At 57.8% G+C, this 461,373-nt stretch carries 424 protein-coding genes, 13 tRNA genes, 5 pseudogenes, 1 riboswitch and 1 other annotated feature (2 of these 444 running past the window's edge); of the genes and pseudogenes, 207 read left to right on the top strand and 235 right to left on the bottom strand.

The genetic code is table 11. From position 1 onward, the window contains the following. From G7090_RS07610 to G7090_RS07600, 3 genes and pseudogenes are all read right to left on the bottom strand, one after another. Positions 1–248, bottom strand: the beginning of a protein-coding gene (locus G7090_RS07610; RefSeq protein WP_166182010.1) for a carbohydrate porin. Its footprint begins 1,315 nt before the window's first position; the window shows 248 of its 1,563 coding nt (coding positions 1–248); the start codon lies at positions 246–248; its stop codon lies off the left edge, out of view. 29 nt (positions 249–277) lie between these two features. Then, positions 278–1,657 (bottom strand): glycoside-pentoside-hexuronide (GPH):cation symporter, encoded by a 1,380-nt coding sequence (locus G7090_RS07605; protein WP_166182009.1) that lies wholly within the window; start codon positions 1,655–1,657, stop codon positions 278–280. Positions 1,658–1,681: 24 nt separating this feature from the next. Then, positions 1,682–3,247, bottom strand: a pseudogene (locus G7090_RS07600) (sugar hydrolase). A 198-nt stretch (positions 3,248–3,445) separates the two neighbouring features. Here G7090_RS07600 and G7090_RS07595 point away from each other — a divergent pair. Continuing rightward, positions 3,446–4,267 carry a helix-turn-helix domain-containing protein gene (locus G7090_RS07595; protein WP_166182008.1) on the top strand — a complete coding sequence of 274 codons (822 nt, stop codon included), beginning with the start codon at positions 3,446–3,448 and terminating at the stop codon, positions 4,265–4,267. A 32-nt stretch (positions 4,268–4,299) separates the two neighbouring features. Here G7090_RS07595 and G7090_RS07590 read toward each other — a convergent pair whose 3' ends face one another. From G7090_RS07590 to clpS, 3 genes are all read right to left on the bottom strand, one after another. Beyond that, entirely contained in the window at positions 4,300–4,719 is a 420-nt protein-coding gene (locus tag G7090_RS07590; protein ID WP_166182007.1) for a hypothetical protein, read from the bottom strand. Between the two features lie 492 nt (positions 4,720–5,211). Further along, on the bottom strand, positions 5,212–7,488 hold the full coding sequence (clpA, locus tag G7090_RS07585; RefSeq protein WP_106992563.1) for an ATP-dependent Clp protease ATP-binding subunit ClpA: 2,277 nt from the start codon (positions 7,486–7,488) through the stop codon (positions 5,212–5,214). A gap of 30 nt (positions 7,489–7,518) precedes the next feature. Continuing rightward, positions 7,519–7,839: an ATP-dependent Clp protease adapter ClpS gene (gene clpS / locus G7090_RS07580; protein WP_032617325.1), complete on the bottom strand. Its 321-nt coding sequence runs from the start codon at positions 7,837–7,839 to the stop codon at positions 7,519–7,521. Positions 7,840–8,160: 321 nt separating this feature from the next. Between clpS and cspD the strand changes: the two genes are divergently transcribed. Then, positions 8,161–8,382 (top strand): cold shock-like protein CspD, encoded by a 222-nt coding sequence (cspD, locus tag G7090_RS07575; protein ID WP_106992562.1) that lies wholly within the window; start codon positions 8,161–8,163, stop codon positions 8,380–8,382. 79 nt (positions 8,383–8,461) lie between these two features. Here the strand turns inward: cspD and macB are convergent, their stop codons facing one another. Further along, positions 8,462–10,402, bottom strand: coding sequence for a macrolide ABC transporter ATP-binding protein/permease MacB (gene macB, locus G7090_RS07570; RefSeq protein WP_166182006.1), 1,941 nt, complete (start codon positions 10,400–10,402; stop codon positions 8,462–8,464). Further along, positions 10,399–11,514 carry a macrolide transporter subunit MacA gene (gene macA, locus G7090_RS07565; protein ID WP_106992560.1) on the bottom strand — a complete coding sequence of 372 codons (1,116 nt, stop codon included), beginning with the start codon at positions 11,512–11,514 and terminating at the stop codon, positions 10,399–10,401. Before macA ends, macB begins: the two co-directional genes overlap by 4 nt. Before the next feature lie 159 nt (positions 11,515–11,673). On the opposite strand from macA, the gene G7090_RS07560 reads away from it, so the two are divergent. Next, on the top strand, positions 11,674–12,630 hold the full coding sequence (locus G7090_RS07560) for a VirK/YbjX family protein (protein ID WP_166182005.1): 957 nt from the start codon (positions 11,674–11,676) through the stop codon (positions 12,628–12,630). On the opposite strand, the gene G7090_RS07555 is transcribed toward G7090_RS07560, so the two are convergent. Further along, on the bottom strand, positions 12,627–14,285 hold the full coding sequence (locus tag G7090_RS07555) for an ATP-dependent endonuclease (protein WP_166182004.1): 1,659 nt from the start codon (positions 14,283–14,285) through the stop codon (positions 12,627–12,629). The two genes, G7090_RS07560 and G7090_RS07555, sit on opposite strands and share 4 nt — an antisense overlap. Before the next feature lie 369 nt (positions 14,286–14,654). Here G7090_RS07555 and aqpZ point away from each other — a divergent pair, with 369 nt between their 5' ends. The 4 genes from aqpZ to hcr all read left to right on the top strand — a co-directional run bounded on the left by aqpZ (position 14,655) and on the right by hcr (position 19,187). Continuing rightward, positions 14,655–15,350, top strand: coding sequence for an aquaporin Z (aqpZ, locus tag G7090_RS07550; protein WP_166182003.1), 696 nt, complete (start codon positions 14,655–14,657; stop codon positions 15,348–15,350). A gap of 162 nt (positions 15,351–15,512) precedes the next feature. Further along, a complete protein-coding gene (locus tag G7090_RS07545; RefSeq protein WP_166182002.1) occupies positions 15,513–16,412 on the top strand; it encodes a lysine exporter LysO family protein in 900 nt (299 codons plus the stop codon). A 143-nt stretch (positions 16,413–16,555) separates the two neighbouring features. Further along, positions 16,556–18,208 (top strand): hydroxylamine reductase, encoded by a 1,653-nt coding sequence (hcp, locus tag G7090_RS07540; RefSeq protein WP_166182001.1) that lies wholly within the window; start codon positions 16,556–16,558, stop codon positions 18,206–18,208. A 10-nt stretch (positions 18,209–18,218) separates the two neighbouring features. Then, positions 18,219–19,187: an NADH oxidoreductase gene (gene hcr, locus G7090_RS07535; RefSeq protein WP_166182000.1), complete on the top strand. Its 969-nt coding sequence runs from the start codon at positions 18,219–18,221 to the stop codon at positions 19,185–19,187. Positions 19,188–19,261: 74 nt separating this feature from the next. Here the strand turns inward: hcr and G7090_RS07530 are convergent, their stop codons facing one another. Beyond that, complete coding sequence (locus tag G7090_RS07530) at positions 19,262–19,696, bottom strand: DoxX family protein (protein WP_166181999.1); 435 nt, start codon at positions 19,694–19,696, stop codon at positions 19,262–19,264. A 152-nt stretch (positions 19,697–19,848) separates the two neighbouring features. On the opposite strand from G7090_RS07530, the gene poxB reads away from it, so the two are divergent. The 4 genes from poxB (at position 19,849) to G7090_RS07510 (ending at position 25,159) form a co-directional block, all read left to right on the top strand. Continuing rightward, positions 19,849–21,567, top strand: a complete 1,719-nt coding sequence (gene poxB, locus G7090_RS07525) for a ubiquinone-dependent pyruvate dehydrogenase (protein WP_166181998.1) — start codon at positions 19,849–19,851, stop codon at positions 21,565–21,567. A gap of 38 nt (positions 21,568–21,605) precedes the next feature. After that, on the top strand, positions 21,606–22,607 hold the full coding sequence (gene ltaE, locus G7090_RS07520; protein WP_166181997.1) for a low-specificity L-threonine aldolase: 1,002 nt from the start codon (positions 21,606–21,608) through the stop codon (positions 22,605–22,607). Positions 22,608–22,616: 9 nt separating this feature from the next. After that, positions 22,617–24,053: an SDR family oxidoreductase gene (locus tag G7090_RS07515; RefSeq protein WP_166181996.1), complete on the top strand. Its 1,437-nt coding sequence runs from the start codon at positions 22,617–22,619 to the stop codon at positions 24,051–24,053. Positions 24,054–24,145: 92 nt separating this feature from the next. Then, on the top strand, positions 24,146–25,159 hold the full coding sequence (locus tag G7090_RS07510) for an NAD(P)-dependent oxidoreductase (RefSeq protein ID WP_106992818.1): 1,014 nt from the start codon (positions 24,146–24,148) through the stop codon (positions 25,157–25,159). Here the strand turns inward: G7090_RS07510 and iagB are convergent, their stop codons facing one another. From iagB to gspC, 14 genes are all read right to left on the bottom strand, one after another. Next, complete coding sequence (iagB, locus tag G7090_RS07505; protein ID WP_166181994.1) at positions 25,160–25,600, bottom strand: type III secretion system invasion protein IagB; 441 nt, start codon at positions 25,598–25,600, stop codon at positions 25,160–25,162. 62 nt (positions 25,601–25,662) lie between these two features. After that, entirely contained in the window at positions 25,663–28,344 is a 2,682-nt protein-coding gene (locus G7090_RS07500) for a glycosyl hydrolase family 18 protein (protein WP_166181993.1), read from the bottom strand. A 158-nt stretch (positions 28,345–28,502) separates the two neighbouring features. After that, positions 28,503–29,273, bottom strand: coding sequence for an A24 family peptidase (locus tag G7090_RS07495; RefSeq protein ID WP_166181992.1), 771 nt, complete (start codon positions 29,271–29,273; stop codon positions 28,503–28,505). Further along, the gene (gene gspM, locus G7090_RS07490) at positions 29,270–29,755 is read right to left on the bottom strand and encodes a type II secretion system protein GspM (RefSeq protein WP_106992548.1); all 486 of its coding nucleotides are present in this window, start codon (positions 29,753–29,755) and stop codon (positions 29,270–29,272) included. The genes G7090_RS07495 and gspM overlap by 4 nt, the downstream gene beginning before the upstream one ends. After that, positions 29,752–30,894, bottom strand: coding sequence for a type II secretion system protein GspL (gene gspL, locus G7090_RS07485; RefSeq protein WP_166181991.1), 1,143 nt, complete (start codon positions 30,892–30,894; stop codon positions 29,752–29,754). The genes gspM and gspL overlap by 4 nt, the downstream gene beginning before the upstream one ends. 15 nt (positions 30,895–30,909) lie before the next feature. Further along, on the bottom strand, positions 30,910–31,926 hold the full coding sequence (gspK, locus tag G7090_RS07480; RefSeq protein ID WP_166181990.1) for a type II secretion system minor pseudopilin GspK: 1,017 nt from the start codon (positions 31,924–31,926) through the stop codon (positions 30,910–30,912). Continuing rightward, positions 31,923–32,600 carry a type II secretion system minor pseudopilin GspJ gene (gene gspJ, locus G7090_RS07475; protein ID WP_166181989.1) on the bottom strand — a complete coding sequence of 226 codons (678 nt, stop codon included), beginning with the start codon at positions 32,598–32,600 and terminating at the stop codon, positions 31,923–31,925. The genes gspK and gspJ overlap by 4 nt, the downstream gene beginning before the upstream one ends. Further along, positions 32,597–32,971 carry a type II secretion system minor pseudopilin GspI gene (gene gspI / locus G7090_RS07470; RefSeq protein WP_166181988.1) on the bottom strand — a complete coding sequence of 125 codons (375 nt, stop codon included), beginning with the start codon at positions 32,969–32,971 and terminating at the stop codon, positions 32,597–32,599. The genes gspJ and gspI overlap by 4 nt, the downstream gene beginning before the upstream one ends. Continuing rightward, positions 32,964–33,449, bottom strand: coding sequence for a type II secretion system minor pseudopilin GspH (gene gspH, locus G7090_RS07465; RefSeq protein WP_106992543.1), 486 nt, complete (start codon positions 33,447–33,449; stop codon positions 32,964–32,966). The genes gspI and gspH overlap by 8 nt, the downstream gene beginning before the upstream one ends. After that, positions 33,449–33,892 carry a type II secretion system major pseudopilin GspG gene (gene gspG / locus G7090_RS07460; protein ID WP_304608145.1) on the bottom strand — a complete coding sequence of 148 codons (444 nt, stop codon included), beginning with the start codon at positions 33,890–33,892 and terminating at the stop codon, positions 33,449–33,451. Before gspG ends, gspH begins: the two co-directional genes overlap by 1 nt. Before the next feature lie 2 nt (positions 33,893–33,894). Then, positions 33,895–35,103 carry a type II secretion system inner membrane protein GspF gene (gspF, locus tag G7090_RS07455; protein WP_166181987.1) on the bottom strand — a complete coding sequence of 403 codons (1,209 nt, stop codon included), beginning with the start codon at positions 35,101–35,103 and terminating at the stop codon, positions 33,895–33,897. Beyond that, the gene (gene gspE, locus G7090_RS07450; RefSeq protein ID WP_166181986.1) at positions 35,103–36,581 is read right to left on the bottom strand and encodes a type II secretion system ATPase GspE; all 1,479 of its coding nucleotides are present in this window, start codon (positions 36,579–36,581) and stop codon (positions 35,103–35,105) included. Before gspE ends, gspF begins: the two co-directional genes overlap by 1 nt. Positions 36,582–36,595: 14 nt before the next feature. Continuing rightward, the gene (gene gspD / locus G7090_RS07445) at positions 36,596–38,503 is read right to left on the bottom strand and encodes a type II secretion system secretin GspD (RefSeq protein ID WP_166181985.1); all 1,908 of its coding nucleotides are present in this window, start codon (positions 38,501–38,503) and stop codon (positions 36,596–36,598) included. Positions 38,504–38,516: 13 nt separating this feature from the next. Further along, on the bottom strand, positions 38,517–39,245 hold the full coding sequence (gene gspC / locus G7090_RS07440) for a type II secretion system protein GspC (RefSeq protein ID WP_166185142.1): 729 nt from the start codon (positions 39,243–39,245) through the stop codon (positions 38,517–38,519). A gap of 298 nt (positions 39,246–39,543) precedes the next feature. Between gspC and G7090_RS07435 the strand changes: the two genes are divergently transcribed. Then, positions 39,544–41,115: a peptidoglycan-binding protein gene (locus G7090_RS07435; RefSeq protein ID WP_166181984.1), complete on the top strand. Its 1,572-nt coding sequence runs from the start codon at positions 39,544–39,546 to the stop codon at positions 41,113–41,115. Next, the gene (locus G7090_RS07430; protein WP_166181983.1) at positions 41,115–41,714 is read left to right on the top strand and encodes a hypothetical protein; all 600 of its coding nucleotides are present in this window, start codon (positions 41,115–41,117) and stop codon (positions 41,712–41,714) included. The genes G7090_RS07435 and G7090_RS07430 overlap by 1 nt, the downstream gene beginning before the upstream one ends. Here G7090_RS07430 and G7090_RS23915 read toward each other — a convergent pair. The 3 genes and pseudogenes from G7090_RS23915 to G7090_RS07415 form a co-directional block, all read right to left on the bottom strand. Next, positions 41,689–42,311: pseudogene (locus tag G7090_RS23915) on the bottom strand (helix-turn-helix domain-containing protein). The gene G7090_RS07430 and the pseudogene G7090_RS23915 overlap by 26 nt on opposite strands. Positions 42,312–42,574: 263 nt before the next feature. Further along, on the bottom strand, positions 42,575–43,405 hold the full coding sequence (locus G7090_RS07420; protein ID WP_166181982.1) for an N-acetylmuramoyl-L-alanine amidase: 831 nt from the start codon (positions 43,403–43,405) through the stop codon (positions 42,575–42,577). Next, the gene (locus tag G7090_RS07415) at positions 43,402–43,725 is read right to left on the bottom strand and encodes a heavy metal-binding domain-containing protein (protein WP_106992536.1); all 324 of its coding nucleotides are present in this window, start codon (positions 43,723–43,725) and stop codon (positions 43,402–43,404) included. The genes G7090_RS07420 and G7090_RS07415 overlap by 4 nt, the downstream gene beginning before the upstream one ends. A gap of 116 nt (positions 43,726–43,841) precedes the next feature. On the opposite strand from G7090_RS07415, the gene G7090_RS07410 reads away from it, so the two are divergent. From G7090_RS07410 to artJ, 6 genes are all read left to right on the top strand, one after another. Then, entirely contained in the window at positions 43,842–44,360 is a 519-nt protein-coding gene (locus G7090_RS07410; protein WP_166181981.1) for a lipoprotein, read from the top strand. A 213-nt stretch (positions 44,361–44,573) separates the two neighbouring features. Further along, positions 44,574–45,302 (top strand): arginine ABC transporter ATP-binding protein ArtP, encoded by a 729-nt coding sequence (artP, locus tag G7090_RS07405; RefSeq protein ID WP_166181980.1) that lies wholly within the window; start codon positions 44,574–44,576, stop codon positions 45,300–45,302. 19 nt (positions 45,303–45,321) lie between these two features. After that, complete coding sequence (artI, locus tag G7090_RS07400; protein WP_106992533.1) at positions 45,322–46,053, top strand: arginine ABC transporter substrate-binding protein ArtI; 732 nt, start codon at positions 45,322–45,324, stop codon at positions 46,051–46,053. A 6-nt stretch (positions 46,054–46,059) separates the two neighbouring features. Then, positions 46,060–46,776 carry an arginine ABC transporter permease ArtQ gene (artQ, locus tag G7090_RS07395; protein WP_166181979.1) on the top strand — a complete coding sequence of 239 codons (717 nt, stop codon included), beginning with the start codon at positions 46,060–46,062 and terminating at the stop codon, positions 46,774–46,776. Then, entirely contained in the window at positions 46,776–47,444 is a 669-nt protein-coding gene (artM, locus tag G7090_RS07390) for an arginine ABC transporter permease ArtM (protein WP_106992531.1), read from the top strand. Before artQ ends, artM begins: the two co-directional genes overlap by 1 nt. Positions 47,445–47,618: 174 nt before the next feature. Beyond that, the gene (gene artJ / locus G7090_RS07385) at positions 47,619–48,350 is read left to right on the top strand and encodes an arginine ABC transporter substrate-binding protein ArtJ (protein WP_106992530.1); all 732 of its coding nucleotides are present in this window, start codon (positions 47,619–47,621) and stop codon (positions 48,348–48,350) included. A gap of 99 nt (positions 48,351–48,449) precedes the next feature. Here artJ and G7090_RS07380 read toward each other — a convergent pair whose 3' ends face one another. The 11 genes from G7090_RS07380 to nfsA form a co-directional block, all read right to left on the bottom strand. Continuing rightward, on the bottom strand, positions 48,450–49,904 hold the full coding sequence (locus tag G7090_RS07380) for a sensor histidine kinase KdpD (protein WP_166181978.1): 1,455 nt from the start codon (positions 49,902–49,904) through the stop codon (positions 48,450–48,452). After that, positions 49,901–50,593: a response regulator transcription factor gene (locus G7090_RS07375; RefSeq protein ID WP_166181977.1), complete on the bottom strand. Its 693-nt coding sequence runs from the start codon at positions 50,591–50,593 to the stop codon at positions 49,901–49,903. The genes G7090_RS07380 and G7090_RS07375 overlap by 4 nt, the downstream gene beginning before the upstream one ends. A gap of 168 nt (positions 50,594–50,761) precedes the next feature. Next, positions 50,762–51,889, bottom strand: coding sequence for a 23S rRNA (uracil(747)-C(5))-methyltransferase RlmC (rlmC, locus tag G7090_RS07370; RefSeq protein WP_166181976.1), 1,128 nt, complete (start codon positions 51,887–51,889; stop codon positions 50,762–50,764). A 40-nt stretch (positions 51,890–51,929) separates the two neighbouring features. Further along, positions 51,930–52,418 (bottom strand): YbjO family protein, encoded by a 489-nt coding sequence (locus tag G7090_RS07365; protein WP_166181975.1) that lies wholly within the window; start codon positions 52,416–52,418, stop codon positions 51,930–51,932. Positions 52,419–52,477: 59 nt separating this feature from the next. Then, positions 52,478–53,323, bottom strand: a complete 846-nt coding sequence (gene potI, locus G7090_RS07360) for a putrescine ABC transporter permease PotI (protein ID WP_106992525.1) — start codon at positions 53,321–53,323, stop codon at positions 52,478–52,480. Beyond that, a complete protein-coding gene (potH, locus tag G7090_RS07355; protein ID WP_166181974.1) occupies positions 53,320–54,270 on the bottom strand; it encodes a putrescine ABC transporter permease PotH in 951 nt (316 codons plus the stop codon). The genes potI and potH overlap by 4 nt, the downstream gene beginning before the upstream one ends. A 9-nt stretch (positions 54,271–54,279) precedes the next feature. Beyond that, a complete protein-coding gene (gene potG / locus G7090_RS07350) occupies positions 54,280–55,413 on the bottom strand; it encodes a putrescine ABC transporter ATP-binding subunit PotG (RefSeq protein ID WP_166181973.1) in 1,134 nt (377 codons plus the stop codon). Positions 55,414–55,509: 96 nt separating this feature from the next. Next, on the bottom strand, positions 55,510–56,622 hold the full coding sequence (gene potF / locus G7090_RS07345) for a spermidine/putrescine ABC transporter substrate-binding protein PotF (RefSeq protein WP_166181972.1): 1,113 nt from the start codon (positions 56,620–56,622) through the stop codon (positions 55,510–55,512). Between the two features lie 349 nt (positions 56,623–56,971). Continuing rightward, positions 56,972–57,448: a YbjN domain-containing protein gene (locus tag G7090_RS07340; protein WP_166181971.1), complete on the bottom strand. Its 477-nt coding sequence runs from the start codon at positions 57,446–57,448 to the stop codon at positions 56,972–56,974. Between the two features lie 44 nt (positions 57,449–57,492). Beyond that, the gene (rimK, locus tag G7090_RS07335) at positions 57,493–58,395 is read right to left on the bottom strand and encodes a 30S ribosomal protein S6--L-glutamate ligase (protein WP_106992520.1); all 903 of its coding nucleotides are present in this window, start codon (positions 58,393–58,395) and stop codon (positions 57,493–57,495) included. Between the two features lie 71 nt (positions 58,396–58,466). After that, the gene (gene nfsA, locus G7090_RS07330) at positions 58,467–59,189 is read right to left on the bottom strand and encodes an oxygen-insensitive NADPH nitroreductase (protein ID WP_166181970.1); all 723 of its coding nucleotides are present in this window, start codon (positions 59,187–59,189) and stop codon (positions 58,467–58,469) included. A 180-nt stretch (positions 59,190–59,369) separates the two neighbouring features. Here nfsA and G7090_RS07325 point away from each other — a divergent pair, with 180 nt between their 5' ends. Next, complete coding sequence (locus G7090_RS07325; RefSeq protein WP_032617267.1) at positions 59,370–59,639, top strand: GrxA family glutaredoxin; 270 nt, start codon at positions 59,370–59,372, stop codon at positions 59,637–59,639. A gap of 13 nt (positions 59,640–59,652) precedes the next feature. Here the strand turns inward: G7090_RS07325 and G7090_RS07320 are convergent, their stop codons facing one another. Next, positions 59,653–60,042, bottom strand: a complete 390-nt coding sequence (locus G7090_RS07320) for an inner membrane protein YbjM (protein ID WP_106992518.1) — start codon at positions 60,040–60,042, stop codon at positions 59,653–59,655. A gap of 274 nt (positions 60,043–60,316) precedes the next feature. Between G7090_RS07320 and G7090_RS07315 the strand changes: the two genes are divergently transcribed. After that, on the top strand, positions 60,317–62,002 hold the full coding sequence (locus tag G7090_RS07315; RefSeq protein WP_039029554.1) for an aspartate:alanine antiporter: 1,686 nt from the start codon (positions 60,317–60,319) through the stop codon (positions 62,000–62,002). Positions 62,003–62,267: 265 nt separating this feature from the next. Further along, entirely contained in the window at positions 62,268–62,804 is a 537-nt protein-coding gene (locus tag G7090_RS07310; protein WP_166181969.1) for a sterol desaturase family protein, read from the top strand. On the opposite strand, the gene crtB is transcribed toward G7090_RS07310, so the two are convergent. The 6 genes from crtB to G7090_RS07280 form a co-directional block, all read right to left on the bottom strand. Then, on the bottom strand, positions 62,743–63,669 hold the full coding sequence (gene crtB, locus G7090_RS07305; RefSeq protein ID WP_166181968.1) for a 15-cis-phytoene synthase CrtB: 927 nt from the start codon (positions 63,667–63,669) through the stop codon (positions 62,743–62,745). The two genes, G7090_RS07310 and crtB, sit on opposite strands and share 62 nt — an antisense overlap. Beyond that, on the bottom strand, positions 63,666–65,144 hold the full coding sequence (locus tag G7090_RS07300) for a phytoene desaturase (RefSeq protein WP_166181967.1): 1,479 nt from the start codon (positions 65,142–65,144) through the stop codon (positions 63,666–63,668). Before G7090_RS07300 ends, crtB begins: the two co-directional genes overlap by 4 nt. Further along, on the bottom strand, positions 65,137–66,312 hold the full coding sequence (gene crtY / locus G7090_RS07295; RefSeq protein WP_166181966.1) for a lycopene beta-cyclase CrtY: 1,176 nt from the start codon (positions 66,310–66,312) through the stop codon (positions 65,137–65,139). Before crtY ends, G7090_RS07300 begins: the two co-directional genes overlap by 8 nt. Then, positions 66,312–67,340, bottom strand: a complete 1,029-nt coding sequence (gene fni, locus G7090_RS07290) for a type 2 isopentenyl-diphosphate Delta-isomerase (RefSeq protein WP_207630102.1) — start codon at positions 67,338–67,340, stop codon at positions 66,312–66,314. Before fni ends, crtY begins: the two co-directional genes overlap by 1 nt. Continuing rightward, a complete protein-coding gene (locus tag G7090_RS07285) occupies positions 67,337–68,257 on the bottom strand; it encodes a polyprenyl synthetase family protein (protein WP_166181964.1) in 921 nt (306 codons plus the stop codon). Before G7090_RS07285 ends, fni begins: the two co-directional genes overlap by 4 nt. Before the next feature lie 228 nt (positions 68,258–68,485). Then, positions 68,486–69,058, bottom strand: a complete 573-nt coding sequence (locus G7090_RS07280; RefSeq protein WP_166181963.1) for a DUF2239 family protein — start codon at positions 69,056–69,058, stop codon at positions 68,486–68,488. Positions 69,059–69,367: 309 nt separating this feature from the next. Between G7090_RS07280 and G7090_RS07275 the strand changes: the two genes are divergently transcribed. Both G7090_RS07275 and G7090_RS07270 read left to right on the top strand, forming a co-directional pair. Further along, a complete protein-coding gene (locus tag G7090_RS07275) occupies positions 69,368–70,108 on the top strand; it encodes a hypothetical protein (RefSeq protein WP_166181962.1) in 741 nt (246 codons plus the stop codon). Further along, positions 70,105–71,781 (top strand): hypothetical protein, encoded by a 1,677-nt coding sequence (locus G7090_RS07270; RefSeq protein ID WP_166181961.1) that lies wholly within the window; start codon positions 70,105–70,107, stop codon positions 71,779–71,781. The genes G7090_RS07275 and G7090_RS07270 overlap by 4 nt, the downstream gene beginning before the upstream one ends. A 24-nt stretch (positions 71,782–71,805) precedes the next feature. On the opposite strand, the gene G7090_RS07265 is transcribed toward G7090_RS07270, so the two are convergent. After that, positions 71,806–72,348 (bottom strand): TetR/AcrR family transcriptional regulator, encoded by a 543-nt coding sequence (locus G7090_RS07265; protein WP_166181960.1) that lies wholly within the window; start codon positions 72,346–72,348, stop codon positions 71,806–71,808. An 81-nt stretch (positions 72,349–72,429) separates the two neighbouring features. Here G7090_RS07265 and G7090_RS07260 point away from each other — a divergent pair, with 81 nt between their 5' ends. Together G7090_RS07260 and G7090_RS07255 are read left to right on the top strand one after the other, a co-directional pair. Then, positions 72,430–73,647: an MFS transporter gene (locus G7090_RS07260; protein ID WP_106992506.1), complete on the top strand. Its 1,218-nt coding sequence runs from the start codon at positions 72,430–72,432 to the stop codon at positions 73,645–73,647. Then, positions 73,637–74,449: a Cof-type HAD-IIB family hydrolase gene (locus G7090_RS07255; protein WP_166181959.1), complete on the top strand. Its 813-nt coding sequence runs from the start codon at positions 73,637–73,639 to the stop codon at positions 74,447–74,449. The genes G7090_RS07260 and G7090_RS07255 overlap by 11 nt, the downstream gene beginning before the upstream one ends. Before the next feature lie 100 nt (positions 74,450–74,549). On the opposite strand, the gene G7090_RS07250 is transcribed toward G7090_RS07255, so the two are convergent. Beyond that, positions 74,550–75,785, bottom strand: a complete 1,236-nt coding sequence (locus tag G7090_RS07250) for an MFS transporter (RefSeq protein ID WP_166181958.1) — start codon at positions 75,783–75,785, stop codon at positions 74,550–74,552. A gap of 167 nt (positions 75,786–75,952) precedes the next feature. On the opposite strand from G7090_RS07250, the gene G7090_RS07245 reads away from it, so the two are divergent. The 3 genes from G7090_RS07245 (at position 75,953) to deoR (ending at position 78,124) form a co-directional block, all read left to right on the top strand. After that, the gene (locus G7090_RS07245) at positions 75,953–76,681 is read left to right on the top strand and encodes a phosphatase PAP2 family protein (RefSeq protein ID WP_166181957.1); all 729 of its coding nucleotides are present in this window, start codon (positions 75,953–75,955) and stop codon (positions 76,679–76,681) included. A gap of 7 nt (positions 76,682–76,688) precedes the next feature. Beyond that, positions 76,689–77,297, top strand: a complete 609-nt coding sequence (ybjG, locus tag G7090_RS07240; RefSeq protein WP_106992502.1) for an undecaprenyl-diphosphate phosphatase — start codon at positions 76,689–76,691, stop codon at positions 77,295–77,297. Positions 77,298–77,365: 68 nt separating this feature from the next. Next, entirely contained in the window at positions 77,366–78,124 is a 759-nt protein-coding gene (gene deoR / locus G7090_RS07235; protein ID WP_166181956.1) for a DNA-binding transcriptional repressor DeoR, read from the top strand. A 96-nt stretch (positions 78,125–78,220) separates the two neighbouring features. Here the strand turns inward: deoR and dacC are convergent, their stop codons facing one another. Then, positions 78,221–79,426 (bottom strand): serine-type D-Ala-D-Ala carboxypeptidase, encoded by a 1,206-nt coding sequence (gene dacC / locus G7090_RS07230; protein ID WP_106992500.1) that lies wholly within the window; start codon positions 79,424–79,426, stop codon positions 78,221–78,223. Positions 79,427–79,682: 256 nt separating this feature from the next. On the opposite strand from dacC, the gene G7090_RS07225 reads away from it, so the two are divergent. Further along, a complete protein-coding gene (locus tag G7090_RS07225; protein ID WP_166181955.1) occupies positions 79,683–80,309 on the top strand; it encodes a glutathione S-transferase family protein in 627 nt (208 codons plus the stop codon). A 1-nt stretch (position 80,310) separates the two neighbouring features. Here G7090_RS07225 and G7090_RS07220 read toward each other — a convergent pair whose 3' ends face one another. Together G7090_RS07220 and bssR are read right to left on the bottom strand one after the other, a co-directional pair. Next, positions 80,311–81,429, bottom strand: coding sequence for a PQQ-dependent sugar dehydrogenase (locus tag G7090_RS07220; protein WP_166181954.1), 1,119 nt, complete (start codon positions 81,427–81,429; stop codon positions 80,311–80,313). Between the two features lie 104 nt (positions 81,430–81,533). Then, complete coding sequence (gene bssR / locus G7090_RS07215; protein ID WP_106992497.1) at positions 81,534–81,917, bottom strand: biofilm formation regulator BssR; 384 nt, start codon at positions 81,915–81,917, stop codon at positions 81,534–81,536. Between the two features lie 242 nt (positions 81,918–82,159). On the opposite strand from bssR, the gene G7090_RS07210 reads away from it, so the two are divergent. Further along, positions 82,160–83,071, top strand: a complete 912-nt coding sequence (locus G7090_RS07210; RefSeq protein ID WP_166181953.1) for a LysR family transcriptional regulator — start codon at positions 82,160–82,162, stop codon at positions 83,069–83,071. 25 nt (positions 83,072–83,096) lie between these two features. Here the strand turns inward: G7090_RS07210 and G7090_RS07205 are convergent, their stop codons facing one another. Beyond that, positions 83,097–83,267, bottom strand: a complete 171-nt coding sequence (locus G7090_RS07205; protein WP_242685358.1) for a glycine cleavage system protein T — start codon at positions 83,265–83,267, stop codon at positions 83,097–83,099. 192 nt (positions 83,268–83,459) lie between these two features. Here G7090_RS07205 and rimO point away from each other — a divergent pair, with 192 nt between their 5' ends. After that, positions 83,460–84,785, top strand: a complete 1,326-nt coding sequence (gene rimO / locus G7090_RS07200; RefSeq protein WP_166181951.1) for a 30S ribosomal protein S12 methylthiotransferase RimO — start codon at positions 83,460–83,462, stop codon at positions 84,783–84,785. A gap of 96 nt (positions 84,786–84,881) precedes the next feature. On the opposite strand, the gene G7090_RS07195 is transcribed toward rimO, so the two are convergent. The 9 genes and pseudogenes from G7090_RS07195 to G7090_RS07155 form a co-directional block, all read right to left on the bottom strand. After that, positions 84,882–85,376, bottom strand: coding sequence for a YrhA family protein (locus tag G7090_RS07195; RefSeq protein ID WP_166181950.1), 495 nt, complete (start codon positions 85,374–85,376; stop codon positions 84,882–84,884). A 20-nt stretch (positions 85,377–85,396) separates the two neighbouring features. Then, a pseudogene (locus G7090_RS23720) lies at positions 85,397–86,038 on the bottom strand (HNH endonuclease signature motif containing protein); the annotation flags it as partial. A 676-nt stretch (positions 86,039–86,714) separates the two neighbouring features. Then, positions 86,715–87,725: an SIS domain-containing protein gene (locus tag G7090_RS07185; protein WP_166181949.1), complete on the bottom strand. Its 1,011-nt coding sequence runs from the start codon at positions 87,723–87,725 to the stop codon at positions 86,715–86,717. Positions 87,726–87,737: 12 nt separating this feature from the next. After that, positions 87,738–88,799, bottom strand: a complete 1,062-nt coding sequence (locus G7090_RS07180) for an SIS domain-containing protein (protein WP_166181948.1) — start codon at positions 88,797–88,799, stop codon at positions 87,738–87,740. Between the two features lie 12 nt (positions 88,800–88,811). Continuing rightward, positions 88,812–89,657, bottom strand: coding sequence for a PTS system mannose/fructose/sorbose family transporter subunit IID (locus G7090_RS07175; protein WP_166181947.1), 846 nt, complete (start codon positions 89,655–89,657; stop codon positions 88,812–88,814). Further along, on the bottom strand, positions 89,638–90,414 hold the full coding sequence (locus G7090_RS07170; protein ID WP_106992490.1) for a PTS mannose/fructose/sorbose/N-acetylgalactosamine transporter subunit IIC: 777 nt from the start codon (positions 90,412–90,414) through the stop codon (positions 89,638–89,640). Before G7090_RS07170 ends, G7090_RS07175 begins: the two co-directional genes overlap by 20 nt. A 16-nt stretch (positions 90,415–90,430) precedes the next feature. Beyond that, positions 90,431–90,901, bottom strand: coding sequence for a PTS sugar transporter subunit IIB (locus tag G7090_RS07165; protein ID WP_166181946.1), 471 nt, complete (start codon positions 90,899–90,901; stop codon positions 90,431–90,433). 15 nt (positions 90,902–90,916) lie between these two features. Beyond that, positions 90,917–91,339 carry a PTS sugar transporter subunit IIA gene (locus G7090_RS07160; protein ID WP_166181945.1) on the bottom strand — a complete coding sequence of 141 codons (423 nt, stop codon included), beginning with the start codon at positions 91,337–91,339 and terminating at the stop codon, positions 90,917–90,919. 94 nt (positions 91,340–91,433) lie between these two features. Then, positions 91,434–94,196, bottom strand: a complete 2,763-nt coding sequence (locus G7090_RS07155; RefSeq protein WP_166181944.1) for a sigma 54-interacting transcriptional regulator — start codon at positions 94,194–94,196, stop codon at positions 91,434–91,436. A gap of 646 nt (positions 94,197–94,842) precedes the next feature. Here G7090_RS07155 and G7090_RS07145 point away from each other — a divergent pair. Then, complete coding sequence (locus tag G7090_RS07145; protein ID WP_166181943.1) at positions 94,843–95,304, top strand: hypothetical protein; 462 nt, start codon at positions 94,843–94,845, stop codon at positions 95,302–95,304. A 184-nt stretch (positions 95,305–95,488) separates the two neighbouring features. On the opposite strand, the gene G7090_RS07140 is transcribed toward G7090_RS07145, so the two are convergent. Continuing rightward, complete coding sequence (locus tag G7090_RS07140; protein ID WP_166181942.1) at positions 95,489–95,926, bottom strand: GNAT family N-acetyltransferase; 438 nt, start codon at positions 95,924–95,926, stop codon at positions 95,489–95,491. Positions 95,927–96,005: 79 nt separating this feature from the next. Here G7090_RS07140 and G7090_RS07135 point away from each other — a divergent pair, with 79 nt between their 5' ends. Both G7090_RS07135 and G7090_RS07130 read left to right on the top strand, forming a co-directional pair. Next, positions 96,006–96,683 (top strand): type 1 glutamine amidotransferase domain-containing protein, encoded by a 678-nt coding sequence (locus tag G7090_RS07135; protein WP_106992482.1) that lies wholly within the window; start codon positions 96,006–96,008, stop codon positions 96,681–96,683. Between the two features lie 111 nt (positions 96,684–96,794). Further along, entirely contained in the window at positions 96,795–97,535 is a 741-nt protein-coding gene (locus G7090_RS07130; protein WP_166181941.1) for a nitroreductase family protein, read from the top strand. Positions 97,536–97,634: 99 nt separating this feature from the next. On the opposite strand, the gene G7090_RS07125 is transcribed toward G7090_RS07130, so the two are convergent. The 6 genes from G7090_RS07125 to iaaA all read right to left on the bottom strand — a co-directional run bounded on the left by G7090_RS07125 (position 97,635) and on the right by iaaA (position 104,446). Then, positions 97,635–98,024, bottom strand: coding sequence for a hypothetical protein (locus G7090_RS07125; RefSeq protein WP_166181940.1), 390 nt, complete (start codon positions 98,022–98,024; stop codon positions 97,635–97,637). 146 nt (positions 98,025–98,170) lie between these two features. Then, the gene (gene gsiD, locus G7090_RS07120; protein WP_106992480.1) at positions 98,171–99,082 is read right to left on the bottom strand and encodes a glutathione ABC transporter permease GsiD; all 912 of its coding nucleotides are present in this window, start codon (positions 99,080–99,082) and stop codon (positions 98,171–98,173) included. Between the two features lies 1 nt (position 99,083). Next, complete coding sequence (gsiC, locus tag G7090_RS07115) at positions 99,084–100,004, bottom strand: glutathione ABC transporter permease GsiC (RefSeq protein WP_166181939.1); 921 nt, start codon at positions 100,002–100,004, stop codon at positions 99,084–99,086. 47 nt (positions 100,005–100,051) lie between these two features. Beyond that, on the bottom strand, positions 100,052–101,590 hold the full coding sequence (gene gsiB / locus G7090_RS07110; protein ID WP_166181938.1) for a glutathione ABC transporter substrate-binding protein GsiB: 1,539 nt from the start codon (positions 101,588–101,590) through the stop codon (positions 100,052–100,054). A 35-nt stretch (positions 101,591–101,625) separates the two neighbouring features. Beyond that, positions 101,626–103,497, bottom strand: a complete 1,872-nt coding sequence (gsiA, locus tag G7090_RS07105; protein WP_166181937.1) for a glutathione ABC transporter ATP-binding protein GsiA — start codon at positions 103,495–103,497, stop codon at positions 101,626–101,628. Positions 103,498–103,507: 10 nt separating this feature from the next. After that, the gene (gene iaaA, locus G7090_RS07100; RefSeq protein ID WP_166181936.1) at positions 103,508–104,446 is read right to left on the bottom strand and encodes a beta-aspartyl-peptidase; all 939 of its coding nucleotides are present in this window, start codon (positions 104,444–104,446) and stop codon (positions 103,508–103,510) included. A 189-nt stretch (positions 104,447–104,635) separates the two neighbouring features. On the opposite strand from iaaA, the gene moeA reads away from it, so the two are divergent. Then, positions 104,636–105,868 carry a molybdopterin molybdotransferase MoeA gene (moeA, locus tag G7090_RS07095; protein WP_166181935.1) on the top strand — a complete coding sequence of 411 codons (1,233 nt, stop codon included), beginning with the start codon at positions 104,636–104,638 and terminating at the stop codon, positions 105,866–105,868. Beyond that, a complete protein-coding gene (moeB, locus tag G7090_RS07090) occupies positions 105,865–106,617 on the top strand; it encodes a molybdopterin-synthase adenylyltransferase MoeB (RefSeq protein ID WP_166185137.1) in 753 nt (250 codons plus the stop codon). Before moeA ends, moeB begins: the two co-directional genes overlap by 4 nt. Before the next feature lie 96 nt (positions 106,618–106,713). Here moeB and fsa read toward each other — a convergent pair whose 3' ends face one another. Then, the gene (fsa, locus tag G7090_RS07085; RefSeq protein ID WP_166181934.1) at positions 106,714–107,376 is read right to left on the bottom strand and encodes a fructose-6-phosphate aldolase; all 663 of its coding nucleotides are present in this window, start codon (positions 107,374–107,376) and stop codon (positions 106,714–106,716) included. Positions 107,377–107,502: 126 nt separating this feature from the next. Here fsa and G7090_RS07080 point away from each other — a divergent pair, with 126 nt between their 5' ends. The 4 genes from G7090_RS07080 to G7090_RS07065 all read left to right on the top strand — a co-directional run bounded on the left by G7090_RS07080 (position 107,503) and on the right by G7090_RS07065 (position 113,229). After that, on the top strand, positions 107,503–108,402 hold the full coding sequence (locus tag G7090_RS07080; protein ID WP_166181933.1) for a glycyl-radical enzyme activating protein: 900 nt from the start codon (positions 107,503–107,505) through the stop codon (positions 108,400–108,402). 4 nt (positions 108,403–108,406) lie between these two features. Continuing rightward, positions 108,407–110,839: a formate C-acetyltransferase/glycerol dehydratase family glycyl radical enzyme gene (locus tag G7090_RS07075; RefSeq protein WP_166181932.1), complete on the top strand. Its 2,433-nt coding sequence runs from the start codon at positions 108,407–108,409 to the stop codon at positions 110,837–110,839. A 161-nt stretch (positions 110,840–111,000) separates the two neighbouring features. After that, a complete protein-coding gene (locus tag G7090_RS07070; protein WP_106992470.1) occupies positions 111,001–111,816 on the top strand; it encodes a Cof-type HAD-IIB family hydrolase in 816 nt (271 codons plus the stop codon). A 150-nt stretch (positions 111,817–111,966) separates the two neighbouring features. After that, entirely contained in the window at positions 111,967–113,229 is a 1,263-nt protein-coding gene (locus G7090_RS07065) for a DUF1479 domain-containing protein (RefSeq protein ID WP_166181931.1), read from the top strand. Here G7090_RS07065 and G7090_RS07060 read toward each other — a convergent pair. Next, entirely contained in the window at positions 113,226–114,299 is a 1,074-nt protein-coding gene (locus G7090_RS07060; protein WP_166181930.1) for a LacI family DNA-binding transcriptional regulator, read from the bottom strand. The genes G7090_RS07065 and G7090_RS07060 overlap by 4 nt on opposite strands. 266 nt (positions 114,300–114,565) lie before the next feature. Between G7090_RS07060 and G7090_RS07055 the strand changes: the two genes are divergently transcribed. Both G7090_RS07055 and G7090_RS07050 read left to right on the top strand, forming a co-directional pair. Further along, entirely contained in the window at positions 114,566–115,867 is a 1,302-nt protein-coding gene (locus tag G7090_RS07055) for an MFS transporter (RefSeq protein WP_166181929.1), read from the top strand. A gap of 17 nt (positions 115,868–115,884) precedes the next feature. Continuing rightward, complete coding sequence (locus G7090_RS07050; protein WP_166181928.1) at positions 115,885–118,248, top strand: TIM-barrel domain-containing protein; 2,364 nt, start codon at positions 115,885–115,887, stop codon at positions 118,246–118,248. A gap of 102 nt (positions 118,249–118,350) precedes the next feature. Here G7090_RS07050 and G7090_RS07045 read toward each other — a convergent pair whose 3' ends face one another. Then, on the bottom strand, positions 118,351–119,946 hold the full coding sequence (locus tag G7090_RS07045; RefSeq protein ID WP_106992465.1) for an ABC-F family ATPase: 1,596 nt from the start codon (positions 119,944–119,946) through the stop codon (positions 118,351–118,353). 219 nt (positions 119,947–120,165) lie between these two features. Here G7090_RS07045 and ldtB point away from each other — a divergent pair, with 219 nt between their 5' ends. Beyond that, entirely contained in the window at positions 120,166–121,086 is a 921-nt protein-coding gene (gene ldtB, locus G7090_RS07040) for a L,D-transpeptidase (protein WP_106992464.1), read from the top strand. Positions 121,087–121,734: 648 nt separating this feature from the next. On the opposite strand, the gene G7090_RS07035 is transcribed toward ldtB, so the two are convergent. From G7090_RS07035 to mntR, 6 genes are all read right to left on the bottom strand, one after another. Continuing rightward, complete coding sequence (locus G7090_RS07035) at positions 121,735–122,775, bottom strand: aldo/keto reductase (protein WP_166181927.1); 1,041 nt, start codon at positions 122,773–122,775, stop codon at positions 121,735–121,737. A gap of 98 nt (positions 122,776–122,873) precedes the next feature. Further along, positions 122,874–124,397: an efflux transporter outer membrane subunit gene (locus tag G7090_RS07030; RefSeq protein ID WP_166181926.1), complete on the bottom strand. Its 1,524-nt coding sequence runs from the start codon at positions 124,395–124,397 to the stop codon at positions 122,874–122,876. After that, the gene (locus G7090_RS07025) at positions 124,397–125,968 is read right to left on the bottom strand and encodes a DHA2 family efflux MFS transporter permease subunit (protein ID WP_166181925.1); all 1,572 of its coding nucleotides are present in this window, start codon (positions 125,966–125,968) and stop codon (positions 124,397–124,399) included. Before G7090_RS07025 ends, G7090_RS07030 begins: the two co-directional genes overlap by 1 nt. Continuing rightward, positions 125,965–127,056, bottom strand: a complete 1,092-nt coding sequence (locus tag G7090_RS07020) for an HlyD family secretion protein (protein WP_166181924.1) — start codon at positions 127,054–127,056, stop codon at positions 125,965–125,967. Before G7090_RS07020 ends, G7090_RS07025 begins: the two co-directional genes overlap by 4 nt. A gap of 103 nt (positions 127,057–127,159) precedes the next feature. Then, complete coding sequence (locus G7090_RS07015; protein WP_166181923.1) at positions 127,160–128,269, bottom strand: anion transporter; 1,110 nt, start codon at positions 128,267–128,269, stop codon at positions 127,160–127,162. Beyond that, entirely contained in the window at positions 128,266–128,739 is a 474-nt protein-coding gene (gene mntR, locus G7090_RS07010) for a manganese-binding transcriptional regulator MntR (protein ID WP_106992458.1), read from the bottom strand. The genes G7090_RS07015 and mntR overlap by 4 nt, the downstream gene beginning before the upstream one ends. A 184-nt stretch (positions 128,740–128,923) precedes the next feature. Between mntR and mntS the strand changes: the two genes are divergently transcribed. Both mntS and G7090_RS07000 read left to right on the top strand, forming a co-directional pair. Further along, positions 128,924–129,049, top strand: coding sequence for a manganase accumulation protein MntS (gene mntS / locus G7090_RS07005; RefSeq protein WP_106992457.1), 126 nt, complete (start codon positions 128,924–128,926; stop codon positions 129,047–129,049). Positions 129,050–129,328: 279 nt separating this feature from the next. Further along, on the top strand, positions 129,329–130,912 hold the full coding sequence (locus tag G7090_RS07000) for a phosphoethanolamine transferase (protein ID WP_166181922.1): 1,584 nt from the start codon (positions 129,329–129,331) through the stop codon (positions 130,910–130,912). A gap of 149 nt (positions 130,913–131,061) precedes the next feature. On the opposite strand, the gene ompX is transcribed toward G7090_RS07000, so the two are convergent. Continuing rightward, complete coding sequence (ompX, locus tag G7090_RS06995) at positions 131,062–131,580, bottom strand: outer membrane protein OmpX (RefSeq protein ID WP_106992455.1); 519 nt, start codon at positions 131,578–131,580, stop codon at positions 131,062–131,064. Between the two features lie 355 nt (positions 131,581–131,935). Here ompX and rhtA point away from each other — a divergent pair, with 355 nt between their 5' ends. From rhtA to ybiO, 6 genes are all read left to right on the top strand, one after another. After that, positions 131,936–132,823: a threonine/homoserine exporter RhtA gene (rhtA, locus tag G7090_RS06990; protein WP_166181921.1), complete on the top strand. Its 888-nt coding sequence runs from the start codon at positions 131,936–131,938 to the stop codon at positions 132,821–132,823. 281 nt (positions 132,824–133,104) lie between these two features. Continuing rightward, positions 133,105–133,608, top strand: a complete 504-nt coding sequence (gene dps / locus G7090_RS06985) for a DNA starvation/stationary phase protection protein Dps (protein WP_106992453.1) — start codon at positions 133,105–133,107, stop codon at positions 133,606–133,608. 361 nt (positions 133,609–133,969) lie between these two features. After that, entirely contained in the window at positions 133,970–134,716 is a 747-nt protein-coding gene (glnH, locus tag G7090_RS06980) for a glutamine ABC transporter substrate-binding protein GlnH (RefSeq protein ID WP_106992452.1), read from the top strand. Between the two features lie 80 nt (positions 134,717–134,796). Next, on the top strand, positions 134,797–135,456 hold the full coding sequence (gene glnP / locus G7090_RS06975) for a glutamine ABC transporter permease GlnP (protein WP_106992451.1): 660 nt from the start codon (positions 134,797–134,799) through the stop codon (positions 135,454–135,456). After that, the gene (glnQ, locus tag G7090_RS06970; RefSeq protein WP_166181920.1) at positions 135,453–136,175 is read left to right on the top strand and encodes a glutamine ABC transporter ATP-binding protein GlnQ; all 723 of its coding nucleotides are present in this window, start codon (positions 135,453–135,455) and stop codon (positions 136,173–136,175) included. The genes glnP and glnQ overlap by 4 nt, the downstream gene beginning before the upstream one ends. 125 nt (positions 136,176–136,300) lie before the next feature. Beyond that, positions 136,301–138,514: a mechanosensitive channel protein gene (gene ybiO, locus G7090_RS06965; RefSeq protein WP_106992449.1), complete on the top strand. Its 2,214-nt coding sequence runs from the start codon at positions 136,301–136,303 to the stop codon at positions 138,512–138,514. Positions 138,515–138,522: 8 nt separating this feature from the next. Here ybiO and rlmF read toward each other — a convergent pair whose 3' ends face one another. Continuing rightward, positions 138,523–139,437 (bottom strand): 23S rRNA (adenine(1618)-N(6))-methyltransferase RlmF, encoded by a 915-nt coding sequence (gene rlmF / locus G7090_RS06960; RefSeq protein WP_166181919.1) that lies wholly within the window; start codon positions 139,435–139,437, stop codon positions 138,523–138,525. A 242-nt stretch (positions 139,438–139,679) separates the two neighbouring features. Here rlmF and mcbA point away from each other — a divergent pair, with 242 nt between their 5' ends. The 5 genes from mcbA (at position 139,680) to ybiJ (ending at position 144,103) form a co-directional block, all read left to right on the top strand. After that, on the top strand, positions 139,680–139,940 hold the full coding sequence (gene mcbA / locus G7090_RS06955; RefSeq protein WP_106992447.1) for a DUF1471 family periplasmic protein McbA: 261 nt from the start codon (positions 139,680–139,682) through the stop codon (positions 139,938–139,940). A gap of 273 nt (positions 139,941–140,213) precedes the next feature. Then, positions 140,214–142,499, top strand: a complete 2,286-nt coding sequence (locus G7090_RS06950) for a catecholate siderophore receptor Fiu (protein ID WP_106992446.1) — start codon at positions 140,214–140,216, stop codon at positions 142,497–142,499. Positions 142,500–142,540: 41 nt separating this feature from the next. Beyond that, a complete protein-coding gene (ybiX, locus tag G7090_RS06945) occupies positions 142,541–143,218 on the top strand; it encodes a PKHD-type hydroxylase YbiX (RefSeq protein WP_106992445.1) in 678 nt (225 codons plus the stop codon). A gap of 72 nt (positions 143,219–143,290) precedes the next feature. Continuing rightward, positions 143,291–143,557: a DksA/TraR family C4-type zinc finger protein gene (locus tag G7090_RS06940; RefSeq protein ID WP_106992444.1), complete on the top strand. Its 267-nt coding sequence runs from the start codon at positions 143,291–143,293 to the stop codon at positions 143,555–143,557. Between the two features lie 285 nt (positions 143,558–143,842). Then, the gene (gene ybiJ, locus G7090_RS06935; RefSeq protein ID WP_106992443.1) at positions 143,843–144,103 is read left to right on the top strand and encodes a DUF1471 family protein YbiJ; all 261 of its coding nucleotides are present in this window, start codon (positions 143,843–143,845) and stop codon (positions 144,101–144,103) included. A 112-nt stretch (positions 144,104–144,215) separates the two neighbouring features. Here ybiJ and ybiB read toward each other — a convergent pair whose 3' ends face one another. Beyond that, a complete protein-coding gene (gene ybiB / locus G7090_RS06930) occupies positions 144,216–145,181 on the bottom strand; it encodes a DNA-binding protein YbiB (protein ID WP_106992442.1) in 966 nt (321 codons plus the stop codon). 278 nt (positions 145,182–145,459) lie between these two features. On the opposite strand from ybiB, the gene G7090_RS06925 reads away from it, so the two are divergent. The 5 genes from G7090_RS06925 to G7090_RS06905 are packed head-to-tail and all read left to right on the top strand — an operon-like array spanning position 145,460 to position 150,787. Further along, entirely contained in the window at positions 145,460–145,996 is a 537-nt protein-coding gene (locus tag G7090_RS06925; RefSeq protein ID WP_166181918.1) for a fimbrial protein, read from the top strand. Positions 145,997–146,052: 56 nt separating this feature from the next. Continuing rightward, the gene (locus G7090_RS06920; RefSeq protein WP_166181917.1) at positions 146,053–146,727 is read left to right on the top strand and encodes a molecular chaperone; all 675 of its coding nucleotides are present in this window, start codon (positions 146,053–146,055) and stop codon (positions 146,725–146,727) included. A gap of 7 nt (positions 146,728–146,734) precedes the next feature. Beyond that, entirely contained in the window at positions 146,735–149,272 is a 2,538-nt protein-coding gene (locus tag G7090_RS06915; RefSeq protein ID WP_166181916.1) for a fimbria/pilus outer membrane usher protein, read from the top strand. Between the two features lie 16 nt (positions 149,273–149,288). After that, entirely contained in the window at positions 149,289–150,278 is a 990-nt protein-coding gene (locus G7090_RS06910; RefSeq protein WP_166181915.1) for a fimbrial protein, read from the top strand. Between the two features lie 8 nt (positions 150,279–150,286). Next, complete coding sequence (locus tag G7090_RS06905) at positions 150,287–150,787, top strand: fimbrial protein (RefSeq protein WP_166181914.1); 501 nt, start codon at positions 150,287–150,289, stop codon at positions 150,785–150,787. Here G7090_RS06905 and dinG read toward each other — a convergent pair. Beyond that, entirely contained in the window at positions 150,774–152,951 is a 2,178-nt protein-coding gene (gene dinG, locus G7090_RS06900; protein ID WP_166181913.1) for an ATP-dependent DNA helicase DinG, read from the bottom strand. The genes G7090_RS06905 and dinG overlap by 14 nt on opposite strands. A 95-nt stretch (positions 152,952–153,046) precedes the next feature. Then, a complete protein-coding gene (gene rhlE / locus G7090_RS06895; protein ID WP_106992435.1) occupies positions 153,047–154,411 on the bottom strand; it encodes an ATP-dependent RNA helicase RhlE in 1,365 nt (454 codons plus the stop codon). Positions 154,412–154,682: 271 nt separating this feature from the next. On the opposite strand from rhlE, the gene cecR reads away from it, so the two are divergent. The 5 genes from cecR (at position 154,683) to G7090_RS06870 (ending at position 160,399) form a co-directional block, all read left to right on the top strand. Continuing rightward, the gene (gene cecR / locus G7090_RS06890) at positions 154,683–155,360 is read left to right on the top strand and encodes a transcriptional regulator CecR (RefSeq protein ID WP_166181912.1); all 678 of its coding nucleotides are present in this window, start codon (positions 154,683–154,685) and stop codon (positions 155,358–155,360) included. Beyond that, a complete protein-coding gene (hlyD, locus tag G7090_RS06885) occupies positions 155,357–156,349 on the top strand; it encodes a secretion protein HlyD (RefSeq protein WP_166181911.1) in 993 nt (330 codons plus the stop codon). Before cecR ends, hlyD begins: the two co-directional genes overlap by 4 nt. Further along, entirely contained in the window at positions 156,342–158,078 is a 1,737-nt protein-coding gene (locus G7090_RS06880) for an ATP-binding cassette domain-containing protein (RefSeq protein ID WP_166185132.1), read from the top strand. The genes hlyD and G7090_RS06880 overlap by 8 nt, the downstream gene beginning before the upstream one ends. After that, complete coding sequence (locus tag G7090_RS06875; RefSeq protein ID WP_106992432.1) at positions 158,071–159,204, top strand: ABC transporter permease; 1,134 nt, start codon at positions 158,071–158,073, stop codon at positions 159,202–159,204. The genes G7090_RS06880 and G7090_RS06875 overlap by 8 nt, the downstream gene beginning before the upstream one ends. An 88-nt stretch (positions 159,205–159,292) precedes the next feature. Further along, the gene (locus tag G7090_RS06870) at positions 159,293–160,399 is read left to right on the top strand and encodes an ABC transporter permease (RefSeq protein WP_166181910.1); all 1,107 of its coding nucleotides are present in this window, start codon (positions 159,293–159,295) and stop codon (positions 160,397–160,399) included. On the opposite strand, the gene G7090_RS06865 is transcribed toward G7090_RS06870, so the two are convergent. After that, on the bottom strand, positions 160,361–160,771 hold the full coding sequence (locus G7090_RS06865) for a YbhQ family protein (protein WP_106992430.1): 411 nt from the start codon (positions 160,769–160,771) through the stop codon (positions 160,361–160,363). The two genes, G7090_RS06870 and G7090_RS06865, sit on opposite strands and share 39 nt — an antisense overlap. Before the next feature lie 132 nt (positions 160,772–160,903). Here G7090_RS06865 and G7090_RS06860 point away from each other — a divergent pair, with 132 nt between their 5' ends. From G7090_RS06860 to G7090_RS06850, 3 genes are read left to right on the top strand one after another with little or no spacing between them, the layout of a single operon-like run. Then, positions 160,904–161,665, top strand: a complete 762-nt coding sequence (locus tag G7090_RS06860; RefSeq protein ID WP_166181909.1) for an endonuclease/exonuclease/phosphatase family protein — start codon at positions 160,904–160,906, stop codon at positions 161,663–161,665. Then, positions 161,662–162,903: a cardiolipin synthase ClsB gene (gene clsB, locus G7090_RS06855; RefSeq protein WP_166181908.1), complete on the top strand. Its 1,242-nt coding sequence runs from the start codon at positions 161,662–161,664 to the stop codon at positions 162,901–162,903. The genes G7090_RS06860 and clsB overlap by 4 nt, the downstream gene beginning before the upstream one ends. After that, complete coding sequence (locus G7090_RS06850) at positions 162,903–163,865, top strand: YbhN family protein (protein ID WP_106992427.1); 963 nt, start codon at positions 162,903–162,905, stop codon at positions 163,863–163,865. Before clsB ends, G7090_RS06850 begins: the two co-directional genes overlap by 1 nt. Positions 163,866–163,909: 44 nt before the next feature. On the opposite strand, the gene G7090_RS06845 is transcribed toward G7090_RS06850, so the two are convergent. The 6 genes from G7090_RS06845 to moaA all read right to left on the bottom strand — a co-directional run bounded on the left by G7090_RS06845 (position 163,910) and on the right by moaA (position 167,375). Further along, positions 163,910–164,614, bottom strand: a complete 705-nt coding sequence (locus tag G7090_RS06845) for a Bax inhibitor-1/YccA family protein (protein WP_106992421.1) — start codon at positions 164,612–164,614, stop codon at positions 163,910–163,912. A 58-nt stretch (positions 164,615–164,672) separates the two neighbouring features. Continuing rightward, entirely contained in the window at positions 164,673–165,125 is a 453-nt protein-coding gene (moaE, locus tag G7090_RS06840; RefSeq protein WP_106992420.1) for a molybdopterin synthase catalytic subunit MoaE, read from the bottom strand. A gap of 1 nt (position 165,126) precedes the next feature. Next, positions 165,127–165,372, bottom strand: coding sequence for a molybdopterin synthase sulfur carrier subunit (gene moaD / locus G7090_RS06835; RefSeq protein ID WP_106992419.1), 246 nt, complete (start codon positions 165,370–165,372; stop codon positions 165,127–165,129). Then, on the bottom strand, positions 165,365–165,850 hold the full coding sequence (moaC, locus tag G7090_RS06830) for a cyclic pyranopterin monophosphate synthase MoaC (RefSeq protein ID WP_166181907.1): 486 nt from the start codon (positions 165,848–165,850) through the stop codon (positions 165,365–165,367). The genes moaD and moaC overlap by 8 nt, the downstream gene beginning before the upstream one ends. 3 nt (positions 165,851–165,853) lie before the next feature. Continuing rightward, a complete protein-coding gene (gene moaB, locus G7090_RS06825; protein ID WP_106992418.1) occupies positions 165,854–166,366 on the bottom strand; it encodes a molybdenum cofactor biosynthesis protein B in 513 nt (170 codons plus the stop codon). A gap of 19 nt (positions 166,367–166,385) precedes the next feature. Beyond that, positions 166,386–167,375 carry a GTP 3',8-cyclase MoaA gene (gene moaA, locus G7090_RS06820; protein ID WP_166181906.1) on the bottom strand — a complete coding sequence of 330 codons (990 nt, stop codon included), beginning with the start codon at positions 167,373–167,375 and terminating at the stop codon, positions 166,386–166,388. Next, a riboswitch (molybdenum cofactor riboswitch) is annotated at positions 167,363–167,497 on the bottom strand. Its footprint overlaps the gene before it by 13 nt. A 225-nt stretch (positions 167,498–167,722) precedes the next feature. On the opposite strand from moaA, the gene yvcK reads away from it, so the two are divergent. Continuing rightward, positions 167,723–168,631, top strand: a complete 909-nt coding sequence (yvcK, locus tag G7090_RS06815) for a uridine diphosphate-N-acetylglucosamine-binding protein YvcK (protein WP_106992416.1) — start codon at positions 167,723–167,725, stop codon at positions 168,629–168,631. Positions 168,632–168,727: 96 nt separating this feature from the next. Here the strand turns inward: yvcK and uvrB are convergent, their stop codons facing one another. Continuing rightward, entirely contained in the window at positions 168,728–170,743 is a 2,016-nt protein-coding gene (uvrB, locus tag G7090_RS06810) for an excinuclease ABC subunit UvrB (RefSeq protein ID WP_106992415.1), read from the bottom strand. Positions 170,744–171,488: 745 nt separating this feature from the next. Here uvrB and G7090_RS06805 point away from each other — a divergent pair. After that, positions 171,489–172,187 carry an ABC transporter ATP-binding protein gene (locus tag G7090_RS06805; protein ID WP_166181905.1) on the top strand — a complete coding sequence of 233 codons (699 nt, stop codon included), beginning with the start codon at positions 171,489–171,491 and terminating at the stop codon, positions 172,185–172,187. Here the strand turns inward: G7090_RS06805 and bioD are convergent. From bioD to bioB, 4 genes are read right to left on the bottom strand one after another with little or no spacing between them, the layout of a single operon-like run. Next, entirely contained in the window at positions 172,126–172,851 is a 726-nt protein-coding gene (gene bioD, locus G7090_RS06800; protein WP_207630101.1) for a dethiobiotin synthase, read from the bottom strand. The two genes, G7090_RS06805 and bioD, sit on opposite strands and share 62 nt — an antisense overlap. After that, a complete protein-coding gene (gene bioC, locus G7090_RS06795) occupies positions 172,844–173,599 on the bottom strand; it encodes a malonyl-ACP O-methyltransferase BioC (protein WP_166181903.1) in 756 nt (251 codons plus the stop codon). The genes bioD and bioC overlap by 8 nt, the downstream gene beginning before the upstream one ends. After that, entirely contained in the window at positions 173,583–174,740 is a 1,158-nt protein-coding gene (gene bioF / locus G7090_RS06790) for an 8-amino-7-oxononanoate synthase (RefSeq protein ID WP_166181902.1), read from the bottom strand. The genes bioC and bioF overlap by 17 nt, the downstream gene beginning before the upstream one ends. Continuing rightward, a complete protein-coding gene (bioB, locus tag G7090_RS06785; protein ID WP_166181901.1) occupies positions 174,737–175,777 on the bottom strand; it encodes a biotin synthase BioB in 1,041 nt (346 codons plus the stop codon). Before bioB ends, bioF begins: the two co-directional genes overlap by 4 nt. A 69-nt stretch (positions 175,778–175,846) precedes the next feature. On the opposite strand from bioB, the gene bioA reads away from it, so the two are divergent. Next, positions 175,847–177,154, top strand: coding sequence for an adenosylmethionine--8-amino-7-oxononanoate transaminase (bioA, locus tag G7090_RS06780; RefSeq protein WP_166181900.1), 1,308 nt, complete (start codon positions 175,847–175,849; stop codon positions 177,152–177,154). A 44-nt stretch (positions 177,155–177,198) separates the two neighbouring features. Further along, a complete protein-coding gene (locus tag G7090_RS06775) occupies positions 177,199–177,675 on the top strand; it encodes a kinase inhibitor (RefSeq protein WP_166181899.1) in 477 nt (158 codons plus the stop codon). A gap of 97 nt (positions 177,676–177,772) precedes the next feature. Here G7090_RS06775 and hutH read toward each other — a convergent pair whose 3' ends face one another. The 5 genes from hutH to hutI all read right to left on the bottom strand — a co-directional run bounded on the left by hutH (position 177,773) and on the right by hutI (position 184,041). Continuing rightward, positions 177,773–179,293, bottom strand: a complete 1,521-nt coding sequence (gene hutH / locus G7090_RS06770) for a histidine ammonia-lyase (RefSeq protein WP_166181898.1) — start codon at positions 179,291–179,293, stop codon at positions 177,773–177,775. Then, positions 179,293–180,978, bottom strand: a complete 1,686-nt coding sequence (gene hutU, locus G7090_RS06765) for a urocanate hydratase (protein WP_166181897.1) — start codon at positions 180,976–180,978, stop codon at positions 179,293–179,295. Before hutU ends, hutH begins: the two co-directional genes overlap by 1 nt. A gap of 125 nt (positions 180,979–181,103) precedes the next feature. After that, positions 181,104–181,838 carry a histidine utilization repressor gene (locus tag G7090_RS06760; RefSeq protein WP_106992405.1) on the bottom strand — a complete coding sequence of 245 codons (735 nt, stop codon included), beginning with the start codon at positions 181,836–181,838 and terminating at the stop codon, positions 181,104–181,106. A 44-nt stretch (positions 181,839–181,882) separates the two neighbouring features. Next, a complete protein-coding gene (hutG, locus tag G7090_RS06755; RefSeq protein ID WP_166181896.1) occupies positions 181,883–182,821 on the bottom strand; it encodes a formimidoylglutamase in 939 nt (312 codons plus the stop codon). Continuing rightward, positions 182,818–184,041 carry an imidazolonepropionase gene (hutI, locus tag G7090_RS06750; RefSeq protein ID WP_166185129.1) on the bottom strand — a complete coding sequence of 408 codons (1,224 nt, stop codon included), beginning with the start codon at positions 184,039–184,041 and terminating at the stop codon, positions 182,818–182,820. Before hutI ends, hutG begins: the two co-directional genes overlap by 4 nt. A 224-nt stretch (positions 184,042–184,265) precedes the next feature. On the opposite strand from hutI, the gene G7090_RS06745 reads away from it, so the two are divergent. Then, positions 184,266–185,549: a putative acyl-CoA thioester hydrolase gene (locus tag G7090_RS06745; protein WP_166181895.1), complete on the top strand. Its 1,284-nt coding sequence runs from the start codon at positions 184,266–184,268 to the stop codon at positions 185,547–185,549. Between the two features lie 52 nt (positions 185,550–185,601). Here G7090_RS06745 and tisB read toward each other — a convergent pair whose 3' ends face one another. Continuing rightward, the gene (gene tisB, locus G7090_RS06740; RefSeq protein WP_142488739.1) at positions 185,602–185,691 is read right to left on the bottom strand and encodes a type I toxin-antitoxin system toxin TisB; all 90 of its coding nucleotides are present in this window, start codon (positions 185,689–185,691) and stop codon (positions 185,602–185,604) included. Positions 185,692–186,123: 432 nt separating this feature from the next. Continuing rightward, a complete protein-coding gene (gene pgl / locus G7090_RS06735; RefSeq protein ID WP_106992401.1) occupies positions 186,124–187,119 on the bottom strand; it encodes a 6-phosphogluconolactonase in 996 nt (331 codons plus the stop codon). 153 nt (positions 187,120–187,272) lie between these two features. Here pgl and G7090_RS06730 point away from each other — a divergent pair, with 153 nt between their 5' ends. Then, positions 187,273–188,091 (top strand): pyridoxal phosphatase, encoded by an 819-nt coding sequence (locus tag G7090_RS06730; RefSeq protein ID WP_166181894.1) that lies wholly within the window; start codon positions 187,273–187,275, stop codon positions 188,089–188,091. Here the strand turns inward: G7090_RS06730 and modC are convergent, their stop codons facing one another. From modC to G7090_RS06710, 4 genes are all read right to left on the bottom strand, one after another. After that, the gene (gene modC / locus G7090_RS06725; protein WP_106992399.1) at positions 188,092–189,150 is read right to left on the bottom strand and encodes a molybdenum ABC transporter ATP-binding protein ModC; all 1,059 of its coding nucleotides are present in this window, start codon (positions 189,148–189,150) and stop codon (positions 188,092–188,094) included. 2 nt (positions 189,151–189,152) lie between these two features. After that, positions 189,153–189,842 carry a molybdate ABC transporter permease subunit gene (modB, locus tag G7090_RS06720; RefSeq protein ID WP_106992398.1) on the bottom strand — a complete coding sequence of 230 codons (690 nt, stop codon included), beginning with the start codon at positions 189,840–189,842 and terminating at the stop codon, positions 189,153–189,155. Next, entirely contained in the window at positions 189,839–190,615 is a 777-nt protein-coding gene (gene modA / locus G7090_RS06715; RefSeq protein ID WP_166181893.1) for a molybdate ABC transporter substrate-binding protein, read from the bottom strand. Before modA ends, modB begins: the two co-directional genes overlap by 4 nt. 179 nt (positions 190,616–190,794) lie before the next feature. Then, positions 190,795–190,944, bottom strand: coding sequence for an AcrZ family multidrug efflux pump-associated protein (locus tag G7090_RS06710; protein WP_032617112.1), 150 nt, complete (start codon positions 190,942–190,944; stop codon positions 190,795–190,797). Between the two features lie 127 nt (positions 190,945–191,071). Between G7090_RS06710 and modE the strand changes: the two genes are divergently transcribed. From modE to gpmA, 7 genes are all read left to right on the top strand, one after another. Further along, positions 191,072–191,860 (top strand): molybdenum-dependent transcriptional regulator, encoded by a 789-nt coding sequence (gene modE, locus G7090_RS06705; RefSeq protein ID WP_166181892.1) that lies wholly within the window; start codon positions 191,072–191,074, stop codon positions 191,858–191,860. A 67-nt stretch (positions 191,861–191,927) separates the two neighbouring features. Beyond that, the gene (gene modF, locus G7090_RS06700) at positions 191,928–193,397 is read left to right on the top strand and encodes a molybdate ABC transporter ATP-binding protein ModF (protein WP_166181891.1); all 1,470 of its coding nucleotides are present in this window, start codon (positions 191,928–191,930) and stop codon (positions 193,395–193,397) included. A gap of 205 nt (positions 193,398–193,602) precedes the next feature. Continuing rightward, entirely contained in the window at positions 193,603–194,619 is a 1,017-nt protein-coding gene (gene galE / locus G7090_RS06695; protein WP_106992394.1) for a UDP-glucose 4-epimerase GalE, read from the top strand. A gap of 9 nt (positions 194,620–194,628) precedes the next feature. After that, complete coding sequence (gene galT / locus G7090_RS06690; protein ID WP_166181890.1) at positions 194,629–195,675, top strand: galactose-1-phosphate uridylyltransferase; 1,047 nt, start codon at positions 194,629–194,631, stop codon at positions 195,673–195,675. Between the two features lie 2 nt (positions 195,676–195,677). Further along, a complete protein-coding gene (gene galK / locus G7090_RS06685; RefSeq protein WP_166181889.1) occupies positions 195,678–196,826 on the top strand; it encodes a galactokinase in 1,149 nt (382 codons plus the stop codon). Beyond that, positions 196,820–197,860 (top strand): galactose-1-epimerase, encoded by a 1,041-nt coding sequence (galM, locus tag G7090_RS06680; protein WP_166181888.1) that lies wholly within the window; start codon positions 196,820–196,822, stop codon positions 197,858–197,860. The genes galK and galM overlap by 7 nt, the downstream gene beginning before the upstream one ends. Before the next feature lie 212 nt (positions 197,861–198,072). Continuing rightward, positions 198,073–198,825, top strand: coding sequence for a 2,3-diphosphoglycerate-dependent phosphoglycerate mutase (gpmA, locus tag G7090_RS06675; protein ID WP_032617105.1), 753 nt, complete (start codon positions 198,073–198,075; stop codon positions 198,823–198,825). A gap of 66 nt (positions 198,826–198,891) precedes the next feature. Here the strand turns inward: gpmA and aroG are convergent, their stop codons facing one another. After that, complete coding sequence (gene aroG / locus G7090_RS06670; protein ID WP_166181887.1) at positions 198,892–199,944, bottom strand: 3-deoxy-7-phosphoheptulonate synthase AroG; 1,053 nt, start codon at positions 199,942–199,944, stop codon at positions 198,892–198,894. A 321-nt stretch (positions 199,945–200,265) separates the two neighbouring features. On the opposite strand from aroG, the gene G7090_RS06665 reads away from it, so the two are divergent. Further along, positions 200,266–200,757 carry a protein YbgS gene (locus tag G7090_RS06665; protein ID WP_166185126.1) on the top strand — a complete coding sequence of 164 codons (492 nt, stop codon included), beginning with the start codon at positions 200,266–200,268 and terminating at the stop codon, positions 200,755–200,757. Between the two features lie 108 nt (positions 200,758–200,865). Beyond that, on the top strand, positions 200,866–201,801 hold the full coding sequence (gene zitB / locus G7090_RS06660; RefSeq protein WP_166181886.1) for a CDF family zinc transporter ZitB: 936 nt from the start codon (positions 200,866–200,868) through the stop codon (positions 201,799–201,801). Here zitB and pnuC read toward each other — a convergent pair. The 26 genes from pnuC to sdhC form a co-directional block, all read right to left on the bottom strand. Then, positions 201,798–202,517, bottom strand: a complete 720-nt coding sequence (gene pnuC / locus G7090_RS06655) for a nicotinamide riboside transporter PnuC (protein ID WP_166181885.1) — start codon at positions 202,515–202,517, stop codon at positions 201,798–201,800. The genes zitB and pnuC overlap by 4 nt on opposite strands. Before the next feature lie 29 nt (positions 202,518–202,546). Then, the gene (gene nadA / locus G7090_RS06650) at positions 202,547–203,590 is read right to left on the bottom strand and encodes a quinolinate synthase NadA (RefSeq protein ID WP_166181884.1); all 1,044 of its coding nucleotides are present in this window, start codon (positions 203,588–203,590) and stop codon (positions 202,547–202,549) included. Between the two features lie 163 nt (positions 203,591–203,753). Beyond that, a tRNA-Lys gene (locus G7090_RS06645) sits at positions 203,754–203,829 on the bottom strand. Positions 203,830–203,862: 33 nt separating this feature from the next. Beyond that, positions 203,863–203,938, bottom strand: a tRNA-Lys gene (locus G7090_RS06640). Positions 203,939–203,984: 46 nt separating this feature from the next. Further along, a tRNA-Lys gene (locus G7090_RS06635) sits at positions 203,985–204,060 on the bottom strand. Between the two features lie 3 nt (positions 204,061–204,063). Next, a tRNA-Val gene (locus G7090_RS06630) sits at positions 204,064–204,139 on the bottom strand. A 27-nt stretch (positions 204,140–204,166) separates the two neighbouring features. Further along, positions 204,167–204,242, bottom strand: a tRNA-Lys gene (locus G7090_RS06625). A 162-nt stretch (positions 204,243–204,404) separates the two neighbouring features. Then, positions 204,405–205,199, bottom strand: a complete 795-nt coding sequence (cpoB, locus tag G7090_RS06620; RefSeq protein ID WP_106992385.1) for a cell division protein CpoB — start codon at positions 205,197–205,199, stop codon at positions 204,405–204,407. A 9-nt stretch (positions 205,200–205,208) separates the two neighbouring features. Continuing rightward, positions 205,209–205,730, bottom strand: coding sequence for a peptidoglycan-associated lipoprotein Pal (pal, locus tag G7090_RS06615; RefSeq protein WP_106992384.1), 522 nt, complete (start codon positions 205,728–205,730; stop codon positions 205,209–205,211). A 34-nt stretch (positions 205,731–205,764) separates the two neighbouring features. Beyond that, entirely contained in the window at positions 205,765–207,057 is a 1,293-nt protein-coding gene (tolB, locus tag G7090_RS06610; protein WP_106992811.1) for a Tol-Pal system beta propeller repeat protein TolB, read from the bottom strand. A 128-nt stretch (positions 207,058–207,185) separates the two neighbouring features. After that, a complete protein-coding gene (tolA, locus tag G7090_RS06605) occupies positions 207,186–208,517 on the bottom strand; it encodes a cell envelope integrity protein TolA (RefSeq protein ID WP_106992383.1) in 1,332 nt (443 codons plus the stop codon). A gap of 37 nt (positions 208,518–208,554) precedes the next feature. Further along, positions 208,555–208,983 carry a colicin uptake protein TolR gene (gene tolR / locus G7090_RS06600; protein ID WP_106992382.1) on the bottom strand — a complete coding sequence of 143 codons (429 nt, stop codon included), beginning with the start codon at positions 208,981–208,983 and terminating at the stop codon, positions 208,555–208,557. Between the two features lie 3 nt (positions 208,984–208,986). After that, positions 208,987–209,679 (bottom strand): Tol-Pal system protein TolQ, encoded by a 693-nt coding sequence (gene tolQ, locus G7090_RS06595; RefSeq protein WP_106992381.1) that lies wholly within the window; start codon positions 209,677–209,679, stop codon positions 208,987–208,989. Next, entirely contained in the window at positions 209,676–210,080 is a 405-nt protein-coding gene (gene ybgC / locus G7090_RS06590) for a tol-pal system-associated acyl-CoA thioesterase (protein ID WP_106992380.1), read from the bottom strand. Before ybgC ends, tolQ begins: the two co-directional genes overlap by 4 nt. 148 nt (positions 210,081–210,228) lie before the next feature. Then, positions 210,229–210,513 (bottom strand): cyd operon protein YbgE, encoded by a 285-nt coding sequence (gene ybgE / locus G7090_RS06585; RefSeq protein ID WP_106992379.1) that lies wholly within the window; start codon positions 210,511–210,513, stop codon positions 210,229–210,231. Continuing rightward, entirely contained in the window at positions 210,513–210,626 is a 114-nt protein-coding gene (cydX, locus tag G7090_RS06580; RefSeq protein WP_006177208.1) for a cytochrome bd-I oxidase subunit CydX, read from the bottom strand. The genes ybgE and cydX overlap by 1 nt, the downstream gene beginning before the upstream one ends. Before the next feature lie 14 nt (positions 210,627–210,640). After that, a complete protein-coding gene (gene cydB, locus G7090_RS06575; protein WP_106992378.1) occupies positions 210,641–211,780 on the bottom strand; it encodes a cytochrome d ubiquinol oxidase subunit II in 1,140 nt (379 codons plus the stop codon). 15 nt (positions 211,781–211,795) lie between these two features. Next, positions 211,796–213,364, bottom strand: coding sequence for a cytochrome ubiquinol oxidase subunit I (cydA, locus tag G7090_RS06570; RefSeq protein WP_106992377.1), 1,569 nt, complete (start codon positions 213,362–213,364; stop codon positions 211,796–211,798). A gap of 733 nt (positions 213,365–214,097) precedes the next feature. Further along, positions 214,098–214,967, bottom strand: a complete 870-nt coding sequence (gene sucD, locus G7090_RS06565; RefSeq protein WP_032617085.1) for a succinate--CoA ligase subunit alpha — start codon at positions 214,965–214,967, stop codon at positions 214,098–214,100. Next, positions 214,967–216,133 (bottom strand): ADP-forming succinate--CoA ligase subunit beta, encoded by a 1,167-nt coding sequence (sucC, locus tag G7090_RS06560; RefSeq protein WP_106992376.1) that lies wholly within the window; start codon positions 216,131–216,133, stop codon positions 214,967–214,969. Before sucC ends, sucD begins: the two co-directional genes overlap by 1 nt. A gap of 87 nt (positions 216,134–216,220) precedes the next feature. Continuing rightward, positions 216,221–217,447: a 2-oxoglutarate dehydrogenase complex dihydrolipoyllysine-residue succinyltransferase gene (gene odhB, locus G7090_RS06555; RefSeq protein WP_166181883.1), complete on the bottom strand. Its 1,227-nt coding sequence runs from the start codon at positions 217,445–217,447 to the stop codon at positions 216,221–216,223. Positions 217,448–217,461: 14 nt separating this feature from the next. Then, positions 217,462–220,269, bottom strand: a complete 2,808-nt coding sequence (gene sucA / locus G7090_RS06550; protein WP_166181882.1) for a 2-oxoglutarate dehydrogenase E1 component — start codon at positions 220,267–220,269, stop codon at positions 217,462–217,464. Positions 220,270–220,492: 223 nt separating this feature from the next. Then, positions 220,493–221,209 (bottom strand): succinate dehydrogenase iron-sulfur subunit SdhB, encoded by a 717-nt coding sequence (gene sdhB / locus G7090_RS06545; RefSeq protein ID WP_039029333.1) that lies wholly within the window; start codon positions 221,207–221,209, stop codon positions 220,493–220,495. A gap of 15 nt (positions 221,210–221,224) precedes the next feature. Further along, positions 221,225–222,991 carry a succinate dehydrogenase flavoprotein subunit gene (gene sdhA, locus G7090_RS06540; protein WP_144839768.1) on the bottom strand — a complete coding sequence of 589 codons (1,767 nt, stop codon included), beginning with the start codon at positions 222,989–222,991 and terminating at the stop codon, positions 221,225–221,227. Beyond that, complete coding sequence (gene sdhD / locus G7090_RS06535; RefSeq protein WP_106992372.1) at positions 222,991–223,338, bottom strand: succinate dehydrogenase membrane anchor subunit; 348 nt, start codon at positions 223,336–223,338, stop codon at positions 222,991–222,993. Before sdhD ends, sdhA begins: the two co-directional genes overlap by 1 nt. Continuing rightward, the gene (sdhC, locus tag G7090_RS06530) at positions 223,332–223,736 is read right to left on the bottom strand and encodes a succinate dehydrogenase cytochrome b556 subunit (protein WP_166185123.1); all 405 of its coding nucleotides are present in this window, start codon (positions 223,734–223,736) and stop codon (positions 223,332–223,334) included. Before sdhC ends, sdhD begins: the two co-directional genes overlap by 7 nt. A 640-nt stretch (positions 223,737–224,376) precedes the next feature. Between sdhC and G7090_RS06525 the strand changes: the two genes are divergently transcribed. Next, entirely contained in the window at positions 224,377–225,663 is a 1,287-nt protein-coding gene (locus tag G7090_RS06525; protein WP_166181881.1) for a citrate synthase, read from the top strand. 81 nt (positions 225,664–225,744) lie between these two features. Here the strand turns inward: G7090_RS06525 and nei are convergent, their stop codons facing one another. The 10 genes from nei to G7090_RS06475 form a co-directional block, all read right to left on the bottom strand. Next, positions 225,745–226,536, bottom strand: a complete 792-nt coding sequence (gene nei / locus G7090_RS06520) for an endonuclease VIII (protein ID WP_166185120.1) — start codon at positions 226,534–226,536, stop codon at positions 225,745–225,747. 13 nt (positions 226,537–226,549) lie between these two features. Next, positions 226,550–227,194 carry a pyroglutamyl-peptidase I gene (pcp, locus tag G7090_RS06515; protein WP_166181880.1) on the bottom strand — a complete coding sequence of 215 codons (645 nt, stop codon included), beginning with the start codon at positions 227,192–227,194 and terminating at the stop codon, positions 226,550–226,552. 9 nt (positions 227,195–227,203) lie between these two features. Continuing rightward, positions 227,204–228,199: a DUF979 domain-containing protein gene (locus tag G7090_RS06510; RefSeq protein WP_106992368.1), complete on the bottom strand. Its 996-nt coding sequence runs from the start codon at positions 228,197–228,199 to the stop codon at positions 227,204–227,206. After that, positions 228,196–228,906: a DUF969 domain-containing protein gene (locus G7090_RS06505; RefSeq protein WP_106992367.1), complete on the bottom strand. Its 711-nt coding sequence runs from the start codon at positions 228,904–228,906 to the stop codon at positions 228,196–228,198. Before G7090_RS06505 ends, G7090_RS06510 begins: the two co-directional genes overlap by 4 nt. A 35-nt stretch (positions 228,907–228,941) precedes the next feature. Beyond that, the gene (pxpA, locus tag G7090_RS06500; RefSeq protein ID WP_166185117.1) at positions 228,942–229,676 is read right to left on the bottom strand and encodes a 5-oxoprolinase subunit PxpA; all 735 of its coding nucleotides are present in this window, start codon (positions 229,674–229,676) and stop codon (positions 228,942–228,944) included. After that, entirely contained in the window at positions 229,666–230,598 is a 933-nt protein-coding gene (pxpC, locus tag G7090_RS06495) for a 5-oxoprolinase subunit PxpC (RefSeq protein WP_166181879.1), read from the bottom strand. The genes pxpA and pxpC overlap by 11 nt, the downstream gene beginning before the upstream one ends. Next, positions 230,592–231,248 (bottom strand): 5-oxoprolinase subunit PxpB, encoded by a 657-nt coding sequence (pxpB, locus tag G7090_RS06490; RefSeq protein ID WP_166181878.1) that lies wholly within the window; start codon positions 231,246–231,248, stop codon positions 230,592–230,594. Before pxpB ends, pxpC begins: the two co-directional genes overlap by 7 nt. Before the next feature lie 14 nt (positions 231,249–231,262). Continuing rightward, positions 231,263–232,006: a type 2 GTP cyclohydrolase I gene (locus tag G7090_RS06485; RefSeq protein ID WP_166181877.1), complete on the bottom strand. Its 744-nt coding sequence runs from the start codon at positions 232,004–232,006 to the stop codon at positions 231,263–231,265. A 10-nt stretch (positions 232,007–232,016) separates the two neighbouring features. Beyond that, positions 232,017–233,429 (bottom strand): deoxyribodipyrimidine photo-lyase, encoded by a 1,413-nt coding sequence (phrB, locus tag G7090_RS06480; RefSeq protein ID WP_166181876.1) that lies wholly within the window; start codon positions 233,427–233,429, stop codon positions 232,017–232,019. 588 nt (positions 233,430–234,017) lie between these two features. Further along, positions 234,018–234,224 (bottom strand): YbfA family protein, encoded by a 207-nt coding sequence (locus G7090_RS06475; protein WP_106992808.1) that lies wholly within the window; start codon positions 234,222–234,224, stop codon positions 234,018–234,020. A gap of 309 nt (positions 234,225–234,533) precedes the next feature. On the opposite strand from G7090_RS06475, the gene kdpF reads away from it, so the two are divergent. The 6 genes from kdpF to kdpE are packed head-to-tail and all read left to right on the top strand — an operon-like array spanning position 234,534 to position 242,307. Further along, complete coding sequence (gene kdpF / locus G7090_RS06470) at positions 234,534–234,623, top strand: K(+)-transporting ATPase subunit F (RefSeq protein WP_071886481.1); 90 nt, start codon at positions 234,534–234,536, stop codon at positions 234,621–234,623. Continuing rightward, positions 234,623–236,302, top strand: coding sequence for a potassium-transporting ATPase subunit KdpA (gene kdpA, locus G7090_RS06465; protein ID WP_166181875.1), 1,680 nt, complete (start codon positions 234,623–234,625; stop codon positions 236,300–236,302). Before kdpF ends, kdpA begins: the two co-directional genes overlap by 1 nt. A gap of 18 nt (positions 236,303–236,320) precedes the next feature. Next, the gene (gene kdpB, locus G7090_RS06460; protein WP_166181874.1) at positions 236,321–238,369 is read left to right on the top strand and encodes a potassium-transporting ATPase subunit KdpB; all 2,049 of its coding nucleotides are present in this window, start codon (positions 236,321–236,323) and stop codon (positions 238,367–238,369) included. A gap of 12 nt (positions 238,370–238,381) precedes the next feature. Beyond that, the gene (gene kdpC, locus G7090_RS06455) at positions 238,382–238,957 is read left to right on the top strand and encodes a potassium-transporting ATPase subunit KdpC (RefSeq protein WP_166181873.1); all 576 of its coding nucleotides are present in this window, start codon (positions 238,382–238,384) and stop codon (positions 238,955–238,957) included. After that, entirely contained in the window at positions 238,958–241,633 is a 2,676-nt protein-coding gene (gene kdpD / locus G7090_RS06450; protein ID WP_166181872.1) for a two-component system sensor histidine kinase KdpD, read from the top strand. Beyond that, on the top strand, positions 241,630–242,307 hold the full coding sequence (gene kdpE, locus G7090_RS06445; RefSeq protein ID WP_166181871.1) for a two-component system response regulator KdpE: 678 nt from the start codon (positions 241,630–241,632) through the stop codon (positions 242,305–242,307). The genes kdpD and kdpE overlap by 4 nt, the downstream gene beginning before the upstream one ends. An 83-nt stretch (positions 242,308–242,390) precedes the next feature. Here the strand turns inward: kdpE and pgm are convergent, their stop codons facing one another. Next, positions 242,391–244,031: a phosphoglucomutase (alpha-D-glucose-1,6-bisphosphate-dependent) gene (gene pgm / locus G7090_RS06440; protein WP_106992357.1), complete on the bottom strand. Its 1,641-nt coding sequence runs from the start codon at positions 244,029–244,031 to the stop codon at positions 242,391–242,393. Between the two features lie 24 nt (positions 244,032–244,055). Continuing rightward, positions 244,056–244,598: a replication initiation negative regulator SeqA gene (gene seqA, locus G7090_RS06435; RefSeq protein WP_142488699.1), complete on the bottom strand. Its 543-nt coding sequence runs from the start codon at positions 244,596–244,598 to the stop codon at positions 244,056–244,058. A gap of 183 nt (positions 244,599–244,781) precedes the next feature. Between seqA and ybfF the strand changes: the two genes are divergently transcribed. The 4 genes from ybfF to fur all read left to right on the top strand — a co-directional run bounded on the left by ybfF (position 244,782) and on the right by fur (position 247,395). After that, positions 244,782–245,555 carry an esterase gene (gene ybfF, locus G7090_RS06430; RefSeq protein ID WP_166181870.1) on the top strand — a complete coding sequence of 258 codons (774 nt, stop codon included), beginning with the start codon at positions 244,782–244,784 and terminating at the stop codon, positions 245,553–245,555. Positions 245,556–245,683: 128 nt separating this feature from the next. Beyond that, positions 245,684–245,971, top strand: a complete 288-nt coding sequence (gene ybfE, locus G7090_RS06425) for a LexA regulated protein (protein ID WP_106992354.1) — start codon at positions 245,684–245,686, stop codon at positions 245,969–245,971. Between the two features lie 155 nt (positions 245,972–246,126). Next, positions 246,127–246,657 carry a flavodoxin FldA gene (fldA, locus tag G7090_RS06420; RefSeq protein ID WP_181247199.1) on the top strand — a complete coding sequence of 177 codons (531 nt, stop codon included), beginning with the start codon at positions 246,127–246,129 and terminating at the stop codon, positions 246,655–246,657. A gap of 291 nt (positions 246,658–246,948) precedes the next feature. After that, positions 246,949–247,395, top strand: coding sequence for a ferric iron uptake transcriptional regulator (fur, locus tag G7090_RS06410; RefSeq protein WP_106992353.1), 447 nt, complete (start codon positions 246,949–246,951; stop codon positions 247,393–247,395). 145 nt (positions 247,396–247,540) lie between these two features. Here the strand turns inward: fur and chiQ are convergent, their stop codons facing one another. The 4 genes from chiQ to nagE form a co-directional block, all read right to left on the bottom strand. Beyond that, positions 247,541–247,873, bottom strand: a complete 333-nt coding sequence (chiQ, locus tag G7090_RS06405) for a ChiQ/YbfN family lipoprotein (RefSeq protein ID WP_207630100.1) — start codon at positions 247,871–247,873, stop codon at positions 247,541–247,543. Between the two features lie 43 nt (positions 247,874–247,916). After that, positions 247,917–249,323, bottom strand: coding sequence for a chitoporin (gene chiP / locus G7090_RS06400; protein WP_106992352.1), 1,407 nt, complete (start codon positions 249,321–249,323; stop codon positions 247,917–247,919). 435 nt (positions 249,324–249,758) lie between these two features. Continuing rightward, complete coding sequence (glnS, locus tag G7090_RS06395; protein WP_166181869.1) at positions 249,759–251,426, bottom strand: glutamine--tRNA ligase; 1,668 nt, start codon at positions 251,424–251,426, stop codon at positions 249,759–249,761. A gap of 178 nt (positions 251,427–251,604) precedes the next feature. Further along, on the bottom strand, positions 251,605–253,626 hold the full coding sequence (gene nagE, locus G7090_RS06390; protein WP_166181868.1) for an N-acetylglucosamine-specific PTS transporter subunit IIBC: 2,022 nt from the start codon (positions 253,624–253,626) through the stop codon (positions 251,605–251,607). Between the two features lie 324 nt (positions 253,627–253,950). Between nagE and nagB the strand changes: the two genes are divergently transcribed. The 12 genes from nagB to G7090_RS06330 all read left to right on the top strand — a co-directional run bounded on the left by nagB (position 253,951) and on the right by G7090_RS06330 (position 260,825). Next, the gene (nagB, locus tag G7090_RS06385; protein WP_106992348.1) at positions 253,951–254,751 is read left to right on the top strand and encodes a glucosamine-6-phosphate deaminase; all 801 of its coding nucleotides are present in this window, start codon (positions 253,951–253,953) and stop codon (positions 254,749–254,751) included. Between the two features lie 56 nt (positions 254,752–254,807). Further along, on the top strand, positions 254,808–255,956 hold the full coding sequence (gene nagA, locus G7090_RS06380) for an N-acetylglucosamine-6-phosphate deacetylase (protein WP_166181867.1): 1,149 nt from the start codon (positions 254,808–254,810) through the stop codon (positions 255,954–255,956). An 8-nt stretch (positions 255,957–255,964) separates the two neighbouring features. Further along, positions 255,965–257,185 carry an N-acetylglucosamine repressor gene (locus G7090_RS06375; protein WP_106992346.1) on the top strand — a complete coding sequence of 407 codons (1,221 nt, stop codon included), beginning with the start codon at positions 255,965–255,967 and terminating at the stop codon, positions 257,183–257,185. Between the two features lie 45 nt (positions 257,186–257,230). After that, positions 257,231–257,983: an HAD-IIA family hydrolase gene (locus tag G7090_RS06370; protein WP_166181866.1), complete on the top strand. Its 753-nt coding sequence runs from the start codon at positions 257,231–257,233 to the stop codon at positions 257,981–257,983. Positions 257,984–258,233: 250 nt separating this feature from the next. Beyond that, entirely contained in the window at positions 258,234–259,898 is a 1,665-nt protein-coding gene (gene asnB, locus G7090_RS06365) for an asparagine synthase B (protein WP_166181865.1), read from the top strand. A 226-nt stretch (positions 259,899–260,124) separates the two neighbouring features. Then, positions 260,125–260,201, top strand: a tRNA-Met gene (locus G7090_RS06360). An 8-nt stretch (positions 260,202–260,209) separates the two neighbouring features. Next, positions 260,210–260,294, top strand: a tRNA-Leu gene (locus G7090_RS06355). A gap of 23 nt (positions 260,295–260,317) precedes the next feature. After that, positions 260,318–260,392 (top strand) — tRNA-Gln (locus G7090_RS06350). A gap of 33 nt (positions 260,393–260,425) precedes the next feature. After that, positions 260,426–260,500 (top strand) — tRNA-Gln (locus G7090_RS06345). A 17-nt stretch (positions 260,501–260,517) separates the two neighbouring features. After that, a tRNA-Met gene (locus G7090_RS06340) sits at positions 260,518–260,594 on the top strand. 44 nt (positions 260,595–260,638) lie between these two features. Beyond that, positions 260,639–260,713 (top strand) — tRNA-Gln (locus tag G7090_RS06335). A gap of 37 nt (positions 260,714–260,750) precedes the next feature. Further along, positions 260,751–260,825 (top strand) — tRNA-Gln (locus G7090_RS06330). 97 nt (positions 260,826–260,922) lie between these two features. On the opposite strand, the gene ubiF is transcribed toward G7090_RS06330, so the two are convergent. Next, positions 260,923–262,098 carry a 3-demethoxyubiquinol 3-hydroxylase gene (ubiF, locus tag G7090_RS06325; RefSeq protein WP_166181864.1) on the bottom strand — a complete coding sequence of 392 codons (1,176 nt, stop codon included), beginning with the start codon at positions 262,096–262,098 and terminating at the stop codon, positions 260,923–260,925. 135 nt (positions 262,099–262,233) lie between these two features. On the opposite strand from ubiF, the gene miaB reads away from it, so the two are divergent. The 12 genes and pseudogenes from miaB (at position 262,234) to G7090_RS06265 (ending at position 276,396) form a co-directional block, all read left to right on the top strand. Further along, a complete protein-coding gene (gene miaB / locus G7090_RS06320) occupies positions 262,234–263,664 on the top strand; it encodes a tRNA (N6-isopentenyl adenosine(37)-C2)-methylthiotransferase MiaB (protein ID WP_166181863.1) in 1,431 nt (476 codons plus the stop codon). Positions 263,665–263,815: 151 nt separating this feature from the next. Beyond that, on the top strand, positions 263,816–264,862 hold the full coding sequence (locus G7090_RS06315; RefSeq protein WP_103178684.1) for a PhoH family protein: 1,047 nt from the start codon (positions 263,816–263,818) through the stop codon (positions 264,860–264,862). After that, entirely contained in the window at positions 264,859–265,326 is a 468-nt protein-coding gene (gene ybeY, locus G7090_RS06310) for an rRNA maturation RNase YbeY (protein ID WP_106992341.1), read from the top strand. Before G7090_RS06315 ends, ybeY begins: the two co-directional genes overlap by 4 nt. 103 nt (positions 265,327–265,429) lie before the next feature. Continuing rightward, complete coding sequence (gene corC / locus G7090_RS06305) at positions 265,430–266,308, top strand: CNNM family magnesium/cobalt transport protein CorC (RefSeq protein ID WP_106992340.1); 879 nt, start codon at positions 265,430–265,432, stop codon at positions 266,306–266,308. Between the two features lie 5 nt (positions 266,309–266,313). Beyond that, the gene (gene lnt / locus G7090_RS06300) at positions 266,314–267,852 is read left to right on the top strand and encodes an apolipoprotein N-acyltransferase (RefSeq protein WP_166181862.1); all 1,539 of its coding nucleotides are present in this window, start codon (positions 266,314–266,316) and stop codon (positions 267,850–267,852) included. Between the two features lie 411 nt (positions 267,853–268,263). Next, positions 268,264–269,172, top strand: a complete 909-nt coding sequence (locus G7090_RS06295) for an amino acid ABC transporter substrate-binding protein (RefSeq protein WP_166181861.1) — start codon at positions 268,264–268,266, stop codon at positions 269,170–269,172. Between the two features lie 158 nt (positions 269,173–269,330). Then, positions 269,331–270,071: an amino acid ABC transporter permease gene (locus G7090_RS06290; protein WP_166181860.1), complete on the top strand. Its 741-nt coding sequence runs from the start codon at positions 269,331–269,333 to the stop codon at positions 270,069–270,071. Continuing rightward, on the top strand, positions 270,071–270,745 hold the full coding sequence (gltK, locus tag G7090_RS06285; RefSeq protein WP_106992336.1) for a glutamate/aspartate ABC transporter permease GltK: 675 nt from the start codon (positions 270,071–270,073) through the stop codon (positions 270,743–270,745). Before G7090_RS06290 ends, gltK begins: the two co-directional genes overlap by 1 nt. After that, positions 270,745–271,470 carry an amino acid ABC transporter ATP-binding protein gene (locus tag G7090_RS06280; protein WP_106992335.1) on the top strand — a complete coding sequence of 242 codons (726 nt, stop codon included), beginning with the start codon at positions 270,745–270,747 and terminating at the stop codon, positions 271,468–271,470. Before gltK ends, G7090_RS06280 begins: the two co-directional genes overlap by 1 nt. Positions 271,471–271,592: 122 nt before the next feature. Then, positions 271,593–272,528 (top strand): pyrimidine-specific ribonucleoside hydrolase RihA, encoded by a 936-nt coding sequence (rihA, locus tag G7090_RS06275; protein ID WP_166181859.1) that lies wholly within the window; start codon positions 271,593–271,595, stop codon positions 272,526–272,528. A 331-nt stretch (positions 272,529–272,859) separates the two neighbouring features. Next, positions 272,860–274,537 (top strand): annotated as a pseudogene (locus G7090_RS06270) (ShlB/FhaC/HecB family hemolysin secretion/activation protein). A 68-nt stretch (positions 274,538–274,605) separates the two neighbouring features. Continuing rightward, positions 274,606–276,396, top strand: a complete 1,791-nt coding sequence (locus tag G7090_RS06265) for a filamentous hemagglutinin N-terminal domain-containing protein (RefSeq protein ID WP_166181858.1) — start codon at positions 274,606–274,608, stop codon at positions 276,394–276,396. 75 nt (positions 276,397–276,471) lie between these two features. On the opposite strand, the gene G7090_RS06260 is transcribed toward G7090_RS06265, so the two are convergent. Continuing rightward, the gene (locus G7090_RS06260) at positions 276,472–276,954 is read right to left on the bottom strand and encodes a zinc ribbon-containing protein (protein WP_106992804.1); all 483 of its coding nucleotides are present in this window, start codon (positions 276,952–276,954) and stop codon (positions 276,472–276,474) included. A 213-nt stretch (positions 276,955–277,167) separates the two neighbouring features. Between G7090_RS06260 and leuS the strand changes: the two genes are divergently transcribed. The 14 genes from leuS (at position 277,168) to lipA (ending at position 292,153) form a co-directional block, all read left to right on the top strand. Beyond that, positions 277,168–279,750 (top strand): leucine--tRNA ligase, encoded by a 2,583-nt coding sequence (leuS, locus tag G7090_RS06255; RefSeq protein WP_166181857.1) that lies wholly within the window; start codon positions 277,168–277,170, stop codon positions 279,748–279,750. Positions 279,751–279,764: 14 nt separating this feature from the next. Then, positions 279,765–280,343, top strand: a complete 579-nt coding sequence (gene lptE / locus G7090_RS06250) for an LPS assembly lipoprotein LptE (protein ID WP_106992332.1) — start codon at positions 279,765–279,767, stop codon at positions 280,341–280,343. Then, positions 280,343–281,374, top strand: coding sequence for a DNA polymerase III subunit delta (gene holA, locus G7090_RS06245; protein ID WP_166181856.1), 1,032 nt, complete (start codon positions 280,343–280,345; stop codon positions 281,372–281,374). The genes lptE and holA overlap by 1 nt, the downstream gene beginning before the upstream one ends. 3 nt (positions 281,375–281,377) lie before the next feature. Continuing rightward, positions 281,378–282,031, top strand: a complete 654-nt coding sequence (gene nadD, locus G7090_RS06240) for a nicotinate-nucleotide adenylyltransferase (RefSeq protein WP_166181855.1) — start codon at positions 281,378–281,380, stop codon at positions 282,029–282,031. 270 nt (positions 282,032–282,301) lie between these two features. Continuing rightward, positions 282,302–282,619: a ribosome silencing factor gene (gene rsfS, locus G7090_RS06235; RefSeq protein ID WP_032617029.1), complete on the top strand. Its 318-nt coding sequence runs from the start codon at positions 282,302–282,304 to the stop codon at positions 282,617–282,619. A gap of 3 nt (positions 282,620–282,622) precedes the next feature. Further along, positions 282,623–283,090: a 23S rRNA (pseudouridine(1915)-N(3))-methyltransferase RlmH gene (gene rlmH, locus G7090_RS06230; RefSeq protein ID WP_003858701.1), complete on the top strand. Its 468-nt coding sequence runs from the start codon at positions 282,623–282,625 to the stop codon at positions 283,088–283,090. 30 nt (positions 283,091–283,120) lie between these two features. After that, the gene (gene mrdA, locus G7090_RS06225; protein ID WP_106992329.1) at positions 283,121–285,022 is read left to right on the top strand and encodes a peptidoglycan DD-transpeptidase MrdA; all 1,902 of its coding nucleotides are present in this window, start codon (positions 283,121–283,123) and stop codon (positions 285,020–285,022) included. A gap of 2 nt (positions 285,023–285,024) precedes the next feature. Beyond that, positions 285,025–286,137: a peptidoglycan glycosyltransferase MrdB gene (mrdB, locus tag G7090_RS06220; protein WP_106992328.1), complete on the top strand. Its 1,113-nt coding sequence runs from the start codon at positions 285,025–285,027 to the stop codon at positions 286,135–286,137. A 10-nt stretch (positions 286,138–286,147) separates the two neighbouring features. Further along, entirely contained in the window at positions 286,148–287,269 is a 1,122-nt protein-coding gene (rlpA, locus tag G7090_RS06215; protein WP_166181854.1) for an endolytic peptidoglycan transglycosylase RlpA, read from the top strand. Positions 287,270–287,407: 138 nt separating this feature from the next. Then, complete coding sequence (dacA, locus tag G7090_RS06210) at positions 287,408–288,619, top strand: D-alanyl-D-alanine carboxypeptidase DacA (protein WP_106992326.1); 1,212 nt, start codon at positions 287,408–287,410, stop codon at positions 288,617–288,619. 107 nt (positions 288,620–288,726) lie between these two features. Next, positions 288,727–288,990: a DUF493 family protein YbeD gene (gene ybeD, locus G7090_RS06205; RefSeq protein ID WP_003022706.1), complete on the top strand. Its 264-nt coding sequence runs from the start codon at positions 288,727–288,729 to the stop codon at positions 288,988–288,990. Between the two features lie 92 nt (positions 288,991–289,082). Next, entirely contained in the window at positions 289,083–289,724 is a 642-nt protein-coding gene (lipB, locus tag G7090_RS06200) for a lipoyl(octanoyl) transferase LipB (protein ID WP_106992325.1), read from the top strand. Positions 289,725–290,026: 302 nt separating this feature from the next. After that, on the top strand, positions 290,027–290,980 hold the full coding sequence (locus G7090_RS06195) for a YbeF family transcriptional regulator (RefSeq protein WP_166181853.1): 954 nt from the start codon (positions 290,027–290,029) through the stop codon (positions 290,978–290,980). A gap of 207 nt (positions 290,981–291,187) precedes the next feature. After that, positions 291,188–292,153, top strand: a complete 966-nt coding sequence (gene lipA, locus G7090_RS06190) for a lipoyl synthase (RefSeq protein ID WP_106992323.1) — start codon at positions 291,188–291,190, stop codon at positions 292,151–292,153. Positions 292,154–292,238: 85 nt separating this feature from the next. On the opposite strand, the gene tatE is transcribed toward lipA, so the two are convergent. Both tatE and G7090_RS06180 read right to left on the bottom strand, forming a co-directional pair. Then, the gene (gene tatE, locus G7090_RS06185) at positions 292,239–292,442 is read right to left on the bottom strand and encodes a twin-arginine translocase subunit TatE (protein WP_106992803.1); all 204 of its coding nucleotides are present in this window, start codon (positions 292,440–292,442) and stop codon (positions 292,239–292,241) included. 126 nt (positions 292,443–292,568) lie between these two features. Continuing rightward, a complete protein-coding gene (locus tag G7090_RS06180; RefSeq protein ID WP_166181852.1) occupies positions 292,569–293,357 on the bottom strand; it encodes a deaminated glutathione amidase in 789 nt (262 codons plus the stop codon). 66 nt (positions 293,358–293,423) lie between these two features. Here G7090_RS06180 and crcB point away from each other — a divergent pair, with 66 nt between their 5' ends. Further along, entirely contained in the window at positions 293,424–293,807 is a 384-nt protein-coding gene (crcB, locus tag G7090_RS06175; RefSeq protein ID WP_106992321.1) for a fluoride efflux transporter CrcB, read from the top strand. A gap of 219 nt (positions 293,808–294,026) precedes the next feature. Here the strand turns inward: crcB and cspE are convergent, their stop codons facing one another. The 7 genes from cspE to G7090_RS06140 form a co-directional block, all read right to left on the bottom strand. After that, the gene (gene cspE, locus G7090_RS06170) at positions 294,027–294,236 is read right to left on the bottom strand and encodes a transcription antiterminator/RNA stability regulator CspE (protein ID WP_002439184.1); all 210 of its coding nucleotides are present in this window, start codon (positions 294,234–294,236) and stop codon (positions 294,027–294,029) included. Positions 294,237–294,426: 190 nt separating this feature from the next. Continuing rightward, positions 294,427–295,002, bottom strand: a complete 576-nt coding sequence (gene pagP / locus G7090_RS06165; RefSeq protein WP_242685357.1) for a lipid IV(A) palmitoyltransferase PagP — start codon at positions 295,000–295,002, stop codon at positions 294,427–294,429. A gap of 163 nt (positions 295,003–295,165) precedes the next feature. Continuing rightward, on the bottom strand, positions 295,166–298,282 hold the full coding sequence (locus tag G7090_RS06160) for an efflux RND transporter permease subunit (RefSeq protein ID WP_166181851.1): 3,117 nt from the start codon (positions 298,280–298,282) through the stop codon (positions 295,166–295,168). Continuing rightward, positions 298,279–299,478 carry an efflux RND transporter periplasmic adaptor subunit gene (locus tag G7090_RS06155; RefSeq protein ID WP_166181850.1) on the bottom strand — a complete coding sequence of 400 codons (1,200 nt, stop codon included), beginning with the start codon at positions 299,476–299,478 and terminating at the stop codon, positions 298,279–298,281. Before G7090_RS06155 ends, G7090_RS06160 begins: the two co-directional genes overlap by 4 nt. Continuing rightward, on the bottom strand, positions 299,475–300,731 hold the full coding sequence (locus G7090_RS06150; protein WP_166181849.1) for a TolC family protein: 1,257 nt from the start codon (positions 300,729–300,731) through the stop codon (positions 299,475–299,477). Before G7090_RS06150 ends, G7090_RS06155 begins: the two co-directional genes overlap by 4 nt. Before the next feature lie 11 nt (positions 300,732–300,742). After that, complete coding sequence (locus tag G7090_RS06145; RefSeq protein WP_106992317.1) at positions 300,743–301,057, bottom strand: copper-binding protein; 315 nt, start codon at positions 301,055–301,057, stop codon at positions 300,743–300,745. A gap of 55 nt (positions 301,058–301,112) precedes the next feature. After that, positions 301,113–301,514 (bottom strand): hypothetical protein, encoded by a 402-nt coding sequence (locus G7090_RS06140; RefSeq protein WP_166181848.1) that lies wholly within the window; start codon positions 301,512–301,514, stop codon positions 301,113–301,115. A 297-nt stretch (positions 301,515–301,811) separates the two neighbouring features. On the opposite strand from G7090_RS06140, the gene dcuC reads away from it, so the two are divergent. Continuing rightward, entirely contained in the window at positions 301,812–303,185 is a 1,374-nt protein-coding gene (gene dcuC / locus G7090_RS06135; protein WP_166181847.1) for an anaerobic C4-dicarboxylate transporter DcuC, read from the top strand. An 88-nt stretch (positions 303,186–303,273) separates the two neighbouring features. Then, complete coding sequence (rna, locus tag G7090_RS06130; RefSeq protein WP_166181846.1) at positions 303,274–304,083, top strand: ribonuclease I; 810 nt, start codon at positions 303,274–303,276, stop codon at positions 304,081–304,083. Here the strand turns inward: rna and G7090_RS06125 are convergent. After that, entirely contained in the window at positions 304,077–304,706 is a 630-nt protein-coding gene (locus G7090_RS06125) for a flavin reductase family protein (protein ID WP_166181845.1), read from the bottom strand. The two genes, rna and G7090_RS06125, sit on opposite strands and share 7 nt — an antisense overlap. Positions 304,707–305,116: 410 nt before the next feature. Here G7090_RS06125 and rnk point away from each other — a divergent pair, with 410 nt between their 5' ends. Next, positions 305,117–305,527, top strand: a complete 411-nt coding sequence (gene rnk / locus G7090_RS06120) for a nucleoside diphosphate kinase regulator (RefSeq protein WP_106992312.1) — start codon at positions 305,117–305,119, stop codon at positions 305,525–305,527. Between the two features lie 72 nt (positions 305,528–305,599). Here the strand turns inward: rnk and G7090_RS06115 are convergent, their stop codons facing one another. After that, the gene (locus G7090_RS06115) at positions 305,600–306,838 is read right to left on the bottom strand and encodes a zinc-dependent alcohol dehydrogenase (RefSeq protein WP_106992311.1); all 1,239 of its coding nucleotides are present in this window, start codon (positions 306,836–306,838) and stop codon (positions 305,600–305,602) included. A gap of 225 nt (positions 306,839–307,063) precedes the next feature. On the opposite strand from G7090_RS06115, the gene uspG reads away from it, so the two are divergent. Further along, a complete protein-coding gene (uspG, locus tag G7090_RS06110) occupies positions 307,064–307,492 on the top strand; it encodes a universal stress protein UspG (RefSeq protein ID WP_166181844.1) in 429 nt (142 codons plus the stop codon). Between the two features lie 56 nt (positions 307,493–307,548). Here uspG and ahpF read toward each other — a convergent pair whose 3' ends face one another. After that, positions 307,549–309,111, bottom strand: coding sequence for an alkyl hydroperoxide reductase subunit F (ahpF, locus tag G7090_RS06105; protein WP_166181843.1), 1,563 nt, complete (start codon positions 309,109–309,111; stop codon positions 307,549–307,551). A 149-nt stretch (positions 309,112–309,260) separates the two neighbouring features. Further along, on the bottom strand, positions 309,261–309,824 hold the full coding sequence (gene ahpC / locus G7090_RS06100; RefSeq protein ID WP_106992308.1) for an alkyl hydroperoxide reductase subunit C: 564 nt from the start codon (positions 309,822–309,824) through the stop codon (positions 309,261–309,263). A gap of 639 nt (positions 309,825–310,463) precedes the next feature. Here ahpC and G7090_RS06095 point away from each other — a divergent pair. Continuing rightward, positions 310,464–311,378, top strand: a complete 915-nt coding sequence (locus G7090_RS06095) for a LysR family transcriptional regulator (protein ID WP_166181842.1) — start codon at positions 310,464–310,466, stop codon at positions 311,376–311,378. Positions 311,379–311,473: 95 nt separating this feature from the next. On the opposite strand, the gene G7090_RS06090 is transcribed toward G7090_RS06095, so the two are convergent. Continuing rightward, on the bottom strand, positions 311,474–312,634 hold the full coding sequence (locus G7090_RS06090) for a pyridoxal phosphate-dependent aminotransferase (RefSeq protein WP_166181841.1): 1,161 nt from the start codon (positions 312,632–312,634) through the stop codon (positions 311,474–311,476). A 120-nt stretch (positions 312,635–312,754) separates the two neighbouring features. Here G7090_RS06090 and G7090_RS06085 point away from each other — a divergent pair, with 120 nt between their 5' ends. The 3 genes from G7090_RS06085 to G7090_RS06075 are packed head-to-tail and all read left to right on the top strand — an operon-like array spanning position 312,755 to position 314,594. Further along, complete coding sequence (locus G7090_RS06085; protein WP_166181840.1) at positions 312,755–313,369, top strand: methylthioribulose 1-phosphate dehydratase; 615 nt, start codon at positions 312,755–312,757, stop codon at positions 313,367–313,369. Continuing rightward, positions 313,366–314,055: an acireductone synthase gene (mtnC, locus tag G7090_RS06080; RefSeq protein WP_166181839.1), complete on the top strand. Its 690-nt coding sequence runs from the start codon at positions 313,366–313,368 to the stop codon at positions 314,053–314,055. The genes G7090_RS06085 and mtnC overlap by 4 nt, the downstream gene beginning before the upstream one ends. Further along, positions 314,052–314,594, top strand: coding sequence for an acireductone dioxygenase (locus G7090_RS06075; RefSeq protein WP_166181838.1), 543 nt, complete (start codon positions 314,052–314,054; stop codon positions 314,592–314,594). The genes mtnC and G7090_RS06075 overlap by 4 nt, the downstream gene beginning before the upstream one ends. Before the next feature lie 103 nt (positions 314,595–314,697). Here G7090_RS06075 and mtnA read toward each other — a convergent pair whose 3' ends face one another. Next, a complete protein-coding gene (mtnA, locus tag G7090_RS06070; protein ID WP_166181837.1) occupies positions 314,698–315,726 on the bottom strand; it encodes an S-methyl-5-thioribose-1-phosphate isomerase in 1,029 nt (342 codons plus the stop codon). 105 nt (positions 315,727–315,831) lie between these two features. On the opposite strand from mtnA, the gene mtnK reads away from it, so the two are divergent. Continuing rightward, positions 315,832–317,031 (top strand): S-methyl-5-thioribose kinase, encoded by a 1,200-nt coding sequence (gene mtnK / locus G7090_RS06065; protein WP_106992301.1) that lies wholly within the window; start codon positions 315,832–315,834, stop codon positions 317,029–317,031. 58 nt (positions 317,032–317,089) lie between these two features. Here mtnK and G7090_RS06060 read toward each other — a convergent pair whose 3' ends face one another. The 4 genes from G7090_RS06060 to G7090_RS06045 all read right to left on the bottom strand — a co-directional run bounded on the left by G7090_RS06060 (position 317,090) and on the right by G7090_RS06045 (position 321,994). Further along, positions 317,090–318,334 (bottom strand): LVIVD repeat-containing protein, encoded by a 1,245-nt coding sequence (locus tag G7090_RS06060; protein WP_166181836.1) that lies wholly within the window; start codon positions 318,332–318,334, stop codon positions 317,090–317,092. A gap of 81 nt (positions 318,335–318,415) precedes the next feature. Next, positions 318,416–319,480 (bottom strand): sugar ABC transporter substrate-binding protein, encoded by a 1,065-nt coding sequence (locus G7090_RS06055; RefSeq protein ID WP_166181835.1) that lies wholly within the window; start codon positions 319,478–319,480, stop codon positions 318,416–318,418. Between the two features lie 19 nt (positions 319,481–319,499). After that, a complete protein-coding gene (locus tag G7090_RS06050) occupies positions 319,500–320,495 on the bottom strand; it encodes an ABC transporter permease (protein WP_032616998.1) in 996 nt (331 codons plus the stop codon). Continuing rightward, on the bottom strand, positions 320,492–321,994 hold the full coding sequence (locus G7090_RS06045) for a sugar ABC transporter ATP-binding protein (protein WP_166181834.1): 1,503 nt from the start codon (positions 321,992–321,994) through the stop codon (positions 320,492–320,494). Before G7090_RS06045 ends, G7090_RS06050 begins: the two co-directional genes overlap by 4 nt. Before the next feature lie 161 nt (positions 321,995–322,155). On the opposite strand from G7090_RS06045, the gene G7090_RS06040 reads away from it, so the two are divergent. The 4 genes from G7090_RS06040 (at position 322,156) to G7090_RS06025 (ending at position 324,930) form a co-directional block, all read left to right on the top strand. Beyond that, positions 322,156–323,253 (top strand): oxidoreductase, encoded by a 1,098-nt coding sequence (locus G7090_RS06040; protein ID WP_166181833.1) that lies wholly within the window; start codon positions 322,156–322,158, stop codon positions 323,251–323,253. A gap of 61 nt (positions 323,254–323,314) precedes the next feature. Next, positions 323,315–324,058 (top strand): SDR family NAD(P)-dependent oxidoreductase, encoded by a 744-nt coding sequence (locus G7090_RS06035; protein ID WP_166181832.1) that lies wholly within the window; start codon positions 323,315–323,317, stop codon positions 324,056–324,058. Positions 324,059–324,248: 190 nt separating this feature from the next. Further along, entirely contained in the window at positions 324,249–324,551 is a 303-nt protein-coding gene (locus G7090_RS06030; protein WP_166181831.1) for a type II toxin-antitoxin system RelE/ParE family toxin, read from the top strand. Then, complete coding sequence (locus tag G7090_RS06025; protein ID WP_106992294.1) at positions 324,526–324,930, top strand: helix-turn-helix domain-containing protein; 405 nt, start codon at positions 324,526–324,528, stop codon at positions 324,928–324,930. Before G7090_RS06030 ends, G7090_RS06025 begins: the two co-directional genes overlap by 26 nt. Here the strand turns inward: G7090_RS06025 and G7090_RS06020 are convergent. Continuing rightward, complete coding sequence (locus tag G7090_RS06020) at positions 324,927–325,124, bottom strand: YbdD/YjiX family protein (RefSeq protein ID WP_106992801.1); 198 nt, start codon at positions 325,122–325,124, stop codon at positions 324,927–324,929. The genes G7090_RS06025 and G7090_RS06020 overlap by 4 nt on opposite strands. A gap of 59 nt (positions 325,125–325,183) precedes the next feature. Further along, a complete protein-coding gene (cstA, locus tag G7090_RS06015; protein WP_106992293.1) occupies positions 325,184–327,289 on the bottom strand; it encodes a pyruvate/proton symporter CstA in 2,106 nt (701 codons plus the stop codon). A gap of 280 nt (positions 327,290–327,569) precedes the next feature. Here cstA and G7090_RS06010 point away from each other — a divergent pair, with 280 nt between their 5' ends. The 3 genes from G7090_RS06010 to G7090_RS06000 are packed head-to-tail and all read left to right on the top strand — an operon-like array spanning position 327,570 to position 329,876. Beyond that, positions 327,570–328,286, top strand: coding sequence for a nucleoside recognition domain-containing protein (locus tag G7090_RS06010; RefSeq protein ID WP_166181830.1), 717 nt, complete (start codon positions 327,570–327,572; stop codon positions 328,284–328,286). Further along, positions 328,286–328,750 carry a YjiG family protein gene (locus tag G7090_RS06005; protein ID WP_106992291.1) on the top strand — a complete coding sequence of 155 codons (465 nt, stop codon included), beginning with the start codon at positions 328,286–328,288 and terminating at the stop codon, positions 328,748–328,750. The genes G7090_RS06010 and G7090_RS06005 overlap by 1 nt, the downstream gene beginning before the upstream one ends. Before the next feature lie 13 nt (positions 328,751–328,763). After that, positions 328,764–329,876, top strand: a complete 1,113-nt coding sequence (locus G7090_RS06000; RefSeq protein WP_166181829.1) for a M20 family metallopeptidase — start codon at positions 328,764–328,766, stop codon at positions 329,874–329,876. Between the two features lie 115 nt (positions 329,877–329,991). Here G7090_RS06000 and entH read toward each other — a convergent pair whose 3' ends face one another. The 5 genes from entH to entC are packed head-to-tail and all read right to left on the bottom strand — an operon-like array spanning position 329,992 to position 334,809. Then, the gene (entH, locus tag G7090_RS05995) at positions 329,992–330,405 is read right to left on the bottom strand and encodes a proofreading thioesterase EntH (protein WP_166181828.1); all 414 of its coding nucleotides are present in this window, start codon (positions 330,403–330,405) and stop codon (positions 329,992–329,994) included. Beyond that, positions 330,406–331,161 carry a 2,3-dihydro-2,3-dihydroxybenzoate dehydrogenase EntA gene (gene entA / locus G7090_RS05990; RefSeq protein ID WP_166181827.1) on the bottom strand — a complete coding sequence of 252 codons (756 nt, stop codon included), beginning with the start codon at positions 331,159–331,161 and terminating at the stop codon, positions 330,406–330,408. Next, complete coding sequence (locus G7090_RS05985; RefSeq protein ID WP_166181826.1) at positions 331,161–332,015, bottom strand: isochorismatase; 855 nt, start codon at positions 332,013–332,015, stop codon at positions 331,161–331,163. The genes entA and G7090_RS05985 overlap by 1 nt, the downstream gene beginning before the upstream one ends. Before the next feature lie 10 nt (positions 332,016–332,025). After that, positions 332,026–333,624 carry a (2,3-dihydroxybenzoyl)adenylate synthase EntE gene (entE, locus tag G7090_RS05980; RefSeq protein ID WP_166181825.1) on the bottom strand — a complete coding sequence of 533 codons (1,599 nt, stop codon included), beginning with the start codon at positions 333,622–333,624 and terminating at the stop codon, positions 332,026–332,028. Positions 333,625–333,633: 9 nt separating this feature from the next. Further along, on the bottom strand, positions 333,634–334,809 hold the full coding sequence (gene entC, locus G7090_RS05975; protein WP_166181824.1) for an isochorismate synthase EntC: 1,176 nt from the start codon (positions 334,807–334,809) through the stop codon (positions 333,634–333,636). A gap of 187 nt (positions 334,810–334,996) precedes the next feature. Here entC and fepB point away from each other — a divergent pair, with 187 nt between their 5' ends. Beyond that, the gene (gene fepB, locus G7090_RS05970) at positions 334,997–335,956 is read left to right on the top strand and encodes a Fe2+-enterobactin ABC transporter substrate-binding protein (protein WP_166181823.1); all 960 of its coding nucleotides are present in this window, start codon (positions 334,997–334,999) and stop codon (positions 335,954–335,956) included. Positions 335,957–336,050: 94 nt separating this feature from the next. On the opposite strand, the gene entS is transcribed toward fepB, so the two are convergent. Further along, a complete protein-coding gene (entS, locus tag G7090_RS05965) occupies positions 336,051–337,295 on the bottom strand; it encodes an enterobactin transporter EntS (protein WP_166181822.1) in 1,245 nt (414 codons plus the stop codon). A gap of 111 nt (positions 337,296–337,406) precedes the next feature. Here entS and fepD point away from each other — a divergent pair, with 111 nt between their 5' ends. Genes fepD through fepC form a run of 3 tightly spaced genes read left to right on the top strand, consistent with a single transcriptional unit; the run spans position 337,407 to position 340,197 of the window. Next, on the top strand, positions 337,407–338,411 hold the full coding sequence (gene fepD, locus G7090_RS05960; protein ID WP_166181821.1) for a Fe(3+)-siderophore ABC transporter permease: 1,005 nt from the start codon (positions 337,407–337,409) through the stop codon (positions 338,409–338,411). Further along, complete coding sequence (fepG, locus tag G7090_RS05955) at positions 338,411–339,400, top strand: iron-enterobactin ABC transporter permease (RefSeq protein WP_166181820.1); 990 nt, start codon at positions 338,411–338,413, stop codon at positions 339,398–339,400. The genes fepD and fepG overlap by 1 nt, the downstream gene beginning before the upstream one ends. Beyond that, positions 339,397–340,197 (top strand): iron-enterobactin ABC transporter ATP-binding protein, encoded by an 801-nt coding sequence (fepC, locus tag G7090_RS05950; protein ID WP_166181819.1) that lies wholly within the window; start codon positions 339,397–339,399, stop codon positions 340,195–340,197. Before fepG ends, fepC begins: the two co-directional genes overlap by 4 nt. Before the next feature lie 99 nt (positions 340,198–340,296). Here fepC and entF read toward each other — a convergent pair whose 3' ends face one another. Genes entF through fes form a run of 3 tightly spaced genes read right to left on the bottom strand, consistent with a single transcriptional unit; the run spans position 340,297 to position 345,589 of the window. Beyond that, entirely contained in the window at positions 340,297–344,163 is a 3,867-nt protein-coding gene (gene entF / locus G7090_RS05945) for an enterobactin non-ribosomal peptide synthetase EntF (protein WP_166181818.1), read from the bottom strand. Beyond that, on the bottom strand, positions 344,160–344,372 hold the full coding sequence (locus G7090_RS05940; RefSeq protein WP_166181817.1) for an MbtH family NRPS accessory protein: 213 nt from the start codon (positions 344,370–344,372) through the stop codon (positions 344,160–344,162). Before G7090_RS05940 ends, entF begins: the two co-directional genes overlap by 4 nt. 14 nt (positions 344,373–344,386) lie before the next feature. Then, positions 344,387–345,589 (bottom strand): enterochelin esterase, encoded by a 1,203-nt coding sequence (gene fes, locus G7090_RS05935; protein ID WP_166181816.1) that lies wholly within the window; start codon positions 345,587–345,589, stop codon positions 344,387–344,389. Between the two features lie 254 nt (positions 345,590–345,843). Between fes and G7090_RS05930 the strand changes: the two genes are divergently transcribed. Further along, positions 345,844–348,084, top strand: coding sequence for a TonB-dependent siderophore receptor (locus G7090_RS05930; RefSeq protein WP_166181815.1), 2,241 nt, complete (start codon positions 345,844–345,846; stop codon positions 348,082–348,084). Between the two features lie 319 nt (positions 348,085–348,403). Here the strand turns inward: G7090_RS05930 and G7090_RS05925 are convergent, their stop codons facing one another. The 6 genes from G7090_RS05925 to G7090_RS23640 form a co-directional block, all read right to left on the bottom strand. Then, entirely contained in the window at positions 348,404–348,598 is a 195-nt protein-coding gene (locus G7090_RS05925; protein WP_166185108.1) for a CPCC family cysteine-rich protein, read from the bottom strand. A 5-nt stretch (positions 348,599–348,603) separates the two neighbouring features. Next, the gene (locus G7090_RS05920; protein WP_166181814.1) at positions 348,604–348,858 is read right to left on the bottom strand and encodes a pyocin S6 family toxin immunity protein; all 255 of its coding nucleotides are present in this window, start codon (positions 348,856–348,858) and stop codon (positions 348,604–348,606) included. Continuing rightward, entirely contained in the window at positions 348,855–349,400 is a 546-nt protein-coding gene (locus tag G7090_RS05915) for a colicin E3/pyocin S6 family cytotoxin (RefSeq protein ID WP_166181813.1), read from the bottom strand. Before G7090_RS05915 ends, G7090_RS05920 begins: the two co-directional genes overlap by 4 nt. Positions 349,401–349,559: 159 nt before the next feature. Next, a complete protein-coding gene (locus G7090_RS05910; protein ID WP_242685377.1) occupies positions 349,560–349,799 on the bottom strand; it encodes a bacteriocin immunity protein in 240 nt (79 codons plus the stop codon). 10 nt (positions 349,800–349,809) lie between these two features. Continuing rightward, on the bottom strand, positions 349,810–351,486 hold the full coding sequence (locus G7090_RS05905; protein ID WP_166181811.1) for an S-type pyocin domain-containing protein: 1,677 nt from the start codon (positions 351,484–351,486) through the stop codon (positions 349,810–349,812). Beyond that, positions 351,486–351,980 carry a hypothetical protein gene (locus tag G7090_RS23640; protein ID WP_207630099.1) on the bottom strand — a complete coding sequence of 165 codons (495 nt, stop codon included), beginning with the start codon at positions 351,978–351,980 and terminating at the stop codon, positions 351,486–351,488. Before G7090_RS23640 ends, G7090_RS05905 begins: the two co-directional genes overlap by 1 nt. 210 nt (positions 351,981–352,190) lie before the next feature. On the opposite strand from G7090_RS23640, the gene entD reads away from it, so the two are divergent. From entD to G7090_RS05875, 5 genes are all read left to right on the top strand, one after another. Then, complete coding sequence (gene entD, locus G7090_RS05895; protein ID WP_166185105.1) at positions 352,191–352,835, top strand: enterobactin synthase subunit EntD; 645 nt, start codon at positions 352,191–352,193, stop codon at positions 352,833–352,835. A gap of 135 nt (positions 352,836–352,970) precedes the next feature. Then, entirely contained in the window at positions 352,971–353,912 is a 942-nt protein-coding gene (locus tag G7090_RS05890) for a D-ribose ABC transporter substrate-binding protein (RefSeq protein ID WP_166181810.1), read from the top strand. 11 nt (positions 353,913–353,923) lie between these two features. Further along, positions 353,924–354,532: a DUF2291 family protein gene (locus tag G7090_RS05885; RefSeq protein ID WP_166181809.1), complete on the top strand. Its 609-nt coding sequence runs from the start codon at positions 353,924–353,926 to the stop codon at positions 354,530–354,532. After that, positions 354,532–356,058 (top strand): sugar ABC transporter ATP-binding protein, encoded by a 1,527-nt coding sequence (locus tag G7090_RS05880; protein WP_207630098.1) that lies wholly within the window; start codon positions 354,532–354,534, stop codon positions 356,056–356,058. The genes G7090_RS05885 and G7090_RS05880 overlap by 1 nt, the downstream gene beginning before the upstream one ends. 1 nt (position 356,059) lies before the next feature. Beyond that, entirely contained in the window at positions 356,060–357,148 is a 1,089-nt protein-coding gene (locus G7090_RS05875; protein ID WP_166181808.1) for an ABC transporter permease, read from the top strand. Between the two features lie 108 nt (positions 357,149–357,256). On the opposite strand, the gene G7090_RS05870 is transcribed toward G7090_RS05875, so the two are convergent. Next, entirely contained in the window at positions 357,257–358,207 is a 951-nt protein-coding gene (locus G7090_RS05870; protein WP_106992271.1) for a sugar-binding transcriptional regulator, read from the bottom strand. A gap of 295 nt (positions 358,208–358,502) precedes the next feature. On the opposite strand from G7090_RS05870, the gene G7090_RS05865 reads away from it, so the two are divergent. The 4 genes from G7090_RS05865 to G7090_RS05850 are packed head-to-tail and all read left to right on the top strand — an operon-like array spanning position 358,503 to position 363,241. Then, positions 358,503–359,333 (top strand): transketolase, encoded by an 831-nt coding sequence (locus G7090_RS05865; protein WP_166181807.1) that lies wholly within the window; start codon positions 358,503–358,505, stop codon positions 359,331–359,333. Further along, positions 359,326–360,276 (top strand): transketolase family protein, encoded by a 951-nt coding sequence (locus G7090_RS05860; protein ID WP_166181806.1) that lies wholly within the window; start codon positions 359,326–359,328, stop codon positions 360,274–360,276. The genes G7090_RS05865 and G7090_RS05860 overlap by 8 nt, the downstream gene beginning before the upstream one ends. A gap of 32 nt (positions 360,277–360,308) precedes the next feature. After that, complete coding sequence (locus G7090_RS05855) at positions 360,309–361,727, top strand: L-fucose/L-arabinose isomerase family protein (protein ID WP_166181805.1); 1,419 nt, start codon at positions 360,309–360,311, stop codon at positions 361,725–361,727. Between the two features lie 14 nt (positions 361,728–361,741). Further along, positions 361,742–363,241, top strand: coding sequence for an FGGY family carbohydrate kinase (locus G7090_RS05850; protein WP_166181804.1), 1,500 nt, complete (start codon positions 361,742–361,744; stop codon positions 363,239–363,241). A 96-nt stretch (positions 363,242–363,337) separates the two neighbouring features. Here the strand turns inward: G7090_RS05850 and G7090_RS05845 are convergent, their stop codons facing one another. The 6 genes from G7090_RS05845 to G7090_RS05820 form a co-directional block, all read right to left on the bottom strand. Further along, entirely contained in the window at positions 363,338–363,490 is a 153-nt protein-coding gene (locus tag G7090_RS05845; RefSeq protein ID WP_166181803.1) for a Hok/Gef family protein, read from the bottom strand. A 343-nt stretch (positions 363,491–363,833) separates the two neighbouring features. Beyond that, a complete protein-coding gene (locus G7090_RS05840) occupies positions 363,834–363,986 on the bottom strand; it encodes a Hok/Gef family protein (protein WP_166181803.1) in 153 nt (50 codons plus the stop codon). A 240-nt stretch (positions 363,987–364,226) separates the two neighbouring features. Next, positions 364,227–364,940 carry a GNAT family N-acetyltransferase gene (locus tag G7090_RS05835; RefSeq protein ID WP_106992264.1) on the bottom strand — a complete coding sequence of 238 codons (714 nt, stop codon included), beginning with the start codon at positions 364,938–364,940 and terminating at the stop codon, positions 364,227–364,229. A 234-nt stretch (positions 364,941–365,174) separates the two neighbouring features. Beyond that, a complete protein-coding gene (locus G7090_RS05830; RefSeq protein WP_106992263.1) occupies positions 365,175–365,657 on the bottom strand; it encodes a cold-shock protein in 483 nt (160 codons plus the stop codon). A 97-nt stretch (positions 365,658–365,754) separates the two neighbouring features. Continuing rightward, entirely contained in the window at positions 365,755–366,000 is a 246-nt protein-coding gene (locus tag G7090_RS05825; protein WP_106992262.1) for a YmjA family protein, read from the bottom strand. A gap of 44 nt (positions 366,001–366,044) precedes the next feature. Further along, entirely contained in the window at positions 366,045–366,539 is a 495-nt protein-coding gene (locus G7090_RS05820; protein WP_166181802.1) for a GNAT family N-acetyltransferase, read from the bottom strand. Between the two features lie 147 nt (positions 366,540–366,686). On the opposite strand from G7090_RS05820, the gene G7090_RS05815 reads away from it, so the two are divergent. After that, the gene (locus tag G7090_RS05815; protein ID WP_166181801.1) at positions 366,687–367,808 is read left to right on the top strand and encodes a YbdK family carboxylate-amine ligase; all 1,122 of its coding nucleotides are present in this window, start codon (positions 366,687–366,689) and stop codon (positions 367,806–367,808) included. Here the strand turns inward: G7090_RS05815 and G7090_RS05810 are convergent. The 3 genes from G7090_RS05810 to G7090_RS05800 form a co-directional block, all read right to left on the bottom strand. Further along, positions 367,795–370,893 carry an efflux RND transporter permease subunit gene (locus tag G7090_RS05810; RefSeq protein WP_166181800.1) on the bottom strand — a complete coding sequence of 1,033 codons (3,099 nt, stop codon included), beginning with the start codon at positions 370,891–370,893 and terminating at the stop codon, positions 367,795–367,797. The genes G7090_RS05815 and G7090_RS05810 overlap by 14 nt on opposite strands. Positions 370,894–370,902: 9 nt before the next feature. After that, positions 370,903–371,979: an efflux RND transporter periplasmic adaptor subunit gene (locus G7090_RS05805; RefSeq protein WP_166181799.1), complete on the bottom strand. Its 1,077-nt coding sequence runs from the start codon at positions 371,977–371,979 to the stop codon at positions 370,903–370,905. Between the two features lie 120 nt (positions 371,980–372,099). Next, complete coding sequence (locus G7090_RS05800; protein WP_371811833.1) at positions 372,100–374,811, bottom strand: cation-transporting P-type ATPase; 2,712 nt, start codon at positions 374,809–374,811, stop codon at positions 372,100–372,102. Between the two features lie 497 nt (positions 374,812–375,308). Between G7090_RS05800 and G7090_RS05795 the strand changes: the two genes are divergently transcribed. Beyond that, positions 375,309–375,557, top strand: coding sequence for a DUF1158 domain-containing protein (locus G7090_RS05795; protein WP_106992256.1), 249 nt, complete (start codon positions 375,309–375,311; stop codon positions 375,555–375,557). Here the strand turns inward: G7090_RS05795 and G7090_RS05790 are convergent. The 3 genes from G7090_RS05790 to G7090_RS05780 form a co-directional block, all read right to left on the bottom strand. Further along, positions 375,486–377,111: an alpha/beta hydrolase-fold protein gene (locus G7090_RS05790; protein WP_166181797.1), complete on the bottom strand. Its 1,626-nt coding sequence runs from the start codon at positions 377,109–377,111 to the stop codon at positions 375,486–375,488. The genes G7090_RS05795 and G7090_RS05790 overlap by 72 nt on opposite strands. A 131-nt stretch (positions 377,112–377,242) precedes the next feature. Further along, entirely contained in the window at positions 377,243–377,584 is a 342-nt protein-coding gene (locus G7090_RS05785; protein WP_106992253.1) for a RamA family antibiotic efflux transcriptional regulator, read from the bottom strand. 32 nt (positions 377,585–377,616) lie between these two features. Beyond that, entirely contained in the window at positions 377,617–378,720 is a 1,104-nt protein-coding gene (locus G7090_RS05780) for an MBL fold metallo-hydrolase (protein ID WP_166181796.1), read from the bottom strand. 190 nt (positions 378,721–378,910) lie between these two features. On the opposite strand from G7090_RS05780, the gene G7090_RS05775 reads away from it, so the two are divergent. The 3 genes from G7090_RS05775 to nfsB all read left to right on the top strand — a co-directional run bounded on the left by G7090_RS05775 (position 378,911) and on the right by nfsB (position 380,592). Then, entirely contained in the window at positions 378,911–379,501 is a 591-nt protein-coding gene (locus G7090_RS05775) for a TetR/AcrR family transcriptional regulator (RefSeq protein ID WP_106992251.1), read from the top strand. Beyond that, entirely contained in the window at positions 379,491–379,862 is a 372-nt protein-coding gene (locus G7090_RS05770; protein ID WP_166181795.1) for an MmcQ/YjbR family DNA-binding protein, read from the top strand. Before G7090_RS05775 ends, G7090_RS05770 begins: the two co-directional genes overlap by 11 nt. A gap of 76 nt (positions 379,863–379,938) precedes the next feature. Beyond that, positions 379,939–380,592 (top strand): oxygen-insensitive NAD(P)H nitroreductase, encoded by a 654-nt coding sequence (nfsB, locus tag G7090_RS05765; RefSeq protein ID WP_166181794.1) that lies wholly within the window; start codon positions 379,939–379,941, stop codon positions 380,590–380,592. Positions 380,593–380,619: 27 nt separating this feature from the next. On the opposite strand, the gene G7090_RS05760 is transcribed toward nfsB, so the two are convergent. From G7090_RS05760 to G7090_RS05745, 4 genes and pseudogenes are all read right to left on the bottom strand, one after another. Further along, entirely contained in the window at positions 380,620–381,222 is a 603-nt protein-coding gene (locus G7090_RS05760; RefSeq protein ID WP_166181793.1) for a hypothetical protein, read from the bottom strand. 89 nt (positions 381,223–381,311) lie between these two features. Further along, positions 381,312–381,599 carry a helix-turn-helix domain-containing protein gene (locus tag G7090_RS05755; RefSeq protein ID WP_106992247.1) on the bottom strand — a complete coding sequence of 96 codons (288 nt, stop codon included), beginning with the start codon at positions 381,597–381,599 and terminating at the stop codon, positions 381,312–381,314. A 239-nt stretch (positions 381,600–381,838) separates the two neighbouring features. Beyond that, positions 381,839–382,093 (bottom strand): annotated as a pseudogene (locus tag G7090_RS05750) (DUF2157 domain-containing protein); the annotation flags it as partial. Between the two features lie 142 nt (positions 382,094–382,235). Further along, complete coding sequence (locus G7090_RS05745; RefSeq protein WP_166181792.1) at positions 382,236–383,105, bottom strand: helix-turn-helix transcriptional regulator; 870 nt, start codon at positions 383,103–383,105, stop codon at positions 382,236–382,238. A 107-nt stretch (positions 383,106–383,212) separates the two neighbouring features. On the opposite strand from G7090_RS05745, the gene G7090_RS05740 reads away from it, so the two are divergent. Beyond that, positions 383,213–384,649: an MFS transporter gene (locus G7090_RS05740; protein WP_166181791.1), complete on the top strand. Its 1,437-nt coding sequence runs from the start codon at positions 383,213–383,215 to the stop codon at positions 384,647–384,649. 67 nt (positions 384,650–384,716) lie between these two features. Then, on the top strand, positions 384,717–385,961 hold the full coding sequence (locus tag G7090_RS05735; RefSeq protein ID WP_166181790.1) for a mechanosensitive ion channel family protein: 1,245 nt from the start codon (positions 384,717–384,719) through the stop codon (positions 385,959–385,961). Position 385,962: 1 nt separating this feature from the next. Here the strand turns inward: G7090_RS05735 and G7090_RS05730 are convergent, their stop codons facing one another. From G7090_RS05730 to G7090_RS05715, 4 genes are all read right to left on the bottom strand, one after another. Then, the gene (locus G7090_RS05730) at positions 385,963–386,943 is read right to left on the bottom strand and encodes a LacI family DNA-binding transcriptional regulator (RefSeq protein ID WP_106992243.1); all 981 of its coding nucleotides are present in this window, start codon (positions 386,941–386,943) and stop codon (positions 385,963–385,965) included. 75 nt (positions 386,944–387,018) lie between these two features. Next, positions 387,019–388,161 (bottom strand): Gfo/Idh/MocA family protein, encoded by a 1,143-nt coding sequence (locus tag G7090_RS05725; RefSeq protein ID WP_166181789.1) that lies wholly within the window; start codon positions 388,159–388,161, stop codon positions 387,019–387,021. Next, entirely contained in the window at positions 388,154–389,179 is a 1,026-nt protein-coding gene (locus G7090_RS05720; protein ID WP_166181788.1) for a sugar phosphate isomerase/epimerase, read from the bottom strand. Before G7090_RS05720 ends, G7090_RS05725 begins: the two co-directional genes overlap by 8 nt. Positions 389,180–389,193: 14 nt before the next feature. Continuing rightward, complete coding sequence (locus G7090_RS05715) at positions 389,194–390,432, bottom strand: MFS transporter (protein ID WP_106992240.1); 1,239 nt, start codon at positions 390,430–390,432, stop codon at positions 389,194–389,196. Positions 390,433–390,802: 370 nt separating this feature from the next. On the opposite strand from G7090_RS05715, the gene G7090_RS05710 reads away from it, so the two are divergent. Continuing rightward, a complete protein-coding gene (locus G7090_RS05710; protein ID WP_166181787.1) occupies positions 390,803–391,102 on the top strand; it encodes a helix-turn-helix domain-containing protein in 300 nt (99 codons plus the stop codon). Between the two features lie 34 nt (positions 391,103–391,136). On the opposite strand, the gene pheP is transcribed toward G7090_RS05710, so the two are convergent. The 6 genes from pheP to G7090_RS05680 all read right to left on the bottom strand — a co-directional run bounded on the left by pheP (position 391,137) and on the right by G7090_RS05680 (position 399,452). Then, positions 391,137–392,531 carry a phenylalanine transporter gene (gene pheP, locus G7090_RS05705; RefSeq protein ID WP_166181786.1) on the bottom strand — a complete coding sequence of 465 codons (1,395 nt, stop codon included), beginning with the start codon at positions 392,529–392,531 and terminating at the stop codon, positions 391,137–391,139. A 103-nt stretch (positions 392,532–392,634) separates the two neighbouring features. Next, positions 392,635–394,608 (bottom strand): PhoX family phosphatase, encoded by a 1,974-nt coding sequence (locus G7090_RS05700; protein WP_166181785.1) that lies wholly within the window; start codon positions 394,606–394,608, stop codon positions 392,635–392,637. 119 nt (positions 394,609–394,727) lie between these two features. Continuing rightward, complete coding sequence (locus tag G7090_RS05695; RefSeq protein WP_166181784.1) at positions 394,728–396,914, bottom strand: TonB-dependent siderophore receptor; 2,187 nt, start codon at positions 396,912–396,914, stop codon at positions 394,728–394,730. Positions 396,915–396,978: 64 nt separating this feature from the next. Then, positions 396,979–398,061 (bottom strand): YncE family protein, encoded by a 1,083-nt coding sequence (locus G7090_RS05690; RefSeq protein WP_166181783.1) that lies wholly within the window; start codon positions 398,059–398,061, stop codon positions 396,979–396,981. 284 nt (positions 398,062–398,345) lie between these two features. After that, positions 398,346–399,194, bottom strand: coding sequence for a hypothetical protein (locus tag G7090_RS05685; protein ID WP_166181782.1), 849 nt, complete (start codon positions 399,192–399,194; stop codon positions 398,346–398,348). A gap of 181 nt (positions 399,195–399,375) precedes the next feature. Beyond that, positions 399,376–399,452: transfer RNA gene (locus tag G7090_RS05680), tRNA-Arg, on the bottom strand. Between the two features lie 359 nt (positions 399,453–399,811). Between G7090_RS05680 and G7090_RS05675 the strand changes: the two genes are divergently transcribed. Further along, positions 399,812–400,519 carry a DNA-binding response regulator gene (locus G7090_RS05675; RefSeq protein ID WP_166181781.1) on the top strand — a complete coding sequence of 236 codons (708 nt, stop codon included), beginning with the start codon at positions 399,812–399,814 and terminating at the stop codon, positions 400,517–400,519. Positions 400,520–401,189: 670 nt separating this feature from the next. Then, the gene (fimZ, locus tag G7090_RS05670; RefSeq protein WP_166181780.1) at positions 401,190–401,822 is read left to right on the top strand and encodes a fimbria biosynthesis transcriptional regulator FimZ; all 633 of its coding nucleotides are present in this window, start codon (positions 401,190–401,192) and stop codon (positions 401,820–401,822) included. Positions 401,823–401,870: 48 nt separating this feature from the next. Here fimZ and sfmF read toward each other — a convergent pair whose 3' ends face one another. The 5 genes from sfmF to fimA all read right to left on the bottom strand — a co-directional run bounded on the left by sfmF (position 401,871) and on the right by fimA (position 407,339). Then, a complete protein-coding gene (gene sfmF, locus G7090_RS05665) occupies positions 401,871–402,392 on the bottom strand; it encodes a fimbria assembly protein (protein WP_166181779.1) in 522 nt (173 codons plus the stop codon). 9 nt (positions 402,393–402,401) lie between these two features. Beyond that, the gene (fimH, locus tag G7090_RS05660) at positions 402,402–403,409 is read right to left on the bottom strand and encodes a type 1 fimbria D-mannose specific adhesin FimH (RefSeq protein ID WP_242685356.1); all 1,008 of its coding nucleotides are present in this window, start codon (positions 403,407–403,409) and stop codon (positions 402,402–402,404) included. After that, positions 403,402–405,966 carry a fimbrial biogenesis usher protein gene (locus tag G7090_RS05655; protein ID WP_166181777.1) on the bottom strand — a complete coding sequence of 855 codons (2,565 nt, stop codon included), beginning with the start codon at positions 405,964–405,966 and terminating at the stop codon, positions 403,402–403,404. The genes fimH and G7090_RS05655 overlap by 8 nt, the downstream gene beginning before the upstream one ends. Before the next feature lie 14 nt (positions 405,967–405,980). Next, the gene (gene fimC / locus G7090_RS05650; RefSeq protein ID WP_166181776.1) at positions 405,981–406,673 is read right to left on the bottom strand and encodes a type 1 fimbria chaperone FimC; all 693 of its coding nucleotides are present in this window, start codon (positions 406,671–406,673) and stop codon (positions 405,981–405,983) included. Positions 406,674–406,778: 105 nt separating this feature from the next. Beyond that, a complete protein-coding gene (gene fimA, locus G7090_RS05645) occupies positions 406,779–407,339 on the bottom strand; it encodes a type 1 fimbrial major subunit FimA (RefSeq protein ID WP_166181775.1) in 561 nt (186 codons plus the stop codon). 320 nt (positions 407,340–407,659) lie between these two features. Here fimA and folD point away from each other — a divergent pair, with 320 nt between their 5' ends. The 5 genes from folD (at position 407,660) to G7090_RS05620 (ending at position 412,160) form a co-directional block, all read left to right on the top strand. Beyond that, a complete protein-coding gene (gene folD / locus G7090_RS05640; RefSeq protein WP_166181774.1) occupies positions 407,660–408,526 on the top strand; it encodes a bifunctional methylenetetrahydrofolate dehydrogenase/methenyltetrahydrofolate cyclohydrolase FolD in 867 nt (288 codons plus the stop codon). A 1-nt stretch (position 408,527) separates the two neighbouring features. Next, entirely contained in the window at positions 408,528–408,740 is a 213-nt protein-coding gene (gene ybcJ, locus G7090_RS05635; protein ID WP_023334767.1) for a ribosome-associated protein YbcJ, read from the top strand. A gap of 236 nt (positions 408,741–408,976) precedes the next feature. Further along, a complete protein-coding gene (locus G7090_RS05630) occupies positions 408,977–410,476 on the top strand; it encodes a PTS transporter subunit EIIC (protein ID WP_166181773.1) in 1,500 nt (499 codons plus the stop codon). Positions 410,477–410,549: 73 nt separating this feature from the next. After that, positions 410,550–411,566: a Mal regulon transcriptional regulator MalI gene (gene malI, locus G7090_RS05625; protein ID WP_166181772.1), complete on the top strand. Its 1,017-nt coding sequence runs from the start codon at positions 410,550–410,552 to the stop codon at positions 411,564–411,566. Positions 411,567–411,638: 72 nt separating this feature from the next. After that, on the top strand, positions 411,639–412,160 hold the full coding sequence (locus tag G7090_RS05620) for a metal-dependent hydrolase (protein WP_166181771.1): 522 nt from the start codon (positions 411,639–411,641) through the stop codon (positions 412,158–412,160). Between the two features lie 81 nt (positions 412,161–412,241). Here G7090_RS05620 and cysS read toward each other — a convergent pair whose 3' ends face one another. Next, positions 412,242–413,627 (bottom strand): cysteine--tRNA ligase, encoded by a 1,386-nt coding sequence (gene cysS, locus G7090_RS05615; RefSeq protein WP_166181770.1) that lies wholly within the window; start codon positions 413,625–413,627, stop codon positions 412,242–412,244. A 298-nt stretch (positions 413,628–413,925) separates the two neighbouring features. Here cysS and ppiB point away from each other — a divergent pair, with 298 nt between their 5' ends. The 7 genes from ppiB (at position 413,926) to mnmH (ending at position 418,651) form a co-directional block, all read left to right on the top strand. Further along, positions 413,926–414,420 carry a peptidylprolyl isomerase B gene (gene ppiB, locus G7090_RS05610; RefSeq protein ID WP_106992224.1) on the top strand — a complete coding sequence of 165 codons (495 nt, stop codon included), beginning with the start codon at positions 413,926–413,928 and terminating at the stop codon, positions 414,418–414,420. Positions 414,421–414,423: 3 nt separating this feature from the next. After that, positions 414,424–415,146 carry a UDP-2,3-diacylglucosamine diphosphatase gene (lpxH, locus tag G7090_RS05605; RefSeq protein ID WP_166181769.1) on the top strand — a complete coding sequence of 241 codons (723 nt, stop codon included), beginning with the start codon at positions 414,424–414,426 and terminating at the stop codon, positions 415,144–415,146. A 144-nt stretch (positions 415,147–415,290) separates the two neighbouring features. After that, the gene (locus G7090_RS05600) at positions 415,291–415,500 is read left to right on the top strand and encodes a YdgH/BhsA/McbA-like domain containing protein (protein ID WP_106992222.1); all 210 of its coding nucleotides are present in this window, start codon (positions 415,291–415,293) and stop codon (positions 415,498–415,500) included. Between the two features lie 70 nt (positions 415,501–415,570). Then, a complete protein-coding gene (locus G7090_RS05595) occupies positions 415,571–415,759 on the top strand; it encodes a hypothetical protein (RefSeq protein WP_166181768.1) in 189 nt (62 codons plus the stop codon). A 173-nt stretch (positions 415,760–415,932) separates the two neighbouring features. Then, positions 415,933–416,442 carry a 5-(carboxyamino)imidazole ribonucleotide mutase gene (purE, locus tag G7090_RS05590; protein ID WP_032616904.1) on the top strand — a complete coding sequence of 170 codons (510 nt, stop codon included), beginning with the start codon at positions 415,933–415,935 and terminating at the stop codon, positions 416,440–416,442. After that, positions 416,439–417,506 carry a 5-(carboxyamino)imidazole ribonucleotide synthase gene (gene purK, locus G7090_RS05585; RefSeq protein WP_166181767.1) on the top strand — a complete coding sequence of 356 codons (1,068 nt, stop codon included), beginning with the start codon at positions 416,439–416,441 and terminating at the stop codon, positions 417,504–417,506. Before purE ends, purK begins: the two co-directional genes overlap by 4 nt. Positions 417,507–417,580: 74 nt before the next feature. Then, a complete protein-coding gene (gene mnmH, locus G7090_RS05580; RefSeq protein WP_166181766.1) occupies positions 417,581–418,651 on the top strand; it encodes a tRNA 2-selenouridine(34) synthase MnmH in 1,071 nt (356 codons plus the stop codon). An 88-nt stretch (positions 418,652–418,739) separates the two neighbouring features. On the opposite strand, the gene G7090_RS05575 is transcribed toward mnmH, so the two are convergent. The 3 genes from G7090_RS05575 to ybbA all read right to left on the bottom strand — a co-directional run bounded on the left by G7090_RS05575 (position 418,740) and on the right by ybbA (position 423,165). After that, a complete protein-coding gene (locus G7090_RS05575; RefSeq protein WP_166181765.1) occupies positions 418,740–419,885 on the bottom strand; it encodes a porin in 1,146 nt (381 codons plus the stop codon). A gap of 182 nt (positions 419,886–420,067) precedes the next feature. Then, entirely contained in the window at positions 420,068–422,482 is a 2,415-nt protein-coding gene (gene ybbP, locus G7090_RS05570; RefSeq protein ID WP_106992217.1) for a putative ABC transporter permease subunit YbbP, read from the bottom strand. Further along, positions 422,479–423,165, bottom strand: coding sequence for a putative ABC transporter ATP-binding protein YbbA (gene ybbA / locus G7090_RS05565; protein ID WP_166181764.1), 687 nt, complete (start codon positions 423,163–423,165; stop codon positions 422,479–422,481). The genes ybbP and ybbA overlap by 4 nt, the downstream gene beginning before the upstream one ends. Between ybbA and tesA the strand changes: the two genes are divergently transcribed. From tesA to G7090_RS05530, 7 genes are all read left to right on the top strand, one after another. Then, positions 423,133–423,765, top strand: a complete 633-nt coding sequence (gene tesA / locus G7090_RS05560) for a multifunctional acyl-CoA thioesterase I/protease I/lysophospholipase L1 (protein WP_166181763.1) — start codon at positions 423,133–423,135, stop codon at positions 423,763–423,765. The two genes, ybbA and tesA, sit on opposite strands and share 33 nt — an antisense overlap. Continuing rightward, on the top strand, positions 423,755–424,564 hold the full coding sequence (locus G7090_RS05555) for an SDR family oxidoreductase (protein ID WP_166181762.1): 810 nt from the start codon (positions 423,755–423,757) through the stop codon (positions 424,562–424,564). Before tesA ends, G7090_RS05555 begins: the two co-directional genes overlap by 11 nt. A gap of 57 nt (positions 424,565–424,621) precedes the next feature. Next, the gene (locus G7090_RS05550) at positions 424,622–425,476 is read left to right on the top strand and encodes a co-chaperone YbbN (RefSeq protein ID WP_106992213.1); all 855 of its coding nucleotides are present in this window, start codon (positions 424,622–424,624) and stop codon (positions 425,474–425,476) included. 173 nt (positions 425,477–425,649) lie between these two features. Then, entirely contained in the window at positions 425,650–426,564 is a 915-nt protein-coding gene (locus tag G7090_RS05545; RefSeq protein WP_106992212.1) for an SPFH domain-containing protein, read from the top strand. Continuing rightward, complete coding sequence (locus G7090_RS05540; RefSeq protein ID WP_166181761.1) at positions 426,561–427,019, top strand: NfeD family protein; 459 nt, start codon at positions 426,561–426,563, stop codon at positions 427,017–427,019. Before G7090_RS05545 ends, G7090_RS05540 begins: the two co-directional genes overlap by 4 nt. Before the next feature lie 16 nt (positions 427,020–427,035). Continuing rightward, positions 427,036–429,180, top strand: a complete 2,145-nt coding sequence (locus G7090_RS05535) for a hypothetical protein (protein WP_166185098.1) — start codon at positions 427,036–427,038, stop codon at positions 429,178–429,180. Continuing rightward, positions 429,150–429,884 carry a DUF3142 domain-containing protein gene (locus G7090_RS05530; RefSeq protein ID WP_166181760.1) on the top strand — a complete coding sequence of 245 codons (735 nt, stop codon included), beginning with the start codon at positions 429,150–429,152 and terminating at the stop codon, positions 429,882–429,884. Before G7090_RS05535 ends, G7090_RS05530 begins: the two co-directional genes overlap by 31 nt. Here G7090_RS05530 and cueR read toward each other — a convergent pair. After that, the gene (gene cueR, locus G7090_RS05525; RefSeq protein WP_166181759.1) at positions 429,863–430,273 is read right to left on the bottom strand and encodes a Cu(I)-responsive transcriptional regulator; all 411 of its coding nucleotides are present in this window, start codon (positions 430,271–430,273) and stop codon (positions 429,863–429,865) included. The genes G7090_RS05530 and cueR overlap by 22 nt on opposite strands. A 107-nt stretch (positions 430,274–430,380) precedes the next feature. Between cueR and copA the strand changes: the two genes are divergently transcribed. The 3 genes from copA to ybaK all read left to right on the top strand — a co-directional run bounded on the left by copA (position 430,381) and on the right by ybaK (position 434,432). Then, positions 430,381–432,879: a copper-exporting P-type ATPase CopA gene (gene copA, locus G7090_RS05520; RefSeq protein WP_166181758.1), complete on the top strand. Its 2,499-nt coding sequence runs from the start codon at positions 430,381–430,383 to the stop codon at positions 432,877–432,879. A 78-nt stretch (positions 432,880–432,957) separates the two neighbouring features. Beyond that, the gene (locus tag G7090_RS05515) at positions 432,958–433,752 is read left to right on the top strand and encodes a TraB/GumN family protein (protein WP_106992207.1); all 795 of its coding nucleotides are present in this window, start codon (positions 432,958–432,960) and stop codon (positions 433,750–433,752) included. Positions 433,753–433,952: 200 nt separating this feature from the next. Further along, positions 433,953–434,432, top strand: coding sequence for a Cys-tRNA(Pro)/Cys-tRNA(Cys) deacylase YbaK (ybaK, locus tag G7090_RS05510; protein WP_166181757.1), 480 nt, complete (start codon positions 433,953–433,955; stop codon positions 434,430–434,432). Between the two features lie 151 nt (positions 434,433–434,583). On the opposite strand, the gene ushA is transcribed toward ybaK, so the two are convergent. Next, positions 434,584–436,236 (bottom strand): bifunctional UDP-sugar hydrolase/5'-nucleotidase UshA, encoded by a 1,653-nt coding sequence (gene ushA, locus G7090_RS05505; protein WP_166181756.1) that lies wholly within the window; start codon positions 436,234–436,236, stop codon positions 434,584–434,586. Between the two features lie 163 nt (positions 436,237–436,399). Between ushA and G7090_RS05500 the strand changes: the two genes are divergently transcribed. Both G7090_RS05500 and ybaL read left to right on the top strand, forming a co-directional pair. Beyond that, complete coding sequence (locus G7090_RS05500) at positions 436,400–437,605, top strand: MFS transporter (protein WP_106992197.1); 1,206 nt, start codon at positions 436,400–436,402, stop codon at positions 437,603–437,605. A gap of 233 nt (positions 437,606–437,838) precedes the next feature. Next, the gene (gene ybaL, locus G7090_RS05495) at positions 437,839–439,515 is read left to right on the top strand and encodes a YbaL family putative K(+) efflux transporter (RefSeq protein ID WP_166181755.1); all 1,677 of its coding nucleotides are present in this window, start codon (positions 437,839–437,841) and stop codon (positions 439,513–439,515) included. Positions 439,516–439,619: 104 nt separating this feature from the next. Here ybaL and G7090_RS05490 read toward each other — a convergent pair whose 3' ends face one another. The 9 genes from G7090_RS05490 to G7090_RS05450 all read right to left on the bottom strand — a co-directional run bounded on the left by G7090_RS05490 (position 439,620) and on the right by G7090_RS05450 (position 449,027). After that, on the bottom strand, positions 439,620–440,924 hold the full coding sequence (locus G7090_RS05490; RefSeq protein WP_166181754.1) for an inosine/guanosine kinase: 1,305 nt from the start codon (positions 440,922–440,924) through the stop codon (positions 439,620–439,622). 62 nt (positions 440,925–440,986) lie between these two features. Continuing rightward, positions 440,987–441,949: a ferrochelatase gene (hemH, locus tag G7090_RS05485; RefSeq protein ID WP_106992194.1), complete on the bottom strand. Its 963-nt coding sequence runs from the start codon at positions 441,947–441,949 to the stop codon at positions 440,987–440,989. A gap of 124 nt (positions 441,950–442,073) precedes the next feature. After that, a complete protein-coding gene (gene adk / locus G7090_RS05480; protein ID WP_166181753.1) occupies positions 442,074–442,718 on the bottom strand; it encodes an adenylate kinase in 645 nt (214 codons plus the stop codon). Between the two features lie 226 nt (positions 442,719–442,944). Further along, on the bottom strand, positions 442,945–444,819 hold the full coding sequence (gene htpG / locus G7090_RS05475; protein ID WP_166181752.1) for a molecular chaperone HtpG: 1,875 nt from the start codon (positions 444,817–444,819) through the stop codon (positions 442,945–442,947). 111 nt (positions 444,820–444,930) lie between these two features. Continuing rightward, complete coding sequence (gene recR, locus G7090_RS05470; RefSeq protein WP_106992191.1) at positions 444,931–445,536, bottom strand: recombination mediator RecR; 606 nt, start codon at positions 445,534–445,536, stop codon at positions 444,931–444,933. Then, the gene (locus G7090_RS05465; RefSeq protein WP_032616874.1) at positions 445,536–445,868 is read right to left on the bottom strand and encodes a YbaB/EbfC family nucleoid-associated protein; all 333 of its coding nucleotides are present in this window, start codon (positions 445,866–445,868) and stop codon (positions 445,536–445,538) included. The genes recR and G7090_RS05465 overlap by 1 nt, the downstream gene beginning before the upstream one ends. Before the next feature lie 53 nt (positions 445,869–445,921). Next, entirely contained in the window at positions 445,922–447,856 is a 1,935-nt protein-coding gene (gene dnaX, locus G7090_RS05460; RefSeq protein ID WP_166181751.1) for a DNA polymerase III subunit gamma/tau, read from the bottom strand. Continuing rightward, positions 446,528–446,592, bottom strand: a sequence feature (DnaX frameshifting element). It overlaps the preceding gene by 65 nt. A gap of 89 nt (positions 447,857–447,945) precedes the next feature. After that, on the bottom strand, positions 447,946–448,497 hold the full coding sequence (gene apt / locus G7090_RS05455; RefSeq protein WP_106992189.1) for an adenine phosphoribosyltransferase: 552 nt from the start codon (positions 448,495–448,497) through the stop codon (positions 447,946–447,948). Positions 448,498–448,649: 152 nt separating this feature from the next. Further along, entirely contained in the window at positions 448,650–449,027 is a 378-nt protein-coding gene (locus tag G7090_RS05450; RefSeq protein ID WP_106992188.1) for a DUF454 family protein, read from the bottom strand. A 50-nt stretch (positions 449,028–449,077) separates the two neighbouring features. Between G7090_RS05450 and priC the strand changes: the two genes are divergently transcribed. Then, positions 449,078–449,605: a primosomal replication protein N'' gene (priC, locus tag G7090_RS05445; RefSeq protein WP_166181750.1), complete on the top strand. Its 528-nt coding sequence runs from the start codon at positions 449,078–449,080 to the stop codon at positions 449,603–449,605. Positions 449,606–449,617: 12 nt separating this feature from the next. Beyond that, positions 449,618–449,779: a pleiotropic regulatory protein RsmS gene (gene rsmS, locus G7090_RS05440; protein ID WP_166181749.1), complete on the top strand. Its 162-nt coding sequence runs from the start codon at positions 449,618–449,620 to the stop codon at positions 449,777–449,779. Positions 449,780–449,801: 22 nt separating this feature from the next. On the opposite strand, the gene mscK is transcribed toward rsmS, so the two are convergent. After that, positions 449,802–453,149 (bottom strand): mechanosensitive channel MscK, encoded by a 3,348-nt coding sequence (gene mscK, locus G7090_RS05435; RefSeq protein ID WP_166181748.1) that lies wholly within the window; start codon positions 453,147–453,149, stop codon positions 449,802–449,804. A 109-nt stretch (positions 453,150–453,258) separates the two neighbouring features. Next, complete coding sequence (gene acrR, locus G7090_RS05430) at positions 453,259–453,912, bottom strand: multidrug efflux transporter transcriptional repressor AcrR (protein ID WP_106992184.1); 654 nt, start codon at positions 453,910–453,912, stop codon at positions 453,259–453,261. Positions 453,913–454,054: 142 nt separating this feature from the next. Between acrR and acrA the strand changes: the two genes are divergently transcribed. The 5 genes from acrA to G7090_RS05405 all read left to right on the top strand — a co-directional run bounded on the left by acrA (position 454,055) and on the right by G7090_RS05405 (position 460,166). Continuing rightward, positions 454,055–455,248 (top strand): multidrug efflux RND transporter periplasmic adaptor subunit AcrA, encoded by a 1,194-nt coding sequence (gene acrA / locus G7090_RS05425; RefSeq protein WP_106992183.1) that lies wholly within the window; start codon positions 454,055–454,057, stop codon positions 455,246–455,248. A gap of 22 nt (positions 455,249–455,270) precedes the next feature. Further along, complete coding sequence (acrB, locus tag G7090_RS05420; protein WP_166181747.1) at positions 455,271–458,411, top strand: multidrug efflux RND transporter permease subunit AcrB; 3,141 nt, start codon at positions 455,271–455,273, stop codon at positions 458,409–458,411. Between the two features lie 490 nt (positions 458,412–458,901). Next, positions 458,902–459,294 (top strand): Hha toxicity modulator TomB, encoded by a 393-nt coding sequence (gene tomB / locus G7090_RS05415; RefSeq protein WP_106992181.1) that lies wholly within the window; start codon positions 458,902–458,904, stop codon positions 459,292–459,294. Positions 459,295–459,302: 8 nt separating this feature from the next. After that, a complete protein-coding gene (locus tag G7090_RS05410) occupies positions 459,303–459,521 on the top strand; it encodes an HHA domain-containing protein (RefSeq protein WP_032616864.1) in 219 nt (72 codons plus the stop codon). A gap of 180 nt (positions 459,522–459,701) precedes the next feature. Next, entirely contained in the window at positions 459,702–460,166 is a 465-nt protein-coding gene (locus tag G7090_RS05405) for a YlaC family protein (RefSeq protein WP_166181746.1), read from the top strand. Between the two features lie 59 nt (positions 460,167–460,225). Here the strand turns inward: G7090_RS05405 and ykgO are convergent, their stop codons facing one another. Beyond that, the gene (gene ykgO, locus G7090_RS05400) at positions 460,226–460,366 is read right to left on the bottom strand and encodes a type B 50S ribosomal protein L36 (protein WP_106992179.1); all 141 of its coding nucleotides are present in this window, start codon (positions 460,364–460,366) and stop codon (positions 460,226–460,228) included. A 192-nt stretch (positions 460,367–460,558) separates the two neighbouring features. On the opposite strand from ykgO, the gene G7090_RS05395 reads away from it, so the two are divergent. Then, on the top strand, positions 460,559–461,373 hold the 5' portion of the coding sequence (locus G7090_RS05395) for an EAL domain-containing protein (protein ID WP_166181745.1). Its footprint extends 754 nt past the window's final position; only the first 815 of its 1,569 coding nucleotides appear in the window; it begins with the start codon at positions 460,559–460,561; its stop codon lies beyond the right edge, outside the window.

Below are 461,373 nucleotides of genomic sequence, written 5' to 3'. Positions count from 1 at the left end.
TTTTGCTTCTGTTTCTGGCTGACGGTTTCTATTTTCTTTTCGGTGGCCTGAGATTGCTGGCTCAGGGTGGCTAATTTTGCCTCCGCCTGCGAGGCGCGCCGTTCTGCCTCGGTAGTTCGTTGTTCCGCTGCGTTCAGCCGCTGCTCCAGCAGAGCCAGGCGTTGTTCCACACTTTGCGCGTCGGCAAAGACATATGAGGGCGAAAAAAGGGCGCAGCAAACCGCTGCGCTAATCACAGAGATACGCATAGATGTCCTGTTATCAGAAAGAGGTCAGATTAAATAGCGGCGGATTTTTTGAGTTCTGGTGCGCCGTCCGGGGCGTAGATGCCAGCATCAAGGTCCGCGCGGATCGCCGCGAAGCTGTCGTCAAGCCGGTAGAAGCGCCCGATCCAGATCATCGACGCCACGATGAGCCCGGCGGGGATCCACAGGTAGCAGGCCTGGATCGCCAGCAGGGCTGACGGGGTCTGCGCCGCGTTTGCCACGTAGCCGCCCGAGGAGAGCAAGAAACCGGTGATCGCCCCTGCCCCCGCCATCGCCACTTTGCCGAGGAAGCCGTTGATGGAGGTCAGAATGCCTGCGGTGTTAATTCCAGTTTTCCAGACGCCGTAATCCACCGGATCGGCCTGCATGGAGAAGTAGATCGCGGTGCGTTGCCCTGCGCCGAGCGACAGGACGATAGCCCCGATGACCAGTCCCCAGTAGTTGACGCCCGCGGCCATCATGATCCCCATCCCGACAAGGTTAACCGTGCTGGCGACCAGATAGACATGGCGTTTTTTCATTAAGCCCGCGAGGAACGGCACTGTCAGCGTCCCGAGCAGCGGCACGAAGGAGGAGATCCCGGCCACCAGGGCGGTCAGCTCGCTGCTGCCCACGTAGTAGTGGAAGAAATAGACCAGCGCCCCCGTCTGGAAGAAGAATGCCCCCCACATCAGGAAGATATTCAGCGCAAACACCTTCCACGGGGTGTTGGATTTCAGGCCGGTCCAGGCGCGTTTCAACGTCATGCGCTCCTGGGTGATACTGATTTTCTCCTCCACGTTGCGGAAGCTGATCAGCAGGAAGAAGGTGGCGATTACGCCGAATACCACGGCGGTATAGAGGAAACCCTGCGCCTGATTGCCCTGCCCTAACGCCCCGACCAGCGGCAGCGTGGCCACCGCCACAATGGTTGATCCCAGCGAGCCGAGAAGTATACGCACCGCGGATAAGGTGGTGCGTTCCTGGGAGTCCGCAGTCAGGAACGGCAGCATCGCGCAGAATGGAATGTTGACGATGGTGTAGAGGAACGAGAGGCACAGGTAGGTGATAAAGGCATACACCAGTTTGCCGGTGGTCCCAAAATCAGGCACGTAAAACGCCAGTATACACATCAGACCGAAGGGTATCGCGCCAAACAGCAGCCACGGACGGCATCGTCCCCAGCGGGTGGTGGTGTTGTCGATCATCAGACCCATCAACACATCTGCCACGCCGTCCACCAGCCGTGTGACCAGGAACATGATCCCTACCCAGTAGGCCGGGAGGTTCATCACGTCGGTATAGAAGAACATCAGGTACAGAGAGATTAACTGCCAGACCAGGTTACAGGAGAGATCGGCAATCCCGTAGCCTAACCGTTGCCGCCATAGGGTAAAGAAGGTTTTAGCCATTTTGTTCACTTTATTGTTGTGTTATCAGAGGCCGAACTGGCGGATAAACCAGGCCGGGGTACAGCTCCATGCATGGCAGTAACTGTTGATGAGCTTACTGCCATACGGGGAGAAGTCAGGTCTTTGCGGATCAAATAATTCCCAGAAGGTGTCTGCCCCGTCATCCACCATCGCCCCCCAGTAGGCTTTAATTTCGGCCACGGCACGCTCACGCAAGCCGCATTTCAGCAGCGCGGCGATAAAGTGGTGGCGCAGATAGGGGGTGTTCATGCCGATGGACGGCGGCGACTGTAGTAAATTCGTCATAACATTTAGCTGGTGTGCAGCATCGCCCACGTCGGCCAGCACCAGCCAGATTTGCGAGGCGGCGCTGATCTGACGAGCGGAACCGCTGATGTAGAAGCCGCTTGCTTCATCCCAGAGCTGATGTGCCGCGCATTTCACCCGTGCCAGCTGTTCGTGCAGGAATACGCCTTGTTCAGGAGCGCAGACTTCCGCCAGCCGCACAGCTTTGTCGATGCAGTAGATCAACACCCCCTGAGAGGCCGCCTGCTTATTAAGCCGATCGTGTCAGTCGATAAACGACCACCAGTCATCGCTGTCTGTGACCAGGCCTGCTTCGCAACGCGCTAACGCCAGCTCGACCTGACGGAAGGCAATCGGCCACAGTTCACGGGCGGTGGACATATCCCTGGTCGCCTGCAGGTAGTTGTAGAGCGTATCGACAAAAAAGAGCGAATAATCAAACAGGAAAGTGTCATCCGCCATCACCTCGGGGCGGACAAAGATATTGGCTGAGACCATTCCATCCTCCCGGCGATGACCGGCGAACAGGTACAGACAGCGGCGCACCAGATCGTGATTCGCAAAGGTGACGTCATTCACCAGGGCCTGCAATCGGAGGTCACCCAGCCATAACCGGCGATCCCGCTTCGGCCCGTCCTCAAACACCTCCTGCATGCAGTTGCGCAGGGTTCTGACCGCCACTTCATCAATCTTTCGCAGCTGCGGGTCGGTGGCATTGCAGGGTGGATATTCGTCTGGCGCCGAGCTGACGCTATTTAACGTGATATGGTTAAAGCGCAGCTGATATTTGGGTGAGAGTGCCACCACGCGCACCTTCAGGTAACGAAAACAGTAGCGACGCGCGAGGGTAATATCCGCAGGCAGGACGTCAATATACTCATGATGTTGTTGCAACCAACTGCTGCTTAACCATCCCTGATAGTCGCTGAAGGGCTCTGCCATTTCGCACAGCGTTTCGCCAAAAATAAACTCCAGATGGGCGGGGGCATCCGGTGGGCTGCCCGAGGCTTCGCAGCTGAAATTTAACCAGCCGACACCGTGGGTACCAAAGTCCAGAATAAAGGAATCCCCGGGTGAGAAAGATTGCTTCAGCCAGGCGCTGGCATCGGCCACCTTTTCCGCACGCCAGCCGTGGAGTGCATGACTGTCGGGAACGGTGTTGATCACGCTGACGGGTGAGATCGCCTGCGAATAGAGCGTTGGCATCAATGCGCTGGCGGTGGCCAGAAGCTGTTCGTCGCGATGCATGGTGAGATTATGGTGTTGCTGAATTGCCTGAGACATACTGCGCCCTCTGTAAGATTTCAGGCAGAATAGAGGTGATGGGGAGTTGAGAGCCACTCTCAGATTGCCAACCCCCCACGCAGTTTGGCAGTGTCAGTGAGGTCGGCCCGAGTATGTTCACATTTTGAAAAACAGGGCTTCTTAAGCGGTGAGAAATCAATTATCGTGCTCGCAGCTTTTCATGTGGCAGGATAATTTATGAACATTTTAACCGTTGCGCATTATTTCAAATCCACAGACGATAAACTCGCCCTTTATAAAAGCGACCCGGAAGATAACAGCTGCGAACATTGTCATGAATTTGATGAACTGGTTATTGTTGAGCAAGGACATGGCCTCCACATTATTAATGGACGCCCTCTCTATATTCAGCAAGGGGATATTTTTTACGTCCAGCGTGGCGACCACCATTTTTATGATGAGCTGGGTACACTCAAGCTGATTAATATCCTGATAAACCCTGTGGCTGAATTTGTATTTTTACAGCACACCGGATCCCTGTTGGAACGTTTCTCGGTACGCGATGCCAGCTGCTACACCTGGCTGGCGCCGGAGAACCGCATGCAGTGCAATTCCCTGATCGATAAAATATTCAGCGCCCAGCCGCTACAGGTTGAACAGCGGGAGTCGCTCTTTTTCCAGCTGGTGAATACGTTGCTGCAGGCGCAGTCTGACGTGAACCACAACAATACCCGCTATAAGTTGCATAAGCTGCTCAATCATCTGCAGGAAAACTGTTTTGAAGAATATGACTGGAACGATCTGGCTAAGCAGTTTCATTTAACCCCGCGCACGGCATTCCGCCATATTAAAGCCGCGACGGGCATGACGCCGGAAAATTATATTAAACACCTGCGGCTGGTCTCCGCCCGGGTTAAAGTCCGCGAAACCGATATGACTATTACCGAGATCGCCTTCCTGTGCGGTTTCGCCAACAGCAGCCATTTCAGCACCCTGTATAAAAAGGTCTTTGCCGTTACCCCGAGCGAAGAACGTAAACGGGCTGAAATGGCCGGTTGATGCGCCCGGGCTCGCCAGGCGCAGGCGACGACTCAGTGAACATGCACCACGGTAAGATCGGCCAGCATCGCATGGCTGATCTCGTGCAGCAGGCCGGTGAGATGCGGCAGCATATCGCGGTCAAAATGCGACACCAGCAGCACATGGTTTAACGCCCGGCAGTAATCGCACTGGGCTTCGGTGCTGTCCAGCAGCCACTCCTGTTTGTGTGCTGGCGGTATCTCATCCTCATCCAGCACGCGGAAATCGGTCATCGATTTTTCCAGCTCACTTCTGAATGCGTCCAGGTATGCCGCAAGACAGCGGCAGACGGGCTGCGTCTGCGGCAGCGAATTGCAATCGACCAGGATTTCGGTGAGCAGGTTGCAGCGCGCGGCAAGAGTGGAGAGATCGGGAGTACTGAGTTCGAGTTCGCTATAAAGCTGGGTGATGCTGTAATTTTCCATAATCATAATCTCCGAAAGTAATTTTTTTTTGCTGACCACCCGAACGCCAACTCAGGCGGTGGACTGAACCAGGTTGGCGTACCGACTACCCTCGGAAAAATCGGCGCTTCAGAGAAGCCCAGGCCCAGCCCACCATAATATGAACGTACGGATTATATCCGCAGCTTTCAAAAGAGTGAACGAAACCGCTGATAGTTGCGCATGCAACATCATTTCCGAGGTTTGGTCAGGACGCCAATCCTGGCACCTGATTTTGCAGGTGCATCGCCATTCTATTACTGGGGTTTTATCCAGCAATATCCCTGTTTAAATTCTGGATAACGCCTCGCAAAATTTTGACGATCGTGCGCGCGGTTCCCCCTCACCCTAACCCTCTCCCTCAGGGAGAGGGAACCGTCCGGCGCACTCACGTAGGCCGGGTAAGCGTAGCGCCACCCGGCAAAAAGCAGGCATAAAAAAACCGGGCTTTCGCCCGGTTTTTATCATCATTCGACAACGTCAGTGAGCCGCTTCCGGCTTGTGCTTCGCCGCACTCTGGAAGTCATACGTCAGCTCGTTCTTCGCCTGATCCAGCGCCACGGTCACCTGCCCCCCGTCCACCAGCGAACCAAACAGCAGTTCGTTAGCCAACGGTTTCTTCAGGTTGTCCTGGATGACCCGCGCCATCGGACGCGCCCCCATCGCACGGTCGTAGCCTTTCTCAGCCAGCCAGTCGCGGGCTTCCTGACTCACTTCCAGGGAGACCCCTTTCTGATCCAGCTGAACCTGCAGCTCGACGATGAACTTATCCACCACCTGATGGATCACCTCGGTAGACAGGTGATCGAACCAGATAATGTTGTCCAGACGGTTACGGAACTCCGGTGTAAAGACCTTCTTGATCTCTTCCATCGCATCGGTGCTGTTATCCTGGTGGATCAGGCCGATGGATTTACGCTCGGTCTCACGCACCCCGGCGTTGGTGGTCATCACCATCACCACGTTGCGGAAGTCCGCCTTGCGCCCGTTGTTGTCGGTCAGCGTCCCGTTATCCATCACCTGCAGCAGCAGGTTAAAGACATCCGGGTGCGCTTTCTCGATCTCATCGAGCAGCAGAACCGCGTGCGGATGCTTGATCACCGCATCGGTAAGCAGGCCGCCCTGGTCAAAGCCAACATAGCCCGGAGGCGCACCGATCAGACGACTGACGGTGTGACGCTCCATATACTCGGACATATCAAAGCGCAGCAGCTCAATGCCCAGCGCTTTGGAGAGCTGAACCGTCACCTCGGTTTTCCCTACCCCGGTCGGGCCGGCGAACAGGAAGGAACCGACTGGCTTGTGCTCATGCCCCAGCCCGGCGCGGGCCATCTTGATCGCTTCGGTTAAGGCCTCGATGGCTTTATCCTGACCAAAGACCAGCATTTTCAGGCGATCGCCGAGGTTTTTCAGCGTATCGCGGTCGCTCTGAGAAACGCTCTTCTCAGGGATACGCGCGATGCGGGCCACCACGGATTCGATATCCGCCACGTTGACCGTTTTCTTGCGCTTGCTGACCGGCATCAGACGCGCACGCGCGCCCGCTTCGTCGATCACGTCAATCGCTTTATCCGGCAGATGACGGTCGTTGATATATTTCACCGCCAGCTCCACCGCCGCACGCACCGCTTTGGCGGTATAACGCACGTCGTGGTGCGCTTCGTACTTCGGTTTCAGGCCGTTGATGATCTGGACTGTTTCTTCCACCGACGGTTCAGTAATGTCGATTTTCTGGAAGCGACGCGCCAGGGCGCGGTCTTTTTCGAAAATATTGCTGAACTCCTGGTAGGTGGTCGAGCCAATCACCCGGATCTTGCCGCTGGAGAGCAGCGGTTTAATCAGGTTAGCCGCATCCACCTGGCCACCCGATGCCGCACCGGCGCCGATGATGGTATGGATCTCGTCGATAAACAGGATGCTGTTGGTATCCTGCTCCAGCTGTTTCAGCAGCGCTTTAAAACGTTTTTCAAAATCACCACGGTATTTGGTCCCGGCCAGCAGGGAACCGATATCCAGCGAGTAGATGGTGCAATCGGCGATCACTTCTGGAACGTCGCCCTGCACGATACGCCAGGCCAGCCCTTCGGCAATCGCCGTTTTACCGACGCCCGATTCACCCACCAACAGCGGGTTGTTCTTACGGCGGCGGCACAGGACCTGAATCGCCCGTTCCAGCTCTTTTTCGCGGCCAATCAGCGGGTCAATACCGCCGACGCGGGCAAGCTGGTTAAGATTGGTGGTGAAGTTTTCCATACGTTCCTCCCCGCCTGCTTGCTCTTCGCTGTTGGCCTGATGGCCGGAATCCGATGCCTGATTCGGCTCGTCTTTTCGCGTTCCGTGAGAGATGAAGTTGACCACATCGAGGCGGCTAACTTCGTGTTTGCGCAGCAGGTAGGCGGCTTGCGACTCCTGCTCGCTGAAGATGGCAACCAGCACGTTGGCACCGGTGACTTCGCTACGTCCGGAGGACTGGACGTGAAATACCGCACGCTGGAGTACACGCTGGAAGCTGAGCGTCGGCTGCGTGTCGCGCTCCTCCTCACTGACGGGCAGTACAGGTGTGGTCTGTTCGATGAAGGCTTCAAGTTCCTGACGCAGCGCCACCAGGTCCACGGAGCAGGCTTCAAGCGCTTCGCGGGCGGATGGATTGCTGAGCAGTGCAAGCAGCAAGTGCTCGACCGTCATAAACTCATGTCGGTGCTCACGCGCTCTGGCGAAAGCCATGTTTAAACTGAGTTCCAGTTCTTGATTGAGCATAGGCACCTCCCCCAATTTTCATTGCCTTATTCAGGCTTTTTCCAGCGTACACAGCAACGGATGCTCGTTCTCCCTCGCATACTGGTTCACCATCGCCACCTTCGTCTCTGCGACTTCTGCAGTAAAAACACCGCAGATGGCTTTGCCATGATAGTGAACGGTAAGCATCAGTTGCGTTGCACGTTCTACATCATAAGAAAAGAACTTTTGTAGCACGTCAATAACAAATTCCATCGGCGTGTAGTCATCGTTCATTAACATAACTTTATACATAGATGGCGGTTTTAGCGCGTCGCGCACTTTATCTTCCGCCAGCTTGTCGAAATCGAGCCAGTCGTTCGTCTTACCCATTGTCAGTCGTCATCTTCGTTTACGCTCTCCGGTCGCGGTTCTGATGCTGACTGGAGGCTATACATAACCTGAATCTACCTCAGATGTCAGATAACTCACATCTATTATTGCCATCCGCGATGTCTGTCACAATACCCGTCAATAGCGTTAACTGCTTCAAATTTTGACGCATTTTTCCCCTTCCTGCCCCGGCAAATGCTTGACGCTGCCTTTGGTTTATCTAAATTGTACAGGCGTGAGTTGGCGAGGTTTTGAACAGCCCCCACTTCACCACCGGTTCATTACATCTAACTCAATAAGATTTACGAAGGATGTCGAAGCATGGAAACGGGTACAGTTAAGTGGTTCAACAACGCCAAAGGGTTTGGTTTTATCTGCCCTGAAGGCGGCGGCGAAGACATCTTCGCGCATTACTCCACCATTCAGATGGATGGTTACAGAACGCTGAAAGCCGGACAAGCCGTTCGGTTTGATGTACACCTCGGGCCAAAAGGCAATCATGCCAGCGTTATTGTGCCCATCGAAGTTGAAGCGGTGGCATAGCCCTCTGTTTCATTGTGTACACCCCGCACTCAAAATGCCAGCCCGATGCGCTGGCATTTTTATTTGCGGGCCAACAGACTTATTCCCGGGCTAACGCATCCACCGGATCCAGCCGGGCGGCATTTCTGGCCGGCAGCCAGCCAAACAGCACCCCGGTAAAGGTAGAACAGAGGAAGGCGGTTAACAGCGCCATTGGTGAAAAACCAATTTCCCAGCCGGGTAAAAACAGCTGTAGCGTAAAGGCGATAAGCAGAGAAAGTGTGATCCCCAGCGCGCCGCCCACCAGACAGACCAGCACCGCCTCAATTAAAAACTGCTGCAGCACGTCGCTGGCCCGGGCGCCCACCGCCATGCGGATGCCAATCTCGCGCGTACGCTCGGTCACCGACACCAGCATGATATTCATCACCCCGATCCCCCCGACCAGCAGGGAGATGATCGCCACCAGCGTGAGGAAGAGCTGAAGAGTACGTGTGGTCTTTTCAGCCGTTTTCAAGAGCCCGTCCATGTTCCAGGTGAAGAAATCTTTCTTCCCGTGACGCAGGGTCAGCAGGCGCTCGAGCTGTTGTTCCGCCAGGGCGCTGTCGTAGCCCTCTTTCACCCGGACGGTGATTGAGTTCAGCCAGGACTGCCCCATAATGCGCCCGGAGATGGTGGTGTACGGTAGCCAGACGCGCAGGATCTTGCTGCTGCCAAACATCGACTGCTTCTCCTCCGCCACGCCGATCACCGTCGCGGGCATATTCCCCACCAGGATAATTTCGCCCACCACTTTCGCTTTATTGGGGAACAGCTGACGTCGGGAGTTAGCATCCAGCACCACCACCTGCGACCGGCCCGCCAGCTGTTCCGCATTGAAGGTTGTCCCCTCGCTGAAGGTCATACCGTAGACGTTGAAGTAATCACCGCTGACACCGTTGGCGCTGGCCGCCACGTCGATGTTGGCGTAGCGCAGACGCAGGTTCTGCGACACCGCCGGGGTGGCAGAGTTGACCCATGGCTGCTTCTGGATCGCCGCCAGATCGTCATATTTCAGCGCCTGCTGATACTGCGGCTCATCGTCGCCAAAATCTTTGCCGGGATAGACGTCAATGGTATTGGTGCCGATGGAGCGGATATCCGACAGCACCAGCTGTTTGGCGGCATCGCCCACCACCACAATCGACACCACCGAGGCGATACCGATGATGATCCCGAGCATGGTCAACAGGGTGCGCATCTTGTTGGCGGCCATCGCCAGCCAGGCCATGGTCAGCGCTTCGCGGAAGCTGCTGGCAAACTGCCGCCAGCCGGACGGCGGAGGCAACGCCACCTCCTGACGTCGGGTGGCGTTGAGGCCGGGAGGTGGATTGCTGACCAGCTCGCCGTCGTGGATCTCCACGATCCTTCCGGCCTGCGCGGCCACCTGCGGATCGTGGGTGACAATGATCACCGTATGTCCCTGATCCCGCAGCTGGTGCAGGATCGCCATCACCTCTTCGCCGGAATGGCTGTCCAGCGCCCCGGTCGGTTCATCAGCGAGGATCACCTGTCCGCCGTTCATCAGCGCCCGGGCGATACTCACCCGCTGCTGCTGGCCGCCGGAGAGCTGCGAAGGCTGGTAATCCACCCGCTCCCCCAGCCCCAGCCGGGTAAGCAGCGCCTGAGCCCGCTCAAGGCGTTTTTTGCGCTCCACACCGGCATAGACCGCCGGCACTTCGACGTTCTGCGCCGCACTCAGGTGCGAGAGCAGGTGGTAACGCTGGAAGATAAAACCGAAATGTTCCCGCCGCAGCTTCGCCAGCGCATCGCTGTCCAGGGTGGCGACATCGGTCCCTGCCACCCGGTAGGTGCCGCTGGTGGGTTTATCCAGGCAGCCGAGAATGTTCATCAGCGTCGATTTACCGGAGCCCGAGGCCCCGACAATCGCCACCATCTCTCCGGCCTCAACCTGCAGGGTGATGCCCTTCAGCACCTCCACCGGCCCGTCGCCGGAGGGGTAGCTCCGGCGGATATCAATCAGCTCCAGCAGGGCCGTCATTTGGCCGCCCCGGGCTGGCTCTCGCTGATGACCACCTCTTCACCCTCTTCCAGCCCTTTCACCACCACCACGTCGGTGTCGTTGCGCGAGCCAAGGCTCACCTCACGCTCGCGCGTCTCGCCGTTACGCAGCACCTTCACGTTGTAGCGGTTGTCGCCCACCGGTTCACCCAGCGCCGCCAGCGGAATGGTCAGCACGTTTTTCTCCCCGGCCAGCTGGATATGCACCTGAGCGGTCATGTCCAGGCGCAGCACCCCCTGCGGGTTAGGGACTTCAAATCGGGCGTGATAGAAGATGGCGTCGTTAACCTTTTCCGGGGTCGGAAGAATATCTTTCAGCACCCCTTCGTAGCGGGTCTGTGGATCGCCCAGCACGGTAAACCAGGCTTTTTGCCCCGGCTTGAGGTGGATCACATCCGCCTCGGAGACCTGGGCCTTCACCAGCATGGTGCCCATATCCGCCAAGGTCAGGATGTTCGGCGCCTGCTGGGCGGCAATCACCGTCTGCCCCTGCAGGGTGGTGATTTGCGTCACTTCTCCGGCCATCGGGGCGACGATACGAGTGTAATCGAGGTTAGTTTTGGCGCTGTCCAGCGAGGCCTGGTTGCGCTTGATCTGCGCGTCGATGGTGCCGATCTGCGCCTGCTTGACCGCCAGTTCGGTGGTCGAGGTATCCAGATCCTGCTGCGAGATCGCCTGAGTGGTGGCCAGCTGCCGCTGACGGTTCAGGGTCACCTGGGCCAGCTTACGTTCTGCTTCGGCCTGGCTACGCTGGGCCCGCAGCTCCATCAGGGTCGCTTCCACCTCTTTGATCTGGTTTTCAGCCTGCTCCGGATCGATGACCCCCAGCAGTTGCCCCTTTTTCACCTTGTCGCCAATCTCCACCGACAGCGTTTTCAGCTGACCGCTGACCTGGGCCCCGACGTCCACCTTGCGTAGCGCGTCCAGCTTGCCGGTGGCAAGCACGCTCTGTTGCAGCTCGCCCGGACGGACAATCAGCGTCTGATAGTGCGGCACCGGGGCGTTAAGCACCTGCCACAGCCAGAATCCAGCCACCAGTACAATCAGCACCAGCAGCAGAAACAGCTTCCTGCGTTTTCCCTTAAAGTTCATAAATATTCCAAATAGCTATTCTGGCTTACATAACTGTTGATTCTAACTAAACCGTTCCTCAACGAAACCCCTGCTTTTAAGGATGGGTGAAAATCGTTGAGGAGAGGTTGATTAAACCCCTGCTGAAATAGAGTTCTGGCAACAAGACCGGAATTTATTATGTCATCCATCGCAGAGTCATCTTATTCACTCCAGCCGCAACCAAAATCGGGCTGGCAGCTCTTTCAACGTCTGGCCTCCGGGACATTAACCCCCGGGCTGGCCTGGCGCAATCCGGCCTACCGCCGCAAGTTTATGCTGCGATCGCTGATGACGCCATTCAGCACCGCCCGCCTGCTGACAAACCTGGCGCAACAGCCGCAGTTACTGCAGCTGCTGCAGGTTCAGCCGGGGCTGCCCTGCCGCCTGCACCGCCCGTGGTTGTCCGTCGCCATTAACCGTCAGCAAACCCTGCAGGCGCTGAGCTGGCACTATCAGACGATGCAGCGTCTGCTTCCGGCCGCGCTGATGAACGGCTATCTCTCCCGGGAAGGAGTGACGCTGCTGACCCTGACCGGCAAAGACGAACAGCAGTTTACCCTGCGCCTGTGCGCCGATGCGTTTCTGGATAAAGAGGGTGAGGCCACGCTGGCGTTTTGCGACGCGGAGCAGACGGTGCTGGCGGAGATAACCTTCACGCTGTGCCAGATTAACGGTACTGCAACGCTGTTTATCGGCGGGATGCAGGGCGCGAAAGCCTTTGTCCCGCACGAGGCGATCCAGAGCGCCACCAAGGCCTGTCACGGCCTGTTCCCGAAACGCCTGCTGGTGGAGGCCGCCATGACGCTGGGCAGCGCCCTTGCCGTGGAGCAGATCGTGGCCGTCAGCAACAGCACCCATATCTACCGCAGCTGGCGCTACCGGAAGAAAAAAGAGGGCAAACTGCTGGCCGATTACGACAGCTTCTGGCAGTCACTCGGCGGCGAGCGCACCGCCGAGGGCAACTTCCGCCTGCCGCTCGCCATGCCGCGTAAACCGATGGACGAGATCGCCAGCAAAAAGCGCGCCGAGTACCGCCGCCGCTTTGCCCTGCTGGACAGCCTGATCGATCAGGTCAACCAGGCGACCCGCCGTTAATCGGCTCTCCCGCGCGCCAGCCACAGCACGCGGGAGAACATCTTCCGCAACAGGGGCGGCACCGCTTCAACCCCGCGCCGCCCGGCTTCCATCGCCACCTCAATCGCCAGATCGGGCTTCGACGAGCGGTGAATGGCTTTCACGATCACCCGTCGTATGTTCATCGGAGCATTCTCGGGGATCATCGCTACCCGGTGAAAGACGTCCGCGAAGCCCTGGCGGTACATGAAGTGCTCCATGTCCATGGCGGGCAGCGTCGTCAGGTGCTCACGCTCCTCTTCCCGGTCGTTGTTGATCAGCCCGCGCACGGTGGCGGCATATTTCTTGCCCGCCTCGTCGCCGTCCACCAGCACGTGCCACTCAATGCCCATCCGCCGGGCAAATTTGATCAGCGGTTTTAAGCCCGACTGGGCGAACTCAATCACCTTGATCCCCTCGGCATCGAAGTGGTGACCGCACTGGCGGGCCAGCTCGTTAATCACCCAGGTTTCGGTCTCCCCTTCCACCAGCAGCCAGCAGCGGGCAAACAGGGAGGAGGCGCGATTAAAACGAATGTGGAAGGCGATTCGGCGGCTGTCTTCAGCGTTCATCCCTCCCGGCCCAAGGCGGAAAGCGGTGACGCGCGACGACTCACGCACCAGGCGACAGACGTGCTCCACCGGAGTTAATGACAGCAGCTCGCCGGAGTTGGTGGTGGTGATGCGCTGCAACGGCAGCAGATTCAGCAGGTGCCACGCCACCGAGAGCATAATCGGGTGCAGGCGTGTCTCGGGATCTTCCACCAGCAGCAGCGGGCGGGCATCCCGGTCGAGACGGACGGTGCCTTTGGCCTGCAGGAGCGTCGAGAAGAGCCCCAGCAGGATCACCCGGTGCGAACGGCCGCCGGGACGGTCGATCATCCGGTTGATGATGTCGAGGTAGCGCCAGCTGCGCTGTTCATCGTGGGAGCGGCGCCGCATCAGGCGGTTGCGGACCGGCGAAGTGCCCTGCTCGGTAAAGTAGTGCTCCAGCAGCTGCACCATCGCCGACAGCCCCTGGCGGATCTGGCCGTCGGTGAGATTTTGCGGACGGGCCACCAGCTCCCGGGCCAGATAATCCAGCTCGCGGGCGGTAACCTCCACGTCGGGCATGTTGGGCACCGTGCCGTTGCGGATCCGGCGCATAAAGCGGGCGTCGCGCAGGCGCAGCACCGGCATCAGGCGCACCAGATGCCGCGCCAGCTCGTCGATATCCGCCAGCGGCAGAGGATTGCCGTGGTTATCGAGAAACCCGCGCAGGGTCAGCACGCTGTCGTCATCAGCCAGTTCACCTTCCAGACGATAAAAGATGCGCTGATAGTTGTCCTGGCACGGTACCCAGCAGTCGGCCAGGGGGCGGTAGCGACGAACGCGGTGGCGGCCCGGCTCGGCTTCACGGAAGGTGAGAATAATATGCAGATGGTGTTCGCGTCCCAGCAGATCCCCGGGAGGGAACCAGAAATCTTCCCGGACAAAATGGTACAGATCGGATTCCGGGGAGAGCAGCAGCGTGAGGGCATCCAGCAGGCTGGATTTACCCCAGGCGTTTTCCCCGATCAGCACGTTATTGTGCTCCAGCATCAGCGACAGACGGTTAATGCCGCGGAACCCCACGATTTCCACACGTTCAAGCAACATGTACCCTCCGGGAGAGATGAACTTTTTCCTTTAAGTTTTCAGGAGTATAACGCCAGCGCGCCCGGACGGACACCCGATTGTCGGGGGAATAGTGAAAAGCAGAAGTGATAAATTAAGAATTTAACCAACAACTTTCATTTGAAATAATGATTCCCGGCCAATATTCTTGCTGCCGGAAATGCCACTCTGCTTTGCATGTCTTCATTTTCCAATTAAAGGCAACACATTGCCCTAAATCAAACTTACCGTATTTATTTAACTGGTGAGGGGAAATGTTCATTTCTAGAATAGGGGCGCTTTAAACTCATCGCCCCTATTGGCGATAAATAACAATGACGCAGGATTGCGTTCTTTTTCTTTGAGGTGGTTATGTTCAGAAAATTAGCAGCTGAATGTTTTGGTACATTCTGGTTGGTATTTGGTGGCTGCGGCAGCGCAGTGCTGGCGGCAGGTTTCCCGGAATTAGGGATTGGTTTTGTCGGTGTTTCTCTGGCCTTCGGATTAACAGTATTAACCATGGCGTATGCCGTAGGACATATTTCCGGCGGGCACTTTAACCCGGCGGTAACATTAGGTCTGTGGGCGGGCGGTCGTTTTCCGGCGAAAGATATTCTCGGCTATATTATTGCCCAGGTCATTGGCGGGATTATTGCTGCCGCTATTCTGTATGTTATTGCCAGCAGTAAAGTCGGCTTTGATGCCGCAGCCAGCGGTTTTGCTTCAAACGGTTTTGGCGAGCACTCCCCGGGCGGTTTCTCCATGTTGTCTGCCATCGTGATTGAAATCGTGCTGACGGCCGGTTTCCTGCTGGTGATCCACGGCGCCACCGACAAACACGCCCCGGCCGGTTTTGCGCCGATTGCGATTGGCCTGGCGCTGACCCTGATCCACCTGATCAGCATTCCGGTCACCAACACCTCGGTTAACCCGGCGCGCAGCACCGCAGTTGCCATCTTCCAGGGTGGCTGGGCCATTGAGCAGCTGTGGCTGTTCTGGGTGATGCCGATTGTTGGCGGTATCCTTGGCGGCGTGCTGTATCGCACTCTGCTGGAAAAACGCAATTAATAGTGTGCGCGCTGTGGTGCCGGGTGGCAGCTTCGCCTTACCCGGCCTACAAAACCCTGCACAATTCGTAGGCCGGGCACCGCCCGGCACTGTTTTCACCTTTACTGAACCGTCTGAATTGGGTAGTGTCACAGCGCCACTCATATAAAGGACCGGTTGTTCATGTTTTCAGGACTCTTAATCATTCTGATCCCGCTGATTGTGGGTTATCTCATTCCTCTTCGTCAGCTGTCAGCGTTAAAACTGATCAACCGTTTACTGAGCTGGATTGTCTACGTCATTCTGTTTTTTATGGGCATCAGCCTCGCCTTCCTCGATAATCTGGCGGCCAACCTGCTCTCGATCCTGCATTACTCCCTCATTACGATGACGGTTATTTTGCTGTGCAATATTGCGGCCCTGTTCTGGCTGGAACGCGTTATTCCGTGGAAAAACCACCACCATCAGGAGAAATTACCGTCGCGTATCGCCATGGCCCTGGAGTCACTGAAATTATGCGGCGTGGTGGTTATTGGCTTTTTACTGGGGCTGAGCGGGATGGATTTTTTACAGCACGCCACCGAGGCCAGCGAATATACCCTGATCTTCCTGCTGTTCCTGATTGGTATTCAGCTGCGAAATAATGGCATGACCTTAAAACAGATCGTCCTCAACCGCCGGGGTATGATGGTCGCCGTGATCGTGGTGGGCAGTTCGCTGGTGGGCGGGGTCATTAACGCCTTTATTCTCGACCTGCCGCTCAATACCGCCCTGGCAATGGCCTCCGGTTTTGGCTGGTATTCTCTGTCCGGCATTCTGCTAACCGAATCCTTTGGCCCGGTAATTGGCAGCGCTGCCTTCTTTAACGATCTTGGCCGGGAGCTGATCGCCATTATGCTGATCCCGGGTCTGGTGCGCCGCAGCCGCTCCACGGCGCTGGGCCTGTGCGGGGCCACGTCGATGGACTTTACCCTGCCAGTGTTACAACGTTCTGGCGGGCTGGAGATGGTTCCTGCCGCCATCGTCCACGGCTTTATTTTAAGCCTGCTGGTACCGATCATGATGGCCTTCTTCTCCGCCTGATACTTCTTTGGCGGTAGCCTGCTGCCGCCAAAATTGCGCTAAATCAATAACCCTTTCGTTTGTAGAAGAAAGCCCTTCACAGGCTATCACCACAGGCATAATCTTAAACATGTATCTAAAATATAACTTTAACAGGTGTGATTATGTTTTGTGTGCAATGTGAACAAACTATCCGTACTCCAGCCGGCAACGGCTGCTCCTACGCACAGGGCATGTGCGGTAAAACCGCCGAAACTTCCGATCTGCAGGATCTGCTGATTGCGTCCCTGCAGGGTTTATCCGCCTGGGCGGTAAAAGCCCGGGAATATGGCATTGTCGACCACTACGTCGATAACTTCGCCCCACGCGCGTTTTTCTCTACCCTGACCAACGTGAACTTCGATTCGCCACGCATTGTGGGCTACGCCCGCGAAGCCATCGCCCTGCGTGACGCCCTGAAAGCCCAGGCCCTGAACGTGGATGCCACTGCCCGCGTCGATAACCCGATGGCGGACCTGCAGCTGGTCAGCGACGATCTCGGCGACCTGCAACGCCAGGCAGCAGAATTTACCCCGAATAAAGACAAAGCGGCGATTGGCGAGAACATCCTCGGCCTGCGTCTGCTGTGCCTGTACGGCCTGAAAGGTGCCGCGGCCTATATGGAACACGCGCACGTTCTGGATCAGTACGACAACGACATCTACGCCCAGTATCACAAAATCATGGCGTGGCTGGGGACCTGGCCTTCCGACATGAACGCCCTGCTGGAGTGTTCAATGGAAATCGGCCAGATGAACTTTAAAGTGATGAGCATTCTGGATGCCGGTGAAACCACCAAATATGGCCACCCGACCCCGACCCAGGTCAACGTCAAGGCGACCGAAGGCAAGTGCATCCTGATCTCCGGTCACGACCTGAAAGATCTCTACAACCTGCTGGAGCAGACCGACGGCACCGGCGTGAACGTCTATACCCACGGTGAGATGCTGCCTGCCCACGGCTATCCGGAGCTGCGCAAATTCAAACACCTGATCGGTAACTACGGCAGCGGCTGGCAGAACCAGCAGGTGGAATTCGCCCGCTTCCCTGGCCCAATCGTGATGACCTCTAACTGCATCATCGACCCAACCGTGGGCGCCTACGACGACCGTATCTGGACCCGCAGCATTGTCGGCTGGCCGGGCGTGAGCCACCTTGAAGGTGACGATTTTGGTCCGGTGATTGCCCAGGCACAGCAGATGGCGGGCTTCCCGTACAGCGAAATTCCTCACCTGATCACCGTTGGTTTTGGCCGTCAGACCCTGCTGGGCGCGGCGGATTCCCTGATTGACCTGGTGAGCCGCGAGAAACTGCGTCACATCTTCCTGGTCGGCGGCTGCGACGGCGCACGCGGGGAGCGTAACTACTTCACCGACTTCGCCACCAGCGTGCCGGACGACTGCCTGATCCTGACCCTGGCCTGCGGTAAGTACCGTTTCAACAAGCTGGAGTTCGGGGATATCGAAGGCCTGCCGCGTCTGATCGATGCCGGTCAGTGTAACGATGCCTACTCGGCGATCATCCTGGCCGTGACCCTGGCGGAAAAACTCGGCTGTGGCGTGAACGACCTGCCGCTGTCGCTGGTGCTCTCCTGGTTCGAACAGAAAGCGATTGTGATCCTGCTGACCCTGCTGTCGCTGGGCGTGAAAAACATCGTCACCGGTCCGACCGCGCCTGGCTTCTTTACCCCTGACCTGCTGGCGGTCCTCAACGAGAAATTTGGTCTGCGTTCCGTGACCACCGTTGAAGAAGACATGAAGCAACTGCTGAGCGCGTAAGGAGTAAACGATGACAATGCCAACCCATCAGTGCCCATGGCGGATGCAGGTTCACCACATCCATCAGGAAACGCCGGATGTCTGGACGATTTCGCTGCTGTGTCACGACTATTATCCGTACCGTGCCGGGCAGTACGCGCTGGTCAGCGTGCGTAACTCTGCGGAGACGCTGCGGGCGTACACGATCTCCTCCACGCCGGGTATCAGCGAGTACATTACGCTGACCATCCGCCGCATTGATGAGGGGGCAGGCTCGCAGTGGTTGACGCACGACGTGAAGCGTGGGGATTACATCTGGCTGTCGGATGCGCAGGGTGATTTTACCTGTGACGACAAGCCGGAAGATAAATTCCTGCTGCTGGCTGCCGGTTGCGGCGTGACGCCGGTGATGTCGATGCGTCGCTGGCTGGCGAAGAACCGCCCGCAGGCCGACGTGGCGGTGATCTTCAGCGTGCGTTCGCCGCAGGATGTGATTTTCGCTGACGAATGGCGTAACTACCCGGTCACGCTGGTGGCCGAAACCAACGCCACCGAAGGTTTCGTGGCCGGTCGCCTGACCCGCGAGCTGCTGCAACAGGTGCCGGATCTCGCCTCACGCACCGTGATGACCTGTGGTCCGGCGCCGTATATGGACATCGTTGAGGAAGAGGTGAAAGCCCTCGGCGTGACCCGCTTCTTTAAAGAGCAGTTCTTTACCCCGGTCGCGGAAGCCGCCACCAGCGGGCTTAAGTTCACCAAACTGCAGCCGGCGCAGACCTTCTTTGGCCGCGTGGGCAGCACGCTGCTGGAAGCGCTGGAGAGCAATAACGTGCCGGTAGTGGCTGCCTGTCGTGCGGGCGTGTGCGGCTGCTGTAAAACGAAGGTGGTGGACGGGAACTATACCGTCTCCAGCACCATGACGCTGACGGATGCCGAAGTGGCGGAAGGCTATGTGCTGGCCTGCTCCTGTCATCCGCAGGGGGATTTGGTGCTGGCCTGATGAAACGCCCGGTGGCGCTACGCTTACCGGGCCTACGGAACTCGTAGGCCGGGCAAACGCAGTGCCGCCCGGCGTTACTTCCAGACGGGATCGCTCACCACCCCGTACCGCCCTGCCCCTAAAAATGCCACCGCCAGCGCACCCAAGAAGAAGTAAACCAGGCTCTCAATCGCCCAGGCTCCCACCGCATCCAGCGCGAAGGTTTTACCGGTGCCCACCATCAGCCACGCCACCACCATGGTAAAGGCCAGCACCAGCGCCGACGGACGGGTGAGAATACCGAGGATAATCAGGATCGGCGCCACCACTTCGCCAATCAGCACCCCGTAAGCAATAAAACCCGGCAGCCCCTTCGCCGCCAGCATACCTGCAATGCCGCCTACCCCGTCGATGGCCTTATGCAGGCCGTGAAACAGCATCAATCCCCCTACCGCCAGACGCAGTAACAGCTTGCCCGCATCGTCACACATTAGCTTTTTATTAACAGCAATTAACAATGATTTAACCATTTGAATTTATTCCTGTTTTCACCTGAGGTCACACCAGAATATGACGAAATATTGCACATTGAAAGCAACTATTAATCAGGGGGATTAAGCCAGCATGCCGGTCAGTTTCATCTAAGCTTGAAAGCGTTAACACATTCAGGAGACGGACTACCATGAAACAAACCGTGGCGAACTACATCGCGAAAATGCTGGAACAGGCCGGAGTAAAACGGATCTGGGGTGTCACCGGGGATTCCCTCAACGGCCTGAGCGACAGCCTGAACCGGATGGGCACCATTGAGTGGATGCCGACCCGTCATGAGGAGGTCGCCGCGTTCGCCGCCGGGGCCGAGGCCCAGCTCACCGGCGAGCTGGCGGTGTGCGCCGGATCCTGCGGACCGGGCAACCTGCATCTGATCAACGGCCTGTTTGACTGCCATCGCAACAACGTCCCGGTGCTGGCTATCGCCGCGCATATTCCGTCGAGTGAAATCGGCAGCGGCTATTTTCAGGAGACGCATCCTCAGGAGCTGTTCCGTGAATGCAGCCACTACTGTGAGCTGGTCTCCACGCCGGAGCAGATCCCGCAGGTGCTGGCTCTTGCCCTGCGCAACGCTATTTTAAACCGCGGCGTCTCGGTGATTGTGCTGCCCGGCGACGTCGCCCTGCAGGCAGCCCCGGAAAGCGCCAGCAGCCACTGGTATCCCGCTCCCCTGCCGGTGGTCACGCCCGCTCAGGCAGAACTGAAAAAACTGGCGCAGCTCCTGCGCTACTCCAGCAATATCGCTCTGATGTGCGGCAGCGGCTGCGCTGGGGCCCATGACGAGCTGGTGGAATTTGCCGGTATGCTCAAGGCACCGATTGTCCACGCCCTGCGCGGCAAAGAGCACGTGGAGTACGATAACCCTTACGACGTGGGAATGACCGGGCTGATCGGCTTCTCGTCCGGGTTCCACACCATGATGAACGCCGACACCCTGGTGCTGCTCGGCACCCGCTTCCCGTATCGCGCCTTCTACCCTACCGACGCCAAAATCATTCAGATCGACATCAATCCGGCCAGCATCGGGGCGCACAGCAAGGTGGATATGGCCCTGGTGGGCGACATCAAGGCCACGCTCACCGCGCTGATGCCGCTGCTGGAGGAGAAAACCGATCGCAAGTTCCTCGACAAGGCCCTGAGCGATTACCGCGATGCGCGTAAAGGACTGGACGACCTGGCGAAACCCAGCGACAAGGCGCTGCACCCACAGTATCTGGCGCAGCAGATCAGCCACTATGCCGATGAAGATGCCATCTTCACCTGCGACGTGGGCACCCCGACCGTCTGGGCGGCGCGCTACCTGAAGATGAACGGCACGCGCCGTCTGATTGGCTCGTTTAACCACGGCTCGATGGCCAACGCCATGCCGCAGGCGCTGGGGGCTAAAGCCACCGCGCCGGATCGTCAGGTGGTGGCGATGTGCGGCGACGGCGGGTTCAGCATGCTGATGGGCGATTTCCTCTCGGTGGCGCAGATGAAGCTGCCGATCAAAATCATCGTCTTCAACAACAGCGTGCTGGGATTTGTGGCGATGGAGATGAAGGCCGGAGGCTATCTGACTGACGGCACCGAACTGCACGACACCAACTTCGCCGCCATCGCTGAAGCCTGCGGCATCACCGGCATCCGCGTGGAGAAGGCCTCCGAAGTGGATGACGCCCTCCAGCGCGCCTTCGCCACCGACGGTCCGGTGCTGGTGGATGTGGTGGTCGCCAAAGATGAACTGGCGATCCCACCGCAGATCAAACTCGAACAGGCCAAGGGCTTTAGCCTGTATATGCTGCGCGCCATCATCAGCGGCCGTGGTGACGAAGTTCTGGAGCTAGCCAAAACCAACTGGCTCAGGTAAAACAATCGGCATCGCCTTTAAAATAATAAGGAAATGCCATGATTGATTTACGCAGCGACACCGTTACTCGTCCGACGCAGGCCATGCTCAAGGAGATGCTGGCCGCGCCGGTCGGGGACGACGTTTACGGCGACGACCCGACCGTTAACGAACTCCAGCGCTATGCCGCCGAGCTGAGCGGCCACGAGGCCGCCCTGTTCCTGCCAACCGGCACCCAGGCCAACCTTGTGGCTCTGCTCAGCCACTGCGAGCGCGGGGAGGAGTATATCGTCGGCCAGGGGGCGCATAACTACCTGTACGAAGCCGGGGGGGCAGCGGTGCTCGGCAGCATTCAGCCGCAGCCGATCGATGCCGCGCCTGACGGCTCCCTGCCGCTGGATAAAGTCGCCGCCAAAATCAAAGCCGACGATATTCACTTCGCCCGCACCAAACTGCTCAGCCTCGAAAACACCCATAACGGCAAAGTGCTCCCACGCGAGTACCTAAAAGCGGCATGGGAATTTACCCGCGAGCGCAAGCTGGGGCTGCACGTCGACGGTGCACGCATCTTTAACGCCGTGGTGGAGTATGGCTGCGAGCTGAAAGAGATTACGCAATATTGCGACTCGTTCACCATTTGCCTCTCCAAAGGGCTGGGCACGCCGGTGGGCTCCTTGCTGGTGGGCAACGCCGACTACATCAAACGCGCCAACCGCTGGCGTAAAATGACCGGCGGCGGCATGCGCCAGGCCGGATTCCTCGCTGCCGCGGGTCTGTACGCCCTGAAAAACAACGTCGCCCGTCTGAAGGACGATCACGACAATGCGGCGTGGATGGCGACGCAGCTGCGCGAGATCGGTGCAGATGTGATGCGTCACGACACCAACATGCTGTTTATCCGCGTCGGGGACGACAACGCCGCGGCGCTGGGTGAGTTTATGAAGGCGCGCGGGGTGCTGATCAATACCTCGCCGGTGGTGCGTCTGGTGATGCATCTCGACGTCAACCGCGAGCAGCTTGCCGAGGTGGTTGCTCACTGGCAGGCATTTTTGCAGCGCTAAGGAGCTAACGTGCCGCAACGTATTCTGGTCCTGGGCGCCAGCGGGTATATCGGTCAACATCTGGTGACCGCTCTGAGCGCACGCGGGCATCAGGTGCTGGCTGCGGCACGCAACGTTGAGCGTCTGCAAAAGCAGAGCCTGCCCAACGTGACCTGCCATGCTGTCGATCTCAACTGGCCACAGGAGCTGGGGCCGCTGCTTGAGGGGGTAGAGACCCTCTACTATCTGGTCCACAGCATGGGTGAAGGCGGGGATTTTATCGCCCACGAACGCCAGGTGGCGCTGAACGTGCGCGACCTGCTGCTGGAACATCCGGTTAAACAGATCATCTTCCTCAGCTCATTGCAGGCACCGGAGCATGAGCAGTCCGACCACCTGCGCGCCCGGCAGCTGACCGCCGAGGTGCTGCGCAGCGCGGGGATCCCCCTCACCGAGCTGCGGGCCGGGATCATCGTCGGGGCGGGCTCTGCCGCCTTCGAGGTGATGCGCGACATGGTCTATAACCTGCCGGTGCTGACGCCCCCGCGCTGGGTGCGATCCCGCACCACGCCGATTGCGCTGGAGAATCTGCTGCACTATCTGGTGGAGCTGCTTAATCACCCGGCCACAACGCACCGGGTACTGGAGGCCGCCGGGCCCGAGGTGCTGAGCTATCAGCAGCAGTTCGAACACTTTATGGCGGTGAGCGGCCGCCGCCGTCCGCTGCTCCCCATCCCCTTCCCGACCCGCTGGATCTCGGTGTGGTTTTTAAACGTTATCACCTCCGTGCCGCCGACCACCGCTAAAGCTTTAATTCAGGGGCTGAAGCACGATCTGCTGGCCGACGACCGCGACCTGCGGGCGCTTATCCCCCAGGAATTAATCCGCTTTGATGACGCGGTGCGCAATACGCTGAAAGAGGAGGAGAAGCTGGTCAACTCCAGCGACTGGGGCTACGACGCGCAGGCCTTCGCCCGCTGGCGTCCGGAGTACGGCTACTTTCCGAAACAGGCTGGTTGTACGGTAAAAACGCCCGCCAGCCTGGCCGCCTTATGGCAGGTGGTGAATCAGATCGGCGGCAAAGAGGGCTACTTCTTTGGCAACATCCTGTGGCAAACCCGGGGGATGATGGACCTGCTGGTCGGGCATAAGCTGGCGAAAGGCCGTCCGGCGGCGCCATACCTGCAAACCGGCGATACGGTCGACAGCTGGAAGGTGATCATCGTCGAGCCCGAGAAGCAGCTGGCGATGCTGTTTGGCATGAAAGCCCCCGGTCTCGGCCGGTTATGCTTTACCCTGAAAGATAAAGGCGACCACCGGGAGCTGGACGTGCGCGCCTGGTGGCATCCGCACGGCATGCCGGGCCTGTTTTACTGGCTGCTGATGATCCCGGCGCACCTGTTTATCTTCCGCGGCATGGCCCGGCGTATTGCACTTCTGGCAGAACAACAGTCAGAAAAAGTCTGATTAAAACTCCGAATCTTTCACGTTTCCCATTGCATAGCGCCGTAATTCACGGAAGAATGCGCACGAAATTCTTTTCAAAACAGTGGATCGATATGAAGGTACTGGTTACCGGCGCCACCAGCGGCTTAGGCCGCAATGCGGTGGAGTTTTTGCGCAATAAAGGCATCAGCGTTCGGGCCACCGGTCGCAATGAAGCGATGGGTAAGTTGCTGCAAAAAATGGGCGCAGAGTTTGTCCATGCCGACCTGACGGAACTGGTCTCTTCCCAGGCAAAAGTGATGCTGGCCGGGATCGATACGCTGTGGCACTGCTCCAGCTTTACCTCGCCGTGGGGAACCCAGGAAGCCTTCGATCTGGCGAACGTGCGCGCTACCCGCCGTCTGGGCGAGTGGGCCGTGGCCTGGGGGGTGCGCAACTTTGTCCATCTCTCCTCCCCGTCGCTCTATTTCGACTACCACCACCATCGCGATATCCAGGAAGATTTTCGTCCGGCGCGCTACGCCTGCGAGTTTGCCCGCAGCAAGGCCGCCAGCGAACAGGTGATCGATCTGCTGGCGCAGTCCAACCCGCATACCCGCTTCACCATCCTGCGCCCGCAGAGCCTGTTTGGTCCGCACGATAAAGTGTTTATTCCGCGCCTGGCGCAGATGATGCACCACTACGGTAGCGTGCTGTTGCCGCGTGGCGGCGATGCGCTGGTGGATATGACCTATTTCGATAACGCCATTCACGCCATGTGGCTGGCCAGCCAGAGCGAGTGCGACGGTCTGCCCTCCGGGCGGGCGTACAACATCACCAACGGCGAACCGCGCTCCCTGCGCAGCATTGTGCAGAAGCTGATCGATGAACTGAATATTGAGTGCCGGATCCGCTCGGTGCCCTACCCGATGCTGGACATCATTGCACGCAGCATGGAGCGGCTGGGGAATAAGGCGGCCAAAGAGCCTGCCCTGACCCACTACGGGGTGTCGAAACTGAACTTTGACTTTACCCTCGATACGCAACGCGCCGAGAGTGAGCTGGGCTATAAGCCGCTGGTAACGCTGGATGAAGGCATTGAGCGCACCGCCGCCTGGCTGCGGGATCACGGTAAGCTGCCCCGTTGATTAACGCCTGCTGCGGGATTTGAGCTGCTGGTATTTGTGCCACACCTTGTGGGCGTAGATCATCCGCTGCGGGTAGTTCTCTTTTTTTAACCCGGCGTTATAGGCTCCCACCGCTTCCCAGTTGTAGCCATACACCCGGATCATCCCCGACAGAATTGAGGCCCCGACCATGATCGAGGTGCAGGGCTCGGTGATCAGGCGATACTCGTCGATCCCGGCGCGCTGCAGCTCGGCAAAGTGGATGCTGTTAATCTGCATCAGCCCGACATCACGGGTGCCGTCATGGTTCCAGCCCACCGCATAGGGATTCATCCCGGACTCCACATTGGCAATGGCAAACAGCAGATAGGGATCGACGTGATAGCGCTGCCCGGCGCTGTCCCAGCAGTTTGCCAGCGCGCTGTGACTGAGCAGCAACAGCAGAAGAAGTAAGCGTTTCATTTTCATACCCGCCAGACGCAAAAAGACGGGGGCAAAGCCCCCGTCATATCAGGTGCGGAAGATTATTGACAATCTGGTGCCGCGCCCACTTTCACCCAGACGTCGTTCTGGCCTGGTTTGTCACCTTTGGTCCACCATTTGGCACGGTACTCGTTGCCTTCGTAGGTGGTGGTGTCGCCGCCGTTGTAGACCATGGTCGGCATCCAGCCCATTTTCACGTTGCTCATCAGCTCCCAGGCATCCACGCCGAAGCCCGGCTGGTTGCCCTGAGTCCAGTACTTCGCTTTCCAGACCAGGTTATCGAAGCTGACGGTGTTGCCGCTGGTGTAAACCTTGCTGCTGCTCCACGCTGCGTATTTGCTGGCGTTAGCGTCTACCGGGCTGCTGTCACAGCTGCCGTTGTCGGTCGCATCATCCGCAGGCGGAGTGACGTCGTCGGCTGGCGGGGTAACATCATCGGCTGGCGGCGTGACGTCATCGACGGGCTCCTGTGCTTTTGGCGTGACGGTCACGACCACGTTACCCTGCACCGCAGTTTTGCCGTCGCTCACCACCACACTCAGGGTGTAATCAGTGTCGCTGCTCACCTCTGGTGCGGTAATGCTCAGGTTGGCGGTATCGGCGCCGGTAGCGTGCATATCACCCGGTACGCTCCAGGCGTAGGTCAGGGCATCGCCATCCGGATCCGCAGCCTGGGCATGCAGGGACAGAGGCTGACCCGCTTCAACCGAGACCGGTGCCATGGTGTTAATCACCGGAGCCTGGTTAGCTTTCGGCGCTTTGTTCACCACCTGCACGTCAGCGGTGCTGCTGAGCCCTTTGCTGTCGGTCACGGTCAGGCGGAAGGCCAGAGTCTGGTCATTCGCTACGGCCGCCACGCTGAAGCTGGCCTGGGCGCGGGTGCTGTTGGTCAGGGTGACAGAAGGACCGGCGATCTGCGTCCACTTGTAGGTCAGGGTATCGCCGTCCTGATCGCTGGAGGCAGAGCCGTCCAGGGTCACGTTCGCCGGGCCGGTGACTGTCTGATCGCTGGCGGAAGCCACTGGCGCATGGTTGGTCACCACCGGTACGTCAGAAGAAGAGCCGCTCAGCAGGCTTTCGTTCATCGCATTCAGGATGTCGCCGTTATCGGATTCCAGGGACCAGGCAAACAGGCCGCCCAGGTTTTTGTTCAGCACAAACTTACCTTTCGCCTCGACGGAACGGGCATCGTCATAGGTGATCAGGGTGCCGGTGCTCTTGTTGAACAGATATGGCGCTTCAGCGTTAGCGTCGTATTTGTATTCCCAGCCCGCTTTGCCTTTGTATTTGTTGACGATATCACGGTAGTCGACGATGCCAGCCTCCCAGGAGCCCGGGATCGCGCCAGTGGCGGTGCCGGTGAACGGATTGTCGCCGGTGTAGCCGTGAACGCCAGTCCAGCCGCGGCCGTACATCGCCGCGCCGACCACGATTTTGCCCGGCTGAACGCCCTGGGCCAGCATCGCGTTAACGCTGCCTTCGGTGGTTACGCTATCCGGTTTCCAGGTTGGGGCGTGCAGCGCGGTCTGGTGGCCGAGGTCGGTCATGCTCCAGGAGCCATAGAAGTCGTAGCTCATCAGGAAGATGTAGTCCATGTACTTCTGCGCCGCGTTGTAGTCAACGTTGGCAATTTTCGCCGGGCCCGCGCCAATGGCGGAGGTCAGCTCATAGGTGCGGCCGGTCTGGGCGGAGAGCTCATTGAGCATCGCGCGCAGATCGCGCATCAGCAGGGTGTAGGTCTCTTTATCCACCTGCGGGTTGCCGAGGGATGGGTTCTCACCGCCGCCGCCCGGGAACTCCCAGTCGATGTCCACGCCGTCATAGAATTTCCAGGTCTGGAGGAACTCTTTCACCGAGGAGACAAAGCGAGCGCGGATGGCGCTGTCGTGCATCTGGAAGAACGGATCGGAGAGGGTCCAGCCGCCGATAGAAGGCAGAATTTTCAGGCCCGGATGCGCTTTTTTCAGCGCCATCATCTGACCGTAGGTGCCTTTGTAAGGGTCATCCCAGTTCGAGACGCCAGCCTGTGGCATCTGCAGCGCGGCCCAGGGATCGTGGATCGCCAGGGTGTAATCCGGACGGCCCTGGCAGGCTTTCTTCAGGGCTTCCAGCGCGTTACCGGCGCTGGCGTTGATGTTGTCGCCGCAGATCGGAATGAAGCCATAAATAATGTGGTTCACGTTGTCAGCAGCAATTTGATCGATATTGAACTTACGATCGTAGACACCCCATTCCGGATAGTACGCCGCCACCACTTTATCGGAGTGCTGGGCGAAGGATTTGTTGTTTTCCTTCATGGTGGTGTTCAGCGGCAGCAGGTGGCTACCGTCGGTATCAGCAACGATGATCAGCTTGCTGTCGCTGGTGCTGCAGCCGCTGTCGTTACACAGCTGAACCTGCTCCTGATAACGACCGCCTTTTTTCACCTTGAAGGTGGCTTTTCCGGAGGCGCTACCCGCCCCGCTCCAGACTTCCTGGCCGTCCAGCAGCACTTTGGCCGATGTCGGGACATCGCCGCTGTAAACGTTCCACTCTACGGTCACGTCAGCGCCGTCCTTGACCTTAATCAGCGAGTTATAGGCCTGCGCTGACTGGTCCACCTCAACAATGGCAAATTTGTCATTCCCGCTACTCAGCGACGGTTTACCCGGCACTGCGGCAAATACCGGGCTGACCGCCGCAGCGACAAATAAAGCCAGATATTTAGGCTGCATGATTTTCATTATTCATTCCTGTTGATATACGTGAACTTAAATAGACCATGCGATCCATTCGGCATGGTAAAAGGGTTATTTAACCCGGAGTTACGATATCGCTCCGCGCATTATTTTTCGCGCCTTCGCTTTCACGAAAAAAACTCAGGAAAAACTTGACCGATGAATTAAAAAGTGAAGATGGCGTGCTGCAGAATAAAGATGGTCAGCCCGGCAAACGCCAGAAAAGGGCCGAAGGGAATAACGTTGTCATTGTCCTGATGCCGGAAACAGATCGCCCAGCCGAGAATACCGCCCAGCGCCGCCAGCAGCAGGATCGAGGGTAACGCCTGCCAGCCGCACCAGGCCCCCAGCGCCGCCAGCAGCTTAAAGTCGCCGTAGCCGAGCCCTTCCCGCCCGGTCACCAGCCGGTGCCCCTGGTAGACCAGCCACAGCGCCAGATAGCCTGCCACTGCGCCATACAAGGCATCGGTGAGCGGCAGCAGGTGGGTATGCAGATTCAGCAGCAGCCCGGCCCACAGCAGCGGCTGGGTCAGGCAGTCCGGCAGCAGCCGCTCCCGCAGGTCGATCATTGCCATCGGCAGCAGGCCGCACCACAACAGCCACAGAGCCAGCAGCACCGGGAGATCGGGTGTCAGCCAGGCGCAGAGGGCAAAAAAGAGCGCGCTGAGCAGCTCCACCATCAGCACCCGCAGGGGGATTGCTGAGCGGCAGCAGCGGCAACGCCCGCGCAGCATCAGCCAGCTGACCAGCGGGATGTTCTCCCACCAGCGCAGCCGGTGCTGGCACGCCGGGCAGTGCGAAGGCGGATACAGCAGGTTCCCGGCCCCCTCCTCTTCCCGCATCCACCCCGGGAGGCGTTCCACCACCACCCCAAGAAAGCTGCCGAAGATCGCCCCCAGCACGCCGCTGGCGGCACACAACGCCGGGCTGATCATGCGCTTTTCTTCCAGCTCAGCTGGATATCCGCCTTCACGTCGCTGAGGTGATCCACCGGGGTCAGGTTCATCTTCTCCAGCTGCACGCCGGTGGCGAGATTCATCTCCCGTAGCCAGTTTTTCAGCACGTAGACGTTCACCCGATTAATGGCGAAGGTCAGGGACTGTCCGTCCTGACGCACGTCGCTGAGGGTCAGGTTGATCTCATGGGCGCTGTTTTCCACCGCGCTGCGCGGATTGCTGGTTTTCAACTGCTGAACCTGGAGATGATTTTTGGTAATTTCATCGCGCATCCAGCGCAGCGTCTCCTGCTGTCGGTTCAGCGTCGACTGGCTGCGCCCGATCATCGTGTCCAGCGGCACCATGCCGCCGTAGTACACCGCAGCACAGCAGAGCGCCGCTGCGCCCACCTTAATCAGGTTGCGCTCGCGCACGCTGTACTGCTGATAGCGATTTTTTAACTGCGCTATTTTTGTTTTCATTTATATTTCCCTGTCACCATCGCGGTATAAGGTGGTGTCGTGGAACCAGGCAGTAACGAAAAGGCAAAACTGGCGCTCGCCTGCTGCACAAATTCCTGCAACTGCTGGGGGTTTTGTGCTTTGACGCTGAGCGTCAGGTTATTTTGCGCGTTGTCATATTCGATACTGTCTATTTCCATGCCCGGCACCCGCCGTTTAATTTGCTCCAGCGCATCCAGCTGCTGGAAAATACCTTTTTTCTGTTTCTTCAGATTCTGACCAAAATGGTATTTGATGTTGCTCTGCTGGCGCACGCTGGGAAAATGGTGCTGATAGAGCTGCACGATCTCCTGCTGGAGCTGGTTCTCCTTCTGCACCAGCATCCACGCCGTGGCGGCACGCGGCCCGGTCAACAACCCGACGCACAGCAGCGCCATCAGCGCCGTGGCGATCCGCAGCTTTTTCGCCGCACCGCTGTCGGCCACCCGCGGATCGAACTCCCCATGAAGGAGGTTCACCCGGCAGGTTTTCCAGCGGGCCTGGATCAGCGCCAGCGGATGCTGCCCCGGCAGGGTTTCGCTGCAGGCTACCCCGTCCGGGGCGTCGCCGTAGCAGCGGATCTCCCCGGCGGTTTTCGCCAGCAGCAGCGGCAGCAGGGCGGCGTCTACCTGGCAGGCACCGCCCCCGGCGAAGCGCAGCCAGACCTGCTCCTCCAGCGGCACCAGGGTGCTGCTCTCCGCCTCGCCCGGCAGCAGCCAGGCGTCCGGCAGGACCTGCACCACCTTCAGCCCGGCGTCCTCGAAGCGCGCCAGCCACTGATGCAGACGCGGAGCGTCAATCGCCACCGCATCCACCTCGCGTCCGGCTTTGCCCAGCACCGTCCAGTGGAGGGTGTCGACATCGCCGATCAGCGTCTCCTCCGCCATCCACGAGAAAGGGGTGTTCTGCGGCGACAGCGTCTTTTTCGCCAGCGTGAAGTGACGGAAGATCATCTCACTCGCCGGTAACAGCAGGCAGACGCGGGACGCCAGCGGGTGTGAGGCCAGCTCGCTGAGGGCCGTATGTCCGTTCAACGCCATCACCTGCTGACTGCCCGATTCACACCACCATACTTTTGCGTCCTCGCGACTATCGGGACGCACAAAAATTACCTGTTTCATAGACTCAGACTTTTGTTATTCAATCATTCGGTAACGGCGCTGCCAGGTTCTGACCTGGCCCGCCTCGCGCTCTGCCCGCAGCTGGCTGACCACGCGCAGGGTTAACTCGTCGGTATTGCCGGTGTAGTTGACGCGGAAAAAGCGGCTGTTGACGTCGAGCAGATCGGCGGCCTGCTTCAGGTCGTCCTTCAGCTGCGGGGCGTTACGCTCCAGCTGCTCGCTGAACTCCTTGATGCTCTCCCAGCCCTCGTCCGGGCGAGAATCAATCACCCGCTTCGCCTCTTCTTCGGTCAGCTTGCCGGGGAACAGCGCCGCCAGCAGGCCCGCCTGCTGCGGCGTCAGGGTATTGACGTCCACCCGGCTGGCGGTGGTCGGCAGGGCGCAGAACAGCCTGCTCACCTTCGGCCACGCCGCCGCCGGAAAGGCGGGCAGCTGTTTAAGTTCGTTCAGGCTGAGCATCATCCGGTTGGCCGGCAGGCGCGCGGGCTGGAGCCCGGCCCAGGCGTCATCCTCCTGCCCCGCTCTGGCGGTGGTGGTGTCCTCATCGAGATAATCCACCAGCTGGAGGTAAATCTCTTCTGCCGTGAGGGTGCTGACCCCGCTGTCGGTGAGCAACTGCTCAACGATCTGCTGCTGACGCGGCTTTTCCGTTACCGCAGGCGCGGGGGTCTCGTCCTTCCCGGCGCTGGCTGGCACCGCCAGCAGGTTATTGACGTTAAAGCACTCCTGGGCGTCCTCCACCTGGCTTACCACCGTGTAGTACTCGCCCTGGGTTTCCAGCGGCTCATGCCACTCGCCTTTCAGGGTCAGGACGCTTTTCTCGCCGCTGATGGCGGCCAGCAGCCGCTCTTTAATCACCCCCTCCTGACGCTGCATCGCCCAGCGCAGCTGCTGCTGGCTCACCTGGTAGTGGGTTTTCTGCAAATTGCGGCAGAACTGCTGGCTGATTTTGGCCGCCAGGGCCGACATCATCACCAGCAGGATCAGCACCACCAGCAGGGCAACCCCCTGCTGTTTACGCACCCGGCTCATGGCTGTGCCTCCGGGGCGGGCGGGGTCTCTGGAGGGGCCGGCGCATCTGGCGGTGTCTCTGCCGGAGTATCCGTCGGTTTATCCGCCGTCGGTTCCGCCGGTTTTGCCGCTTCTGCCGGCAGCTCGCCCGGGGTGGTAAAGACCCAGCGCCAGCGGTCGCCACTCTCCATGGTTAACGTCAGCTCCACGCCGTCCGGCTGGGTGTCGCTGTCGCGCCACGCGTTTTGCCAACCCCCCAGCCAGAAGCGCCACTGCACGGCTTTCACCTCGTTAACGATCGGCACTTCGTCCGGTTTGCTGTTGGCCGGGCCGTCAAAGGTCGGCCAGACGTCACGCCACAGGCGGCCACCCTCCAGCCGCCAGCGCACGCGCTCCAGCTGCACCTGGCCGCTGACGCCGTTGAGGGTCGTCATCTCCAGAGCATTATTTTTCAGGCGAAATACGCCGGTCCCATTACGCGGTGCGCGCCCCTGGAGCTGAAAAAAATCCCGCTCCAGCAGGTTCCAGGCACGCTGGAGCTGGTTGAGCTTCGCTGCGCTGGCATCGGTGGCGGAGCTGGTGCGCATCGCGCCATCCAGAATCTGCCAGGCCAGGGTGCTGATCACCGCGAAGATGGTCAGCGCAATCATGATCTCCAGCAGGGTGAACCCTTGCTGACGCCGTGTCTGTTTCACTTTTCCTCTCCCGGCGGGATGATATCCAGGGTGATGACCGGCTGGCTGTCGTCGCCTTCGGCCCAGACGCGGATCTCATCCACCCGCCCGTGGTCGGCGGATTTCACCCGCTGCTTGCGCCAGGTCCAGCTGCGCCCGCCCTGGGTTTCCGTGCCCTCTTCCTCGCTATCGGGGAAGTCGCTCTGCATCAGCTGCGCTTCCGCGAGCTGGTTTTCCGCTACCCAGCTGGCCTGTAGGGTATCCGCCAGCTCGTAGGTAAAGCGCACGTTGAGGGATACCGAGTTCATCAGCGCCAGCGCGGCGGTGGAGAAGATCACCAGCGCGACCATCACCTCCAGCAGCGTCATGCCCTGTTGTTTCGCCTTAGCCATCGTTTTCTACCGTTACCGGGGCTGCACCCTGGGAGATCACGCGGAAGCGGTGCTGTTTATCGTCACTTTGCAGGGACAGGGTGAAACGGCTGATTTCGCCATCCGGCAAAAAAAGGATCTGCGGTTCGGCATCCAGGGTCGCCGCCAGCCGCTGGGGGGACAGCGAAACGTGCATCGCCTCCGGGAAATCGCCGCGGGTCGTAATTCGCCCGGCGGTTAAAGGCACCCAGCCCCGTTTGCCGTTTTTCTCTTCGAAGGTCACCAGCTGATAACGATCGGTAGCGATCGTCAGGCCAATAATATTGCCGTCCATCACCGCGCGATCGGATCCATATTCCACAAGGGCTTTTAACTGCTGGCCAAATATATCCGCGCCGCTGCGGGATGGAATCGTCGAGACCACCATCATCGCGCAGCTGGCAAATATCACCAGCGCGAGAATAATTTCCAGCAGGGTAAAGCCGCGTTGCTTACTCATTATTTTTTCGCGAGCGACCAGTTAGTAATATCGTCGGCGGTATTGGCTTCGCCATCCGGGCCGGCAGAGAAGACATCGATCGCGCCATGTTCACCCGGGCTAACCAGCAGATAGTCGTTGCCCCACGGGTCCTGTGGCAGGCGGCGGATATAGCCGTCGGCGCGATAGCCGTTCGGAATAGGTGCGATTTCCGGTTTGGTGACCAGCGCCTGCAGGCCCTGCTCGGTGGTCGGGTAGCGGTGGTTATCGAGCTTATACATATCCAGCGAGCCTTCGAGCGCGACAATATCGCTGGTAGCTTTCTGGCTATCGGCTTTCTCTTTATTGCCCATTAAATTCGGCACCACCATGCTGGCCAGTACCCCGAGAATAACAATCACCACCATTAATTCGAGCAAAGTGAAGCCCGCCTGACGGGTCAGGTTTTTACGTTTCATCGCCATGATTAACCTACCATATTATTAAGTTGCAGAAGCGGCTGTAATATTGACAGCACAATAAACAGAACAATGGTTGCCATCGACACCACCAGCGCCGGTTCAAATACCGACAGCGTTAAGGTGATGCGATGTTGCAATGCTGATTCCTGGTTTTCCGCCGCGCGGTCCATCAAATTGCCTAATTCACCGCTCTCTTCACCGGAGGCGATCATATACAGCATGGTGGGCGGGAATAATTTCGCCTGATCCAGGGCGTTATATAAAGAGGCACCCTGGCGCACGGTATCGGCCGCCTGCTCCAGCACCTGCCGGGCATAGAGATTTTCGATCCCGTCCATGGCGATATACATCCCCTCCAGCAGCGGCACGCTACTGGCCTGCAAAATACTCAGGGTGCGGATATAGCGGGCGCTGTTGATGGCGCAGACCAGCTTTTTAATCGGCGATCGGTTCACCAGCCAGCTGTGCCACAGAAAACGGTTTTTGCTGTTTCGCAGCCAGGTTTTAAATCCGATAACGCCCCCGGCGAGGCTGCCGGCGATATAAATGCCGTAAGCCTGCAGAAAATCGCTCACCGCAATCAGGGTGCGGGTGGTGATCGGCAGCTGCTGCTTCATGTGGGTGAACTGCTCGATCACCTGCGGGACCACCGCCACCAGCAAAATACTGATCACCGCAATCGCCACCACCGTCAGGGTGATCGGGTAGACCATCGCCTGGGTGAGCTTGCTTTTCATCTTCTGGCGTTGCTCGTTGTACTCCGCCAGTTTTTCCAGCACGTCGCCGAGGTGACCGGTTTTCTCCCCGGCCATCACCAGGGTGCAGTAGAGCTTGTCGAAGGTACGCGGAAACTGGCTAAAAGCGTCGAACAGCGTATGCCCTTCCACCACCTTTTCGCGGATCTCCACCACCATCGCCGCCAGCTTTTTGTCTTCCGTCTGTTTCGAGATCGCCTTCAGGGCGCTCTCCAGCGGCAGCGCGGCGTTGACCAGGGTCGACAGCTGACGGGTAAACATCGACAGCACTGGCGTCGAGAGCTTCGCCCCGGTTGCCGCTTTACCGGCAGCCGCCTTCTCGCGGGTTTCGGTGATGCTGACCGGCATCAGCTTTTGCTCCCGCAGCATCTGGCGCACCTGCTTTTGCCCCTCGGCCTGCAGCGATCCGCGCCGGGTTTTGCCCGCCGCGTCGGTCGCCGTCCATGCGTAGAAGGCCATTACTCATCCCCTCCCCGCTCGGCGGTGACGCGCATCACCTCTTCCAGCGAGGTAATGCCGCTGATGACTTTCAGCAGGCCGTTCTCGCGCAGGCTGTAGGCCTGTCTGAAGAGCTGGGTTTCGATGGACATTTCGTCTTTGTCTTCATGGATGGCGCGACGCATGGTGCTGTCCACCACCAGGAATTCGTGGATGCCCGCTCGTCCCTGATAGCCGCTCTGGCGGCAGTGTTCACAGCCCACCGCGCGATAGATCGCCTTCGGCGGGGTCGCCATAAAGCTGAACAGCACCTGTTCATTGTCGTCCAGCGGACTGGTGGTCCGGCAGTGGGTACACAGCCGTCGCACCAGACGCTGGGCAATGACACCGAGCAACGATGATCCGATTAAAAAGGACTCCAGTCCCATATCGCGCAGACGGGTAATGGCCCCGGCGGCGCTGTTGGTGTGCAGCGTGGACATCACCAGGTGACCGGTGAGTGACGCCTGGACCGCGATTTGCGCGGTTTCGCCGTCACGGATCTCACCGATCATTACCACATCCGGGTCCTGGCGCAGAATGGCGCGCAGGCCGCGGGCAAAGGTCATGTCCACGCGGGGGTTAACCTGGGTCTGCCCCACCCCTTCCAGCTCATATTCAATCGGATCTTCGACGGTTAGAATGTTGCGTTCATGGCCGTTCAGCGCCGACAGAATGGCGTACAGGGTGGTACTTTTCCCGGAGCCGGTCGGGCCGGTGACGAGGATAATGCCGTGGGGGCGGTCAATCAGCCCTTTTAGTTTTTCCAGCTCCTCATCAATCAGGCCGAGCTTGTTGATATCCGGCTTGAGATTGCTTTTATCCAGCAGACGCATCACCACCCGCTCGCCATACTGCGACGGAATGGTGGAGACACGCACGTCGATGGCCTTGCGGCCAATGCGCAGGGAGATACGCCCATCCTGCGGGAGGCGTTTCTCGGCGATGTCGAGTTTTGACATCACCTTGATGCGCGACACCAGCAGCGGCGCGAGCTTGCGCGCCGGTTGCAGCACCGGGCGCAGCACGCCGTCGACGCGAAAACGGATGCTCAGGGTGCGCTCGAAGGTTTCGATATGAATATCCGAGGCCCCTTCTTTTACCGCTTCACCGAGAATGGCGTTGATCAGGCGGATCACCGGCGAGTTTTCGTCGTTATCCAGCAGATCCTCGTTGTCGGGGATCTCCTCGGTTAACGCCATCAGGTCGATGTCGGCGTCCATATCGTCCACCAGCTGCTGGGAGACGCCGCTGTTCTGCTGCCAGATCTTGGCCAGCATCTCGTCAAAGGCCTCGGCCGTCAGGATCGTCGGGGTGAAGGATCGTCCCAGCACCCGGCGCATCTCCAGCAGGGCAAACGCCGGGGCGTCATCCCGCACCCAGACCCGATCCTGATAAAAGAGGACCCCGTGGGTTTTGGCGTAGTTGCTGGTGCATAACTCTTGACTCAGTCCGTCCATGTTGCGCCTCGTCCTTACTCTTTAAACGGGTTGCGACTGGCCGGCGTGGCGCTGGCCGCAGTCGGGTAAGCGGGCAGCACGGCGCTGCCTTCAGGGGCAATGATGCCGAGCTTTTTCTCCTCCAGACGCTGCTGCTGACGGGCGCGGATCTGGTCATATTTCTCTTTCGACGAGGCGCTGTAGGTATCGTCATCACGCAGGACGGTGGTATGGATAAAGACCATCAGGTTACGTTTCGAGGTGTCCTGGGAGGTGTAGCGGAACAGCTGCCCTACCAGCGGCAGGTCGCCCAACAGTGGCACCTTCGAGACGTTCTGCTTAGTGTTGTTCTCCATCAATCCGCCAAGCACCACGGTCTGCCCGCTGTGGACCATCACTTCGTTGTTGATGGTGCGGGTGTTGAAGGTCGGGCCGAGGCTCGCATCTTCGGTGGCGCTGGCGTCAACGCTGGAGACTTCCTGCTCAATCTTGAGGTGAATAATGTCGCCGTCGTTAATCTGCGGCACAATTTTCAGCTTGGTCCCGACGGTTTTACGCTCCACCGAGTTAAAGACGTTATCGCCGCTGGTAGTCTGCGACCCGGCCAGCACCGGCACATCCTGACCGACGTTAAAGGAGGCCTCTTTGTTATCGAGGGTAACGACGCTCGGGGTCGAGAGAATGTCGTTTTTACCGTCGGTGGAGAGGGCGGTCATCAGGGCGCCAAAGTCGCCGTTAAAGAAGCCGGTCGCCAGACCGGTAAAGCTGGCCACTTTCTGGGTGCCATTCTTAATCTGGCTGATGGGCATGCCGGTCGAGCCAAACTGCACCCCGCCGTGTTTGCTGCTCCATTGCACGCCGAGGTCAAGACCGCTCCCGTCCTGCACTTCAGCAATGATCGCTTCCACCAGCACCTGTGGGCGGCGGATATCCAGCTTGTCGATCACCTTTTCCAGCGAATTCATCACATTCGGCTGGGCGGTGATCACCAGTGAGTTGGTGGCTTCGTCTGCGGTGATGTTCAGATCGCTGCTGGCAGACGCGGTTTTGCTTTTCGCCGTACCCGCCTTGTCTTTCAGCTGCTCGCCAATGCCGGTCAGGACAGGCACCACTTTGCTGGCGTTGGCGTATTTCAGGTAGAAGACGCGGGTGTTGCCTTCGTTGTTCTGCTCGCGATCCAGCTGGCCCACCAGTGTCCGGGTACGGGCCCGGGATTCTTCCGGGCCGCTGATGATCAGGCTGTTGGTTTCGTCGTCGGCCACCACTTTGGTCGCCAGCTGCGGCGCGTTCTGCCCTTTCTGCTCTTCGTTGTTGAGGTTGTTCAGCATCTCAGAGAGTTCTTTGGCTGAGGCGTAGCGCAGCGGGACGATCTCCCGGCGCTGCACCCCGGAGCGATCGACGCGCTCCACCAGATCCACCAGCCGGTTGACCACCGAGGCGCGCCCGGTCAGCAACAGCACGTTGGAGGGTTCAAAATGGACCACGTTGCCGATACCCGAGGCATCGTTGAGCTGACGCAGCAGCGGAGCCAGCTCGCGCACCGGCACGTTCTCCATGCGCACCACGCGAGTGATGATCTCATCGCCCTTGCCCGGATTTTTGCTGTCGGCCACCGGCACCCCGGCAGTACGCGCCACGCTGGAGCGCACCACTTTGACCATGCCGTTATCCATCGGGATCACCGACAGGCCGTAGACATCCAGCACGCTGAGGAAGAACTGATAGTATTCGTCTTCGGTCAGCACGTTATAGGTTCGGACAGAAACGGTGCCCTGTACGGACGGATCGACCAGAATCGTCTTATTCAGGTTGCGGCTTACCGTATCGATAAATTCGCGAATATCGGTATTTTTAAAGCTGGCGCTAAAATTGGCCGCCAGCAATGAACTGGAATAGAGCGAGGCGGCGGTCAATACCAGACACGCCCAGGGAATTTTCTTCATGGCTTTGCACTTGTTAATTGTTTAAAACATTAACCCGAATATTTTCAAGGTGAGCGTGACGTCTGACGACAACTTCCGCTTCTCTCATTTTCGACCAGCTGGCGATAATATTTTTCGCCTGTTCTTCTTTCGTCATATCGACGGCGTTCACTTTCACAACCACATCGCCTTTTTGCAGTCCGCTATGACTGAAAAAGGCGGACGCGTTCTTCGGCTTAATTTGATAGCCTTCAAGCGCCCCGTTATCGAACCACGGCTTCAGCACGAAATAGTCGTTGAGATGTAAATTATCAGACCCCGCATCAGCTACCGGCCGGGGGGTTGGTTGATTACTGGTATCGCCTTTAAAATAGTCGGGGCGTTTAATGGCCAACGTCTGGGCGGAGCCCTGGTAGTTGATCACCACGTTGTCGGGGTTGATCTCCTCAACCCAGGCATCGCTGTAGCCCGTCAGACTCTCGCCTTCGCGGTAGCTCTGCTGGCCGGAGGGGGTTTTGATGACCGCAAACGATAGCCAGGCTTCGTCACTGTTGATAATCCCTTCCACCTCGGCACCAAGGGGTGTTTTCACCGTGCGCTGGGGGGCGTCCTGATAAACGGCTGGCTGGAACAGGGCAAAATCCTGCGCCTGCACCGGCTTGCTCATCGCCGGATCGGGATCCGATACCTTGTCACTGACTTTTTTATACTCTTTGAAGACCACATATCCCTGTTGTCCGCTAAATATCAGCAGAATAAACATCACACAGGGCATTATCAGTCCATATAAGCGCTGCATTTTCATTATTTAGCGGGCCTTTTAATGCAGAATTACGCAGCCTGATGCTGCACCAGATTTGCGCTCATACTAATAAGGTATTCCGTATCGCTCTATCGGCTTTGCCATTAACTTTAATGCAGAAAAATATTGACCCTCACCAGGGGGGATGTTAGGCCTGATATTCAGGTTATTTTTCTCCAGCCCGGAAATTGACCCTCCTTGCGCCATCCCGTACTTTCGGCAGCGAATATCTGTTTCTGTCATCCCAGGGTGTGTCGTTATGTATCTGAGCCATTTTAAATTCACCGGTCAGCCTTTCAGCAAGGTGACGCGATCTGCGGGCGACTTCTTCGTGCCTTACCATCAGGATGTATTCGGTATGCTGAAGGACAAATCGCGGACGCCGGGGATCATGGGGCTGTTTTCCGACGACGAAACCCTGCTCAGCCAGTTCAGCAGTGAGCTGCTGGCGCAGAGGGCCGGCGTGGCGATCAATGCCTTTCCGAAGCTGAGCGCCAGCGCCCTGCTCTATAAGCTCAACCCCAAGAACACCGATGCCAAAAACAGACTTCATGCCATTGATGCAGTGCTGCGCCAATGGCATGAGGCATTCCCGCGCTGTCGCACCCAGGGCCTGGTGCTGAGTATTTCGGCGATCCAGGCGATGCGCGACAACAGTTGGGAGGTTCTGGGCATGCTGCTGACGCGGGCGCAGGAGTGTGATTTGCCGCTGACCATCCTGCTGACCGGCACGCCGGATCAGCAGGCGCGTCTGCTGGCCGATACCGGCCTCGGCGCCCGGATGCATACGCGCCATACGCTGCGCGCCCTCACCGGCCGCGAGTCTCTTCACTATATTCAGGAACAGATTGCCCACCACGGCGCGGATACCTCGCCGTTTACCCCGGCCCGCATTCGTCGGATGCAGGCTCTGACTAAAGGTTCCGTCAGCCAGCTAAACGCGCTGGCGCACCTGGCGTTGCTGGCCGCATGGACTGAACGTGCCGGGCTGGTGGGGACACGCCATTTGCGTCTTGCGGCGGAGGAAGTGTTACCGGTCAAACGCAGCAACAGGCGGCTCACAGTGGGGCTGTTCGCCTGCGTGGTGTTTGCGGCCTGCGGCTGGCATTTCTCTGGGGCTATCACCGGGGCGCTGCCGTTCAAACCGCCGGTGCCAGCACGCTGGATCACTAAGGTGAGTAAACCTCAGGCCCCGGTGCAGCCGGCGATCGACCGCGAGGTGGTGAATCAGCCGGATGCCATGCATCAGCTGTACACCATGTGGGGGTACGATGCGTCCGCCGAGGAGGCCCTGTGCCAGAATGCTGGCCGGGTGAACCTGCAGTGTAAACAGGGCAGCGCCCCGCTGGGAACGCTGGAGCAGGAGGGGTATCCGTGGATCGGCGAGCTGAAAACCGGGGATCACCTGAATTATGCGGTAGTGGCGCGGGTCGGGAAAGATTCTCTCGATCTGCTGATGAATAACCGCACCTGGCAGGTGAGCCGGACCTGGTTCATCCAACATGCCACCGGCAACTATACCCTGCTACACCGTCTGACGCCGTCAGGCAAAGAGGCGATCACCGCCGCCAGCGACAGCCAGGACGTGAACTGGATCGATGCTCAGTTGAGCCAGGCCCTGAATGCGCCCGAAACGCATACTCACGTCTGGACGCACACGCTGGAGGCACGAACGAAGGAATTCCAGCAAAACATGCACCTGCACGTTGATGGCCTGCCGGGGGAAGATACCCTGATGCAGCTGATGCGCGTCAACCATACCACACCCGCTATTCTGACCTCGCTCAGCGACAACGCTGCCGCCACGCCGGTTCAGGGGAAAAAGTCATAATGTCCACGATATCTCTTGCTGCCCAGCGCAGCTATACCACTGGCGAGGCGGTGTGGTTCTCTTACCGCCTGCCGTCGATGAAGCACGTGCTGGGAGGCGTTCTGGCGACGATCCTCTGTCTGTGCGCGATGGTTATCGCCGGGCTGTACGCCCACCTTTACCATGACCTGCGTCATCCGGCGCCCGCCCCGAAACCGGCGGCCGTCGCCACACCTGACACGCAGGTGTCGGATATGCACTATGTCTATGTATCGAAACCCTTCCCTCAGCCGAAACCAAAACCGGTGCCGATGACGCCGCTACCCGCGCCGGAAGAGAGCCCGATTATGGACAGTGAGGCCGACTGGCAACAGGCTCCGGACGGAATACCCCAGGATCAGGCCCTGCCCGATACCCATGAAGAGGTTCAGACCCCCTCATTACAGGAAAGGTTTATGCAGGCCGTTAAAGAGCAGCAATTAGATTATTCTCAAGGGAAAATTCCGCCACAGCCGGACGATGAGATTCTGGATACAGGACAGGAGATAAAAAAATCTCCTCCGGTGGAATCGAAGGAGATCGGGCGGGTAAATTTCAGTAACGTTCCGGCAGACTATTGATGGTAATCAATTTGCCTTTCTCGACCACAATATAGTGACCTTTTTTGAGGTCAGAGAGAATTTTAATAATGGTGCTGCGCGCCAGGTTTGTGTATTCCTGAATATAGTCATAAACGTTCACATCGCGTTTATGTAAAACGATCAAATCGTTAATTTCGAGGAGGAATTCACGCACTACGGAATACGCGCTACGGGCAACCAGAATATCGTCACGTTTAGTGAGGATACCGATATACCAGACCAGAACCTGAGTCAGCTGAGCCCAGAGGTTATTTTCACGGATGATACGTTCGAAGTCGGATTTTTGATGGTGCGGATCACGGTGGTGGTGCGGGCAATGCCGTACATGTGGGCAGCATTGTTGTAAACGGACGCGACGCCTAAAATGCCCTGAGTACGCATGGTAAACATGCTTAACTCATCGGATATCCGGCGGATTTCCACTTCGCCACTGACCACGATATGAATGTAATTCGTGTCAGCGGTAATGATTTTCTGCCATTTCTTTAACGTTTTTTCCGGACAATCAGCGGTTGCAGCAATAATCGCGTCTATCGCCTGTTGCGGACGACTATTAATACCGTAGATACTTAACATTATTATGCCTGTTTTCAATTTTTTATATATAACGGGGTGCGGCAACATAAATGTCGCAGCAATAAAAAGGGATCAGGTTCAGATAAAAAGAAGATGTACTTTCTGTTGAGAGTAACTCTCATATTATTTTTATTTGCTAAATTGCTTAGCAAGCTATGTGTACATATTAAATGCGGGTAATTTTAAGTCAATTAACTAAAAATGAATTGCGGATGTACTTAAGATTAATCTTAAGAAAAGGTGATAAAATTACCCACAAAGGGTTATTTTTGCCCGTATTTTTCCAGCAATGCTTCGGCAATGGCCATTGTTTCTTTATCAGAAACACCATTCCATAATTGCGGACGGAAATGCATCTGAAATGCCATGATGACTCTTTTCTGCTGCGCAGGAGATATATTCTCCGGCACCTCATACCCATACCGGGATAACAGAGCGAGCAATACCGACGTTTCCACCGGCTGATAGGGTGGCTGCCCGTTGAGGTAGAACGCCACCCGGGCCGGATCCGGCCAGGCACCGATCCCCTGCTGGGCCAGCGCCTGCCACGGGAACAGCGGCCCCGGGTCGTCTTTGCGCTGGGGGGCAATATCCGCGTGGGCCACCACATTTTGCGGTTTGATGTCGTAGCGCTGGATAATGTCCTTCGCCAGCGGGATCAGGGCCGCTATTTGCGACGGTTCAAACGGGAAGAAGCGTTTTTGGCCATCGATTTTTTGCCAGCCGCGGTTTTCCAGCTCGATCCCAATAGAGGTGTCATTAATCCGGGTTGCGCCGCGCCAGAAGCTGACCCCGGCATGCCAGGCCAGATCGCGCTCCGGCACCAGCTGCCAGATCCGCGGCCTGCCGTTGTGCCGGGGCGGGATCGCCGGGATCAAATAGTGGGAGCTAACGTTTTTATCGGTGAGGGTAGCGAGGGAGCTGTCAAAGTCGTCTGCGGTGTAGTGGATCACCAGCACCTTGACGCGCGGATAGGCCGCCTGCGCCTGACGCCGGGTATCCAGCTCATAGGCGCCTTTGTCCACGACGCCTTTCTCTGTCGCACAGCCTGCCAGCAACAATGCCAGCAGGACGGGCACAATGGCACACTTCATCGGCGCGTTTTCACCGCCGTACCGCTGACGCTGACCATCAGCATGCTGGCGTCTTTCCCGACGGTTTCGTAGTCGATATCGATACCCACCACGGCATCGGCACCGAGGGCCTTCGCCTGCTCGCCCATCTCTTTGAAGGCGATCTCACGGGCTTTACGCAGCTCTTTTTCATAGGCCCCGGAACGGCCACCGACGATATCGCGAATCCCGGCAAAAAAGTCGCGGAAGACATTGGCCCCGAGAATAGCTTCACCAGTCACTACGCCACAGTATTCGCTTATCGGCTGCCCTTCCAGAGTTGGGGTGGTGGAAAATTGCATGTTCGTCTCCTTATTGCGCGTTGAGTGCCTAACCGATTAAGAACAAAACCATTATCCGATCGTTACGCTATCATTTAAAGGTTAGTTAATTATTGCAGCCTAATAAGGAAATCAACATGCGCTATTCTGCTTTGACGCTTTTAGTGCCTTGCGCGCTGCTGCTCAGCGCCTGCACCACCCCGGTCACCCCGGCCTTCAAGGATATTGGTACCCGCAGCGGCAGCTGCATCGCCGGCGGTCCGGATGCCGTGGCCCAGCAGTTCTATGACTACCGCATTTCGCACCGCAGCAGTGACCTCACCGCACTGCGCCCGTACCTGAGCGATAACCTGGCCCAGCTGCTGAGCGATGCCAGCCGCGATCCGCAGCATCAAAATCTGCTGAAAGTCGATCCGTTCTCCAGTCGCACCACCCCGCCGCAGACGGCCGTCGTCTCCAGCGCCTCGACCATCCCCAATACCGATGCGCGCAACATTCCGCTGCGGGTGAAACTGACCCAGGGCAGCGAAAGCTGGCAGGATGAAGTGCTGATGATCCGCGAGGGAGAGTGCTGGGCGATTGATGACGTGCGCTACCTCGGCGGCAGCGTCCATGCCCCGGCGGGCACCCTGCGCCAGTCTATTGAGAACCGTTAAGCAGATAAAACCCCGCAAAATGTCTGGCATTTCGTGAGGAATGCCGACATTTATTCTCGTCGCCATCTCCGCTCGCTACTTTGTGCTATGTTTAGGGATAGATTCGGTTTATATTTAACTTTTAACGCAGTTATATTGCATAACTATTCTGTCAACGGTACTATTTGCGGCCTCAATTGCTATAGATTGCCTGGATGAGTAAAGACTGCCCCGATGAGTATTCAACTAAACGGCATTAACTGCTTCTACGGCGCACACCAGGCGCTGTTCGACATCACACTGAATTGTCCTGAGGGCGAAACGCTGGTGCTGTTAGGCCCAAGCGGCGCGGGCAAAAGCTCGCTGCTTCGCGTCCTCAATCTGCTTGAAATGCCGCGCTCCGGTACGCTGGATATCGCCGGTAATCACTTTAATTTTGCCAAAGCGCCGTCTGAAAAAGCGATCCGCGATCTGCGTCAGAACGTCGGGATGGTCTTCCAGCAATACAATCTCTGGCCGCACCTCACCGTGCAGCAGAACCTGATCGAGGCCCCGTGCCGCGTGCTGGGTCTCTCTAAAGAGCAGGCGCTGGCCCGTGCCGAGAAGCTGCTGGAACGTCTGCGCCTGAAGCCCTACAGCGATCGCTATCCGCTGCACCTCTCCGGCGGTCAGCAGCAGCGTGTGGCCATCGCCCGCGCCCTGATGATGGAGCCTGCCGTGCTGCTGTTTGATGAGCCGACCGCCGCGCTGGACCCGGAAATCACCGCCCAGATCGTCAGTATCATTCGCGAGCTGGCGGACACAAAGATTACTCAGGTGATCGTGACCCACGAAGTGGAAGTGGCGCGTAAAACCGCCAGTCGTGTGGTCTATATGGAAAACGGTCATATCGTTGAGCAAGGGGATGCGGGCTGCTTTGCCCAGCCGCAAACCGACGCGTTCAGAAATTATCTGTCTCACTAATCGAATCGAGAGAACGACAATGAAAAAAATAGTGATTGCCGCCCTGCTTGCAAGCGTTAGCCTTTCTGCCACCGCTGCCGAGACCATTCGTTTCGCCACCGAAGCCTCTTACCCTCCGTTTGAGTCTATCGATGCTAACAACAAGATCGTCGGCTTCGATGTGGATCTGGCTAACGCCCTGTGTAAAGAGATCGACGCCACCTGTACCTTCTCGAATCAGTCTTTCGACAGCCTGATCCCGAGCCTGAAATTCCGTCGTATCGACGCGGTCATGGCCGGAATGGACATCACCCCTGAGCGTGAAAAGCAGGTTCTGTTCAGCACCCCGTACTACGAGAACTCTGCCCTGTTCATCGGTCAGAAGGGTAAATACGCGTCGATTGATGCGCTGAAAGGCAAGAAAGTGGGCGTGCAGAACGGCACCACCCACCAGAAATTCATCATGGATAAACACCCGGAAATCACTACCGTGCCATACGACAGCTACCAGAACGCCCGTCTGGATCTGCAGAACGGCCGTATCGATGCCGTCTTTGGTGACAACGCGGTGGTCACCGAATGGCTCAAAGCCAACGACAAGCTGGCTGCGGTTGGCGATAAAGTGACGGATAAAGATTACTTCGGCACCGGTCTGGGTATTGCCGTGCGCCAGGGTAACACCGCGCTGCAGCAGAAATTCAACACCGCGCTGGAAAAAGTGAAGAAAGATGGCACGTACGATTCCATCTACAAAAAATGGTTCCAGAAGTAAGAACTGATGAACGAAATTTTTCCATTAGCAAGCGCCGCCGGGATGACCGTCGGCCTTGCCGTTTGTGCGCTGATCATCGGCCTGGTGCTGGCGATGATCTTTGCCGTGTGGGAGTCGGCTAAGTGGCGACCTGTCGCCTGGACCGGCTCTGCACTGGTGACCCTTCTTCGCGGCCTGCCGGAAATTCTGGTGGTGCTGTTTATCTATTTCGGCTCGTCACAGCTGCTGCTGATGCTGTCGGACGGCTTTACGCTCAACCTGGGCGTGGTGCAGATCCCGATTCAGATGCAGATCGAAAACTTCGACGTCAGCCCGTTCCTGTGCGGCGTAATCGCCCTCTCCCTGCTCTACGCCGCCTATGCCTCGCAGACCTTGCGCGGCGCGCTGAAAGCGGTGCCGGTGGGCCAGTGGGAGTCCGGTCAGGCGCTGGGGCTGTCGAAAACGGCGATCTTCTTCCGTCTGGTGATGCCGCAGATGTGGCGTCACGCTCTGCCGGGGCTCGGCAACCAGTGGCTGGTGCTGCTAAAAGATACCGCCCTGGTGAGCTTAATCAGCGTGAACGACCTGATGCTGCAGACCAAAAGCATTGCCACCCGTACTCAGGAGCCTTTTACCTGGTACATCGTGGCGGCGGCTATCTACCTGGTGATCACGTTGCTCAGTCAGTACATCCTCAAGCGTATTGACCTGCGTGCGACGCGTTTTGAACGGAGACCAGGCTGATGCTGGATTACTTACCCGAACTGATGAAAGGGCTGCACACCAGCCTGACGCTGACCGTCGCCTCGATTATCGTGGCGCTGGTGCTGGCGTTGATTTTCACCATCATCCTGACGCTGAAAACGCCGGTGCTGGTGTGGATTGTGCGCGCCTACATCACCCTGTTTACCGGTACCCCGCTGCTGGTGCAGATCTTCCTGATTTACTACGGCCCGGGCCAGTTCCCGACGCTGCAGGAGTATCCGGTGCTGTGGCATCTGCTCTCCGAGCCGTGGCTGTGCGCCCTGCTGGCCCTGTCGCTGAACAGCGCCGCCTACACCACGCAGCTGTTCTACGGTGCCATTCGCGCCATCCCGGACGGGCAGTGGCAGTCCTGCGGTGCGCTGGGGATGAGCAAGAAGGACACGCTGGCGATCCTGCTGCCGTACGCTTTCAAGCGCGCCCTCTCCTCGTACTCCAACGAAGTGGTGCTGGTGTTCAAGAGTACCTCCCTGGCCTACACCATCACCCTGATGGAGGTGATGGGCCACGGACAGCTGCTGTACGGACGTACCTACGATGTGATGGTGTTCGGTGCCGCCGGGGTGATCTACCTGGTGGTCAACGGTCTGCTGACGCTGCTGATGCGTCTGGTTGAGCGTAGAGCGCTGGCGTTCGAGCGTCGTAACTAAAACTGCATACAATGTGATTAATTAAGGCGGGCAAGTCTAACAACAGCCCGCCTTTTTTTATGACATAAATAATAGTTAATCATTTTTATTGCATATAAATTCATTAAATGGCATTGTAACTCCCAGCCGCAGACACGGCACATAATGACAAGATTGACAGACGGGAGCTTCACAATGAAAAAGTTAGTTCTGGCCGCTTTACTGGCAACCTTCGCCGCCGGCGCCTCTGCCGCCGATAAAATCAGCTTCGGCGTTTCTGCGACCTATCCGCCATTCGAATCGCTGGATGCCAGCAACCAGATCGTCGGGTTTGATATCGACCTGGCGAAAGCGCTATGTACCCAGATGCAGGCCGAGTGCACCTTTACTAACCACGCCTTTGACAGCCTGATCCCGGCTCTGAAATTCAAAAAATATGACGCGGTGATTTCGGGCATGGACATCACCCCGGATCGTAGCAAGCAGGTAGCCTTTACCGACCCGTACTACGCCAACTCTGCGGTAGTGATTGCGAAGAAAGGGGCTTACAAATCCTTTGATGAGCTGAAAGGCAAGCGCATCGGCATGGAAAACGGCACCACGCACCAGAAATACCTCCAGGATAAGCACCCGGAAGTGAAAACCGTGGCCTATGACAGCTATCAGAATGCGATTATCGACCTGAAAAATGGCCGTATCGATGGCGTGTTTGGCGACACGGCGGTAGTGAACGAGTGGCTGAAAACCAACCCGCAGCTGGGCACCGCTACCGATAAAGTGACCGATCCGCAGTACTTCGGCACCGGTCTGGGTATCGCAGTGCGTCCGGATAACAAAGCGCTGGTGGAGAAACTGAACGGCGCCCTGAAAGCGATTAAAGCGGACGGCACGTACCAGAAAATCAGCGACCAGTGGTTCCCGCAGTAAGATTGTTGTGCCTGTTTTGCCGGGTGGCGGCTTCGCCTTACCCGGCCTACGGGCCCAGGTTTTTGTAGGCCGGGTAAGCGCTAGCGCCACCCGGCGTTTTTATAACGGCACATAAAAACGAAATATTGCGCCCTCACCCGCTTCCATCAGCCTGATCCCTCCCCCATGCAGCTCCAGCATTCGTTTCACAATCAACAATCCCAGCCCGCCGCGATTATCCCGCGCCGCCTGCTGACTCAGCGCCGATGGGCGCATAAACAGCTGATCGCGCAGATGCTCATCGACACCCGGCCCGCTGTCATTCACCTCCACCTGTACCTGCTCATCCTCCAGCCATACTTTGAGGCCGATCTCGCCCCCCGGCGGGGTATGACGAATAGCGTTATCCAGCAGGTTGGTCACCACCCGCTCGATCATCGACAGATCGGCGTTGATCATCGGCAGCTGGCGCGGCACGTCGATATGCAGCCGGAGCTGACGGGTCTCCACCGCGAGGTCAAACTTTTGCGCCACGTCGGAGATCAGCTCCCCGATAGCAAAGCGTTCCCGCTGCGGCTTGATGCTGCCGTGCTCGAGGCGTGCCAGCTCAAACAGCTCCTGGGACAGATGACGCACTTTGTGCCCCTGCCGCAGGGCGATAGAGAGATAGTGCTGCGTCTCCTGCGGCGAGAGGGTGCCGGCTTTCAGCGACAGGGTCTCCAGATACCCCAGCAGAGAGGTCAGCGGGGTACGCAGATCGTGGGAGATATTGGCGATAAACTCCCGGCGCTGCCGGTCGCTGTCCGCCAGTTGATCCCACTGGCTGGCAATCTGCTGCGCCAGTTCGATAAAGGTGTTGCGCAGCAGGGCCACCTCGTCAGACGGGGCGACCTGCTGAGGCTGGGCGGCCAGTTGCTTGATGACGTGCATACTTTCCCGATCGAGGCCGCTCACCTCGTCGGTTAACTGCTTCACCGGCCGGGTGACCCAGTACCAGACCAGGCCCCCCGCCAGCGCACCGAAAATGGCCACCAGCAGCAGCGACCAGACCACCGTGCTCCACAGCGTTTTCTGCCACGCCCGCTCCGCCAGCGCGTTCAGCTCCTCGCCCTGCAAAATGATATAGAGGTAGCCGCGCAGCACGCCGTCCTGATGCAGCGGCACGGCGCTAAAGACCTTCTCTCCCGTCAGGGTGCGGGGATCGTCCCCGTAAACCGGCATCATCCCGCCGGTAAGAAACTGCTGCACCGGCGCAACAGTGAGCTTCTGCCGCTTGATATGCCCCGGCGGCGCGGCATCAGCGAGGATCTCCCCGTCCGGGGAGAGGATGTAGAGTTCCACGCTGGGGTTATAGGTCATCAGCCTGTCGAACAGCGGCTTGAGCCGGGTGCGATCCACCTGCCCGTTGGCGTCCAGCAGGGTTTCGCGCTGGGCGATGTGCTGCGCCAGCCCGCCGGAGAGGCGCTGCACCATGGCGTTGCCGTACTGCATGCTGGTCCAGAGCTGCACCGCGCAGGCCACCGCCGCACAGCCCGTCAGCAACAGAATAAACAGCAGGGTCAGACGGCGCGTCATTCCGCCTCCCTGGCAAAGCGGTAGCCTTTGCCCCAGACGGTGCGGATCACCTCTGGCTCGGCGGCGTCTTTTTCAATTTTTACCCGCAGGCGGTTGATGTGGGTGTTGACGGTGTGTTCGTAGCCTTCGTGCTGATACCCCCACACCTGTTCCAGCAGCGCCAGACGGGAGAAGACCTCCCCGGGATGACGGGCGAAAAAGTAGAGTAAATCGAACTCACGCGGCGTCAGGTCGATGGGCTCGCCGTGCAGCAGAACGCTGCGGGCCAGCGGGTCGATGGTCAGGCCGTGGGCGGTGATCAGCCCGGACGTCTGCTGACCCATCGCCTGCTGACGGCGGAACAGCGCCCGGATCCGCGCCACCAGTTCCTGCACCGAGAAGGGTTTGGCGAGGTAGTCATCGGCCCCGGTTTCGAGGCCCAGAATGCGTTCAGTTTCGCTGCTGCGGGCGCTGATAATAATCACCGGCAGGTAGTGGTCGCGCTGGCGGATCGCCCGGCAGAGGGTCAGCCCGTCAACGTTGGGCAGCATCAGGTCGAGGATCACCGCATCCCAGTGGGTTTGTCCGAGCAGGTGCAGCGCCCTGCCCCCGTCCGCCTCGTGGGTAATTACGTAACCTTCGTCTTCTAAATTGAGGCGCAGTAACGCGGCGATATCGCCGTCGTCCTCCACCAGCAGGATCTGCTTCATCGGTCAGCCTTATTGAATCTTAACAGGTAAAGCTTACCCGATTTCCGCGGCGGGAAACGTTCACATTTTGTTTAACATTGTGCGCGCTGATCCCCTCACCCTGACCCTCTCCCCATAGGGGAGAGGGAATAAACCGTAGGCCCGCGCAAGCGCAGCGCCGCCGGGCAATCAGGACTTAACTAACAGGGTCAGCACTTCATAGTGCGCAGTATGCGGGAACATATCGAACAGCTGCACGCGCGCGATGCGATAGCCGGGCAGTTCGCGGAGATCTTTCGCCATCGTCTGCGCATTGCAGCTGGAGTAGATAATAAACGGCGGGGCCATCTGGCTGAGGTAGTCGCACAGCGCCTTGCCGATGCCGCGGCGCGGGGGATTGACCAGCACCAGATCCGGGACGTTGCCCTGACCGGTGGCGAACTGGGTGGAATCGAGCGCCTGGAAGTGCAAATTCGTCAGCCCCAGCTCGCTGGCCGACTGGGTGGCGCAGGCGATCGCCTCGGCGGAGATCTCAATCCCGGTCAGCTTCATCTCCGGAGTCGCACAGTGCAGGCCAAAGCCGCCGACGCCGCAAAACAGATCCCACATATGGTTCACCGGCAGCTGGCGCACCCAGTCGCGGGCGGTGGAATACAGCTGGCTGGCGACGGTCGGGTTAGTCTGGAAGAAGCTTTTCGGGCGGATCCACAGCGGTACGTCGTTAAACCGTTCCGCCAGCGCCTGGGCATCGGTGAGGAAAATCTCCTCGTCGCCTTCCATGATCGCCATATGCACCGGCTGAAGATTCACGGTGATCACCTTCAGCTGCGGTAATTGTTCCTGCAACCACGGCAGCGCAGCGCGCAGCTGGGGCAGCTTAGCGCCGGAGCGCAACACGAAGCGCAGCATCATCCCGCCATCCCGCTGGCTTTCGGTGAGCAGAATGTACTTCAGCTCGCCGCGCTTGCGTTCCACGTTGTAGGGCGTGAGGCCCGCGCGGGCAATAAAAGGTTTGAGGGCGGCAAAGACCGGGGCAAACGAGGCTGGATAGAGCGGACAGTCGGTCAGATCGACAGGCATGCCGTCCCGGTGCAGCATGCCGAGCAGCGGTTTTTCGACGCTGCCGCTGACCACCATTTTGGCTTTATTGCGAAAGGCCTGTTCCGGCCCGCTGACCGGCGCGCACCACTCCGCCACCGGCAGGTCAGACAGCAAGGTCTGCAGGTCGGCCATTTTGGCGGAAAGTTGAGAAGAGACCGGCTGCTCTATCCACTGACAGGAGCGGCAGCGACCGGCGTCATAGAGTGCGCACTGCATAACGAAACCTTAATACGTCTGGGGGCAGCGATTATACACGTTATTGCAATCGGAAAAACCGTCGGCTGGCCGCGGGGACAAACAGCAGGCCGAGCACCAGCATGTCAGGCAGCTTTTGCATCACCAGGGTGTGGAAGATCTCGCGTTTCGACTCGCCGGGAATGCTGAACAGCTCCGGATAACCGTAGCCCAGCGACGCGGCCCACAGATAACCGGTGGCGACAACCTGGGTGAGGAGGTAGATGAGCCGGGCCCAGTTGCGCCCTTTTACCAGCGAAAAGGCGCAGTAAATTTCAATAAACACCAGCATCAGGCTGGCGAAGAAGACCAGCGTCAGGTTCCATGTCTGGACGCTGCGGTGAATGAACTCCTCCATGCCGCGCATGCCCAGGGTATTGAAAATCATAAATACATCGAGGCAGCGGATCATAATAATGGCGAGCGCCGCCACCTGCACCAAAGCAGGAACATTCAGACGGGCATGTGACTGACTTGTTTTAGTGAAAAATCCCAACGTGATGTCTTCCATGAAACGATGCCGCGTTAACGCGGCATCTCAATTACGCTTCTTTGCAGATTTTAGGAGCTTCAGCCACGTCTTGCACGCTGGATATCGCGCTGGCGTTGTTTTTCAGACCGCGCCATCAGATACCAGGCAATCAACCCGATGATGCCGACCACGCCGAGAATCAGCGTCGCCAGGGCGTTAATCTCCGGATTGACCCCCATGCGCACGCTGGAGAAGACCAGCATCGGCAGCGTGGTCGCCCCCGGGCCGGAGACAAAGCTGGCGATCACCAGGTCGTCCAGCGACAGGGTAAAGGCCAGCAGCCAGCCGGAGACCACCGCCGGCATGATCATCGGCAGAGTGATGATAAAAAACACCTTCAGCGGGGTGGCGCCCAGATCCATCGCCGCCTCTTCAATGGAGTGATCCAGCTCGCGCAGGCGCGAGGAGATCACTACTGCCACATAGGCAGTACAGAAGGTGACGTGGGCCAGCCAGATGGTCAACATGCCGCGATCCGACGGCCAGCCGATGGCGTGCCCCATGGCGACAAACAGCAGCAGCAGCGACAGGCCGGTAATGACGTCGGGCATCACCAGCGGGGCGGTGATCATAAAGGCAAAGCCATTGGCACCGCGGAAACGACCAAAGCGCACCATCACCACCGCGGCGATGGTGCCGAGGATCACTGCCATCGTCGCCGCACAGGCGGCAATGGTCAGGCTTAACCCCACGGCGCTGATCATCGCCTCGTCACGGAACAGCTCGCCGTACCAGCGCGTGGACCAGCCCGCCCACACCGTCACCAGCTTGGAGCTGTTGAAGGAGTAGATCACCAGCATCAGCATTGGGGCATACAGGAAGGTAAACCCGAGCACCAGGATCAGGATCCGCCACGGCGAGCGTACTACCGGTAAGTTGTTCATGCGTGATCTCCCATCTGTTTCTGCTGGTACTTGTGGAACCACATGATCGGCACGATCAGCAGGAGCAGCATCACGATCGCCACCGCCGAAGCCACCGGCCAGTCGCGGTTGTTAAAGAACTCCTGCCACAGCACGCGGCCAATCATGATGCTGTCCGGGCCGCCGAGCAGTTCCGGGATCACGAACTCCCCCACCGCCGGGATAAATACCAGCATCGACCCGGCGATAATCCCGCCTTTGGTCAGGGGCACAATCACCGTGAAGAAGGTTTTCAGCGGACGGGCACCGAGATCCAGCGCTGCTTCCACCAGCGAGTAGTCGATGCGCGTCAGGGCGGTGTAGATCGGCAGCACCATAAACGGCAGGTAGGCGTATACGATGCCGATATAGACCGCCAGATTGGTGTGCAGAATGGTCAGGGGCTGATCGATAACCCCCAGCCACAGCAAAAAGTTGTTCAGCACGCCGTTGTTTTTCAGGATCCCCATCCAGGCATAGACGCGGATCAGGAACGAGGTCCAGGAGGGTAAAATCACCAGCAGCAGCAGGATATTGCGCGTCGAGGGCTTACTGTGCGCCACCGCCCAGGCCAGCGGATAGGCCAGCAGCAGACAGCAGATCGTCGAGATGCCCGCCACCTGCAGCGACTGCAGATAGGCCTCAAAATAGAGTGGGTCCTCGGTCAGCTGCAGGAAGTTGCCCAGGTTGAGCATGATCGACAGCTGGCTCTCCCCCCACTCCACCAGATCGCTGTAGGGTGGGATGGCGCGCGCCATCTCCGACAGGCTGATTTTAAACACAATCAGGAACGGCAGGAGGAACAGCAGGATCAGCCACACGTAAGGCAGGGCGATCACCAGCTTGCGCCCGTGGGCCATCTGCATGCGGGTCAGCCAGCTGGTATCAATGCCCGCCGCTACGCGGGTCGCAGGTTCAGGTTTGCTCATCGCCGTTCCTTATACTGTCAGTACAACGCAGCTGTCCGCTTCCCAGCACAACTGCACTTCGTCACCCCAGGTTGGTAGCCCTTTGCGGTAGCGGTAAGTGTTCTGCAGCTGGGCGCTGATCATCTGCCCGCTCTTCAGCCGGACGTGATAGATGGAGAGATCGCCGAGATAGGCGATGTGCACCACCTCTCCGATGGCAAAGTTATAGCCATCGGCAGGCGGTACGTCGCAGAGGGTGATTTTTTCCGGGCGCAGCGCCACGTACACCGGGACGTTGTCCACCACCGAGTTGTCGGCAGCGACCTTCAGGGGGTGGATCAGCCCCGGCGAGTCGATGACCAGGCCATCCTCTTCACGCGTTTTCAGCAGCCCTTCAAACACGTTCATGGAGCCGATAAATTCGGCGCTGTAGCGGGTGGTCGGGTGCTCGTAGATCTCTTCCGGCTCGCCAATCTGCACGAATTTACCGCGGTTCATGATCGCGATGCGCCCGGCCATAGTCATCGCCTCTTCCTGGTCATGGGTCACCATCACGCAGGTGGCGCCGACGCGCTCGAGAATATCCACCACTTCCAGCTGCATGCGGTCGCGCAGTTTTTTATCCAGTGCCCCCATGGGTTCATCCAGCAGCAGCAGTTTTGGCCGTTTCGCCAGACTGCGGGCCAGGGCCACGCGCTGACGCTGGCCGCCCGAGAGCTGGTGCGGCTTACGCTTCGCAAACTCCTGCATGTGCACCAGGCTCAGCATTTCGGCCACGCGGGCGGTGATGTCGGCCTTTGGCAGTTTGTCCTGCTTCAGGCCAAAGGCGATGTTCTGTTCCACGGTCATGTGCGGGAACAGCGCGTAAGACTGGAACATCATATTGATCGGACGCTGATACGGCGGCACCTGAGAGAGGTCGACGCCGTCGAGCATAATCTGCCCGGTGCTGGGTTGTTCAAACCCGGCCAGCATGCGCAGCAACGTCGATTTCCCGCAGCCAGATGCGCCCAGCAGGGCAAAAATTTCGCCTTTGTAGATAGTCAGGCTGACATCATCCACGGCATTCTGACCATCAAAGGATTTGGTCAGGTTACGGATTTCCAGCAGCGGGGTCAGCGCTTTACGGGTTTTCGCCTGCGGGCGGGGGATCGCGTCGTTCACGGGGTGCTCTCCGGCATCAATCAAACTGGTGCAGGCGCACCAGAACGGTGCGCCTGTTGCCGGGGGCGCTACGCTTGCCCGGCCTACGAGGAGCGGTTATTTACCGCTTTTCACTTTGGTCCACGCACGGGTACGAACGCGGTCGATTTTCGGTTCCTGAACGCTCAGGGTGAACATCTTGGCGCGCACGTCGGCTGGGGGGTAGATGCCCGGGTTATCACGCACTTCGGCGCTGACCAGCTTTGTGGCCTCTTTGTTACCGTTGGCATAGAAGACGTGGTCAGAGATATGAGCAATAACGTCCGGACGCAGCAGGTAGTTCAGGAACTGATAGGCTTCGTCTTTGTTTTTCGCATCAGCAGGCATCGCGAAGACGTCAAAGAAGGCCATCGCCCCCTCTTTCGGGATTGAATAAGCGATATTCACGCCATTTTTCGCTTCTTTAGCGCGGTTCGCCGCCTGCAGCACATCCCCTGCCCAGCCGATGGCTACGCAGGTATCGCCGTTCGCCAGGTCGTTAATGTACTGGGACGAGTGGAAGTAACGGATATTGGGACGCAGCTTCAGCAGCAGATCGGTTGCCGGGCCGGTATAGTCATCCGCTTTGGTGCTGTTCGGATCTTTGCCGAGGTAGTTCAGGACGGTGGCAAATACCTCTTCCGGGGCATCGAGGAAGGACACGCCACAGCTTTTCAGCTTCTCGAGGTTCTCAGGTTTGAGCACCAGATCCCAGCTGTTCACCGGCGCATCTTCACCAAGCGCTTTTTTAACTTTTTCAACGTTATAGCCGATGCCGGTGGTGGCCCACATGTACGGCATGGCGTACTTGTTGTCCGGATCGTGTTTGGCGATAAGCTTCAGCAGCTCGGGGTCGAGGTTTTTCCAGTCCGGCAGTTTGCTTTTATCCAGCGGTTGGAACACGCCGGCAGAGAGCTGACGCTCAAGGAAGCTGGCTGACGGTACCACCAGGTCGAAGCCGGTGCTGCCCGCCATCAGTTTGCCTTCCAGCACTTCGTTGGAATCGAAGACGTCATAAACGACTTTAATCCCGGTCTCTTTTTCAAAATTGGCGACGGTATCCGGCGCAATATAATCAGACCAGTTATAGATATGCAGCGTTTTTTGTTCCGCAGCAAGCGTGCCGGCAGAGACAGCCATCAGAGCACCTGCAACCAGACCCGATAACCATTTTTTATGTAAAGCGATCATAGCGTTAATCCTTCTGAAAGCGCGTTAACAAACGCGCTAAAAATGAACACTCTTAGCCTATGCAAGAAACGTGCATAATTTATCACTCTGCCTGCAGCAGAAGATGTTACTCAGGTGGCGGTATCTGCTCGCATTTAACAGCATCGCAAGAATAAACTGTAGCTTGTCTCCGTAGCTATAGCTCAGATTAAAAAACGCCTTTTAACAATTTTTTATGCAGGAAGTGTCTATGTGATAAGCCGAATTGGCGGGATGGCGGTGAATAATTCTTTAAAGAAAGGTTAAAGCCAGCACAAACGAGGGTGTTATGCAGCCGCCACGACAGCGACTGCCTAAAAGTCAGACAGCGTTAGTGCAGAAAATTGCCCGAAGATTCAGGTTGCTCAACGCCCTCTTCGGCGTTGTAGAGCAGATGATGGGCGCTGGCTTCAAGCATCACCATTGAGATCTGCTCTTCGCTCTGCTGCATGAAGGCGGCAAACTGCGGGAAGGTCAGCCCGACGGCTGCGTAGAAAGACTGGCAAACCACCAGTTTTGGCAGATTATCATCCTGTATATCGAGAAATGCTTTCACGGTCAAAGAACTGGCATTGATGGCGGATAAATCCGATGCTAAGGCCAGTAACGCCGAGGGTTTGACCTCTGCCAGCGCCGAAAAAAGAATGACGTCATTAATCAGATCGAGCTTGGCATCAAACACCCCGTCAAAATTTTGCATGTGCGGCAGGTGCAGCGCCTGGCAGGTATCGCATTCAAAAAAGCTGATGCCCATGTTGTCGAGCCAGTGGCGCAAGGTATCAAGTGTCGGTACTACGAGTGAATCCATAACGGTGGAACCCCTTAAAAAAATAACAGTGCGTGGCAGGTGAGTTATCCGCCCGTTTTCAGGCAAAACTCCGGCGTGGCCTGGCGCTCTATCCAGCCGATCATCTTTCCGGCGATATCAACCCCGGTGGTTTTCTCAATGCCTTCCAGCCCCGGTGAGGCGTTAACTTCCATCACCAGCGGTCCGCGATCGGCACGTAGGATATCGACCCCGGCAATATCGAGCCCCAGGGTCTGCGCGGCCTTCAATGCGATCTCCCGCTCGCGCGAGGTGATCTCTGCCACCCGGGCAACGCCGCCCCGGTGCAGGTTGGAGCGAAAATCGCCCTCTTTGGCCTGGCGCTCGATGGCAGCAACCACTTCATCGCCCACTACCAGGCAGCGAATGTCGCGCCCTTTCGCCTCCTGGATATACTCCTGCACCAGAATGTGCGCGTTCAGGCCACGAAACGCATCAATAACGCTCTCTGCCGCCTGACGGGTTTCCGCCAGCACCACGCCAATTCCCTGGGTGCCCTCGACCAGCTTGACCACCAGCGGCGCCCCGCCCACCATCTCGATCAGATCGCTGGTGTCGTCGGGAGAGTGGGCAATGCCGGTGATGGGCAGGTCAATCCCCTGGCGAGCCAGCAGCTGCAGGGAGCGGAGTTTGTCACGCGCCCGGGTGATCGCCACGGATTCATTCAGAGGATAGCTGCCGAGCAGCTCAAACTGGCGCAGCGCGGCGGTGCCATAAAAGGTGATTGCCGAGCCGATGCGCGGGATAACCGCGTCGAAGTGCGGCAGCTGACGCCCTTTATAGTGAATGGAGGAGGCCGCCGGGCTGATATTCATATAGCAGGAGAGCGGATCGAGGATTTCCACCTGATGGCCGCGCCGCTCCGCCGCTTCACGCAGCCGTTTACACGACCAGAGCGTTCCATCCCGGGACAATATGGCAATTTTCACCCTGCACCTCTCAGACATGATCCGTAAAAGCCTGCGTATCATACACGCAGGCAGGCGCAGGATGAATGGACTTATCGCGTCGCCCAGCCCTGTTTATGCAAATAATCGAGGATAAACGGACGGTTCTCTTTGATGATGGTGCGCCGGATATGGTCGCTCCAGGTATCGCGGCGATTATTGGTCGCACGGCTAAGGTAGTAGTTCGCCAGCTCTTCGTCGTACTGCGCCAGCACCTCTTGATCAACCGGCTGGTAGTGATTTTCATGCACCACCATCGCCGCAGGCAGGCGCGGCTTGACGTCCGGGTTATCCGCCGGCCAGCCAAGGCACAGGCCAAACAGCGGCAGGACGTGCTTCGGCAGCTGCAGCAGTTCGGTTACCGCCTCAATGCTGTTGCGGATGCCGCCGATGTAGACGCCACCCAGCCCCAGCGACTCAGCCGCCGTCATCGCGTTCTGCGCCAGCATCGCGGTATCCACCACGCCGAGCAGCAGTTGCTCTGCCAGGCCGAGCTGCGCCTCAGGGCAGATTTGCAGATGACGGTTGAAGTCGGCGCAGAACACCCAGAACTCCGCCGCCTGGGCGACGTGCTGTTGTCCGCCGGTGAGGGTCACCAGCTGTTCGCGCATCGCGGGGTCGGTGATGCGGATAATGGAGCTGCACTGCAGGAAGCTGGAGCTGGAGGTGCCCTGTGCGCCGGCAATAATGGCCTCGCGCTGCGCATCGCTGATGGGTTGGTCGGTGAAATGGCGAATGGAGCGGTGGGAACGTAGCAGATCAATTACTGGCGTCATCTTCTCTCTCTTTACGGGCGTTACTGACATGTGGCCAGTATAGGCAAAGAAAAGGAGGCTGTAATTGGCCAAACATAGCCTGAAGATATCAATGTAACAGGCAGAACCTGCTTTCCATTACCGATAGTTATCGGCAATATAGCGTCATTCGCCGTCTGGCTTAGTTTCAGGAGAGAAAACATGTTTGCAGTGATTTTTGGTCGTCCGGGTTGCCCTTACTGCGTGCGCGCAAAAGATCTGGCAGAAAAACTGACCGCTGAGCGTGAAGATTTTAACTACCGCTACGTGGACATTCATGCGGAAGGCATCTCCAAAGCCGACCTGGAACAGACAGTGGGTAAGCCGGTTGAAACCGTTCCGCAGATTTTCCTCGACCAGACCCACATCGGCGGCTTTACCGATTTTGAAGCCTACGCCAAAGAGCACCTGGGCCTGTTCGCAGCCCAGTAAGCCGTTCACGCCCTCACTCTGAGGGCGTTTTTACTTTCACACGGCGATGTTCCAGCGCCCGGCGTACAAACAGAAAGCACAGCGCACCTAACGCACACCAGAAGATCCCACTCAGCAGCCAGGCCAGTTCCTGCACCAGCGTCCGTGAAGAGATAAACATCATCCGCATCACGACCAGGCAGACCGGCGCGGCGAGGATAGCCCCCATCAGCGGCCTGATCACCTCTCCCCCGCGGGAGAAGAAGCTGGCAGCGATCCCCGGCACAGTGAAGAAAAGTAATCCCAGCCCAGGGTAACCCGCAGAAAAAAACGCCCCCTTCAGTTTGAACGTCAGACTGACGCACACCGCAGTGAAGAGTAAAAAGCAGCAAGCCACTCCAGACCAGTTACGTTTAATATTCAATCTATCCCCCTGCCATTTCGGACAAATACTTTTTTCGTCCCGTGGACGCCAATTAGTTGAGTCACCCGGCATTCCTTGCCAAAATCAGCACGTCTTTTCGTCATCGCTATCAAAGGGTGATATTTGTTAAAAATTAACTAATAGTTTGATATTACTTTGTGGGATATATTATAATACGCGATCGGGAGGGACCTACCTCCTCTTACAGTGCAAAACAGTAGCCTAAATATCCCACCCCTTCAACCACTTACTGGTAAACGAAAAGTTATCCTCCGTGAACATAAACGTCGCAGAATTGTTAAACGGGAATTACATCCTGTTATTATTTGTGGTACTGGCTCTGGGTCTTTGCCTGGGTAAATTACGTCTCGGGTCGATCCAACTCGGTAATTCTATTGGCGTTTTAGTCGTTTCGTTATTATTAGGCCAGCAGCATTTCAGTATTAACACCGACGCCCTGAACCTGGGCTTTATGCTGTTTATTTTTTGTGTCGGTGTCGAAGCTGGACCCAACTTTTTTTCTATTTTCTTCCGCGACGGCAAAAATTATCTGATGCTGGCGCTGGTAATGGTGGGCAGCGCCCTGCTTATCGCCCTGGGATTAGGCAAACTGTTTGGCTGGGATATCGGCCTGACGGCAGGCATGCTGGCCGGGTCGATGACCTCGACGCCGGTGCTGGTGGGTGCCGGGGATACGCTGCGCCATCTCGGGCTGGATAACGCCCAGCTGTCGCTGGCGCTGGATCACCTCAGCCTCGGCTATGCCCTGACCTATCTGATCGGTCTGGTGAGCCTGATCGTCGGCGCACGCTATCTGCCGAAATTGCAGCATCAGGATCTGCAGACCAGCGCCCAGCAGATCGCCCGCGAGCGCGGTCTGGACACCGACAGCAAACGCAAAGTCTATCTCCCTGTGATCCGCGCCTACCGCGTCGGCCCGGAGCTGGTAGCCTGGGCGGACGGTAAAAATCTCCGCGAGCTGGGCATCTATCGCCAGACCGGCTGCTATATCGAACGTATTCGTCGTAACGGCATTCTGGCGAACCCGGACGGCGATGCGGTGTTGCAGATGGGCGACGACATTGCGCTGGTGGGCTACCCGGATGCGCACGCTCGTCTCGATCCGAGCTTCCGTAACGGTAAAGAGGTGTTCGACCGCGACCTGCTCGACATGCGCATCGTCACCGAAGAGATCGTGGTTAAGAACCACAACGCCGTTGGCCGTCGTCTGGCACAGCTTAAGCTGACCGATCACGGTTGCTTCCTCAACCGGGTGATCCGCAGCCAGATTGAGATGCCGATCGATGACAACATCGTCCTGAACAAGGGGGATGTGCTGCAGGTGAGCGGCGACACGCGCCGCGTGAAGACCGTCGCCGACCGCATCGGCTTTATCTCCATTCACAGCCAGGTGACCGACCTGCTGGCCTTCTGCGCCTTCTTTATTGTCGGCCTGATGATCGGGATGATCACCTTCCAGTTCAGCAACTTTAGCTTCGGCATCGGTAACGCCGCCGGTCTGCTGTTCGCCGGGATCATGCTCGGCTTCCTGCGTGCCAACCACCCAACCTTCGGCTATATCCCGCAGGGCGCGCTGAACATGGTGAAAGAGTTTGGCCTGATGGTGTTTATGGCGGGCGTCGGCTTAAGCGCGGGCAGCGGCATTGGCCACAGCCTGGGCGCGGTGGGCTGGCAGATGCTGGTGGCCGGGTTAATCGTCAGCCTGGTGCCGGTGGTGATCTGTTTCCTGTTCGGTGCCTACGTGCTGCGCATGAACCGCGCCATGCTGTTTGGCGCCATGATGGGGGCTCGTACCTGTGCCCCTGCGATGGAAATCATCAGCGATACCGCACGCAGCAACATTCCGGCGCTGGGCTATGCGGGCACCTACGCCATCGCTAACGTGCTGTTAACCCTGGCGGGGACCTTGATTATCATCATCTGGCCGGGGCTGGGATAAGCGAGAAATGTGCGCATTGGCGAAAAATTTTCATGATGCGCAGAACTTTTCTGTCATACGTCAGTCATAACTATTGCCACTGCTTTTCTTTGATGTCCCCAATTTGTGGAGCCCATCAACCCCGCCGTTTTGGTTCAAGGTTGATGGGTTTTTTGTTGCCTGCCGTTCAGGCAATAAATCAAGCCCGCCCGTCCCCACCCTTCCCCCATTTAAGTGTTACGCTTAATACCTGAGATCCTAATCCCCCCGAGCCCAAGGAGTACCAATGCTCGCGTTGTACAACACAGTGATCGTGCTATTAACCATTGCCGCCATGGAGTTAGTCGCCGCCCTTGCGCATAAGTACGTTATGCACGGCTGGGGTTGGGGATGGCATGAGTCGCATCACGAGCCGCGCACAAGTTGGTTTGAAGTTAACGATCTTTACGCGGTGGTGTTCGCCGTGCTGGCGATTGTGCTGATTGCACTGGGGACCTGGGGCATTTGGCCGCTACAGTGGATTGGGGCCGGGATGACGGCTTACGGCGCACTCTACTTTATGGTGCACGACGGGCTGGTACATCAGCGCTGGCCGTTCCGCTATATCCCGCGCCGGGGTTATCTCAAGCGCCTGTATCTCGCACACCGCCTGCACCACGCGGTACGGGGCAAAGAGGAGTGCGTCTCCTTTGGTTTTCTGTATGCCCCGCCGATTGAAAAATTGCAGGCCACGTTACGCCAGCGCAAAGCGCGCAGTGTGGCTAACGCGGGCGCTGCCAGAGCCCGGCCGGACGCGGCGCCTGTGTCGCCAAACGAGAAGTAAGCGCCAGCCCGGCGCCTTTCAGCAGTAATCCCGCCTTCTCAACACCGTTGGTCCCCTGCCGTTTATCCCAGGCGCGGGGGCCCGCGGCGCTCACCTTCATACCAATCTCGCGATATACCCCGTGCGCCGAGGCAATCGCCCAGGCGGATCGCAGCGGTAACCCCGCCAGCCCCGCACGGGCAGAGGCATAATAAGGTTCGGCTTCAGCCACCAGCCGCCGGGCAAGTCCCGCGAGGGGTTGACGCATCTGTGGCGTCGCAATCGCCTCCGGGGGGATGTTCTCTTCTGCCAGCCACTGGGCCGGGAGATAACAGCGGCCAACCCGGGCATCCTCGACGATATCCCGGGCGATATTGGTCAGCTGAAACGCCAGGCCTAAATCACAGGCACGATCGAGCACGGCGTCATCGCGTACCCCCATCACCCGGGCCATCATCAACCCCACGACGCCTGCCACGCGATAGCAGTATTGCAGGTTGTCATCGAATGTCTCGTAATGGGTCTCGCGCACGTCCATGGCAAAGCCATCAAGATGATCGTAAGCCAGCTGGAGCGGGATGTTGTGGCCCAGGGCCACCTCCTGAAAGGCGGCAAAGGCGGGTTCATGCATCTCGCCCCCCTCCCACGCGCGCAGAGTCTGGTTTTTGAGCATCTCCAGTCGCCGCTCTGCCTGGGCGCTGTCCACAGGGGTGGCGTTAAATCCCAGCTCCTGGCCGTCGATAACGTCGTCGCAGTAGCGGCACCAGGCGTAGAGCATCAGCACGCTACGTCGGGTCGCCGGGTCAAAAAGCCTCGCCGCGGTGGCAAAGCTTTTCGAGCCCACGGCGATGGTGTCGGTGGCGTGATCCATCAGGGTGGTGTTCATCGGGAAAGCGCCTCCAGCATCAGCCCTGCCGTCGCTTTGGCGGAACCGATCACCCCGGGAATACCGGCGCCCGGATGGGTACCGGCCCCAACCAGGTAAAGATTAGGGATCCGGCTGTCGCGATTGTGCGGCCGGAACCAGGCGCTCTGGCGCAGGATCGGTTCAACAGAGAAGGCAGAGCCCAGATGGGCACCCAGCTGGTCGCGAAAATCAAAGGGGGTGAACATGCGGTGGGTCACCAGCTGGCTGCGCAGCCCCGGCATGTAGTGGGCTTCAAGATAGGCGAAAATCCTGTCGCGCAGACGCGGCCCCTCCACTTCCCAGTCGAGATCCGCGGTGCCTAAGTGGGGCACCGGGGCTAACACGTAATAGCTTCCGCAGCCCGGCGGTGCCAGGGAGGGATCGGTCACGCAGGGGGCGTGCAGGTAGAGCGAAAAATCCTCCGCCAGCGCGTTCTTATTGAAGATGTCGTCGATCAGTTCTTTATAGCGCGGCCCGAAACAGACGGTGTGGTGCGCCAGATCGTGCTGCTTGTTAAGGCCAAAATAGAGCACAAACAAGGAGTTACTCATCCGTTTACGCTTGAGCGATGCCGCGCGCGCTGCTCCCACCGGATGATGCCCCAGCAGTTTTTCATAGGTATGCACCACGTCGGCATTGGAGGCCACCGCCGCGGTCGGGATGATCTGGCCGTCTTTAAGCTCTACAGCGGAAATGCGCTCGCCCTCGGCCACCAGCCGGGTTACCTCCGCATTGAGCTGCAACTCGCCGCCCAGATCCTGATAGAGCTTGACCAGCCCCTGCACCAGCGCCCCGGTGCCGCCCCGGGCAAACCAGACGCCCCACTCACGCTCCAGGGCGTGGATCAGGGTGTAAATGGACGAGGTCGCAAACGGATTGCCCCCCACCAGCAGCGAATGAAAAGAGAACGCCTGGCGCAGCTGCTCATTCTCAATAAAGCGCGAGACCATGCTGTAGACGCTGCGCCAGGCCTGCAGACGGGTAAGCTGCGGCCCGGCGCGGAGCATGTCGCGAAAAGAGAGGAACGGCACCGTGCCGAGCTTCAGATACCCCTCGTTAAACACCTCCCGGGAGTAGGCGTGGAATTTACGATACCCCTCCACGTCGCGCGGGTTGAAACGTCGGATCTGCTCTTCCAGCCGGGTCTGCACATTGTCGTAATCAAAGACCTCGCCCGTCTCCCAGCACAGGCGATAGAACGGCGTCACCGGGAGCAGATCGACATAATCCGCCATCCGTTTTCCGGCGAGGGTAAACAGCTCTTCGATGGCGCTGGGATCGGTGATCACCGTCGGCCCGGCGTCAAAGGTGAATCCTTTATCCTGATAAACGTACGCGCGCCCGCCGGGCTTATCCCGCTGCTCCAGCAGAAGTGTGGCAATGCCCTGCGCCTGCAGCCGAATGGCCAGGGCTAATCCGCCGAAACCGGCGCCAATAATCACTGTTTTATTCATGGTGAAACGCTCGCATCCGGGGAGTGAGTTTCAGTATGGCGAGCATCGCTTCGCCGACGGGGACCGGGGGCTTACCTGCCAGGATCCGCGCTTTATCGGCCAGGGTTAGCTGCCCGGCGTAAAAGCGGGCAATCAGCCCTTCGTTAAGAGAGTAAAAACGTTGCATCACCTGCCAGCGTTTATCGGCATCCCCCGCCAGAAACAGCATGCGGTTGAGGGTGCGGAAAAAGCGCTGCGCCTGCCACTGGTAGAGGGCATAGCGATGAATGACGGAAAAGATGGCGGTCGCGCTGATATCCGCGCTGCCGGCAATGACCTCGGCCAGCGCCACCGCATGCGGCAACGAATAGCCGGTGGTGGCATGAAACAGCCCGGCGCGCAGGCCGCTGCATGGCTGCTTATCCCGCGCCTGCCAGTACGCCGGAAAATCACCCGCCAGCATAATCGGCAGATGGCCCTGCTCTTCCCGAACCAAGCTCTCCAGGCACCAGCCCTGCTGGCGGGCATAATCAGCGATGTTTTGCCGCGCGGCGCTGATATGCAGCCGGGCGGCGTCAATGTAGTGAGTGTCTTCGATCAGCAGTTCGGTTGCGGAAAGCGGGAGGGTATAGACAAAACGGTACCCCCCCTGCTGATTGACCGTGGCGTCCATCAGTATCGGCCGGGTCAGGCCATGCGACTGGCGCAGACGCCACTGCTGGCCGAGAAATGACTGGCTGCCGGTGTTGAGGTACCTGTCCGGTGTGTATCCCCGGCCATCGATTACCGCGCGGGCCCGAAGCGTAGTGCCGTCAGCGAGGGTCACCGTCTCCGGGGTGAGCGCGGTGACGACGGCGTGGGTTTGCAGGTTATCGCCAGCGGCCTCGGTCAGCACCGCGGCAAAACGCGCCGAGGTGATGCTGAGATAGTCCCCGGCCAGGGTCCGGTTCAGGTCGGGAAAGCGGACGTCATACCCCTGCCAGCGATGCGCCACCAGGGGGGCAATCCACTGGTGCTGCCCGGGGGTAATGTCGCCCTCATGAAACGACCAGGTGTGATTCCCACCCGGCTGGCTGTCGGCCTCGAGAAGCAGTACGCGCAATTCCGGGCGCTGCTGGCGCAACCGTAACGCGATCAGCCCGTTCGCCAGCCCACCGCCGGCCAGAATGATGTCCCACTCGTGCGCCATTACGACTGTGCCACCAGCGTGGCCTGCCGCAGTTGGGCCAGGTTTGCGCTCCCGGTGCAGAAACAGGCGACGCGCAGCTGGTCGATGATCACCTGAAAATGGTCGATGACCGCCTCGCTGGACACCAACGCGCTTTGCAGCACCCCGGCCGCCTGGCCCACTACGCTGGCGCCTAAGCGGATCGCTTTTGCCACCTCAATGCCGTCGGCGATCCCGCCCGAGGCCACCAGCGGCATATCGGGCAGCGCCTGATGCAGATCCTGTAAGGCCGTCGCGGTTGGGATGCCCCAGTCGGCAAAGGCCATTGCCACCGCCCGGTCGTGCGCGGTCACGGCGCGTTCGCCCTCTACCGCCGCCCAGCTGGTGCCACCCGCGCCCGCGACATCGAGCATCGCCACGCCCGCGGCAGCCAGCTGACGGGCAACCGGGACCGAAAGCCCATTGCCCACCTCTTTCACCACCACCGGCACATGCAGCGCCTCGACGGTCTGATGAATGGCGTCGATAACCCCGCACCAGTTGCGATCGCCCCCGTGCTGCAGCGCCTCCTGCAGCGGGTTGAGGTGAATAATCAGCGCATCTGCCGCCAGGGTCTCTACGGCACGTCTGGCATAGTCGATACCCCGTGGCCCGGCGATTTGCGCCGCACCGAGGTTGGCCATCAGCACCACGTCCGGGGCAAAGGATCGCAGTTCTCCCGTCAGGCCATAATTCGCCTCGCTCTCCAGCGCCACGCGCTGAGAGCCAACCCCCATCGCCAGCCCCAGCGCCTGTGCAGCAAGGGCCAGATGTTGATTGATCTGGCTCGCCCGGCGGGTGCCGCCGGTCATAGAGCTGATCAGCAGCGGCGCGTTGAGGGTTCGGCCAAACAGCCTGGTCGTGAGATCGATGTCATCAAGATGCAGTTCAGGCAGGGCACAGTGTCCGAAGCGCCATTTTTCAAAGCCGTTAGTACACTTTTTTGCGCCCAGTGCGCGGTTCAGTACGATATCGAGATGATCGCTTTTACGTTGCGACAGGCTGCTCATTGACACTCCGACAGGGATAACGACAGGCTCTGGCTGATAAGCGTCAGCTGTTTTTCAAACCAGACGTGGACATAGTACCGGGCGGTATTTCCCGGCTGACAGGCGGTAGCGATATGCTGATCGGCGCTGCGCACGTGCTCGCGCAGGCGCAGGAAGACGCTTTCGGCCCCGAGTACGGCGACCAGCGTCGATTTATCTTTATCCTGATGGGGATCTTTGCCGGTGGCATACGAGCCGTCCGTCAGGTCATCAATCAGCTGGAAGGCCTGGCCGAGATCGCGGGCGAAAAAGCGCAGACGTTCGCTGACCTGGGGCGGCGCGCCGGCCGCTATGGCTGCCAGCTGCAGGGTAGCGTTAAACAGGCTGCTGGTTTTCAGCTCATTGGTGAGCAGGATCTCATCGGCATTACGGCTCTGCCGGGCCTCATTCAGATCGCGAAATTGTCCCTGCACCAGCCCCATATGGCCCACCGACGCCGAGAGTTCAGCCATCGCCCGCGCTTTTACCTCGTGGGTCAGCGCAGGCGCGCGTGAGATGACGCAAAACGCATGGCTCAGCAGCGCCACCGCCGCCAGAATCGCGACGTTTTCGCCATACTGATAGTGAATCGTCGGGCGCCCGCGTCTGAGCATGGCGTTGTCCATGCAGGGCATGTCATCGAGGATCAGGGAGGCGACATGGACCATCTCAATGGCACAGGCCAGGTCCAGAATACCGGTCTGCTCGGTTTTGTAGCCCATATCCGTCGCCGCCAACAGCAGCAACAGAGGACGCATTCGTTTGCCGGCAACAAGCGTGGCTTCGCGCATGGCTGCATAGACCTGGCCCTCTTGCTCTCCCTCGGGCAACAGTTGTTCCAGACGTCCTTCAAACGCAGACAGCAGCATTTTTACATCATCTTCATGACTAAGGGTCATAGGGGCTTCCCCGGTGTTATGGTGGCGACGTCCGCAGAAGGGGTAAAAACGCTTGCCGCAGGGTGATTTACAAAGCGTAGCGTATCCTTCTGCGTTTTGTTGCCCGCCGGAACAAAGGAAACCTACCATTGTTTTTTATCTATTTTATATCAACAGTTTAAAATTAGATTTGCGGATAAAATTGCACAGAAATTTACATTTGTATAGATTTTTAATGAGGCCGGTTCTTCACGTTCCCTGACTCTCCTCTTCTTTACCAAATGCCAGCCGTAACGCGTACTGGCGAATATCCCGCGGCCAGCTCTCAATAGACGCGGTAAACGCCGCCTCATCGTCAGCAAAAAGCGCGCGCAGGCTGGCCTCGTAATCAGGCAGATCTCCCGCAACCTCGTACATAAAGTGGTAGGCGCGATCGTGGCGCTGGCGCTTGTTATCCGCCGCTTTACCGGGTTTTCTGGCCCGGTCGATAAGCCTGCGAAGAGTGGCAGACGCCCCGCCGGGCTGGGTGGCCAGCCACTCCCAGTGCCGGGGCAGCAACGTCACCTCTTTGGCCAGGACGCCGAGCTTTGGCCGTCCGCGGGCTTTTACAGCACGGGTCTCTGCCAGTTCAGGGTAGGCCGCCAGAATATCGGCAATATCGCCATTAAGAGGAATATCGAGCCGTTTTCCGCTGCGATCGTTAAAAATGAAAACGCTTTCACGCTGAATGTTAGCGGATTGGATCTGCTGTAACAGTTCGCTCAGCGTACCCTGGGCGATCTGACGCTGCCGCCAGAAGACGGTAAGGGTGATATTTGCCATGTAGTCACCTTTTTTATCCGGGTAAAAATCGCGCGGAACGCCAACAGCGGCGTTATATGAATTATACCCGGGTAAAAATAAATGCGAGTCGCCTGGCAGCAGCTAAAGAATAAAACCGGTAGCAGGTCGCCGCATAACCCACCAGAATTGGAAGTTGACGCATTATCTCAACATGTTAACTTTCCTGAAATTTTTATCATGGATGGTCCCCTCACGCCCGTCAGATCGCACCAGCCACTCTCAACATTATCAATGGCTCCATTGATAGCATTGCATTGAAAAAATAACGAACAAAAACGGAATTAACAGATGAGTATCTCCCGACACAATTTAATCCTGCGTAGCTTGCTGGTTCTGGCGTTCATTTTTGGGTTAAGTGGCTGCTCCGTTCGTTACGATAAAAACGGCAAAATTCTGTTTAACACTGACCTGGCGAGCGTGCTGGGGAATGAAGTCGGTCAGTTCACGCTGGCGGATGGCTCGACAGGCGCGTTACGCGAGTTGAATGGTCGCTACAGCCTGAAGTGGAGCAATCTGATGATTGAGCGCCCGATCGAGGGTGTCAGCTGGGCGAGGATCATCAGTCAGTATCACATCGAAGGACACACCTTGCTGCTGTTGAAAGTGGCTACCCGCTCCTGCCCGGCACAGTATCGCCTGGTCGATGTGCAAAACACCCGTTCCCAGGAGTGGGCCTTCACGGGCGTCTGCGATACAGGGCCGGAGATCGCCGCCAGCGCGGACAAACTGCAGCTGAATTTCACCCACGGGAACCGGATCGAACAGTACACCTGGCAGCATGGTGAGGTTTACCATCGTCGCCTCCCCCTTGAGCAACAAAAAACGGTTAAGCGTACCCGCACCGATAGCGTGACTTCGTCGCGTAAAGCCAAAGCGCAGCCAGTGGCGAAGCCGGTAAAACAGACCCCGACCAAAACGGTAGAACCACTCCCGCCTAAAGTTGCCCAGCCAGAGCTGGACAATTCCGTGCCCAACGAGATCTATGCACCGACGAAAACCCGCCAGACCAGCCTGGAGCTGAAGTCATGACCGGGCATGTCCAGGAGCAGCCGTGGCCGCAGGACAAGATCAAGCGTTCGGCCCTCCCCTGCTGGCAAAACTGGCTGGTGACGGGCATTACCCTCTCCTATCTCATTTGCGAGCTGGCGTTCAACTCCCGCCTGCTGGACCTGGTCGGTAGCGTCTCGACAGCTGATGAAGTTCATAATATGGAGCGCTACGGGCGGACCTTAACCGCCATCGCGGCGGCGCTTCTGGTGTTGCAGTTCTCGCTAATGGGCCTCGTCCGGCTGAAGAAAAAAGGTATCCGGCTGACGGCAAACGTCAGCACGGCCCTGGTGCTGTTGATCTGCCTGATCGCCGGAACCCTGACGTGGCATGCCGTGGAGTGGGTGATCGAACGCCAGGTGACGAAAAGCACGGGCGAGTTTCGTCAGATGTCTCTGCTGGCGCAGCTCTACCAGCATGCATTAATTGAAGGGCAGCAGACGCTGGAAGGCATCCCGCTGGACAGCGGAGGAGGACAGGCCCGGACATGGACCAGCCCATCCGGAAAGGCATTTCTGGCCACCTTACCGGTGCTGTTAAGTTCGTCGGATCGCTACCGTAAATTACTCGAAAGCGATGCGGAGCAAAATTTACGTGACAATATCAGCGCGCAAGAAGGTGGCGTGCGGGGTTATTACGAGGCGTGGATCAAGGCTCGCGAAGAGGTGCATAAAAAGTTCGTCGCCTATTACAACGACGAGATGGATATCAGCGAAACGGTGCGACTGGAGCAGGCCCGAGCCTGGCAACGCTATGAACGCTCCTTAGAGGCGAAGCGCCTGAAAACCTGGAACGTCCCGCGACGTTATTACGCCACCGTGCGGAATCAGGTTCGCGGGCAAGGGGTTCCGGTCACCAGGGACTGGACGCCATCAGATCGTGCCGGTTTTGATGCGGCGGTGGCGAAAGCCGCCAGAGAGAAATATCTCGCCCAGCGGACCGTGGTCTACGAAGGCGTGACTATCCCGAAACGACTCGACTGGGGCGTCTTTTTCCGCCTGAACGTGGTGCAGAAAGCGTTACGCGAGAAGCTCCAGCTCCCGGGGAATACGCTTGTTCGTGAGCAGTATCCGCTAAACGATAAGCTGAAGCAGTTTGCTCTTGAGCTCCACGCGCCTCATCTTGACGAGGCGGTGAAGCAAAAATTACCTGAACTGCGTGCGGCGGCACCGAGCTACAGCGCGGGTGGGGTTAATGAGAAACTGGGGGAAGATGCCGCGCGTGCCGTCATTGTGCCGCCCGTTGCGCTGATGTTCTCTCTGGTGGGTGCCCTGACGCACCTGGCAAAACTGCTCTATCTGGTCCTCGTTCCCGTGACGGCGGCGATATTGACCCGGCGTTCCTCGCGCTCCGTACAGCTCATGAATCGCTATCCCTTAGCCTTCCCCGTCGCGTTAATTGCCATTCTGGTGATCACGTTCGGCGTCACCAATAACAGCATCACTGAATCCCCGGCTTACCAGCATTTAAAAAACGGGTTAAAAGAGGCGGAGGTTGCAATTACCGATAAGCCCTTACCGCTCAGCGGCGGGACATTACTGCGGGTGGTTCATGCCGTCAGCATCGGGCAGAGCTACAGCTATCCGGTCAATCACTTTCTGCGCGAACATGTGCTGCAGGGATTTGATTTCGGGTATGTGACGCGGGACGAGTAAGTTCCCTGCGGGGCATAAACGAGGTTATGCCCCGGCTATCCTGCCTACCATCGCCCGCAACGCTTCCCGCGTGAGAGGCTGTCGGTCGGTGACAAAATGCAGCGTCATCCCCTCGATAAAGGCGTCCAGCGCCCGGGCGGTTACCGGATCGAACCACTGCTCAAGCGTAGTCTGGCTGGTTTTCATCCAGTCCTGCATCACGGTTTTTAACGAAGCGCTGCGGTTCATAAAGGCATACAGCTGGTACATCAGCTCCATGTTGTGCGGCGTAGTCACCCGGGAGCTGTAAATCAGGGTGGTGATCGACTCGCAGGCCATCTCCGGCCCCGTCACCCCGGCAAAGAACTCGCGATACTGAACCGACATCTGCTGCGTAAACCAGGTGAAGGCCTCTTCGAGCAGCGCATCCATCCCGGAAAAATAGTAGGTCATCGATCCCAGCGGCACGCCGGCGCAGCTGGCGATTTTGCGATGGGTGACCGCGTTCAGACCATGCTCAGCGATGGTGTCCAGAGTGGCCTGCAATATCCGTTCCCGCCGTTGCGGATCGTTGGGTCGTCTGTTCATTTTTACCTCAGCGCATTTATGTACAAATGTACACAAACTTGCTAGTGTTGTCTTCTATGTTGTCCTTCTGGTACACAAACCATGACCGTCATCTCACCGCGCAAAATTCTGCAACGCCGCCTGTGGGCGCTGTTTATGTTCTTCTTTATCCCCGGCCTGTTAATGGCCTCCTGGGCCACGCGCACCCCTGCTATCCGCGATATTTTGTCGGTCTCGACGGCGGAAATGGGCATCGTGTTATTTGGCCTGTCGATAGGGTCGATGAGCGGCATTCTCTGTTCCGCCTGGCTGGTTAAGCGCTTCGGCACCCGGACAGTGATCCGCACCACGATGTGCTGCGCGATTGTGGGTATGATGTTGCTCAGCGTTGCGCTGTGGTTCGCCTCCCCGCTGGCTTTTGCCCTCGGGCTGACCGTGTTTGGCGGCAGTTTTGGCGCCGCGGAAGTGGCGATCAACGTCGAAGGCGCCGCCATCGAGCAGGAGATGAACAAAACCGTGCTGCCGATGATGCACGGGTTTTACAGCCTCGGCACCCTGGCCGGTGCTGGCATCGGCATGGCGCTCACCGCCACCGGCATTGCTGCTACTACCCATATCCTGCTGGCCGCGCTGGTCTGTATCGCCCCGGTGCTGCTGGGGATCACCGCCATTCCGGATGGCAACGGCAGAAACGTCGCAGGTGAGACGAAAACCGGTGAAAAAGGGCTGCCCTTCTATCGCGATATGCAGCTGATGCTGATTGGCGTGGTGGTGCTGGCGATGGCCTTTGCGGAAGGGTCCGCTAATGACTGGCTGCCGCTGCTGATGGTGGACGGTCACGGCTTCAGTCCGACCTCCGGCTCGCTGATTTACGCCGGGTTTACGCTGGGCATGACCGTCGGGCGCTTTACCGGAGGCTGGTTTATTGACCGCTACAGCCGCGTGACGGTAGTCCGCGCCAGCGCCCTGCTGGGTGGTCTGGGCATTGCCCTGATTATTTTTGTCGATGTCGACTGGGTGGCCGGCGTGTCGGTGGTGCTGTGGGGGCTGGGTGCCTCGCTCGGCTTCCCGCTGACCATCTCGGCGGCCAGCGACACCGGCCCGGACGCGCCGACCCGCGTCAGCGTGGTTGCCACCACCGGCTATCTCGCCTTCCTGGTGGGCCCGCCGCTGCTGGGCTTCCTCGGGGAGCATTACGGCTTACGCAGCGCGATGCTGGTGGTATTAGGATTAGTGATGATTGCCGCCCTGGTCGCCCGGGCGGTCGCCAAACCGGATTCGCAGGCTAAATCTGCCATGGAGAATGGATATGAGCGTTAAACTGATTGCGGTTGATATGGATGGCACCTTCCTCGACGATGCGAAGCAGTACAATCGCGCGCGTTTTCTGCGCCAGTACGCGCAGATGAAGGAACAGGGCATACGGTTTGTGGTTGCCAGCGGCAACCAGTACTACCAGCTGATCTCCTTTTTCCCGGAGATCGCCGATGAGATCGCCTTTGTGGCGGAGAACGGCGGCTGGGTGGTGAATGCCGGGGAAGATGTCTACAACGGCGAGCTGACACAGGCCCAGTTCGCCACCGTGGCGGAGTTTCTCTGCTCGATTCCGGAAGTGGAAGTGATCGCCTGCGGCAAAGGCAGCGCCTACACCCTGAAACACTATGGTGAAACCTTCCATGACCTTGCCGCCAAATATTATCACCGGCTGGAAAAGGTGGACAATTTCGATAACTTCAACGACATCTTCTTTAAGTTTGGCCTGAACGTGCCGGACGATGAAATCCCACGTATCCAGGCGATGATCCACCAGCAGCTGAGCGACATTATGGTGCCGGTCACCACCGGGCACGGCAGTATCGACCTGATCCTGCCGGGGATCCACAAAGCCAATGGCCTGCGCCTGCTGCAGGAGGTGTGGGGCATCGACAACAGCGAAGTGGTCGCCTTTGGCGACAGCGGCAACGACGTGGAGATGCTGACCCAGGCCGGGTTCAGCTTTGCGATGGCCAATGCCCGGGATCACATCAAAGCGGTTGCCCGCTATGAAGCGCCACACAATAACGAAGAAGGGGTGCTGGCGGTGATTGATCGCGTGTTGAACCGGGAGGCCCCGTTCAATTAAGGCGCATTGCCCGGCGGCGCGTTGCTTGCACGGGCCTACGATCTTTTGTAGGCCGTGTAAGCGCAGCGCCACCCGGCAAAAATGCGGGCACTATGCCGGCTTAATCCGGCTGTAACGAACTGCCCACCCGCTTGTCTTTCAGGAACACAAACATCAGCCCCAGCCACAGGATGCCGTTCGCCAGGTTGAACAGGCTGAACAGCCCGTTGCCACCGCTGCTGAAGGCGTGTTTGCTGACCTCAATCCCGACGGTGAAGATCAGCATCTGTAACATCCCCATCGCTGCCGACACCGTGCCTTTGCTCATCTCGCTGGCAAACAGCGTCAGACGCACCAGCCCGGCATTTGCCAGCCCAATACCAAACGCATAGATACTCAGCCCGGCGGTCATCCACAGATAGGCGTGGGATGAAACCACCGTCGCCACCGCAGCCACCACCAGCCCAATCACAATCGGCCAGCCGCCCATGATGATTAGCGAGCGCACGGTGCGGCGTGACGTCAGCCGGGCCAGCACCAGGTTACCCACAATCAGCGCGCCAAAAATCGGCACCTGCAGCAGGCCATACTCGTAGCTGCTGAGCTTTTCGCCGCTGATGATGATCACCGGCGACTGGGCAATCCACGCCAGCAGCGGCAGGCAGACAAAGCCAATCGCCAGCGCCCCCGCCACAAAGCGGACATTTTTCAGCACCGCTTTATAGTCACGCCCCAGCTCCTGCATGGAGAGCTTCTCTCCGATGCGGGTGGCGGTTTCGGGCATCGCGCGGTACAGGCCGTAAAACGAGATCGCCGCCAGCAACGCAAACAGCACGAACATCCCCTCCCACGGCGCAACGTGCACCCAGGCGGCCCCCACCAGCGGACCGAGCAGCGGCGCAATCAGCGCTACGTTCGCCATCAGGGCGGTGATTTTGATGCACACCGCCTCCTCAAACGACTCCTGGATAGCGGCGTAACCGACGGCACCGATAAAGCACAGACTCACGCCCTGCAGGAAGCGCAGGACCATGAACTGCTCGATGTTCTGCGCCAGCAGGGTCGCCAGGCAGGTGACGATAAACCACACCACCCCGGTGAGCATCACCGGGCGACGACCAATACGATCCGATAGCGGCCCGAGCAGCCACTGCAAAAACATCCCCCCCGCCAGATAGGCGGTCATGGAGGTGGGAACCCACTCGATCCCGGCGTTGTACTGCGCCACCACGGCCAGCATGCCGGGCTGGATCATATCGTTGCCGATATAGGTGGAGAATTCGTAAAGCACCAGACACAGCGGGAACAGCAGCGCCTGACGCCCCAGGCGAGTGCTGGAAGAAGAACGGTTTAGCATGGAGTCTCAATATCCGATAAAAAATCGCGCAGAGTGTAATGAAATGGCTGCGCCAGCGATAGCAGATTAACGCAGCTGGTCAGAAATAACGCACAAATCGCCGTCGTTTAAGGTTGCCTTAAGTTAGCGCCCGTATGCTTAGGCGTTTTAAGTCATTGGCCCTAATTATGACACAATTTTCCCCGGCTTCAGAATTGTCTAAGTTAAAGACTTCTAAGACAAAACCGCTTTACCCTTTACCGGCACGTTTTTATGGTTATCAGCTGATTACGCTGCTGGTTCTGGCCGGGCTTTTTACCTGGCTTTCGCGGGATGAAACCCTCGACAGGATGCTGACCGGTTACTGGTTTGACGCGGCCAGCCAGCACTTTCCGCTGCAGCAAAACGCGCTGCTGGATCTGCTCAATCATCGGCTGGCGAAATACCTGACCATTGCCGTGGCGGCGGTTACCCTGCTTTACGGCGCGTTCCGGCGCAATGCCCAGCTGGTGACGGCGGCGCTGCTGATGGGGTTGGGTACGGCGGTGGTGGGGGTACTGAAAGCCGTCAGTCATCACAGCTGTCCCTGGGACCTGGTGGAGTACGGCGGCAAGGCGCTGTCGTATCCCCTGTTTGATTCAGCTCCCCTTGGCAGTGGCCCCGGGCGCTGTTTTCCCGGCGGTCACGCTTCAAGCGGTTTTATGGTGATGGGGTTGTTCTTCGCCTTCAGGCGTGAGCGTCCGCGTCTGGCCTGGGGGCTGGTGGCTGCCGGAGTCGTGCTCGGCCTGGTCATGGGCTATGGCCAGGTGATGCGCGGCGCACATTTCTTCTCGCACAACCTGTGGGCAGGTTGGTGGGTGTGGTTTTCACAGGTGGTGGCCTACGGCCTGATCTCCATCTGGTTTGCAAAAGAGTAACGAGGATATGTTAGAGAATCTGAACTACGGACTGTTTTATCTGATCAATGCCACGCCTGCTTCGCCGGAGTGGAGCATTAATCTGGCCATCTTTGTGGCGAAAGACCTGATAACCATTATGCCCGCGCTGATCGCGATCCTCTGGCTGTGGGGGCCGCGCAAGCAGGTGGGTGCCCAGCGTCAGCTGGTGATTAAGATCGCCATGGCGCTGGTGATAAGCCTGGCGGCGTCGTGGCTGCTGGGCCATCTGTTCCCGCACGACCGCCCGTTTGTCGATCGTGTCGGCTATAACTTCCTGCACCACGCCGCGGATGACTCCTTCCCGAGCGATCACGGCACCGCCATTTTCACCTTTGCACTGGCGTTCCTGTTCTGGCATCGGGTCTGGTCCGGCATTGTGTTGATGATGGTGGCCTGCGCCATCGCCTGGTCCCGCGTTTATCTGGGGGTCCACTGGCCGATGGATATGCTGGGCGGACTGATGGTCGGCCTGCTGGGCTGCCTGAGCGCGCAGATCCTGTGGAACCTGTTCGGGCAGGCTCTCTATCTTCGCCTCTCACAGCTGTACCGCTTCTGCTTTGCCCTGCCGATCCGCAAGGGCTGGATACGTGACTAATTCAGGTCCCGCGAGGTAAACTTGAGCCCCCGGCGTAACGGGGGCTCATTTTATGGCGCTGAGGACCTATGGAAACACGACGTGACGAACGGCTGGCTCAACTGATTAATGCGCTTAAGCGCAGCGATAAACTGCATCTGAAAGAGGCCGCCGCGCTGCTGGGCGTCTCTGAGATGACCATCCGTCGCGACCTCAACAGTGAAAGCGGGCCGGTTGTGCTGCTTGGCGGCTACATTGTCCTCGAACCCCGCAGCGCCAGCCACTATCTGCTGAGCGATCAAAAAACCCGGCTGGTGGAAGAGAAGCGCAAAGCCGCGCGGCTGGCCGCCTCGCTGGTGCAGCCTCATCAGACGCTGTTTTTTGATTGCGGGACGACCACGCCGTGGATCATCGAAGCCATCGATAACGACCTGCCGTTTACCGGGGTCTGTTACTCCCTGAACACCTTCCTCGCCCTGCAGGAAAAACCCGAGTGCCGGGTGATCCTCTGCGGCGGTGAGTTCCACGCCAGCAACGCTATCTTCAAACCGCTTAACCTGCATGACACCCTCAGTAACCTGTGCCCGGATATCGCCTTTTACTCTGCGGCAGGGGTGCATGTTCGCCAGGGGGCGACCTGTTTTAATCTCGATGAGCTGCCGGTTAAACAGTGGGCGATGAGTATGGCGCAGTACCATGTGCTGGTGGTGGATCACAGCAAGATGGGCAAGGTGCGTCCGGCGCGGATGGGGGAGCTGACGCGCTTTGACGCGATCGTCAGCGACTGTCGCCCTGATGAGGAGCTGACTACCTGGGCTAAGGCGCAGCAGATTAAATTGATGTACTGAGTGCGGTTTATTGCCCGGCGGCGCTGCGCTTGCACGGGCCTGAGAACTCCGTAGGCCGGGTAAGGCGAAGCCGCCACCCGGCACTGCACGGAAGCTTTAGTTGAACCAGCCGCCAAACCACTCGTGGAATTTCATCAGCACGTAATCCCACATCCGGCCAAAGAACCCGCCCTCTTCCACCGCTTCCATCACAACCAGCGGCCGCTGCTCAATGGATTTGCCGTTCAGCTGGAAGTCGATAGTACCGACCACCTGGCCTTTTTTCAGCGGTGCAGTGAGCTGCTTGTCGGTCAGTGTGTAGCTGGCTTTCAGGTTTTTCAGCTGGCCGCGCGGAATGGTGACCGAGCCGCTTTCACCGGCGCCGAGCTTGACCTCGCTCTTATCGCCAAACCAGACCCGCTGGCTGACAAAGGTGGCATCCGGCTTGATAGGGGTGACGGTTTCGAAGAAGCGGAAGCCCCAGGTCAGCAGTTTTTCTGACTCGTTAAAGCGGATGCGGTCGGTTTTGGTGCCCAGCACCACCGAGATCAGACGCATATCGCCCTGGGTTGCCGAGGCCACCAGGTTGTAGCCTGCCCCTGCGGTGGTGCCGGTTTTCATCCCGTCCACATTGACGTTGCTGCTCCACAGCAGACGGTTGCGGTTCTGCTGGCGGATCTTGTTGAAAGTGAACTCTTTCTCTTTATGGATCGCGTACTCTTCCGGCACATCATGAATCAGTGCCCTGCCCAGCAGCGCCATATCGCGGGCGGTACTGAACTGGCCCGGCGCGTCCAGGCCGTGAACGGTTTTAAAGGTGGTGTTGGTGAGGCCTAATTTCTGCGCGTAGCCATTCATCAAACCAATGAAAGAGTCCTGGCTGCCCGCCACGTAATCGGCCAGCGCGATACAGGCATCATTCCCCGACTGAATGATTACCCCTTTGTTCAGATCGGAAACCGCCACCTGATCCCCCGGCTTGAGGAACATCACCGAGGAGCCGCGCAGCGCCGGGTTGCCCGTCGCCCAGGCATCTTTGCCGATGGTCACCATGTCGGTGAGCTTGATCTTACCGGCTTTCAGGGACTGCCCTACCACGTAGCTGGTCATGATTTTGGTCAGGCTGGCAGGATCGAGTTTTTCATCTGCATTGCCTTCTGCCAGGACTTTGCCGCTGGCATAGTCCATCAATATCCAGGCGCGCGCATCAACCGGTGGAGCCTCAGGCGCCGCCTGTTCCGCTGCGTACAGCGAAGGTGCAAAAAGGACCAGCAGCGCAGAACCCGCTACCAGACCGCGTAAAGAAAAAGTGTTTCGCATCATAATGCCACCCGAGTTTCCATTCCAAAAATCACGTCACACCACCGTGTCGCAAGAAGCGATGAGTAATAACGTACTAACGCCTTAAAAAAAACCAAAACCTGGTAAAGTTTTTAAAGTTTATGCAATAACAACCCGATACGCTTTGACCGCATCGATTTTTTTCGCGTCTGTTGCGTATTGGTTGGGTTTATCTCACCATGTGAAGCCATCACCAGGGATCGCATCCTGACAACGGCTTTAATTATAAGGGGTTATTATGATTACTTTGTGGGGCAGGAACAATTCAACCAACGTTAAAAAGGTACTCTGGACGCTGGAAGAGCTGGATTTACCCTTTAAGCAGATCATGGCGGGACTGGAACACGGGGTGAATAAAGAGGCCGACTATCTGGCAATGAACCCTAACGGTCTGGTGCCGCTGCTGCGCGATGACGAAACCGACCTGACGCTGTGGGAATCCAACGCCATTGTGCGCTACCTCGCGGCGCAGTACGGCCAGAACCGTCTGTGGCTCGATGAACCTGCGAAGCGGGCCGTCGGTGAAAAGTGGATGGACTGGGCCAACCAGACGCTCTCCCCTGCCCACCGGGTAATATTGATGGGGCTGGTGAGAACCCCGGAAGCCGAGCGTGACTACGCTGCCATTGACGCTGCCAAAGCCACCTGCGAATCGCTGTTTGCCATGATGGACGAGGCGCTGGCGACAACGCCGTGGTTCTCGGGCGACGACTTTGGCGTGGGTGATATCGCCGTCGCCCCCTTTGTCTGGAACCTGACCAACGTTGGTCTGACGTGGGCACCCCGTCCGCATCTTGAGCGCTGGCTGGCAAACCTGAGCGAGCGCCCGGCCTATCGCAACGTGGTGATGATCCCGGTGACCTGATCTACTCCCTGGACGGGCTGACTTTCAACAGTTGCCCGTCTGTTTCATCGGTCAGCACGTATAAATAGCCATCCGGCCCGACCCGCACATCGCGAACCCGCTGATTGCGGTCGCCGAGGATCCTTCCCTCCTCCGTAACGCTGTCGCCGCTGACGTTCATCACAATCACGTCCTTATCCTTCAGCGCGCCGATAAAAAGTTTATTCTTCCACTGCGGGAAGACGTCGCTGTTATAGAAAGCCATCCCGCTCAACGCCGGGGACTGCTTCCAGACAAACAGCGGCGGCTCGGTGCCCACGGCGGTTTCACCTTTCGCTTCCGGGATCGGCAATCCGCTGTAGTTGATGCCGTGGGTTGCCAGCGGCCAGCCGTAGTTTTTGCCTCTTTCCGGGATATTGATCTCGTCGCCACCGCGTGGCCCGTGCTCATTGAGCCACAGGGTGTTGCTCCACGGGTTCATCGCCATCCCCTGCGGGTTGCGGATCCCGTAAGACCAGATCTCCGGCCGTGCCTGTTTGTTGTTCACAAAGGGGTTATCGTCCGGTACCGCGCCCTGATCGGTGAGACGCACCACTTTGCCCTGTAACTTATCCAGATCCTGGGCGGTTGGGCGCTGGTTATTCTCGCCTAACCCAATAAACAGATAGCCTTTGCCGTCGAACACCAGCCGGCCACCAAAGTGATTGCCGGTGGAGAGTTTCGGCTGCTGGCGGAAGGCCACCTTAAAGTCCTCCAGCCGGGTGTTATCCTCGCTCAGACGACCATACCCCACCGCGGTGCCCGCTTTCCCGTCATCGCCCGCTTCGGCATAGCTCAGCCAGACCCGGCGGGAGGTGGCAAAGTCGGGTGCCAGTGCCACGTCGAGTAATCCCCCCTGACCGCTGTCCCAGACCTTCGGCACTCCGACAATGGGATCGGAGAGCCCTTTGCCCGCCTGCCAGCGTTTAAGCTGTCCGCCTTTCAGCGTGATTAGCATGCCCTGATCCTGGGGCAGGAACGCCAGCGCCCAGGGGTGATCGAGTTTATTTTGCAGTACCGACACCTTCACTTCGGCGGGCGCAGCAAACAGCGAGGCGGATATCAGCAACAATGGCAGGGAAATAAGCGAGGATCGACGCATAACGCACTCCTTTTCGACGTATGGCATAAGACTAGCCACTCAGCGCAGGGGCGTTGATACTTTTACAAAAGCTTAAGCAGATGGGGGAGTTGCCTCCCCCGGGATCAGCTCTGAATCAGCGGTGAATGTGATTTCAGATACTGGATGCAGAGAGTGAGATCGTTCAGACAGTTTTCCAGCTTCTCTGCGTTGACGGCGATGAACGTCGGGCAATCGTGGTTGCCGGTCATCATACAGACGCCTGCGGTGGTGAGCGAACCGGCGGCGCGATAGAGCATCGCCTGTTCATCGGCATTGCAATGCGCTCTCAGCTCAGGCGCTTTTTCACGCATGTAAGTACAGAGTTCAAAGAAGTTGTCACGCAGATGGTCGCTTTCGCTGACTGACATATACCCTTTCGCTTTCCTTAACTGCAGATAGGCGGCGAGATCGATTCGGGCATTAATCATCTTGTTAAGAAGATCGCGTTTCAGTCTGTCAACGGACATGCTTTTTCCCCCCTTGTCAGCTTTAGTGCACTCTCAGATTATGTCTATTTTTTGTGCAATTTAATGCGTCAGGTCAATAATTCGCAACGGAATAGCAAAATTTACAATGTTAAAACTGCGGGCAAAAAGAGCCACCCGGAGGCTGTTGATTTTGCTGAGCATAAAATCATGCTTCTCCCTCACCGCGCGTGGCGGGAGTCCTGCTATTTTTGAGAGGGTTAAGGCGTGGAGACAGAGGGCGTATGCCAACGTTGCCGGTGTCAGATAAGATCATTTCGTTAAACCGGATCGACCTGAATCTGCTGACCATTTTTTGCTTAATTTACAGCGTAGGCAGTATCTCGAAAGTGGCCGATATGCTGGACATTTCCGCCTCTGCCGTCAGCCAGTCGCTGCGCAAGCTGCGCGAGCAGATGGGGGATAACCTGTTTGTCCGCAGCGGCAACACGCTGTTACCCACCGTGTATGCGGACGAACTGTATGACAACATCCTGCCGATTATCGATAAGCTCGCCACTCTGCTGCCCCTCTCTTCCCGGATTAAAAAGCGAAGACTCACCCTCTACACCGAGTCCTTTGTCTCGCCGTTAGTGGTGCCGGAACTGACGCAGAAGATTGTCGGGATGAACGCGGATGTCAGCCTGCTGCACCGCACCGCCGAGCTTAACGAAGCGAAAATCACCGAACTGTTGAACATGCGCCAGGCGGATGTGGTGTTCTCCACCTTTTCTGTTGAGAGCAGTAATATTTCTTGCCAGAAGATGAGTGATATGACGCTGGTACTGATCGCTGCAAAGGATAATCCTCTTTATGAAAATACGGTCACGGAGGAGATGTTCAGGGATGCCAATCTGGTGGGGTACAACACTAAAAACGAAAAGATCATTTATCATCGCAGCATCGTGGATAAAAAATTCCGCTCCAGCGAGCGCTGTCTGCTGACCACCTCTTTCGCCTCCATCTTACTGATTGTCTCCACCACCGACTGCCTGGGCATTATCCCGGAAAAAGTCTTTGCGACTTATTCCGGGATGTATCAGCTAAAAAAACTGGAGACGCCATTTACGTTGCCACAATTCAGTATCTATTCGTCCTGCCGGAAAGAGACCAATAAAATGCTCTTTTCACTGTTGGCTGATTTTTTACGCCAGTAAACCGGCATCATGTCCGGGACGATCACTATTTTTTCGCTTTGTGCTTACCGAACTCAACATCATCGGCAATATTCAGGTCAGTGATTAATCTGGACTGTGAAAGCCCGGTGGCAACAGATATGTGCGCCAGCTCGACGCCATAGATGTGAAGGGTTTTGGCCATTTCTAATTTTGATTGCAGATAGATATCTCTCATAACGTACCTCATTTAGTTATCGACGAGGTGAAAGATAGGTTATCTGTTTAGCGTATCCAATAAGGGTCCCTTAAAGCCGGGATAAGTAAATCTTAGCCGTTATCGTCGTCGCGCAGGGATCTGTATAAATCCCCGCAAGAACGCTGTACAATCCCTGCCCTGATAACTCCCTAACTGACTACTTTTTAATCTATGAGCAATGTTACGCACCAGCCGAAAATCGGCTTCGTCTCGCTGGGCTGTCCAAAAAACCTGGTGGATTCCGAACGTATCCTGACCGAACTTCGCACTGAAGGCTATGACGTCGTGCCGAGCTACGACAATGCCGACATGGTGATCGTTAACACCTGCGGCTTTATTGATAGCGCCGTGCAGGAGTCTCTGGAAGCCATCGGTGAAGCACTCACTGAAAACGGCAAGGTGATTGTCACCGGTTGTCTGGGCGCCAAAGTCGATCAAATCCGCGAAGTCCATCCTAAGGTGCTGGAAATCACCGGTCCTCACAGCTACGAGCAGGTGCTGGAACATGTGCATCACTATGTGCCAAAACCAAAGCATAACCCGTTCCTGAGCCTGGTGCCGGAACAGGGCGTGAAGCTGACCCCGCGTCACTATGCGTACTTAAAAATTTCCGAAGGCTGCAACCATCGCTGCACCTTCTGCATTATCCCGTCCATGCGTGGCGATCTGGTGAGCCGTCCAATTGGTGAAGTGCTGGCCGAAGCCAAACGTCTGGCGGATGCGGGTGTGAAAGAGCTGCTGGTGATCTCCCAGGACACCTCCGCTTACGGTGTGGACGTCAAGCACCGCTCCGGCTTCCACAACGGCGAGCCGGTGAAAACCAGCATGGTCGGCCTGTGCGAACAGCTCGCTAAACTGGGCATCTGGACCCGTCTGCACTACGTCTATCCGTACCCGCACGTGGACGACGTGATCCCGCTGATGGCGGAAGGCAAGATCCTGCCGTATCTGGATATCCCCCTGCAGCACGCCAGCCCGCGTATTCTGAAGCTGATGAAGCGTCCTGGCTCCGTTGACCGCCAGCTGGCGCGCATTAAGCAGTGGCGTGAAATCTGCCCGGATCTGACCCTGCGCTCCACCTTTATCGTCGGCTTCCCGGGTGAAACCGAAGAAGATTTCCAGATGCTGCTCGACTTCCTGGTTGAAGCGCGTCTGGATCGCGTAGGCTGCTTCAAGTACAGCCCGGTAGAAGGCGCGACCGCCAACGAACTGGCCGATCAGGTACCGGAAGAGGTGAAAGAAGAGCGCTGGAACCGCTTTATGCAGCTGCAACAGCAGATCTCTGCCGAACGTCTGCAGGAGAAAGTGGGCCGCGAAATTCTGGTGATCATCGACGAAGTAGACGAAGAAGGCGCGATTGGCCGCAGCATGGCCGATGCCCCGGAAATCGACGGCGCGGTCTACCTGAATGGCGAAACCAAGGTGAAACCGGGTGATATCGTGCGCGTTAAAGTTGAAAACGCTGACGAATATGACCTGTGGGGTAGCCGGGTTTAATTTTCGTTAACGCCTGATGGCGCTGCGCTTATCAGGCCTACACGTAGGCCCGGCAAGCTGGCGCCGCCGGGCGTGATATCCAGTGCCACTTTTACTTTACTTAACGGCACTCAAAATCTCAGTTAAGAAATTGGCAAAATTATCAAATGAGCCATAAACAGATTCACTTGATGCACTGTCACGGATTTCAAATAAATTTGTTTTAGTATCATAAGTAAACAATGAAATATTATTTTCACCAATAACTAATCTTTCCGCAAGGTCTGGGTCGATATAATCATCATTATTTCTGTAGTACTCATTCATTACAAAAAAATTTTTTATAACAGGCTCTGGCACAGACAAACTGAATAAAGTAACCCCATCATATTCAAGTCCATCCATTTTTCTCAAAAAGGTTACATAATCAGGTTGATTGACAAAGAGAATACATAATTCATCCGCCAAATTTTCAAGAAAAGGAGAGTTATTTGAATCATTTTTTCTGTTTGTTATACTTTCTACGAACGAATTTTTGACAGGATGCTGTATTGGATAATCCCATTTTTCCATTGCATTTTTTAAGTCTGACAGAGTATCTTCTATTTTCATTTCCATTAGTTCCTGTCAAATTATTTAAGGGGATAAATTGTGCCGGAAGGAATAGCCCATGGTGTAATTTTAGTTTCTCCTGGTAACATTCCTTTAGTCGCTGCCCTTTGCATGTTTGTAAAAATCTTATGGTAAGGTTCTTTCTCTATTAGCACAAGATTTTCAAACGCATTTGAACCACCATCATCTAAAGGTAGCTTATGGTGAACATCCCAACCATCTGGAGATTTACCACTATTCATTCTTAATATTTGTGAAGCATTAAAGGTCTTTGCAGCTTCTGGGGAATCCGCAATATGACTAAGAAATTTTTTTCTGGCGGTACCATCAAATTCTTTTCTTAGTATGGCGGTTTCAGCTGTTCCTCACTTAATATAATTAATATCTTTTATAGTTATACCACTTATTACTTTTGATTCACCTCTTAACTTGCCCAAATAGCTATTGATTTCTCCATATGCTTCTGTACCAGGTCGTTTAGCCAATAGTATTGAAGCAGCAGCAATAGCCATACCTGCCGTTTTCTCATTAAATACTTGATTATAACCATCTATAGCATCAGCACCTAACTGCTCTGCCGTTTTCCTGAACCCTTCAATATTTCCATTATAAACACCACCTGCGGCTAACAAACGTCCGGCGGCTTTACTATTAATTATCCTGGCAGACTGAGCTTGCTGTATAAGTGCATCAGAGTAATGTAATTTTTGTGTTGGGACTGGTTTTCTGCCCTGATGATTATTGAGACATTTTTCATAAGCCTTTCGTACTTCTATTTCAAACCATTCATTCCAGTGACACATAAAACAATCATAGATAAGATTGCCGTTCTCATCAAAATAGAAAGGATTGTTAAAATGGTTCCATTTCTCAGTTTCGTCTATTCCAATAAACCAGCCTCTATCTATATTATCTTCTGTGTGATCGTATGCACCATCATACATACCATTGCGTTTACGATCATACATCGGTGAGAACTGATTGATAAAACCGCTCTTCCTCTTTGGAATTTGATGAAGAGAAAAGTCGCTGCCATAGTTTTCATAATCAAGATCATAATAGACTCTCGCTTTTTCAAAGGCTATTTGCGGCCTTAATATGTATTGAAAATCCTCTGGCGCAAGTTCTCTACATGCATCCCAGATTTGAATAAGTCTAAATTCTCTCATCTAATCCTCTGATATTATTATATTTCCCTTACTGGCATTCTCTCACATCCTATAAGGTCATGTACACTAATTGACCTATAGTTCTCATCAAAATGACTAACGCCTGATGGCGCTGCGCTTATCAGGCCTACACGTAGGCCCGGCAAGCTTGCGCCGCCGGGCGTTAATATTAATACTCAAACTGCCGGTAATAACGGCGAATATCCAGACTGTGGCCGGTGTAATGCTCAAAATGAGCAGCCAGACGGTCCACCAGCAAGGTTGAGATCACGCACGGCGCCAGCAGCCAGCGGAACTCATCATCAATTCCCGCCAGCGCATACTCACGCGGATCAAACACCACCAGGTTATCGGTAATTTTCGCCGCAAAACGCTCCACGCGATCGTCCAGCGCCCGGCATTTCCCCTCGCCCTTCACCAGGAACAGCGGGACCTCTTTCTCCAGCAGCTCCAGCGTGCCGTGGAAGAACTCCGCCGACGAGACCGATTTGGTGCGCTTCCACTGCATCTCCTCCAGAATACACATCGAGAAGAGATAGACTTCACCCCACATCTCCGCCCCGCCAATCCACATCATATAGTCGGCGTTATGGTATTTTTGCGCGATGGCGTCGGCCTGCGGATCAAATTGCTTTTTGGCGTTCAGGAGATTCTCAGGTAGCAGCTCCAGCTGGCTGGCAAAGCGGTCATATTTTTCAAATTCCCCGTTACCCTGCACCAGGCGGAAGAATACCCAGTACAGCAGCATGTACTCATATTCCACGCCGTTTTTGTGGCGCATCGGAATATGCCAGGTGGCGGCATTGGCCAGCGGCGAGTCGCTGTTTTTGGTGATTGCCACCACGCGGATCCCCTGAGCCTTACACCATTCCGCAATCGCCACCGACTCTTTGGTATCACCCGATTTCGAAAGGGTAATCACCACCGAATCTTTATTTAAGCGTTTATGCCCGGCATGAATTAATTCCGCCGCCTGCTCAAGGTAAACCGGCATCTCAGTTATTTCCCGGGCGAAGGCGTTCATCGCCATCATCGGGGCTAACGAGCCCCCTACCGAGGCGAAAAATAAGGTGCTGAAACCCTGCTGAGTAATCTCATCAGCAACCTGTTCCGCCTGTTTGCGCGCAGCAACAATCTCACGAGCACTGGTCAGGTACTCGTCCTGATTAAAACCTAACATGGTCATTCTCCTTTAGATTTTACTTTTTAAAACCCGATCGAAATCGTCAAAGATACGCACCGAGAGATCGATGCCTTTGGCGCAGGCGGTACGCCAGGCCAGAATTTGCAGAGGGACAATCAACAGCAGCGGTGAGAGCAGATGCGGCAGGCGGCAGTTCAGCGCCAGGGTATCCGGCCCCTCCTCGCCCGTCAGGGTGACCAGGAACGCCCGCTTAACCGCCGGGGCCATATAGTCCCTGAGCGCCCGCAGGCGCGGGTTTGGCGCGTCCTCAATAAAGAACATCACATGCTCAGCGTTGGCCTCCAGATAGGGGCCATGCATATAGGCCTCCAGCTCAAACCCGCCGGACGGCACCCGCACCGTTTCGGTGAACTTGGTCTCAAACTCTTTCGCCACCCCGGTCAGGGCACCCTCGCCGATGGCGACAAAGCGCGTCCCGGCCTGCAGTTCCTGAACGTGCCGCTCGAAAAAGGCCTCCGTGCGGGCGAGGGTGCCGGGGATCGCTCCCGCCAGCTGGTGCAGCGCCGCCAGATAGTCGTCCGTTTCCCGGTCATCGATCTGCTGCTGCGCCCGGGCGATAGTCAGCGCGACCAGCAGCAGATTCAGCACCGTGGCGCTAAATCCGCGGGTGACGAAGCCCACCTTCTCGATCCCGGTATGGATATCCAGCACATGGTCGCAGCGGCGGCCTATCGGGCTATCCGGATCCGAGGTCAGGGCAAACACCGGCAGCCCGGCGGCCTGCACTTTCTCCATCGCCGTCAGGGTCGAGGCACTTTTCCCGCTCTGGGAAACCACCAGCACCATGTCGGTATGCGGGTCGATGGCCTCATAGTGGACAAAGTTGTATGGCTCTTTGATCTCCACCAGCAGGCCAAACCGGTGTTCAAAGAAGTAGCGTGCGCACATCGCCGCATTCAGCGACGAGCCGGTCGCCAGCACCAGCAGGCGGCGCACCGGATGCTGGCGGGCAAAGTCCTCCACGGACGCCAGATGCTGCGGGTACGCGTTGAGGATCGCCGCCAGCGCCGCGGGCTGTTCTTCGATATAGGTCATCATTGTCGGTTGCATCGTTTTCTCCGCTTAAAACAGGCCAATCCACGAACCCAGGATCCCCACCAGCGCCATGCCCCCGATGATGGTGAGCGGTTTAACCTTGCGCCCCAGCAGCCAGTAGACAATCCCGAAGCTGATGAGCGGGAGCAGGCCTGGCATGATGTTGTTGATAATGTCCTGAACCTCGGTTTTCGCCTCCCCCGCGCCGAAGGAGACAGGGATAGTGATGTTGATCATCGAGGCGGCCATCGCCCCCACCACCATCAGCCCGATAATCGACGCCCCGTAGGTGAGGCTCTCCATCATTCCGCTCTTCTGAACCCGGTGGAGCACCCCGGTGCCCAGCACGTAGCCCCAGCGGGTAAAGAGCCAGCGCACCAGAATGTGCGGCACGTTAAACACCAGCAGGAACAGGATCGGCCCCAGGATGTTCCCCTGCAGGGCCAGGCTGGTGCCGATCCCGGTGGCGATCAGGCGCAGCGTTCCCCAGAAGAAGGAGTCCCCCAGCCCGGCCAGCGGCCCCATCAGCGACGCCTTGACGTTGTCGATCGCCGTGCCGTCCATCTCCTGCTGCTGGCTGTTTTTCTCCTCCATCGCGGTGGTGATGCCCAGCAGCAGGGTGACGATATGCGGCGTGGTGTTGAAGAAGACCAGGTGGCGCTTTAACGCCGCCGCCAGCTGTGACTTTTGCGGATAGAGCTTTTTCAGCACCGGGATCAGGGCATAGACAAACGCAAGGTTCATCTGCCGCTCATAGTTCCAGGAAAACTCCATCTGGAACGACCGCCAGAACACCCGGCGCAGATCGCGTGCGTTGATGGCGTTCTCATCCTGCACCTGAGGCAGGGTCTCTTCAGAAATCTTCGTCGTCATCACTGACTCCTTGATCGGTCGTTGGACGAGGGGCGTTACGTGCAGTCGTGTTAACCATCACCACCGCCACAATGGCACCGAGAATGGCGATACCGGTGACGGGTATTTTCAGGTACGCCATCAGGGCAAAGCCGAGGAAGAAAAAGGGCGCCACTTTTTTGTTGATCAACAGTCGGGCGAGCATCGCAAAGCCCAGCGCCGGAATAATCCCCGTCGCCACGCTGAGCCCGTGCTTAATAAACTCCGGGATGGCATCCAGCAAGGATTTCACCGCGCTGCTGCCCACCAGGAAGGATACGGTGACGACAGCGGCCAGCATCAGCGACAGGCCAAACCCGGCGATAAGGTGCATTCGCTCAATGCCGCGGGTATCCGCCTGTTCGGCATAGCCGTCGGCCTTCTGGCTGAGCATCGGGATAAACATGCCGAGATAGACGTTCTTCAGCACCAGGGTCAGGGTGGCAATCGGCAGGCCGAGCAGCAGCGCCGTCTCCGTTCCCGCCCCGGAGGTGATGGCAAACGCCACCCCCAGCACCCCGCCGGTGACCACATCCGGCGGAATCGATGCCCCCACCGAAAACGAGCCGATAAACGCCAGCTCCAGCGTCGCCCCCATAATCACGCCCGTCTGTACATCGCCTAACACCAGCCCGGTTAATAATCCGGTGACAATCGGCCGGGAAAGCAGCGAGGTGCCCAGGGCATATTCCGACTGGGCGATAAACGCCACCAGCCCGAGTAAAAGTGCCTCTACCATAGTGAGTCCTCAGGAATTACAGCGATTCCGCTAATAACTGTTTGCGATCGTTAGGCACCTGGCGTATTTCGATCTCCACGCCGTTGCCCACCAGCTGCGTGAGCTTTTCTATTTCGTCCGGCAGCAAATTAATCGCCTTCGAAATATTCCGCGCCCCCTCCTTCGCTTTAATACCGCCGAGATTGATACTCTTAATGCCGTCAACAGCCGAGGCTAACCGCCAGGCATCCTCCACCGACTCCACCACGATAAACAGGTTGTATTTATCGGTGACGCCGCTGTTGATGGCCTCGATTGAGTCATTGATATTTTTAATCACCAGCTTGACCGACGGCGGTTTGGCCAGCTTGATGGTGGTTTTTCGCAGTTCATCGTTGGGCACGCTGTCGTTGGCAATTAAAATGCAGTCCGCCCCGACATATTGCGTCCAGGAGAAGGCCACCTGGCCGTGTAATAAGCGGTGGTCAACACGCAGTAACGTAATCATTATTATTCCTCTTGATCAGAAGTCTTTATCCGCCTGTACCGCACTGGCAATGGTGTGGTTGCAATACTGAATACTTTCCCGGCAGCTTAATAACACGTCATGGATTAATTTTTCGGTATCCTGTTCATCGGCGGAAATAAGCAGGCCGATCACCAGCGGCAAATTAAGCCCGGCGATCAGATGAAAATTCGGCTGATGCAGATAGCGGATAAATTCGTTATTGACGCTGCCGGCAAAGATATCGGTGATCGCAATCACCTCATCCTGGGCGGGTAGCCCGGCAAGCAGCTCCGCCACCTGCCGGGTGACGTCCTGGTGCTCGTCGACATAGGCGCAGAGGGTGTAGATGTCCTGCTGCTTGCCGAGGATCAGCTCGACCGAGTCGAGTACCCCGCGCGCTAAGGTGCCGTGACTGGCAAATATGTAATGTCGTTTCATCCTGCCCTCGAATACTCATTCCACTTACCAGAAAGAGATTGCAACCCACGTGCCAGGAAAAAGTGGCCCGTGGGGAACAGGAGAGAGGGAGGAATTAAAACTCTTGATCTGCCTGAATAAATTCCGTTTCGAGGGTCAGAATATTGTGGATGTAACAGAGCTCAACAACCGGGATTTTGACACTATAACTGCTCTCAATGACACTAAAGGCCTGGCGCAGCAGGGCCAGCTCGCTTTCAGGACACTGTCGCCCGGCATAGGTGGTGGGTGAGGCGTTGCGGATCAGCCGCTCAATCAGGCAGCTGATGTGCACATAGAGCGCCACCTTGCGTTCGTTCGGCACCTGACATCCCGCCAGATGCTCATAGCGGAAGACAAACTGCTCCACCTGGTTGATCACTTTGGTGGTATCGAGAATGGTGACCGACTCAATCACCCGCCGCAGGGAGAAGTTCTTCAGCAGCAGGTTGTTGATCTCCGCCACCTGCTCTGCCGTGGCGATATCGCCAAAGATGCGCATCAGCGGCTGTGTCCCCTCCCCGGCAATCAGCGAATCCAGCGAGATCCACGGCACGGCGGGCACCTGCGGGTCGAAGGTGCCGACAATCGCCAGCATGTCGTAGCGGTTAAAGGCCACCGCCCGCTCCTGCGCGTCGCTGAGCATCTCGTAGTCACAGGCAATCACTTCAATACCCAGCGCCTCCGGGATGCTGGCCTTCAGCAGATTGCAAAGGTTGGCCGCCGCGCCAATCCCGGTGATGCAGGTGGTGAGAATGACCCGGGGTTTGCTGGCCTGGGGCCAGAAGAGCTGGTGCTCCACCGGCAGATCGTCGGCGATGTCGTGGGCGATCTCCTCGATGTGATGCCCCTGCAGGATCCGCTCCCCGACATACAGCGCCATGCTGGTGGAGACATTATTCACAATGGCCACCGGGGTGGAAACCCGGCGCTGGAAGTGGCTGTGGATGGCATTCAGCGAGCCCATATCCACCAGGATCATCAGCCCCGACGCCAGGGCGTTGCTTTCAATGTAGTGCATCACCTGCTGGGCAATCGCCTCCGGGGTGACGTCCAGCGGCATGTCGAAGGATTCAAACACCGTCTGTTTCAACAGGCGGTTCGCCACGTTGGCAATGCTGCTGGCGGTGGCGTAGCCGTGGGCGAGGATCACCGCCCGCGTCACCTGGGACTGACTCACCGCCCCCGCTTTATGCAGCCACAGCACCAGCAGCAGGGCGTCGATGCGCTGGGCCTCGATGTCGAGCTTTTGCGTCAGGGCGGCGATCATCGCCTGGCAAAAGCGGTACAGCAGAGGATACTTTTGCGCCAGGACGTCATCCAGCAGCCGGACCCGCTCCTGGCTCAGGGCAGAGAGCGCGCTTTGGGCGCGATGCACCAGATAGTGGCTCAGAGCGTAGATGCCATTGCCGTTAAACTGGACGTTGAACTGCTGCTCCAGCCGGTAAAATTCCTCCCGCACCTGCTGGGTGGTGAGCTGTAACACCGGCGAGGCAGTGGACTCCCGGTGGTGAAACACCAGCCTGTCGAACAGGGTTTCGATCTCCTCCCCCATCCGCCGATGCACATCCTCCCAGCCCGAGCGACCGCTGAGCACCTCTTCATACAGGGCCAGCACCTGACACTGGGTATCGTGGATCATCCCCTGGGTGCGATCGTGAGCGCGAAGCAGCCACAGGAGGTTGGTCTCCGGCTCGATGGTCAGCGGCTCTTCCGCCACGGGGGCGTCGCTCATCAGTGGGATCGCAGCCAGCACCTTCTCCGGCAGATCCTGAATAGTGACGCCAATCGCCGCCTGCCCCCTTTGTCTGGCCCAGGCGGCGGCGACCGCATACCTGACCACGTTTTTCAGCTCGCCGACGTTGCCGCGATAGAGCGCATGATGCAGCACCTGGCGCAGGCGGGGGGTCAGATTCAGGCGCGCGTCCAGCTTTTGCGCCTCGCGCCAGAAGAACTGGAGGATCAGCGCCTCTTTTTCCTGACGGGAGCGCGCCTGCAGGTCGGGCAGCGTCACCAGGATCGGAATGCGGCGCAGGAAGGTGGTTAAAAAGGTGCTGTGCAGCTCCTCGGTGGTGGCGAAGACCAGCCGCGTGCGGATGGGGCGACCCTGAGCGGTCTCCCCCACCCGGTAGATCTCCTTCCGGTCAAGCCAGGTAAAGAGTTTCTCCTGGCCCTCGGCGTTCAGACGATGCACCTCATCGAGAAACAGCATCCCGCCGTCGGCGGCCTCGAAGGCACCCTGCTTATCGGTCTGCGCTCCGGTAAAGGCCCCTTTCACATAGCCGAACAGGTTCGCCGCCAGCAGCTCCGGGTTGCTGGCGTACTGGGCGCAGTTAAAGCTGACAAAGGGGGCATCGTCCGCCAGCAGCCCCTGGGAGATAGCGAAGGCGTGCATCAGGTTCGCCATATAGCTTTTGCCGGTGCCGCTGTCCCCGGTGATCAGCAGCGGCAGGCCGCCATCGGGATAGAAGAGCGCCGTTTTCAGCTGGGCAATGGCCTTTTTCAGGCTGCCGTCATGGCCGATAAGAAGAGAAAAGTGATCCGGCGATTCCTGGTTGCTATCGCCGTCGTTCAGCAGCTGGGCGATGCTGTCGTATTCGTTCGCCGATAAGCCAAAAAACTGCTGGCTGAAGGCTTTTTTATGCAGGAAGTAGACCGGGCGGGTATTGATTTTGACCAGCTCCCCCTGAGCCACCAGCTGGTTCAGATAGTGGCTGGCGGTATTGCGCTTGAGGTCGAACCGCTGTGCGAGGTAGCGGGCGGTAAAGACCTCGCTCAGGTTTTCCGGGTCGAAAAAATCGGTCTGGTTGGCGAGGAAGGTAAGGATTTCGTTGCGCATGGTGTATCCCACGTCTGAGTGTGTCGTGGGGGTATGATGCCCGCAAAGCTGCGGACGAAGGGAGCGCGACGGCGGGGAATGTGCGGCTTTTGTGGGGAAGCGCACATTACCTGAGGCGGGAAGTAACCCACGGACGATCCCCTCTCCCCTTTGGGGTTAGGGGTACCCACCGCACGTACTGCTCCCTCTCCCTCGAGGGAGAGGGCTGGGGTGAGGGGGAACATGCGGCTCTGGTGGTGGTTGCGTTCACCTCACGTTCTTTGCTTCTCTGATACACCGGAACCAGTGAACGTGCCAGGTAGCCACTGTAAGTGCTTTATTCCTCTGGGGTTTCCTCGTTGCGTTAAAATTTTTGCGAGGCGCTTTCCAGGAATGATTTTACCGGCTTGTCGCCGCGATCTCTGCGCAGTATCTTCCTGTTGCGCCTGCAAAATCAGGCGCCGGGATTGACCTCCTGGTATTAGTTACAGGCGATGTAGTAATATGTCGCGCGCACGGATACACCTCAATGGTGGGCCGGGCGGGGGCGTCGCAAGACGCGCCGGTTTCCTGTAACGCCGGTAAGGTCAACCTCGTCTGGTTCCGCCACCCGTGAGATTGACCTCTCCGATGGCGGATTTAAATACCGTTACAGGAGGCTGCCACTATGGCTACTACCACAACCCTTGATCATTCTTTATTTACCGCACCGTTCTCCCACAACACCGACTTCACCGAGCTGGCGGACCACTGCGAACGCTTTGCCCATACGCTGCTGGAAACCGACGACCCAGCGGAGAAACTGGCGCTCTGCGCCCGCCTTTCTGCCTGTCTCGCACTGTTGCAGCCAACGCTTAACGAGCCCATTCCGGCGCACCTGGTGGAGCGTTTCACCCTGTCCGATCTGCCGTCCCGTCTTCCCGCCTTCGAACCAGAAAGTGACCAGCTTGGCCTGTATTGCCAGACGCTCACGCAGCTGTTGATCAGCAACGCACTCCCGCGGGATATGGCAAAGGTGATGGAAGGACTGCTGTATGAGCTGGTGAACTTCTACGCCGACACGCTGAATGCGCCGCGCTGGCTGCAAACGCCGGACGGACGTGTGGCGATTGATGCGTTGATTGACTGAGGAAGGTTAACGGGAGAACAGTCAGTACCCAGGCCGGGCAAACGCAGTGCCGGGTGGCGGCTGCGCCTTACCCGGCCTACAAAACCTGAATTTGACCTTGTAGGCCCGGCAAGCATAGCGCCGCCGGGCAATCAGGCCGCACCGGCACTGTTAAGAAAGAGAGAATCGTTCGTGCCAGGTATTATTAAATCGTAATCCGGTAGCGAACGTAATCATCCACTACCGCCAGCTGGTCATACAGCGCCCGGGCCGGATTGCCTGTCCGGGTCACCCAGTAGACCTTCGACCACGCCTTTTGCCGTGCCTCGTCAATGATGGCTTCAATCAACGCCCTGCCCGCCCCTTTGCCGCGCGCCGCGTCATCGACAAACAGGTCCTCCAGATAGCACAGCGGCCGGGTCACCCAGGTGCCCTCATGGAGTACGCAGATGGCAAAGCCCACCACGCCCTGTTCGGTTTCTGCCAGTCGGCAAAACAGACCGGAATCCGGGGATAAGACCCGCCGCCAGGTCGCCAGGGTCACTGCCTCATCCAGTTCAGTGCCGTAAAAATCCAGATAGCCCTTCCACAGGGTTAGCCATGCGTCGTAATCGTCCGCGTTCGCCTCACGCACCTTAACCATCGTTGTTACTCCTTGTTTTGTACTCGCGCCCTCGGGAAACAGTCTACTTTTATATCTCACGACTTCACCGGAGATAACAATGAAAGTTTTAATGGTTCTCACCTCTCACAGTGACCTGGGAAATACCGGTAAGAAAACGGGCTTCTGGCTGGAAGAGTTTGCCGCCCCGTATTACATCTTCAAAGATGCGGGAGCCGAGGTCGTGCTGGCCTCCCCGGCAGGCGGTCAACCGCCGCTGGATCCTAAAAGTGATTCCCCCGATTTTCAGACCGAACTGACCCAGCGCTTCAAAGCCGATCCGGCGGCCCAGCGCGAACTCGCCAATACCCTTAAGCTCGACAGCGTGCGTCAGGAGGATTTCGACACCGTCTTCTACCCTGGCGGCCACGGCCCGCTGTGGGATCTGGCCGAGTCACAGACTTCCATCGCCCTGATTGAAGCCTTTACCCGCGCAGGTAAACCCACGGGCTTCGTCTGCCACGCGCCGGGCGTGCTGCGCCATGTGAAAGCCGCCTCTGGCGAGCCGCTGGTCAAGGGCCGTCAGGTGACCGGCTTTACCAACGGCGAAGAGGCCGACGTCGAGCTGACCGACATCGTCCCGTTCCTGGTGGAAGATGAGTTGATCGCCCTGGGCGGAAAGTATCAGAAAGGCCCGAACTGGGGCTCGTACATTGTTGAAGACGGCCAGCTGATCACCGGGCAGAACCCGGCCAGCTCCGAAGCGGTTGCCAAAGCGCTGGTCGCTGCGCTGCGCTAATCCCTCTGCCCGGCCGCTGGTCGGGCAATCCCTCCTGCGCTTTTCGCATAGAGTGTTAAAGACAAAACGGTGCCGGGCTGCCAGAATTTTTCGATTCACACCGGAGATGCTATGAACACGATTATTGACCTGTTTAACGACCATAAAAGCGAGCGCAGTTTTACCGATCACGCCATTGATGACGCCACGCTCGAGCGCATTATCAGCACCGCGTACCGCGCCCCTACCTCCGTCCATTCTCAGCAGGTGTCGGTCATCGTCACCCGCGATGCCGAAAAGCGGGCGCAGATCGCACAGATCGCTGGCGGCCAGCCGTGGATTGCCAAAGCCCCGGTGTTTATCACCTTTGTGCTGGATATGTACAAAACCGAGGTTGGCATGAAGCTGGCGGGCAAGGAGCAGGTGGCGCATCAGAGCATTGAGAGCCTGGTGGCCGGCGCGACCGACGTGGGCATTGCCCTGGGTTCAGTGATGGCAGCGGCCCGCTCGGAAGGACTAGGGATCGTGCCGATTGGCGGGATCCGTCTGCGTCCACAGGAGCTGATAGCGCTGCTCGACCTGCCGGAACACACCTTCCCGGTGGCGGGCGTGGTGATTGGTCACGTCGATGTCCCGTCGCATCACAAACCGCGTCTGCCGCTGGAGACCTTCCGCCATGACGAAGCCTACGTCACCGACGGGCTGGAGGCGAAAATCACCCGCTACAATCAGCAGATGACCGAACACTGGCAGGCCATTGATCGTACTGACGGGGATACCTGGAGTGAAAGCGTGAGCGGGTATTACCAGCACATTTACTTCCCGGACGTGCTCCCGGCGCTGCTTAAGCAGGGCTTTGGCGTCGATAAGTAACGTGGAAAATGCCCGGCGGCGCTGCGCTTGCGCGGGCCTACGGGTTATGTGCCCTTTGTAGGCCGGGTAAGCGCAGCGCCACCCGGCAACATGCCTGAATCAGGTCGGCATCGAGAAGGTAGTGACCTTATTGGTCTGCGGATCGATAGAGATAATGCAGATAGCGAAGTTGCCGCCAAAACGGTCTTTACGATCGGAAATGCGCAGGTTGTAGGTCTCGGAGAACGAGGTGTAGCCCGAGGAGTTGGTCTCGTTCAGCTTGAAGCCAACAATCTGTTCGAAATAGTCGCGGGATTTACCCACGCTGGTTTTGCACTGTTCATTGGTGATAGTGCCAGACTGTTTTGCTGCCGCCGTGGTTTGCGTGCCGGTGGAAGATTTCGGGGTCAGGGCCGTATTCACCGCTTTCATCCCGTCACTCATGTTTTTCTGGAAATCGGCGCAAGAGGTAGAAAGTAAAACCATGCCGCATAAAAGGAGCTTTTTCATTGTAATCCTTACAATATTTAACGTTATTGAATCGTTAATCATTATAATTTTTACAAATAGTTAACTCCAGCAAACCTTTTACACGGCATTTTCTAAATCATTGAATAACAATATCTTTCGCAATAACTTCTACCATAATTGGTAGATCATCCCTTAATCCGCGGATCCAGCGCGTCGCGTAACCCATCCCCCAGCAAATTAAACGCCAGCACGGTGAGGAAAATTGCCATGCTCGGGAACAGCGCCACGTGTGGGGCAATCACCATATCCGCTCGCGCCTCGTTGAGCATCGCCCCCCACTCCGGGGTCGGCGGCTGGGCGCCTAACCCGAGAAAAGACAGACTTGCCGCCGAGATAATCGACACCCCGATACGCATGGTGAAATAGACCACGATGGAGGAGACAGTGCCCGGCAGAATATGGTTAAACAGGATGGTGGTATCGCTGGCACCAATGCTGCGCGCCGACTCGATAAAGGTCTGCTGTTTCAGGACCAGGGTATTGCCGCGCACCAGGCGGGCAAAGGCCGGAATCGAGAAGATCGCCACGGCGATAATCACGTTCGCCATGCCGTTACCCATCACCGCCACCACCGCAATGGCCAGCAGAATACCCGGGAAGGCAAAGAGCACGTCGCAGATGCGCATGATAATGCGGTCCCACCAGCCCTCGTAATAACCTGCCAGCAGGCCCAGCACCGTGCCGATGGCCGCGCCAATCAGCACTGCAAAAACCCCCGCCGCGAGGGAGATCTGCGCCCCCATCAGTACCCGGCTGAAGATATCCCGCCCGAGCGAGTCCACGCCGAACCAGTGCATCATCGACGGCCCTTCGTTCAGACGGTCGTAATCGAAGTAGTTCTCCGCATCGAAGGGGACGATCCACGGCGCCAGCACCGCCACCAGGATCAGCAGCAGGACAAACAGTCCAGCGGTCATCGCCACCGGCTGCTTGCGAAAGCGCCGCCAGAATTCATGCCACGGGGTGCGGATCTGATCCGGTTTGAGCCCCGGCATCGCCTTTAACATGGCCTGCCGGCGCCAGTTTAACAGTCGCATCTTACTTGTACCTGATAGCCGGATTAATGGCGGCATAGAGCACATCCACCACTAAGTTGATAAGAATAAACTCCAGCGAAAAGAGCAGCACTTCCGCCTGGATCACCGGGTAGTCGCGCATGTCGACGGAATCGACCAGCAAGCGCCCGAGTCCCGGCCAGTTGAAGACCTTTTCCACCACGATCGAGCCGCCGAGCAGGAAGCCGAACTGCAGCCCCATCATGGTCACCACCGGGATCATCGCATTGCGCAGGCCGTGCTTGAGGATCACCCACTTCTCGCTGACCCCCTTCGCCCGGGCGGTGCGCATGTAGTCTTCGTTCAGCACGTCGACAAACGAGGCGCGGGTGAAGCGCGCCATCACCGCCGCTACCGCCGCGCCAAGGGTCAGCGACGGCAGGATGTAGTGCCGCCAGCTGTCCGCCCCCACGGTGGGGAGCCAGCCCAGCTCGACGGAGAAGACCTGCATCAGCAGCATCCCCAGCGCAAAGGCCGGGAAGGAGATCCCGGTTACCGCCAGCGCCATCCCCAGCCGGTCCGGCCAGCGGTTACGCCAGACGGCTGCCACAATCCCGGCCATCAGGCCAAACAGCACCGCCCAGGCCATGCTGGCCAGGGTCAGCCAGAAGGTGGGCATAAAGCGGCTGGCAATCTCCTCGGAGACCGGTCGGCGCGACACCATCGAGGTACCAAAATCGCCCTGCACGACGTTGGTGATGTAGTGCCAGAACTGCCGGTAGAGCGGCTGATCCAGCCCCAGCTGCTTGCGCACCAGTTCGATAACCGTGGCATCCGCTTCCGGGCCGGCGATCAGCCGCGCCGGATCCCCCGGCAGCAGATGGACGAATAAAAAGACCAGCACCGCCACGATCAGCAGCGTTGGGATCAGGCCCAGCAGGCGTTTAATCACATAATTCAGCATGCACATTCCTCTCATCCCACAGGCGCGCGCCTGCGGGAATGAGTGCTCTATTTCAGATCCGCGTCGTCAAAGCTAAAGCCGGTGTCCGGCATGATGTAAAACCCGGTCAGCGCCTTGTTGTGCGCCGAGACCAGCTTCTCAACCACCAGCGGCACCCACGGGGACTCCTTCCAGATGGTGTCCTGCGCGTCCTTGTACAGTTTCGCTTTCTCTTCCGGCTGGGTGGTTTTCAGGGCATCGGCCAGATCTTTATCCACCTGCGGATTGCTGTAGAACGCGGTGTTGAACAGGGTTGGCGGCTGGTTATTAGAGGCAAACAGCGGCGACAGCGCCCAGTCGGCTTCGCCGGTCGAGGCCGACCAGCCGGTGTAGAACATCCTCACCCCGCTCTCTTTTTGGCCCTTGCCTTCCACTTCGGCAGCACGCTGCCCGGCATCCATCGCCGTTACCTGCACCTTAATGCCCACCTGCGCCAGCTGCTGCTGGGTGAACTGCAGCACCTTCTGAGCGGTACTGTGATTGTGCGATGACCACAGCGTGGTGCTGAAACCGTTCGGGAAGCCGGCCTCTTTCAGCAGCGCGCGTGCCTTGGTCGGATTGTATTCCCACGGATGATACTGCTGGGAGTAAGCAATGGACGGCGGAACCACGCCCGTGGCCGGAGTGGCGTAACCGGCAAAGGCCACCTTCACCAGCGCCTCGCGGTTGATGGCGTAGTTAATCGCCTCGCGCACTTTCGGGTTATCGAACGGCTTTTGCGTCACGTTCATGCTGATGTAGCGCTGCATGATTGACGGGCTGGCCACCAGCTCCAGCTTGTTGTTTTTACTCAGCAGCGCTGCCTGCTCATACGGGATCGGGAAGGCAAACTGCGCTTCGCCGGTCTGGAGCATCGCCGCGCGGGTGTTGTTGTCCACTACCGGACGCCAGGTGATGGTATCCAGCTTCGGCAGCCCCTGCTGCCAGTACCCGGCGAACTTCTTCACCTTCACAAAATCGGTCTGATTCCAGGTCACCAGCTCATACGGGCCGGTACCAACTGGATGGAAGCCGATCTCTTTGCCGTATTTTTTCAGCGCTGCCGGGGAGATCATCGCCGTGGCCGGGTGGGCCAGAATGTTGATAAAGGCTGAGAACGGCTCTTTAAGGGTGATTTTTACCGTGGTGGGATCGACCGCCTCGGTGCTGGCGATATTTTTATACAGGTTATAACGCTTGAGGCTGTTTTCCGGGTTGCTGGCGCGGTCGAGGTTGGCCTTCACCGCGTCGGCGTTGAAGTCGGTACCGTCCTGGAACTTGACGCCGCTGCGCAGCTTGATGGTGTAGACCAGCCCGTCATCCGAGACGGTATAGCTATCTGCCAGCACGTTTTTCAGGTTCATCTCTTTATCAAGGCCAAACAGCCCCTGATAAAACGACTTCGCCACCGCCTGGGACAGGGTGTCGTTGGCGTCATAAGGATCGAGGGTCGTGAAGTTGGAGGCCACTGCCACCACCACATCTTTTGCTGCGAATGCCGGCGTGGCGGCCAGGGCTGCCGTTACGCTCGCGGCTAACAGCCATTTGCGAGCAACAAATTTTGTCATTGTTGTGTTCTCCTGTTGTGCTGTGCTGTTGTTCGTTATAGATGTTTAAAAGCATTATCCTGACGCGGCGGCGCGACGAAGTGGCCGGGGGCAATTTCGCGCAATACCACCCGCTCGGTGGATTCTCCCCGCTTGCGAATGTTGCCCGGCAGCTCATCCTGCACCAGCACCCGGCGGACCTGGCGATGGGCCGGATCGGCCACCGGCACCGCCGCCATTAACTTGCGGGTGTAAGGGTGCTGCGGATTTTCAAACACTGCCCGCCGCGGGCCAATCTCAACGATCTGCCCGAGATACATCACCGCTACACGGTGGCTGATGCGCTCCACCACCGCCATATCGTGGGAAATAAACAGAAACGCGATGCCCATCTCCCGCTGCAGGTCGAGCAGCAGATTGATGATCTGCGCCCGGATGGAGACATCCAGCGCCGAGACCGACTCGTCGGCGATCACCACCTTCGGGTTGAGGGCCAGCGCGCGGGCAATGCAGATCCGCTGCCGCTGACCGCCGGAAAATTCATGGGGATAGCGCCAGGCGTGCTCCGGCTTGAGGCCGACGCGCTCCAGCAGCCACGCCACCCGCCGCTGGGCGGCATCACCGTCCAGCAGGTTATGCACCCGCAGCGGCTCCATAATCGAATAGCCCACCGTCTGGCGGGGATCGAGGGAGGCGTAGGGGTCCTGGAAAATAAACTGAATATCCCGCCGCAGGGGTTGCAGCTTTCCGGCAGGCAGAGTGTCGATGCGCTCACCGTTAAAGGTGATGGTGCCCTCCTGGGTCTCCACCAGCCGCAGCAGCGCCCGTCCGGTGGTGGACTTGCCGCTGCCGGACTCGCCCACCAGCGACAGCGTTTCGCCGGGCCAGAGATCAAAGCTGACGTTTTCTACCGCGTGCACTTCGCGCTTAACCCGGTTCAACAGGCCGCCGCGCAGCGGAAAACGGGTCACCAGGTCGCGCACCTGTAATATGGGCTCGCCGGGCACTACGGTATCCTGCTCGGTTTCGGCCTCCTGATGGCCAGGATTAGCCAGCGAGATCAGCGGAAAACGGCGCGGCAGGTCGCTACCGTTCATCGCCCCGAGCCGCGGCACCGCGGCCAGCAGCGCCCGGGTATAAGGGTGTTCAGGGGCATGGAAAATCTGTTCTACGGTGCCGGTTTCAACCGCCTCGCCCTGGTACATCACCAGCACCCGGTCGGCGATATCCGCCACCACGCCCATGTCGTGGGTGATAAAGATCACCCCCATCTCCATCTCCTCCTGCAATACCTTGATTAGCTGCAGGATCTGCGCCTGAATGGTGACGTCCAGCGCGGTGGTCGGTTCATCGGCAATCAGCACCGCCGGACGGCAGGAGAGCGCCATGGCGATCATCACCCGCTGGCGCATCCCGCCGGAGAGCTGATGCGGATAACGTCCCAGAATGGCGTCCGCCTCCGGGATCCGCACCTGCTCCAGCATGCGTCTGGCTTCGGCCAGCGCCTTGTCGCCGCTCAGCCCCTGGTGGAGACGGATCGACTCGGCGATCTGCTCCCCCACCGGGAAGACCGGATTGAGGGAGGTCATCGGCTCCTGAAAAATCATGGCGATATCGGCCCCGCGCACGCTGCGCATCTGCGACGGGTTGAGGTCGGTGAGATCGCTCACCTGACCGTTGCGGCGGCGCAGCAGCAGGCTGTCGCACGCCACCAGCCCGCCGGACTGTTCAATCAATCGCATTAACGAGAGGGCGGTGACCGACTTACCGGACCCGGATTCCCCGACAATCGCCAGCGTTTCGCCGCGTTGCAGCGAAAAAGAGAGCTTTTTGACCGCCGGGATCGGCTCCCGCTCGTCGGGAAAAGCGACGTTGAGGTTATGCACCGCCAGCACCTGATGGCGGTCGAGTTCATCGCTATGCGGCATCCCTTCCCCCTTATTCACGGTAGATGCCGGTGCTCGGCGTATCGCCGGCATAGCCCCAGGCGCGGTACATGCCTTCGCTGTTAAAGGGTAAGGCCACGTTACCCTCGCGATCGACAGCAATCAGCCCGCCGCTGCCTTCCAGCGCCGGAAGTTTTTCCATCACCACCCGCTCGCAGGCTTCGGCGAGGCTTAAGCCGCCGTAGTCCATCAGCGCGGCGATGTCATAGGCCGCGAGGGTGCGAATAAACACTTCGCCGGTGCCGGTACAGGAGACCGCCACGCTGGCGTTATTGGCGTAGCAGCCCGCACCGGGCAACGGGCTATCGCCCACCCGACCGGGCAGTTTGTTGGTCATCCCGCCGGTAGAAGTCGCGGCGGCCAGGTTACCGGCCTTGTCCAGCGCCACCGCGCCAACGGTGCCCGTTTTCGTCGATTCATCCAGCGGGGCGGCGTGATCGAGCCGGGTCTCTCCTGCGCTGCGCGCCGCCAGCAGCTGCTGATAGCGTTCCGGGGTGGAGAAAATATCGGGCGACACCGCCTCCATGCCGTGTTCGAAGGCAAATTTTTCTGCCCCCTCGCCCACCAGCAGGACGTGCGGGCTCTGCTCCATCACCAGACGGGCGGCCAGCACCGGGTTGCGCAGATGGCTGACCCCGGCCACGGCGCCCGCTTTCAGGGTAATGCCGTCCATCACGCAGGCATCCAGCTCGTGGGTTTCATCGCGGGTAAACACCGCGCCAATTCCGGCGTTAAACAGCGGGCACTCCTCCAGCAGGCGTACCGCTTCGGTGACTACATCCAGCGCGCTCTCCCCCGCCTCCAGCATCCGCTGGCCGGTTTCGACTATCGACGAGAGCGCCTCAATGTAGCGCCTTTCCTGTTCCTGACTGAGCTGCGCGCGGGTAATTGCCCCTGCGCCGCCGTGGATCGCGATGACTGCATTCCCCATCTACTTCACCTTTGCGCGCTGAATTGCCGCTTTTTCTATAAATATCATTATCGTTGCCGGAACTTCAGATGATTTTTGAATATAGAAAGACGCAACTGTGATGTAAAGGGTAAGCCCATGGTGTCATACAGTTAAGGGCACTTTTCTGCCATAATAGCCGCCTTCGTTATTCTCTTCCTGGAGTGACCTATGGATTTTACCGCCGGACTGATGCCGCTTGAGACGGCACTCACGCAGATGCTCGATCGACTTTCACCGCTGTCAGACCAGGAGACGCTGCCGCTGCTGCGCTGTTTTGGCCTCGTGACCGCCGCCGACATCGTTTCGCCCATCAACGTACCGGGTTTTGATAACTCGGCGATGGACGGCTACGCCGTACGGCTGGCGGATCTGGCGGCGGGTGCCGCGCTGCCGGTGGCGGGCAAAGCCTTTGCCGGGCAGCCGTTCCAGGGTGAATGGCCAGCCGGAAGCTGCATCCGCATCATGACCGGTGCCCCGGTGCCAACGGGCTGCGACGCGGTGGTGATGCAGGAAGAGACCGAGCAGACCGTCGATGGCGTGCGCTTTACCGCCAGCGTGAAGCCGGGGCAGAACATCCGTCGTCTCGGGGAAGACATTACCCAGGGCGCAACCGTCTTCCCGGCGGGCACCCGCCTGACCGCGGCGGAGCTGCCGGTGCTGGCCTCGCTGGGTATTGCGGACATTGCCGTGGTGCGCCGGGTGCGCGTGGCGCTGTTCTCCACCGGCGACGAGCTTCAGCTCCCGGGCCAGCCGCTGGCCGAGGGGCAGATCTACGACACCAACCGGCTGGCAGTGCATCTGATGCTGGAGCAGCTGGGCTGCGAGGTGATCAACCTCGGGATTATCCCGGACGATCCGCACAAGCTGCGCGAGGCGTTTATCGAAGCGGATCGGGTGGCCGACGTGGTGCTCAGCTCCGGCGGCGTGTCGGTGGGCGAAGCGGATTACACCAAAACCATTCTCGATGAGCTGGGCGAGATCGGCTTCTGGAAGCTGGCCATTAAGCCGGGCAAACCCTTTGCCTTTGGCAAGCTGCCGGACAGCTGGTTCTGCGGGCTGCCGGGGAACCCGGTCTCTGCGGCGCTGACGTTCTATCAGCTGGTGCAGCCCCTGCTGGCGAAGCTCTCCGGCAACCGGGCCCACTGCCTCCCTGCCCGCCAGCGCGTGCGTGCCGCCACCCGCCTGAAAAAATCACCGGGCCGTCTCGACTTCCAGCGCGGCATTCTGGCGCGTAACGCCGACGGCGAGCTGGAGGTGAGCACCACCGGCCATCAGGGCTCGCATATTTTCAGCTCCTTCAGCCAGGGCAACTGCTTTATCGTGCTTGAGCGCGAGCGCGGCAACGTGGAAGCGGGTGAATGGGTTGAGGTTGAGCCGTTTAACGCGCTGTTTGGAGGCTGAGCATGGAACTGAGCGACCAGGAGATGCTGCGCTACAATCGCCAGATTGTGCTGCGCGGCTTTGATTTCGACGGGCAGGAAGCGCTGAAAGCCGCGAACGTGCTGGTGGTTGGCCTCGGCGGGCTGGGCTGCGCCGCGGCGCAGTATCTGGCCGCCGCCGGTGTGGGGCACATGACGCTGCTCGATTTCGACACCGTGTCGCTCTCCAACCTGCAACGCCAGACCCTGCACAGCGATGCGACCATCGGCGAGCCGAAAGTGGTGTCGGCCCATGCGGCGCTGACGCGCATCAACCCCAACGTGCAGTTTACGTTACTGAATGCCCTGCTGGATGACGCCTCGCTGCTGGCGCAGATTGCCCATCACGATTTGGTGCTCGACTGCACCGACAACGTCGCCATTCGCAATCAGCTCAACGCCGGGTGTTTCGCCCATAAAACGCCGCTGATTTCCGGGGCGGCGATCCGCATGGAAGGCCAGGTGAGCGTCTTTACCTATGCCGAGGGCGAGCCCTGCTACCGCTGCCTGAGCCGTCTGTTTGGCGAAAACACCCTGACCTGCGTCGAGGCTGGCGTGATGGCCCCGCTGGTGGGGGTGATTGGTTCGATGCAGGCGATGGAAGCCATTAAGGTGCTGACCCGTTACGGCACGCCCGCGGCGGGAAAAATCGTGATGTACGACGCGATGACCTGCCAGTTCCGCGAGATGAAATTGATGCGTAATCCGGGGTGTGAGGTGTGCGGAGGTTAACTCTTGTGCGGCCTGATGCCCTCACCCTGGCCCTCTCCCACAGGGAGAGGGAGAAAACCGTAGGCCGGGCAAGCGCAGCGCCGCCCGGCAATACCACTAGATCGACGTCCGTCCAAAGGCGTTCTGCCAGTCCTGCTCGAACTTCGCAATCGCCGCATCCACCGCCGGAGAGGTAATCAGCTGCTGGGCCACATCCAGCGGCAGGGTGATGGATTCACAGCCCGCCAGCAGGCAATCCAGCGCCTGACGCGGGGTTTTGAAGCTCGCCGCCAGCACTTTTGATTGCGGCACGTGCAGGGTCAGCAGTTGCTGGAGCTCGGCCACCGTCTGGATCCCGTCCCCGCCCTGCGCATCCACGCGGTTCACGTACGGGGCGACATACTCCGCCCCCGCCAGCGCCGCCATCATCCCCTGCGCTGCGCTATACACCGCCGTCCCCAGGGTTGGCACCCCCTGCGCTTTCAGCATCTTGATTGCCGCCAGCCCTTCCGCCGTCACCGGCACCTTCACCACCAGATCGGCAACGATACCGCGCAGTTTGAGCGCGTCTTCCACCATCCCGTCTGCGGTGGTGGCCATCACCTGGGCAAACAGACGGCCCTGACCGCCCATCGCTTCCTGCAGCTGAGGCAGTAACACCTCGAGCGGCGTTTTGCCTGCGGCAACAATGCTTGGGTTAGTGGTTACGCCTGCCAGCGGAAACACGCGGGCCAGTTTTTTAACAGCAATGACGTCGGATGTGTCGAGATACAGTTCCATGATCGGGTCCTCAAAAATGACTATGCCCTAACCCTACACGGCAAAACCTGCTTCGGAATTGATTTGCGTCAAGATAACTTTCATTCGAAAGTAATTTAATCTTCATACGCAACAAGAGGCGACATTATGATCTTCAACATTCAGCGTTACTCGACACACGACGGCCCCGGTATTCGTACCGTGGTCTTTATGAAGGGCTGCTCGCTGGGCTGCCGCTGGTGTCAGAACCCGGAGAGCCGGGAGCGGTCGCGGGACCTGCTGTTCGACGCCCGCCTGTGCCTGGAGGGGTGCAACCTCTGCCAGCAGGTGGCGCCCGCGGTCATTGACCGGACGCTGAATGGCCTGGTGATCCACCGCGAAAAACTCGACGATACCCACCTGGATGCCCTCACAAACTGCTGCCCAACCCAGGCCCTCACCGTCTGCGGCGAAGAGCAGCAGGTGGAGGAGATTATGGCCACCGTCCTGCGCGATAAGCCATTTTACGATCGCAGCGGCGGCGGGATCACTCTTTCTGGCGGCGAACCCTTTATGAACCCTGATCTGGCGCGCCAGCTGTTCCAGGCCAGCCATGAACAGGGCATTCATACCGCGGTGGAAACCTGCCTGCATGTGCCCTGGCACTATATCGAACCGTCACTCCCGTACATCGATCTGTTTCTCGCCGACCTGAAACACGTCGACGGGGCGGTATTTAAGCAGTGGACCGACGGCTCCGCCAAACGGGTGCTGGATAACCTTAAGCGCCTGGCCGCCGCCGGGAAATCGCTCACCATTCGCGTGCCGCTGATCCAGGGCTTTAACGCCGATGAGGCCTCCATTACCGCCATTACCAATTTTGCCGCCGACGAACTGAACGTCCACGACATCCATTTTCTGCCGTACCACACGCTGGGCATGAACAAATACACCCTGCTCGGCCAACCCTACTCTGCCCCAGATAAACCGCTCGATAACCCTGCTTTACTGGACTTCGCCCGGCAGTACGCCGCCCGGAAAGGGTTAACCGCGACCTTACGAGGATAATGTTATGACACAGCTGAATCTTACTACCCTGAGCGATCGCATTAAGGCGCACAAAACGGCCCTGGTCCACATTGTGAAGCCGCCGGTCTGTACCGAGCGTGCGCAGCACTACACCGAAATGTACCAGCAGCATATGGATAAGCCGATCCCGGTCCGTCGCGCGCTGGCTCTGGCGCATCACCTGGCGCAGCGCACTATCTGGATCAAACATGACGAGCTGATTATCGGCAACCAGGCGAGCGAAGTGCGCGCCGCGCCGATCTTCCCGGAATATACCGTCTCGTGGATTGAGAAAGAGATCGACGATCTCGCCGACCGTCCGGGTGCCGGCTTTGCGGTGAGTGAAGAGAACAAGCGCGTTCTGCACGAACTCTGCCCGTGGTGGCGCGGCCAGACGGTGCAGGATCGCTGCTACGGCATGTTCACCGATGAACAAAAAGGGCTGCTGGAAACCGGCATCATCAAAGCCGAAGGCAATATGACCTCCGGCGATGCGCACCTGGCGGTGAACTTCGCGCTGGTGCTGGAGAAAGGCTTCGACGGGATGCGCCACAAAGTGGACGAGCGTCGCTCCCGGATTAACCTCACCTGCCTGGAAGATCTGCACGGCGACCAGTTCCTGAAAGCGATTGATATCGTACTGGAAGCGGTGAGCCTGCATATCGAACGCTTTGCGGATCTGGCCCGTGAGATGGCCGCCAGCGAAACCCGCGAAAGCCGCCGCGATGAGCTGCTGGCGATGGCGGAAAACTGCGACGTGATTGCCCACGAGCCGCCAAAAACCTTCTGGCAGGCGCTGCAGCTGTGCTACTTCATCCAGTTGATCCTGCAGATTGAGTCCAACGGCCACTCGGTCTCCTTCGCCCGTATGGACCAGTATCTCTACCCGTACTACCGTCGCGACGTGGAGCTGAACCAGTCTCTGGATCGCGAGCACGCCATCGAGTTGCTGCACAGCTGCTGGCTGAAGCTGCTGGAGGTGAACAAGATCCGCTCCGGCTCGCACTCCAAAGCCTCTGCCGGGAGCCCGCTCTACCAGAACGTGACTATTGGCGGCCAGAAGCTGGTCAACGGTGAGCCGATGGATGCGGTGAACCCGCTCTCCTACGCCATTCTGGAATCCTGCGGTCGTCTGCGCTCCACCCAGCCGAACCTGAGCGTGCGCTACCACGCGGGCATGAGCAACGACTTCCTCGACGCCTGCGTGCAGGTGATCCGCTGCGGCTTCGGGATGCCGGCCTTTAACAACGATGAGATCGTGATCCCGGAATTCATCAAGCTCGGCATCGAAAAAGCGGATGCCTACGACTACGCCGCCATCGGCTGTATCGAAACCGCGGTCGGCGGCAAGTGGGGCTACCGCTGCACCGGGATGAGCTTTATCAACTTCGCCCGCGTGATGCTGGCAGCAATGGAAGGCGGTCGCGACGCCACCAGCGGCAAGGTGTTCCTGCCCCAGGTCAAAGCGCTCTCTGAAGGCAACTTTAACAACTTCGACGAAGTGATGGCCGCCTGGGACCGCCAGATTAAATACTACACCCGCAAATCCATCGAGATTGAGTACGTGGTGGACACCATGCTGGAAGAGAACGTCCACGACATTCTCTGCTCGGCGCTGGTGGATGACTGCATTGAACGCGCGAAGAGCATCAAGCAGGGTGGCGCGAAGTACGACTGGGTCTCCGGTCTGCAGGTGGGGATCGCCAACCTCGGCAACAGCCTGGCGGCGGTGAAGAAGCTGGTCTTCGACCAGGGGGCTATCGGTCAGCAGCAGCTGGCAGCGGCGCTGGCGGATGACTTCGAGGGGCTGACCCACGAGCAGCTGCGTCAGCGTCTGATCAACGGCGCACCGAAGTACGGTAACGACGATGACAGCGTGGATCTGCTGCTGGCGCGTGCCTATCAGACCTACATTGAAGAGCTGAAGCAGTACCATAACCCGCGCTACGGCCGCGGCCCGATTGGCGGCAACTACTACGCCGGGACCTCGTCCATCTCCGCCAACGTGCCGTTTGGCGCGGCCACCATGGCGACCCCGGACGGGCGTAAAGCGCACACCCCGCTGGCGGAAGGGGCCAGCCCGGCTTCCGGTACGGACCACCTGGGGCCAACGGCGGTAATTGGTTCTGTCGGGAAGCTGCCGACCGAAGCGATTATGGGCGGCGTGCTGTTGAACCAGAAGCTCAATCCGGCGACGCTGGATAACGACAGCGACCGCCAGAAGCTGATGGTGCTGCTGCGGACCTTCTTCGAGGTGCACAAAGGCTGGCATATCCAGTACAACATCGTCTCCCGCGAAACGCTGCTGGAAGCGAAGAAACACCCGGACCAGTATCGTGACCTGGTGGTACGTGTGGCGGGTTACTCGGCGTTCTTCACCGCCCTGTCACCGGACGCGCAGGACGATATTATCGCGCGTACGGAGCATACGCTGTAACCTCGACAATGCCCGGTGGCGCTACGCTTACCGGGCCTACAAAAGCCGGGCATGCGCAACACTGCCCGGCTTTTTTACTTTCATTCGAAATTAAATTTGTGGTTTTGGTCACATTGTTATTAGAATGTTGCTGGTCGCAGTAACATCCAGGAGCGCAATGTATGACCGTTAAAGTTATCGTCACCGATATGGACGGAACTTTTCTTGATGACGCCAAGCAGTACGATCGTGACCGCTTTCAGGCGCAGTTCCAGCAACTTCAGGCCCGGAATATTGAGTTCGTTGTCGCCAGCGGCAACCAGTATTACCAGCTCATCTCCTTCTTCCCGGAGCTGAAATCGCAGATCTCCTTTGTGGCCGAAAACGGCGCGCTGGTGTTCGATCACGGCGAGCAGATTTTCCACGGCGAGCTGACGAAGCATGAATCGCAGATTGTGATTGGCGAACTGCTGAAAGATACCTCCCTGAACTTCGTCGCCTGCGGTCTGGAAAGCGCCTACGTCAGCGACCAGGCACCGGATGCGTTCGTTGCGCTGATGTCAAAACACTATCATCGCCTGCAGCGCGTCAGCGACTATCGCGACATTGACGACGTGCTATTTAAGTTCTCACTGAACCTGCCCGACAGCGATATCCCGAACCTGATTGACGCCCTGCACGTCTCCCTTGACGGGATCATGAAGCCGGTGACCAGCGGGTTTGGTTTTGTCGATCTGATTATCCCTGGCCTGCATAAAGCCAACGGCCTCAGCCGTCTGCTGAAGCGCTGGCATATCTCCCCGCAGGAGTGCGTGGCGATTGGCGACAGCGGTAACGACGCCGAAATGCTGAAGTTTGCCCACTACTCTTTCGCCATGGGCAACGCCGGCGAGAGCATTAAAGCCATCACCCGCTATCAGGCCGATGACAATAACCACCAGGGCGCGCTGAACGTGATTCAGGCCGTCCTCGATAACACCCCGCCTTTCAGCCACTGATCCCCCCGCCGGAGCCTGCTCCGGCGAACTCCCTTCTTTTTTCTCAGCCTGTGCACTTCATCAAGTTATTTAACTTGCTTTAACTTATTTTTAACCTAAAGTATCACTTGTAATCACTTTTACTTTCGAATGAAAGATAGCGAGGCTGTTATGTCCTTAACCTTTACCAGTGAAACCTTGCCTGCTGACCATAAAGCGGCGATCCGCCAGATGAAGCGTGAACTGCGGGCGCAGATCGGTGATGTGCAGGCGGTGTTCAATCGTCTGAGCGATAAGATTGCCAGCCGGGTGGCAGAAATTAATGCCCTGAAAAGCAAAGGCGATCCTGTCTGGCCGGTGATCCCCTTTGCCGACGTGCAGAGCGGCAACATCAGCCCGGAACAGCGCGACGCGGTTAAGCGTCGCGGCTGTGCGGTGATCAAAGGTCATTTCCCGCGTGAGCAGGCGCTGGCGTGGGATAACGCGATGCTCGACTATCTCGATCTCAACCGGTTTGATGAGGTCTATAAAGGCCCGGGTGACAACTTCTTCGGCTCCCTAACCGCGTCGCGCCCGGAGATCTACCCGATCTACTGGTCACACGCCCAGATGGAAGCCCGTCAGAGCGAACGGATGGCGCAGGTGCAGTCGTTCCTGAACCGGTTGTGGACCTTTGAGAGCAACGGCAAACAGTGGTTCAACCCGGACGTGAGCGTGATCTACCCGGACCGCATTCGTCGCCGTCCGCCGGGAACCACCTCGAAAGGTCTCGGGGCGCATACCGACTCCGGCGCGCTGGAGCGCTGGCTGCTCCCGGCCTATCAGCAGGTCTTCGCCCGGGTGTTTGATGGCAATGTTGACCAGTACGATCCGTGGAATGCCGCGCACCGTACCGAAGTGGAAGAGTACACCGTGGATAACACCACCAAATGCTCGGTGTTCCGCACCTTCCAGGGCTGGACCGCGCTCTCCGACATGATCCCGGATCAGGGTCTGCTGCACGTGGTGCCGATCCCGGAAGCGATGGCTTACATTCTGCTGCGTCCGCTGCTGGACGATGTGCCGGAAGATGAACTCTGCGGCGTGGCGCCAGGGCGCGTGCTGCCGATCTCTGAGAAGTGGCATCCGCTGTTGATTGAAGCCCTGACCAGCATTCCGGCGCTGGAAGCGGGTGATTCGGTGTGGTGGCACTGCGATGTGATCCACTCGGTAGCCCCGGTGGAGAACCAGCAGGGCTGGGGCAACGTGATGTATATTCCGGCGGCACCGATGTGCGAGAAAAACCTCGCCTACGCGAAGAAGGTGAAAGCGGCGCTGGAAACCGGGGCTTCGCCGGGCGATTTCCCGCGCGAGGATTATGAGGCTGACTGGCAGTCACGCTTCACCACGGAAGATTTGAACATCCACGGCAAACGCGCGCTGGGTATGGCTTAAGCGTCGTACAGCCCGTCCCGCTCCACGGCGGTGCGTCTTTTCCCCGGACGTATCCGCCGTACTGATTCCCGCACCGCCAGCATCCCGTTCAGCAGCAAGGTTCCGGCCGGTGCCTCCGGGCGAATCAGCCGTTGCTGGAGCATATGCACCGCTTCGGTTCCCAGCTCATCGCGCGGAACGTGCACCGCCGTTAAAGGCACATCCTGAATCGCCGCCAGATTAAACCCGTCAATGCTCATCACCGAAACATCCTGCGGCACGCGCAGGCCGTGCTTCTGCAGTGCGCTGATGGTGCCTGCCGCCATAAAATCGCCCCCCACCAGAAACGCCGTTGGCAGCGCGTTATCCGGTATCTTGCTGAGCCAGGCGCTGACCTGCTCCTCGGTCTCTCTGGCGCTAAAGCTCGGCACCACCAGCAGATCGCGCTTGTCGTTAAATTTGATGTTGTGCCCCTGCCAGGCATCGCGTATCCCCGCCAGCCGTAGCTCCATGGTGTACCGCCGCAGGCAGAGCACGTTCAGCACGTCCCGGTGCCCCATCTCGAACAGGTATTCCGCCGCCAGCTCGCCAATGGCACGGTGATCGGGGGAGACGGCGGGCAGGCGCTGGCGGCGGTCGCGGCAGTTGATCAGCATGCAGGGTTTACCCACATCCACGGCGAGATCGTGAATGTGCGGATCGTCAATCCCCAGCAGAATGGCGGCCTGGGTCTCCGCTTCGTTCATCTTCGTCAGAAACAGCTGGGCATCGCTGTCGAACTCCTCCAGCGCGCAGTAGCGCAGCCTCACCTCATGCAGGCCGAGGGCTTTACTCATGCTCTGGATCACCCGGTAATAAAAGATGTCGGAGCGCTCGTCAAAGGCGCGCTGGGGCGCAAAAACCACCAGACTGTTAAGCAGCAGCCGTCCGGCAGCCATGCCCTCCATCACCCCCAGCTCCCGGGCGCAGGCCAGCACTTTACTGCGTGCGGCCGGGCTGGTGTTGGCCTTTCCGGCCAGCACTCTGGACACCGTGCTGACCGAAAGCTGCGTGCGGGCAGCAATTTCGGCGATTTTTAGCCTTTTCTCCATTTTGTGATCTCGCCCCGATTGTTAAATGAATAAATTTTCACAGCGTCAAAAGTTGGTCATAACTGGCTTCATTAGCATCATGGCAAACTATTAATAACATTTATGAGAAAAATTGCACAAAATCCGCTACTGCGGCTTCTTTTTCTGTCTTAAGTTCAATTTGTCACACCACTCCCATACTAGTTGTATAGCAACACCATCAAAAAACGATAAAGCGGTGTGACACCTAACCTCCGTACCCCTACAGTCCGTCTGGAGACAGAACAATGAGTCAGGACATCAATCACACCGTCGCGGTCGGCAAAACCCGCCGCGTTATCAAAAACCTGCGCTGGTATGTGCTGGTTCTGTTTTTACTGGGCGTCACCGTCAACTACATCACCCGTAACTCGTTAGGCATTCTTGCCCCGGAGCTGAAAGAGAGCCTCGGCATCACCACGGAACAGTACTCGTGGATTGTCGGTGCCTTCCAGCTCGCCTATACCCTCTTTCAGCCACTGTGTGGCTGGTTAATCGACGTCATTGGCCTGAAGATTGGTTTTATGGTCTGCGCCGGGATCTGGGCGCTGATGTGTATCTTCCACGCGGGAGCCGGGAGCTGGCTGCATCTGGCCATTCTGCGCTTCTTTATGGGCGCGTCCGAAGCGGCCGCGACCCCGGCAAACGCCAAAACCATTGGCGAATGGTTCCCGAAATCAGAGCGTCCGGTAGCCGCCGGTTGGGCGGGCGTGGGCTTCTCCATCGGCGCGATGCTGGCCCCGCCAATTATCTACTTCGCCCACGCCTCCTTCGGCTGGCAGGGCGCGTTTATGTTTACCGGCGTGCTGGCGCTGCTGTGGGTGATCCTGTGGTGGGCGTTCTACCACAACCCGGAGCAGCACCCGAACCTGAGCAAGGACGAACTGGCGTTTATCAAGCAGGATAACGAGCCACCGGCGGTGAAACTGCCCTTCCTGACCGCGTTGAAAACCGTCTCGAAGAACAAACGTTTCTACGGGATTGCCATTCCGGCGTTTATGGCGGAACCGGCCTGGGCGGTACTGAGCTTCTGGGTGCCGCTCTATCTGGCGAAAGAGCACGGCATGGACCTGAAGCAGATCGCGATGTTTGCCTGGCTGCCGTTCCTCGCCGCAGACCTCGGCAGCGTGGCGAGCGGCTACCTCACCCGTCTCTATACCCGCTGGTTCGGCTGCTCCCGCGTCAACTCGGTGGTGGCCAGCTCGGTTACCGGCGCCTTCCTGATGATCTCCCTCGGCATTGTCGCTCTCACCCGCGACCCGTACATCACCATTGCCCTGATCTCCATCGGCGGCTTTGGACACCAGATCATCTCCTGCATGCTCAGCGCCCTGGTGGTGGAGTCCTTCGACAAGGGCCAGATGGCCACCGTCAACGGCATGCGCGGCTCGGCGGCGTGGATCGCCAGCTTCCTCTTCTCTCTGTTGATTGGTGTGACCGCCGACAAAATCGGCTTTAACCCGCTCTTTATTGCCATGGGGTTCTTCGACCTGATTGGCGCTGTTTTCCTGGTGGCATTTATTGCTGAACGTCGCGCCAAGCGCGCCTGATAGTGGATGTATTGCATATGAAAACCCTGAAAAACTGGACCGTAGATAAACAGTCAGCGACCCATCTGGAACTGCTGGTCGATAGCCAGCACCGCCTGTGCCTGTATGTGCTGGAAGAGAACCTGTTCCGGGTGCTGATTAAGCGCCAGGGGGCACTGACCCTGGATCGGACCTGGAGCATCGCCCCGGAGCAGGATGTGCCCTGGGAAGGCCGCCGCCGGGACGATCTCAGCGGCTTTAGCTGCCCGACCTGGACGCTGACGCAGCAGGACGATGTGCTGACCGTGGCCACCGAACAGCTGCGCGTCACCGTGCATCAGCCGCTGTGGCTGGAGTGGCACTACCGCGACGAGGCAGGTGAGTGGCAGCCGCTGGTAAATGACCGTCCTACCAGCGCCTATCTGCTCAACGCCCACGGCGACGGGGTGGCGCACTACCTGAGCCGTCGTCAGGACGAACGTTTCTACGGTCTGGGCGAGAAAGCGGGCGATCTGCAGCGCAACGGCAAGCGCTATGAGATGCGTAACCTGGATGCGATGGGCTATAACGCGGCCAGCACCGATCCGCTGTACAAGCATATTCCGTTTACCCTCACCCGCCGGGATGACGTGAGCTACGGCCTGTTTTACGACAACCTCAGCAGCTGCTGGCTGGATCTGGGTAACGAAATCGACAACTACCACACCGCCTACCGTCGCTGGCAGGCGGAAGCGGGTGACATCGATTACTACATTTTCACCGGGAAACGGGCGCTGGACGTTACCAAAGCCTTTGTCCGTCTGACCGGCAAAACCCTGTTCGGGCCGAAATGGAGCCTGGGTTATAGCGGCTCGACCATGCACTACACCGACGCACCGGACGCCCAGAACCAGCTGATGAACTTTATCCGCCTGTGCGAAGAGCACGCCATTCCGTGCGACTCGTTCCAGCTCTCGTCGGGCTACACCTCGATCAACGGCAAGCGCTACGTCTTCAACTGGAACTACGACAAAGTGCCGCAGCCGAAGGTGATGAGCCAGGCGTTCCACGACGCGGGCCTGAAGCTGGCAGCCAACATCAAGCCGTGCCTGCTGCAGGATCACCCCCGCTATAACGAGGTGGCGGAACGCGGCCTGTTCATTCGTGATTCAGAAACCGACGCACCGGAACGCTCCAGCTTCTGGGATGACGAAGGTTCACACCTCGACTTTACCAACCCGCAGACGGTGCAGTGGTGGCAGGAAGGGGTGACCACCCAGCTGCTGGAGATGGGGATCGACTCCACCTGGAACGACAACAACGAGTTTGAGGTGTGGGATGGGGAAGCGCGCTGCCACGGCTTTGGCAACGAAATCGCCATCAAACATATTCGTCCGGTGATGCCGCTGCTGATGATGCGGGCTTCGCTGGAAGCGCAGCAGCGCTTTGCGCCGGAAAAACGTCCGTATCTGATCTCCCGTTCCGGCTGCGCCGGGATGCAGCGTTACGTCCAGACCTGGAGCGGGGATAATCGCACCAACTGGGCGACCCTGCGCTACAACACCCGCATGGGGCTGGGGATGAGCCTCTCCGGGCTGTATAACGTCGGCCACGACGTCGGCGGCTTCTCCGGCGATAAACCGGACGCCGAGCTGTTTGTCCGCTGGGTGCAGAACGGGGTGATGCATCCGCGCTTTACCATTCACTCGTGGAATGATGATGCCACCGTTAACGAGCCGTGGATGTATCCGGGGGTAACGCCAGCCATTCGCGGTGCCATTGAGCTGCGCTATCGTTTGCTGCCCTATCTCTACACCCTGCTCTGGCAGGCCCATGCCGATGACGAGCCGATGCTGCGTCCAACCTTCCTCGACCATGAGCACGATGCGCAGACCTTCGAAGAGTGCGATGACTTCCTGCTGGGCCGCGACCTGCTGGTGGCCAGCGTCGTCGAAGCCGGGCAGCGCGAGCGCCGTGTCTGGCTGCCGGATAACGAAACCGGCTGGTACGATTTTTACACCCAGGAGTGGTTCTCCGGCGGGCAGTGGATCGTCCGTGATGCTCCGCTGGAAAAACTGCCCCTGCTGGTGCGTGCCGGTGCCGGTCTTCCCCTCAGCGAACGCATCACGCATGTGTCAGCCGAAAAAGACGATACCCGCGAGCTGAAGCTGTTCCCGGTGAAAGGGGTAGGTGCGACCTCGGGTCTGCTGTTTGAAGATGACGGCGAGAGCTGGGGTTATCAGAACGGCAACGCGCTGTGGGTGGAGTGGGAGATGGTGTGCGATGGGGCAACCATCAACCTGAAGATCAACGGGCGTGGGGATTATCGTCCGACGTGGAAGGCGCTGAAGGTGTCGTTACCGGCCGGGGAAAAACGCAGGCTGCGGGTGAACGGTGTTGAAGGGAGTGAGTGGGTGGTGTAATTGCCCCTCACCCCGGCCCTCTCCCCATAGGGGCGAGGGTGAAAACCGCACCGGGCAGTCCCCTCTCCCCTATGGGGAGAGGGTTAGGGTGAGGGGTTTATTTTAACCGTCGATACCTTTGCTGCGCAGGTAATCTTCATAGTTACCGCTGAAGTCCACCACGCGCTCTGGCGTAATTTCAATCACGCGGGTCGCCAGGGAGCTGACAAACTCACGGTCGTGAGAGACGAAGATCAGGGTGCCCTGATACATCTCCAGCGCCATGTTCAGTGATTCGATCGATTCCATATCCAGGTGGTTGGTTGGTTCATCCATCACCAGAATGTTCGGTTTCTGCATCATCAGCTTGCCGAAGAGCATACGGCCCTTCTCACCACCGGAAAGCACCTTCGCCGGCTTTTTGATGTCGTCCTGGCTGAACAGCAGACGGCCGAGGAAGCTGCGCACCACCTGCTCGTCATCGCCTTCGGATTTCCACTGGCTCATCCAGTCGAAGACGGTCAGATCGTTATCGAAATCTTCGGCGTGATCCTGGGCGTAGTAACCAATCTGCGCGTTCTCGGACCATTTCACGGTCCCGTTATCCGGAGCCAGTTCGCCTACCAGGGTCTTCAGCATGGTGGTTTTACCCACGCCGTTAGCACCCAGAATGGCGATCTTCTCGCCCACTTCCAGCAGCAGGTTGAAGTTTTTGAACAGCGGACCGTTGTCGAAACCTTTTGTCAGCTCTTCGACGGCTAAGGCGTTACGGAACAGTTTTTTGTCCTGCTCGAAGCGGATGAACGGGTTCTGACGGCTGGAGGCTTTAACTTCATCCAGCTTAATTTTATCGATCTGGCGGGCACGGGAGGTGGCCTGACGCGATTTAGAGGCGTTGGCGCTGAAGCGGCTGACGAAGGATTGCAGGTCAGCAATCTGCGCCTTTTTCTTGGCGTTATCGGCCAGCAGACGCTCACGCGCCTGGGTCGCGGCAGTCATGTACTCGTCGTAGTTACCTGCATAAACGCGCAGTTCACCGTAGTCCAGATCCGCCATGTGGGTGCAGACCATGTTCAGGAAGTGACGGTCGTGCGAGATGATGATCATGGTGCTGTTACGCTCGTTCAGCGTCTGCTCCAGCCAGCGAATGGTATCGATGTCGAGGTTGTTCGTCGGTTCGTCGAGCAGCAGGATGTCCGGGTTAGAGAACAGCGCCTGTGCCAGCAGAACACGCAGTTTCCAGCCGGGTGCGACTTCGCTCATCAGACCGTAGTGCTGTTCAACCGGAATGCCCACGCCCAGCAGCAGTTCACCGGCACGGGACTCCGCAGAGTAGCCGTCCATTTCGCCGTACAGCACTTCGAGGTCGGCCACTTTATAGCCATCTTCTTCGCTCATTTCGGCAAGGGCATAGATGCGGTCGCGCTCCTGCTTCACTTCCCACAGCTCACCGTGGCCCATGATCACCGTGTCAAGAACGGTGAACGTTTCAAAGGCGAACTGATCCTGACGCAGCTTACCGATGCGCTCGTTCGGATCGAGAGAAACGTTGCCCAGCGTCGGCTCTAAATCGCCGCCGAGGATCTTCATGAAGGTGGATTTTCCGCTACCGTTGGCACCAATGAGGCCGTAACGGTTGCCGCCGCCAAATTTGACGGAAATGTTTTCGAACAGCGGCTTACTGCCAAACTGCATAGTGACGTTGCTGGTAACTAACACGGGAGATTCCTGCGAGAAGTGTGATAAACCCGGCATTATGCCACAATTCCGAAATGAGATCCCGTGTAACAACATAACGCTAAACTTTAACGAAACGGAAAAAAGTGTGATTTAGTACACATCCGAATTCCATGCGGTCAGGAATGCACATATAATGCGCTCCCTAAACCGTTCAGACTTTTAAACAACCTGCCAAGTGGCACAGATACCTCGCACACCATGAATATGAAATTAACTTCGCTTTTCGCGGCGGCGTTTGCCGTAGTAGGGTTTTGCAAGACCGCTTCTGCTGTCACCTATCCACTGCCAACCGACGGTAGCCGTCTGGTGGGTCAGAACCAGGTTGTGACCATTGAAGAGGGTAACACCCAGCCGCTGGAATATTTCGCAGCTGAATATCAGCTGGGTCTGTCCAACATGATGGAAGCCAACCCAGGCGTCGATCCGTACCTGCCGAAGGGCGGTACCGTGCTGAATATTCCTCAGCAGCTGATCCTGCCGGACACCGTGCATGAAGGCATCGTCATCAACAGCGCCGAAATGCGTCTGTACTACTACCCGAAAGGCACCAACACGGTGATCGTGCTGCCAATCGGTATCGGCCAGTTGGGGAAAGATACCCCGATGAACTGGACCACCAAAGTTGAGCGTAAGAAAGCGGGCCCAACCTGGACGCCGACTGCCAAAATGCACGCCGAGTACATTGCCGCGGGCGAGCCGCTGCCAGCCGTTGTTCCTGCTGGCCCGGATAACCCGATGGGTCTGTACGCCCTGTACATTGGTCGTCTGTATGCGATCCACGGCACCAACGCCAACTTCGGTATCGGCCTGCGCGTGAGCCACGGCTGTGTGCGTCTGCGTAACGACGATATCAAATTCCTGTTCGAGAATGTGCCGGTTGGCACCCGCGTGCAGTTCATCAACGAGCCGGTAAAAGCAACTACCGAGCCGGATGGCAGCCGTTACCTCGAAGTGCATAACCCGCTGTCCACCAGCGAAGAGCAGATCAACAACAACGTCACCGTACCGGTCACCCTGACCAGCAACGTGCAGGCCATCACCGGCCAGCAGGACGTGGATGCGACCATCGTTGAGCAAGCGATCAACAACCGTTCCGGGATGCCGGTTCGTCTGAACTGATCGACAGAATTGTTTGACTGAACACTTCTGTCATTACGGTGGAATTGTTCCGTTCACTACAGCATCTCTGCATTATGCATACCCAGCTGCGGTGAACGTGTTAAGGGGGCTACCGCCGCCCCCTTAACAATCCCGGCTCCCGGCAAAGAAAATCGCCGCTTCGCGGTACCCTCAGCTTATTCCTTTCGGCTTTCGGGTCGGGCGTGATCCTACATCCATGTAGGTCACGCCCTCTCGGCGCATCCATGCGCCTCGCCCCGGCCTACAGGAAACGCTTCGGCGATTTTCAGCCGGACTGTCGTCCCCTCTACCTTCACCATCTTCTGAAAGAATTTTTAAACAAGTCATTTCATTGCCTGAATATGGCACGGGTGTTAAGTCCCGCTGAAATCGGCGAACCGGAGACCGGATGACCAGGGCTGGACGCCATGGATGGCGGCCAGAGGCGAAGCGAGACAGGACGTCGAGTTGAGCCGACCGCAGGCAGGAGGTCGGGAGGTGAGCGCAGTGCGAAGCACCGATTTCGTTGCGGGGCCGCGGGGATTGAAAAGGGGACCGCGGTGGCCCCCTTTTCCCGTTCACGGGTGCAGGGATTTCATAGTCTACCGGTCATAAGGTGAACGGAAGTTTCCTCTGAACAGCAAAAAATTACCCCTGCGCCAGCTGGTTACGGCGATATTCCCCCTGCCGCTCCAGCATCCAGCCTGGATATTCTCGCGGCAGCGCGCTCACCGCATCCAGCTGTTTCAGCTCCTCGTCGCTGAGATGAATCGCCGTCGCGGCGATATTGTCGTCCAGCTGATCCACCCGTTTTGCCCCCACAATCACGCTGCTGACCACCGGCTGATGGAGCAGCCAGGCGAGGGCGATTTGCGCGACCGATACCCCTTTGCTGTCGGCAATGTGGCGCATCACGTCCACGCAATCAAACGCCCGCGCTTTATCCACCGGCGGGAAGTCAAATTCCTGGCGGCGGCCACCGCCCTGCACCTGACCGTCGCGGTCGTATTTGCCGCTCAGCAGCCCGCCTGCCAGCGGGCTCCAGACCATTAACCCCACCTTCTCGCTTTGCAACATCGGCACCAGCTCGCGCTCAAGATCGCGGCCTGCGATGGTGTAGTAAGCCTGCAGGGAGGCAAAACGCGCCAGCCCCAGCCGCTCGGAGATCCCCAGCGCTTTCATAATCTGCCAGGCCGCCCAGTTGGAGACGCCGACGTAGCGCACATGTCCGTGCTGGACGAGGTTATCCAGGGCATAGAGCGTCTCTTCAATCGGGGTGGCCGGGTCAAAACCGTGCAGCTGATAGAGATCGATATAGTCCAGCTGCATACGCTGCAGGCTCTCCTTCACGCTGCTGATGATGTGATGACGCGAATTGCCGCGGGAGTTAACCCCTGCGGTGCCCGTCTCGCCAAAGACTTTGGTTGCTACCACCACGTTTTCACGCGGGACCTTCAGGTTTTTCAGCGCCTGGCCGGTGATGGCTTCCGAGCGCCCTTCTGAATAGACGTTGGCGGTATCGATAAAATTGATCCCCGCGTCCAGCGCACGACCCACCAGCTGCTCGGCCTCCTGCTGCTGGAGCTGGCCTATCTTGCCCCACATCCCGCCTTCGCCGCCGAAGGTCATGGTCCCGAGGCAGAGCTCAGAAACAAACAGGCCGGTATTACCCAGTTTTTGATATCGCATTTGACGCTCCTCGTGTGTTGAGTACCCGATAGTTATACCCGGCTCACGCCGACGGCGAATGTGCGGTTCCTGCCCGTTTCTTGCCCAATCCTCTGAACTTATCCGCGCGGGGCGTCGCCAAAGACGGCGTAGTCCGGCAGCTGGACCTGCTGATACGGCTCCCAGCCCCCGCCGAGGGCTTTATAGAGCGCCACCAGATCCAGGGCGCTCTGTACCCGGGCCTGCTCCCGCTGCTGCTGCGCCTGAGCCAGCTGGCGCTGGGCATCCAGCACGTCGATAAAGGTGGCGATCCCCTGGCGATAGCTACTGCTTGCCAAGTCGAAGGCGTTTTGCAGCGCATCGATAGTTTTGTTCAATCCCGCTTCCCGCTTCTGGTCGGTGCGGTAGCTGACCAGCGCGTTTTCCACATCCCCCAGCGCGGTGAGCACCGTCTGACGATACTCCAGCACCGCGGCACCCTGCTGCGCCCGGGCGACCTTCACGCTGGAGACCAGCCGTCCGCCCTGGAAGATGGGGATGGAAACCTGCGGCCCGACGCTGTAGAAGTGGCTGCTCCAGTCGGTGAGCCAGCTGGCTTCGCTGTTACGCAGGCCAAACTGGCCGCTGAGCGAGACGCTGGGGAACAGCTGCGCCACCGACACGCCGATCTGCGCGGTGGCCGCATGCAGGTTTGCCTCGGCTTCACGCACGTCCGGACGTCGCCGCGCCAGCGTGGAGGGAATACCGGTGGGGACAATCTCCGGCAGCGCGGGCAGCGGTTTGCTGGCCTGCAGCTCGCCGTCCAGCGCCCCCGGCGGTTTGCCCAGCAGGATCGCCAGGCCGTTCATCGCCTGCCGGGCCTGGGCTTCATACTGCGGAAGCTGCGCCTCAAGGTTGCCGAGCTGGGCGCGGGCGTTCTCCACGTCCATCTGCGGTGACAGCCCGCCGCGCTGGCGGCTGTCGGTCAGCTCCAGGGTCTGCTGCGCGCTCTCAATCTGGGTGTTGAGGGTGGCGATACTGCTCTGGGCGCCGCGCAGCTGGAGCCAGCCGCGGGCGACTTCGGCCTCCAGCGACACCAGGGCGTCGTTACGCTGCTCGATGGCCGCCTGCTGCTGGGCGTCGGCGGCTTCCACCTGACGGCGCACCTTGCCCCACAGATCCAGCTCCCACTGGGCATCAAAGCTGCCCTGGTAGAGGTTAATCGGCTGGGTCAGCGGCCCCAGCGCCCCGCGCAGCTCGGGATCGACATCATCCAGCTGATCGTACACGCCGTGGGATTTCAGCTCCCCTTCCAGCCCCAGCTGCTGCCGGGTGGCCTGCAGGTTGCCGTTCACCGCCGGGAAGAAGGCCCCGCCAGCCTGATTAATCTGCTCCCGCGCGCCGGCAATGCGCAGCACGGTTTGCTGCAGGGAGAGGTTGCCGGCAATGGCGCGTTCAATCAGGCTGTCCAGCTGCGGATCGCCGAAGGTTTTCCACCAGCGCGGATTGATGGCGGTGGATGCGGTTTGCGATTTCGCCCCGCCGTCGCCCGGATCGTTCCAGTGGGTCGGCGTTTGCGGCGCGGGCTGCTGGTAGTCGGGCCCCACGGCACAGCCTGCCAGCAACAGCATTATCATCAGGGGGCTTAAACGTCTGCAAATCATCAGTGTGCTCCTGCACTTCCCTCGCTCTTAACCGGCGAGAGCAACAAACAAAACGGAATCAGTAAGAGAGCCACCACGCTCAGAATGGTGAAGACGTCGATGTAGGCCAGGAATCGCGACTGTTCGATCATCACCTGATACATGCGCCCGGTGGCGATGCCAGCGGGGTCGCCCACCTGGGTGGTGAAGTTCTGCACCGCCTGCGCCATCTCGCGAAGTGTGTGCTGGAACGGCTCATCGAACGCTGAGGTGTGCGTGGCGAGATGGGCGCTGTGGGCCTGCGAACGCTCGGTAATGGCCGCCGTCGAGAGCGAAATGCCGATCGACCCGGCCACGTTGCGGAACATGGTAAACAGCGCCGCAGCGTCGGCGTTCAGCTGCCGGGGAATCGAGATAAAGGCGATGGTGGTCAAGGGCACAAACAGGAACCCCAGGCCGATCGACTGAGCGCTGCGGAACAGCACCAGGGTCTCGAAGTCGATATCCGGCGTGAGCGTGCGGGACCAGAAGAACGACACCGCCAGACAGGTAAAGCCGAAGGCAATGATCCAGCGCGTCTGCACAATCGGCATCAGCTTTAGCACCAGCGGGATGGTGAGGACGATCAGGATCGCCCCGGGGGAGAGCACCAGCCCGGACCAGGTGGCGGTATAGCCCAGATCCTGCTGGGCCAGCTGCGGGATCACCACTGAACTGCCGTACAGGATCATTGCCATCCCGGCCATCAGCAGGCTGGAGACGGCGAAGTTTTTATCCTTCATGCAGTGCAGATCCACCACCGGCTTTTTGGCATACAGCAGCCAGTAGATGGCGCCGATAATGCCAACCAGGGTCAGCACCGCGAAGGTGCGGGTAAAGTTCGAGTTAAACCAGTCTTCGTCCTCGCCCCGGTCGAGCATCACCTGCAGGCAACCGAGACCCAGCGCGATCAGGCCAATCCCGGTCCAGTCGATAGGGATCTTCTCTTTCGATTTACTCTCCCAGGGTGGATCTTCCAGCAGCTGATAGATCGCCAGCACGGTGACGATCCCTACCGGAATGTTAATAAAGAACACCCAGCGCCAGGAGTAGTTATCGGTGATCCAGCCCCCGAGCGTCGGCCCCAGCACCGGGGCGACGATGATGGCGATGGACGACAGGCCAAAAGCCTTGCCGCGATCTTCCGGCTTAAAGTAGTCGAGCAGCACCGACTGCTGGGTGGGCTGCAGGCCGCCGCCGAAGAAGCCCTGCATGATACGGAACAGGATAATTTGCCACAGCTCGGTGGCGATCCCGCACAGGAAGGAGCAGACGGTAAACATCACGATGCAGATCAGGAAGAACTGCTTGCGGCCAAAAACCCGGCTCAGAAAGGCCGAGATGGGCAGCACAATGCCGTTGGCCACCAGATAGCTGGTGAGCACCCAGGTGGATTCGTCGTAGCTGGCAGAGAGCGAGCCCGCCACGTGGGGCAGCGCCACGTTGACGATGGTGGTGTCGAGGATCTCCATAAACACCGCGAGGGTGACGACAATCGCCACCGCCCACGGGTTGCTGGCGGGCCGCCAGTTTTCATGGCTGTGCTCACTCATTCCACGGTTACCTTGGGTTCAACCGAGAGGCCGAGCGGCAGCGGCTGGTTTGGATCCAGACCTTTATCGATAACGATTTTTACCGGCACGCGCTGGACGATCTTCACGAAGTTGCCGGTGGCGTTCTCCGACGGGAAGGCGGCAAAGCGCGAGCCACTCCCCTGCTGGATGGAGTCGATATGCCCTTCCAGCTCCAGATCCGGCCAGGCGTCGACGCTCAGCGTGACCTTATTACCGGGACGCATCCGCTCCAGCTGCGACTCTTTAAAGTTGGCGACCACCCAGATATCGGTCGAGACCAGCGAAAAGAGCGCGGTGCCGGCCTGCACCAGAGTGCCGGTCTGGACGTTGCGTTTCGTTATATAGCCATCAAAGGGGGCGCGGACCTCGGTGTAAGAGAGGTTGAGCTCTGCGGTCTCCAGCTGGGCGCGGGCCTGCTCCACCTGACGCTCCCGGGCTTCGACGTTGGTCTCCTGCTGGCGAATTTGCAGCTGCACCTGCGAGGCCACCTCAAGTTGCGCTTTAGCGCTGGCAAGCTGGGCCTGGGCGCTGCGCAACTGGGCGTTGGCCGCATCGATGCTCTGCTGCGTGGTGGCGCGGGGATCGACGCCGCGCTGGCGGCGATACTCCGCCTCAGCATTGGCCAGATCCGCCTGGGCTTTGATCACCTGAGCGTTGGCTTCATCGCGCTGGGCCGGGTATTGCACCTTCGAGAGCGCCAGTTGCGCCTGGGCCTGATGCAGCTGGGCCTCAGCCAGGCCAAGCTGGGCTTTGGCCTGGTCGCGCTGGGCGCTGGTGTCCCGGGGATCAATCGTCACCAGCAGATCGCCCTTTTTCACCCGCTGGTTATCGCGCACCCGCAGCTCGGTGACATAGCCTGCGGTTTTGGGGGCAATGGTTACAGCGTCGCCTTCGGTAAAGGCGTCGTCGGTGGTCTCCTGGTTACGGGTCATAAACCACCATACCAGCGCCACAATGACCATCACGATCACCACAATGCCCAGAATAATCAGCGGCTTTTTGCCGGGGCGTTTACGTTGAGTCTCTTTATTATCGGTGTTTTCAGAGGGTTGGTTTTCTTCCGCCATAGAACAGCATCCGTCCTGTTAGTGAACGGCATCACAATTTATGCCGCTCACTAAAGTTAGGACGTTGCTATACATTTGCCAGGAAAACCTTACAAATAGGGCACTATTTGAGAAGGAATAATCCGAATCCGATCAGCCCGGCCCAGGCCAGCATCGGCAGGGACCACAGGTGGAAGCGCCACCAGATCCGGCGATCGTTGGCCATCCGCAGGGCGATGAGGTTAGCGAGCGATCCCGGCAGCAGGCCAAAGCCGCCAACATTCACCGCCCACGCCAGCAGCGCGGTTGGTGGGACATAGTTAAGCAGCAGGATGGTGGAAGGCACATTGCTGATCACCTGGGACAGGCCGATAGCGGTGAGCCATAGCTGGCCCTGGGTCAGATGGGTCACGTTTTGCAGCACCCCCTGCAAGGCCGGAACCTGAATCAGGAGATGGACGTCGATAAACATCGCCATAAAGACCAGCAGCAGCGTCCAGTCGACGCTTATCAACACCCGGCGAGCCAGCAGCAGAAAACCTCCCGCCACCAGAAGCACGCCCCACAGCTCCTGTTTGAGATCGAGGGCCACGACAAACATCAGGTAGAGCGCCAGACAGCTCCACGCCAGCCGCGGTTTCGACTGGGCCGCCGTGCTGCCGCTGTGATAGTGCAGCGGTTTTGCCGGGAAGGCGAACCAGCCCAGGGCTATCAGGGTCAGCACCATCACCAGCGCCAGGGGGGCCATCTGCCAGGTGAAGGCGGCAAACGACAGCCCGGATCGTCCCCACAGCAGGATGTTCTGCGGGTTGCCAATCGGGGTGAGCAGCGACCCGGCGTTGACCGCCAGCGCCTCAAAGATGATCAGTCGGTTGACCGGGATTTCGCACAGCTTGCGCAGGGTGAGAGTGAGCGGCACCACGATAAACAGCGCCACATCGTTGGTCAGGAAGGTCGACAGCAGCGCCGCGGAGAAGACCATAAACAGCGCTAACCGTCGCTCGGTGGCGAAACGGCGCACCAGCTTACGCCCCAGTACGTCAAAAAACCCGCTCTGCTCGACCCCTTTGGTCAGCATCATCAGTCCGGCGAGAGTAATAATGGTGTGCCAGTCAATGGCGGCAGGCCAGCGCTCAGGGGCGAAGGGCACCAGAAAGCTGAGCCCGACCCCGATAATCAACAACAGATGAAAGAAGCGATCCCGGGCCAGCGCCCGCAAGCCTGGCAGGGTCATTCTGCGGAGGATCCATATTTCAGCGTAAAGGCCTGGAACTGTTGCAGCGTCTCTTCGCTGACGTGATGTTCCATCCCTTCGGCGTCTCGGCGGGCGATATCAGGGCTGACGCCCAGCACCAGCAGGAAGTTTTCGACAATCTGATGGCGCTCGCGGCTGGCCTGCGCCAGCTTCTCCCCTTCCGGGGTAAGAAACACGCCGCGCCAGGGGATCATTTCGATCAGGCCAACCGTTGCCAGACGCTTGAGCATTTTTGCCACCGTCGGCTGAGAGACGCCAAGGCGCGCGGCCATATCCACCTGACGGGCCTCCCCCACTTCGCGGATCAGATCTGAGATCAGCTCGACATAATCATCGATCAGCTCGCGGCGATGTGCTTCCCGAACCTGGCGAAATCCTTCGACATGCTCTTCGACATTGACCAGTTGCGTCATTTTTTTTGTTGTTGGATTACCTGCACGGCGGTTCATTGTGCTTCCTCAAGCGGGGGACACATCAAGCGTATCAATAGATAAGCGGCCATTGTAAACCATCACTACACAACCACAAAAAATTAACGATATAGCCATAGCCATATAATATAGCCTGTGCTATATCTGTATGTAATGCAGTCACCCTTCACGGATCGAAGGGATCAACCCGCAGGAGGTCACGATGAACGAATTCAAGAGGTGTATACGCGTGTTCAGCCACTCTCCCTTTAAAGTACGCTTAATGCTGCTGAATATGATTTGCGACATCATTAACGGCAAACCCCAGCAGAACAAACCTTCGAACTAAGCGGCGTCGCGGTACGCCGCTTCATTTTTGTGTCATTTATCCCCTCTATACTGCTCGTCTCCACGCTATGCCCGGACCTTTTTTGCGGAAATGTAATCCCCTTCGCAAAACACCCCCTTTATAACTGTTGACCTTAACGGCCACTGGCTCTATCTTCTTGCAGCCCTGCACTATTTGCGGCTCGCAGATGCGGACCTCCTCTCCCCTTCTACGCATTCTCAGGCAGGTTTTGACCCTTGACGCCAGGGTGAGCACATGGCGTTTTCACGATAGTGACCTATGAATTTAACCCTGAAAGAAACGCTCATCACCCGCAGCCGGGCCTTAAGCCCGTGGACCGGATTCTACTTTTTACAGTCGCTGCTGATTAACTTTGCCTTTGGCTACCCCTTCAGCCTGCTGTATGCCGTTGCCTTTACCTGTGTGCTGCATCTGCTCTGGCTGAGCGCGCCACGGGTACAAAAAGGGCTGCTCGGGATCTGCTCCCTGGTGGCGGCGATGTATTTCCCCTTTGGCCAGGCCTACGGCGCGCCAAACTTCAATACCCTGCTGGCGATGCACTCCACCAACATGGAGGAGTCGACGGAGATCCTCACCATCTTCCCGTGGTACAGCTACGTCGTCGGCCTGTTTATCTTTGCGCTCGGCGTTATCGCCGTGCGCCGTAAGCCGCAGCCTAAAAAGGCCTGGAGCAAAATCGACGGCCTGTGTCTGGTGTTCAGCCTGGTGGCCTTTTTTGTCGCCCCGGTGCAAAACCTGGCCTGGGGCGGCGTCTTCAAGCTGAAAGATACGGGCTATCCGGTGTTTCGCTTTGTCAAAGATGTGGTGGTAAATAACCAGGAAGTGGTTGAGGAGCAGGCCCGGATGGCCGCGCTGTCGCAGATGAAGGACACCTGGAACGTGCTGGCGGTGAAACCCAAGTACCATATCTATATGGTGGTGATCGGTGAAAGCGCCCGTCGTGACGCGCTGGGCGCTTTCGGTGGACACTGGAACAACACCCCGTTCGCCAGCAAGGTCAACGGCACCCTGTTTACCGACTACGTTGCCGCCAGTGGTTCAACGCAGAAGTCGCTCGGGCTGACGCTCAACCGGGTGGTGGATAACAAGCCGCAGTATCAGGATAACTTTGTCACCCTGGCCAACCGCGCCGGCTTCCAGAGCTGGTGGTTCTCCAACCAGGGGCAGATCGGTGAATACGATACGGCTATCGCCAGCATCGCTAAACGCGCTGACGAAGTGCAGTTCCTGAAAAGCGGTGATTTTGAGGCGGATAAAAACACCCGGGATGAGGCGTTGCTGAAAATGACCGAACAGGTCTTCAGCACCCAGCGCACCCAGCCGCAGCTGATCGTCCTGCACCTGATGGGCTCCCACCCGCAGGCCTGCGATCGCACCCAGGGGAAATATACTGATTTTGTGCAGTCGAAAGAGACCTCGTGCTATCTCTACACCATGACCCAGACCGACGACCTGCTCAGCAAGCTCTATACCCAGCTGCAAAACACCGGGGAGAGTTTCTCGATGGTCTATTTTTCCGATCACGGGCTGGCGTTTAAAGAGCGCGGGAAAGAGGTGCAGTACCTGGCCCACGACGACAACTTCCAGCAGAACTTCCAGGTACCGTTTATGGTGCTGTCGAGCGATGATAAAGCCCATCGCATCGTCAAGGCGCGCCGTTCGGCGAATGATTTTTTAAGCTTCTTCTCGCAGTGGACGGGGATTAAGGCGAAAGAGATCGTCAGTAAGTACCGCTTTATGACCAACGACAAGGCGCCGCCGGTGTATGTGACCAACTTTAAGTTGCAGAAAGTGGATTACAACCATCTGGGGACGGATCTGTTTGAGACGAAAAGCCGGTAACGATTGTGCGGCCTGATGCCCTCACCCTGGCCCTCTCCCACGGGGAGAGGGAACAAACACTAAAAACGGCAGCCCTGAGGCTGCCGTTTTGCTTATACCTTGCAAAAAACCCGCCGAAGCGGGTTTTTTTTACTGGCTCACCGAAGTGATTAGAAGCGGTAACCTACGCCTGCAATCCAGGTGCCAACGTCAACGTTACGGATGCGGCTCTGCTCATAAGAGAAGTCCAGCGCAACGTTTTCGATTGGGTTGAACTGCATACCAGCGCCATAGGAGAAACCGTAGTCGCTGTTAGTTGCAGTGCGGTTGAAGCCCTGGTTTTCAGTCTGCTGGAATTTACCGTAGCCAACACCCACAACACCGTAGATGCTTGCCCAGTCGTTCAGACGCAGAGCTGGACCAGCAGTGATGCCGTAGTACTGAGCTTTGTTGTAAGCGCCGTCTTCGGAACGGTCTTTCTCAGTGTAAGTGAAGGAACCGATAGCACCCAGCGGGTTGTTGTCCTGCTCGTAGCGATATTTCAGGTTGAAACCGTTGGTTTTATTCATCACGCCCTGCATATCGCTCTGAGCGTAACCGCCAGTCACGGTAGAGGTCGCTGCTACAGCGGAACCTGCGGAAACAGCCAGAACAGCTGCCAGTGCTGAAAGACATGCAATTTTTTTCATAACCACCTCAAATGTGCTTCAAGTAAATCCGTAAGTTTTAAATATATCAAAAAATCTTGTGAAACTCTTTGTGCTTCGTGATGTCTAACGTGGCTTTTCATGTAACTAAACATTTCCAACCACAGCTATCTTGTTCAAAAAACACTGAATTTGTGTTGCGATGAGCTAAGAATGCGCGTCAGTCACAATACATTCATCCAGACAATTCCTAATCTGTTACAGAAATCACCCGGCGCTATGAGGCCATTTTACGGATTTACGGCGACTTTTTTTCAACAAAGTCTCAACCGCACGGCGTTATTTCCTTTACACTCCCCCTCTTTACTTCCTTTGACAGAAACTGACAGGAGAAAGGATGCCTGGGTTGTCTCGCAGGGCGCCGGTCTGGTTGCCCATAGTAGTCATTCTCATCGCCATGCTCTCTATTCAGAGCGGTGCCTCGCTGGCAAAATCGCTCTTCCCGATAGTGGGTGCCCCTGGCGTGACGGCGCTGCGTATTGCGCTCGGCACCCTGATCCTGGTGGTGATCTTTAAACCCTGGCGGTTACGTTTCCAGAAAGAGCAGCGCCTGCCCCTGCTGTTGTACGGGCTGTCGCTGGGGGCGATGAACTATCTCTTCTACCTGTCGATTCAGACGGTGCCGCTGGGGATCGCCGTGGCGCTGGAGTTTACCGGCCCGCTGGCGGTGGCCCTGTTCTCCTCCCGTCGTCCGGTGGATTTCGTCTGGGTAGTGCTGGCGGTACTGGGGCTGTGGTTTCTGTTGCCGCTGGGGCAGGACGTCTCGCACGTTGACCTGACCGGTGCAGCGCTGGCGCTGGGAGCGGGTGCCTGCTGGGCGGTCTATATCCTCACCGGGCAGCGTGCCGGGGAAGAGCACGGCCCGGCCACCGTGGCGCTGGGCTCGCTGATTGCCGCTATCGTCTTTGTGCCACTGGGGATGGCCCAGGCTACCGAGTCTATCTGGCAGTGGTCGATCCTGCCGGTGGGCCTGGCGGTGGCAGTGCTCTCAACCGCGCTCCCCTACTCGCTGGAGATGATTGCCCTGACGCGCCTGCCGACGCGCATCTTCGGCACCCTGATGAGCATGGAGCCCGCGCTGGCGGCGATGTCCGGGATGGTGTTCCTCGGCGAATCCCTGACCTTTACCCAGACCCTGGCGTTATGCTCGATCATTGCCGCCTCGATGGGGTCGACGCTTACCCTGCGCCGGGAGAGCAAAGTCGAAGAGGTGGATATCCGCTAGCCACCCTTATTTCGCCGGGAAGCGGCTTCCCGGCAAAATATTCCCATTCGCATTTAGTGTCATTATTTTGAAATATCGCCTTATCCCCTCGCCAGGCCAGTGAAAAATAAGATAAATTTACCCTTCAATATAAATAACACTTTATTTTCAATGAGTTAACTATCACAACCCGCCTTTCACTATTAAACCAATAGGCAGTACCCAATCGCGCCTTCTATAGCCGGTGCTATACTTGATTTCGGAAATTACTTTGGACGCCAACATCAAGAGGAAATGAGATTATGCCTACCGCTAAACTGGTAAAAACAAAAGCACCTAATCTGCTCTATACCCGTAACGATGTCTCTGACAGCGATAAGAAAGCGACGATTGAGTTGCTGAATCGCCAGGTGATCCAGTTCATTGACCTGTCGCTGATTACCAAACAGGCCCACTGGAATATGCGCGGCGCAAACTTTATTGGTGTACACGAGATGCTGGATGGCTTCCGTACTGCACTGACTACCCATCTGGATACCATGGCTGAACGTGCCGTGCAGCTGGGCGGCGTGGCGCTGGGCACCACTCAGGTGATCAACAGCAAAACAGCGCTGAAAAGCTACCCGCTGGATATCCACAGCGTGCAGGACCACCTGAAAGAGCTGGCGGATCGTTACGCTGTCGTAGCAAATGACGTGCGTAAAGCGATTGGTGAAGCAAAAGACGAAGATACCGCTGACATCCTGACCGCCGCTTCCCGCGACCTGGATCAGTTCCTGTGGTTCATCGAGTCTAACATCGAGTAATCCATAGCATTTTGCTATCACACCCTCGCCCTCGGCGGGGGTTTTGCACTTTTATAGTGCAGTCATTTCTCCTCTCCCGCCGCAAAAGTAAAGGATTTGTAATAATCACCTCACACAATCGTTAACGAAAGATTGTTTTCTCATCAAGATTTGCGCTTAATAGCATAACCGTTAGTGATGGCGTTTCTCTGCACCAAAACAGTGCTTCGTTATGGTGCAATCTGCCGTCATTGCTACACCTTTTGTGCAATGAAATGCGTGCTGGCCTTTTAAAAACAACCCCTTGTAAAGTTGGCACGATTTTTTCATAGAGCCGTTCGTTCTCGCAGGGGATCGCCCCGTGGATATAAAAGGAAATGCTATGAAGTCTGTATTAAAAGTTTCACTGGCTGCACTTACCCTGGCTTTTGCGGTTTCTTCTCAGGCCGCTGATAAAAAACTGATTGTTGCCACCGACACCGCCTTCGTACCGTTTGAATTTAAACAGGGCGATCAGTACGTTGGTTTTGACGTGGATCTGTGGGCGGCCATCGCGAAAGAACTGAAACTGGACTACACCCTGAAGCCAATGGACTTCAGCGGCATCGTTCCGGCACTGCAAACTAAAAACGTTGACCTGGCGCTGGCCGGTATCACCATCACTGACGCACGTAAAAAAGCGATCGACTTCTCTGACGGCTACTACAAAAGCGGCCTGCTGGTGATGGTGAAAGCGGACAACAACGACGTAAAAAGCGCGAAAGATCTCGACGGTAAAGTGGTCGCGGTGAAGAGCGGCACCGGCTCTGTTGATTACGCCAAAGCCAACATCAAAACCAAAGACCTGCGTCAGTTCCCGAACATCGACAACGCCTACATGGAACTCGGCACCAACCGTGCTGACGCTGTGCTGCACGACACGCCAAACATCCTGTACTTCATCAAAACCGCAGGCAACGGCAAGTTCAAAGCGGTAGGTGATTCCCTGGAAGCACAGGAATACGGCATCGCCTTCCCGAAAGGCTCCGACGACCTGCGTACTAAGGTGAACGGCGCGCTGAAAACCCTGCGCGACAACGGCACCTACAACGAAATTTACAAAAAATGGTTCGGAACTGAGCCAAAATAATAATCAGGTTCTGAGCAGTTATTATCCTGGGGGCGAACTTCGCCCCCTGTTGTTTTCACCACGGTATACAGGAACACATCATGGAGTTTGACTGGAGCGCCATCTGGCCTGCCATTCCTCTGTTGCTTGAAGGCGCCAAAATGACCCTGTGGATTTCGGTCCTCGGTCTGGTTGGCGGGTTGATTATCGGCCTCGTTGCCGGTTTTGCCCGCACCTACGGCGGCTGGATAGCCAACCACGTAGCGCTGGTTTTCATCGAAGTGATTCGCGGCACGCCGATTGTGGTGCAGGTGATGTTTATCTACTTCGCCTTGCCGATGGCCTTTACCGATCTGCGCATTGACCCGTTCAGCGCGGCGGTGGTCACCATTATGATCAACTCCGGGGCCTATATCGCTGAGATCACCCGCGGTGCGGTGCTGTCGATCCACAAGGGCTTTAGCGAGGCCGGTCTGGCGCTGGGTCTCTCCCGTCGCGAAACCATCCGCCACGTGATCCTGCCCCTGGCGCTGCGACGCATGCTGCCGCCGCTGGGCAACCAGTGGATCATCAGCATTAAAGATACCTCGCTGTTTATTGTTATCGGTGTGGCTGAACTGACCCGTCAGGGCCAGGAGATCATTGCCGGTAACTTCCGCGCCCTGGAGATCTGGAGCGCCGTTGCGGTGGTCTATCTGATTATTACCCTGGCACTGAGCTTCGTGCTGCGTCGTCTTGAAAGAAGGATGAAAATCCTGTGATTGAATTTAAAAACGTTTCCAAGCATTTTGGCCAGACCCAGGTGCTGCACAATATCGATCTGCAGATCCAGACCGGCGAAGTGGTGGTGATTATCGGGCCATCCGGCTCCGGTAAATCGACCCTACTGCGCTGCATCAACAAGCTGGAAGAGATCACCAGCGGCGATTTGATTGTTGATGGCCTGAAGGTCAACGATCCGAAAGTGGACGAGCGCCTGATCCGTCAGGAAGCCGGGATGGTGTTCCAGCAGTTCTACCTCTTCCCGCACCTGACGGCGCTGGAGAACGTGATGTTCGGCCCGCTGCGCGTGCGCGGTGCCAACAAAGCGGCGGCAGAAGCGCTGGCAAAAGAGCTGCTGGCAAAAGTGGGGCTGGCGGAGCGCGGGCATCACTACCCGTCTGAGCTCTCCGGGGGCCAACAGCAGCGTGTGGCGATTGCCCGTGCGCTGGCGGTTAAACCGAAAATGATGCTGTTTGATGAGCCGACCTCGGCCCTCGACCCGGAACTGCGCCACGAAGTGCTGAAAGTTATGCAGGATCTGGCGGAAGAAGGGATGACGATGGTGATCGTGACCCACGAAATCGGTTTTGCCGAGAAAGTGGCTTCGCGTCTGATCTTTATCGATAAAGGCCGTATTGCCGAAGATGGCAATCCGCAGGCACTGATTGAGAACCCACCGAGCCAGCGTTTGCAGGATTTCCTCCAGCACGTTTCGTAATGTCTCGCCGGGCGGCGCTAACGCTTGCCCGGCCTGTTATTCCCCCGGAATCTTCCCAAAAAACCCCCGCTTCCGTTCGCCTTCTATACTTATCACTTTGCACAATATTGTCACCGGAGGACGCTGTGCCCTGGATCCTGCTGCTTCTGATAAGCCTGTTTTGCCTGCCTGCTCAGGCGGTCAGCCTGCCGGGCATTCCCGCTGCTGCCGCCAGTGAAGCAACAACTCCGCCTGCCGAGCCGGACGTAGAGCAGAAGAAAGCCGCCTATTCCGCGCTGGCAGACGTGCTGGAAAATGACGCCTCACGTCAGGAGCTGATCACCCAGCTGCGCAGCGTGGCCGCCACGCCGCCGCAGGAGCCGGTGCCCAAAATCACGCCGCCGGAGATCGAAGAAGAGAAGACCGTGCTGGAGAACGTGACCGATATTAGCCGTCATTACGGCGATGCGCTCTCATCCCGTTTCGCCCAGCTGTACCGCAACCTGATTGGCTCTCCGCATAAAGCCTTTAACCCGCAGACCTTCGTCGTTGCCGCACGGCAGTTTTTGCTCCTCGCCGGGTTAGTCTTTGCCTTTTACTGGCTGGTGAGGCTCTGCGCCTGGCCGCTGTACCGCAAGATGGGCAGTTGGGGACGCAGAAAGAACCGGGAAACCAGCAGCTGGATCCACCTGCCGCTGACCATCGCCAGCGCCTTTATTATCGACCTGCTGCTGCTGGCGCTGACCCTGTTTGTCGGCCAGATCCTCAGCGAATATCTTAATACCGGCAACCCCACCATCGCCTTCCAGCAGACGCTGTTCCTCAACGCCTTCGCGCTGATTGAGTTCTTCAAAGCGATCCTGCGGCTGATATTTTGCCCGCGGGTGCCGGATCTGCGTCCCTTTGGGATTAGCGATCGCGCCGCCCACTACTGGTCGCTCCGGCTAAGCATTCTGAGCAGCATGATCGGCTATGGCTTGCTGGTGGCGGTGCCTATTATCTCCAATCAGGTTAACGTCCAGATCGGCGCCCTCGCCAACGTGCTGATTATGCTGTGCATCACCGTCTGGGCGCTGTACCTGATTTTTCACAACAAACGTGCCATTACCGAGGGGTTGCTCCACCTTGCCGACCGCTCTCTCGCCTTCTTCAGCCTGTTTATTCGCGCCTTTGCGCTGGTATGGCACTGGCTGGCGAGCGCTTACTTTATCGTGCTGTGCTTCTTCTCCCTGTTCGATCCGGGAAATAGCCTGAAGTTTATGATGGGTGCCACCTTCCGCAGCCTGGCCATCGTCGGTATCGCCGCCTTTGTGTCGGGGCTGCTGTCGCGCTGGCTGGCGAAAACCATCACCCTGTCGCCGCACGTGCAGCGCAACTACCCGGAGCTACAGAAGCGGCTCAACGGCTGGATCTCCATGTCGCTGAAGGTGGCCCGGTTCCTGACGGTCAGTGTCGCCATCATGCTGCTGCTCAGCGCCTGGGGACTGTTCGACTTCTGGAACTGGCTGCACAACGGCGCCGGCGAAAAGACGGTGGATATTTTGATCCGCATCGCGCTGATCCTGTTCTTCTCCGCCATCGGCTGGACGATTCTGGCAAGCCTGATTGAGAACCGTCTGGCGTCGGATATTCATGGTCGCCCGCTGCCCAGCGCTCGCGCCCGCACGCTGTTAACCCTGTTCCGTAACGCGCTGGCGGTGGTGATCAGCACCATCACCATCATGATTGTGCTGTCGGAGATCGGGGTGAATATCGCCCCGCTGCTGGCGGGTGCCGGGGCACTGGGACTGGCGATCTCCTTCGGCTCACAGACGCTGGTGAAGGATATCATTACCGGGATCTTCATTCAGTTTGAAAATGGGATGAACACCGGGGATCTGGTGACTATCGGGCCGCTGACCGGCACCGTAGAGCGGATGTCGATTCGTTCCGTGGGGGTACGCCAGGATACCGGCGCATACCATATTATTCCATGGTCTTCGATCACCACCTTCGCCAACTTTGTCCGCGGCATCGGTTCGGTAGTCGCGAATTACGATGTGGACAGGCATGAAGATGCTGAGAAAGCCCAAGCCGCATTAAAAGCGGCGGTGGATGAGCTGCTGGAGAGAGAGGATATTCGCGGTTTGATTATCGGCGAGCCGTCGTTTGCCGGGATTGTCGGGCTGACCAGCACCGCCTTTACGCTGCGCGTCTCCTTCACCACCCAGCCGCTGAAGCAATGGACGGTGCGTTTCGCCCTCGACAGCATGGTGAAAAAACATTTCGACCTGGCGGAAGTGCGGATGCCGGTGCAGATGTATCAGCTGCTGCCGTCGCCGGGCCCGGCACCCTCTTCGCCTCAGGAGCCAACGCTGTAAAAAAACCGTTAACGCTGGCGGCGTTTGTCGTTATCCATAAAGGTCCAGGCGATAAAGCGGCTCTGCTTTTGACCCTGGGCCATCTCTTTTTTCACCACCTTCACCGCGCCGACGTCCGTCAGGGCGCGATACAGCGGCGGCAGGTTTTCGCTGCGCGAGACCAGAGTAGTAAACCACTTCACCTGACGGGCAAACTGGGCGCTCTCGGCAATCATCTTCTTGATAAAGGCCACTTCGCCCCCTTCGCACCACAGCTCCTGCTGCTGGCCGCCAAAGTTCAGCGCGGCATCGGCCGCCTGGCCGAGGTTGCGGCGCTTACGCTCGCTGCCCGCCCGGGCGGTTTCCGCCGAATCGTGGAACGGCGGGTTGCACAGGGTGGCATCGTACTGTTCGTTTTTATGGATCACCCCGGCAAAAATGGCGGAAGCCTCTTTCTGGCGGCGCAAACGAATGGCGCGGGCCATACCGGGGTTGCCGTTAATGATGGCAGTGGCGTTGGCAAACGCCTGCGGGTCCACTTCGCTACCGGTGAAGCGCCAGCCATATTCATGCACGCCAATCAGGGGGTAGATCAGGTTGGAGCCGGTTCCGATGTCGAGGATTGTCGCCTGGGCAGGTACCGCGCCGTTATTCCCTTCCGCCAGCAGATCGGCAAGATGGTGAATGTAGTCAGCACGTCCTGGTACCGGCGGACAGAGGTAGCCGTCCGGAATATCCCACTGCGCCACACCGTAGAAATGCATCAGCAGTGCTTTGTTCAGCGTCTTCACCGCCTGCGGATCGGCAAAGTTCACCGTCGGCTCGCCCGTCGGGGTTTGGGTGATAAATTCGCGTAGTGCCGGACAGCTCTCGCATAAGGCATTCATATCGTAACGGCTGCGGTGGCGGTTGCGTGGGTGCAACCCCGGCTTCTCGGGTGTCATGGCGTTCTCCTGTAAACAGCGGCGTAAGATACCCCTTGCGGGCGCAACGGTAAATATTTCTCTGCGCCGCAGAAGAAACCACTATAAATCAGCCACCTGTATGTAGTTGATTTGTCATTAAATTGTCAAAAAATGTTGTTCAAAAAATAAGCAGATCATCATCAATTTTTTGCACTAAATCACACTCTGACCCGTTCTACACTTAGTGTGCATCACCCCGTTGTCAATCAGAGGAAGTGATTATGAAAAAATACCTGGTAATGCTCGCTGCCGCTTCACTGGCAGGCGCGTCGTTTGCTGCATGGTCGATTGAATCACTCAGCAGCAGCGATACCGGCCAACTCAGGCCAGCCGGAACGGTGCAGGCTTCGGGCGCACGTAACCTCGACGACCTGCAGGATAAACTGGCTGAAAAAGCGCGTGAACAAGGTGCCAAAGGCTATATTGTTAACTCTGCCAGCGGCGACAACACCATGTTTGGTACTGCCACCATCTACAAATAGTCCCCCGCTCTGCACTACATACTGCATCCTCTGGGGTGCAGTTCGTTTTTTGCCCAAAATCCACTTTGTGAAGTTTTTTAGCAGAGAATGTAAATTTACGTATTTCATTTTGTTTACGAGAGTGATAAAAAGTCACGCCAAATGATAATGTTTATCACAATTATTATCATTTGTAGGTTCATTACGGATATTCACGTGGCACAGGAAAAGGCACAGACCTGCCTGACACCGTAATGGAAACTCGATTCTAAAAATTATAAGTCGCTAAACAATATGGATAAAAATCGCAACGTTCCGAACAGCTTCAGCTCGCTGACCTTTTTTGCGGGGCTGTGTATCGGTCTCTCTCCGGTAGCGAGTGCGCTTGCTGCGGATAATAACGAGAACAAAACTGACGACACCCTGGTGGTGGAAGCGGCCCAGCCTTCGCTCTATGCGCCGCAAAAGTCTGCCGACGCCAAGTTCAGCCGCCCGGTAGCCGATACCACCCGCACCATGACCGTGATTTCCGAGCAGGTGCTGAAGGATCAGGGCACCACCAACCTGACCGACGCCCTGAAAAACGTCCCGGGCGTGGGGGCCTTCTTTGCCGGTGAAAACGGCAACTCCACCACCGGCGACGCGGTGTACATGCGCGGCGTGGACACCTCAAACAGCATCTACGTTGACGGGATCCGCGACATCAGCACCACCACGCGCGACACCTTCAATACCGAACAGGTCGAAGTGATTAAAGGCCCCTCCGGCAGCGACTACGGACGTAGCGCCCCCAGCGGCTCGATCAATATGATCAGCAAACAGCCGCGTCTGGACTCGGGCATTGATGCCTCCGCCAGCATCGGCAGCGCGTACATGCGTCGCGGGACGATCGACATTAACCAGGTGATGGGTGATACCTCAGCGTTTCGTCTGAACCTGATGGGGGAAAAGACCCACGACGAAGGGCGTGATAACGTCAAAAACGAACGCTACGGCGTGGCCCCTTCCCTCGCCTTTGGCCTGGGAACGGAGAACCGTCTGTATCTGAACTACCTGCACGTGACCCAGCACAACACCCCGGATGGCGGCATCCCGACCATCGGGCTGCCGGGCTACTCTGCACCATCGGCGGGCACCGCGGCGCTGAACCACTCCGGCAAGGTGGACACCAGCAACTTCTACGGCACCGATTCCGATTACGACGACTCCACCTCTGACACCGCTACGATGCGCTTTGAGCATGACTTCAACGACAACACCACCCTGCGTAACACCACACGCTGGTCGCGGGTGAAGCAGGATTATCTGATGACTGCGGTGATGGGTGGAGCCAGCAACATCACTCAGCCGAATCGTAACGATGTGGATACCTGGACCTGGTCGCGTAACGCCAACACCAAAGATGTCAGCAATAAGATCCTGACCAACCAGACCAACCTGACAACGAAGTTCTATACCGGCAGCGTCGGGCACGATATCAGCACCGGGGTGGAGTTCACCCGCGAAACCCAGACCAACTACGGCGTGGATGCCATCACTCCACCGCCGGTGAATATCTATCACCCGAGCAGCAGTGTCAGCCTGGGCGGCCTGAACAACAGCGGGGCCAACGCCAACGGCCGGACCGACACCTTCGGCCTGTACGCCTTCGATACGCTACAAATCACCCGTGATTTTGAGCTGAACGGCGGCATCCGTCTCGACACCTACCATACCGAGTATGACAGCGCCAGCATCTGCGGCGGCACGGGTCGCGGGGCGGTTGCCTGCCCGGCTGGCACGCCAAAAGGCTCCCCGGTCACTACCGTGGATACCGCCACCTCGGGCAACCTGGTCAACTGGAAAGCCGGTGCGCTCTATCATCTGACCGAGCACGGCAACGTCTACGTCAACTACGCTATTTCCCAGCAACCGCCGGGTGGGAATAACTTTGCCCTGGCCCAGGGCGGCACCGGCAGCAGCGCCAACCGCACCGACTTTAAACCGCAGAAGGCCAAGACCAGCGAGCTGGGCACCAAGTGGGAAGTGCTGGATAAACGTCTCCTGCTGACCGCGGCGATCTTCCGCACCGACATCGAAAACGAAGTCGAGCAGAATGATGACGGAACTTACTCGCAGTACGGTAAAAAACGTATTGAAGGTTATGAACTCTCTGCCGCGGGCAACATCACCCCGGCCTGGCAGGTGATTGGCGGTTATACCCAGCAGCGTGCCAGCGTGCGCACCGGCAATGACGTGGCCCAGGATGGCACCTCTTCCCTGCCGTATACTCCGGAACATGCTTTCACCCTGTGGAGCCAGTACCAGGCCACGGATGCGATCTCCGTGGGTGCCGGTGGGCGCTATATCGGCAGCATGCACCGTGGCTCTGACGGTGCGGTCGGTACTCCGTCCTTTACCGAAGGTTACTGGGTGGCCGATGCCAAACTGGGCTATCGCGTTAACCGCAACCTCGATATGCAGCTCAACGTCTACAACCTGTTTGATGAAGACTATGTCGCCTCCATCAACAAGAGTGGCTACCGTTACCATCCGGGCGAGCCGCGCACCTTTATGCTGACGGCGAACATGCACTTCTGATCCCGCGTGGGGCTTCGGCCCCACCTTTCGGAGAACTTTTTATGATGTATCACATTCCGGGCGTGCTGAACCCCGATGAGGTGGCGCAGTTCCGCGCTCAGCTGGATCAGGCCCCGTGGATCGACGGCCGCGCCACCGTGGGCAACCAGGGGGCGCAGGTCAAAAACAATCAGCAGGTCGATACTCAAAGCCCGCTGTACGCCACCCTGCAGGCGGCAGTGTTGCAGGCGGTGAATCAGCACGCGCTCTTTTTTGCCGCCGCCCTGCCGCGCCAGATCTCCAGCCCGCTGTTTAACCGCTATCAGCAGCAGGAGACCTACGGCTTTCACGTTGACGGGGCGGTGCGCAGTCACCCGCAGAGCGGCTGGATGCGCACCGATCTCTCTGCCACCCTCTTTTTAAGCGAGCCCGACAGCTACGAGGGCGGGGAGCTGGTGGTAAACGACACTTACGGCCAGCACAGCGTCAAGCTTCCGGCGGGGGATCTGGTGCTCTACCCCTCCAGCAGCCTGCACTGCGTGACTCCGGTAACCGCAGGGGTACGGGTGGCTTCCTTTATGTGGATCCAGTCGATGATCCGTGACGATAAAAAGCGCGCCATGCTGTTCGACCTGGATCGCAACATCCAGGCTCTGCGCACCCGTCATGGTGAAAGCGACGAAGTGCTTTCCCTGCTCAACCTCTACCATAACCTGCTGCGTGAATGGTCTGAAATCTAGCCCTGCGCCTTGATTGTGCGTTTTTTCACCCCATAGTTACTGTACAGCGCAATATCCTGTCAGGAGGGGAGTATGGCTTCCGGTTGGGCGAATGATGACGCCGTTAACGAGCAGATCAACAGTACCATTGAAGATGCGGTGGCGCGGGCGCGGGGTGAAATCCCGCAGGGCGAGAGCCTGGAAAACTGTGAGGAGTGCGGGGAGCCGATCCCCGAGGCGCGGCGCAAAGCGGTGCCCGGCGTCCGATTGTGTATCGCCTGCCAACAGGAGAAAGATTCACATAATGCGTCGCACGCAGGATATAATCGCAGGGGTTCGAAAGACAGCCAGTTGCGATGACTGGCCTGGCGGCGGCATCGCCACGCAAGCGGTTTCTTTTTTGTGCACGAATTTTCACCGCAGGTTTCGCAAAATGTGCCCTCACCGGCGCGTCTGTAAAGCGTAACGGCAAGAAACGTAAATCCATTCACTGAATTTATTAATATTCAATAACTTATTTGTCATTCAAATTTTTCGAACGATCCCGTCAATTCTCTTCGATTTTATCTCTCGCAAAAAAGCGTGATACTTATCACATCGACGGAACAACGTCCCCTTAACAGAATAACCTGCGAGATACGAACCATGAAAACCATCAAATATGCTGTTGCTGCTGTTGCTCTGACTACCCTCTCTTTCGGTGCTTTCGCTGCGGAATCTTTGACCGCTGCCCAGGCAAACAGCATGAACAAAATCGGTGTGGTGAGTGCTGAAGGCGCGACCACGCTGGACGGTCTGGAAGCTCGCCTGGCGGCGAAAGCTGAAGAGGCTGGCGCGACCGGTTACACCATTACCTCCGCTAACACCAATAACAAACTGAGCGGTACTGCGGTTATCTACAAATAACCTGCCCCTTATCTCTGCCCCGCTCGCCAGTTCGCTGGCGGGCTGCTCCAACCCTCATTGACCCTGTTGTTATTTTTTTGGCCCGTCCATCGCTGGACGGGCTTTTTTTTATCTAAAAACTCTGATTAACCCGCGCCAGCCCGGCGTCGACCGTCTCAACCTGACCGGTCGCCAGCAGGCAGCAGGCCATCTGCAGCTTCAGAGAGTGCGGTACCGCTTCGCGTCCGGCGAGGCAGCTCTCAATCCAGCGGGCGGTGGTTTCCGGATCTTTGGCCTGCGGCAGGGAGACGTCGCTGTTCTCTTCCCCACGCTCCAGCACCACCCGGGTACCCGCCGTCGGATCGATCAGGGTTTGCTGCGGACAGCGCTGCGGGTTGGCATAGACCTCGCCTTCGGTACCGTGCATCAACAGCCCCCGGCCACCGATATCGGCAAAAAAGGTCGCCACCCGGGTGACATATTCCGGGTGCGAAACGCTGGAGAGCCGCAGGGCAGCATCTTCCGCAAAGGGGGTCGCCAGCTTGGCCAGGGTATGGGCGCTGTTACGCACCCCCATCCGCCAGCGCATCGCCAGCTGTTTCTCCAGCGGCGGGCACAGGGTACCGATCGGAATATAGACCGGATGATGGCCGTCGAGCTTCGCCTGGGCCTGACCGCCGTGGCGGGTCGGCTCGATGCCCAGCAGGGTGAAAATGGTTTCGGTCAGCACGCGGGAGGGGTCCTCACTCACGCCGTGCACCACCACCGGGAACCCCAGCTTTTGCAGCAGTATCGCCAGCAGCGGGGTCAGGTTGGCCTGCTTGCGCGCGCCGTTATAGCTCGGGATCACCACCGGCATCGGCTTCGCCACCGGCGGCGTCAGGCGCAGGGTTTGGGCCTGCATCGCCTCATAGAAGCCGCGCATTTCGGCTTCGCCTTCACCCTTAATACGCAGCGCAATCAGAATGCCGCCCATCTCCAGCTCCGGCACTTCGCCGTTAAGCATCGCGGTATAGAGCGCCCGGGCGGTCTCCTGATCCAGGTCGCGCGCGTGGTTTTTCCCCCGCCCGACCTCTTTGATAATTTTGCGATAATCCACGTTGTTTCTCCTTGTGACATCTTATTAACACTATAGCGTTGATGAGGTGCCGTCGGACAGACATTTCTCTTATCGCTGCCGGGCGGCGATAACACCATCCCCTTGTAAATAAAGCAAAAATAAAAATTCAACTGTTAATGGAATCACTATTGACCCGGTCAATAGTTATCCATTAACGATTTATTCCGTAAATTAGCCCCGGATAAAAGTCGCCCCGCTTTTTTCAAAAATCGATCACAACGGATGTTATTACCACCGGAATTCACTCAGGAATTATTATGCGTAAAATTGTCTCCGGCACCTTTATTGCCACTGCATTGTGTTGTTCTGTTTCTGCCTGGGCTGCGAACAGCGGCGAGGGGCAAGTTAATTTCACCGGCGAAATCATCGACTCCGCCTGCCAGGTGGTGAATGGCGTCAGCAGCCCGCTGGATGTCTCGCTGGGTAAAGTCTCGCAAACGGCCTTTACCGGTTCAGGCTCCACCACCTCGACCACCCGTTTTGATATCCAGCTGAAAGACTGCCCGGAAACCATCACCAGCGCGGCAATCACCTTTGGTGGTTCTGCGGACGGTACCAATGCCAACGTACTGGCCGTCACCCCGGGTACCGGTGCGGCGACCGGTGTTGGTATTCAGCTGCTGGATAAAACAGAAAATCCACTGAGCCTGTATACCGCTTCCACCAGCTATACGCTGCAGTCCGGTACCACCACTAACGACCTGGTATTTGGCGCACGCTATATCCAGACCGGCAGCACCATCACCGCCGGCCCGGCTAACGCCGTCTCCACCTTTACCGTCATGTACAACTAATCCTGCGTCGCCTGGCCGCAGGGCCAGGCGACGTCAGCTTTATTCAGAGTCCCGCCATGCGTAAATCTATTTTCATCGCCTCCCTGTTAGTCATGACCACCGCCGCTCACGCCGGGGTGATTATCGAAGGGACCCGTTTAATTTATCAGGGAGATAAAAAAGAAGCGTCGTTGGGGCTCTCCAACCCGGATAACCTCGACTACCTGGTGCAGTCCTGGGTAGAGAGCGCCGACAATGCGCGGGATAACGCGCCGTTTCTCATCACCCCGCCGCTGTTTCGCCTCGACGGCAAACAGGACAACATCCTGCGCGTGGTGCGAACCGGGGGCAATCTGCCGACCGATCGCGAATCGCTCTACTGGCTGAATATCAAATCCATTCCGTCAACCAACCACGACGAGAGCAATAACACCCTGCAAATCGCCATTAAGACGCGGATCAAACTGATCTATCGCCCGACGGGAATTAGCGGCAAACCGGATGAGGTGGCGGAGAAATTACGCTGGCATAAACAGGGTAATACCCTGGTGGTGAGCAACCCGACGCCGTTTTATATGAACTTCCAGGCGATCACCGTCGGAGACAAAAAAGTCAGCAATGTGACCTGGGTAGCACCCGACAGCGACGCGCATTTTGCCGTACCGGGCGGCATCACCGGGAGCACGGTTTCCTGGAAAATCATCAACGACTATGGTGCGGTGAGCCACGCCTGGTCTGCGCCATTGCAATAAGTCAACCATGGCCTGGGACTACTCCACCAAAGCGCCGCGTAAAACCGCGCGCAGCCTGCTGATTGCGCTGGGCTGCGCGGCGCTGAGCTTTTGCGTCCAGCAGGTGCTGGCGGAGGATTATTTCAATCCGGCGCTGCTGGACATCGACACCCCCGGGCAGGGTAAAACCGACCTCTCGGTGTATGAGAAGGGTCCGGGCATCGCGCCGGGGAGTTATCAGGTGGATGTCTATGTGAATAACAACAAAGTGGCCAACCGAAAGATCGCCTTTGGCCTGCAACAGTCGGCCACCGGCACGGCCACCCTGCAACCTTGTCTGTCAGTAGACACCCTCAAAAGCCTGGGTATCCAGAGCGATAAATTCAGCGTCACAAAGAATGACGACTGTGTCGATCTCTCTGGGTTACCTGCCGCCAGCGCCACCTTCCGTCCGGGCCAGCAGCAGCTGCTGCTGAGTATCCCCCAGGCGGCCATCACCCCGGTGCCTCACGGGTACGTGGCGCCGGAGGAGATGGACAACGGCATTAATGCCTTCCTGCTGAACTACAGCTACTCCGCCGGGGACAGCCGCAGCCGGGGTGAAGAGGGTGGCCACCAGCGCAATGAGTACCTGAACCTGCGCCCGGGGCTGAACCTCGGGGCCTGGCGCCTGCGCAACTACTCCACCTGGAGCCAGACTCAGGACGACCGCACCACCCAGCGCGAGTTCTCCTCGGTCTACAGCTACGCCCAGCGCAATATTCTGTCGCTGGGCAGCGTCGTCACCCTCGGACAAAGCACCACTCCCTCCGACGTGTTTGATGGCCTGTCATTCACCGGGGCGCAGATCGCCTCCGATGACGACATGCTGCCGGACAGCCTGAAGGGCTTTGCCCCGCGCATTCGCGGCGTGGCGCACAGCAACGCCGAGGTGGTGGTGCGCCAGAACGGCTACGTGATCTATCAGAACTACGTCGCCCCCGGCGCGTTCGAGATTAACGACCTCTACCCTACCGGCGGCAGCGGCGATCTGAACGTCACCGTCAAAGAGACCGACGGCAGCGAGCAGCACTTCGTGGTGCCTTACGCCTCGGTCCCGGTGTTGCAGCGTGAAGGCCGGTTCAAATACAGCCTGACCGGCGGACGCTACCGCAGCTATGACCACAGCGTGGAGCAAACCCCGTTCCTGCAGGGGACCGGGATCTACGGCCTGCCCTGGGACATCACCGCCTATGGCGGGATTCAGACCAGCCAGTATTACGATGCTCTGGCAATCGGCAGCGGGAAAAACATCGGCGACTGGGGAGCGTTTTCGGTGGATATGACCGCGGCGAAATCGCAGATGCAGGGGCAAAAAACCACCCGGGGCCGCGCCTGGCGGGTGCGCTACAGCAAAGATTTCGCCACCACCGGCACCCACTTTACGGTGGCCGGGTATCGCTACAACAGTGCCGGATTTAACACCATGGGGGATGTGTTTGACTCCCACACCCATGACGACTGGACGCCCGCCGACAGGCGGCGCAACCGTCAGGAGGCGACTCTCGATCAGTCCCTGGGCGATTCCCTGGGGTCGATGACCTTAAGCCTGGTGAAGGAGAATTACTGGCACAGCGACCAGAGCATGACCTCGCTGAGCCTCGGCTATAACGGCAGCTGGCACGGCATCAGCTACGGCATCAACTATGGCCTGAGCAAAAACACCCAGGATGAGGATGAGGATAACCAGCGGGAGAACGAGCAGACCTTTGGCTTTAACGTCTCCGTTCCGCTGGATCGCTGGCTGAGCAATACCTGGGTCAATTACACCCTTAACAACAGCAAGCATGACACCAGCCAGAGCGTCGGCCTGAACGGCACCGCCCTGGCAGACAATAACCTCAGCTGGGGGGTGCAGCAGGGCCACAGCCAGGCTTCCGGCTACAGCACCAATCTGAACAGCGATTACAAAGCCACCTACGGCGAAATGACCGCGGGCTATTCCCAGGATAACCAGCAGCGCCAGCTCAATGTCGCCGTGCAGGGGAGCATGATTGCTCACGCCCACGGCGTCACCTTCGGCCTGCCAATGGGCGATACCGTCGCCCTGGTGGAAGCACCGGGAGCCAGCGGGACCGGGATCGACAACCAGACCGGGGTCAAAACCGATTTTCGCGGCTATGCCATTGTGCCTTACGTTACGCCGTACCATCACAACACCGTGGCGCTGAATACCGAGAGCCTGCCGGCGGGGGCCGACGTCGGCCAGGCGGCCAAAGTGATCACTCCAACCCGGGGGGCGATTGTGCGAACCCACTTTGATACCCGCGTCGGCAGCCGGGTGCTGCTGACCCTTACCCGCGCCGACGGTCGTCCGGTGCCCTTTGGCGCCACCGCGGCCCCGGCCCATGACAGCGGCGAATTTATCGTTGGCGATGGCGGCCAGGTCTACCTGACCGGGATGCACGCCCGGGGCAGCGTCAACGTCAGCTGGGGCAAAGGCGCGGGCGCGCACTGCTCCGCCCACTATCAACTGCCGTCCCGATCCGCTGACCCGGTGATTAGCGTCACCGCCCAGTGCTCCTGACGGCATCGAGGAAAAGATGAAACCCTTCCGCTACGGCTGTGTTCTGGCCCTGTTTGCCGCCCTGTTTCTGTTTATGCCGCAGGTGAAAGCGGCTTGCACAACATCCGATCTGCCCTGGACCGCCACGCCGGGGACGCTGACGGTGCCCACCACCCTCGGGATAGGCAATGCCGTCCCGGGCTCTGTCCGCTCGCACAGGGTGCAAGGCCACTGTGATGCCGCCGACAGCGGCAAACCGATCACCGCCTGCCATCTTGGCGAAGGCGAGGAAGTGCCGGGGATGCCAGGGGTTTATCGCAGCGGTATCGAGGGGATAGGTATTGAACTGCTGAACAGCGCCGGACAGCCGGTGCGCGGCCGTGCCGCCCACTGCGACAGCCGCAGCACGCCGCTGGGGTACGTCAGCAGTGACGGCTCCGGCAGCTTTAATGTCTCCCTGACGATGCAGCTGATCAAAACCGCCAGCACTACCGGAGAACATGCGTCGACGACAGTGCACAACGGCATCTGGTCGCTGGGGATCTACCCGGACCAGCAGCTCGGCGAGCTGAATGCCGTGCGCTACGGCGGCACTCTGGCGCTGAAGGCCACCACCTGCTCAGTCGATCCCAAAAGTCTGGTCATTATGCTGGGAGATTTCCCGGTCAGCCTCTTTACCCACGTCGGCAGCACCAGCGACTGGAAAAGCTTCAACCTGACGGCGACCTGTACCGACGCGGTGACCATGACCGCCCGGGTCACCAGCGTCAACGGCAGCACCTCGCTCGGGGACGGCAATGACGTGCTGAACCTGACCCCGGGCAGCGACAGCGCCACCGGTATCGGGGTAAAAATGCTGGTGGGCGGGGTGATGCTGCGCTACGACTATCCGATCCCCTTTGGCGACCAGACCGTGCCCAACCAGCCGTTCAACCTGCCCTTCCAGGTGCAGTATTACCAGACGGGCGCTCAGGCGACAGCCGGGCGAGCCAATACCCTTGCCACCATCGACATTGAATACCAGTGAGATCCCCGATGAAATATGTAGCCCTGATCGTGCTGCTGGCCAGCCTGCCCGCGACGGCCACCGACGTGATCCTCAGCATCAAAGGCAATATCTACGATACCGCCTGCGAGGTGGACAGCACCAGCCAGAACAAAGTGGTCGATCTCGGCCAGGCGGTGGCCAGTGATTTTAAAGCGGTGGGGGATACCGGGGTGTGGAAGGATTTTGATATCACCATCTCCCACTGCCCGCAAAGCCTGACCCTGGCGACGATTAACCTCGAGGGGCAGCGCGACACGCTTCACCCGTTCAAGTTCGCTAATACCGGTACGGCCAGAGGGCTGGCGCTGGAGCTGGCAGACCGCACCGACTCGATCATCCTGGCCCCGGAATCACGCTTCAATGCGGTGATCGACCCGGTCACCCACACTGCCGATTTCCCGATGGCGGCACGCTATTACGCCTCGCATACCCCGGTCAGCGCGGGTCAGTTCTCCAGCGTGGTGCAGTTTACCTTCACTTACCAGTAGGACCGCGCCTCTTAGCATGGATGCTTTTTTTACGCCCGGCAGCGAGTTTTGCCGGGCGTTTTTTTACCTCAGGCACCGCGGGCTGCTCGATAGGAAAGATCGGCAGGGCATTCAGCAGGCGCTTGCCGTAGTTTTTGGTCAGCAGGCGTTTATCGTAGATCACCACCTCGCCCCAGCAGCTGTGGCTGCGGATCAGACGCCCGACCTGCTGGATGAGGTTGAACGACGCCGCCGGCAGGCTCTGTACTTCAAACGGGAAGCGATTCAGGCTTTTCAGCCATTCGCCCTCGGTGAGCACCACCGGGCTGTCGATAGGCGGGAAGGCAATCTTATGGATATGTACCTGGGTCAGGTAATCGCCTTTCAGATCCAGCCCTTCGGCAAAGGACTGAAGCCCCACCAGCACGCTGCGCTCGCCACTCTCTATCCGTTTACGGTGCAGCTCCACCAGCCGGTAGCGAGGCTGATCTCCCTGCACCAGCAGGAGCAGGCGCAGATCGGTGACAAAGGTTAAAAACAGATTCATCGCCCGGGCGCTGGCGAACAGCACCAGCATCCCGGGATATTTTTTGCTTTCGAGCTGTTCGCGGAAATAGGCCGCCATCTCCGCAAGGTGATTCTCTTCATTGTCGATCAGCGGCTCATGCTGCATGCGCGGGATCACCAGCTTGCCCTGCTCGCAGTGGTTGAACGGCGAGTCGAGGGCCACAAAGCGATCCCCCGCTTTCTCCTTCAGGCCGCTCATCTCCTGCAGCCGCGAGAAGCTGTTCAGCGAGCGTAATGTGGCGGAGGTGACCACCACATGCGGAACGCTACGCCAGAGCAGTTTTTCCAGCTGATCGCTGACGCGAATGCCCGCGCAGTGGAAGAAGAGATGCACCTGATTCTCTTTGACCTCCCGGGTCGCCCACTTGGTGACCGGCGCGCCGGAGGCCTGAGCCATCGACGCCAGTCGCCACAGCTTGCTCTGCCCTTCGAACATGCCGAGGGCGCGGTTCATCTGCAGCAGCACCCGGTGAACGCGCACCACGTCATGGGTGCCGGTTTTTTCACTGAGATCGTTTAAAAACAGCTCCGCCAGCCCGCGCAGCTTCTCGATAAGCTGCGCCAGCTCGCGACATATGGCCATGATCTCATCCGGCAGCTCGCCCATCTCAAAGCGGTGCTCCGCCTCCTGGGTGGCCGGGAGATAGAGATTGAGGATGTTATTCAGCGAGGCGATGTGGGTGTAGATGGTTTCGCAGTGCTCGCTGAGGCGCTCCGGGACCGCCAGCGGCGGGATGGTTTTCGGCCGGAACTGATCCATGCAGGTGGCGACCAGCTTGCAGAACAGATCCAGCTGCAGGCGGAACCAGGGGGCGGTGATCTCGGCGCTCATCTCCAGCGCGTCGCGGGCGACGTCCGGCAGATGGTGGCCTTCATCCAGCACCAGCAGCAGGTGTTTCGGGTCCGGCAGTACCGATTCGCTCTCCATCGCCGCCATCACCAGCGCGTGGTTGGCGACCACCACTTCGGCCTCCTGGATCTCGCGGCGGGCGACAAAGAACGGGCATTCGCGATAGTAATGGCAGTTGCGGTTCAGGCAGCTGGCTTTGTCGGTGCTAAGCCTGCGCCACAGGTCATCGCCGATAGCCTGATCGGTGTGATCGCGCAGGCCGTCCCACTTGTAGCCGTCAAGATCGGTCTTCAGCTTCGCGCACTGCTCCTGCTCGGCCTTGTTGTTAGGAGTCAGTTCGTCATCGAGAAACGCCAGCAGATCCTGCTGGTTCGGTTCGCTGCTGGCCAAGGCAGCCAGGTTGCGCGGACAGACGTAGCGCCCGCGCCCGAAGGCGGCGGTAAAGCGTAGCTCGGGGATAATTTTGCGCAGCAGGGGCAGGTCTTTACTGTAGATCTGATCCTGCAGGGCGACGTTGGCAGTGCTGACCACCAGCGTCTTTTGCTCTTCCCGGGCGATAGCGATGCCGGGGATCAGGTAGGACAAGGTTTTACCTACCCCGGTCGGGGCTTCAATTGCCAGATGTCGGCCCTCATCACCGGCGAGCGTTTTCGCCACATCGGCAATCATCTGCCGTTGCGGTGCGCGGGGAATAAAGTCGGGGATCTGCTGTTGTAGCGCCTTATACCAGGCGGCAATTTGCGCTTTCAGCGCGGCGGTTAAAGCCATGATGAACCTGAAATACTGTATAAACAGCCACTATTGTGGCACTTTCTTCAGCGGGCCGCAAAAGAAAAGCCCGGCTTTACGACCGGGCTTCCAGATTACTGTGCGCTGGCAGGTTTGCGCGGACGGCGTCGGCGCTGGCCTTCCCCTGCCGGTTTCGCGTCACCGTCACGGCGCGGTGGCTTGCTGGCCGCTTTCGGCGCGCCGCCTTCGCTACGGCGCGGCTGCTGCTGGCCACGACCGCCGCCGCCCTGCCCGCGTCCACCGCCCTGACCACGACCGCCGCCCTGACGACCGTTCTGGATCGGCTCGGCTTTGATTGATGGGTCAACGTCATAACCCTCGAGGGCAATGCGTGGGATCTCTTTCTTCAGCAGACGCTCGATGTCACGCAGAAGTTTAATTTCATCCACGCAGACCAGGGAGAGCGCTTCGCCGGTGGCCGCTGCGCGACCGGTACGGCCGATACGGTGAACGTAATCTTCCGGCACGTTCGGCAGCTCGTAGTTGACCACGTGCGGCAGCTCTTCGATGTCGAGGCCACGTGCAGCGATGTCGGTCGCTACCAGCACGCGGATATCGCCGGATTTAAAGTCTGCCAGCGCGCGGGTACGTGCGCCCTGGCTCTTGTTGCCGTGGATCGCCGCGCTGCGGATCCCATCTTTGTTCAGCTGTTCCGCCAGGTGGTTCGCGCCGTGCTTGGTGCGGGTGAAGACCAGCACCTGCTGCCAGTTGCCCTCGCCAATCATCTGCGACAGCAGCTCGCGCTTACGCTTTTTGTCCACCATATGGACTTTCTGGGTCACCTGCTCGGAGGCGGTGTTGCGACGCGCGACTTCCACTTCCAACGGGTTGTGCAGCAGTTTTTCTGCCAAGCCTTTGATCTCGTCAGAGAAGGTGGCGGAGAAGAGCAGGTTCTGACGGCGGGCCGGCAGTTTTGCCAGCACGCGGCGAATATCGTGGATGAAGCCCATGTCGAGCATGCGGTCAGCTTCGTCGAGGACCAGGATTTCCACGCTGTCGAGCTTGACGGCGTTCTGGTGTTCCAGATCGAGCAGACGGCCAGGGGTGGCGATGAGCACGTCCACGCCGCTGCGCAGTTTCATCATCTGTGGGTTAATGCTGACCCCACCGAACACCACCAGCGAGCGGATGTTGAGATAGCGGCTGTACTCACGCACGTTCTCACCCACCTGGGCGGCCAGTTCACGGGTCGGGGTCAGGATCAGGGCGCGCACCGGGCGACGGCCTTTGGCGTGCGACTCTTTCTGAATCAGGCGTTCCAGCAGCGGCAGGGTAAAGCCAGCGGTTTTACCGGTCCCGGTCTGGGCACTGGCCATCAGATCGCGACCCGCCAGCACGGCAGGAATGGCCTGCTGCTGAATTGGGGTAGGTTCGCGGTAGCCCTGCTCTTCTACAGCACGCAGAATTTCCGGGTTCAGGCCAAGGGTATCAAAAGACATAAAAACTCCGAACCGCCCCGACCATTTCAGGTGTAGTTTTCAGGGAGATAGTGACAAATAGAAGGACAAAAACCACAGTGTCGCGAAGCAGCGGAGTGTAACAGCTTTTGTGATGTGGCGCATAAAATATCCCGTAAACCGATGCATCCACGCTATTACGTAGGCCGGGCAAATGCAGTGCCGCCCGGCGCAACATTGAACAAGCGGACTGGACAAGCTCAAAAAACAGTCATAATCTTAATCAATCGATTGATTAACTTTTAGTGACACTATGAATCCGATCCCGACCACTACCAAAGGCGAACAGGCCAAAAGCCAGCTGATTGCCGCCGCGCTGGCGCAGTTTGGCGAATACGGGATGCACGCCACCACCCGCGACATTGCCGCTCAGGCGGGGCAGAACATCGCCGCGATCACCTACTATTTTGGCTCGAAAGAGGATCTCTACCTCGCCTGCGCCCAGTGGATCGCGGATTTCATCGGCACCCACTTTCGTCCCCATGTGGAGGCGGCTACCGCTCTGCTGGACGAGCCTGCCCCGGATCGCACTGCCATCCGCGAACTGATCTTAACCGCCTGCAACAACATGATTCAGCTCCTGACCCATGACGATACGCTGAACCTGAGTAAGTTTATCTCACGGGAGCAACTCTCGCCTTCTGCCGCTTATCAGCTGGTGCACGATCAGGTTATCGCCCCGATGCACACCCATCTGACCCGGCTGGTGGCAGCCTACACCGGCCGCGATGCCAGTGACACGCAGACCATATTGCATACCCATGCCCTGCTGGGCGAAGTGCTCGCCTTTCGTCTCGGGCGGGAAACCATTTTATTACGTACCGGCTGGACCGAATTTGATGCGGACAAAGCCGCGCAGATAAGCCAGGTCATCACCTGCCACGTTGATCTGATCCTGCAAGGTTTAACCCAAAGGAGCCTGGAGTCATGAAAAAATCGGTTGTTATTCTTCTGGCAGTAGTGGTGCTGGCCGCCGGATTCGGTGGCTGGTGGTGGTATCAGAGCCAGCAGGATAAAACGTTAACCCTGTACGGCAACGTTGATATTCGCACCGTGAACATGAGCTTTCGCGTCGGCGGACGGCTGGCGTCGTTAACCGTGGATGAAGGGGATGCCATTACCGCCGGGCAGACCCTGGGCGAGCTGGATAAAGCCCCTTATCAGAACGCCCTGCTGCAGGCCCAGGCCGGGGTAGCCGTGGCTCAGGCGCAATACGATCTTATGCAGGCGGGCTACCGGGATGAAGAGGTGGCCCAGGCCGCCGCCGCCGTTAAGCAGGCGCAGGCCGCCTACGACTATGCGCAGAACTTCTTTAACCGTCAGCAGGGGCTGTGGAAAAGCCGCACCGTGTCGGCCAACGATCTGGAGAACGCCCGCTCCGCGCGCGACCAGGCTCTGGCGACGCTGAAATCCTCTCAGGACAAACTGCGCCAGTACCGCTCCGGCAACCGCGAGCAGGATATCGCCCAGACCAAAGCCAGCCTCGAACAGGCTCAGGCTCAGCTGGCCCAGGCACAACTGGATCTGCACGACACCACCCTGGTGGCCCCGGCCAACGGCACCCTGCTGACCCGCGCCGTCGAGCCCGGCAGCATGCTGAACGCCGGCAGCACGGTGCTGACCCTGTCGTTAACCCGTCCGGTGTGGGTACGCGCCTATGTTAATGAAGCCAGTCTCGGGGAGGCAAAACCGGGCCGCGAGGTGCTGCTCTACACCGACGGCCGCCCGGACAAGCCTTACCGCGGCAAAATCGGCTTTGTCTCTCCAACCGCCGAATTTACGCCAAAAACCGTCGAAACCCCGGACCTGCGTACCGACCTGGTCTATCGCCTGCGCATTATCGTCAACGATGCCGATGATGCCCTGCGCCAGGGGATGCCGGTGACGGTGAGCTTCGATGATGGTCAACGCCATGAATGACGCGGTGATCCAGCTCTCCGGCTTGGTCAAACGCTTTGCCGGGATGGACAAGCCCGCCGTCGCGCCGCTCGATTGCACCCTGCAGAAAGGCTACGTCACCGGGCTGGTGGGCCCGGACGGCGCGGGTAAAACCACCCTGATGCGGATGCTCGCCGGGCTGCTGAAGCCGGACGAAGGCACCGCCAGCGTCCTGGGACTGGACCCCATTAATGACGATCGCGCCCTGCACGCCATGCTGGGCTACATGCCGCAGAAGTTCGGGCTGTATGAAGATCTGACTGTGATGGAAAACCTGACCCTCTACGCCGACCTGCGCAGCGTCACCGGTGAGACGCGGGAGAAAACCTTCCAGCGTCTGCTGGAATTTACTTCCCTCGGCCCCTTCACTGACCGGCTGGCGGGCAAACTCTCCGGCGGGATGAAGCAGAAGCTGGGGCTGGCCTGCACCCTGGTCGGGGAGCCGAAGGTGCTGCTGCTGGACGAGCCAGGCGTTGGCGTGGACCCGATCTCCCGCCGCGAGCTGTGGCAGATGGTGCATGAGCTGGCGGGCGACGGGATGTTGATCCTCTGGAGCACTTCGTACCTCGACGAAGCGGAGCAGTGCCGGGACGTACTGCTGATGAACGAAGGGGCGCTGCTCTATCAGGGCGATCCGACTAAGCTGACCCAGAGCATGACCGGGCGCAGCCTGCTATTGCACACGCCCCATGAGAACAACCGTCGCCTGCTGCAGCGGGTGCTGAAGCTGCCCCAGGTGAGCGACGGCATGATCCAGGGGAAATCAGTGCGGGTGATCCTCAAAAAAGAGGCCAGCGCCGACGATCTGCGCCAGAGTGCGGATCTGCCGGATCTGACCATCGAGGAGACCGCCCCGCGCTTTGAAGATGCCTTTATCGATCTGCTCGGCGGCGCGGGCACGGCGGAATCCCCGCTGGGGGCGATCCTGCATACCGTGGAGGGCACGCCGGGCGAAACGGTGATTGAAGCCAAATCCCTGACCAAAAAGTTCGGTGATTTTGCCGCGACGGATGACGTGAACTTTGCCGTGAAACGCGGGGAGATCTTTGGCCTGCTGGGCCCCAACGGCGCGGGCAAATCCACCACCTTCAAAATGATGTGCGGCCTGCTGGTGCCTACCGCCGGCAAGGCGCTGGTGCTGGATATGGATTTAAAGGTCAGCTCCGGCAAGGCGCGCCAGCATCTGGGTTATATGGCGCAAAAATTCTCCCTCTACGGCAACCTGACCGTAGAGCAGAACCTGCGCTTCTTCTCCGGTGTCTACGGCCTGCGCGGACGGGCGCAGGACGAGAAAATCAACCGCATGAGCGAGGCGTTTGGCCTGCGCCAGGTTGCCAGCCAGGCCACCGACGCGCTGCCGCTCGGGTTTAAGCAGCGGCTGGCGCTGGCCTGCTCCCTGATGCACGAGCCGGATATTCTGTTTCTCGATGAACCGACCTCCGGGGTCGATCCCCTCACCCGCCGCGAGTTCTGGCTGCATATCAACAGCATGGTGGAGAAAGGGGTCACCGTGATGGTCACCACCCACTTTATGGACGAGGCGGAGTATTGCGACCGCATCGGGCTGGTCTACCGCGGGAAGTTGATCGCCCACGGCACGCCTGACGATCTGAAAGCCCAGGTGGCGGATGAGCAGCAGCCCGACCCCACCATGGAGCAGGCGTTTATTACCCTGATTAACGACTGGGATAAGGAGCACGGCCATGTCTGATACCGCCCTCTCCTGGCGTCGGGTGCGCGCCCTGTGCATCAAAGAGACGCGACAGATTGTACGCGACCCGAGCAGCTGGCTGATTGCGGTGGTGATCCCCCTGCTGCTGCTGTTTATCTTTGGCTACGGGATTAACCTCGACTCCAGCAAGCTGCGGGTGGGGATCCTGCTGGAGCAGCGCAGTGAAGAGGCGCTCGACTTCACCCACGCCATGACCGGCTCGCCCTATATCGACGCCACCATCAGCGATAACCGCCAGCAGCTGGTCCAGATGATGCAGGCCGGGCGCATTCGTGGCCTGATTGTCATTCCGGTGGATTTCGCGGCCCGCATGGCGCGCCCGGGTGACACCGCCCCGATCCAGGTGATCACCGACGGCAGCGAGCCGAACACCGCCAACTTTGTGCAGGGCTACACCGAGGGGATCTGGCAGCTGTGGCAGATGCAGCGGGCGGAAGATCGGGGTGAAACGTTCGAGCCGCTGATTGACGTCCAGACCCGGTACTGGTTTAACCCGGCGGCCATCAGTCAGCACTTTATTATTCCCGGGGCGGTGACCATTATCATGACGGTGATCGGCGCGATTCTGACCTCGCTGGTGATCGCCCGCGAGTGGGAGCGCGGCACCATGGAGGCCCTGCTCTCCACCGAAGTGACGCGCACCGAGCTGCTGCTGTGCAAGCTGATCCCCTACTACTTCCTCGGGATGCTGGCGATGCTGCTCTGTATGCTTGTTGCTGTCTTCATCCTCGGGGTGCCGTACCGCGGCTCGCTGCTGGTGCTGTTCATTATTACCAGCCTGTTCTTACTCAGTACCCTGGGGATGGGGCTGTTGATCTCCACCGTCACCCGCAACCAGTTTAACGCCGCCCAGGTAGCGCTGAATGCCGCCTTCCTGCCGTCGATTATGCTGTCCGGGTTTATTTTCCAGATCGACAGTATGCCCGCAGCGATCCGCGCGGCGACCTACATTATCCCGGCGCGCTATTTCGTCAGCACTCTGCAAAGCCTGTTCCTGGCGGGCAATATCCCGGTGGTGCTGATTGTGAATCTGCTGTTTTTGATTGCCTCGGCGGTGATGTTTATCGGGCTGACGTGGATGAAAACCAAACGGCGATTAGATTAGGTTTCGCCCGGTGGCGCTACGCTTACCGGGCCTACGGGTCTTGTAGGCCGGGCAAACGCAGTGCCGCCCGGCGTTTTGAGGAGTGACTATGTTTTACCGTTTATGGACCTTGATCCGCAAAGAGCTGCAATCCCTGCTGCGCGAGCCGCAGACCCGGGCGATTTTGATTTTGCCGGTGCTGATCCAGGTGCTGCTGTTCCCGTGGGCGGCCACCCTGGAGGTGACCAACGCCACCATCGCCATCTATAACGAAGATAACGGCAAACATTCGGTGGAGCTGACCCAGCGCTTTGCCCGCGCCAAAGCCTTTACCCACGTGCTGATCCTCAACAGCCCGCAGGAGATCCAGCCGACCATCGACACGCAAAAGGCGCTATTGCTGGTACGCTTCCCGGCCGATTTCTCCCGCAATCTCGACACTCTGCAAACCGCCCCGATGCAGCTGATCCTCGACGGACGCAACTCCAACAGCGCCCAGATTGCCGCCAACTACCTGCAGCAGGTGGTGAAGGAGTATCAGCAGGAGCTGATGGAGGGCAAACCGAAACCGAACAACAGCGAGCTGGTGGTGCGCAACTGGTACAACCCGAACCTCGACTACAAATGGTTCGTGGTGCCATCGCTGATCGCCATGATCACCACCATCGGGGTGATGATTGTGACCTCGCTGTCGGTGGCCCGCGAGCGCGAACAGGGCACCCTGGATCAGCTGCTGGTCTCCCCGCTGGCGACCTGGCAGATCTTCGTCGGCAAAGCGGTTCCAGCGCTGATTGTCGCCACCTTTCAGGCCAGTATTGTGCTGGCGATTGGCATCTGGGCCTATCACATCCCCTTTGCCGGATCGCTTCTGCTGTTTTACTTCACGATGGTGATTTACGGGCTGTCGCTGGTGGGGTTTGGGCTGCTGATCTCGGCGCTGTGCTCAACCCAGCAGCAGGCGTTTATCGGGGTGTTTGTCTTTATGATGCCGGCGATCCTGCTCTCGGGCTATGTCTCGCCGGTGGAGAACATGCCGGTGTGGCTGCAAAACTTAACCTGGGTGAACCCGATCCGGCACTTCACCGATATCACCAAGCAGATCTATCTCAAGGATGCGAGTCTGGATATTGTCTGGGGGAGTTTGTGGCCGCTACTGGTGATAGCGGCCGTGACGGGATCAGTGGCGTACGCGATGTTTAGACGCAATATCGCGTAGCTTTTTATCTTTGGCTAACAGCGAAACGACCGCGGGTCCGGCAAGGATCGCCAGCCCTGCGACGGCCAGCAAATAGTTGTTTTGCAGCACGCGGGACAACAGCCACAACACGATGACGGCCGCACCAAAATACCAGGTGGTGGTCAGCTCTTCGAGCACATCCGCCACTTCGCGCCAGCGCTGGTCATGATGACGCTGTAAAAAGAGCATTAACAGTACGGTAACGCCGTACAACACACATAATCCTAAGCCGACACGCACCAGGGCGCCGCTCATCCAGGCCATCACCAGTACGGCCACCACCAATAAATGCAACATAATCTGCCAGCAACTGAGACCGGTCGCGACGCGTATGCGTTGTTGCCACTTCATGGCACTCTCCTGAAGGATTTTACTCTGCTTGTTCAGACTATCGCACTTTACGGAAAATTCCGTAACACAGCACCTTTTTGTGACGACGACTACACTTTATTTTCATCAGGATAGTGACGCGGGAAGGAGTGTATGGCCCAACAAACCCGGCATTTTTCGCTTAAAGTGTTAACGATCAACATTCATAAAGGATTCGCGGCTTTTAACCGCCGTTTCATTTTGCCCGAACTGCGCGACGCCGTACGTACCGTCAGCGCGGATATTGTCTGCCTGCAGGAGGTGATGGGCGCGCATGAAGTGCATCCGCTGCATGTGGAAAACTGGCCCGACACCAGCCACTACGAATTTCTCGCTGACACCATGTGGAGCGATTACGCCTACGGGCGCAATGCCGTCTACCCTGAAGGGCATCACGGCAATGCGATTCTCTCTCGCTATCCCATCGAACATTACGAAAATCACGATGTGTCGGTTGGCGAGAGCGAAAAACGTGGGCTGCTCTACTGCCGGGTAGCCGTGCCGGAGCTGGACATCCCCCTGCATGTGGCCTCGGTGCACCTGGGCCTGCGGGAAGCACATCGCCAGGCGCAGCTGCAGATGATGGCCGACTGGGTCAACGCTCTGCCCGAGGGGGACCCGGTGGTGGTGGCTGGCGACTTTAACGACTGGCGTCAGCGCGCCAGCCATCCGCTGAAAGCGGAAGCTGGACTGGAGGAGGTGTTTACCCTTGCTCACGGCAAGCCGGCCCGTACCTTCCCGGTCAGGTTGCCGCTGCTGCGTCTCGATCGTATCTATGTCAAAAATGCCCATGCCAGCAGCCCGACCGCGCTGGCACTGAGTAACTGGCGTCACCTTTCCGACCATGCGCCGTTAAGTGCGGAGATTCATCTATGAAATGTTCATGGCAAAGCGGCAACCGAATAAAGCTGCTGGAAAATGGCGATCACTATTATCCGGCGGTATTTGCCGCCATTGAGAAAGCCGAGAGCCGGGTGTTCCTTGAGACGTTCATCTGGTTCGATGACAACGTGGGCCGCAAGCTGCATGCCGTCCTGCTGCGCGCCGCCCAGCGTGGTGTGCATATCGAAGTGCTGCTCGACGGCTACGGCTCCCCCGATCTCGACGACGATTTCGTCGGGGAGCTCACCGCGGCAGGAGTGGTGTTCCGTTACTACGATCCGCGCCCTCCTCTGCTAGGCATGCGTACCAACGTGTTCCGGCGTATGCACCGTAAAATTGTGGTGGTGGATGAGCAGGTAGCGTTTGTCGGCGGGATTAACTACTCCGCTGAACATATGTCGGACTACGGTCCTGAGGCAAAACAGGATTATGCCGTCCAGGTCGAAGGCCCGGTGGTGCAGGATATTTTGCAGTTTGTGGTGGAGAACCTGCCCGGCAAAGCCGCGGTGCGTCGCTGGTGGAAGCGGCGTCATCGCCCCGAAGAGAATGTTAAACCCGGTGAGGCGCAGGCGCTGTTTGTCTGGCGCGATAACGAAGAGCACCGGGACGACATTGAGCGGCACTATCTCAAGATGCTGACCAACGCCCGGCGGGAAGTGATTATCGCCAACGCCTACTTCTTCCCCGGCTATCGCCTGTTGCACGCCATGCGTAACGCGGCGCGACGCGGAGTACGGGTCAGACTGATTGTGCAGGGCGAGCCGGATATGCCGATTGTCACGGTGGGCGCACGCCTGCTGTACAACTATCTGGTGAAAGGTGGGGTAGAGATTTACGAATATCGCCGCCGTCCCCTGCATGGCAAGGTGGCGCTGATGGACGATCACTGGGTGACCGTCGGCTCCAGCAACCTCGATCCCCTCAGCCTGTCGCTGAACCTGGAGGCCAACCTGATTATTCACGATCGCGAGTTTAACCAGACCTTGCGCGACAATCTCACCGCCATCATTGCCGAAGATTGTGTGCGAGTGGATGAGACGATGGTGCCGAAACGCACCTGGTGGAATCTGGGTAAAAGCGTGGTGGTGTTCCACTTCCTGCGCCACTTCCCGGCGCTGGTGGGTTGGTTGCCGGCCCATACGCCGAAGCTGGCGCAGGTGCCGCCGCCGGTACAGCCCGAAATGGAGACCCAGGACCGGGTCGAAGCAGGTCATACGGGAGTGAAACCCTGATGAGCAAAAAACATTCGCGCTGGCGTCTGGCTAAAAAGATCCTTACCTGGGTATTTTTTATCGCCGTTGCAGTGCTGCTGGTGGTTTACGCGAAAAAGGTCGACTGGACTGAAGTCTGGAAGGTTATTCGTGACTATGACCGGGTGTCGCTGCTGAGTGCGATTGCGCTGGTGGTGCTGAGCTATCTGCTGTATGGCTGCTACGACCTGCTCGGGCGGCGCTACTGCGGGCATAAGCTGGCCAAACGCCAGGTGATGCTGGTGTCGTTTATCTGCTATGCCTTTAACCTGACCCTGAGCACCTGGGTGGGTGGCATTGGGATGCGCTACCGGCTTTACTCCCGCCTGGGGCTGCCCAGCAGCACCATCACCCGCATCTTCTCCCTGAGCATCACCACTAACTGGCTGGGCTATATCCTGTTGGGCGGGGTGATCTTTACCGCCGGGGTGGTGCAACTGCCTGACCACTGGTACATCGACCAGACGACGCTGCGTATTCTTGGGGTAGTGTTGCTGCTGGTGATTGCGGTCTATTTGTGGGCCTGTGCATTTGCGAAGCGGCGCCATGTGACCATCAAAAAGCAAAAGCTGGTGCTCCCCTCATGGCGCTTTGCGTTAGCGCAGATGGGTATCTCAGCCGGTAACTGGATGGCAATGGGGGCGATTATCTGGCTGCTGTTGGGCGAAGATATTAACTACTTCTTCGTGCTGGGGGTGCTGCTGGTGAGCAGTATCGCCGGGGTGATTGTGCATATTCCTGCCGGGATCGGCGTGCTGGAAGCGGTATTTATCGCCCTGCTGGCAGGGGAACATGTCTCTCACGGCGCCATTATCGCCGCCCTGCTGGCCTATCGCATGCTCTATTACTTCCTGCCGCTGGGGCTGGCAACAGTCTGTTATCTGGTGCTGGAGAGCCGGGCGAAGAAGCTGCGGGCCAAAAACGAGCAGCAGATGGCAAAGTGAAGGAGGAAAATGCCCGGCAAGCAACGCGCCGCCGGGCAAAACACTTACCGGCGGTTGCCGAAGATGCGCAGCAGCATCAGGAACAGGTTGATAAAGTCCAGATAGAGCGTCAGCGCCCCGAGAATCGAGTATTTGCGCAGGTTAGAGCTGTCACGGACGTCGATCTGCTCCCCAATATTTTTCAGCTTCTGCGTGTCGTAGGCCGTCAGGCCGACAAACACAATCACCCCGATATAGGTCACCGCCCACATCAGCGCTTCGCTCTTCAGCCAGAAGTTAACCAGCGAGGCCAGCACGATACCAATCAACGCCATAAACAGCATGTTGCCCATGCCGCTCAGGTCGCGTTTGGTGGTGTAGCCGTAAAGGCTCATCGCGCCAAACATCCCGCCTGCCACCACGAAGGTGCTGGCGATCGAGGAGTAGGTGTAGACGATGAAGATGCTGGAAAGCGTCAGACCGGTGAGCGCCGAGTAGAGCATAAACAGCGTGGTGGCCATCCCGGCACTGAGCTTATGCACCAGCCCGGACAGGACAAACACCAGCGCCAGCTGGGCGATAATCAGACCAAAGAAGGTAATTTTGCTGGAGAAGACAAACATCATCACGGCAGGCGTGTTTGCGGAAAACCAGGCGACAAACGCGGTGAGCAGCAATCCGCAGGTCATCCAGCCATAGACCTGCGCCATATAAGTTTGCAGGCCGCTACGGGTCTGCACGATAGAATCGGAACGGGGAAATCTGTCCATAACGCACTCCTTTTTAAGTGGACACACTGTTATAGCCTAACACATCCCCGCAATCCGGCTACCAGCGGCTGGCAGCGTCCTTGTCGCTGTCGCGTGATTCCACCCAGCGATCCCCTTCCGGTGTGGCTTCGCGCTTCCAGAACGGAGCGCGGGTTTTCAGATAATCCATAATAAACTCGCCTGCGGCAAAGGCGCTGCCACGATGGGCGCTGGTGACGCCCACGAAGACGATCTCTTCTCCGGGCCACATCTCACCGATGCGGTGGATCACCGTTACCCGACCGAGCGGCCAGCGCTCCCGCGCCTGATCGACGATCTCCGTTAGCGCCTTTTCGGTCATCCCCGGATAGTGCTCCAGGGTCAGCGCCTTCACGCTGTCGCCCAGATTATGGTTACGCACTTTGCCGGTGAAGGTAACCACCGCCCCGTCTTCGTCACGCTCCGCCAGCCAGCTGTATTCGGTGCCGACGTTGAAACGCGCCTGATCGACGACGATTTTGGTCTCTGTCATCTCAGCCCCCGGTGACCGGTGGGAAGAAGGCCACTTCATCGCCCGACGTAACCGGATGGTTGAACTCCACCAGGGTCTGGTTCACCGCCGCCAGCAGTTTGCCGGCGTCCAGCGCCAGCGCCCAGCGGTCGCTCTGCGCCGCCAGATGCGCCCGCAGCGCTTCCACGGTGTCGAACTCCCTCTCCAGCGTCAGGCTGTCGGTATTCACCAGCTCACGCACCTGCGCAAAAAACAGTACCTTAATCATTCTCTTCCGCCCTGAAATCACCTGATTTACCGCCGCTTTTCGCCAGCAGGCGAACCGGGCCGATGACCATGTCTTTCTGTACCGCTTTGCACATGTCGTAGATGGTTAACGCCGCCACCGATGCGGCGGTTAAAGCTTCCATCTCCACCCCGGTCTTGCCTGTCAGGCGGCAGAGTGATTCGATGCGCACCCGGTTATGCTCCGGCTCGGCCCGCAGGTTAACCTCGACTTTGCTGAGCATCAGCGGATGGCACAGCGGAATAAGCTCCCAGGTGCGTTTCGCCGCCTGGATCCCGGCGATCCGCGCCGTGGCGAAGACGTCCCCTTTGTGGTGACTGCCGTCAATGATCATTGCCAGGGTTTCGGGGAGCATGGTGACGAACGCTTCCGCGCGGGCTTCACGCACGGTTTCGGCCTTGGCGGAAACATCCACCATATGGGCTTCGCCCGCAGCATTAATGTGGGTCAGTTGCGACATAGCTTACTTCTTCAGATGAGGATGGAAATTACACGGACGCGTACGGGCATCCAGCTGCGGGGCAATGACGTTTTCCCACGCGGTGCGGCAGGCTTTGGTGGAGCCCGGCATGGCAAAGATCACCGTGTTGTTGGCGATACCGGCAACGGCGCGCGACTGCAGCGTGGAGGTGCCGATCTCTTCAAACGACAGCATGCGGAACATCTCCCCGAAGCCTTCGATCTCGCGATCGAACAGCGGCAGCAGCGCTTCCGGAGCCTGATCGCCCGCGGTAAAGCCAGTCCCGCCGGTGATTAAGACGACCTGCACGTTGTCGCTGGCTACCCAGCGCGACACTTCCGCGCGAATGGCGTAGCGGTTCTCTTTGACGATGACCTTGTCGACAATCTGGTGCCCCGCCTCGTGGGCCGCATCGCGCAGCCAGTGGCCGGAGGTGTCATCCTCTTCACCGCGACGTTCGGACACGGTAAGGATAGCAATACGCGTCGGGATAAATTCAGCGCTTACCTGACTCATCTTCTGATTCCTTTTGCGATTACCCGCCGATATAGGACAGGTTCTGGGTGATCCCGGTGTTGCCTTGATGCAGGAAGTGGGTCTGTTTTTTGTGCATCAGCGCCTCAGAAATGCGCGCTTCCAGCGCCTGCTGCTGGGCGTCATCGGCCAGCAGATCGCGCAGGTCCACGCCACCGTCGCCAAACAGGCACAGGTGCAGCTTGCCCACCGACGAGACGCGCAGGCGGTTACAGCTGGCACAGAAGTCTTTTTCATACGGCATGATAAGGCCGATCTCCCCTTCGTAGTCGGGGTGACAAAAGACCTGCGCCGGGCCGTCGCTGCGCTGGCGCAGCTGATGGATCCAGCCGCGTTTGAGCAGTTCATCGCGCAGCACCATGCCGGAGATGTGGTGGCGGGAGAAGAGATCGCTGCCCTCGCCGGTTTCCATCAGCTCGATAAAGCGCAGTTGAATGCGGCGGGGTTTGATCCAGGCCAGGAAGGTCTCCAGCTGATGATGATTCACATCGCGCATCAGCACGGTGTTGACCTTCACCTTATCGAAGCCCGCCGTAAAGGCCGCATCGATGCCCTCCATCACCTGGTGGAATTTATCCTGGCCGGTGATGGCGTGAAACTGGCGGGCATCGAGGCTGTCGACGCTGACGTTGATGGCCGTCAGCCCCGCGTCGCGCCATTCGGCGACATCGCGTGCCAGACGATAACCATTGGTGGTCACCGCAATCTGACGGATGCTGTCGTTTTCGCGTACCGCGGCGATGATGTCGGTGAAGTCACGGCGCAGCGAGGGTTCGCCGCCGGTCAGACGGACCTTCTCCGTGCCCATGGCGGCGAACGCACGCGTCACGCGGCGGACTTCGTCCACGGAGAGAAAGCCGTTATTAGTGATGCCGCCGGGTTTGTAGCCGTCCGGCAGGCAGTAGGTGCAACGGAAATTGCACACATCGGTAATAGACAAACGCAGGTAAAAAAACTTACGCGCGAATGCATCGGTAAGTTGTGAAGCCATGTACACCTTTCCTGATACGGGAGGCACAGTCATTTCTTTCTGTACCCTGGTGGCGAAACCGCCACGGCCAGAGCACCATATCTGTCGACACAGGCGCAAAGGCTAGAGTGTATGTTTTCGATTTCGAAAACGTGGTTATGCCGATAGTAGCTCGTTAAAAGCAGTTTCGCTATTATCGTCTTTCGTTATATAAACTTGTATATATCGTCATGATCGTGCCATTTCGTCCCAGAATACGTCATTATCATATTATTGTATTGATATATGTCATTTAGCCCCGGGCGAAGCATCGTCATTTAGGGGTAGTTGAGTTACTGTTAAGGTGTTCGTCTTACTAAGGAATTTCTATGCGCAATCGCACTTTTGCGGATCTCGACCGCGTTGTCGCTCTCGGCGGAGGCCACGGACTGGGCCGGGTGATGTCCTCGCTGTCATCCCTCGGTTCACGGCTAACCGGGATCGTGACGACCACCGACAACGGCGGTTCAACCGGGCGAATTCGTCGTGCCGAAGGGGGGATCGCCTGGGGGGATATGCGCAACTGCTTAAACCAGCTCATCGCCGAACCCAGCGTCGCTTCGGCGATGTTTGAGTACCGTTTTGGCGGTAATGGCGAACTTTCGGGGCATAACCTCGGAAACCTGATGTTAAAGGCGCTGGATCACCTTAGCGTGCGGCCTCTGGAGGCGATCAATTTAATCCGCAACCTGCTCAAAGTGGATGCGTTTTTGATCCCAATGTCCGAACTTCCGGTGGATTTGATGGCCATCGACAGTAACGACCATGAAGTGTATGGCGAAGTGAATATCGACCAGCTGGCGCTGCCGCCGAAAGAGCTGATGCTCTACCCCACCGTTCCGGCGACCCGTGAAGCAGTCGAGGCCATTGGTGAAGCGGATTTAATTCTGGTCGGCCCCGGCAGTTTTTACACCAGCCTGATGCCGCTGCTGCTGATTAATGAGCTGGCCCAGGCGCTGCGCCGGACACCGGCGCCCGTGGTCTACATCGGCAATCTGGGTCGCGAGCTCAGCCCCGCCGCCGCCGGGCTTTCGCTGTCCGCTAAGCTGGCGCTGATGGAGCAGTATGTCGGGAAAAAGATTATCGATGCGGTGGTGGTCGGGCCTGGGACTGATGTATCAGGCATGGAAGGCCGGGTGGTAGTGCAGGAGCCGCTCGAAGCGAGCGACATTAAGTACCGCCATGACCGGCATTTACTCCGCGTGGCGCTGGAGAAGGCGGTGCAGGGGTTGGGTTAGGATAGCGCAGCCTGATGCCCTCATCCCGGCCTTCTCCCACAGGGAGAAGGTGCAAACCCTAAAAATGGCAGCCGAAGGCTGCCATTTTGCTTTTACCTAGGATGCCGCAATAAACAGATCCCTTAGCTGATGCAGCTGGTCGCGGATCTGCGCAGCCTCTTCGAACTCCAGGTTCTGCGCATGCTGCATCATCTGCCCTTCCAGCTCGTGAATTTTCTGCTGCAGCGCTTTCGGCGTCAGAGCAACGGTATCGGCCTCCACCGGTGAACGTGACTTGCCGCGGCCCTTCGCTTTGGTTTTGGCGATGTTCTGGCCGAGCGCAAGGATATCCACCACCTTCTTGTTCAGCCCCTGCGGCGTGATGCCGTGCTCTTCGTTGTACTGCTGCTGCTTCTCGCGACGGCGTTCGGTTTCACCGATCGCTTTCGCCATCGACGGGGTGATCTTGTCGCCGTAGAGAATCGCTTTGCCGTTAACGTTACGCGCCGCACGACCGATGGTCTGGATCAGCGAGCGCTCGGAGCGCAGGAAGCCCTCTTTATCGGCGTCCAGAATCGCCACCAGCGACACCTCCGGCATATCCAGCCCTTCACGCAGCAGGTTGATCCCCACCAGCACGTCGAACTCGCCAAGACGCAGGTCGCGGATGATCTCCATACGCTCCACAGTGTCGATATCCGAGTGCAGATAGCGCACCTTCTCGCCGTGCTCTTCGAGGTATTCGGTGAGATCTTCCGCCATGCGTTTGGTCAGGGTGGTGACCAGCACGCGCTCGTTGATGGATGCCCGGGCGCGGATCTCCGACAGCAGATCGTCCACCTGGGTGCCAACCGGACGCACTTCGATAATCGGATCCAGCAGGCCGGTGGGACGCACCACCTGATCCACCACTTCGTCGCCCGATTTCTCCAGCTCGTAGTTACCCGGCGTCGCGGAAACGTAGATGGTCTGCGGCGCCAGCGCCTCAAACTCTTCAAACTTCATCGGACGGTTATCCAGCGCTGACGGCAGGCGGAAGCCATACTCCACCAGAGTCTCTTTACGCGCCCGGTCGCCGCGGTACATCCCGCCAATTTGCGGAATGGTGACGTGGGATTCGTCCACCACCAGCAGGCCATCCGCCGGCAGGTAGTCAAACAGGGTTGGCGGCGCCTCGCCCGGCCCACGGCCAGAGAGATAGCGCGAGTAGTTTTCGATCCCGGAGCAGTAGCCCAGCTCGTTCATCATCTCGAGATCGAACTGGGTACGCTGGCTGATGCGCTGCTCTTCCAGCAGCTTGTTATTATCCAGCAGCGTTTTGCGGCGATCCGCCAGCTCAACCTTGATGTCTTCCATCGCCTGCACGATGCGCTCGCGCGGGGTGACGTAGTGGGTTTTCGGGTAGACGGTGAAGCGCGGAATAATCGACTCCACGTGGCCGGTCAGCGGGTCAAACAGCGACAGCCGCTCCACCTCTTCATCGAACAGCTCCACACGCAGCGCGAAGTCGTCTGACTCCGCCGGGAAGATGTCGATAACCTCGCCGCGAACGCGGAAGGTACCGCGCTGGAACGCCTGATCGTTACGGGTGTACTGCAGCTCGGCCAGACGGCGCAGGATGGCGCGCTGATCGATAATCATCCCCTGGGTGAGGTGCAGCATCATCTTCAGGTAGAGATCGGGGTCGCCGAGGCCGTAAATGGCGGACACCGAAGCCACCACCACCACGTCACGACGCTCAAGCAGGGCTTTGGTCGCGGAAAGACGCATCTGCTCGATATGCTCGTTCACCGAGGCATCTTTTTCGATAAACGTATCTGAGCTCGGGACGTAGGCTTCCGGCTGATAGTAGTCATAGTACGAGACGAAGTACTCCACCGCGTTATCGGGGAAGAACTCTTTCATCTCGCCGTAGAGCTGCGCGGCCAGGGTTTTATTAGGCGCCAGCACCATCGTCGGCCGTTGCAGATCGGCGATCACGTTGGCGACGGTAAAGGTTTTACCCGAACCCGTCACCCCCAGCAGCGTCTGGTGTGCAAGCCCATCCTCCAGCCCCTCTTTCAGACGGCGAATCGCTTCAGGCTGATCGCCGGAAGGACGGAAAGCGGAATTCAGTTTGAACGGTTTACTCATGAACGGCGACCTGATGATGGTTAATACGGCAGGTGTGTAATTTTACTCCTCATGGCTATTTTTGCCAGTAATTTATACTGGATATAAACCCAGTAGCATCCGCGCCATTTTGTGCCACCACCAGCAGGAATCAAGCGAAGCTGCGTAAAATTTCGGCTGTAACGGGATAAAATTCCAACAGGGGTCGGTTATCCCCAGAATTTTTTGTTTTTTAACATTTGTCAAGGCGAGCCGCCGGACAGTAGCCCATCAAATTGACACTTTGATGACAATGATTGCTTTTATTTAAGGCGTTGATCTGCATTAAAGTTTTCAAAAAGACGCGTTTCGCAGCAATTCAGGCGCAGGCCGCGTATTCTCTCGCTTACCCTGTGTTTTCTAACTCTAATGCACATGGTTATCCACAGGAATAGTGGATAACTGCCTCCAGCCCATACGGAACGTGACTCGGCCCGTTCCCGGTTTTTACCCACAGCGGGGCGGTAAAAAATTTTTATCACCCAATTATGGCGATCTTATGACAAAAAACAGCGAAAGAATTGGTGAGGCACTGCTCACATTTTAACCAAAATAGCACCTGCACCAGCAACCTCATTCAGGGCCCCGACGCGGTGCAGGGTTCGGGCCTCGTCGTGCTGATTTTTGAGCCAATTCTTAAAAAAGGAGCTTTAATCGCCGTTTCCCGGGCAGTGGCAAGAGTCTTGCAGAGTATCAAGGTCGCCGTTACCTGAAAAGGAGCATTACCATGTTAAGCCTGCGCGCCGTAAATCAGTATTACGGGGATCGCCACACCCTGTGGAACGTTGACCTCGATCTCCCTCCTGGCGTCTGCACCGGCGTCGTCGGGCTACCCGGGATGGGGAAAACCACCCTCGTGAGCTGTATTGCCGGCCTGCTGCCTATCGCCAGCGGTACCATGGTCTGGCACGAGGCTCCCGGTGCAGTAAACCAGGCCGGGACGGAAATTAGCGTTGTGCCGCAGGACAGGCGGATCTTTTCGCAACTGACGGTCGAGGAGAATCTGCATATCGCACAGATGGCGAAAGGCATCGCGGGCGGGTCGCTGAGCCGCGATGTTTTTGAGTTTTTCCCGGAGCTATACCCGCTGCGCCAGCTACGGGCCTCCGGCCTGAACGACGACCAGCAGTATCAGCTGGCGCTGGCGAATGCACTGGTGACCCGCCCTCGCCTGCTGATCCTCGACGAGCCCAGCCGCGGCACCGGGCAGTTGTTTACCGTCAAGCTGGCGCAGCTGCTGCTGAGATTCAACCGGGAGCTCGGGCTATCGGTACTGCTGGCCGAGCAGCACCTCTCCCTGATCCGGCGAGTGGCGGATCGCTTTTGCCTGCTTTACCGGGGGCGAAACGTGGCTCAGGGCCGGGTCAGCGAGCTGGATGACCCGATGATTGCCCACTGGATGGGGCCGACGGCGTCAGCGCAGTAAGGTCGAGGTATTGCCCGACGGCTGAGGTGTCGGCCTGCGCGCCCAGCCAGGGGATCTCCCCCAGCAGCGGCGCGGAGAGCACGCGTCTGAGCGTCGCCATGTATTCGGCATGGCGTTTGCCGGGCACCACCACTCCGTTTGCTACCCAGCCGGCAAAATGCAGCCCCGCCTGGCGGATCGCCTGCGCGGTCAGCATCGCGTGGTTGATACACCCCAACTTCACCCCCACCACCAGGATCACCGGCAGGCGCTCGGCCATCACCCAGTCGGCGAAGGTCTGCTCCTGGGACAGCGGCGTGAACCAGCCGCCCGCCCCTTCCACCAGCACCCAGTCAGCCTGGGTCTCCAGCGCCCGCAATCCTGCCGAGAGGGTGGCAAACTCAATGGGCCGCTGCTCGTCAGCGCTGACGATATGCGGCGACGTCGGCTCGGCGAAGGTATAGGGGTTCACCGCCGGGTAGCTCAGCGCCAGGCTGCTGTTGCGCTGTAATGCCAGAGCATCGCTGTTGCGCAGCCCCTGCGCAGTCATCTCGCTGCCGGAGGCCACCGGTTTGTAGCCAGCGGTGTTGCGGCCCAGCGCTCGTGCGGCCTGTAACAGGGCGGTGCTGGCGACGGTTTTACCGACTTCAGTGTCGGTACCGGTGACAAAATAACGTTCAGTCACGTTCGATAATTCCATGAAAAAGTTGATAAGAGAGCGGGAATTTTCCCGCCTGCTGAGGCCAGGCCTGCGCCAGCTGCTGCAGCTGGCCGCGGGTTAACGGCTTATCGGCCCGCCCGGCGTGCAGATGGGTGGCGCCGATCCCCTTCAGGGAGTGCATGGCGCTGAGCGCATCGTCAAACAGCAGGGTGACGGTCTGAACCGCACAGCGGTATTGCCAGCCGGAGAGGGCATCGTTCACCTGCTCCCCGGTCAGAAAGCGGTTGGCGTGCGGCTGGGTGTCCACCGCCTGCCAGGCCTGATTGAGCTCCGGCAGCGAGCCGTTGAGCAGCGTGGTGAAAGCCACCTTGCCCCCCGGCTGCGTCACTCGCCAGAGCTCGGTCAGCGCCCGGGGCAGGCTGGCGCACCACTGCACCGCCAGATGGCTCCAGACCAGGCTGAACTGCGCATCGGCCAGCGGAATAGCTTCGATATCGGCCTGCAGATAGCTATCGGCGGCCTGGTTGCGGCGCGCCTCCTCCAGCATCGGGGCGCAGAGATCCATCGCCGTCACAACGCTCCCGGTCTGGCGCCATGCCAGGCTGTTGCTCCCCGGGCCGCAGCCAGCATCCAGCACGCTGGCGAACCGGGTCTCTGCCAGCAGGGCCCGCAGCCCGTCGGCACTTTGCCGCTGGAGTGCATCGTGGCGGGAATAACTCTGCGCCGCCCGGCCGAAGGCGGCGGCAATCGCCTGTTTATTCACCTGCGACATGCAGCGCCTCCACTAACGCGGTGATATCTTCCGGTTGATGGGCCGCCGTCAGGGTCAGGCGCAGGCGCGCCGTGCCCGCTGGGACGGTGGGGGGACGAATGGCGGTTACCCAGATCCCCTGATCTCTGAGCCTCTGCGCCAGGTGCAGGGCGCGTGCGTTTTCGCCGACGATCAGCGGCTGAATGGCGCTCTGCGAGGCGGTGATCTGCACCGGCAGATCGCGCACGCCCGCGCGGAACTGGTCGATCAAAGCCGCCAGCCGCTGGCGACGCGCGTCGCCCTCGTCGCTGCGAATAACGTTAAACGCCGCCAGCAGCGCCACCGCCTGGGCAGGCGGCATGCTGGTGCTGTAGATCAGATGGCGGGCGAACTGCAGCAGGTAGTCGGCAACGGCATCGCTGCACAGCACTGCCGCCCCGCTGACCCCGACGCCTTTGCCAAAGGTCACCACCAGCAGTTCTGGCTTCACGCCCTGGCTGGCGGCGCTTCCGCGCCCCTCTGGCCCGGTGACGCCGATGCCGTGGGCGTCGTCCACCAGCAGCCAGCTGCCCCGGAGCTGGGCCGCCGCATGAATCACACCCAGCGGGGCGCTGTCGCCGTCCATGCTGAAGATCCCCTCGGTCACCACCAGCTGTTGCCCGTCGCAGGGTTTATCCAGCAGCGAGTCCAGCTGGGCGACATCGTTATGGGCAAAGCGCCTGAGTTGGGCCGGGCTTTGGCTGGCGGCTTCCAGCAGCGAGGCGTGGCTTAAGCGGTCGGCGACAATGCGATCGTCCTTGCCGGTCAAGGCGGCAATCAGCGCATGATTGGCGGCAAAGCCGGAGATAAACAGCAGCGCGCGCGGATAGCCGAGCCACCCGGCAAGGTGCTCCTCCAGGGCCTGATGCGCGTGGGTGTAGCCGCTGACGTGGCCGGAGCCGCCGCTGCCCACCCCGTACTGCTCCGCACCCTGCTGCCAGGCGCGGATAATCTCAGGGTGATGGCTCAGACCGAGATAGTCATTGCCGGAGAAGTTGCAGTACCGCCGTTGCTCACGGATGAGAAAGCGCCCGGCGCCGTTCTCCACCGGGGTGCGCACGCGCAGGGCGTCTGCCGCCCGGCGTGCGTCGAGGGCGGCATCGATGCGTTGTTGCCAGGTCATACCGTCGCCGCGTTATAGAACTGGTCGGTATCGGCGTTGAAAAGCTGCTGTTCGAGCTGGTGCTGCTGCTCGTTATCGCCGGTCAGCACCGCGGTCTGCTGTGGATTCAGCCCCAGCTTGCGGAACAGCTGCACGTCCTTGTCCTCTTCCGGGTTCGGCGTGGTGAGCAGCTTGCAGCCGTAGAAGATGGAGTTAGCCCCGGCCATAAAGCACATCGCCTGGGTCTGCTCGTTCATCTGCTCGCGGCCCGCCGAGAGGCGTACGAACGAGGTTGGCATCATCACCCGCGCCACCGCAATGGTGCGGATAAAATCAAAGGCGTCGACGTCGTCGTTGTCCGCCAGCGGGGTGCCCTTGACCTTCACCAGCATGTTGATCGGCACGCTCTCCGGCGGGGTCGGCAGGTTCGCCAGCTGCAGCAGCAGACCGGCGCGATCGGTCACCGTTTCGCCTAAGCCGACAATCCCGCCCGAGCAGACCTTAATCCCCGCATCGCGCACTTTGTCCAGCGTGTCCAGGCGCTCCTGATAGGTACGGGTGGTGATGATGTTGCCGTAGAACTCCGGGGAGGTGTCGAGGTTGTGGTTGTAGTAATCCAGCCCCGCCGAAGCCAGGCGCTGGGCCTGGGTATCGTCCAGCGTGCCGAGGGTCATACAGGCTTCGAGGCCCATCGCCTTCACGCCCTGCACCATCTGCTCGAGATACGGCATGTCGCGCTCGTGCGGGTTTTTCCAGGCCGCCCCCATGCAGAAGCGGGTCGAACCGGCGTTTTTCGCCTGACGGGCCGACTCCAGCACCTGCTCCACTTCCATCAGGCGTTCGGACTCGAGACCGGTTTTGTAGCGCGCGCTTTGCGGGCAGTATTTGCAATCTTCCGGGCAGGCCCCGGTCTTGATCGACAGCAGGGTGCTGACCTGAACCTGCTGCGGGTCGAAGTGCTGACGGTGGATCTGCTGCGCTTCAAACAGCAGTTCAAGCAGGGGTTTTTCAAATAATGCAGTGACTTGCGACAATGTCCAGCGAGCCTGGTGAGCCATGGGGCGTCTCCAAAGGGGTTTAGTTCAGGATGGGTTCGGTTTATACTCGTAAACCTAAATGTTTTCAAAATGGTTTACAAGTCGATTATGACAACGGACGATCTCGCCTTCGATCGGCAACACATCTGGCATCCCTACACCTCCATGACCCAGCCCCTGCCGGTCTATCCAGTAGCGGAAGCGCACGGCTGCGAGCTGACTTTGGCCAGCGGCGAACAGCTGGTGGACGGTATGTCCTCCTGGTGGGCGGCCATTCATGGCTATAACCACCCCCGACTCAACGCGGCGATGAAAGCCCAGATTGACCGCATGTCGCACGTGATGTTCGGCGGGATTACCCATCAACCGGCAGTGGATCTCTGCCGTCGGCTGGTGGCGATGACCCCAGAGACGCTGGAGTGCGTCTTCCTGGCCGATTCCGGCTCGGTGGCGGTGGAAGTGGCGATGAAAATGGCCCTGCAGTACTGGCACGCGAAGGGCGAAAGCCGTCAGCGGTTTATCACCTTCCGCAACGGCTACCACGGCGATACCTTTGGCGCGATGTCGGTGTGCGATCCCGACAACTCGATGCACAGCCTGTGGAAAGGCTATCTGCCGGAAAACCTCTTCGCCCCGGCGCCGCAGAGCCGCTTTGACGGCGCGTGGGATGAGATGGACATGGTCGGCTTTGCCCGCCTGATGGCCGCCCACCGTCATGAGATTGCGGCGGTGATCCTCGAGCCCATCGTGCAGGGCGCGGGCGGGATGCGCATGTACCATCCCGAGTGGCTGAAGCGCATTCGCAGGATGTGTGACCGCGAGGGGATTCTGCTGATTGCCGATGAAATTGCCACCGGCTTCGGGCGTACCGGCAAGCTGTTTGCCTGCGAGCACGCGGGCATCACCCCGGACATTCTCTGTCTCGGCAAAGCCCTGACCGGCGGTACCATGACGATGTCGGCTACCCTCACTACCCGTCAGGTGGCGGAGACCATCAGCAACGGTGAAGCAGGCTGCTTTATGCATGGCCCGACCTTTATGGGCAACCCGCTGGCCTGCGCGGTCGCCAGCGAGAGCCTGGCGTTGCTGGAGAGCGGCGAGTGGCAGGATCAGGTGGCCGCCATCGAAGCCCAGTTGCAGGAGGAGCTGGCCGCGGCGCGGGATTCTGAGTTTGTCGCCGACGTGCGGGTGCTGGGGGCTATCGGCGTTGTCGAAACCACTCATCCGGTGAACATGGCGGCGCTGCAACGCTTCTTCGTGGCGCGCGGCGTCTGGGTGCGGCCGTTCGGCAAGTTAATCTATCTGATGCCGCCGTATGTGATTCGCCCGGACCAGCTCAGCAAGCTGACCCGGGCGGTGGTGGATGCCGTTCAGGCGCCTGCGCACTTTACGCGTTAGTTTATAGGTTACACTTCTGGCAGAGCTCATTACGGAGAAACAGGATGAAACTTATCAGTCAGGATCTGCGCGACGGCGATAAACTCCCGCTGCGCCATGTGTTTAACGGTATGGGTTACGAGGGGGATAACATCTCCCCGCATCTGGCGTGGGACGAGGTGCCGTCGGGCACCAAAAGCTTTGTTGTGACCTGCTACGACCCGGATGCCCCTACCGGCTCCGGCTGGTGGCACTGGATTGTCGCCAATATCCCCGCCGATACCCGCGTGCTGCCGCAGGGTTCCGGCTCCTCGCTGGTGGCGCTGCCGGAGGGTGCCGTTGAAACCCGCACCGACTTTGGTAAAGCGGGATACGGCGGCGCGGCCCCGCCGAAAGGCGAAACCCATCGCTATATCTTCACGGTGCATGCGCTGAATGTGGAGAGAATTGAGGTGGATGAAGAGGCGAGCGGCGCGATGGTGGGCTTTAACGTCCATTTCCACACCCTGGGCAGCGCGTCGATTACGGCGATGTATTCATAAAAAAAGCCGGGAGGCGGCTGCGCCTTACCCGGCCTACAAATCGCGTGATAACCCAGATGTTGTAGGCCCGGTAAGCGCAGCGCCACCGGGCGTGTTTTTACAGGAAGGCCGGTAACAACCCGACCAGACTGCCTTTATTCAGCAGCCCTATCGCTGCATCAATATCCGGGGCAAAGAAGCGGTCGTCATCATAATGCACCACCTGCTCCCGCAGGATATGCCGCGCCTGCTCCAGCAGCGGGCTCGACGTCAGACCATCGCGCAGATCCGCCCCCTGACAGGCCGCCAGCCACTCAACCGCCAGCACCCCACGGGTGTTCCCCGCCATCTCCCATAAGCGGCGCCCCGCCGCCGGGGCCATGGAGACATGATCTTCCTGATTCGCTGAGGTCGGCAGGCTGTCCACGCTGTGCGGGTGCGACAGAGCCTTGTTCTCGCTTGCCAGCGCGGCGGCGGTGACCTGGGCAATCATAAACCCGGAGTTAACCCCGCCATTGCGCACCAGGAACGGCGGCAGCTGCGACATGTGTTTATCCATCATCAGGGCGATACGGCGCTCCGACAGCGCGCCGATCTCGGCGATAGCCAGGGCCAGATTATCCGCCGCCATCGCCACCGGTTCGGCGTGGAAGTTGCCCCCGGAGACCACTTCGTTTTCCGCGGCGAATACCAGCGGGTTATCGGAAACAGCGTTGGATTCCACCAGCAGCACCTCCGCCACCTGGCGCATCTGGGTCAGGCAGGCACCCATCACCTGGGGCTGACAGCGCAGGGAGTACGGGTCCTGCACCTTGTCGCAGTTGTGATGCGACTCGGCAATGGCGCTGGTGTCGGTCAGGACGTGGCGGAACAGCGCCGCAGCGTCAATCTGTCCGCGCTGGCCACGCACCTCATGAATGCGCGCATCGAACGGACGACGGGAGCCGAGCACCGCTTCGGTGGTCAGCGCCCCGCAGACCACCGCCGAGGCAAACAGATCTTCGGCTTCAAACAGGCCGCGCAACGCAAAGGCGGTGGAGGCCTGGGTGCCGTTCAGCAGTGCCAGCCCCTCTTTCGCCGCCAGCGTCACCGGAGCCAGACCCGCTTTTTGCAGAGCGGTGGCTGCCGGTAACCACTCGCCACGATAGCGGGCTTTGCCCTCCCCGAGCAGGGTCAGGGACATGTGCGCCAGCGGGGCCAGGTCTCCGGAAGCACCGACCGAGCCTTTGGCAGGGATCCACGGGTACACTCCGGCATTGACCATAGCAATCAGGGCCTGAATCACGCTCAGGCGGATGCCGGAGAAACCGCGCGCCAGGCTGTTAATCTTCAGCACCATCATCAGGCGCACAATGTCGTCGTCCAGCGGCTCTCCAACGCCAGCCGCGTGGGACAGCACCAGCGAACGTTGCAGATTTTCCAGGTCATGGGTGGCGATGCGCGTTTGCGCCAGCAGGCCAAAACCGGTGTTGATCCCGTAGGCGGTGCGCCCTTCGGCAACAATGGCTTCAACGCAGGCGACGCTGTCGTTAATGGCCTTATGGGCCGACTCGTCGAGCGTCAGCTGGAGGGGCTGTTGCCAGACCTGGCGCAGCTGGGCCAGCGTCAGGGTACCGGGGGTCAGGGTTAAGGCGTTCATCAGTGCTTTCCTTGTGTCGCAGCGATCATCGGCAGGTTCAGGCCCTGCTCTTTCGCGCAGTCGATGGCAATGTCATACCCGGCATCCGCATGGCGCATTACGCCTGTCGCCGGATCGTTGTGCAGGACGCGGGCAATACGGGCCGCAGCTTCATCGGTGCCGTCGCAGACGATCACCATCCCGGCATGCTGGGAGAAGCCCATCCCGACCCCGCCGCCGTGGTGCAGCGAGACCCAGGTCGCGCCGCTGGCGGTGTTGAGCAGCGCGTTCAGCAGCGGCCAGTCGGAGACCGCGTCGGAGCCGTCCTGCATCGCTTCGGTTTCGCGGTTCGGGCTGGCAACCGAGCCGGAGTCGAGATGGTCGCGACCGATGACGATTGGCGCGGAGACTTCACCCCTGCGGACCATTTCGTTAAAGGCCAGGCCCAGCTTCTGGCGCCACTCCAGCCCGACCCAACAGATACGCGCCGGCAGCCCCTGGAAGCTAATGCGCTCCCGGGCCATATCCAGCCAGTGATGCAGATGCTCATCATCGGCGACAATCTCTTTCACTTTGGCGTCGGTTTTGTAGATATCTTCCGGATCACCGGAGAGCGCCACCCAGCGGAACGGGCCGATCCCACGGCAGAACAGCGGACGGATATAGGCGGGAACAAAGCCCGGGAAGTCAAAGGCGTTGGTGACGCCCATCTCTTTCGCCATCTGGCGGATGTTGTTGCCGTAATCGAAGGTCGGGACCCCCTGCTGGCTGAAGGCCAGCATCGCGTTGACGTGCTCGGCCATCGAACGCTTCGCCGCCAGCACGGTACCTTCCGGATCCTGCTGCGCTTTCTGCTGGTACGCTTCCCAGCTCCAGCCTTTGGGCAGGTAGCCGTGGAGCGGATCGTGGGCGCTGGTCTGGTCGGTGACCAGGTCCGGACGCACGCCGCGGGCCACCATTTCCGGCAGGATATCGGCTGCGTTGCCGCACAGGGCAATCGAGACCGCTTTGCCCTGCTGGGTGTATTTGTTAATGCGCGCCAGGGCGTCGTCCAGCGAATCGGCCTGCTCATCGACGTAACGGGTACGCAGACGGAAATCGATGCGGCTCTGCTGGCACTCAATGTTCAGGGAGCAGGCCCCCGCCAGGGTGGCCGCCAGCGGCTGTGCGCCGCCCATGCCGCCTAAGCCCGCGGTCAGGACCCAACGCCCTTTCAGGGAGCCGTTATAGTGCTGGCGACCGGCCTCGACAAAGGTCTCGTAAGTGCCCTGAACGATGCCCTGGCTGCCGATGTAGATCCAGCTCCCGGCGGTCATCTGGCCATACATCGCCAGCCCCTTCGCATCCAGCTCGTTAAAGTGTTCCCAGGTGGCCCAGTGCGGCACCAGGTTGGAGTTGGCAATCAGCACCCGCGGGGCGTTTTCGTGAGTTTTGAACACGCCGACCGGTTTGCCGGACTGCACCAGCAGGGTTTCGTCGTTTTCCAGTTCGGTGAGGGATTTGACAATGGCGTCATAGCAGGCCCAGTTGCGTGCCGCGCGGCCAATCCCGCCATACACCACCAGCTCATTCGGGTTTTCCGCCACGTCCGGATCGAGGTTGTTCATCAACATGCGCAGCGGGGCTTCGGTGAGCCAGCTTTTGGCCGTTAACGTGGTGCCACGGGGGGCGCGGATCTCTTGCTGGCGATACTTTCCTGACGACATTGTGTGCTCCTCATTGGGGACAGAATATACAGTAAGATATACTTGTATAGACAAGTGCACACAAGGCTGGTTTTAACAATTTCGATACATTTTTGTTATATTGCGTCAGCAATCACGCTTTTGGCTTATGACATGAAATGACCCTGCAGCCGGTAGCGGTTACCCGGGAACAGCAGTCTGGCGTGGGACACGATGTGCGAGGCTGACCAGGTACGGCGGTGGATCAGCAGGCAGGGGTCCTGCTCTTTTATGCGCAGCAGCTCGCACTCCTGCGGGGTAGCGCGCACCGCCTCAACGATATGCTCCCCTTCCGTCAGCGGCGCGACCAGCGACAGATAAGCGTGGGGCGTGGTGGCGGTGTAGTCCTGAAGCAGGTAATCCGGCACCAGCGCGGCATTAACGCAGCGATCCTCGATCTGCACCGGGGTGTCGTTTTCATAATGCAGCATCAGGGAGTGGAAGATGCGTGTTCCCTCTTTGACGTTCAACGCCGTCGCCTGTGCCGCGCTGGCCTGGGTCTCTTCGAGGAACTGCACCTCACAACGGTGCTGATGGTTGCGGGAGGCAATCTCGTCGGCAATGCTGCGAATTTCAAACAGCGCCGACTGCCCTTTTGGCTCGGCCACGAAGGTGCCCACCCCCTGCAGACGCACCAGCAGCCCCTCATCGGTCAGCTCCCGCAGCGCGCGGTTGATGGTCATCCGGCTAAAGCCGAACTGTGCCACCAGCTCTGCCTCGGACGGAATGCGATCGTGCGGACGCCAGACGCCGGTGGCGATCTGATGGCTAATCGCCTGTTTGACCTTTTCATAGAAAGGGGCTGGCGTGTTGGCCTGCTGCTGCGGGGCGCGAGAGAACATAGCAATTCCTTAAGCCGTGATAAAAAGTCGAGTATATACAGGCTTTACGCCCACCAGTGAGCTATTTGCCAGGCCAGTCGGGCGGCGAGCTTCGCTCCCTGGCCGTCGCGGTCAAAACCGGGGTTCAATTCCACCAGATCCGCCGCCTGCAGTTTGCCGCTGCGACAGATTCGCTCGATGACCGGGAGCAGATCCCGGGCCGGAACCCCCAGTGCGGCAGGTGCCGACACGGCGGGCATCTCCCCGGCAGGCATCACGTCGAGGTCGATGGTGAGATAGACCCGATCGGCATGACTGAGGATGCTTTCCAGCACCGGCAGCGCCTGCTGCTGGAAGTCGAGATCTTCCACCAGGGTGACCTGAAGACGGGCCGCTTCATCCCACAGCGCCTGGGTATTGGCCGCCCGGCTGACGCCGAGGCAGGCATAGTGAAACTCACGCTGCTGTTCGGCGCAGTACAGCGCCAGCTGGCGGAACGGGGTTCCGGAGGTCGCCTGGCTGGCGTGACGCAGATCGAGATGCGCATCGAGGTTGATAATCACCACCCGCTCGTTGGGAAACGCATCCAGCACGCCGCGTCCGTGGGCCCAGGCGGTCTCATGTCCACCGCCGAAGACCAGGGTGCGCATCCCGGACTGCTGGCAGGCGGTGACCGTCTCGCTCAGCGCCTGCTGGGCGGGCTCGAGCGACTCCCCTTCCACGTGAATGTTACCCATGTCGATCAGCCGCGCGTGGCCCTGATGGCTGGCCATGTTCGCCAGCGCACGGCGTAACAGGTCCGGAGCCTGCGCCGCACCGGTCCGGCCCTGGTTGCGTCTGACCCCTTCGTCGCAGGCAAAGCCGATCAGGGCGATACCCTCCCCGGACGGATGTGGCGAATCGCTAAGTTGCACGGTCTGGAACAGGCGCAGCGCGTTGCTGGCCTCGCGGGTGTCGTCGCGCCCCTGCCAGATATCAGGTGCTACCGGCTGCCACAGGCTCATTGGACTTTTCCTCTGAATACGCGCTGATAAAGCGGATTACGCCCCGGCTCATAAACCATCTCCACCGGGCTTTTGGCATCCCAGATTGCCAGATCGGCGACAAACCCGGCCTTCAGCTGGCCGTGCGTGGCACCGCGACCCAGCGCCTGGGCGGCGTAGCGGGTCACCCCTGCCCACGCCTCTTCGGGGGTTAAACCAAACTGGACGCAGGCCATGTTCATCGCCAGATGCAGGCTGGCAAAGGGGCTGGTGCCGGGGTTGTAGTCGGTAGCGACCGCCATCGGCACCCCGTGCTGGCGCAACAGGGTGACCGGCGGGCGCTGGCGCTCCTGCAGGAAATAGAATGCGCCGGGCAGCAGCACCGCCACGGTGCCGCTCTGCGCCATCGCGCATACTCCGGCTTCATCGAGATATTCAATGTGATCGGCAGACCATCCGTGATAGCGGCTTACCAGCGCGGTGCCGCCGAGGTTCGAGAGCTGCTCGACATGGCCTTTAATCGGGATCCCCCGGGCCTGTGCCGCCTGGAATACCCGCTCGCTCTGTTCAGGGGTAAAACCGACGTTCTCGCAGAAGACATCCACGGCGTCGAAAAGGCCTTTCTCCCACAGCTGCGGGAGGGTGTGCTGGCACACGTGGGCGATGTACGCATCCGGATCCTGACGATACTCTTTCGGCACGGCGTGGGCGGCCAGCAGCGTCGGGCTGATCTCAATGGGGTTAGTCTGAGCCAGACGCTGGGCCACGCGCAGCATCTTCTCTTCCGTTTCGTCGTTGAGGCCGTAACCCGATTTGATTTCGATAGTGGTGACCCCTTCGCGCATCAGCCGCTGTAAACGCTGCTGCGCCAGCTGCTCAAGCTGCACCGGCGTGCTCTCCCGGGTAGCAGTCACCGTGGCGTTAATCCCGCCGCCCTGGGCGCTGATGGTCTGATAGGAGACACCGTTCAGCCGCTGCTCCCACTCGGCGGCCCGGTCGCCACCAAAAACCAGGTGGGTGTGGCAGTCGATCAGGCCCGGCGTGACCAGCCGCCCCTGTAAATTGATGGCATTGGGGAGATCCTGAGGGAGGCCGGCGTCAGGCACGATCGCCAGGATGGTCTCACCGCGCACAATTAACGCCCGGTTCTCCAGCAGGCCATAAGGTGTGCCGTGGTCGGGATCCAGGGTCGCGAGGCGCAGGTTACGCCAGACTACGTCGTCGGGATGAAGTTGCAGCATCGGGCTTCCGCTTGTCATGAGTTGTATAGACATTTATTTTCATTCCCGTTGCCCTGTCAATCGCCTTTACCGAAATTGTTATTTATTTGTGACAACTTTCCCGCTAAGCGTGGGAATAAAAAGTAACTTTTCGCCTTTTAATCTTCCCGTTTCGCTCAACTTAGTATAAAAAAGCAGGCTATTTCAGTTATCCCCCTATTGATATGCTTTGCAGGAGCTTTCCCTTGAACATTTCCAGGATTTCTCGTCTGGCGCTGGCCCTCGCATTTGGCGTGACGTTGTCTGCGTGCAGCTCTACTCCGCCGGATCAACTGCCTTCAGAGCAGGCTGCACCTGGCACGGCTTCCCGCCCGATCCTTTCTGCCGAAGAAGCGAAAAACTTCCAGCAGGCTCGCTACTTCACGGCCATGGATCCTAACGCGACGCCGTGGAGTCCGTACGCTATTCGACTGCCAGCGCAGCCAAACTTTGTGGTTGGCCCGGCGGGAACCCAGGGTGTTACGCATACCACCATTCAGGCGGCGGTTGACGCAGCCATTGCTAAGCACAGCAGCTCCCGTCAGTACATCGCCATTTTACCAGGCGAATACGAAGGCACCGTGTATGTGCCTGCCGCACCGGGTAGCGTGACGCTGTACGGGACGGGCGATAAACCGATTGATGTGAAAATTGGTCTGGCGATCGACTCCGAAATCGATACCGCCACCTGGCGTCGTCTGGTTAACCCGGGCGGTAAATACATGCCGGGTAAACCGGCCTGGTACATGTTTGACCGTTGCCAGAGCAAGCACAGCGCCACCGTTGGCGTGATGTGTTCTGCGGTCTTCTGGTCGCAGAACAACGGCCTGCAGCTGCAGAACCTGACGATTGAAAACAATCTGGGTGACAGCGTTGATGCCGGTAACCACCAGGCGGTAGCCCTGCGCAGCGATGGCGATCAGGTGCAGATCGACAAGGTGAATATTCTGGGTCGTCAGAACACTTTCTTCGTCACTAACAGTGGCGTTGAGAACACCCTGAAAAACAACCGAATCACCCGTACGCTGGTCACCAACAGCTACATCGAAGGCGATGTGGATATTGTCTCCGGGCGCGGTGCCGTGGTGTTTGATAACACCGATTTCCGCGTGATGAACAGCCGTACTCAACAGGAAGGCTATGTCTTTGCGCCAGCCACCCTGTCGAACATGTTCTACGGCTTCCTGGCGGTGAACAGTCGCTTTACCGCGATGGGTGACGGTGTGGCACAGCTGGGCCGCTCGCTGGATGTGGATTCTGCCACTAATGGCCAGGTGGTGATCCGCGACAGCGTGATCAACGAAGGCTTCAACATGGCAAAACCATGGGGCAACGCGGCTGTCTCTCAGCGTCCGTACGCGGGTAATACCGGTGCGGTGGATGACAAAGGCAACGTGCAGCGTAACCTCAACGAAGCTAACTTCAACCGCATGTGGGAATACAACAACCGCGGTGTGGGCAGCAAAGTGATCGCAGAACCGAAGCAGTAAGATTTTAGCAAAAAGGGGGAGTGACTCCCCCTTGATGCTGCGGCTGGGCACGTCAGGCACCGGTCTTAAGATACGCATCCAGCAGTTGCAATACTGCAACCATGAGTTGCAGGAACAGAATTACCCATCCCATACTGCTCATACGCCACTCCTTTGGTCAGGAGCACTTCCACTGACTTACCTTTCCGCTGCCTGTCACCAGTGGGCGTTGGTGTTACCGATGTGCTCCACAGTTAAGGCACTGACGGCACCACCCGCCAGCCAGGACTTAAAAGAAACCTGATTTGCGGAACTGCTCACATCGAACCAACGGCAACATTGTAATCTCTGATAACTGTATATAAAAACAGTTTCACGCAGATTAAGAATTTGTTCAGGTCACCAAAAATATTATTATTTTTCAGTATCATAATCATTAACTCAGCGGTTCAACCCATTCTGTGGCCATAGGTTAATTTTACATAGTCTCAAGCCGGGATTACTATGTTGAGGTTGGTGTTTCCGATGTGCTCACCCGGCTACCACCGGGCATAAAAAAACCTCGCATGTGCGAGGTTTTTTTATTTCATCCGCCTTAGTAAGCGTTAACCACCACCCACATTGGCCCCTGGCCGACGGCATAACGTCCCTTCTCTTCCAGCAGCCCCTGCTCGCCCTGAATCTCATACAGTGCGATATGGTGCGATTTTTGACCCGCCGCAATCAGGAATTTACCGCTGTGATCGACATTAAAGCCGCGCGGCTGGGTCTCGGTCGGCTGGAAGCCTTCGATAGCCAGCACGCTGCCATCTTCAGAGATGCTGAAAATGGTGATCAGGCTGGAAGTACGGTCGCAGGTATAGAGATGGCGTCCGTCAGGGGTGATGTGGATATCCGCCCCCCAGCGCGTGTCGGTGAAGTCAGCTGGCATCATGTCCAGGGTCTGGACACACTCGATATTGCCGTGCGGATCGCGCAGCGCCCAGACGTCTACCGAGCAGTTCAGCTCATTCACCACGTAGGCAAATTTCTGGTTCGGGTGGAACGCCATATGACGCGGGCCAGCACCTTCAACGGTGGTGACTTCTGCCGGCGTTTGCGCCGCCAGTTTGCCGTCATCACCCAGCGTAAACAGGCAGATACGATCCTGTTTCAGCGCCGGTACCCACAGGGTGCGGTTATCCGGGGAGATGTTAGCTGAGTGACACCCTTCCAGGCCTTCAACCACCTCAACGGTCTCCGTCGGGATGCCGTCATCCAGGCGGGTCACGCTGACGCAACCAGCGTTGTAAGAGCCGCTGAAGATAAAGCGCCCCTGCAGATCGGTTGAGATATGGGTCGGGCTACCCGGCAGGGCCGCTTCGGCCGTGTACGTCAGGGCGCCATCGTCAGGAGAGATACGGTACGCGAGCACCCGGAATTCCGGACGCACACCCACATACAGGAAACGTTTATCCGGGCTGATCGCCATCGGCTGAACCTGGCCGGGAACATCGACGACCTGAACCAGGGTGAGTGTACCTTCGGGATTCAGACGCCAGACATGGATCTGCTGGCTTTCAGGACTGGCGGTATAAACGGTTTGTTTCATGAATGCTCCTTTCCTCACTGCGCGTAAAAGTAATGTACCAGGATAGTCTTTTTTAACGGTGAATGCTGAATTTTAACCAGGAATTTTGCAGCGTTAGTTGCGCGGTGTACCATCTGCTCATTCTGTCCTTTCAACATTAACCCGGAAGATCAAATGACCTCGCGTGTGATTGCACTGGATTTAGACGGTACGCTGTTAACCCCGCAAAAAACCCTGCTCCCCTCTTCGCTTGAGGCACTGAAACGTGCCCAGGAAGTGGGATACCAGCTCCTCATCGTGACCGGTCGTCATCATGTTGCGATTCATCCTTTTTATCAGGCACTGGCGCTGGATACACCTGCAATTTGTTGTAATGGCACCTATTTGTATGATTATCAAGCAAAAAAGGTTCTGCAGGCCGATCCGCTGCCGGTTCCCCAGGCGCTGCAACTGATTGATCTGCTCGATGAATACGCCATTCACGGCCTGATGTATGTCGACGACGCGATGCTTTACGAACGCCCGACCGGCCACGTGATCCGCACCAGCAACTGGGCGCTGTCACTGCCGGAAGCGCAGCGTCCGGCCTTCACTCAGGTGCCGTCGCTGGCGCAGGCGGCCCGGGAGGTTAACGCCATCTGGAAATTCGCCCTCACCGATGAGGACACCACTAAGCTGAACGCCTTCGCTAAACACGTGGAGCAGACGCTGGGCCTGGAGTGCGAATGGTCCTGGCACGATCAGGTGGATATCGCCCGCAAAGGCAATAGCAAGGGCAAGCGCCTGGCGCAGTATGTGGAATCCATCGGCGGGTCAATGAAGGATGTCATTGCCTTTGGCGATAATTACAATGACATCAGTATGCTGGAAGCGGCCGGGACCGGGGTGGCGATGGGAAATGCCGATGACGCCGTCAAAGCACGCGCCAACATTGTGATTGGCGACAACACCACTGACAGCATCGCGCAATTCATCTATACCCATCTGGTGTGATCAGGTGGTAATCGACACGCTCTTGATCTGCGCGTAGAGCCAGAGGCCAGGCTTGATCCCCAGTTCATCCCTGGCCCACGGGCTGATGCGCGCCCACAGCGTGCGGCTGCCGATTTCCAGCTGGACCTCAACCTGACCATTATCGTCGTAACACTGGGCCACTTTGGCGCGCAGAATGTTACGGATGCTGCTCTGTAACGGGGGCTGCAGCACCAGCGAAACATCCGACGCCTGAATGCGAATGCGCAGGTTAGTGTGCAGCGGTTTATCCAGCTTATTCACCCAGACATGCTGATCGCCAATCGCCAGAGCGGTCATGGCGTAGTGGGGATGGTGCTCCAGCACGCTCACCTTCATAATGCTGCTCTGCTGCTCCGGCGGCAGCCAGGGATGCATCACGCTGCTGCCCCACACTTCCTCCAGATTACCGAACGCCTTCACGCTGCCGTTCTCCAGCACCAGCACCTTATCGGCCAGATGCAGGATCTCATCCAGCGAGTGGCTGACATACAGCATCGGGATATTGATTTCGCGCGCCAGGCGCTGCAGATACGGTAGCAGCTCACGCTTGCGGGGGATATCCAGCGACGCCAGCGGTTCGTCCAGCAGCAGCAGTTCCGGGGCGGTGAGTAGCGCCCGGCCTATCGCCACGCGCTGTTTTTCCCCGCCCGACAGCGATGACGGCAGCCGATCAAGCAGGTGCTCAATGCCCAGCAGGGCCACCAGCTTATCGAACTGTCCGGCCATGCTTTTCGCCATGCCGTAACGCAGGTTGCCCAGCACCTTGTAGTGCGGGAACAGCCGCGCATCCTGGAAGACATAGCCAATCCGGCGCTTTTCCGGGGTCAGGTAAATGCGCTTTTCGACGTCATTCAGCACCCGGTCGTTGAGCACGATGCGGCCAGACTGGGGCCGGGTCAGTCCGCTGATGGCATTAATCAGCGAGGTCTTCCCCGCCCCGGAGACGCCAAAAATGGCGGTGATCCCGCTGGCAGGCAGGGTTTCGTTGAGGGTCAGGCAGTGCTCGCCCAGGGTCTGGGTAAAATTGAGTTCCAGCATGGTCAGTTCCCCATCCGTTCACGACTTACACGGGCCAGCCACTCCGACACCAGCAGCGACACCATCGCCAGCACAATGGAGATAATGCAAAGACGCGCGGCGGCTCCTTCGCCACCGGGGGTCTGAATCAGGGTATACATCGCCGACGGGAGGGTGCGGGTTTCGCCGGGAATATTGGAGACAAAGGTGATGGTCGCGCCAAACTCCCCCAGCGAGCGGGCAAAGGCCAGCACGGTGCCGACAATAATGCCCGGCAGCGTCAGGGGAAGCGTGATGGTCAGAAACACCCGCCAGCGCCCGGCACCGAGCGTGCGGGCGGCCTGCTCAAGTTTCATATCCACCCCCTCCAGCGCCAGGCGGATCGCCCGCACCATCAGCGGGAATGACATCACCGCGGCGGCCATTACCGCCCCGCGCCAGCTGAAGGCAAAGCTCAAGCCAAACCACTCGTACAGACGCTCACCGATAAACCCGCGGCGTCCCATGGCGATGAGCAGCAAATAGCCGACCACCACCGGCGGCAGCACCAACGGCAGATGCAAAACGCTGTCGAGGAGCGCTTTACCGGGGAACTTACAGCGGACCAGCAACCAGGCGAAAAAGATCCCAAAGGGCAAACTAAATGCAACCGCGAGGGAAGAGACTTTCAGGCTCAGCAGCACGGCCTGCCATTCAGGATCGGTCAATATCATTCGTGAGTCGTAAATCCGTAACGTTTAAAGATTGCCGACGCCTGCGGCCCCTTCAGATACTCGTAGAAGGCGCTGACGGTCGCGTTTTTATGTCCATCGACGATGGCAACAGGATATTCCACTTTCTTGTGCGAGTCTTCCGGGAAGGTCCCGACCACTTTCACCCCTTTTCCGGCAACGGCATCGGAACCGTAAACAATCCCCAGCGGCGCTTCGTTGCGCTCCACCAGCGCCAGGGCACCGCGCACATCTTCTGCCGGGGCCAGTTTTGGCGACAGCGTCTCCCAGGCCCCCAGTTTTTGCAGCGCCTCTTTGGCATAAATGCCCGCCGGCACGTGTTCCGGATCGCCCACCGCCAGACGCCCCTCTTTCAGCAGGCTGGTCCAGTTGGTCTCTTTATTGATGGCGATCTCGCCCTGAGCACTCGCTTTCGGTGCCACCACCACCAGGCTATTGCCCAGCAGGGTTACACGACTGGCGGTATCTATCGCTTTTTTCCCGACAGCGTAATCCATCCACTTCTGATCGGCAGAGATAAACAGGTCCGCAGGCGCGCCCGCTTCAATTTGACGCGCCAGGGTCGAGGAAGAGGCAAATGACGATACCACCTCAACGTCTTTCTCTTTTTTATACGCCGCTGCAATATCCTGCATCGCGTTCGTCAGGGAGGCCGCCGCGAAGACGGTAACTTTGCCCTCATCCGCCAGGGCATGCCCGGTCAGGGTGAGGGTCAGCGTTGCCCCTGCGAAAAGGCGTAACCATGTACGTGCCATCTTTAGCTCCTTTGAGTTTCGTTATATACAGCGAAATATAACGATAACCCCAGGGTTTGCCCAGCGTTAAATCGTGCCGATCGGTGAGTAGATCAAATTGATGCCGAAAATAATATCGGCGCGGAGGGGGGAAACTTGAGAGCAAAACGCCCGGCGGAACCGGGCGTTTTTACAGGGAATTAATTCTGCTTTTTCGGCTGTTTTCTGTGGCCGACATTGGAAAAGATGTTGAACACCTCACCCAGACCGTAAATAGCACCGAGGATGATAGCCATCACCACTGGCACCATGATTACGGCGAATACCAGACTTTTCAGCAACTCTAACATGGCTTTCTCCAGACAATGTGAATGCTTTATTCTAACCGGAAAAGCGAGAAATACATCCCCTTTTGTGCGGTACAGTTTGCGCATAAAACGAATTCCGTCACAATACCCCTTTTGCCAGGACATTGTTATGCAGGCCGAAATTCTCCTCACCCTACGTCTTCAGCAAAAACTGTTTGCCGATCCCCGCCGCATCGCCCTGCTTAAACAGATCGCGCAGACCGGCTCCATCAGCCAGGGAGCAAAGAACGCCGGCATTAGCTACAAAAGCGCCTGGGATGCTATCAACGAGATGAATACCCTGAGCGAACACCCCCTGGTCGATCGCGCCACCGGCGGCAAAGGCGGCGGCGGTGCGATTCTGACGCGCTACGGACAGCGGCTAATCCAGCTCTATGACCTGCTGGCGCAGATCCAACAGAAAGCCTTCGATGTCTTAAGCCATGACGACGCCCTGCCGCTGGACAGCCTGCTCGGTGCCATCTCGCGTTTCTCTTTACAGACCAGCGCCCGCAACCAGTGGTTTGGCACCGTTACCGCCCGCGATGACGACCAGGTGCAACAGCATGTGGAGGTCTTGCTTGCCGACGGCACCACCCGCCTGAAAGCGGCGATTACTGCCCGGAGCGGCACGCGACTGGGGCTGGATGAGGGCAAAGAGGTGCTGGTGCTGCTGAAAGCGCCCTGGGTCAGCATCACTCAGGACAATGAAACGGCGAAGCAGGCGGATAACCAGCTGCCGGGGATCATCAACCATATCGATCGTGGCGACGAGCAGTGTGAAGTGCTGATGACCCTGCCCGACGGCCAGACGCTCTGCGCCACCCTGCCCCTGGCCCAGAGCCTGGGTTTAGAAGAAGGTGCTGAGGCGACGGCATATTTTAATGCTGACCGGGTGATTATCGCCACGTTGTGCTAAGCGCATTGACATTCGCGCCGACAGTGGGTATCCCTGAGACCTATTGCTGCAAAAAATGGGATAAGTCATGTCATCATTGCAAATTTCGCAAGGCACGTTTCGTCTTAGCGATACCCGAACGCTCACGCTCGCGGATTTTACGCTCAATGCTGGTGAAAGTTGGGCGTTCGTTGGCAGTAACGGCAGCGGCAAGTCTGCCCTCGCCCGGGCGCTGGCCGGGGAGCTGACGCTGCTGAAGGGCGAACGCCAGAGCACCTTTACGCGCCTCACCCGCCTCTCCTTCGAACAGTTGCAAAAGCTGGTCAGCGACGAGTGGCAACGCAATAACACCGATCTCCTTAGCCCCGGCGAAGAGGATACCGGCCGCACGGCGGCTGAGATCATCCAGGATGAGGTCAAAGACGAGGCCCGCTGCCGCGATCTGGCGGAACAGTTCGGCATCACTCACCTGCTCGACCGACGCCTTAAATACCTCTCCACCGGTGAAACCCGCAAAACGCTGCTGTGCCAGGCCCTGATGGCCGAGCCCGAACTGCTGATCCTCGATGAGCCTTTCGACGGCCTCGATGTGAAATCCCGCGGGCAACTGGCGGATCTGCTGGCCTCCCTCAATCAGCGGGGTTACACCCTGGTGCTGGTCCTGAACCGCTTTGACGAGATCCCTGATTTTGTGCAGCACGCCGGGGTGCTGGCAGATTGCACCCTGACGGCGGTGGGTGAAAAAGCGCACCTGCTGAATCAGGCCCTGATTGCCCAGCTGGCGCACAGCGAAAAACTGAACGGCGTCACCCTGCCGGAACCGGATGCCCCTTCGGTGCGCCATGCCCTGCCGCAGGATCAACCGCGGATTGTGCTCAACAACGGCGTGGTGTCGTATAACGATCGCCCAATCCTCGACCAGCTCAGCTGGACGGTGAATCCCGGTGAGCACTGGCAAATTGTTGGCCCTAACGGCGCCGGGAAATCGACCCTGCTGAGCCTGATTACCGGCGATCACCCCCAGGGGTACAGCAACGATTTAACCCTGTTTGGCCGCCGTCGCGGCAGCGGCGAAACCATCTGGGATATCAAAAAGCATATCGGCTACGTCAGCAGCAGCCTGCACCTCGACTACCGGGTCAGCACCACGTTGCGCAACGTTATTCTGTCGGGTTATTTTGACTCCATTGGCATTTATCAGGCGGTTTCCGATAAGCAGCACAAGCTGGCGCAGCAGTGGCTGGATATTCTCGGCATGGATAACCGGGTCGCGGATGCCCCTTTCAGCAGCCTGTCGTGGGGCCAGCAGCGGCTGGCGCTGATTGTGCGTGCGCTGGTGAAACACCCGACCCTGCTGATCCTCGATGAACCTTTGCAGGGGCTCGATCCGCTCAACCGCCAGCTGATTCGCCGTTTTGTGGATGTCCTGATTAGCGAAGGGGAAACGCAGCTGCTGTTTGTCTCCCACCATGCGGAAGATGCCCCCGCCTGTATCACCCATCGGCTGGAGTTTGTCGCTGACGGCGACAGTTACCGCTACCAGACGGGCCCGGTCTGACACCCTGACGGGGGCCACGCCCCCGCCTTTTTCAGATAACCTGCAACATCCCACCCCAGGCACTTTGATTTACAATCCTTTTTTAGCCGGAACGCTGCTGCGCTTAATGCAGTGTAAGCGATTCCACTATTTTATCCCATGTCACACTTTCCTGCTGTCTGATATGCTAGGATTATCTCATACCATAAGCCTAATGGAGCGAAATATGCGAGTTCTGGTAACAGGTGGTAGCGGTTACATAGGAAGTCATACCTGTGTGCAACTGCTGCAAAATGGCCACGACGTCATCATCCTTGATAACCTGTGCAACAGTAAACGCAGCGTGCTGCCGGTTATGGAACGTCTGGCCGGTAAACAGCCTGCCTTTGTCGAAGGCGATATTCGTAACGAAGCGCTGATGACCGAGATCCTCCACGATCACGCCATTGATACCGTGATCCACTTTGCCGGGCTGAAAGCCGTCGGCGAGTCGGTGTCGAAACCGCTGGAGTATTACGATAACAACGTCAACGGTACGCTGCGTCTGGTCTCTGCCATGCGCGCGGCGGGCGTAAAAAACTTCATCTTCAGCTCCTCGGCCACCGTCTATGGCGACCAGCCGCAAATCCCTTATGCCGAAAGCTTCCCGACCGGGACGCCGCAAAGCCCGTACGGCAAAAGCAAACTGATGGTGGAACAGATCCTCACCGACCTGCAAAAAGCCCAGCCGGAGTGGAGCATCGCCCTGCTGCGTTATTTCAACCCGGTGGGTGCGCATCCGTCAGGGGATATGGGGGAAGATCCGCAGGGTATTCCGAATAACCTGATGCCGTATATCGCTCAGGTGGCGGTGGGCCGTCGTGATTCGCTGGCGGTGTTCGGCAACGACTACCCGACCCCGGACGGCACCGGCGTGCGCGACTACATCCATGTGATGGATCTCGCCGACGGTCACGTCGCGGCCATGCAGCAGCTGGCGGATAAACCCGGCGTCCATATTTATAATCTCGGCGCGGGCGTCGGCAGCAGCGTGCTCGATGTGGTTAACGCCTTCAGCGCCGCCTGTGGCAAACCGGTGAGCTACCACTTTGCCCCGCGTCGCGACGGCGATCTGCCTGCCTACTGGGCGGATGCCAGCAAGGCCGAGAAAGAGCTTAACTGGCGTGTCTCGCGCACGCTCGATGAAATGGCACAGGATACCTGGCGCTGGCAGTCTCGCCACCCGCAGGGTTACCCGGACTAAGGATCTGTCATGACCCAATTTAACCCCGTCGATCACCCACATCGTCGTTTTAATCCGTTAACCGGGCAGTGGATCCTGGTCTCTCCGCATCGCGCCAAGCGCCCCTGGCAGGGTGCGCAGGAGACGCCAGCGAAACAAACGCTGCCCCAGCACGATCCGGACTGTTTCCTCTGTCCGGGGAATACCCGCGTCACCGGGGATGTTAACCCCGATTACAAAGGCACCTTCGTTTTCACTAACGACTTTGCCGCCCTGATGACCGACACGCCGGACGCCCCGCAGAGTGAGGATCCGCTGATGCGCTGCGAAAGCGCACGCGGCACCAGCCGGGTGATCTGCTTCTCGCCGGATCACAGCAAAACCCTGCCGGAACTGAGCGTTGAGGCCCTGACCGAGGTGGTGAAAACCTGGCAGGAACAGACCGCCGAGCTGGGGCAGAGCTATCCGTGGGTGCAGGTCTTCGAGAATAAAGGCGCGGCGATGGGTTGCTCCAACCCCCATCCGCACGGTCAGGTGTGGGCCAACAGCTTCATGCCCAACGAAGTGGAGCGGGAAGATCGCCTGCAAAAAGCCTATTTCGCTGAGCAGCAGTCGCCGATGCTGCTGGACTACGTTCAGCGCGAGCTGGCCGACGGTAGCCGCACCGTGGTGGAAACCGAGCACTGGTTAGCCGTGGTGCCATACTGGGCGGCGTGGCCATTTGAAACCCTGCTGCTGCCGAAAGCGCATGTTCTGCGGATCACCGATCTGAGCGAGGCCCAGCGCAGCGATCTGGCCCTGGCGCTGAAAAAACTGACCAGCCGTTATGACAATCTGTTCCAGTGCTCCTTCCCCTATTCCATGGGCTGGCACGGCGCGCCGTTTAATGGCGAAGAGAATCAACACTGGCAGCTGCACGCCCACTTTTATCCGCCGCTGCTGCGCTCCGCAACCGTACGTAAATTTATGGTCGGTTACGAGATGCTGGCAGAGACCCAGCGTGACCTGACGGCTGAACAGGCCGCAGAGCGTCTGCGTGCAGTGAGTGATGTCCATTTCCGCGAATCCGGAGAATAACAATGACTCTGAAAGATAAAACCCACGCCCTGTTTGCTGAAAAGTTCGGCTACCCTGCCACTCACGCGATTCAGGCGCCTGGCCGCGTTAACCTGATCGGCGAGCACACCGACTACAACGACGGTTTCGTGCTGCCCTGCGCCATTGATTACCAGACGGTGATCAGCTGCGCGAAACGCGACGACCGCAAGGTGCGCGTGCTGGCGGCGGATTATGACAACCAGATCGACGAGTTCTCGCTGGATGCGCCGATTGTTGAGCATGACAGCCAGCAGTGGTCGAACTACGTTCGCGGCGTGGTAAAACACCTGCAGAAGCGCAACAAAAATTTTGGCGGCGCGGATCTGGTGATCAGCGGCAACGTGCCGCAGGGCGCGGGCTTAAGCTCATCCGCCTCGCTGGAAGTAGCCGTCGGCACCGTCTTCCAGCAGCTGTATCACCTGCCGCTGGACGGGGCACAAATCGCCCTTAACGGCCAGGAAGCAGAGAACCAGTTCGTCGGCTGTAACTGCGGCATCATGGATCAGCTGATCTCGGCGCTGGGTAAAAAAGGTCACGCGTTATTGATCGACTGCCGTTCGCTGGGTACCAAAGCGGTCAGCCTGCCGAAAGGCGCGGCGGTGATCATCATCAACAGTAATTTCAAACGCACTCTGGTGGGCAGCGAGTACAACACCCGCCGCGAGCAGTGCGAAACCGGCGCGCGCTTCTTCCAGCAGCCTGCGCTGCGTGATGTCTCGCTCACTGAGTTCAATAAAGTGGCTCACCAGCTGGATGCGGTGGTGGCGAAACGCGTTCGTCACGTCCTGACCGAAAACGCCCGTACCGTGGAAGCGGCGGCGGCGCTGGAGAAAGGCGATCTGCGTCGTATGGGTGAGCTGATGGCCGAGTCCCATGCCTCCATGCGCGATGATTTCGAAATCACCGTGCCGCAGATCGACACCCTGGTGGAGATTGTGAAAGCGGCGATTGGTGAACAGGGCGGCGTACGCATGACCGGAGGAGGTTTCGGTGGCTGCGTGGTGGCGCTGGTGCCGGAAGAGTTGGTTCCGGTAGTGCAGCAGGCTGTTGAACAGCAGTATGAAGCCAAAACCGGCATCAAAGAGACCTTCTACGTCTGCAACGCCTCACAAGGAGCTGGCCAGTGCTAAACGAAACCCCTGCTCTCGCCCCTGACGGCCTGCCGTACCGCCTGTTAACCCTGCGCAATAGCGCCGGGATGGTGGTGACGCTGATGGACTGGGGCGCCACGCTACTGTCAGCCCGCGTCCCGATGCGTGATGGCAGCGTGCGCGAAACCCTGCTCGGCTGCGCGTCGCCTGAGCAATACATTGAACAAACCGCGTTTCTTGGCGCCTCGGTGGGCCGTTACGCCAACCGTATCGCTAAAAGCCGCTTTGAGCTTGGCGGCGTGAGCTATGCGCTGCTGCCAAGCCAGGGTGAAAACCAGCTTCACGGCGGCCCGGACGGCTTCGACAAGCGTCGCTGGCGCATTATCAAGCAGAATGATGGCGAAGCGCTGCTGACCCTCCACTCCCCGGATGGCGATCAGGGCTACCCGGGTAACTGTGAGACGAGCGTCCATTATCGCTTAACGGAAGATAACCGGATCGCCATTGAGTACCGCGCCACGGTGGACAAGCCCTGCCCGGTCAACCTGACCAACCACGCTTACTTCAACCTCGACGGCGACTGCAGCGACGTGCGCAATCATAAGCTGCAACTGCTGGCCCAGAGGTATCTGCCGGTTGATGAGATGGGGATCCCGCAGGAAGGGTTAAAAGCGGTTGAAGGCACCAGCTTTGATTTCCGCACCAGCAAAGCCATTGCCCAGGATTTCCTGGTGGATGACGATCAGCGCAAGGTGAAAGGTTACGATCATGCCTTCCTGCTCGATGCCCAGGGCGATCTCGGCCAGCCTGCGGCGCACCTGTGGTCTGCCGATGAAAAGCTGCAGATGACGGTCTTCACCACCGCCCCTGCCCTGCAGTTCTATTCTGGTAATTTCCTCGACGGCACGCCGGCGCGGGAAGACGGTGAGTACCGGGCCTGGCAAGGCCTGGCCCTGGAAAGTGAGTTCTTACCGGACAGCCCGAACCATCCGGAATGGCCGCAGCCAGACTGCGTGCTGCACCCGGGTGAAACCTACGTCAGCGTGACGGAATATCACTTTACTGCGCAATAAAAACGGGCCCTCCAGCAGGAGGGCTTTTTTTTATCCATCTTGCTGAAAATAGCGTCAGTTACGGACAAAATCACAACCCCTCATTCACAAGCATCTTACACTGCGACACTATTTTCGCTATGGTTAGGGTTAAGCGTTGCCCGTGGCTCAGCTGCGGCAATATAATGAGAATTGTTATCATTCAAATAATGCTTGTTCTGGAGGAGTAAAATATGGCTGTAACTAAGCTGGTTCTGGTACGTCATGGCGAAAGCCAGTGGAACAACGAAAACCGTTTTACCGGTTGGTATGATGTTGACCTGTCCGAGAAAGGCGTTGGCGAAGCGAAAGCGGCTGGCAAGCTGCTGAAAGACGAAGGCTTCAGCTTCGATTTTGCTTATACCTCCGTGCTGAAACGTGCCATCCACACCCTGTGGAACGTGCTGGACGAACTGGATCAGGCCTGGCTGCCGGTTGAGAAATCCTGGAAACTGAACGAGCGTCACTACGGTGCGCTGCAGGGTCTGAACAAAGCAGAAACCGCAGAAAAATACGGTGACGAGCAGGTTAAACAGTGGCGTCGCGGCTTCGCGGTAACACCACCAGAGCTGACCAAAGATGACGAGCGCTACCCGGGCCACGACCCGCGTTACGCGAAACTGACCGATGCTGAACTGCCACAGACTGAAAGCCTGGCGCTGACCATCGATCGCGTTGTGCCTTACTGGAACGAAACCATTCTGCCACGCCTGAAAAGCGGCGAGCGCGTGATCATCGCTGCTCACGGTAACTCCCTGCGTGCGCTGGTGAAATACCTGGACAACATGGGCGAAGACGAGATCCTCGAGCTGAACATCCCAACCGGCGTACCGCTGGTGTATGAGTTCGACGAAAACTTCAAACCAATCAAGCACTACTATCTGGGTAACGCTGACGAGATCGCGGCTAAAGCTGCGGCCGTTGCGAACCAGGGTAAAGCTAAGTAATAAAAAAGCCCGGTCGCGATGACCGGGCCTTAGGTTCTGAATGCCGGATGCTTATCCGGCATTTTTTTAGCCGCGACGGGCTTTCACCGCGGTCGCCAGCTGACGCAACACCGTTTCAGTGTCATCCCAGCCGATGCAGGCATCGGTTACGCTCTTACCGTAAACCAGCGGCTCGCTGCCTTCCAGATTCTGATTGCCTTCCACCAGGTGGCTCTCAATCATCACCCCGATAATCGCCTTTTCACCGCCCGCAATCTGCTGGCAGACATCGGTGCTAACGTCCATCTGCTTTTTAAACTGCTTGCTGGAGTTGGCATGGCTGAAGTCGATCATCACCTGTGCAGCCAGACCCGCTTTATCCAGGCCCGCCTTCACTTCTGTGACGTGCGCCGCGCTGTAGTTAGGCTCTTTGCCGCCGCGCAGAATGATATGGCAGTCGCCGTTACCGCTGGTATTTACAATAGCGGAGTGACCCCATTTGGTGACGGAGAGGAAGCAGTGCGGCGCCCCGGCAGCATTGATGGCGTCGATCGCCACTTTGATGGTGCCATCGGTGCCGTTTTTGAAGCCCACCGGGCAGGAAAGACCAGATGCCAGCTCGCGGTGAACCTGAGATTCGGTAGTACGTGCGCCAATTGCGCCCCAGCTCATCAGGTCTGCCAGATATTGCGGGGTGATCATGTCGAGGAACTCACCCGCCGCCGGCAGGCCGCTGTCGTTAATATCCAGCAGCAGCTTACGGGCGATGCGCAGGCCGTCGTTGATCTGGAAGCTGCCATCCATATGCGGATCGTTGATCAGCCCTTTCCAGCCCACGGTGGTACGCGGTTTTTCAAAGTAGACGCGCATGACAATTTCCAGCTCATCTTTCAGCGTCTCGCGCAGCGTCAGCAGACGCGCGGCATACTCTTTCGCCGCCGCAGGATCGTGAATGGAGCATGGACCGATCACCACCAGCAGACGATCATCATTACCTTTCAGGATCTTATGGATCGCTTTACGGGCATGAGAAACGGTGTTGGCAGCATTTTCGGTGGCAGGAAACTTTTCAAGGAGTGCTACAGGGGGTAATAACTCATTGATCTCTTTAATACGTAAATCGTCATTCTGATAATTCATGTTCTTTCCAGCGTTGCCATATTTTTATAAACGAATGCAATCCCTTCAATCTATCTTGTCAGTCAGGAAGTGTAAACTGGCTTTTACACTACGCACAGATAAATCCTGGAATTCGCTTAAAAAACCCCACAAAGTAGCGAAAAGCGAGATACACCCTAAACTTTTTAACTGTATGCACTGCATTTATTACGTTTATTGAGATTCCATACTGACCTAAGTATGGATCATGGCATCTTTAACCACTGAGCAGTATATCGATTTCGCATATGCACTGTGGAAAGAAGTTATCCAGAACATAACGACCAGAACAGGAGCAGCATGATGAAAATGACTAAACTCGCAACTCTTTTCCTGACAGCTTCGCTCACCATGGCAAGCGGTGCGGCGCTGGCAGCAGATACAGGCTCCAGCACCAATAACGGCCAGGCGAATGCCGCGGCGGATGCGGGAGCAGTAGCGCCTGATGCACATCAGAATATTGCTCCAAATAATACCGGTAACAGCCAGATTAATACGGGTGCAGGTACCACAGGTACAACCAGCAGCGGCGGCAGCGGAACGATGCTGAATCCTGATGGCACTAACGCCACAACTAGCGGTACCACTACCGGTAGCGGCAATAGCTCTACAACGGGTGGCTCTAATTCCATCATGGGTAATGATGACCCAAGCAAGATGGGTAATGACGGCATGACCAAGGACGATCAGCACAAGAACTCGATGTGTAAAGACGGTAAATGCCCGGATCAGTCCGGTAAAGTCGATTCTGAACGAACTCCGCAAGAACAAAAAACTGACGGCACTACCCAGTAATCAACGGTAATGCGGTTATGATGAAGGAGAGCTACGGCTCTCCTTTATTTTTTGTGCAAAATGTTAAAAACTCTACACTTACAATAATAATGGACCGGGATAGGATTCATGGCGCACACCCACTCACATACCCCTTCTTCGCAGGATGGAAATGCTAAACGCTTAATGCTGGCGTTCGGCGTCACCGCCACCTTTATGATCATCGAGGTGATCGGCGGGCTGATTTCTGGCTCACTGGCGCTGTTGGCCGATGCCGGGCATATGTTAACGGACGCGGCTGCACTGCTGTTTGCACTGCTGGCAGTAGTATTTGCCCGTCGCCCGCCAAGCCATGGCCGCACCTTTGGCTGGCTGCGTCTCACTACGCTTGCCGCATTCGTCAACGCCATCGCGCTGGTGTTGATCACCATTTTAATTGTCTGGGAAGCCTTCCAGCGGTTCCGGTACCCTCAGCCTGTTGCGGGCGTTACCATGATGGTCGTGGCGGTTGCCGGGCTTATCGCCAATATCCTGGCGTTCTGGATTTTGCATCGCGGCAGTGAGGAGAAAAATCTCAACGTGCGTGCGGCGGCGCTACACGTGCTGGGGGATCTGCTGGGTTCGGTGGGAGCCATCGTTGCGGCGCTGGTGATCCTCTGGACGGGCTGGACGCCGATAGATCCGATCCTGTCGATTGTTGTCTCGTGTCTGGTGTTACGCAGTGCCTGGCGGTTATTGCAGGAGAGTGTGAATGAGCTGCTGGAGGGTGCGCCGGCGTCGCTGGATATTCCGGCGTTAAAGCGCAACTTAACCCGCTCTATTCCTGAAGTGCGCGATGTGCATCATATTCACGTCTGGATGGTAGGCGAAAAGCCGCTGATGACCCTACATGTGCAGGTCATTCCTCCCCACGATCACGATGCGCTCCTGGGGCGTATCCAGCATTTTCTCGAGCACCATTACGCCATCGCGCACAGCACCATCCAGATGGAGTACACCCCTTGTAATGGACCGGACTGTCACCTCAACGATATCCAGTCCGGCCACCCCCATCATCACCATTAACGTGCCAGCGCGTGGGAACCTCGTTCACGCGCGCTGTTAATCCACATCCTGCTGCCGTTCAGGGCAATAAAGGTGAGGATCATGTACTCCAGCGACATGGCATAGACGCCCTGCAGAGCAAAGATCACCACGCTTATCACATTGATGATCACCCACAGCAGCCAGTTTTCGACATATTTGCGGGTCATCAGGATCATGGCGGCAATCGACAGCACCATCATGCACGAATCCCAGAATGGGAAGGCATCAGGCTGCAGCTCCGGCATGGTGACGTTCAGGCCCAGGCTGCTCATCACCGACACCGCCACGCGGGTCAGGAAGGCGAACACCGGGTCGATATAAACCGTCATCAGGCCGATAGCCACCACGCAGGCGGCCAGCCAGCCGAGGGCTTTAGGTAACGGCAGCCAGCGGATCTGCAGTTCCGCCTCCTGCTGGCTGTTCTGCCGCGACCAGGCGTACCAGCCATAGATATTGGCCACGAAGAAGAACAGCTGCAGCAGCAGGCTGGCATACAGCTGGATCTGAAAGAAGATGATGGCGAACAGCGTGACGTTCACCAGGCCAAACGCGTAGTTGACGATCTTCTCCAGACTGGCGAGCCAGATACAGAGCAGACCCGCTATCGTCCCGACGGCTTCAATCCATGACAAGTCATAGCCGCCAGCGCCAATCGGTATGTGTACCAGAATGTTTTGCGTGCTAAAAAAATCCATCTTTTTCCCTCAGCGTTACGTTACGTTGCTTAAGGACGTAGTGTAGCCGCAAAATCCAGCATCCGGTTAAGCGGAATTAACGCCCCTTCCCGCAGCGCCGCATCCACATGGATTTCATGCGCCGCGCCGCCCGACTCCAGCCCGTCTGCGATGGCTTTCAGCCCGTTCATCGCCATCCAAGGACAGTGGGCGCAGCTGCGGCAGGTTGCCCCCTCGCCCGCTGTCGGCGCTTCCAGCAGCTCTTTCTCCGGCACCGCCTGCTGCATTTTGTAGAAGATGCCGCGATCGGTGGCGACGATAAGCTGGCGATGCGGCAGCGTTTTCGCGGCAGCAATCAGCTGGCTGGTTGAACCCACGGCATCCGCCATGTTGACGATCGCCTGTGGCGACTCCGGATGGACCAGCACGGCGGCATCCGGGTAGAGACCCTTCATACGCTCCAGCGCCTGGGTTTTAAACTCGTCATGGACGATACAGGCGCCCTGCCAGCACAGAATATCTGCCCCGGTCTGTTTCTGGACATAGTTACCCAGATGCTTGTCCGGCGCCCAGATAATTTTCTCCCCGAGGCTGTCGAGATGCTCAATCAGTTCGACAGCGATGCTGGAGGTCACCACCCAGTCGGCACGCGCTTTGACCGCGGCGGAGGTGTTGGCGTAGACCACCACCGTTCTGTCGGGATGGGCGTCGCAGAAGGCGGAGAATTCGTCGATCGGGCAGCCTAAATCGAGCGAGCACTCTGCGTTCAGGGTCGGCATCAGAATGGTTTTTTCCGGGCTAAGGATTTTTGCCGTCTCACCCATAAAACGCACACCGGCCACCAGCAACGTTGAAGCGGGATGTTTTGCACCGAAGCGCGCCATCTCCAGCGAGTCCGATATACAGCCGCCGGTCTCTTCTGCCAGCTGCTGAATTTCCGGATCAGTGTAGTAGTGCGCCACCATCACCGCGTCGCGCTCTTTGAGCAAGCGCTTGATCTTTTCGCGGTAAAACTGCTTTTCGTCCAGACTCAGCGGGACCGGCTTAGGCGGGAAAGGATAGATGGCGGCTTCAGGATCAAACATCACACTCATTTTGGCTTCTCGTTTTACTGGCTTAACAACATCGCCTTTATTTTGCGCGACACAGCAAAATGAATGGCTATTGTGTTTTGTATACTAAACAAGATAGCGAATCTGAAGAGAAATGTCATCGGGCTGGATAGCAAAAAGGCGCCTTTAGGGCGCCTTTTTACATTGGTGGGTCGTGCAGGATTCGAACCTGCGACCAATTGATTAAAAGTCAACTGCTCTACCAACTGAGCTAACGACCCCTTGCGGGATGTACTGCTTAATTCTTTTCAGGCTGGTGGGTCGTGCAGGATTCGAACCTGCGACCAATTGATTAAAAGTCAACTGCTCTACCAACTGAGCTAACGACCCATTCGGGTGTTGCCTGAAATTTTTACTCGGCACCAATCAAAAAGATTGGTGGGTCGTGCAGGATTCGAACCTGCGACCAATTGATTAAAAGTCAACTGCTCTACCAACTGAGCTAACGACCCGAGTGGTGGGTGATGACGGGCTCGAACCGCCGACCCCCTCCGTGTAAAGGAGATGCTCTACCAACTGAGCTAATCACCCACTCTGTACTGCCGGAACTGCTATTAGTGGTGGGTCGTGCAGGATTCGAACCTGCGACCAATTGATTAAAAGTCAACTGCTCTACCAACTGAGCTAACGACCCACTATTTTGGCTGCTTTTGGGCTGTTTGATATCCCTTGGCAACGGCGGCATATATTACTGATTTAAGAATTCTGCGCAACTAATATTTTGATGAATATCACTTAACTGCTTAGGAAGTATGCGGCAAGACCAGAAAAAACGCGATTTCTGGTCATCCGGCAATCATCCCATCGCAGCAAGACGTTTTTGCGCTTGTTTCGCACCTTCGGTGCCCGGGAACTTAGTGACCACCTGCTGGAAGACGGCCTTCGCTTTCGCGGTATCGCCTTTGTCCTGCATGATCACCCCGACCTTGTACATCGCGTCTGGCGCTTTCGGTGATTTCGGGTAATTTTTTACCACGGAGGCAAAATAGAATGCCGCGTCGTCTTTTTTACCCTTGTTGTAGTTCAACTGTCCCAGCCAATAGTTCGCATTGGGCTGATAGGTTGAATCAGGGTATTTCTTCACGAAGTTCTGAAACGCCGCCATCGCCTCGTCCTGGCGCGAGTTATCCTGCACCAGGGCGATTGCCGCATTGTAGTCAGTATTCGCGTCACCGCTCTGTACAGGCGCGCCTGCTGAGGCTGATGCGTCAGCCTGAGGCGTTGCCGCTGCACCAGCTGCGCCGCTTTGATCGCCTGTTGCTGGTTGCGCTGCTGCGCCGCCATTATTCAGGCTATCCATCTGCAGCAGGATCTGCTTCTGACGCTCTACAACCTGATTGAGCTGATACTGGCTTTCCTGAATCTGTCCGCGCAGTGAGTCAATATCGGTTTGGTTGTCAGAGAGCTGCTGCTGAAGTTGGGTTAAAAGCTGGCTGTGAGCATTAGAAATACGCTCGAGTTGGGTGACCCGGTCTTCTACCGAGCCGGAGCCGACACTACTGATTGGTGCCTGAGCAAAAGCGGCCCAGGGGGCCGCTATACCAACCAGTAACGACAGACTCAACAGATGATGTCTGAAGTTACTGCTCATGCAATTCTCTTAGTAAACCAGTACGGCACGACGGTTTTTGGAGTAAGCCGCTTCGTCGTGACCCAGTACTGCAGGTTTTTCTTTACCGTAAGAAACGATGGAGATCTGGTCAGCAGAAACGCCTTTACCCTGCAGGTACATTTTAACGGCGTTAGCACGACGCTCACCCAGGGAGATGTTGTACTCAGGAGTACCACGTTCGTCCGCGTGACCTTCTACGGTGACTTTGTAAGACGGGTTGCTACGCAGGAAGTTAGCGTGCGCATCCAGCATCGCAGCGAAGTCAGAACGAATGTCGAACTTGTCCAGATCGAAGTAAACAATGTTGTTCTGCTGCAGCTGTTGCATCTGAAGACGCGCTTGCTCTTCAGAAGACATATTGCCATTGGCGTTTGCGTCCATACCGGTGCCGGCACCCATCATGCCTTCGCCGCTCTGGTCGTTGCTTGCGTTCTTGTTAGAAGAACACGCTGCGATTGCCATAACAGGCAGAGCGATCATCAGCCCTTTCAGCACTTTGTTCAGTTGCATTTCTATGATTCCTTTATTATTCAATTAATTATTATTACAGGTACGGCGACCAGGCAGGTGATTTTACCTGTCCATCAGTTGCCGGAATACGCGCTTTGAAACGCCCATCTGTAGAAACCAGATTCAGCACCGATCCCATCCCCTGAGAAGAGCTGTAGATAACCATAGTGCCGTTAGGTGCCAGACTTGGCGTTTCATCCAGGAAGGTTGACGATAAAACTTGTACGCCACCACCACCCAGATCTTGTTTGGCAATGTGCTGCTGACCACCGGCCGAGCTGACCATTACCATAAACTTACCGTCAGCGCTCACGTCTGCGTCCTGGTTCTGTGAACCTTCCCAGGTGATACGCTGCGGTGCACCGCCGTTAACATTAACTTTATAAACCTGTGGACGACCCGCCTGGTCAGAGGTAAAGGCCAGGTTCTGGCTGTCCGGGAACCAGGTTGGTTCGGTGTTGTTGCTGCGACCGTCGGTGACCTGACGGATCTGACCGGAACCGATGTCCATTACGTACAGGTTCAGGCTACCGGTTTTAGACAGCGCAAACGCCAGTTTAGAACCGTCCGGCGAGAAGGCCGGTGCCCCGTTGTGACGTGGGAAAGAGGCAACCTGACGCACCGCGCCGTTAGACAGAGTCTGGATAACCAGCGCTGAACGACCGCTTTCGAAGGTTACGTAGGCCAGCTTAGAACCGTCCGGTGACCAGGCCGGTGACATCAGCGGCTGTGGTGAACGATGAACGGTGAACTGGTTGTAACCGTCGTAGTCAGAGACGCGCAGCTCATACGGGAACTGGCCGCCGTTGGTCTGCACGACATAAGCGATACGGGTACGGAACGCGCCTTTGATGCTGGTCAGCTTCTCAAACACTTCGTCGCTTGCCGTGTGACCCGCATAACGCAGCCACTGCTTGTTCACTTTATAAGTGTTCTGTGCCAGTACGGTGCCCGGTGCGCCACCGGTGTCAACCAGCTGGTAAGCCACGGTATAACCGCCGTCCGGGTTAGGCGTAACCTGACCCACGACCACCGCATCGATACCCAGCGCAGACCATGCCGCCGGTTGTAACTCTGCCGCTGTGCCCGGCTGCTGTGGCAGACGAGAACGATCTAACGGGTTGAATTTACCGCTGTTGCGAAGGTCAGCGGCAACAATGCCACCCACATCTTCCGGCGCAGCACCTGGCCCTTTCCACTGGAATGGAACCACACCAATCGGACGTGCCGAGTCCACCCCCTGGGTGATCTCGATACGCACTTCTGCGTGCAGCACCGCTGCCCACAGCACTAAGAAACTCATTGCAACACGTAATGCCTGCTTCATCATATCTCCCATACCCGGGTAACCTTACCCGCGATAATTTAGCAGAATGTTAACAAACCCAAATAAACAAAACTACCAATCCACAGCCTCAAACGTAGACTGTTTTGCTAACTTTAGCGGGAAAATCGCTACAGTTTGAAGTCCAGTTTGGCATCTTTTACTTTTTCATAAACAGCCTGGCTAGGCGGTTTAGGAATTCTGGCAGTTTTTGCCGCCGTCAGCGCAGCCTGACATAACGCAGGATCACCACCTTCCTCAGTAACATCCAACAGCAGGCCGTCTGGTGCCAGCTTGATGTGCAGCACACAGGACTTACCGGCATACAGATCAGCGCCATATAAGCGGCTCTGAATGGCATTACGGATTTGCGAAGCATATGCACTAATATCAGCGCCTGACGCGCCACCATTAGTACCACTTGTTCCGCTATCTTTTGCCGGCTGACCATTACCTTTTGCCCCACCCGATTTCGGCGCATTCTTACCTGAGCTCAGATCGCCGAACAGGTCATCAACGTCCGATGCAGCAGCTTTTTCCGCGGCGGCTTTTTTCGCTGCTGCGGCTTTCGCGGCGGCAGCTTTGTCAGCAGCTGCTTTATCGGCAGCTGCTTTCTTATCTGCAGCGGCTTTTTTATCTGCAGCTGCTTTTTCTGCCGCAGCGGCTTTCTTCTCAGCGGCCGCTTTCTCGGCAGCAGCAGCTTTTTCAGCTGCGGCTTTTTCTGCTGCAGCAGCCTTTTTAGCCGCGTCGGCAGCCGCTTTCTTCTCGGCTTCCTGGGCTGCTTGTTTGGCTGCTTCCGCTTCCGCTTTTTTCTTCGCGTCAGCAGCAGCTTTCTTCGCAGCTTCGGCTTCTACTTTCTTCTTCGCATCAGCAGCGGCTTTGGCGGCTTCAGCTTCAGCCTGTTTTTGCGCATCGGCAGCGGCTTTTTTCGCGGCTAATGCAGCGGCATCCGCGGCCTGTTTTGCCGCTTCAGCAGCTTGTTTCGCCTGAGCATCTGCCTGCGCTTTGGCATCCGCTGCGGCTTTGGCTGCTGCCTCTTCCGCCTGCTTCTGTTTTTCCTGCGCTTGCTTCGCTGCGGCTTCCGCCTGTTTCTGCTGCTCCGCCTGCTCTTTCGCCGCTTCCTGCGCCTGCAAACGTTCTTTCTCAAGCTGCTTCAGACGTTCCTGCTCGGCGGCCTGCTTTTCACGCAGCTCTTCCGCCTGCTGTTGCGCCTGCTTTTCGCGTTGCTCTTCAGCACGTTTTGCACTCGCCTGCTGCTGTTGCTGGCGGTTATAGTTTTGCACCACCGCGCCGGGATCGACCATCACGGCATCGATGGATGAACCTCCCCCACCGCCAGCAGCGGTATCGAGATGCTCATCGAACGAACTCCAGATCAGTGCTGCAAAAAGAATGACATGCAGCACTGCCGAGATAATGATCGCCCGCTTAAGCTTATCGTTTTGTTCGGTTGCCTTTGACACTATGGGTTCCCAAAAACTCTGTTGTGTACGCAGATGATCAAATAGGCTGCGTCATCAAGCCGACTGACTTAACGCCCGCGCTATGCAACAGGTTCAGCGCCTTTATAATTTCATCGTAAGGCACGTCTTTCGCACCACCGATTAAGAAGACCGTTTTCGGATTGGACTGCAGACGTCGTTGCGCTTCGGCAATGACCTGCTCCGGCGGGAGTTGATCGAGACGATCCTTTTCAACCACCACGCTGTACTGCCCTACTCCGGATACTTCAATGATGACCGGTGGATCGTCATTGCTGCTTACAGCCTGAGATTCTGTCGCATCCGGCAGATCAACCTCAACGCTCTGGGTGATGATGGGTGCTGTGGCCATAAAGATCAGCAGCAGCACCAGCAGCACGTCCAGCAGCGGTACAATGTTGATTTCGGACTTCAGTTCGCGACGACCCCGTCCACGCTGTCTGGCCATGGTTTACCCCTTGTTACTCTCGGTACTGGTAAACGCCTGGCGGTGCAGAATCGCGGTGAACTCTTCCATGAAGTTGTCGTAGTTCAGTTCCAGTTTGTTCACGCGCTGATTCAGGCGGTTGTACGCCATTACCGCAGGAATAGCAGCGAACAGGCCGATAGCGGTCGCGATCAGTGCTTCTGCGATACCCGGTGCAACCATCTGCAGCGTCGCCTGTTTTACCGCACCCAGGGCGATAAAGGCGTGCATGATCCCCCAGACCGTACCAAACAGACCGATATACGGGCTAATGGAACCGACGGTGCCGAGGAACGGAATGTGCGTTTCCAGCGTTTCCAGTTCACGGTTCATTGAAATGCGCATCGCACGGGATGCCCCTTCAACGACCGCTTCCGGCGCATGGTTGTTAGCGCGGTGCAAACGGGCAAACTCTTTGAAGCCGCTATAGAAAATTTGCTCGGAGCCGGAGAGGTTTTCACGACGCCCCTGGCTTTCCTGATACAAACGGGAAAGTTCGATACCGGACCAGAACTTATCTTCAAAGGCTTCCGCTTCACGGGTTGCCGCATTGAGGATTCGGGTTCTCTGGATGATGATGGCCCAGGAGGCGATAGAAAAACCAATTAAAATGAACATGATAAGTTTAACCAGAAGGCTAGCCTTCAGGAACAAATCAAGGATATTCATGTCAGTCACTGCTTAAACTCCGCGACAATAGACTTAGGAAGCGCACGAGGCTTCATGATGATTGGATCAACACAGACGATCAGGACTTCAGCTTCGTTCAGTACCGTGTTTTCTGCATTGACGATCCGCTGCGTGAAAACCATTGAGGTCCCGCGCATTGATGTTATTTCCGTTTGGACTTCGAGCATATCGTCGAGTCTGGCGGGCGCAAAATACTCCAGCGTCATCTTGCGTACCACGAAGGCAACTCGCTCCGCCAACAGAACCTGCTGGCTAAAGTGATGATGGCGCAGCATTTCAGTGCGTGCTCGTTCATAAAAGGCAACGTAGCTGGCGTGGTACACCACACCACCGGCATCCGTATCTTCGTAGTAGACACGCACCGGCCATCGAAATAGCGTTGTATTCACTTTACATCCCGGTAATACAAAAAGGGTCAGATCTTCTAAACTTCGCTACTATACGCGCGGGAATGGTGGTTTGGAATGGGGGAAAGTAAACAGAGAGTAAATTTTTATGGGCCAGGGTAAGCCCATAATATTAACGGATAGTTCTTATTCAGCTGAAAAAGAAAATCAGGCCTACCAGCAGGATCACATCCGCCAGCAGCGGGCAGAAGATGCCCTGCCAGAGTAAGGCTTTCGGGCGAAAGCCGACGCCGTGGATCACCCCAGCGCACACTGCCCACATGATGAGAAAACCGTGCCAGATTTCCAGCTCGCTGGTCTTCGCCGCAAAGCGCGACGGGTCCCAGAAGATGCAACCCGCCAGCAGTAACGCCATCACTAAGGAAAGCGCCCTCAGCGGGCGCTTGTCCATGATCCCGTAGAGATACGCGATCATCAGTGTTTTTCTTCACCAGCTTTGGACGCTTCAACGTGCTCAAGCGCCAGGGCGGTGATCACACCAAATGCACAGGCAAGAAGCGTTCCTAAAATCCATGCGAAATACCACATATTCAGCTCCTTCCTTAATACATAGAGTGAGAATTACTTTCGATATGTTCTTTCGTGATACGACCGTACATTTTCCAGTAACACCAGGTGGTGTAGGCCAGAATGAGCGGTACGAACACGGCAGCCACAAACGTCATCAGGTTCAGCGTCATCTGACTCGAGGTGGCATCCCACATCGTCAGGCTAGCATTCATCATGGTGCTGGATGGCATCACGAATGGGAACATCGCGATACCGGCCGTCAGGATGATGCACGCCAGCGTCAGTGAGGAGAAGACGAAGGCCCATGCGCCTTTTTCCATGCGGGAAGTCAGCAGGGTCAGCAGCGGCAGCACCACGCCCAGTGCCGGGATAGCCCACAGAACCGGCATATTATTGAAGTTCACCAGCCAGGCACCTGCCTGACGTGCCACTTCTTTGGTCAGCGGGTTAGACGGCGCGGTATGGTTAATCGCCGATGTCACTACGTAACCGTCGATACCGAACATCACCCAGACACCCGCCAGCGCGAAGCCGACCAGGGTCACCAGGGCCGCAATCTGCGAGACGGCGCGGGAGCGCAGGTGCAGTTCACCCACGGTACGCATCTGCAGATAGGTGGCACCCTGAGTCAGGATCATCGCCACGCTGACCACGCCCGCCAGCAGACCGAACGGGTTCAGCAGCTGGAAGAAGTTGCCGGTGTAGTACAGACGCATGTATTCATCGAGGTGGAACGGCACGCCCTGCAGCAGGTTGCCGAACGCCACGCCGATCACCAGCGGCGGCACGAAGCTACCGATGAAGATGCCCCAGTCCCACATGTTGCGCCAGCGGGTGTCTTCGATCTTCGAACGGTAGTCAAAACCGACCGGACGGAAGAACAACGACGCCAGCACCAGGATCATCGCCACATAGAAGCCGGAGAACGCAGCCGCGTAGACCATCGGCCAGGCAGCGAACAGCGCGCCGCCTGCGGTGATCAGCCACACCTGGTTACCGTCCCAGTGTGGGGCGATGGAGTTAATCATAATTCGACGCTCGGTATCATTACGACCGAGGAAGCGGGTGAGCATGCCCACCCCCATGTCGAAACCGTCAGTGACCGCAAAACCAATCAGTAAGATCCCGACCAGCAGCCACCAGATAAAACGCAATACTTCATAATCGATCATTTGACGACTCCTGTCTTAGCGTGCCGGCTGAGAAGCCACGGTGGACTGCTCGTAGTGGTAGCGACCGGTTTTCAGGCTGCTTGGGCCAAGGCGCGCAAATTTGAACATCAGGAACAGTTCAGCCACCAGGAACAGGGTGTACAGGCCACAAATCAGCAGCATGGAGAAAATCAGATCCCCGGCGGTCAGGGAGGAGTTGGCCACCGCGGTTGGCAGCACCTCACCGATAGCCCACGGCTGACGGCCGTATTCCGCAACAAACCAGCCGGATTCAATGGCAATCCACGGCAGTGGCATGCCGTACAGCGCAGCACGCAGCAGCCATTTACGCTGACCGATACGGTTACGAATGACCGACCAGAAGGAGGCGCCAATGATCAGCAGCATGATGATGCCGCAACCAACCATGATACGGAACGCGAAGTACAGCGGTGCAACGCGTGGAATCGAGTCTTTGGTCGCCATCTGGATTTGCTCTTCCGTCGCGTCAGAGACGTTCGGGGTATAGCGTTTCAGCAGCAGGCCGTAACCGAGGTCTTTTTTCACGTCGTTAAATTGATCGCGAACGGACTGATCGGCAGAACCGGCACGCAGCTGTTCCAGCAGGGAGTAAGCTTTCATCCCGTTACGGATACGCTCTTCATGCTGTACCAGCAGATCTTTCAGACCGATAACCGGCGTATCCACAGAGCGGGTGGCAATGATGCCCAACGCATAAGGGATCTGAATAGCAAAGTGGTTTTCCTGCGCGTCCTGGTCGGGAATACCAAACAGGGTGAAGGCTGCCGGAGCCGGTTGGGTTTCCCACTCTGCTTCGATCGCCGCCAGTTTGGTTTTCTGCACGTCGCCCATCTCGTAACCGGATTCATCACCCAGCACGATAACAGAGAGGATGGCCGCCATACCGAAGCTCGCCGCGATGGCGAAGGAGCGCTTAGCAAAGGCGAAGTCACGACCACGCAGCATGTAGTAGGCGCTGATCCCCATGACGAACATTGCGCCACAGACATAGCCGGATGCCACAGTGTGAACAAATTTCACCTGAGCGACCGGGTTCAGCACCAGCTCGGAGAAGCTGACCATCTCCATACGCATGGTTTCGAAGTTAAAATCTGACGCGATAGGGTTCTGCATCCAGCCGTTGGCTACCAGGATCCACAGTGCGGACAGGTTAGAGCCTAAGGCGACCAGCCAGGTCACAGCCATATGCTGCACTTTACCCAGACGATCCCAGCCAAAGAAGAACAGACCTACAAAGGTGGATTCGAGGAAGAAGGCCATCAGACCTTCAATGGCCAGCGGCGCACCGAAGATATCCCCGACATAGTGGGAATAGTAAGACCAGTTAGTCCCGAACTGGAACTCCATGGTCAGACCGGTGGCCACGCCCAGCGCAAAGTTGATACCAAACAACTTGCCCCAGAACTTGGTCATATCTTTATAAATCTGTTTGCCGGAAAGGACGTAGACCGTTTCCATAATGGCCAGCAGGAACGCCATACCGAGCGTCAGTGGCACAAAAAGGAAGTGGTACATCGCGGTCAAGGCAAACTGTAAGCGCGACAGTTCGACTACATCTAACATCATGACTCCTTGCTCATCGCATGAAGACTCCGGGAGTGGATCCTGCTAGAAAAGATCCACACACATGCCCCAATACAAAAAATTATCCGCATCCTTTCTTCGTTACTTAATCTTCCCAGGAGGAAAAAGCCATGATGAAAAGTTACAGATACGTTAATTAAAACCCGAAATTGATCCCGCAAATATATTACTCCGCAAAACCCTTACAATAAACAGGTTTTTATTGAAAGCGCTTTACGTTTTACGACAGCGATCAATATATAGCGACTTTACCACTTTTCAACCAAATTGATCGGGAGCAATTTAACGCTTTTTGACGCCCTTTTCCAGGTATTAAATATTGATATAAATCAATATTGCGCAGGCGTGTTAAGGGTGTATCCACATAGTAAACGCAATAGGCGTAATGTTAACGATATGTTTAAATATGCTATTGATCGTTATCGATGAAAGGAGGAAATATAAATAAAGGTGATTTAAATTAACGCGGAAATAGAGTCAACTTTTTAATAATTCCGAACTATTAATGCTGGTCATTTCACACTGTTTTTTTATTCTGTTTTTATCGGTGTTCTTTATTACAAATATTTTACTTTTAATAATCCGGAAATTAACACAGTAATGTTACCGGTTTGTTTCTCACCGCCAAAAAAAAGGCCATCTTACGATGGCCAACCATGTCGAAACGGACATTTATTATGTCAAAGCTCCCCGCACGGGGAGCAGAGAGGATTTACTTAATGATGGATTTCAGGGCTTCACCGATGTCAGCCAGGCTGCGAACGGTTTTCACGCCTGCTGCTTCCAGCGCCGCGAATTTCTCATCCGCAGTACCTTTGCCGCCCGCGATGATGGCGCCCGCATGGCCCATACGCTTGCCTTTCGGCGCAGTCACACCCGCGATGTAGCCCACAACCGGCTTGGTCACGTGGTCTTTGATGTACGCAGCGGCTTCTTCTTCCGCGCTGCCGCCGATTTCACCGATCATTACGATCGCTTCTGTCTGCGGGTCTTCCTGGAACAGCTTCAGGATATCGATGAAGTTAGAGCCCGGGATTGGGTCGCCGCCGATGCCCACACAGGTGGACTGGCCGAAACCGTAGTCGGTGGTCTGTTTAACCGCTTCATAGGTCAGAGTACCGGAACGGGAGACGATGCCCACTTTGCCTGGCTTGTGAATGTGACCCGGCATGATGCCGATTTTGCATTCGCCTGGGGTGATCACGCCCGGGCAGTTTGGCCCGATCATGCGCACGCCCGCTTCGTCCAGCTTCACTTTCACGGTCAGCATATCCAGCGTCGGGATACCTTCGGTGATGGTGATGATCAGTTTGATGCCTGCGTCGATGGCTTCCAGAATGGAGTCTTTGCAGAACGGGGCCGGAACGTAGATCACGGTGGCGGTGGCGCCAGTGGCTTCTACGGCTTCACGTACGGTGTTGAACACTGGCAGGCCCAGGTGAGTGGTGCCACCTTTACCTGGCGTAACGCCGCCAACCATCTGCGTACCGTAAGCAATCGCCTGCTCAGAGTGGAATGAACCCTGGCTACCGGTGAAGCCCTGGCAGATGACCTTGGTATCTTTATTAATTAAAACGGACATTATTTCCCCTCCACTGCGGCAACTACCTGCTGAGCGGCATCCGTCAGACTTTTCGCTGCAATAATATTCAGGCCGCTGTCAGCCAGTTTTTTCGCGCCGAGTTCAGCGTTGTTCCCTTCCAGACGCACCACTACCGGGACGTTTACGCCCACTTCTTCTACCGCACCGATAATACCGTCAGCGATCAGGTCGCAACGGACGATGCCGCCAAAGATGTTCACCAGAACCGCTTTCACGTTGTCGTCAGAGAGGATAATTTTGAAGGCTTCGGTCACGCGCTCTTTGGTCGCGCCGCCGCCCACGTCGAGGAAGTTTGCCGGCTCGCCGCCGTGCAGTTTAACGATGTCCATGGTGCCCATTGCCAGGCCCGCACCGTTAACCATGCAGCCGATGTTGCCATCGAGTGCCACGTAGTTCAGTTCCCACTGTGCAGCCTGAGCTTCACGTGGATCTTCCTGAGACTGGTCGCGCATCTGGCGCAGGTCAGCTTGGCGGAACAGTGCGTTGCCGTCAGCGCCCAGTTTGCCGTCGAGGCAGATCAGGTCGCCCTGCTTAGTGATCACCAGCGGGTTGATTTCGATCAGCGCCAGGTCGCGCTCCAGGAAGATGTTGGCCAGGCCCATGAAGATCTTGGTGAATTGCTGCACCAGTTTACCTTCCAGACCCAGTTTGAAGGCCAGCTCGCGTCCCTGGTAAGGCATTGGGCCTGCCAGCGGATCGATAGCGACTTTGTGGATCAGGTGCGGGGTCTCTTCCGCCACTTTCTCGATTTCCACGCCACCTTCGGTAGAAGCCATAAACACCACGCGACGGGAGCTACGGTCTACCACGGCACCGAGGTACAGTTCTTTTGCAATATCGGTCGCCGCTTCAACCAGGATCTGGTTAACCGGCTGGCCGCTCGCGTCTGTCTGGTAGGTCACCAGACGTTTGCCCAGCCAGTGCTCAGCAAAGGCGCGGATCTCTTCTTTACTGTTAACGACTTTCACACCGCCCGCTTTACCGCGGCCGCCAGCGTGAACCTGACATTTCACTACCCAAGGACCGGCGCCGATTTTAGATGCGGCTTCTTCTGCTTCGCGAGGGGTATTGCAGGCATAACCCACCGGAGCCGGTAAGCCATACCGGGCAAACAGCTGTTTTGCCTGATATTCATGTAAGTTCATGTGTTCTATCCATCCTTCAGGGTAATCGTTAGGTCATGCTTTTATAAGCCCGGCTGGCGACACGCCGCCGGGCAATGGTGCTAAAAACTAGACGTCCAGCAGCAGGCGAGTTGGATCTTCCAGCAGCTCTTTAATCGCTACCAGGTAGCCCACAGACTCGCGGCCATCGATCAGACGGTGGTCGTAGGAGAGCGCCAGGTACATCATCGGCAGGATCTCTACTTTACCGTCAACCGCCATAGGACGATCTTTGATGGCATGCATGCCCAGAATCGCGCTCTGTGGTGGGTTGATGATTGGAGTAGACATCAGTGAGCCGAATACGCCGCCGTTGGTAATGGTGAAGTTACCGCCGGTCAGGTCTTCTACGGTCAGCTTGCCGTCACGGCCTTTCACTGCCAGTTCTTTGATCTTCTTCTCGATGTCAGCCATGCCCAGAGTGTCTACATCACGCAGAACCGGGGTTACCAGGCCGCGTGGCGTAGAAACGGCCATGCTCACGTCGAAGTAGTTGTGGTACACCACATCTTCGCCATCAATAGACGCGTTCACTTCCGGGTAGCGTTTCAGGGCTTCAACAACCGCTTTCACGTAGAAGGACATAAAGCCCAGACGGATACCGTGACGTTTTTCAAACGCGTCACCGTACTGCTTACGCAGGTCCATGATTGGCTTCATGTTGACTTCGTTGAAGGTGGTCAGCATCGCGGTGGAGTTTTTCGCTTCCAGCAGACGCTCGGCCACGCGCTTACGCAGGCGGGTCATCGGGACGCGTTTTTCACTGCGTGCGCCAAGCTGAGGCTGTGCAGCCGGAGCCGGTGCAGCAGCTGGCGCTTTCGCTTCCGTTGCGGCTGGTGCTTTCGCCAGGTGTTTTTCCACATCTTCGCGGGTCAGACGACCGCCGACACCGGTGCCTTTAATGGCCGCCGCGTCGAGGTTGTGCTCGGCCAGCAGGCGACGGATCGCCGGGCTGAGCGCGTCGTTGGTCTGCTCTTCCAGAGAAGCCTGCTGGCGCTGTGCCGGCGTAGAGGCTTTCTCTTCAGATTTGGCGCTGGACTCTTTGCCCGCGCTGTTACCTTCACGCAGGCGACCCAGCAGCTGACGAGAGGTTACGGTCGTGCCTTCATCTTCCAGCACTGCATCCAGAATGCCATCCGCCGAGGCCGGTACTTCCAGTACCACTTTGTCAGTTTCGATTTCTACCAGCACTTCATCGCGTTTTACCGCATCGCCCGGTTTTTTGTGCCAGGTTGCAACGGTCGCATCAGCGACGGATTCAGGCAGGTCGGGAACAAGAATATCTACGCTACTCATTATTTATCCTTTAATTAATCGACGTTCAGCGCGTCATTAACCAGATCTTGCTGCTGCTTCTGGTGAACGGACATATACCCTACTGCCGGAGAGGCAGAGGCCGGGCGACCTGCGTAACGCAGAGCAGACCCAAATGGAATCACTTCACGGAAATGATGCTGGCTGCAGTACCATGCGCCCTGGTTGAGCGGCTCTTCCTGGCACCAGACAAAATCATGTACGTGAGCATAAGGTTTTAATGCGTCCTGCATCGCCTGATGCGGGAACGGATAAAGCTGTTCGATACGCACGATGGCGACATCTTTCTGATCGTTCTTACGGCGCTGTTCCAGCAGGTCGTAGTAAACCTTACCAGAACACATCACCACGCGTTTAACTGCCTGCGGATCCAGCTCGTCAATCTCGCCAATTGCCGGCATGAAGGTGCCATTTGCCAGCTCATCCAGCGTGGAGACCGCCAGCGGGTGACGCAGCAGAGATTTCGGTGACATCACCACCAGCGGACGACGCATCCCGCGCAGCGCCTGACGACGCAGCATGTGGTAAACCTGTGCCGGGGTAGACGGAACACAAACCTGCATGTTCTGCTCGGCGCAAAGTTGCAGATAACGCTCCAGACGCGCGGAGGAGTGCTCCGGACCCTGCCCTTCGTACCCGTGCGGCAGCAGCATCACCAGGCCACACATACGGCCCCACTTCTGCTCGCCAGAAGAGATGAACTGGTCGATAACCACCTGCGCACCGTTGGCGAAGTCGCCGAACTGCGCTTCCCAGATGGTCAGGGTGCGTGGTTCTGCAGTGGCGTAACCGTATTCAAACGCCAGCACCGCTTCTTCCGACAGCACGGAGTCCCAGACCTTGAACTGGCCCTGACCGTTATGCACGTGCTGCAGCGGAGTGTAGGTGGAACCGTTGGTCTGGTTATGGATCACCGCATGACGGTGGAAGAAGGTGCCACGGCCCGCATCTTCACCGGACAGACGAACCGGAATGCCTTCGTCAACCAGGGTTGCGTAAGCCAGGTTTTCCGCGCCACCCCAGTCGAACAGCTTCTCACCTGCCGCCATGGACTGACGGTCAGAGTAGATTTTCTGCACGCGGGACTGCATCTCAATGGCTTCTGGTACGGTGCTGATGCGTTTAGCCAGCTCCTGCAGACGCTTCATCTCGACCTTGTTCGGGTAGCTCTCATCCCACTCGTGGTTGAGGTACGGCGACCAGGTAAAGGAGTGCATGTTCATCGGACGCAGCTCTTTCACCACGCACTCGCCGGCATCCAGCGCATCGCGGTAGAGATTCACCAGCTCGGTGGCATCTTCCAGCGTCACAACCTTCTCCGCTTCCAGCTTGTCAGCGTAGATTTTGCGCGGGGTCGGATGCTTTTTGATTTTCTGGTACATCAGCGGCTGGGTTGCACTTGGCTCGTCCGCTTCGTTATGGCCATGACGGCGATAGCAGAACAGGTCGATCAGTACGTCACGCTTGAAGGTATTACGGAAGTCCAGCGCCAGACGGGTAACGAAAGCGACCGCTTCCGGGTCATCCGCGTTGACGTGGAAAATTGGCGCCTGAACCATCTTACCGATATCGGTACAGTATGGAGTAGAACGCGCGTCCAGCGGGTTAGAGGTCGTGAAGCCCACCTGGTTGTTAATCACGATGCGAACGGTACCGCCCACTTCGTAACCGCGTGCTTTGGACATGTTCAGGGTTTCCTGAACCACGCCCTGGCCGGTGATCGCCGCATCGCCGTGAATGGTGATTGGCAACACTTTATTGCTGCTCGGCTCGTCCAGACGATCCAGACGGGCGCGTACGGAACCGATCACCACCGGGCTGACGATCTCCAGGTGCGACGGGTTGAACGCCAGCGCCATGTGCACCAGGCCGCCGTTGGTTTCGATATCCGATGAGAAGCCCATATGGTACTTCACGTCACCGGTACCGAGGTGTTCTTTATGTTTGCCCGCGAACTCGTCGAACAGATCCTGCGGCTTTTTACCCAGCACGTTGATCAGTACGTTCAGACGACCACGGTGCGCCATGCCCAGTACCACTTCGCGGGTACCGCTGTTGCCCGCATGGCGGATCAGCTCTTTCAGCATTGGCACCAGCGCATCGCCGCCTTCCAGCGAGAAGCGTTTTGCGCCCGGGAATTTCGCGCCCAGATAGCGCTCCAGCCCTTCTGCTGCGGTCAGTTCGCCAAGGAAGCGCTTCTTCTCGTCAGCATTGAAGGTGGATTTACCGGCAACCGATTCAATACGCTGCTGGATCCAGCGCTTCTCTTCGGTTGAGGTGATGTGCATGTATTCCGCACCGATGGAGCCGCAGTAAGTTTGCTTCAGCGCCTCCAGCAGCTCGCCCAGCTTCATCGTGTCTTTGCCGATCGCGAAAGAACCCACGTTAAAGGTTTCCTGGAAATCAGCTTCGGTCAGATCGTGATAAGCCGGATCGAGGTCCGCCACGCGCTCCTGCTGCCACAGACCCAGCGGATCCAGATTCGCATGCTGGTGGCCACGGAAACGGTAGGCGTTAATCAGCTGCAGGACTTTAACCTGCTTTGCATTGGTGTCAGGGTCGGAGATGGCGGAAGAGTAACGTGAGGCATCCTTCGCCAGACGACGGAAATAATCACGTGTTTTGGAATGAAATTGATCCGGTTTGACTCCTGTTCCAGGTAACTGCTGGAACATCGAACGCCAGTTAGCGTCCACTGAGTCAGGGTCGGTTAAGAAGTCTTCATAGAGCTGTTCAATCCAGCTTTGGTTTGCACCAGAGAGGAATGAAGAGTCCAGCCAGGCTTTCATTGCGCCGTTCTGCATCGTGATCCCTTAAGCATTTTTATGCTTACTTTCGCCGTAGAAACTACCACGCACACCACGTGTACGTGCCGGGGTTCACCTGCGAGCTCTTTTACTTTGGCCCGCGAAGGAACCTTTAGAAACTGTCTAGACTTCAGGGCAGTTTTTAAAGGTTTCTGCAATCTATCCCCTCTCCCTTTGGGAGAGGGTTAGGGTGAGGGGAACAACGCTCCCCTCTCATTACTTACGCACTGCGCTGCAACAACATCGACTTAATGTGGCCGATAGCGCGCGTCGGGTTCAGCCCCTTAGGACATACACTGACGCAGTTCATGATGCTGTGGCAGCGGAATACGCTGAAAGCATCACTCAGCCCTTCCAGGCGGTTGTCGGTTTCGGTATCGCGGCTGTCAATCAGGAAGCGGTACGCTGCCAGCAGGCCAGCCGGGCCGATAAACTTGTCCGGGTTCCACCAGAACGACGGGCAAGAGGTCGAACAACATGCACAGAGAATACACTCATACAGGCCATCGAGTTTTTCACGCTGCTCTGGCGACTGTAAATGCTCGCGAGCGGGTGGATTTTGCCCATTATTCAATAAGTAAGGCTTAATCTTCTCATATTGTGCATAGAATTGCCCCATGTCCACCACCAAATCGCGAACGACCGGCAGACCCGGCAGCGGGCGAATCACAATCTTCTGTCCTGGACGGTTGAGCGCCGAGATCGGAGTGATACAGGCCAGACCGTTTTTGCCGTTCATGTTCAGACCGTCGGAGCCACACACCCCTTCACGGCAGGAACGACGGAATGACAGTGTCGGATCTTTTTCTTTCAGCTGCATTAACGCATCAAGCAGCATCATGTCCCGGCCCTCTTCCGCTTCTAGGGTGTAATCCTGCATATGCGGAGCGTCGTCGACATCCGGGTTATAACGATAAACTGAGAATTCGAGTTTCATTGTCCTGTCTCCGCATTAATAAGTACGAATCTTCGGCGGGAACGCCGGACGCAGTTTCGGTTCCATATTGACGCTACGACGTGTCATGGATTCCGACTCTGGCAGGTACAGGGAATGGCACAGCCAGTTTTCGTCGTCACGATCCGGGAAGTCGAAGCGGCTATGCGCGCCACGGCTTTCGGTACGGAAGTTTGCAGAGACCGCGGTCGCGTAAGCGGTTTCCATCAGGTTATCCAGCTCCAGACACTCAACGCGCTGGGTGTTGAACTCGCTGGAAGTGTCATCCAGACGGGCATTTTTCAGACGCTCGCGGATCGCTTTCAGCTGCTCAAGCCCTTTCGCCATCGCGTCACCTTCGCGGAATACCGAGAAGTTGTGCTGCATGCACTCCTGCAGCGCCTTACGGATTTCTACCGGATCTTCACCGTTACGGTTACCGTTCCAGCGATTCAGACGTTCCAGAGAGGCGTCGATATTGGCGTCGGTGGCATCACGCAGCGGACCCTGCTCGGCAATGGACTCCTGCAGATGCAGACCCACCGCACGACCAAACACCACCAGGTCGAGCAGAGAGTTGCCGCCCAGACGGTTGGCACCGTGTACGGATACGCAGGCAATTTCGCCTACCGCGAACAGGCCCGGGATCACCACGTCTTCGCCCTGCTCGTTCACGGTCAGCGCCTGGCCGGTCACTTTGGTCGGAATACCGCCCATCATGTAGTGGCAGGTTGGGATAACCGGGATCGGCTCTTTAACCGGGTCGACGTGAGCAAAGGTACGGGACAGCTCGAGGATGCCCGGCAGACGGGATTCCAGAACCTCTTTACCCAGATGGTCAAGCTTCAGCTTCGCGTGCGGGCCCCATGGACCGTCGCAGCCGCGACCTTCACGGATTTCGATCATGATGGAACGCGCCACCACGTCACGACCCGCCAGGTCTTTCGCATTCGGGGCATAACGCTCCATAAAGCGTTCGCCATGTTTGTTCAGCAGGTAACCACCTTCACCACGGCAGCCCTCTGTTACCAGTACGCCCGCACCGGCGATACCGGTTGGGTGGAACTGCCACATCTCCATATCCTGCACCGGCACGCCAGCGCGGATCGCCATACCGACGCCGTCACCGGTGTTGATGTGGGCGTTAGTAGTGGACTGGTAAATACGGCCAGCACCGCCGGTGGCCAGCACGGTAGCGCGGGCTTTGAAGTAGACCACTTCACCGGTTTCGATGCACAGCGCGGTACAACCGACCACGGCGCCATCTTCGTTTTTCACCAGATCCAGCGCATACCACTCGGAGAAGATGGTGGTCTTGTTCTTCAGGTTCTGCTGATAGAGGGTATGCAGCAAGGCGTGACCGGTACGGTCGGCTGCTGCTGCGGTACGTGCCGCCTGCTCGCCGCCGAAGTCTTTCGACTGGCCGCCAAACGGACGTTGATAGATGGTGCCGTTCTCCAGGCGGGAGAATGGCAGACCCATATGGTCCAGCTCCAGAATCGCTTCCGGGCCGGTTTTACACATATATTCAATGGCGTCCTGGTCACCGATGTAATCGGAGCCTTTCACCGTGTCGTACATATGCCATTCCCAGTTATCATCATGGGTATTACCGAGCGCCACGGTGATGCCACCCTGCGCTGATACGGTATGGGAACGGGTCGGGAAGACTTTAGAGAGCAGCGCACAGCTCTGGCCGCTCTGGGAAATTTGCAGCGCCGCGCGCATACCTGCGCCACCGGCTCCAATCACTACAGCATCAAATTCTCTGACTGGCAGTTTCATTACACACCCCACACCACAACGAATCCATAAATAACGTAAACCGCAAGAGCAACCACAATAGCCAGCTGCAGAACGAGACGAATCGCCACGGGTTTAACGTAATCGGTCAGTACCTGCCACATGCCGATCCATGCGTGGATCAGGATGGAGGCCAGCGCCAGCAGGGTGAAGACTTTGGTGAATGCCGAACCGAAGAAACCGGTCCAGATTTCCCACGTCAGGTCGCCGCTGGTGGCAAAGAAACCGATCATGTAGATGATGTAGAGGGTGAGAACGATAGCGGTAGCACGGACCAGAATGAAGTCATGTACGCCGTTGCGTCCAAATGCGGAGGCGTTGCTTACCATACGAGGACTCCTGCGAGAAGTGAAAGCACGACAGTGATAACAAATGAGATGTTAGCGGTGCGTTTGCCGGCTTCGAAGGTCTCTTCAAGATAACCCACATCCATCAACATATGGCGGATGCCGCCGACGACGTGATAGGCCAGCGCGGTCAGGATGCCCCACATGATAAATTTCACGAAGAAACCGTTCATGATGGCAGAGGCCTGCTGGAATCCTTCCGGAGACGAGAGGCTGGTACCCAATAACCATAACAAGATACCCACCGCGACAAACGTGATCACGCCGGATACACGATGAAGGATGGACGCTATTGCCGTTACAGGGAATCGGATCGTTTTCAGATCCAGATTGACAGGTCTTTGTTTTTTCACATTTCTTATCATGAATAACGCCCACATGCTGTTCTTATAGTTTCCTTCCTCCGGACTGCGATGCGGGTCAGACAGCGTGCCTTTTATATAACTGTGCGTCATGCAAAACATTGCTTCCAGATGCTCAAATGACACGTTACAACGCTGGTTGGCTCGGGATTGCAGGGTTTTCCGGAGACCTGGCGGCAGTATAGGCCGTTCACAAAATCATTACAATTAACCTACATACAGTTTGTCTGGTTTTATGCGGAACAGTGATCAGGGTCACGATAACAACATCTTTTTAATTTTTAATCATCTGATTTGACAAATCTTAAACATTATTGTTACAAACATCACCAGAAAAGGCATATAATGCGCAAAAGTTATGAGGTCTCTCTTTCACCTGAGAATAAGTTATGTAACAGTGTGATGGTATTGACCGAAGTTATCAGGACAGTTATTAGTGATATACAGGTTTGAATAATTCGGACTGCACAAACACTGATTTGCTGTTATTTCTCTGATTTCTCATTCGCTTACCTGCTAGCGCCATTGCTCTGTACCCTGGTTTCTCCTCGTGAGCTGAGCGGCGAGCCAAATAACAAACTGGTAACAATGATAAATCAGTTGAATGCAAATCCGGTTAAGGGCAGTCTTAAGCAATAAGGCGCTAAGGAGACCGTAAATGGCTGATACTAAGGCAAAAATCACCCTAAATGGTGATACTGCTATCGAACTGGATGTGCTAAAAGGCACGCTCGGTCAGGATGTTATTGATATCCGTAGTCTTGGTTCTAAAGGTATGTTTACCTTTGACCCTGGTTTTACTTCCACCGCATCTTGCGAGTCCAAAATCACCTATATCGACGGTGACGAAGGCATCCTGTTGCACCGCGGTTTCCCCATCGATCAGTTAGCCACCGAATCCAACTATCTGGAAGTGTGCTACATCCTGCTGAACGGCGAAAAGCCGACCCAGGAACAGTACGATGAGTTCAAAACCACCGTTACCCGCCACACCATGATTCATGAGCAGATCACCCGTCTGTTCCATGCGTTCCGTCGTGATTCACATCCGATGGCGGTCATGTGCGGGATCACCGGTGCGCTGGCTGCGTTCTACCATGACTCCCTGGATGTAAATAACCAGCGTCATCGCGATATCGCCGCATTCCGTCTGCTGTCCAAAATGCCTACCATGGCCGCGATGTGTTACAAATACTCCATCGGACAGCCGTTTGTTTACCCACGTAACGACCTCTCCTACGCCGGTAACTTCCTGCGTATGATGTTCGCTACGCCGTGCGAAGAGTACGAAGTGAACCCGGTTCTGGAACGCGCCATGGATCGTATTCTGATCCTGCACGCTGACCACGAGCAGAACGCCTCTACCTCTACCGTGCGTACCGCAGGCTCCTCCGGCGCTAACCCGTTCGCCTGTATCGCTGCAGGTATCGCCTCCCTGTGGGGACCGGCACACGGCGGCGCGAACGAAGCTGCACTGAAGATGCTGGAAGAGATCAGCTCCGTTGAGCACATTCCCGAGTTTGTGCGTCGCGCGAAAGACAAGAATGACTCCTTCCGTCTGATGGGCTTCGGTCACCGCGTTTACAAAAACTACGATCCGCGCGCAACCGTGATGCGTGAAACCTGCCATGAAGTGCTGAAAGAGCTGGGCACCAAAGATGACCTGCTGCAGGTGGCGATGGAGCTGGAACACATCGCGCTGAACGACCCGTACTTCATCGAGAAGAAACTCTACCCGAACGTCGACTTCTACTCCGGTATCATCCTGAAAGCGATGGGCATTCCGTCTTCCATGTTTACCGTGATCTTTGCGATGGCGCGTACCGTGGGCTGGATTGCACACTGGAACGAAATGCACACCGACGGGATGAAAATTGCGCGTCCACGTCAGCTGTACACCGGCTACGAGCAGCGTAATTTCGAAACCGATATCACCAAACGCTAATAGCAATGCCCGGCGGCGCTACGCTTGCCGGGCCTACAAATACGACGAAAACCGGGTAAGCGTCAGCTCTACCCGGTTTTTTTATGTCTGACAATGTGGACACCAGTAAAACGGTCGCGACGACAATGTCGTTTTCTCAATTACCCCACCGCATCGCTCGCACTTTTTCCCCGCCCGATGAAACACCTTAAAACGGAACAGTGCCCCGTGATGCTTCTTCTCGTTCGCCACCCCACGGGTGTTGTACGACAGGCGCGGGATAGCCAGTAGCGCGTGCGCCAGCGCATCGAGCTGCTCTTCGGTCAGCTGTGACGCTTTATGCTGCGGCGCCAGCCCCACCTCCCACAGGATCTCGACCCGCAGATAGTTGCCTAAACCGGCGAGAAACGCCTGATCCAGCAGCAGTCCGGAAAATTGCCGGTTGCGGAATTTTGCTGACAATAACCGCGCTTTAACATCCTCTGCCGTCAGGCGTAAATCCAGCACATCCGGTCCCACCCGCTGCAGGAAGGGATGAGTGGTGAGCTGCTCCGCCGTCAGCATCTCAATATCCGAGGCGCTGTAGAGCAGAATGGTTTTCTCTGCGGTCTGTAACTTAACGCGCAACACCCGCGTAGTCTCTGGCTCATGGCCGGTATCTACCACCCGCCAGACGCCGTAAAGCTGGTTATGGCTGTAGAGCGTCAACTGGTTGGAGAAGTGAGTGAGCAGCGCTTTGCCGCGCGTCTCCAGATGCGTGACCCTCTCCCCGATAAGCAGGGACTCAAAGGGTTTTAACTGAGGAAAAGCAAACCACACGTCGGTGAGTGGTTTGCCTTTTATCGCCACCTCCAGGCTATCCGCCGCACGGCGGATCTCCGGGCCTTCTGGCATCATGACTCCTTATTTAGTGCGTTGCACCGCCGATCACTTTGATGTCGTGCGCCTGGCGCAACGCCACCGTAATGGCAATCTCCAGCGCCTGCTTCACGGTGTGCGCGGCCATGCTCGGGGCTCCGGGATGCGCCGCCGCCTGCTCAGGCAGGTAGGGGATATGGATAAAGCCGCCTTTCACCTCCGGCCAGTCGGCCAGCTTGTGCAGTACGCCATACATCACATGGTTGCAGACGAATGTGCCAGCCGTCTGCGAAACCGAAGCAGGAATACCGGCTTCGCGCAGCGCCGCCACCATCGCTTTGATCGGCAGCGTGCTGAACCAGGCGGCCGGGCCACCCGGCACGATGGCGACATCCACCGGCTGTTGCCCGCGGTTATCCGGGATGCGCGCGTCATCGACGTTGATCGCCACTCGCTCGACGGTGACATCCACGCGGCCACCGGCCTGCCCTATCGCCAGCACCACGGTGGGCTGCAGCGCGTCAATGGCCGCATTCAGCACCGCTAACGACTCGCCGAACACGCAGGGCAGCTGTCGGGCCACCACGCGGCAGTCGTCAATAATCATCCCATCAAGCAGCTTCACCACTTCCCAGGAGGGGTTAACGGTTTCGCCGCCAAAGGGCTCAAAACCCGTGATTAATACGGTTTGCATCATTTCTCCTTACAGGAACATCAGGAAGTAGAGCAGGAACACGTTGGCAATCAGCAGCAGTACCCCGGTAGGCACCTGCGCCTTGATAACCGCGTTTTTATCGGGCAGCTCCAGCAGAGCCGCGGGCACGATGTTGAAGTTGGCCGCCATCGGCGTCATCAGGGTACCGCAGTAGCCGGAGAACATGCCAATCGCCGCCATCACCGCCGGGTTGCCGCCGTGCTGCAGAACCAGGATCGGAATGCCGATGCCCGCCGTCACAATCGGGAAGGCGGCAAAGGCGTTGCCCATCACCATGGTCAGCAGCGCCATGCCGATGGCATAAACCGCCACCGCGATAAAGCGGCTGTCGACCGCCAGATACGTCTGGGTAAGGTATGAAATCCCCTCCCCGACCCCGGCCGCGGTAAACAGCAGCCCAAGGGTGGCGAGGATCTGCGGCAGAATAAAGGCCCAGCCAATGGAGTCGAGCAGACGGCGCGCCTCCTGCAGGGGCTGATGCACTTTCTCATGGGTCATTTTGACCGCCATCGCCAGACCAACCAGCGAGCCGACCGTCATCGAGAACAGGGTCACCAGCGTCGAGTGATTGCCCGGCCCGAACAGCGTCTCCTGCAGGCCCGGAATGTGGTTAAACATCAGCACGCCCACCACCGTCACTACCGGGATAGCCAGTGCCGGTAAGAAGAGGCGATTGCCCAGACGCTTTGCGCTGCTCTCACGCTCTTCTGTGGTGCGCTGATGATAGCTGCCCAGCCGCACGCCGCCAAAACCGGCGATCAGCGCCAGCCCGACCACTGCCACACCGACGGCAATATGTACCGTGCGCTTGTCGCCCACCAGCTCGTAGGTCCAGTTGCCGAGCAGGAACAGCAGGCCGTAAATGCCCCAGAACAGGCCGGTGGTGATGCGTCGCGGGTTGGCTTTATCGCGAAACGACATCAGCGCCACGATCAGCAGGATCAGGCCTGCCAGCCAGTAGAGATAGCTTTGCTGGAAATTCATTTCGCTTCTCCCTGCACTTTAGCCAGCTCGCGCTCCAGATGCTTATCCAGGCGGTACAGGCGGGTGGCGTGGATCGCAAAGGCGCAGAGCGCCGTCGGGATACCCCACAGGGCAATATGCAGCGGTTCGGTCTGGATCCCGCCGGATTCGAGCATAAAGTTATGCATAAAGATAATGGCGCCAAAGGCGACAAAGATATCTTCGCCAAAGAACAGCCCGACGTTATCGGTGGCCGCCGACATCGCCCGCAGGCGATAGCGCACCGCCCCCGGCAGTTCGCCATATTTCTTCTCTGCCGCCCCTTCAGCCATCGGTGCCAGCAGCGGGCGCACCATCTGTGGATGCCCGCCGAGGCTGGTCAGCCCCATCGCCGCCGTCGCTTCGCGGACAAACAGATAGACGATCAGCAGACGACCGGCGGTAGCGCTGTGGATCTTCGCGATCCACGCCTGGGCCCGCTCTTTCAGGCCGTGACGCTCCAGCAGGCCGATAACCGCCAGTGGGATCAGCAGGATATACGGCAGGTTGCGGGTGTTGAGGAACCCTTCACCGAGTTTTTCCAGGATGGTGGCGACCGGCATCTGTGCCGCGAGGCCAGTGACGATCCCGGCGACAATGACCACCAGCACCGGGTTAAAGCGTAATAAAAACCCGACCACAATCACCGCGATACCGATGAGTGGCCAGAGGGATAGCGTCTCTGCCATGTTCTGTTTCCTGTTGTGGTGTTTGCAAGTGTGCGTTATGCACTGATTTTTATATTGTTTGCTTCAAATTCTGTACGCAGGCGACGGGCAAAAGCCAGAGCGTGTTCTCCGTCACCGTGAATGCACACCGTCTGCGCGTGCACGGTGGCCCATTCACCGGTAATGCTTTTCACCCGTCCGCGCTGGATCATCTCCAGGGTTTGCGCCAGAGCCTGATCTTCATCGGCGATCAGCGCCCCGGTCTGGGTACGCGGCACCAGGCTGCCGTCAGCCTGATATCCGCGATCGGCGAACACCTCTTCCCGGGTAATCAGGCCATAGCGCGTCCCCGCGCGGATCAGCTCGCTCCCTGCCAGCCCCACCAGAATCAAATCCGGGTCGATGGTAGAGATGGCCCGGGCGATGGCATCGGCCAGATCGCGATCTTTTGCCGCCTGGTTATAGAGCATGCCGTGCGGTTTCACGTGACGCAGCTGCCCTCCTTCGGCGCGCACGATCGCCGCCAGGCCGCCAATCTGGTACAGCACTTGCGCATAGACCGTCTCCGGCGGCAGGGTCATGGCCGTGCGGCCAAAATTTTCCCGATCCGGAAAGCTTGGGTGCGCCCCGATGGAGACCCCATTTTTTAGCGCCTCACGCACGCAGGCCAGCATGGTCTGAGCATCGCCAGCGTGAAAACCACAGGCGATATTGGCTGACGACACCAGCTGTAACAGCGCGGCATCACTGCCGCAGCCTTCGCCTAAATCGGCATTTAAATCAACCGCGATCATGCAACCTCCACGCCAGTTGTTCGATGTATTGCTTCTGGATCCGACGCGCGTCGAGCGCCTCTTCCAGCGTACAGGGGACAAAGTGGATCGGCTGTCCGAGCGGGGCCTGCGCCAGGTGGTACATATCGGCCTCAATGATGCAGGCGATCCGCGGATAGCCCCCGGTGGTCTGGGCATCGTTCATCAGCACGATCGGCTGCCCGTTGTGCGGCACCTGGATTACGCCCGGCAGCAGGCCGTGCGACAGCATTTCACGCTCGGTATTGCGCACCAGCTTCTGCCCCTGCAGGCGATAGCCCATGCGGTTACTTTGCGGGCTGAGCTGCCACGGCAGACGCCAGAGCGCATCCTGCGAGGCCTTATCAAACTCGTGGTATTCCGGCCCCGGCAAAGCGCGCACGCGGTTACCCCATAGCAGCTGCTTAACGCCCTGGGCTTCGAGGAACTCGCGCCCGCCAGGCCGAACCGCCAGCCGATCGCCATCTTTCAGCAGACGCCCTTGGTGGCCGCCGAGGCCCACCTTCAGGTCGGTGCTGAGGGAGTTCATCACCGATGGCACGTCGATGCCACCCGCAATCGCCAGATAGCTACGCATGCCACGCAGGGGGCGATTCAGGGTAAGCTGTTGCCCGGCCTTCACCGGCAGACGCCAGCCGGTCCAGACCGCCGCGCCGTCAAGCCGGGCGTCGCAGCCCGCCCCGGTCAGGGCGAACCAGCCGTCCTGTTCAAATTCAAAGGTGCACTGCCCGAGGGTGATCTCCAGCGCGGCATCGTCCGGGTCGTTGCCCACCAGGATGTTGCCAATCTGCAGGGCCGGTTTATCCAGCGCGCCACAGTAGCTGATCCCCGACTGGCGAAAACCGATGCGTCCGCCGTCCTGTACCGAGGTATAGAGCCCTGCGCGAATAACTTTTAGCATACCCCCTCCTTCTGCGGGATAAACCGCACGGTATCGCCCGGTCGCAGCAGCACCGGCTCATCACGTTCGGGATCGAACAGCGGCAACGGGGTGTGCCCAATCAGCTGCCAGCCGCCAGGGGTGGCTAACGGATAAATGCCGGTTTGCGCCCCGCCAATCCCTACCGAGCCCGCCGGAACCTGCAGCCGGGGTTCATCCCGGCGCGGCGTCGCGAGCTGCTCAGGCAACCCGCCCAGATAAGGAAAGCCCGGCTGAAAACCTAAAAACCAGACCACATAATCAATGGACGAGTGCAGCTCCACGACCTGTTTCTCGGTTAATCCGGCGTGCCGGGCCACTTCGCCCAGATCGGGACCCGCGGCGGTGCCGTACACCACCGGGATTTCAATAAAGCGCGATTCAGGCTCGAGCGCCTCGCTCTCCTCCCACCAGCGCTGCAGACGCTCAATCGCATCCAGCGCAACCGAGTGAGGATTGCGCAACACCACGGTGATGTTATTCATCCCCGGAATGGCTTCCACCACTTCGGGAATTTCACCCAGTCGCTGGGTCAGGCGCCAGATCCGCTTTTGCGTCGCCAGGGTGACCGGCGGCTCGAGCTCCAGTACGACGGCGGTTTCGCCTAACAGATAACAACGTGCTCGCTGCACTTATATACCTCTCATCAGGCTGGATTAGGGATATCCACAAAGGTGACATCCAGGTCAGTGGTTTCCGTCAGCCATTCGCTGAGGGCGCGAATGCCGCCGCGTTCCGTGGCATGGTGTCCTGCCGCATAAAAATGCAGCCCCTGCTCCCGGGCAGAGTGAATGGTTTGCTCCGACACTTCGCCGGTAATAAAAGCATCGACACCAAAGCGCGCCGCACTATCAATAAAGCCCTGCCCACCGCCGGTACACCAGGCGACGCGCTGTACGGTATCTGGCCCGGTATCGCCGCTCCACAGCGGACGACGTCCCAACCGGGCTTCAATCCATGACGCCAGCTCCAGACCCGGGACCGGCATCGAGAGTTCGCCCCAAGGCACCAGCGGCTCAATTTCACCCATGATGGTAATGCCAAGCAGCGCCGCCAGTTGGGCGTTGTTCCCCAGTTCCGGATGCGCGTCCAGCGGCAGATGCCAGCCGTAAAGATTGATGTCGTTTTCCAGCAGCGTTTTCAAGCGATTACGCTTCATGCCGCGGATCACCGGAGACTCGCCTTTCCAGAAATAGCCGTGGTGGACAATGACCGCGTCGGCTTGCTGGCGCACCGCCTCGTCGATCAGCGCCTGGCTTGCGGTCACACCGGTGACAATCTTCTGCACCTGCTCACGCCCTTCCACCTGCAGGCCGTTCGGCGCATAGTCGCTGAAACTTGCGCTGTTCAGCTTGTCGTTAATCAGTCTTTCCAGTTCACTGTTTTTCATTGTTGCTCCCTTACGCTTTCCGGGCGGCTTCATACGCTGCCAGCGTGGCGACGCGTGCCTGTTTATGATCGACAACCGGGCGCGGATAATCGAGGGTGAGCCCCTGCTTGTCCGCCCAGGTCCAGGGGTCATGGATGGCCTTGTCCGGCACGGTAGCCAGCTCCGGCAGCCAGCGGCGGATAAACACGCCGTCGGTATCGAACTTCTGCCCCTGGGTTGTCGGGTTAAAAATACGAAAATAGGGGGCCGCGTCGGTTCCGGTTGACGCCGCCCACTGCCAGCCGCCATTGTTGGCGGCCAGATCGCCATCAATCAGCTGCGAAATAAAGTAACGCTCCCCGGCTCGCCAGTCGATAAGCAGGTCTTTCACCAGGAAGCTGGCGGTGATCATCCGCAGGCGGTTGTGCATCCAGCCGGTTTCATTCAGCTGGCGCATGGCGGCATCGACGATCGGATAGCCGGTCTGTCCATCTTGCCAGGCCTGCAGCTGGGCATCTTCAGCCTGCCACTTCACATTATCAGTCCAGCGGATGAATGGTCGATATTTACATAAATCAGGGTGATACGTCATCAGGTGACGATAAAACTCCCGCCAGATAAGTTCGTTTAGCCACACTGCGCCCGGCCCGCCCTCCAGCGCCTGGGGATGCTCAGCCAGCAATCTGTGCAGGCACTGACGGGGAGACAGCACCCCCAGCGTCAGACAGGCGGAGAGACGGCTGGTACCTTCAATCGCTGGGAAATCGCGCTGGGTTTCATACTCGCCCGCATCGTGCTGGCAGAACTGGCGCAGCCGGGCAATCGCCTCTTTCTCGCTCGCCGGAAACAGCGCTGTATCGAACGGCTGCTGCGGATAGTCAAAATCCAGTGCCACGGGCGTGACCTTCTCGCCTTCGCGCCCGGCAGGTGCCGCCGCACACTCGGGTAGCCCCTCTTTCAGCCGCCGCAGCCAGGCGTTTTTAAACGGCGTAAACACTTTGTACATCTCGTGATTGCCGGTCATGACGCTGCCCGGGGGCAGGATAACGCTGTCATCAAATCCCTGACAGGTCACCACCTCCAGCATACGTTCCAGCTGGCGATCGCGCTGCTGCTCGTTCAGTTCGTACTGGTAGTTATAAAAGAGTTGGGTAACGTCATGCTCGTCACAAAGCTGAACCACTTTCTCAGCCTGCGCCGCAAAATCATCAACCTGGGCATACAGCAGCGGAATGCCTTTATCGGCGAGCTGCTGCTGCAGACCGTTGAGATGGGCGTGAAGAAACGCGGCCTGGCGCGGTGCCATGGCGTGCTGTTGCCACTGTTGCGGCGTGGCGATGAAAAGGGCCAGCACACGGGCATTTTTGTCGCGGCAGGCGGCGGCAAGCGCCAGGTTGTCGTGGATGCGCAGATCGGCGCGAAACCAGACCAGATGGGTGGCCATAACACTCCAGGATTATCGTCTGTAACATCTACAAGTCACCGAGGATACTTTGCTTTAACAAGTGTAGCCATACTGGCATAAAAAAGGCCGCCCTGATGGCGGCCTTAACGCTACTTGTCCTGCGTGAATGAAGTAAGGGTAACGAACACGGCTGGATCGTCACTTCTTACCACGAATACGCTGGCGACAATGAACGCGGTACACAGATAGCGTTTCATTATGCGGTCCCTGCAAACTAACCGCTCCACCGTTCACCACCGGTGATAATCCGGCAGACACAAGCTCTGGTACGAGTTGCAACGGTTGTTGATAGACCTTTCCCGGGACCGGTGCCCATTTGCGAGATGGCGAAAAGGGACGGTTCATAATAGAAGGTATGGCCCGGTGGTAAACCTATGTTCCGCTTCTTTGAGAATATGTTTAGGTCACGCGGTTTGACCACAGGTTTCCGTTCAGCGAGAATGGCCTTCTCTGGTAGAGTTGCAGTCTTCCCAACGGACCGCGAATCCCGAGGGATAAAAAAAACCGCCATATTGCTATGGCGGTTTTTTTATTGCTGCAGGTGCTGTGTGTAGTCTTTCTTAATACTTAATAAAAATCACAAGTGGCTTTTTCGGCCTGATCCATCCACACCGGTTTGTCACTGGTTTTGGCCCAGACGCGATGCAGATAGCTATAAAAACGAGCACGTTCTTTCCAGAAAAGCATCACTGGTAACGCCAGAACACCCGCCAGAACAGCGAAAGTGCGGCGAATAAAAACGATATGTGCCGGATATGCTTTGTAAAATTCCATCATTTTCTCCCCTCTTTCTGGCCGGAAACCCTCTCCGGAAAAGTAAAACTGTTTATCTGATGAAAATAATAACGCTTTGGCTGTAATTTTACTACTCATCCGACCACTTTTTCTTATCCATTTAGTGAATATTTACACATCACGCCGTAATTTAGTTACAGAAAAGTTAAATTTATACTAATCATTAGTTAAATTATGGTTTTATCCCTCTTTATACTTTTTTTACACCTCTCCCTCTGATTTTTGCGAAATCTTTGCGACCGAAATTTTACCCTTTGCACCATTACTAATGTCACCCGGAGGTGAATTGTGAGTGCAGGTGTAATTGCGGGCATCGTGCTGGTATTCCTGTTACTGGGATATCTGATTTATGCCCTGTTGAACGCGGAGGCATTCTGATGGCCGCACAAGGATTTCTGCTTATCGCCGGCTTTCTGCTGGTGCTATTCATACTTGCCCGGCCGCTGGGGATGTGGCTGGCACGGATGATTAACGGCCTGCCGCTCCCTGGGGTGCAAGCCCTTGATGCAGGACTGCTGCGCCTGCTCGGGATCGGCACCGCAGAAATGGGCTGGCGTCACTATCTCATGGCAATTCTGCTGCTGAACGGGGTAGGCCTGGCAGCGCTGTTCGCCATGCTTATGTTGCAGGGATATCTGCCGCTCAACCCGCAGCAGCTCCCCGGCCTCTCCTGGCATCTGGCGCTGAACACCGCCGTCAGCTTTGTCAGCAATACCAACTGGCAGTCCTATGCCGGGGAGACCACCCTGAGCTATTTCAGCCAGATGGCCGGGCTGACGGTGCAAAACTTTCTCTCAGCGGCCAGCGGCATCGCGGTAATCTTCGCCCTCACCCGCGCCTTTGCCCGCCAGAATGTCACCACCCTGGGCAATGCCTGGGTCGACCTGACCCGCATAACCCTGTGGGTGTTGCTGCCGCTGTCGCTGGTCATCGCACTGCTGTTTATCCAGCAGGGCGTGCTGCAAAACCTGCTGCCGTATCAGCCCTTCACCTCGCTGGAAGGGGCCAAACAGCTGCTGCCGATGGGGCCAGTGGCCTCCCAGGAGGCGATCAAAATGCTCGGTACCAACGGGGGCGGCTTCTTTAATGCGAACTCAGCCCATCCGTTTGAGAACCCGACCGCCCTGACTAACGCCGTGCAGATGCTGGCGATCTTTCTGATCCCCACCGCGCTGTGCTTTGCTTTTGGCGAGGCGGTCAGCGATCGCCGCCAGGGGCACGCGATCCTCTGGACCATGTCCATCATATTTGCGATCTGCGCCGCGCTGGTGATGTGGGCGGAGTGGCAGGGCAACAGCCACTTCATGCTGCTGGGTGCCGACAGCAACAGCAATATGGAGGGCAAAGAGAGCCGCTTTGGCATTCTCGCCAGCAGCCTGTACGCCGTGGTGACCACCGCCGCCTCCTGCGGGGCGGTCAATGCCATGCACGACTCCTTCACCGCGCTGGGCGGGATGATCCCGCTGTGGCTGATGCAGATTGGTGAAGTGGTGTTTGGCGGCGTTGGATCGGGCCTGTACGGGATGCTGCTGTTCGTGCTGCTGGCGGTCTTTATCGCCGGGCTGATGATTGGCCGCACCCCGGAATATCTGGGCAAAAAAATCGACGTGCGGGAGATGAAGCTCACCGCGCTGGCGATCCTCGTCACCCCGGCGCTGGTCCTGCTCGGTACCGCCCTGGCACTGATGACCGAGGCCGGACGCAGCGGCATCTTCAACCCCGGGATCCACGGGTTCAGTGAGGTGTTGTACGCGGTTTCGTCGGCGTCCAACAACAACGGCAGCGCCTTTGCGGGGCTGAGCGCCAACTCGCCGTTCTGGAACTGCCTGCTGGCGTTCTGCATGTTAATCGGACGCTTTGGGGTAATTATCCCGGTGATGGCGATCGCCGGATCGCTGGTCAATAAGACCCGCCAGCCCGCCTCTGGCGGCACGCTACCCACCCACGGTGCGCTATTTGTCGGTCTGCTGATTGGCACCGTCCTGCTGGTGGGCGCCCTTACCTTTATTCCCGCCCTCGCCTTAGGCCCGGTCGCGGAACATCTCTCTTTACGCTGATTTTGCGGAGTAATGGTCATGAGTCGTAAGCAACTGGCCCTGCTCGAACCCTCGCTGGTTCGTCAGGCGCTGATGGATGCGGTTAAAAAAATCGACCCGCGCGTGCAGTGGCGCAATCCGGTGATGTTTATTGTCTGGCTGGGCAGCCTGCTGACCACCCTGCTGGCCCTTGCCATGGCAGGTGGGCTGCTTCCAGGGAGCGCCTCGTTTACTGCGGCAATCAGCCTGTGGCTGTGGTTCACCGTGCTGTTTGCCAACGTCGCCGAAGCGCTGGCGGAAGGACGCAGTAAAGCGCAGGCCAACAGCCTCAAAGGGGTGCAGAAAACGGCGTTTGCCCGCAAGCTGCGCGAAGCGAAATACGGTGCCGATACCGACCGGGTGCCGGCGGACACGCTGCGCAAGGGCGACATCGTGCTGGTGGAGGCCGGAGACATTATCCCCTGTGACGGGGAAGTCATCGAAGGGGGCGCCTCGGTGGATGAGAGCGCCATCACCGGCGAATCCGCGCCAGTGATCCGCGAGTCCGGGGGTGATTTTGCCTCGGTCACCGGCGGGACGCGCATTCTCTCCGACTGGCTGGTGATCCAGTGCAGCGTTAACCCGGGGGAGACCTTCCTCGACCGGATGATCGCCATGGTGGAAGGCGCCCAGCGGCGTAAAACCCCGAACGAAATCGCCCTCACAATCCTGCTGGTGGCGCTGACTATCGTCTTCCTGCTGGCGACCGCCACCCTGTGGCCCTTCTCGTCGTATGGCGGCACGGCGGTGAGCGTCACCGTCCTGATTGCCCTGCTGGTCTGCCTGATCCCGACCACCATTGGCGGCCTGCTATCGGCCATCGGCGTGGCGGGCATGAGCCGAATGCTTGCCGCAAACGTCATCGCCACCAGCGGTCGTGCGGTGGAGGCGGCGGGCGACGTCGACGTATTGCTGCTGGATAAAACCGGCACCATCACCCTCGGCAACCGTCAGGCCTCCGAATTCCTGCCCGCCCCGGGCGTGGAGGAAAAAACGCTGGCCGATGCTGCCCAACTGGCCTCGCTGGCGGATGAAACCCCGGAAGGCCGCAGCATCGTGATCCTCGCCAAACAGCGCTTTAACCTGCGCCAGCGCGACGTGCAGAGCTTGCATGCCACTTTTGTGCCCTTTACGGCGCAGACGCGGATGAGCGGGATTAACTTCCAGGAGCGGATGATTCGTAAGGGCTCGGTGGATGCCATTCGCCGGCATATCGCCGCCAACAACGGCCACTTCCCGCCGCAGGTCGATACTCTGGTGGAGAACGTCGCCCGTCAGGGGGCCACCCCGCTGGTGGTGGCCGAAGGGGCTACCGTGCTGGGGGTGATCGCCCTGAAGGACATCGTCAAAGGCGGCATCAAGGAGCGTTTTGCCCAGCTGCGTAAAATGGGCATCAAAACGGTGATGATCACCGGGGATAACCGTCTGACCGCCGCCGCCATTGCCGCCGAAGCGGGGGTGGATGATTTCCTCTCCGAGGCAACGCCGGAGGCCAAACTGGCGCTGATCCGCCAGTACCAGGCTGAAGGACGGCTGGTGGCGATGACCGGGGATGGCACCAACGACGCCCCGGCCCTCGCCCAGGCGGATGTGGCGGTGGCGATGAACTCCGGCACCCAGGCGGCAAAAGAGGCGGGGAATATGGTCGACCTCGACTCCAACCCGACCAAGCTGATTGAGGTGGTGCATATCGGCAAACAGATGCTGATGACCCGGGGCTCGCTGACCACCTTCAGCATCGCCAACGACGTGGCGAAATACTTCGCCATCATCCCGGCGGCGTTTGCAGCGACCTATCCGCAGCTGAATGCCCTCAACGTGATGCACCTGCACTCCCCCGCCTCGGCCATCCTGAGCGCGGTGATCTTTAACGCCCTGATCATTGTCTTTCTGATCCCGCTGGCGCTGAAAGGGGTGAGCTACAAGCCGCTCACCGCCGCCGCCATGCTGCGCCGCAATCTGTGGATTTACGGTCTGGGTGGGCTGGTGGTGCCCTTTATCGGCATTAAGGCCATCGACCTGGTACTCACCCTGTTCGGGCTGGTTTAAGAGGAAAATCAAATGGCTATGTTACGTCCCGCTATACTGTTGTTTATTCTGCTGGCCCTGATCACCGGGGGTGCCTATCCGCTGGTAACTACCGCCCTGGGGCAGTGGTGGTTTGCCGACCAGGCTAACGGATCCCTTATCCGCCAGCAGGAGGAGATCCGCGGTTCCCGCCTGATTGGACAAGACTTTACCGGAGCAGGTTACTTTCACGGACGTCCTTCCGCCACGGCAGAAAGCCCGTATAATCCGCTGGCCTCGGGCGGCAGCAACCTGGCGGGCAGCAACCCTGAGCTGGATAACGCCGTTCGCGCACGGGTTGCGGCATTACGCGTCGCCAACCCGCAGGCCAGCCAGGCGGTGCCGGTTGAGCTGGTGACCGCCTCGGCCAGCGGGCTGGACTACAGCCTGACGCCGCAGGCCGTCGCCTGGCAGATCCCGCGCGTGGCGCAGGCGCGTCAGATAGCGCCCGCGCAACTCAGCCAACTGGTAGCGGAACATACCCAAAAACCGCTGTTCAGCGCGATGGGCGGGGCGGTGGTCAACATTGTTGAATTAAATCTGGCGCTGGACGCACTAAGGAAACCCTAAATGATCGACGAGCCTCAGCGCCCGGACCCGGACAAATTACTGGAGCAGGCTGCCGCCCCCCATCGCGGCAAGCTGAAAATCTTCTTCGGCGCCTGCGCGGGCGTCGGTAAGACCTTCGCCATGCTCAGTGAAGCGCAGCGTCTGCGCGCCCAGGGGCTCGATATTTTGATCGGCGTGGCGGAAACCCACGGTCGTCAGGAGACCGCCGCCCTGCTGGCCGGGCTGGCGACCCAGCCGCCCCGGCGCATTCATCATCGCGGGCGCCTGGTAACCGAATTCGATCTCGATGCCGCCCTCGCCCGCCGTCCGGCGCTGATCCTGATGGACGAGCTGGCACACAGCAACGCCCCCGGCTCGCGCCACCCTAAACGCTGGCAGGACGTCGAAGAGCTGCTTGAGGCGGGCATCGATGTCTTTACCACCGTCAACGTCCAGCATCTGGAGAGTCTTAACGACGTGGTCAGCGGCGTCACCGGGGTTCAAGTCCGGGAGACCGTCCCGGACCCGTTCTTCGACGCGGCGGACGAAGTGGTGCTGGTGGATCTGCCCCCGGACGATCTGCGCCAGCGCCTGCACGAAGGCAAGGTTTACATTGCCGGGCAGGCCGAGCGGGCCATCGAACACTTCTTCCGTAAAGGCAATTTGATCGCCCTGCGCGAGCTGGCCCTGCGCCGCACCGCCGACCGGGTGGACGATCAGATGAGGGCCTGGCGCGATCGTCAGGGCGAGGAAAAAGTGTGGCATACCCGCGATGCGATCCTGCTCTGTATCGGTCACGGCAGCGGCAATGAAAAGCTGGTGCGTACCGCCGCGCGTCTGGCGGCGAAATTCGGCAGCGTCTGGCACGCCGTCTACGTCGAGACCCCGCAGCTGCACCGCCTGCCGGAGAACCAGCGCCGCGCCATTCTCAGCGCCCTGCGGCTGGCCCAGGAGCTGGGGGCTGAAACCGCTACCCTGGCGGAACAGGCAGAAGACAAAGCCATTTTGCGTTACGCCCGGGAGCATAACCTCGGCAAGATTGTTATCGGCAGGCGTTCCCATCGCCGCTGGTTCAACCGGGACACCTTTGCTGACAGGCTGGCGCAGCGTGCGCCGGACCTCGACCTGCTGATCGTCGCCCTCGACGACAAGCCCGCGGCCCTGCCCGCCAGAACCCCGGATAACAGGACGTTCAGTGATAAATGGCGGATCCAGCTGCGCGGCTGTCTGGTGGCGGTGCTGCTCTGCGCCCTGATCACCGTTATCGCCAGCCAGTGGCTACCGGAATTTGACGCCGCCAACCTGGTGATGATCTACCTGCTTGGGGTGGTGGTGGTGGCACTGTTTTACGGCCGCTGGCCCTCGGTGCTGGCTACGGTGATCAACGTGGTCAGCTTCGATCTCTTTTTCATCGCCCCGCGCGGCACTCTGGCGGTGTCGGACGTGCAGTATGTCCTCACCTTTGCCGTGATGCTGGCGGTGGGCTTGCTGATCGGCAACCTGACGGCGGGGGTGCGCTATCAGGCGCGGATCGCCCGCTACCGCGAGCAGCGCACCCGCCATCTGTATGAGATGTCGAAGGCGCTGGCGGTGGGCCGCACGCCGCAGGATATCGTTCAGACCAGCCAGCAGTTTATTCACTCCACCTTTCACGCCCGCAGCCTGATCCTGCTGCCGGATCAGGAGGGCCAGCTGCGCCCGCTGACCCCGGCCTCGGGCATGACGCCCTGGGATGAGGCCATTGCCCGCTGGAGCTTTGACAAGGGCCAGCCCGCCGGGGCGGGAACCGATACCCTGCCCGGCGTGCCGTATCTTATCCTGCCGCTGCAGCATCAGGGGGTGGTCATCGTCGAGCCGTCCAACCTGCGTCAGCTGATGATCCCCGAGCAGCAGCGCCTGCTGGAGACCTTTACCCTGCTGGTTGCCAATGCCCTCGAGCGGCTGGCACTGACCGCCAGCGAAGAGCAGGCGCGGTTAGCCAGCGAGCGGGAGAGCATTCGCAACTCGCTGCTGGCGGCCCTCTCCCACGATCTGCGCACCCCGCTGACGGTGCTGTTCGGCCAGTCGGAGATCCTGACCCTCGACCTGGCGGCCGAGGGCTCCCGCCACGCCCCGCAGGCCAGCGAGATCCGCCAGCACGTCCTGAATACCACCCGGCTGGTGAACAACCTGCTGGATATGGCGCGGATCCAGTCCGGCGGCTTTAACCTGAAAAAAGAGTGGCTGACGCTGGAAGAGGTGATCGGCAGCGCCTTAAAAACGCTGGAGCCGGGTCTGGGTGGCCGGCATATCGCGCTCGATATGGCCGATCCGCTGGCGTTGATCCACGTGGATGGCCCACTGTTCGAGCGGGTGCTGATTAACCTGCTGGAGAACGCAGGGAAATACGCGGGGAGCAGAGCGCAAATCGGTATTCATGCCAGCGTCACTCCCGAACAGCTGCAGCTGGAGGTGTGGGATACCGGTCCCGGCATTCCGGCGGGTCAGGAACAGGCTATCTTTGATAAGTTCGCCCGTGGGAATAAGGAGTCCGCCATTCCCGGCGTCGGGCTGGGGCTGGCCATCTGCCAGGCGATTGTTGAGGTCCACGGGGGCACCATCACGGCCCATAACCGTCCCGAAGGGGGAGCCGGTTTTTGTGTTACACTGCCGCGCGATACGCCACCCGAACTGAATGAATTCCCAGAGGATTTGTGATTAACGTCCTGATTGTTGAAGATGAACTCGCTATCAGCCGTTTTCTGCGCGCCGCGCTGGAAGGTGAAGGGCTGCGCGTCCACGAGGCCGGAACGCTGCAGCGGGGTTTGATTGAAGCCGCTACCCGTAAGCCGGATCTGGTGATCCTCGATCTGGGTCTGCCGGACGGCGACGGCCTCGACTTTATCCGGGAAGTGCGCCAGTGGAGCCAGATGCCGATCATTGTGCTCTCGGCGCGTCTGGAAGAGACCGACAAAATTGCCGCGCTCGATGCCGGGGCCGACGACTATCTCAGCAAGCCGTTTGGCATTGGCGAACTGCAGGCGCGTCTGCGCGTTGCCCTGCGCCGCCACGCAACTACCTCCCCTGCCGACCCGGTGTATAGCTTCTCTGATATTCGCGTCGATTTGGCCTCACGGCGCATTCAGCGGGGTGAGACGGAAATCCACCTGACCCCTATCGAGTTCCGCCTGCTGGCGGTCCTGCTCAACAATCACGGCAAGGTGCTCACCCAGCGCCAGCTGTTAAGCCAGGTCTGGGGACCGAATGCGGTGGAGCACAGTCACTACCTGAGGATTTATATGGGACACCTGCGGCAAAAACTCGAGGCGGACCCCGCGCGTCCACGCCACCTGTTAACCGAAACCGGGATTGGCTATCGGTTTATGCTTTGAGCACAAAAAAAAGCCCGGTGGCGCTAGCGCTTACCGGGCCTACGAAAACAACAAAACGGCAACCAGGTTGCCGTTTTTGATGATTATGCGTTTTTCAGCACTTCACTCACAATTTCAACCGCTTCTTTCTCGATCAGCTGGCGGTGTTCGTCGCCGAGGAAGCTTTCACAGTAGATTTTGTACGCGTCTTCAGTGCCGGATGGACGCGCGGCGAACCAGCCGTTCTCGGTCATCACCTTCAGGCCGCCGATGGACGCACCGTTACCTGGTGCTGCCGTCAGACGGGCAGTGATCGGGTCACCTGCCAGGGTGCTGGCGCTGACCATTTCCGGTGACAGCTTAGACAGCGCCGCTTTCTGTGCCGACGTGGCAGAGGCCTGCAGACGGTTGTAGCTCGGGGCACCAAAACGGGCTGCCAGCTCGTTGTAATGCTCCTGCGGGTTCTTACCGGTAACGGCAGTGATTTCCGCCGCCAGCAGGCACATGATGATGCCGTCTTTGTCGGTAGACCACGGGGTGCCGTTGAAGCGCAGGAAGGACGCGCCCGCGCTCTCTTCGCCGCCAAAGCCGAAGCTGCCGTCGAACAGACCGTCAACAAACCACTTGAAGCCAACCGGCACTTCCACCAGCTTGCGGCCCAGGTCGTTAACCACGCGGTCGATCATCGCGGAGGAGACCAGGGTTTTACCCACGGCAACCTCTGCGCCCCACTGTGGACGATGCTGGAACAGGTAGTTGATGGCTACCGCCAGGTAGTGGTTCGGGTTCATCAGGCCGGCAGGCGTGACGATGCCGTGACGGTCGTAATCCGGGTCGTTGGCAAAGGCGAGGTCAAACTTGTCGCGCAGCGCCAGCAGGCCCGCCATCGCGCACTCGGAGGAGCAGTCCATGCGGATCGCGCCATCTTTATCGAGGTGCATAAAGCGGAAGGTCTGATCGACGTGATCGTTCACGATGGTCAGATCCAGCTTGTAGTGTTCGGCAATACGTTTCCAGTATTCGATACCGGAACCGCCGAGTGGATCGACGCCCAGCTTCAGACCGGCTTTCTGGATCGCCGCCATATCGACGATATCCGCCAGCCCTTCAACAAACGGCTGCACCAGATCCTGCTCTTTCACATGGCCGGAGGCCATCGCCTCGTCCAGGGAGATGCGCTTCACGCCGTTCAGGCCGTCGGCCAGCAGGGCATTGGCACGATCTTCCACCACTTTGGTGACGTTGGTGTCAGCCGGGCCGCCGTTCGGTGGGTTGTACTTGATGCCACCATCTTCCGGCGGATTGTGGGATGGGGTGATCACAATGCCATCCGCCTGTGCGCCGCCTTTCTGGTTATGCACCAGAATGGCGTTAGAGACCGCAGGAGTTGGCGTATAGCCGTTGTTTTCCTGAATCACAACGTCCACGCCGTTGGCCGCCAGCACTTCCAGCACGGAAATAAAAGCGGGCTCTGACAGGGCGTGGGTATCTTTACCTACGTAGCACGGACCGGTGATGCCATTTTTGGCACGCTCTTCCGCGATGGCCTGAGCAATGGCCAGAATATGCGGCTCGTTAAAGCTGTGGCGTACCGCACTGCCGCGGTGCCCGGATGTACCAAACTTCACTGCGTGTTCTGCGTTACCCACTTCCGGCTTCAGCACGTAGTACTGGGCGGTAAGCTGGGCGACGTTAATCAAATCGCTCTGTTGTGCAGGTTGACCCGCACGATTGTGATTTGCCATTGCCTGGTCCTTCTGATGCAAGGGTTAAATAGTGCCGCAAACCTTATCAGTCAATTCCGCCGGGAACTGCATGGACTGCATGATGTGTTCGATCATGCTGCGCTTGCGTCCGGTGTTGGTATTGGTGATCACCCAGTACGGCGTACCAGGCAGGTGCTTGGGCTTAGTTTGATTGCCATTCTGTAACAGCGTTTGCTCGTCAGCCGCGAAATAGACGCGGGTGCGACCGTGGAGAGACTCCGTCGCGTCGGCAAATGCGTTGTTATCCAGTGAATAGAGTGTAGTCAGCACCAGCATAAAGCGGTTAACGGCTTTCTTCTGCTCAGCATATTCGTCAGAAAGCAGCAGTTCGCGCATCGCACGCACTTTGTCTTTTACCGGTGACAGCGGCTTTTCCTGCGCGACAGCAGCGGGCTGGCGCGTTTCTTTAATGGCCGGAGCGGCAGACTGGGAGGCGGCGGCAATTTTCAGCATGCGCCGTAAAATGTCGGACGCGCTCTCACCGATATGCCGCGTCTGGCTGGCGATATACTGATAAAGCTCGTCATCAACTTCGATTGTTTTCATCTTAATCCAGTGCGATATCTTATCTGAATACAAGTCGTTGGGAGTATAAGGTCAAAACCCAACAGCGGATAGCGTCAAGCCAGAATGGCGGCAAAAGTCAGAATTAACTGTTTCCTTGCAGCCGGGCGGCAGAATGGTCAACATGATACCCTAACCTGACATACGTAAAAAAAGAACTTTGCCATGAAATTGAATACCCGAGCGCAATCTGCACAATCGCCGCACAATAATTCTCCCATCGTCCTGGTGCATGGCCTGTTTGGCAGCCTGGATAACCTTGGCGTGCTGGCACGGGATCTGGTGACCGACCACGCGCTGCTGCAGGTGGATATGCGCAACCACGGTCTGTCGCCGCGCTCGGCAGAGATGACCTACGCCGACATGGCCCAGGATCTGCTGGATACGCTGGATGAGCACAATATTGAAAAGGCGATCCTGATAGGTCACTCGATGGGCGGCAAAGCGGTCATGGCGCTGACGGCCATAGCCCCGGAGCGGATTGCCGGGCTGGTGGTGATCGACGTAGCCCCAGTGGATTACGACGTACGCCGCCACGATGAGATCTTCGCCGCTATCAACGCCGTCACCGACGCCGGGGTCAGCACCCGCCAGCAGGCCGCGGCGCTGATGCGTGAACATCTGGATGAAGAGGGCGTGGTGCAGTTCCTGCTGAAATCCTTCGTCGACGGCGCGTGGCGCTTCAACGTGCCGGTTCTCTGGGATCAGTATGACCAGATCGTCGGCTGGCAGCCGGTCCCGGCGTGGCCGCACTCTACCCTGTTCATCACTGGCGGCAATTCCCCGTATGTCACCGAAGCGTACCGCGATGCGCTGCTGGCGCAATTCCCTCAGGCCAAAGCGCATGTTATTGCCGGGGCCGGACACTGGGTTCATGCTGAAAAACCGGACGCGGTGCTGCGCGCTATCCACCGTTACCTCGCTGACATCAATAATTGATTAAAAAGAGAGCGACTGGTCGCCACCAGGCCTCCAGTCGTTGGCGTGCCGTTGTCGGTGATGTATGATGGCGCGCTTATCGCCCGGGCATTAGCAGGGTGTCTTGTTTCCCCCGAAGTCTCAGAATCATGGCCAAAGAACACACGGACCGCACGACAATAGATCTGTTCGCGAATGAGCGTCGCCCGGGACGACCGAAAACCAATCCGCTATCGCGTGATGAACAGCTGCGCATTAATAAGCGCAATCAGCTTAAACGCGATAAAAGTCGTGGGCTTAAACGCGTCGAGCTGAAACTGAATGCTGATGCCGTCGATGCGCTGAATGAGCTGGCGAATGCCCGTGATATCAGCCGCAGTGAGCTTATCGAAGAGATGCTGATCGCGCAGCTCGAGAAATGGCACGGCAAAGCGTAAGTCAGAAAACTCCCCTTCTTGTTGCTTTCATGTAGCACAGAGTGCAGTCCTGCGTGATAGCAGTTTCCGCAGGCTTCTCTGTTCTGCTATGATTGCCCTTATCCGTGGCTAAATTGCGCCACCATACCATTAAGTATCAAGAGGTTATTTTACTCATGGCAATCATCGGCATTTTTTTCGGCAGCGACACGGGTAACACCGAAAACATCGCAAAAAACATTCAAAAACAGTTAGGTAAAGACGTTGCCGATGTGCATGACATTGCGAAAAGCAGCAAAGAAGATATCGAAGGTTACGATATTCTGCTGCTGGGCATCCCGACCTGGTATTACGGTGAAGCGCAGTGTGATTGGGACGACTTCTTCCCGTCTCTGGAAGAGATCGACTTTAACGGCAAACTGGTGGCTCTGTTCGGCTGTGGCGATCAGGAAGACTACGCAGAGTACTTCTGCGATGCCCTCGGCACCATTCGCGACATCATTGAGCCACGCGGCGCGGTGATTGTGGGCCACTGGCCAACCGCCGGTTACCACTTCGAAGCCTCTAAAGGTCTGGCCGATGATAACAACTTCGTGGGTCTGGCTATCGACGAAGACCGTCAGCCGGAACTGACCGCTGAGCGTGTGGACAAATGGGTTAAACAAATCCGCGAAGAACTGCACCTCGACGACATCCTCAATGCCTGATGATGTCGCGGCGCAACGTGAAAGTTGCGCCGCATTGATAGGTAATTCCAATCAAAATAATTGCTACAAATTTTTAACTTTTGCTGCCATACCTGTACAATGATCCAGGAGTTAACGGGGAACCTTGTAACAACTTTGTTGGCGGTACCTCGTTTTTATAAGCATACTTTACTTGAGACTTGCAGTTTTCATTACGTCATGGCAGTTCTATAATGAGACGCATTATCCCAGGTGCATTTTCTGTCACTTCTTCTTTAGAAGTGAATCGTTTAGCAACAGGACAGATTCCGCATGACTGACAACAACACCGCATTAAAGAAGGCCGGACTGAAAGTCACGCTTCCACGGTTAAAAATCCTGGAAGTGCTTCAGGGTCCGGATAACCATCATGTCAGTGCGGAAGACTTATACAAGCGTCTGATCGACATGGGCGAAGAGATTGGTCTGGCTACCGTTTACCGTGTACTGAACCAGTTCGACGATGCAGGCATCGTCACGCGTCATAATTTCGAAGGCGGTAAATCCGTGTTTGAACTGACGCAGCAGCATCACCACGATCACCTGATTTGCCTCGACTGCGGCAAAGTGATCGAATTCAGCGATGATTCCATCGAATTACGTCAGCGCGAAATTGCTGCACGTCACGGCATTCGTCTGACCAACCACAGTCTGTACCTGTACGGCCACTGTGCCGAAGGCGACTGCCGCGAAAACGACCACGCGCACGACACGAAGTAATCTCTGCATCGACACTGAGCCAACCTGACGGTTGGCTTTTTTTTGCCTTTTTACAGGCAATAAAAGAGCCCGGTGGCGCTACGCTTACGCGGGCCTACGGGCTCAGTTCCGGCAGTTTGCACCACCGGGCGTGGCAAACAGCAGATTACTTCGCGTTGTTGCTGCGGATCTCCTGCCAGATTTTATCGCAGTTTTTGGTCACGTCCTGATTGTTACCCGTTTTACGCGCCTGAATACAGGCCTGGTAATCCGCCACTCTGACGGTTTCCTGGGTCGCAAACTGTTCGTGTGCCTTCTCCTGGCGCAGTACGTCCAGCACGCTCTGGCAGGCCTCGAGCTTTTCTGGCGAACCTTCAGCGGTATTGATGCACGCGCTGTAAGCCTCTTTCAGACGCATGTCTTCTTTCTGGGTCTGGGGTTGTGCGCAGGCGGCCAGTCCTGATGCCAGCACCGCGACCAGTACGATTTTTTTCAGCATAACGCTCTCCAGTCAGGCGGGGAATTCCCCGCCTGGATTGTCATCAGAAGATGGTGAATGGGGCGATAACCATAAACTTCACGTCACGCTCATCCTGGAAGATATTGCCGTAGCCGCCGCCGTAGCTTGGGATATCGGAATGGTTGTCATACTGCGTGAAGTGCAGTTTGAACATAGTCCCTTTCGCGCGGCCATCCTGAAGGGTGTAGATCGCATCCAGGCTGTAGGCCGATTCCTTGATCTTGTTCGAGGCGATATCTTCACGCTGACCGGCACTGTTGATTAACCAGTCGGCCGGTTTCGCATCCCAGGCGTAGACATAAGACGCGCCAACGCTCCAGCCCGCCAGATTCCAGTTGCTCAGATCGTACATGGCACCGAAGAAGACCGCTTTTTCGCCGTTGGCGTTAAAGTCGGAGCGATTATCCCACCACACGTCCAGACGACCGTTGGAGGACGCATAGGTTGGGGTCATACGCTGCAGGAAGTAACCCTGCTGCCCTTCCGCCTTGACGTAAGTCCCTTCCAGACGTAAATCGACCTGCCCGACTTTGTAACCCAGAGTCAGCGCCTGTAGCCACGCCGTACCGTCGTAGATATCGTTCACGGTGCCGCTGTCGGCTTTATCACGCGTGCCGTAGAACTGATAGGTGGTAGAGAGCGGACCGCCGACGATATCCAGCTTATAGCTGGCTTTGGCAAAGTACTGATCGATGAAGCCTTCAGCCTGACCAAAAGCGGCTTCCAGGATCAAGTTATTTTTGAAATCGTACTTCGCGCCGAAGGAGTGGAGATAGTCGACGCGGGTTTTTCGGTCATTCTGATAGAACTTGTCCATCTCGAGATGCCACGGCGCTTTGTACTCGTTGGTCCACATATAAGAGAAGCTCAACGCACCGCTATCGCCGTAGTCAAAGTTGGCCCCGGCTTCGGCACCCTGATAGGTACCCGGCATAAAGCTCCAGTGCGGCGCTAACAGGGTTTGACCGGTTGGCTGTAACCAGCCACCGCGCGCCCAGGCCGGACCGTATTTAAATTTCGCTGCCGCTTTATACAGGCTGATCCCGCTCTTATCGCCGGACCAGTCCTCTTTATAGGCTTTGTTGCTGGATGAGAAAGCGATTTCGTTCGGGTGGCCGCTGTCGCCGTTTTCCGCCATTTCGATGGCAGTGAAGGCAGCCAAATCAAGGCCGAACATGTCAGCGGCATAGCCGGACTGGAAATCAAGGTTGGCGTTCCAGGTGGAGTGAGCGAGGTTAGTTTTATATTTATCTGACTCAACATCTTTACGGTCACGTTCACGCTGCCAGTAATAGATACCGCCCGTGAGGGTTGAATCATCAATGAAACCTTCGGCCTGAGCTTCCGGAGAAACCATCCAGCCTGACATTGCTGTAACACCGGCGATAGCCAGCGCAAGCGTACTACGTTTGCCACTAAACGTACGCATAATTAATCCTCTTTGACGTATTAAAAGCGCCTAAAACGGCGAAAAACAAAAAAGTTAAAAATGGAGGTAAGCGGAAATACCCGCTTACATCTCCTGCCCTTAGACTATTTTTCGCGACGCGAATTATCAATGCTTTTCAGCGATCAAAAGTCAGGATTATGACAAAGCGCACATATTTGGTTGCGGTTTGTAACAAAGAAAATGAGGAAGAATATTTATTTAAAATAATCTTCAGAATGAGCGATTTATTTTTAATAAATAAAGATTACATACCCTGCCCGACCGTATTAGCGATTAATTTGCGAAAAGGAAGAGAAAGCGAACCGTTTTAAGAAACAGAATTAATTCGCAACGCGAAGATTTAAAAGACTAACGGCTTATGGCAGGCCAAAAAAAACGCCGCAGTGCGCGGCGTTTTTTACAGGAAAAAGGGAATTATTCGCCCGCTTTCGCCCAGGTATCACGCAGACCGACGGTGCGGTTAAATACCAGTTTGTCGGCGGTGGCATAGCGGCTGTCGAGGCAGAAGTAGCCTTCGCGCTCGAACTGATACGCATGACCGGCAACGGCAGCTTTCAGGGATGGCTCGGCAAAGCCCTGCTTGATCACCAGTGAATCCTGGTTAATCACCTGCAGGAAGTCCTCGGCGGCACCCGGGTTTGGCACGCTGAACAGACGATCGTACAGGCGGATTTCAACCGGCAGCGCATGAGCCGCGCTCACCCAGTGGATAACACCTTTCACCTTGCGACCGTCGGCTGGATCCTTGCTCAGGGTCTCAGCATCGTAGGTGCAGAAGATAGTGGTGATAGTGCCTTCTGCGTCTTTTTCGACACGCTCGGCTTTGATCACGTAGGCATTACGCAGACGCACTTCTTTACCCATCACCAGACGCTTGTACTGCTTGTTGGCTTCTTCACGGAAGTCAGCACGATCGATCCAGATCTCGCCGCTGAACGGCACGTCACGGCTGCCCATCTCCGGCTTGCTCGGATGGTTCGGCATGGTCACCAGCTCGCTTTCGCCCTGCGGGTAGTTTTCGATAACCAGTTTTACCGGATCGATAACCGCCATGGCGCGTGGTGCATTGTCGTTCAGATCTTCGCGAATACAGGATTCCAGCGACGCCATCTCGATGGTGTTGTCCTGCTTGGTCACGCCGATGCGTTTGCAGAACTCACGGATGGATGCCGCGGTATAGCCACGACGACGCAGACCAGAGATGGTCGGCATACGCGGGTCATCCCAGCCTTCAACGTGCTTGTCAGTGACCAGCAGGTTCAGCTTACGCTTGGACATCACGGTGTATTCCAGATTCAGACGAGAGAACTCGTACTGACGCGGATGCACCGGAATAGAGATGTTATCCAGCACCCAGTCGTACAGGCGACGGTTGTCCTGGAACTCCAGGGTACAGAGCGAGTGGGTAATGCCTTCCAGCGCATCGCTGATGCAGTGGGTGAAGTCGTACATCGGGTAGATGCACCACTTGCTGCCGGTCTGGTGGTGATCGGCAAACTTAATGCGGTACAGCACCGGGTCACGCATCACGATAAACGGCGAAGCCATATCGATTTTAGCGCGCAGACAGGCTTTACCCTCTTCGAAGCCACCGGCACGCATTTTTTCAAACAGGGCCAGGTTCTCTTCCACGCTGCGATCGCGGTACGGGCTGTTTTTACCCGGCGCGGTCAACGAGCCGCGGTATTCGCGGATTTCGTCAGCGGAAAGCTCGTCAACGTAGGCCAGGCCTTTGTTGATCAGCTCAACGGCGTAGGCGTATAGCTGGTCAAAATAGTCAGAGGAGTAGCAGATGTCGCCAGACCAGTTGAAGCCCAACCATTGCACGTCGTTCTTAATGGACTCTACGTATTCGATGTCTTCTTTAACCGGGTTGGTGTCATCGAAACGCAGGTTGCATTGACCCTGATAGTCCTGCGCAATGCCGAAGTTCAGGCAGATCGATTTCGCATGACCAATGTGCAGGTAGCCATTTGGCTCCGGCGGAAAACGGGTATGAACAGTGGTGTGCTTACCAGTGGCCAGATCTTCATCGATGATCTGACGAATAAAGTTGCTTGGGCGGGCTTCAGCCTCACTCATCGTGGATTCCTCAAAGCGTAAACGACGTATAACGGCATATGATCTTATAAGCCGGGCGTAGTGACAACCTTTAGTTACGTGAAAAAGGTCTGTGGAGAGAATAATCGGGGCGATTGCTGCAAAAAAAAGCGGCGGGGATATCCCCGCCGCTCAGGCATTAACGCTAACTCAGGAGCACTTACTTGCCTTTAATTTCATACAGTGGTGTCTGACCGGCAACAACCTGACCCTGCGCCTTGATGACCAGGCCGCTGAAGTCATCGATGTTGCTGCAGACAACCGGGCTGATCATGGAGCGGGCATTGGCGTTCAGGAAGTCGAGATCCATTTCCAGCACTGGCTGGCCGGCAACCACTTCGGCACCCTCTTCAACCAGGCGCTTGAAGCCCTGACCACCCAGTGCCACGGTATCAATACCCATGTGGACCACGATCTCCGCGCCTTTCTCCGTTTCCAGGCAGAACGCATGGTTGGTGTTAAAGATTTTGACGATAGTACCGGCTGCCGGGGAGACCACGGTTTTATCCGTTGGTTTTACCGCTACACCATCGCCTACTGCTTTGCTGGCGAAGGCTTCATCAGGCACCTGCTCCAGGGCAACCACGTCTCCGGTCACTGGCGAAACCAGCGCAGCGATGGTGGTGGTATTGGCAACAGCCTGTGGCTTAACGGCGGCAGGTGCTGCGACTGGGGCAGAGGTCGCTTCAGCAGCGGCAACCGGGCCGGTGGTTTTCATTGCGTTAGCGATTTTCTCAGCCACGAAGCCGACGATGATCTGCACGCTGGTTTTGTTCAGGCGGATAACGCCAGAAGCACCCAGGCGTTTCGCCATCGCTTCGTTAACCAGAGAAGAGTCTTTCACGTTCAGACGCAGACGGGTGATGCAGGCATCAATACCGGTCAGGTTGTCGGAACCGCCGACTGCCGCGATGTACTGACGCGCCAGACCGGAAACGTCTTCCGTCGCGGTGCCGCTCACGTTCACATCCTGACCATCCGCTTCGCTACCGGCAACCGCCAGCTCACGACCCGGGGTCATCAGGTTGAATTTGGTGATGGTGAAGCGGAACACCACATAGTAGATAGCGAAGAACACCAGACCTTGTGGGATCAGCATGTACCAGTGTGTTGCCAGTGGGTTACGTACCCAAAGCATCATATCCACCAGACCTGCGCTGAAACCAAAGCCTGAAATCCAATGCATACTTGCCGCGATAAACACAGAAATACCGGTGAGCACTGCGTGGATGAAGTACAGTACTGGCGCCACGAACATGAAGGAGAATTCCAGCGGCTCGGTGATACCGGTGAAGAAGGCCGCGAATGCGCCCGCCATCATAATACCCAGTACCTTCGCTTTATTCTCAGGACGCGCGCAGTGGTAGATAGCCAGCGCCGCACCCGGCAGACCGAACATCATAATTGGGAAGAAGCCCGCCTGGTAACGACCTGTAATACCGATTTCTGCTTTACCAGCGGCAATCGACTGTGCACCGCCAAGGAAGTTAGGGATATCGTTGATACCTGCAACGTCAAACCAGAATACGGAGTTCAGCGCGTGGTGCAGACCGACCGGGATCAGCAGACGGTTGAAGAACGCATACACGCCCGCACCGACGGAACCCAGCTTCTGGATGTGCTCACCGAAGTTCACCAGACCGTCGAAGATCATCGGCCAGATGTACATCAGAATGAAGGCCACAGCGATCATCACGAAGGAGGTCAGGATCGGCACCAGACGACGACCGCTGAAGAAGGAGAGTGCTTTTGGCAACTCAACGCTACTGAAGCGGTTGTACAGTTCAGCGGAGATGATACCCACCAGGATACCCACGAACTGGTTGTTGATCTTACCGAACGCTGCAGGAACCTGGTCCGCAGGGATCTTCTGAATCATCGATACCGCAGCCGGGGAGCAGAGCGTGGTCAACACAAGGAAGCCCACAAAGCCGGTCAGTGCCGCAGCACCGTCTTTATCTTTGGACATACCATAAGCCACACCGATGGCGAACAGTACGGACATGTTATCGATAATGGCGGCGCCCGATTTGATTAACAAAGCAGCCAGGGCGTTATCACCACCCCAACTTACCGGGTCAATCCAGTAACCGACACCCATCAATATTGCTGCTGCAGGCAGCGTGGCGACCGGCACCATTAAGGCGCGACCAACCTTTTGTAAATAACCTAAAATGCTCAATTTATTCCCCCTATGAGACCCCGTTAACGGTGTGTTCTCAGCTGTGTTTTTATTGTGTCACTAACTTATACATACAGTTGATGATTCACTGGCTGATTGAGTGTGTGGAAAATTAATTCGTATCGCAAATTAAAAGCGTACTTTTTGTGAGTTTTGTCACCAAATATTGTTTATCACCCTCCCCTCTACTGGCAAACTGCCAAAACTTATTTTATGATACGAAAAATCAAGACGAATTGCCCCCTCTCGGTGTGAACCAGGTTAGTCTTAATCATGCCCGGACAAGCAATCCGCCAACTTTTATGAAAACTTCAGAGGTGAATAATGAGACTGATCCCCCTGGCAACTGCAGAACAAGTCGGTAAATGGGCTGCCCGCCATATCGTAAACCGTATCAATGCGTTCAAACCGACTGCCGATCGTCCTTTTGTACTCGGCCTGCCGACCGGTGGCACACCTCTTACCGCCTATAAAGCATTGGTTGAGATGCATAAATCGGGCCAGGTAAGTTTCGAGCACGTTGTCACCTTCAACATGGATGAGTACGTTGGTCTGCCAAAAGATCATCCGGAAAGCTACCATAGCTTCATGCACCGTAACTTCTTTGATCACATTGATATTCAGCCGGGAAATATTAACCTGCTGGATGGCAATGCGCCGGATATTGACGCTGAATGCCGTCATTATGAAGAAAAAATCCGCGCGTACGGCAAAATTCATCTGTTCATGGGTGGCGTAGGCAACGACGGTCATATCGCGTTTAACGAACCGGCCTCTTCTCTGGCGTCCCGTACCCGTATCAAAACCCTGACCCATGACACCCGTGTGGCAAACTCCCGTTTCTTTGATGGCGACGTGAACCAGGTGCCAAAATACGCCCTGACCGTTGGCGTGGGTACCCTGCTGGATGCGGAAGAAGTGATGATTCTGGTGCTGGGCGGCGTGAAAGCGCAGGCGCTGCAGGCCGCGGTTGAAGGCAACGTCAACCATATGTGGACCATCAGCTGCCTGCAACTGCATCCGAAAGCGGTGGTGGTGTGCGATGAGCCGTCCACCATGGAACTGAAAGTGAAGACGCTGAAATACTTCAACGAATTAGAAGCAGAAAACATCAAAGGTCTGTAATGTTACGCCGCCCCTGTTCTCAGGGGCGGGATGCTATTTTTATACCGGGGGTCGTTATGTATGCTTTAACCCACGGTCGGATTTATACCGGCCATGAAATTCTGGATGACCATGCGATTGTGATCGCAAATGGCCTGATTGAACGTGTCTGCCCACTGGCCGAGCTGCCGGCGGAAATAGAACAACGCTCGCTCAATGGGGCAGTCATCTCCCCCGGTTTTATCGACGTACAGCTTAACGGCTGTGGCGGCGTGCAGTTCAATGATACAGCGGAAGCCGTTACGGTTGAGACGCTGGAGATTATGCAGCGCGCTAACGAAAGATCGGGCTGCACCAGCTACCTGCCGACGCTGATCACCACCAGCGACGATCTGATGAAACAGGGCATTCGCGTGATGCGTGAATACCTGGCGAAATATCCGCACCAGGCGCTGGGCCTGCACCTTGAAGGTCCGTGGCTGAATATCGTCAAGAAAGGCACCCATAACCCGAGCTTTGTGCGTAAACCTGACGACGAGCTGGTCGATTTCATGTGCGCCAATGCGGATGTGATCACCAAAGTGACCCTGGCGCCAGAGATGGTTGACCAGGACGTCATTCGCAAGCTGGCGGGCGCAGGCATTGTTGTCTCTGCCGGACACTCCAACGCCACGCTGAAAGAGGCCAAAGTCGGCTTCCGTGCCGGTATCACTTTCGCCACCCATCTTTATAACGCCATGCCGTACATCACCGGGCGCGAACCGGGTCTGGCCGGGGCGATTTTCGATGAGCCGGACGTCTACTGCGGCATCATTGCCGACGGGTTACACGTCGACTATGCCAACGTGCGTAACGCCAAACGCCTGAAAGGCGACAAGTTGTGTCTGGTTACCGATGCCACAGCACCAGCAGGGGCAAATATTGAACAGTTCATTTTTGCTGGTAAAACAATATACTACCGGAATGGACTGTGTGTGGATGAGAACGGAACCTTAAGTGGTTCGGCTCTGACCATGATCGAAGGCGTGCGCAATCTGGTGGAACATTGCAGCATTGCCCTGGATGAAGTGCTGCGTATGGCAACCCTGTACCCAGCACGCGCGATTGGCGTGGACAAGCAGCTGGGCAGCATTGCCCCGGGCATGGTGGCTAACCTCACCGCATTCACACACGATTATAAAATCATCAAGACCATCGTTAATGGTAACGAGGTCGTCACAGAGTAAGTAAACGTATGACACCTGGCGGACAAGCTCAAATTGGTAACGTTGATCTGGTAAAGCAGCTGAACAGTGCGGCGGTATATCGACTGATCGACCAGCATGGACCCATCTCGCGGATCCAGATTGCAGAACAGAGCCAGCTTGCCCCCGCCAGCGTGACGAAAATTACCCGCCAGCTCATTGAGCGCGGGCTGATCAAAGAAGTGGATCAGCAGGCCTCCACCGGGGGCCGTCGCGCTATCTCGATTGTCACCGAAACCCGCAATTTTCACGCCATCGGCGTGCGCCTTGGCCGTCATGATGCCACCCTGACGCTGTACGATCTGAGCAGCAAAGCGGTTGCTGAAGAGCACTATGCCCTGCCGGAACGCACCCAGGAGACGCTTGAGCATGCCCTGCTCAACGCCATCGAGCTGTTTATCGACTCCTGCCAGCGCAAAATTCGCGAGCTGATCGCCATCTCGGTGATCCTGCCCGGACTTGTGGACCCCGAAAGCGGTGTGATCCGCTATATGCCGCATATTCAGGTCGAAAACTGGGGGCTGATCGACGCTCTCGAAAAACGCTTCGCCGTAACCTGTTTTGTGGGTCACGATATCCGTAGCCTGGCGCTGGCTGAGCACTACTTTGGTGCGAGCCAGGATTGTGAAGACTCTATCCTGGTGCGCGTTCACCGCGGTACAGGGGCCGGGATCATCTCCAACGGACGCATTTTTATTGGCCGGAACGGCAACGTCGGCGAGATAGGCCACATTCAGGTCGATCCGCTGGGCGAGCGCTGTCACTGCGGCAACTTTGGCTGTCTGGAAACGGTGGCCGCCAACGCCGCCATCGAGCAGCGTGTGCGTCATCTGCTGGAGCAGGGATACCAGAGCCGCGTTACCCTGGACGACTGTAAAATCAATGCCATCTGTAAAGCCGCCAACAAGGGCGACGCGCTGGCCAGCGAAGTGATCGAACAGGTTGGCCGCCACCTAGGCAAAACTATCGCCATCGCCATCAACCTGTTTAACCCACAAAAAGTGGTGATCGCGGGCGAAATTACCGAAGCCGAAAAAGTGCTGCTGCCCGCCATCGAGGGGTGCATCAATACCCAGGCGCTGAAGGCGTTTCGTCAGAATCTGCCCGTGGTTCGCTCCGCGTTAAATGACCGGTCGGCGATTGGTGCCTTTGCGCTGGTAAAACGCGCCATGCTTAACGGTATCCTGTTGCAGCGTTTGCTGGAAAGCTGACAGCGTTTTATAGTGTCGCCTTCTTTTTTTGATGCCGGGAAGTTCATGACCATTAAGAATGTTATTTGTGATATCGACGGCGTGCTGATGCACGACAACGCTGCCGTGCCGGGCGCAGCCGAATTTCTTAACCGCATCATGGAACAAGGCATGCCGCTGGTTCTGCTCACCAACTTCCCGTCGCAGACCGGGCAGGATCTGGCGAACCGTTTTGCGACTGCCGGTATCGATGTGCCCGACAGCGTCTTCTACACCTCGGCAATGGCTACCGCCGATTTTCTGAAGCGTCAGGAAGGCAAAAAAGCTTATGTAGTGGGAGAAGGTGCACTGATCCATGAGTTATATAAAGCAGGCTTCACCATTACCGACGTCAATCCCGATTTCGTCATCGTGGGTGAAACGCGCTCCTATAACTGGGAGATGATGCACAAGGCAGCGTTCTTCGTCGCCAGCGGCGCCCGCTTTATCGCCACCAACCCGGATACCCACGGCCGCGGTTTTTATCCGGCCTGTGGCGCGCTCTGTGCCGGTATCGAGAAGATGACCGGACGCGTGCCGTTTTATGTCGGTAAGCCCAGCCCGTGGATCATTCGCGCGGCACTCAACAAAATGCAGACCCACTCCGAAGATACGGTGATCGTGGGCGACAACCTGCGCACCGATATTCTGGCTGGCTTCCAGGCGGGGCTGGAGACTATCCTGGTGCTCTCAGGAGTATCGACCCTCGATGATATTGATTCGATGCCGTTCCGGCCGAGCTGGATTTACCCCTCGGTCGCGGAAATCGATATTCTGTAGCCTGAAACCACGTCCCCGGACGTGGTTTTTTCATTTTGTAGCGGCAAAAACAGCGCCGCGTCTAAACAAAATCGTCATTCATTGAATAATCCTCAATAAATGCGTCCTGTCTGTACGCTTTTTTCAACATTCGGCAATGACCGTTGCACTTTTTCTCTTTTACCCGGCAAAACGCTTGCCGCTCCTCCCCTTTTGCGGCATTTTCATAAGCAAGCAACATCACACTGCAACAGGGTTAATGGAGAAGGTTATGTGTTCAATTTTCGGCGTACTGGATATTAAAACTGACGCAGGCGAACTGCGTAAAAAAGCACTGGAGTTATCCCGTCTGATGCGCCATCGCGGCCCGGACTGGTCCGGTGTATACGCCAGCGATAAAGCGATTCTGGCCCATGAGCGTCTGTCGATTGTGGACGTCAACGCCGGTGCCCAGCCGCTGTATAACGAGAAGAAAACCCATGCCCTGGCGGTCAACGGTGAGATCTACAACCACCAGGCGCTGCGCGCAGAATACGGCGAACGCTATGCCTTCCAGACCGGTTCTGACTGTGAAGTGATCCTCGCCCTGTACCAGGAAAAGGGCCCGGAATTCCTTGATGAACTGCAGGGGATGTTTGCCTTCGCTCTCTACGACAGCGAAAAAGATGCGTATCTGATTGGCCGCGACCACATCGGGATCATCCCGCTGTATATGGGTCACGACGAATTCGGCAACTTCTACGTGGCCTCAGAGATGAAAGCCCTGGTGCCGGTATGCCGCACCATTAAAGAGTTCCCGGCAGGCAGCTTCCTGTGGAGCAAAGATGGCGAGATCCGCTCTTACTATCAACGCGACTGGTTCGATTACGATGCCGTTAAAGACAACGTTACCGACAAAGCTGAGCTGACTCAGGCCCTGGAAGAGGCGGTAAAAAGCCACCTGATGTCAGACGTGCCTTATGGCGTGCTGCTCTCCGGCGGTCTGGACTCGTCTGTTATCTCGGCGATCACCAAAAAATATGCGGCGCGTCGCGTGGAAGATCAGGAGCGTTCCGAAGCCTGGTGGCCGCAGCTGCACTCCTTCGCTGTCGGTCTGGAAGGATCTCCGGATCTGAAAGCCGCGCAGGAAGTGGCCAACCACCTCGGCACCGTGCACCATGAGATCCACTTTACGGTGCAGGAAGGGCTAGATGCGATCCGTGACGTAATCTATCACATTGAAACATATGACGTGACGACCATCCGCGCCTCCACGCCGATGTACCTGATGTCGCGTAAAATCAAAGCGATGGGCATCAAGATGGTGCTGTCCGGTGAAGGCTCTGACGAAGTATTTGGCGGCTATCTCTACTTCCACAAAGCGCCGAACGCCAAAGAGCTACACGAAGAGACGGTACGTAAGCTGCAGGCGTTGCACATGTTTGACTGCGCCCGTGCCAACAAAGCGATGTCTGCCTGGGGCGTGGAAGCGCGCGTACCGTTCCTGGATAAGAAATTCCTCGACGTGGCCATGCGTATCAACCCGCAGGATAAGATGTGCGGCAACGGCAAGATGGAAAAACATGTCCTGCGTGAATGCTTTGAATCTTACCTGCCGGCAAGCGTGGCATGGCGTCAGAAAGAGCAGTTCTCTGACGGCGTAGGTTATAGCTGGATCGACACCCTGAAAGAGGTGGCCGCGAAGCAAGTTTCCGATCAGCAACTGGAAACCGCCAGCTTCCGCTTCCCGTACAACACGCCGGGTTCGAAAGAAGCCTATCTGTACCGTGAGATCTTCGAAGAGCTGTTCCCGCTGCCAAGCGCAGCAGAGTGTGTTCCGGGCGGCCCTTCCGTTGCCTGCTCTTCTGCAAAAGCCATTGAGTGGGATGAAGCGTTCAAAACCATGAACGATCCATCAGGTCGTGCCGTGGGTGTGCACCAGTCTGCTTATAAATAAGCAAAAAGCGTTTCCATGAGGCCCTGCGGGGCCTCTTTTTTTGCCTCGCGTTTTGCTGGACAAAAACGATTAATAACCAATAATTGCCGAATATTCGGCCACGCTGTTCGCAACCTAACCAAACAGTCACATTCCAGACATTTTCGTTGAAAAAGGTGTTGACGCTGCAAGGGTCTATACGCATAATGCGCCCCGCAACGCCGATAAGGTAACGCGAAAAAAAGATGGCTACGTAGCTCAGTTGGTTAGAGCACATCACTCATAATGATGGGGTCACAGGTTCGAATCCCGTCGTAGCCACCATCTTTTTTGCGGGAGTGGCGAAATTGGTAGACGCACCAGATTTAGGTTCTGGCGCCGCAAGGTGTGCGAGTTCAAGTCTCGCCTCCCGCACCATTCCCATAAAAGCGTTGCACGGATGGGGTATCGCCAAGCGGTAAGGCACCGGTTTTTGATACCGGCATTCCCTGGTTCGAATCCAGGTACCCCAGCCATATTTCTTCGATTTTGCGGTTCTCCGCGGTTATTGGGGTATCGCCAAGCGGTAAGGCACCGGTTTTTGATACCGGCATTCCCTGGTTCGAATCCAGGTACCCCAGCCATCGAAGAAAGCAGTACTGGCTACGTAGCTCAGTTGGTTAGAGCACATCACTCATAATGATGGGGTCACAGGTTCGAATCCCGTCGTAGCCACCATATTAGTAATTTATCGATTCTGTCGGTAAACTAAAAAAAATTGTTGGGGTATCGCCAAGCGGTAAGGCTCTGGTTTCTGATACCAGCATTCCGAGGTTCGAATCCTCGTACCCCAGCCAATTTAAAAGTCGTTAGATGTTTATTGTTTAACGCAATTGGGGTGTCGCCAAGCGGTAAGGCACTGGTTTCTGATACCAGCATTCCGGGGTTCGAATCCCTGCACCCCAGCCACACTAAAAAAGCTCGCTTCGGCGAGCTTTTTGCTTTTCTGCGTTTCCAGAATGTAAATGCCGGGTGGCGGCTTCGCCTTACCCGGCCTGGAAATGTTTTAAAGTCCTAAGGCGTACTTCAACGCCTGACGTTTCAGCCCGCCGGCGCGCTGCGCCGCCATTAATCCCACATTACGCAGGACGCGTAGCGGCCCCAGATCGTTGCTGAACCCGGCGTAAAACAGATCCATCCCCGACTGCATAATGAAGTTGTCCGCCATCCGTCGGGTCTGATACCGCTTAAGCACCTGATGGCTGGCCCAGGCTTCGCCGTGGTTGCGGGCATTGTTGAGGACATCTATCAACGCGTCGACATCGCGATAACCAAGATTAACGCCCTGCCCGGCCAGCGGATGAATAGTGTGCGCCGCGTCACCCACCAGCGCCAACCCTTCCTGCGCATACTGCAGCGCATGACGGCGCGTCAGCGGGAAGGCCCCGGCAGCGACCGGTGTGATTTTACCCAGACGGGCCGGGAAATGGTGGGCGATTTCGCGCTGCAACTGCTCCATCGACAGCCCCTGCAACTGGCGAATGCGCGCCGGGGTGTCGTACCATACCAGTGACGCCCAGTTGTCGAACAGCGGTAAAAAAGCGTGCGGGCCATTCGGGGTAAAATGCTGCCAGGTGCTGTCGCCCGGATCGTTCTCACAGGCAACGGTGATCAGCATGCAGGATTGTTGGTAATGCCAGGCGTGAATGCCGATCCCGGCCAGCTCCCGTACCCGGGAATTGGCCCCGTCGGCGCCCACCAGCAGTTTCACCGCCAGCTGCTCACCGCTATCCAGTTCGATCAGGTGCTGCTCGTTATGGCGGTGCACATGTTTGATCGACGCGGGGACGCGCAGCGTGACCTGGGGATGCGCCTCCAGCGCCTGCCAGAGCGCGTGCTGCAGAACCGTATTTTCCACCATATATCCCAGCAGGGGGAGTTTGAGCTCCGCGGCGTCAAACACCACATGGGCATTTTCCCACTCCCAGGTCTCCAGGCGGCGATAAGGGTGCGCGCGCATCGCCAGGATGGCATCCCACACGCCCAGCCCGCGAAGCAGATCGACCGAGGCGGCGCTGATGGCAGAGATGCGTACATCCGGTTGCTGAGAGGCGTCAAAAGCAGGCGGTGCCGCCTGTTCGATAACCGTTACCTCGAACCCGTGTTGCGCCAGCCCCAGCGCCAGCGCCCCGCCGACCATACCGCCGCCGACGATGGCGATCCCGGTTTGTTGGATAGTCATGGTCATTTGTCCTTATTTGAGAATCCCTTAAGTTTACCGGATTTTTTCGCCTTGGGTCCGGGAACCTTCATACTGGTCACAACCGCACCAAAGCATTACAATACGCGCCCTGCAATCCTGAGCACGAGCAAGTCGATGACAAAAAAACTCCATATAAAAACCTGGGGCTGTCAGATGAACGAGTACGATTCATCAAAGATGGCCGATCTGCTGGATGCCACCCATGGGTATCAACTCACCGACGTGGCGGAAGAGGCAGACGTGTTGCTGCTGAACACCTGCTCGATCCGTGAGAAGGCGCAGGAGAAAGTCTTTCACCAGCTCGGTCGCTGGAAGCTGATCAAGCAAAAACGACCGGACGTGATCATCGGCGTCGGCGGCTGTGTCGCCTCCCAGGAAGGCAAGCTGATTCGTCAGCGCGCGCACTATGTCGATATTATTTTTGGTCCGCAGACCCTGCACCGCCTGCCGGAGATGATCAACTCCGTACGCGGGACCGGCCAGCGCAAGGCGATCATCGACGTCAGCTTCCCGGAAATCGAAAAATTCGACCGTCTGCCGGAACCGCGCGCGGATGGCCCGACCGCCTTCGTCTCCATCATGGAAGGCTGCAACAAATACTGTACCTACTGCGTGGTGCCTTACACCCGCGGTGAGGAAGTCAGCCGTCCTTGCGACGACATCCTGTTTGAAATTGCTCAGCTGGCGGCGCAGGGCGTACGTGAAGTGAACCTGCTCGGGCAGAATGTGAACGCCTGGCGCGGCGAGAATTATGACGGCAGCACCGGCTCTTTTGCCGACCTGCTGCGTCTGGTGGCCGCCATCGACGGCATCGACCGTATTCGCTTCACCACCAGCCACCCGATTGAATTCACCGATGACATCATCGATGTCTACCGCGATACACCGGAGCTGGTGAGCTTCCTGCATCTGCCGATCCAGTGTGGTTCTGACCGCGTGCTGAACCTGATGGGCCGCACCCACACCGCGCTGGAATATAAAGCGATTATCCGCAAGCTGCGTGACGCCCGCCCGGATATTCAGATTAGCTCAGACTTTATCGTCGGCTTCCCGGGTGAAACGGACGAGGATTTCGAGCGCACCATGAAGGTGATTGGCGATGTGAATTTCGACGTGAGCTACAGCTTCATCTTCTCGGCACGTCCGGGAACGCCTGCCGCCGATATGGTTGATGACGTACCGGATGAGGTGAAAAAGCAGCGTCTGTATATTCTGCAGGATCGCATTAACCAGCAGGCCAACGCCTGGAGCCGTCGGATGCTCGGCACCGTGCAGCGCGTACTGGTCGAAGGCACTTCACGTAAGAGCATCATGCAGCTCTCTGGCCGTACCGAGAACAACCGCGTAGTGAACTTTGAAGGAACGCCGGATCTGGTCGGTAAGTTCGTTGATATCGAGATCCTTGAAGTGCTGACCAACTCCCTGCGCGGAAAACTGGTGCGCACCGAAGAGGAAATGGGTCTGCGTATCGCCGAGTCACCCGAATCAGTGATCGCCCGTACCCGTAAAGAAAGCGATCTGGGCGTCGGCGTTTATCAGCCATAATGCCTGTGGCCTGCCATTTCTGGCAGGCCTTGTTTTCCCCTCTTCTCTCCCCCATATCCTTCGCAATGCTTGCGCCTTTATTCTCTGGCGTGAATACTTTCATAAGACAGACCCACTGCCTTATGGCATCCAGGACATTAAGAGGAACGGTTTGAATATAGATACACGTGAAATTACCCTTGAGCCAGCAGACAACGCTCGCCTGCTGAGCCTGTGCGGGCCGTTTGATGACAACATCAAACATCTGGAGCGACGTCTGGGTATCGAGATTAATCGTCGCGATAACCAGTTCAAACTCACCGGACGCGCCATTTGCGTCAATGCCGCTGCGGATATCCTCCGTAGCCTGTACGTTGATACCGCCCCGATGCGCGGTGAAACGCAGGATATTGAGCCGGAACAGATCCATCTGGCGATCAAAGAGTCGCGGGTACTGGAGCAGAGCGCAGAGAGCGTGCCGGAGTTCGGCAAAGCTATCCACATTCAGACCAAGCGTGGCGTCATTAAACCACGCACGCCAAACCAGGCGCAGTACATCGCCAACATCCTTGATCATGACATCACCTTCGGCGTCGGCCCGGCGGGTACCGGTAAAACCTACCTCGCAGTAGCCGCTGCCGTGGATGCCCTGGAGCGCCAGGAGATCCGCCGTATTCTGCTCACCCGTCCGGCCGTTGAAGCGGGCGAGAAGCTGGGCTTCCTGCCTGGCGACCTGAGCCAGAAAGTCGACCCATACCTGCGCCCGCTGTACGATGCGCTGTTTGAGATGCTCGGCTTTGAGAAGGTTGAAAAACTGATCGAACGTAACGTTATCGAAGTGGCTCCGCTGGCCTATATGCGTGGCCGTACGTTGAACGATGCGTTTATCATTCTGGATGAGAGCCAGAACACCACCATCGAACAGATGAAGATGTTCCTGACCCGTATTGGCTTTAACTCCAAAGCGGTGATCACCGGCGATATCACCCAGGTCGACCTGCCGCGCAGCACCAAATCGGGTCTGCGTCACGCCATTGAAGTCCTGTCCGAAGTGGACGAAATCAGCTTTAACTTCTTCCACAGCGAAGACGTGGTGCGTCACCCGGTGGTGGCCCGCATCGTCACGGCGTATGAAGCGTGGGAAGCAGCAGATCAAAAACGTAAAGCAGAGCAGGCCGCGGAACGTAAACGCGAAGCCCAGGAGCAAGAGCAGAAATGAGTCAGGTGATCCTCGATTTACAGCTGGCCTGTGAAGACAATTCCGGCCTGCCGGAAGAGAGCCAGTTCCAGGCGTGGCTGAATGCCGTCATCCCTCAGTTTCAGGAAGAGTCAGAGGTAACGATTCGCCTGGTGGATGAAGCAGAAAGCCACGACCTGAACCTGACCTATCGCGGGAAAGATAAGCCGACCAACGTGCTCTCTTTCCCGTTTGAGGCGCCGCCGGGCATCGAACTGCCGCTGCTGGGTGATCTGATCATCTGCCGGCAGGTGGTTGAGCAGGAGGCAAAGGAGCAGCAAAAGCCGCTCGAAGCCCACTGGGCGCATATGGTAGTGCACGGGAGCCTGCATCTGCTGGGCTACGACCATATTGAAGATGAAGAAGCGGAAGAGATGGAGTCCCTCGAGACAGAGATAATGCTTGCTCTGGGCTATGAGGATCCGTACATTGCCGAGAAAGAGTAGTCTGTTCGGCGGTTTTGCGCCGGACTGACATAATGTGCCGTCGTGTCAGACAAAGGTCCGCGACGGCAGTTTTACATCAACATGAGAACCCTTAACAAACGCCATGAGCGACGACAATTCACACAGTAGCGACACACCTAACAGCAAAAAGGGATTTTTCTCCCTCCTTCTGAGCCAGCTGTTCCACGGTGAACCTAAAAACCGTGACGATCTTCTGGAGCTGATCCGTGATTCCGGGCAGAACGAGCTTATCGACGAAGATACGCGCGAAATGCTCGAAGGGGTAATGGACATCGCCGACCAGCGCGTTCGCGATATCATGATCCCCCGCTCGCAGATGATTACCCTGAAACGCAACCAGACCTTAGATGAGTGCCTCGACGTTATTATCGAGTCTGCTCACTCGCGTTTCCCGGTGATCAGCGAAGATAAAGATCACATCGAAGGGATTTTGATGGCTAAAGATCTGCTGCCGTTTATGCGCAGCGATTCCGAAGCCTTCAGCATGGAAAAAGTGCTACGTCAGGCGGTGGTTGTCCCGGAAAGCAAGCGGGTTGACCGCATGCTGAAAGAGTTTCGCTCTCAGCGCTACCACATGGCGATTGTTATCGATGAATTTGGCGGTGTTTCGGGTCTGGTCACCATCGAAGATATTCTTGAACTGATTGTCGGTGAGATCGAAGACGAATATGACGAAGAAGAGGATATCGACTTCCGTCAGCTGAGCCGCCACACCTGGACCGTGCGTGCGCTGGCTCCGATCGAAGATTTCAATGACACCTTCGGGACCCACTTCAGCGATGAAGAGGTGGATACCATTGGCGGGCTGGTGATGCAGGCCTTTGGTCACCTTCCGGCGCGCGGTGAGACCGTGGAAATAGACGGTTACCAGTTCAAGGTCGCAATGGCCGACAGTCGACGTATTATTCAGGTTCATGTAAGAATGCCGGACGATGCTCCGCAACCCACACTGGATGATTGATTTAAATGGCATTTGCCCCACTGTTTGAACGCCAGCGCGTACGTCTGCTGCTGGCGCTAATCCTCGGAGCCAGCGGAACGCTGGCTTTTTCCCCTTATGACTTCTGGCCCGCCGCGCTCCTCTCCCTGATGGGACTGCAGGGGCTGACGCTGAACCGACGGCCCATACAGGCCGCGGCGATTGGTTACGTCTGGGGGCTCGGCCTGTTTGGCTCCGGTATTAATTGGGTTTACGTCAGTATTGCGCAATTTGGCGGCATGCCGGGTCCGGTGAATGTCTTCCTCGTGGTACTGCTGGCAGCCTATCTTTCGCTGTATACCGGCCTCTTCGCCGGGGTCCTCTCGCGCCTGTGGCCGAAAACCAGTTGGCTGCGGGTGGCGATTGCCGCCCCGGTGGTCTGGCAGTGCAGCGAATTCCTGCGCGGCTGGGTGCTGACCGGTTTTCCCTGGCTGCAGTTTGGCTACAGCCAGATCGACGGCCCGCTGAAAGGTCTGGCGCCGGTGATGGGCGTCGAGGCGATCAACTTCCTGCTGATGGTAGTGAGCGGCCTGCTGGTACTGGCGCTGGTACAGCGCAACTGGCGTCCGCTGGCGGCGGCGCTGATCCTCTTTGCCCTGCCCTTCCCGCTGCGTTTTATCCAGTGGTTTACCCTCGAGCCGCAACGCGCTACCCAGGTGTCGATGGTGCAGGGGAATATTCCCCAGTCGCTGAAATGGGATGAAGGTCAGCTGGTCAACACCCTGAAAATTTATCTGGATGCTACCCAGAAAGAGATGGGCAACTCGCAGCTGATTATCTGGCCGGAGTCGGCGATCCCGGATCTGGAGATTAACCAGCAGCGTTTCCTCGCCATGATGGACGATCTGCTGCGCGCCCGTGACACCACCCTGATCACCGGGATTGTCGATGCGCGTCTGAACAAGCAGAACCGTTACGACACCTACAACACCATCATCACGCTGGGGAAAGACAATCCGTACAGCTATGAGTCGACCAACCGCTACAACAAAAATCACCTGGTGCCTTTCGGTGAGTTTGTGCCGCTGGAGTCGATTCTGCGTCCGCTGGCGCCATTCTTCGATCTGCCGATGTCCTCGTTTAGCCGGGGTCCGTATGTTCAGCCTCAGCTGAGCGCGCACGGCTTTTTGCTGACCGCCGCCATTTGCTACGAGATTATCCTCGGTGAGCAGGTGCGGGATAATTTCCGCCCGGATACCGATTATCTGCTGACCATCTCTAACGATGCCTGGTTCGGTAAATCGATTGGCCCATGGCAGCACTTCCAGATGGCGCGGATGCGCTCCCTGGAGCTGGCGCGCCCGCTGCTGCGCAGCACCAACAATGGCATTACCGCCGTGATTGGGCCGCAGGGCGAAATTCAGGCCATGCTCCCGCAGTTTACCCGCGACGTGCTGACGGCAAAGGTCACGCCGACGACAGGGTTAACGCCTTACGCTCGCACCGGCAACTGGCCGCTGTGGATCCTGACCGTGCTGTTCGGCTTTGGTGCCGTGCTGATGAGCCTTCGTCAGCGTCGTAAATAATTCTCACCCCTCACCCTAACCCTCTCCCCACAGGGGAGAGGGAATAGTCCTCGCATATTTGCCGCATCCTGGCCTTTCTCCCTCTCCCTTTCAGGGAGAGGGTCGGGGTGAGGGTCAATTCTGGCACGCCGATTGCTTTATTTATTCACGCAAACGCGATTTGGCTTAACGTACAACCTTGTCGCACCAGCATTGTTCACCGGTAGCACCGAAACGGTGCAACGGGGGATTTATGCCTCTGAATGGTGCGGCGCGCTTCGCAAAAATAAACAATAACGCAGCAAAATCTTTACATTAAGCCAAACTAAATGTTAACAAACACGTATAACACTGCACTCGTATCGCGCGAGCTATAACAACATCACACCGAATATCAATGCGCCCCTGTCGCTGATAAAAAAGGAGTTGGATATGCAATTACGTAAACTGGCCACAGCAATGCTGGTGATGGGATTGTCTGCAGGCGTCGTGCACGCCGAAGACGCTGCGCCGGCGGCGGGCGGCACCCTGGAAAAAATCGCTAAAAACGGCGTGATTGTGGTCGGCCACCGTGAATCCTCTGTTCCGTTCTCATACTACGACAACACGCAAAAAGTCGTGGGTTACTCTCAGGCTTACTCCAACGCCATCGTTGACGCGGTGAAGAAAAAGCTGAACAAACCGGATCTGGAAGTGAAGCTGATCCCAATCACGTCACAAAACCGTATTCCGCTGCTGCAAAACGGCACCTTTGATTTTGAGTGTGGCTCCACCACTAACAACCTTGAGCGTCAGAAACAGGCTGCCTTCTCCGATACCATCTTCGTGGTCGGTACCCGCCTGCTTACCAAAAAAGGCGGCGAGATCAAAGACTTCGACAACCTGAAAGGCAAAGCGGTGGTCGTCACCTCCGGTACCACCTCTGAAGTGCTGCTGCACAAGCTGAACGAAGAGAAGAAAATGGACATGCGCATCATCAGCGCTAAAGACCACGGTGACTCTTTCCGTACCCTGGAGAGCGGTCGCGCCGTCGCGTTTATGATGGATGATGCCCTGCTGGCTGGTGAGCGCGCGAAAGCGAAGAAACCGGACAACTGGGAAATCGTCGGCACCGCGCAATCCAAAGAGGCCTATGGCTGCATGATGCGTAAAGACGACGCGGAATTTAAGAAACTGGTTGATGACACCATCGCTCAGGTTCAGACCTCCGGCGACGCAGAGAAATGGTTCGATAAGTGGTTTAAAAACCCAATCCCACCAAAAAATCTGAACATGAACTTTGAGCTGTCCGACGACATGAAGGCACTGTTTAAAGAACCAAATGACAAAGCACTTAACTAATTAGAACCATTAAGGGGCGGGACCTCCTGCCCTCTCGATTGTCGGGAAGCGCGGACAGACTAAACGTTGAGTGGTCGTTCCCCACTCAGCGCGAATATTAAAGCTTCTCACCAATCTTCGAGGGTAGCGCTGCTACCCTTTTTTTTCTGGAGTTTATTATGTCAATCGACTGGAACTGGGGCATTTTTCTGCAGCAAGCCCCGTTCGGCAACACCACCTATCTTGGCTGGTTGTGGAGCGGTTTTCAGGTTACGGTCGCCCTGTCGATCACCGCCTGGATCATCGCCTTCCTGGTCGGCTCGCTGTTCGGTATTTTGCGTACCGTGCCTAACCGTTTTCTCTCCTCGCTGGGAACCTGCTACGTCGAACTGTTCCGTAACGTTCCGTTGATCGTGCAGTTCTTCACCTGGTATCTGGTTATCCCGGAACTGCTGCCGGAAGATCTCGGCATGTGGTTCAAATCTGAACTGGATCCTAACGTTCAGTTCTTTGTCTCCTCCATGCTCTGCCTGGGTCTGTTCACCGCTGCCCGCGTATGTGAGCAGGTGCGTGCGGCGATCCAGTCTCTGCCCCGTGGACAGAAAAACGCGGCGCTGGCGATGGGTCTGACCTTACCGCAGGCCTACCGTTACGTTCTGCTGCCGAATGCCTATCGCGTGATTGTGCCGCCGATGACCTCTGAGATGATGAACCTGGTGAAGAACTCGGCCATCGCCTCCACTATCGGTCTGGTGGATATGGCCGCGCAGGCGGGCAAATTGCTGGATTACTCCGCGCACGCGTGGGAATCCTTTACCGCCATTACCCTGGCGTACGTGCTGATTAACGCAGTGATTATGCTGGTGATGAACCTGGTCGAACGTAAAGTTCGCCTGCCGGGCACCCTGGGGGGCAAATAATGTACGAGTTTGACTGGAGTTCCATCGTTCCTTCCCTGCCCTACCTGATTGATGGCCTGATCATCACCCTGAAGATCACCCTGACGGCGGTGATTATCGGGATTGTCTGGGGCACTCTGCTGGCGGTCATGCGCCTGTCGAGCTTCAAGCCTGTCGCCTGGTTTGCCACGGCCTACGTCAACGTGTTTCGCTCCATCCCGCTGGTGATGGTGCTGCTGTGGTTCTACCTGATCGTACCGGGCCTGCTGCAGAACGTGCTTGGCCTGTCGCCGAAATCCGATATTCGTCTGATCTCAGCGATGGTGGCCTTCTCAATGTTTGAGGCGGCGTACTACTCAGAGATTATTCGCGCCGGGATCCAGAGTATCTCCCGCGGGCAGTCCAGCGCCGCCCTGGCGTTAGGCATGACCCACTGGCAGTCGATGAAGCTCATCATTCTGCCGCAGGCGTTCCGCGCCATGGTTCCGCTGCTGCTGACCCAGGGCATCGTGCTGTTCCAGGATACCTCGCTGGTTTATGTGTTGAGCCTGGCAGACTTCTTCCGCACCGCCTCCACCATCGGTGAACGCGATGGTACTCAGGTTGAGATGATCCTGTTCGCAGGTGCGGTCTATTTTGCAATTAGTTTAAGCGCGTCGCTGTTGGTCAGCTGGCTGAAGAAAAGGACAGTGTAATGATTTCCCTGAAAAATGTTTCTAAATGGTATGGGCACTTTCAGGTGCTGACCGACTGCTCCACGGAAGTGAAAAAGGGCGAAGTGGTGGTGGTGTGCGGGCCGTCCGGCTCGGGCAAATCCACCCTTATCAAAACCGTGAACGGCCTTGAGCCGGTGCAGCAGGGCGAGATTATCGTCAACGGCACCAAAGTGAATGACAAGAAAACCAACCTGGCGACGCTGCGTTCTAACGTCGGGATGGTGTTTCAGCATTTCGAACTGTTCCCGCATCTGTCGATCATTGAGAACCTGACCCTGGCGCAGGTAAAAGTGCTCAAACGCGATAAAGCGAAGGCGCGTGAAAAGGCATTGAAACTGCTGGAGCGCGTGGGTCTGACGGCGCATGCCGATAAGTTCCCGGCGCAGCTCTCCGGCGGCCAGCAGCAGCGTGTGGCGATTGCCCGCGCGCTGTGTATGGATCCGGTGGCAATGCTGTTTGATGAGCCAACCTCCGCCCTCGACCCGGAAATGATCAACGAAGTACTGGACGTTATGGTACAGCTGGCGCAAGAAGGGATGACCATGATGGTGGTGACCCACGAAATGGGCTTTGCCCGTAAAGTGGCGAACCGCGTGATCTTTATGGATGAAGGGAAAATCGTGGAGGACTCCGCCAAAGAGGAGTTCTTTGCCAACCCTCAGTCCGATCGTGCCAAAGATTTCCTCGCCAAAATCCTGCATTAATCTCCCTGGTGCGCAATCGCTCAGATTGCGCACTGCTTCACGCTTTTCATCTGTTTGCCTCGTCGGCTCCTCTCTTCAGCGTTAGCCTTGCCACAAAACAACACTGAGAAATGGAGAATTCTATGGCACTGCCCATTATCCTCGATTGCGATCCGGGTCATGACGACGCGATAGCACTCGTCCTTGCCCTCGCCTCACCAGAACTTGATGTCAAAGCCGTTACCTCCTCAGCCGGAAACCAGACCCCGGACAAAACGCTGCGTAATGTCCTGCGCATGCTCACGTTGTTAAAGCGCACCGATATCCCGGTAGCCGGCGGTGCCGTTAAGCCGTTAATGCGGGAGCTCATTATTGCGGACAACGTGCACGGTGAAAGCGGACTTGATGGGCCCGCCTTGCCCGAGCCAGGCTTTGCCCCGCAAAATTGTACGGCCGTAGAGCTGATGGCAAAAGTACTGCGCGAAAGCACCGAACCGGTGACGCTGGTGGCTACCGGTCCGCAAACTAACGTCGCCCTGCTGCTGAACAGCCATCCGGAGCTGCATACGAAAATCGCCCGGATTGTGATCATGGGCGGCGCCATGGGGCTGGGTAACTGGACCCCTGCCGCTGAATTCAACATCTTTGTCGATCCTGAAGCGGCTGAAATCGTCTTCCAGTCCGGTATTCCGGTGGTGATGGCCGGACTAGATGTAACGCACAACGCGCAAATCATGGCGGAAGATATTGAGCGTTTTCGTACGATCAATAACCCCGTGGCCCGCACCGTAGCGGAGCTGCTCGATTTCTTTATGGAGTATCACAAGACGGAAAAATGGGGTTTCCAGGGCGCACCGCTGCACGACCCTTGCACCATCGCCTGGCTGCTGAAGCCGGAGCTCTTCAGCACGGTAGAGCGCTGGGTCGGCGTCGAGACCCAGGGGAAATACACCCAGGGAATGACGGTCGTGGATTATTATTTCCTGACCGGCAATAGGCCGAATACAACCGTTATGACCGATATCGATCGTCAGGGCTTTGTTGATTTACTGGCCGATCGCCTGACATACTTCGGTTAATCGCCTCCTGCCAGGTGCCCCTGTCTATCCACAGAGGCACCGGCAGACGTTAATATCCACTAAATGAGATAGCACTTCACATATAAATGAGGAACGCGCCATAGAAGCGCTTCCTTTTTTTGGCTAGCATATTCACTTCTTCGATGTTTCCTCAGTTTTTTTAAGTCAGGGTTATTAATCGTTAACTTTTTCTAAAAATATTTTTTATTGTTCAATATTATCGGGTTGGTATAAGGTTCCGCAGCTGTTGTTGCTTACGATCTGAGAAGGATCCTCATAGTTCGCAAGGCAGTCTTACGACTTATCTAATGAAACAAATGGATATTGCTTCATGCTGAAAAATAACTGCGGCTTTATTGCCGGTTTTATTGTTTTTATTGCGCTTTGTCATAATGCTATCGCCAGCAATGCGCACCCGTCGGTAAATCAGTCAGAGCAGGATCGCGCTCGCGAAGCTGCGCTTACTCCTCAACAGCAGGAATATCAATCCACGCGCGTCTATTCTGCCGATGAAAAAAATAATTTTTCCGAAAGAGAGAAGCTGTAAATATATAAAAGAAGTTAATATTGAATCTGAGGACAGAACGTTAACGCAGAAGCTGTTAGGGAAATTAATTATTCAGGCAAAGTCGCAATGCCTGGGTATTGACGGCATCCGTTTGCTGACCCGCAGTTTACAGAATGAGTTGATCGTTAAAGGCTATATCACGTCTTTGATTGATATTCCCTCTCAGTCGCTGGAGAGCGGGATATTACATTTGACGTTAACCTACGGGAAAATTGGTCACATCGCGTTTGCCACAGATGAGCCAGTGACCCGAACCAGCCTCTGGAATGCTTTACCCTTCTCCGCGGGTGATATTCTGCGCCTGCCCGATCTTGAGCAAGGGATGGCTAACCTGCAGCGCATCCCGGGCTCAGCGGCCCATATGAACCTGCTGCCGGGACAAAACTATGCGGAAACAGATATTCGCCTGACCCGCCAACTCGATAAATCCTGGCAGGTAGGTGCCTGGCTCGACGACGCAGGCAGCCGCGCAACCGGGCGCTATCAGGGCGGCGGCGCGCTTTATCTCTACGATATGGCCTCGCTGAACGACATCCTGTACGTGGCCGGCGGGGGCGATGTTGAATTCAACCAGCATGACGACGGCAATAAAAACGGCAATATTTACTACTCCGTTCCCTTTGGCTACTGGAATATGAGCCTGTATGCCGCCCGCAGCGCATACCTGCAGCAGTTTCGCGGCCAGTGGTCTACCACCGACTATGAAAGTAAAAACCGTTACTATAGCGCAACGCTGTCACGCCTGCTTTCCCACACCCGAACGCAAAAAACGACGCTGGACGCAAAGATATTTAAAAGCACCTCCCGCTATTACTTTGGCGGCAGCGAACTCAGCGTAATGCGCAAACAAAACCCTGGCTGGGATCTTACCCTGCGCCACCAGCATTACTTTGACAGCAAGATTATTGAGGCTTCGCTAGGGATGCAGAACCGCTTGCCGTGGCTAAGTTCCACACCGACGCCGGAAGAGAATGCAGGGCTTTACGACAAACACGCCCGGGTGCTGCATGCCGATTTGCAGGCGTTAATGAAATTCCCACTCACCGGTAACAAATTTAGCTGGGCGCCGCAAATAAGCGCGCAACTCAGCCCGGATATATTATCGTCCGATAATAAAATGAATATCGGCAATCGCTGGACGGTGCGGGGCTTTGATGGTGAGCGAACATTATCCGGTAATCAGGGATGGTACTGGCGCAATGATTTCAGCTGGGATATTCCCTCGCCCAGCCAGCAATTTTATACCGGCCTGGATATCGGCAGATTGACGGGAAGCGAACAATATGGCCAGGGAAAATTATTATCCGGTGCGGTGGTAGGATTACGCGGCGAAAAATTAGCGACCCAGTATGATTTTTTTATTGGCACACCCCTGAGCAAACCTGACAACTTTCATACTCAAGCACTCAACATGGGTTTTTCATTGCAGTGGAGGTATTAAAGGACAAACGTTAGTTGTTTTATCTTATTCATATTTTACGCCCCTCATTATTTAAAGGAATAAATTCAATGTTTAAATTTAAAGTTTCTTATGTGGCGCTTACCGCCGCGCTGACCTCGACCTGGGTTTATGCAGACCCAACGACTTATACCCATCAATCCGGCACAAAAGTCATTGATATTGAAGCACCGAACGCGGCCGGGGTTTCCCATAACATGTATCGTGAATTTAACGTTGATAATAAAGGCGTGATTCTCAACAACAGCGGTATCGACTACACCCACAGCAACTTTGGCAATATGGCCAAAAACAACAACCTGACCAACGGCAGCGCCTCGGTGATCCTGAATGAAGTGATCTCTAATAAAGCGAGTTCCCTGCAGGGCTTTATTGAAGTGGGTGGACAAAGGGCCGACGTGGTGATTGCTAACCCTAACGGTATCACCTGTTCAGGCTGTAGCTTCATTAACACCAACAAAGCGGTTCTGACCACCGGTAAAGTAAACCTGAGCGACACGGGCGCTATCAATAGCTACACCGTGACCGGCGGTAAAATTACCGTCGATCAGTACGGAATGAACGCGGCAAACAGCTACGCTGCAATTCTGGCGGATGCCATTCAGCTTAACGGGACAGTAACCGCCGCCAATGCGACGCTCAGCGCCGGTAATTTTACGTTTGATAACACCACCGGTCGCATTACCTCAGCGGGTAAATCAGCAAATCTGCTGCAGACCCTGATTCCGGAGTACAGCATTGACATCAGCAAGCTGGGCGGGGTGAAAGCCAACAACATCACTATGGTGGGCAATAACTTAGGCTTCGGGGTGCGTAACAAAGGGGCCATTGTCGCCAGTAGCACCCTGGCCATGACCAGCTATGGCGCACTGGTGAACGAAAATCAAATCACCAACACCGGTTATCTGACGCAAATGGTTTCTGCCGGTGAGCTTAAAAACACCGGAACTCTCTCCTCGGCTTACATCGCGGCGCTCAGCAGTCAGAAGGATCTGAACAACGAAGGCTCCATCACCAGCGGCAATCAGTTAATGGTTTCTGCTGCGGGTAATATCACTAACAAAGGTCACATTCAGGCGACCAACGCCCTGGCAGTGACTGCCCATGGCAATCTGACAACCCACTACGGATCCACTCTTGAGTCAGACAACCAGCTGTCAATCACGACACTCGGTAATGTCGACAACGGGGGCTCTACCTATGGCAAGAACACAGCCATGAGCTTCGGCGGAGATACCTTTAAAGTCACCGGGAATATTACTGGTAGCGACACCTTACTGATCCAGGCATGGAAAAATAACGCCAGCACCAACGGTGAAATTACTAACGCCGGCAGAATCGCCGGGGGCGATGTCACCATCAGAACCAACGGCACTCTGATACAGGCTGCCAATAGCAACATGAATGCCAGCAAGAGCCTGACCACGCACAGCTACTGGCTGAACAATTCCGGCTATATGGGGGGCACAGCGGCAAATGTGAACATCGACAATATGGTGACCCATAACTATGGTCATATCGATGGCTCAACAGTTAATCTGCTGACCTGGCTGGATATCAATAACGAAGGCCTTATTCGCTCTGCTTATGATATGGATCTGAACACCAGCGGCAATGGCAATATTATCAACCGCGGCCACATCATTGCGGGCGATAACATGACCTTAACGGCGAACAAAGTGGTCAATGGCGGCTACGGCTGCGGTTTCCTTAAACTGTCGACCTGTGGTGCAGGCACACTGTCAGCCGATAAACTGGTGCTCAACTCGTCCCATAAATATGCTTCTAATATGGGCGGCACGCAGAATTTCAAAAAGATTGAAGTTAATACGACCAACTAAGTGGCAAAATCCCAGGATACGATGCAGGCATCGTATCCTGGTCTGTAAGCGCAGCGGGTGTAACCAACCCGCTTTTTAAGGCTCAAACGGACGACGCTGGAACTGGTCGTGACCGCACTTCGGACAGACCGGCAACAGGTCCGGGGTATAGACCGCCAGATGGAAGTGACAATTTTCACACACCAGATTGCCGAGCCCAACCACCTCCCCACTGTGATACACGCCGTGATGGTTAAGATCCTGGAACACCTCACGCCACTCCAGCTGCGTTTTATCGGTGATATCCGCTAGCTCCTGCCACAGACTCTCTTTGATCACCCGCATAAAGACGCTGTCAGCGACCTCATCCTGGCTCTCTTCGTAGCTGCGGGCGAACTCCTCCAGATCCCGACGCACCGCGCGGGTCACCTCCTCCACTTCGGTACGTGTTAACTCACCCGTCTGCATCACCCTCAGGCGCGCCTGTTCGACGAGCGCATCGATATCACGCTCACCATTACGCAGACGTTCAGTTAATGTGGCGACCAGTTCACGGTAAAATTGAGCAACCTTGTTCATCATTTGCCTCCCGGGTAAGTAACTCTCTCTAATGATAGACCTTATTTGCGCCCCGCTTTGTCAGGTCATCCACACTCTGCGTAAATTCCTGCAAGGCGCTTTTGAGGTAAAGGCTGTTTTGACGCGGGCGTTTGGGCTATGCTATGCGGATCTGAATTACCACATCCATTGGCTACGTTTGTAGCTGTATTGAACACAGGACCACTGGCTGCCATGCAAGAGCAATACCGCCCGGAAGAGATAGAATCGAAAGTCCAGCAACACTGGGACGAGAAGCGCACTTTTGAAGTCACCGAAGACGAGAGCAAAGAGAAGTATTACTGCCTGTCGATGCTTCCCTATCCTTCTGGCCGACTACACATGGGCCACGTGCGTAACTACACCATCGGCGATGTGATCGCTCGCTATCAGCGCATGCTGGGTAAAAACGTCCTGCAGCCGATCGGCTGGGATGCGTTTGGTCTGCCTGCTGAAGGTGCGGCGGTAAAAAACAATACCGCGCCTGCTCCGTGGACCTACGACAACATCGCCTACATGAAAAACCAGCTCAAGATGCTGGGCTTTGGCTATGACTGGAGCCGCGAGCTGGCGACCTGCACCCCGGAATACTACCGCTGGGAGCAGAAGTTCTTCACCGAGCTCTATAAAAAAGGGCTGGTCTACAAGAAAACCTCCGCCGTTAACTGGTGCCCGAACGATCAGACCGTTCTGGCCAACGAACAGGTTATCGACGGCTGCTGCTGGCGCTGCGACACCAAAGTAGAGCGTAAAGAGATCCCTCAGTGGTTTATCAAAATCACCGCTTACGCCGACGAACTGCTGAGCGATCTGGACAATCTGGACCACTGGCCAGATACCGTTAAAACCATGCAGCGCAACTGGATCGGCCGTTCTGAAGGGGTGGAAATCACCTTCGACGTTGAGAACTACGATCAGAAACTGACCGTTTACACCACCCGTCCTGACACCTTCATGGGTGCGACCTACCTGGCCGTGGCTGCAGGTCACCCGCTGGCACAGAAAGCGGCAGAGAACAATCCGGAACTGGCTGCCTTCATCGACGAATGCCGCAACACCAAAGTGGCCGAAGCCGATATGGCGACCATGGAGAAGAAAGGCGTTGCTACCGGTTTCTACGCAACACATCCGCTGACCGGCGAAGCGATCCCTGTCTGGGCTGCCAACTTCGTGCTGATGGAGTACGGTACGGGTGCCGTGATGGCCGTTCCGGGTCACGATCAGCGTGACTACGAATTTGCCACCAAATACAGCCTGGCGATCAAGCCGGTTATTCTCGCGGCAGACGGCTCTGAGCCGGATCTGTCCGAGCAGGCGCTGACCGAAAAAGGCACCCTGTTCAACTCCGGCGAATTCAGCGGCCTGAGCTTTGAAGAGGGCTTCAACGCCATTGCCGACAAACTGACGGCGCTGGGCGTGGGCGAACGTAAAGTTAACTACCGTCTGCGCGACTGGGGTGTTTCCCGTCAGCGTTACTGGGGCGCACCAATCCCGATGGTGACCCTGGAAGACGGTACCGTTCAGCCAACCCCGGAAGATCAACTCCCGGTGATCCTGCCGGAAGACGTGGTCATGGATGGCATCACCAGCCCGATCAAAGCCGATCCTGAGTGGGCGAAGACCACCGTGAACGGCATGCCTGCGCTGCGTGAAACTGACACCTTCGACACCTTTATGGAGTCCTCCTGGTACTACGCGCGTTATACCTGCCCGCAGTATCAGGAAGGCATGCTGGATTCCGATGCAGCAAACTACTGGCTGCCGGTCGATATCTACATCGGCGGGATCGAACACGCCATCATGCACCTGCTCTACTTCCGCTTCTTCCACAAGCTGATGCGCGACGCGGGCCTGGTGAACTCTGATGAGCCAGCCAAACAGCTGCTGTGTCAGGGCATGGTACTGGCGGATGCCTTCTACTACGTCGGCGTGAACGGCGAGCGTAACTGGGTCTCCCCGGTTGATGCTATCGTTGAGCGCGACGAGAAAGGCCGCATCGTCAAGGCGAAAGATGCCGCGGGTCACGAGCTGGTGTATACCGGCATGAGCAAAATGTCGAAGTCCAAAAACAACGGCATTGACCCACAGGTGATGGTAGAGCGTTACGGCGCTGACACCGTGCGTCTGTTCATGATGTTCGCCTCTCCGGCAGACATGACCCTCGAGTGGCAGGAGTCCGGCGTTGAAGGGGCTAACCGCTTCCTGAAACGTGTCTGGAAACTGGTTTACGAGCACACCTCTCAGGGCGAAGCACCGGCACTGGATACCGCAGCCCTGACGGAAGATCAGCAGGCGCTGCGTCGTGATGTTCATAAAACTATTGCCAAAGTAACCGATGATATTGGTCGCCGTCAGACCTTCAATACCGCGATTGCGGCTATTATGGAATTGATGAACAAGCTGGCGAAAGCCCCGCAGGAAGGCGAGCAGGATCGTGCCTTGATGCGTGAAGCATTGCTGGCGGTTGTCCGTATGCTGAACCCGTTCACCCCTCACGCCAGCTTTACTCTGTGGCAGGAGCTGAACGGCGAAGGCGATATCGACAATGCACCGTGGCCGGTGGCGGATGAATCCGCAATGGTGGAAAACACCACGCTGGTCGTCGTGCAGGTCAACGGCAAAGTGCGCGGTAAAATCACTGTTCCGGTTGATGCAACCGAAGAGCAGGTCCGTGAACGCGCCGGCCAGGAACATCTGGTGGCGAAGTATCTTGATGGCGTTACCGTACGTAAAGTGATCTACGTGCCCGGTAAACTGCTGAACCTGGTCGTTGGCTAAGCGCGGGAGGAAGCGTGCGACAACTGGCAACATTACTGTTATCGCTGGCGGTGTTAGTCACCGCCGGCTGTGGCTGGCACTTGCGTAACACTACACAGGTGCCGGAACAGATGAAAACCATGATTTTCGATTCGGGCGATCCAAATGGTCCGTTGAGCCGTGCCATTCGTAATCAGCTGCGCCTTAACGGCGTTGACCTGATCGAAAAAGGAACGCTGCGCCAGGATATTCCGTCATTCCGCGTATTAAGCTCTAGCCTGAGCCAGGATACCGCGTCCATCTTCCAGGATGGTCGTACTGCGGAATACCAGATGGTGATGGAAGTTCACGCTGCGGTGCTGATCCCGGGTAGCGATATTTACCCTATCAGTACCAAGGTCTACCGTTCGTTCTTCGATAACCCACAGACTGCGCTGGCGAAAGATGCTGAGCAGACCATTATCGTTAACGAAATGTATGACAAGGCAGCAGAGCAGCTGATCCGTAAGCTGCCGAGCGTCCATACTGCTGAAAAAGAGAATGCCCTTAAAGCGCAGCCTGTGGCTAAGCCAGCGGCATCCTCATCTCGCGTCACCACGACGCTGGGTCAGTAATGCTCAGGTTGTACCCTGAACAACTCCGCGCGCAGCTCAATGAAGGGCTGCGCGCGGCGTATCTGCTTCTCGGAAACGATCCGCTGTTGCTGCAGGAGAGTCAGGACGCCGTACGCCAGCTTGCGGCGACCCAGGGCTTTGAAGAGCACCACAGTTTCACCCTGGATAACAGCACCGACTGGCAGGAGATTTTCTCTCTCTGTCAGGCGATGAGCCTCTTTGCCGCCCGGCAAACCCTGCTTATTCAGTTACCGGAAAACGGCCCTAATGCGGCCATCAACGAACAACTGGCCACGCTGGTAAGTCTGCTGCATAACGATCTGCTGCTGATTGTCCGCGGCAATAAGCTGACCAAAGCCCAGGAGAATGCCGCCTGGTTTACGGCGCTGGCAAACCATTCAGTACTGGTGACCTGTCAGACCCCGGAGCAGGCGCACCTACCCAAATGGGTGGCGGCCCGGGCAAAGCAGAACAATCTGCAGCTGGATGACGCGGCGAATCAGCTGCTCTGTTACTGCTACGAAGGCAACCTGCTGGCCCTTGCCCAGGCGCTTGAGCGGCTGTCGCTGCTCTGGCCGGATGGCAAACTGACCCTGCCGCGCGTCGAGCAGGCCGTCAACGACGCAGCCCATTTCACCCCTTTCCACTGGGTCGATGCCCTGCTCTCGGCGAAGAGCAAGCGCGCCCTGCATATCCTGCAACAGCTGCGTCTCGAAGGCAGTGAGCCGGTGATCCTGCTCAGAACCCTGCAGCGTGAACTGTTGCTGCTCCTGACCCTGAAACGTCAGTCGGCACATACGCCCCTGCGTGCGCTGTTTGATAAACACCGGGTCTGGCAGAACCGTCGCGGCATGACCACCGAGGCCCTGAACCGCCTGAGCCCGGAACAGCTGCGCCAGGCCGTTCAGCTGCTGACGCGTACCGAGCTGACCCTGAAGCAGGATTACGGCCAGTCGATCTGGTCCGAGCTGGAAAGCCTTTCGCTGCTGCTGTGCCACAAGGCACTGGCCGATATCTTTATAGAAGGGTAAGAGATGCACTCTCTCCAGGCTCTGTTTGGCGGTACCTTTGACCCGATCCACTACGGGCATCTGAAACCGGTCGAAATTCTGGCGAACCAGATTGGTCTGCAGCGCGTCACTATTATGCCGAACAACGTGCCGCCGCACCGTCCCCAGCCTGAAGCCAGCGCCGCACAGCGCAAAACGATGCTGGAGCTGGCGATTGCCGATAAGCCGCTGTTTCACCTCGACGAGCGTGAGCTGCGTCGGGACACCCCGTCCTATACCGCGCAAACCCTGCAGGAGTGGCGCAGCGAACAGGGGCCGGAGAGACCGCTGGCCTTTATCATCGGCCAGGACTCTCTGCTTAGCTTTCCAGGCTGGTATCAGTATCAGACGATCCTCGATAACAGCCATTTGATCGTCTGTCGTCGTCCGGGTTATCCGCTGGCGATGAAAGAGGAGCAGCATCAGCAGTGGCTGGAGCAGCACCTGACATATCAGGCTGAAGATTTGCATACCCTGCCAGCCGGTAAAATCTATCTGGCGGAAACGCCGTGGTTTGATATTTCGGCCACCCTGATCCGCCAGCGTCTGCAGCAGGGACTCCCCTGCGATGAGATGTTACCGGCGGCGGTAATGCGTTACATTCAACAGCAGGGTCTGTATCAGAAAAGCAGCAACTGACTGGAAGCCGGGAGAAAAAGCGCGCCATTCGCGCTCTCAGCATTGACACCCCCGTCCAGGCTGATATCCTCCGCTGCCAGACTTCCCGCCAGCACTGTTTTACAAAAACTGTTTTACAAAAATGGCGATGCAATCTCCGGCATAGGGTGGGATGATACCCGCCTTCGCAGGCCCGTCCGGTGACATTAGTCCCGACACTGCGGCCAGTTCAGGTATACTGTCTGGCTACGAATTTACAGTTATTCAATCTCACTTTCCCAGGGGGAAAACTTGCAGGGTAAAGCACTCCAGGATTTTGTTATCGACAAAATTGATGACCTGAAAGGTCAGGACATCATCGCCATCGACGTTCAGGGCAAATCAAGCATCACCGATTGCATGATTATCTGCACCGGTACCTCCACTCGCCACGTTGCTTCCATCGCTGACCATGTTGTGCAGGAATCCCGCGCTGCCGGTATGCTGCCGCTGGGCGTTGAAGGCGAAGCGACCGCTGACTGGGTCGTTGTTGACCTTGGCGATGTGATTGTCCACGTCATGCAGGAAGAGAGCCGTCGCCTGTATGAGCTGGAAAAACTCTGGGGTTAATGCGTGAAGCTGCAACTGGTAGCCGTCGGCACAAAAATGCCCGACTGGGTACAAACAGGGTTTACTGAATATCTGCGTCGTTTTCCGAAAGACATGCCGTTTGAGCTGGTGGAGATCCCCGCCGGCAAACGCGGCAAAAACGCAGATATCAAACGCATTCTCGACAAAGAGGGTGAACTGATGCTGGCTGCCGCAGGCAAAAACCGCATCGTCACGCTCGATATTCCGGGCAAGCCCTGGGATACACCGCAGCTGGCGCATGAACTGGAGCGCTGGAAGCAGGACGGTCGCGACGTCAGCCTGTTAATTGGCGGTCCCGAGGGATTATCTCCCGCCTGCAAAGCGGCAGCAGAACAGAGTTGGTCTCTCTCCGCGCTGACGCTGCCCCACCCGCTGGTTCGGGTGTTGGTTGCTGAAAGTCTCTATCGCGCGTGGAGCATCACGACTAACCATCCTTATCACCGTGAGTAATGATGACGTCCTGGATAAATTAAGCAGCGGATGAAACTACAGAATTCTTTTCGCGACTATACGGCTGAGTCCGCGCTGTTCGTGCGCCGGGCGGTGGTCGCCTTTTTGGGGATTTTGCTGCTGACTGGCGTGCTGATCGCCAACCTCTATAATCTGCAAATTGTCCGTTTTACCGATTACCAGACCCGCTCCAACGAAAACCGCATCAAACTCGTCCCCATCGCCCCAAGCCGCGGCATTATCTACGATCGCAACGGTACGCCACTGGCGCTGAACCGCACGATCTACCAGATTGAAATGATGCCGGAGAAGGTCGATAACGTGCAGCAGACGCTCGACGCGTTGCGCGGCGTGGTCGATCTGAATGATGACGATATTGCCGCCTTCAAAAAAGAGCGCTCCCGCTCGCATCGCTTCACGTCGATTCCGGTAAAAACCAACCTCACCGAGGTGCAGGTAGCCCGTTTCGCCGTGAACCAGTACCGCTTTCCGGGCGTAGAAGTCAAAGGTTACAAGCGCCGCTTCTACCCGTACGGCTCTGCCCTGACGCACGTCATCGGCTATGTCTCGAAAATCAACGATAAAGATGTCGACAGGCTGGATAAAGACGGCAAGCTCGCCAACTACGCGGCAACGCACGATATCGGCAAGCTGGGGATTGAGCGCTACTACGAAGATATGCTCCACGGTCAGACCGGTTACGAAGAGGTTGAAGTCAACAACCGTGGCCGGGTGATCCGCCAGCTGAAAGAGGTGCCGCCTCAGGCCGGGCATGACATCTATCTGACCCTGGATCTCAAACTCCAGCAGTACGTCGAAACCCTGCTGGCAGGCAGTCGTGCGGCGGTCATTGTGACTGACCCGCGCAGCGGCAGCATTCTGGCCCTGGTCTCGACGCCAAGCTATGACCCGAATCTGTTCGTTGATGGTATCTCCAGCAAAGATTATTCCGGCCTGCTTAATGACCCGAACACGCCGCTGATCAACCGCGCGACTCAGGGTGTTTATCCCCCGGCGTCCACGGTAAAACCTTATGTGGCGGTATCTGCGTTAAGCGCGGGGGTGATCACCCGCAACACCGGTCTCTTCGACCCGGGCTGGTGGCAGTTGCCGGGCTCGGAAAAACGCTACCGCGACTGGAAGAAGTGGGGCCACGGCCATCTGAACGTCACCAAATCACTGGAGGAGTCGGCGGATACCTTCTTTTACCAGGTGGCCTACGACATGGGCATCGACCGTCTGTCAGAATGGATGGGCAAATTTGGCTATGGTCACTACACCGGTATCGACCTCTCAGAAGAGCGCTCCGGCAATATGCCGACCCGTGAATGGAAGCTGAAACGCTTTAAAAAGCCGTGGTATCAGGGCGACACCATTCCGGTGGGGATCGGCCAGGGCTACTGGACCGCCACACCGATTCAGATGAGCAAAGCGCTGATGATCCTGATCAACGACGGGGTGGTGAAAGTGCCGCACCTGCTGATGAGCACCGTCGAAGACGGCAAAAAAGTCCCCTGGTCACAGCCGCACGAGCCGCCGGTGGGCGATATTCATTCCGGTTACTGGGAAATTGCCAAAGACGGGATGTATGGCGTAGCCAACCGTGCCAACGGTACAGCACACAAATACTTTGCCGGTGCGCCGTATAAAATCGCGGCAAAATCCGGTACCGCGCAGGTCTTTGGTCTGAAAGCGAATGAAACCTATAACGCGCATAAAATCGCTGAACGTCTGCGTGACCACAAGCTGATGATTGCGTTTGCTCCATACGAAAACCCGCAGGTGGCGGTGTCGATTATTCTGGAAAACGGCGGTGCCGGCCCGGCGGTCGGTACTATCATGCGCCAGATCCTTGATCACATCATGCTGGGTGATAACAACACTGAACTGCCGAGTGAAAGCCCGGCTGCCGCCGGCGCGGAGGACCAATAATCGTGACGGATAATCCGAATAAAAAATCGCTGTGGGACAAGATCCACATCGACCCGGCCATGCTGCTGATCCTGCTGGCGCTGCTGGTCTACAGTGCCATGGTCATCTGGAGTGCCAGCGGCCAGGATCTCGGCATGACGGAGCGTAAGATCGGCCAGATTACCATGGGTCTGGTGGTGATGGTGGTAATGGCGCAGATCCCGCCGCGCGTCTACGAAGGCTGGGCGCCCTATCTCTATATCTTCTGTATCATTCTACTGGTGGCGGTGGATGCCTTTGGCGCCATCTCGAAAGGTGCACAGCGCTGGCTCGATCTCGGTATTGTGCGTTTTCAGCCCTCTGAGATTGCAAAAATCGCCGTTCCGCTGATGGTGGCCCGCTTTATTAACCGTGATGTCTGCCCGCCGTCGCTGAAAAACACCGCTATCGCGCTGGTGCTGATCTTCCTGCCGACGCTGCTGGTAGCCGCGCAGCCGGACCTCGGTACCTCGATTCTGATTGCGCTTTCCGGTCTGTTCGTACTGTTCCTTTCCGGACTCAGCTGGCGGCTTATCGGCATTGCGGCGGTGTTACTGGCGGCCTTTATCCCGATTCTGTGGTTCTTCCTGATGCACGATTATCAGCGCCAACGCGTGATGATGTTGCTCGATCCGGAGAGCGACCCGCTCGGGGCAGGCTATCATATTATACAGTCGAAGATTGCAATCGGCTCTGGCGGCCTGCGCGGTAAGGGCTGGCTGCACGGTACTCAGTCGCAGCTTGAGTTTCTGCCCGAACGCCACACCGACTTTATCTTTGCGGTTCTGGCGGAAGAGTTAGGTCTGGTCGGGATTCTGATCCTGCTGGCGCTGTACCTGCTGTTAATCATGCGCGGATTGTGGATTGCCGCCCGGGCGCAAACCACCTTTGGCCGGGTAATGGCCGGTGGCTTGATGTTGATTTTATTCGTTTATGTTTTCGTAAATATTGGTATGGTGAGCGGTATTCTGCCGGTGGTAGGCGTACCGCTTCCGCTGGTGAGTTATGGAGGCTCGGCCCTGATCGTTCTGATGGCCGGGTTCGGGATCGTGATGTCGATCCACACACACAGAAAAATGTTGTCAAAAAGCGTATAAGGGGCACGCAATGCGTAAGCAGTGGTCTGGGATCTGCATCGCAGTGAGTTTACTGGCAGCCTGTACAAGTGACGATGGTCAGCAGCAAGCGACCGTCGCACCACCGCAGCCAGCGGTATGTAATGGTCCGGTGGTTGAGATCAGCGGAGCCGATCCGCGTTTCGAACCGCTGAGTGCCACCGCCAATCAGGATTACGAACGCGACGGTAAAAGCTACAAAATCGTTCAGGACCTTTCCCGATTCAGTCAGGCAGGCCTGGCAGCAATTTATGACGCCGAGCCGGGAAGCAACCTGACCGCCAGCGGCGAAGCTTTCGATCCGATGCAGCTCACTGCTGCGCACCCGACGCTGCCGATCCCAAGCTATGCGCGTATCACCAACCTGGCGAATGGCCGGATGATCGTAGTGCGTATCAACGATCGTGGTCCTTACGGCAATGACCGCGCGATCTCGCTGTCGCGCGCCGCGGCCGACCGCCTGAATACCTCTAACAACACCAAAGTGCGTATCGACCCAATTATTGTCGCTCAGGACGGTTCGCTCTCCGGCCCGGGTATGGCCTGTACCACCGTGGCTAAACAGACTTATGCCCTGCCCGCGCGTCCCGACCTGAGCAGCGGTATGGGTGGCGCGTCGTCCGTTTCCGAACCTGCACCGCAGGGTGACGTACATGCCATCAGTAATGACACGCTGAAAAGCGAAGACAGCATGGGCGCGCCGGTCAGCAGCAGCGGTTTCCTTGGCGCTCCAACCACCCTCGCCTCCGGCGTGCTGGAAGGCAGCGAACCGCCTGCACCTCAGCCGGTTGTCACCGCGCCGGTGAACCAGACGGCTCCGGTGACGGCACCTGTCTCTGCCCCGGCTCAGGCTCCGGTGACGGCGCCCGTTTCCGCCCCTGCCCAGGCCGGTGGCTATGTCGTTCAGGTTGGCGCAGTCAGCGACCAGGCGCGTGCCCAGCAGTATCAGCAGCGCCTCGGTCAGCAGTTTGGCGTACCAGGTCGCGTTGAGCAAAACGGCGCGGTATGGCGTATTCAGCTGGGTCCCTTTGCCAGCAAATCTCAGGCGGCAGCTTTACAGCAACGTCTGCAGAATGAAGCGCAGTTACAGTCATTTATCGCTGTAGCGAAATGATTAATCGGCGGTATCCGAATTGTCAGTATTTGTCATGTTGATTCACACTCTCATGCCGAAAGTCGGATGCCGGCCTGTATAGCATTTGCTATAGTAAGGCACTTTTTTAATTCCATCACGGATGTCGTTTTTCTAACCATGAAGACCACTTTCTCCGCTCGTTTTATGCAGCGCATGGCGCTCACTACGGCGCTTTGTGCAGCCACGCTCTCTGTTGCTCACGCCGATGACCTGAATATCAAGACCATGATCCCGGGCGTTCCGCAGATCGACGCGGAATCCTACATCCTGATCGATTACAACTCCGGCAAAGTGTTGGCTGAGCAGAACGCGGATTCACGACGCGACCCGGCCAGTCTGACCAAAATGATGACCAGCTACGTCATCGGTCAGGCCATGAAAGCAGGTAAATTCAAAGAAACCGACCTGGTGACCATCGGCAACGATGCGTGGGCCACCGGCAACCCGGTGTTCAAGGGCTCATCATTGATGTTCCTGAAACCCGGCATGCAGGTGCCTGTCTCCCAGCTGATCCGTGGTATCAACCTGCAGTCCGGTAACGACGCCTGTGTGGCAATGGCCGACTTTGCCGCGGGCAGCCAGGACGCCTTTGTGGGTCTGATGAACAGCTACGTTTCCGCGCTGGGTCTGAAAAACAGCCACTTCCAGACCGTACACGGCCTGGATGCTGAGGGTCAGTACAGCTCGGCGCGCGATATGGCCCTGATTGGCCAGGCGCTGATCCGTGACGTGCCGAACGAATACACGATCTACAAAGAGAAAGAGTTCACCTTTAACGGTATCCGCCAGACCAACCGCAACGGCCTGCTGTGGGATAACAGCCTGAACGTTGACGGCATCAAAACCGGGCATACCGATAAAGCCGGTTACAACCTGGTCGCCTCTGCCACCGAAGGCCAGATGCGTCTGATCTCTGCGGTGATGGGTGGTCGTACCTTCAAAGGGCGTGAAACCGAGAGCAAAAAACTGCTCACCTGGGGCTTCCGCTTCTTCGAAACCGTGAACCCACTGAAAGCGGGCAAAGAGTTCGCCTCTGAGCCGGTATGGTTTGGTGATAACGACCGCGCCTCCCTGGGTGTTGATAAAGATCTCTACCTGACAATTCCACGCGGCCGTATGAAAGATCTGAAGGCCAGCTATGTCCTGACCGCCAGCGAGCTGCACGCTCCGCTGAAGAAAAACCAGGTCGTGGGCACCATCAACTTCCAGCTTGATGGCAAAACCATCGATCAGCGCCCACTAGTGGTGCTGGACGAAATCCCGGAAGGCAATTTCTTCGGCAAAATCATTGATTACATTAAACTGATGTTCCATCACTGGTTTGGTTAAGAATTGAACACTTGAAAGTGTGATTTCCATCCCCATATACTATGTAACCTGATAACTCCCACCCGACGTGGGAGTTATTCTTTTTTTGACGTACTGCCGGAGCTCCCATGAAAACCAAACTTAACGAACTGCTTGAATTCCCTACTCCATTTACTTACAAAGTAATGGGGCAGGCGTTGCCTGAGCTGGTTGATCAGGTGGTTGAAGTGGTCCAGCGCCATGCGCCAGGGGACTACTCTCCGACGGTGAAACCAAGCAGCAAAGGCAACTACCATTCCGTGTCTATCACCATCACGGCGACGCATATTGAACAAGTCGAGACCCTGTACGAAGAGCTCGGTAATATCGATATCGTTCGCATGGTACTGTAACGCCTTTCGGTTACCCGCATCGCCGGGTAACCTGTTTCCCCTCTGTGATATACTCCCCGCTCCAGTTTGTTCCTTCGTTCGGAGATCTCGTTTTGTATCAGGATACTATTCTCGTCCGCCAGCTTGGGCTGCAGCCCTATGAACCTGTCTCCCAGGCTATGCATGATTTTACTGACACGCGCGACGAGAACACGCCGGATGAGATCTGGCTGGTAGAGCATCCTCCGGTCTTTACCCAGGGTCAGGCCGGGAAAGCAGAGCATCTGCTGATGCCAGGTGATATTCCGGTTATCCAGAGCGATCGTGGCGGGCAGATCACCTACCACGGGCCGGGTCAGCAGGTGATGTATGTCCTGCTCAACCTGAAGCGCAGAAAACTCGGCGTGCGCGAGCTGGTGACGCTGCTTGAACAGACGGTGGTCAATACGCTGGCCGAATTTGATATCGATGCGCACCCGCGCGCGGATGCGCCCGGCGTCTATGTGGGCGAAATGAAAATATGTTCACTCGGTCTGCGTATTCGTAAAGGGTGCTCTTTTCACGGTCTCGCATTAAATATCAATATGGATCTTTCGCCTTTCCGGCGCATCAATCCTTGTGGTTATGCTGGGATGGAAATGACGCAAATGCGCCAGTGGGTAGAGAACATTACGCCGGAAATTGCGCGTCCTCATTTGCTTAATGCTTTTTTAGCACTGCTAAACAATCCACCCCATAAATATATTACTGCTTAATCACTTCCGCCATTTGGCTCATTATTTGATGAGCCATCCTTAATTCAAAGCTTTTAGGCTTTACAACGATCCGTAGTTTCTATATTTTCAAAATACCCGCAACGCGCCTGCCTATAAGCATTCACCTCTTTTCTGCTCCGGCCTGGCTAACCGACAGGCGTGGAACACACCTGCGCAAAAATTAGACAACTCAATGATTATACTTAAGAATGTTAATTGTCAAAAACAGTTTAGCCGCAACAATAAGCACATTATTTAAATTCAACTATTATTTATATTGTGAATAATTAGGGAGGGATAGCGTGGATAATAATAATTCTCCAGGTAAGCGCTTGAGCGATCCAGGCAGTGAAGCAAAACCACAAATTTTTCGTACGTTACGTAATATTGATCTCAACTTATTGACGATTTTTGAGGCGGTGTATGTTCACAAAGGGATCGTCAATGCTGCGAAAATTCTGAATCTCACTCCCTCAGCAATCAGCCAGTCCATTCAAAAATTACGCACCATTTTTCCCGATCCGCTGTTTATCCGCAAAGGCCAGGGCGTGACGCCTACCGCCTACGCCACGCATCTGCACGAATACATCAGCCAGGGGCTGGAGTCGATCCTCGGGGCGCTGGATCTTACCGGCAGCTACGATAAGCAGCGCACCATCACCATCGGTACTACCCCGACCGTCGGCGCACTGGTACTGCCGCAGATCTATCAGGCCGTGAAGACCCATGCGCCCCAGCTGTTGCTGCGCAATATTTCGGTTAATGACGCCGAGACGCAGTTAGCCCAGTTCCAGACCGATCTTATCGTTGACAGCAACTCCCTGAATGCCCGCGCCCTGAGTCATAACGTCCTTTTTGCAGACAAACTGCTGCTCATCTGCCGTAAAAACCATCCGGCACTGAGCCAGGCCGCCACGGTGGAAAATCTTCAGCAATACGAGCAAACGCTGCTGATGCTGGAAGGACAAAACCTGAATGGCCTGCGACAACGTATTAACGATATTTTCCCGGAACGTCTGGTGAACTTCAGCAGTTACAATCTTTTTACGATTGCCGCCCTGATCGGCAGCAGCGATCTGATCGGTATCATCCCCGAGCGCCTGTTTACCCTGGTGCGCCACTGCTGGCCGCTGGAGCATATCCCCTTCGCCCCGCTCAATGCCGAATGCGTTGAAATCTCGCTGTATTACAACAAGCTGAGCCTCCGCGATCCGGTGCTGGAAAACCTGATTGACGTCATCCGCAAGGCCTTCTGAAAGAGGGTCCTTAGCCTCAAGGCTGTGCTGGCCCACACAAAAGGCACTAAACAACAACTATTTTACAATTTGGCGACCGGGCAGGCTGCTTTCTCGCCCGTATCAATGATATACTGCCTGTCGTTCGTTCAAAAATAGTTGATAAATACAACATTCCCTTGAATTGAAACGCTTTCCTTCGATTTTCGCAACTGGAAGACGCACGCTATGAGTAAACCCATTGTGATGGAACGCGGTGTTAAATACCGTGATGCCGATAAAATGGCCCTAATCCCGGTTAAAAACGTGGCTACGGAGCGCGAAGCGCTGTTAAGAAAACCGGCCTGGATGAAGATCAAACTTCCGGCGGACTCTTCGCGTATTCAGGGAATTAAAGCAGCGATGCGCAAAAACGGCCTTCACTCCGTTTGTGAAGAAGCCTCCTGCCCGAACCTTGCTGAATGTTTTAACCACGGCACCGCGACCTTCATGATCCTCGGCGCGATTTGTACCCGCCGCTGCCCGTTCTGCGACGTTGCCCATGGCCGTCCCGTCGCCCCTGACGCCAATGAGCCGCAGAAACTGGGTCAGACGATTGCTGACATGGCGCTGCGTTACGTCGTTATCACCTCCGTTGACCGCGACGATCTGCGCGACGGTGGTGCCCAGCACTTCGCCGACTGCATCACCGCTATCCGCGAAAAAAGCCCGAACATCAAAATCGAAACCCTGGTACCGGACTTCCGCGGTCGTATGGACCGTGCGCTGGAGATCCTCAACGCCACCCCGCCAGACGTGTTTAACCACAACCTGGAAAACGTACCGCGCCTCTACCGTCAGGTTCGTCCGGGTGCCGATTACAACTGGTCCCTGAAGCTGCTGGAGCGTTTTAAAGAAGCGCATCCGGAGATCCCAACCAAATCGGGTCTGATGGTCGGTCTGGGTGAAACCAACGAAGAGATCGTTGAAGTGATGCGCGACCTGCGTCGCCATGGCGTCACCATGCTGACGCTGGGCCAGTATCTGCAGCCAAGCCGTCATCACCTGCCGGTGCAGCGTTACGTCAGCCCTGAAGAGTTTGACGAAATGAAAGCAGAAGCAATGGCGATGGGCTTCACCCATGCCGCCTGCGGCCCGTTCGTGCGTTCGTCCTACCACGCCGATATGCAGGCGAAAGGCGAAGAAGTGAAGTAAGCCCGTTACAAAAACTTACAGTTCACCCATAAAAAAACCGGCCTGAGCCGGTTTTTTTCTATCGCAAGCCATTAAGGCATGGCCGTTACTCTTTGTGGGAGAGTTTCTCGGCCGCGATTTCCGCATCGGCAGTTTTCTTCGCCGTGGCGTCATCGTCGTTCATCGCCTTCTTAAAGCCTTTGATGGCAGCACCCAGGTCTCCGCCCAGCGTACGTAATTTCTTGGTACCAAACAGCAGGACAACCAGTGCGGCTACCACCAGCAGTTTGGTAATACTAATCTCACCCATAGATACCTTCTTGACGTAAACAGGCTGCGTTTCGCGCCCTAAAAACCCGACGTTATTAACGGTCATTTGACGCCCGCACACAATAGCAATCTGTAACAAGGTGAATCAAGCGTTGTTTAAAAAACGTCACGCTAATTGCGGAGGGGCGAAGCGTCGGTTGCGCAGGACCGGCAGCTGCTGACGCGCCAGCGTAATGCGCTCCCGGCTCATCTCGGCTAACAGCAGCGCCGGCCCCTCTGCCGCGGCCGCAATCGTCACGCCCAGAGGGTCAATAATGCGACTCTGCCCAATATTCTTGTTGCCGCATTCCCCTGCCGCCACCACATAGCAGGTCGTGTCCAGCGCCCGGGCCGCCAGCAGCGTTGACCAGTGATGCTCCTTGAGTGGCCCTCTGACCCATGCCGCAGGCAGAATCAAAACGTCTGCCCCTGCCAGGGCCAGATTTAACGCCATCTCCGGGAAGCGCAAATCGTAGCAGGTCATCAACCCCAGACGGACGCCGTCGATTTCGATCAGCGGCGGCACGATCGTTCCTGCGTCCACCAGCCTGGATTCCTGAATGCTGAACGCATCGTAAAGATGCAGCTTGGCATACTGCGCCACGATCTGTCCGGCACGCAGGGCGACCAGGGTGTTAATCGCCCTGCCCGCGGTAGAGGGGACATGCACGGTCAGCACTGTGGTCAATTCGTTACGGGCACTCTCTGCCAGCAGCATCTTCAAAAAGCCGCCGTCCAGCGGCTGGGCCGATTTCACAGACAGGTCGGGATCATTATCATCGCGGGCCAGCAGCGCTTCGGGCAGCACCAGCAGCGATGCACCTTTCGCGGCCGCCTGGTCCATCAGCGACACGCAGGTTTCGGCATTTTTTTGCCAGTTTGCCGTTACTGCAAATTGTCCAACCGCAACGTACATATTTTCCCCCTGCCTTAAACGGCGTTACACTCTGAGTTCTTACACATCAAATAGCAGGTATTGTTCGTGTTTCAACTACTTTTAGCCGTTTTTATCGGCGGGGGCACAGGAAGTGTGGCGCGCTGGCTGTTGAGCATGCGGCTTAACCCTCTGCATCAGCAGATCCCGTTCGGTACGCTCACGGCCAACCTTATTGGCGCCTTTATCATTGGACTGGGGCTGGCGTGGTTTAACCGGATGACCCACATCGATCCGGTATGGAAACTGTTAATCACCACCGGCTTCTGCGGCGGGCTAACGACCTTCTCAACGTTCTCGGCAGAGGTGGTCTTTCTGCTGCAGGATGGCCGCGCGGCCTGGGCGCTGCTGAACATTGCGGTCAATCTGCTGGGTTCTCTAATGATGACCGCGCTCGCATTTTGGTTAATCTCTGCGGTAAATGCTCACTAAAACTCGCGGCCTTAATGTTGGCTTAATTTTTCTCAGGCAACCTGTCACCACATACACTGAGGGTGACGCAATGAAAGAGAAAATAACAAATGCGGGGATGGTAGTGCTGAGCGTGGCGATTCTGGCCAGCTTTTTGAGACTGTACTTGTTTAGCTGAGCCAGAACGAAAAAAACCCGCTCAGGGAGCGGGTTTTGAAATTCTTGCTGGTCTCGACTGAATTACAGTGCGATGACGTTAGCAGCAGAAGGGCCTTTGGCACCGTTAGTGATTTCAAACTCAACGCGCTGACCTTCAGCCAGGGTTTTGAAACCATTGCTCTGGATTGCAGAGAAGTGTACGAACACGTCTTTGCTGCCATCTTCCGGAGTAATGAAACCGAATCCTTTGGATTCATTAAACCACTTAACGTTACCTTTAATCTTAGACATCAAAATTACCTTTACATGAAAATTGGACACAAATGCTGTGTCGGGTATCAGTACAACAATTGTGAGCGGTTTTGTCCAGCGCCTTTTTGAAGAAAAGTGACAAAAGTCGCGTTAATTTTTGGCCCCCAATTTTTATCCTTTACTCTTCAATAAGTGGCTATTAAATCACCAGCATGTAACGTTTTTTCAGCTAAAACTGAAAGCGCATCCAGGCAAAGTAAACGTTGCCGTTGTTATAGGTTCCCGGGATATAGGTCATCTGGAACGTAGCCGGGCCGTACCCTACTGAGGCCAGCGGCAGGACCAACGGAACGGGGATGTAATTCCAGTTATCACGCGCCGTTACGGCAGCGGTAAAGCCCAGCCCCAGATGGAGGTTATCATCGGTCAGCGGGCGCCAGGTTTTCTCCCAGCCGTAGCCCGCAATCGGCTCCCATTTATTGTAGGAGTCTTTAAACGCCATCGCGTAAAGGCCATGCCAGTTACCTTTTTCATCCCAGCGTGACTGGCCAAACCCCGCGCCCCACGGTCGCTCGTTGTAGCGATCGGTCTTCTCTTTGTCGTAAGCGAAGCGGGCATGCCAGGTAATGGCGGGCACGTAGAGATCGTAATGCTGAGGCGCTTCCCAGGTCTCAATCATATCGTTATGAATCGTTTTGACCCAGGCTCTGAGAGGGGGCACGTCTTTAGCCGTTGCCGCAGTTGAAAATGTTAACTGAGCAAAAATAAAAGTAAAAATAAGAAAGAAATTATTAATGACTGTCACAATCCTGTTACCACTTAACTATTCGCCGGGTGTTCTGGCCTAGAATAGTTGAATGGAATCAAGGCGGCATTGGCGTTTATCTTAATTGTTTGCTTAATTTCATAAGAATACTCCTGGGAATAAAGAGTGCGCCTTAAAAGATTTAAGGCGCAATTAAGAAAAATTAACGCTGATGCAATAGCTTATACAGCGCGGGAATAACCAGCATGGACAACAGTGGCGCGCTGACCATACCGCCGATCATCGGGGCAGCAATGCGCTGCATCACCTCTGCACCGCTTCCTCCGCCCCACATTACCGGCAGCAATCCAGCCATAATGGTCGCCACGGTCATCACTTTGGGGCGTACGCGCAGGACAGCACCTTCGTGAATAGCTTTAATTAACACGCTATTTTCTCTATCGCCGTCCCGCGTACGATATTTATCCAGCGCCTGATTAAGATAGAGCACCATAATAACGCCGAACTCTGCCGACACGCCTGCGAGAGCAATAAATCCGACCGCCCCGGCCACCGATAAATTATATTCCAGCAACCATAATAACCAGACTCCACCAATAAGTGAAAAAGGTAAGGTTCCCATAATGATAAGAACATCTGAAATACGCTTAAAGGTCAGCCAGAGGAGAACAAATATAATTATCAGGGTGACGGGAAGCACTATTTTCAGCTTCGCAGTGGCCCGCTCGAGATATTCAAACTGACCGGACCAGGCGAGGGATACCCCCTGCGGCAAAATAACCTCCCGGGTCACCCGCTGCTGCATCTCCTCTACGGCTGATTTCAGATCGCGCCCGCGCAGATCCACATAGATCCAGTTCGAGAGGCGGGCATTTTCACTTTTCAGCATTGGCGGCCCCTCGGTCACCAGAATATCCGCCAGCTCGCCCAGCGCTATCTGGCTGCCGTTGGCTGCCACCACCGGCAATGTCCGCAGCTTATCGACAGAATCCCGGCTGTCGCGCGGATATCGCAGGTTAATGGGGTAGCGCTCGCGCCCGAGGATCACCTCGCCTACCTTATCCCCGCCCACCAGCGTGGCGACCATCCCCTGCAGCTCCTCCACCGAGACGCCATAGCGCGCGGCTTTCTGGCGATCGATACGAATATCGACGTAACGCCCGCCCGCCAGCCGCTCCGCCAGCGCGGAGGTGACGCCCGGCACCTGCCTCACTACCTGCTCAATCTGCCGGGCAACGCGTTCGATATCGGCCAGATTGTTGCCGTTGACCTTGATCCCCACCGGGCTTTTAATGCCTGTCGCCAGCATATCGAGGCGGTTGCGGATCGGCGGTACCCAGACGTTGGCAATCCCCGGCAGCTGGACGGTGCGATCCAGCTCCTCAACCAGTTTTTCCGGCGTCATGCCCGGCCGCCACTGGTCACGCGGCTTAAAGTGGATGGTCGTTTCCAGCATGGTTAACGGCGCCGGATCGGTTGCCGTCTCCGCCCGTCCGGCCTTGCCGAACACCGATGCCACCTCCGGCACGCTTTTGATCAGCCTGTCCGTCTGTTGCAGCACCCGGGCCGCCTCCCGGGCAGAGATCCCCGGCAGGGTTGACGGCATATACAGCAGGTCGCCCTCGTTCAGTGGCGGCATAAACTCACTCCCCAGCCGACTTAACGGCCAGAGCGTGACCACCAGCATTAGCCCCGCCAGCGCCAGCGTCACTTTTGGAAAACGCAGCACCCGGTCGAGCAGCGGCTCATACAGGCGGATCAGCCCCCGGTTGATCGGGTTGGCCTTCTCATCCGGGATGCGTCCGCGAATGAAATAGCCCATCAGCACCGGTACCAGGGTGATGCCGAGCCCCGCCGCCACCGCCATTGCCCAGGTTTTGGTGAACGCCAGCGGGGCGAACATGCGCCCTTCCTGCGCTTCCAGCGAAAAGACCGGGATAAACGATAGGGTGATGATCAGCAGGCTGCAGAACAGCGCCGGGCCCACCTCAATCGCCGCCCGCTCCGCCAGCCGCCAGTAATCGGCAGAGGTTGGCTCCTGCCCGGGGTTATCGTGCCGCCACTGCTCCAGCACTTTGTGCATATTCTCGATCATCACAATCGCGGCATCGACCATGGCACCGATGGCGATGGCAATCCCACCGAGCGACATGATGTTGGCGTTGATCCCCTGGTAGTGCATCACCACGAACGCCCCCAGAATGCCCAGCGGCAGGGAGACCACCGCCACCAGCGCCGAACGGAAATGGAACAGGAACAGAGCGCAGACCAGCACCACCACCACAAACTCCTCCAGCAGCTTGTAGGTGAGGGTTTCGACGGCATTCTCAATCAGCGTCGAGCGATCGTAGACCGGGACAATCTCCACCCCGGTGGGCAGCGTTTTTTGCAGCTCAGCCAGCTTCGCTTTTACCGCATGCAGCGTCTCCAGCGCGTTCTGCCCGTAGCGCATCACCACCACGCCGCCGGCCACTTCGCCTTCGCCATTCAGCTCCGCCACGCCCCGGCGGATCTCCGGGCCATAGCCGATGCTTGCCACGTCGCCCAGCAGGATCGGCACCCCGTTACGGGAGGCGATCACCACATTGCGAAAATCTTCCAGGCTGTGCAGATAGCCGGTGGTGCGCACCATGTACTCCGCTTCGCCTTTTTCCAGCAGCGCGCCGCCCCCCTCTTTGTTGGCCGCCTGTAGCGCCGTCACGATTTGCCCGTGGGTGATGTTGAGGGCCCGCATTTTCGCCGGTTCGGCAACCACCTGATACTGACGCACCATGCCGCCGATGCTGGCAACCTCTGACACATTCGCCACGCTCTTGAGCTCAAACTTCAGGGTCCAGTCCTGAATGGCGCGCAGATCGGCCAGGCTATGTTTGCCGCTGCGATCGACCAGCGCGTACTCATAGATCCAGCCCACCCCGGTGGCATCCGGGCCCAGGGCGACATTGACCCCGGCCGGCAGCTGCGACTGAACCTGGCTTAAATACTCCAGCACCCGGGATCGCGCCCAATAGAGATCGGTCCCGTCCTCGAACAGCACGTAGACATAGGCATCGCCAAACATCGAGAACCCGCGCACCGTTTTCGCGCCTGGAACCGAGAGCATTGAGGTCGTCAGGGGCAAGGTGACCTGGTCCTCAATCACCTGCGGCGCCTTGCCCGGGAAAGTGGCACGAACGATCACCTGCACGTCCGACAGATCCGGCAGGGCATCCAGCGGCGCACGCTGCACCGCCCAGATGCCCCACCCCGCCATCATCAGGGCCGCCAGGATCACCAGCAGCCGGTTACGCAGGGACGCTTTAATTACCGCCGCGATCATTTCGTCACCTCCGGCAGCGCGCTGCGCAGGCTGGCTTCGGAGTCGATCAGGAACTGCCCGGAGGTGACCACCTCATCCCCCTCCTGCACGCCGGATCGGATTTCGGTCCACCCCTGGGCGGTGATCCCGGTCTCCACGTTCACCGGCTGGAAATAGCCGTTGCCGCTGGCCAGCAGCAGGCGTTTGCTCCCCCCGGTGTCGATCACCGCCTCTTCCGGTACGGCCAGCACCGGTGACTGCGCTACCGACTGCGCCCGGGAGACGGTCAGGAACATGCCCGGTTTCAGCTGCTGCTGCGGATTGTCCACCAGAATTCGCGCCTTCAGGGTGCGGGTGGCGGTATCCATCTGGGGCAGCAGCTCGCTGACCCGCCCGTGAAAACGCATCCCCGGGAAGCTCTCTGAGGTTGCCACCATTTCGCTGCCGATGCTCAGGGCCTGCGCCTGCGACTGGGGATAATCCACCACCAGCCAGACCGGATCGAGACGCGCCATTTCAAACAATGCGGTCATCGCCGCCACCTGTGCCCCTTCGCGCACGTCCAGCTTCGCCACATAGCCTGCATGAGCGGCCCGGAGGATTAGCGAGGTCTGTGGCTTCCCACTGCGTTCCAGCGCGCGGATCACCTCCTCAGGCATAAACTGCAGCTTCAGCCGCTCCCGGGCGGCGGCGGTTAATGCCGTATCGCCCAGCGCGCGCACCGCCAGATACTCCTGCTGCGTCTGCGTCCACTGGGGGATCCACAGTTGGGCCAGCGCTTCACCAGCTTTCACCTGCTGGAGCGGCGCCCGGACATACAGCTTCGTCACCACGCCCGCTGCGGGTGCCGAAACCACCGTGACGCTGCGCTCATCAGCGGCAATCGTTGCAAAGGCCGTAAAGGGCGAGACCAGCTCCCGACGCTCTACGCGGGCGGTCTTCATGCCCAGATTTTGTTGTCGGTCGGTGCTGATCCCCACGCCTGCCGTCTCATCCTCCTCGTCGGCATAGCGTGGCACGAGATCCATATCCATAAACGGCGACCGCCCCGGCTTATCAAAACGCTGGCCCGGGACCATCGGATCGTACCAGTAGAGCACCTTGCGTTCGGCAGGGGCCGATGCCGCCTCGTGTGGGGCGTAACGCTGCCCGGCGTAATAGCCGCCCGCTGCCAGCAGCAAGGCCAGAGGCACGGCGACCCGGAATGTGATTTTCATTGTGCCCACTCCTGCGGGATTAACCATTGGATCGCAGCCCAGGTACGCGCCATCTCGCGCTCGGCCTGATTGACTGCCAGTTCACTGTCCAGCACGCTGCGTCGTGCCTCGAGCAGGGCGGGCAGCTCTGACTGACCCGAACGATATTGCGCATTCAGCACCGCCAGCCGCTGATGCTGTAACGGCAGCACCTCGTCGCGCTGGCGCTGCCACAGGGTTTGCGCGGCCTGATACTGGGCCACCAGCGACTGCACCTGGGCGATGTGCTCCCGCTTGATCAGCGTGAGTTCATCCACCGCCTGCAGAGAGCGGGAGAGCTCTGCGGCATAGTCCTTGTCCTGGCGTCCCGACTGGAACAGGGGCAGATCGACCGTGAACATCACCCCGGCCATATCGTCATACCCTTCGGCACGATGGGCGTAGAACACCTCGACATCGACATCCGGGATCGCCGCCACCGCCGACTGCGCCGAGCGGGCTTTCGCGGTCTCGGCTTCTCGCCGGGCGGCTTCCACTTCCGGGTGACGGGCGATGGCCTCTTCGAGCTGGCCGACGTCGGCAGGCAGACGCTGATAGCGCGGTAGCGGCCCCTGCACGTCCTCGACCTGCTGGCCGGTGAGTTGCAGCAACCGGCTCTGCGCCAGCTGAACGTCGCGCCTGGCCAGGGTCGCTTTATCGCGCATGGCGCTGAGAGTCATGCGCAGGGCCAGCACGCTGTCCGGGTTGGCACTCCCGGCCCCGACGCTGGCCTTCTGCACATTCAGCTGCCGCGCCGTCTCATCGACCAGCCGATCCGCCGTTTTCAGCCCCTGCTGCGCCAGAGCCAGCTCCAGCCAGGCCTGGGCGGTATCCCGCTGCAGGGCAGCACGCACCGCGTCGGCTTTCGCCAGCACGCCCCGCGCCTGCGCCTGCAAGGTTTGCGCCTTTCGCTCCCGCTTCTGCTGGCTGACGTAGCTCTGCATGATCCCGACCCGCTGCATGGTCATCCCTTCCCGGGTAAAGCGCCGGTCATTGCTGCCCTGCACCGGGACGTTTTCAATCCCGAAGTTCAGTTTTGGGTCAGGGAGCTGGGTGGCGGAGTCGGCCATCGCATCCAGCGCCCGGGCCTCGTTACGGCTGGCGGATAACGCCGCCGAGTAGCGTTGGGCTTCGGTCAGGGTTTGCTCCAGCGTCCAGGGAGCGGCCTGCCCGGCCACACTGAAAAGCCCGAGCATCGCCCCACCGAGCCAGATGCTCAGTGTGATTGTTTTCATGGGGGCCTCGCTTAGCGCAGCGGCGTGAGCGAGATTATCCGGAAGCCGTCACCGGCCCGCTCCAGCGTAAATGTCACCGGCTGGCCCGGTTTCACGGCGCTGAGATCGACATCGGCTGAAAAGGCAAACGGCATCGTCATGGCAGGCCACTTCAGGGCCGGGATAGGATCATGCTGGATAACCAACGCCTGCGCGTCGATCGCCCGAATCACGCCCTGCCCCTGCCACTGCGGGGTCACCGGGGAGACATTCGTGGTCGCCTGAACGGAACAGGAAGAGAGGGTAAAGCACGCGCCAAGCAGCGCGGAAAAGAGTAAAGCACGCATGATAAAGCTCCTGTTAAACGTAATTGAAAGTAAATCAACCAATTAACAGGCGTGTTTATTCCCGGAACCGGCAAAAACGGATCGTTGCCGGTGGCCCCACGGCGGGCGGCGTGACGACGCGGGACGACGATGCAATAGCGGTGCAGTCCGGGTCATTGAGGGTAATGGTCATGGCGGAAGGCAGGGCCACCAGCTGCGGATGCCCGGTGTCTTTTTGCACCTGCTCCGGCACGCAGTGTTTATCACACAGCCCTGACGGCGCAGGCGCGGCGTGATGCTGCGGCATCGCCATCATGTCCAGATGCTGAAGGGTGGCCGTCTCGCCCTGCACGTTGATGGTACAGTCGTGCGAGGCCACCGCCACCTGACTCTGGATCAACAGCCAGCCGAAAGCGAACATCAGCATCAGCAGATGTTTTTTCAGATAGCGCAGTCGAAAGATCCAGCTGGCAGGCATAGCAGCGTCTTGAGGTTGCAAAAAGAGTCCCGAGTATAAGCAGGGATATTGCTGAGATAAAAGCCGTTTTAGATTTATTTACGTTTTATGTGGTTATTGTATTTCTCTACGCCATACAGAACCACCCCGCACCCCTTCATGGCACGACAGCAGCAAAATCGGCCAGGTTACCCCTTTAGTAGTCGTTTTATTGATTTTGGTCAGCGAGGCCGGGCCATTATTTCGGCACATTTTGTCACCTTAATTTCATTGCTCATTTCTCCTTTCGCTCTGGGGCGTCGGGATACAGAGGGATCCATGCTAACGTTTATCGAGCTCCTGATCGGGGTAGTTGTCATTGTCGGCGTCGCGCGCTACATCATCAAAGGCTACTCCGCCACCGGGGTGCTGTTTGTCGGCGGCCTTGTCCTGCTGATCGTCAGCGCCCTGATGGGCCATAAGGTGCTGCCGTCCAGCGCCACCAGCACTGGCCACACCGCAACCGACATCGTCGAATACATCAAAATCCTGCTGATGAGCCGCGGTGGCGATCTGGGGATGATGATCATGATGCTCTGTGGGTTTGCCGCCTACATGACCCATATCGGCGCCAACGATATGGTGGTCAAGCTGGCTTCGAAGCCGCTGAGCTATATCAACTCCCCTTACCTGCTGATGATCGCCGCCTATTTCGTCGCCTGTCTGATGTCGCTGGCCGTGTCGTCAGCAACCGGTCTGGGTGTACTCCTGATGGCAACCCTGTTCCCGGTGATGGTCAACGTGGGGATCAGTCGCGGTGCGGCGGCGGCTATCTGTGCCTCCCCGGCGGCGATTATTCTCTCCCCAACCTCCGGTGACGTGGTGCTGGCTGCTAAAGCCGCCGAGATGCCGCTGATCGACTTCGCGTTTAAAACCACCCTGCCGATCTCCATTGCGGCCATCATCGGCATGGCGATTGCGCACTTCTTCTGGCAGCGCTACCTCGATAAAAAAGAGAATATTTCCCACGAAAGACTCGACGTCAGCGAAATCACCACCACGGCACCGTCCTTCTACGCCATCCTGCCGTTTACGCCGATTGTCGGGGTGCTGATTTTCGACGGTAAATGGGGCCCGGAGCTGCACATCATCACTATTCTGGTGATCTGCATGCTGCTGGCGGCGGTGCTGGAATTTGTTCGCGGCTTCAATACGCAAAAAGTGTTTAGCGGCCTGGAAGTGGCCTATCGCGGGATGGCGGATGCCTTCGCGGGCGTGGTGATGCTGCTGGTGGCGGCCGGGGTCTTTGCCCAGGGGCTGAGCACCATCGGCTTTATCCAGAGCCTGATCTCCATCGCCACCTCGTTCGGCTCGGCGAGCATTATCCTGATGCTGGTGCTGGTGGTTCTGACCATGCTGGCGGCGATGACCACCGGTTCCGGTAACGCGCCCTTCTATGCCTTCGTGGAGATGATCCCGAAACTGGCGCACTCCTCCGGCATCAACCCGGCCTACCTCACCATCCCGATGCTGCAGGCCTCCAACCTGGGCCGTACTATCTCCCCGGTCTCCGGCGTGGTCGTGGCCGTCGCCGGGATGGCAAAAATCTCGCCGTTCGAAGTGGTGAAACGCACCTCGGTTCCGGTCCTTGTTGGTCTGGTGATCGTGATTGTCGCCACGGAAGTGCTGGTGCCGGGCACCGCTATAGGCTAAGTCGCCCTGGAGCATAAAGCGCCTGCGGGCGCTTTTTGTGCTTTAATAGCCCTCAGCAATATTTTGCTTTCAATCATCAGGAATTGACATGTTCAGAAAGGATCTCGTTTTGCCTGTCAGCGCAACCGCAGTTGTGCTGTGCGCGTTCGCGGCGCAGGCCGCCCCGCTTCAGGCAACGCAATATGCGGATTTTGATCGCTACGTGCTGGCGCTCTCATGGCAGTCCGGCTTTTGCCAGAGCCTGCATGACCGCAACCGCGCGGCGCCGGATGAGTGTCGCCTGCAAAAAGAGCGTGACGATAAAGCCACGATCCTCACCGTTCATGGCCTTTGGCCGGGCTTACCGAAATCGATCGCCGCACGCGGGGTCGACGATCGCCGCTGGATGCGTTATGGCTGCGCGACCCGCCCGATCCCCAATCTGCCGGAGGCAAAAGCCAGCCGTAAATGTGACGCCGCCGAGACCGGACTTTCGCTGACCGGTGCCGCGAAGCTGAATGAGGTGATGCCCGGTGCAGGCGGTAACTCCTGCCTGGAACGGTATGAATATGCAAAACACGGCGTCTGCTTCGGCTTTGATCCGGACGCGTATTTCGGCACCATGGTGCGGATGAATCAGGAAGTGAAGGCCAGCCCGCTGGGGCAGTTCCTGGCGGCAAACTACGGCAAAACCATTACCCGCAGCGCCTTTGACGCCGCGGTAGCCAGAAGCTGGGGCCCAACGACGGTGAAAGCCGTCAAGCTCAGCTGCAGCGGCAACCCGGCCTATCTCACCGAAGTGCAGCTCACGCTGACCGCCGCCAGCATTAACGCCCCGCTGGCGACCCGCTCGTTTATGGCTCAGCCGCACCCGGGTAACTGCGGCAAGCAGTTTGTGATCGACAAGATCGGTTACTGACCGCCCGCTTTTCGGGCGTCCGGGCGGACCAGGTCAAAACGTTGATCTTCACCGATGGCGAAATACGCCGTCGGGCCACCGGCACGCAGTACCGGCTGCGCTTTCGCCGTCTGGTAGATGCCGTCATGCAGCAGGCTTTCATCGATGTGGATCCCAACCACTTCCCCCAGCACCAGCCAGGTATCGATCTCTGCTCCGTTTGCCGCCGTCAGCTGGATGCACTGCGACAGGCGGCACTCAAAGTTGACCGGACTTTGCGCGACGCGCGGCACCTTCACCACCCGGCTTTCTGCTTTGGTCAGCCCGGCACGTAAAAACTCATCCTCGCCGTGCGGCAGGCTGGCGGAGGTTTCATTCATGGCGCTGGCCAGTTCGCGGGTGGTGAGATTCCAGACAAACTCCCCGGTCTCGACAATATTGCGCACGCTGTCTTTCCAGCCGGTGCTGGCAAAGCCGATGATCGGCGGATGGTAGTTAAAGCAGTTGAAGAAGCTGTACGGGGCCAGATTCGGACGGCCTTCAGCATCGCAGGAGGCAATCCAGCCGATCGGGCGGGGTCCGACAATGGCGTTTAACGGGTCGTGCGGCAGGCCGTGTCCCTGGGAAGGTTGATAAAAGTACATAAAGTTCTCTGGATAATTCAGGAATAAAGACCGGCAGGCACGGATTACGCTTCGCTCATCCCCCTACCCCAAGGGGATCAGCGTAACGCAATCCGTAGAAAAGTAAGACTGAATTTAGTGCTACAGTCTTCGTTGTTCTGCTGTTATGGGTGTGTCACGCTACATAACCTGCGCCTTAGAAGGATAAACCAAATTGGCGAAGGATCACCTTTTTCGCCTGAATTTCATACTAACGACCCAGTTGCTGCCCGCGAACTACATCCACACCATGAATGTGACACGCATCACTTCAAACCGGGGCACAGACTCAGTATTATCAGACAGTGTTAAACCCTCGCTACCGGATGGCGAGGGTTTTCTTTTGGCATCTCTTCTGCGGCTGTCGCAGCATTAACGACATGGAGTAAATAATGTCCAGACCCACAATTATCATTAACGAACTCGATGCTGAGCGTATTGACCGCCTGCTGGAACAACCGGCCTTTGCCTCGCTGCCCGTCGCCGCTGCCCTGAATGACGAACTGGATCGCGCGCAGATGTGCGCCCCGCAGGACATGCCCGCTGACGTGGTGACCATGAACAGCCAGGTGAAATTTCGCGATCTGGCTACCGGCGAAGTACGTACCCGCACGCTGGTCTATCCGGCGAACATGACTGACAGCAGCACGCAGCTGTCAGTGCTGGCACCGGTGGGCGCCGCGTTAATCGGCCTGCGTATCGGCGATACCATTCACTGGGAACTACCAGGCGGTATCGCCACGCATCTGGAGGTGCTGGAACTTATCTGGCAGCCTGAAGCCGCGGGCGAGTACCTGCGCTGATCCCATCTGAACAAGCGTTAACCCGCTTTGCCCAGAGGATGCCAGGGCATCCTCTTTCCGCTTCCTCCGCTATCAGATAACGCCGCCCGGCACAGGGTTGACCAGCCCGGTTACCCGCTCTTTTGCCACTTCCGCGCTTTGCGCTCCGGGTACCAGAATGATTTTCCGGCAATCTTCCTGACGTTTCTCAAAGATCTCGTAGCCGCGGGCCGCCTCTTCAAACGGCATATAGTGGGTCACGATCTCCTCCGGCGTCAGCAGCCCTTGCTCGATCAACGGCAACAACTCCCCAAGCCAGGCGTGGACGTTGGTCTGCCCCATCTTAAAGGTGAGTCCTTTGTCGAAGGCGTCACCAAACAGGAAACCGTGGATAAAGCCGGCATAGACGCCCGGCACGCTGACAATCCCCCCGCGCCGTACCGCCGCAATACACTGCCGCAGGGCTTTACCGCTACTCCCCTCAAGCTTGAGGTTAGTCAGCACCGTTTCCGTGGTGCTACCTTTCGCCTCAAAGCCGACCGCATCAATCACTGCGTCCACCCCACGCTGGCCTTTGGTCTGCTCGATGATTTTTTCTGCAGCGTCGTCGTCGCGGTCAAAGTTGATCGGGATCGCGCCGTAACGCATCTCGGCGAAACGCAGCCGGTAGTCGTGGTGATCGACAATAAAAATCTGCTCAGCCCCGAGGTAGCGGGCGCAGGCAATGGTCAGGAGTCCCACCGGCCCGGCACCAAACACCGCGACGCTGCTACCTTTAGTAACCTGGGCATTTTTGACGGCCTGCCAGGCGGTGGGCAGGATATCCGAGAGGAACAGCGCTTTATCATCTGACAGCAGCGGCGGGACTTTGAAAGGCCCGACGTTGCCTTTTGGCACGCGGACGTACTCCGCCTGCCCGCCGGGCACGCCGCCGTAGAGGTGGCTGTAACCAAAGAGCGCAGCCGGAGGTGGGATCTGTTTTTTGTTCAGCGCCGCGCCATGCCCGTCGTTGGTCGTTTCACAGGCGGCGTACTGCTGCATGCGACAGAAAAAACAGTCGCCGCAGGCGATGACAAAGGGGATCACCACCCGATCGCCCTTAACGAGATTTTTCACCTCCCGCCCGGTCTCCACCACTTCGCCCATAAACTCATGACCGAAGATATCGCCATGTTCAACCTTAGGTATCTTCCCGCGATAGAGATGCAAATCAGAACCGCAGATCGCGGTTGCCGTGATGCGCAGAATGATATCGTCAGCTTGCTCAATGACCGGATCGGGTACTGTTTCAACCTTAACGCTGTGTGGTCCGTGATACGTCAATGCTTTCATTCGACCTCCGGATTCAGAGAAAAAATGCGGGTTTACCTTAAAAGGGTAGCCATCAGCGGGGATATACCGGGAAATTGCACGGCTTTGGGATTATTCCTGGCTGCAAAGCGATACGGCAAAACGCTCACCATCGGGGCGATATTAAAAAGTGTCAGCGAGCTATCAGAATCTGAATATATTTTGTGTTTGAATGGATTAAGCGTAAATAAACAGGGAGAAACGGTTATGTACCAGACGATTATTATGCCGGTGGATGTTTTTGAGATGGAATTGAGCGACAAGGCGATCCGCCACGCTGAATTCCTGGCGCAGCAGGATGGCATTATTCACTTACTGCATGTTTTACCGGGCTCTTCCAGCTTTGGTTTGCATCGCTTTGCCGCCGATATGCGCCGCTTCGAGGAGCATATCCGGAACGAGGCACAAACCCGGCTGAAGACCATGGTCAGCCATTTCAGCATTGATCCGTCGCGGATCAGGACCCATGTCAGTTTTGGTAACGTACGTGACGTGGTCAACGAGATGGCCACCGAGCTAAAAGCGGATATCGTGGTGATCGGGTCGCGTAACCCGTCGATTTCCACTCATCTGCTGGGCTCGAATGCCTCCAGCGTGATCCGCCACGCTTACGTTCCGGTGCTGGTGGTGAGATAAAAAAAAGAGGCTACCGTCAGGTAGCCTCTTTACGTTGCAGGTGTTGTCTTACGTTTTTATGCTTTGGTACGAATCAGATGATCAAAGGCGCTCAGGGACGCTTTCGCCCCTTCACCGGTAGCGATGATAATCTGTTTGTACGGTACGGTGGTGCAGTCGCCCGCCGCAAATACGCCCTTCACGCTGGTTTCACATTTGGCGTCAATGATGATCTCGCCCATGCGGTTACGCTCAATCGCGCCTTCCAGCCAGGTGGTGTTTGGCAGCAGACCAATCTGCACGAAGATCCCCGCCAGCGGCACGCTGTGCACATCGCCGCTCACGCGGTCACGGTACTCAAGACCGGTCACTTTGCTGCCGTCGCCTTTCACTTCAGTGGTCTGTGCGTTCAGGATGATATCGACGTTTTTCAGGCTGCGGACTTTATCCTGCAGGACCTGATCGGCCTTCATCTCTGGTGCGAACTCCAGCAGCGTGACGTGCTCAACAATACCCGCCAGGTCGATAGCTGCTTCAACACCGGAGTTACCGCCGCCGATCACCGCCACGCGCTTGCCTTTAAACAGCGGGCCGTCGCAGTGCGGGCAGTAGGTCACCCCTTTGGTGCGATACTGATCTTCGCCAGGCACGTTCATGTTGCGCCATTTGGCACCGGTGGCAATGATGATGCTGCGTGCTTTCAGCACCGCGCCGGATGCGGTTTCAATCTCATGGAAGCCGCCTTCCTGCGCCGCAGGCACCAGTTTGCTGGCGCTCTGGCTGTCAATCACATCCACTTCATAGTCATTGACGTGCGCTTTCAGGGCGCCAGCCAGTTTCTGACCTTCGGTTTTCGGCACGGAGATATAGTTTTCGATATCCACGGTATCCAGCACCTGGCCGCCAAAACGTTCGCCCATCAGACCGGTACGAATGCCTTTACGCGCGGAGTACACCGCAGCCGCAGCACCCGCCGGGCCGGAGCCGACGATCAGTACATCGTAGGCGTCGCGCTTGTTCAGCTCTTCCGCTGCGCGTTTTTCCGCGCCGGTATCTACTTTGGCGACGATTTCCGTCAGCGTCATACGACCCTGACCAAACTCTTTCCCGTTCACAAATACCGCCGGAACGCCCATCACGTTGCGATCGGTGATTTCATTCTGGAACACGCCGCCATCAATCGCGGTGTGTTTGATGCGCGGGTTCAGCACGGCCATCAGGTTCAGGGCCTGCACCACGTCCGGGCAGTTGTGGCATGAGAGCGAGTAGTAAGTTTCAAACTCAAAATCACCGTCGAGGTCGCGGATCTGCTCCAGCAGCGCCTGGGCCTCTTTCGACGGATGACCACCGGTCCACAGCAGCGCCAGGACCAGAGAGGTAAATTCGTGTCCCAGCGGGGAACCGGCAAAGCGCGGGCCCTGGGTAGAGCCTGGGTTGGTGATCAGGAAGGACGGCTTGCGCACCGGCAGGCTGTTATCTTCTTTAAAGGTCACTTTCGCAGACAGTTCGGCAATTTCAGCCAGCAGTTCCTTGATTTCTGCCGATTTAGCGCTGTCATCCAGCGTGGCAATCAGCTCAACAGGCTTGGTCAGTTTCTCAAGGTAGGCCTTGAGCTGGGTTTTCATGTTGGTGTCGAGCATTATTCATCTCCTGCTTAAAAAACATCATCATGCAAGCGGCCTTATCCGGGCTGCCTGAATGCAACTTGCATCATGGTGTTGGAATGAAATGGGCGCAGATGCGCCCATTGATTGCCCGGGCAAGCGTAGCGCCGCCGGGCGTTGCAGACTTAGATTTTGCCAACCAGGTCCAGGGATGGAGCCAGAGTCGCGTCGCCTTCTTTCCATTTCGCCGGGCACACTTCGCCTGGGTGAGAAGCAACATACTGAGCCGCTTTGATTTTGCGCAGCAGGTCGGATGCGTCACGGCCAATACCTTCAGCGGTAACTTCGATGGCCTGGATGATGCCCTGCGGGTCAACGATAAAGGTGCCGCGGTCGGCCAGACCTTCGTCTTCACGCATGTTTTCAAAGTTACGGGTCAGGGCGCCAGTCGGGTCACCGATCATCGCGTATTTGATTTTAGCGATGGTTTCAGAGCTGCTGTGCCACGCTTTGTGGGTGAAGTGGGTGTCGGTAGAGACAGAGTAAACGTCTACGCCCAGCTTCTGCAGTTCGTCGTAGTGATCTGCAACGTCACCCAGTTCGGTCGGGCAGACGAAAGTAAAGTCAGCCGGGTAGAAGAAGAACACGCTCCAGCGGCCTTCGGTATCTTTCTCGGTGATCTCTACGAAGTCGCCGTTTTTGAACGCCTGGTTTTTGAAAGGTTTGATTTTGGTATTAATTAAAGACATCTGTACTTCCTCCGTGTTTTCGTTGAGAGCTAAGGTAACCAACTTTGCCGTTTCGGGCTAATGCGTTTGCCGTATCAAATCAATCAGCAATACCTAACAACCCGTGCAGAGGCCACAAAGTAAAAAGGCCGCCTGAACGGCGGCCCTGATACCTGAGCTACCCGAAGGTAACATCAGTGCCAACCGAAGCTGGCGATGCGTTGCGCTCTACATTACCTTTAGCAAGGTCGTAACAGCGAAGGGATTACACCATCCTGCCAACGAAAGGGCAATTGGCTAACGGGGTGATAATCCCTATGACTGTGATAGGTTTTACCGAACCTTCGCTTTAATAAATAGATAACAAACATGAATTATGCCCGGTGATGGGCATACCCGATAACAGTCCACCAGACAGGATGATGGGTCAGGTTAATACAGAAGTCGCGGCATGAATTCAACATAGCCGTCCGACTTTTGTGGATAAAATTATTTAAACAATAGCGTCGCTTTTATTTTATTAATCTGTAGCCATGATATATTAAGCTGGAATTTAAAATTAGTTAAGTTAGCCAATCAAATGGATGGAGAATGGCTAACTAACTTCTATAGTTATCGTGTATAAGATTACGGTAACAGCACAGCTAATCAGGATGAATCATGGCTAATCTCTACGATCTGAAAAAATTTGATTTAAACTTGCTGGTCATATTTGAATGCATCTATCAGCACCTGAGTATCAGCAAGGCCGCTGAGACCCTGTTTATTACCCCTTCAGCCGTAAGCCAGTCGCTGCAGCGTTTACGCAACCAGTTGAACGACCCGCTGTTTATCCGCTCCGGTAAAGGCATTACCCCCACCACCGTGGGTGCTAACCTGCATAAGCACCTGGAACAGAATCTGAATCAGCTTGAGCAGACGATTAACATTATGCATGGCTCGTCGCTGGAGAAGAATATCGTTGTCTACGCCCCGCAGGTACTAACCCCGGACCGTCTGTTCGGGCCGATGAAGCTGCTGATGCGAGAGCATAATTACGAAATTGAGTACCATGACCTGCAGTTGTCTAAAGAGACTGCAGAAGATCTGCTGGCCTACCGCAAAGCCGACCTTGTTTTTTCTTTTTCGCCAGTCAATAACCGTTCAATCATCTGCTCTCACTTTTTAAATGTGCCGAATATCATTGCGTGTCGGCAAGCACACCCTCGCATGGGCGACTCGGCAACCCTGGAGCAGTTAAGTGAAGAAAAATACACCTATTACCTGACCAATGAGCCCGGCATAATCGGTTTTCGTGCCACCTCAGAGGTGAATATCCCGGAAAGGAAAATCGGTTTTCGCAGTGACTCCTTTTTCTCGCTGATTAATATGATCAGCTCTTCTAATTTGCTGGGGTATATCCCTGAAGTCGCCTATCAGCAGTATCGTGACACGTTAAAACTCAAAAAAGTGGAAGCGCCCTTTGCCATTCCTGATTTGAATATTTACATGATGTATAACCGGGCGGCCTTAACCAGCACTATTTTCTCGAATTTTATTGATCAGATTGGCACGGAAGGGTTTGAATATGATTGATGCCAAAATAATATTTCAAAATTATTTTCAACATCAACAAAATACACCGGAGTTATTTTATTATTCCGGTGTATTTAATATAACAGGCTAATGATTCAGAGCGAGTTCAGCCGTTCCGCCGCCGCCAGTAATGTCGCTTCCTGCTTGGCAAAGCAGAGTCGAATCAACCTGTGCGGGAACGGATCGGCGCAGAAGACGGATAACGGGATCGCCGCCACCCCCACCTCTTTGGTTAACCACTGGCAAAAACTGACGTCATCCAGATCGGAGATGGCGCTGTAGTCTGCCAGCAGGAAATAGGTCCCTTCGCAGGGTAAAATCTCCAGCCGACTGGCGCTCAGGGCGTCGATAAACCGATCCCGGCGGGCGCGATAGAAGTCCGGCAGTTCCCGATAATGTTCCGGCTGATGGCGCAGCATATCGGCAATCGCCAGCTGTGCCGGGGTGTTGACCGCAAAGGTCAGGAACTGATGCACCTTGCGCAGCTCGACGCTGATGGCCGCCGGGGCCACACAGTACCCCACCTTCCAGCCGGTCATGTGGAAGGTTTTCCCGAACGACGAGACGGCCACCGCCCGCTCGCGCAGCTGCGGATGGGCCAGCACGCTGGCATGCCCTGCGTCGGCAAAGCAGATGTGCTCGTACACTTCATCGCTCAGGACATAAATTTCACGCTCGGCAATGGCCTGCCAGAGGGCGGCGAAATCCGCCTGTTGCCACACCGTCGCCGACGGATTATGGGGCGTATTCAGGATCACCAGCCGGGTTTTATCGCTCAGCAGCGCCGCGAAGGCCTGCCAGTCCGGACGAAAGTGCGGCGGCTGGAGCGCCACGCGCTTGACCACGCCGCCAGATAATTCAATCGCCGGGGCATAGCTGTCGTAGCTCGGGTCAAAGCAGATCACCTCGTCGCCGGTACGCACCAGGGCGGTAATGGCCGCGTACAGGGCTTCGGTGGCCCCGGCGGTCACGGTGATCTCCGTGTTCACATCGGGTTGATAGCCGTACAGTTCGGCGGTTTTATCGGCGATCGCCTCACGCAGCGGCTGCGCTCCGGTCATCGGCGCATACTGGTTGGCGCCGTTCGCCACATGGTAAGCCAGCCGTTGTTGCAGATAGTCCGGGCCATCGAAATCGGGAAAACCCTGCGACAGGTTGATCGCCTTATGCTGCTGCGCCAGGGCGCTCATCTGGGTAAAGATCGTGGTGCCGAGACCGGGAAGTTTACTCTCTGGAATCAATGGGTTATTACGCATGTCGACGGGCCTGTATGTAATACATATGTTGCTGCCACTATAACACGATGTTAGTATTTGGCAATCAAGACGCTTAGACGTCTAAACCATAATGATATTCCTGCCGAAGAGGTAAGAAGGATGACAGACAACCTGCAACTCACATCCCTGGTCGAAGCCTGCCACTGGATCGGCGCAAAGGGCTGGGCTCCGGCCACCGGCGGCAACATGTCCGTGCGGCAAGATGATACCTGGTGCTGGCTCAGCGAATCCGGTAAAGATAAAGGCAGCCTGACCCCCGATGACTTCCTGCAGGTTGAGATTGCCACCAACTGCGCCCCCTCCGGGCGCAAACCCTCCGCAGAAACCGGCCTGCATACCCTGGTCTATCGTCTCTTCCCGGAAGCCAACGCGGTGCTGCATGTCCATACGGTGAATGCCACGGTGCTGTCACGACTGGTTAAAGAGCCGGAGCTGCGCCTCAGCGGCTTTGAGATGCAGAAATCCCTCCGCGGCCAGACCAGCCATCTCGATACCGTGCCTATTGCCGTGTTCGATAATGACCAGGACATCGACGCGCTGGCCTCCCGAATCGCTCACTACGCTCAGGAGCGCCCGCTGAATTATGGTTTTCTTCTGCGCGGTCATGGCTTAACCTGCTGGGGACGCAACGTGGCTGAAGCCCGGCGTCACCTTGAAGGCCTCGAATTCCTGTTCGAGTGCGAGATGCGTTTACGACAACTGGAGAGAGTATGATTCGCGCGATTGTGACGGATATTGAAGGCACCACCAGCGATATTCGTTTTGTCCATAATGTCCTGTTCCCCTATGCGCGCGAGCGGCTGGCGGCCTTTGTCAGCGCCCAGCAGTATGCCGAACCGGTCAACACCATTCTGGATAATCTGCGCGAAGAGATTGCTCAGCCGCAGGCCAGCACCAGCGACCTGATCGCCACCCTGTTCACCTTTATGGACGAAGATCGCAAGTCGACGGCGCTGAAAGCGCTGCAGGGGATCATCTGGCAGGATGGCTACGTCAACGGCGACTTCACCGGCCACCTCTACCCGGACGTGCTGCCTGCCCTGGAAAAATGGAAGTCGCAGGGCATTGATCTCTATGTTTATTCCTCCGGCTCCGTGGCAGCGCAAAAACTGTTATTTGGCTACAGCGACGAAGGTGATATTACTCATCTGTTCAGCGGCTATTTTGATACCCATATCGGTGCCAAGCGTGACGTCCAGTCTTACCAGAATATTGCGGCACAGATTGGTGCAGCTCCCTCGCAGATCCTGTTCCTGTCGGATATTCATCAGGAGCTGGACGCCGCAGAACAGGCGGGTTTCCGCACCCTGCAGCTGATTCGCGGGGATGAGGACGGCGCCAGCCATCATCATCAGGTGCACCAGTTCGACGACATCAATCCGGAGCACATCCCTTCATGAGCGCATTGACCATTTTTTCCGATAAAGAAGCCAGCGAGCCGCAGTGGCACAGCACCGACCCTGAGGCGATCCAGCAGCAGCTGAATGCCCGTGGCGTCCGCTTTGAGCGCTGGGAAGCCGACCGGGATTTAGGCCGCGATCCGGCTCCCGACGCCGTGATTAATGCCTATCAGCATGCCATCGACAGGCTGGTGGCAGAGAAAGGCTACCAGAGCTGGGACGTGATCAGCCTGCGGGCGGATAACCCGCAAAAAGAGGCCCTGCGCGCCAAGTTTCTCAATGAACACACCCATGGCGAAGATGAAGTGCGTTTCTTTGTCGAAGGTGCCGGGCTGTTCTGCCTGCACATTGATGACCAGGTCTATCAAGTGCTGTGCGAGAAAAACGACCTGATTTCAGTCCCCGCCGGCACGCCGCACTGGTTTGATATGGGTTCCGAGCCGAACTTTACCGCCATTCGTATTTTCGATAACCCCGAGGGCTGGGTGGCGCAGTTTACGGGTGATGCCATTGCGGATAGCTATCCAGGATTGCCTTGAGGCTTTTCCCCTCACCCTAACCCTCTCCCCATAGGGGAGAGGGAATTGCACGGAGCCATCTTTTCTCCCTCGCCCCTATGGGGAGAGGGCCGGGGTGAGGGGCTCAGACCGCACTCCCCCCAAAAATTCCACGTTGTACATCCTCCGGCAACACCACCCCACTATCCAGCACCCAGCCGCTAATCAGCGCCGCGGGCGTGACGTCGAACGCCGGGTTATAGACCTGGGCGTTTTCCGGCGCCCACTGCACCGCGCCGAAGCTCCCCGCCACGCCGGTCACCTCCCGGGCATCGCGCTGCTCAATCGGGATCGCCTCCCCGTTCGGACACGCTGGATCGAGGGTGGTTTGCGGGGCCGCCACGTAAAATGGAATGCCGTGGAATTTCGCCAGCACCGCCAGGGAATAGGTGCCGATTTTGTTCGCCACGTCGCCGTTGGCGGCAATGCGATCCGCCCCGACCCACACCGCGTCCACCTGGCCTTTAGCCATCAGGCTGGCGGCCATCGAATCGGTAATCAGCTGATACGGCACGCCCAGCTCGCCCAGCTCCCAGGCGGTTAATCTGCCACCCTGTAACAGCGGACGGGTTTCATCCACCCAGACGTTACTGACGTTGCCCTGCTGATGCGCGAGGGCTATCACCCCCAGCGCGGTGCCGACGCCCGCCGTCGCCAGCCCGCCGGTGTTGCAGTGGGTCAGCAGGCGACTGCCTGGCTTCACAAGCTGACTTCCCGCCTGCGCAATGGCATCGCAGAGCCGCTTGTCTTCATCAATCAGACGCAGCGCCTCCGCCACCAGCGCCGGGATAAAATCCTCCTGCCACAACGCCTGCTTCATGCGGTCGAGATTGTTCATCAGATTCACCGCCGTCGGACGCGAGGCGCGCAACGTTTCCAGTGCGGTTGCCAGTTGGTCCCGGCTGAGGCCGTTCTCCGCCAGCAGCGCCAGCAGCAGGCTGGCAGAGAGACCAATCAGCGGCGCACCGCGCACGCGCAGGGCGTGAATGTGCCCCACCAGCGCCTCTACCGTCGAGGCATCCAGCCAGCGTTTCTCCTGCGGAAGTGCCTGTTGATCGAGAATAAATAACTGATTGTCCGCCACTCGCAGGCTGGTCGTCTGTAATCTCTGCATGTCGTTAATTCTCTGTTGCGTTGTTGTAGCACATTGTGTCAGGATAAAATTCAGATGTATAGACGTCTAAATGTCTTTATTACCGGAACAGATGAGGAACTGGCAATGTCGCAATACCGTACCTTTACCGCTCAGGACGCCGTGGCTTACGCCCAACAGTTTGGCGGCCTCGAAGACCCTTCGTCGCTGGTGGAGGCGCAGGAGGTGGGCGACGGCAACCTCAATCTGGTGTTTAAAATTTTCGACCGCGCAGGCGTGAGCCGCATCGTGGTCAAGCAGGCCCTGCCCTACGTGCGCTGCGTGGGTGAATCCTGGCCGCTGACGCTGGATCGCGCCCGTCTCGAAGCGCAAACCCTGGTGGAACACTATCAGCACAGCCCGCAGCATACGGTGAAAATCCACCACTTCGACCCGGACCTGGCGGTGATGGTGATGGAAGATCTCTCCAGCCATAAGATCTGGCGCGGCGAGCTGATCAACAATGTGTTTTATCCCCAGGCGGCACGCCAGCTGGGGGAATACCTGGCTCATACCCTGTTCCACACCAGCGATTTTTACCTCCATCCGCATGCCAAAAAAGCGCAGGTTGCCCAGTTCATCAACCCGGAGATGTGTGAGATCACTGAGGATCTGTTCTTCAACGATCCGTACCAGATCCACGAGCGCAATAACTACCCGGCGGCGCTGGAAAACGACGTCGCCGCTCTGCGCAACGACCATCAGCTGAAGATTGCCGTCGCTTCCCTGAAGCACCGCTTCTTTTCCCAGGCCGAAGCATTGCTGCACGGCGACATCCATAGCGGCTCAATTTTTGTCGCCGACGGCAGCCTGAAAGCCATTGACGCGGAGTTCGGTTATTTCGGCCCGATCGGGTTTGATGTGGGTACGGCCATCGGCAACCTGCTGCTGAACTTCTGCGGTCTGCCGGGCCACCTTGGCATTCGCGATGCGGCAGCCGCACGTGAACAGCGTCTGATCGATATTCAGCAGCTGTGGACCACCTTCGCGGAACGTTTCCAGGCCCTGGCTACGGAGAAATCCCGCGATGCGGCACTGTGCGTGCCGGGCTATGCCAGCGAGTTTCTGAAAAAGGTATGGCATGACGCGATTGGCTTCTGCGGCACCGAACTGATCCGCCGCAGCGTGGGTTTATCCCACGTAGCGGATATCGACACCATTCGCGATGACGAGATGCGCCACGAGTGCCTGCGCCACGCCATCACTCTCGGTAGAGCGTTGATTGTGATTGCCGACCGAATCGACAGCGTGGATGAGCTGGTGGCGCGGGTGCGTCAGTATAGTTGAGTGCGGCCTGTTGCCCTCACCCCAACCCTCTCCCACAGGGAGAGGTAGAAAACCTCACTCATCCCAGATACTCAATCACCGACAACCCGCCGTTGTAATCCGTGCTGTAGATAATCCCTTCTGCATCGACAAACACATCGCAGGACTGGATCACCTGCGGACGCCCTGGCCGGGTGTCCATCATCTTTTCCGGTGTGGCAGGCACCAGTGCCCCGGTCTCCACCGGACGATACGGGTCCGAAATGTCGTACGCGCGTACGCCCGCATTCTGGTAGGTAGCAAAAATCAACGTTGAGCTGACAAAGCTCCCGGGACGGTTTTCGTGCAGGTTGTGCGGCCCGAAGTGCGCCCCTTTTGCCACGTAATCCCGCTCTTTTGGTTGCGGGAAGGTGGCGATACTGACCGGGTTCGACGGCTCGCGAATATCAAACAGCCAGATCAGCTTCTCGCCATCCTCCTGATTGTCGAGCACCGCTTCGTCCAGCACCACCAAAAGGTCGCGATCCGGCAGCGGCAGCGCGGTATGGGTGCCGCCGCCAAACGGCGGGCTCCAGTTGCGGTGGCTGATCAACTTCGGCTGGCTACGATCCTTCACATCCAGCAGCGTCAGGCCGCCGTCGCGCCAGCTGCCGTAGGCGGTATCCCCGGCGATAATCGCGTGATGCAGGGCATAGCGTTTGCCCTCCGGCCACGCCGGTTTTTCGCCTGCCGCCTGGTTCATCCCCGGCAGCCACCAGCGCCCGGCGACTTCCGGCTTGCGCGGATCCGCCAGATCGATGGTCAGAAAGATGTAATCGGTAAAGCCGTCGATCAGCGCCGAGACATAGGCCCAGCGCCCGCCCACATACCAGATGCGATGTATGCCGATACCACTCAGCGAGAGAAAACCGATCTCCCGCGGCTTATCGGGGGTGGAAATATCAAACACGCGCAGCCCGGCGCTCCAGCCTCTGTCCTGCACGTCGCTGACCGTCTCCCCCACCTGGCGGGTGTAGTAGACCTTTTCGTCAGCAAAGCGGGCATCGGCAAACAGATCCCGGGCGTTGATCACCAGCAGCAGATCGTCATGCGCCTGGAGATGCACGTTCCAGGTACCGGGCGGCGCAGGCACATAGCCTGCGGCCTTCGGGTTCTTCGGATCGCGCACGTCGACGATCGAAAAGCCCTGCGACACCATGTGGCCGATGTAAGCAAAGCCGCGATGCACCATCAGCTGCACGCCGTCCGGGCGACCGCCCTGATCGCTGTGGCCAATGAGCCGCATATTACGGCTGTATTCGGGGGTGGGTAGTTGAGAAGTCATATCGAGCCTTTTGCCGGGTGGCGGCTGCGCCTTACCCGGCCTACAACACCGTAGGCCCGGTAAGCGCAGCGCCACCGGGCATTATTTTGCCTTCGCTTCTAAAGTAGCGAACCACGGGGCGATAAAGTCTTCGGTCTGGCCCCAGCCCGGGATAATTTTTCCCAGCGACGCCACGTTCACCGCGCCCGGCTGGGCCGACAGCAGCGCCTGCGGAATAGCCGCCGCTTTAAAGTCATAGGTCGCAGGGGTCGTTTCCCCGGCAATCTTGTTAGCGATCAGACGCACGTTGGTGGCACCAATCAGCTTCGGATCTACCGCCACGCTCACCACCCACGGGCTGCCCGCCTCGCGCATCAGCTGCAGATCCTGATTGGAGATGTCGATGCTGTAGAGTTTAATCTCGGTACGACCGTTCTCTTTCAACGCTTTATACGCGCCCTGGCTGAAGGCATCCCAGGTGCCCCAGATGGCGTCGATCTTGCCTTTCGGGTATTTCGCCAGCACCGCGCCCACTTTGTTGGCGGTGTCACCCTGCACGTCGGACGACACTGCGCCGATGGACTCCAGCTCTTTGATGCCCGGGTTCTGCTTCAGCAGTTCCTGATAGGCGGTTTGACGACGCTCCATCGGCGGGAAGCCAGCCACCCACAGTTTGATGATGTTGGCCTGGCCGTTGAAATCTTTCACCAGCTGGCCGAAGGAGAGGTTGGTCAGGGAGGCATCATCCTGCTGGGTCACGGTCACGCCCGGGATCTCCCCGTTCACCGCGGTATCGAATACCGCCACCTTGATCCCGGCATCAACCGCCTTTTTCACCAGCGCGGTGGAGTACGGATCGCGCCCCTGGGAGAGGATAATGCCGTCATATTTCTGGGTGATCGCCTGGTTAACGAAATCCTGGAATTTAGCGTCGTCGCCGTTGCTTAAAAAGGTGCTGACCTTAAAGCCGAGCTTTTTCCCTTCCTGGATCGCCCCGGCCACAAACTGGGTGGTGTTGTCGTCAGAGCCGAGGTTACGGATCACTGCGATGCGGATCTGCCCGTCGTGGTTGGCGATGGCTGCCGGAACCGGCGCAGGGGTCGCCGCATAGCCCGGCAGTGAACTCAGTAATCCCAGGGTCAGCAAAGAGAGTGCAATTTTTTTCATTTTTATTCCCGTCGTGTTGTTAACGTTTTTGTACGTAGGTGATGGCCAGCGCAATCGCCAGCACCAGCCCTTTTATAATGTCCATGGCGTAATACGGCACCGAGAGCATCACCAGCCCGTTGGAGAGCACCCCGAGGATCACCGCCCCCACCAGGGTGCCCAGCGCGTTTGGTTTGCCGGAACCGGCGAGCGAAAACCCGATCCACGCCGCCGCCACCGCATCCATCAGATAGCCGCCGCCCGCATTCACCTGCGAGGAGCCAATGCGCGAGGCCAGCAGAATGCCGCCAAGGCCCGCCAGCAGAGAAGCAATCACGTAGGCCGCCACCTTGTAGCGGGTGGTGCGAATGCCGGACAGCCGCGCCGCTTCCGGGTTACCGCCAATGGCATACATGCGGCGTCCGTGAGTGGTCAACGACAGCCCCAGCTGCGCCAGCAGGGTCACCGCCAGCATGATAATCACAATAGTCGGCACCTGCCCCAGCGCGCCAAACGCCGCAGGGATGGTCCCTTCCGCCATGTCGCCGCTCGGCAGCACCATGTTTTCGGTAATCGACCCGCCGTAGCTGTAAGTCATCGCCACGCCCTGGATCACAAACAGGCTGGCCAGCGTCGCGAGCATGTCGGGAATACGCAGGATGACGATCAAAAAGGCGTTAAACAGCCCCACCAGGGTACAGAGCGCGAGGGTGATCAGAATGGATTCGGTGGTGCCAAAGCCGTGCCAGACAAACAGCGAGATCACCAGCGCATTAGCCAGCGAGGCGGTGGAGCCCACCGACAGGTCAAACCCGCCAATGGTCAGCGAGATGGAGACGCCGATGGCAATCACCGTCACGATGGCGATGGAGCGCAGAATGTTGATGATGTTGTTCGGATCGAGGAAGTTCTCTGACGCCACGCCGAAAATGGCCACCAGCGCGACCACCGTCAGCAACATGCCCCATTTGTAGAGAAAATCGAAAATTTGCTGACGGCCAGACGCCGCCGCCGTCACTGAAAGGGCCTTGCTCACGACGCCGTTCCTCCGGTTGAATAATAAAGTAATGTCTCTTCGCGGGCGGTTGCCCCTTCGAGTTCGGCCACGATGCGCCCGTCCCACAGCACGCAGATGCGGTCGCACAGGCCCACCAGCTCGGCAAATTCCCCTGAGGCATAAATCACCCCTTTGCCTTCCCGCGCCAGGCCGTCAATCAGCTGAAACAGATCGGTTTTGGCCTTCACGTCGACCCCTTTGGTGGGCTCGTCGAAGATCAGCACCTGGGCGTTGCCGCGCAGCCATTTGCCGATCGCCACCTTCTGCTGGTTGCCGCCCGACAGACGGCGCAGCACCTGCCCTGGCCCGCGGGTGCGCACGCCCACCCGGGCGATCACCTCTTCCGCCCAGCGCCACGCCTGACGATGGCCGAACAGGCTCCAGCGCGAAAAGCTGTTGTCCGCTGACACCGCCAGGTTCATGCTCACCGGCTCATCGATAAAAATGCCCTCTTTGCGCCGCTCTTCGGGCACCAGCGCCAGCCCGCGCAGAACGGAGTCCGCCGGATCGCGCGGTTTCCACGCTTTTTGATTCAGTTCACCGCGCGCCACGCGGCTTTTGCTGGCGCCAAACAGCGCTTTGCAAAGTTCGGTTTTCCCGGCACCCGCCAGCCCGGCAATGCCGAGAATTTCACCCTTGCGCAGGTGCAGGGAGATATCCTTCAGCAGCCCTTCGTCATGTAATCCCTCCACCCGCAGCAGCGTTTCGGTGCTGTGTGGCGGTCGCGCAGGCGGGTAGATATCGCTCAGCTCGTGGCCCAGCATCTTCTCGACGATCGCTTCCCCGCTGAGATCCGCCATCGGGCCGGACTCAATCAGCTTCCCGTCCCGCAGCACCGTTAAGGTGTCACAGATCGCCTTCAGCTCATGGATGCGGTGGGAGATAAACACCACCCCGATCCCCTGCTGCTGCAGGCGTCGCACCACGGCGAACAGCCGCTCGCTCTCGTGGGCGTCCAGCGGGGCGGTGGGTTCATCCAGAATTAAAAAGCGGCAGTGATGGGACAGCGCCCGGGCCAGCAAAATTTGCTGCTTTTCCGCCAGGGTGCAGCCGTCGATGGAACGCCGCACGTCAAGGGTGACGTCCAGCTGCGCCAGCGCCTGTCGGGCCTGCTCGCGCAGTTTTCCCCAGTGGAAGCGGTGTCCCGGCTGCGCCAGATGATCGAGCATGATGTTTTCTGCAATGCTCAGGCCGGGGATCAGCGCCACGTCCACCTCCTGCTGCACCAGATGGATGCCCAGCTGTTTGGCATCCACCGGCTCGCGAAGGGTGACGAGCTGGTTATTGATGCTGATTTCGCCTTCATAGCGCGCGTGCGTACCGCACAGGACCGCCATCAGGGTGGATTTCCCGGCGCCGTTCGCGCCCGTGAGCGCGTGTACCGATCCGCCCGTCAGGGTGAAATCGACGCGCGACAACGCCTGAAAGCCAGAAAAAGCCAGGCTGATGCCACGCATCTCGAGGCGACTGGTTGACATTCGCTGCGATCCCTTATCATTAATCTTTTGATTTATGGAATTTTTCACAGCCGGGACTGGCTGGCAACGAAGGAAAAAGCATAAGATAAAGCAAAATAGTATTAGCCATCTGGATGTCTAGCCATAACATCGGGTTAGCGCTTCATAAAAAGGACACCATCATGAGCAACACCGATATCCGCGTCGTACCTGGCCCGGCCAACTACTACTCCCACCGCGGAGCCCTCGCCCGCCTGGACGCCTTTTTCACCCCGGAACAGCTCTCCCGGGCGGTATGGATCTACGGTGATCGCGCCCTTGCCGGGGCGAAACCCTTCCTGCCGGAGAGCTTCCATACCGAGGGAGCCAGACATCTGCTGTTTAAAGGCCACTGCAGCGAGCACGATGTGAATCAACTGGTGCAGGAGGCGGGCGATAACCGCAGCGTGGTGATTGGCGTCGGCGGCGGCGCGCTGCTGGATACCGTCAAAGCGGTGGCCCGCCGTCTGGGCCTGCCGGTAGTTGCCATTCCCACCATCGCCGCCACCTGCGCCGCCTGGACCCCGCTGTCGGTGTGGTACAACGATGCCGGTCAGGCGCTGCACTTCGAGATTTTTGACGATGCTAACTACCTGGTGCTGGTCGAGCCGGAGATTATCCTCAATGCCCCTGCGGAGTACCTGCTGGCGGGGATCGGCGATACCCTGGCGAAATGGTATGAAGCGGTGGTGCTGGCCCCGCAGCCCGAGCAGCTGCCGCTGACGGTCAGGCTCGGCATTAACGGCGCGCTGGCGATCCGCGACGTGCTGCTGGAACAGAGCGAGCAGGCGCTGGCGGACCAGACCCGCCGCGAGGTCACCCGAGAGTTTCATGACGTGGTGGACGCCATTATCGCTGGCGGCGGCATGGTGGGCGGGCTGGGAGAACGCTACACCCGCGTGGCGGCAGCGCATGCGGTGCATAACGGCCTGACGGTGCTGCCGCAGACCGCGCAGTTCCTCCACGGCACCAAAGTGGCGTACGGCATTCTGGTGCAGAGCGCCCTGCTCGGCCAGGACGAGGTGCTGCGCGAGCTGATTGCGGCGTACCAGCGCTTTAATCTGCCGACCACCCTGCGCGCGCTGGAGGTGGACATCCACAACCGCGACGAGCTGGATCGGGTGATCGCCCATACCCTGCGCCCGGTGGAGTCGATCCACGCCCTGCCGATCGCCCTGACGCCAGCGATCCTGCGCGCCGCGTTTGAGAAAGTGGAAAACCTCAGCCACCCGGCGCATTGACGCCGGACACGCGCCTTCTATACCTAATGAGGGTTCTCATCACTCTTGAGTTGAGGTCATCATGCAGATCGATTTAACAGGTAAGAAGGCGCTGGTTACCGGTGCCAGTCGGGGTTTAGGCCGCGCCATTGCGCTCTCGCTGGCGAAGGCGGGTGCCGATGTGGTTATCACCTACGAGAAATCCGCCGATAAAGCCCAGGCCGTCGCAGATGAAATTACGTCGCTGGGGCGTCTCAGCGAGGCGATTCAGGCTGACAGCGCCAGCGCAGAGGCCATTCAGGATGCCGTCACCCATGCGGCGCGCACACTGGGTGGGCTGGATATTCTGGTGAATAACGCCGGGATTGCGCGGGGCGGCCCGCTGGAGTCCATGACCCTGGCGGATATTGACGCCCTGATTAACGTCAATATTCGCGGCGTGGTGATCGCCATCCAGGCCGCGCTGGGGCATATGTCCGACGGCGGACGGATCATCAACATCGGCAGCTGTCTGGCCAACCGCGTCGCCCAGCCGGGTATCGCGGTCTATTCGATGACTAAATCGGCGCTCAACTCCCTGACCCGCGGCCTGGCGCGCGACCTCGGCCCGCGCGGCATTACCGTCAACCTGGTCCACCCCGGCCCTACCAACAGTGATATGAACCCGGAAGATGGTGAGCAGGCCGCATCCCAGCGTCAGCTTATTGCCACCGGGCATTACGGTCAGCCGGAAGATATCGCCGCCGCGGTCACCTTCCTCGCCAGCCCCGCCGCCGGGCAGATCTCCGGCACCGGGCTGGACGTGGATGGCGGCCTGAACGCCTGACGCCTGCTCGCAAAGGTTATGCATGCCTCTGTCGCCCGGCAGAGGTATTTTCGACCCGCCTCGACGATCCGCTTCTTGCCGCTTTCTCCGCGCCAGACCCCGACCTACAGTACCTCATAAGACATTCGGAATTTATCTAATAGTCTTATTATTTCCTTATATTTTGTGTGGGCGTACAGTGGAGGTACGGATGAAGATTGTGTGGTCAAATGCGGCAAAAAAAGCGCTTTCCAGAATTGATAGTCGTTATCAAAAACGCATTGAGGCGAAATTAGCTGAGCTGAACGACCGCTCCGCCCCACCGCCTGATATTAAAAAAATGACCTTTCCAGACGATCACTATCGTTTGCGGGTAGGTGAATACCGAATCATTTTTACTGTCGGTGGGGAAAGGCGAAATGACTGTTACGTTTTATCTGTGAAGAGCAGGACAACAACAACTTATCTACATGAGGAACATGTAAATTATGACAGTCCAGTTCATAAAGGATGATGAAGGAAAAACGCAGTTTGTCGTAATCCCCTACGATGAATACTTTCGTATGTGTTTGCAGTTATCGGAAATCGACGACGAAACAGATGACGATCTGGAAGATATCGAGATCGAGCACAATATCTACGATGACGTTGAATTACCCGGTGAGGTGTGCAGCATCATGACCTGGCAGGAGGTCAGCCTGCAGGCCGCCTGGCGCATCCTGCGCGGCTTATCGCAACAGGAAGTTGCCGACAAACTGGGCATCAGCCAGTCCGCCGTGTCACAGCTGGAAGCCGTCGACTCCCGTCCGCAAAAACGCACCCGTGAAAAACTGGCGGCTATTTACGGCTGCAAGCAGGAGCAGATCAGCCTGTACCTGCCGAAAGAGGGTTAACAGCACTTCGCTCCGCCTTTGGCGCCGTAACGGGCATCCTGGCGATCGCGGAAAAACGCTTCATAGGTCATTGGCGTCTGGTCAGGATGGTTGATGCGCATATGCTCAACGTAGTTGTCGTAGTCCGGCACGCCGATCATCATTTTTGCGGCCTGGCCTAAGTACTTACCTGCTTTGGATAGGGTGTCGAACATATCGCTCATCTCACTGGAAATGTAGGCCGGGTAAGCGCAAGCGCCACCCGGCATTGTCTTTAATGGGCACTTTTCGCCTGGGTCACAATCTCTTCATAGTTGGCAGGCATCGGCTCATACGGTGTCTCTTTCGCCGTTGGCTTGTCCTGCTTCAGGGCGGCCAGCGCGGTCTTCAGAGAATACAGCGCCAGTACCACAACCACCACCATAAAGAAGATGGTCAGCCCGGCATCCAGACGGTTGTTAAACACCAGCTGTGACAGCTGCGACTCGGTGTACTGCGCCGGGATCTTGCCGCTGTCGATCATCCCCTGGAACTTATTGGCGATAGCAAGGAAGCCGACCTTCGCATCCGGGCTGAAGGCTTTCTGCCAGCCGGCGGTCAGGGTACAGATCAGCAGCCAGGCCGTTGGCACCAGGGCCACCCAGGCATAACGCTGACGTTTCATCTTGAACAGTACCACCGCGCAGAGCATCAGCGCCATACCGGCCAGCATCTGGTTAGCAATACCGAACAGCGGCCACAGGGTGTTGATGCCGCCCAGCGGATCGACCACCCCCTGATGCAGGAAGTAGCCCCACGCCAGTACGCAGAGTGCCGTCGCCAGCAGGTTGGCCGGCAGCGATTCGGTGCGTTTCAGCCCAGGAGAGATGACCCCCAGCAGATCCTGCAGCATAAAGCGTGCCGCACGGGTTCCCGCATCCACCGCCGTCAGGATAAACAGCGCTTCGAACAGGATCGCAAAGTGATACCAGAACGACACATCCATCAGGCCGCCCAGCGCGCCGTGCAGAATGTAGGCCATCCCCACCGCCAGGGTCGGAGCCCCGCCCGCACGGGAGATAATCGACTGCTCGCCCACCTCATTGGCGATATGGGTCAGGGTTTCCGGGGTAATAGCAAAGCCCCAGCCGCTCACCACCTGGGCCGCCGAGGCCACCACGTCCGCCGTACCGGCTGGAGCCAGCACTGCAATCGGGCTGTTCATCGCAAAGTAGACTCCCGGATCGATAATGCATGCCGAAACCAGGGCCATAATGGCGACGAAGGACTCCATCAGCATGCCGCCGTAGCCGATAAAGCAGGCCTGGCTTTCATTGGCCAGCATCTTCGGCGTGGTGCCGGAGGCGATCAGGGCATGGAAGCCAGAGACCGCGCCACAGGCGATGGTAATAAACAGGAACGGGAACATGTTGCCGGACCAGACCGGGCCGGTACCGTCAATAAACTTAGTCACCGCAGGCATGGTCAGGGTCGGACGCATAATCAGAATGCCGATCGCCAGGCCGACGATGGTGCCAATTTTCAGGAAGGTGGAGAGGTAATCGCGCGGAGCCAGCAGCAGCCACACCGGCAGCACCGCCGCCACAAAGCCGTAGCCCACCAGCATCCAGGTCAGCTGCACGCCGGTATAGTCAAAGTACGGAGCCCAGGTTGGGCTCTCGGCCACCCAGCCGCCGGAAATAATGGCGAAAATCAGGAAGAACAGGCCAATCACCGACACTTCGCCAATGCGCCCCGGGCGCAGATAGCGAATGTAGATCCCCATGAAGATCGCCAGTGGAATAGTAAAGGCGACGGTGTAGGTTCCCCACGGGCTGTGGGTCAGGGCTTTCACGACGATCATCGCCAGCACGGCGAGGATAATCACCATGATCATAAAGCAGGCCACCAGGGCAATCACCCCGGCGGTAGGGCCCATCTCCTCTTTCACCAGCTCGCCGAGCGAGCGCCCGTCGCGGCGGGTGGAGACGAACAGCACCATAAAGTCCTGCACCGCACCGGCCAGCACCACCCCGGCGAGGATCCAGATCATCCCCGGGAGATAGCCCATCTGCGCGGCAAGCACCGGCCCGACCAGCGGCCCGGCTCCGGCGATAGCGGCAAAGTGGTGACCAAACAGCACCTTTTTGTCGGTCGGGACGTAGTCCAGACCGTCGTTATGCCGCACCGCCGGCGTCATGCGCGTCGGGTCGAGAGAGAGCACGTTACGGGCGATAAACTTACCGTAAAAACGGTAGGCAATCAGATAGATACAGACCGCTGCGACGACTATCCACAGCGCATTGATCTGTTCACCGCGGTTGAGGGCGATATAGCCCAGCGCAAAGGCCCCCACCACGGAGAGCCCTGCCCAGATGAGGTATTTCCCTGAGTTGTTCATGATATGGTTTCCATCATCGCAGAAGTGAGATGTTACATTTTGTATCTATAACACTCGCTTAAGATTTAACAACTCAACTACACGTAAAAACAGACATCCAACCAGTCATTTACATAACATTGTTAAGCCGATCACTTTCACCCCGTCCCGCGGCTTATCCAGTTCACATTTCAGGCAATTTTTCCCCTATCTGAAATTACAGGATGATTTACATCAGTTTTTTTCTGCCCTTTCTCACCAGAATAGCCTTGCGAGACCTCACGTTAACAAGGAAAAGGATATGAAAAGTTCACCCCCTGAGGAGTACAAGGTTGGTCCCGGCGCCTATTTCGCTCTGGCGTTTGCGGCGGTATTTTTCTCCGGCCTGTTAGGCGGAAAAGAGTGGTATGGCGTGTTCGATTTCACCACCCTGAACGGTGCATTCGGCAAGGTGGTCAGTAAAGCGAGTCTACAGGATGGCACCTTAACCACCGCCACCAGCGCCTTTCGCGGCTCCGGCGGCAGCGGCGGGATGGACGGTTTTCTGTTTGCTCTGGGTCTTATTCCAGCGGTGATGTTTGCCCTCGGCATGATTAACGTGCTGGAGCATTACGGCGCGCTGCGGGCCGCACGCAAGCTTCTGACCCCGTTATTGCGACCACTATTGGGCATTCCCGGCACTACCGGGCTGGCGTTGATCGGCAGTCTGCAAAGCACCGATGTCGGCGCGTCGCTCACCCGTAACCTCGCGGACGAAGGGCAGATCAGCGAGAACGAAAAAGATGTCTTCGCCATGTTCCAGTTCTCGGCGGGCGCGATGATCACCAACTTCTTCTCATCTGGCGCGATCCTCTTCACCCTGGTGGCTATCGACGGCACGGCGGCGGTGCCAACCTCCATCGGGGCCTGCATCGCGGTGATGTTCATTATGAAAATCGTCGGCGCCAATATGATGCGCCTGATTGTCAGATTCCAGACTAAAGCCCACGTCACCACCCCGGCAGAAGGAGAAGCCTGATGAGCGCCCCGAACACCAATCCTGTTATTACCGATGTGTTTGTCGAAGGCGCCCGCAAAGGCTGGGGCATCGCCACCAGTAGCACCCTGCCGAACGTGGTGATGGCCTTTATTATCATTAAAGCGCTGGAGATCACCGGCGCATTAAAAGGGCTGGGGATGCTGTTCGCCCCGCTGATGGGCCTGTTTGGCCTGCCGGGAGAAGCCGCCGCGGTGCTGATCGGCGGCTGGATGTCGATGGGCGGCGGCATTGGCGTCGCTATCGGCCTGTTTGATAAAGGTATTCTCACCGGTGAACACCTGGCGATCCTCGCACCGGCTATCTACCTGATGGGCTCCCAGGTGCAGTACCTCGGGCGCATCCTCGGGGTGATTGGCACCCGCGCCACCCGCATTCCGCTGATGATCGCCATCTCGGTGATCAACGCCTTCTTAGCCATGCTGCTGATGCGCATTATTCTCTGAAAAAGGACCTCTCATGAATCTTGAACACTACATTGAAGAGCTGAAAACCCTGGTCAACGTTGACTGCGGAACCAAAACCCTCGACGGCGTGGCGACGGTAGCGGGCATTATGCAGCGCCTGTGGCAGGCTGAAGGCTGGCACACCGAACAGGTTGACCTGGGCGATCGTGTGGGCCCCGGCGTGTTTGTCACCAACAAACCGCAGGCGCAACAATTCGACGTGCTGCTGGTCGGCCATCTCGATACGGTATTTGCCCCTGGCACGGCGGCGGCGCGTCCGCTGAGTCAGGATGACACCCGGCTGTACGGCCCTGGCGTCTCGGACATGAAGAGCGGCCTGCTCAATATTCTGTGGGCGATGCGCGGCCTGGACGAGAGTGATAAACAGCGGCTGTCGATTGCGGTGGCGATGAACCCGGACGAAGAGACCGGCTCGGTGTACTCGCACCACTGGATCGGCGAGCTGGCAACACGTTCCCGCTGCGTGCTGGTATGCGAAGCCGCCCGTGCCGACGGGTCGCTGGTGAAGGCGCGTAAAGGGATGGCGGGCTATCAGCTGCACTTCAGCGGCGTGGCGGCCCATGCCGGTAACGACCCGGAAAAAGGCCGTTCGGCGATCGTGGCGCTGGCCCACAGCATTCTGGCGATTAACGGCTTAACCGACCAGGCACGCGGCACCACGCTGAACGTTGGGGTGATACAGGGCGGCAGCGCGGGCAACGTGGTGGCCGACAGCGCAGATGCCGAGCTGGACGTACGCTTCTGGGAGAACGATGAATACGATCGGGTGCATCAGGCGCTGGAGGCGTTATGCGCGAAAGGTTTTCTCGACGGGGTCACCACCACCCTCACCCGCGTGAACCATAAACCGGCGATGGCCGCCAGCGAAGCGACACGGGCGTTGATGGCGCAGGTTGAGAAAGCGGGACGCGAAGAAGGGGTCGCTATAACATGGCAGGCGGTCGGCGGCGGCAGTGATGCGAACCATACCGCGGCGCTCGGTATTCCGACTCTCGACGGTTTTGGCCCGATCGGGGCCGGTTTCCACAGCCCGGCAGAGTGGCTGGATAAGGTCTCGATTGAGCCGCGTATCCGGTTGTTGAAGCGGGTCGTTTCCATGTTGTAACCCCTCACCCCGCCCTCTCCCCATAGGGGCGAGGGAGAAAAGACGGCTCCGTGCAATTCCCTCTCCCCTATGGGGAGAGGGTTAGGGTGAGGGGCCCAGAGCGCACAATCTCAACCTACCCCAACACCATGGTACTCAACCGGCAGGTACAGCACCGCCGTCCCTGCTCGTCATACACCACAATCTCCCAGCTCTGGCTGGTGCGCCCGAGGTGAAGCGGCTGACATACTCCGCGCACGATACCCTGCGACACCGCCCGGTGATGGGTGGCGTTCAGCTCGGTCCCCACCACGCTCTGTCCGTCGCGCGTCATCAGAAAACCGGCCATTGACCCCAGGGTCTCCGCCAGTGCCGCCGACGCGCCGCCGTGCAATAAACCAAACGGCTGATGGGTGCGGGTATCCACCGGCATCTCGGCTTCAAGGGTGTCGTCGCCGATGCGGGTATAGAGGATCCCCAGATGCGCCACCATGGTGTTAAGGCTGGTGGCGTTCAGCTCCTCCAGGGATAAATGTCGTCTCCAGATCATCTAGGCCCCCAGGGTGGAGCCGCCATCCACCACAATATCCTGCAGAGTGATGTGGCTGGCGAGATCGGAGGCGAGGAACAGCACGGTACTGGCAATCTCCTGCGGACGGGCGATTTTGCCCAGCGGAATGCCGAGCTTGAACTGCTCGCCAAAGCCGCGAATGCGCTGCTGTTCTGCGTCGTCGCTCACCCACAGGATGCGCTGCATGTCGGTATCGGTAGAGCCCGGCGACACCAGATTACAGCGCACGCCGCTGCCCGCCAGCTCGAGGCCGACGGTCAGGGCCAGGCTTTTCAGCGCCGCTTTCGAGGCCCCGTAGGCGCTCATACCGATGCGCGGAGTGTGCGCCGCGTCGGAGGCGACGGTGACAATCGCCCCGCCCTGCTGACGACGGAACTGGCCCATCGTCTGCTGGAACAGGTTGAACGCTCCGCCGACGTTGACCGCAAAGGTCTGCTGCCAGTCCTCCTGCGAAAGCTGGTCAGTCGCCCCCATCCGCAGGATCCCGGCGGCATTCACCAGCACATCCAGACGTTCAACCGTCGCCAACAATCGTCCGCAGACATCGTTCACCTGTACCGCGTCCGCCACGTTCAGCACTTCGGTGGCAAAGGGATAGCTCGCCTGCGGGAAGGCGACGTCAAAGCCTGTCACCTTTGCGCCCGCCTCAGCAAACGCTCGCGCCGTGGCGTAACCGATGCCTTTCCCGGCTCCGGTCACCCAGACGGTTTTCCCGGTGAAATCGAACGTAGCCATTACTTCACCTCGCGGGAGAGCAGCGCCCACCAGGCATCGAGGGTCGGGTTTTTCGCCAGCATCACGAAGTCGATATCACCATGCACTTTGCGCCAGCGCGCCGCCAGGGCCATCATCCGCACCGAATCCAGACCGTAGTCGATCAGGTTTTCGTCATCCATCGGCTCGTCGGACTCATCCAGCAAAGGCAGGATCAGCTCGCGCAGCGCCGCTTTCGAAACCGGAATGGACGGCAGCAGTTCGTCGGTGGTCACCACGCGCCCGGACCGACCGGCCACATAGTTGAGCGACATCAGATGCTCGTCACGGGTGAAATCCGCCAGCGCATCGGCGACGAAGAACGGCTGAATATCGCGCATAAAGGCGTCGGTGGCAGTGGTCATGCAGCCGATGTGGGCGTACACGCCAGTGATGATCAGCTGGTCGCGGCCGCTCTCTTTGAGCATCTGCTCCAGCGGCGAGCGGTGAAAGGCGCTGTAGCGCCACTTCACCAGCACGGTGTCGGCTTCATCCGGGGTCAGCTCCGCGACAATGCGCTGCTGCTCCGGGGATCGGGTCAGGCCCGGCCCCCACATGTCGTTCAGCAGGGCGCGGTCTTCATCGCTCTGCTCTTTCGGCTGGGCGGTGTAGTAGACTGGAATGTTGTGCTGTTTACAGTAGTCGCGCAGGCGGGCGATGTTCGCCACCACCTGAGCCATCATCGGGCAGTTATCACCCCAGAAATTGAGAAAATACTCCTGCATATCGTGGATCAGCAGCGCGGCGCGCGCGGGCTCCATCGTCCAGTTCACTTTATTGGTCGGCATGTCTGCCGCGCCTGGCAGCGCGTAACCGGTTAATTTTGGAATTGCCATCTTCTGCTCCTCAGCCCTGCGCCCGTTCGGCCAGCCACAGGCGTAATTGTTTTTTATCGACTTTGCCTACCGGCGTCAGGGGCAGTGCCTCCAGGCACTCCACGCGATCCGGCAGTTTGAATTCAGCCACGCCCTGCTCACGCAGGAAGCGGCGCACCTCGACCGCGCGCAGGGGCTGTTTCACCACCAGATACGCGCAGCTCTTCTCGCCCAGCAGGCTGTCCTCCATGCTGACCAGCGCGGCGTGGATCACCGCCTCGTGGCGCAGGAGCAGGTTCTCCACCTCTTCGGCGGCAATTTTTTCCCCGCCGCGGTTGATCTGATCTTTCTCGCGCCCCTGCACGGTGATGTAGCCCTGCTCGTCAATGGCGATCAGATCCCCGGAGCAGTAAAAGCCGTTGGCATCAAAGGCGCTGGCGTTGTGTTCCGGGCTCTTGTAGTAGCCGCGGAAGGTGTAAGGCCCGCGGGTCATCAGACGCCCCACCTCGCCGTGCGGGAGCGGATTGCCGTTCTCGTCGGCTACCCACACTTCGTCATCCGCGCACATCGGACGGCCCTGGGTATTCATGATGCGTTCCGGGGCATCGTCCAGCGCAGTGTAGTTCACCAGCCCTTCGGCCATGCCAAACACCTGCTGGAGCTGGCAGCCGATCTCCGCCGGAATGCGGGCCGCCAGGGTGGCGGAGAGTCTCGCCCCGCCCACCTGCAACAGCTGCAGCGAGGCCAGTTGGGCATTGCCTGCCCCTTCCGCGATAGCCTGTAGCCACAGGCTGACCGCAGGCGGCACCAGCGAGGTGACGGTAATCTGATGCTGTTCGATCAGCGGGAAGCAGAGCGTGGCGCTCGGATCGTGGGCCAGCACCACGCAGCCCCCGGCCATAAAGATCCCCAGCGAGCCGGGGGAACTCATCGCGAAATTGTGCGCCGCCGGGAGGGCGTTCAGGTAGCGGGTTTGCGCACTAATGCCGCAGATCTCGTTACTGCGACGGATGCTGTAGTAATAGTCGTTATGCGTGCGCGGGATCAGCTTCGGCGTGCCGGTGCTGCCGCCGGAGAGCTGGAAGAACGCCACCTCATCGGCGGGGGTCGGGCTGGGGATAAAGTTCTCTGCCGGGCGGGCAATCTCTGCCTCCAGCCCTTCGCCGCGCAGCAATACCACCCGCACGGAGCGGTGCTGATCGACAAAGGTATTGATGAAGTCGTCGCCAGCAAACAGCCCATGAGCGCGGTCGGCAATCAACAGCGTGGGTTCAATCTGGCTGGCGTAGGCGTTCAGCTCGCTGCGCTGATGGCTAAAGAGGGCATTGACCGGGGCCACGCCCACCTGCAACAGCGCGAAAAAGGTGATGTAGAACTCGGCGACGTTGCCCAGCTGCACCAGGGCGGTTTCACCCCGCTGGACTCCCTGCGCCTGCAGGGCCGCCGCGAGATTATTGACGGACTGTTGGAACTGGCGATACGTGAAGCGACGCTCGCCGTCGATAATCGCCAGCGCATCGCTGTCGGCGTGGCGGGTCAGAATCTCTGTCAGGGGCAGATCCTGCCAGTAGCCTTTCTCACGGTAGCGGCGGGCGAAGTCGTCGGGCCAGCGGGTAAAGGGAATAGTCATGGTGGATCCTTAGTGCAGGCCGAAAACGTTGAGCATGGTAGTCAGTTTGACGCCGGTCTCGCGCCACTCGGCCACCGGTGAGGAGGCAGGGACAATCCCGGCGCCGGCAAACAGGCGCACGCTGTTAGCACGAAGGCGCGCGCAGCGGATGGTCACTACCCACTCGCCGTTGCCTTCGCTGTCGCACCAGCCGACGATACCGCCGAACAGTTCGCGGTCGAACGGCTCCAGCTCGGCAATCAGTTCTTTCGCCGCCTGATGCGGGAAGCCGCTCAGGGCCGGGGTCGGGTGCAGCAGGCAGGCCAGGGTCAGGGCGTTTTCATCTTCACGCGCGTCGCCTTCCACCGGGGTGGCGAGGTGCCACAGGGTCGGGGTGGTCACCAGCTGCGGAGAAGCAGGCATGGTCAGCTGATGGCTGCGCGGGGTCAGGACCGCTTTCATCGCCTGGGTGACCAGCTCATGTTCGTGACGATCTTTTGCCGAGGCCAGCAGCTTGTTGCCCGCCTCGCGATCGAGCATGTCATCCGGCTGACGCCGCGCGGAACCGGCCAGCGGCAGGGAGCTGAAATGCGCCCCCTCTTTACGCAGCAGCAGTTCGGGGCTGGCGCCGAGCAGCACCCCGCCATCCTCCAGCGGGACGTGGAAGTTAAAGCTGGCCGGGTTCTGGGCAATCAGTTTTTCCAGCAGCGCGCCGCTGTCGAGATTCTGTTCAGTGGTGATATCGATCAGGCGCGACAGCACCACCTTATTGACGCGCGGGGTGGCGGTCAGGGCGGCGGCGCGGGCCACCATCTCTTCAAAGGCTAACTGGGCCGGGATCTCGGTGCGGGATGTGACCGTCAGCGGTGAGGTCCGGGTGGCATAGCGGGCAGACTGCTGGCGCGCCGGGCGGGCAAAGCTTTGCCACTCCTGCGGAATGAACAGCGACGACGGCTGGCGGGTATCAAAGGGGATCGCCCCCACCATCACCGGGTTAGCAATCCCGGCGGCTTTGGCGTCGGCAAAGGCCTGCGCCAGCTGCTGCTGAAACGCGCTGGCCGGATCGTCGCCGCCGACGGCTGGGGTGGAAAATCGGGCAAAACAGCCAGACGTGGTAAAGCTGCGATAAGGCGACATAAAGAAGAAGCTCTCTTTTTGCAGCGTGGTCGCGGTGTGCTGAACGTCCTCAGCCAGTGACGTATCCATATCATCCTCCTGAAATGATAAAAGCAGTAAGAATTATTATCATTTATATTTTCGCTGGCTAACCTAATCCCAGAGCGCGATGGTGTCAACCGTCGACGGCGCAACTTGTGCGACTATCGCTTGCATCCCGGCGGTTCATTTATGAAAATGAGAAGCATTAACTTCAACGAAAACAGGATGCCCCTTAGTGAAACTGCCCGCTGTTTGTCGTAACGCCCTGCTTTTAACGGGACTTTTAATTTCAGGATTAACCTCAGCGCTGGCCGCCGACTGGCCGCGTCAGGTCACGGACAGTCACGGAACCCACACGCTGGACAGCAAACCGACGCGGATTGTCTCCACCAGCGTGACCCTCACCGGCTCGCTGCTGGCGATTGATGCCCCGGTCATCGCCAGCGGGGCGACCACGCCAAACAACCGGGTGGCGGACGATCAGGGCTTTTTACGCCAGTGGGGCGAGGTGGCTAAACAGCGCAAGCTCGCACGCCTGTACATCGGTGAGCCGAGTGCCGAAGCCGTTGCCGCCCAGATGCCGGATCTGATCCTGGTCAGCGCCACTGGCGGGGATTCTGCCGTGGCGCTATACGATCAGCTGTCGGCCATCGCCCCGACGCTGGTGATTAACTACGACGACAAAAGCTGGCAGGCGCTGCTGACTCAACTGGGCACCATTACCGGACAGGAGAAGCAGGCCGCCGCGCGGATTGCGGAGTTTGATACCCAGCTCACCCGGGTGAAACAGCAGCTGAAGCAGCCCCCGCAGCCGGTGAACGCCATTGTCTATACCGCCGCGGCCCACAGCGCCAACCTCTGGACCGCCGAATCGGCGCAGGGCAAACTGCTGCAACAGCTGGGCTTCACGCTTGCCACCCCGCCCGCCGGGCTGAACGCCTCCCAGAGCCAGGGCAAGCGCCACGACATTGTGCAGTTAGGGGGTGAGAACCTGGCGACCGGCCTGAACGGCGAAGGGCTGTTCCTGTTTGCCGGGGATCAGAAGGATGTGAATGCGATCTACGCCAACCCGCTGCTGGCCCATCTGCCAGCGGTGCAAAACAAACGCGTCTGGGCGCTGGGTACCGAGACTTTCCGCCTGGATTACTTCAGCGCGATGCGGGTGTTAGGGCGTTTAGAGGAATTATTTAAATAAAGGGCTCTGACCCCGTAGGCCCGGCAAGCGAAGCGCCGCCGGGCGCTTTTGCCGGGAGGCGGCTACGCCTTACCCGGCCTACAAAACCCAACCATTATACTTCTTCAATAACTGTCGGCTCCTGCCGGAACCGGCGTAACTCCGCCAGGGCCACCAGCAGTATCGCCCCTACCATCGCCAGTACAAACCCGCTGCTGCTGGCCGAGGCCGCCGGGGTCATAATCACCCCCAGCCCGCCGAGAATGGCGGCGCCTATGGCATCACCCGTCACGTTCTGCGCCGTCCACAAACCGTTGATGCGGCCAAGCATCGCTTCCGGAGTCTGGGTCTGGATCAAGGTATATTGCAGCAGCGAACTGACCGCGCTCAGCCAGCCAAACAGCGCCAGACAGATCACGCCCAGCGCCCAGACCGGCATCAGGCTGAAGAAACCAATCGCAATAAACGAGGCCAGGGTCGCCACCAGCATAATCAGACCCGGACGGGCACTCTGCGCCAGGTTACCGCTGGTGAGCGCGCCAAAAGCCGCCCCCAGCGGGATCGCCGCATACAGCAGGCCAATCTGCGACACGCTCATCTGCCACTCCATCGCCAGTGCCGGATAGAGCACCCGCACCGCGCTGGCCATCGTCAGCAGGCCGCCCAGCAGGGCGATGCCGCCAATCAGCGGATTACTGAACAGAAAACGGATCGCCGCCATCAGCGATTTCAGCGGATGTTCACGCGGCTGCGGCGGTGGCGGCAGCAGCGGCAGACGCAGCAGGGTTAAGGTGGTGATAAAGGTCCCCGCCGCCGCCAGGCCATAGTTCCAGGCCACATTCCCGGTGCCGAGCAGCAGGCCGCCGACCATCGGCGAGATCACCGAGCCCAGACGCACGGTCAGCATGGTGATCGCCCCCGCCTGCATCAGGTTTTCACGCCCTACCAGCGCCGGTGTCGCTGCCAGCAGCGCCGTCACCCCTATTGATGCAAAAAAACCGTCCCACAGGCCCAGGACATAGATAGCAATCAACGACGGCTCCGGCAGCATCGCATTCAGACATAACCCGACAAATCCCACCCCACAGGTACCGCGCGCCAGCAAAATCAGCTTCTTACGCTCGTAGCGATCCGCCAGCACCCCGCCGACCATCAGCCCGATAAACATCGCCCCGCCGGTCAGGGTGACAGCCAGCCCCACCAGCCAGCTGGAGTGGGTCATCATCTGGATTTGCACCGGTACGGCCACGCCGAGCAGGCCAAGGGATAAAATGGAGATAAAACGGGCAATAAAAACAGCACGAAACGCCGGATGGGTCTTCAGCAGACTCAGATTGAGCAGCCAGGATTGTCGGGTCATTACAAAGCCTTAATGGTTTCTTTTGTACCAATTCCATGGCCGCACATGCTAACATAGCTAAATAAGATAGATAACGATAATTACTATCATTATCAAATCATGGACGTTGCTATGTCGTACTCCTCTTCCGCGTCACGCGCCCTTGCCGTGCCCGGTTTACTGCTGCTACTCACGTTTGCCGTCGCCCTCAGCCTGTCGGTGGGTGCGAAACCGCTGCCGTTTTCCGTAGTGGTGGATGCCCTCACCGCCACCTGTCAAAGCGCCGACTGCACTATCGTGCGGGATGCCCGACTTCCGCGCACCCTCGCCGGACTGCTGGCCGGGGCCGCCCTCGGTCTCGCCGGGGCGCTGATGCAAACCCTGACCCGCAATCCGCTCGCCGACCCGGGCATTCTCGGCGTTAACGCCGGGGCCAGCTTCGCCATCGTGCTGGGCGCAGCGCTGTTTGGTTTCTCCTCCCCCGGCGAACAGCTGGTGATGGCCCTGTGCGGGGCCTTTGCCGCCTCATTACTGGTGGCCTTTACCGGCAGCCAGGGCGGAGGCCAGCTCAGCCCGGTACGCCTGACCCTGGCGGGCGTGGCGCTGGGCGCGGTGCTGGATGGTCTCTCCAACGGCATCGCCCTGCTCAACCCGGACGTCTACGATCAGCTGCGCTTCTGGCAGGCGGGCTCGCTGGATATCCGCACCCTGCAAACCTTACAGGTGGTGAGCGTGCCGGTGCTGATCGCCGCCGCCGTGGCGCTGCTGTTAAGCCGGGCGCTCAACAGCCTGAGCCTCGGCAGCGACACCGCCACCGCCCTCGGCAGTCGCGTGGCGCGTACCCAGTTGCTGGGATTACTGACCATCACTGTTCTGTGCGGCAGCGCCACGGCGGTGGTGGGCCCCATCGCCTTTATCGGCCTGATGATGCCGCACATGGCACGCTGGCTGGTGGGAGCCGATCACCGCTGGTCCCTGCCGGTCACCCTGCTTGCCACCCCTGCCCTGCTGCTGTTTGCCGATATTATCGGGCGCCTGCTGGTGCCCGGCGAGCTGCGGGTATCGGTGGTCAGCGCCTTTATTGGCGCGCCGGTGCTGATTTTTCTGGTGCGCCGCAAGCGCGGAGGTGGACTGTGATGGCCCCGTCCCGTCGTCTAGTTATCAGCTGCCTGATGCTGATATTGGTCAGCCTCGGCGTGGCCCTGTTTAGCCTGCGCAGCGGGGCGGTGACGCTTGATTTCAACCAGGTCTTTAATGCCCTCACCGGCAGCGCACCGCGCAATATCACCATGGTGGTCACCGAGTGGCGCTTACCAAGGGTGATGATGGCCCTGCTGGTGGGCACTGCTCTTGGGATCAGCGGCGCGATTTTCCAGTCGCTGATGCGCAACCCGCTGGGCAGTCCGGACGTGATGGGCTTTAACACCGGGGCCTGGAGCGGCGTGCTGGTGGCGATGGTGCTGTTTGGTCAACACCTGACGGCCATTACCCTGGCGGCCATGGCGGGCGGGATCCTCACCTCGCTGATCGTCTGGGGGCTGGCGTGGCGTGACGGGATCGAAACCTTCCGCCTGATCATCATTGGCATCGGCATGCGCGCCATGCTGATGGCCTTTAACACCTGGCTGCTGCTGCAGGCCTCGCTGGAGACCTCGCTCTCTGCCGGGCTGTGGTTCGCCGGGTCGCTCAACGGCCTGACGTGGGCCAAAACCCTGCCCGCCGCCCCGCTGATCCTGCTGATGTTTGTCTGCGCCTTGCTGCTGGTGAAGCGCATGCGTCTGCTGGAGATGGGCGACGACAGCGCCTGCGCGCTGGGAGTCAGCGTTGAGCGCTCGCGTCTGCTGCTGATGCTGGTCGCCGTCGTCTTAACCGCCGCGGCGACTGCCATTGCCGGGCCGATCTCCTTTATTGCGCTGGTGGCACCGCACATCGCCCGTCGCCTGAGCGGCACCGCCCGCTGGGGGTTAACCCAGTCGGCGCTGTGCGGATCGCTGCTGCTGCTGGCCGCCGATCTCTGCGCCCAGCAGCTGTTTATGCCGTATCAACTTCCGGTGGGGGTCGTGACCGTCAGTCTTGGCGGCATCTACCTCATCGTCTTGCTTGTTCAGGAGTCCCGCAAGAAATGAGTGCCAATCAAACCCGCTTGCGCGGCGAAAATCTGACCCTCGGTTACGGTAAGAAAATCGTGGCCGAGGATCTGCAGGTGGCGATCCCCGACGGCCACTTCACCGCCATTATCGGCCCTAACGGCTGCGGCAAGTCGACGCTGCTGCGCACCCTCAGCCGCCTGATGACCCCGCTGCACGGCAACGTGTTTCTGGATGGCGAGCAGATCCAGCGCTACGCCAGCAAAGAGGTGGCACGCCGGGTCGGACTGCTGGCGCAAAACGCCACCACGCCGGGAGATATCACGGTGCAGGAGCTGGTGGCACGCGGGCGCTATCCGCACCAGCCGCTGTTCACCCGCTGGCGGAAAGAGGATGAAGCGGCGGTAACGAAAGCGATGCAGGCCACCGGGATTACCGATCTGGCGGCGCAGAGCGTGGACACCCTCTCCGGCGGGCAGCGCCAGCGGGCGTGGATTGCGATGGTGCTGGCTCAGGAGACGTCGATTATGCTGCTGGATGAGCCGACCACCTGGCTGGACATCAGCCATCAGATCGATCTCCTGGAGCTGCTGAGCGACCTGAACCGCACCCAGGGCTTTACCCTGGCGGCGGTGCTGCACGACCTGAACCAGGCCTGTCGCTATGCCACCCATTTAATTGCCCTGCGCGAGGGTAAGATTGTGGCCGAGGGCGCGCCGAAAGAGATTGTCACCCCGGCGTTGATCGAGCGGATCTACGGGATGCGCTGCATGATTATTGACGATCCGGTAGCGGGCACGCCGCTGGTGGTGCCGCTGGGGAAACGTGCGGTCTGAGCCCCTCACCCTAACCCTCTCCCCATAGGGGAGAGGGGATCGCACGGAGCCGTCTTTTCACCCTCGCCCCTATGGGGAGAGGGCCGGGGTGAGGGGAAATTACCCCAGAATCCCCTTAATCACCGGTCCTATCGTCTCAAACGCCTGCGGGGAGATAATGTCCACGTGGGCGCAGTCCTGAGAGTAGACCTCCAGCTCCCCTACCCATGGCGTCCAGGCCAGGTGCGGATCCATGGTTCGCGTGCGTTCGGCAACAAACAGCGTCGCTTTGCCGTCAAACTTCGCGCTGTGCGCCGTGGTCAGGAGACGCACCGCATCGGCATAGTTGCCTTCGATGGCGCTGAACAACTCCCCGGATGCCTGCCCCTGTTGAGCGGCGAGGAATGCCTGACGCTCACGCTCGATCTCCGCTAACACTTCCGGATCGAGACCGTTAGCCTCTTTTTCGGACCAGTTTTGCGTCTCCGGCGGCCAGGTATCCAGCAGGCCGAGGAACGCAACCTCTTCACCCTGCGCGCGCAGGCGGGCGGCGATGCCCTGCGCCAGCGTGCCGCCCAGCGAGTAGCCGAACAGATGATATGGCCCGTGCGGCTGTTGAGCGCGCAGCGTTGCCAGATGATGCTCGATCACCTCATCCAGGGTGGCGCAGTGCTGCATCGGGCCCGGTCGCGGCGACTGGATACCCACGATCGACCAGCGCGGATGGAGGTAGCGCGCCAGGACGCTGAACTGCCAGGCGAATCCCGAGGCCGGATGGAAGCAGAACAGCGTCGGGCCGTGGCTTTCGCGCAGGGGCAATATCGTCTCGTAACCCAGACGCCGGGCCTGCTCGTCGCTGATGTCGGATGCCAGCAATGCACTCAGCTTGCCCACCGTAGAGGCTACCATCACCTGGCCGGGGGTAACCTGGCGGGCAAAGTGACGACTCAGGCTGGCGGCAAGGCGCATCGCCAGCAGCGAGTGGCCGCCGAGGGCGAAGAAATCCGCCTCGATATCGTTGATCTCGCAGCCCAGCAGCGTAGAGAACGCCGCGGCAATCGCCCGTTCGGTATCGCTTTCCGGGGCACGACCCTGAGTTTTCACCGTTAGTTCAGGCAGTGGCAGCGCCTTGCGATCCAGCTTACCGTTGGCGCTGAGTGGCAACGCGCTGAGCTGCAGCAACACCACCGGCACCATATGCGGCGGCAGCTGGGTTTTCAGTTCAGCCAGCAACGCGTCGCGATCCAGCGGCAGGCCGGACTCCGACACCACGTAGCCCACCAGCTGACGGGCATCGCCGCCGGTGTCCGCCGCCTGGTTGATGACGCAGGCATGGGTCACCGCCTGGGCCACGTCCGGCAGGGTCAGCATCGCCCGGTCGATTTCCCCGAGCTCAATGCGCTGGCCACGAATTTTCAGCTGATCGTCGCTGCGCCCGAGATACTCCACCGCGCCGTTATTCAGCCAGCGGGCCACATCTCCGGTGCGGTACATGCGCTCGCCCGGCGCGAACGGATCGGCGATAAAGCGGCTGGCGGTCAGATCCGGACGGCCCAGATAGCCCTGCGCCAGCTGGATGCCGGTGAGATAGAGATCCCCCGCGACGCCGAACGGCACCGGACGCATCATCGCATCCAGAATGCGCAGGCCGGTATTCCACACCGGGAAGCCGATCGGCACGCTGTTACCTGTCACCAATGCCAGTTCCGGGCCAAAGGCCGGATACCAGCTGACATCCACCGCGGCTTCGGTGGGGCCATACAGGTTATGCAGCGGCACCTGGGTCAGCTGCTCCCACTCCCGGCACAGGGCGGTTGGCAGGGCTTCGCCGCTGCAGAACACCTGTTTCAGGCTGGCGCAGCAGGCGACGTTTTCCGGGGTCAGCGAGGCGACAAAGGCCGCCAGCATCGACGGGACAAAGTGGGTGGTGGTGACGCCGTACTTCGCGAAGAAATCCTGCATCGCCAACGGATCGCGGTGCGCTTCCGGCTCGGCCATCACCAGCTTCGCCCCGGCGATAAACGGCCACCAGAACTCCCATACCGAGACGTCAAAGCTGCACGGCGTTTTCTGGGCCACCACGTCGGCGGCGGTGAGCGGGTAGTGGTTTTGCATCCACAGCAGGCGGTTGACGATGGCGGTCTGGCCGACCATCACCCCTTTCGGCCGCCCTGTCGAGCCGGAGGTAAAGATGATATAGGCGGTCTGTTCCGGGGCACTGAGGTTGAGCGGTGCGCTGCCCTCAGCATTGAGTAGTGTGTTGTAACTAAATACCGCCACGGGCAGATGGCTGAAGCGCGGGCGCTGGTCGTCAGTAGTGATGAGCAGCGACGGTTTCGCGTCCTCGATCATCATCTGCAGGCGGTCGTCGGGATAGCCGGTGTCCAGCGGCAGCCACGCGGCCCCTGCTTCGACGATGGCGTGCAGGGCCAGGGTGAGGAATACCGAACGCGGTAGCGCCACCGCCACGCTGTCGCCGGGCTTCACGCCCCGGGCACGGAGCTGGTTCGCCAGGGCCACCACCTGCTCGCGCATCTGGCGATAATTCAGTTCGTATTGCGCATCGGCCAGCGCCGGGGCGTCCGGGGTTTTCGCCGCCTGCTCTGCCACCAGCCCGCTCAGGGTGGTGAGCGGCAGAGGAACCGCTGTCTGGTTAATCTTTTCCAGCTGCTGATATTCGGCGTCGGAAACCGTTTCGGCCTCCCCGCAACGCAGGTCGATATTGGCAGCAAACTGCGCCAATAACCCATGCAGGCGATCGACGTGGCGCAGCAGGGTGGCTTCATCGTAACGCTGCTTGTTGGCGAGGATCTCAATGCTCAGACCGCCCTCTTCGTCCGGGAAAAGTGCCATCTCCAGGTCGTTGACCGGGCCGGTGGCGAGAGTGTGAGTCACCGCCTGCACGCCCTCGATATCCAGCTGGTAATCGAAGACCTTGACGTTGAACACCGGGCCAAACAGGGCTTCGTCGCTGGCGGCACGCCCGCTGTCGCGGACAATCTGCTCGGCGTCGTAACGCTGATGACGGCGCATCTTTTTCATCTGCCCGGCCAGGCGCTGGGCCAGCTCCGGCAGGGTTTCCAGCGGATTAATGTTCACCGCCAGCGGCAGGACGTTCAGCACCGGGCCGGTAGCGGTCAGCGCCGCGGAGCCCATCCGGCGCATAAAGATAAACCCGGCGGCATAGTTCATCCGTCCGGTGAGGCGGGCCAGCCACAGGGCCACCAGCGCCAGGGCGAGGTCGGTGCGCTGGGTCTGGCTGGCTGTCGTCAAACGGCTAAACGCCTGACGATCGGCGGTCAGCTTCAGGCGCAGAATATCGGTGGTGGCGGCGCGACCCGGCAGCGGCGCGCTGGAGAGCGATACCGGCGGCGGGAGCTGCTGGCGCTGTTCGCCCCAGAAGGTGCCGTCGCGCACATATGCCTCGCTGTCGCGGTAGCGCTGATACTCCTCCACCACCTCCGCAAACGGCGTAAACGGCGATTCCGGCGTGGCGGCGCCGTCAGACCAGGCGCGATAAATGGCGGCGATCTGGCGGGTAATGGCCGGGAAGCTGAAGCCATCCACCACCAGATGGTGATAACGCTGATACCAGTACCAGCGGTTGTCCGCCACCTGAATCAGCAGGTGGAAGGCCAGCGGCTGACCGCTGTCGACACGCAGGTTCTGGTTAAGATCGGCGTGCATCTGCGCCAGCGCCGCGGCATGCGGATCGCCGTTAGCACGCAGGTCGATGATCTGCGGCGGCGGCAGGATCAGGGTGTCGTCCACCCACTGGCGGATCTCGCCGTTGTCTTCGGTAAAACGCATGCGCAGGGTATCGGCCTGCATCATGCCCGCCACCACCGCTTTCGCCAGCAGGGGTGCGTCTACCGGGCCTGTCAGCTCGACGTAATGGGCTACGCTCCAGGCGTTAGGCAGGTCGGAAAGCTGTTCCGCCATCCAGATCCCAGGCTGGGCGGCCACGAGAGGAAGTTGTGCGCTCATGGGTTCACCTGTGCAAAATGGGCCGGGATCAGGGTTTGCCACCGGGCGGCAAGCCACTGCTGACAGGCGTCCTGCGACTGCGGCTCGCACACCACGCGCCAGCCGTCAGGTAAGGCGCACTGCTGCGGCCACAGGCTGTACTGCTGCTGCGCGTTTTGCACAATGGCGAACAGACCCTGCGGATCGTCGAAGGGGTTACTGAATTCCATACCAGACTCCGTCATTAAATAATCGGCTGCCAGAGAGTCATCAGCCCCTGCGTCAGCCCTCCCCGCCAGCAAAGTGCATCATGTCCGCCGTCCACCGGACGCCAGTAAACCGGCTGCTGCGGATGCTGTAGCTCGGCGTACAGCGCCTGACAGGCGCTGTAGATCAGCGGTTCCCGTCGCCCCGCTTCCAGCACAATTCGCAGGCCCTGAGCCGACAGCTGTTGGTTTTTAAGCTGTTCGATAATCTCGCCGTCCTGCTTGCCTCCGCGATGTGGCCACCAGAAGGAGCCCGACTGGCTGAGCACGCAGCCGAAACGCTCCGGCCAGTGCAGCCCGGCATAGAGGGCGGAGAGACCGCCGAAGCTCTGCCCGGCGACCACCGTGCGGTCGGCGCGATCGCTGAACGGGGCCAGCTTGTGCACCTGCGGAAGGAGTTCCTCCTTCACCGCCAGCCAGAAGTCGGGGTTACAGGGCAGCTCGCGGCTGCGATGGGCGGTGTCGATCACATCGATCAGCACATAGACCGCGGGCGGCAGTTGGCCTGCGGTGGTGAGCGCAGAAAGTGCGGGCCAGACCGGCATGCTTTCAGCCCAGAACTGGCCGTCGAGCAGCACCGCCAGCGGGCGCTCTTGTACGTTTTGTTCACCGGTAGTGAAGATCCACACCCGGCGGGTGTTGCCGAGCCTGGCGCTCTGCCAGGAAACAGACTGCGGGGGAATATAAGGGGTGTCAGGCTGATTCCAGCCCGGCTGAACCGGGGCCGCGGGCATCTCCAGCGCCGACACCGGATGGCCGCGTCCGCCGCGCCAGTGCTGGCGGTTAAGCGGATCGGCAATCGCATGCGGCAACAGCTTGCGCCAGCCTTCGCGCAGGGCCATGCGGTCCGGCGGATCGGTGGCAAACACCGCCTCACTGAAGTCGTCTTCATTAACAGAGGGGATAAAACAGTAGCTGCCCCGCCAGTGTGGGCTGAACTCGCCCTGCCACTGCCAGACGTCGGTTCCGGCAATGCGCGCCAGCGTCTGCGGGCGGGCATTATGATGGTGATCGGTCACGCCGGTGATGTACAGCCACACCCGCTTCAGGGGCGAGGAGTGCTCTGTTCCGCCCGGATCGCGCCACCAGAAGGTCACCCGGTAATGGTCCCCTTCCCGTACCCACTCGGGCCCCTGTTTCGACTGCCACCAGGCGTCGCTTCCCGTTTCCAGCGTCGTCACTGATATAACCCCATGACCTGTTCGGTTTTTTTGATTAAAGATAAACAATATCGATAATATTATTGATAACTATTTTCATTTGCAATAGCGTATGGGCGCGCTGTGGGAAGCGCGAACAGTAAATAACCATGCCATGCGCTGCGTACTGACTCAGGGTCGAGGGGTTTTCGCAGACTGCGGGCGATATCCTTCCGCCGCCTCACCCATTCGGGACGGAGCCCTGAGGCATGCGGCATTGAAAAGCAGGACAGACAATGAATAATAAGCTTCACTCACTGGCCTTACTGGTCAATCTGGGGATTTACGGTGTGGCCCTGCCTGCGATGGCAGCCGAAACCGCAGGCAACGAAGACACCATGGTGATCACCGCCGCCGAGCAGAACCTGCAGGCGCCGGGCGTATCGACCATCACCGCCGATGAAATTCGTAAAAATCCGGCAGCACGCGATGTGTCTGAGATCATCCGCACCATGCCGGGCGTGAACCTCACCGGTAACTCCACCAGCGGCCAGCGCGGCAACAATCGCCAGATTGATATCCGCGGCATGGGCCCGGAAAACACCCTGATCCTGATTGACGGTAAGCCGGTAACCAGCCGCAACTCTATCCGTCTGGGCTGGCGCGGCGAGCGTGATACCCGCGGCGATACCGGCTGGGTGCCGCCAGAGATGATCGAGCGCATCGAAGTGATCCGTGGCCCGGCAGCAGCGCGATACGGTAACGGCGCGGCGGGTGGCGTGGTGAACATCATCACCAAAAAGGTCAGCAACGAGTGGCATGGCTCCTGGAACACCTATCTGAATGCCCCTGAGCACGACGAAGAGGGCTCCACCAAACGCACCAACTTCAGCCTCAATGGCCCGCTGGGCGGGGATTTCAGCTTCCGTCTGTATGGCAACCTGGATAAAACCCAGGCCGACGCCTGGGACATCAACCAGGGCCATCAGTCTGAACGTACCGGCGCCTATGCCGATACCCTGCCTGCCGGACGCGAAGGGGTCGAGAATAAAGACGTCAACGGCGTGCTGCGCTGGGACTTTGCCCCGATGCAGGCTCTGCAGTTCGAAGCCGGTTACAGCCGTCAGAACAACCTCTACGCGGGCGATACCCAGAACACCAACAACGACAACAGCAGCAACGGGCTGGTGAAGAAGAACTACGGCAAAGAGACCAACCGTCTCTATCGCCAGAACTTCGCCCTGACCTGGACCGGCGGCTGGGATAACGGCATCACCACCAACAACTGGGCGCAGTACGAACATACCCGTAACTCTCGTCTCGGCGAAGGTCTCGCGGGCGGTACGGAGGGGCTGTTCAACAGCAACAAGTTCACCGATACCGACCTGTCCGACGTGATGCTGCACAGCGAAATCAGCCTGCCGATCGACTTTATCGTCAACCAGAACCTGACACTGGGCGCCGAGTGGGATCAGCAGCGGATGAAGGATATGTCTTCCAACGGCCAGGCCCTGCAGGGCGGTGCGGTTCCGGGGATAAGCGACAGCCGCAGCCCGTACTCCGATGCGGAGATCTTCTCCCTGTTCGCGGAGAACAACATGGAGCTGACCGACAGCACCATGCTGACCCCGGCGCTGCGCTTCGACCATCACTCCATCGTGGGCAATAACTGGAGCCCGTCCCTGAACCTGTCCCAGGGTCTGGGAGATGACTTCACCCTGAAGATGGGCATCGCCCGGGCCTATAAAGCCCCGAGCCTGTACCAGACCAACCCGAACTACCTGCTCTACAGCAAGGGCCAGGGTTGCTACGCAAGCTCCGACGGCGTCGGCTGCTATATGCTGGGTAACGAGGATCTGAAAGCCGAAACCAGCATCAACAAAGAGATCGGCCTGGAGTGGAAACGCGACGGCTGGCTGGCGGGCGTGACCTGGTTCCGTAACGACTATCGCGACAAGATTGAAGCGGGCTATGCCCCGGTGGGTCACACCTCTTCCGGTAAAGTGCAGACCGATATTTACCAGTGGGAAAACGTGCCGAAAGCGGTGGTGGAAGGGCTGGAAGGCACCCTGAACGTGCCGGTCAGCGATACCATCAACTGGACCAACAACATTACGTACATGCTGCAAAGCAAGAACAAGGAGACCGGTGACCGTCTGTCGATCATCCCGGAGTACACGCTGAACTCAACCCTGAGCTGGCAGGTACAGCAGGATGTCTCCCTGCAGTCGACCTTCACCTGGTACGGCAAGCAGCAGCCGAAGAAGTACAACTACAAAGGCCAGCCGGCGAGCGGATCTGAGCTGGACGAAGTCAGTCCGTACAGCATCGTTGGCCTGAGCGCGACCTGGGACGTGACCAAATACGTCAGCCTGACTGGCGGTGTGGATAACGTCTTCGATAAACGCCAGTGGCGTGCGGGGAATGCCCAGACTACCGGGAATACCACCACCGGGGCCTATATGTATGGCGCAGGGGCATATACCTATAACGAACCGGGCCGCACCTGGTATATGAGCGTGAATACGCAGTTCTGATAGTTAAAAGCAAAACGGCGACCTGGTCGCCGTTTTTGAGAGTCGTACCGCCCATGTACCATAGATAGCAAAGCGCCCGCCAATCTGTTCAAGAACGTTAACCCCAGCGTTAACTGTCTTTACTCTGGTTGCACTGGCTGCGGCTGCAACAGCGGCCTGATACTCTATTTCCTCATGGTTGCTGTTAAGCCACCTGTACAGGGCACTGCGCTTCTTCGGTATTCCACTTTGTGTTACAGATAAAGCGAATTAGCAAACAACAGAAAGGCTGGGGCAAAACCCAGCCATTCCGCTCACAGATGAAATGCACCAAATCAGGCTAACTTAATTTTCGGCCTTGCCGGAATGCTTCGCGCGCTTCGTTCAAACTCATAACATTAGCCCCACCTCTGTAGTCTGGTTCTTCAGCCTGAACAGGATCATCTTCCCAGTTGCAAACCGGGCAAATCTCATAACTTCCCTCTTCGGGGAATTCATACTGACCGCAACAAGAGCATGAGTGTACAAGATCCATCATTTTCAAACTTCGCCACCTGAAATCTGATAGTCGAGATCTTCCTGATAGAATTCTTGGCCTAAAATCCCTTCAATGGCTCTAACTTTTTGTTCGGTCAGATTCCACCCCCCAAGCCCCGCAGCAAAGTCGTTATAGTCCTCTTCGCTCCACTCCATAACCTCACTAACTTCAGGAAGTTTTTCTTTAGGTACTTCAACCTCAAAAACAAGTAGTTCATCTACACGATCAAATGCATCAACAGTATAAATAATTGTCATTTTTTTACCCTTCTGGTTGGATCCGCTGGCTTAGTCTGCTCTCCTGATACAGGATCAAACTCCCCGAGATGGTTTCGGCCTGATCGATCATACATTTCAACCGTACCGTGCTGTGAGTCCCACTCGAAAATACGACCTTTAGAATCCTTCCAACTTGAACGTAGTGTTCCCCCACCTTTTACTGGGGTTCTTTTCTTAGCCGTTTTAGCATCCGGAAATGCGGGTAATGGCGGTGTACCTCGTGGAGCCACGTGATACTTATGATCCGCATTCAAATAGATATAAATCGGCGGGATATCTGATACGGGAAGGATCAGAATGTAATCTGCGAAATTCTTCTCATCCGGTGCCGGGGTTGTCGTACTGGTGATCTGAGTTCCATCAGGTAACGGGTTAACGAGTATTGTTCCCGGCAGCCTCGGTGGTGTCTGGTTACCCGTGTTTGTCGGAGTGTTAGCACCAGAATGATCGGGAGTCCAGATGATGGTTACCGGGCTTTCTTCCTCGGTGGTGAAGGTGTACGCCTGTCGGTGCTGTCCCACTGCATTTTACGGACCCTCCATTTCTTCATGGTTGCCGTTAAGCTACTTGTACAGGGCGCTGCACTTTTTCGGTATTCCACTTTGTGTTGCAGATAAAGTGAATTAGCAAACAACAGAAAGGCTGGGATAAAGCCCAGCCTTTCTGCTCACACATGTGATTTACTCACCGCGAAAGCCGGGTTTACCGTTGGCTTTACGCCATTTCTGCACTTCATCAGCAATCGCTTCTGGGGTTGCTTGTTTACACGATTCTGGGTAATAGATTAAATCAGAACCTGATGGATGCTCCGATAAATCAATGAACTGTTCTAAAAGTTCGTCCTGATGACTTTCTCCCCCTTCAGCACTAATAATTTCTTCAATTAGCTTTATGAAATCGTTTCTTGATAATTCGCTCATATTTTTCAAACTATGTCCCTCGATGAACATCAATGTGGCGTTTAGGTGTCGTGATGCCCATATTGTCCACGTTATAGAGATCACCACCTTGGCTCACTGGCTTGATGTGGTGAATTTCAAAAGAACGCCTTTTCCCAACTGTATCTACAAATCTTGTTCGCGGCGACAATCCATATTTCATTCGGGCTAAGTTGCCAGGGATAAATTGCTTTAATAGTTCAGAATCTTTACTGACCTCTTCCCAGAATGCTTCCCTAAACCCATCAAAATTGGAGAAAGTACGACCGCGCAGTTTATCGGCTATCTGAGATGGTATCGGCGACCCGTTGCCCTGATTCGCATCGGCTAACCATGTGCCTGTAACCTTCTGGCCCTTGCCTGTGACTTGCCCCGGATTGTTGCGAATGTAGATATAAATCGGCGGGATGTCTGATACGGGAAGGATCAGAATGTAATCCGCGAAATTCTTCTCATCCGGTGCCGGGGTTGTCGTACTGGTGATCTGAGTTCCATCAGGTAACGGGTTAACGAGTATTGTTCCCGGCAGCCTCGGTGGTGTCTGGTTACCCGTGTTTGTCGGAGTGTTAGCACCAGAATGATCGGGAGTCCAGATGATGATTACCGGGCTTTCTTCCTCGGTGGTGAAGGTGTACGCCTGTCGGGTGCTGTCCCACTGCATTTTACGCACCCGCACCATATCTTTACCCGGCGGGGTGTGCCAGCCATGCGGAACGGGATTTCCGTTGCTGTCATTCTCCCATGTATAGCGCACACGGGTAGGCGCTTCACTCATCTGTGCAAGCCGCATACGGTCGATGAAATCCTGTTCACCGTCGTTCAGTCGTCCGGGCATCATGCCAACTAAAAAACCGGCAACGGATGCACCTGCACCAGCCGTTGCGATTTCAGCCCCGCGTACCGCCCATGTACCATAGGTAGCAAAGCGCCCGCCAATCTGTTCAAGAACGTTAACCCCAGCGGTAGCTGTCTGTACTCTGGTTGCACTGGCTGCGGCTGCAACAGCGGCCTGATACTCCATTTCCTCATGGTTGCCGTTAAGCCATTTGTACAGGACACTGCGCTTCTTCGGTTTTGGGATATCCTCCGGAGCTGGTGGCTTTTTCTTTGCTGTCTGTGCGTGCTGTGGTGCATCTGAATCGGTTGCTGCATCAGTAGCTGGTGCCGCCTTAAACAAGCCCATATCAGCAAAATTGGTATGAGGCTCCTGCTGCGTCCCTGCATCGTTACAGCCTTCACCACGAAGACAGGATTTAGCAAAAACCCGGTTACGTTCCTGCTCTTCTGCCCGTCGCTTCTCTTCGGCTTCCTGAGCAGCTTTACGTTCTGCAAATAGTTGTGCTCGTGCGGCAATCGATGGATCCTCTCCCGGCCCTACCCACTGCCCGGCAGGTGCGATAATCCGGTTAGACCCTGAAGGGCAGGCACAGCGCACGATTGAACCATCTACCGCTGCTATTTTACCCATATTGGTATCGCGTGGTTCTCCCGAAACCACAACCCCAGGTTCGCCGCACTTGAGGCATCGGGTCGTTTTGTCACCAACTCGCATGACTCTACGCCCGTGCTCGGTATCATTGGACATAGAAGCAATACATACAGCGCCAGTGGTCGTTTTATCACCTTCCAGCGCCGTTCCCCGTCCGTAGCAATCTGAACGATTTCCCATTACGCTACCTCATGGGCAGATAAAAAATCCTCCGCTACAGGGTCATCTTCATACTTAACAATAAATCCACGGTCAGCAGGCGTGCTGACAATTTCATCCCCGTTTTCCAGAAGGCTTCCAACCAGCCCCATTCCTTTACCTGCCACGGTGTGAGACTGACCTGCACTGGTGGCGATCCTGCTTTTTGTGCCATCAGCGTAGGTAACGGTGCAGCCTTCATACAATACACTGGCGTACTGACCATTACTGAGCAGGGCTTTTACGCCTTTGTTCGGATCGGGTTCAAATTCATCAGCAATACCACCCTGCCGGGTCAGGCTCCCTGCAACAGCAGGTCGATAAATGGCAGCGACAGGACGTTGTTGTAACGCCAGTTGTTCCATGACAATTTTGCGGGCGTCTTCGGGCATTTCAGCGATTTGTTCAGGGGTGAACGCTGGTTCTTGCAGGCTAGCCAGAATTTCCGGAGTAAGATCGTTGTTGTACTGTTTCATAAGTCCCTCTACTTGTTATTAAAATAATCACAGCGGTCATTTTACAAGCAATAACCGCACTCTCAACAAGGATTTTTCTTAAGGGAAATTTTCATCGGTAACATTCAATAAAGGGTCTATTATGCTTCCACTACTCTCACCGGAGGGGAGAGGGAACAGTCGGAACGCATGTGCTACGATGGCGTTCCTTTTTTCCGCGGCGAGAAGCATATGCAGACCACTTACTCCACGTTTCTTCTGGCCGGATACACCGTACACCGCATCACCTTCGATTCTGCGACCTTTACCGAGGCCGATCTTCTGTGGCTGCCGCACCATCAACAACTGAGCCACGCCGGGCGCAAGCGCAAAGCCGACCATCTGGCAGGACGGATCGCCGCGTTTCATGCCCTGAACCGGCAGGCTATTCCTGGCATTGGCAGCAGCGGTGAACCGCTGTGGCCTACGGGAGTGAGCGGCAGCATTTCCCACAGCGGCAATCAGGCCGTGGCGATCTGCCGGGAAAACAGCCTTGTAGGCATCGATTGTGAAGCCATCATTGACGAAATCGAAGCCCGTGAAATTCAGGACGGCGTGATTAATGCGCAGGAAGCTCAACTCCTGGTCGCGAGTCATCTCCCCTTCGATCTGGCCTTTACCCTCGTCTTCAGCGCCAAAGAGAGCCTGTTCAAAGCCCTGTTCCCTCAGGTGCAGACGTGGATGGGCTTCGACTGCGCGCGCATCACGTCGCTTACCGCCCACACTCTGACCTTAACCCTTACCCAACCTCTCCCGCCCTTTGCACAAAATCAGGCAGTTACCGCGCACTGGTGTCAACACGACGCGATGGTAGTGACCCTGATCTGTGCTGCTTAATTGCTCAGGATCGTGATCCTTTTCTCCTTTTAAACAAATTAGCTGCCTAAACCGTAGACAGTTTTATCAGGCAGACTTATCGTTACATTGAATAATAAATCATTATTGAATAAATATTCAATGTGGAGAAAAAGAATGAACACGACCTTTGTAAAATCCGCTTTACTGGCCTCAATGATCGCCGCTTCCGGTTCCCTGTTTGCCGCCGATAACGGACTCATTGCGATCATTACCCCCTCACACGACAACCCGTTCTTCAAGGCAGAAGCCGACGGCGCGGCGGCGAAAGCGAAAGAGCTGGGTTATACCACCCTTGTCGCCTCGCACGACGACGACGTGAACAAACAAAACCAGCTGATTGAGACCGCCATCGCCCGTAAAGCGAAAGCGATCATTCTGGATAACGCCGGGGCGGATGCCACCGTCGGTCCGCTGGAGAAGGCCAAAGCGGCAGGGGTCCCTGCCTTCCTGATCGACCGAGAAATCAACAAAACCGGCATTGCGGTGGCGCAGATTGTGTCGAACAACTATCAGGGGGCCCAGCTGGGTGCAGAGAAGTTCGCCAAACTGCTGGACGGCAAAGGCAAATACGTTGAGCTGCTGGGCCGTCCGTCGGATACCAACGCCCATGTCCGCTCCCAGGGCTATCACGACGTGCTGGATGACTACCCGGACATGAAGATGGTGGCGCAGCAGACCGCTAACTGGAGCCAGACCGAAGCCTTCACCCGTATGGAAGCCATACTGCAGACCAACCCGGATATCGTGGGCGTCATCTCCGGCAACGACACCATGGCGCTGGGTGCCGAAGCGGCGCTGAAAGCCGCCGGAAAAACCAACGTCATTGTGGTCGGCTTTGACGGCAGCGACTACACCCGCGACTCGATCCTGAAAAACGGCAACATCAAAGCCACGGTTCTGCAGCCGGGCTGGGAGCAGGCGCAGATGGCCGTTGAGCAGGCGGATTACTACCTCAAAAACGGCAAAGCGCAAAAAGAGGAGAAACAGCTGATGGATTGCGTGCTGATTGATGAGACCAACGCCAGCAAGCTGAATGTGTTCAATCTCAGCAAATAAGCGGAGGCAGTATGCGGTTAACACAATGGGGCGCCGCGCTGACAGGCGCAGCCGCCCTGTTGCTGACGGCCTGCACGGTGGTGGATCTGGATGAGAACGGCAAGCCAATCATGCCTGCCGATCCCAACGCCAAAGCGAGCTTTGACAACCAGACCCCACAGCAGATCGCGCAACAAACCTGGCAGCCGCGGATCCTCGACGCCGCCAAAAATCATGCCCTGGACGCCAGCGCCCTCTCCACCCAGCTGAAGAGCCCCTCTGACAAACCGCAGAGCGTCTTTGTGCGCCTCAGCGGCAAAGTGGAGCGCGTGGAGGCGAGCAGTGCCAACGAGCAGATACTGGTGATGACGGTGAATGGCCAGCCGCTTCAGATCCAGACCGGGCCGGTGATGCGCGGCAATGCCCTGCGCGATGCCGCCGGGTTCCGCTTCGATGAATTTACCAATCAGGTGCAGTACGCCCAGCTCTCCCGGGCGTTAAACCGCGAGGCGGTGAAGCATCTGCCGAAAGTGGATGAGAGCTGGAACGGCAAAAATGCCACTGTCCTGTTCGCCACTATCCTGACGGGCGGCAAAGCGAATGAGGCGGCAGCGCTGGAACTGAAACAGGAGGCGCCGTGATGAGCGATAACCTGGCAGAAGAGATTATCCTCAGCACCCGCGGTATCTCGATGCTGTTCCCCGGTACCGTGGCGCTGGATAAGGTCGATTACCGCGTCTGGCGCGGCAAAGTGAACGTCATTATCGGTGAGAACGGCGCCGGGAAATCGACGCTGATGAAGATCCTTGCCGGGGTGCAGCAGCCCAGCCTCGGCGAGATGTGGCTCAACGGTAAGCAGGTGGCGTTCGCCAGCACCCGGGACGCCGCCGCCCACGGGATCGGCATGGTGCATCAGGAGCTGAACCTGTTTGAAAACCTCAACGTGGCGGAGAACGTCTTTCTCGGCCGCGAGCTGCAAAAAGGGGTGACACCGATCAACGAGGCGGAGCAGGAGTCCCGCACCGCGACGCTGCTGAAACGCCTCGATCAGCCCATCTCCCCGCGCGAGCTGGTCGGTAACCTGAAGGTCGGGCAGCAGCAGCTGATTGAGATTGCCAAGGCGCTGGCCGAGGACGCCGACATCCTGATCCTCGACGAACCCACCTCGGCGCTGAGTAAAACCGAGGTGGAGATCCTGTTTCGGGTGATCCGCGAGCTGACCCGCCAGGGGGTCACCATCATCTATATCTCCCACCGGCTGGAAGAGCTGATGGCGATAGGCGATGTGATCACCATCCTGCGCGACGGCAAATTCCAGGCCGAGGCGAAGGTACAGGATATCGACGTGCCCTGGATCGTGCGCGAGATGCTCGGCAGCGATCCGGTGAGCAACTTCCTCGAACCGGGCCGCACCTTCGGGGCACCGGTGCTGGAGGCGGAACATATCACCTGCGTCAATGCCGCCGGGAATACGGTGGTCAATGACGTCAGCTTCCAGGTGAACGCCGGGGAGATCGTCGGGATTTACGGCCTGATGGGGGCCGGGCGCACCGAGCTGTTCGAGTGCATGCTCGGCACCGAACGCAACTATCTGGGCAAGCTGTGGCTCGACAGCAAACCGGTGCCGCAGCGCTTAACCACCGCCGATCGCATCCGCATGGGGATGAGCCTGGTGCCGGAAGACCGCAAACGCACCGGGATATTTCCGGGCTCGTCGGTGGCCAGCAACCTGACCATAGCCAGCCTGTGGCGCCGCCTGCAGCGTGGTTTCACCATTGCGCAGAAAGCGGAGCAGGCGGTGGTGGCCAGCACCATCGGCAATCTGTCGATCAAGGTCTCCACCCCGGAGGTCGAGATCCAGGCCCTGAGCGGCGGTAATCAGCAAAAAGTGGTGATTGGCCGCTCGCTGCTGACCAATCCGAAGGTGCTGTTTCTCGATGAACCGACCCGCGGCATTGACGTGGGTGCCAAAGCGGACGTGTTCCGCATGATGGTGGAGCTGTCGCAGCAGGGCATCGCGGTGGTCTTCTCCACCTCGGATTTGAAAGAGATTATGGCGGTATCGGACCGCATTCTGGTGATGTCCGGCGGCAAACTGACCGCCGATATTGTTCGCGATCGGGCCGACGAATCGGCACTGGTCACCGCAAGTGCTCAGGGGTTCTAAGATGAAAACAACACAGTCTGTCGCGCTGACGCCGCAAAAAGGGGCCGCGCCTTCCCGGGAAAAACTGCTTCTGCTGCTGTTGAAAATGCGCACCTTCATTGCGCTGTTCCTGATTGTCGGCTTTTTCACCATGACCGTGCCGGGCTTTCTCTCGGCGGGCAGTCTGGTGATCATGATTAAGCATATCGCCATCAACGCCTTCCTGGCGCTGGGGATCACCTTCGTGATCATCACCGCCGGGATCGACCTGTCGATTGGTGCCACGCTGGGGCTGTGCGGGATGATCGCCGGGTGGATGATCACCAAAGGGATCGTGCTGCCGATGTTTGGCATCGCCATCTTCCCGAGCGTGTGGGTGATTGTGCCCGTGGTGCTACTGATTGGCGCGCTAATAGGCGCGATGAATGGCTGGATCATCACCCGCTATAACGTCGCCCCCTTTATCTGCACCCTCGGCACCATGTACGTCCTGCGCGGGACGTCGATGCTCACCTCCGACGGCCAAACCTTCCCGGGACTCTCCGGCAATCCGCAGCTAGGGAATACCGGCTTCGATGAGATTGGTGCCGGAACACTACTCGGCATTCCGTGGGCCATCTGGATGATGATCGTGCTGGCGCTGGTGATCGCCTATATCGCCCGCCGTCTGCCGTTTGGCCGCCACGTCTACGCCATCGGCGATAACGAGCGCGCGGCGGAGCTGTCCGGGGTACGGGTCAAGCAGGTGAAAGTGCTGGTCTATACCCTGTCGGGATTCTGCGCCGCCATCGCCGGGATTGTGGTCTCCGCGCAATTGCTGGCCAGTCACCCTGCCAACGGCACCGCCTTTGAGATGAACGCCATCGCCGCGGTGGTACTGGGCGGCACCTCGCTGGCAGGCGGGCGCGGCACCATTCTCGGCACCCTGATTGGCGCCTTCGTGATCGGCTTTCTCGCCGACGGCCTGGTGATGATGGGGGTCAGCGAGTTCTGGCAGATGGTGATCAAAGGGATCGTGATTATCGTGGCGGTGATCATCGACCAGATGCAAAACCGGATGCAGCAAAAAGCAGCGGTGGTGGCGCAGAAAGCGGTGATGGAAGGAAGGTAAAAGCAAAACGGCAACGCAAGTTGCCGTTTTTAGTGTTTGCACCCTCTCCCTGTGGGAGAGGGTCGGGGTGAGGGCATCAAGCCGCACCGATCCCGGCGCTTTGCCTGATTACCCTTTCAATAAACTCCGCGCCGTCGGGTAATCGGTGATCAGCACATCGATATACTTCCCGACCAGCGCCCCGTGAATGGCATTGCGTTTTTCTGCGCCACCGGCCAGGGCAATTACCTGCGGACAGGCGCGGATCTGCGCCAGCTCCATGCCAATCACCGGGTCCTCTTCCGGGCTAAGCACCGGCTCGCCTTTCGCATCGTAGTAATGCAGGCAGATATCCCCTACCGCCCCGCGTTCGGCCAGCAGCTTGAGCATCTCTTCGGTGTAATAGTTGCCGGAGTTTTTCAGCAGCTGCGACGGCTCCAGCTCGCCGATGCCGACAATCGCCACGTCCACTTCGGCAAACTTGCCCACCACCGCCGCCACGTCCGGGCTGCTCACCAGCCGGGCGCGCTCTTCCACCGAGTGTTCAATACTCTGGGACGGCAACAGCCCCGCCGGACAGCCGAGATGCGCCGCCAGCTGCTGGGTGAGAATGGTGGCCTGCACGTTGCCGTTCGGCCCGACGCCGCCTAACAGCTGGATCACTCCGGCGGCGCGGATATTCTGCGGGTGCATCTCATCCACCATGCAGCGGATGGTGCTGCTCCAGGAGGAGATCCCCACCAGGTCTTCCGGGCGCAGACGGGTTTCGACATAGTGCGCCGCCGCGCTGCCGATAGCGTGTTTGATCTGGGCGTTGGTCGGGTCTTCGCCTACGTCCACCACGATGGCCTGGCGGATGCCGTACTGATCTTCCAGCGCCTTTTCCAGCGAGACAAAAATGTTGGTCGGTTGCACCACGGTAATTTTGACCAGCCCCTCTTTCTGGCAGCGGGTCAGCGCCCGCGAGACAAAGGACTGCGAGAGATGCAGCAGCGAGGCAATCTCGGACTGCTTTTTATTCTCGCTGTAGTAAAGTGTGGCGATCTTGACCAGCAGTCGCTGTTCATCCTGCTTCGACATAACGTTCCCCTTTATCGGCTGTCGTTATTTTTATTCATCACTGAATATTTAACAAGCCAACGCCGCCGCGATCCGCCGGGCAAATGTGATCCTTTTCTCTTTTCTTCGAAATATGCCTGCGCAAACCGTAGACAAACGCCTGAGCCGGGCATATCTTACCATCATGAATAATAAATCAGCATTGAATATATATTCAAAGCGGTCATAACTCCCTGCTCTGACAACGAGAATAGGGAAAAAACGTACCCGGCTGGAATAATTATTCACAACAGATTATAAATTCAGGAGGTATGTTATGAATCCGTTTTCGCTCTCCATCGCGGAGCTCGAAACCCGGGCGCGCTCGATTCGTCGCAAGATCATCGTGCTGAATGCCGAAAGCCCGGCGGGCGGCCATACCGGGGCCGATCTTTCGCAGGTCGAACTGCTCACCGCCCTCTATTTCCGCATTCTGAACTGCTCCCCGCAGCTGAAGGAGAGCGATGAACGCGATATCTACATCCAGTCGAAAGGCCACGCGGTGGGCGGCTATTACTGCGTGCTGGCCGAAGCCGGGTTTATCCCCGTCGAGTGGCTCTCCACCTATCAGCATGCCGATTCTCACCTGCCGGGCCATCCGGTGAAACACAAAACGCCAGGCATTGAGCTGAATACCGGCGCGCTGGGCCATGGTCTGCCGGTGGCGGTGGGGATCGCGCTGGCGGCGAAACGCAGCAACAGCAAACGCCGGGTGTTCGTGGTAACCGGGGATGGCGAACTGGCGGAAGGCAGTAACTGGGAAGCCGCGCTGGTGGCCGCCCATTATCAGCTGGATAACCTGTTTATTATCAACGACAAAAACAACCTTCAGCTGGCGGGCTCTACCAAAGAGATCCTCAATACCGACCCGCTGGATGCGAAATGGAAAGCGTTCGGCCTGGAAGTGACCGGCTGCAACGGCAACGACATGGCGGATGTGGTCGCCACCCTCGAAGGCCTGAAGCCCAACGGCAAACCGCATGTGGTGATCGCCCATACCACCAAAGGCGCGGGGATCTCGTTTATCCAGGGACGGCCTGAATGGCACCATCGGGTGCCGAAAGGGGAAGAAATTGAACTGGCGCTGGAGGAACTGAAAGATGAGTAATAGCGAACACCTTGCCACAGTGATGGTTAATGCCTTTATCGATGCCGTCGATCGCGGCGTGGATCTGGTCCCGGTGGTAGCAGACTCCACCTCGACGGCAAAAATCGCCCCCTTTATGCAGCGCTTTCCGGGCCGACTGGTCAACGTCGGCATCGCCGAGCAGACCCTGGTAGGTGCTGCCGCCGGGCTGGCGATTGGCGGCAAGATTGCCGTCACCTGCAACGCCGCGCCGTTTTTGATCTCGCGCGCTAACGAGCAGATCAAAGTCGACATCTGCTACAACAACACCAACGTCAAGCTGTTTGGCCTGAACGCCGGCACCAGCTACGGCCCGCTCGCCAGCACCCACCACAGCATCGACGATATCGCCATTATGCGCGGCTTCGGCAACATTGAAATTTATGCCCCGTCGAGCCCCAACGAGTGCCGCCAGATCATCGACTACGCCCTCGACCACGTCGGTCCGGTCTATATCCGTCTCGACGGGAAAAACCTGCCGGAACTGCACGATGAAAGCTACCGGTTTGCGCCGGGCAAGATTGACGTTCTGCGAACGGGCCAGGATGTGGCGCTGGTGGCCATGGGTTCTACCGTACATGAAATAGTGGAAGCCGCCGCACAACTCGCGGAAGAAGGTATTGACGCCACTGTTATCAACGTTCCATCTATTCGTCCCTGTGATACCCAACAGCTGCTGGCAGCCATGCGATCCTGCAAGGCGGTGGTGAGCGTCGAGGAGCATAACGTCAACGGCGGCGTCGGCAGCCTGGTGGCGGAAGTGCTGGCCGAAGCTGGCTGCGCCATCCCGCTGAAACGCCTTGGGATCCTGGATGGACAATATGCGATTGCCGCCGACAGAGCGTCAACGCGGGCACGCCATGAGATTGATGTCGCCGGAGTGGTGAAACACGCCCGGGAAATGATCGCGCGACTGGCTTCCTGAAAATAACAACAACATCTTACTGGAGAAATGCAATGTCCCGAATTCCTCAACAACTGACGATGGGCGTGATCATCGGCAACCGCGGATTTTTCCCGAGCTATCTGGTGGCAGAAGCGCGCGAGCAGGCGATTGCCCTGTTTGGCCGCCTGGGTATCAACACCATCATGCTCGATCCGAGCCAGACCGAACTCGGCGGCGTCGAAACCCGTCAGGATGCCAAAGTCTGCGCCGAACTGTTTCGCGCTCATCGCGATCGCATTCACGGCGTGGTGGTGCTGTTGCCCAACTTCGGCGATGAAAAAGCGATTGCGGAAACCCTGCGTCTCTCCGGCCTGAACGTGCCGGTGCTGGTCCAGGCCGAGGAGGACAACCTCGACAAAATGGGGCTGGCAACCCGCCGGGACAGCTTCTGCGGCAAGATCTCCCTGTGCAACAACCTGCGTCAGTACGGCATTCCGTTCACCCTCACTACCCAGCACGTCTGCGCTCTGACCGGCGAGGTGTTTGAGCAGGATTTACGGCGCTTCGAACAGGTGTGCCGCGTGGTCACCAGCATGCGCGGCGTGCGCGTGGGGGCGATCGGTGCCCGTCCGGCAGGCTTTAACACCGTGCGCTACAGCGAGAAACTGCTGGAACGCCTGGGCATTGCGGTGGAAACCCTCGACCTGTCTGAAGTCTTTACCCGGATTAAAACCCTGCGCGATGACGATATCCGGGTGGATGAAAAACGCCGGATCCTGATCGACAATGCCGACGCCAGCCGTATTCCGGCCGACAAGCTGGTGACCATGGCGAAGCTGTTTGTGGTCATCAGTGAGTGGGTGGTCGCCAACGACATTGATACCACCGCCATTCAGTGCTGGACCTCCCTGCAGGAGAACCTCGGGATTAACGTCTGCTCAATCATGAGCGTGATGTCCGGGCAGCTGATGCCGAGCGCCTGTGAAGTGGACGTGATGGGGGCGCTGTCGATGTTCGCCCTGGCCAGCAGCAATATGAATCCGGCCTCGATTGCCGACTGGAATAATAATTTCGGCGACGATCGCGACAAATGCGTTCTGTTCCACTGCGGCAATTTCGCCGCCTCCAGCCTTGAATCCCCACATATGGGCACCGCCGATATCATCGGCACCACCGTCGGGAAAGAGAACACCTGCGGCGCGGTTCATGGGCGTCTGAAAAGCGGTCCACTGACCTACTTCCGCCTGAGCACCGACGATCTCACCGGGGAGATCAAAGCTTACGTCGGCCAGGGACAGTCGGTAGACGATCCGCTGGATACGGTGGGCTGCCGGGCGGTGATCCAGGTTCCGCATCTGGAGAACCTGCTGAACTGGATCTGCCGCAACGGCTTTGAGCACCACGTGGCGATGAACCACTCGGCCAGCGCGGAGATCCTGCATGAGGCCTTCACCCGCTACCTCGGCGTCTCAACTTATCTCCATCGCTAAGGCCGGAGGCCGCTATGTCGGTGAACAAGGACATCATTATTGCCCTCGACGAGGGCACCACCAACGCCAAAGCGGTGGCGCTGGACGCCAACGGGCACGTGGTGGCGAGCTTCTCACGGGCGCTGGCGATCCAGACCCCGCACGAAGGCTGGGTGGAGCAATCCGCTGAACTGCTGGTTGAAGCCTCGCTTGAGGTGGTGGCCCGGGCTATTGCCACCGTCGGAGTAGATCGTGTTGCCGCCCTGGCGATCAGCAATCAGCGTGAAACCGTGGTGGGCTGGGATCGGGCAAGCGGCAAGCCCATTGCTCCGGCGCTCAGCTGGCAGTGCTCCCGCACCGCGGCCTTTTGCCACCAGCTGCGTGAGCAGGGCCACGGACCGAACATCAAAGCAGCGACCGGCTTACCCATCGCGCCGCTGTTTTCGGCCTCCAAAATGCGCTGGCTGCTGGATAACACCCCTGACGGTGCGCCGCGTGCCGCCCGGGGCGAGATCTGCCTCGGCACTGTCGACAGCTGGCTGCTGTGGAACCTGACCCAGGGTCAGGCCTTCAACTGCGACTATGCCAACGCCGCCCGCACCCAGCTGATGAATCTGCACGCTGCGGACTGGGACCCGGAGATGCTGGCGCTGTTTGGCATCCCGCGCGCGGCGCTACCGGATATCAAGCCCTCCAGCGGCCTGTTTGGTTACACCCGCGGCTGCCCGTCGATCCCGGACGGACTGCCGGTGATGGCGATGATCGGTGATTCCCACGCCGCGCTGTTTGCCCACGGTCTGGGCGCCGAAGGTTGCGTGAAAGCCACCTATGGCACCGGTTCGTCAGTGATGGCGCCGGTCTCCTCCGCTCGCTGCGACGTCAGCGCCCTGGCGACTACCGTGGCGTGGCATGACGGTGACAATCTGGTCTACGGTCTGGAGGGCAATATTCCCCACACCGGCGATGCGGTGGCGTGGATGGCGGACAGCACCGGTTTAAGCGAGCTGTCGCAGGCGGAGCTGGCTCATGAGCTAAACACCCTTCCCCGCTCGGTGGATTCGACCCTCGGGGTCTATTTTGTTCCCGCCCTTACCGGTCTCGGCGCACCCTGGTGGGATGAAAACGCCCGCGGCATGATCCACGGCCTGAGCCGGGGGGTGAAGCGAGCGCATCTGATCCGCGCGGCGCTGGAATCGATCGCCTACCAGATTGCTGACGTGGTGCAGGCGATGCGCGTCCATCCAGGCTTTACCCTGAACGCGCTGATGGTCGACGGCGGGCCGACGAAAAACGACTGGCTGATGCAGTATCAGGCGGACCTCCTTGGCTGCCCGGTGATGCGCAGCGACGTGGCAGAACTTTCCGCGATGGGGGCAGCGCTGCTGGCGCGTAAGGCGCTGTTCAATCTGACCACCGCGCAGCTGCGCCAGTATCTGCCGGAACATGTCACTTTTAGCCCGGATATGGCGCGTCACGCCCGGTTGCAGACCCGCTGGCAGGCCTGGCAGGAGACGGTTGCGCGGGTCAGGACGTAAAAATGCCCCGTCCGGCTCATCACCAGACGGGGCAAAAAAACGGGTGCCTGTACCAGACCGACAACCGGATAAGCGGGGATTACTCCCCGCATACCGCTACTTCTTCGTTTCGTAAGCGAGAACAGCTTTCACTTCCATATCGCGCTCCTTAAAGCTCAGTTCGCATAACTGCTCGTGAACCAGAAACGTGACTCCCAGCACCGTTAAACTCAGGACCAGGAGCGCCGCAAAGGCGTACTTGTTAAGCATGTCATTGCCTCCTTGCTAAGAAGAGGCTACCATCCAAATTGCTTAGGTTTGGGTAGGTAGCCCCGGTTAATGGAAACATCTCCGGGGCTTTTGCTTTCTGACTCACCACACCTGCCTGAGCTCAGAAAGCATCAGGCACCCGCCGCAATATTACTCCCGTACCGTCGAAAAGATCGCCTTTAAGCTGGATATTTAACCAGTAAAATAGCGTTTTCAGAATACGTTTAGATCTTCGGTTGAAGAATAAAAATGCCCCGCCTGACTCATCACCAGACGGGGCAAAAAAACGGGTGCCTGCACCAGACCGACAACTGGATAAGCGGGGATTGCTCCCCGCGTACCGCTACTTCTTCGTTTCGTAAGCGAGAACAGCTTTCACTTCCATATCGCGCTCCTTAAAGCTCAGTTCGCATAACTGCTCGTGAACCAGAAACGTGACTCCCAGCACCGTTAAACTCAGGACCAGGAGCGCCGCAAAGGCGTACTTGTTAAGCATGTCATTGCCTCCTTGCTAAGAAGAGGCTACCATCCAAATTGTTGAGGTTTGGTTTGGTAGCCCCGGTTGATGGAAACATCTCCGGGGCTTTTGCTTTCTGACTCACCACACCTGCCTGAGCTCAGAAAGCATCAGGCACCCGCCGCAATATTACTCCCGTACCGTCGAAAAAATCGCCTTTAAGCTGGATATTTAACCAGTAAAATGACGTTTTCAGAATACGTTCAGGTCGCTGAAAAATCAGACCGATTCCGGGCGGACATGAAATGTCTCAAGCCGCCTGATTTGCCGTCCTTCAGCATCAAAATTATCCGCGGCCAGCCAGCCGCGAATAGCTGCATCCCGTTCCGGCCATTCGCTGTCGATAATCGACAGCATATCGCTGTCGCGGTTACGGCCTTTGCGCACCAGTTTCTGACGCAGCCGCCCTTCCCAGGTAAAGCCCAGGCGATCGGCGGCCCGGCGGGAGGCAATATTCATCGAATCGCACTTCCACTCCAGACGGCGATAGCCGCGTTCGAAGCCGTACTTCAGCAGCAGCCAGACAGCCTCAGTGCCGAGCGGGCTGTTTTTCATTTTCCGCGACCAGGTGACATGACCTATCTCCACCGAGCCCAGCTGCTGTTCAATCGCCATATAACAGACCAGCCCGACGGCGCGCTCGCTGTGGCGATCGATCACCGCAAAGGGCACCAGCCCTTCGTCCTGCACTTTAATCTGCAACCAGTCGACGGTGGCCTCGACGCTGGCAGGCTGATTGCTGGCAAGCCAGGTCCAGTCGCTGTCATCACCTAAGGCATAAGCCTCGAACAGATCTACCGCATGTTCTACCGCATCCAGTGGTTCAAGGCGGCAAAAACGCCCTTCCAGCACTCCACGCTCTAATACGCTGGCCCCTTGCCAGTCGGGAACAGGATCGTTAACGGTCTGCCCCCAGATATTAATTTCCGGCACGCTCTACCCCTTTTGTTTGTTAATAGATTGTTATTTCACAATACAGGATTGACGACATAACAGTACTGCTGAATCGACTGAAACTACAGCAGGTGTTTGATCGGGGGTCATGCTCAGAGGGGGACATCGGATGAAACAGTGGTATTGCCCGGCGGCGCTGCGCTTGCACGGGCCTACAAGGTGGGGTGAGATTTGTAGGCCGGGTAAGGCGTAGCCGCCACCCGGCACTGCAGATTACATCAGGTTCTTAAGCTGTTTCACCGTGGCATCGATATCGATTTCATCTTCGGAGAAGATGAACGTTTTGCCCTGGAAAGTGGTGATCGCCAGTTTTTTCACCGTGCGCATCTCACTTGCTTTCGCAGTTGATTTTGGGGCGATATTACCCATCAGGCTCTTCACCGACAGCACCTCTTTATCAAGTTTGGTGTCGCCAGACTCTTCTTCGCTGTAGACGAGATAAGACTTGATGGAGGTGATCTTATGGCGTTCGCCATCAATGAAGATGTATTTGCTTTCCGGGACCACTTTTACCGCAAAGGCAGACAACCCTTTGTTATTGGTGGTGGGTTCGAACGTCACCGCGGCATCTTTCTTAATCAGCTCAGGGTTGGCGACCTTAATCACATGAAAATAACGGTTATCGCCGTTTTCATCTTTGATAAATCCAAAACCCTTGTCTTCAAACCAGGTTGTGATTGTTCCGTTCATCGCCATTACCGTTACCGCCTAATTAATCGTTTATCAACTCAACTTTTGCCGCGCGCAGTGTAAAGCACAATGTCTGCACAGACCACGCCTTTAATACAAGGAACTACTCATTGCCCCACTGATTGAGGAAATTGGCAATATCATCGATACGCTGGGCATTAATACCGGCTTCCACCGCCATCTCAGTCTGCGCCGCTTCGCTGATCTCTTCGTTATTCATCAGACGGGTGATCAGCAGTTGAAAATAGAGCGCCAGGGGATCACGCTCTGCTTCGCTCACCGGGGTTGCAGCTTCCGTCGTGTACTCATCCACGATGTCATAATATTTAATTGGTACGTCGTTGCTCATAAGGGATCCTCAGGGTGTCAGTTTCTGCCTGGATAATAGCATTCTCACGACGTTTTTTCCGCGAGCCCGACAATAGACTTGCTCATGTTGATCCCGGTAATTCCAAAACCGCTGCTCTCGTAGAGATGCCGGGCGCGGGCATTATCCCCTGCTACACGCAGTCTGATCTCTTTAAAACCCTTCTCGCACAGATGCGCTTCAAGAGCGCGGAGAGTCTGTTTACCCAGCCCCTGTCCCTGGCAAGAGGTGAAAATATGAAAATCATAGATAAACACTGAGCGCATCATCGTATCGGGTTTGTACCAGAGATAACCGACATGCCTGTCGGTCTGATCTATTGGCGCAACAAGAGAGAGTAAAACGTGTCCATGCGTATTCACGCCTTCAGGAAGCATTTCGGCAATTTCCTGCTTTGCTCTGGCAACAGAATCATGTTGAGAGAGCCCGTAGTTTGTGGCGATCTCCCCGGCATAATCATCAATAAAATAATCCAGATAAGCAGGATACTCATCTTCTGTCAGGGGTCGAAACGAGACCATGGCTTACTCCTTAGCGTTGATAATCAGGCCAATATTAATAGCGATAACGACTCTGGAGCGTCAAGGTAGACTGAGCCTCTCCCACAGTCAGAAGGAGAACGTCACCCGTTGTCTATACTCAACTCATCACAGACAACGGAGTGCGCTATGCCTTTACCCGACTTTCATTCTTCTGAGCCCTACACCCTCGGCATCGAACTGGAGCTGCAGGTGGTTAACCCGCCGGGCTACGATCTGAGCCAGGACTCGTCCGCCCTGATCGACGCCGTGAAAAACGATATTAAAGCCGGGGAGGTGAAGCACGATATCACCGAAAGCATGCTGGAGATCGCCACTGGCGTGTGCCACAACATCGACCAGGCGGCGGCGCAATTTTCCGCCATGCAGCAGAGCATTCTGCGTGCGGCGGCGGAGCACCATATCCAAATCTGCGGCGGCGGCACGCATCCGTTTCAGAAATGGCAGCGTCAGCAGGTGTGCGAGGACGAGCGGTATAACGCCACCCTGGAGCGCTTTGGCTATCTGATCTTGCAGGCCACGGTATTCGGCCAGCACGTCCACGTCGGGTGCCGCACCGGCGATGAGGCCATCTATCTGCTGCACGGCCTGTCGCGCTTCGTGCCGCACTTTATCGCCCTGGCGGCAACCTCCCCCTATATGCAGGGCACCGACACGAAATTTGCCTCCTCGCGACTCAACATCTTCTCCGGGTTTCCGGACAACGGCCTGATGCCGTGGGTCAACAGCTGGCAGGAGTTCGAGGGGCTGTTCCGCCGCCTGAGCCACACCAGCATGATCGACAGCATTAAAGATCTGCACTGGGACATTCGCCCGAGCCCGCATTTCGGCACCGTCGAGGTGCGGGTGATGGATACGCCGCTGACGCTGGCCCATGCCATCAACATCGCCGGGCTGATTCAGGCCACCTCGCACTGGCTGCTGACCACGCGGCCTTATAAACATCAGGAGCAGGATTTCTTACTGTACCGCTTCAACCGTTTTCAGGCCTGTCGCTACGGGTTAGCGGGGATCCTGACGGACGTGCATACCGGCGAGCAGAAAACCATCGCCGAGGATCTCGCCTGGCTACTGGAGCGCGTCGCGCCGTCCGCCGAGAAGCTGGGTGCCACAAGCGCGATTCAGGAAATTACCCTGATGCTTAAGCAGGGCAAGAGCGAGGCGCAGCGCATGCGGGACTTTATCGCAGACGGTGGCTCGCTCATCTCCTTAGTGCAAAAACATGCCGAACTGTGGGCTACAAGTCCGTAAGCCGGTGTCCCCACTCACGCAGGCGCTGGAACAGCACGAACAGCGCCGGGATAAAGACAATCCCTACCACGGTGGCCACCAGCATGCCGCTGAACACCGTGGTACCGATGATGCGGCGGCTCTGGGCTCCCGCCCCGGTCGCCAGCATCATCGGTAGTACCCCGATAATGAACGACACCGCGGTCATCATCACTGCCCGGAAGCGGCGGGAGGCCCCCTCTCTCGCGGCATCGACAATCGCCATCCCCTCCATCCGCCGCGCGCGGGCGAACTCAACGATCAGAATCGCGTTCTTGGCGGCAAGGGCTATCAGTAGCACCAGGCCAATCTGCACATACACGTCGTTGGCGTATCCAGCGGCCCACAGCCACACCAGCGCACCGCCGATGGCGAACAGTACCGAGAGCATCACGCTCGCCGGTAAAGTCCAGCTCTCGTACTGGGCAACAAGGAACAGCCACGCCATCACCACCGCCGCCAGCACGATCCAGATCGCCTGATTCCCGGTCTGCTGCTCCTGATACGACATCCCGCTCCAGGCGTAGTCGTACCCGGCAGGCAGGTTATCCGCCAGAAGCTCAGCCATCGCCGCCATCGCCGTGCTGCTGCTCACCCCTTCTGCCGCCGAGCCGCTTACCGACACCGACGGGAACTGGTTGTACTGCTGCAGGAAAGGCGCGCCGACGGTCGGGGTGATGGTGACGAGGTTGCTCAGGCGCACCCGCTCGCCATTGTTGCTGCGCACGAACAGCTCGCTGATTTGCTCTGCGCGCTCGCGCCACTGCATCTCGTTTTGCATCACCACGTGGTAGACGCGGTTGTTGACGCTGAAGTCCCCGGCTCGCGTGCCGCCAAAAGCGGTTTGCAGGCTGCTGAAGATGCGCGAGACCGGCACGTCAAGGCGCGCGGCGCGCTCGCGGTCAACGGTCAGGGTCAGCTGGGGTACGTTACTGCTCCAGGTAGTGAACACCCGGCTCAACTGCGGATGCTGGTTGGCCTTCGCCAGCACTTGTCGTGTAACGCGCTCCAGCTCCGCCGGGCTCTGCCCTGCCTGGGCCTGAATGCGCAGGTCGAAACCGGAGGCGTTGCCCAGCCCCGGCAGCGTCGGCGGGGCAAAGGTCATAATGGTCGCCTCCGGCAGGGCCAGCAGCTGGCGCTGCAGGGTGCCCATCACCTCATCCAGGGCGGGACGCTCGCTCCAGTCCTTCAGCATCACGGAGATAAACCCGCCGTTAGAGGCGCTGGTGCCGTTGAGAATGTTAAACCCGGAGACCTGAATCACGTCCTCCACCGCCGGATTTTTAGCAATCAGTTCGCGTGCCGCGGTCATCACCGCTTCGGTACGCTCCAGCGAAGCCGACTCCGGCAGTTGAACGCTGGCGAAGAAGTAGCCCTGATCCTCCTGGGGCAGGAAGCCTTTTGGCATCGACATAAAGCTGAACACCACTACGGCCGCCGCACCTGCGGTCGCCAGCAGCGCCAGCCACGGGCGCAGGTTGAACGCGCTGACAATCCGGGTGTAAAGGTTGCGCGTCGCATCCAGCCCGCGGTTAAAGCCACGGTAAATCGCCGCCGGGCGCTCAGGGCGCGGACGCAGCAGCAGCGCGCAAAGCGCGGGCGTCAGGGTCAACGCCACCAGGCTTGAGAGGGTCACCGCAGTGGAAAGCGTCACCGCAAACTGACGGTAGAGCTCGCCGACAATCCCTGGCAGCAGCGCCACCGGGACAAATACCGCCAGCAGCACCAGAGTGGTGGCAATCACCGGCCCGGCAATCTGACGCAGGGCCTGCGCGGTGGCCGCCGTGCGGCTCTGCCCTTCTGCCATCAGGGTTTCCACACTCTCCACCACCACGATGGCGTCATCCACCACCATGGTCAGGGCCAGAATAATGGCGAACAGGCTGAGCGTGTTGGCCGAGTATCCCAACGTATAGAGCACTGCAAAAGTGCCCACCAGCGACACCGGAATGGCGAGGGCCACAATCAGCGTCGCGCGCCAGCTCTGCAGGAACAGGGAGACCACCACCACCACGGCCAGCAGGGTCAGCGCCAGAGAGACGCCAATCTCCTTGATGGTCGCGGCGACAAACTGCGTGGTGTCGAACTTCACTTCCCAGGTCAGATCGTCCGGAAAACGTGTCGATAAGCGCTCCAGCTCGGCGCGCACCGCGTCGGCCACGCGCAGAGCGTTGGCGGACGGCGTGGGATAGATGCCGAGATAGGCGGAGTCATGCCCGTTCAGCTGCGCGCCGGAGCTGTAGCTGCGCGAGCCAAGTTCGATACTGGCGACATCCTTCAGGCGCACCAGCTGGCCCATATCCCCCGCGCGGATAATGATCCCGGCGAAATCTTCGGCCTGATTTAAGCGCCCCAGCCCGTTAATGGTCAGGGTCTGCTGCTGGCCGTTAAACACCGGAGGCGTCCCCACCTGGCCTGCGGCGCCCTGCACGTTCTGCTCGCGCAGGGCCTGGGCCACGTCGTCGGTGGTGACGTTGAGGGCGTTCATGCGGTCCGGACGCAGCCAGATGCGCATGCTGTAGTCGCGCGCGCCAAACATCTGCACCTGCCCGACGCCCGGCAGGCGGGACAGCGCCTCGCGCACCTGGGTGCTGGCGTAGTTGCTGACCAACAGCGGCGAGTGGGACTTATTCGGTGAGTAAAGGCTTACCCCCATCATCAGGTTGGTGGCGCGTTTGCGCACCTGGACGCCGTTTTGCTGCGCCTCGGCGGGCAGTTGCGCCACCGCCTGCGCCACGCGGTTTTGCACGTCGATGGCGGCCAGATCCGGATCGGTGCCCGCCGCAAAGGTGATGTTGAGGCTGTACGCGCCCTCGTCCGAACTGGTGGACTCCATATAGAGCATGTGGTCCACGCCGTTGAGCTGGGTCTCCAGCGGCGTGGCGATGGCCTCCGCCACGTCAGCCGAGCTGGCGCCGGGCCAACTGGCCGATACATTCACTACCGGCGGCGTGATCTGCGGATACTGCTCCACCGGAATCATCTTCAGCGCGATGGCCCCCAGCAGGGTGATAACCAGCGCAATCACCATCGCAAAGCGCGGGCGTTTGATGAAAAACGTCAGCATGATGGCTCCTTAATTCAGTATCTGGACGGCTGCGCCAGGCTGCACCCGCTGCGCGCCGTCAGTAATCGCTCGCTCACCGGACGCGATGCCAGAGGCGATCTGAAACTGCTGGCCGATCTGCCCGGCAACCTTCAGCGAACGCATTTCTGCTTTGCCGTCGGCGTTAACCACCCAGGCAAAGAATCCGTCGCCGTTTTGCTGCACCGCCGCGGCGGGCAGGGTCAGCACCGGCTCCTCGCTTGCCGGGCGCAGAAACAGATTCACATTGCCGCCGGGCAGCAGCTGATGACGCGGGTTGGCGAACTCGGCGCGCAGCATCACGCTGGCAGTGCGCGGGTCGATGCGGTTATCCACCGAGGTCAGTTCCCCGCTGATGCGCTGGCCGTTGCTCTCTATCAGGGCCCGCCAGGCCTTTTTCATGGTGCTGATATCCGCATGCTGTCCGGCTTTGGTGGCAAACGCCCCCTCCTCCAGCGCAAAGGCGATGCGGATCGGGTCGAGCTGCACCACCTCCACCAGCACGCCGCTTGCAGGATTCACCAGGCTGCCCACGTGGAAGCGGCTGTGCCCCACGCGACCATCAATCGGCGCAGTAATGCGCGTGTACGCCAGGGTGACGTTGCGGGTTTCAAGCCGGGCTCTGGCCTGCTCCAGCGCCGCGCTGGCGACGTCGCGCTGCATGCGGGCGTTATCCACATCATGACGGCTGATGGCGTTGTTGTTGCCCAGGCTTTCAAAGCGGGAGAGCTGCTGCTGCGCCTGACGCAGGGTGGCTTCGGCGCTCTTCACCTCGGCCTGGGCCAGACGCACGGCGGCACGCGGCTCGGCATCGTCCAGTTCAAACAGCAGGTCGCCTTTTTTCACATACTCCCCGTCGCGGAAGTGAATATTGGTGATCGCCCCCTCGGTGCGGGCCCGCAGCTCAACGGTGTGAATGGCTTCAACGCGGCCCGGGATCTGGCGCTCGGCGGCGTGGGGGGTCTGCTCCACGGTGGCGACACGCACAGGAATGGCGGCGAAGGCGGGTTGCAGGGTGCAGGCGAGGAGTGCGCTGGTCAGGGCGGCGCGCAGGAAAATGCGTTTCATCGGGATTATCTCGGTGTTTGTCCCCTCACCCCGGCCCTCTCCCCAAAGGGGCGAGGGAGAAAACCGGGCGATCCCCTCTCCCCTATGGGGAGAGGGTTAGGGTGAGGGGTAAGGTTTTTGTTATGCAGCCTTACGGAACCTGCGGGTCAGTCGCTTCTCGATTTCGACAATGAAGAACATCGCGCTCGCGATCCCCAGGGTGACACCCCAGTAGCGCAGCGGCAGGGCTTCGGTGCCGAACAGCATCTGCATAAACGGCAGGTAGATAATCGCCAGCTGCAGCAGGAGCAGCACGCCCGTTACCAGCCAGATCCCTTTGTTCGCCAGCAGGCCGCGGTTGAGGGAGAAGCCTTCGGTGTTGCGGCAGTTAATCATGTAGACCCACTGGGCGCAGACCAGCATCTGCAGCAGCACGGTACGGATGAACTCCGCGCTGTGGCCGCGCGGGGCCAGCCAGGCTTCCAGCGCAAAGGCGGCGACGGCAATCAGGGTCCCGACGAAGGCCACGCGCCAGACGGCATAGGCATCCATGACGTGCTGACCGGTCTGACGCGGCGGACGACGCATGATGTTGCGCTCGGCGGCTTCAAAGGCGAGGCCGAAGGAGAGCGTGGCGGAGGTGGCCATGTTCATCCACAAAATCAGCACCGGCGTCAGCGGAATGATGTTCCCCGCCAGCAGGGCAATCACAATCAGCAGCCCCTGCGCGAGGTTGGTCGGCATGATGAACAGAATGGTTTTCTTCAGGTTGTCGTAGACGCGACGCCCCTCTTTCACCGCGCTGGCGATGGTGGCGAAGTTATCGTCCGTCAGCACCATGTCGGCGGCCTCTTTGGTCACTTCGGTGCCCTTGATACCCATGGCGATACCCACGTCCGCCTGGCGCAGGGCCGGAGCGTCGTTCACACCGTCGCCGGTCATGCCGACGATCTCGCCCTGCTCCTGCAAGGCCTGCACCAGACGCAGCTTATGCTCCGGGCTGGTGCGGGCGAAGATGTCGTACTCCACCGCCGCTTTTGCCAGCTCAGTATCATCCATATGCTCCAGCTGATAGCCGGTTACCGCCTGGGCGCTGTTGGTGATCCCCAGCATCTGGCCGATGCTCATCGCGGTCTGGGGGTGATCTCCAGTGATCATCTTCACGCGGATCCCCGCCTGCTGGCAGGCGTGAATAGCGTCGATTGCCTCCGGGCGTGGCGGGTCCATCATCCCGGCGATGCCGAGGAAGATCAGGCCGTGGCTGAGATCGTCGTGAGTCAGCGACTGCTCGCCGTTGGCCGGTTTGAACGCCGCAGCCACCATGCGCAGCCCCTGGCGGGCATAACGCTCCATCTCCGCTTCCCAGTACGCGCGGTTAAAGGCTTCGGCCCCGTGACGGGTCTGCTGCTGCGAGCAGAGGGCGAAAAGCACGTCCGGCGCGCCGGTGATCAGGATCTGCTCCTCACTGCCGATCTGGTAGTGGGTGCTCATGTACTTGTACTGCGAGTCGAACGGGATCTTATTGATAAGCGTGGTAATGACCGGCGCAAGGTGGGCTTTTGCCGCCAGCACCTTCAGCGCGCCTTCGGTCGGCCCACCGGTGATGCCCCACAGGCCGCGCTCGTCCTGAATCATCTGGCTGTCGTTACACAGGTCGACGGTGCGCAGATACTGCTCCAGCACGGTGCCCGGCTGGATCTGCACCGGCTCGTCGCTGCCTTCAAGGCAGATATTGCCTTCCGGAGCATAGCTGTCACCCCCGACGCGATAGCAGCTGTCGGCGGTGATAATCGCTTTGACAGTCATTTCGTTCATGGTCAGGGTGCCGGTTTTATCCGAGCAGACCACGGTCATCGCTCCGAGCGTTTCTACGGTAGGCAGTTTGCGGATAATCGCCCGCTTACGCGCCATCGCCTGCACGCCCAGCGACAGGATAATCGAGATAATGGCTGGCAGACCTTCCGGTACCGCGGCCACTGCCAGGCTGATTAACGACAGCAGCAGCTCGCCAATCGGCATATCGCGCAGCAGCAGGCTGAAGATAAACAGCGCGACCATCATCGCCATGATCAGGCCGAAGATGGCTTTGCCGAGTTTGTCCATCTGCACCAGCAGCGGGGTGCGGTGCTTTTCAATGCCGGCCATCATCTGGTTGATGTGGCCCAGTTCGGTCTCCTGGCCAGTGGCAATCACCACGCCCATGCCGCCGCCTGCGCTAACGGTGGTGCCGGAAAACAGCAGATTGGTGCGGTCGCCGAGGGTTAATTCTCCGGTTAAGGGCTGAATATGTTTATCGACCACCGTGGATTCACCGGTCAGGATCGCCTCTTCCACGCGTAAATTATGCGCTTCAATGACCCGCATATCTGCCGGAATACGATCCCCGGCGCGCAATACAATAATATCCCCGGGAACTATTTCAGTTGTCGGTATTGTTTCGTGAACGCCCTCACGAATAACGCGCGCATCACTGGCGAGCATATTTCGGATACTGCTCAGTGATTTCTCGGCGTTGCTCTCCTGAATATGACCAATTAAGGCATTAATCACCGCCACACCCAGAATCACCAGCGTATCGACCCAGTGGCCCATAATGGCAGTTAATACCGCGGCGGCCAGCAGGACGTAAATTAAGACGTCGTTAAAATGGGCCAGAAAACGCAGCCATGCTGGTCTGGCTTTTTTTTCCGGCAGGGCATTCGGGCCATGCTGCTGCAGGCGCGCCTGCGCCTCGGTGCGGCTCAGGCCGGCAGCGGTGCTGCGCTGTGCCTCAAGGGTCTGTTCGACGGTCTGCTGATAAGCCTGCGTCGGTGCGTGGCCCGGGTTGGACCGGGGCGTGTGGGTATGATGCATTTTGGTCATATTTCAGCTCCTTCAATTTGCGGTGAGCAAAAGCCTGAATTCCATGTCTGCTTTTATAAATCGTCGGGCGTTAATTTAATGGGTTGTCAGGACAATTAATTTAACGCACTATTATTTCTGTCGATGGCATTAAACAGATAACGTTTCATTTCAATAGAGTGATTTTTACAAATTATTTCTAAACCGAAACTAAACGAGAGGTAAGCATGTTTGGGATTTATCGCGGGCGTCGCCTGGCGTTATATATTATCGTTGCCATTGTTATTGCGACGTTAATTGGATATAGCACATATACCTTCGTAAAATTATTTGCCGGAGGGTGACAATAATTTACGTTAATCCAGATTAGTTGAATTAGCGGACACCTGTCGGGAAAATATCAGCGAATTAATGGGCGATTATTTATCGCCCGCGCGCGTTGCGGTTGATATTGCTTTACGAAGCCCTATCCGTGACAATGTTATTTTTAACTGACGATTAACATAATTATGAAACACCCACTGGAATCGCTGTTAACGGCAGGCGGCATCTTGTTGATGGCCTTTCTCTCCGTTCTGCTGCTGCCTGCCCCTTCCCTGGGGCTGGTGGTGGCGCAGAAACTGATGAGCACCTTCCATCTGATGGATCTCAACCAGCTCTACACCATTATCTTCTGCCTGTGGTTTTTACTGCTCGGCGCCGTGGAGTTCTTTATCCTGCGCTTCGTCTGGCGCCGCTGGTTTTCCCGGGCGTCGTAAGCCGGTGAAATCACGCATCCCGTGGATCAGCGCTTCACACCAGGCCGCGTAGTCGTGGCCGCTTGACGACGGGTGGAAGCTGACGCGATAGCCTTTCTCCTGCAAAACCTTTTCGAAATCCTTCGTGGTGCGGTAGATCCCGCCCCCTGGCCCCGTGGTTTCAAACTTACCGGCCTGCAGCCAGAAGCGGACCGGATACGGTGGAGACTGCTGATACTGACGCGTCAGCCAGCCGGACGCTTCACCTTTCGGCGCCCACCAGTACGAGCCAGAAAGACTTAGCACGTTGCCAAACAGCCGCGGATAGCGCAACGCCACCCATGAGGAGGCTATGCCTCCGTAGCTTGAACCCGCCAGCACCGTTTTCTGCCGCTGCATCGCCATCCCCTGCCCGCGCAACCACGGGAGCAGTTCATGGGCCATAAAGTCGGCGAAATCCGGGTTCGGCGGTAGCTCTTTACTGCGTCGGGCGTGATCGAGGCTGTCGATAAACACCAGGTTGACGGGCGGCAGGTGATGGCGGGCAATCAGGCCATCCAGCACGTTAGCGAAATGGTAGTCGTCCTGATAGATTTGCCCATCGAAGAGAATTAACGTCCAGCGCGCGGGCTGGGCAGTGCGCGGTTTGTAGATCATCACTTCACGCGCATTGCCAAGGATTGTGCTGTTAACCATCTGGCGGGTCAGCGTGCCGCTCACCAGCGGCTGGGCTGCGGCCTGCGCCGAGCAGTAACGTGCCGGGCTGAGATCGAGCAGAGAAAAGCGGTTCCAGCGATCCGCCTTCTGTTCACCAAAGGTGTTTGGATTGAGCGGATCGGCCTGGGCGCTTACGAGGATCGCCCGTCGCTGATCGCGAGGAGAGCCGTCAATCAGCGGCACATCCGGCGCGAGTTTATACTGCATCACCGTGTCGGCGGGGACCACGTAGCTGCGAAACCAGACGTCGCTCTTACCGAGGCGGAACAGCGGATCGTGATCGCCCGCCGGAGAGCCCAGAATAAAGACGTTATCCCGCGCGCCGCGCCACAGGAAGGTGACACGCTTATGGCTGGCATCCACCGGCTCCACCATCGGCGTGCCCTGCTGACGCTGCGCCTGCCAGAACGCATCCGTACTTCCACCGGCAGCAACCGTTTTTGCCAGCACCTGCAGCGTCGGGCTTTCCGGCTCCAGCATTTGCACCCGCGGTAAGGCAGTGGTCTCTTTCATCCGCCACTGAAAACGCCAGGCTTTGCCCTCCTCCCCCTGCAGCACCAGCGAGGTGTTTTGCTTCACGGGCAGGGCAAAGAGCAGCGTGTGTTCCCCATCGGCAGGACCCTTTTCAACCAGGGTGCGAATCTTTCGGTTTTGTTCGTCCAGCAGGCGGGCATCCGTTATGCCGTTCAGCGTGGCGGAAACGTAATTCTCGTCCAGCGGCGGCAGTGAAAAACAGACTTCGCCGCTGGCATCAAACTTCCCCTGTACGTCTCCCTGAAGGGAAGAATGTTCACAGGTCGCCGCCATCGCAGGCAGCGCGCCGATTCCTAATAACAACCCACTCCATACCCTCTTCATTACCGCGTGTCCCCGACGAAATTTGTTACCAACGCTAATGCAAATGGTAATAATTTTCAATATCATTAGAGGAATTGGCGGTTTTGCAGGCCCGGTAAGCGCAGCGCCAACGGGCTACAGGTTTGATGCGTTTAATGCGCCCGGCTGTGGTTATCCTTGCGATAAGCGCCAGGCGGCTGGTTAAAGGTGCGGGTGAAGACGCGGGTAAAGGTTTGCTGGGAGTCAAAACCGTAGCGCAGACAAATGTCGTAGACCTTTTCGTCCGATTCAAGCAGATCCCTCGCCGCCAGCCGCAGCTTACGTTCCCGAATGTACCGCCCCAGACTCTCGCCTTTATATTGCATAAACAGCCGCTGTAGGTGCCATTTGGAATAACCCGCGTGACGGGCGATATCCTCGATCCGCAACGGCTGATGAAGGTTGTCGTCGATCCACTCGACAATGGTGTCGATAACCTGAGCGGAAATAGTCATGTTGCTCTCCCCCTCTGCTCTTCGATTAAACATTATTCCCACCACGCGCGAAATTGTTGCGTGGCATCATCCACTCTGAGCGGCTCACCGAGTTCCGGCGTCAGCAGGCGATACGCTTTATCCTTGCTGGCCTGCGACAGCTTGATCAGCGGGTCATTCCAGGTATGTTTTGCCAGTACAAAGCGCCCGGAGTGACCCGGCACCACCGCCCTGGCGTTCAGATCTGCGGCGGCCTGCGCCGTTTCAGAAGGCTGCATGTGAATGTACTTCCAGTCCTGGTCGTACTGTCCGTTCTCCATGATCGCCAGATCGACTGCACCAAACTGTTCGCCGATGGCGCTAAAGTGCGGGCCGTAGCCAGAATCGCCGCTGTAGAACACCTTCTGCTGCGGGGTGACAAACATAAAGCTGCCCCACAGCGTCTGGTTGCGCTTCAGTCCGCGGCCGGAGAAATGGCGCGCCGGGAGAACGTGTACGGTCAGATCATCGCTGATGCGTACCGACTGATCCCAGTCCCGCTCCTCAATGATGGACGACGCCATGCCCCAGTAGCGCAGATGCGATCCCACCCCGAGCGGCGTGACCACGCGCTTCACTTTCGGCAGCAGCGCCTTGATGGTGGCGTAATCAAGATGATCGTAGTGATCGTGGGAGATAATCAGCAGATCGATATCGGGCATCTCTTCAGCATGCCACGGATACTCTCCGGCAAAGGCTTTGTTAAGGAAGGAGAAGGGTGCGGCATAGTTGCTGAACACCGGATCGATCAGAATACGTTTGCCCGCCAGCTGCAGATACCATGAGGAGTGGCCGAGCCAGACCAGCGTGTCCTGATCCAGCGGCAACTGGGCGAGATCGGTTTTTACCAGCGGCAGCGGCTGGGCCGGACGCGCGTTTTCACGTTTGGTCACCAGAAAATCCCACCAGGCCGCCAGCATGTTCTTGTTGCCGGTAAAGCCCGGCGTGGGCAGGGTGTTATGGAACTGTCCGTCGCGATACTGCGGCGAGGCGGCAAACTCACTCACCTGCGCACCCTGTGGCGGCTGGCCGAATCCGGCATTCAGTACGAACGGCAAACTCGCCGCTGCTGCAATAATCATCACTACCACCAGGCTAATAATAAAACGCTTTTTCATATCCCGACCCGAATTCGCGCCCCATCCGATGGCCTGCGCGGGCAAAACTTGATTATGAGTGAGTAAGCACTCATTATAGAAGTGATGCGAAAGTCGTCAAGACGTTTTAAGATCTTTGACATTCCGCGTTGCAGCCCCGCAAAGAGCATGATTCAATCAGGGTTTTTGCACATTAACTGGAGGAAATGCAGTGGCTCGTCCGAAAAGTGAAGATAAAAAACTGGCGTTGCTGGACGCGGCAACTACCGCTTTTGCCCAGTCGGGCATTGCGGCCTCTACCGCGTTAATCGCCCGCAGCGCAGGGGTGGCTGAAGGCACCCTGTTTCGCTATTTCGCCACCAAAGACGATCTGCTCAACGCCCTCTACCTGCACCTGAAACAGGATCTGTGCCAGACCATGCTGGCGAATATGGACAGGGCCCTTACCCAGCCAAAAGAGCATACCCGCAATATCTGGAACAGCTACATTGACTGGGGGATCCGCAACCCGGTGGCCCACGGCGCCATCCGCCAGCTCGGAGTGAGCGAGAAGATCAACGCTGAAACCGAACAGGCGGTGCACGAGATGTTCCCGGAACTGCATGAACTCTGCCGTCGTTCGATTCGTCCGGTGTTTATGTCTGAAGAATTTCGTCTGTTTGGCGATGCCCTGTTTTTGTCGCTGGCGGAGACGACGATGTCCTTCGCCACCCGCGAACCGGCGCGTGCCACCGAAATCAAGGCGCTGGGTTTTGAAGCCATGTGGCGAGCGCTGGCCGAAGAGGATGTCCATGGACAGTAAAACCCTTACCGCCTGCGCGCAGAAAGTGGCGCTGGAACTGCCGTTTACCGAACAGTGCTGGCCGTTTGGCCCGGAATACGAGGTGTTTAAGGTGAGCGGCAAGATTTTTATGCTAATGGGCAAGGCGCACGGACGTCTGCACGTCAGCCTGAAATCCGATCCGCAAAAATCGCTGCTCAATCAGCAGATCTATCAGGGAATTGAGCCTGGCTACCATCTGAATAAAAAGCACTGGATCTCGATTTACGCCGCAGAGGATATTACCCCGGCGCTGATAGCCGATCTGGTCAACGATTCGTGGCATCTGGTAGTGGATAAGCTGCCGAAAAAAGAGCAAAAACGTCTACGCCCCGGCGGTTAAACGCCCATAATGCCCTTACCTTTGCCCCCTTCCCTTTGTATTATTTTCCCTTTTGTACTGAACCCCAGGAGTCGTAATGGATATCATCTCTGTTGCCTTGAAGCGTCACTCAACCAAGGCCTTTGACCCGAACAAAAAACTGACTGCCGACCAGGCAGAACAGATTAAAACCCTGCTGCAGTACAGCCCGTCCAGCACCAACTCGCAGCCGTGGCACTTTATCGTCGCCAGCACCGAAGAAGGCAAAGCGCGCGTGGCAAAATCCGCAGCCGGTGGCTTTGTCTTTAACGAACGCAAAATGCTGGATGCCTCGCACGTGGTGGTCTTCTGCGCCAAAACCGCGATGGACGATGCATGGCTGACCCGCGTGGTGGATCAGGAAGAGGCCGACGGCCGTTTCGCCACCCCGGAAGCGAAAGCCGCTAACCACAAAGGCCGCACTTTCTTCGCCGATCTGCACCGCGTCGAGCTGAAAGATGACGACCAGTGGATGGCGAAACAGGTTTACCTCAACGTCGGCAACTTCCTGCTGGGCGCGGGCGCCATGGGCCTGGATGCGGTGCCGATTGAAGGCTTCGACGCGGCGGTCCTCGACGAAGAGTTTGGTCTGAAAGAGAAAGGCTTCACCAGCCTGGTGGTGGTGCCGGTTGGGCATCACAGCGTGGAAGATTTTAACGCCACGCTGCCAAAATCACGCCTGCCGCTGAGCACGGTTGTGACTGAGTGCTAATGCAAACGGGCCGCGAATAGCGGCCCGTTACTTTTTACTGATAACCAGTCTGCGATGCGGATGCACATCACGATCGTATCCCCAGGCGAACGTAATCCAGCGCTCTTCCAGTTCAGCGTATGAATTAACTGGCGTTAAATGCCACTCTTCCCCTACCGTGCCGTCCGCCACGCTGATCTGATAATTCATGGTAAACGCCCAGTCGATCATCCGTAGCCAAAAGCGCTGACCATCCCCGGTTTGCTCGCTGTCTGACACCACGACATTGTATTCGCTCAGGAGCCACTGGAAAAAGAATTGCGGAAAACCGCTCACCACAGATTGATGAAGAGTACGCGGGGTACGCCAGACCATAACCTGCGTGGCAGCACCGTGGGGGAAGGTAATCTCGTTGTGAAATTCCAGCTTAACGGCATATGCCGTGTAAGGCTTTCCCTCGTCAGTGGTTACGATCCGATACTCGTCGCTGTAAAGCGATTTTAAAAGACGGTAGCCCACAGGCAATACAAAGCCCGGCAGATGAAAATCCGCAGTACCGCGCGCAAGGAAAGCTTCGGTATGTTCAACGTTTCGGGAGACGAGTCCCAACTTGTGGCTGAAGTCAGCAGAATCAATCATCAATGGCGACATCTGGTTGTTTCTCATCGCGTAATTATAGTCCACTTCGTTACTCATCTAAATGAAGAAAATTCAGTGGGTTGTATAACGTTGACTTGTACTCAATAAAGCGTAATCTGCGGATGCTTAACGCCGCACACCAGCGCATAACGCGTTAAGGTATCCAGGCTCGCCCGGGTAATATTGGCTTCCATTCGGGATACCGTTGGCGCGCTGACCCCCATTCGCTCTGCCACCTGAGCACGCGTAAGCCCGGCCTGTTTGCGCCACTGCGCCAGCATCTCACGCAGACGCTCCTTGCGTTCTTCGGCATCAAAAGCAGCCTGTACGTCTGAATCGCCTAACAGCTCTGCTCTTAATACATCCCAGTCAATAATCTTCTTGCTCATCCAACATCTCCTGTTGTCGTTTCAGTGCCAGACGGATTAGCGAGAGGATCTCCTCTCTGACTGCCTGATGAACGATGAGTCTGAACACGTTTTTTCATCCCTGAAGATATTAGCATGTAAGACAATTTGCATTAAAGGCTAATTTTTCCTTTCGTGATTTACCTTACACGCTTTATCCGGATCAGGCCGAAATCGCATCCATTCCCTGAAAGCTCCTCGCAAAAATCTTCCTTCGACCCACTTCCCCCATGCCAGATCCGCTCCGCATAGCGCCCGATTACCGCCAGCGACGCCGCCAGGATCAGGAAAAACAGCACCTTATTCATCCCGTCCCAGAAGTATTCGAAGTAGCGGGTATAGAGGTTGATCCCGAGAAACGTCAGGCCAAAACCGCGCAGCATGCCGTCGTCGGTTTTCAGGCTGATGTAAACAGAGACCACCGCCGCCACGGCAAACAGCAGCGCCCACGGCAACAGCACCGCGCGGGAAAGGCGTAGCGGCTGAGCCGCTGCCAGTCCATAGCGACGCGTTTTAAGCTACCGGTCAGACGCTGATGTTCGTCGGGAGTTAATGCCCCCTCCTGCTGCCACTCGGCGAGGGCGCGGCGCAGAAGGCGTTCCTGTTTGCGGGTGACGTTCATTTGGCCTGCTCCGTTAGCCACGCCAGCGCGCGCTCGCCCTCGTCATCCACCGGGAGATAAACCAGCAGGCGCGAGCCATTACGCGGAGCGGAGTACCAGTACATCTGCTGGAGATGAAAATCCCCCAGCTCGGGATGGGTAAACAGTTTCAGCTGGTTTTCTACGCCGCGCACGTCGTTACGCTGGTGCCACAGGGCTTCAAACTCCCCGGACACCGCAAAGAAGCGCGCCAGTTTGGCTTCCCATTGCGGGTCACCCCGGTGCTCGGCCATCGCCGCGCGGAAGTAGGAGACAAAAATCGGCAGCACGTCGCCGCGCTTGCCCAGCCGGGCGCGCCACGCCGGATGGGTGAGGAACAGGTAGATGCAGTTGCGGTCTTCCGGCGGGATGGCGTTAAAGTCAACGCCCATCAGATGGCCGAAGCTGTCGTTCCACGCCACAATATCGAAGTTCGGCTTCTGAATGCTGGCGGGTTTCGGCATCAGGGTATCGAGCAGACGTCGGGTGCCTTCGCTGATCCCCTCGCAGCACACCGCCTGGGGTGCTTCGCCCGGCGGCAGGCCAGCCAGCAGGAAAAGGTGTCGGGCTTCGGTCGGGGTACACTGCAGCGCTTTCGCCACCGCCGTCATCACCGTGCTGGAGGGATTGACGTCCCTGCCCTGCTCCAGCCAGGTGTACCAGGTCACACCCACGTCGGCCAGCATGGCGACCTCTTCACGACGCAGACCTGGCGTGCGACGGCGGCCGCTGCGCGGCAGGCCGAGGCGCTGCGGATCGAGACTTTCTCGCCGGGCACGTAGAAATGCGCCGAGCTGTTTACGGGTGTCATCCTGGAGTGAGGTGACGGGTTCAGACATTAGCGCCATAGTGCCCCCTGCATGGTAGTGCCAGTACCAGTATAAGCAAGAACTGGTACCCGTTTATCAGATGGTTGATGCTACGACGCTACGCTGTTTGACGCAATGGAGTCACCATGAATACGTCAGTTGTTTCACCGGGCCGGGCAGGCCTGATATTGCTGTTAACCGGCCAGATGCTGCCGCTGATTGATACCTCAATCACCAACGTGGCGCTGGACTCCATCACCCACTCGCTGCATGCCACCGCCACCGGGCTGGAGCTGATTGTCGCCCTTTACGGTGTGGCCTTTGCCGTCTGCCTGGCGCTCGGCAGCAAGCTGGGAGATAACCTCGGTCGCCGCCGTCTGTTTATGTGGGGCGTAGCGAGCTTTGGCCTGGCCTCGCTGCTGTGCGGCATGGCGGGGAATATCGAGCAGCTGCTGGCCGCGCGCATCTTTCAGGGCGCGGGGGCGGCGCTGATCATGCCGCAAATTCTCGCCACCCTGCACGTGACGCTGAAAGGAACCGCTCACGCCAAAGCCATCAGCCTGTTTGGCGGCATCGGCGGAATTGCCTTTATCGTCGGGCAGATGGGCGGCGGCTGGCTGGTGTCGGCGGATATCGCCGGGCTGGGCTGGCGTAACGCCTTCTTTATCAACGTGCCGATCTGCCTGCTGGTGCTGGCCCTGAGCCGTCGCTACGTGCCGGAAACCCGCCGCGACACGCCGTCGCGCATCGACTGGCCGGGCACCGCGCTACTGGCGGCGATCCTCTGCTGCCTGCTGTTCCCGATGGCGCTGGGGCCGCAGTGGCACTGGTCCTGGCCGCTGAAGGCGGCGCTGATTGCCATTGTCCCGCTGGCGTATTTGATGGCGCTGAATGCGCGTAAAAAAGAGCGCGAAGGCGCCCATCCGCTGATCCCGCCGCGCTTAATGCAGCTCGGCAGCATCCGCTTTGGCGTGCTGATTGCGCTGCTCTTTTTCAGCGTCTGGTCCGGGTTTATGTTCTGTATGGCGCTGACCATGCAGACCGGTCTGGGGATGGCACCCTGGCAGTCCGGCAATAGCTTTATCGCCCTCGGGGTGACCTATTTTGTTTCGGCATGGTTTGCCCCGCGCCTGATTGCCCGCTACCGCACCAGCACCATTTTGCTTACCGGGCTGGCGATCCAGATAAGCGGCCTGCTGGCGCTGATCGCTACCTTCCGCATCTGGGGCCTGGAGAACACCGCCCTGACCCTCGCCCCGGCCACCGGGCTGGTGGGCTACGGCCAGGCGCTGATTGTGAACAGCTTCTACCGCATCGGAATGCGCGATATCCAGCCTGACGACGCCGGGGCCGCCAGCGCCATTCTCAGCACCCTGCAACAGGCGGCGCTCGGCCTCGGCCCGGCGATCTTCGGTGCGATTTTGCTCCACGCCCTGCACAACCATCACGGGGATTACGCAGAGGCGATTAACCTCTTCCTGATGGTGGAAACCGTCATGATGATCGTCCTGGCGCTGGCCACCCTGCGGCTGCGCCATCGCCTGTGCCTGCCGGTGGTGAAGCCCTGCCAGGCGGTAAAATAGGCCTGGCGAATTTGCATAATAGATCCGCAGCCGCCATTATGGCGGCTGCTTTAATACAGGAGACGTTATGCAGGAGTTCATTTCCCTGGTCGAAGAGACAGGTATTGAAATTAATCACACCACCTCCCTCGCGATCATTTTTGGCATTATTTTTCTTACTGCACTGATTATTCATTTTATTCTGCACAAAGTGGTGCTCCGGGCGTTCGAGAAACGCGCCCAGGCCAGCAGCCATTTATGGCTGCAAATCATTACCCAGAATAAGTTATTTCACCGTCTGGCCTTTACCCTGCAGGGGATAATCGTCAACGTTCAGGCGGTATTGTGGCTGCAAAAAGGCAGCGACGCGGCGGAAATACTTACCACCTGCGCCAGGCTGTGGGTGATGGTGTACGCCCTGCTGGCGTTCTTCTCGCTGCTGGACGTGATTTTCAACCTGTCGCAAAAGATGGCCACCGCCTCGCAGCTGCCGCTGAAGGGGATCTTCCAGGGTATCAAGCTGGTGAGCGCCATTCTGGTGGGCATTCTTATTATCTCCCTGCTGATCGGCCAGTCCCCCGCTATTCTGATTAGCGGCCTCGGCGCGATGGCCGCGGTATTAATGCTGGTGTTTAAAGATCCGATCCTCGGGCTGGTGGCGGGAATTCAGCTCTCGGCCAACGATATGCTCAAGCTCGGCGACTGGCTGGAGATGCCGAAATATGGTGCTAACGGCACGGTGACCGATATCGGCCTGACCACCGTTAAGGTGCGGAACTTTGATAACACCATCACCACCATTCCGACCTGGGCGCTGGTCTCCGACGCCTTTATCAACTGGAGCGGGATGTCAGCCTCCGGCGGGCGGCGGATTAAGCGCAGCCTGAATATTGATACCACCAGCATCCATTTTCTCGACGAACAGGAGCAGCAGCAGCTGATTCAGGCGAAGCTGCTCAAGCCCTATATGGCCACGCGCCACGAGGAAATTACGCTGTGGAATCAGGAGAATGGCGAAGGGGAATCGGTGCTCAATCTGCGCAAGATGACCAATATTGGCACCTTCCGCGCCTACCTGAATGAATATCTGCGCAACCATCCGCGTATTCGTCAGGATATGACCCTGATGGTGCGGCAATTAGCCCCGGACGCCAACGGGCTACCGATTGAAATATATGCGTTTACCAACACCGTGATCTGGTCGGAATATGAGGCGATTCAGGCCGATATTTTCGATCATATCTTCGCGGTGATCGATGAATTTGGTCTGCGCATTCACCAGACGCCGACCGGAAACGATATTCGCTCCCTGGCCGGGGTCCTGGCGAAATAACTCAGGTGCTGGCGCGGGAAATAAAGTGCCAGTTCATCATCACCCGCTCGGTGGGGGCATCGGGGTTGTCGATTTTATTCAGCAGCAGATCGACCGCCTTGCGCCCGATATCCCGCGACGGCTGCTCGATAGTGCTGAGCTGCGGGGAGACCATCTCCGACAGCTCGGTGCCGTCGAACCCGACCACCGCAATATCCTGCGGCACGCGTAACCCGGCCTTTTCGATAGCGCGTAACGCTCCCGCCGCCAGGGTGTCAGACACCGCAAACACCGCATCCGGGCGCGGTTCAGCCGCCAGCAGTCTGGTCATCGCCGCCATCCCGGCCGCCGCGCTGAGATCGCTGGCGTACTCAATAGCCTGATACGACAGATCCCGCAGGTGCAGGACGCTTTTGTAGCCCCGCTCGCGCAGGCGGGCATATTTGTAGCTCAGATCGTGGTTGATAAGCGCAATCCGCTGGCGTCCGCCGTCGGCCAGACGGCTGACCACGTGCTGGGAGGCGTCGACATCGTTGATCCCGACGCAGGAGACCGCCCCGGCATCGGCGTATTCGGCGCACTGCACCCAGGGCGCATCGCCAATCAGCGCCGCCAGTTCGGTGAGGCGGGTAAAGGCATCCATGGTGATAATGCCGTCGACCATTTTGCCGGTCAGCAGGCTCAGCCCCGAGCGGGAGCGTTCAATATCGGAGCCGGAGTTGCACAGCAGAATGCGGTAGCCGTTTTTCTCCGCCTGCTCCTCAATGCCCTTCACTACTTCGGCGCAGAACGGGTTGGCGATGTTGGAGACCATCACCAGGATCATATAGCTGCGCGAGGTGCGCAGCTGACGAGCGAGAAGATTGGGCTGGTAGTTAGCCTCTTTAATCGCCTGCAAGACGCGATCGCGGTTTTTGGCTTTGACGGTATCGCTGTTATTCAGCACGCGCGATACCGTCGCCACCGAGACGCCCGCCAGTTGGGCGATTTTCTGAATTGACATAGCGACGAGTGATCCTGCAGTTAGCGTTTGCAGCAGGCTACCATAAATTTGCTGCCCGGCGTACCGGGCAGCCTGTTACTGCGCGACGCTGACCCAGCGCTGCTGCTGATGGCTTTTTACTATCGCGTCAATGATATACATCACGTTCGCCCCGTCGTGGAAGGTGGCAAACAGCGGTTTTTCCGGCATCCTGCCCGCCTGCACCGCGCGATAAAACTGCGCCATCATGTTCTTAAAGGCGTCCGGCCAACCCTCAATGTGGCCGCCCGGGAAGTGGGCGCTGTCGGCCACGTCGCGGTTCATCAGGCCCGGATCGTCCGTCAGAGTCTGATTGGCCAGGGCGCGATGCCCAACCCACAGCTGCTGAGGCACCTCCTGATCCCAGGCCACAGAGCCTTCGCTGCCGTTGACCTCGAGGCTGAGGCGGTTTTTCCGTCCGGCGCTGACCTGCGAGACGGTAAAGCTGCCTTTGCTGCCGTCGTCGAAGCGGAACAGCACCGAGCCGAAATCCTCGGTGGTGACGGGCTTGTCTTCATACACCGCATCGCCCGCCTGGCTGAAGGTCTGGTTCCCGGCCACGTTGGCCTTGCGGGTCGGCCAGACGATAGAGAGGTCGGCCATGACTTCGGTAATGCGCCGTCCGGTCAGGAACTGGATGGTGTCGCACCAGTGGGAACCGATGTCCGCCACCGCGCGAGACGCTCCCCCAAGCGCCGCGTCGACCCGCCAGTTGTAATCCGTTTCCAGCAGCATCCAGTCCTGCAGATAACTGCCGTGGGCAGCAAACAGTCGCCCCAGCGTGCCCGCCTCTACCATGCTGGCCGCCTGGCGCACCATTGCAAACTGGCGATAGACAAAGCTCACGCCGTGCACCACGCCCGCCTGCTCCGCCAGGGCCACCAGTTCCCGCGCCTCGTCCGGGGTCATGCACAGCGGTTTTTCCGAGAAGACATGCTTTCCGGCGCGCAGGATCTGGCGGTTGATCTCCGCATGCAGATGATTCGGCGTGCAGTTGTGCACCACGTGCAGATCCGGGTGGGCCAGCAGGGCGTCCACGTTGCCATAGGCGTGGGGAATGTTCAGCGCCCGGGCTTTCTCTTCGGCCTGCGCCTGAGAGCCGTCGCACAGGGCGACGACCTGCACAAAGCCGAGACGGCGCAGGGCTTCGATGTGCGCCGGGCCAATAAAACCGCTGCCGATGATGCCGACGTTAATCATGAAGTTCTCCTGCGGCGAAATCGTCAAATGCCCGATCGGAAACCGGAATAATGTGGCGGGAGATAAACTCGCGCCCTTCCCGCGCCCCGGTGTCGCCATCCTTCAGGCAACATTCCCACTCCAGCACTGCCCAGCCGTCATAGTCGTACTGGGTCAGCTTGCTGAAGATGCCCTTGAAGTCGATCTGCCCGTCACCCGGGGAGCGGAAGCGCCCGGCGCGGTTGATCCAGCTCTGGTACCCGCCATATACCCCGCTGCGCCCGTTGGGACGGTACTCGGCATCCTTGACGTGAAATGCCTTGATGCGGGTGTGGTAGTGGTCGATAAAGGTCAGGTAATCCATCTGCTGCAGCAGCAGGTGGCTCGGATCGTAGAGGATATTGCAGCGCGGGTGGTTATCCAGAAGCTGAAGGAAACGTTCGAAGGTGACGCCGTCGTGCAGATCTTCGCCGGGGTGGATCTCATAGCAGACATTCACCCCCTGCTCGTCGAAGGCGTCCAGAATCGGCCGCCAGCGGCGGGCCAGTTCATTGAAGGCCTCTTCAAAGCGCGCCTCGTTATGCGGCGGCCAGGGGTACATGAACGGCCAGGCCAGCGATCCCGAAAAGGTGGCGTGGGCGGTTAACCCGAGCCGTGCCGAGGCCACCGCCGCCTTTGTCACGATATCGGTAGCCCACGCCTGGCGGGCGGCCGCATTGCCGCGCACCGCCTGCGGGGCAAAGTTATCAAACGCCTCGTCGTAGGCCGGGTTAACGGCGATCAGCTGCCCTTCCAGATGAGTGGAGAGCTCGCTGATGACCAGCCCGTGCTGGGCCAGCTTGCCGCTGATGTCGTCGCAGTAGGTCTGGCTTTCAGCCGCCAGCTCCACGTCAAAAATTGCCTTATGATTGCAGGGAATTTGCAGCGCTTTATAACCCTTTTCTGCTGCCCAGCCTGCCAGCCCGTCGAGGGTGTTAAACGGCGGTTGCCCACCGATAAACTGCGACAGAAAAATTCCCGGGCCTTTAATCGTCCTCATACCACCTCCAGAAATTACGCCTTGTCATCTTCATATTTGAACGAGACAAGGAAAACGAGTGCAATCACGGCAGCAGCCACCGCCGGGATCCACCAGAATGTTACCCACGCCTCGGGCACGGGTTGCCCGGCCACCAGACGGTTGTAGAGCGCGCCCGAGATCTGCGAGCCCAGTAGCATGCCGATACCGTAAGTGAACATCACGATCATGCTCTGCGCCTGGCCTTTTACCTTTTCGCCCGCCACGCGGTCGGTGTAGATAAAGCCCACCACAAAGAAGAAGTCATAGCAGACGCCGTGCAGCAGGATGCCGAGGTACAGCAGAATGCGGCCTTCTTCACTTACGCCCATGGCAAACATCGCGTAACGGACGAACCACGCCAGCATGCCGATCAGCAGCATATATTTCACGCCCAGACGGCGGAACAGCAGCGGGATCACCAGCATGAAGAAGATTTCAGACATCTGGCCGAAGGACATGGCGGTACTGACGTCGGCAATACCGGCATCCGCCAGATAGGAGGCGGTGTAGGCGTAGTAGGTGCCCAGCGGCACGGAGATCAGCATCGCGCACAGGCAGAAGATAAAGAAGTGACGGGTTTTCAGCAGGGCAAAGGCGTCAGCGCAGAACAGATCGCGTATCTGCACCGGCATCCCTTTGGCCGGCGCTGGCGTGTGCGGCAGCGTCAGGCTGTAGAGCGCCAGCAGAACGGAGCTGGCCGCCGCCACGTGGAAGATGGTAACACTGGAGGCCACGCCGGTGACGCCGATAAAGATCCCGGCCACAATCCAGCCGATGGTGCCAAACACGCGAACCACCGGGAAGGTCTTGTCGACGTTCGCCAGGCTGTGGAAGGCGATGTTGTTGGTCAGCGCCAGGGTCGGCATATAGCAGAGCGTGTAGCCGAACAGCAGGCCGATCAGCAGCGCGCCGTTTTCCGCGATCAACGCGCCCGGTACGAACCACAGGATCGCCGCCCCGGCGAGGTGCATCACCGCCATCACCTTTTGCGAGGCGAAGAAGCGGTCCACCAGCATGCCGAGGACGAACGGCGACAGAATCGAGGCGATCGGCCCGGCAGAGAAAGCATCGCCGATCAGCAATGACATGTTGTGCTGGGTCATCACCAGACCGAGGGTCACCGACCAGCTACCCCAGATAAAAAATTGCAGGAACATCATTAGCGACAGGCGCGGCACCAGCATCCGGTGCTGCCCTATCACCTTTCCACTACTTTCAGTTGTTGACACCATGATCATCCCCACCCTTAAAAAGTAATCGATTACAAAACCGTATCACATGAAAAGTAATCGATTACAAAATAAAGATCCTGTGAGTTGATTGAGAAGTGCGAAGGGGGTCACGATAAAGATGAGGATGGGTGCGGAGAGGTGCCGGGTGGCGCTGCGCTTACCCGGCCTACGGTTCTGCTATGTGCTCGCATGTGTGCCGGGTGACGGCTGCGCTTACCCGGCTACGGTTTTGTAGGCCCGTGCAAGCGCAGCGCCGCCGGGCATTGCAGTTATAGCCTTTTGGCTATAACGTTGAAAAGCGATTCTATAAACAGATGATCGTCATAGCTGACGCTGAATTCAGCAAGTATCTGGCAAATCAGGAGGCCAAATGGCAACGTTAAAACAACTCATGGCCCAGCAGAGTGAAGAAAGTCAGGAGCGAATTGCCGCTAAAGTTGAGGAGCTGCGTATTATTGTCGCGCTGAATCAACTGCGTGAAGAACTCAATATTTCACAGACGGAACTTGCTCTCGCGATGGGAGTTAAACAACCTACGGTTGCAAAGATAGAGCAGCCGGATAACGATCCACGCCTTTCAACACTTAAACGCTATGTTACTGCTCTGGGGGGCGAAGTGAGTATTGATGTCACCCTTCCGACCGGCAAGCGCGTTGCCTTACATTTTTAACAAAATGGCCTGCAATCGCAGGCCATTTTCAGGATTAACTCGCCTTCCGCCGTGACAATTTAAACGCCGCAAACAGGAACACAATCCACACCGGCAACAGAATGGCCGAGGTGCGCATGCCGTCCATGGTGCACATCAGCACCAGGATCATCGCCAGGAAGGCGATACAGATGTAGTTCCCCGCCGGGTAGAGTAGCGCTTTGAACTGGGTCTCACGCCCTTTGCGACGCATCGCCGCGCGGAAACGCAGGTGCGCCAGGCAGATCATGATCCAGTTCAGCAGCAATGTCGCGACCACCAGGGCCATCAGCAGGCCAAAGGCTTCGTGCGGCAGCAGATAGTTGACCAGCACCACCAGGGAGGTAATGCCCCCGGAGAGCAGCAGGGAGTTCACCGGCACGCCGCGACGGCTGACGCGGGTTAAAAACTTCGGCGCGTTGCCCTGCACCGAGAGGCCAAACAGCATCCGGCTGTTGGAGTAGACGCCGCTGTTGTAAACCGACAGCGAGGCCACCAGAATCACAAAGTTGAGCGCCGAAGCCACCACGTTGCTGTTCAGATCGTGGAAAATCATCACAAACGGGCTGCTGTCGGACTTCACTTCCACCCACGGATAGAGCGCCAGTAACACCACCAGCGAACCGATATAGAACAGCAGAATACGGTACACCACCTGGTTGACCGCTTTCGGGATACTTTTATGCGGATCCTGCGCTTCGGCGGCGGTAATGCCGATCAGCTCCAGCCCGCCAAAGGAAAACATGATCACCGCCAGCGACAGCACCAGCCCTTTCCAGCCGGTGGCGAGGAAGCCGCCGTGCTGCCAGAGGTTGTCGATGGTTGCCCGCTCGCCGCCGTGTCCGGAGAAGAGCAGCCACAGGCCAAAGCCGATCATGCCGATGATCGCCAGCACCTTGATTAAGGCGAACCAGAACTCGGTCTCACCGTACAGGCGCACGTTCACCAGGTTAACGGCGTTAATGATGATGAAGAACACCGCCGCCCAGATCCAGGTCGGCACGTCCGGGAGCCAGTACTGCATATAGATGCCCGCGGCGGTCAGCTCTGCCATGCCCACCAGCACGAACATCACCCAGTAGTTCCAGCCGGAGAGGAAGCCGGCAAACGGGCCCCAGTATTTATAGGCAAAGTGGGCGAAGGAGCCGGACACCGGCTCTTCCACCACCATCTCGCCGAGCTGGCGCATGATCAGAAAAGCGATAATGCCCGCGATGGCATAACCCAGCAGTACGGCCGGGCCGGCCATCTGAATAGCGGGACCGATGCCGAGGAACAGCCCGGTGCCGATGGCGCCACCGAGGGCGATAAGTTGAATATGTCGGTTCTGTAAACCACGATGCAGCGTCGGTGTCTGTTCCGACGAGGCTTCAGCAACACCATTGCCTGAAGCGGATGACGCGTTTTTCACGTCTGACCCCTGTCTCTTTTTATGGAAGGGGCACCTTTTAACACTTCAGGCAGACGGGAGCAAGTTAAACGCCGGGCAACGGTTGCTGCCCGGCGGGAGGCGATCACGAACCGATAATGCCGCCGTCCGCTCGGGTGATGACCACCGTCGAGGCGCGGGGACGCCCTTGCGGATTGTTGTCCGGCCAGTTAGAAACGGCGCGCGGGTTAGCCGGGTCGGTAATGTCGTCCCCGCCCTCCCCCGGATGCTGAATATTAATAAACAGCGTGCGGTTGTCCGGAGTGAAGGCAATGCCGGTGATTTCGCAGCCGCGCGGGCCCGTCAGGAAGCGGCGATACTCGTTGGTGCCCGGAATGGTCGCCACCATCTGGTTATTGCCCATCCCCTCATACGCTTTCTTGTTAATGGTGCTGGAGGAGACGTCGGTCTGGATCCAGAGCACGCCCTGATGGTCAAACGACAGGCCGTCCGGGCTGCCAAATTCGGCACCCTTCATGCTGCCCTTCGCCTTTTCATCCGCGGTGTCCGTGCGTCCGGCCAGCACCAGGATGTCCCATTTGAAGCGTAACGCCGCAGGATCGCCGCCCTCTTCGTGCCAGTGCATAATGTGGCCGAACGCGTTGTTTGCCCGCGGGTTGGCCGCATCCACCGGCGCTTTGCCCTCTTTGCCGCGATCGCTGTTGTTGGTCAGGGTGCAGTAAACGCTGCCGCTGTTATGGGGATCGACCGCAATCCATTCCGGACGATCCATCTTCGTCGCCCCCACGGCATCGGCCGCCAGACGGGTTTTAACCAGCAGATCGCCCTGGCTTTCGAACCCTTTGCTCTTATCCAGGCCATTCTGGCCAAACACCAGTGGCAGCCACTCGCCGGAGCCGTCGTCGTTGAATCGGGCGACGTAGAGTGTGCCGGCAGTCAGCAGCTGCAGGTTGGCGTCGCGATCCGCCGGATTGTATTTATTGTCGGAAACAAATTTGTAGATGTACTCAAACTTCTGGTCGTCGCCCATATAGGTGACCACGCGCTTATCGGCGGCCAGGGTGACGGCGGCGCCTTCATGCTTGAAGCGCCCCAGCGCGGTGTGCTTGCGCGGCGTGGAGTCCGGGTTGTAGGGATCGATCTCGACCACCCAGCCAAAGCGATTCGGCTCGTTGGGCGTTGTATCAACATTGAACCTGTCGTCCACTTCGCTCCAGCGGTAGGATTCATCGCTGTCGCTGATGCCGTAGCGCTTCTCCAGGGCGTTACGCTCGCCTTTCTTGACGAAAATATCCGACCAGTTCTCTTCGCAGGTGAGGTAGGTTCCCCAGGGGGTGTAACCGTTGGCGCAGTTCTGCATGGTGCCCAGCACCCGCTCGCCCTGAGGATCGGCGGCGGTTTTCATCAACGTCTGCTGACGCGCCGGGCCGGTGAGCTGCATCGGGGTGTTCACCGTAATGCGGCGGGCAAAGCCGGAGGGTCGCACCACTTCCCAGTCGCTGCCGCTCTTTTTCACTTCGATAATCGACACGCCCATGGCGTTCTGGCCTTTGCGCGCTTTATCCAGGTTCCAGCTGGCGGTACCGTCGGTAAAGAGCATGCCGTTGTCGATGTACTCGTGGTTCATCGCCAGCAGGCCGTGACCGGGATTCTCCTCCCCTTGCGGCAGGCTAAACCACGCCATGCCGTCATGGTGCATGCCCGCCTGCGCCGCCTGCTCGTCCGCCGTGTTGCTGGCGTCAAATTTGAATTCAGGCTTATTCCCCTTGATGCCGGTGGCATCGCCCCAGCGGTAGAAAGGCCGCGCGATATAGCCCTCGGGCACCCTGACCGTATCGTCGGTCGAGACCGGAATGCTGGTAAAGCCGAGCGAGACCGCTTTGCTCAGGGCTGAAGGCTGTGAAACCGCGGCCAGGGCGTTTTCAGGCTTGAGTAAAAAGGGGAAGGAGGCGGCGGCACCGGCAACGGCGCCCATCTGCAAGAAACGGCGGCGGGAGAGAAACATCTCCGCCACGCTGGAAAATACCGGGTTAGCGCTGGGATTGCTGACATCGTCGCGATGTTCTTTTTTAAATACGGACTTAAGAGGTTTACCCACGATGGCTTCCTGTCTTTAGGCTAAGAAATGACAAAGTGGGAACACTATAAGAACAATTGATTACATTTTTATAACAGTCGAGAGGTGGGGCATCCCTGCCCCGATAACGAGGGTCGAACTCAGAACTCGTAGCCGACGGAGACCTTAAAGGTGCGCGGCTCACCCTGGAACAGGTAAGTGCCGCCGTCGTCCACGCTTGACCAGTAGTTCTCGTCGGTGACGTTTTCAATCCCGGCGCGAACGGTCATCTGGTTCTGATCGTTGTTCACCGCGAAGCGATAACGCATGCCCAGATCCAGGGTGGTGTAGCTGTCCAGCTTTTTGCTGTTGGCCAGATCCGCATACTGGGAACCAGAGTGGTTCACGCGGGCGATGGCGGTCAGACCATCGACCGGCTTGATGTCATACTCCGCGCCGAGCACGCCGTAGAACGACGGGACGCCAATAGCGTCGTTACCCTGGTTAACCCCGTTGTTGGTTTTGGTCAGCTCCGCCTGCAGCCAGGTGGCGCTGGCGTTCAGACGCAGGCCCAGCATCGGCTCGCCAAAAACGTTCAGCTCCACACCGCGGTTACGCTGCTCGGCATCCAGACCGTAATATTTGGTCTGGCTGTCGAGAATGGCGGACGGCATTTTGATCTCAAACAGCGCCAGCGAGCCGCCCACGCGACCAAAGTCGGCCTTCACGCCCACTTCGTTCTGCTTAGAGTGGACGATACCGGTGCTCTGGCCGTAGTTGATCGCGGTGTTAGGCGCGGTTTTACCCGGCTGCAGCGCCTCGGTGTGGTTGGCATACAGTGAGATCTCGTTCCACGGCTTGTAGACTACGCCATAGGTCGGCATCCAGCGGTCGCCGTCGAAGCTGTCGCCCGCGTTTTCGATGCCGGTCACTTTGTTATAGCCGCGGATCGCCACCTTCTGATGACGGGCCCCGACGGTGAACAGCAGTTTGTCGTCCAGCACGCCGAGGGTATCGCTCAGCAGCCAGCCCTGGGTGCGGGTGCGGCCGCTGGTCAGCGGATCGCTGTAGTTACCGCCCGCCCCGTTGGAGTTGGTGCTCGGCGGCGCATCGACGCCGGTGTTGTGATAGATGTTGGTGACCGGGTTATTCTTCGCTGCCGACATCTTCCACGCAATTTTCTCGTTTTTGGTCATCGCCGAGTAGCCGACGTTAACCTTGTGGGTTACAAAGCCGGTGGCAAAGTTACCGCGGATGCCCGCCATGCCGCTTACGCTGTCGCTGATGCGGTTGGTATCCAGGCGGGACGCGGTGGCCTTGCCGCTCTTGTCGACCAGCTTCGCCCCGCTGTACAGCCCCTCTTCATGGGCATGCTGGGCACCGAGACCGGTATAGGCGGTCCAGCTGTCGGTGATGTCGTACTCGCTGCGCCACATACCGAATTCGTTTTCGATGTTGCTGTAGGCCCATTTCTGCGAGTAGTTGCGATCGTTTTTCGGCGGCTCAGGGACGAAATCCACCCCGGAGATGTTGACCCCGGTCTCGGAGCCGTGGAAGGTTTTCTTCTGATACCCCATATCCACGGAGGTGCGGAAATTCTCCCCGGCATAGTCGAGGCCGGTGGAGAGCAGCGTGGTGCGACGACGGTCGTTGGCGACCGGCGCTTCGCCTTCACGGTGCACCACGTTGACGCGGGCGCCAAACTGGTCGCTGTCGCCGAAGCGACGACCGGCATCAAGGGTGGTACCGATCTGCGAATCTGAGGTGTAATCGACGCCCACTTTCGCCTGCGGGGTTGCGCCCGCGTGTTTTGGCTCAAGGTTGATCATCCCGCCGACGCCGGAGCTGGCCGCGCCGTTCATCAGGGAGTTAGCGCCTTTGAAGATCTCGATGCGCTCCACCATCTGCGCGTCCACCACCTGACGCGGCAGCACGCCGGAGAGGCCGCCGAAGGTCATATCATCCCCGTCGAACTTCAGGCCGCGAATACGGTAGCTTTCCGCGCTGTTGCCGTAGCCCTGCACGGACTGGACGCCCGCATCGTTCGCCACCACGTCGCCAATGGTCCGCGCCTGCTGATCTTCCACCAGTTTGGAGGTGTAGCTGATGATGTTAAACGGCACGTCCATCGCGTTTTGCTGACCGAGCATCCCCATACGTCCGCCGTTCGCCACCTGCCCGTCAAGGAAGGCCGGCACCAGCTGGTCGCCGCCGGATTTAAAGTCGCTGGCAGCGGACTGCACCACGATGGTCTCTTCTTTTTTGCTCTCTGCCGCCACGGCGGAATGAGCGATTGCACCAATGGCGAGGGCCAGCAGCGTTTTGTTCATTTTTCTGGTGTGGTTCATGATTAACTCGTTCAAAGTACGCGCAAAATGGCCCGTTTCCGGGCCTTAATTGTTATGGGAAAATTTATTTCAGGGCGATACGCACAACGCTGTCCGGCCCGTTGGTGGAGTGGTCTTTGTTGAACGCCTGTTTAACGGTGACGTACAGGGTCTGACCGTCCGCCGACAGCAGCAGGCTGTTCGGGTTCGGCGGCAGATCCCAGCTCTGCTTCACGGCATAGGTCTTAGCATCGAGGCTCAGCAGCTTGCCGCTTTCGCGCTGGGTGATGTACAGCTCGTTACGCGCCGGGTTGAATTTCACCCCCATCGAATCGCCGACATCCAGCTGCTTGATCAGCTCGCCGGTACGGATATCCAACACCAGGGTGGTTTTGGCCTTCGAGTTGTCGGTCACGAACAGGCGACCCGTCGCGTTGTCTTCCGCGAGGTTCAGCAGCAGCGCAGGTTTGTCCCCGAGCGGCTTCCAGCGTTTTTCGATGCGGTTGCTTTTAGGGTCGAGCACCAGGATTTCCCCCCCACCGTTCGCCACGTAAATGCGCTGGGTTTGCTCAGACCACATCAGGCCGGTGACCCACTGGCCCGCATTTTTGATGGTCTTTTTCAGCTTCAGCGTGTTGGCATCTACCACCCAGATCACCGCAGGATCGGCGACGCCGCCGATGTACAGCACGTCGTTATGCAGCAGCACCTGACGCGCGCCGTACGGGTAACCCTCTTTGTTGCGCTCGGTAAACAGCAGGCGTTTTTTGACCTTGCCGTCAGCGGTGCTGATGGCGCTGATCCCGCCGTCCAGCGAGTTAGTGGCATAGAGGGTCTGACCGTCTTCAGAGAGTGCGAGGGCGAAGTTTTTCAGATCGGTATGGCTGCGACCAATGGTCTTCAGGGTCGTTGGATCGAGCTTGTAGACCACGCCGCCCTGCACGTCCTTAAAGCCTTCTGAGCTGGCAACGTACAGCGCATCGCCTTTCGGGCTCAGCACCATTTCGTACAGGCCATCCGCCAGATCGCGTTTTACCACGTTGGTTTGCGCGGGGGCGGCAGGTTTCGGGGCATCGGCAGCGGGCGCGGTTGTCGCCGTGTGCTGTGCGGCGCAGCCGCTAAGGGAGACGGCGACAAGCAGCGCCAGGGCGGACAATTTCTTGGTCATCAGGGACATCCTTTACCGTGCAAATCAAATTTGAGGAGGACGCCTGCGTCGCATAATGGTTGCGATTATGGTTAGGGTTTCAGGCCGTCAGGCCAGTGCAGCGTCCACCGATAACACTCAGTGTTCCGTGTGAGATCTGCACTCACTGTTGATGCGGGATAGTCCCTACGCGCCCGCAAACACTAAAGAGAATGAGAACTATACTCATTATCCATCTGTAATCAAGTGTAAACAGGGGCAACAAAGTAAAAAAACGATGAGAAAACAACCCAGAGGGGGCGAGACTATCCTTTGGTACTGCGCAACGGTGCCGGGAGTGGCGCCCCCACTATCGGCGTCGGGCTGTCCGACAGGGCCGCCATCCCCAGCGCCGACGCGATCCCGCTCGCGATGGTCTCATCGGAAAACGGCACGTTGCCATTCTCCTGATGAATAATGGCCTTACTCAGCGCGGTTAAGACATCTGGCGAGGCCACATCCAGCCGGGTGGTCGGTGTGACGCCCAAGGCCTGACTGACGTTCTGAATGTACGCGGTGGTATTGTTATTGTCCTGCGGCGGCGCCCAGCGGTTAATAATTTTACTGATGGTATCCAGCCCGCGCCGCTGGTAAGCAAGCAGGTTGACGCCCAGGGCGCGGATGCCGTGTTCCGGGGACGCAAAGGTGGCAAAACGCCCGTCGGTACCGTTCTGCCCCTGCCAGGTGAAGGCCCAACTGGCCTCCAGATTGCCGGGGTTGTTATTGCGGATCCCGCGGATGCCCCCGACCGGCGACCATGCGGGCCCGGTGCGGCTGTTGCGGTACTGAGGTAAGCGGTTCATCAGCGCGAGCTGATTTTCACGCCAGCCCTGCAGGCTGGCGTACTGCCCCAGTTGCTCAAACGAGGCGGGCGTGGCGGTTACCGAAGCCTGACGGCGGTCGGCAGGTTGCGGTGAGCTTGCCGCAGGCTGGGCGACGATCGGCTGCGCAGAATGGGTTAACTGCTGAAAAGAGGCGGGTACGCTGGTCTGCGTCATTCCGGCTGACGACGGCTGCGCCGATAGCGTGGCCACCTGCTGCGGGCTGCTAATCTGCTGCTGTTCATAGTAATGCGCAATACCGGACATCATTCCCTCTTCATATTCACCCGACATCCGCGCAGGGGCTGCCCGCGCGTTCGGCGCTATTATACAGAAAAATCTTAGTGAGAATGGGGTCAAGTCTCAGGCCAATACCCGGTGCAAAACCGCGGCCTGGGAGTAGCGGGTTAGTCCGTTGAACACGGCAGCTTTTTTATGGATAAAAAGGGATAAGGGGACAACTGACAGACTTAAATGGTACGCCCTAAAGGATTCGAACCTTTGACCTACGGCTTAGAAGGCCGTTGCTCTATCCAACTGAGCTAAGGGCGCATGGAAATGCGTGTAGTGCGAGGTGGTGAAACGCCTGGAATTATACGGTCAATGTCTGGTGAGTCAATGCCTTTTGGCGCGATCGCTTCTCTTATATCCTGTTGCCCGTGGTTCCTGAATGAAGACGTCTGTTTTTTCGCCATAGCGCCTCCCGCATAACTACGAAATGCCTTAGCCATAATTAAGCCGCGCCTGCTATTTTCGCCCCCCGTTTGCCCGCACACTACCCGCGATGCTCCGGTGCCCGTATGCCGGAACACAACAGGATAGTGAAGTGGGTGCCGCATGCTTTTCTGCTCTGCCAAAAAATGGCCTGATCCGATTGTTGCGCTTAGCTTCTCAAACAGCAGAGGGATGATATGCGCATCAATGTACGCCGCTACCGACGGCGTCGCACGGGAAGTGATTCTATAGGTTTTGCACAACCCCCCTTCAGTGCGCCCTTTTTTGACCGCCTTGTTTACCTGAGCCAGTCCATCAATCAGCGCCGTAAAACAGATGCCCCCTGGCTGGTGCTGGTCACCGACGATCGTTTTCTCTGCGCCGGATTACAGGCTGGCCCCTTCCCACTGAATCACTGCCGTCAGTTTGACACCCTTACGCCTGCAATAAGCGCGATCCAGCAGTGGCCCTCGGCAAGGCTGGTGATTGATATGGAGTGCCGGACGCAGCCCCTGATGGATACGCTCGACAGCCTGCGCAGGCTGAGGCTGTATCCCCCCTACACGCCGGTCCATCTGCTGGTGCGTGCAGATGACGCCGACCGACGGCTTTTTTGCCGGGCTGCCGGTCCGTTTAACCTTATTGAACGCCAGTCCTCTGCCGCCCTGCTTCAGCAGAAGATCTCCCGCAACCATCGCCCCGTCATCTCTGACAGGGAGTGGTTTACGCGGGAGGAGTGGGCCATTCTGCGCCTGTTAACCTGTGGGGAGTCGTTACGCAACATTGCGTGCCTGTCCGATCGCCCTTACAGCCGCATCGTCTACCGGGTGGGGCGCGTCGTCGATAAGCTCGGCCTGCATCGCCGCCAGGCGCTGCTGCATCTGCTGCATCGCCTGGCCGGTTAACACGTTATCGCCTGGATCGTGACGAGATGACTGACGCGCTGTTGTAAGTTTTATGCATTAATTTAACAACTTACAAACAATAGCAACTATTCCTAATTGCCCCTTCCAGCAACGTTAAATCCCGAGCAACGGGCGCATTGCAACATTTTTGCTCAGTCGTTAAGGTTTGGTTGAGTCGGTTAATATTATGATAATGATGTAAAACAAATTACTTCAGCACTCCTCGCCCTGGGGCACTGAATGGCATGCAGACGATCCTGGTATCCCGGCATGAGGAACGTTTTACGGATGCCAGCGACCATCACAAAATATTAACAATCAGAGGGTTGTATTATTTTTATTATGAGAAAATCACGATAATCCATGCAAATGAGAATTAGTGGATATTTAGCCTCTTTTTAAAATATTCACTTAAATTATCCAGAAGATCATGTTGAGAAAGCGGATGAAGTCAATCTTCAGACTTTTCGCACAACCGTTAAAAGGTATACTAAGTCATATTCCAGCCGTGAATGAAAAATACAATTTCATTTATCTGGATAATTTCTTTTCAGTCACTGCGCTGCGGGACTCTTTTTAGTATGACGTAAACAAGGATGCTTTCGCTCTTTCCAGGGAATAAGAACTATCCTTCCGGCTCACCCGCGCTTAAACAATCTGAGGCATAACAATGAAACCGGCATCCGTCATCATTATGGACGAACACCCTATTGTCAGAATGTCGATAGAAGTCCTGCTACAGAAAAATAAAAATATTACCATCACGCTTAAATCGGGAGACTGCCATGAAGCCCTCGATCATATCCGTCATCACCCGGTCGACATGGTGATCCTTGATATTGACCTTCCGGGAATGGATGGATTTACCTTATTGAAAAGAATCAAAAAATTAAATAATAAAATCAAAGTCCTGTTCTTGTCGTCGAAATCAGAATCCTTTTATGCCGGGCGAGCCATGCGTGCCGGGGCCAATGGCTTTGTCAGCAAGCGAAAAGATCTGGGTGATATCTATAATGCCGTACAGATGCTGCTCGGAGGATATTCATTCTTTCCTGCCGATACGCTAAATCTTATAAACCATTCAACTACGCGGAAAGGGAATCCGACCGACATGCCGTTATCCAACCGGGAAGTCACGGTATTGCGTTATCTGGCAAATGGATTATCGAACAAAGAAATTGCTGCACAATTATTACTTAGCAATAAAACAATTAGCGCCCACAAGTCAAATATCTATATGAAATTAGGCGTGCAGAGTATTGTTGAACTTATTGATTATGCCAAAGATCATGAACTGCTTTAAATAAAGGCTTTCCCTGTCACACCATAATGTTTCAGGGAGGCTTCACGCTTAATAGTAATTAATCATAAAAGTCGCATCTGCGTCGGCACGTCCCGGCTGAGGATTGTTAGCTGTGGCAATATAGTTGACATAAAACGCCAGCTCCGCATTTCCTGCCGCATCCACCGTCACTTCGCGACTGGCCTGCTGAAGCGGCAGCCGCGTTTTGGTGCCATCAAGAATTTCCACCGCCACCGAGCGTGCCTGGCTGGCATCATTCAGGGCCAGCAGTTGGTTATCACTGGCATCCGCGATGCCAGAGAAGGTGACTGACGCGGCCCCAGGTGGACAGCCCGTGAGCTTCAGGGTAAAAGGTATCGCCTGCGTCCGGCTGCCCGTGGTACTGAGCTGTCGGGTAGGCCAGCGGCCCAGCTGTACCGTTTTGTTGCTGTCACTGCCTTCTGCCACGCACGTAAAATCCACAATGTTGCCGTAGAGCTGAATATTGATGTTCCCCAGAGGCGAATCCGCCTGAGCGTGCGGCAGCCACAGCGCGGCGGCGGCCAGCATCCCCGTGATCCCTTTACGCATGTTGCCTCCTTACTGATAATCCACGCGCAAATAGCCGCGCGAGGTAAAGCGCCCTTCCGCCGGTTTATGGCCAGTGATACTCACCGGCCACGCCATAATCCCCACCTGCGCGGAGGCGTTATCATCCAGACGGAACGGGATCAGGCTTCCGGGATGGTTGGGTGTGAGTGGAGTACCGGACGCATTCGCCACCACAAATCCCACATCCGGGTTATCGGACACCAGCGTGCTGCCGGAAGCTTTTTCCGCCTCGATGCGCAGGGTCAGCCAGGCGTTGGCCTCGACGTTGGTGCATTTGATGGCCAGAGTTTTGCTCTGCGCCGATACCCCTTCAGGCCGGTTTCCGGCCCCTGCTTTGCTGAACAGCGAGGCGCCGATATCACCGAAATCAAATTCCACGATCTGCCCGACGTTGATCGCGCAGCTCTGCGGCACCTGAATAGTGCCGCTATAGGAGAGGGTATAAACCGGCGTACTGAACGGGTCGGAGGAGGTTGTCGTGACGTAGACGCGGAACATCGTTGCACGCGGGATCACCACCATATTGATAAACCGCCGCGTCACTTTCAGGCGGAAGATCAGGCTGGAATCTTGCACCGGAAAGGCCTGGTTCTTCGGCACGTTTGGATGGCTTCCCATCTGAATATAGTTTTGCGGGGGATAAAAGACGCCGGCATAGCTGTCGGTAATTTTCATCGCCCCCTCCAGATACTCATTCAGTCGCAAATATTTATAGTTATCCATCGTTGTGGTTATCGGGAAATCCGTGACATAGCTGCGCAGGGTGGTGGTTCCCGTCGTCCCTTTTGGGCAGACCGCCTTGACGCCCACCCACTGGGATTTTTCGCTGAGGGTGACGATTTGCCCCGGCTGGTTATTGGAATGGGTAAAGGTATCCGACAGATCGTAAAAGATATCCGTCGGTACGCCCGTTTCATTGACGCATACGCTAGCCAGCGCCTGCGCGGCGGGCAGCAATGTTAGCAGCGGTACCAGCAGGCAGCGGGTATTAATCACAGCGGATCTCCTTAAGCGTGATCGCCTGTTGCAGGCTCTTTTCCGGCAGCGTGTAAGGCGCGCGACACTGTGCATTCGCGCCCTCGCCCCACTGAATTAACAGCTCACCGCTAAGCGGCAGGCCGCTCAGGTAAATCTGCCCGTCCTCCCCCGCCATACTGGTGACGCCCGTTTTGCTCTCGCGCACGACGGCACCAAACGGCACCGGCTGGCTGGCGTGGATCACGGTCAGCAAAGCGCGCACGCCGATGCGGGTATCAAAACTGGCACGCACCAGCGCGCCCTTGGTAGGCACCACGCTGCTGACGTTGTTTTCAATGTCGGTGCTGGTGCTCATGGTGTTGGTATTCAGCGCAACGCGGTTGTAGCGATACACCGTGGCGTAGGGCATCACCGCATAGCCGCGCCAGTCGGTTTTCACCCCGGTCTGGTTCTCGATGCTGACGCCCGATGCGCCCGGGGCTTTGATCAGCACGTTGGTATCCCCCAGCGGCTGGCTTAAGGTGACACCATCCGCATGCCCCACCACGCCGCCCGACACCTGCCAGTTGAGATCGTGCTGCTGGCGGGAGTAGTTATACCCGGCCCCCAGTGAGCCGTAAGTGGCCTGCCAGTTGGCACCGGCGCTACCGCTGCCGCCGGTGTGACTGTTGTGGGCCTGGGTCAGGCTGTAGCTCAGGTTGTGCTGCTCCAGGAGCGTGCCGCTGATGCCGGTTTGCACGCTGGTATCGCCCCCACGGCTACGGCTCGCCGAGGCTGTCGCCCAGGCACGATCCCACGCGCTGTCGCGGCGAAAACCCTGGCCGGTAAACAGGCTGAACGGAACCGACACATTCAGGGAAACAATGTTGTCGGTGCCGCCAATCTCCGCGGACTGGTTCCACGACCAGGAGACGGAGTAGCTCACCCCCCGGATGCCGCCAGCATAGCCGAGCTGATACCAGACGCTGGCATCGCGGTTTCCCCACCAGGTCTGTTCGCTGCCGGAGAGATACACCGAGCCGTAATCCCCCAGCGACTGAGAAATATTGACCTGCAGGCGCCCTTTTTTATTCCACGCCAGGTTGTGATAACTCTGCACATCCGGCACGCCGTCATGGTCGCTGTCATCGCCATACTGATAGCCTTCCATCGTGCGCCATGCCACGTCATCGAGGGTGTAAAACCCGGTGGTTGAGTAGCGATAACCCAGCAGCTGGAGGTGTGTCCCCAGGGTGTTCAACGATTTGGCATACAGGAAGCGCAGGGATTGCCCTTCGTGGCGGCTGTCGTCCGCCAGCTGGCTGCGGGCGTGGGTGACATCGAGCGAGAGGGCTCCCCAGTCGCCGAGATTTTTACCCGCCCCAAGGGCCAGCGCCGTGTAACGTGCGGCGAGCTGCGTGCCGCCGTAAAGCGTGTAGCCCTTCGTAAGACCCGCAATCAGCGTCCCCTGGGCGAAGGAGGGTGACTCCTGGTCGCGGTTACCGCTGCGGTAATCTCCGGCAACCAGATCATATTTCAGGCGACCTTCACGCTGCAGCAGCGGCACGGTTGAGTACGGCACGGTGTAGCGTTGCTGGCTGCTGTCGTTCTCTTCCACCGTGACGTCAAGATCGCCGCTTGATGAGGTCGGGTTCAGGTCGGCGATGGCAAAGGCCCCGGCCTGGACATAGCTTTGATAGATCACATACCCGTTTTGACGGATCACCACTTTGGCCGGCGTTCGCGCGATGCCCCGCACCGTGGGGGCATAGCCCTGCATGCTGTCGGGGTACATGCTGTCCGAGGAGTACAGTCGCCCCCCGCGAAAACCTACGCTGTCGAAGACGTCGTTCCCGGTGTTGCTGTCGCCTACCACCAGCTCGCTTTTCAGGGGAATAATCGTGCGCTGCACCCAGGTGCCAATGTTTTGCCATTCGGTATGCCGACTGCCGTTGCTGCGGGTATCGCGCCACGAGCCGGTGTTACGCAGTCGCCAGGCCCCATAATTCAGCCCGCTTTGCAGATTCAGATAATAGCTGTCATCGTCAGTTCCCCGGTTGCCGCTGAAGCTGTAGTTCAACAGCATCGCCGGGATGCCCTGATCCCACTGGTCCGGGGGAATGTAGCCGCGGGCGCTGTTGTGCATCGCCACCTGCGGCAGGCTGATGTTCAGGCGTAGCGATGCAAAATTAAAATCAATTTCACTGCCCGGAATGGCCGTTTTCAGCGGGATACAGTGTCCTGCCGCCACCGTTGCCAGCGCCGGGAACGCGGGCACATTCACCCCCATCCGCTCCAGCATGGCGCGGGTAATACAGGGTGTCAGCCCCCCGGCAGGCGGCGGCGAGTCCTCGTCTGCTGCCTCAAAAGGAATATCCAGGGTGCCGATAAACTCATCGTTACGCCAGACGTCAACGCGGTACGTGCCCGGTGCCTGCTGGTGGCCCTGCTCGAAACGCGACAAATCCGCGACATTGGCCGTGCCGTCGGTTAAAAAGGCCGGGTTAAAGTAGCTTTCGCTTTGGCTCAGCGGTGACCAGATCGTGGTTATCAGGGCCACTGCCATCGGGCAATAACATCCTCGCGCGTACGTCATGATCCTGCCTCTGCTCACAGGCTGACACTGCGGGCTGGCGTAATCGCGCCGTAGTCGTTAACGCTCTGCCAGGAGAGGCTGCCGCTGGCCCCGGCCGGGATCGCCTGCATGGCGTGATTTTTTGGGGCGATCATCAGGTTATCCAGTTTCTGCCCGCCGAGCTGAACATTGACCAGCGTGATGTAATAAGGTGAGGCATTACTCACCTTCAGGTAGTTGCCTGTGCGCGCAAAGCGCAGGTGCGACAGGGCTTCCTCCGGGGGCATCTCTAGCCTGGCTGGCCGCACGAAGAGCTTGATCCGCGACAAAATCGCCAGCTGCAGGACGTTTTTGCCTTCCAGACTGGCTTTATTCACCGACGGGATCGCCTTCACGTTCATAAAAAAGAGCGATTCGCGATCGGCGGGCAGCGGCGGCCCGGCGTAAATAATCCGCAAGGTGTTCTCACTGTTCGGCTCGCTGACAAACAGCGGTGGCGTCACGGCGAAGGTTTTTTCTTTTTTTCCCTGCTCGTTTTCAATCCAGGCATTAATTAAATAGCGCTCTTGTTTATTGCTGTTGGTCATTGCGAGGGAGGTCTGCTGCGCCTCTGCCGGATAAATAACCCGGGTGGCGCCCAGAGCAATACCCCCGGATGCACAGGCGACCCCGGATATAAGGCTATAAATAAAATAAACAACCGCGCCCGATTTAACGATCAGGTTCATCACCAGGTTACCTTTAATAAAATATTTACAGATCTGTATGTCGTCAGAAATAAACGTTAGCCAGACACAAGGTAAAAGGTCTCATCCCTGAGACCTGACGCGCTATTATTCGTACTTCATCACGAAGGTTGCGTCGGCGTTTGCCTGGCCGGGTTGGGTGGTCGCCGCGGTCGCTTTATAACGTGCGGCAAAGTTCAGGGTGTTAGAGCCTTCAATCAGCGCCTGGGCCGCAGAGAAGCTGGCGCCATCCGGGGTCAGCGTGCTGGATTTATTGTCGAGGATTTCAATGCCCACGCCTTTTGCCGCGTTGTCGTTGCTGCCGGAAGAGACTGCCAGCAGGGTGTCGTCAGTGGCATCAATCTGACCGGTAAAGGCCACGGACGCGGTTTTCGCCACCGCCGGATCGCAGTCGTTCAGTTGAATAGTAAACGGGATATTCACCGTGGTGTCGCCCACTTTGGTAAATTTCGCCGTCCGGTACTGTCCCAGATAAACAATCTGATCGGCAGATTTGGTATTTACTGCACAGGCCGCGTTGACTAATTCACCTTTAAAATGCACGGTGCCGCCATTAACCGAAACCGCTGGCGGATCTTCAGCCCAGACTGCGCCAGACATTAATACCAGAGTAGCAACCACAGCCGCTGAAATAGTAGTTAAATTCATAGGATTTCCTTTAAATGTAAAAAGCCCTTCCCGATGGCAACCGGAAAGTAGCGTGACTATCACTTGCATAATTGATGCATTATTTTGGACGTGGCTAAAGTAGCCCAGGAATAAAGCGGTGAATATGCCCAAATACTGCCAGTTAACCCGGTTACCTCCTAAAATCGCCTAAGAAAGTACCCATCCCGAATGCGGGGTTATCGGGGGTGCGCGGCAGGGGAATGGTGAAATCTCGCAAAGTGTGACTGACATCAGCCCTCGCTTCTGACAAAATATGCGCAATCCCCCTTTCATACCTTACAGATGGAATCTTCTCTCTGATGGCAGCAAAGATTATTGACGGTAAAACGATTGCGCAGCAGGTGCGCTCTGAGGTTGCGGAAAAAGTGAAGGCGCGTACAGCGGCCGGAAAACGCGCCCCCGGGCTGGCCGTTGTGCTGGTCGGCAGCAACCCGGCATCGCAAATTTATGTCGGCAGCAAGCGTAAAGCCTGCGAAGAGGTGGGCTTTCTCTCCCGCTCATACGATCTGCCGGAAACCACTTCCGAAGCAGAGCTGCTGGAGCTGATTGATACCCTGAACGCTGATAGCGCGATCGACGGCATTCTGGTCCAGCTGCCGCTGCCTGCGGGCATCGACAACGTGAAGGTGCTGGAACGTATTGCGCCAGACAAAGACGTGGACGGTTTCCATCCGTACAACGTTGGCCGTCTGTGCCAGCGTGCGCCACGCCTGCGTCCGTGCACCCCGCGCGGCATCGTAACCCTGCTGGAGCGTTATAACATCGACACCTACGGCCTGAACGCCGTGGTGATTGGCGCGTCCAATATCGTGGGTCGCCCGATGAGCATGGAGCTGCTGCTGGCTGGCTGCACCACCACCGTCACCCACCGCTTTACCAAAAACCTGCGTCAGCACGTCGAAAATGCCGACCTGCTGATCGTGGCCGTGGGCAAACCGGGCTTTATTCCGGGCGAGTGGATCAAGGAAGGGGCGATTGTCGTGGACGTGGGGATTAACCGTCTGGAGAGCGGCAAAGTGGTAGGCGATGTGGTGTACGAAGATGCCGCTGCCCGCGCCTCTTATATCACCCCGGTTCCGGGCGGCGTTGGTCCGATGACCGTCGCTACACTGATTCAGAATACTTTGCAGGCGTGCGAAGAGTATCACGACGTAGAGGAAGCGTAAGATGGCCACTTTTTCATTAGGTAAACACCCGCACGTTGAGCTGTGCGATCTGCTGAAGCTCGAAGGCTGGAGCGAGAGCGGCGCCCAGGCCAAGATCGTCATTGCTGACGGTCTGGTTAAAGTGGATGGCGTGGTAGAGACCCGCAAGCGCTGCAAGATTGTTGCCGGTCAGACCGTAAGTTTTGAAGGTCAGAGCGTGACCGTTACGGCCTGAGTCGTCTGATGCCCGGCGGCGCTTCGCTTGCCGGGCCTACAACCCCCTCCTCTCCAATCCCTCACACCTATCACGGTTAATTATCGATCAACTTCAAATAATCACTATTTCATCTGTTGAAATGTGAAAATTAAGTTGCGCGAATTTCAGGCTTTCATCACGATAAGTAGAACGTTCTACTAAAACGTTCTACTCACTATAACAGCGCTCACAGAGCGCACTCGGGGGAAATCAGCATGAGTCTGATATCAGGGTTTGTTAAATCGTTGTCGAAATTATCGATGATTGGTCGCGCCTTAATGCTGCCGATCTCACTGCTTCCCGCTGCAGGCCTGCTGTTGGCCTTCGGGGATAAGTTCCACCTGCCGCTGATGATGAACGCGGGCGGCGTCATTTTTGATAACCTGCCGATGCTGTTTGCCATCGGTTCGGCCGTGGGACTGGCATCCGAATCCGGGATCGCGGCGCTGTCGGCGGCGGTGGCGGTGTTTGTCACCAACATCACCATCGGCACCGTACTCGGCATTACGCCGGAGATGGCCTCCCAGGGCGGGAAATACGCCATGGTGGTGGGCATCCCGACGCTGCAGATGGGGGTCTTTGGCGGCCTGCTGTGCGGTATCCTCGCCGCCTGGTGTTATAACCGCTTCCACACCATGCAGTTGCCGGAATTCCTTGGCTTCTTCTCCGGGAAGCGTTTTGTCGCCATTGCCACGGCGTTCCTGTCGTTCCTGATGGGCCTGCTCCTGCCGTACATCTGGCAACATATCCAGGCCGGTATCGACGCCCTGTCGGTAGTGGTTAACGGCGATAACCAGGCGGCATCGACCTTTATCTTTGGTCTGGTGGAACGTGCGCTGATCCCGCTGGGTCTGCACCACATCTGGTATCCGTCGTTCTGGTATTCGTTCGGGGATTACACCACCCAGGCGGGCCAGGTGATCCACGGCGACCAGACTATCTGGTTCAAAATGCTGGAAGAAGGCACCAAATCCTTCAGCAGCGACACCTACCAGAACGCCGGTAAGTTCATGCAGGGCGAGTTCCCGCTGATGCTGTTCGCGCTGCCTGCGGCCTGTCTGGCGATGTACCACGAAGCGCACACCAAAAACAAAAAGATCGCGGCCGGGATCCTGTTCTCTGCGGCACTGACCTGCTTCCTGACCGGGATCACCGAGCCGGTAGAGTTCACCTTTATCTTCGTGGCGCCGATCCTCTACGTCTTTAACGCCATCATGGCGGGCCTGGCATACATGACCATGTACCTGATGCATGCCCATATCGCCAAATCCTTCTCCGCCGGCTTTATCGACTACCTGTCATTCGGGATCCTGCCGTCGTTTAACGGCTACCAGACCAACTTCCTCAATGCCATTATCATCGGTATCCCGATGGCGCTGATCTACTACTTCACCTTCCGCTTTGTGATCCGTCGTTTCGACGTGAAAACCCCGGGCCGTACCGAAGTGACGGCTAATGCGGATGATAAAACCGACACCGAAATCGCCACAGAAATCATCGGCCTGCTCGGCGGGGCGCAGAACATCGACTCCGTCGGCTCCTGCATCACCCGTCTGCGTCTGGAAGTGGCGAAGAGCGAGATGGTGGATAAAGACGGTCTGAACGGCCTCGGCGCACGCGGCGTGGTCTTCGTCGGCGACTCCGGCATTCAGGTTATCTTTGGCGCCAGGGCGCAGTTTATCGCCCAAACGATGTCCACCATGATCGGTAAATAATAAGCTGCCTGACCGACACGTCTCCTGTATCTTACGGGAGACGTTGTCTTATCAGGCATTTCAGGGAGAAGATGTGAAGAAGGTCAGCATCATTGATGTCGCCAGAGAGGCAGGGGTTTCCGTCTCCACCGTCTCGCTGGTTTTGCGTCAGAAAGGAAAGATCTCCGAGGCGACGATCGACAAAGTCAACGCCGCCATCACCGCCCTGGGCTACGTGCATAACGTCGCCGCTGCCAACCTCCGCGCCAACACCTCTAATCTTATCGGTCTGATCCTGCGCGACTTCAGCGACAGCTTTTCCATCAAGGTGATGGCGAGCATCGTCCAGGAGCTGGAGAAGCAGGGTTATATGGTTTTTCTCGGCCAGCCGCTGAACGATGGCGAACATCTTGAGCGCTGCCTGCTCTCTTTTAAGCAGCAGGGCGTTGCCGGGGTGATCTATCTGGCGTCTGACACTCGCCATGCTGCGCTTCCGGCGTTAATCCGTCAGTGTCCGCTGCCGCTGGTGGCGGTGTCGCAGTCGCTGCTGGATGAAAACTGCAATCTGGTGATGCGCGATAACCGCCAGGCGGCGCATCTGGCCACCCGCTATCTGATTGAGCGCGGCCATCGCCATATCGCCTACCTCGGCGGCAGGGAAGGCGATCTGATCCGCGAACAGCGTCTGCTCGGTTTTCGCAGCGCGATGACGCAAAACGGGCTGGTGTTCCGGGATGAATCCGCTCCCGCCTGCAGCGACGATACGCGGGCGGTGAGTTTCGCCACCCGGCAGCTGCTGGAGAAAAACAACACCATCACCGCCCTGCTCTGCCACTCGCCGGATGCGATGATCGGCTCCATCTCGGGTATTCACCACGTGGGCCGCACGGTCGGCAAAGATGTGTTTTTGACCCAGCAGGTGGCGCTGGTAGGGTTTGAGGATATGCTGCACGTCAACCTTACCTCGCCGTCCTTTACCTATGTCTCCTCCGCCAGCGAAGAGACGGGCCGTCAGGCAGCGGGGCTGATGATCCGCAAGCTGAAAGAGCCTGAACTGCAAACCCAGCGCATTACCCTGTCGGGACAGCTGATCGCCCGGGAGTCGGCGTAATTCAGATTTACGCCCGGCTCTGCGTTTAGCCGCGCTCTGCTATATTTCCATGATTTGCCATGGATAATTGTTATGCCAACCATCATTACCCACGCCGCGGTACCGATTTGCCTGGGCTTAGGGCTGGGCACCCGGGTTATTCCCCCTCGCCTGCTGTTTGCCGGGATTGTCCTCGCCATGCTGCCGGATGCCGACGTGCTGTCGTTTAAGTTCGGCGTCGCCTACGGCAATATTTTTGGTCATCGCGGCTTTACCCACTCCCTGCTGTTCGCTTTTGTGGTGCCGTTACTCTGCGCGTTAGTCGCCCGACGATGGTTCAGGGCCGGCCTGATACGCTGCTGGCTGTTTTTAACGGTATCGCTGCTGTCACACAGCCTGCTGGACTCGGTGACGACGGGTGGGAAAGGGGTCGGCTGGCTGTGGCCGTGGTCGGATGAACGCTTCTTTGCGCCCTGGCAGGTGATCAAGGTCGCGCCCTTTGCGCTGTCGCGCTACACCACGCCTTACGGGCATCAGGTGATTCTTTCGGAACTGCTGTGGGTGTGGTTGCCGGGAGTGGTGCTGATGGGGTTGTTGTGGTGGAAACGGCGGTAAAAGAAAAGCCGGGTGGCGCTGCGCTTACCCGGCCTACGTTCTATTCCCTCTCCCCTATGGGGTGAGGGTTAGGGTGAGGGGTTATTTACGGCGCCAGGTGGTGCCCTGCGGGCCATCTTCAAGGATGATCCCCATCTCGGTGAGACGGTTACGCGCGGCATCGGCTGCGGCCCAGTCTTTCGCCTGACGGGCTTCCAGACGGGCTTTGATCAGCGCTTCAATCTCCGCCACTTCGCCATCATCCGCCTGAGCACCGCTCTGGAGGAACAGTTCCGGCACCTGCTCCAGCAGACCCAGCACGCCAGCCAGCTTACGCATATGGGAGGCCAGCGCGTTAGCGGCATGGGCATCTTCGCCTTTCAGGCGGTTCACTTCACGGGCCATATCAAACAGCGCCGAGTAGGCTTCCGGGGTGTTGAAGTCGTCGTTCATCGCCTCGACAAAACGGGCTTCGAACGCCTCGCCACCGGCCGCCGCTACGGAAGTGTCGGTTCCGCGCAGGGCGGTGTACAGACGCTCCAGGGCGGAACGCGCCTGCTTGAGGTTCTCTTCGCTGTAGTTCAGCTGGCTGCGATAGTGGCCAGACATCAGGAAGTAGCGGATAGTTTCGGCATCGTAATACTTCAGCACGTCGCGCACGGTGAAGAAGTTGCCCAGCGATTTGGACATCTTCTCGCGGTCAATCATCACCATCCCGGAGTGCATCCAGTAGTTCACATACTCGCCGTCGTGGGCGCAGGTGGACTGGGCGATTTCGTTTTCATGGTGCGGGAACATCAGGTCTGAACCGCCGCCGTGAATGTCGAAGTGGTTACCCAGCTGTTTGCAGTTCATGGCCGAACATTCGATATGCCAGCCTGGACGGCCCGCGCCCCACGGCGATGGCCAGCTTGGCTCGCCCTCTTTGGACATCTTCCACAGCACGAAATCCATCGGGTTACGCTTCACGTCCACCACGTCCACGCGCGCCCCGGCCTGGAGCTGATCCAGGTCCTGACGGGAGAGCTGGCCGTAGTGCGGATCGGTCGGGACGTCGAACATCACGTCGCCGTTGTCCGCCACGTAGGCGTGACCTTTGGCAATCAGCTGTTCGGTGATCTCAATGATCTCAGGGATATGGTGCGTGGCACGCGGCTCGAGGTCCGGGCGCAGGATATTCAGCGCATCAAAATCCTTGTGCATTTCGGCAATCATGCGATCGACTAACGCGACGAAGTTTTCACCGTTCTCGTTAGCACGCTTGATAATTTTGTCGTCGATATCGGTGATATTGCGTACATACTTAAGGTTGTACCCGAGGAAACGCAAATAGCGTGACACCACGTCGAAGGCGACGAAGGTACGGCCATGGCCGATATGGCAGAGATCGTAAACGGTAATACCACACACGTACATGCCGACTTCCCCGGCATGAATAGGTTTGAATTCCTCTTTTTGGCGCGTCAGTGTGTTGAAGATTTTTAACATCGAAGATTCCATGTGAGACGTGTGTGGGTGAAAACGGCATATTCTACACGCAAAATCATTTAAGTTGCATCAAGGCGGCAAGCGAAGAAATCCCCGGGAGCATAGATAACTATGTGACCGGGGTTTCTGAACGCAGCCAACGATGAGGCAGCTTAAAGGATGAGGCGTGTACCCGTAATTCAAACGCGAAGCAGCACACAATGCAAGGTGATCGCGCCGTGAGGTTATGCTATAACAAGCGCTTATTGTGGCCCCCCGCGGGGTCGAAGCACCACTATAAACGGAACAGGATGCAAAAATGGTTACTTTCCACACTAATCATGGCGATATCGTAATCAAGACCTTTGATGACAAAGCGCCTGAAACAGTTAAAAACTTCCTGGACTACTGCCGCGAAGGTTTCTACAACAACACCATTTTCCACCGTGTTATTAACGGTTTCATGATTCAGGGCGGCGGTTTTGAGCCTGGCATGAACCAGAAAGAGACCAAAGCGGCGATCAAAAACGAAGCCAACAACGGTCTGAAAAACACCCGTGGTACGCTGGCAATGGCCCGTACTCAGGCTCCGCACTCTGCAACCGCGCAGTTCTTCATCAACGTGGCAGACAACGACTTCCTGAACTTCTCCGGCGAAAGCCTGCAGGGTTGGGGCTACTGCGTGTTCGCAGAAGTGGTTGAAGGCATGGACGTTGTTGAGAAGATCAAAGGCGTTTCTACCGGCCGCAGCGGTATGCACCAGGACGTTCCAAAAGAAGACGTAGTGATCACAAGCGTGACCGTCAGCGAATAATTCGTGGCGACACTCTTTATTGCAGATCTGCATCTGCAAACAGAAGAACCGGCGATCACCGCCGGTTTTCTGCGTTTTTTACAGGGTGAAGCCCGGCATGCCGATGCGCTTTACATCCTCGGGGATCTGTTCGAAGCCTGGATTGGCGATGACGATCCCAACCCGCTGCACCGCGAAATAGCGAGTGCGCTTAAAACGCTGGTTGATTCCGGCGTCCCCTGCTTCTTTATCCATGGCAACCGCGACTTTCTGATCGGCAAGCGCTTTGCCCGTGAAAGCGGCATGACCCTGCTGGCGGAAGAGACCGTCCTCGACCTGTATGGCCGCCGCGTGCTGATTATGCATGGCGACACCCTCTGCACCGACGATACCGGCTATCTGGCGTTCCGCGCCAAAGTGCATACCCCCTGGATCCAGACCCTGTTTCTCGCCCTGCCGCTGTTTATCCGCAGCCGCATTGCGGCGAAGATGCGCGCCGGCAGTAAAGCCGCCAACAGCAGCAAATCGATGACCATCATGGACGTCAATCCGCAGGCGGTCGTCAGCGTGATGGAGAAACATCAGGTGCAGTGGCTGATCCACGGCCATACCCATCGCCCGGACGTGCACGATCTGACCGTCAACGGCGGGCCCGCTCACCGCGTGGTGTTAGGGGCCTGGCACACCGAAGGCTCGATGATCAAGGTCACGCCCGAAGGCGTGGAGCTGATCGCTTTCCCGTTCTGAATTCACCCGCCTGAAAATCATTCAATTTTTTTGAATAGTATCGGCAAATTGTTTTGATTTTAATCACACTCTGGTCGGCCTATGATTACTCACATCAGGGCAACAACGCCCTACCCCAAACAAAATCATTTAAGGAATACGACCATGAAATCCATCAAAACTTTCGTTGCAGTTGCCGCACTTTCTCTGATCTCTTTCGGTTCTTTCGCTCAGAGCGTCAGCGCTACCGCCTCTACCCTGGACCGTGCCGAAGCGCAAATTGCCGCCCAGGCCGCTAAAGAAGGCGCCGCGTACAAAATCACCAGCGCCCAGTTCGACAACCGCGTGCACATGACCGCTGAACTGACTAAATAATTTAACTGATTGCCGTGCCGCCAGATAAGAGCCCAGCGACAGCGATAATACGATGAAGAAGGAAAAGAGAATGAAAAATATCAGCATCGTCAGCGCCCTGCTGCTGGCCGCTTCACTGTCATCTGGCGCAATGGCTGCAGAGCATTACGTCTCCATGCCGGAGGCCGGGTCGAATATCGACACCAGGTTCCAGCAGAATCATATTGATGTGAACCATGCCTTCGACAAAGAGAACCTGACCGCAGGCAATCTCCTGTAACGATGGCGTAAGCCTCCTGTGAAAAGACCGCCGAAAGGCGGTTTTTTTGTTCCTGCAACAGATGGACGTTGGCAGAAGTTTTAGCCGCGCAACCGTTTTCCTTGCCTGGCTATCGTGCTATTCTCTGTCACCTCAAAAGCCGAGAATTGAGCACCACAGGAGTTTTAAGACGCATGTCTTCCAGCAATAATCCGGCGCGTGTCGCCATCGTGATGGGGTCCAAAAGCGACTGGGCTACCATGCAGTTCGCCGCCGAAATCTTTGACATCCTGAACGTTCCTCACCACGTTGAAGTGGTCTCCGCACACCGCACCCCCGATAAACTGTTCAGCTTCGCCGAAGGCGCAGAAGAGAACGGCTATCAGGTGATTATTGCCGGTGCCGGCGGGGCCGCGCATCTGCCCGGCATGATTGCCGCCAAAACCCTGGTGCCGGTGCTCGGCGTCCCGGTACAAAGCGCTGCCCTGAGCGGCGTCGATAGCCTCTACTCCATCGTGCAGATGCCGCGCGGCATTCCGGTGGGGACACTGGCGATTGGTAAAGCCGGTGCCGCTAACGCTGCTCTGCTTGCCGCACAGATCCTCGCCACTCATGATAAAGAACTGCATCAGCGCCTGGTCGCGTGGCGTACCGCCCAGACCGACGAGGTACTGGAGAACCCGGACCCGCGAGGTGCGGCATGAAACAGGTTTGCGTCCTCGGTAACGGTCAGTTAGGCCGCATGCTGCGTCAGGCCGGTGAACCACTGGGGATCGCCGTCTGGCCGGTCGGGCTGGACGATGAACCCGAAGCCGTGCCCTTCCAGCAGAGCGTCATTACCGCAGAGATTGAGCGCTGGCCGGAAACTGCCCTCACCCGGGAGCTGGCTCGCCATAACGCCTTCGTTAACCGCGATGTCTTCCCGATCATCGCCGACCGTCTGACGCAAAAGCAGCTGTTCGACGATCTGCACCTTGCCACCGCGCCGTGGCAGTTGCTGACCGAGAAAGGCCAGTGGTCCGGCGTGTTTGCCACTCTGGGTGAGCTGGCAATCGTCAAGCGCCGCGTCGGCGGCTACGACGGACGCGGCCAGTGGCGTCTGCGCGACGGTGAAACCGACCAGTTGCCGGATGAGTGCTACGGCGAGTGCATCGTTGAGCAGGGGATTAACTTCAGCGGCGAAGTGTCGCTGGTAGGTGCCCGCGGCCACGACGGCAGCACGGTCTTTTATCCCCTGACCCACAACCTGCATCAGGACGGCATTCTGCGCACCAGCGTGGTCTTCCCGCAGGCCAATGCGGCTCAGCAGGCGCAGGCCGAAGGTATGCTCTCGGCGATTATGCAGGAGCTGGGCTACGTCGGCGTAATGGCGATGGAGTGCTTTGTCACCCCGGATGGCCTGCTGATCAACGAGCTGGCCCCGCGCGTGCATAACAGCGGCCACTGGACGCAAAACGGTGCCTCCATCAACCAGTTTGAGCTGCACCTGCGCGCCATTACCGGGTTGCCGCTGCCGCAGCCGGTGGTCAACAGCCCGTCGGTGATGATCAACCTGATCGGTACCGATCTGAACTACGACTGGCTGAATCTGCCCTTGGTGCATCTGCACTGGTATGACAAAGAGGTTCGTCCGGGGCGCAAAGTCGGCCACCTCAACCTGAACGACAGCGATATTTCTCGCCTGAGCGCAACGCTCGACGCCATTGTGCCTTTGCTGCCGCCGGAGTACGCCAGCGGTATCGCCTGGGCGCAGTCCACGCTGAGCTAAGCCCCACCGCCGGGGAGTTGCTATTCCCCTTCCCCGGCGTAAAATCCTGCCCATCGCTGTTTTGAGGGATCCTTATGAACGATGGGACGGACTACCGCGCCATTCTTACTTCCGACACGCCAGTAATTGACGTGCGTGCCCCCGTGGAATTTGCCCAGGGCGCCATGCCTGCGGCTATCAACCTGCCGTTAATGAATGACGACGAACGCGCCGCCGTGGGCACCTGCTATAAACGCCAGGGGCCGGAGGCGGCGCTTGCGCTCGGCCATCGGCTGGTGAGCGGCGAGACGCGCAATCAGCGCCTCGAGGCCTGGCGCACCGCCTGCCTCGCGCAACCCCAGGGCTATCTCTGTTGCGCCCGGGGCGGGCAGCGCTCGCATATCGTGCAGGCGTGGCTAAAAGAGGCTGGCGTCGATTACCCGCTGATCCGCGGGGGCTACAAAGCCCTGCGCCAGGCGGCAATACAGGCTACCGTCGAGCAGGTGCAAAAACCGACCGTGCTGATTGGCGGCTGTACCGGCAGCGGCAAAACGCTGCTGGTGAAGGCCCGGCCTGACGGGATTGACCTCGAAGGGCTGGCGCACCATCGCGGTTCGTCGTTTGGCCGCACGCTGACGCCGCAGCTTTCGCAGGCCAGCTTTGAAAACCATCTCGCGGTGGAGCTGTTAAAGAAAGACGCCGCGCGCTGGGTGCTGGAAGACGAGGGACGGATGATTGGCTCTAACCATCTGCCGGAGTGCCTGCGTGACCGCATGGTGCAGTCGCCGATTGCGGTGGTGGAAGATCCGTTCGAGGTGCGCCTGGAGCGTCTGCAGGAAGAGTATTTCGAGCAGATGTGGCAGGCTTTTCGCACTGCGCGGGGCGAAGAGGCGGGCTGGATTGAGTACGGTGAGTACCTGCACCACGGTCTGTTTGCCATCCGCCGTCGGCTGGGATTACAGCGTTTTGCTGAATTAACCGCCCTGCTGGATAGCGCGCTCGTCGCGCAACAGCGCACAGGTGATACCGAAGCGCACTTTAGCTGGCTGGCACCGCTGCTGAATGATTATTACGACCCGATGTATCGCTTTCAGCTGGAGAAGAAGGCGGACAAGATTGTTTATCGCGGGACGTTTGAGGATGTAGCTGGCTGGCTGAGTCGTTGAAAAAAGCCGGATGCGCTAACGCTTATCCGGCCTACATATTCTACCCGACTATCCCCTCTCCCTTTCAGGGAGAGGGTTAGGGTGAGGGTTAGAAGTCGTAACGCAGACGCACCAGGTTCATATCGCCCAGATCGTCGGTGCTGGAGGTGAACACGTGCTCATAATCCACACGGAAACCGTAATCCAGCTGGAAGCTGATACCCACGCCGTTGTCGATGCGCTGGTAGTTGCGGCCATTCATGGTTTCAATGCGATCGCCCATGAAGTAAGGCTGGATGGATTTCACCGCATACTGGCCAATCGGGAATTTATAGCCCGCAAAGTACTCAATCCCCCACGCATCGCCCGCGAAGTAGTCATTTACTGACACTTTTTTGCTGGTCATAAAGTTCTGATACCAGCCGCCGCCTGCGGAGAAGGTCCAGTTGTCCGGGGTCCAGCTCAGCGCGGTACCGAGGATGTTCTGATCCCAGGACTTGCTGTCGCCGTTATCCGGGTTACGCATGTCGGCACGGGTGTAGTTCCAGGCCGCGCCCCAGGTCAGGTCGGTGGTCAGACGATAATCCACACCCAGCGAGCCGCCGCCTTTACGCTTGTAACGCAGGCCGTTGCCCGGCAGATATTCGCTGTCTTCGAACAGGTAAGAGGCGTAGATGTCCGCATCGCCGAGGGTTTTCTTGTACTTCAGCATCTGGCGTGAACGGTAAGAGCCGTCGTAGTCGCCGTTGATGCCGTTACCCGGTGCCTGGCCGATCATGTCGTAGTCCCAGATATCGGTTTTCGCGCCCACCACATCATAGTAAACGCTGTTCTGCTGGCCGAAGGTCAGAGTACCCCAGGTGTCGCTTTTCAGGCCGGTGTAGAGCATACGGCGGGAGGTGTCGTGCGCGCCGTCGGCATGGTGATTGTCCCAGTTGAACTGGGCCGGAATGTTCACGCCCAGCTCGTAATAGCTGATCCAGCTGATGTCATCAAAAAGGTAGTAATCTGCTGCGAAACGGAAGCGGCTGCCGCCGTCAAAGCCGTTACGCTTGTAGCTGTTCTTGCCGTCGTCGCCAGTCATGTTCTGGAACTGAGGACGGATACTGCCGCCCACGGTGAAATTCAGACGGCTCAGCGGGTCGCCCGCCTGCGGATCTTGTTTCAGTACGGTGATTTCAGCCTGGGATGCAAAAGACGCCAACGCCACTGCTGCGCCGATCGTTACCGCCAGCGCTTTTTTAGTTATGGTCATTATTTTTCCTTGATAGACACACTGCCATTTATTTAACAGGTGAATATTAACCAGGATTAATCCGTCCGTGTTGCCCGGTTTTTAATGATTTGTGCCACTAAAACCCAAGGAATTATCTTTTTATGCTACTTAAGTGGAATGCGCCGGTATATTAACCGGCGCGTAATGATTGCGGAGGGGAATTAACCGGAGAACTGACGGAACAGAGCTTTGCCTTTCAGTAAACGAGCACCCAGCCAGCCACCGCATAGCGAGAGCATCACCGCCCCGCAGAGCGGCAGGATCACCCACAGCCGCCAGTCCGGCTCCCACGGGAAGTCGAACACCCGGGTCTGCAGCACCGCCAGCGCGGTTTCAGCCCCAATGGCCGCCACCAGGCCAGCCACCAGCCCCAGCAGGGCAAACTCGCTCCACAGGGTAGTGCGCAGCAGCTTTTTGCCCGCCCCCAGGGTGCGGTAGACCACCAGCTCCTGATGACGCTGACGCATCCCGACCTGCACCTGAGCCAGCAGCAACAGCACGCCGCAAATCGTCACCAGTACCACCATGACCTCCAGCGCCCGGCTCACCTGCTCCAGCACCTGCCCGACCTGTTTAAGGATCGCGCCGATATCCAGCAGGCTGATGGTCGGGAACTCGCGGTTAAGCTGCGTGAGCATGCCGTTGCCGTTCTCCCAGCGGAAGCTGGTCAGCCAGCTCTGGGGCTGCCCGTCCAGCGCTCCGACCGGGAAGATAAAGAAGAAGTTCGGTCGCAGGCTCTCCCAGTCAACCTTGCGCAGGCTGGTGACCTTAGCGCTGAAGTCCTGGGTATCGCCGGTGAAGGTCACCGTATCCCCCAGCCCGACGTTGAGGCGTTTCGCCAGCCCCTCCTCCATCGACACCTCCCCCGCTTTCGGCGGCCAGCTGCCGGCGGTGATCGGGTTATGGTCCGGGCGTTTATCCTGCCAGGTCAGATTGAGTTCGCGGTTAAGCGATTCATCCTTGTTGCCCTCGGTCGTCTGGCCGTTAATCTGAGTCAGACGCGCCCGCACGATGGGGTAGTACGACTCCGGGATAATCTGGTGCTCCGCGAGGAATTCTTTCAGCGGCGCGATCTGCTCCGGAGCGATGTTGATCAGGAAATAGTTCGGGCTCTCTGGCGGGAGTTGCTGTTGCCAGCGATCCAGCAGGTCGCCGCGCAGCACCAGCAGCAGCGCCAGCAGCATGAACGACAGCGAAAACGCCGACAGCTGGCTGAGGGTCGACCACGGCTGGCGCAGCAGGCGGTTCACCGCCAGACGCACCGGCAGGGATTTCACCGTCAGCCCTTTCAGAACGCTGAGCAGCATCCAGCCCAGCACGCCGCACAGCAGCGCCAGCACTACCGCCCCGGCCAGTACCGCCCACAGCAGCATGCTGCCGCCCATCAGCCAGGCGAGCAGCGCCACCACTACCGCGACAATAACCGGCAGGTAAAACTTAAGCGGCCAGACGCTGGCGACCACATCCCGACGCAGGACGCGCAGGGGCTGGGTTGCCAGCAGCAGGCGATACGGGCGCAGCCCCACCAGCAGGGAGATAACGATCATCGCCCCGATGGCCCACAGCCACGGCCAGAGGCTGGCAGGTGGCAGGGCGGCAGGCAGCACCGGCTTGAGCAGCACCATCAGTACTTTTTCAAACAGCAGCCCCATTGCCCCGCCGGTGATGGCAGAGAGGGCAAGCACCATCAGCCACTGGCCGACGATCAGCTTGCGCAGCTGCGCCCGGCCCGCTCCCAGGGTTTTGAGGATCGCCACCAGGTCGTAGCGGCTGCGGCAGTAGTGGCCCATCGCCACCGCCACCGCCGCTACCGCCAGCAGCAGGGTCAGCAGCGCCGAGAGCAGCAGGAACTGCTGGGATCGCTCCAGCGACTTGCCGAGCGCGCCCTCCTCCTGCTCCATCCCGGACCAGCGATGCTCCGGCTTCAGCTGCGGCAGGAGCCACTTCTCGTAACTCGCTAATTGTGCGGGCGTGCCGCCAAACTTAATGCGCCAGGTGACGCGACTCCCGGGCTGTACCGCCCCGGTGTTGGCCACATCCGCGGTGTTCATCAGCAGGCGCGGCGCCATCTGGAAGGGGTTAAATCCGGAATCGGGTTCCTGAACCACCTCCCCGGCAATTTTCAGGGTGGCATCGCCGACGTCGATGCTGTCACCGGTTTTTAAATTCAGCAGCGCCATCAGACGCGAGGCCAGCAGCACCGTGCCCGGGGCCGGTTTCAGGCCCGGCGGGGTGGTCTGCAAATCGCCGTACAGCGGATAGAGATTATCGACGGCCTTTACGCTCGCCAGCTGCGGGGTGTCGGCGGCAAAGGTCATGGTCTGGAAGCTCAGCTGCTCGCTGACCTTCAGTCCCGCTTTTCTCGCCTCATCAAGCCACGCCTGCGGCACCTCGCGGGAGCTGCGCAGCGTCCGGTCCCCGGCCATAAACTCACGGCTCTGCTGGCTGAGCCCCTTTTCCATCCGATCGCTGACGCTGCCGAGGGCCAGCACGCAGGCCACCGCCAGGCTTAACGCCAGCCAGACGATGAGCAGCGAGGGGGAGCGCCATTCGCGCCAGAACCAGCGGGCAATCATGCTTCCTCCCGCAATTCACCGTTCACCAAACGCAAGCGACGATCGCAGCGGGCCGCCAGCTGGGGGTCATGGGTGACGAGGATCAGCGTGGTGCCGTGCTCGCGGTTCAGGGAAAAGAGCAGATCGGCAATTTTATCCCCGGTCTGGCGATCGAGGTTGCCGGTAGGTTCATCGGCAAAGAGCACGTCCGGGCGGCCGTTAAATGCCCGGGCCAGCGCCACGCGCTGCTGCTCCCCGCCGGAAAGTTGCGCCGGAAGGTGATCGAGGCGTTTGCCCAGCCCCAGCTGCTCCAGCAGCGCTTTGGCTCCTGCCCGGCTCTGGCCGGTACTTTCGCCGCGCAGCAGCCCCGGCAGCTCGACGTTCTCCAGCGCATTGAGAGTGGGGATCAACATAAACGACTGGAAAACAAAGCCTATGTGCTTCGCGCGCAGGGCGGCGCGCGCCTCTTCATCAAGCGCATGCAGCGGTTGCCCGACCAGGTTGACCTCACCGCTGCTGCCGTCATCCAGACCGGCAAGGATCGCCAGCAGGGTGGATTTGCCGGAACCCGACTCACCAATCAGGGCGATGCTCTGCCCGCGTTTGACAATGAGTTCAACTCCGGTAAGGATGGAAAGCTCGTGCTCACCCTGACCCACGGACTTCTTAAGATGATGAACTTCAACAATGTTTTCCGCTGGCATTTGCCCTTCCTGTTTCTGATTCTGATTCTGATGACATTTCGCGCCGCGGCGGCGGACACGTTATTAATTCTGGGCGACAGCCTCAGCGCGGGCTACCGGATGGCGGCCAGTGCCGCCTGGCCTGCGCTGCTGAACGATAAATGGCAGACTAAAACGACCGTTATCAACGGCAGCATCAGCGGCGATACCTCGCAACAGGGGCTCTCGCGCCTGCCTGCCCTGCTGAAACAGCATCAGCCGCGCTGGGTGCTGGTGGAACTCGGCGGCAATGACGGTCTGCGCGGCTTCCAGCCTCAACAGACCGAACAGACCCTGCGCAAAATTTTGCAGGATATCCGCGCCGCCAATGCCCAGCCGCTGTTGATGCAAATTCGTCTGCCCGCCAACTACGGTCGTCGGTATAATGAAGCCTTCAGCGCGATATATCCGAAGCTTGCCAAAGAGTTCGATGTTCCGCTGCTGCCCTTTTTTATGGAAGAGGTCTACCTGAAACCGCAGTGGATGCAGGATGACGGTATTCACCCCAATCGGGACGCACAGCCGTTTATTGCCGACTGGATGGCAACCCGGCTGGCTCCCTTAGTTAAACATGACTCGTAATTCAGCGGAGATCCTGACAGGTAAAGTTATGCAAAAATCGGTCTTAATAACAGGATGTTCCAGCGGAATTGGCCTTGAAAGCGCCCTTGAACTGAAGCGTCAGGGATTCTGGGTGCTGGCCGCCTGCCGCAAACCCGAAGACGTTGAACGGATGAACGGGATGGGTTTTACCGGCGTATTGCTGGATCTGGATTGTACCGACAGCATTGAGCGCGCCGCCGAAGAGGTGATTGCCCTCACCCATAATCGTCTGTACGGGCTGTTTAATAATGCCGGTTTCGGCGTTTACGGTCCGCTGCAGACCGTCACCCGCCAGCAGCTTGAACAGCAATTTTCCGCCAACTTTTTTGGCGTCCACCAGCTCACCATGCGTCTGCTGCCCGCCATGCTGCCGCACGGCGAAGGGCGGATCGTGATGACCTCCTCGGTGATGGGGCTGATCTCCACGCCGGGACGCGGGGCTTACGCCGCCAGCAAATACGCCCTGGAAGCCTGGTCGGATGCGCTGCGCATGGAGTTGCGCCACAGCGGCATTAAGGTGAGCCTGATTGAGCCCGGCCCCATCCGCACCCGTTTTACCGACAACGTCAATCAGACCCAGGCCGACAAGCCGGTGGAAAACCCGGGTATTGCCGCACGTTTTACGCTCGGCCCGGAGGCGGTAGTCGCCAAAGTGCGCCATGCTTTTGAGAGCAAAAACCCTAAAATGCGTTATCCGGTCACCCTGGTGACCCATGCCGTCGGCCTGCTGAAGCGCCTGCTGCCCGGCCGGATGATGGACAAAATTTTACAGGGCTGAGTTGAAGCCACGCGCTGCGCCCCCATGTAAATTAAAACTCATAACCGAGAATGCCGCATGTCCGTACAGAATATTGTCAACATTACCGAAGCCAACCTGCACCAGACCCTTGAACAGTCGATGACCAAACCGGTGCTGTTCTACTTCTGGTCTGAACGTAGCCAGCACTGTCTGGAGCTGACGCCGGTGCTCGAGAAGCTTGCGGCCCAGTACAACGGTCAGTTTATTCTGGCAAAACTGGATTGCGACGCCGAGCAGATGATCGCCTCACAGTTTGGCCTGCGCGCCATCCCAACGGTGTATCTGTTCCAGAATGGTCAGCCGGTAGATGGCTTCCAGGGTCCACAGCCGGAAGAGGCGGTTCGCGCCCTGCTGGATAAAGTGCTGCCGCGCGAAGATGAGCTGAAAGCGCAGCAGGCAGCGGCCCTGATGGCTGAAGGCAAACATGACGACGCCCTGCCGCTGCTGAAAGAGGCCTGGGAGCTCTCCGGTCACAACAGCGAAACCGGCCTGCTGCTGGCGGAAACGCTGATTATCTTAAAACGCTCCGAAGATGCCGAAGGGGTGCTGAAGACCATCCCGCTGCAGGATCAGGACACCCGTTATCAGGGCCTAGTGGCGCAGATTGAACTGCTGAAGCAGGCCGCGGATACCCCGGAAATTCAGCAGCTGCAGCAGCACGTCGCTGCCAACCCAGCCGACGCCGCGCTGGCCAGCCAGCTGGCCCTGCAGCTGCATCAGGTGGGTCGTAATGAAGAGGCGCTGGAACTGCTGTTCGGCCATCTGAAAACCGATCTGGCTGCCGCTGACGGTCAGGCGCGTAAAATGTTCCAGGAAATTCTGGCCGCGCTTGGCACAGGTGACTCCCTGGCCTCAACCTATCGCCGTAAGCTTTACGCCCTGCTGTACTGATCCTCTGGTCAAGTCATTCATCGGGCCCCGCCATTTTTAGCGGGGCTTTTTTATGTCTGGATCCTGCCCGTCCCGTTGATTCGGCGCGAAGTTGGCCCTGTTTGTCGGTATACTTGTGGGTAACAAACGAACAGTTGTTATCGCCACATGGAATACAAAACAGGAGGTTTTATATGTTCATCGTCATCCCCATTCTGATCTTCGTCGCGCTGGTCATTGTTGCCGCCGGGGTGAAAATCGTCCCGCAGGGCTATCAGTGGACGGTTGAGCGTTTTGGTCGTTACACCAACACCCTGCAGCCCGGCTTAAGCCTGGTGGTGCCCTTCATGGACCGTATTGGTCGCAAGATCAATATGATGGAGCAGGTGCTGGATATCCCCTCTCAGGAGGTCATCTCCAGGGATAACGCCAACGTCACTATCGACGCGGTCTGTTTTATTCAGGTGATTGACGCGCCAAAAGCGGCCTACGAGGTGAGCAACCTTGAACTGGCGATTATTAATTTGACCATGACCAACATCCGTACCGTGCTGGGTTCCATGGAGCTGGACGAGATGCTCTCCCAGCGCGACAGCATTAACACCCGCCTGCTGCATATCGTCGATGAAGCCACCAACCCGTGGGGCATCAAAGTCACCCGCATCGAAATTCGCGACGTGCGCCCGCCCGCAGAGTTGATCACCTCCATGAACGCCCAGATGAAGGCCGAGCGAACCAAACGCGCCTACATCCTTGAGGCGGAAGGGGTGCGCCAGGCGGAGATCCTGAAGGCCGAAGGGGAGAAACAGTCGCAGATCCTCAAAGCCGAGGGTGAACGCCAGTCCGCGTTTTTACAGGCTGAGGCCCGGGAACGTTCGGCGGAAGCGGAAGCCCGCGCCACCCAGATGGTCTCGGAGGCGATTGCCGCCGGGGATATCCAGGCGATTAACTACTTCGTGGCGCAGAAATACACCGAAGCATTGCAGCAGATCGGCTCCGCGGATAACAGCAAAGTGGTGATGATGCCGCTGGATGCCAGCAGCCTGATGGGCGCGATCGGCGGCATTGCGGAACTGATCAAAACCAGCGGCAACGAGCGCAAATTATGATCGAGACGATCGCGCTTCATCCGCATGTCTTCTGGCTGAGCCTTGGTGGCCTGCTGCTGGCGGCTGAAATGCTCGGCGGCAACGGCTACCTGCTGTGGAGCGGCGTGGCGGCGGTGATCGTCGGGCTGCTGGTCTGGGTATTGCCGTTCGACTGGGCGTGGCAGGGGGCGCTGTTTGCCGTGCTGACCCTGACGGCCGCCTGGCTCTGGTGGCGCTGGCTCTCAAGACAGGTACGCAGGCAAAAACCCGCCGATGCCCGCCTCAACCAGCGCGGACAGCAGCTGGTGGGGATGCAGTTTACCCTGGATACCGCCCTGGTGAACGGGCGCGGTCATATGCGCGTCGGCGACAGCTCGTGGCCGGTCATTGCCGAGGACGATCTCAGCCCCGGCACCAAAGTTGAAGTTATGGCTGTCGAAGGGATCACCCTTCGCATCCGGGCCCTTTCCCGATAAGAACAGGAATAGCATGATGGTCAGGAAGACAACGCTGGCAATCAGCGTTAGCGCATTACTGGCGAGCGCCGCCCCGGCATTCGCCTCTTTTGATATGGAAGACTGCAACTGGAGCGATGAGCACTGCCTGCTGAAAGGCGATCCGGTGCTGATCCCCGGTAACGACTCCCGCGACAACCTGCTGCGTCTGCTGAGCGAAGCCAAATCCTTCGCCCTGCCGGTGCAGTCGATGCCAGCGGATATCACCCGCTCCCGGGATGTCTACTTTGCTTACCACCCGGAGTGGGATGACGTCGATGCCCCGGCCGCCGCAGCGGCGGATAAACCGGCCGAAGAGAGCCTTCTCACGAAGCAATTGGCCGCGTTGCAGCTTGAGCCCGTCGAAACCCATCAGGACGGCGAACAGGAAAACCGCTTCGTCTCAAACAGTGCCGACAGCCTCAGCCAGTTTTTTGCCGCGCTGCTGGCCGACGATTCCCTGACGGCGGAGCAGCGCCATGCCCTGGGCCAGGCGCGTCTGGGGCTCTACTCGGGTGCCACCGATGAGCAGATTTCCGCCTCCCTGGCGACGCTCCCGGCGGGATCCTCTGCCCTGCTGTATAAAACCTATCTGAGCGGAGCGGCCTATTTTTATGCCGGCGATTACGCGGGTGCGGATCGGGCGTTTACGTCGCTTGTCGACAGCGATCGTCCGTGGCTGGCAGAGACCGCCAGCTATATGCTGATGCGCACGGCGTTGAACAAAAGCAGCCAGAACAGCATGGGCGAGTACGGCGATTTTGATATCGACCGCATCGACCGCCCGGCCGCTGAACAGGCGCAGAAAGCTGCTCAGGCCTACTTCCAGCGCTGGCCGGAGGGGCGTTATGCTGAGTCGGCGCGCGGCATGCTGCGTCGCATCAACTGGTATCTGCAGGCCTGGCCGCAGTTGGCAAGCCTGTACGAGCAGCGGTTCCAGCAGGCTGGCGATGCAAAGGCGCTGCGTGGGCTGGTAATTGAATACGATAATGTCTACGGCATGCAGTTCAACGGTCGCGCCGTGCGGGAGGCCTTCCCCGACGCGCCGCTGATCAGCTATATCGAACTGCTGCGCGCCCTTCGCCTGAACAGCGACGAAAAACCGACCCTGACCCAGGAGGATCTCAACGCCAGCAAACCGGCGTTTGAACAGAGTGGCAAGCTGGCGCTGTGGCGCAATCTACAGTTGAATCTGTGGCAGGCGACGGGTAACCAGGCCGCTATTCTTCAGGCCGTCAAACCGGCGGAAAAACTCCCGACGCACGACATTCTCGCCTTCAGCGAGCAGGTGCTGTACGGCGACGCGCTGACGGCGCAGAAGCAGTGGCCCGCGGCGCGCGATTTCTGGCTGAAACTGCTGAAGCTCAGCCAGGATGCTGAACAGCAGCAGTATGTACAGGCCAGACTGGCGGCGACCCTGGTCTTTAGCGGCAATACCGAGGCGATTTTTGCTCCGGATAGCGCCGTCACCAGTCTGCGTTATCGCTCCCGGGTGCTGAAAGCCGTGGCTTCGCCTGAGCGGTTACGCCAGCAGGCCAGCGAGGGGCCCAACAACGAAGAGCGCACCATTGCGCTGCATACCCTGCTGGTGCGCGATTTAACGGAGAACCGCTTTAGCGACTGGTTAAATGACAGAAAGCTCGCCAGCGCCATAACGTCACCCGTGGTGGGCAAGGCCTTTGACGATGTTAACCTCAGCACCTTCGACTGGAACGGCGAGGCCGCCGAAGCCGGTTACGTCTGCCGTAGTCTGGATAAAACCGTGCAGGTTCTCAGCCAGAACGCCAAAGATGCCCATGCCCTGAACTGTCTGGGCGAGTTCTTCCGCACCTCGAATACCCATGTCGATCTGTGGAAAGACAGCGCGGGCAACGGCGTGCTGGAGGCGGCGATCCACCGCAAAGCACCCTACGGGCAGTTCAACAGACAGGCTTACTACCAGCAGGTCATCGCCTCACCGAAGGCGGAGCATGAAGATAAGAGCTACGCGCTCTATCGGGCCATCATGTGTTACGCCCCGTCTGGCTATAACGAGTGTGGCGGACCAGAGGTGGACAAAGCCCAGCGTAAAGGCTGGTTCTCGCAGTTGAAAACGCAGTATCCGGGCAGTCCGTGGGCGCAAAAACTCAAATACTACTGGTAGCCGCGCTACTGGCCGGACAGGCGCAGGCGGCGGATATCGTCACCGCCCGGGAGCAACCTGCTTTCTGGCTCTGGTCGGGGGTGAGGGCCAGCGACGCGTTGCAAGCGGCACAAACGGTCTATCTCCATCAGGGTGAAGTGCTGGCCCGGCCGAATGAGGTGGTGTTTCAGCGCCTCGGCCTGCCGGTCAGCCGCCTGACCTTTCCCTCCATCTGGCTGACCGTGCGCTTTACCACCCTTGAGGTGCCGCCAGCCATCGTGCCGAGAATTGTCCGCCTGATGCAGCGCTGGCAGGCTGCCGGGAATCAGGTGGTGGGTTTGCAGGTCGATTTTGATGCCGCAACCCACCAGTTGGCGGACTACGCGCGCTTTCTACGGGCACTACGCCAGCAGCTGCCGCCCGAGTTTTCCCTGGGGGTGACCGGGCTGCTGGACTGGGCGAAAACCGGGGATGTCGCCACGCTGAACGCGCTGGCGGTGGATGAGCTGGTGATCCAGAGCTATCAGGGCCGCCATACGGTAGAGAATTATCAGGCCTATCTGCCCGCGCTCTCCCGGCTGCGCATTCCGTTTAAACTCGGGCTGGTCCAGGACGGCAAACGGGATCGCCAGGCCGAAGCGCAGCTCCAGCGCTCCCCCTGGTATCGCGGGACGGTGGTGTTTATGCTCAACCCGGAACGCGGTCAGGCCTTCGCCTTGCGGTGACAGCAGCCGGAGAGGTTATCGATGATCGGGCAGTCGGCGCTCTCATCCCCCGGACAGCTCTCGGCGAGCGCCAGCAGCTGGTCGCGCATCGCCTGTAATTCCTGGATATGGCGTTCGATTTCGGCGACCTTCTCCAGGGTCCGGCTTTTCACATCGGCGCTGTGGCGGGCGGGATCGTTAAACAGATTCACCAGATCGCCGCATTCATCCAGATTGAACCCCACCTGACGGGCCTGGCGCAGCAGCGTCAGTTCATCGAGGTGCTTTTGCGTGTAGCTCCGGTAGCCGTTTTCGCTACGCAGCGGCGGCGTCACCAGCCCCTTCTCTTCGTAAAAGCGGATCGCTTTGCTGGTTAAGCCGGTTTTTTTGGCAACATCACTGATATTCACTTTTCCCCCTTGACCTTCCCCTTGATGGAAGGTTTAACCTTCATAACAGTTAGATGAAAGTGTCCCTCCGGTCAATATCTGGCTGGAGATTTATAAGGAGTATTCGTATGTCTCACACCATCGATCTGACACTGGACGGCCTCTCCTGTGGTCACTGTGTCAAACGCGTCAAAGAGAGTCTGGAGCAACGCCCGGACGTTGATACCGCAGAGGTCACCATCGACCACGCCGCCGTGACCGGCAGCGCCAGCGCCGATGCCCTGATCGACACCATTAAACAGGCCGGTTACGGCGCGGCGTTAAGCCACCCAAAGACTGATCCGCTGACAGCGTCAACAACACCGTCGGAAGCACTGACAGCGGCCCCCTCTGAGCTTCCGGCAGCTCACGACAGTGATGACAGCCAACAGCTGTTGATCAACGGCATGAGCTGCGCCAGCTGCGTGACCCGGGTCCAGAACGCCCTCCAGGCGGTACCGGGTGTGGCACAGGCACGGGTCAACCTGGCGGAACGCACTGCGCTGGTGATGGGCAGTGCTTCCGCCGCTGATTTAGTCCAGGCGATTGAAAAAGCGGGCTACGGCGCCGAGGCGATTGAAGACGATCTCAAGCGCCGGGAGCGCCAGCAGGAGACCGCCATCGCCACCATGAAACGTTTTCGCTGGCAGGCGATTGTCGCCCTGCTGGTGGGGATCCCGGTGATGGGCTGGGGAATGCTGGGTGACAACATGATGGTCACCGACAACAACCGCACCCTGTGGCTGGCGATCGGCGTTATCACCCTCGGGGTGATGATCTTCGCCGGCGGCCATTTCTATACCAGCGCCTGGAAAAGCCTTAAAAACCGCACCGCCACTATGGATACGCTGGTGGCGCTGGGTACTGGCGCGGCGTGGCTCTACTCGATGAGCGTTAACCTCTGGCCGCAGTGGTTCCCGATGGAAGCCCGCCACCTTTATTATGAAGCCAGCGCGATGATTATCGGCCTGATTAACCTCGGTCATATGCTGGAGGCGCGGGCCCGTCAGCGCTCCTCGAAAGCGCTGGAAAGATTGCTCGATTTAACCCCGCCGACCGCCCGGGTGGTGACGGAAAATGGTGAACAGAACCTGCCCCTGGCGGACGTTCAGGCCGGCATGATCCTGCGCCTCACCACCGGCGATCGCGTCCCGGTGGACGGGGAGATCACCCAGGGCGAAGCCTGGTTTGACGAAGCGATGCTCACCGGCGAACCGGTGCCGCAGCAGAAAAGCGACGGCGAGAGCGTCCACGCCGGTACGGTGGTGCAGGATGGCAGCGTGCTGTTCCGCGCCAGTGCGGTCGGTAGCCACACCACCCTGTCGCGCATCATCCGTATGGTGCGCCAGGCCCAGAGCAGCAAGCCGGAGATCGGCAAGCTGGCAGATAAGATTTCCGCCATCTTCGTGCCGGTGGTGGTGGGGATTGCCCTGTTCAGCGCCGCTATCTGGTACGTCTTTGGCCCCGCACCGCAGATCGTCTATACCCTGGTGATCGCCACTACGGTGCTGATCATCGCCTGTCCGTGTGCCCTGGGGCTGGCGACGCCGATGTCGATTATCTCCGGCGTAGGTCGTGCCGCGGAGTCCGGTGTGCTGGTGCGCGACGCCGACGCCCTGCAGCGCGCCAGCACCCTGGATACGCTGGTGTTTGATAAAACCGGGACCCTCACCGAAGGTAAACCGCAGGTGGTTGCCGTCGAGACGACGGGTGGGATTGATGCCGCCGAGGCCCTGCGCCTGGCCGCCGCGCTCGAACAAGGTTCCAGTCACCCGCTGGCGCGGGCCATTCTGGAGAAAGCGGACGCGGTGTTACCGCAGGTAAGTAACTTCCGTACCCTGCGCGGGCTGGGGGTCAGCGGAGAGGTCGATGGCCATGCGCTGCTGTTGGGCAACCAGGCCCTGCTGGCCGAAAACGGCATCGACACCGGGGCGCTGGATGCGCAGCTGCAGGCCCATGCCGCTCAGGGCGCCACCCCGGTACTGCTGGCGGTGGAGGGTCACATCGCGGCGCTGTTTGCCGTTCGCGATCCGCTGCGCGCTGACAGCGTTAGCGCACTGCAACGCCTGCACCGCGCGGGCTATCGTCTGGTGATGCTCACCGGTGACAACGCCGTCACCGCTCAGGCTATCGCCCGCGAGGCCGGTATTGATGAGGTGATCGCCGGAGTGTTGCCGGATGGCAAAGCGGACGCAATCATCAAATTGCAGGGCCAGGGTCGCCAGGTGGCGATGATTGGCGACGGCATTAACGACGCCCCGGCGCTGGCCCAGGCGGATGTCGGGATTGCGATGGGTGGCGGCAGCGATGTGGCCATCGAAACGGCGGCCATTACCCTGATGCGCCACAGCCTGATGGGGGTTGCCGACGCGCTCGCCATCTCGAAAGCGACCCTGCGCAACATGAAGCAGAACCTGCTGGGGGCCTTTGTCTATAACGCCATCGGCATTCCCGTTGCCGCCGGGATCCTCTGGCCGCTGACCGGAACGCTGCTCAACCCGGTGGTGGCGGGTGCCGCAATGGCCCTCTCCTCGATTACCGTGGTGAGCAATGCCAACCGCCTGCTGCGCTTTAAACCCAAAGAGTAACAAGGAGCATAAGACAAGGACGTCTTGCACCGCCCCTCCCCACGCGCTAGCATGAATTTTTCCCTTCATGGAGCGCGTATGAGTCTGTTTCAACGTATAAAAGCATCGTTTCGCGCCCTGTTCCCCCGCCGCTATCGCTGGCCGGGCCTCGATATTTCCCTGCCCGGCGGGCAGCATCTGCATCTGGTCGGCAGCATCCATATGGGCACCCGGGATATGTCTCCTCTACCCGAGGGGCTGATCGCCAGGCTGCGTCACGCCGATGCGCTGATCGTGGAAGCGGATATCTCAGGTAATGAGTCGCCCTTCGAGGGGCTGGCGATCCCGCCTCCGCTGAATGAACGTCTTAGCGCCAGTCAGCTGGCGGAGCTGGAGCGGCTTGCCGACGAGCTGGGGTTATCGCTGTCCATGCTGGAGAGCCAGCCGCTGTGGCAGATCGCGATGGTGTTGCAGGCCACTCAGGCACAGCGTCTGGGGCTGCGCGGGGATTACGGCATTGATTACCAGCTGTTGAATGCCGCACGCGCGCAGCAACTGCCCATTATCGAGCTGGAAGGGGCCGACAGTCAGATTGCCCTGCTGCGCCAGATGCCGAACGACGGATTATTGCTGCTGGAAGATACCCTGACTCACTGGCATACCAACGCGCGCCTGCTGCAGACTATGGTGAGCTGGTGGCTGGATTCGCCCCCTGTCGTCGACAGGCTGGCGCTGCCGGCGACCTTCAGCGAATCGCTGTATGACGTGCTGATGCACGAGCGTAACCAGGCGTGGTGCGAAAAGCTGCACGCGCTGCCTGCAGGACGCTATGTGGTGGCGGTTGGGGCATTACATTTATACGGCGAGGGAAATTTGCCGTCGTTGCTGAGATAAAAAAGTGGCCAATATTTCTATTGGCCCGTCAAAGAGGAATTTCATCGTTGTTATTATGCCGGAGGAGACCCCCGGTTGAGCCGATTGTCGCTCAAAGTGACCATCACTGCCAACACTATATGCGCAAGATGGTGCTATTTTTTAACCTCTTCTGAGGCGTATGCTTAGGGCGTTTATTGTCCGGGCTAAGAAGGATTGCTATGACTCCCGCCGTTAAATTACTCGAAAAAAACAAAATCACTTTCCGGATCCATACCTACGACCACGATCCGAACGAAACCAATTTTGGCGATGAAGTGGTGCGTAAGCTGGGGCTGAATGCCGACCAGGTTTATAAAACCCTGCTGGTGGCGGTCAATGGCGATATGAAGCATCTCGCCGTCGCGGTGACGCCGGTTGCCGGACAGCTGGATCTCAAGAAGGTCGCAAAGGCGCTGGGCGCAAAAAAAGTGGATATGGCCGACCCGATGGTGGCCCAGCGCACAACCGGGTATCTGGTGGGGGGAATTAGCCCGCTGGGGCAGAAAAAGCGCCTGCCGACGCTGATTGATGCGCCCTCACAGACTTTTGAGACGATCTATATTTCGGGCGGCAAGCGCGGGCTGGATATTGAGCTGGCGGCCAGCGATCTGGCCAGAATGCTCGATGCGCAGTTTGCGGATATTGCGCGTCGGGAGTAAAAAGCGCCGGGTGGCTGTGCGGCCTGTTGCCCTCACCCCGTCCCTCTCCCACCGGGAGAGGGCGCAAACACTAAAAACGGTAACGCCTGTTACCGTTTTGCTTTTACCTCGTAGGCCCGGTAAGCGCAGCGCCACCGGGCAAAAACTACCGTTACTCCCAGCTCACTTCACCTTGCGGTTCATACGCATTCACATCCAGTGGAGAATTCTGCTGGATGTACTGCTTCAGCACCTCGGCGTCGATAAAGCCGGTGTTCACATAGCCCGGTTTATCATCGATATGCGGATAGCCATCGCCGCCGGTGGCGTTAAAGCTTAACGTCGCCATACGGTAGGTTTTCGCCGGATCAACCGGTTCGCCTTTGATTTTCAGGTCGCTGAGCGCCCCGCCCTTCGCCACAAAGCTCACGTTGGCGAACTGCGGATAGGCGCCGGAGTCAGGCTTCATCTGCGCCACCGCGGTCAGATAGTCCGTCACCTCTTTGCCGGTCATATCGACATACACCAGCACGTTGCCAAAAGGCTGCACCTTCAGCACATCTTTATAGGTGATATCGCCGCCTTCAATGGAGTCGCGGATCCCGCCGCCGCTCATCACCGCAAAATCGGCATTGGTACGCGCCATTTGCGCCGCCAGCACCAGATGCCCCATGTTGGTCTGCACAAAGCGCACTTTGCTGCGATCGCCTTCCAGCCTGCCGGTGAGCGTGCCGATCTTCACATCCAGCTGCGCCTTGCCCTTATTCTGGAACGGCGACAGCAGGGAGAGCATCTGTGGGTTTTCCGCGATTTCCGGGGTATAGAGGACGCGCTCGCTCTGTCCATTCTCATAGGTGATCTTCTTCTTCAGGTTCACCGGGATCAGCTGGTAATTCACCAGTTTCATCTCGCCGTTACGGAACTCGAAATCCGCGCGCCCTACGTATTTGCCCCACTCATGCGCCTGGACAATCCAGATGCCGTTCTGCTTGTCCGGCGCGCACGGGGTGCCAGGCACATAGTCCACCTGCTTTTTATTCTCAGAGGCCATGCAGACCGGATCCTGAGAGTGACCGCCCACAATCATCGCCAGTGAACCGGCAGGCAGGCTGCGCGCCATTTCGACATCCCCCGGCGCGTTCGAACCGTGCTCGCCGTTATCGTAATGCCCCATATGGGTGGTGGCGATAATCACGTCCGGCTTTTCGTTCTGCTGTAATTCCTGAATCACCAGCTTCGCTTCGTCGGCCGGTTTACGGAATTCGATATCGGTAAAATATTCCGGGTTGCCGATTTTTGCCGTGTCATCGGTGGTCAGACCCACTACGGCAATTTTAATATCCTGGCGCTTAAACATGGCCCAGGGTTTAAATAAACGCGCACCGGTACTTTTCTGGTAAATATTGGCGGAGAGGAACGGGAATTTGGCCCACTTCTCCTGCTGGCGTAATACCTCGATAGGGTTATCAAACTCGTGATTACCCACGGCCATCGCGTCGTAACCAATCAAATTCATGCCGCGAAAATCGGGCTCCGCATCCTGTAAATCCGATTCCGGCACGCCGGTATTAATGTCGCCGCCAGAGAGCAACAGCACGCTGCCGCCCTTCGCCGCGACCTCTTTACGGATCCCGTCCACCAGCGTCTTCTGCGCCGAGAGGCCATACTCGCCATATTCGCTGCGCCAGAAGTGGCCGTGATGATCGTTGGTATGCAGGATAGTGATGTTATAGGTTTTATCCTGCTCCCAGGCCTGAGCAGGCAGGCTTAACAGACCGCACGCCGCGATGATTGCCAGCGCGACGCCTCGCTTCATTAACTTCATTTCTTCACTCCCTGATCCATAGACAAAGGCAAAAATTACAGCGAGTAAGCAGAATAGACAAATAAGTTTTCAGAATTGCGACTTTCCTCAAATGTCGGGGGAAGGTATGTTAGCTGAATAATAATTACATCCTGCACTTCCTATAACAATCGACGTGGTATTTATGGCAATCAGTGAATCTACTCCACCGGTGTCGGCTGCTAAGGCTCGCACCTCATTTGGTATTCTCGGCGCAATCAGTCTTTCGCATCTGCTTAACGATATGATCCAGTCGCTTATTCTGGCGATCTATCCGTTATTACAGTCCGAGTTCTCTCTTACCTTTGTCCAGATCGGCATGATCACCCTCACCTTCCAGCTGGCGTCGTCGCTGCTGCAACCGGTGGTGGGTTACTGGACGGATAAATATCCGATGCCGTGGTCGCTGCCGATTGGCATGTGCTTTACCCTGAGCGGCCTGATCCTGCTGGCGATGGCGGGCAGCTTTGAGGGCGTGTTAGTGGCCGCCGCGCTGGTGGGTACCGGCTCGTCGGTCTTCCACCCCGAGTCGTCCCGCGTGGCACGCATGGCCTCCGGTGGCCGTCACGGGCTGGCGCAGTCGCTGTTCCAGGTGGGCGGTAACTTCGGCAGCTCCCTCGGCCCGCTGCTGGCGGCGGTGATTATCGCCCCGTACGGTAAAGGTAACGTGGCCTGGTTCGTGCTGGCCGCGCTGTTAGCTATCGTGGTGCTGGCCCAGATCAGCCGCTGGTATGCTGCCCAGCACCGGGTCAATAAAGGCAAACCACAAGCGCCGGTAATTAATCCCCTCCCGCGCAACAAGGTGATTCTGGCGGTCAGCATCCTGCTGATGCTGATTTTCTCCAAATACTTCTACATGGCGAGCATCAGCAGCTATTACACCTTTTATTTGATGGAAAAATTCGGATTATCGGTGCAAAACGCCCAGTTTCACCTCTTCGCCTTCCTGTTTGCAGTGGCCGCGGGGACGTTTATTGGCGGGCCGCTGGGGGACAAAATTGGGCGTAAATATGTGATTTGGGGCTCTATCCTCGGCGTAGCGCCTTTCACCCTTATTTTGCCCTATGCAACCCTGTGGTGGACGGGGGTTTTAACCGTGATCATTGGTTTTATCCTCGCGTCTGCCTTTTCTGCCATTCTGGTGTATGCCCAGGAGCTGTTACCGGGGCGTATCGGCATGGTTTCCGGGCTGTTTTTTGGATTTGCCTTTGGGATGGGTGGCCTTGGCGCGGCGGTATTAGGGCTGATTGCAGACCATACCAGCATCTTTTTGGTCTACAAAATCTGTGCTTTCCTGCCACTTCTCGGGATGTTGACCATATTCCTGCCTGATAACCGGCATAAAGCCTGATTTATCCGCGGTCAAACTCCAGGTTTGGCCGCAACCTCCCCTACTGCCATAAGCCTTTCTTAGCACAGCCTCGCAAAAATCGTCCTGTTCTGCTTCCGTTTAACCCTTATTGCTGTTTTACTCAAATTTCAATAATTATTCATAAACATAATCATTAAATTTGTCATAAACTATTACTCGGCTTTTTGGTTTTGAACCAAAAATGGATTAACTCAGCAACGAAAGGAGACGGAATGCATCATGCCACACCGCTTATCACCACCATTGTTGGTGGACTTGTACTCGCATTTATACTCGGCATGCTTGCCAACAAACTTCGCATTTCGCCTCTGGTGGGCTATTTATTAGCTGGCGTGTTAGCCGGTCCTTTTACCCCAGGTTTTGTTGCTGATACTAAACTTGCCCCGGAGCTGGCGGAGCTTGGCGTGATCCTGCTGATGTTCGGTGTTGGTTTGCATTTCTCCCTGAAGGATTTGATGGCGGTAAAGTCGATCGCCATTCCCGGTGCGATCGCCCAGATAGCCGTGGCGACGTTGCTGGGTATGGCGCTTTCAGCGATGCTGGGCTGGCCGCTGATGACCGGCATTGTGTTTGGTCTCTGTCTCTCCACCGCCAGTACCGTGGTGCTGCTGCGCGCGCTTGAAGAGAGACAGCTGATTGACAGCCAGCGAGGGCAGATCGCCATTGGCTGGCTGATTGTTGAAGATCTGGTGATGGTCTTAACCCTGGTGCTGCTGCCTGCGGTCGCCGGAATGCTTGAAAAAGACAACGTCGGCTTTGCCACCCTGGCGCTGGATATGAGTATCACCATCGGTAAGGTGGTGGCCTTTATCGCCATTATGATGCTGGTAGGCCGCCGCCTGGTGCCGTGGATCCTCTCCCGCAGCGCCGCTACCGGCTCCCGCGAGCTGTTTACCCTTGCGGTACTGGCTCTGGCGCTGGGTATCGCCTTTGGCGCCGTCGAGCTGTTTGATGTCTCCTTCGCCCTGGGTGCCTTCTTCGCCGGGATGGTGCTGAACGAATCGGAACTGAGCCACCGTGCCGCCCACGATACCCTGCCCCTGCGCGATGCCTTTGCGGTGCTGTTCTTCGTCTCCGTGGGGATGTTGTTCGACCCGCGGGTGCTGGTTGACCAGCCGCTGGCGGTGCTGGGCACCCTGGCGATCATCATCTTTGGTAAGTCGGTTGCCGCGTTCTTCCTGGTGCGTCTGTTCGGCCACTCGCCGCGTACCGCGCTGACCATCGCCGCCAGCCTGGCGCAGATTGGTGAGTTTGCCTTTATCCTGGCCGGACTGGGCATGGCGCTGGATCTGCTGCCGCAGGCCGGACAAAACCTGGTGCTGGCGGGGGCGATCCTCTCGATTATGCTCAACCCGGTGCTGTTCGCGCTGCTGGAAAAATACCTCGAGAAAACCGAAACCCTCGAAGAGCAGACGCTGGAAGAGGCGACGGAAGAAGAGAAGCAGATCCCGGTGGATATCTGCAACCATGCCCTGCTGGTCGGCTTTGGCCGCGTCGGTAGTCTGTTAGGTGAGAAGCTGATGGCGCAGGGAATTCCGCTGGTGGTGATTGAAACCTCCCGCACCCGAGTGGACGAGCTGCGCGAGCGCGGTATTCGTGCGGTACTGGGCAATGCGGCGAACGAAGAGATCATGAATCTGGCGCACCTGGACTGCGCGCGCTGGCTGCTGCTGACTATCCCTAACGGTTACGAAGCCGGTGAGATTGTGGTCTCCGCCCGCGAAAAATACCCGCACCTGGAGATTATCGCCCGGGCGCATTATGACGACGAAGTGGAATACATTATGGAGCGCGGCGCAAATCAGGTGGTGATGGGCGAGCGTGAGATTGCCAATACCATGCTGTCGCTGCTGGAGAAACCGCCGGTTGAAGCGGTGGTGACGGGGTAGTTCGTGCGGCCTGAGCCCCTCACCCCGGCCCTCTCCCCATAGGGGAGAGGGTGTTCGCGTTCCCTCTCCCCTATGGGGAGAGGGTTAGGGTGAGGGGTCTTCTTTTACCTGTCCCAGTACGACTCTTCCAGACTATCTTCTCTTTCCGGCAGGCCGCGCGTCAGACGCGGTGAGTGCTGGTTCAGCACCTGATAACTCACGCGGTTCGCGTACTTACACACCTGCGCCAGCGAGGAATAGGTCAGCCAGGAGAACTTGTGCTTGCTGGAGTTCGGCACGTTGGTGCGGTGGAAGGCGTTCGCGGTGATGTCGTGCAGCAGCGCCGCCAGGGCGCCGTCGCCTGCCCCGTTGGTATTCATGATCTTCTCTGGCCCGCCCATGTACGGGGCGATGTGGGAGAAGATGCGCAGCGGGTTGACGCAATCTTTGTGGCGCATGGCGCGGCTGAATTCAAACTGGTTGAACTCGGCAATGGCTCCCGGCAGCAGCGGGTGCTGGGTTTTGCGCTTCGCCTCTTCTTCAGTGAAGCCGGCCATATACAAGCCAACCGGCCCGGCGGTGCAGAGCACCAGATCGACCCAGTCCAGCGCCTTGTCAGACGCCAGGAGCGGATCGCTTTCGCCGGTCAGGGCTTCGGCCTCTTCTTCATTCATCGCCAGAATAGAGACATGCTCTTTCAGGAACGCCTGCCACCACTCAGGGTTATCGGCGATTACGAATTTGGTGCCCAGCGTCAGGACCACCGGCACGTTGTACTTCTTCGCGTACTCCACCGCCTTCATGGTCGCTTCCGGCATTGGCTCACCCGGCTTGCAGCGCACCAGATAGGAGGTCAACACCAGCGCTGATGCCCCGGCAATCACCTCTTCCGGGATGCTCTCAGCCCGCAACTTGTTCATATGGCCCGGGCTGATGGCAAAGGTGCGCTCCCCGGATTCGCCGATCAGCGTAAAGCAGCGGCCAATCGCCCCGTCCACGCCCTGGAGGTAGTTCAGATCGGTACGGCTGGAGGTGTTGCACAGATAGCGGTAGGCGTAGCTGCCAATTTCGATGTTGCTGCACATCACGCCCAGCAGCACGGAGCGGTCATCGGCCAGCACCGAGTAGTTGTGCATGGTGTTGCCGATAGTGCCCCCGGCAAACTGATGGGTGATCAGGTTATTCCGCACCAGCTCCTGATACAGCGCTTCCGCCACATCATCTTCGATCACCAGAGAGTGCCCGGCGCTCAGGCCGTAACGCGCGACAAACGCATCGTCCACTTTGGCTTCGATGTCCACCAGCGTCTGATCGATACCCACCACCCAGGCGGCGTTGGTCTCATTTTCCGGCTGAATTTGCTGCAGGAGCGGATCGCGGGCGTTAACGGGAAAGTAGTGTTTGGATTTGCGTTTACCGGGAAATTTCATGTTCAGCGCTACGAGTGACGGTTGGGCCGGAAATGGTAGCATAAACCCGGCCCGGAGTGCGATTAGCGGCTGTTGGTCACCAGGGAGACCATCATCTCGATGTGTTCAGGGTCGTCGTTCAGCGCCGGAATGTACTCATACTTTTCCCCGCCCGCTTCGAGGAAGAACTCCCGGTTTTGCACCGCGATCTCCTCCAGCGTCTCCAGACAGTCTGCCGCAAAGCCCGGCGACATCACCTGAATATGTTTCACTCCCTTCTCACCCAGCATTTTGAGGGTCTCGTCGGTATAAGGAGTCAACCACGGCTCGCGACCAAAGCGCGACTGGAAGGTCATCATCACCTTCTCCGGCGGCAGGCCAAGGGCGGAGACCAGCTCACGGGTGGTATCGCGGCAGCGCTGCGGGTAATCATCCCCTTCGTCGGCAAATCGCTGCGGAATACCGTGATAGGAGAGCAACAGCAGATCCGGCTCGCCGTGTTTTGCAAAGGAGGCGCGGGCGCTGCTGGCAAGGGCGTTGATATACATGTCGTTATCCGCGTAGTCGCGAATAAAGGTCACGGAAGGAATACGGCGGCGGGTCGCCAGAATACGTGCCAGCTCGTCCCAGACGGCGGCCACGGTAGAGCAGGAGTATTGCGGATAGAGCGCCAGCACCACGATATGGTCCACGCCCTGCGCCAGCAGTTTATCAACAGCGCTTTCCAGGGACGGTTTACCGTAGCTCATACCGAGCACAACGGGCGTATCCGGCAGACGGGCGGCGAGGGCTTTTTCCTGACGACGGCTGTAGACCATCAGCGGCGAGCCCTCTTCCATCCAGACGGACTGATAGAGTTTTGCCACGCGCGGGGAACGGATCGGCAGGATCACGCCGCGCAGCAATGGCCACCACAGCAGGCGTGGGGTATCCACAACGCGCGTATCGCTCAGAAACTGACGCAGATAACGGCTGACCGCTGCGGGGGTTGGGGCTTCGGGGGTACCTAGATTGGCAAGCAGGATGCCGGTTTTCGCCTGACTCATTCACGCCTCATAACCTTTTAACAGGCTGATAAGTGTATCTGAAAAGTGCGTAAACGGAACCCATTGCTGCGATAGGAGAAATGAGAATATTTCTCACCCGGGAGCCCGGGTGAGAGAGGTGCGATTAGCCGAGAATGTTTTCCAGCTCTGCACGGACTTCAGCGACAGGCTTAGTGCCGTCGACTTTGGCGTATTTGGTGTTACCCGCCTGCGCTTCTTGAGAGTAGTAGCCGATCAGCGGCGCGGTCATCTGATGGTATTCCACCAGGCGCTTACGCACGGTCTCTTCCTGATCGTCTTTACGGGTGGTCAGCTCTTCGCCGGTCACGTCGTCTTTGCCTTCCACCTGCGGCGGATTGAACTTAACGTGGTAAACGCGGCCAGACGCGGCGTGTACGCGACGACCGATGATACGGTCAACGATCAGTTCGTCCGGTACGTCGAACTCCAGCACGTAGTCCACGTTGATGCCCGCTTCTTTCATGGCATCAGCCTGAGGAATGGTACGTGGGAAGCCGTCCAGCAGGAAACCGTTGCGGCAATCTTCCTGAGTAATGCGTTCTTTAACCAGAGCGATCACCAGCTCATCGGTCACCAGTTTGCCGGCGTCCATAATGTCTTTCGCCTGTTTGCCCAGCTCGGAGCCAGATTTAACAGCGGCACGCAGCATGTCACCGGTAGAGATTTGCGGAATACCGTATTTCTCCATGATGAACTGAGCCTGAGTTCCTTTACCCGCGCCCGGAGCGCCAAGCAGAATAATACGCATTGCGAAAATCCCCTCAAAAGTTGGTTCAATTTTTCAAAAGCGCTAAACAATACCATCAGAACGGGTATGGCTCAAGGAAGGCGGGAAGGCTGAAACGGTTAATGCGTAGAATATCGTAGAGGGTGCGGTAACGGCTCCCCTCACCCCGGCCCTCTCCCCAAAGGGGAGAGGGTGTTCGAGTTCCCTCTCCCCTTTGGGGAGAGGGTTAGGGTGAGGGGTTGTTTTATTATGCCAGCAGCAACGCATTCACGCGCTTGATGAACTGGTTTGGATCTTCCAGCGTGCCGCGCTCGGCCAGCAGGGATTGATCCAGCAGCAGTTCAACCCACTCGGTGAACCGTGCTTCGTCCTGAGTCTCGGCCGCGCGTTTCACCAGGGCGTGATCCGGGTTCAGTTCAAAGATGTACTTCACTTCCGGTACGCTCTGGCCCGCAGCGGCAAACAGCTTCGCCATCTGGGTGCTCATTTCGTCGGCTTCGGTAGTAACGATGGCCGGGGTATCGGTCAGACGGTGAGTGAAACGCACCTCTTTCACGCGATCGCCCAGATGGGTTTTCACACGCTCAACAAACGGCTCCAGCGCTTTTTCCGCCTCTTTCGCGGTTTCGTCCACTTCATCCGCCAGCTTGTCGATGGACTCATCGGCTTTAGCAACGGACTGGAAGCTTTTGCCGCTGAACTCGGTCAGGTAGTTCATCATCCACTCATCGATGCGATCGGAAAGCAGCAGCACTTCGATGCCTTTCTTACGCAGCAGCTCCAGGTGCGGGCTGCTCTTCGCCGCGGCATAGCTGTCGGCGGTGATGTAATAGATCTTCTCCTGCCCTTCCTTCATGCGGGAGATGTACTCTTCCAGCGACACGGTCTGCTCGGAGGAGTCGGTGTGCGTGGAGGCAAAGCGCAGGAGTTTGGCAATGGCTTCAACGTTGGACGAATCTTCCGCCGGGCCCTCTTTCAGCACCAGACCGAACTGTTTCCAGAAGGTCTGGTATTTTTCCGCGTCGTCTTTCGCCAGCTTGTCCAGCATCTGCAGGGCGCGTTTGCTCAGCGCGGTGCGCAGGTTGCGGGTGACGGTGCTGTCCTGCAGGATCTCACGGGAGACGTTCAGCGGCAGATCGTTAGAATCTATCAGGCCACGCACAAAGCGCAGGTAGTTCGGCATGAACTGCTCGGCTTCGTCCATGATGAACACGCGCTGCACGTACAGCTTCAGGCCGTGCTTGTGATCGCGGTTCCACATATCCCACGGGGCCTGCGCCGGGATGTACAGCAGGCTGGTGTACTCCTGCTTCCCTTCCACGCGGTTGTGGCTCCAGGTCAGCGGATCGGTAAAGTCGTGGGCGATGTGCTTGTAGAACTCGGTGTACTCTTCGTCTTTGATCTCAGACTTGTTGCGCGTCCACAGCGCCTGCGCCTTGTTGATCTTCTCCCAGGAAATGACGGTTTCGCCGTCCTGCTCTTCCTGTTTTTCGATCTCGACCGGCAGGGCGATATGGTCAGAATATTTGCTGATGATGGAGCGCACGCGCCAGTCGTTAAGGAAGTCGTCTTCCCCTTCGCGCAGGTGCAGGGTGATCTCGGTCCCGCGATCGGCTTTGGTGATGTCGGCCACGGTATATTCGCCTTCGCCGTGGGATTCCCAGAACACGCCGCTTTCGGCGCTTTCACCTGCCGCACGGGTGCGCACGGTGACTTTATCCGCCACGATGAACGCCGAGTAGAAGCCCACACCGAACTGGCCAATCAGCTGGCTGTCTTTCGCCTGATCGGAACCCATCGACTGCAGGAAGGCTTTGGTGCCGGATTTGGCGATGGTGCCCAGATGATCAATGGCTTCATCGCGGGTCATACCGATGCCGTTATCGGCGATGGTCAGGGTGCGGTTCTCTTTATCAAAGGAGACGCGCACGCGCAGCTCGCCGTCACCTTCGTACAGCTCTGGCTTCGACAGCGCACGGAAACGCAGCTTGTCTGCCGCATCAGAGGCGTTAGAGATAAGCTCACGCAGGAAGATTTCTTTATTGGAATAAAGAGAATGGATCATCAGGTGCAGAAGCTGTTTTACTTCTGACTGGAAACCGCGGGTTTCTTGTCCTTTCATACTAAGTCGACCTCAACAATGCCATTTAATGGGGTTTAAAAGCGTTGAGGGAGAGATGGGGATACGCGGAAAGGTTTTCAAGCGGAGGCCACGCATGCAGCCTCCGTTTGGTCAGAAAATAATCTTGTGACGTCCGGCCAGAGAGTGTGACAGCGTGGTGCCGTCCACCATCTCCAGCTCGCCACCCACCGGAACACCGTGGGCGATGCGGCTGGCTTCAACGCCGGATTCGGCGCACAGCTCGGCGATATAGTTGGCCGTCGCCTCCCCTTCCACCGTTGGGTTGGTGGCGAGGATCACCTCGCTGATCGTTTCCGATTTCAGACGCTGTTCCAGCCGATCCAGACCGATATCATCCGGCCCGATACCGTCCAGCGGTGACAGGTGGCCCATCAGCACAAAGTAGCGGCCAGAAAATTGCCCGGTCTGTTCGATGGCGTAGATGTCCGCAGGACTCTCCACCACGCAGATCTGGCCATTTTCCTGACGACGCGGATTGGTGCAGATGTTACATACATCCTGTTCGGTAAAGGTGCGGCAGTCCGCACAGTGACCGATTTCTGACATGGCGCGGGTCAGAGCCTGCGCCAGACGCATCCCGCCGCTGCGATCGCGCTGCAGCAGGGTAAACGCCATGCGCTGCGCTGACTTCGGGCCTACGCCCGGCAGGCAGCGTAGCGCTTCCATTAACTGCGTGAGCAGCGGACTGGTTTGCATCAGAACGGCATCTTAAAGCCCGGTGGCAGCTGCATTCCGGAGGATACAGAGGCCATTTTTTCTTTCTGGGTTTCGTCGATACGGCGCGCAGCATCGTTAAATGCAGCAGCGACCAGATCTTCCAGCATGTCTTTGTCGTCTTCGAGCAGGCTTGGGTCGATCTCCACGCGACGGCAGTTATGCGCACCGTTGATGGTCACTTTGACCAGACCGGCACCAGATTCGCCAGTGACTTCCATCTGCGCGATCTCTTCCTGCATCTTCTGCATTTTTTCCTGCATCTGCTGGGCCTGCTTCATCAGACCACCCAGACCGCCTTTACCACCAAACATAGGCTTCTCTCTTCTTTCACGTTAAAGATAACAACCGTAAGTCAGACTCACGATCAAATGGGTCGAATACTCTCTTCATCCAGTTCTGCATCAAAGTAACGCTGCAGGGTCTGAATGTTATTATCCGCGATAATCGACTCACGCGCCTGCGCGAGTTTCTCTTCATAGATGGCCTGACGCCACTCCAGCGGCGTTCGCACCGCCGGATTATCATCTTCAATGATAGTCAATTCAACCGGTGCGCCCTGTAATGTGGAGAGCGCCTCCGTCAGCACCTGTTGTGCGCTCGCCGAGTTCAGGTGACGCTGGCCCGGACGCAGATGCAGGCAGATCCGGTTGCCGTCCTGTTCACGCCAGGCGTTCAGGGCAACCTGCTCCACCAGCTTGGGCAGTTTCAGCTGACTGACCTCTGCCGCCCAGGCATCACGCTCCAGCGACTCTCCGGCAAGCTTAGCGGCCAGTTCCGGCGTCTTCTCGTGCTCCAGCGCCTTTTTCAGCGCCTTCGGCGTGGCGACTTCTACCTTCACCTCTTCGGTGATGGTGGTGGCTTTCCAGCGATACGCTTCTTTCTTTGCCGGAGCCTGTGGCTCAGGCGTGGCCGAGGCAGAACGCGTCTGCACCCGATCCGTGACCGAAGCCAGACGTTCAAGCGCGGCGTTATTTACCGGCCGCGCTCTTGCAGGCGCTGCCGGTTCACTCTTTTTTGGCTTGGTTGCTCCCTGCGCGCGTTGCAACTGACTGCGGGCGGCGAGCACCGAACTGGTGGCATCCGACAGCGGCGCATCATGGCGCGGCGGCGGAGGCGCACTCTGCTGCACGGGCACCTGCGGCGGCGTCAGCACTGCAGTGGGGGCGACCGGGGCAAACGACGGCTGCTGCACCTCGGGTTCCGGCAGCGGCATGCGCGGATGGAACGCCAGCGCGCGCAGCAGGGTCATTTCAACCCCCATACGGCGGTCAGGGGCGAACGGCAGCTCTTTACGGCCAATTAACAGGGTTTGATAGTAGAGCTGCACGTCGGTTGGCGGAATGGTTCGCGCCAGCTCACGCATGCGCTGCTCAATCGCGGCCATGTCCGGACCCAGCGCCGCCGGGGAGAGCTGTACCATCGCGATGCGGTGCAGCAGGCTGAGCATCTCAACCAGCAGGGCTTCCCACTCGATGCCGCGCGCCGCCGAGGCGTTGACTAACTCCATCACCCGCTCGCCGTTGGCCTCGACCACCGCCTCAATCAGCGACAGGGCCTGATCGTCATCCAGGGTGCCGAGCATGGTGCTGACCGCCAGGGTGGTCAGCTGGCCGTCGCCGCTGGCAATCGCCTGATCGGTAAGGCTGAGCGCATCGCGCAGACTGCCGTCGGCGGCACGCGCCAACAGCTGCAGGGCACGCGGTTCATGCGTGACCTGCTCTTCATTCAGAATATGTTCAAGCTGATCGCGGATCTGCCCGACATCCAGCGCCTTCAGATGGAACTGCAGGCAGCGGGACAAGATAGTCACCGGCAGCTTCTGCGGATCGGTGGTCGCCAGCAGGAACTTGACGTGTGCAGGCGGCTCTTCCAGCGTTTTCAGCAGGGCGTTAAAGCTGTGGCGCGACAGCATGTGCACTTCATCGATCAGATAGACCTTGAAGCGGCCGCGCGCCGGCGCGTACTGGACGTTGTCCAGCAGATCGCGGGTATCTTCGACTTTGGTGCGTGAGGCGGCATCGATCTCAATCAGATCGACAAAGCGCCCCTGCTCGATTTCACGGCAGTTATCGCAGACACCGCACGGCGTGGCGGTGATCCCGCTTTCGCAGTTGAGGCCTTTCGCCAGTAAACGGGCGATAGAGGTTTTACCGACGCCGCGGGTGCCGGAAAAAAGATAGGCGTGATGGATACGTCCTAGCGATAAGCCGTTCGCCAGGGCGGTCAGCACATGTTCCTGGCCGACAACGTCAGCAAAGGTTTGGGGTCGCCATTTACGGGCTAACACCTGATAACTCATGGGCAGGCTCTGCAACGCTGGAAGGTGGATATTCAGGGGGGTAATGCTAACACAACCTCACCCGTTGGGCGAGGTTGCGGGCGGGAGGATTAATGTCCCGGGAATGGCACGAGGCAGTAGCTGGTGATGCCCTGTTTTTCCAGGCGCTGTTCGCCACCCAGATCGAACAGATTGATGATGAAGGCCGCATCGGTCACTTCGCCACCCAGACGACGGATCAGCTTCACGGTCGCCTCAATGGTGCCACCGGTTGCCAGCAGATCGTCAACCACCAGCACTTTATCGCCTGGCTTGATCGCATCGATGTGGATCTCGAGCTGATCGGTGCCGTACTCCAGCTCGTAGCTCTCGGCGATGGTTTCGCGTGGCAGTTTGCGTGGCTTACGCACCGGCACAAAGCCGACGCCCATCGCCAGCGCAACCGGGGCGCCAAACAGGAAGCCGCGGGCTTCGGTGCCGACAACTTTGGTGATCCCGGCGTTTTTGTAACGCTCTACCAGCAGTTCAATGCTGAGGGCGTACGCTTTCGGGTCTTCCAGCAAGCTGGTGACATCACGGAAAAGGATGCCAGGTTTTGGGTAGTCCTGGATGCTTTTGATGCTGTTTTTAAGGTATTCAAGCTGCTGCGCAGTTGCGGTCATAAATGGATGCCTGATGAAAACGGTGTTACTCACGGAGCGGATAGTGGGTCGGTCAAGGTAACAATTGTTTAACCTTTAACCAAGCCTGCCCGTGCTCGAAAACGGTCGAATTTACTGGCTGCGCACAAGAATTGCAACAGCCAACCCGAGGATTATTGCTTTTGTTGCTTTTCATCAACCACAGGGATCCGCCACATGAAAATCAGCAGGCATGAGAGGATCGCCAGCAGCAGGATCCGCACCCACATGATCTTTACCAGCCATAATGAGATGGCGAAGGTAATAAGGATAACGGCAATAGCCCGCGGCTTCGCGCCGGGCGGCATGGCGCGGTGCTGTTGCCAGTGGCGCAGATAGCCGCCAAACCACGAGCGATAGAGGAGCCAGTGGTGAAAACGCGGCGAGGAGCGGGCGAAGCACCAGGCCGCCAGCAATATAAAGGGCGTGGTTGGCAGAAGGGGCAAAACGACACCCAACGTGCCGAGCACTACCGCAAGCCAGCCAATGATGAGTAAAATAGTACGCTGCATAATGCGAATCGTTATCAAACTGAACGGCTACTGTACCACTGGAGAGCGGATTGAAAACAGCCTTGCTTTTACAGACGCTGCAAAATCAGCTGACGGCCCTGCGAAACCAGGCCGCGCCTCTGATGCAGCACGCTACCCTGAAGCCGCGTTTTGACCGGCAGCTGTTCCGCACCCGCAGCACGCTGATTAAAGATTACCTGGATGAAGCCCAGCACAATCTGGATGAGCTGGGTCGTGCGGTGGAGAAGGCACAAACGGAGCAGGTGACCTGGCTGGCCACCCATCTGGCGGAGCAGATCGCCGCCCTGCACCGGGAGATCGCCGCCTGGCCTTTACGGGTCTGGGACAGCCCTTCTGCCGGGGCAACTAAATGGCAGCGCAAGCGCCTTGAGCATCAGGAGTTTGAGCGGCGGCTGTGTGAGATGAAGTCTGAACGTGAGGCCCGGCTGAAGCAGGCCGAAACGCTGGAAGAGCAGCAGATGCTGATGCGCGAAATTACCGCGCTGGAGGGGCGGCTTGAACGCTGTCGTAAGGCACTGGATGATATTGAGCGCGTGATTGCGCGTCTGACCCGTTAACAGGAGTAGTGTGTGTCACTGGAAAACGCCCCCGATGAAGTGAAGCTGGCCGTGGATCTGATTATGCTGCTGGAGAATCATGATATTCCCGCCGAGACGGTGCTGAAGGCGCTGGAGATTGTGAGGCGGGATTTTGAGGGGAAAATATCCCCTCACCCCGGCCCTCTCCCCTGAGGGGAGAGGGTGAAAGGTCATGTCACGCTGGCGTCGGATCGTCACCCTTCACTTCACGTTTCACTTCCGTATGCTCGTCGCCCTTCTCATTGCGCAGATGCACTTCAAGCTGGTTGAACGCGATGTTGATGTCGTTCTCGCGGCACAAGCGTTCAATGGTGCGGTTCAGCTCATCCACGGTGTAGCTGCGGTCGCGCAGTTCACGCACGTAGAGACGCAGCTCGTGATCCAGCGTGCTCGGGCCAAAGGTGGTGAAGAACACCGCCGGTTCCGGATCGTGCATCACTTTCGGATGTTCCATCGCTGCCTGCAGCAGGATTTTTTTCACTTTATCCAGATCCGAACCGTAGGCCACGCCGAGACGGATCACCACGCGGGTGATGGTGTCGGAGAGCGACCAGTTGATCAACCGCTCGGTCACGAAGGCTTTGTTCGGGATGATCACCTCTTTCCGATCGAAGTCGGTGATGGTGGTCGCACGGATACGGATCTTGCTGACGGTTCCCGAGAAGGTGCCGATAGTCACGGTATCGCCAATGCGCACCGGACGCTCGAACAGGATAATCAGACCTGAAACGAAGTTACCGAAGATCTCCTGCAAACCAAAACCAAGACCGACCGACAGCGCCGCCGCCAGCCACTGCAGTTTGTCCCACGAGACCCCGAGCGAACCGAAGACGGTCATCGCCCCCGCCACCAGAATCACATAGTTCAGAATGGTGGTGATGGCGTAGGAGGCCCCTTGGCGCATGTTCAGGCGCGAGAGCACCAGCACCTCCAGCAGACCCGGCAGGTTGCGGATCAGAGCCCAGGCCACCATCGACGAGACCAGCGCAAACAGCAGGCTGCCCATGGTGACGTTTTTCACCACTGCCGCCCCCGCTTCGGTGCCGTTGTAGTGCCACAGGGTGATGCTGTCGAGATAGGCGAAGACGGTGATTAAATCCGACCAGATAGCCCAGAACATCACGCCGAACAGGGCGATCATCACCAGCATGGTGATACGCAGCGTCTGCTGGTTCACCTGCTCCAGAGCGATGGTCGGCTCCTCCTGCGGCTCCGCGCCTTCGGCCCCCTCTTTCACCATATTCTGCCGACGCGCCAGGGCGCGGCGATAGGCGATACGCCGGGCGGCAACGCTCAGCCCGCGCAGGACGGTCTGGTAGAGCAGGTTCCAGAGGATCACCAGATAGACGGTTTCAATCCAGCGGCCTGACAGACGTAGAGTGGTATAGAAATAGCCGGTCGCCGTCAGCACCATCAGCGCCAGCGGGATAATGGACAGCACGGTGACCGTCGCCAGACGGATGGCGTGGGACTCTTTATCCCGCCAGCTGTCGCGGCACATCGGCCACATCAGGACGGCGATCAGCAGCAGGTTAAGCAGAATGACGAACTGCCCCAGCACATCGTCCATCAGATGCAGCGGGGAGAGTTCGGCCACCACCGACCAGAAATGCAGCGGCAACAGTGCCAGGCTCACCCGCACGATCTGGCGTCGCCAGTGGCTGGTGAGCTGGGCAGGCATATTGAAATGACTCACCGCCACGCCATCTTTTTCCAGCACTTTCCAGCACAGGCCAAACACCAGCCAGAACAGCGCCAGTTTTTTGCTGAAGGCCCACAGCAGATCGCTGATATTGAGCTGCATGGTGAGCAGGATCAGTCCCGCCGCCAGAATTAACAGACAGACCGGCAGGGCGCGGATCAGATCGATAAGAATGGCTTTCGGGGTGTGAAGCTGGCTGTCATTACGCAGCTGCCCCACTTCACTCGCCAGCTTCGCCTGGTATTTTTTCAGCCAGCCGAGACGCCAGCGGATTAACCCGGCAATCAGCAACAGCGGCAGACCCGCCAGGAAGGCAAAGGCCACCGCCGGACCGGCTTTTTCCCAGTTAACGGTGATGTTCATCCCTTTAATCTGGTCTTTCAGCATGCCCGGGAAGGATTTGATCCAGTCCCAGTCCATCGGTTTGTTGCTGTTTACCCAGAAGATCTGCTGGGTAAGGATCTCCTGCAAACTTTTGGAGACGCTCACCAGCTGCTGCTGGTTGATCTGCAGGTTAATGGCCATCATCAGCTGATTGCCCAGCTGCTTGTTCAGCTGATCGAGCAGCTCGCGGCGCATTTCCACCACCTGCAACAGCGCGTCGTGGACTTCATCATTGACGTCGCTGCTGTGCCCCTCTTCCACTTTGGCAACGAAGGCATCGCTCTGGAACAGGGCGTCGCGCTGCTGGTTGACCTCAAACTGTTCAAGACGCAGATCCGCAATGCGGTTGGTCATGTCCTCCAGCTCATCGGCGGAGGGCAAGGTTTGCTGCTGCTGATACAGGATACGCGACAGCAGCAGGCTGCCTTTCAGGACGGCGATCTGCTCTTTGATGTTGCGTTCCGACTGCAGGGCGCGATCCAGCCAGTTTTTAACTTTGATGTTCTGCTGAACCAGCGAGTTGCCGTTTTCGGTCGCGGTGATCAAACGCTGGCTGAGCTGATGGTTGGCATCCAGCTCCTGCTTCACCAGCGGGTTTTGCTGGATGCGCGCGGTTTCGTCCGGATTAACGGCCTCCTGGGCGGTTTTCTCCGTCAGGGTCAGGCGCTTGCTGTTGACCGCCTCCTGCAACAGCTGGAGTTGATGCTCCAGACGGTTGATGTTGGCGGTGACATAGTCGCGCTGCTTTTGCAGGGTATCCTGCAGGACGGTGTTACCTTCCAGACTCTTACGCTGCTGTTCGATCTGCGCATTGAGCAGTTGCTGCTGGGCCAGGAGTAGCGTTTGTTGGGTCGGGCGTAATGCCGCTTCGCCCGCGGAGGTTCCGTTCAGGCGATTGCGGATCTGCTGCAGCTGTTGCGACGCGGTGTACATCGCATTCTGCACGCGCTCCGGCTGGGTTTGCAGGGACACCAGCTGGCTGTTGTAGGTGGCCAGATCGCTTTGCGCGGTTTGTAAATCGTCGAGCAGCTGCGCCACGCGCAGTTCCAGCTGACGCAGGGATAAGGTCGCCAGCGTTTTGCGGGTCTCCGCATCATTATCGACATCGCCCAGCGCATTGAGGCTCTCGGTCGCCTTGCGCATCGCTTCCGGCGCCTGAGCCACTTTCTGGCGAAGCTGCGTGGTTTCGGCTTTGATCCGTTCGAGCTTGTCGACCGTCTCAAGGGTTTCCGTCAGATCCTGCTGGACCAGTTTGTCCTGCGGCGTAAGCTCTTTCTGTTTGCTCAGGGCGTCGAGCTGGCTCTGAACATCTGCCCGCGTGGGGATGTCGCTGGTATTATCGGCACGCGCAAACGCAGCCGGTGAAGCCATCAACGAGAGAAAGAAAACCAGAATAAAGGCAAAAATGGGATGCTGTTTGCGTGTGTAGTGCAACATAGTTATGTGTGATTCGTGTGATGAATGACCAGGAAGACCGGCGTGAAGAATATCACGGCAATCGGGCGCAATATAGCGTCAACAGGTGGCTCCCGGACAATTCCTGGGGTCAGGCCGGGAGCGGCTCTGGCTGCCCGCGCAGGGTTGGGCAGAACTGGTACATCTCCAGCAGGATCGCCACGTAATCACGGGCTTCACGTTGCAGATCAAAAGACTGGGGGGCAAAAAGCCAGTTTTCCATAATGCCGGAAATATAACTGCGCATCAGAATAGCGGCGCGACGGGTTAATAGATTGGCCGGTAACATGCTGGCTTTAATACAGTGCATCAGGGTCTGTTCGATACGATCGTAACTCTCCAGACATAGACTGCGCTGCGCCTGTTGCACCACCGCCATCTCCCCGACAAACTCGCATTTGTGGAAGATGATCTCCATCATCAGGCGACGACGCTCTTCAATAACAGTCGCCTCAAGGATATAGACCAGAATCTCTCTTAAAACTGAGAGTGGATCGTCAGGGAATTTTGCCCGATACTCAGTCTCGAGATCCCCAATATTGGATTCTGAAAGCTCCCAAATTTCACCAAATAAATCTGACTTATTTTTGAAATGCCAGTAAATCGCTCCACGGGTTACCCCAGCCGCCTGAGCAATCTGTGCCAGCGACGTGGAAGAGACCCCTTGTTGCGAAAACAAGCGCAAAGCAACATCAAGGATGTGCTGGCGTGTCGCAAGTGCTTGTTGTTTGGTTTTTCGTGCCATACCCAGGTGAATTTACAGGAGTCAGATTTACATACATTTATGAATGTATGTACCATAGCACGACGATAATATAAACGCAGCAATGGGTTTGTGGACGCGTGATCCATTGATCAATTTGAAATCGGAAACTCGAGGTTTACATATGAACAAAAACAGAGGGTTAACGCCTCTGGCGATCGTTCTGATGCTCTCAGGCAGCTTAGCGCTTACAGGATGTGACGAAAAACAGGCTCAACAAGGGGCTCAGCAGGTGCCAGAAGTTGGCGTCGTGACGCTCAAATCCGAACCTCTCCAGATAAAAACAGAACTACCCGGCAGAACCAGCGCTTACCGCATTGCTGAAGTGCGTCCACAGGTGAGTGGCATCATCCTGAAACGTAATTTTACGGAAGGCGGCGATGTTAAAGCCGGTGAATCTCTGTATCAGATTGATCCCGCTACCTATCAGGCTAACTACGAAAGTGCAAAAGGCGATCTGGCGAAAGCCCAGGCTGCGGCAAAAATTGCTCAGCTGACCGTCAGCCGTTATCAGAAACTGATTGGCACCCAGTACATCAGCCAACAGGAATTCGATAGCGCCCAAGCCGATGCCCAGCAGGCTAACGCTGCGGTTACTGCTGCGAAAGCCGCGGTTGAAACTGCACGTATTAACCTGGCCTATACCAAAGTGACCTCGCCTATCAGCGGCCGCATTGGTAAATCGTCAGTGACCGAAGGTGCTCTGGTGCAGAGTGGCCAGACCAACGCGCTGGCTACCGTGCAGCAGCTTGACCCGATCTATGTCGATGTCACCCAGTCGAGCAATGATTTCCTGCGTCTGAAACAGGAGCTCGAAAACGGCACCCTGAAGCAGGAAAACGGCAAAGCGAAAGTAGAGCTGGTCACCAGCGACGGTATCAAGTTCCCACAGGCTGGCAGCCTCGAGTTTTCTGACGTAACGGTCGATCAGACCACCGGTTCTATCACCCTGCGCGCCATCTTCCCGAACCCGAATCATACGCTGTTACCGGGTATGTTCGTTCGTGCAAGCCTGGAAGAAGGGACTAACCCAACCGCACTGCTGGTTCCACAGCAGGGTGTGACCCGTACGCCGCGCGGCGATGCCAGTGCAATGGTCATTGGCGCTGAAGACAAAGTCGAAGTCCGTCAGATCACGGCAACCCAGGCGATTGGCGACAAATGGCTGGTCACCGACGGTCTGAAAGATGGCGATCGTGTCATCATTACCGGTTTACAAAAAGTTCGCCCGGGCGCCCAGGTTAAAGCGCAAGAGGTCACGTCTGACAATCAACAACAAGCCTCCGCAGGCGGCCAGTCAGAACAACCTAAGTCTTAACTTAAACAGGAGCCGTTAAGACATGCCTAATTTCTTTATCGATCGCCCCATTTTCGCGTGGGTGATCGCCATCATCATCATGCTAGCAGGGGGACTTGCGATCCTGAAGCTGCCAGTCGCGCAATATCCAACTATTGCGCCGCCAGCAATTTCAATCGCCGCAACCTACCCAGGGGCTGATGCCAAAACGGTGCAGGACACCGTAACCCAGGTTATCGAACAGAACATGAACGGTATCGATAACCTGATGTACATGTCCTCCAACAGTGACTCCACCGGTACGGTGCAGATCACGCTGACCTTCGAATCCGGTACGGATGCGGACATCGCGCAGGTTCAGGTGCAGAACAAACTGCAGCTGGCGATGCCGTTACTGCCGCAGGAAGTTCAACAGCAGGGTGTGAGCGTGGAGAAATCCTCCAGTAGCTTCCTGATGGTTGTCGGCGTTATCAACACCAACGGCACCATGACGCAGGAGGATATTTCCGACTACGTAGGCGCCAACATGAAGGACGCCATCAGCCGTACTTCTGGCGTGGGTGACGTGCAGCTGTTCGGTTCCCAGTACGCGATGCGTATCTGGATGGACCCGAACAAACTGAACAACTTCCAGCTGACGCCAGTGGACGTGATCACCGCGATTAAAGCGCAGAACGCCCAGGTGGCAGCCGGTCAGTTAGGCGGTACGCCACCGGTTAAAGGCCAGCAGCTCAACGCCTCGATCATCGCGCAGACCCGTCTGACCTCGGCTGATGAGTTCAGTAAAATTCTGCTGAAGGTGAACCCGGACGGTTCCCAGGTTCGCCTGCGTGACGTGGCGAAGGTAGAGCTGGGCGGTGAAAACTACGACGTTATCGCCAAGTTTAACGGCCAGCCGGCATCCGGTCTGGGGATCAAACTGGCGACCGGCGCGAACGCCCTGGATACCGCTACCGCGATCCGTGCTGAACTGAAGAAAATGGAACCTTTCTTCCCGTCAGGCCTGAAAATCGTTTACCCGTATGACACCACGCCGTTCGTTAAGATCTCGATTCACGAAGTAGTGAAAACCCTGGTCGAAGCGATCATCCTGGTCTTCATCGTTATGTATCTGTTCCTGCAAAACTTCCGTGCGACGCTGATCCCTACCATCGCCGTTCCGGTCGTCCTGTTGGGTACCTTTGCGATACTGTCGATCTTTGGCTATTCGATAAACACCCTGACGATGTTCGGGATGGTGCTGGCGATAGGCCTGCTGGTGGATGACGCCATCGTGGTAGTGGAAAACGTCGAGCGTGTTATGTCCGAAGAGGGACTACCGCCGAAGGAAGCCACCCGTAAATCGATGGGTCAGATCCAGGGCGCGCTGGTCGGTATCGCGATGGTACTGTCGGCGGTATTTATTCCGATGGCCTTCTTCGGTGGCTCAACCGGTGCGATTTATCGTCAGTTCTCCATCACCATCGTGTCGGCGATGGCTCTGTCGGTACTGGTCGCTCTGATCCTGACCCCGGCCCTGTGCGCCACCATGCTGAAACCAGTCGCCAAAGGCGACCACGGCGAAGGCAAAAAAGGCTTCTTCGGCTGGTTTAACCGCATGTTTGATAAGAGCACGCACCACTACACCGACAGCGTGGGCAACATCCTGCGCAGCACCGGTCGTTATCTGCTGCTCTATATCATCATCGTGGTCGGTATGGCGTACCTGTTCATTCGTCTGCCAAGCTCCTTCCTGCCGGACGAAGACCAGGGCGTATTCCTGACCATGGCCCAGCTGCCAGCAGGTGCATCCCAGGAACGTACCCAGAAAGTGCTGGATGAGGTGACCGATTACTACCTCACCAAAGAGAAAGCCAACGTTGAATCGGTGTTTGCGGTTAACGGCTTCGGCTTTGCGGGTCGTGGCCAGAACACCGGTATCGCCTTCGTTTCTCTGAAAGACTGGGCTGACCGTCCGGGCGAAGAGAACAAGGTTGAAGCCATTACTGGCCGCGCGATGGGTACCTTCTCGCAGATTAAAGATGCGATGGTCTTTGCCTTTAACCTGCCAGCGATCGTTGAGCTGGGTACGGCAACCGGCTTTGACTTCCAGCTTATCGATCAGGGCGGTCTGGGCCACGAAAAACTGACTCAGGCGCGTAACCAGCTGTTTGGTGAAGTCGCCAAGCATCCCGACCTGCTGGTGGGCGTGCGTCCTAACGGCCTGGAAGATACCCCGCAGTTCAAAGTGGATATCGATCAGGAGAAAGCACAGGCGCTGGGCGTTTCTATCAGCGACATCAATACCACGCTGGGCGCGGCCTGGGGCGGTAGCTACGTCAACGACTTCATCGACCGCGGTCGTGTGAAGAAGGTGTATGTGATGTCTGAAGCGCAGTACCGTATGTTGCCGAGCGATATCAACAACTGGTACGTTCGCGGCAGTAACGGTCAAATGGTGCCATTCGCCGCCTTCTCTACCTCACGCTGGGAGTATGGCTCGCCGCGTCTGGAACGTTACAACGGTCTGCCATCCATGGAGATCCTTGGTCAGGCTGGACCGGGTAGAAGTACCGGTGAGGCCATGAACCTGATGGAAGAGCTGGCGCAAAAACTGCCAGCAGGCATCGGTTATGACTGGACGGGGATGTCCTATCAGGAACGTCTGTCCGGCAATCAGGCCCCTGCCCTGTATGCCATCTCCCTGATCGTGGTATTCCTGTGTCTGGCGGCGCTGTATGAGAGCTGGTCGATTCCGTTCTCGGTTATGCTGGTTGTGCCACTGGGGGTCATTGGCGCCCTGCTGGCGGCCACGTTCCGCGGTCTGGGTAATGACGTTTACTTCCAGGTGGGCCTGCTCACAACCATTGGCTTGTCGGCGAAGAACGCGATACTTATCGTGGAATTCGCCAAAGATCTGATGGATAAAGAGGGCAAAGGGCTTATTGAAGCCACGCTGGACGCGGTCCGTATGCGTCTGCGTCCGATTCTGATGACCTCCCTGGCCTTTATCCTTGGCGTTATGCCACTGGTCATCAGCACGGGTGCTGGCTCCGGTTCTCAGAACGCCGTAGGTACTGGCGTAATGGGCGGGATGGTCACCGCAACCGTACTGGCTATCTTCTTTGTTCCGGTATTCTTTGTGGTGGTACGTCGTCGTTTCAGCCGTAAAAACGACGATATCGAACACAAACATTCGGTGTAAGACCACCGGAACCTGTTGTTAACCGTTAAAAAGGCCGCTAATGCGGCCTTTTTTTTGGCAATTGAAAATCATAAAATAAGCTTATGGGCGGTTTATATATTTTATGTCGGCTTTAAACGACTTCTCATATTTAACCCATTCCTCTTACACAAATTCTTAAATTCATGCGTTGCTTCTGAGTTATTAAGAGTATTCCTGGTGTTTTTTGTTTGTGATGACGCCTGATTGTTTTTTTGAAATGGGCGCAAAATCGAGGCGGGTGATAAGAAAGGATCGTCCTGCGGATAAAACAATATATAACATAGTGACCGCCAGACCCTTTAACCTGTGGCGTAATTGTAATTTTTCGTAATAGCGCGGTGAAATCCTGATCAGAGTAGATTATAGTTAACGTTAAGACGCATACAGTAGTCGTTGACGCTAAGTCAGTTGTACCCTTCCCGACAACGATGTTCGGTGAGTAAAAAATCACTCAAAAAGGGGATGCGCTATGGACGAATACTCGCCCAAAAGGCAAGATATTGCACAGTTGAAATTCCTTTGTGAATCCCTGTACCATGACTGCCTGACCAATCTCGATGAGAGCAACCATGGCTGGGTGAATGACCCTACTTCTGCCATTAATTTGCAGTTAAACGAGTTGATTGAGCATATAGCAGCCTTCGCCCTTAATTATAAAATTAAGTATAACGAAGATAATAAGTTGATTGAGCAAATTGACGAATACCTGGATGACACTTTTATGTTATTCAGCAGCTACGGCATTAACGCGCAGGATTTGCAAAAATGGCGTAAATCAGGCAATCGGCTTTTTCGTTGTTTTGTCACTGCAAGCAGGGCTAACCCGTTAGCTTCTCCGGTTAAAATTATTACAAACAATTAGGTGAATTTATGTCTGATAAACCATTAACCAAAACAGATTATTTGATGCGTTTGCGACGCTGTCAGTCAATTGACACCCTTGAACGTGTGATTGAGAAAAATAAATACGAGCTTTCTGATAATGAGTTAGCGGTATTCTATTCTGCAGCCGATCATCGCCTGGCTGAACTCACCATGAATAAGCTGTACGATAAGATCCCGACCGCGGTGTGGAAATTTGTACGCTGATTGGGTGACACCCAGCGGAAACGCTGCGTGGTACTGAACAGTTTGACCGCCTCATCTGCCCCGCCCTTTTCTGGCAACTGTTATGTTTTTTCTTAGCGTAACTGTTACTTTCCACAAACATTGTGGTCACTTAAAATACACGGATCCCCCCGTTTTGAGTTGATTTAGAAAGGGCAGAAGATGACCGAGATACAACGCCTGCTTACCGAAACCATTGATGACCTCAATGTTCGCGAAAAGCGTGACAACAGACCGCGCTTTAGCATCAGCTTTATTCGCAAACATCCGGGCCTGTTTGTTGCTATGTACGCCGCCTGGCTGGCTACGCTGGTGGTGATGCTGCAGTCGGACACGCTGATCGGTTCCGTCTGGCTTCTGGTGGTATTGTTCGTCGTCTTTAACGCCTTCTTCTTCTTTGACGTTAATCCGCGTTACCGCTACGAAGATATTGATGTGCTCGATTTTCGCGTCTGCTACAACGGTGAGTGGTACAACACGCGCTATGTGCCCAACCAGCTGATCGACAGCATCCTGCACTCACCCCAGGTTGAATCCCAGCAAAAAGAGAAGCTGCAAAAAATGATCGCCACCAAAGGCGAGCTCTCTTTCTACGACGTCTTCACCCTGGCCCGCACGGCTGCCTGAAGCCCACTCTGACCTGCCGCCGACAGCCTCGCTGTTAGCGGCAAGCCTCTTGTTCTCGCCTAACGTTTCTTCTTACGACCCTGCACCGCCTTGAACCGCGGATTAGATTTGCATATCACATACAGCCGTCCCTTACGTTTGACGATCTGGCAATCCGCATGACGTTTTTTGGCGCTGCGCAATGAATTGAGAACCTGCATATTTACCCTTCCTGAAATGAATTGTTATAACATAACAATTAGCATATCCGAGTGGCGGTGGAAAAACAACCCACGGCGGATAAGCGGCCCGTAAACTCATCTAAAATAGTTCTACACTTCAGCGTGGCTTTCCGTTTTAATGTCATCGACTTGTGCGCCCCACGCCCGGCGTAATAATAAGGAAACAGGAGCATGACAACCCGACACCTGATAAGTGTGGTGACCTGCGTACTGGTTATTGCAGTACTTGTTCCTGTCTGCCTGAGCGTCTGGCTGGCGCACCGTAATGCGGAAGATAAGTTTGTTGAGGATCTGAACGACTACTCAGCGCGGGTCCAGATCCGTACCGACAGAGTGATTACCCAGGCCAAATCCGCTCTCACCGAAATGCAGTCCTTCAAAGGCATCCCCTGTAGTCGCGAACATGCGCTGGTAATGCGCCGCGCCTCTTTCTCCTGGCGCTATATCCAGGAGGTGATCTACGTGGACGATCTCAAGCCGCGCTGCTCTTCGCTGGAACAGGAGAGTCACACTCCCCCCTTTCCGCCGGCATTGCGGATCACGCCTGATGGCTATCGGGCCTGGGTGACCTCGCATAACGATCTGAACCTCAAACGTTATATGGCCGCCCTGGGCACCGGCCATTATATCGTGATGATCGACCCGGCCTCGCTGATCGACGTGATCCCCTTTGGCTCCTGGCCGATCGACGTCGCCCTGGTGGGGATCCGCCGCAATCTCGTTTTCGCCAGCAGTAACAGTCTGGATATGCAGATCTTCAACCAGATGCAGCGGGATAGCAGCACCCATTTTCAACATAACGGCGCCATGTATAACGTGCACAACGTGCCGGACCTGGGGTTTGCAATCGTGGCGTGGGCTTCTCTGAAGCCGCTAAAAGAGAGCTGGCACCATCAGCTCTATTTCTGGCTGCCTTTTGGCGTGTTGATCAGTTTGCTGACAGCCTGGTTTGTACTGCGGGTGTTACGCCGCCTGCAATCTCCCCG

It is taken from the genome of Leclercia sp. 29361 (assembly GCF_011290365.1).
Classification (GTDB): Bacteria; Pseudomonadota; Gammaproteobacteria; order Enterobacterales; family Enterobacteriaceae; genus Enterobacter; species Enterobacter tamurae.
Note: the sequence above shows the minus strand (reverse complement) of the source record. Positions and strands in the feature narration are given on the sequence as shown.

Coding starts and splice junctions, on each gene's coding strand:
- G7090_RS06875 (WP_106992432.1), top strand. CDS start 158,071: ATGTCTGATACCGCCCTCTCCTGGCGTCGGGTGCGCGCCCTGTGCATC.
- corC (WP_106992340.1), top strand. CDS start 265,430: ATGAGCGACGACAATTCACACAGTAGCGACACACCTAACAGCAAAAAG.
- fimZ (WP_166181780.1), top strand. CDS start 401,190: ATGAAACCGGCATCCGTCATCATTATGGACGAACACCCTATTGTCAGA.
- G7090_RS07080 (WP_166181933.1), top strand. CDS start 107,503: ATGATCTTCAACATTCAGCGTTACTCGACACACGACGGCCCCGGTATT.
- G7090_RS07015 (WP_166181923.1), bottom strand. CDS start 128,269: ATGACCCTGCCAGGCTTGCGGGCGCTGGCCCGGGATCGCTTCTTTCAT.
- G7090_RS07255 (WP_166181959.1), top strand. CDS start 73,637: ATGAGCGTTAAACTGATTGCGGTTGATATGGATGGCACCTTCCTCGAC.
- zitB (WP_166181886.1), top strand. CDS start 200,866: ATGGCGCACACCCACTCACATACCCCTTCTTCGCAGGATGGAAATGCT.
- G7090_RS05410 (WP_032616864.1), top strand. CDS start 459,303: ATGTCTGATAAACCATTAACCAAAACAGATTATTTGATGCGTTTGCGA.
- gsiB (WP_166181938.1), bottom strand. CDS start 101,590: ATGACAAAATTTGTTGCTCGCAAATGGCTGTTAGCCGCGAGCGTAACG.
- G7090_RS05790 (WP_166181797.1), bottom strand. CDS start 377,111: ATGAAGAGGGTATGGAGTGGGTTGTTATTAGGAATCGGCGCGCTGCCT.
- moaC (WP_166181907.1), bottom strand. CDS start 165,850: ATGTCGCAACTGACCCACATTAATGCTGCGGGCGAAGCCCATATGGTG.
- G7090_RS05880 (WP_207630098.1), top strand. CDS start 354,532: ATGAGCGATAACCTGGCAGAAGAGATTATCCTCAGCACCCGCGGTATC.
- G7090_RS05620 (WP_166181771.1), top strand. CDS start 411,639: ATGCCAACCATCATTACCCACGCCGCGGTACCGATTTGCCTGGGCTTA.
- G7090_RS07590 (WP_166182007.1), bottom strand. CDS start 4,719: ATGATTATGGAAAATTACAGCATCACCCAGCTTTATAGCGAACTCGAA.
- lipA (WP_106992323.1), top strand. CDS start 291,188: ATGAGTAAACCCATTGTGATGGAACGCGGTGTTAAATACCGTGATGCC.
- gspF (WP_166181987.1), bottom strand. CDS start 35,103: ATGGCCTTCTACGCATGGACGGCGACCGACGCGGCGGGCAAAACCCGG.
- mcbA (WP_106992447.1), top strand. CDS start 139,680: ATGAAAAAATACCTGGTAATGCTCGCTGCCGCTTCACTGGCAGGCGCG.
- modF (WP_166181891.1), top strand. CDS start 191,928: ATGTCATCATTGCAAATTTCGCAAGGCACGTTTCGTCTTAGCGATACC.
- glnP (WP_106992451.1), top strand. CDS start 134,797: ATGGAGTTTGACTGGAGCGCCATCTGGCCTGCCATTCCTCTGTTGCTT.
- G7090_RS07280 (WP_166181963.1), bottom strand. CDS start 69,058: ATGGCAAATATCACCCTTACCGTCTTCTGGCGGCAGCGTCAGATCGCC.
- leuS (WP_166181857.1), top strand. CDS start 277,168: ATGCAAGAGCAATACCGCCCGGAAGAGATAGAATCGAAAGTCCAGCAA.
- pcp (WP_166181880.1), bottom strand. CDS start 227,194: ATGCAAACCGTATTAATCACGGGTTTTGAGCCCTTTGGCGGCGAAACC.
- G7090_RS06010 (WP_166181830.1), top strand. CDS start 327,570: ATGAAAAGTTCACCCCCTGAGGAGTACAAGGTTGGTCCCGGCGCCTAT.
- G7090_RS07560 (WP_166182005.1), top strand. CDS start 11,674: ATGTCATCCATCGCAGAGTCATCTTATTCACTCCAGCCGCAACCAAAA.
- gsiA (WP_166181937.1), bottom strand. CDS start 103,497: ATGCCGCATAGCGATGAACTCGACCGCCATCAGGTGCTGGCGGTGCAT.
- pgm (WP_106992357.1), bottom strand. CDS start 244,031: ATGGCAAATCACAATCGTGCGGGTCAACCTGCACAACAGAGCGATTTG.
- cspE (WP_002439184.1), bottom strand. CDS start 294,236: ATGTCTAAGATTAAAGGTAACGTTAAGTGGTTTAATGAATCCAAAGGA.
- G7090_RS05850 (WP_166181804.1), top strand. CDS start 361,742: ATGTCGGTGAACAAGGACATCATTATTGCCCTCGACGAGGGCACCACC.
- G7090_RS06525 (WP_166181881.1), top strand. CDS start 224,377: ATGGCTGATACTAAGGCAAAAATCACCCTAAATGGTGATACTGCTATC.
- G7090_RS06055 (WP_166181835.1), bottom strand. CDS start 319,480: ATGAAAAAAATTGCACTCTCTTTGCTGACCCTGGGATTACTGAGTTCA.
- G7090_RS06295 (WP_166181861.1), top strand. CDS start 268,264: ATGCAATTACGTAAACTGGCCACAGCAATGCTGGTGATGGGATTGTCT.
- sucD (WP_032617085.1), bottom strand. CDS start 214,967: ATGTCCGTTTTAATTAATAAAGATACCAAGGTCATCTGCCAGGGCTTC.
- G7090_RS05600 (WP_106992222.1), top strand. CDS start 415,291: ATGAAATCCATCAAAACTTTCGTTGCAGTTGCCGCACTTTCTCTGATC.
- moaE (WP_106992420.1), bottom strand. CDS start 165,125: ATGACAGAGACCAAAATCGTCGTCGATCAGGCGCGTTTCAACGTCGGC.
- G7090_RS07555 (WP_166182004.1), bottom strand. CDS start 14,285: ATGTTGCTTGAACGTGTGGAAATCGTGGGGTTCCGCGGCATTAACCGT.
- G7090_RS06025 (WP_106992294.1), top strand. CDS start 324,526: ATGACAGTCCAGTTCATAAAGGATGATGAAGGAAAAACGCAGTTTGTC.
- G7090_RS06145 (WP_106992317.1), bottom strand. CDS start 301,057: ATGCGTGCTTTACTCTTTTCCGCGCTGCTTGGCGCGTGCTTTACCCTC.
- G7090_RS07375 (WP_166181977.1), bottom strand. CDS start 50,593: ATGAAGCAGATCCTGCTGGTGGAGGACGACGGCGATATCGCCGCGTTA.
- fepC (WP_166181819.1), top strand. CDS start 339,397: ATGAGTGCCAATCAAACCCGCTTGCGCGGCGAAAATCTGACCCTCGGT.
- G7090_RS06950 (WP_106992446.1), top strand. CDS start 140,214: ATGGATAAAAATCGCAACGTTCCGAACAGCTTCAGCTCGCTGACCTTT.
- modE (WP_166181892.1), top strand. CDS start 191,072: ATGCAGGCCGAAATTCTCCTCACCCTACGTCTTCAGCAAAAACTGTTT.
- ybeY (WP_106992341.1), top strand. CDS start 264,859: ATGAGTCAGGTGATCCTCGATTTACAGCTGGCCTGTGAAGACAATTCC.
- uspG (WP_166181844.1), top strand. CDS start 307,064: ATGTACCAGACGATTATTATGCCGGTGGATGTTTTTGAGATGGAATTG.
- G7090_RS05715 (WP_106992240.1), bottom strand. CDS start 390,432: ATGGTGTCAACAACTGAAAGTAGTGGAAAGGTGATAGGGCAGCACCGG.
- apt (WP_106992189.1), bottom strand. CDS start 448,497: ATGACCGCAACTGCGCAGCAGCTTGAATACCTTAAAAACAGCATCAAA.
- cspD (WP_106992562.1), top strand. CDS start 8,161: ATGGAAACGGGTACAGTTAAGTGGTTCAACAACGCCAAAGGGTTTGGT.
- fni (WP_207630102.1), bottom strand. CDS start 67,340: ATGAGCAGCCTGTCGCAACGTAAAAGCGATCATCTCGATATCGTACTG.
- rihA (WP_166181859.1), top strand. CDS start 271,593: ATGGCACTGCCCATTATCCTCGATTGCGATCCGGGTCATGACGACGCG.
- nadA (WP_166181884.1), bottom strand. CDS start 203,590: ATGAGTGTGATGTTTGATCCTGAAGCCGCCATCTATCCTTTCCCGCCT.
- clpS (WP_032617325.1), bottom strand. CDS start 7,839: ATGGGTAAGACGAACGACTGGCTCGATTTCGACAAGCTGGCGGAAGAT.
- potF (WP_166181972.1), bottom strand. CDS start 56,622: ATGATCGCTTTACATAAAAAATGGTTATCGGGTCTGGTTGCAGGTGCT.
- G7090_RS05890 (WP_166181810.1), top strand. CDS start 352,971: ATGAACACGACCTTTGTAAAATCCGCTTTACTGGCCTCAATGATCGCC.
- G7090_RS06865 (WP_106992430.1), bottom strand. CDS start 160,771: ATGAAGTGGCAACAACGCATACGCGTCGCGACCGGTCTCAGTTGCTGG.
- G7090_RS06060 (WP_166181836.1), bottom strand. CDS start 318,334: ATGACTTCTCAACTACCCACCCCCGAATACAGCCGTAATATGCGGCTC.
- G7090_RS05805 (WP_166181799.1), bottom strand. CDS start 371,979: ATGAAACGCATTTTCCTGCGCGCCGCCCTGACCAGCGCACTCCTCGCC.
- ybfE (WP_106992354.1), top strand. CDS start 245,684: ATGGCCAAAGAACACACGGACCGCACGACAATAGATCTGTTCGCGAAT.
- mntS (WP_106992457.1), top strand. CDS start 128,924: ATGAACGAATTCAAGAGGTGTATACGCGTGTTCAGCCACTCTCCCTTT.
- G7090_RS07130 (WP_166181941.1), top strand. CDS start 96,795: ATGAACACGATTATTGACCTGTTTAACGACCATAAAAGCGAGCGCAGT.
- G7090_RS07415 (WP_106992536.1), bottom strand. CDS start 43,725: ATGCAATTTTCCACCACCCCAACTCTGGAAGGGCAGCCGATAAGCGAA.
- G7090_RS06485 (WP_166181877.1), bottom strand. CDS start 232,006: ATGAAAAACAGTGAACTGGAAAGACTGATTAACGACAAGCTGAACAGC.
- adk (WP_166181753.1), bottom strand. CDS start 442,718: ATGCGTATTATTCTGCTTGGCGCTCCGGGCGCGGGTAAAGGAACTCAG.
- G7090_RS06940 (WP_106992444.1), top strand. CDS start 143,291: ATGGCTTCCGGTTGGGCGAATGATGACGCCGTTAACGAGCAGATCAAC.
- G7090_RS06005 (WP_106992291.1), top strand. CDS start 328,286: ATGAGCGCCCCGAACACCAATCCTGTTATTACCGATGTGTTTGTCGAA.
- moaA (WP_166181906.1), bottom strand. CDS start 167,375: ATGGCTTCACAACTTACCGATGCATTCGCGCGTAAGTTTTTTTACCTG.
- ldtB (WP_106992464.1), top strand. CDS start 120,166: ATGAATATGAAATTAACTTCGCTTTTCGCGGCGGCGTTTGCCGTAGTA.
- G7090_RS05545 (WP_106992212.1), top strand. CDS start 425,650: ATGTTCATCGTCATCCCCATTCTGATCTTCGTCGCGCTGGTCATTGTT.
- G7090_RS05865 (WP_166181807.1), top strand. CDS start 358,503: ATGAATCCGTTTTCGCTCTCCATCGCGGAGCTCGAAACCCGGGCGCGC.
- gspL (WP_166181991.1), bottom strand. CDS start 30,894: ATGAAACAGGTAATTTTTGTGCGTCCCGATAGTCGCGAGGACGCAAAA.
- G7090_RS06805 (WP_166181905.1), top strand. CDS start 171,489: ATGTTAAGCCTGCGCGCCGTAAATCAGTATTACGGGGATCGCCACACC.
- G7090_RS06020 (WP_106992801.1), bottom strand. CDS start 325,124: ATGTTCGACACCCTATCCAAAGCAGGTAAGTACTTAGGCCAGGCCGCA.
- gspH (WP_106992543.1), bottom strand. CDS start 33,449: ATGAGTAAGCAACGCGGCTTTACCCTGCTGGAAATTATTCTCGCGCTG.
- G7090_RS06280 (WP_106992335.1), top strand. CDS start 270,745: ATGATTTCCCTGAAAAATGTTTCTAAATGGTATGGGCACTTTCAGGTG.
- ybgE (WP_106992379.1), bottom strand. CDS start 210,513: ATGATCGCGTATCTCTACGGGATCATGGACAAGCGCCCGCTGAGGGCG.
- hcp (WP_166182001.1), top strand. CDS start 16,556: ATGTTTTGTGTGCAATGTGAACAAACTATCCGTACTCCAGCCGGCAAC.
- ubiF (WP_166181864.1), bottom strand. CDS start 262,098: ATGACTATCCAACAAACCGGGATCGCCATCGTCGGCGGCGGTATGGTC.
- folD (WP_166181774.1), top strand. CDS start 407,660: ATGGCAGCAAAGATTATTGACGGTAAAACGATTGCGCAGCAGGTGCGC.
- G7090_RS07020 (WP_166181924.1), bottom strand. CDS start 127,056: ATGGCGGAAGAAAACCAACCCTCTGAAAACACCGATAATAAAGAGACT.
- G7090_RS05675 (WP_166181781.1), top strand. CDS start 399,812: ATGCGCATCAATGTACGCCGCTACCGACGGCGTCGCACGGGAAGTGAT.
- acrA (WP_106992183.1), top strand. CDS start 454,055: ATGAACAAAAACAGAGGGTTAACGCCTCTGGCGATCGTTCTGATGCTC.
- aroG (WP_166181887.1), bottom strand. CDS start 199,944: ATGAATTATCAGAATGACGATTTACGTATTAAAGAGATCAATGAGTTA.
- G7090_RS07195 (WP_166181950.1), bottom strand. CDS start 85,376: ATGAAAATAGAAGATACTCTGTCAGACTTAAAAAATGCAATGGAAAAA.
- hutI (WP_166185129.1), bottom strand. CDS start 184,041: ATGCTGCAACTTCATCCCGACGACGTAGTCTGGCGTAACCTGCGCCTC.
- entF (WP_166181818.1), bottom strand. CDS start 344,163: ATGAGCGCACAACTTCCTCTCGTGGCCGCCCAGCCTGGGATCTGGATG.
- G7090_RS07285 (WP_166181964.1), bottom strand. CDS start 68,257: ATGACCCTTAGTCATGAAGATGATGTAAAAATGCTGCTGTCTGCGTTT.
- ybiX (WP_106992445.1), top strand. CDS start 142,541: ATGATGTATCACATTCCGGGCGTGCTGAACCCCGATGAGGTGGCGCAG.
- G7090_RS05985 (WP_166181826.1), bottom strand. CDS start 332,015: ATGGCAATTCCAAAATTAACCGGTTACGCGCTGCCAGGCGCGGCAGAC.
- holA (WP_166181856.1), top strand. CDS start 280,343: ATGCTCAGGTTGTACCCTGAACAACTCCGCGCGCAGCTCAATGAAGGG.
- yvcK (WP_106992416.1), top strand. CDS start 167,723: ATGCGCAATCGCACTTTTGCGGATCTCGACCGCGTTGTCGCTCTCGGC.
- G7090_RS06870 (WP_166181910.1), top strand. CDS start 159,293: ATGTTTTACCGTTTATGGACCTTGATCCGCAAAGAGCTGCAATCCCTG.
- rhlE (WP_106992435.1), bottom strand. CDS start 154,411: ATGTCTTTTGATACCCTTGGCCTGAACCCGGAAATTCTGCGTGCTGTA.
- fldA (WP_181247199.1), top strand. CDS start 246,127: ATGGCAATCATCGGCATTTTTTTCGGCAGCGACACGGGTAACACCGAA.
- chiP (WP_106992352.1), bottom strand. CDS start 249,323: ATGCGTACGTTTAGTGGCAAACGTAGTACGCTTGCGCTGGCTATCGCC.
- acrB (WP_166181747.1), top strand. CDS start 455,271: ATGCCTAATTTCTTTATCGATCGCCCCATTTTCGCGTGGGTGATCGCC.
- purE (WP_032616904.1), top strand. CDS start 415,933: ATGTCTTCCAGCAATAATCCGGCGCGTGTCGCCATCGTGATGGGGTCC.
- G7090_RS05685 (WP_166181782.1), bottom strand. CDS start 399,194: ATGTCGGGTGAATATGAAGAGGGAATGATGTCCGGTATTGCGCATTAC.
- rlpA (WP_166181854.1), top strand. CDS start 286,148: ATGCGTAAGCAGTGGTCTGGGATCTGCATCGCAGTGAGTTTACTGGCA.
- fsa (WP_166181934.1), bottom strand. CDS start 107,376: ATGGAACTGTATCTCGACACATCCGACGTCATTGCTGTTAAAAAACTG.
- G7090_RS07500 (WP_166181993.1), bottom strand. CDS start 28,344: ATGAAAATCATGCAGCCTAAATATCTGGCTTTATTTGTCGCTGCGGCG.
- G7090_RS06665 (WP_166185126.1), top strand. CDS start 200,266: ATGAAAATGACTAAACTCGCAACTCTTTTCCTGACAGCTTCGCTCACC.
- G7090_RS05555 (WP_166181762.1), top strand. CDS start 423,755: ATGACTCGTAATTCAGCGGAGATCCTGACAGGTAAAGTTATGCAAAAA.
- gsiC (WP_166181939.1), bottom strand. CDS start 100,004: ATGCTGAATTATGTGATTAAACGCCTGCTGGGCCTGATCCCAACGCTG.
- artQ (WP_166181979.1), top strand. CDS start 46,060: ATGAACGAAATTTTTCCATTAGCAAGCGCCGCCGGGATGACCGTCGGC.
- nei (WP_166185120.1), bottom strand. CDS start 226,536: ATGCCAGAAGGCCCGGAGATCCGCCGTGCGGCGGATAGCCTGGAGGTG.
- ybfF (WP_166181870.1), top strand. CDS start 244,782: ATGAAATTGAATACCCGAGCGCAATCTGCACAATCGCCGCACAATAAT.
- lnt (WP_166181862.1), top strand. CDS start 266,314: ATGGCATTTGCCCCACTGTTTGAACGCCAGCGCGTACGTCTGCTGCTG.
- ppiB (WP_106992224.1), top strand. CDS start 413,926: ATGGTTACTTTCCACACTAATCATGGCGATATCGTAATCAAGACCTTT.
- modA (WP_166181893.1), bottom strand. CDS start 190,615: ATGGCACGTACATGGTTACGCCTTTTCGCAGGGGCAACGCTGACCCTC.
- sdhD (WP_106992372.1), bottom strand. CDS start 223,338: ATGGTAAGCAACGCCTCCGCATTTGGACGCAACGGCGTACATGACTTC.
- bioB (WP_166181901.1), bottom strand. CDS start 175,777: ATGGCTCACCAGGCTCGCTGGACATTGTCGCAAGTCACTGCATTATTT.
- G7090_RS06880 (WP_166185132.1), top strand. CDS start 156,342: ATGAATGACGCGGTGATCCAGCTCTCCGGCTTGGTCAAACGCTTTGCC.
- kdpC (WP_166181873.1), top strand. CDS start 238,382: ATGGCTATGTTACGTCCCGCTATACTGTTGTTTATTCTGCTGGCCCTG.
- G7090_RS07435 (WP_166181984.1), top strand. CDS start 39,544: ATGTATCTGAGCCATTTTAAATTCACCGGTCAGCCTTTCAGCAAGGTG.
- G7090_RS07210 (WP_166181953.1), top strand. CDS start 82,160: ATGCCAACGTTGCCGGTGTCAGATAAGATCATTTCGTTAAACCGGATC.
- G7090_RS07075 (WP_166181932.1), top strand. CDS start 108,407: ATGACACAGCTGAATCTTACTACCCTGAGCGATCGCATTAAGGCGCAC.
- G7090_RS06510 (WP_106992368.1), bottom strand. CDS start 228,199: ATGAATTTCCAGCAAAGCTATCTCTACTGGCTGGCAGGCCTGATCCTG.
- bioF (WP_166181902.1), bottom strand. CDS start 174,740: ATGACCTGGCAACAACGCATCGATGCCGCCCTCGACGCACGCCGGGCG.
- G7090_RS07065 (WP_166181931.1), top strand. CDS start 111,967: ATGTCCTTAACCTTTACCAGTGAAACCTTGCCTGCTGACCATAAAGCG.
- G7090_RS07155 (WP_166181944.1), bottom strand. CDS start 94,196: ATGCGCAACGAAATCCTTACCTTCCTCGCCAACCAGACCGATTTTTTC.
- G7090_RS06155 (WP_166181850.1), bottom strand. CDS start 299,478: ATGAAAATCACATTCCGGGTCGCCGTGCCTCTGGCCTTGCTGCTGGCA.
- G7090_RS07185 (WP_166181949.1), bottom strand. CDS start 87,725: ATGTTAGGTTTTAATCAGGACGAGTACCTGACCAGTGCTCGTGAGATT.
- iaaA (WP_166181936.1), bottom strand. CDS start 104,446: ATGGGGAATGCAGTCATCGCGATCCACGGCGGCGCAGGGGCAATTACC.
- mtnA (WP_166181837.1), bottom strand. CDS start 315,726: ATGCAGAGATTACAGACGACCAGCCTGCGAGTGGCGGACAATCAGTTA.
- G7090_RS05840 (WP_166181803.1), bottom strand. CDS start 363,986: ATGCTTAACAAGTACGCCTTTGCGGCGCTCCTGGTCCTGAGTTTAACG.
- pgl (WP_106992401.1), bottom strand. CDS start 187,119: ATGAAACAAACCGTTTATACCGCCAGTCCTGAAAGCCAGCAGATCCAT.
- G7090_RS07135 (WP_106992482.1), top strand. CDS start 96,006: ATGAAAGTTTTAATGGTTCTCACCTCTCACAGTGACCTGGGAAATACC.
- G7090_RS06910 (WP_166181915.1), top strand. CDS start 149,289: ATGAAACCCTTCCGCTACGGCTGTGTTCTGGCCCTGTTTGCCGCCCTG.
- G7090_RS05720 (WP_166181788.1), bottom strand. CDS start 389,179: ATGAGGACGATTAAAGGCCCGGGAATTTTTCTGTCGCAGTTTATCGGT.
- G7090_RS06095 (WP_166181842.1), top strand. CDS start 310,464: ATGGCTAATCTCTACGATCTGAAAAAATTTGATTTAAACTTGCTGGTC.
- tomB (WP_106992181.1), top strand. CDS start 458,902: ATGGACGAATACTCGCCCAAAAGGCAAGATATTGCACAGTTGAAATTC.
- G7090_RS06140 (WP_166181848.1), bottom strand. CDS start 301,514: ATGCCTGCCAGCTGGATCTTTCGACTGCGCTATCTGAAAAAACATCTG.
- G7090_RS05940 (WP_166181817.1), bottom strand. CDS start 344,372: ATGGAATTCAGTAACCCCTTCGACGATCCGCAGGGTCTGTTCGCCATT.
- G7090_RS05710 (WP_166181787.1), top strand. CDS start 390,803: ATGGCAACGTTAAAACAACTCATGGCCCAGCAGAGTGAAGAAAGTCAG.
- G7090_RS06035 (WP_166181832.1), top strand. CDS start 323,315: ATGCAGATCGATTTAACAGGTAAGAAGGCGCTGGTTACCGGTGCCAGT.
- G7090_RS05820 (WP_166181802.1), bottom strand. CDS start 366,539: ATGGTCTCGTTTCGACCCCTGACAGAAGATGAGTATCCTGCTTATCTG.
- tatE (WP_106992803.1), bottom strand. CDS start 292,442: ATGGGTGAGATTAGTATTACCAAACTGCTGGTGGTAGCCGCACTGGTT.
- htpG (WP_166181752.1), bottom strand. CDS start 444,819: ATGAAAGGACAAGAAACCCGCGGTTTCCAGTCAGAAGTAAAACAGCTT.
- G7090_RS06125 (WP_166181845.1), bottom strand. CDS start 304,706: ATGTACTTTTATCAACCTTCCCAGGGACACGGCCTGCCGCACGACCCG.
- G7090_RS05860 (WP_166181806.1), top strand. CDS start 359,326: ATGAGTAATAGCGAACACCTTGCCACAGTGATGGTTAATGCCTTTATC.
- G7090_RS05535 (WP_166185098.1), top strand. CDS start 427,036: ATGGTCAGGAAGACAACGCTGGCAATCAGCGTTAGCGCATTACTGGCG.
- G7090_RS05830 (WP_106992263.1), bottom strand. CDS start 365,657: ATGGCGATGAACGGAACAATCACAACCTGGTTTGAAGACAAGGGTTTT.
- rlmC (WP_166181976.1), bottom strand. CDS start 51,889: ATGCAGTGCGCACTCTATGACGCCGGTCGCTGCCGCTCCTGTCAGTGG.
- dnaX (WP_166181751.1), bottom strand. CDS start 447,856: ATGAGTTATCAGGTGTTAGCCCGTAAATGGCGACCCCAAACCTTTGCT.
- artJ (WP_106992530.1), top strand. CDS start 47,619: ATGAAAAAGTTAGTTCTGGCCGCTTTACTGGCAACCTTCGCCGCCGGC.
- potI (WP_106992525.1), bottom strand. CDS start 53,323: ATGAACAACTTACCGGTAGTACGCTCGCCGTGGCGGATCCTGATCCTG.
- G7090_RS07265 (WP_166181960.1), bottom strand. CDS start 72,348: ATGAACAGACGACCCAACGATCCGCAACGGCGGGAACGGATATTGCAG.
- ybcJ (WP_023334767.1), top strand. CDS start 408,528: ATGGCCACTTTTTCATTAGGTAAACACCCGCACGTTGAGCTGTGCGAT.
- moaD (WP_106992419.1), bottom strand. CDS start 165,372: ATGATTAAGGTACTGTTTTTTGCGCAGGTGCGTGAGCTGGTGAATACC.
- G7090_RS05885 (WP_166181809.1), top strand. CDS start 353,924: ATGCGGTTAACACAATGGGGCGCCGCGCTGACAGGCGCAGCCGCCCTG.
- G7090_RS05855 (WP_166181805.1), top strand. CDS start 360,309: ATGTCCCGAATTCCTCAACAACTGACGATGGGCGTGATCATCGGCAAC.
- macB (WP_166182006.1), bottom strand. CDS start 10,402: ATGACGGCCCTGCTGGAGCTGATTGATATCCGCCGGAGCTACCCCTCC.
- G7090_RS23640 (WP_207630099.1), bottom strand. CDS start 351,980: ATGAAACAGTACAACAACGATCTTACTCCGGAAATTCTGGCTAGCCTG.
- tisB (WP_142488739.1), bottom strand. CDS start 185,691: ATGAGCAGTATGGGATGGGTAATTCTGTTCCTGCAACTCATGGTTGCA.
- poxB (WP_166181998.1), top strand. CDS start 19,849: ATGAAACAAACCGTGGCGAACTACATCGCGAAAATGCTGGAACAGGCC.
- ybbA (WP_166181764.1), bottom strand. CDS start 423,165: ATGCCAGCGGAAAACATTGTTGAAGTTCATCATCTTAAGAAGTCCGTG.
- miaB (WP_166181863.1), top strand. CDS start 262,234: ATGACAAAAAAACTCCATATAAAAACCTGGGGCTGTCAGATGAACGAG.
- hcr (WP_166182000.1), top strand. CDS start 18,219: ATGACAATGCCAACCCATCAGTGCCCATGGCGGATGCAGGTTCACCAC.
- asnB (WP_166181865.1), top strand. CDS start 258,234: ATGTGTTCAATTTTCGGCGTACTGGATATTAAAACTGACGCAGGCGAA.
- G7090_RS05500 (WP_106992197.1), top strand. CDS start 436,400: ATGGCAATCAGTGAATCTACTCCACCGGTGTCGGCTGCTAAGGCTCGC.
- G7090_RS05405 (WP_166181746.1), top strand. CDS start 459,702: ATGACCGAGATACAACGCCTGCTTACCGAAACCATTGATGACCTCAAT.
- G7090_RS05925 (WP_166185108.1), bottom strand. CDS start 348,598: ATGGATCTTGTACACTCATGCTCTTGTTGCGGTCAGTATGAATTCCCC.
- rimO (WP_166181951.1), top strand. CDS start 83,460: ATGAGCAATGTTACGCACCAGCCGAAAATCGGCTTCGTCTCGCTGGGC.
- ompX (WP_106992455.1), bottom strand. CDS start 131,580: ATGAAAAAAATTGCATGTCTTTCAGCACTGGCAGCTGTTCTGGCTGTT.
- G7090_RS06030 (WP_166181831.1), top strand. CDS start 324,249: ATGAAGATTGTGTGGTCAAATGCGGCAAAAAAAGCGCTTTCCAGAATT.
- dacA (WP_106992326.1), top strand. CDS start 287,408: ATGAAGACCACTTTCTCCGCTCGTTTTATGCAGCGCATGGCGCTCACT.
- cstA (WP_106992293.1), bottom strand. CDS start 327,289: ATGAACAACTCAGGGAAATACCTCATCTGGGCAGGGCTCTCCGTGGTG.
- G7090_RS05770 (WP_166181795.1), top strand. CDS start 379,491: ATGGACAGTAAAACCCTTACCGCCTGCGCGCAGAAAGTGGCGCTGGAA.
- kdpA (WP_166181875.1), top strand. CDS start 234,623: ATGGCCGCACAAGGATTTCTGCTTATCGCCGGCTTTCTGCTGGTGCTA.
- G7090_RS07250 (WP_166181958.1), bottom strand. CDS start 75,785: ATGCTAAACCGTTCTTCTTCCAGCACTCGCCTGGGGCGTCAGGCGCTG.
- mnmH (WP_166181766.1), top strand. CDS start 417,581: ATGAACGATGGGACGGACTACCGCGCCATTCTTACTTCCGACACGCCA.
- G7090_RS07420 (WP_166181982.1), bottom strand. CDS start 43,405: ATGAAGTGTGCCATTGTGCCCGTCCTGCTGGCATTGTTGCTGGCAGGC.
- ahpF (WP_166181843.1), bottom strand. CDS start 309,111: ATGCTCGACACCAACATGAAAACCCAGCTCAAGGCCTACCTTGAGAAA.
- G7090_RS07510 (WP_106992818.1), top strand. CDS start 24,146: ATGAAGGTACTGGTTACCGGCGCCACCAGCGGCTTAGGCCGCAATGCG.
- G7090_RS05515 (WP_106992207.1), top strand. CDS start 432,958: ATGAGTCTGTTTCAACGTATAAAAGCATCGTTTCGCGCCCTGTTCCCC.
- G7090_RS05630 (WP_166181773.1), top strand. CDS start 408,977: ATGAGTCTGATATCAGGGTTTGTTAAATCGTTGTCGAAATTATCGATG.
- artM (WP_106992531.1), top strand. CDS start 46,776: ATGCTGGATTACTTACCCGAACTGATGAAAGGGCTGCACACCAGCCTG.
- G7090_RS07300 (WP_166181967.1), bottom strand. CDS start 65,144: ATGAATAAAACAGTGATTATTGGCGCCGGTTTCGGCGGATTAGCCCTG.
- G7090_RS07050 (WP_166181928.1), top strand. CDS start 115,885: ATGAAAACCCTGAAAAACTGGACCGTAGATAAACAGTCAGCGACCCAT.
- nagB (WP_106992348.1), top strand. CDS start 253,951: ATGAGACTGATCCCCCTGGCAACTGCAGAACAAGTCGGTAAATGGGCT.
- artI (WP_106992533.1), top strand. CDS start 45,322: ATGAAAAAAATAGTGATTGCCGCCCTGCTTGCAAGCGTTAGCCTTTCT.
- cydX (WP_006177208.1), bottom strand. CDS start 210,626: ATGTGGTATTTCGCATGGATTTTAGGAACGCTTCTTGCCTGTGCATTT.
- G7090_RS07495 (WP_166181992.1), bottom strand. CDS start 29,273: ATGATCAGCCCGGCGTTGTGTGCCGCCAGCGGCGTGCTGGGGGCGATC.
- nfsA (WP_166181970.1), bottom strand. CDS start 59,189: ATGACGCCAGTAATTGATCTGCTACGTTCCCACCGCTCCATTCGCCAT.
- G7090_RS07245 (WP_166181957.1), top strand. CDS start 75,953: ATGACACAATTTTCCCCGGCTTCAGAATTGTCTAAGTTAAAGACTTCT.
- G7090_RS07180 (WP_166181948.1), bottom strand. CDS start 88,799: ATGCAACCGACAATGATGACCTATATCGAAGAACAGCCCGCGGCGCTG.
- nagA (WP_166181867.1), top strand. CDS start 254,808: ATGTATGCTTTAACCCACGGTCGGATTTATACCGGCCATGAAATTCTG.
- cpoB (WP_106992385.1), bottom strand. CDS start 205,199: ATGAGCAGTAACTTCAGACATCATCTGTTGAGTCTGTCGTTACTGGTT.
- ybbP (WP_106992217.1), bottom strand. CDS start 422,482: ATGATTGCCCGCTGGTTCTGGCGCGAATGGCGCTCCCCCTCGCTGCTC.
- G7090_RS05735 (WP_166181790.1), top strand. CDS start 384,717: ATGCAGGAGTTCATTTCCCTGGTCGAAGAGACAGGTATTGAAATTAAT.
- pal (WP_106992384.1), bottom strand. CDS start 205,730: ATGCAACTGAACAAAGTGCTGAAAGGGCTGATGATCGCTCTGCCTGTT.
- G7090_RS06860 (WP_166181909.1), top strand. CDS start 160,904: ATGGCCCAACAAACCCGGCATTTTTCGCTTAAAGTGTTAACGATCAAC.
- G7090_RS06845 (WP_106992421.1), bottom strand. CDS start 164,614: ATGGACAGATTTCCCCGTTCCGATTCTATCGTGCAGACCCGTAGCGGC.
- G7090_RS07310 (WP_166181969.1), top strand. CDS start 62,268: ATGCTCGCGTTGTACAACACAGTGATCGTGCTATTAACCATTGCCGCC.
- hutU (WP_166181897.1), bottom strand. CDS start 180,978: ATGTCGTCAGGAAAGTATCGCCAGCAAGAGATCCGCGCCCCCCGTGGC.
- galK (WP_166181889.1), top strand. CDS start 195,678: ATGACTCTGAAAGATAAAACCCACGCCCTGTTTGCTGAAAAGTTCGGC.
- G7090_RS05910 (WP_242685377.1), bottom strand. CDS start 349,799: ATGAGCGAATTATCAAGAAACGATTTCATAAAGCTAATTGAAGAAATT.
- G7090_RS05825 (WP_106992262.1), bottom strand. CDS start 366,000: ATGAGCAACGACGTACCAATTAAATATTATGACATCGTGGATGAGTAC.
- G7090_RS05920 (WP_166181814.1), bottom strand. CDS start 348,858: ATGACAATTATTTATACTGTTGATGCATTTGATCGTGTAGATGAACTA.
- dinG (WP_166181913.1), bottom strand. CDS start 152,951: ATGGCTTTAACCGCCGCGCTGAAAGCGCAAATTGCCGCCTGGTATAAG.
- artP (WP_166181980.1), top strand. CDS start 44,574: ATGAGTATTCAACTAAACGGCATTAACTGCTTCTACGGCGCACACCAG.
- G7090_RS07260 (WP_106992506.1), top strand. CDS start 72,430: ATGACCGTCATCTCACCGCGCAAAATTCTGCAACGCCGCCTGTGGGCG.
- G7090_RS06160 (WP_166181851.1), bottom strand. CDS start 298,282: ATGATCGCGGCGGTAATTAAAGCGTCCCTGCGTAACCGGCTGCTGGTG.
- G7090_RS06090 (WP_166181841.1), bottom strand. CDS start 312,634: ATGCGTAATAACCCATTGATTCCAGAGAGTAAACTTCCCGGTCTCGGC.
- G7090_RS06115 (WP_106992311.1), bottom strand. CDS start 306,838: ATGAAAGCATTGACGTATCACGGACCACACAGCGTTAAGGTTGAAACA.
- G7090_RS05745 (WP_166181792.1), bottom strand. CDS start 383,105: ATGGCGCTAATGTCTGAACCCGTCACCTCACTCCAGGATGACACCCGT.
- G7090_RS05800 (WP_371811833.1), bottom strand. CDS start 374,811: ATGCATCATACCCACACGCCCCGGTCCAACCCGGGCCACGCACCGACG.
- macA (WP_106992560.1), bottom strand. CDS start 11,514: ATGAACTTTAAGGGAAAACGCAGGAAGCTGTTTCTGCTGCTGGTGCTG.
- cecR (WP_166181912.1), top strand. CDS start 154,683: ATGAATCCGATCCCGACCACTACCAAAGGCGAACAGGCCAAAAGCCAG.
- G7090_RS06000 (WP_166181829.1), top strand. CDS start 328,764: ATGAATCTTGAACACTACATTGAAGAGCTGAAAACCCTGGTCAACGTT.
- deoR (WP_166181956.1), top strand. CDS start 77,366: ATGGAAACACGACGTGACGAACGGCTGGCTCAACTGATTAATGCGCTT.
- G7090_RS07205 (WP_242685358.1), bottom strand. CDS start 83,267: ATGAGAGATATCTATCTGCAATCAAAATTAGAAATGGCCAAAACCCTT.
- bioC (WP_166181903.1), bottom strand. CDS start 173,599: ATGTCGCAGGTGAATAAACAGGCGATTGCCGCCGCCTTCGGCCGGGCG.
- fepG (WP_166181820.1), top strand. CDS start 338,411: ATGGCCCCGTCCCGTCGTCTAGTTATCAGCTGCCTGATGCTGATATTG.
- clpA (WP_106992563.1), bottom strand. CDS start 7,488: ATGCTCAATCAAGAACTGGAACTCAGTTTAAACATGGCTTTCGCCAGA.
- bssR (WP_106992497.1), bottom strand. CDS start 81,917: ATGTCCGTTGACAGACTGAAACGCGATCTTCTTAACAAGATGATTAAT.
- ykgO (WP_106992179.1), bottom strand. CDS start 460,366: ATGCAGGTTCTCAATTCATTGCGCAGCGCCAAAAAACGTCATGCGGAT.
- G7090_RS05490 (WP_166181754.1), bottom strand. CDS start 440,924: ATGAAATTTCCCGGTAAACGCAAATCCAAACACTACTTTCCCGTTAAC.
- mtnK (WP_106992301.1), top strand. CDS start 315,832: ATGTCGCAATACCGTACCTTTACCGCTCAGGACGCCGTGGCTTACGCC.
- moaB (WP_106992418.1), bottom strand. CDS start 166,366: ATGAGTCAGGTAAGCGCTGAATTTATCCCGACGCGTATTGCTATCCTT.
- G7090_RS07035 (WP_166181927.1), bottom strand. CDS start 122,775: ATGCGATATCAAAAACTGGGTAATACCGGCCTGTTTGTTTCTGAGCTC.
- mrdA (WP_106992329.1), top strand. CDS start 283,121: ATGAAACTACAGAATTCTTTTCGCGACTATACGGCTGAGTCCGCGCTG.
- tolB (WP_106992811.1), bottom strand. CDS start 207,057: ATGAAGCAGGCATTACGTGTTGCAATGAGTTTCTTAGTGCTGTGGGCA.
- G7090_RS06290 (WP_166181860.1), top strand. CDS start 269,331: ATGTCAATCGACTGGAACTGGGGCATTTTTCTGCAGCAAGCCCCGTTC.
- sucC (WP_106992376.1), bottom strand. CDS start 216,133: ATGAACTTACATGAATATCAGGCAAAACAGCTGTTTGCCCGGTATGGC.
- entA (WP_166181827.1), bottom strand. CDS start 331,161: ATGGCTACGTTCGATTTCACCGGGAAAACCGTCTGGGTGACCGGAGCC.
- G7090_RS05740 (WP_166181791.1), top strand. CDS start 383,213: ATGAATACGTCAGTTGTTTCACCGGGCCGGGCAGGCCTGATATTGCTG.
- G7090_RS05905 (WP_166181811.1), bottom strand. CDS start 351,486: ATGGGAAATCGTTCAGATTGCTACGGACGGGGAACGGCGCTGGAAGGT.
- G7090_RS07160 (WP_166181945.1), bottom strand. CDS start 91,339: ATGAAACGACATTACATATTTGCCAGTCACGGCACCTTAGCGCGCGGG.
- G7090_RS05550 (WP_106992213.1), top strand. CDS start 424,622: ATGTCCGTACAGAATATTGTCAACATTACCGAAGCCAACCTGCACCAG.
- G7090_RS07410 (WP_166181981.1), top strand. CDS start 43,842: ATGCGCTATTCTGCTTTGACGCTTTTAGTGCCTTGCGCGCTGCTGCTC.
- ybaK (WP_166181757.1), top strand. CDS start 433,953: ATGACTCCCGCCGTTAAATTACTCGAAAAAAACAAAATCACTTTCCGG.
- ybiJ (WP_106992443.1), top strand. CDS start 143,843: ATGAAAACCATCAAATATGCTGTTGCTGCTGTTGCTCTGACTACCCTC.
- uvrB (WP_106992415.1), bottom strand. CDS start 170,743: ATGAGTAAACCGTTCAAACTGAATTCCGCTTTCCGTCCTTCCGGCGAT.
- G7090_RS06045 (WP_166181834.1), bottom strand. CDS start 321,994: ATGTCAACCAGTCGCCTCGAGATGCGTGGCATCAGCCTGGCTTTTTCT.
- G7090_RS07060 (WP_166181930.1), bottom strand. CDS start 114,299: ATGGAGAAAAGGCTAAAAATCGCCGAAATTGCTGCCCGCACGCAGCTT.
- G7090_RS07225 (WP_166181955.1), top strand. CDS start 79,683: ATGATTACTTTGTGGGGCAGGAACAATTCAACCAACGTTAAAAAGGTA.
- G7090_RS05450 (WP_106992188.1), bottom strand. CDS start 449,027: ATGCAGCGTACTATTTTACTCATCATTGGCTGGCTTGCGGTAGTGCTC.
- G7090_RS07275 (WP_166181962.1), top strand. CDS start 69,368: ATGAGTATCTCCCGACACAATTTAATCCTGCGTAGCTTGCTGGTTCTG.
- G7090_RS07140 (WP_166181942.1), bottom strand. CDS start 95,926: ATGGTTAAGGTGCGTGAGGCGAACGCGGACGATTACGACGCATGGCTA.
- sdhB (WP_039029333.1), bottom strand. CDS start 221,209: ATGAAACTCGAATTCTCAGTTTATCGTTATAACCCGGATGTCGACGAC.
- potH (WP_166181974.1), bottom strand. CDS start 54,270: ATGAGCAAACCTGAACCTGCGACCCGCGTAGCGGCGGGCATTGATACC.
- sdhC (WP_166185123.1), bottom strand. CDS start 223,736: ATGTGGGCGTTATTCATGATAAGAAATGTGAAAAAACAAAGACCTGTC.
- clsB (WP_166181908.1), top strand. CDS start 161,662: ATGAAATGTTCATGGCAAAGCGGCAACCGAATAAAGCTGCTGGAAAAT.
- ybaL (WP_166181755.1), top strand. CDS start 437,839: ATGCATCATGCCACACCGCTTATCACCACCATTGTTGGTGGACTTGTA.
- G7090_RS07380 (WP_166181978.1), bottom strand. CDS start 49,904: ATGACGCGCCGTCTGACCCTGCTGTTTATTCTGTTGCTGACGGGCTGT.
- sucA (WP_166181882.1), bottom strand. CDS start 220,269: ATGCAGAACGGCGCAATGAAAGCCTGGCTGGACTCTTCATTCCTCTCT.
- gpmA (WP_032617105.1), top strand. CDS start 198,073: ATGGCTGTAACTAAGCTGGTTCTGGTACGTCATGGCGAAAGCCAGTGG.
- G7090_RS07025 (WP_166181925.1), bottom strand. CDS start 125,968: ATGAGTGAGCACAGCCATGAAAACTGGCGGCCCGCCAGCAACCCGTGG.
- G7090_RS07545 (WP_166182002.1), top strand. CDS start 15,513: ATGTTTTCAGGACTCTTAATCATTCTGATCCCGCTGATTGTGGGTTAT.
- G7090_RS07595 (WP_166182008.1), top strand. CDS start 3,446: ATGAACATTTTAACCGTTGCGCATTATTTCAAATCCACAGACGATAAA.
- crtY (WP_166181966.1), bottom strand. CDS start 66,312: ATGGCGCACGAGTGGGACATCATTCTGGCCGGCGGTGGGCTGGCGAAC.
- ybeD (WP_003022706.1), top strand. CDS start 288,727: ATGAAAACCAAACTTAACGAACTGCTTGAATTCCCTACTCCATTTACT.
- chiQ (WP_207630100.1), bottom strand. CDS start 247,873: ATGCTGAAAAAAATCGTACTGGTCGCGGTGCTGGCATCAGGACTGGCC.
- G7090_RS06915 (WP_166181916.1), top strand. CDS start 146,735: ATGGCCTGGGACTACTCCACCAAAGCGCCGCGTAAAACCGCGCGCAGC.
- tolR (WP_106992382.1), bottom strand. CDS start 208,983: ATGGCCAGACAGCGTGGACGGGGTCGTCGCGAACTGAAGTCCGAAATC.
- G7090_RS06925 (WP_166181918.1), top strand. CDS start 145,460: ATGCGTAAAATTGTCTCCGGCACCTTTATTGCCACTGCATTGTGTTGT.
- G7090_RS07175 (WP_166181947.1), bottom strand. CDS start 89,657: ATGACGACGAAGATTTCTGAAGAGACCCTGCCTCAGGTGCAGGATGAG.
- odhB (WP_166181883.1), bottom strand. CDS start 217,447: ATGAGTAGCGTAGATATTCTTGTTCCCGACCTGCCTGAATCCGTCGCT.
- dacC (WP_106992500.1), bottom strand. CDS start 79,426: ATGATGCGAAACACTTTTTCTTTACGCGGTCTGGTAGCGGGTTCTGCG.
- ybjG (WP_106992502.1), top strand. CDS start 76,689: ATGTTAGAGAATCTGAACTACGGACTGTTTTATCTGATCAATGCCACG.
- gspI (WP_166181988.1), bottom strand. CDS start 32,971: ATGGCTAAGGCGAAACAACAGGGCATGACGCTGCTGGAGGTGATGGTC.
- G7090_RS07030 (WP_166181926.1), bottom strand. CDS start 124,397: ATGATTTGCAGACGTTTAAGCCCCCTGATGATAATGCTGTTGCTGGCA.
- G7090_RS07430 (WP_166181983.1), top strand. CDS start 41,115: ATGTCCACGATATCTCTTGCTGCCCAGCGCAGCTATACCACTGGCGAG.
- G7090_RS05785 (WP_106992253.1), bottom strand. CDS start 377,584: ATGACTATTTCCGCTCAGGTTATCGACACCATTGTCGAGTGGATCGAC.
- G7090_RS07325 (WP_032617267.1), top strand. CDS start 59,370: ATGTTTGCAGTGATTTTTGGTCGTCCGGGTTGCCCTTACTGCGTGCGC.
- kdpB (WP_166181874.1), top strand. CDS start 236,321: ATGAGTCGTAAGCAACTGGCCCTGCTCGAACCCTCGCTGGTTCGTCAG.
- G7090_RS05795 (WP_106992256.1), top strand. CDS start 375,309: ATGAAACACCCACTGGAATCGCTGTTAACGGCAGGCGGCATCTTGTTG.
- rlmF (WP_166181919.1), bottom strand. CDS start 139,437: ATGACACCCGAGAAGCCGGGGTTGCACCCACGCAACCGCCACCGCAGC.
- ahpC (WP_106992308.1), bottom strand. CDS start 309,824: ATGTCTTTAATTAATACCAAAATCAAACCTTTCAAAAACCAGGCGTTC.
- rnk (WP_106992312.1), top strand. CDS start 305,117: ATGTCCAGACCCACAATTATCATTAACGAACTCGATGCTGAGCGTATT.
- hemH (WP_106992194.1), bottom strand. CDS start 441,949: ATGAGTCAGGCGAAAACCGGCATCCTGCTTGCCAATCTAGGTACCCCC.
- entH (WP_166181828.1), bottom strand. CDS start 330,405: ATGATCTGGAGACGACATTTATCCCTGGAGGAGCTGAACGCCACCAGC.
- G7090_RS06150 (WP_166181849.1), bottom strand. CDS start 300,731: ATGAAAACAATCACACTGAGCATCTGGCTCGGTGGGGCGATGCTCGGG.
- entE (WP_166181825.1), bottom strand. CDS start 333,624: ATGACTATTCCCTTTACCCGCTGGCCCGACGACTTCGCCCGCCGCTAC.
- G7090_RS06375 (WP_106992346.1), top strand. CDS start 255,965: ATGACACCTGGCGGACAAGCTCAAATTGGTAACGTTGATCTGGTAAAG.
- G7090_RS05595 (WP_166181768.1), top strand. CDS start 415,571: ATGAAAAATATCAGCATCGTCAGCGCCCTGCTGCTGGCCGCTTCACTG.
- cysS (WP_166181770.1), bottom strand. CDS start 413,627: ATGTTAAAAATCTTCAACACACTGACGCGCCAAAAAGAGGAATTCAAA.
- G7090_RS07220 (WP_166181954.1), bottom strand. CDS start 81,429: ATGCGTCGATCCTCGCTTATTTCCCTGCCATTGTTGCTGATATCCGCC.
- gspD (WP_166181985.1), bottom strand. CDS start 38,503: ATGAAGAAAATTCCCTGGGCGTGTCTGGTATTGACCGCCGCCTCGCTC.
- modC (WP_106992399.1), bottom strand. CDS start 189,150: ATGCTGGAACTCAATTTTACCCAGACCCTGGGCGAGCACTGCCTGACC.
- G7090_RS07165 (WP_166181946.1), bottom strand. CDS start 90,901: ATGATTACGTTACTGCGTGTTGACCACCGCTTATTACACGGCCAGGTG.
- G7090_RS06760 (WP_106992405.1), bottom strand. CDS start 181,838: ATGTTCTCTCGCGCCCCGCAGCAGCAGGCCAACACGCCAGCCCCTTTC.
- G7090_RS07055 (WP_166181929.1), top strand. CDS start 114,566: ATGAGTCAGGACATCAATCACACCGTCGCGGTCGGCAAAACCCGCCGC.
- purK (WP_166181767.1), top strand. CDS start 416,439: ATGAAACAGGTTTGCGTCCTCGGTAACGGTCAGTTAGGCCGCATGCTG.
- hutG (WP_166181896.1), bottom strand. CDS start 182,821: ATGAGCCTGTGGCAGCCGGTAGCACCTGATATCTGGCAGGGGCGCGAC.
- mscK (WP_166181748.1), bottom strand. CDS start 453,149: ATGTTGCACTACACACGCAAACAGCATCCCATTTTTGCCTTTATTCTG.
- pnuC (WP_166181885.1), bottom strand. CDS start 202,517: ATGGATTTTTTTAGCACGCAAAACATTCTGGTACACATACCGATTGGC.
- acrR (WP_106992184.1), bottom strand. CDS start 453,912: ATGGCACGAAAAACCAAACAACAAGCACTTGCGACACGCCAGCACATC.
- galE (WP_106992394.1), top strand. CDS start 193,603: ATGCGAGTTCTGGTAACAGGTGGTAGCGGTTACATAGGAAGTCATACC.
- G7090_RS06040 (WP_166181833.1), top strand. CDS start 322,156: ATGAGCAACACCGATATCCGCGTCGTACCTGGCCCGGCCAACTACTAC.
- G7090_RS06505 (WP_106992367.1), bottom strand. CDS start 228,906: ATGGCAGAGACGCTATCCCTCTGGCCACTCATCGGTATCGCGGTGATT.
- G7090_RS05575 (WP_166181765.1), bottom strand. CDS start 419,885: ATGACCATAACTAAAAAAGCGCTGGCGGTAACGATCGGCGCAGCAGTG.
- aqpZ (WP_166182003.1), top strand. CDS start 14,655: ATGTTCAGAAAATTAGCAGCTGAATGTTTTGGTACATTCTGGTTGGTA.
- G7090_RS06085 (WP_166181840.1), top strand. CDS start 312,755: ATGACAGACAACCTGCAACTCACATCCCTGGTCGAAGCCTGCCACTGG.
- galT (WP_166181890.1), top strand. CDS start 194,629: ATGACCCAATTTAACCCCGTCGATCACCCACATCGTCGTTTTAATCCG.
- tesA (WP_166181763.1), top strand. CDS start 423,133: ATGATGAACTTCAACAATGTTTTCCGCTGGCATTTGCCCTTCCTGTTT.
- bioA (WP_166181900.1), top strand. CDS start 175,847: ATGGTTTACAAGTCGATTATGACAACGGACGATCTCGCCTTCGATCGG.
- fur (WP_106992353.1), top strand. CDS start 246,949: ATGACTGACAACAACACCGCATTAAAGAAGGCCGGACTGAAAGTCACG.
- sdhA (WP_144839768.1), bottom strand. CDS start 222,991: ATGAAACTGCCAGTCAGAGAATTTGATGCTGTAGTGATTGGAGCCGGT.
- G7090_RS05690 (WP_166181783.1), bottom strand. CDS start 398,061: ATGACCAAGAAATTGTCCGCCCTGGCGCTGCTTGTCGCCGTCTCCCTT.
- G7090_RS07365 (WP_166181975.1), bottom strand. CDS start 52,418: ATGGAAGACATCACGTTGGGATTTTTCACTAAAACAAGTCAGTCACAT.
- gspK (WP_166181990.1), bottom strand. CDS start 31,926: ATGAGCCGGGTGCGTAAACAGCAGGGGGTTGCCCTGCTGGTGGTGCTG.
- entS (WP_166181822.1), bottom strand. CDS start 337,295: ATGACCCGACAATCCTGGCTGCTCAATCTGAGTCTGCTGAAGACCCAT.
- G7090_RS07340 (WP_166181971.1), bottom strand. CDS start 57,448: ATGGATTCACTCGTAGTACCGACACTTGATACCTTGCGCCACTGGCTC.
- fimC (WP_166181776.1), bottom strand. CDS start 406,673: ATGAACCTGATCGTTAAATCGGGCGCGGTTGTTTATTTTATTTATAGC.
- pxpC (WP_166181879.1), bottom strand. CDS start 230,598: ATGCTAAAAGTTATTCGCGCAGGGCTCTATACCTCGGTACAGGACGGC.
- G7090_RS05780 (WP_166181796.1), bottom strand. CDS start 378,720: ATGAAAAAGCGTTTTATTATTAGCCTGGTGGTAGTGATGATTATTGCA.
- G7090_RS05760 (WP_166181793.1), bottom strand. CDS start 381,222: ATGTCGCCATTGATGATTGATTCTGCTGACTTCAGCCACAAGTTGGGA.
- G7090_RS05810 (WP_166181800.1), bottom strand. CDS start 370,893: ATGCTGACGTTTTTCATCAAACGCCCGCGCTTTGCGATGGTGATTGCG.
- crtB (WP_166181968.1), bottom strand. CDS start 63,669: ATGAACACCACCCTGATGGATCACGCCACCGACACCATCGCCGTGGGC.
- G7090_RS05845 (WP_166181803.1), bottom strand. CDS start 363,490: ATGCTTAACAAGTACGCCTTTGCGGCGCTCCTGGTCCTGAGTTTAACG.
- G7090_RS06850 (WP_106992427.1), top strand. CDS start 162,903: ATGAGCAAAAAACATTCGCGCTGGCGTCTGGCTAAAAAGATCCTTACC.
- fepD (WP_166181821.1), top strand. CDS start 337,407: ATGTCGTACTCCTCTTCCGCGTCACGCGCCCTTGCCGTGCCCGGTTTA.
- entC (WP_166181824.1), bottom strand. CDS start 334,809: ATGGATACGTCACTGGCTGAGGACGTTCAGCACACCGCGACCACGCTG.
- mntR (WP_106992458.1), bottom strand. CDS start 128,739: ATGAACCGCCGTGCAGGTAATCCAACAACAAAAAAAATGACGCAACTG.
- modB (WP_106992398.1), bottom strand. CDS start 189,842: ATGATATTGACCGATCCTGAATGGCAGGCCGTGCTGCTGAGCCTGAAA.
- G7090_RS05755 (WP_106992247.1), bottom strand. CDS start 381,599: ATGAGCAAGAAGATTATTGACTGGGATGTATTAAGAGCAGAGCTGTTA.
- G7090_RS06920 (WP_166181917.1), top strand. CDS start 146,053: ATGCGTAAATCTATTTTCATCGCCTCCCTGTTAGTCATGACCACCGCC.
- gsiD (WP_106992480.1), bottom strand. CDS start 99,082: ATGCGACTGTTAAACTGGCGCCGGCAGGCCATGTTAAAGGCGATGCCG.
- G7090_RS06265 (WP_166181858.1), top strand. CDS start 274,606: ATGTTTAAATTTAAAGTTTCTTATGTGGCGCTTACCGCCGCGCTGACC.
- G7090_RS07125 (WP_166181940.1), bottom strand. CDS start 98,024: ATGAAAAAGCTCCTTTTATGCGGCATGGTTTTACTTTCTACCTCTTGC.
- kdpD (WP_166181872.1), top strand. CDS start 238,958: ATGATCGACGAGCCTCAGCGCCCGGACCCGGACAAATTACTGGAGCAG.
- gspC (WP_166185142.1), bottom strand. CDS start 39,245: ATGTTTATTCTGCTGATATTTAGCGGACAACAGGGATATGTGGTCTTC.
- seqA (WP_142488699.1), bottom strand. CDS start 244,598: ATGAAAACAATCGAAGTTGATGACGAGCTTTATCAGTATATCGCCAGC.
- hlyD (WP_166181911.1), top strand. CDS start 155,357: ATGAAAAAATCGGTTGTTATTCTTCTGGCAGTAGTGGTGCTGGCCGCC.
- G7090_RS05655 (WP_166181777.1), bottom strand. CDS start 405,966: ATGACGTACGCGCGAGGATGTTATTGCCCGATGGCAGTGGCCCTGATA.
- G7090_RS06260 (WP_106992804.1), bottom strand. CDS start 276,954: ATGAACAAGGTTGCTCAATTTTACCGTGAACTGGTCGCCACATTAACT.
- glnS (WP_166181869.1), bottom strand. CDS start 251,426: ATGAGTGAGGCTGAAGCCCGCCCAAGCAACTTTATTCGTCAGATCATC.
- dcuC (WP_166181847.1), top strand. CDS start 301,812: ATGCTAACGTTTATCGAGCTCCTGATCGGGGTAGTTGTCATTGTCGGC.
- dps (WP_106992453.1), top strand. CDS start 133,105: ATGCCTACCGCTAAACTGGTAAAAACAAAAGCACCTAATCTGCTCTAT.
- recR (WP_106992191.1), bottom strand. CDS start 445,536: ATGCAAACCAGTCCGCTGCTCACGCAGTTAATGGAAGCGCTACGCTGC.
- G7090_RS05870 (WP_106992271.1), bottom strand. CDS start 358,207: ATGTCGAAGCAGGATGAACAGCGACTGCTGGTCAAGATCGCCACACTT.
- fimA (WP_166181775.1), bottom strand. CDS start 407,339: ATGAATTTAACTACTATTTCAGCGGCTGTGGTTGCTACTCTGGTATTA.
- G7090_RS05725 (WP_166181789.1), bottom strand. CDS start 388,161: ATGATTAACGTCGGCATCATCGGCAGCGGTTTTATTGGCCCGGCGCAC.
- G7090_RS05540 (WP_166181761.1), top strand. CDS start 426,561: ATGATCGAGACGATCGCGCTTCATCCGCATGTCTTCTGGCTGAGCCTT.
- glnH (WP_106992452.1), top strand. CDS start 133,970: ATGAAGTCTGTATTAAAAGTTTCACTGGCTGCACTTACCCTGGCTTTT.
- G7090_RS06180 (WP_166181852.1), bottom strand. CDS start 293,357: ATGTACGTTGCGGTTGGACAATTTGCAGTAACGGCAAACTGGCAAAAA.
- rna (WP_166181846.1), top strand. CDS start 303,274: ATGTTCAGAAAGGATCTCGTTTTGCCTGTCAGCGCAACCGCAGTTGTG.
- G7090_RS05730 (WP_106992243.1), bottom strand. CDS start 386,943: ATGTCAATTCAGAAAATCGCCCAACTGGCGGGCGTCTCGGTGGCGACG.
- gltK (WP_106992336.1), top strand. CDS start 270,071: ATGTACGAGTTTGACTGGAGTTCCATCGTTCCTTCCCTGCCCTACCTG.
- mtnC (WP_166181839.1), top strand. CDS start 313,366: ATGATTCGCGCGATTGTGACGGATATTGAAGGCACCACCAGCGATATT.
- entD (WP_166185105.1), top strand. CDS start 352,191: ATGCAGACCACTTACTCCACGTTTCTTCTGGCCGGATACACCGTACAC.
- gspE (WP_166181986.1), bottom strand. CDS start 36,581: ATGGACGGACTGAGTCAAGAGTTATGCACCAGCAACTACGCCAAAACC.
- phrB (WP_166181876.1), bottom strand. CDS start 233,429: ATGGCCACCCATCTGGTCTGGTTTCGCGCCGATCTGCGCATCCACGAC.
- G7090_RS05875 (WP_166181808.1), top strand. CDS start 356,060: ATGAAAACAACACAGTCTGTCGCGCTGACGCCGCAAAAAGGGGCCGCG.
- copA (WP_166181758.1), top strand. CDS start 430,381: ATGTCTCACACCATCGATCTGACACTGGACGGCCTCTCCTGTGGTCAC.
- nfsB (WP_166181794.1), top strand. CDS start 379,939: ATGGATATCATCTCTGTTGCCTTGAAGCGTCACTCAACCAAGGCCTTT.
- cydB (WP_106992378.1), bottom strand. CDS start 211,780: ATGATCGATTATGAAGTATTGCGTTTTATCTGGTGGCTGCTGGTCGGG.
- G7090_RS06710 (WP_032617112.1), bottom strand. CDS start 190,944: ATGTTAGAGTTGCTGAAAAGTCTGGTATTCGCCGTAATCATGGTGCCA.
- G7090_RS07605 (WP_166182009.1), bottom strand. CDS start 1,657: ATGGCTAAAACCTTCTTTACCCTATGGCGGCAACGGTTAGGCTACGGG.
- G7090_RS06730 (WP_166181894.1), top strand. CDS start 187,273: ATGACCTCGCGTGTGATTGCACTGGATTTAGACGGTACGCTGTTAACC.
- rhtA (WP_166181921.1), top strand. CDS start 131,936: ATGCCTGGGTTGTCTCGCAGGGCGCCGGTCTGGTTGCCCATAGTAGTC.
- cydA (WP_106992377.1), bottom strand. CDS start 213,364: ATGTTAGATGTAGTCGAACTGTCGCGCTTACAGTTTGCCTTGACCGCG.
- G7090_RS07000 (WP_166181922.1), top strand. CDS start 129,329: ATGAATTTAACCCTGAAAGAAACGCTCATCACCCGCAGCCGGGCCTTA.
- ushA (WP_166181756.1), bottom strand. CDS start 436,236: ATGAAGTTAATGAAGCGAGGCGTCGCGCTGGCAATCATCGCGGCGTGC.
- nadD (WP_166181855.1), top strand. CDS start 281,378: ATGCACTCTCTCCAGGCTCTGTTTGGCGGTACCTTTGACCCGATCCAC.
- hutH (WP_166181898.1), bottom strand. CDS start 179,293: ATGAACGCCTTAACCCTGACCCCCGGTACCCTGACGCTGGCCCAGCTG.
- G7090_RS05930 (WP_166181815.1), top strand. CDS start 345,844: ATGAATAATAAGCTTCACTCACTGGCCTTACTGGTCAATCTGGGGATT.
- G7090_RS06075 (WP_166181838.1), top strand. CDS start 314,052: ATGAGCGCATTGACCATTTTTTCCGATAAAGAAGCCAGCGAGCCGCAG.
- G7090_RS06475 (WP_106992808.1), bottom strand. CDS start 234,224: ATGGAATTTTACAAAGCATATCCGGCACATATCGTTTTTATTCGCCGC.
- G7090_RS05695 (WP_166181784.1), bottom strand. CDS start 396,914: ATGAACCACACCAGAAAAATGAACAAAACGCTGCTGGCCCTCGCCATT.
- moeA (WP_166181935.1), top strand. CDS start 104,636: ATGGATTTTACCGCCGGACTGATGCCGCTTGAGACGGCACTCACGCAG.
- G7090_RS05815 (WP_166181801.1), top strand. CDS start 366,687: ATGCCTTTACCCGACTTTCATTCTTCTGAGCCCTACACCCTCGGCATC.
- sfmF (WP_166181779.1), bottom strand. CDS start 402,392: ATGCGTAAAGGGATCACGGGGATGCTGGCCGCCGCCGCGCTGTGGCTG.
- G7090_RS06370 (WP_166181866.1), top strand. CDS start 257,231: ATGACCATTAAGAATGTTATTTGTGATATCGACGGCGTGCTGATGCAC.
- G7090_RS07270 (WP_166181961.1), top strand. CDS start 70,105: ATGACCGGGCATGTCCAGGAGCAGCCGTGGCCGCAGGACAAGATCAAG.
- G7090_RS07170 (WP_106992490.1), bottom strand. CDS start 90,414: ATGGTAGAGGCACTTTTACTCGGGCTGGTGGCGTTTATCGCCCAGTCG.
- gspM (WP_106992548.1), bottom strand. CDS start 29,755: ATGAAAACAAAAATAGCGCAGTTAAAAAATCGCTATCAGCAGTACAGC.
- G7090_RS07145 (WP_166181943.1), top strand. CDS start 94,843: ATGGCTACTACCACAACCCTTGATCATTCTTTATTTACCGCACCGTTC.
- G7090_RS05465 (WP_032616874.1), bottom strand. CDS start 445,868: ATGTTTGGTGGTAAAGGCGGTCTGGGTGGTCTGATGAAGCAGGCCCAG.
- G7090_RS06775 (WP_166181899.1), top strand. CDS start 177,199: ATGAAACTTATCAGTCAGGATCTGCGCGACGGCGATAAACTCCCGCTG.
- ltaE (WP_166181997.1), top strand. CDS start 21,606: ATGATTGATTTACGCAGCGACACCGTTACTCGTCCGACGCAGGCCATG.
- G7090_RS06905 (WP_166181914.1), top strand. CDS start 150,287: ATGAAATATGTAGCCCTGATCGTGCTGCTGGCCAGCCTGCCCGCGACG.
- iagB (WP_166181994.1), bottom strand. CDS start 25,600: ATGAAACGCTTACTTCTTCTGCTGTTGCTGCTCAGTCACAGCGCGCTG.
- G7090_RS07070 (WP_106992470.1), top strand. CDS start 111,001: ATGACCGTTAAAGTTATCGTCACCGATATGGACGGAACTTTTCTTGAT.
- G7090_RS07530 (WP_166181999.1), bottom strand. CDS start 19,696: ATGGTTAAATCATTGTTAATTGCTGTTAATAAAAAGCTAATGTGTGAC.
- gspG (WP_304608145.1), bottom strand. CDS start 33,892: ATGGCGATGAAACGTAAAAACCTGACCCGTCAGGCGGGCTTCACTTTG.